At 71.5% G+C, this 432,278-nt stretch carries 394 protein-coding genes, 3 tRNA genes, 1 other RNA gene, 4 pseudogenes and 1 riboswitch; of the genes and pseudogenes, 221 read left to right on the forward strand and 181 right to left on the reverse strand.

Features of this window, described 5'->3' with window-relative positions:
• The first annotated feature begins 31 nt into the window (after positions 1–31).
• The 4 genes from SRB5_RS06635 to efeU all read left to right on the forward strand — a co-directional run bounded on the left by SRB5_RS06635 (position 32) and on the right by efeU (position 4,223).
• The gene (locus SRB5_RS06635; RefSeq protein WP_228389853.1) at positions 32–688 is read left to right on the forward strand and encodes a biliverdin-producing heme oxygenase; all 657 of its coding nucleotides are present in this window, start codon (positions 32–34) and stop codon (positions 686–688) included.
• Positions 689–869: 181 nt separating this feature from the next.
• Positions 870–2,018 (forward strand): iron uptake system protein EfeO, encoded by a 1,149-nt coding sequence (gene efeO, locus SRB5_RS06640; protein ID WP_153450509.1) that lies wholly within the window; start codon positions 870–872, stop codon positions 2,016–2,018.
• A 49-nt stretch (positions 2,019–2,067) separates the two neighbouring features.
• A complete protein-coding gene (gene efeB, locus SRB5_RS06645; RefSeq protein WP_153450510.1) occupies positions 2,068–3,357 on the forward strand; it encodes an iron uptake transporter deferrochelatase/peroxidase subunit in 1,290 nt (429 codons plus the stop codon).
• A 5-nt stretch (positions 3,358–3,362) separates the two neighbouring features.
• A complete protein-coding gene (gene efeU / locus SRB5_RS06650; RefSeq protein ID WP_153450511.1) occupies positions 3,363–4,223 on the forward strand; it encodes an iron uptake transporter permease EfeU in 861 nt (286 codons plus the stop codon).
• Positions 4,224–4,257: 34 nt separating this feature from the next.
• Here efeU and SRB5_RS06655 read toward each other — a convergent pair whose 3' ends face one another.
• The 4 genes from SRB5_RS06655 to SRB5_RS06670 form a co-directional block, all read right to left on the reverse strand.
• Positions 4,258–4,980: a bifunctional DNA primase/polymerase gene (locus SRB5_RS06655; RefSeq protein WP_153450512.1), complete on the reverse strand. Its 723-nt coding sequence runs from the start codon at positions 4,978–4,980 to the stop codon at positions 4,258–4,260.
• Positions 4,981–5,191: 211 nt separating this feature from the next.
• Positions 5,192–6,199 (reverse strand): small ribosomal subunit Rsm22 family protein, encoded by a 1,008-nt coding sequence (locus SRB5_RS06660; protein ID WP_323377189.1) that lies wholly within the window; start codon positions 6,197–6,199, stop codon positions 5,192–5,194.
• A gap of 83 nt (positions 6,200–6,282) precedes the next feature.
• Positions 6,283–7,560, reverse strand: coding sequence for a multidrug effflux MFS transporter (locus SRB5_RS06665; protein WP_153450513.1), 1,278 nt, complete (start codon positions 7,558–7,560; stop codon positions 6,283–6,285).
• 61 nt (positions 7,561–7,621) lie between these two features.
• Entirely contained in the window at positions 7,622–9,241 is a 1,620-nt protein-coding gene (locus SRB5_RS06670; RefSeq protein WP_153450514.1) for an alkaline phosphatase D family protein, read from the reverse strand.
• A gap of 95 nt (positions 9,242–9,336) precedes the next feature.
• Here SRB5_RS06670 and SRB5_RS06675 point away from each other — a divergent pair, with 95 nt between their 5' ends.
• Complete coding sequence (locus SRB5_RS06675; RefSeq protein WP_153450515.1) at positions 9,337–10,083, forward strand: SDR family oxidoreductase; 747 nt, start codon at positions 9,337–9,339, stop codon at positions 10,081–10,083.
• Positions 10,084–10,129: 46 nt separating this feature from the next.
• The gene (ligD, locus tag SRB5_RS06680; RefSeq protein ID WP_153450516.1) at positions 10,130–11,125 is read left to right on the forward strand and encodes a non-homologous end-joining DNA ligase; all 996 of its coding nucleotides are present in this window, start codon (positions 10,130–10,132) and stop codon (positions 11,123–11,125) included.
• Positions 11,126–11,163: 38 nt separating this feature from the next.
• On the opposite strand, the gene SRB5_RS06685 is transcribed toward ligD (SRB5_RS06680), so the two are convergent.
• The 8 genes from SRB5_RS06685 to SRB5_RS06720 all read right to left on the reverse strand — a co-directional run bounded on the left by SRB5_RS06685 (position 11,164) and on the right by SRB5_RS06720 (position 17,287).
• Positions 11,164–11,361 carry a hypothetical protein gene (locus SRB5_RS06685; protein WP_153450517.1) on the reverse strand — a complete coding sequence of 66 codons (198 nt, stop codon included), beginning with the start codon at positions 11,359–11,361 and terminating at the stop codon, positions 11,164–11,166.
• A 47-nt stretch (positions 11,362–11,408) separates the two neighbouring features.
• Positions 11,409–12,287, reverse strand: a complete 879-nt coding sequence (gene ligD / locus SRB5_RS06690; protein WP_153450518.1) for a non-homologous end-joining DNA ligase — start codon at positions 12,285–12,287, stop codon at positions 11,409–11,411.
• A gap of 11 nt (positions 12,288–12,298) precedes the next feature.
• Positions 12,299–13,204: a non-homologous end joining protein Ku gene (gene ku / locus SRB5_RS06695; RefSeq protein WP_323377190.1), complete on the reverse strand. Its 906-nt coding sequence runs from the start codon at positions 13,202–13,204 to the stop codon at positions 12,299–12,301.
• A 126-nt stretch (positions 13,205–13,330) separates the two neighbouring features.
• Positions 13,331–14,206, reverse strand: coding sequence for a DUF2382 domain-containing protein (locus SRB5_RS06700; RefSeq protein WP_194292860.1), 876 nt, complete (start codon positions 14,204–14,206; stop codon positions 13,331–13,333).
• Positions 14,207–14,398: 192 nt separating this feature from the next.
• On the reverse strand, positions 14,399–14,746 hold the full coding sequence (locus tag SRB5_RS06705; RefSeq protein ID WP_323377191.1) for an ArsR/SmtB family transcription factor: 348 nt from the start codon (positions 14,744–14,746) through the stop codon (positions 14,399–14,401).
• Positions 14,743–15,195 carry an SRPBCC domain-containing protein gene (locus tag SRB5_RS06710; protein WP_153450845.1) on the reverse strand — a complete coding sequence of 151 codons (453 nt, stop codon included), beginning with the start codon at positions 15,193–15,195 and terminating at the stop codon, positions 14,743–14,745. Before SRB5_RS06710 ends, SRB5_RS06705 begins: the two co-directional genes overlap by 4 nt.
• 136 nt (positions 15,196–15,331) lie before the next feature.
• A complete protein-coding gene (locus SRB5_RS06715; RefSeq protein ID WP_153450520.1) occupies positions 15,332–16,645 on the reverse strand; it encodes a M28 family peptidase in 1,314 nt (437 codons plus the stop codon).
• Between the two features lie 168 nt (positions 16,646–16,813).
• Complete coding sequence (locus SRB5_RS06720; RefSeq protein ID WP_153450521.1) at positions 16,814–17,287, reverse strand: hypothetical protein; 474 nt, start codon at positions 17,285–17,287, stop codon at positions 16,814–16,816.
• A gap of 144 nt (positions 17,288–17,431) precedes the next feature.
• On the opposite strand from SRB5_RS06720, the gene SRB5_RS06725 reads away from it, so the two are divergent.
• Positions 17,432–18,073 (forward strand): LysE family translocator, encoded by a 642-nt coding sequence (locus SRB5_RS06725; protein WP_323377192.1) that lies wholly within the window; start codon positions 17,432–17,434, stop codon positions 18,071–18,073.
• 87 nt (positions 18,074–18,160) lie between these two features.
• Entirely contained in the window at positions 18,161–20,164 is a 2,004-nt protein-coding gene (locus SRB5_RS06730) for an N-acetylmuramoyl-L-alanine amidase (protein WP_228389854.1), read from the forward strand.
• 101 nt (positions 20,165–20,265) lie between these two features.
• Here SRB5_RS06730 and SRB5_RS06735 read toward each other — a convergent pair whose 3' ends face one another.
• From SRB5_RS06735 to SRB5_RS06755, 5 genes are all read right to left on the reverse strand, one after another.
• Entirely contained in the window at positions 20,266–21,567 is a 1,302-nt protein-coding gene (locus tag SRB5_RS06735) for an APC family permease (RefSeq protein WP_153450522.1), read from the reverse strand.
• Positions 21,564–22,667, reverse strand: a complete 1,104-nt coding sequence (locus SRB5_RS06740; protein WP_153450523.1) for a 50S ribosomal protein L11 methyltransferase — start codon at positions 22,665–22,667, stop codon at positions 21,564–21,566. Before SRB5_RS06740 ends, SRB5_RS06735 begins: the two co-directional genes overlap by 4 nt.
• Positions 22,664–22,984 carry a Rieske (2Fe-2S) protein gene (locus tag SRB5_RS06745; RefSeq protein ID WP_194292861.1) on the reverse strand — a complete coding sequence of 107 codons (321 nt, stop codon included), beginning with the start codon at positions 22,982–22,984 and terminating at the stop codon, positions 22,664–22,666. The genes SRB5_RS06740 and SRB5_RS06745 overlap by 4 nt, the downstream gene beginning before the upstream one ends.
• Before the next feature lie 38 nt (positions 22,985–23,022).
• Positions 23,023–24,366, reverse strand: a complete 1,344-nt coding sequence (locus SRB5_RS06750; RefSeq protein ID WP_153450524.1) for an iron-containing redox enzyme family protein — start codon at positions 24,364–24,366, stop codon at positions 23,023–23,025.
• Positions 24,367–24,659: 293 nt separating this feature from the next.
• On the reverse strand, positions 24,660–25,097 hold the full coding sequence (locus tag SRB5_RS06755; protein WP_153450525.1) for a hypothetical protein: 438 nt from the start codon (positions 25,095–25,097) through the stop codon (positions 24,660–24,662).
• Between the two features lie 113 nt (positions 25,098–25,210).
• Here SRB5_RS06755 and SRB5_RS06760 point away from each other — a divergent pair, with 113 nt between their 5' ends.
• From SRB5_RS06760 to SRB5_RS06770, 3 genes are all read left to right on the forward strand, one after another.
• The gene (locus SRB5_RS06760) at positions 25,211–26,017 is read left to right on the forward strand and encodes a helix-turn-helix domain-containing protein (RefSeq protein ID WP_153450526.1); all 807 of its coding nucleotides are present in this window, start codon (positions 25,211–25,213) and stop codon (positions 26,015–26,017) included.
• Complete coding sequence (locus SRB5_RS06765; RefSeq protein WP_153450527.1) at positions 26,014–26,214, forward strand: DUF397 domain-containing protein; 201 nt, start codon at positions 26,014–26,016, stop codon at positions 26,212–26,214. The genes SRB5_RS06760 and SRB5_RS06765 overlap by 4 nt, the downstream gene beginning before the upstream one ends.
• 112 nt (positions 26,215–26,326) lie before the next feature.
• Positions 26,327–27,313, forward strand: coding sequence for a hypothetical protein (locus SRB5_RS06770; RefSeq protein ID WP_153450528.1), 987 nt, complete (start codon positions 26,327–26,329; stop codon positions 27,311–27,313).
• Positions 27,314–27,413: 100 nt separating this feature from the next.
• Here SRB5_RS06770 and SRB5_RS35835 read toward each other — a convergent pair whose 3' ends face one another.
• On the reverse strand, positions 27,414–27,686 hold the full coding sequence (locus SRB5_RS35835; protein WP_194292862.1) for a helix-turn-helix domain-containing protein: 273 nt from the start codon (positions 27,684–27,686) through the stop codon (positions 27,414–27,416).
• A 94-nt stretch (positions 27,687–27,780) separates the two neighbouring features.
• Entirely contained in the window at positions 27,781–28,332 is a 552-nt protein-coding gene (locus SRB5_RS06780; protein WP_323377193.1) for a MarR family winged helix-turn-helix transcriptional regulator, read from the reverse strand.
• An 89-nt stretch (positions 28,333–28,421) separates the two neighbouring features.
• Here SRB5_RS06780 and SRB5_RS06785 point away from each other — a divergent pair, with 89 nt between their 5' ends.
• The 3 genes from SRB5_RS06785 (at position 28,422) to SRB5_RS06795 (ending at position 30,099) form a co-directional block, all read left to right on the forward strand.
• Complete coding sequence (locus SRB5_RS06785) at positions 28,422–28,598, forward strand: BBE domain-containing protein (RefSeq protein WP_228389884.1); 177 nt, start codon at positions 28,422–28,424, stop codon at positions 28,596–28,598.
• Positions 28,591–29,493, forward strand: a complete 903-nt coding sequence (locus tag SRB5_RS06790) for an LLM class flavin-dependent oxidoreductase (protein ID WP_153450529.1) — start codon at positions 28,591–28,593, stop codon at positions 29,491–29,493. The genes SRB5_RS06785 and SRB5_RS06790 overlap by 8 nt, the downstream gene beginning before the upstream one ends.
• A gap of 135 nt (positions 29,494–29,628) precedes the next feature.
• On the forward strand, positions 29,629–30,099 hold the full coding sequence (locus tag SRB5_RS06795) for a hypothetical protein (protein WP_153450530.1): 471 nt from the start codon (positions 29,629–29,631) through the stop codon (positions 30,097–30,099).
• Positions 30,100–30,517: 418 nt separating this feature from the next.
• Here the strand turns inward: SRB5_RS06795 and rnpB are convergent.
• The 3 genes from rnpB to SRB5_RS06810 form a co-directional block, all read right to left on the reverse strand.
• Positions 30,518–30,921: RNase P RNA component class A (rnpB, locus tag SRB5_RS06800), an RNA gene on the reverse strand.
• Between the two features lie 47 nt (positions 30,922–30,968).
• Positions 30,969–31,484 (reverse strand): TetR/AcrR family transcriptional regulator, encoded by a 516-nt coding sequence (locus SRB5_RS06805; protein WP_323377194.1) that lies wholly within the window; start codon positions 31,482–31,484, stop codon positions 30,969–30,971.
• A 140-nt stretch (positions 31,485–31,624) separates the two neighbouring features.
• Positions 31,625–33,085, reverse strand: a complete 1,461-nt coding sequence (locus SRB5_RS06810; RefSeq protein WP_323377195.1) for an RNB domain-containing ribonuclease — start codon at positions 33,083–33,085, stop codon at positions 31,625–31,627.
• Between the two features lie 99 nt (positions 33,086–33,184).
• Between SRB5_RS06810 and yaaA the strand changes: the two genes are divergently transcribed.
• Both yaaA and eda read left to right on the forward strand, forming a co-directional pair.
• Positions 33,185–33,982: a peroxide stress protein YaaA gene (yaaA, locus tag SRB5_RS06815; protein ID WP_323377196.1), complete on the forward strand. Its 798-nt coding sequence runs from the start codon at positions 33,185–33,187 to the stop codon at positions 33,980–33,982.
• Positions 33,983–34,034: 52 nt separating this feature from the next.
• Complete coding sequence (gene eda / locus SRB5_RS06820; protein WP_153450533.1) at positions 34,035–34,673, forward strand: bifunctional 4-hydroxy-2-oxoglutarate aldolase/2-dehydro-3-deoxy-phosphogluconate aldolase; 639 nt, start codon at positions 34,035–34,037, stop codon at positions 34,671–34,673.
• Here the strand turns inward: eda and SRB5_RS06825 are convergent.
• From SRB5_RS06825 to SRB5_RS06835, 3 genes are read right to left on the reverse strand one after another with little or no spacing between them, the layout of a single operon-like run.
• Complete coding sequence (locus tag SRB5_RS06825; RefSeq protein ID WP_153450534.1) at positions 34,663–35,781, reverse strand: bifunctional RNase H/acid phosphatase; 1,119 nt, start codon at positions 35,779–35,781, stop codon at positions 34,663–34,665. The two genes, eda and SRB5_RS06825, sit on opposite strands and share 11 nt — an antisense overlap.
• Before the next feature lie 6 nt (positions 35,782–35,787).
• Entirely contained in the window at positions 35,788–36,531 is a 744-nt protein-coding gene (locus tag SRB5_RS06830; RefSeq protein ID WP_194292863.1) for a zinc ribbon domain-containing protein, read from the reverse strand.
• Positions 36,528–37,391, reverse strand: coding sequence for a Nif3-like dinuclear metal center hexameric protein (locus tag SRB5_RS06835; protein WP_323377197.1), 864 nt, complete (start codon positions 37,389–37,391; stop codon positions 36,528–36,530). The genes SRB5_RS06830 and SRB5_RS06835 overlap by 4 nt, the downstream gene beginning before the upstream one ends.
• Before the next feature lie 176 nt (positions 37,392–37,567).
• On the opposite strand from SRB5_RS06835, the gene SRB5_RS06840 reads away from it, so the two are divergent.
• Positions 37,568–38,731, forward strand: coding sequence for a hypothetical protein (locus SRB5_RS06840; protein ID WP_153450535.1), 1,164 nt, complete (start codon positions 37,568–37,570; stop codon positions 38,729–38,731).
• Here the strand turns inward: SRB5_RS06840 and SRB5_RS06845 are convergent.
• The gene (locus SRB5_RS06845) at positions 38,718–39,575 is read right to left on the reverse strand and encodes a MaoC/PaaZ C-terminal domain-containing protein (RefSeq protein ID WP_153450536.1); all 858 of its coding nucleotides are present in this window, start codon (positions 39,573–39,575) and stop codon (positions 38,718–38,720) included. The genes SRB5_RS06840 and SRB5_RS06845 overlap by 14 nt on opposite strands.
• A 101-nt stretch (positions 39,576–39,676) precedes the next feature.
• Positions 39,677–41,119 carry an MFS transporter gene (locus SRB5_RS06850; RefSeq protein ID WP_153450537.1) on the reverse strand — a complete coding sequence of 481 codons (1,443 nt, stop codon included), beginning with the start codon at positions 41,117–41,119 and terminating at the stop codon, positions 39,677–39,679.
• Positions 41,120–41,221: 102 nt separating this feature from the next.
• Between SRB5_RS06850 and SRB5_RS06855 the strand changes: the two genes are divergently transcribed.
• The 4 genes from SRB5_RS06855 (at position 41,222) to SRB5_RS06870 (ending at position 44,405) form a co-directional block, all read left to right on the forward strand.
• Entirely contained in the window at positions 41,222–41,872 is a 651-nt protein-coding gene (locus SRB5_RS06855) for a class I SAM-dependent methyltransferase (RefSeq protein WP_153450538.1), read from the forward strand.
• A gap of 23 nt (positions 41,873–41,895) precedes the next feature.
• Positions 41,896–42,765, forward strand: a complete 870-nt coding sequence (locus SRB5_RS06860; protein WP_323377198.1) for an N-acetylmuramoyl-L-alanine amidase — start codon at positions 41,896–41,898, stop codon at positions 42,763–42,765.
• 154 nt (positions 42,766–42,919) lie between these two features.
• Positions 42,920–43,786: a hypothetical protein gene (locus SRB5_RS06865; protein WP_323377199.1), complete on the forward strand. Its 867-nt coding sequence runs from the start codon at positions 42,920–42,922 to the stop codon at positions 43,784–43,786.
• A 70-nt stretch (positions 43,787–43,856) separates the two neighbouring features.
• Positions 43,857–44,405: a GNAT family N-acetyltransferase gene (locus tag SRB5_RS06870; RefSeq protein ID WP_153450541.1), complete on the forward strand. Its 549-nt coding sequence runs from the start codon at positions 43,857–43,859 to the stop codon at positions 44,403–44,405.
• On the opposite strand, the gene SRB5_RS37425 is transcribed toward SRB5_RS06870, so the two are convergent.
• From SRB5_RS37425 to SRB5_RS06880, 3 genes and pseudogenes are all read right to left on the reverse strand, one after another.
• A complete protein-coding gene (locus SRB5_RS37425) occupies positions 44,318–44,719 on the reverse strand; it encodes a maleylpyruvate isomerase mycothiol-dependent enzyme family protein (protein WP_323377200.1) in 402 nt (133 codons plus the stop codon). The genes SRB5_RS06870 and SRB5_RS37425 overlap by 88 nt on opposite strands.
• 24 nt (positions 44,720–44,743) lie before the next feature.
• Positions 44,744–45,087, reverse strand: a pseudogene (locus SRB5_RS37430) (maleylpyruvate isomerase N-terminal domain-containing protein); the annotation flags it as partial.
• A 43-nt stretch (positions 45,088–45,130) separates the two neighbouring features.
• Entirely contained in the window at positions 45,131–45,715 is a 585-nt protein-coding gene (locus tag SRB5_RS06880) for a hypothetical protein (protein ID WP_323377203.1), read from the reverse strand.
• Between the two features lie 129 nt (positions 45,716–45,844).
• On the opposite strand from SRB5_RS06880, the gene SRB5_RS06885 reads away from it, so the two are divergent.
• Positions 45,845–46,135: a hypothetical protein gene (locus SRB5_RS06885; protein ID WP_194292864.1), complete on the forward strand. Its 291-nt coding sequence runs from the start codon at positions 45,845–45,847 to the stop codon at positions 46,133–46,135.
• Here the strand turns inward: SRB5_RS06885 and SRB5_RS06890 are convergent.
• Genes SRB5_RS06890 through SRB5_RS06900 form a run of 3 tightly spaced genes read right to left on the reverse strand, consistent with a single transcriptional unit; the run spans position 46,128 to position 49,260 of the window.
• Positions 46,128–47,210, reverse strand: coding sequence for a prenyltransferase (locus SRB5_RS06890; RefSeq protein WP_323377204.1), 1,083 nt, complete (start codon positions 47,208–47,210; stop codon positions 46,128–46,130). The two genes, SRB5_RS06885 and SRB5_RS06890, sit on opposite strands and share 8 nt — an antisense overlap.
• A complete protein-coding gene (locus SRB5_RS06895; RefSeq protein WP_323377205.1) occupies positions 47,207–47,956 on the reverse strand; it encodes a class I SAM-dependent methyltransferase in 750 nt (249 codons plus the stop codon). Before SRB5_RS06895 ends, SRB5_RS06890 begins: the two co-directional genes overlap by 4 nt.
• Entirely contained in the window at positions 47,950–49,260 is a 1,311-nt protein-coding gene (locus SRB5_RS06900; RefSeq protein WP_323377206.1) for a glycosyltransferase family 4 protein, read from the reverse strand. The genes SRB5_RS06895 and SRB5_RS06900 overlap by 7 nt, the downstream gene beginning before the upstream one ends.
• Positions 49,261–49,431: 171 nt before the next feature.
• On the opposite strand from SRB5_RS06900, the gene SRB5_RS06905 reads away from it, so the two are divergent.
• From SRB5_RS06905 to SRB5_RS06935, 7 genes are all read left to right on the forward strand, one after another.
• Positions 49,432–50,046, forward strand: a complete 615-nt coding sequence (locus tag SRB5_RS06905) for a TetR family transcriptional regulator (RefSeq protein ID WP_153450542.1) — start codon at positions 49,432–49,434, stop codon at positions 50,044–50,046.
• 84 nt (positions 50,047–50,130) lie between these two features.
• Positions 50,131–50,201, forward strand: a riboswitch (cobalamin riboswitch).
• 155 nt (positions 50,202–50,356) lie between these two features.
• A complete protein-coding gene (locus tag SRB5_RS06910; RefSeq protein WP_153450543.1) occupies positions 50,357–51,553 on the forward strand; it encodes a prenyltransferase/squalene oxidase repeat-containing protein in 1,197 nt (398 codons plus the stop codon).
• A complete protein-coding gene (locus SRB5_RS06915) occupies positions 51,550–52,176 on the forward strand; it encodes an SCO2322 family protein (RefSeq protein ID WP_323377207.1) in 627 nt (208 codons plus the stop codon). Before SRB5_RS06910 ends, SRB5_RS06915 begins: the two co-directional genes overlap by 4 nt.
• Complete coding sequence (locus tag SRB5_RS06920) at positions 52,173–53,294, forward strand: CbiQ family ECF transporter T component (RefSeq protein ID WP_153450544.1); 1,122 nt, start codon at positions 52,173–52,175, stop codon at positions 53,292–53,294. Before SRB5_RS06915 ends, SRB5_RS06920 begins: the two co-directional genes overlap by 4 nt.
• Complete coding sequence (locus SRB5_RS06925; RefSeq protein ID WP_153450545.1) at positions 53,291–55,030, forward strand: ABC transporter ATP-binding protein; 1,740 nt, start codon at positions 53,291–53,293, stop codon at positions 55,028–55,030. The genes SRB5_RS06920 and SRB5_RS06925 overlap by 4 nt, the downstream gene beginning before the upstream one ends.
• On the forward strand, positions 55,027–55,866 hold the full coding sequence (locus SRB5_RS06930; RefSeq protein WP_323377208.1) for an ECF transporter S component: 840 nt from the start codon (positions 55,027–55,029) through the stop codon (positions 55,864–55,866). The genes SRB5_RS06925 and SRB5_RS06930 overlap by 4 nt, the downstream gene beginning before the upstream one ends.
• Before the next feature lie 36 nt (positions 55,867–55,902).
• A complete protein-coding gene (locus SRB5_RS06935) occupies positions 55,903–57,432 on the forward strand; it encodes a UDP-N-acetylglucosamine 1-carboxyvinyltransferase (protein WP_153450546.1) in 1,530 nt (509 codons plus the stop codon).
• Between the two features lie 52 nt (positions 57,433–57,484).
• Here the strand turns inward: SRB5_RS06935 and SRB5_RS36330 are convergent, their stop codons facing one another.
• On the reverse strand, positions 57,485–58,411 hold the full coding sequence (locus tag SRB5_RS36330) for a hypothetical protein (protein ID WP_228389855.1): 927 nt from the start codon (positions 58,409–58,411) through the stop codon (positions 57,485–57,487).
• Between the two features lie 258 nt (positions 58,412–58,669).
• Between SRB5_RS36330 and SRB5_RS06945 the strand changes: the two genes are divergently transcribed.
• Complete coding sequence (locus SRB5_RS06945) at positions 58,670–59,848, forward strand: MFS transporter (protein WP_323377293.1); 1,179 nt, start codon at positions 58,670–58,672, stop codon at positions 59,846–59,848.
• Here the strand turns inward: SRB5_RS06945 and SRB5_RS06950 are convergent.
• Genes SRB5_RS06950 through SRB5_RS06965 form a run of 4 tightly spaced genes read right to left on the reverse strand, consistent with a single transcriptional unit; the run spans position 59,834 to position 63,299 of the window.
• Entirely contained in the window at positions 59,834–61,348 is a 1,515-nt protein-coding gene (locus SRB5_RS06950; RefSeq protein ID WP_153450547.1) for a cytochrome P450, read from the reverse strand. The genes SRB5_RS06945 and SRB5_RS06950 overlap by 15 nt on opposite strands.
• A gap of 30 nt (positions 61,349–61,378) precedes the next feature.
• Entirely contained in the window at positions 61,379–62,191 is an 813-nt protein-coding gene (locus SRB5_RS06955) for an ABC transporter permease subunit (RefSeq protein ID WP_153450548.1), read from the reverse strand.
• Positions 62,192–62,202: 11 nt separating this feature from the next.
• The gene (locus SRB5_RS06960) at positions 62,203–63,132 is read right to left on the reverse strand and encodes an ATP-binding cassette domain-containing protein (protein ID WP_153450549.1); all 930 of its coding nucleotides are present in this window, start codon (positions 63,130–63,132) and stop codon (positions 62,203–62,205) included.
• Entirely contained in the window at positions 63,132–63,299 is a 168-nt protein-coding gene (locus tag SRB5_RS06965) for a hypothetical protein (RefSeq protein ID WP_153450550.1), read from the reverse strand. Before SRB5_RS06965 ends, SRB5_RS06960 begins: the two co-directional genes overlap by 1 nt.
• 131 nt (positions 63,300–63,430) lie before the next feature.
• Between SRB5_RS06965 and SRB5_RS37025 the strand changes: the two genes are divergently transcribed.
• The gene (locus tag SRB5_RS37025; RefSeq protein WP_153450551.1) at positions 63,431–64,006 is read left to right on the forward strand and encodes a TetR/AcrR family transcriptional regulator; all 576 of its coding nucleotides are present in this window, start codon (positions 63,431–63,433) and stop codon (positions 64,004–64,006) included.
• Between the two features lie 17 nt (positions 64,007–64,023).
• On the forward strand, positions 64,024–64,509 hold the full coding sequence (locus tag SRB5_RS06975; protein WP_323377209.1) for a GNAT family N-acetyltransferase: 486 nt from the start codon (positions 64,024–64,026) through the stop codon (positions 64,507–64,509).
• A 104-nt stretch (positions 64,510–64,613) separates the two neighbouring features.
• On the opposite strand, the gene SRB5_RS06980 is transcribed toward SRB5_RS06975, so the two are convergent.
• Positions 64,614–64,982, reverse strand: a complete 369-nt coding sequence (locus tag SRB5_RS06980) for a hypothetical protein (protein ID WP_153450552.1) — start codon at positions 64,980–64,982, stop codon at positions 64,614–64,616.
• A gap of 222 nt (positions 64,983–65,204) precedes the next feature.
• Here SRB5_RS06980 and SRB5_RS06985 point away from each other — a divergent pair, with 222 nt between their 5' ends.
• Both SRB5_RS06985 and SRB5_RS06990 read left to right on the forward strand, forming a co-directional pair.
• Positions 65,205–65,426: a winged helix-turn-helix domain-containing protein gene (locus SRB5_RS06985; RefSeq protein ID WP_153450553.1), complete on the forward strand. Its 222-nt coding sequence runs from the start codon at positions 65,205–65,207 to the stop codon at positions 65,424–65,426.
• Between the two features lie 38 nt (positions 65,427–65,464).
• Positions 65,465–65,713, forward strand: coding sequence for a winged helix-turn-helix domain-containing protein (locus SRB5_RS06990; protein ID WP_153450554.1), 249 nt, complete (start codon positions 65,465–65,467; stop codon positions 65,711–65,713).
• 55 nt (positions 65,714–65,768) lie between these two features.
• Here the strand turns inward: SRB5_RS06990 and SRB5_RS06995 are convergent, their stop codons facing one another.
• The 3 genes from SRB5_RS06995 to SRB5_RS07005 all read right to left on the reverse strand — a co-directional run bounded on the left by SRB5_RS06995 (position 65,769) and on the right by SRB5_RS07005 (position 67,872).
• Entirely contained in the window at positions 65,769–66,419 is a 651-nt protein-coding gene (locus SRB5_RS06995) for a class I SAM-dependent methyltransferase (protein ID WP_153450555.1), read from the reverse strand.
• 105 nt (positions 66,420–66,524) lie between these two features.
• A complete protein-coding gene (locus SRB5_RS07000; protein WP_153450556.1) occupies positions 66,525–67,397 on the reverse strand; it encodes a pyridoxamine 5'-phosphate oxidase family protein in 873 nt (290 codons plus the stop codon).
• Positions 67,398–67,407: 10 nt separating this feature from the next.
• Positions 67,408–67,872 carry a VOC family protein gene (locus tag SRB5_RS07005; RefSeq protein WP_153450557.1) on the reverse strand — a complete coding sequence of 155 codons (465 nt, stop codon included), beginning with the start codon at positions 67,870–67,872 and terminating at the stop codon, positions 67,408–67,410.
• Between the two features lie 118 nt (positions 67,873–67,990).
• Between SRB5_RS07005 and SRB5_RS07010 the strand changes: the two genes are divergently transcribed.
• Complete coding sequence (locus SRB5_RS07010; RefSeq protein WP_153450558.1) at positions 67,991–68,545, forward strand: CGNR zinc finger domain-containing protein; 555 nt, start codon at positions 67,991–67,993, stop codon at positions 68,543–68,545.
• A gap of 7 nt (positions 68,546–68,552) precedes the next feature.
• On the opposite strand, the gene SRB5_RS07015 is transcribed toward SRB5_RS07010, so the two are convergent.
• Both SRB5_RS07015 and SRB5_RS07020 read right to left on the reverse strand, forming a co-directional pair.
• Positions 68,553–69,389, reverse strand: coding sequence for an AraC family transcriptional regulator (locus tag SRB5_RS07015; protein WP_153450559.1), 837 nt, complete (start codon positions 69,387–69,389; stop codon positions 68,553–68,555).
• Between the two features lie 218 nt (positions 69,390–69,607).
• Positions 69,608–70,201, reverse strand: a complete 594-nt coding sequence (locus tag SRB5_RS07020; RefSeq protein ID WP_228389857.1) for a helix-turn-helix domain-containing protein — start codon at positions 70,199–70,201, stop codon at positions 69,608–69,610.
• A 339-nt stretch (positions 70,202–70,540) separates the two neighbouring features.
• Between SRB5_RS07020 and SRB5_RS07025 the strand changes: the two genes are divergently transcribed.
• From SRB5_RS07025 to SRB5_RS07035, 3 genes are all read left to right on the forward strand, one after another.
• Positions 70,541–71,992 carry an NCS2 family permease gene (locus tag SRB5_RS07025; RefSeq protein WP_153450561.1) on the forward strand — a complete coding sequence of 484 codons (1,452 nt, stop codon included), beginning with the start codon at positions 70,541–70,543 and terminating at the stop codon, positions 71,990–71,992.
• A gap of 195 nt (positions 71,993–72,187) precedes the next feature.
• On the forward strand, positions 72,188–72,517 hold the full coding sequence (locus SRB5_RS07030; RefSeq protein ID WP_323377212.1) for an antibiotic biosynthesis monooxygenase family protein: 330 nt from the start codon (positions 72,188–72,190) through the stop codon (positions 72,515–72,517).
• Between the two features lies 1 nt (position 72,518).
• A complete protein-coding gene (locus tag SRB5_RS07035) occupies positions 72,519–73,028 on the forward strand; it encodes a GNAT family N-acetyltransferase (protein ID WP_153450563.1) in 510 nt (169 codons plus the stop codon).
• A gap of 6 nt (positions 73,029–73,034) precedes the next feature.
• Here SRB5_RS07035 and SRB5_RS07040 read toward each other — a convergent pair whose 3' ends face one another.
• Positions 73,035–75,215, reverse strand: coding sequence for an MDR family MFS transporter (locus SRB5_RS07040; RefSeq protein WP_153450564.1), 2,181 nt, complete (start codon positions 75,213–75,215; stop codon positions 73,035–73,037).
• A gap of 126 nt (positions 75,216–75,341) precedes the next feature.
• On the opposite strand from SRB5_RS07040, the gene SRB5_RS37435 reads away from it, so the two are divergent.
• The 8 genes from SRB5_RS37435 (at position 75,342) to SRB5_RS07080 (ending at position 84,039) form a co-directional block, all read left to right on the forward strand.
• Positions 75,342–76,157, forward strand: a complete 816-nt coding sequence (locus SRB5_RS37435; RefSeq protein WP_153450565.1) for a peptidoglycan-binding domain-containing protein — start codon at positions 75,342–75,344, stop codon at positions 76,155–76,157.
• A 79-nt stretch (positions 76,158–76,236) separates the two neighbouring features.
• Entirely contained in the window at positions 76,237–76,893 is a 657-nt protein-coding gene (locus SRB5_RS07050; RefSeq protein ID WP_153450566.1) for an HAD-IA family hydrolase, read from the forward strand.
• Between the two features lie 200 nt (positions 76,894–77,093).
• Positions 77,094–77,744 (forward strand): HNH endonuclease family protein, encoded by a 651-nt coding sequence (locus tag SRB5_RS07055; RefSeq protein WP_153450567.1) that lies wholly within the window; start codon positions 77,094–77,096, stop codon positions 77,742–77,744.
• Positions 77,745–77,846: 102 nt separating this feature from the next.
• Complete coding sequence (locus tag SRB5_RS07060) at positions 77,847–79,496, forward strand: alkaline phosphatase D family protein (protein ID WP_153450568.1); 1,650 nt, start codon at positions 77,847–77,849, stop codon at positions 79,494–79,496.
• Positions 79,497–79,518: 22 nt separating this feature from the next.
• Positions 79,519–80,523, forward strand: a complete 1,005-nt coding sequence (locus tag SRB5_RS07065) for an ATP-binding cassette domain-containing protein (protein WP_153450569.1) — start codon at positions 79,519–79,521, stop codon at positions 80,521–80,523.
• A complete protein-coding gene (locus tag SRB5_RS07070; protein ID WP_153450570.1) occupies positions 80,520–81,335 on the forward strand; it encodes an ABC transporter permease in 816 nt (271 codons plus the stop codon). The genes SRB5_RS07065 and SRB5_RS07070 overlap by 4 nt, the downstream gene beginning before the upstream one ends.
• Positions 81,336–81,409: 74 nt before the next feature.
• The gene (gntA, locus tag SRB5_RS07075) at positions 81,410–82,129 is read left to right on the forward strand and encodes a guanitoxin biosynthesis heme-dependent pre-guanitoxin N-hydroxylase GntA (protein ID WP_323377213.1); all 720 of its coding nucleotides are present in this window, start codon (positions 81,410–81,412) and stop codon (positions 82,127–82,129) included.
• 92 nt (positions 82,130–82,221) lie between these two features.
• Positions 82,222–84,039, forward strand: coding sequence for an AfsR/SARP family transcriptional regulator (locus SRB5_RS07080; RefSeq protein WP_153450571.1), 1,818 nt, complete (start codon positions 82,222–82,224; stop codon positions 84,037–84,039).
• Here the strand turns inward: SRB5_RS07080 and SRB5_RS37440 are convergent.
• From SRB5_RS37440 to fabI, 3 genes are read right to left on the reverse strand one after another with little or no spacing between them, the layout of a single operon-like run.
• Complete coding sequence (locus SRB5_RS37440) at positions 84,029–84,784, reverse strand: 4'-phosphopantetheinyl transferase family protein (RefSeq protein WP_153450572.1); 756 nt, start codon at positions 84,782–84,784, stop codon at positions 84,029–84,031. The two genes, SRB5_RS07080 and SRB5_RS37440, sit on opposite strands and share 11 nt — an antisense overlap.
• The gene (locus SRB5_RS07090; protein WP_153450573.1) at positions 84,765–85,355 is read right to left on the reverse strand and encodes a hypothetical protein; all 591 of its coding nucleotides are present in this window, start codon (positions 85,353–85,355) and stop codon (positions 84,765–84,767) included. Before SRB5_RS07090 ends, SRB5_RS37440 begins: the two co-directional genes overlap by 20 nt.
• Positions 85,352–86,155, reverse strand: coding sequence for an enoyl-ACP reductase FabI (fabI, locus tag SRB5_RS07095; protein ID WP_153450574.1), 804 nt, complete (start codon positions 86,153–86,155; stop codon positions 85,352–85,354). Before fabI ends, SRB5_RS07090 begins: the two co-directional genes overlap by 4 nt.
• 104 nt (positions 86,156–86,259) lie before the next feature.
• On the opposite strand from fabI, the gene SRB5_RS07100 reads away from it, so the two are divergent.
• Positions 86,260–86,469: a hypothetical protein gene (locus tag SRB5_RS07100; protein ID WP_153450575.1), complete on the forward strand. Its 210-nt coding sequence runs from the start codon at positions 86,260–86,262 to the stop codon at positions 86,467–86,469.
• 23 nt (positions 86,470–86,492) lie between these two features.
• Here SRB5_RS07100 and SRB5_RS07105 read toward each other — a convergent pair whose 3' ends face one another.
• The 8 genes from SRB5_RS07105 to SRB5_RS07140 all read right to left on the reverse strand — a co-directional run bounded on the left by SRB5_RS07105 (position 86,493) and on the right by SRB5_RS07140 (position 118,907).
• Positions 86,493–87,251: a thioesterase II family protein gene (locus SRB5_RS07105; protein ID WP_153450576.1), complete on the reverse strand. Its 759-nt coding sequence runs from the start codon at positions 87,249–87,251 to the stop codon at positions 86,493–86,495.
• Positions 87,251–87,469, reverse strand: coding sequence for an MbtH family protein (locus SRB5_RS07110; RefSeq protein WP_153450577.1), 219 nt, complete (start codon positions 87,467–87,469; stop codon positions 87,251–87,253). Before SRB5_RS07110 ends, SRB5_RS07105 begins: the two co-directional genes overlap by 1 nt.
• Before the next feature lie 39 nt (positions 87,470–87,508).
• A complete protein-coding gene (locus SRB5_RS07115; protein WP_153450578.1) occupies positions 87,509–91,399 on the reverse strand; it encodes a non-ribosomal peptide synthetase in 3,891 nt (1,296 codons plus the stop codon).
• A gap of 2 nt (positions 91,400–91,401) precedes the next feature.
• Entirely contained in the window at positions 91,402–102,255 is a 10,854-nt protein-coding gene (locus SRB5_RS07120; RefSeq protein WP_153450579.1) for a non-ribosomal peptide synthetase, read from the reverse strand.
• 61 nt (positions 102,256–102,316) lie between these two features.
• Complete coding sequence (locus SRB5_RS07125) at positions 102,317–113,176, reverse strand: non-ribosomal peptide synthetase (RefSeq protein ID WP_153450580.1); 10,860 nt, start codon at positions 113,174–113,176, stop codon at positions 102,317–102,319.
• A gap of 57 nt (positions 113,177–113,233) precedes the next feature.
• Positions 113,234–114,499, reverse strand: a complete 1,266-nt coding sequence (gene fabF / locus SRB5_RS07130; RefSeq protein ID WP_323377214.1) for a beta-ketoacyl-ACP synthase II — start codon at positions 114,497–114,499, stop codon at positions 113,234–113,236.
• A complete protein-coding gene (locus tag SRB5_RS37445) occupies positions 114,496–116,256 on the reverse strand; it encodes a thiamine pyrophosphate-binding protein (RefSeq protein ID WP_323377215.1) in 1,761 nt (586 codons plus the stop codon). Before SRB5_RS37445 ends, fabF (SRB5_RS07130) begins: the two co-directional genes overlap by 4 nt.
• Positions 116,253–118,907: an aldehyde dehydrogenase family protein gene (locus SRB5_RS07140; protein WP_153450581.1), complete on the reverse strand. Its 2,655-nt coding sequence runs from the start codon at positions 118,905–118,907 to the stop codon at positions 116,253–116,255. Before SRB5_RS07140 ends, SRB5_RS37445 begins: the two co-directional genes overlap by 4 nt.
• A gap of 146 nt (positions 118,908–119,053) precedes the next feature.
• On the opposite strand from SRB5_RS07140, the gene SRB5_RS07145 reads away from it, so the two are divergent.
• From SRB5_RS07145 to SRB5_RS07190, 10 genes are all read left to right on the forward strand, one after another.
• On the forward strand, positions 119,054–120,010 hold the full coding sequence (locus SRB5_RS07145; RefSeq protein WP_153450582.1) for an acyl-ACP desaturase: 957 nt from the start codon (positions 119,054–119,056) through the stop codon (positions 120,008–120,010).
• Between the two features lie 131 nt (positions 120,011–120,141).
• Entirely contained in the window at positions 120,142–121,137 is a 996-nt protein-coding gene (locus tag SRB5_RS07150; protein ID WP_153450583.1) for a TauD/TfdA family dioxygenase, read from the forward strand.
• Positions 121,138–121,322: 185 nt separating this feature from the next.
• Positions 121,323–121,772, forward strand: coding sequence for an FAS1-like dehydratase domain-containing protein (locus SRB5_RS07155; RefSeq protein WP_153450584.1), 450 nt, complete (start codon positions 121,323–121,325; stop codon positions 121,770–121,772).
• A 120-nt stretch (positions 121,773–121,892) separates the two neighbouring features.
• Positions 121,893–122,894, forward strand: coding sequence for a methyltransferase (locus tag SRB5_RS07160; protein WP_153450585.1), 1,002 nt, complete (start codon positions 121,893–121,895; stop codon positions 122,892–122,894).
• A 31-nt stretch (positions 122,895–122,925) separates the two neighbouring features.
• Complete coding sequence (locus tag SRB5_RS07165; protein WP_153450586.1) at positions 122,926–123,726, forward strand: 2-keto-4-pentenoate hydratase; 801 nt, start codon at positions 122,926–122,928, stop codon at positions 123,724–123,726.
• Between the two features lie 193 nt (positions 123,727–123,919).
• Positions 123,920–124,795, forward strand: coding sequence for an acetylating acetaldehyde dehydrogenase (locus SRB5_RS07170; protein ID WP_228389895.1), 876 nt, complete (start codon positions 123,920–123,922; stop codon positions 124,793–124,795).
• The gene (gene dmpG / locus SRB5_RS07175) at positions 124,792–125,802 is read left to right on the forward strand and encodes a 4-hydroxy-2-oxovalerate aldolase (RefSeq protein ID WP_153450588.1); all 1,011 of its coding nucleotides are present in this window, start codon (positions 124,792–124,794) and stop codon (positions 125,800–125,802) included. Before SRB5_RS07170 ends, dmpG begins: the two co-directional genes overlap by 4 nt.
• A gap of 8 nt (positions 125,803–125,810) precedes the next feature.
• A complete protein-coding gene (locus SRB5_RS07180) occupies positions 125,811–126,890 on the forward strand; it encodes a histidinol-phosphate transaminase (RefSeq protein ID WP_323377216.1) in 1,080 nt (359 codons plus the stop codon).
• A 10-nt stretch (positions 126,891–126,900) separates the two neighbouring features.
• A complete protein-coding gene (locus tag SRB5_RS07185) occupies positions 126,901–127,893 on the forward strand; it encodes a beta-ketoacyl-ACP synthase III (RefSeq protein ID WP_153450589.1) in 993 nt (330 codons plus the stop codon).
• 28 nt (positions 127,894–127,921) lie between these two features.
• Positions 127,922–128,179 carry an acyl carrier protein gene (locus tag SRB5_RS07190; RefSeq protein WP_153450590.1) on the forward strand — a complete coding sequence of 86 codons (258 nt, stop codon included), beginning with the start codon at positions 127,922–127,924 and terminating at the stop codon, positions 128,177–128,179.
• 48 nt (positions 128,180–128,227) lie between these two features.
• On the opposite strand, the gene SRB5_RS07195 is transcribed toward SRB5_RS07190, so the two are convergent.
• The gene (locus SRB5_RS07195) at positions 128,228–131,221 is read right to left on the reverse strand and encodes an AfsR/SARP family transcriptional regulator (RefSeq protein WP_323377217.1); all 2,994 of its coding nucleotides are present in this window, start codon (positions 131,219–131,221) and stop codon (positions 128,228–128,230) included.
• Positions 131,222–131,587: 366 nt separating this feature from the next.
• Positions 131,588–132,181, reverse strand: a complete 594-nt coding sequence (locus SRB5_RS07200) for a superoxide dismutase family protein (protein WP_153450591.1) — start codon at positions 132,179–132,181, stop codon at positions 131,588–131,590.
• Positions 132,182–132,434: 253 nt separating this feature from the next.
• Here SRB5_RS07200 and SRB5_RS07205 point away from each other — a divergent pair, with 253 nt between their 5' ends.
• Entirely contained in the window at positions 132,435–133,094 is a 660-nt protein-coding gene (locus SRB5_RS07205) for a DedA family protein (protein ID WP_323377219.1), read from the forward strand.
• Between the two features lie 77 nt (positions 133,095–133,171).
• The gene (locus SRB5_RS07210; protein ID WP_323377220.1) at positions 133,172–133,903 is read left to right on the forward strand and encodes a VOC family protein; all 732 of its coding nucleotides are present in this window, start codon (positions 133,172–133,174) and stop codon (positions 133,901–133,903) included.
• 33 nt (positions 133,904–133,936) lie between these two features.
• Here SRB5_RS07210 and SRB5_RS07215 read toward each other — a convergent pair whose 3' ends face one another.
• From SRB5_RS07215 to aceE, 4 genes are all read right to left on the reverse strand, one after another.
• Positions 133,937–134,788 carry a DUF4429 domain-containing protein gene (locus SRB5_RS07215; RefSeq protein ID WP_153450592.1) on the reverse strand — a complete coding sequence of 284 codons (852 nt, stop codon included), beginning with the start codon at positions 134,786–134,788 and terminating at the stop codon, positions 133,937–133,939.
• Positions 134,789–134,829: 41 nt separating this feature from the next.
• Positions 134,830–135,969 carry an alpha/beta hydrolase gene (locus SRB5_RS07220; protein ID WP_323377221.1) on the reverse strand — a complete coding sequence of 380 codons (1,140 nt, stop codon included), beginning with the start codon at positions 135,967–135,969 and terminating at the stop codon, positions 134,830–134,832.
• Positions 135,970–136,103: 134 nt separating this feature from the next.
• Entirely contained in the window at positions 136,104–136,919 is an 816-nt protein-coding gene (locus SRB5_RS07225; protein ID WP_153450594.1) for a potassium channel family protein, read from the reverse strand.
• Between the two features lie 109 nt (positions 136,920–137,028).
• Positions 137,029–139,776 (reverse strand): pyruvate dehydrogenase (acetyl-transferring), homodimeric type, encoded by a 2,748-nt coding sequence (gene aceE / locus SRB5_RS07230; protein WP_323377222.1) that lies wholly within the window; start codon positions 139,774–139,776, stop codon positions 137,029–137,031.
• Between the two features lie 421 nt (positions 139,777–140,197).
• On the opposite strand from aceE, the gene SRB5_RS07235 reads away from it, so the two are divergent.
• The 6 genes from SRB5_RS07235 to SRB5_RS07260 all read left to right on the forward strand — a co-directional run bounded on the left by SRB5_RS07235 (position 140,198) and on the right by SRB5_RS07260 (position 144,630).
• A complete protein-coding gene (locus SRB5_RS07235) occupies positions 140,198–140,635 on the forward strand; it encodes a DUF3052 domain-containing protein (protein ID WP_323377223.1) in 438 nt (145 codons plus the stop codon).
• 90 nt (positions 140,636–140,725) lie between these two features.
• On the forward strand, positions 140,726–141,193 hold the full coding sequence (locus SRB5_RS07240; protein WP_153450597.1) for a peroxiredoxin: 468 nt from the start codon (positions 140,726–140,728) through the stop codon (positions 141,191–141,193).
• 109 nt (positions 141,194–141,302) lie between these two features.
• The gene (locus SRB5_RS07245; RefSeq protein ID WP_323377224.1) at positions 141,303–141,878 is read left to right on the forward strand and encodes a TerD family protein; all 576 of its coding nucleotides are present in this window, start codon (positions 141,303–141,305) and stop codon (positions 141,876–141,878) included.
• Positions 141,879–142,024: 146 nt separating this feature from the next.
• On the forward strand, positions 142,025–142,603 hold the full coding sequence (locus tag SRB5_RS07250; RefSeq protein WP_153450598.1) for a TerD family protein: 579 nt from the start codon (positions 142,025–142,027) through the stop codon (positions 142,601–142,603).
• Between the two features lie 36 nt (positions 142,604–142,639).
• Positions 142,640–143,788 (forward strand): DUF475 domain-containing protein, encoded by a 1,149-nt coding sequence (locus tag SRB5_RS07255; RefSeq protein ID WP_323377225.1) that lies wholly within the window; start codon positions 142,640–142,642, stop codon positions 143,786–143,788.
• Positions 143,789–143,880: 92 nt separating this feature from the next.
• The gene (locus SRB5_RS07260) at positions 143,881–144,630 is read left to right on the forward strand and encodes a TerD family protein (protein WP_153450599.1); all 750 of its coding nucleotides are present in this window, start codon (positions 143,881–143,883) and stop codon (positions 144,628–144,630) included.
• Positions 144,631–144,704: 74 nt separating this feature from the next.
• On the opposite strand, the gene SRB5_RS07265 is transcribed toward SRB5_RS07260, so the two are convergent.
• The gene (locus tag SRB5_RS07265; protein WP_153450600.1) at positions 144,705–145,388 is read right to left on the reverse strand and encodes a TerD family protein; all 684 of its coding nucleotides are present in this window, start codon (positions 145,386–145,388) and stop codon (positions 144,705–144,707) included.
• A 197-nt stretch (positions 145,389–145,585) separates the two neighbouring features.
• On the opposite strand from SRB5_RS07265, the gene SRB5_RS07270 reads away from it, so the two are divergent.
• The 4 genes from SRB5_RS07270 (at position 145,586) to SRB5_RS07285 (ending at position 150,855) form a co-directional block, all read left to right on the forward strand.
• Positions 145,586–146,767 carry an HpcH/HpaI aldolase/citrate lyase family protein gene (locus SRB5_RS07270; protein WP_153450601.1) on the forward strand — a complete coding sequence of 394 codons (1,182 nt, stop codon included), beginning with the start codon at positions 145,586–145,588 and terminating at the stop codon, positions 146,765–146,767.
• A gap of 89 nt (positions 146,768–146,856) precedes the next feature.
• The gene (locus SRB5_RS07275; RefSeq protein WP_323377226.1) at positions 146,857–149,262 is read left to right on the forward strand and encodes a phosphoribosyltransferase; all 2,406 of its coding nucleotides are present in this window, start codon (positions 146,857–146,859) and stop codon (positions 149,260–149,262) included.
• A 92-nt stretch (positions 149,263–149,354) separates the two neighbouring features.
• A complete protein-coding gene (locus SRB5_RS07280; protein ID WP_153450871.1) occupies positions 149,355–150,146 on the forward strand; it encodes an HAD family hydrolase in 792 nt (263 codons plus the stop codon).
• Between the two features lie 34 nt (positions 150,147–150,180).
• Positions 150,181–150,855 (forward strand): O-methyltransferase, encoded by a 675-nt coding sequence (locus SRB5_RS07285; RefSeq protein ID WP_153450602.1) that lies wholly within the window; start codon positions 150,181–150,183, stop codon positions 150,853–150,855.
• Here SRB5_RS07285 and SRB5_RS07290 read toward each other — a convergent pair.
• The gene (locus SRB5_RS07290) at positions 150,852–151,469 is read right to left on the reverse strand and encodes a DUF4383 domain-containing protein (protein ID WP_153450603.1); all 618 of its coding nucleotides are present in this window, start codon (positions 151,467–151,469) and stop codon (positions 150,852–150,854) included. The genes SRB5_RS07285 and SRB5_RS07290 overlap by 4 nt on opposite strands.
• 149 nt (positions 151,470–151,618) lie before the next feature.
• Here SRB5_RS07290 and SRB5_RS07295 point away from each other — a divergent pair, with 149 nt between their 5' ends.
• From SRB5_RS07295 to SRB5_RS07315, 5 genes are all read left to right on the forward strand, one after another.
• A complete protein-coding gene (locus SRB5_RS07295) occupies positions 151,619–151,840 on the forward strand; it encodes an FmdB family zinc ribbon protein (RefSeq protein WP_153450604.1) in 222 nt (73 codons plus the stop codon).
• Positions 151,841–151,963: 123 nt separating this feature from the next.
• A complete protein-coding gene (locus SRB5_RS07300; protein WP_153450605.1) occupies positions 151,964–153,166 on the forward strand; it encodes a helix-turn-helix domain-containing protein in 1,203 nt (400 codons plus the stop codon).
• Positions 153,167–153,253: 87 nt separating this feature from the next.
• Positions 153,254–153,511: a hypothetical protein gene (locus SRB5_RS07305; RefSeq protein ID WP_153450606.1), complete on the forward strand. Its 258-nt coding sequence runs from the start codon at positions 153,254–153,256 to the stop codon at positions 153,509–153,511.
• 2 nt (positions 153,512–153,513) lie between these two features.
• Positions 153,514–153,702 (forward strand): hypothetical protein, encoded by a 189-nt coding sequence (locus SRB5_RS07310; RefSeq protein WP_153450607.1) that lies wholly within the window; start codon positions 153,514–153,516, stop codon positions 153,700–153,702.
• 59 nt (positions 153,703–153,761) lie between these two features.
• Positions 153,762–154,217 (forward strand): hypothetical protein, encoded by a 456-nt coding sequence (locus SRB5_RS07315; protein WP_153450608.1) that lies wholly within the window; start codon positions 153,762–153,764, stop codon positions 154,215–154,217.
• A 50-nt stretch (positions 154,218–154,267) separates the two neighbouring features.
• Here the strand turns inward: SRB5_RS07315 and SRB5_RS07320 are convergent, their stop codons facing one another.
• Complete coding sequence (locus SRB5_RS07320; RefSeq protein WP_323377227.1) at positions 154,268–154,729, reverse strand: nuclear transport factor 2 family protein; 462 nt, start codon at positions 154,727–154,729, stop codon at positions 154,268–154,270.
• 87 nt (positions 154,730–154,816) lie between these two features.
• Here SRB5_RS07320 and SRB5_RS07325 point away from each other — a divergent pair, with 87 nt between their 5' ends.
• Entirely contained in the window at positions 154,817–155,383 is a 567-nt protein-coding gene (locus SRB5_RS07325; protein ID WP_153450609.1) for a TetR/AcrR family transcriptional regulator, read from the forward strand.
• Between the two features lie 65 nt (positions 155,384–155,448).
• Here the strand turns inward: SRB5_RS07325 and SRB5_RS07330 are convergent, their stop codons facing one another.
• Positions 155,449–156,309, reverse strand: coding sequence for an SDR family oxidoreductase (locus SRB5_RS07330; protein ID WP_153450610.1), 861 nt, complete (start codon positions 156,307–156,309; stop codon positions 155,449–155,451).
• Positions 156,310–156,449: 140 nt separating this feature from the next.
• On the opposite strand from SRB5_RS07330, the gene SRB5_RS07335 reads away from it, so the two are divergent.
• On the forward strand, positions 156,450–156,833 hold the full coding sequence (locus tag SRB5_RS07335; protein ID WP_153450611.1) for a winged helix-turn-helix transcriptional regulator: 384 nt from the start codon (positions 156,450–156,452) through the stop codon (positions 156,831–156,833).
• Here SRB5_RS07335 and SRB5_RS07340 read toward each other — a convergent pair whose 3' ends face one another.
• The gene (locus tag SRB5_RS07340; RefSeq protein WP_153450612.1) at positions 156,834–157,802 is read right to left on the reverse strand and encodes a GlxA family transcriptional regulator; all 969 of its coding nucleotides are present in this window, start codon (positions 157,800–157,802) and stop codon (positions 156,834–156,836) included.
• Between the two features lie 117 nt (positions 157,803–157,919).
• Here SRB5_RS07340 and SRB5_RS07345 point away from each other — a divergent pair, with 117 nt between their 5' ends.
• Both SRB5_RS07345 and SRB5_RS07350 read left to right on the forward strand, forming a co-directional pair.
• On the forward strand, positions 157,920–158,882 hold the full coding sequence (locus SRB5_RS07345; protein WP_153450872.1) for an NADP-dependent oxidoreductase: 963 nt from the start codon (positions 157,920–157,922) through the stop codon (positions 158,880–158,882).
• Between the two features lie 120 nt (positions 158,883–159,002).
• Positions 159,003–159,839, forward strand: coding sequence for a helix-turn-helix domain-containing protein (locus SRB5_RS07350; RefSeq protein WP_153450613.1), 837 nt, complete (start codon positions 159,003–159,005; stop codon positions 159,837–159,839).
• A gap of 7 nt (positions 159,840–159,846) precedes the next feature.
• Here SRB5_RS07350 and SRB5_RS07355 read toward each other — a convergent pair whose 3' ends face one another.
• Positions 159,847–161,097: an acyl-CoA thioesterase/bile acid-CoA:amino acid N-acyltransferase family protein gene (locus tag SRB5_RS07355; protein WP_153450614.1), complete on the reverse strand. Its 1,251-nt coding sequence runs from the start codon at positions 161,095–161,097 to the stop codon at positions 159,847–159,849.
• A 252-nt stretch (positions 161,098–161,349) separates the two neighbouring features.
• Positions 161,350–161,424: transfer RNA gene (locus SRB5_RS07360), tRNA-Val, on the reverse strand.
• A 99-nt stretch (positions 161,425–161,523) separates the two neighbouring features.
• Here SRB5_RS07360 and SRB5_RS07365 point away from each other — a divergent pair.
• From SRB5_RS07365 to SRB5_RS07375, 3 genes are all read left to right on the forward strand, one after another.
• A complete protein-coding gene (locus SRB5_RS07365) occupies positions 161,524–162,822 on the forward strand; it encodes a coiled-coil domain-containing protein (RefSeq protein WP_153450615.1) in 1,299 nt (432 codons plus the stop codon).
• 79 nt (positions 162,823–162,901) lie between these two features.
• A complete protein-coding gene (locus SRB5_RS07370; protein ID WP_323377230.1) occupies positions 162,902–164,203 on the forward strand; it encodes a serine/threonine-protein kinase in 1,302 nt (433 codons plus the stop codon).
• 88 nt (positions 164,204–164,291) lie between these two features.
• Positions 164,292–165,428: a serine hydrolase domain-containing protein gene (locus SRB5_RS07375; RefSeq protein ID WP_153450617.1), complete on the forward strand. Its 1,137-nt coding sequence runs from the start codon at positions 164,292–164,294 to the stop codon at positions 165,426–165,428.
• 3 nt (positions 165,429–165,431) lie between these two features.
• Here SRB5_RS07375 and SRB5_RS07380 read toward each other — a convergent pair whose 3' ends face one another.
• Positions 165,432–166,322 (reverse strand): SGNH/GDSL hydrolase family protein, encoded by an 891-nt coding sequence (locus SRB5_RS07380; protein WP_153450618.1) that lies wholly within the window; start codon positions 166,320–166,322, stop codon positions 165,432–165,434.
• A gap of 240 nt (positions 166,323–166,562) precedes the next feature.
• On the opposite strand from SRB5_RS07380, the gene SRB5_RS07385 reads away from it, so the two are divergent.
• Positions 166,563–167,057: a DUF3145 domain-containing protein gene (locus SRB5_RS07385; protein WP_323377231.1), complete on the forward strand. Its 495-nt coding sequence runs from the start codon at positions 166,563–166,565 to the stop codon at positions 167,055–167,057.
• A 77-nt stretch (positions 167,058–167,134) separates the two neighbouring features.
• Here SRB5_RS07385 and fabF (SRB5_RS07390) read toward each other — a convergent pair whose 3' ends face one another.
• From fabF (SRB5_RS07390) to SRB5_RS07410, 5 genes are all read right to left on the reverse strand, one after another.
• On the reverse strand, positions 167,135–168,397 hold the full coding sequence (gene fabF / locus SRB5_RS07390) for a beta-ketoacyl-ACP synthase II (RefSeq protein ID WP_323377232.1): 1,263 nt from the start codon (positions 168,395–168,397) through the stop codon (positions 167,135–167,137).
• A gap of 82 nt (positions 168,398–168,479) precedes the next feature.
• Positions 168,480–168,728, reverse strand: coding sequence for an acyl carrier protein (locus SRB5_RS07395; protein WP_153450874.1), 249 nt, complete (start codon positions 168,726–168,728; stop codon positions 168,480–168,482).
• A gap of 44 nt (positions 168,729–168,772) precedes the next feature.
• On the reverse strand, positions 168,773–169,807 hold the full coding sequence (locus SRB5_RS07400) for a ketoacyl-ACP synthase III (RefSeq protein ID WP_323377233.1): 1,035 nt from the start codon (positions 169,805–169,807) through the stop codon (positions 168,773–168,775).
• On the reverse strand, positions 169,804–170,739 hold the full coding sequence (locus SRB5_RS07405; protein ID WP_323377234.1) for an ACP S-malonyltransferase: 936 nt from the start codon (positions 170,737–170,739) through the stop codon (positions 169,804–169,806). The genes SRB5_RS07400 and SRB5_RS07405 overlap by 4 nt, the downstream gene beginning before the upstream one ends.
• Positions 170,740–170,828: 89 nt before the next feature.
• Positions 170,829–172,016 (reverse strand): PucR family transcriptional regulator, encoded by a 1,188-nt coding sequence (locus SRB5_RS07410; protein ID WP_323377235.1) that lies wholly within the window; start codon positions 172,014–172,016, stop codon positions 170,829–170,831.
• A gap of 141 nt (positions 172,017–172,157) precedes the next feature.
• Between SRB5_RS07410 and SRB5_RS07415 the strand changes: the two genes are divergently transcribed.
• Positions 172,158–172,835 (forward strand): pirin family protein, encoded by a 678-nt coding sequence (locus tag SRB5_RS07415; protein ID WP_323377236.1) that lies wholly within the window; start codon positions 172,158–172,160, stop codon positions 172,833–172,835.
• 172 nt (positions 172,836–173,007) lie between these two features.
• Here the strand turns inward: SRB5_RS07415 and SRB5_RS07420 are convergent, their stop codons facing one another.
• Positions 173,008–173,826: a serine hydrolase domain-containing protein gene (locus tag SRB5_RS07420; RefSeq protein ID WP_153450621.1), complete on the reverse strand. Its 819-nt coding sequence runs from the start codon at positions 173,824–173,826 to the stop codon at positions 173,008–173,010.
• Positions 173,827–173,916: 90 nt separating this feature from the next.
• Here SRB5_RS07420 and SRB5_RS07425 point away from each other — a divergent pair, with 90 nt between their 5' ends.
• The gene (locus tag SRB5_RS07425) at positions 173,917–174,360 is read left to right on the forward strand and encodes a MerR family transcriptional regulator (protein WP_153450622.1); all 444 of its coding nucleotides are present in this window, start codon (positions 173,917–173,919) and stop codon (positions 174,358–174,360) included.
• Entirely contained in the window at positions 174,357–175,361 is a 1,005-nt protein-coding gene (locus SRB5_RS07430; RefSeq protein ID WP_323377237.1) for an aldo/keto reductase, read from the forward strand. The genes SRB5_RS07425 and SRB5_RS07430 overlap by 4 nt, the downstream gene beginning before the upstream one ends.
• 65 nt (positions 175,362–175,426) lie before the next feature.
• Here SRB5_RS07430 and SRB5_RS07435 read toward each other — a convergent pair whose 3' ends face one another.
• Positions 175,427–175,684, reverse strand: a complete 258-nt coding sequence (locus SRB5_RS07435; protein ID WP_153450623.1) for a DUF6191 domain-containing protein — start codon at positions 175,682–175,684, stop codon at positions 175,427–175,429.
• A 135-nt stretch (positions 175,685–175,819) separates the two neighbouring features.
• Here SRB5_RS07435 and SRB5_RS07440 point away from each other — a divergent pair, with 135 nt between their 5' ends.
• Positions 175,820–176,362, forward strand: coding sequence for an MOSC domain-containing protein (locus tag SRB5_RS07440; protein ID WP_153450624.1), 543 nt, complete (start codon positions 175,820–175,822; stop codon positions 176,360–176,362).
• A gap of 44 nt (positions 176,363–176,406) precedes the next feature.
• On the forward strand, positions 176,407–177,456 hold the full coding sequence (locus tag SRB5_RS07445) for an aldose epimerase family protein (protein WP_153450625.1): 1,050 nt from the start codon (positions 176,407–176,409) through the stop codon (positions 177,454–177,456).
• On the opposite strand, the gene SRB5_RS07450 is transcribed toward SRB5_RS07445, so the two are convergent.
• A complete protein-coding gene (locus SRB5_RS07450; protein ID WP_153450626.1) occupies positions 177,453–178,469 on the reverse strand; it encodes an NADP-dependent oxidoreductase in 1,017 nt (338 codons plus the stop codon). The two genes, SRB5_RS07445 and SRB5_RS07450, sit on opposite strands and share 4 nt — an antisense overlap.
• A gap of 69 nt (positions 178,470–178,538) precedes the next feature.
• Between SRB5_RS07450 and SRB5_RS07455 the strand changes: the two genes are divergently transcribed.
• Positions 178,539–180,605: a SpoIIE family protein phosphatase gene (locus tag SRB5_RS07455; RefSeq protein ID WP_407703886.1), complete on the forward strand. Its 2,067-nt coding sequence runs from the start codon at positions 178,539–178,541 to the stop codon at positions 180,603–180,605.
• A gap of 4 nt (positions 180,606–180,609) precedes the next feature.
• Here the strand turns inward: SRB5_RS07455 and SRB5_RS07460 are convergent, their stop codons facing one another.
• Positions 180,610–181,719, reverse strand: a complete 1,110-nt coding sequence (locus SRB5_RS07460; protein WP_153450627.1) for a peptidoglycan DD-metalloendopeptidase family protein — start codon at positions 181,717–181,719, stop codon at positions 180,610–180,612.
• A gap of 250 nt (positions 181,720–181,969) precedes the next feature.
• Between SRB5_RS07460 and SRB5_RS07465 the strand changes: the two genes are divergently transcribed.
• From SRB5_RS07465 to SRB5_RS07485, 5 genes are read left to right on the forward strand one after another with little or no spacing between them, the layout of a single operon-like run.
• Entirely contained in the window at positions 181,970–185,647 is a 3,678-nt protein-coding gene (locus tag SRB5_RS07465; RefSeq protein WP_153450628.1) for a nitrate reductase subunit alpha, read from the forward strand.
• A gap of 1 nt (position 185,648) precedes the next feature.
• The gene (gene narH / locus SRB5_RS07470) at positions 185,649–187,265 is read left to right on the forward strand and encodes a nitrate reductase subunit beta (protein ID WP_153450629.1); all 1,617 of its coding nucleotides are present in this window, start codon (positions 185,649–185,651) and stop codon (positions 187,263–187,265) included.
• Complete coding sequence (gene narJ, locus SRB5_RS07475) at positions 187,262–187,870, forward strand: nitrate reductase molybdenum cofactor assembly chaperone (protein WP_323377238.1); 609 nt, start codon at positions 187,262–187,264, stop codon at positions 187,868–187,870. The genes narH and narJ overlap by 4 nt, the downstream gene beginning before the upstream one ends.
• Positions 187,867–188,583, forward strand: coding sequence for a respiratory nitrate reductase subunit gamma (gene narI / locus SRB5_RS07480; protein ID WP_153450630.1), 717 nt, complete (start codon positions 187,867–187,869; stop codon positions 188,581–188,583). Before narJ ends, narI begins: the two co-directional genes overlap by 4 nt.
• Entirely contained in the window at positions 188,580–189,836 is a 1,257-nt protein-coding gene (locus SRB5_RS07485) for an MFS transporter (RefSeq protein WP_323377240.1), read from the forward strand. Before narI ends, SRB5_RS07485 begins: the two co-directional genes overlap by 4 nt.
• Before the next feature lie 84 nt (positions 189,837–189,920).
• Here SRB5_RS07485 and SRB5_RS07490 read toward each other — a convergent pair whose 3' ends face one another.
• Together SRB5_RS07490 and SRB5_RS07495 are read right to left on the reverse strand one after the other, a co-directional pair.
• Positions 189,921–190,496: a hypothetical protein gene (locus SRB5_RS07490; protein ID WP_153450632.1), complete on the reverse strand. Its 576-nt coding sequence runs from the start codon at positions 190,494–190,496 to the stop codon at positions 189,921–189,923.
• Positions 190,497–190,611: 115 nt separating this feature from the next.
• Positions 190,612–191,580, reverse strand: a complete 969-nt coding sequence (locus SRB5_RS07495; RefSeq protein ID WP_153450633.1) for an aldo/keto reductase — start codon at positions 191,578–191,580, stop codon at positions 190,612–190,614.
• 105 nt (positions 191,581–191,685) lie between these two features.
• Between SRB5_RS07495 and SRB5_RS07500 the strand changes: the two genes are divergently transcribed.
• From SRB5_RS07500 to SRB5_RS07515, 4 genes are all read left to right on the forward strand, one after another.
• Complete coding sequence (locus SRB5_RS07500) at positions 191,686–191,901, forward strand: DUF4287 domain-containing protein (protein WP_153450634.1); 216 nt, start codon at positions 191,686–191,688, stop codon at positions 191,899–191,901.
• A gap of 133 nt (positions 191,902–192,034) precedes the next feature.
• Positions 192,035–192,517: a GNAT family N-acetyltransferase gene (locus SRB5_RS07505; protein ID WP_153450635.1), complete on the forward strand. Its 483-nt coding sequence runs from the start codon at positions 192,035–192,037 to the stop codon at positions 192,515–192,517.
• A 245-nt stretch (positions 192,518–192,762) separates the two neighbouring features.
• Positions 192,763–194,109 (forward strand): NHL repeat-containing protein, encoded by a 1,347-nt coding sequence (locus SRB5_RS07510; protein ID WP_153450636.1) that lies wholly within the window; start codon positions 192,763–192,765, stop codon positions 194,107–194,109.
• Between the two features lie 122 nt (positions 194,110–194,231).
• Positions 194,232–195,077 (forward strand): SMP-30/gluconolactonase/LRE family protein, encoded by an 846-nt coding sequence (locus tag SRB5_RS07515; RefSeq protein ID WP_153450637.1) that lies wholly within the window; start codon positions 194,232–194,234, stop codon positions 195,075–195,077.
• Here the strand turns inward: SRB5_RS07515 and SRB5_RS07520 are convergent, their stop codons facing one another.
• The gene (locus SRB5_RS07520) at positions 195,078–197,654 is read right to left on the reverse strand and encodes a DUF6493 family protein (protein ID WP_153450638.1); all 2,577 of its coding nucleotides are present in this window, start codon (positions 197,652–197,654) and stop codon (positions 195,078–195,080) included.
• A gap of 147 nt (positions 197,655–197,801) precedes the next feature.
• Between SRB5_RS07520 and SRB5_RS07525 the strand changes: the two genes are divergently transcribed.
• Positions 197,802–198,056: a type II toxin-antitoxin system Phd/YefM family antitoxin gene (locus tag SRB5_RS07525; protein ID WP_153450639.1), complete on the forward strand. Its 255-nt coding sequence runs from the start codon at positions 197,802–197,804 to the stop codon at positions 198,054–198,056.
• Between the two features lie 159 nt (positions 198,057–198,215).
• On the opposite strand, the gene SRB5_RS07530 is transcribed toward SRB5_RS07525, so the two are convergent.
• The 3 genes from SRB5_RS07530 to SRB5_RS07540 all read right to left on the reverse strand — a co-directional run bounded on the left by SRB5_RS07530 (position 198,216) and on the right by SRB5_RS07540 (position 199,888).
• Positions 198,216–198,656, reverse strand: a complete 441-nt coding sequence (locus tag SRB5_RS07530; protein ID WP_153450640.1) for a hypothetical protein — start codon at positions 198,654–198,656, stop codon at positions 198,216–198,218.
• Positions 198,657–198,762: 106 nt separating this feature from the next.
• Positions 198,763–199,008, reverse strand: coding sequence for a DUF397 domain-containing protein (locus SRB5_RS07535; protein ID WP_323377241.1), 246 nt, complete (start codon positions 199,006–199,008; stop codon positions 198,763–198,765).
• A complete protein-coding gene (locus tag SRB5_RS07540; protein ID WP_153450641.1) occupies positions 199,001–199,888 on the reverse strand; it encodes a DUF5753 domain-containing protein in 888 nt (295 codons plus the stop codon). The genes SRB5_RS07535 and SRB5_RS07540 overlap by 8 nt, the downstream gene beginning before the upstream one ends.
• A 203-nt stretch (positions 199,889–200,091) precedes the next feature.
• On the opposite strand from SRB5_RS07540, the gene SRB5_RS07545 reads away from it, so the two are divergent.
• Entirely contained in the window at positions 200,092–200,499 is a 408-nt protein-coding gene (locus SRB5_RS07545; protein ID WP_153450642.1) for an ATP-binding protein, read from the forward strand.
• 50 nt (positions 200,500–200,549) lie between these two features.
• Complete coding sequence (locus SRB5_RS07550; protein WP_194292865.1) at positions 200,550–200,795, forward strand: DUF397 domain-containing protein; 246 nt, start codon at positions 200,550–200,552, stop codon at positions 200,793–200,795.
• A gap of 689 nt (positions 200,796–201,484) precedes the next feature.
• Here SRB5_RS07550 and SRB5_RS07555 read toward each other — a convergent pair.
• Positions 201,485–203,863, reverse strand: a complete 2,379-nt coding sequence (locus SRB5_RS07555) for a glycoside hydrolase family 2 protein (protein WP_153450644.1) — start codon at positions 203,861–203,863, stop codon at positions 201,485–201,487.
• 118 nt (positions 203,864–203,981) lie between these two features.
• On the opposite strand from SRB5_RS07555, the gene SRB5_RS07560 reads away from it, so the two are divergent.
• A complete protein-coding gene (locus SRB5_RS07560; RefSeq protein ID WP_153450645.1) occupies positions 203,982–206,465 on the forward strand; it encodes a DUF4132 domain-containing protein in 2,484 nt (827 codons plus the stop codon).
• A 24-nt stretch (positions 206,466–206,489) separates the two neighbouring features.
• Positions 206,490–207,125 carry a hypothetical protein gene (locus SRB5_RS07565; RefSeq protein ID WP_153450646.1) on the forward strand — a complete coding sequence of 212 codons (636 nt, stop codon included), beginning with the start codon at positions 206,490–206,492 and terminating at the stop codon, positions 207,123–207,125.
• A gap of 15 nt (positions 207,126–207,140) precedes the next feature.
• Here SRB5_RS07565 and SRB5_RS07570 read toward each other — a convergent pair whose 3' ends face one another.
• The gene (locus SRB5_RS07570; protein ID WP_153450647.1) at positions 207,141–207,764 is read right to left on the reverse strand and encodes a TetR/AcrR family transcriptional regulator; all 624 of its coding nucleotides are present in this window, start codon (positions 207,762–207,764) and stop codon (positions 207,141–207,143) included.
• A gap of 118 nt (positions 207,765–207,882) precedes the next feature.
• Between SRB5_RS07570 and SRB5_RS07575 the strand changes: the two genes are divergently transcribed.
• From SRB5_RS07575 to SRB5_RS07585, 3 genes are all read left to right on the forward strand, one after another.
• Positions 207,883–208,872 carry an ABC transporter permease gene (locus tag SRB5_RS07575; protein ID WP_228389859.1) on the forward strand — a complete coding sequence of 330 codons (990 nt, stop codon included), beginning with the start codon at positions 207,883–207,885 and terminating at the stop codon, positions 208,870–208,872.
• A 75-nt stretch (positions 208,873–208,947) separates the two neighbouring features.
• Positions 208,948–209,817 (forward strand): DMT family protein, encoded by an 870-nt coding sequence (locus tag SRB5_RS07580; protein WP_153450648.1) that lies wholly within the window; start codon positions 208,948–208,950, stop codon positions 209,815–209,817.
• Positions 209,818–209,865: 48 nt separating this feature from the next.
• Positions 209,866–211,152 carry a serine hydrolase domain-containing protein gene (locus SRB5_RS07585; protein WP_153450649.1) on the forward strand — a complete coding sequence of 429 codons (1,287 nt, stop codon included), beginning with the start codon at positions 209,866–209,868 and terminating at the stop codon, positions 211,150–211,152.
• Here SRB5_RS07585 and SRB5_RS07590 read toward each other — a convergent pair.
• Both SRB5_RS07590 and SRB5_RS07595 read right to left on the reverse strand, forming a co-directional pair.
• Positions 211,121–211,555 carry a cupin domain-containing protein gene (locus SRB5_RS07590; RefSeq protein ID WP_153450650.1) on the reverse strand — a complete coding sequence of 145 codons (435 nt, stop codon included), beginning with the start codon at positions 211,553–211,555 and terminating at the stop codon, positions 211,121–211,123. The genes SRB5_RS07585 and SRB5_RS07590 overlap by 32 nt on opposite strands.
• A gap of 19 nt (positions 211,556–211,574) precedes the next feature.
• On the reverse strand, positions 211,575–212,726 hold the full coding sequence (locus tag SRB5_RS07595) for a low temperature requirement protein A (RefSeq protein WP_153450651.1): 1,152 nt from the start codon (positions 212,724–212,726) through the stop codon (positions 211,575–211,577).
• 285 nt (positions 212,727–213,011) lie between these two features.
• Here SRB5_RS07595 and SRB5_RS07600 point away from each other — a divergent pair, with 285 nt between their 5' ends.
• The 4 genes from SRB5_RS07600 (at position 213,012) to SRB5_RS07615 (ending at position 217,074) form a co-directional block, all read left to right on the forward strand.
• Positions 213,012–213,395: an STAS domain-containing protein gene (locus SRB5_RS07600; protein WP_323377242.1), complete on the forward strand. Its 384-nt coding sequence runs from the start codon at positions 213,012–213,014 to the stop codon at positions 213,393–213,395.
• 157 nt (positions 213,396–213,552) lie between these two features.
• Complete coding sequence (locus tag SRB5_RS07605) at positions 213,553–215,106, forward strand: PH domain-containing protein (protein ID WP_153450652.1); 1,554 nt, start codon at positions 213,553–213,555, stop codon at positions 215,104–215,106.
• Positions 215,107–215,258: 152 nt separating this feature from the next.
• Positions 215,259–216,578, forward strand: coding sequence for a glycoside hydrolase domain-containing protein (locus tag SRB5_RS07610; RefSeq protein ID WP_153450653.1), 1,320 nt, complete (start codon positions 215,259–215,261; stop codon positions 216,576–216,578).
• A 91-nt stretch (positions 216,579–216,669) separates the two neighbouring features.
• A complete protein-coding gene (locus SRB5_RS07615; RefSeq protein WP_153450654.1) occupies positions 216,670–217,074 on the forward strand; it encodes an SseB family protein in 405 nt (134 codons plus the stop codon).
• Positions 217,075–217,135: 61 nt separating this feature from the next.
• Here the strand turns inward: SRB5_RS07615 and SRB5_RS07620 are convergent, their stop codons facing one another.
• The 15 genes from SRB5_RS07620 to SRB5_RS07690 form a co-directional block, all read right to left on the reverse strand.
• Positions 217,136–218,779, reverse strand: coding sequence for a solute symporter family protein (locus SRB5_RS07620; protein ID WP_153450655.1), 1,644 nt, complete (start codon positions 218,777–218,779; stop codon positions 217,136–217,138).
• Entirely contained in the window at positions 218,776–219,141 is a 366-nt protein-coding gene (locus SRB5_RS07625) for a DUF485 domain-containing protein (protein WP_153450656.1), read from the reverse strand. Before SRB5_RS07625 ends, SRB5_RS07620 begins: the two co-directional genes overlap by 4 nt.
• Positions 219,142–219,375: 234 nt before the next feature.
• Complete coding sequence (locus SRB5_RS07630) at positions 219,376–221,118, reverse strand: sodium/solute symporter (RefSeq protein ID WP_323377244.1); 1,743 nt, start codon at positions 221,116–221,118, stop codon at positions 219,376–219,378.
• A 7-nt stretch (positions 221,119–221,125) separates the two neighbouring features.
• A complete protein-coding gene (locus SRB5_RS07635) occupies positions 221,126–221,512 on the reverse strand; it encodes a hypothetical protein (RefSeq protein WP_153450657.1) in 387 nt (128 codons plus the stop codon).
• 1 nt (position 221,513) lies between these two features.
• Complete coding sequence (locus SRB5_RS07640) at positions 221,514–222,266, reverse strand: LytR/AlgR family response regulator transcription factor (RefSeq protein ID WP_153450658.1); 753 nt, start codon at positions 222,264–222,266, stop codon at positions 221,514–221,516.
• Positions 222,267–222,312: 46 nt separating this feature from the next.
• Entirely contained in the window at positions 222,313–223,530 is a 1,218-nt protein-coding gene (locus SRB5_RS07645) for a sensor histidine kinase (protein WP_153450659.1), read from the reverse strand.
• A gap of 76 nt (positions 223,531–223,606) precedes the next feature.
• Entirely contained in the window at positions 223,607–224,797 is a 1,191-nt protein-coding gene (locus tag SRB5_RS07650) for a cytochrome P450 family protein (protein ID WP_153450882.1), read from the reverse strand.
• A gap of 29 nt (positions 224,798–224,826) precedes the next feature.
• Positions 224,827–226,086, reverse strand: coding sequence for a cytochrome P450 (locus SRB5_RS07655; RefSeq protein ID WP_153450660.1), 1,260 nt, complete (start codon positions 226,084–226,086; stop codon positions 224,827–224,829).
• Between the two features lie 111 nt (positions 226,087–226,197).
• Entirely contained in the window at positions 226,198–227,400 is a 1,203-nt protein-coding gene (locus SRB5_RS07660; RefSeq protein WP_153450883.1) for a cytochrome P450 family protein, read from the reverse strand.
• 50 nt (positions 227,401–227,450) lie between these two features.
• Entirely contained in the window at positions 227,451–228,725 is a 1,275-nt protein-coding gene (locus SRB5_RS07665; RefSeq protein WP_153450661.1) for a cytochrome P450 family protein, read from the reverse strand.
• Positions 228,722–229,366, reverse strand: a complete 645-nt coding sequence (locus SRB5_RS07670) for a GTP-binding protein (RefSeq protein WP_153450662.1) — start codon at positions 229,364–229,366, stop codon at positions 228,722–228,724. Before SRB5_RS07670 ends, SRB5_RS07665 begins: the two co-directional genes overlap by 4 nt.
• Positions 229,344–229,721, reverse strand: a complete 378-nt coding sequence (locus tag SRB5_RS07675) for a DUF742 domain-containing protein (RefSeq protein WP_153450663.1) — start codon at positions 229,719–229,721, stop codon at positions 229,344–229,346. Before SRB5_RS07675 ends, SRB5_RS07670 begins: the two co-directional genes overlap by 23 nt.
• A gap of 66 nt (positions 229,722–229,787) precedes the next feature.
• Positions 229,788–230,234 carry a roadblock/LC7 domain-containing protein gene (locus SRB5_RS07680; RefSeq protein ID WP_153450664.1) on the reverse strand — a complete coding sequence of 149 codons (447 nt, stop codon included), beginning with the start codon at positions 230,232–230,234 and terminating at the stop codon, positions 229,788–229,790.
• Complete coding sequence (locus SRB5_RS37040; RefSeq protein WP_153450665.1) at positions 230,231–231,778, reverse strand: sensor histidine kinase; 1,548 nt, start codon at positions 231,776–231,778, stop codon at positions 230,231–230,233. Before SRB5_RS37040 ends, SRB5_RS07680 begins: the two co-directional genes overlap by 4 nt.
• 307 nt (positions 231,779–232,085) lie before the next feature.
• Positions 232,086–233,105 carry a M4 family metallopeptidase gene (locus SRB5_RS07690; protein WP_153450666.1) on the reverse strand — a complete coding sequence of 340 codons (1,020 nt, stop codon included), beginning with the start codon at positions 233,103–233,105 and terminating at the stop codon, positions 232,086–232,088.
• A 200-nt stretch (positions 233,106–233,305) separates the two neighbouring features.
• Here SRB5_RS07690 and SRB5_RS07695 point away from each other — a divergent pair, with 200 nt between their 5' ends.
• Positions 233,306–234,550: a low temperature requirement protein A gene (locus SRB5_RS07695; protein ID WP_153450667.1), complete on the forward strand. Its 1,245-nt coding sequence runs from the start codon at positions 233,306–233,308 to the stop codon at positions 234,548–234,550.
• Positions 234,551–234,707: 157 nt separating this feature from the next.
• A complete protein-coding gene (locus SRB5_RS07700; RefSeq protein ID WP_153450668.1) occupies positions 234,708–235,784 on the forward strand; it encodes an amidohydrolase family protein in 1,077 nt (358 codons plus the stop codon).
• Here SRB5_RS07700 and SRB5_RS07705 read toward each other — a convergent pair.
• Positions 235,730–236,959, reverse strand: coding sequence for an MFS transporter (locus SRB5_RS07705; RefSeq protein ID WP_228389860.1), 1,230 nt, complete (start codon positions 236,957–236,959; stop codon positions 235,730–235,732). The two genes, SRB5_RS07700 and SRB5_RS07705, sit on opposite strands and share 55 nt — an antisense overlap.
• A gap of 143 nt (positions 236,960–237,102) precedes the next feature.
• Between SRB5_RS07705 and SRB5_RS07710 the strand changes: the two genes are divergently transcribed.
• From SRB5_RS07710 to SRB5_RS07725, 4 genes are all read left to right on the forward strand, one after another.
• Positions 237,103–238,365 carry an NAD(P)/FAD-dependent oxidoreductase gene (locus SRB5_RS07710; protein WP_323377246.1) on the forward strand — a complete coding sequence of 421 codons (1,263 nt, stop codon included), beginning with the start codon at positions 237,103–237,105 and terminating at the stop codon, positions 238,363–238,365.
• A 53-nt stretch (positions 238,366–238,418) separates the two neighbouring features.
• Entirely contained in the window at positions 238,419–238,880 is a 462-nt protein-coding gene (locus SRB5_RS07715; RefSeq protein ID WP_153450670.1) for a GNAT family N-acetyltransferase, read from the forward strand.
• 9 nt (positions 238,881–238,889) lie between these two features.
• Positions 238,890–240,779: a DNA primase gene (gene dnaG, locus SRB5_RS07720; RefSeq protein ID WP_323377247.1), complete on the forward strand. Its 1,890-nt coding sequence runs from the start codon at positions 238,890–238,892 to the stop codon at positions 240,777–240,779.
• A gap of 132 nt (positions 240,780–240,911) precedes the next feature.
• Positions 240,912–242,132: an RNA polymerase sigma factor gene (locus SRB5_RS07725; protein WP_323377249.1), complete on the forward strand. Its 1,221-nt coding sequence runs from the start codon at positions 240,912–240,914 to the stop codon at positions 242,130–242,132.
• Here the strand turns inward: SRB5_RS07725 and SRB5_RS07730 are convergent.
• Both SRB5_RS07730 and SRB5_RS07735 read right to left on the reverse strand, forming a co-directional pair.
• Positions 242,129–243,598, reverse strand: a complete 1,470-nt coding sequence (locus tag SRB5_RS07730; protein WP_153450672.1) for a xylulokinase — start codon at positions 243,596–243,598, stop codon at positions 242,129–242,131. The two genes, SRB5_RS07725 and SRB5_RS07730, sit on opposite strands and share 4 nt — an antisense overlap.
• A gap of 41 nt (positions 243,599–243,639) precedes the next feature.
• The gene (locus SRB5_RS07735) at positions 243,640–243,927 is read right to left on the reverse strand and encodes a YtxH domain-containing protein (protein ID WP_153450673.1); all 288 of its coding nucleotides are present in this window, start codon (positions 243,925–243,927) and stop codon (positions 243,640–243,642) included.
• Positions 243,928–244,092: 165 nt separating this feature from the next.
• On the opposite strand from SRB5_RS07735, the gene SRB5_RS07740 reads away from it, so the two are divergent.
• Positions 244,093–244,165: transfer RNA gene (locus SRB5_RS07740), tRNA-Asn, on the forward strand.
• Positions 244,166–244,400: 235 nt separating this feature from the next.
• Positions 244,401–244,474 (forward strand) — tRNA-Ile (locus tag SRB5_RS07745).
• Between the two features lie 138 nt (positions 244,475–244,612).
• Here the strand turns inward: SRB5_RS07745 and SRB5_RS07750 are convergent.
• Positions 244,613–246,187 carry a tyrosine-type recombinase/integrase gene (locus SRB5_RS07750; protein ID WP_194292866.1) on the reverse strand — a complete coding sequence of 525 codons (1,575 nt, stop codon included), beginning with the start codon at positions 246,185–246,187 and terminating at the stop codon, positions 244,613–244,615.
• 563 nt (positions 246,188–246,750) lie between these two features.
• Here SRB5_RS07750 and SRB5_RS07755 point away from each other — a divergent pair.
• Positions 246,751–247,644 carry a recombinase family protein gene (locus SRB5_RS07755; RefSeq protein ID WP_194292867.1) on the forward strand — a complete coding sequence of 298 codons (894 nt, stop codon included), beginning with the start codon at positions 246,751–246,753 and terminating at the stop codon, positions 247,642–247,644.
• On the opposite strand, the gene SRB5_RS07760 is transcribed toward SRB5_RS07755, so the two are convergent.
• Both SRB5_RS07760 and SRB5_RS07765 read right to left on the reverse strand, forming a co-directional pair.
• On the reverse strand, positions 247,621–248,406 hold the full coding sequence (locus SRB5_RS07760) for a hypothetical protein (protein WP_153450676.1): 786 nt from the start codon (positions 248,404–248,406) through the stop codon (positions 247,621–247,623). The genes SRB5_RS07755 and SRB5_RS07760 overlap by 24 nt on opposite strands.
• A gap of 8 nt (positions 248,407–248,414) precedes the next feature.
• Complete coding sequence (locus SRB5_RS07765) at positions 248,415–248,942, reverse strand: hypothetical protein (protein ID WP_153450677.1); 528 nt, start codon at positions 248,940–248,942, stop codon at positions 248,415–248,417.
• Between the two features lie 675 nt (positions 248,943–249,617).
• Between SRB5_RS07765 and SRB5_RS07770 the strand changes: the two genes are divergently transcribed.
• The 9 genes from SRB5_RS07770 to SRB5_RS37450 all read left to right on the forward strand — a co-directional run bounded on the left by SRB5_RS07770 (position 249,618) and on the right by SRB5_RS37450 (position 258,871).
• Positions 249,618–250,751 (forward strand): ParB/RepB/Spo0J family partition protein, encoded by a 1,134-nt coding sequence (locus SRB5_RS07770; protein ID WP_153450678.1) that lies wholly within the window; start codon positions 249,618–249,620, stop codon positions 250,749–250,751.
• Positions 250,752–250,816: 65 nt separating this feature from the next.
• A complete protein-coding gene (locus tag SRB5_RS07775) occupies positions 250,817–251,161 on the forward strand; it encodes a hypothetical protein (protein WP_153450679.1) in 345 nt (114 codons plus the stop codon).
• 372 nt (positions 251,162–251,533) lie between these two features.
• Positions 251,534–251,749, forward strand: coding sequence for a hypothetical protein (locus SRB5_RS07780; protein WP_153450680.1), 216 nt, complete (start codon positions 251,534–251,536; stop codon positions 251,747–251,749).
• On the forward strand, positions 251,746–251,871 hold the full coding sequence (locus SRB5_RS37045) for a hypothetical protein (protein ID WP_267132577.1): 126 nt from the start codon (positions 251,746–251,748) through the stop codon (positions 251,869–251,871). Before SRB5_RS07780 ends, SRB5_RS37045 begins: the two co-directional genes overlap by 4 nt.
• A 24-nt stretch (positions 251,872–251,895) precedes the next feature.
• Complete coding sequence (locus SRB5_RS07785; RefSeq protein ID WP_153450681.1) at positions 251,896–252,096, forward strand: hypothetical protein; 201 nt, start codon at positions 251,896–251,898, stop codon at positions 252,094–252,096.
• Between the two features lie 55 nt (positions 252,097–252,151).
• The gene (locus tag SRB5_RS07790; protein WP_323377250.1) at positions 252,152–252,811 is read left to right on the forward strand and encodes a ParB/RepB/Spo0J family partition protein; all 660 of its coding nucleotides are present in this window, start codon (positions 252,152–252,154) and stop codon (positions 252,809–252,811) included.
• On the forward strand, positions 252,808–254,253 hold the full coding sequence (locus tag SRB5_RS07795; protein ID WP_153450683.1) for a methyltransferase domain-containing protein: 1,446 nt from the start codon (positions 252,808–252,810) through the stop codon (positions 254,251–254,253). Before SRB5_RS07790 ends, SRB5_RS07795 begins: the two co-directional genes overlap by 4 nt.
• Before the next feature lie 751 nt (positions 254,254–255,004).
• Positions 255,005–255,376: a hypothetical protein gene (locus SRB5_RS07800; protein WP_153450684.1), complete on the forward strand. Its 372-nt coding sequence runs from the start codon at positions 255,005–255,007 to the stop codon at positions 255,374–255,376.
• 18 nt (positions 255,377–255,394) lie between these two features.
• The gene (locus tag SRB5_RS37450) at positions 255,395–258,871 is read left to right on the forward strand and encodes a CHAT domain-containing tetratricopeptide repeat protein (protein ID WP_153450685.1); all 3,477 of its coding nucleotides are present in this window, start codon (positions 255,395–255,397) and stop codon (positions 258,869–258,871) included.
• Between the two features lie 131 nt (positions 258,872–259,002).
• On the opposite strand, the gene SRB5_RS07810 is transcribed toward SRB5_RS37450, so the two are convergent.
• Complete coding sequence (locus SRB5_RS07810; protein ID WP_153450686.1) at positions 259,003–260,253, reverse strand: hypothetical protein; 1,251 nt, start codon at positions 260,251–260,253, stop codon at positions 259,003–259,005.
• Between the two features lie 169 nt (positions 260,254–260,422).
• Between SRB5_RS07810 and SRB5_RS07815 the strand changes: the two genes are divergently transcribed.
• From SRB5_RS07815 to SRB5_RS07830, 4 genes are all read left to right on the forward strand, one after another.
• A complete protein-coding gene (locus SRB5_RS07815; RefSeq protein ID WP_153450687.1) occupies positions 260,423–260,968 on the forward strand; it encodes a hypothetical protein in 546 nt (181 codons plus the stop codon).
• The gene (locus SRB5_RS07820) at positions 260,955–262,499 is read left to right on the forward strand and encodes a terminase large subunit domain-containing protein (protein ID WP_323377251.1); all 1,545 of its coding nucleotides are present in this window, start codon (positions 260,955–260,957) and stop codon (positions 262,497–262,499) included. Before SRB5_RS07815 ends, SRB5_RS07820 begins: the two co-directional genes overlap by 14 nt.
• Positions 262,500–262,665: 166 nt before the next feature.
• Positions 262,666–264,432 carry a phage portal protein gene (locus tag SRB5_RS07825; RefSeq protein ID WP_153450689.1) on the forward strand — a complete coding sequence of 589 codons (1,767 nt, stop codon included), beginning with the start codon at positions 262,666–262,668 and terminating at the stop codon, positions 264,430–264,432.
• A 256-nt stretch (positions 264,433–264,688) separates the two neighbouring features.
• A complete protein-coding gene (locus SRB5_RS07830) occupies positions 264,689–265,690 on the forward strand; it encodes a DNA-methyltransferase (RefSeq protein WP_153450690.1) in 1,002 nt (333 codons plus the stop codon).
• 98 nt (positions 265,691–265,788) lie between these two features.
• Here the strand turns inward: SRB5_RS07830 and SRB5_RS07835 are convergent, their stop codons facing one another.
• Positions 265,789–266,715, reverse strand: coding sequence for a NotI family restriction endonuclease (locus tag SRB5_RS07835; protein ID WP_153450691.1), 927 nt, complete (start codon positions 266,713–266,715; stop codon positions 265,789–265,791).
• 219 nt (positions 266,716–266,934) lie between these two features.
• Here SRB5_RS07835 and SRB5_RS07840 point away from each other — a divergent pair, with 219 nt between their 5' ends.
• The 6 genes from SRB5_RS07840 to SRB5_RS07865 all read left to right on the forward strand — a co-directional run bounded on the left by SRB5_RS07840 (position 266,935) and on the right by SRB5_RS07865 (position 270,735).
• Positions 266,935–267,624 carry a hypothetical protein gene (locus tag SRB5_RS07840; RefSeq protein WP_153450692.1) on the forward strand — a complete coding sequence of 230 codons (690 nt, stop codon included), beginning with the start codon at positions 266,935–266,937 and terminating at the stop codon, positions 267,622–267,624.
• A 117-nt stretch (positions 267,625–267,741) separates the two neighbouring features.
• Positions 267,742–268,152 carry a head decoration protein gene (locus tag SRB5_RS07845; protein ID WP_323377252.1) on the forward strand — a complete coding sequence of 137 codons (411 nt, stop codon included), beginning with the start codon at positions 267,742–267,744 and terminating at the stop codon, positions 268,150–268,152.
• A gap of 15 nt (positions 268,153–268,167) precedes the next feature.
• The gene (locus SRB5_RS07850; protein ID WP_153450694.1) at positions 268,168–269,226 is read left to right on the forward strand and encodes a major capsid protein; all 1,059 of its coding nucleotides are present in this window, start codon (positions 268,168–268,170) and stop codon (positions 269,224–269,226) included.
• Positions 269,226–269,510 carry a hypothetical protein gene (locus SRB5_RS07855; RefSeq protein WP_153450695.1) on the forward strand — a complete coding sequence of 95 codons (285 nt, stop codon included), beginning with the start codon at positions 269,226–269,228 and terminating at the stop codon, positions 269,508–269,510. The genes SRB5_RS07850 and SRB5_RS07855 overlap by 1 nt, the downstream gene beginning before the upstream one ends.
• A 63-nt stretch (positions 269,511–269,573) precedes the next feature.
• On the forward strand, positions 269,574–269,903 hold the full coding sequence (locus SRB5_RS07860; RefSeq protein WP_194292868.1) for a hypothetical protein: 330 nt from the start codon (positions 269,574–269,576) through the stop codon (positions 269,901–269,903).
• Positions 269,904–269,919: 16 nt separating this feature from the next.
• On the forward strand, positions 269,920–270,735 hold the full coding sequence (locus SRB5_RS07865; RefSeq protein ID WP_323377253.1) for a hypothetical protein: 816 nt from the start codon (positions 269,920–269,922) through the stop codon (positions 270,733–270,735).
• A gap of 115 nt (positions 270,736–270,850) precedes the next feature.
• Here the strand turns inward: SRB5_RS07865 and SRB5_RS07870 are convergent, their stop codons facing one another.
• The gene (locus SRB5_RS07870; protein WP_323377297.1) at positions 270,851–271,090 is read right to left on the reverse strand and encodes a DUF397 domain-containing protein; all 240 of its coding nucleotides are present in this window, start codon (positions 271,088–271,090) and stop codon (positions 270,851–270,853) included.
• Positions 271,091–271,094: 4 nt separating this feature from the next.
• Positions 271,095–271,979: a helix-turn-helix domain-containing protein gene (locus tag SRB5_RS07875; RefSeq protein WP_153450696.1), complete on the reverse strand. Its 885-nt coding sequence runs from the start codon at positions 271,977–271,979 to the stop codon at positions 271,095–271,097.
• 274 nt (positions 271,980–272,253) lie between these two features.
• On the opposite strand from SRB5_RS07875, the gene SRB5_RS07880 reads away from it, so the two are divergent.
• The 45 genes and pseudogenes from SRB5_RS07880 to SRB5_RS08085 all read left to right on the forward strand — a co-directional run bounded on the left by SRB5_RS07880 (position 272,254) and on the right by SRB5_RS08085 (position 313,403).
• Positions 272,254–272,757 carry an ATP-binding protein gene (locus tag SRB5_RS07880; RefSeq protein ID WP_153450697.1) on the forward strand — a complete coding sequence of 168 codons (504 nt, stop codon included), beginning with the start codon at positions 272,254–272,256 and terminating at the stop codon, positions 272,755–272,757.
• On the forward strand, positions 272,754–273,170 hold the full coding sequence (locus SRB5_RS07885; protein WP_153450698.1) for a DUF6415 family natural product biosynthesis protein: 417 nt from the start codon (positions 272,754–272,756) through the stop codon (positions 273,168–273,170). The genes SRB5_RS07880 and SRB5_RS07885 overlap by 4 nt, the downstream gene beginning before the upstream one ends.
• A 41-nt stretch (positions 273,171–273,211) precedes the next feature.
• Positions 273,212–273,556: pseudogene (locus tag SRB5_RS37720) on the forward strand (DUF6302 family protein); the annotation flags it as partial.
• Positions 273,557–273,690: 134 nt separating this feature from the next.
• Positions 273,691–274,512 (forward strand): hypothetical protein, encoded by an 822-nt coding sequence (locus SRB5_RS07890; protein ID WP_153450699.1) that lies wholly within the window; start codon positions 273,691–273,693, stop codon positions 274,510–274,512.
• 186 nt (positions 274,513–274,698) lie between these two features.
• Positions 274,699–275,472, forward strand: coding sequence for an endonuclease/exonuclease/phosphatase family protein (locus SRB5_RS07895; protein WP_323377255.1), 774 nt, complete (start codon positions 274,699–274,701; stop codon positions 275,470–275,472).
• 224 nt (positions 275,473–275,696) lie between these two features.
• A complete protein-coding gene (locus tag SRB5_RS07900) occupies positions 275,697–275,870 on the forward strand; it encodes an FxLD family lanthipeptide (protein ID WP_153450700.1) in 174 nt (57 codons plus the stop codon).
• A gap of 84 nt (positions 275,871–275,954) precedes the next feature.
• A complete protein-coding gene (locus SRB5_RS07905) occupies positions 275,955–279,026 on the forward strand; it encodes a lantibiotic dehydratase (protein ID WP_228389863.1) in 3,072 nt (1,023 codons plus the stop codon).
• A complete protein-coding gene (locus tag SRB5_RS07910) occupies positions 279,023–280,282 on the forward strand; it encodes a lanthionine synthetase C family protein (RefSeq protein WP_323377256.1) in 1,260 nt (419 codons plus the stop codon). Before SRB5_RS07905 ends, SRB5_RS07910 begins: the two co-directional genes overlap by 4 nt.
• A 24-nt stretch (positions 280,283–280,306) precedes the next feature.
• Positions 280,307–282,388, forward strand: a complete 2,082-nt coding sequence (gene fxlM, locus SRB5_RS07915) for a methyltransferase, FxLD system (protein ID WP_153450701.1) — start codon at positions 280,307–280,309, stop codon at positions 282,386–282,388.
• A gap of 98 nt (positions 282,389–282,486) precedes the next feature.
• Entirely contained in the window at positions 282,487–283,611 is a 1,125-nt protein-coding gene (locus SRB5_RS07920; protein ID WP_153450702.1) for a hypothetical protein, read from the forward strand.
• A gap of 109 nt (positions 283,612–283,720) precedes the next feature.
• On the forward strand, positions 283,721–284,137 hold the full coding sequence (locus tag SRB5_RS07925; RefSeq protein WP_153450703.1) for a DUF6093 family protein: 417 nt from the start codon (positions 283,721–283,723) through the stop codon (positions 284,135–284,137).
• A gap of 2 nt (positions 284,138–284,139) precedes the next feature.
• A complete protein-coding gene (locus tag SRB5_RS07930) occupies positions 284,140–284,544 on the forward strand; it encodes a DUF6093 family protein (protein WP_153450704.1) in 405 nt (134 codons plus the stop codon).
• Positions 284,541–284,963, forward strand: a complete 423-nt coding sequence (locus SRB5_RS07935) for a hypothetical protein (RefSeq protein ID WP_153450705.1) — start codon at positions 284,541–284,543, stop codon at positions 284,961–284,963. The genes SRB5_RS07930 and SRB5_RS07935 overlap by 4 nt, the downstream gene beginning before the upstream one ends.
• On the forward strand, positions 284,935–285,363 hold the full coding sequence (locus tag SRB5_RS07940; protein WP_153450706.1) for an HK97 gp10 family phage protein: 429 nt from the start codon (positions 284,935–284,937) through the stop codon (positions 285,361–285,363). The genes SRB5_RS07935 and SRB5_RS07940 overlap by 29 nt, the downstream gene beginning before the upstream one ends.
• A complete protein-coding gene (locus SRB5_RS07945) occupies positions 285,360–285,800 on the forward strand; it encodes a hypothetical protein (protein ID WP_153450707.1) in 441 nt (146 codons plus the stop codon). The genes SRB5_RS07940 and SRB5_RS07945 overlap by 4 nt, the downstream gene beginning before the upstream one ends.
• Before the next feature lie 125 nt (positions 285,801–285,925).
• Entirely contained in the window at positions 285,926–286,417 is a 492-nt protein-coding gene (locus tag SRB5_RS07950; RefSeq protein WP_153450708.1) for a phage tail tube protein, read from the forward strand.
• 5 nt (positions 286,418–286,422) lie between these two features.
• Positions 286,423–287,001: a hypothetical protein gene (locus SRB5_RS35840; protein ID WP_194292881.1), complete on the forward strand. Its 579-nt coding sequence runs from the start codon at positions 286,423–286,425 to the stop codon at positions 286,999–287,001.
• 26 nt (positions 287,002–287,027) lie between these two features.
• Positions 287,028–287,333: a hypothetical protein gene (locus SRB5_RS07955; protein ID WP_228389865.1), complete on the forward strand. Its 306-nt coding sequence runs from the start codon at positions 287,028–287,030 to the stop codon at positions 287,331–287,333.
• An 87-nt stretch (positions 287,334–287,420) separates the two neighbouring features.
• Positions 287,421–292,157: a phage tail tape measure protein gene (locus tag SRB5_RS07960; protein WP_194292870.1), complete on the forward strand. Its 4,737-nt coding sequence runs from the start codon at positions 287,421–287,423 to the stop codon at positions 292,155–292,157.
• Positions 292,157–293,056, forward strand: coding sequence for a phage distal tail protein (locus SRB5_RS07965; RefSeq protein ID WP_153450710.1), 900 nt, complete (start codon positions 292,157–292,159; stop codon positions 293,054–293,056). Before SRB5_RS07960 ends, SRB5_RS07965 begins: the two co-directional genes overlap by 1 nt.
• Before the next feature lie 12 nt (positions 293,057–293,068).
• Positions 293,069–293,998: a hypothetical protein gene (locus SRB5_RS07970; protein WP_153450711.1), complete on the forward strand. Its 930-nt coding sequence runs from the start codon at positions 293,069–293,071 to the stop codon at positions 293,996–293,998.
• Position 293,999: 1 nt separating this feature from the next.
• Positions 294,000–295,094, forward strand: coding sequence for a hypothetical protein (locus SRB5_RS07975; protein WP_153450712.1), 1,095 nt, complete (start codon positions 294,000–294,002; stop codon positions 295,092–295,094).
• Complete coding sequence (locus tag SRB5_RS07980; protein WP_153450713.1) at positions 295,094–297,379, forward strand: phage tail protein; 2,286 nt, start codon at positions 295,094–295,096, stop codon at positions 297,377–297,379. The genes SRB5_RS07975 and SRB5_RS07980 overlap by 1 nt, the downstream gene beginning before the upstream one ends.
• Before the next feature lie 795 nt (positions 297,380–298,174).
• Positions 298,175–298,594, forward strand: coding sequence for a hypothetical protein (locus SRB5_RS36375; protein ID WP_228389866.1), 420 nt, complete (start codon positions 298,175–298,177; stop codon positions 298,592–298,594).
• Between the two features lie 164 nt (positions 298,595–298,758).
• On the forward strand, positions 298,759–299,076 hold the full coding sequence (locus SRB5_RS07990) for a hypothetical protein (protein ID WP_153450714.1): 318 nt from the start codon (positions 298,759–298,761) through the stop codon (positions 299,074–299,076).
• Positions 299,077–299,138: 62 nt separating this feature from the next.
• Positions 299,139–300,041, forward strand: coding sequence for a peptidoglycan recognition protein family protein (locus SRB5_RS07995; protein ID WP_153450715.1), 903 nt, complete (start codon positions 299,139–299,141; stop codon positions 300,039–300,041).
• Between the two features lie 63 nt (positions 300,042–300,104).
• Positions 300,105–300,275 (forward strand): annotated as a pseudogene (locus SRB5_RS37050) (Acb2/Tad1 domain-containing protein); the annotation flags it as partial.
• Entirely contained in the window at positions 300,275–300,514 is a 240-nt protein-coding gene (locus SRB5_RS08000; protein WP_153450716.1) for a hypothetical protein, read from the forward strand. The pseudogene SRB5_RS37050 and the gene SRB5_RS08000, both read left to right, overlap by 1 nt.
• A 195-nt stretch (positions 300,515–300,709) precedes the next feature.
• A complete protein-coding gene (locus SRB5_RS08005; protein ID WP_153450717.1) occupies positions 300,710–301,294 on the forward strand; it encodes a hypothetical protein in 585 nt (194 codons plus the stop codon).
• 220 nt (positions 301,295–301,514) lie between these two features.
• Complete coding sequence (locus SRB5_RS08010; protein WP_228389867.1) at positions 301,515–301,859, forward strand: hypothetical protein; 345 nt, start codon at positions 301,515–301,517, stop codon at positions 301,857–301,859.
• Between the two features lie 22 nt (positions 301,860–301,881).
• On the forward strand, positions 301,882–302,973 hold the full coding sequence (locus tag SRB5_RS08015) for an AAA family ATPase (RefSeq protein ID WP_153450718.1): 1,092 nt from the start codon (positions 301,882–301,884) through the stop codon (positions 302,971–302,973).
• 31 nt (positions 302,974–303,004) lie between these two features.
• Entirely contained in the window at positions 303,005–304,135 is a 1,131-nt protein-coding gene (locus tag SRB5_RS08020; protein ID WP_153450719.1) for a PD-(D/E)XK nuclease family protein, read from the forward strand.
• Positions 304,136–304,224: 89 nt separating this feature from the next.
• Positions 304,225–305,214, forward strand: coding sequence for a helix-turn-helix domain-containing protein (locus SRB5_RS08025; RefSeq protein ID WP_153450720.1), 990 nt, complete (start codon positions 304,225–304,227; stop codon positions 305,212–305,214).
• A 241-nt stretch (positions 305,215–305,455) separates the two neighbouring features.
• Positions 305,456–306,109, forward strand: coding sequence for a hypothetical protein (locus SRB5_RS08030; protein WP_153450721.1), 654 nt, complete (start codon positions 305,456–305,458; stop codon positions 306,107–306,109).
• A gap of 55 nt (positions 306,110–306,164) precedes the next feature.
• Positions 306,165–306,320, forward strand: coding sequence for a hypothetical protein (locus SRB5_RS08035; protein WP_153450722.1), 156 nt, complete (start codon positions 306,165–306,167; stop codon positions 306,318–306,320).
• Positions 306,321–306,376: 56 nt separating this feature from the next.
• Positions 306,377–306,868: a hypothetical protein gene (locus tag SRB5_RS08040; RefSeq protein WP_153450723.1), complete on the forward strand. Its 492-nt coding sequence runs from the start codon at positions 306,377–306,379 to the stop codon at positions 306,866–306,868.
• 72 nt (positions 306,869–306,940) lie between these two features.
• The gene (locus tag SRB5_RS08045) at positions 306,941–308,437 is read left to right on the forward strand and encodes a DNA cytosine methyltransferase (protein WP_153450724.1); all 1,497 of its coding nucleotides are present in this window, start codon (positions 306,941–306,943) and stop codon (positions 308,435–308,437) included.
• Positions 308,434–308,874, forward strand: a complete 441-nt coding sequence (locus SRB5_RS08050) for a hypothetical protein (protein ID WP_153450725.1) — start codon at positions 308,434–308,436, stop codon at positions 308,872–308,874. Before SRB5_RS08045 ends, SRB5_RS08050 begins: the two co-directional genes overlap by 4 nt.
• 35 nt (positions 308,875–308,909) lie before the next feature.
• Positions 308,910–309,227: pseudogene (locus SRB5_RS08055) on the forward strand (HU family DNA-binding protein); the annotation flags it as partial.
• A 71-nt stretch (positions 309,228–309,298) separates the two neighbouring features.
• Positions 309,299–310,096 (forward strand): hypothetical protein, encoded by a 798-nt coding sequence (locus tag SRB5_RS08060; protein WP_228389868.1) that lies wholly within the window; start codon positions 309,299–309,301, stop codon positions 310,094–310,096.
• 667 nt (positions 310,097–310,763) lie between these two features.
• The gene (locus SRB5_RS08065) at positions 310,764–311,051 is read left to right on the forward strand and encodes a hypothetical protein (RefSeq protein WP_153450727.1); all 288 of its coding nucleotides are present in this window, start codon (positions 310,764–310,766) and stop codon (positions 311,049–311,051) included.
• Between the two features lie 37 nt (positions 311,052–311,088).
• Complete coding sequence (locus tag SRB5_RS08070; RefSeq protein WP_153450728.1) at positions 311,089–311,418, forward strand: hypothetical protein; 330 nt, start codon at positions 311,089–311,091, stop codon at positions 311,416–311,418.
• A 4-nt stretch (positions 311,419–311,422) separates the two neighbouring features.
• Positions 311,423–312,508 (forward strand): hypothetical protein, encoded by a 1,086-nt coding sequence (locus SRB5_RS08075; RefSeq protein ID WP_153450729.1) that lies wholly within the window; start codon positions 311,423–311,425, stop codon positions 312,506–312,508.
• A gap of 69 nt (positions 312,509–312,577) precedes the next feature.
• A complete protein-coding gene (locus tag SRB5_RS08080; RefSeq protein WP_153450730.1) occupies positions 312,578–312,766 on the forward strand; it encodes a DUF4314 domain-containing protein in 189 nt (62 codons plus the stop codon).
• Between the two features lie 67 nt (positions 312,767–312,833).
• Positions 312,834–313,403, forward strand: a complete 570-nt coding sequence (locus tag SRB5_RS08085) for a hypothetical protein (protein ID WP_153450731.1) — start codon at positions 312,834–312,836, stop codon at positions 313,401–313,403.
• 105 nt (positions 313,404–313,508) lie between these two features.
• Here SRB5_RS08085 and SRB5_RS08090 read toward each other — a convergent pair whose 3' ends face one another.
• Complete coding sequence (locus tag SRB5_RS08090; protein WP_194292871.1) at positions 313,509–313,898, reverse strand: hypothetical protein; 390 nt, start codon at positions 313,896–313,898, stop codon at positions 313,509–313,511.
• A gap of 733 nt (positions 313,899–314,631) precedes the next feature.
• On the opposite strand from SRB5_RS08090, the gene SRB5_RS08095 reads away from it, so the two are divergent.
• On the forward strand, positions 314,632–316,095 hold the full coding sequence (locus tag SRB5_RS08095; protein WP_323377259.1) for an AAA family ATPase: 1,464 nt from the start codon (positions 314,632–314,634) through the stop codon (positions 316,093–316,095).
• A gap of 352 nt (positions 316,096–316,447) precedes the next feature.
• Positions 316,448–317,020, forward strand: a complete 573-nt coding sequence (locus SRB5_RS08100; RefSeq protein ID WP_228389869.1) for a hypothetical protein — start codon at positions 316,448–316,450, stop codon at positions 317,018–317,020.
• 73 nt (positions 317,021–317,093) lie between these two features.
• Here SRB5_RS08100 and SRB5_RS08105 read toward each other — a convergent pair whose 3' ends face one another.
• From SRB5_RS08105 to SRB5_RS08125, 5 genes are all read right to left on the reverse strand, one after another.
• Positions 317,094–317,573, reverse strand: a complete 480-nt coding sequence (locus SRB5_RS08105; protein WP_153450733.1) for a hypothetical protein — start codon at positions 317,571–317,573, stop codon at positions 317,094–317,096.
• Positions 317,555–317,911, reverse strand: a complete 357-nt coding sequence (locus SRB5_RS08110; protein ID WP_153450734.1) for a hypothetical protein — start codon at positions 317,909–317,911, stop codon at positions 317,555–317,557. The genes SRB5_RS08105 and SRB5_RS08110 overlap by 19 nt, the downstream gene beginning before the upstream one ends.
• Before the next feature lie 159 nt (positions 317,912–318,070).
• The gene (locus SRB5_RS08115; RefSeq protein ID WP_153450735.1) at positions 318,071–318,727 is read right to left on the reverse strand and encodes a class I SAM-dependent methyltransferase; all 657 of its coding nucleotides are present in this window, start codon (positions 318,725–318,727) and stop codon (positions 318,071–318,073) included.
• A gap of 88 nt (positions 318,728–318,815) precedes the next feature.
• Positions 318,816–319,331 (reverse strand): hypothetical protein, encoded by a 516-nt coding sequence (locus tag SRB5_RS08120; RefSeq protein ID WP_153450736.1) that lies wholly within the window; start codon positions 319,329–319,331, stop codon positions 318,816–318,818.
• A 94-nt stretch (positions 319,332–319,425) separates the two neighbouring features.
• Positions 319,426–319,812, reverse strand: coding sequence for a hypothetical protein (locus tag SRB5_RS08125; protein WP_153450737.1), 387 nt, complete (start codon positions 319,810–319,812; stop codon positions 319,426–319,428).
• A gap of 242 nt (positions 319,813–320,054) precedes the next feature.
• Here SRB5_RS08125 and SRB5_RS08130 point away from each other — a divergent pair, with 242 nt between their 5' ends.
• Positions 320,055–321,380 carry a tetratricopeptide repeat protein gene (locus SRB5_RS08130; protein WP_153450738.1) on the forward strand — a complete coding sequence of 442 codons (1,326 nt, stop codon included), beginning with the start codon at positions 320,055–320,057 and terminating at the stop codon, positions 321,378–321,380.
• 4 nt (positions 321,381–321,384) lie between these two features.
• On the opposite strand, the gene cutA is transcribed toward SRB5_RS08130, so the two are convergent.
• Both cutA and map read right to left on the reverse strand, forming a co-directional pair.
• The gene (gene cutA, locus SRB5_RS08135; RefSeq protein ID WP_153450739.1) at positions 321,385–321,717 is read right to left on the reverse strand and encodes a divalent-cation tolerance protein CutA; all 333 of its coding nucleotides are present in this window, start codon (positions 321,715–321,717) and stop codon (positions 321,385–321,387) included.
• Between the two features lie 125 nt (positions 321,718–321,842).
• Positions 321,843–322,625: a type I methionyl aminopeptidase gene (gene map, locus SRB5_RS08140; RefSeq protein WP_153450740.1), complete on the reverse strand. Its 783-nt coding sequence runs from the start codon at positions 322,623–322,625 to the stop codon at positions 321,843–321,845.
• Between the two features lie 291 nt (positions 322,626–322,916).
• Here map and SRB5_RS08145 point away from each other — a divergent pair, with 291 nt between their 5' ends.
• Complete coding sequence (locus SRB5_RS08145) at positions 322,917–324,500, forward strand: S8 family peptidase (protein ID WP_153450741.1); 1,584 nt, start codon at positions 322,917–322,919, stop codon at positions 324,498–324,500.
• Between the two features lie 59 nt (positions 324,501–324,559).
• On the opposite strand, the gene SRB5_RS08150 is transcribed toward SRB5_RS08145, so the two are convergent.
• Positions 324,560–325,123 (reverse strand): NUDIX hydrolase, encoded by a 564-nt coding sequence (locus SRB5_RS08150; protein WP_153450742.1) that lies wholly within the window; start codon positions 325,121–325,123, stop codon positions 324,560–324,562.
• 170 nt (positions 325,124–325,293) lie between these two features.
• Between SRB5_RS08150 and SRB5_RS08155 the strand changes: the two genes are divergently transcribed.
• Positions 325,294–326,679 (forward strand): FAD-dependent oxidoreductase, encoded by a 1,386-nt coding sequence (locus SRB5_RS08155; protein ID WP_153450743.1) that lies wholly within the window; start codon positions 325,294–325,296, stop codon positions 326,677–326,679.
• A gap of 77 nt (positions 326,680–326,756) precedes the next feature.
• Here SRB5_RS08155 and SRB5_RS08160 read toward each other — a convergent pair whose 3' ends face one another.
• From SRB5_RS08160 to SRB5_RS08170, 3 genes are read right to left on the reverse strand one after another with little or no spacing between them, the layout of a single operon-like run.
• Entirely contained in the window at positions 326,757–327,377 is a 621-nt protein-coding gene (locus SRB5_RS08160; protein WP_153450744.1) for a GNAT family N-acetyltransferase, read from the reverse strand.
• Between the two features lie 48 nt (positions 327,378–327,425).
• Entirely contained in the window at positions 327,426–328,712 is a 1,287-nt protein-coding gene (locus SRB5_RS08165) for a deoxyguanosinetriphosphate triphosphohydrolase (RefSeq protein ID WP_153450745.1), read from the reverse strand.
• Positions 328,713–328,729: 17 nt separating this feature from the next.
• Positions 328,730–329,512 carry a sirohydrochlorin chelatase gene (locus tag SRB5_RS08170; protein ID WP_194292872.1) on the reverse strand — a complete coding sequence of 261 codons (783 nt, stop codon included), beginning with the start codon at positions 329,510–329,512 and terminating at the stop codon, positions 328,730–328,732.
• A gap of 160 nt (positions 329,513–329,672) precedes the next feature.
• Between SRB5_RS08170 and SRB5_RS08175 the strand changes: the two genes are divergently transcribed.
• Both SRB5_RS08175 and SRB5_RS08180 read left to right on the forward strand, forming a co-directional pair.
• Complete coding sequence (locus tag SRB5_RS08175) at positions 329,673–331,739, forward strand: molybdopterin oxidoreductase family protein (RefSeq protein WP_153450746.1); 2,067 nt, start codon at positions 329,673–329,675, stop codon at positions 331,737–331,739.
• A gap of 95 nt (positions 331,740–331,834) precedes the next feature.
• Positions 331,835–332,485, forward strand: coding sequence for a DUF4328 domain-containing protein (locus SRB5_RS08180; RefSeq protein ID WP_194292873.1), 651 nt, complete (start codon positions 331,835–331,837; stop codon positions 332,483–332,485).
• Here SRB5_RS08180 and SRB5_RS08185 read toward each other — a convergent pair.
• The gene (locus SRB5_RS08185; protein WP_153450748.1) at positions 332,473–333,249 is read right to left on the reverse strand and encodes a sulfite exporter TauE/SafE family protein; all 777 of its coding nucleotides are present in this window, start codon (positions 333,247–333,249) and stop codon (positions 332,473–332,475) included. The genes SRB5_RS08180 and SRB5_RS08185 overlap by 13 nt on opposite strands.
• 218 nt (positions 333,250–333,467) lie before the next feature.
• On the opposite strand from SRB5_RS08185, the gene SRB5_RS08190 reads away from it, so the two are divergent.
• Genes SRB5_RS08190 through SRB5_RS08210 form a run of 5 tightly spaced genes read left to right on the forward strand, consistent with a single transcriptional unit; the run spans position 333,468 to position 337,356 of the window.
• Positions 333,468–334,682, forward strand: coding sequence for an ATP-binding protein (locus tag SRB5_RS08190; protein ID WP_153450749.1), 1,215 nt, complete (start codon positions 333,468–333,470; stop codon positions 334,680–334,682).
• Positions 334,682–335,128, forward strand: coding sequence for a roadblock/LC7 domain-containing protein (locus SRB5_RS08195; RefSeq protein ID WP_153450750.1), 447 nt, complete (start codon positions 334,682–334,684; stop codon positions 335,126–335,128). The genes SRB5_RS08190 and SRB5_RS08195 overlap by 1 nt, the downstream gene beginning before the upstream one ends.
• Positions 335,125–335,562, forward strand: coding sequence for a DUF742 domain-containing protein (locus SRB5_RS08200; protein WP_153450751.1), 438 nt, complete (start codon positions 335,125–335,127; stop codon positions 335,560–335,562). The genes SRB5_RS08195 and SRB5_RS08200 overlap by 4 nt, the downstream gene beginning before the upstream one ends.
• Positions 335,540–336,136 (forward strand): GTP-binding protein, encoded by a 597-nt coding sequence (locus SRB5_RS08205; RefSeq protein ID WP_153450752.1) that lies wholly within the window; start codon positions 335,540–335,542, stop codon positions 336,134–336,136. The genes SRB5_RS08200 and SRB5_RS08205 overlap by 23 nt, the downstream gene beginning before the upstream one ends.
• Complete coding sequence (locus SRB5_RS08210) at positions 336,133–337,356, forward strand: cytochrome P450 family protein (protein ID WP_153450753.1); 1,224 nt, start codon at positions 336,133–336,135, stop codon at positions 337,354–337,356. Before SRB5_RS08205 ends, SRB5_RS08210 begins: the two co-directional genes overlap by 4 nt.
• Before the next feature lie 4 nt (positions 337,357–337,360).
• On the opposite strand, the gene SRB5_RS08215 is transcribed toward SRB5_RS08210, so the two are convergent.
• Together SRB5_RS08215 and SRB5_RS08220 are read right to left on the reverse strand one after the other, a co-directional pair.
• A complete protein-coding gene (locus SRB5_RS08215; RefSeq protein WP_153450754.1) occupies positions 337,361–337,996 on the reverse strand; it encodes a dihydrofolate reductase family protein in 636 nt (211 codons plus the stop codon).
• A 130-nt stretch (positions 337,997–338,126) separates the two neighbouring features.
• Entirely contained in the window at positions 338,127–338,567 is a 441-nt protein-coding gene (locus SRB5_RS08220) for a MarR family winged helix-turn-helix transcriptional regulator (RefSeq protein WP_153450755.1), read from the reverse strand.
• Positions 338,568–338,637: 70 nt separating this feature from the next.
• On the opposite strand from SRB5_RS08220, the gene SRB5_RS08225 reads away from it, so the two are divergent.
• Positions 338,638–339,282 (forward strand): maleylpyruvate isomerase family mycothiol-dependent enzyme, encoded by a 645-nt coding sequence (locus tag SRB5_RS08225; RefSeq protein WP_323377261.1) that lies wholly within the window; start codon positions 338,638–338,640, stop codon positions 339,280–339,282.
• Between the two features lie 114 nt (positions 339,283–339,396).
• Here the strand turns inward: SRB5_RS08225 and SRB5_RS08230 are convergent, their stop codons facing one another.
• Positions 339,397–340,272 carry a hypothetical protein gene (locus tag SRB5_RS08230; protein ID WP_153450756.1) on the reverse strand — a complete coding sequence of 292 codons (876 nt, stop codon included), beginning with the start codon at positions 340,270–340,272 and terminating at the stop codon, positions 339,397–339,399.
• A gap of 169 nt (positions 340,273–340,441) precedes the next feature.
• Here SRB5_RS08230 and SRB5_RS08235 point away from each other — a divergent pair, with 169 nt between their 5' ends.
• From SRB5_RS08235 to SRB5_RS08250, 4 genes are all read left to right on the forward strand, one after another.
• Positions 340,442–341,662, forward strand: a complete 1,221-nt coding sequence (locus SRB5_RS08235; protein ID WP_153450757.1) for an NAD(P)/FAD-dependent oxidoreductase — start codon at positions 340,442–340,444, stop codon at positions 341,660–341,662.
• A 1-nt stretch (position 341,663) separates the two neighbouring features.
• Complete coding sequence (nirB, locus tag SRB5_RS08240) at positions 341,664–344,210, forward strand: nitrite reductase large subunit NirB (protein WP_153450758.1); 2,547 nt, start codon at positions 341,664–341,666, stop codon at positions 344,208–344,210.
• Positions 344,207–344,557: a nitrite reductase small subunit NirD gene (nirD, locus tag SRB5_RS08245; RefSeq protein ID WP_153450759.1), complete on the forward strand. Its 351-nt coding sequence runs from the start codon at positions 344,207–344,209 to the stop codon at positions 344,555–344,557. The genes nirB and nirD overlap by 4 nt, the downstream gene beginning before the upstream one ends.
• Before the next feature lie 86 nt (positions 344,558–344,643).
• On the forward strand, positions 344,644–345,564 hold the full coding sequence (locus SRB5_RS08250) for an oxidoreductase (protein ID WP_153450760.1): 921 nt from the start codon (positions 344,644–344,646) through the stop codon (positions 345,562–345,564).
• On the opposite strand, the gene SRB5_RS08255 is transcribed toward SRB5_RS08250, so the two are convergent.
• The 3 genes from SRB5_RS08255 to SRB5_RS08265 all read right to left on the reverse strand — a co-directional run bounded on the left by SRB5_RS08255 (position 345,561) and on the right by SRB5_RS08265 (position 347,770).
• Complete coding sequence (locus SRB5_RS08255) at positions 345,561–346,355, reverse strand: SAM-dependent methyltransferase (RefSeq protein WP_407703891.1); 795 nt, start codon at positions 346,353–346,355, stop codon at positions 345,561–345,563. The two genes, SRB5_RS08250 and SRB5_RS08255, sit on opposite strands and share 4 nt — an antisense overlap.
• 149 nt (positions 346,356–346,504) lie before the next feature.
• On the reverse strand, positions 346,505–347,017 hold the full coding sequence (locus tag SRB5_RS08260; protein ID WP_153450762.1) for a hypothetical protein: 513 nt from the start codon (positions 347,015–347,017) through the stop codon (positions 346,505–346,507).
• A gap of 72 nt (positions 347,018–347,089) precedes the next feature.
• The gene (locus tag SRB5_RS08265; RefSeq protein WP_153450763.1) at positions 347,090–347,770 is read right to left on the reverse strand and encodes a SanA/YdcF family protein; all 681 of its coding nucleotides are present in this window, start codon (positions 347,768–347,770) and stop codon (positions 347,090–347,092) included.
• A 93-nt stretch (positions 347,771–347,863) separates the two neighbouring features.
• On the opposite strand from SRB5_RS08265, the gene SRB5_RS08270 reads away from it, so the two are divergent.
• The gene (locus tag SRB5_RS08270; RefSeq protein WP_153450764.1) at positions 347,864–348,343 is read left to right on the forward strand and encodes an HIT family protein; all 480 of its coding nucleotides are present in this window, start codon (positions 347,864–347,866) and stop codon (positions 348,341–348,343) included.
• Positions 348,344–348,458: 115 nt separating this feature from the next.
• Here the strand turns inward: SRB5_RS08270 and ppdK are convergent, their stop codons facing one another.
• Positions 348,459–351,284, reverse strand: coding sequence for a pyruvate, phosphate dikinase (ppdK, locus tag SRB5_RS08275; RefSeq protein ID WP_228389870.1), 2,826 nt, complete (start codon positions 351,282–351,284; stop codon positions 348,459–348,461).
• Positions 351,285–351,585: 301 nt separating this feature from the next.
• Positions 351,586–352,785 carry an ROK family transcriptional regulator gene (locus SRB5_RS08280; protein ID WP_153450765.1) on the reverse strand — a complete coding sequence of 400 codons (1,200 nt, stop codon included), beginning with the start codon at positions 352,783–352,785 and terminating at the stop codon, positions 351,586–351,588.
• 157 nt (positions 352,786–352,942) lie between these two features.
• Between SRB5_RS08280 and SRB5_RS08285 the strand changes: the two genes are divergently transcribed.
• Positions 352,943–354,415 carry an MGH1-like glycoside hydrolase domain-containing protein gene (locus tag SRB5_RS08285; RefSeq protein ID WP_407703887.1) on the forward strand — a complete coding sequence of 491 codons (1,473 nt, stop codon included), beginning with the start codon at positions 352,943–352,945 and terminating at the stop codon, positions 354,413–354,415.
• The gene (locus SRB5_RS08290) at positions 354,412–356,286 is read left to right on the forward strand and encodes an amylo-alpha-1,6-glucosidase (protein WP_153450766.1); all 1,875 of its coding nucleotides are present in this window, start codon (positions 354,412–354,414) and stop codon (positions 356,284–356,286) included. The genes SRB5_RS08285 and SRB5_RS08290 overlap by 4 nt, the downstream gene beginning before the upstream one ends.
• 3 nt (positions 356,287–356,289) lie before the next feature.
• Here the strand turns inward: SRB5_RS08290 and SRB5_RS08295 are convergent, their stop codons facing one another.
• Both SRB5_RS08295 and SRB5_RS08300 read right to left on the reverse strand, forming a co-directional pair.
• Positions 356,290–357,723 carry an MFS transporter gene (locus SRB5_RS08295; RefSeq protein ID WP_153450767.1) on the reverse strand — a complete coding sequence of 478 codons (1,434 nt, stop codon included), beginning with the start codon at positions 357,721–357,723 and terminating at the stop codon, positions 356,290–356,292.
• Between the two features lie 51 nt (positions 357,724–357,774).
• Positions 357,775–359,223, reverse strand: coding sequence for an MFS transporter (locus SRB5_RS08300; RefSeq protein ID WP_153450897.1), 1,449 nt, complete (start codon positions 359,221–359,223; stop codon positions 357,775–357,777).
• Positions 359,224–359,348: 125 nt separating this feature from the next.
• On the opposite strand from SRB5_RS08300, the gene SRB5_RS08305 reads away from it, so the two are divergent.
• Together SRB5_RS08305 and dusB are read left to right on the forward strand one after the other, a co-directional pair.
• The gene (locus tag SRB5_RS08305; RefSeq protein ID WP_153450768.1) at positions 359,349–360,206 is read left to right on the forward strand and encodes a helix-turn-helix transcriptional regulator; all 858 of its coding nucleotides are present in this window, start codon (positions 359,349–359,351) and stop codon (positions 360,204–360,206) included.
• A gap of 45 nt (positions 360,207–360,251) precedes the next feature.
• On the forward strand, positions 360,252–361,382 hold the full coding sequence (gene dusB, locus SRB5_RS08310; RefSeq protein ID WP_153450769.1) for a tRNA dihydrouridine synthase DusB: 1,131 nt from the start codon (positions 360,252–360,254) through the stop codon (positions 361,380–361,382).
• Here dusB and SRB5_RS08315 read toward each other — a convergent pair whose 3' ends face one another.
• The 4 genes from SRB5_RS08315 to SRB5_RS08330 form a co-directional block, all read right to left on the reverse strand.
• The gene (locus SRB5_RS08315; protein ID WP_153450770.1) at positions 361,383–361,883 is read right to left on the reverse strand and encodes a hypothetical protein; all 501 of its coding nucleotides are present in this window, start codon (positions 361,881–361,883) and stop codon (positions 361,383–361,385) included.
• A gap of 13 nt (positions 361,884–361,896) precedes the next feature.
• Positions 361,897–362,394: a hypothetical protein gene (locus SRB5_RS08320; RefSeq protein WP_153450771.1), complete on the reverse strand. Its 498-nt coding sequence runs from the start codon at positions 362,392–362,394 to the stop codon at positions 361,897–361,899.
• 70 nt (positions 362,395–362,464) lie between these two features.
• On the reverse strand, positions 362,465–363,781 hold the full coding sequence (locus SRB5_RS08325) for a hypothetical protein (RefSeq protein WP_153450772.1): 1,317 nt from the start codon (positions 363,779–363,781) through the stop codon (positions 362,465–362,467).
• Between the two features lie 16 nt (positions 363,782–363,797).
• Complete coding sequence (locus SRB5_RS08330) at positions 363,798–364,238, reverse strand: hypothetical protein (protein ID WP_323377266.1); 441 nt, start codon at positions 364,236–364,238, stop codon at positions 363,798–363,800.
• A 182-nt stretch (positions 364,239–364,420) separates the two neighbouring features.
• On the opposite strand from SRB5_RS08330, the gene SRB5_RS08335 reads away from it, so the two are divergent.
• On the forward strand, positions 364,421–364,795 hold the full coding sequence (locus tag SRB5_RS08335; protein ID WP_153450773.1) for a DUF4333 domain-containing protein: 375 nt from the start codon (positions 364,421–364,423) through the stop codon (positions 364,793–364,795).
• A 14-nt stretch (positions 364,796–364,809) separates the two neighbouring features.
• Here the strand turns inward: SRB5_RS08335 and SRB5_RS08340 are convergent, their stop codons facing one another.
• The 11 genes from SRB5_RS08340 to SRB5_RS08390 all read right to left on the reverse strand — a co-directional run bounded on the left by SRB5_RS08340 (position 364,810) and on the right by SRB5_RS08390 (position 378,016).
• Positions 364,810–365,811 (reverse strand): helix-turn-helix domain-containing protein, encoded by a 1,002-nt coding sequence (locus SRB5_RS08340; protein ID WP_153450774.1) that lies wholly within the window; start codon positions 365,809–365,811, stop codon positions 364,810–364,812.
• A gap of 273 nt (positions 365,812–366,084) precedes the next feature.
• On the reverse strand, positions 366,085–368,880 hold the full coding sequence (locus SRB5_RS08345; RefSeq protein WP_323377268.1) for a DUF5682 family protein: 2,796 nt from the start codon (positions 368,878–368,880) through the stop codon (positions 366,085–366,087).
• A gap of 47 nt (positions 368,881–368,927) precedes the next feature.
• Entirely contained in the window at positions 368,928–370,049 is a 1,122-nt protein-coding gene (locus tag SRB5_RS08350; protein ID WP_153450775.1) for an ATP-binding protein, read from the reverse strand.
• A gap of 66 nt (positions 370,050–370,115) precedes the next feature.
• Positions 370,116–371,591, reverse strand: a complete 1,476-nt coding sequence (locus SRB5_RS08355; RefSeq protein WP_153450776.1) for a VWA domain-containing protein — start codon at positions 371,589–371,591, stop codon at positions 370,116–370,118.
• The gene (locus tag SRB5_RS08360) at positions 371,588–373,006 is read right to left on the reverse strand and encodes a hypothetical protein (protein ID WP_323377270.1); all 1,419 of its coding nucleotides are present in this window, start codon (positions 373,004–373,006) and stop codon (positions 371,588–371,590) included. Before SRB5_RS08360 ends, SRB5_RS08355 begins: the two co-directional genes overlap by 4 nt.
• Positions 372,976–373,473, reverse strand: a complete 498-nt coding sequence (locus SRB5_RS08365; RefSeq protein WP_153450778.1) for a hypothetical protein — start codon at positions 373,471–373,473, stop codon at positions 372,976–372,978. Before SRB5_RS08365 ends, SRB5_RS08360 begins: the two co-directional genes overlap by 31 nt.
• A gap of 220 nt (positions 373,474–373,693) precedes the next feature.
• Positions 373,694–374,803 (reverse strand): MBL fold metallo-hydrolase, encoded by a 1,110-nt coding sequence (locus tag SRB5_RS08370; protein WP_228389871.1) that lies wholly within the window; start codon positions 374,801–374,803, stop codon positions 373,694–373,696.
• Positions 374,804–374,911: 108 nt separating this feature from the next.
• Complete coding sequence (locus SRB5_RS08375) at positions 374,912–375,325, reverse strand: Fur family transcriptional regulator (RefSeq protein WP_323377271.1); 414 nt, start codon at positions 375,323–375,325, stop codon at positions 374,912–374,914.
• Positions 375,322–376,239, reverse strand: a complete 918-nt coding sequence (locus SRB5_RS08380) for a metal ABC transporter permease (RefSeq protein WP_153450780.1) — start codon at positions 376,237–376,239, stop codon at positions 375,322–375,324. Before SRB5_RS08380 ends, SRB5_RS08375 begins: the two co-directional genes overlap by 4 nt.
• The gene (locus SRB5_RS08385; RefSeq protein WP_153450781.1) at positions 376,236–377,012 is read right to left on the reverse strand and encodes a metal ABC transporter ATP-binding protein; all 777 of its coding nucleotides are present in this window, start codon (positions 377,010–377,012) and stop codon (positions 376,236–376,238) included. The genes SRB5_RS08380 and SRB5_RS08385 overlap by 4 nt, the downstream gene beginning before the upstream one ends.
• Before the next feature lie 38 nt (positions 377,013–377,050).
• Complete coding sequence (locus SRB5_RS08390; RefSeq protein WP_407703888.1) at positions 377,051–378,016, reverse strand: metal ABC transporter substrate-binding protein; 966 nt, start codon at positions 378,014–378,016, stop codon at positions 377,051–377,053.
• Between the two features lie 198 nt (positions 378,017–378,214).
• On the opposite strand from SRB5_RS08390, the gene SRB5_RS08395 reads away from it, so the two are divergent.
• Positions 378,215–379,597, forward strand: coding sequence for a glycine--tRNA ligase (locus SRB5_RS08395; protein WP_323377272.1), 1,383 nt, complete (start codon positions 378,215–378,217; stop codon positions 379,595–379,597).
• A 63-nt stretch (positions 379,598–379,660) separates the two neighbouring features.
• On the opposite strand, the gene SRB5_RS08400 is transcribed toward SRB5_RS08395, so the two are convergent.
• From SRB5_RS08400 to SRB5_RS08420, 5 genes are read right to left on the reverse strand one after another with little or no spacing between them, the layout of a single operon-like run.
• Positions 379,661–380,488 carry an isoprenyl transferase gene (locus SRB5_RS08400; RefSeq protein ID WP_153450783.1) on the reverse strand — a complete coding sequence of 276 codons (828 nt, stop codon included), beginning with the start codon at positions 380,486–380,488 and terminating at the stop codon, positions 379,661–379,663.
• A gap of 45 nt (positions 380,489–380,533) precedes the next feature.
• Positions 380,534–381,280: a DNA repair protein RecO gene (recO, locus tag SRB5_RS08405; RefSeq protein ID WP_153450784.1), complete on the reverse strand. Its 747-nt coding sequence runs from the start codon at positions 381,278–381,280 to the stop codon at positions 380,534–380,536.
• Positions 381,281–381,309: 29 nt separating this feature from the next.
• Positions 381,310–382,620 carry a hemolysin family protein gene (locus SRB5_RS08410; RefSeq protein WP_153450785.1) on the reverse strand — a complete coding sequence of 437 codons (1,311 nt, stop codon included), beginning with the start codon at positions 382,618–382,620 and terminating at the stop codon, positions 381,310–381,312.
• Positions 382,617–383,114, reverse strand: a complete 498-nt coding sequence (gene ybeY, locus SRB5_RS08415) for an rRNA maturation RNase YbeY (protein ID WP_153450786.1) — start codon at positions 383,112–383,114, stop codon at positions 382,617–382,619. The genes SRB5_RS08410 and ybeY overlap by 4 nt, the downstream gene beginning before the upstream one ends.
• A 3-nt stretch (positions 383,115–383,117) precedes the next feature.
• Entirely contained in the window at positions 383,118–384,140 is a 1,023-nt protein-coding gene (locus tag SRB5_RS08420) for a PhoH family protein (RefSeq protein ID WP_153450787.1), read from the reverse strand.
• A 154-nt stretch (positions 384,141–384,294) separates the two neighbouring features.
• On the opposite strand from SRB5_RS08420, the gene SRB5_RS08425 reads away from it, so the two are divergent.
• From SRB5_RS08425 to SRB5_RS08440, 4 genes are all read left to right on the forward strand, one after another.
• Positions 384,295–385,866: a VCBS repeat-containing protein gene (locus tag SRB5_RS08425; protein ID WP_194292876.1), complete on the forward strand. Its 1,572-nt coding sequence runs from the start codon at positions 384,295–384,297 to the stop codon at positions 385,864–385,866.
• A 146-nt stretch (positions 385,867–386,012) separates the two neighbouring features.
• Positions 386,013–388,094 carry an MMPL family transporter gene (locus SRB5_RS08430; RefSeq protein ID WP_153450789.1) on the forward strand — a complete coding sequence of 694 codons (2,082 nt, stop codon included), beginning with the start codon at positions 386,013–386,015 and terminating at the stop codon, positions 388,092–388,094.
• 79 nt (positions 388,095–388,173) lie between these two features.
• Complete coding sequence (locus SRB5_RS08435) at positions 388,174–389,370, forward strand: sensor histidine kinase (RefSeq protein ID WP_323377275.1); 1,197 nt, start codon at positions 388,174–388,176, stop codon at positions 389,368–389,370.
• A 61-nt stretch (positions 389,371–389,431) separates the two neighbouring features.
• Positions 389,432–390,115: a response regulator gene (locus SRB5_RS08440; RefSeq protein WP_153450790.1), complete on the forward strand. Its 684-nt coding sequence runs from the start codon at positions 389,432–389,434 to the stop codon at positions 390,113–390,115.
• Here the strand turns inward: SRB5_RS08440 and SRB5_RS08445 are convergent.
• Positions 390,112–390,741, reverse strand: a complete 630-nt coding sequence (locus tag SRB5_RS08445) for a DUF4232 domain-containing protein (protein WP_153450791.1) — start codon at positions 390,739–390,741, stop codon at positions 390,112–390,114. The two genes, SRB5_RS08440 and SRB5_RS08445, sit on opposite strands and share 4 nt — an antisense overlap.
• Positions 390,742–390,849: 108 nt before the next feature.
• Here SRB5_RS08445 and SRB5_RS08450 point away from each other — a divergent pair, with 108 nt between their 5' ends.
• Genes SRB5_RS08450 through era form a run of 3 tightly spaced genes read left to right on the forward strand, consistent with a single transcriptional unit; the run spans position 390,850 to position 392,993 of the window.
• On the forward strand, positions 390,850–391,608 hold the full coding sequence (locus tag SRB5_RS08450) for a hypothetical protein (RefSeq protein WP_153450792.1): 759 nt from the start codon (positions 390,850–390,852) through the stop codon (positions 391,606–391,608).
• Positions 391,609–391,651: 43 nt separating this feature from the next.
• A complete protein-coding gene (locus SRB5_RS08455) occupies positions 391,652–392,005 on the forward strand; it encodes a cytidine deaminase (protein WP_153450793.1) in 354 nt (117 codons plus the stop codon).
• Between the two features lie 46 nt (positions 392,006–392,051).
• Positions 392,052–392,993, forward strand: a complete 942-nt coding sequence (gene era, locus SRB5_RS08460; protein ID WP_153450794.1) for a GTPase Era — start codon at positions 392,052–392,054, stop codon at positions 392,991–392,993.
• A gap of 28 nt (positions 392,994–393,021) precedes the next feature.
• Here era and SRB5_RS08465 read toward each other — a convergent pair whose 3' ends face one another.
• A complete protein-coding gene (locus tag SRB5_RS08465) occupies positions 393,022–393,288 on the reverse strand; it encodes a protealysin inhibitor emfourin (RefSeq protein WP_153450795.1) in 267 nt (88 codons plus the stop codon).
• A gap of 10 nt (positions 393,289–393,298) precedes the next feature.
• Positions 393,299–394,450, reverse strand: coding sequence for a M4 family metallopeptidase (locus SRB5_RS08470; protein ID WP_153450796.1), 1,152 nt, complete (start codon positions 394,448–394,450; stop codon positions 393,299–393,301).
• A gap of 309 nt (positions 394,451–394,759) precedes the next feature.
• Here SRB5_RS08470 and leuA point away from each other — a divergent pair, with 309 nt between their 5' ends.
• Together leuA and SRB5_RS08480 are read left to right on the forward strand one after the other, a co-directional pair.
• The gene (leuA, locus tag SRB5_RS08475; RefSeq protein WP_153450797.1) at positions 394,760–396,505 is read left to right on the forward strand and encodes a 2-isopropylmalate synthase; all 1,746 of its coding nucleotides are present in this window, start codon (positions 394,760–394,762) and stop codon (positions 396,503–396,505) included.
• 152 nt (positions 396,506–396,657) lie between these two features.
• Entirely contained in the window at positions 396,658–397,332 is a 675-nt protein-coding gene (locus SRB5_RS08480; protein ID WP_153450798.1) for a TerB family tellurite resistance protein, read from the forward strand.
• Between the two features lie 657 nt (positions 397,333–397,989).
• Here SRB5_RS08480 and SRB5_RS08485 read toward each other — a convergent pair.
• The 9 genes from SRB5_RS08485 to hrcA form a co-directional block, all read right to left on the reverse strand.
• The gene (locus SRB5_RS08485) at positions 397,990–399,090 is read right to left on the reverse strand and encodes a carbohydrate kinase family protein (protein WP_407703889.1); all 1,101 of its coding nucleotides are present in this window, start codon (positions 399,088–399,090) and stop codon (positions 397,990–397,992) included.
• A gap of 110 nt (positions 399,091–399,200) precedes the next feature.
• Positions 399,201–400,781 carry a serine/threonine-protein kinase gene (locus SRB5_RS08490; RefSeq protein WP_323377278.1) on the reverse strand — a complete coding sequence of 527 codons (1,581 nt, stop codon included), beginning with the start codon at positions 400,779–400,781 and terminating at the stop codon, positions 399,201–399,203.
• Between the two features lie 95 nt (positions 400,782–400,876).
• Positions 400,877–401,782 (reverse strand): ribonuclease Z, encoded by a 906-nt coding sequence (locus SRB5_RS08495; protein ID WP_153450799.1) that lies wholly within the window; start codon positions 401,780–401,782, stop codon positions 400,877–400,879.
• Positions 401,783–401,788: 6 nt separating this feature from the next.
• Positions 401,789–402,148 (reverse strand): histidine triad nucleotide-binding protein, encoded by a 360-nt coding sequence (locus SRB5_RS08500; RefSeq protein ID WP_153450800.1) that lies wholly within the window; start codon positions 402,146–402,148, stop codon positions 401,789–401,791.
• A gap of 133 nt (positions 402,149–402,281) precedes the next feature.
• Positions 402,282–405,440 carry a S41 family peptidase gene (locus SRB5_RS08505; RefSeq protein ID WP_153450801.1) on the reverse strand — a complete coding sequence of 1,053 codons (3,159 nt, stop codon included), beginning with the start codon at positions 405,438–405,440 and terminating at the stop codon, positions 402,282–402,284.
• Between the two features lie 197 nt (positions 405,441–405,637).
• On the reverse strand, positions 405,638–406,381 hold the full coding sequence (locus SRB5_RS08510) for a 16S rRNA (uracil(1498)-N(3))-methyltransferase (protein ID WP_323377281.1): 744 nt from the start codon (positions 406,379–406,381) through the stop codon (positions 405,638–405,640).
• Positions 406,378–407,475, reverse strand: coding sequence for a nitronate monooxygenase (locus SRB5_RS36380; RefSeq protein ID WP_153450802.1), 1,098 nt, complete (start codon positions 407,473–407,475; stop codon positions 406,378–406,380). Before SRB5_RS36380 ends, SRB5_RS08510 begins: the two co-directional genes overlap by 4 nt.
• A 68-nt stretch (positions 407,476–407,543) precedes the next feature.
• Positions 407,544–408,671 (reverse strand): molecular chaperone DnaJ, encoded by a 1,128-nt coding sequence (gene dnaJ / locus SRB5_RS08520; RefSeq protein ID WP_323377283.1) that lies wholly within the window; start codon positions 408,669–408,671, stop codon positions 407,544–407,546.
• Positions 408,672–409,688 (reverse strand): heat-inducible transcriptional repressor HrcA, encoded by a 1,017-nt coding sequence (gene hrcA / locus SRB5_RS08525; RefSeq protein ID WP_153450803.1) that lies wholly within the window; start codon positions 409,686–409,688, stop codon positions 408,672–408,674. It abuts the gene before it with no gap.
• A gap of 190 nt (positions 409,689–409,878) precedes the next feature.
• Between hrcA and SRB5_RS08530 the strand changes: the two genes are divergently transcribed.
• Both SRB5_RS08530 and SRB5_RS08535 read left to right on the forward strand, forming a co-directional pair.
• The gene (locus SRB5_RS08530; RefSeq protein ID WP_153450804.1) at positions 409,879–410,676 is read left to right on the forward strand and encodes an MBL fold metallo-hydrolase; all 798 of its coding nucleotides are present in this window, start codon (positions 409,879–409,881) and stop codon (positions 410,674–410,676) included.
• Between the two features lie 9 nt (positions 410,677–410,685).
• A complete protein-coding gene (locus SRB5_RS08535) occupies positions 410,686–411,501 on the forward strand; it encodes a DUF3097 domain-containing protein (protein ID WP_153450805.1) in 816 nt (271 codons plus the stop codon).
• Between the two features lie 13 nt (positions 411,502–411,514).
• On the opposite strand, the gene hemW is transcribed toward SRB5_RS08535, so the two are convergent.
• Both hemW and rpsT read right to left on the reverse strand, forming a co-directional pair.
• On the reverse strand, positions 411,515–412,726 hold the full coding sequence (gene hemW, locus SRB5_RS08540; protein WP_153450806.1) for a radical SAM family heme chaperone HemW: 1,212 nt from the start codon (positions 412,724–412,726) through the stop codon (positions 411,515–411,517).
• 313 nt (positions 412,727–413,039) lie between these two features.
• Positions 413,040–413,306: a 30S ribosomal protein S20 gene (rpsT, locus tag SRB5_RS08545; protein WP_323377284.1), complete on the reverse strand. Its 267-nt coding sequence runs from the start codon at positions 413,304–413,306 to the stop codon at positions 413,040–413,042.
• A gap of 188 nt (positions 413,307–413,494) precedes the next feature.
• Between rpsT and lepA the strand changes: the two genes are divergently transcribed.
• Positions 413,495–415,357, forward strand: coding sequence for a translation elongation factor 4 (lepA, locus tag SRB5_RS08550; protein ID WP_323377285.1), 1,863 nt, complete (start codon positions 413,495–413,497; stop codon positions 415,355–415,357).
• A gap of 131 nt (positions 415,358–415,488) precedes the next feature.
• Here lepA and SRB5_RS08555 read toward each other — a convergent pair whose 3' ends face one another.
• Positions 415,489–415,809 carry a hypothetical protein gene (locus SRB5_RS08555; RefSeq protein ID WP_153450808.1) on the reverse strand — a complete coding sequence of 107 codons (321 nt, stop codon included), beginning with the start codon at positions 415,807–415,809 and terminating at the stop codon, positions 415,489–415,491.
• Positions 415,810–416,090: 281 nt separating this feature from the next.
• On the opposite strand from SRB5_RS08555, the gene SRB5_RS08560 reads away from it, so the two are divergent.
• Positions 416,091–417,980, forward strand: coding sequence for an AMP-dependent synthetase/ligase (locus SRB5_RS08560; protein WP_323377302.1), 1,890 nt, complete (start codon positions 416,091–416,093; stop codon positions 417,978–417,980).
• A 49-nt stretch (positions 417,981–418,029) separates the two neighbouring features.
• Here SRB5_RS08560 and SRB5_RS08565 read toward each other — a convergent pair whose 3' ends face one another.
• Together SRB5_RS08565 and SRB5_RS08570 are read right to left on the reverse strand one after the other, a co-directional pair.
• Complete coding sequence (locus SRB5_RS08565; protein WP_153450810.1) at positions 418,030–418,632, reverse strand: response regulator; 603 nt, start codon at positions 418,630–418,632, stop codon at positions 418,030–418,032.
• Positions 418,629–422,192 carry a HAMP domain-containing protein gene (locus SRB5_RS08570; RefSeq protein ID WP_153450811.1) on the reverse strand — a complete coding sequence of 1,188 codons (3,564 nt, stop codon included), beginning with the start codon at positions 422,190–422,192 and terminating at the stop codon, positions 418,629–418,631. The genes SRB5_RS08565 and SRB5_RS08570 overlap by 4 nt, the downstream gene beginning before the upstream one ends.
• A 105-nt stretch (positions 422,193–422,297) precedes the next feature.
• Here SRB5_RS08570 and SRB5_RS08575 point away from each other — a divergent pair, with 105 nt between their 5' ends.
• Positions 422,298–424,148, forward strand: coding sequence for an ATP-binding SpoIIE family protein phosphatase (locus SRB5_RS08575; RefSeq protein WP_323377287.1), 1,851 nt, complete (start codon positions 422,298–422,300; stop codon positions 424,146–424,148).
• Between the two features lie 6 nt (positions 424,149–424,154).
• On the opposite strand, the gene holA is transcribed toward SRB5_RS08575, so the two are convergent.
• The 7 genes from holA to SRB5_RS08610 form a co-directional block, all read right to left on the reverse strand.
• Positions 424,155–425,141, reverse strand: coding sequence for a DNA polymerase III subunit delta (holA, locus tag SRB5_RS08580; RefSeq protein WP_153450812.1), 987 nt, complete (start codon positions 425,139–425,141; stop codon positions 424,155–424,157).
• Between the two features lie 100 nt (positions 425,142–425,241).
• Positions 425,242–426,123, reverse strand: a complete 882-nt coding sequence (locus SRB5_RS08585; RefSeq protein ID WP_153450813.1) for a YceI family protein — start codon at positions 426,121–426,123, stop codon at positions 425,242–425,244.
• Between the two features lie 93 nt (positions 426,124–426,216).
• Positions 426,217–427,029, reverse strand: coding sequence for an arylamine N-acetyltransferase family protein (locus tag SRB5_RS08590; RefSeq protein ID WP_153450814.1), 813 nt, complete (start codon positions 427,027–427,029; stop codon positions 426,217–426,219).
• A 10-nt stretch (positions 427,030–427,039) separates the two neighbouring features.
• Positions 427,040–428,326 carry an MFS transporter gene (locus SRB5_RS08595; RefSeq protein WP_153450815.1) on the reverse strand — a complete coding sequence of 429 codons (1,287 nt, stop codon included), beginning with the start codon at positions 428,324–428,326 and terminating at the stop codon, positions 427,040–427,042.
• Positions 428,323–428,907: a winged helix-turn-helix domain-containing protein gene (locus tag SRB5_RS08600; RefSeq protein WP_153450816.1), complete on the reverse strand. Its 585-nt coding sequence runs from the start codon at positions 428,905–428,907 to the stop codon at positions 428,323–428,325. The genes SRB5_RS08595 and SRB5_RS08600 overlap by 4 nt, the downstream gene beginning before the upstream one ends.
• Before the next feature lie 55 nt (positions 428,908–428,962).
• Complete coding sequence (locus SRB5_RS08605) at positions 428,963–431,194, reverse strand: ComEC/Rec2 family competence protein (protein ID WP_407703892.1); 2,232 nt, start codon at positions 431,192–431,194, stop codon at positions 428,963–428,965.
• A gap of 719 nt (positions 431,195–431,913) precedes the next feature.
• Positions 431,914–432,042, reverse strand: coding sequence for a ComEA family DNA-binding protein (locus SRB5_RS08610; RefSeq protein WP_407703890.1), 129 nt, complete (start codon positions 432,040–432,042; stop codon positions 431,914–431,916).
• On the opposite strand from SRB5_RS08610, the gene SRB5_RS08615 reads away from it, so the two are divergent.
• Positions 432,028–432,278 (forward strand): S-adenosylmethionine synthetase N-terminal domain-containing protein (locus SRB5_RS08615; protein ID WP_323377289.1); only part of this gene is annotated, 251 nt, incomplete at its 3' end. The two genes, SRB5_RS08610 and SRB5_RS08615, sit on opposite strands and share 15 nt — an antisense overlap.

A 432,278-nucleotide genomic window follows, 5' to 3' on the forward strand; every position in this document is an offset into this window, starting at 1 on the left:
CCGTACCCGCCCGTCGCCGGAGGTCTCCGCCTTGGACGCCGTACCGTTCTCCACCCGTCTGCGCACCGAGTCCCGCGACCGGCACGAGGAGGCGGAGCAGTCGGCGTTCATGAGCGACCTGCTCGGCGGCCGGCTGGGCGTCGACGCGTACCGGCGCTACACGGGGCAGCTCTGGTTCGTGTACCGGGCGCTGGAGTCCGCCGGTGACCGGCTCGCGGACGACCCGGTGGCCGGCCCCTTCGTCCGGCCTTCCCTGGCCCGGCTGCCGGAGCTCGAGCGGGACCTCAACCATCTGTACGGGGACGGCTCCTGGCGCGCCACCCTGACGGCGCTGCCCGCCACGGCGGCGTACGCGGGCCGGATCCTTCAGTGCGCGGCGACCTGGCCCGCGGGGTATGTGGCCCACCACTACACGCGCTACCTGGGCGACCTCTCCGGCGGCCAGATCATCCGCGACCGCGCGGAGAAGACCTGGGGCTTCGCCCACAAGGGCGACGGCGTGCGGTTCTACGTCTTCGCCGGTGTCCCCAACCCGGCGGCGTACAAGCGGCGTTACCGCGAGCTGCTGGACGCGCTGCCGCTGGACGACCTGGAGCTCCGGCGCGTGATCGACGAGTGCCGGCGGGCCTTCGCGCTCAACACGGCGATGTTCCGCGCCCTGGAGCAGGCGGTGGCGCTCGGCGCCTGACGGCCAAGTGGCCCCGTATGCGCGGAATGCCGGATTGAGCACGTATTCCCGGGCGGGGTGGAGCTCCGGCGAAAAGAGAGGGGAATCACTGGACTGATCATGGCGGAAACAGGTTAGCCTCACTTAAGTTAGGTTCGCCTCAGTCAATCCGTCACCCTCCCTGTCCCTTCTGGAGAACCACATGAGACGCACTCGCATCACGGTCGCCGCCACCATCACGGCCGCCGCACTGGCCGCGGCCGGCTGCACCGCGAAGAGTGACGACTCGTCGAAGACCGACGACTCCGACGGCCTGGGCCCCATCGCGATCACCGCCTCCGACACCGCGTGCGAGGTGTCGGACAAGGAGTTCGCGGCCGGCCACATGCAGTTCAACGTCGAGAACAAGGGCTCCAAGGTCACCGAGGTCTACATCCTCTTCCCCGACGAGAAGATCCTCACCGAGCGCGAGAACATCGGCCCCGGCACCAAGGCCGCGATCCACACCGAGATCGAGCCCGGCACGTACGAGATCGCCTGCAAGCCCGGTATGAAGGGCGACGGCATCCGTCAGACGATCAAGGTCACCGGCAAGGCCAAGGCCAAGACCGAGGACCCGGTCCTCGTCGACGCCGCCGCTCTCTACCGCGACTACGTGCAGCAGCAGGCCGACATGACGCTGCCGCTCGCCGAGAAGTTCGCGAAGGCCGTCAAGGACGGGGACCTCGAGGGCGCGAAGAAGCTGTACGCGCCGTCCCGGATCGGCTGGGAGCGCACCGAGCCCGTCGCCGAGTCGTTCGGTGACATCGACCCGAAGGTCGACGTCCGGGAGGACGGCCTGGAGGACGGCCAGAAGTGGACCGGCTGGCACAAGCTGGAGAAGTCCCTCTGGCACGACAAGAAGATCACCGCCGAGGACAAGCAGCTCGCCGACCAGCTGGTCACCGACCTGAAGGACTGGCAGAAGCGCGTGGGCGGCGCCAAGATCACCGCCACCAGCATGGCCAACGGCGCCAAGGAGCTGCTGGACGAGGTCGCCACCGGCAAGGTCACCGGTGAGGAGGAGCGCTACAGCCACACCGACCTGGTGGACTTCCAGGCCAACGTGGAGGGTGCCTTCACCTCGTACGGGCTGCTGCAGAAGGTCGCCGCGAAGAACGACCCGGCGCTGACCGCCGAGCTGGACAAACAGTTCAAGAGCCTGTTCACGCTGCTGAAGAAGTACGGCGCCGGCGAGAAGTTCGTGTCGTACGAGAAGGTCGGCGACACCCAGCGCAAGGAGCTCTCCGACGCGGTGAACGCGCTGGCCGAGCCCCTGTCGAACCTCGCCGCAGCCGTCGTGGCGAAGTAAGCCCAGCCGCACCAGAAGACGTCACACCCCGAGAGGCAGGCCGCCACCCATGGCCGACGAGAGCACACCGGAGCCCACCCCCGCGTCCGGTTCCCCCAGCCGTCGTTCCCTGATCGGCTGGGGCGGCGCGGGCCTCGCGCTCGGCGCCGCCGTGGCCGGCGGGGGTGTGGCGGTCGCGACCCGGGGCGGGGACGGGCCGCGGACGGTCAACGCGGCCGAGACCGGTGCGGCCGTGGCGTTCCACGGCGCGCACCAGGCCGGTGTGGCCACGCCCGTCCAGGACCGGCTGCACTTCGCCGCGTTCGACGTGAAGACGACCGACCGTGCCGTGCTCGTCCAGCTCCTGAAGGACTGGACGCGCGCGGCCGAGCGGATGACCGCCGGCCTCGAGGTCGGCGAGGGCACGGACGGGAAGATCGCCGAGGCGCCGCCGGACGACACCGGTGAGGCGCTGGGGCTGCCGCCGTCGCGGCTGACGGTGACGATCGGCTTCGGGCCGTCGCTCTTCGAGCGCGCGGAGTTCGGGCTGACGGACGCCCGGCCCGAGGCGCTGGTGGAGCTGCCGAAGTTCCCCGGCGACAATCTGGACGCGGCCCGCTCCGGCGGCGACCTGTGTATCCAGGCGTGCGCCGACGACCCGCAGGTCGCCGTGCACGCGATCCGCAATCTGGCCCGGATCGGCTTCGGCAAGGTCAGCATCCGCTGGTCGCAGCTGGGCTTCGGCAAGACGTCCTCGACGACGCCCGAGGCGCACACCCCGCGCAACATGATGGGCTTCAAGGACGGCACCCGGAACATCGCCGGCACCGACACCGCCGGGCTGGCCGATCATGTGTGGGTCTCCGCCGAGGACGGCCCCGCGTGGCTGGCGGGCGGCTCGTACCTGGTGGCGCGGCGGATCCGGATGCACATCGAGACCTGGGACCGGGCCTCCCTGCGCGAGCAGGAGGACATCATGGGCCGGACCAAGGTCGAGGGCGCCCCGATCGGGCGGCAGAAGGAGCACGACGAGCCGCACCTGAAGTCGCTGCGCCCGGACTCCCACGTCCGCCTGGCGCACCCGGACTCCAACAACGGCGCGCGGATGCTGCGCCGCGGCTACTCCTTCACCGACGGGACGGACGGGCTGGGGCGGCTGGACGCGGGGCTGTTCTTCATCGCCTACCAGAAGGACGTACGGGACGCGTTCATTCCCGTACAGCGCAGGCTGGCGCGCCACGACGCGCTGATGGAGTACCTGCAGCACGTGGGTTCGGCGGTGTTCGTGGTGCCGCCCGGGGTGACCGGCCGGGACGACTGGTGGGGCCGGAGCCTGTTCGAAAGCACGAAGGAGGCGTAGGGGCGATGTTCGTCGGCAACTATCTGATCGGGCTGCGCGAGGGGCTGGAAGCCAGCCTCGTCGTGTGCATCCTGGTGGCGTACCTGGTGAAGACGGGGCGCCGCGAGGCGCTGCGGCCGGTGGCGCTGGGCATCGGGCTGGCGGTCGCGCTGTCGGTCGCGTTCCAGGCGGCGCTGCAGCTCACCGAGAACGAGCTGACCTTCAAGGCGACGGAGCTGCTGGGCGGCTCGCTGTCCATCGTCGCGGTGGGTCTGGTCACCTGGATGATCTTCTGGATGCGGCGCACCGCGCGGTTCCTGAAGTCCGAGCTGCACGGGCGGCTCGACTCGGCGCTGGAGCTGGGCAGCGGCGCGCTGGTGCTGGTGGCGTTCCTGGCCGTGGGCCGGGAGGGCATGGAGACGTCGCTGTTCATCTGGACGAGCGTGCGCACCAGCACCGACGGCTCCACGCAGCCGATGCTCGGCGCCCTGGCGGGCATCGCGACGGCGGTCGTGCTGGGCTGGCTGTTCTACCGCGGGGCGGTGCGGATCAACCTGGCGAAGTTCTTCACCTGGACCGGGGCCGCGCTGGTGGTCGTCGCGGCGGGCGTGCTGGCGTACGGCGTGCACGATCTGCAGGAGGCGGAGTTCCTGCCGGGTCTGACGTCGCAGGCGTTCGACATCTCCTCGTGGTACGACAGCGACAGCTGGTACGGGACGCTGCTGAAGGGCATCTTCAACTTCCAGCCGGACCCGACGTGGCTGCAGGTCGGCGTGTGGCTGCTGTACCTGATCCCGACGATGGCCGTGTTCCTGCGGGGCCCGAAGGCCCCGGCCCCGGCTCCCGCCCCCGCGGCGGCGGTGCCGACGGCGGCGAAGAGCGAGTAACGCGCCTGTACATACAGAAGCGGCGGCGGGCCGGTCAGTACCAGCCCGCCGCCGCTCGTGCGTCGTCCTCCGCGTCCTGCGTCCCGGCGTACGCGGCGCAGGCGTCCGTGAGGGACTCCAGCAGCGTCAGCGGATCCGGCAGCGCGAGCTCGTGTCCGCGCTGCCAGCTCACGGTGTCCCCGGACGGCAGCCGGGACGGGGGCAGCAGCACATAGCTGCCGCGGCAGTGCCAGCGCAGGCCCGGATGCTCGGCCATGGTCTCGGGGCGGCAGTCCAGCTCGCACGGCCACCACTCGTCCTCGTCCTCGGGGGTGCCGCGGGTGGTGGTGAAGAACAGCATCCTGGCCCCGTCGGCGGCCACCGGCCCCACCGCGACGCCGTTCGCCTCCAGCCGTACGAGCGCCTCGCGGCCGGCTCGCAGGGGTACGTCCAGCACGTCGGCGGTGATGCCCGTCGCGACGACGAAATTGGCCTCGGGGTAGCTCGCCAGCCACTTCTCGACGCGCTGCGCGTCGGCGCTGGCCTGGCTGTGCCAGGCGAAGGAGACGGGGTGGCGGGCGGGCGTCGGACAGCCGACGCGGTCGCACGAGCAGCCGTAGCCCTCGGGATGCGCGGCGGGGGCCAGCGGCAGCCCGGCGCGGGCGGCGGAGGCGATCATCTCGGCACGCGCTGCCGCCGCCGCGGCTCCGGCGCTCGCGGCGCTCTGCGCCCTGCCCCGGCGCTGCATCCACTGCGGGATTCTGCTCGTACGTGCCATAGAGGTCCTCGGCTCCCCTCGCGCGCACGCCACTTGACCGTCGGGTCATCGATCGGTAAGGCGCGCCTCATTCATGCTGCCACGGTTTACGGGCGTGCTCTGCCACTCTTCGCGGATCCGCCGGTACGGGGACGGGTCACCGACACCCGAATGTTGCGTGACGGAACCCTGGCCGTGATACGCGGCGGCCGGGACCGCGGACTCCGTACGGTCAGAGCCCGGGCGGCCAGGCGTCGCCCCACTGGACGTCACGGGCCGCCTTGTACAGCGGCCCGTGACGCTTGGACACGTTCTCGCCGGTCAGCCCGTCGTCCCCGGTGCACAGCCGCAGCATGACCAGACCCTTGCGCGTCTGCGGATGGCGGACGACGCGGGTGGGCGCCGGTGTCACGGGGAGGCGGACGGCGGCGACGTAGCTGTACTTCTCGTCCTCGTGTCCGAGCGCCCCGCCCTTGAGCTGGCGGTGCAGGGAGCTGCGCTGGACGCGGGCGGCGAAGTGGCACCAGTCGCCGGCGGGGACGGCCTCGCCCGCGTCGGCGATCATGGGGCAGGTGCGGCTGTGCGGGCAGGGGGCGGCGACGGTGAAGCCCGCGTCGATCAGCCGGTCGCGGGCCTCGATGACGCGGCGGTAGCCGTCGGGGGTGCCGGGCTCGACGATCACCACGGCCTGCGCGGCGTCGGCGGCGGCGTCCAGGACGGCGGCGCGGTCCTGTCCGGTGAGCTCGCCCAGTACGTACGAGACCGTGATCAGGTCCGACTCCGGGAGCTCCAGCCCGGTGCCGATGACGGTACGCCGCCACTCGACGCCCGCCAGCGGCGCCAGCCCCGAGGCGGCGGCGAGCTGCCGGCCGAGGTCGAGCGCCGGCTCCGCCCAGTCGAGCACTGTGGTGGCGCGCCCGGCGCCGGGCCAGACGTCGGCCGCCGCCCAGGTCGCGGCGCCGGTGCCGCCGCCGACGTCGGTGTGGGTGGCGGGCGTCCAGTCGCCGGCGGCGGCGTCGAGGGCGGTGAGGGCGGCCCGTACGGCCCCGAAGGTCGCGGGCATCCGGTACGCGGCGTAGGCGGCCACGTCGGCGGCGTCACGCAGGACGGGGGTGGCGGTGGGGGTGGTGCCCCGGTAGTTGTCGATCAGCCGGTCGACGGCCTGCGCGGTCCGCCGGGCGGGCAGCCCGGCCAGCGCGCCGGTCAGGGTCCGGCGGAGTGCGTCCTCGGTCTCGTTCACCGGGCGAGTTTATTCGGGTTTGCCGTGCGTTGCCCGCGCCGGTATCCCCGGCAGACCCGCTTGTCCGGCTGGGGGTCCGGGGGTCATCCCCCGGGATAAGCAGCAGGACCACGTACACAGAGGAGGACAAACGCCGCCCCGGCCAGCACCGAGCACGTCACCTGCGTCACCGCCATCGGCACCGCCGTGTGCTCCCCCGCGACGCCCACCAGCGGCGAGGCGATCGCGCCGGTGAGGAACGCCGACGTGCCCAGCAGCGCGGACGCGGATCCCGCCGCGTCCCTGGCGCGCATCAGGCCGAGGGCGTTGGCGTTCGGCAGGACCAGCGCCAGCGACGACATCAGCGCGAAGAAGCCCGCCGCCATGGGGGCGAGCCCCACCTCCCCGAAGACCCCCAGCGCCATCAGCAGCAGCGCCGTGGACGCCAGCGTGACCAGCACCAGCCCGGTCCCCAGCACCTTCTCCAGCGCGACCCGTCCGACGAGCAGCCGCCCGTTGATCTGCCCCACGGTGATCATCCCGAGCGCGTTGGCGCCGAAGAGCAGGCTGAACGTCTGCGGCGACGCCCCGTGGATCTCCTGCATCACGAACGACGACGCCGACACGTACGCGAACAGCGCCGCGAACCCGAAGCTCCCCGCCAGCAGATACCCGCTGAACGCCCGGTCCGCCAGCAGCCCCCGCAGCGCGGCCACGGTCGTCCCGAACCCCCCTGAGTGCCGCCGCCCCGGCGGCAGGGTCTCCGGCAGCTTCCGCGCCACGACCGCGGTGATCGCCGCCCCGACCACGGCCAGCACCACGAACACCCCCCGCCAGTCGGTGACCCGCAGCACCTGACCGCCGATGAGCGGCGCGGCGATCGGCGCGATCCCGGACACGAGCATCAGGGACGAGAAGAACCGGGCCATCGCCAGCCCGTCGTACATGTCCCGCACCACGGCCCGCGCGATGACCACCCCGGCCGCCCCCGCGAGCCCCTGGACCAGCCGGAACCCCATCAGCACCGGCACGTCCGGCGCCAGCGCGCACGCGACGGTGGCGACGACGAAGACGGCCATCCCGGCGAGCAGCGGGCGGCGCCGTCCCCAGCGGTCGGAGAGCGGGCCGACGATCAGCTGGCCGAGGGCGAGGCCGGCGAGGCAGGTGGTGAGCGTGAGCTGGATCCCGGCGGCCGAGGAGTGCAGTTCGGCGGCGGCGGCGGGGAGCGCCGGGAGGTACATGTCCATGGACAGCGCCGGCATGGCGGTGAGCCCGCCGAGCATGAGGACGACGAGAAGCCCGGCGCGTACCGCGGGCGCCGGGCTCCCGGTGGTGCCGGTGGTGGTCGGGGCGGGCGGGGTTATGCGGTCGGGACCGCGCATCGGGGCTCCTGCGAAGGTGACGGGCAGGCGCCCATTCTCGCAGGGCGGTCCGACCGCCTTGTCACCCCGGGACCAGCCCCGGGTGACCGGCCTCGGAGACATAGGAGGCGGCCACCGCGATGGGGGCGCCGGGGGTGGTGACCTGCGGCACCGTCAGATAGTCCGCGCGCAGGTGCGAGGGGTCGAGCGTCACCCGCAGATAGCCGCGCTGCCCGTTGTAGTACTTCAGATGCGCGTTGGACGCGAAGAGCCGGTCGTAGTTCGCGGGCCGCGCCGAGCCGTTGCCGCCGCTGGAGATGGACGTGCCGACGAGCTCGACGCCCAGCGTCCGGGAGGCGGGGTCGGTGAAGTCGCGCTTGATGTCGAACCCGTAGTGGACGTGGACGTCGCCGGTGAGGACGACGAGGTTGTCCACGCCGGCGGTCTCGGCACCGGCGAGGATCCGCTCGCGCGACGCCCGGTAGCCGTCCCACGAGTCGTGGCTGCACAGATAGTCCGGGGTGGGCTGGTCGCGCCGTTCGCTGAAGACCACCTGCTGGGGTACGACGTTCCAGCGGGCCGCCGAGCGCCGCCAGCCGTCGATCAGCCAGCGCTCCTGGGCGTCGCCGGTCATGGAGCGGGCGGGGTCGAAGGCGGCCGGGTGGGGCGGCTGCCAGTTCTCGCCGGGCGCCTGGACGCTGCGGTACTGGCGGGTGTCCAGGACGTCGAACTGGGCGAGGCGTCCGAAGTGCATCCGGCGGTAGAGCCGCATGTCGGGCCCGTCGGGCTGCTGCGGGGCGCGCAGCGGCATGTTCTCCCAGTACGCGCGGTACGCCGCGGCCCGCCGGACCAGGAACTCCTCGGGCGGGACGCCGCCCTCGCCGTGTTCGTCGGCGTAGTTGTTCTCCGTCTCGTGGTCGTCCCAGGTGACGACGAACGGGTGCGCCGCGTGGGCGGCGCGCAGATCGGGGTCGGACTTGTAGAGCGCGTAGTGCAGCCGGTAGCGGGCGAGGGTGTCGGCCTCGTGGTTCACCGCGTCGGGCAGCGTGCCGGCCGGGTAGGCGCGGATGCCGCCGGCGGAGTTCACGGGGCCCTCGTAGAGGTAGTCCCCGCAGTGGAAGACGGCCTGCACGTCGTCGTCGGCGAGGTGGCGGTAGGCGGTCCAGTAGCCCTGGATGTAGTACTGGCAGCTGACGACGGCGAAGCGCACCCGGCTGTTGTCGGCGCCGGTCGGCGGGGCGGTGCGGGTGCGTCCCGCCGGGCTGGTCCAGGGGCCGGTGCGGAAGCGGTAGAAGTACTCGCGGTCGGCGTCCAGGCCGCGGACGTCGACGTGCACGGTGTGGTTGAACTCGGGGTGGGCGAGCGTCGTCCCGCGCCGGACGACCCGGCCGAAGCGGTCGTCGCGGGCGATCTCCCAGGACACCGGGAAGGCGAGCGCGGGCAGGCCGTTGCCGGGTTCGAAGAGCACGGGGGCCAGCCGGGTCCACAGGACCACGCTGTCGGGCAGCGGGTCGCCGGAGGCGACGCCGAGGGTGAACGGGTCGGTGGTGATCGAGGCCGGATCGGCTTCGGCGGCGTGGGCGGCGGGCAGATTGGTGGCGAAGGCGAGCGCGGCCGCGGCCGAGGTGACTGTCAGGAAGCGTCGCCGGGTGAAGTGCCGTGCCGCGGCACGGAGTTCTGCGTCGTGCGGCGAATGCGTCATGGATCCAGTGGAGTGGCGGAAGAGAACGATCCTCTGTCATGTGCACAACATTCGGATAACATCCGGGCAACGAGCGCACCCCGTAGGGTGAGCCCATGCAGCAGCAGTCGAAGGTCGCGGTGGTCACCGGCGCCGGCTCCGGGATCGGCCGCGCGGTGGCCGTCACCCTGTCCGGCGCCGGCTGGGACGTCGTCCTCGCGGGCCGCCGCCCCGACCCTCTCGCGGAGACGGCCCGCCTCGCGGGAGGCGCCACCCCGGTGCCGGCGGACGTCACCGAGCCGGAGCAGGTGGACGCCCTGTTCGCCGCCGTGCGGGACCGGTACGGGCGCCTGGACCTGCTGTTCAACAACGCGGGCCGGTTCGGTCCCGCCGCAGGGCCGGACGAGCTGTCCGTCGCGGACTGGAGGGCGGTGGTGGACACCAACCTCACCGGCGCGTTCCTGTGCGCGCGGGCGGCGTTCCGGCTGATGAGGGAGCAGGACCCGCGGGGCGGGCGGATCATCAACAACGGCTCCGTGTCGGCCCACGCCCCACGCCCGCACTCCATCGCGTACACGGCGACCAAGCACGCGCTGACGGGCCTGACGAAGTCGCTGTCGCTGGACGGCCGCCCGTACGACATCGCCTGCGGCCAGATCGACATCGGCAACGCGGCGACCGAGATGACCGAGCGCATGCAGACGGGCATCCTGCAGGCGAACGGCACGACGGCCGTGGAGCCGGTGATGGACGCCGCCGACGTGGCCCGGACCGTGCTGCACATGGCGTCCCTGCCGCTCACCGCCAACATCCCGTTCGCGACGGTGATGGCGACCGCGATGCCGCTGATCGGCCGCGGCTGACGCCTCCCGGCAGGACACCGCCCGCGGGCGCGCCTACCGTTCCCCTATGGGGCCCACCGAACTGCCGCGGGTACGGCCCATGCTGGCCGTCCCCGGCGCGCTGCCCTCCGCCGCGGCCGACGCCGGCTTCGGGTACGAGCTGAAGTGGGACGGCATCCGGGCCGTCGCCTACGTCCCCGGCGACGGCTCACTGACCCTCCTGTCCCGCAACGACAACGACGTCACCGCCCAGTACCCCGACCTCGCCCCGCCCCCCGCCGGGCTCCCGCCCTGCGTCCTCGACGGCGAGATCGTCGCCCTCGGCCCCGACGGCCGCCCGTCGTTCGCCGCGCTGCAGCGCAGGATGAACCTGACGCGCGGGGAGCAGATCCGCCGCCTGGCCGCCGAGGTGCCCGTCACGTACATGGTCTTCGACGTCCTCCACCTCGACGGCCGCCCCACCCTCCGCGACACGTACCGCCGCCGCCGCGAACTGCTCGCGGAGCTGCCCGTGGACGGCCCCCGCTGGTCCGCGCCCCCGTACTGGGAGGGCCACGGGAAGGAGGCCCTGGACCTCACGCGGGAGCACGACCTCGAGGGCCTGCTCGCCAAACGGCTCGACTCGCGCTACTACCCGGGGCGCCGCAGCGACGCCTGGCTGAAGATCAAGAACATCCGCACCGAAGAGGTCCGGATCGGCGGCTGGACCCGGGGCGGCGGCAGCCGCCGCGGCGCGTTCGGGGCCCTGCTCCTCGGCCTGGAGACCGACGGGGGCCGCCTCACGTATGTGGGGAGCGTCGGCAGCGGCTTCTCCGCGCGGGCCCTGGCGGAGCTGCAGCCGCTGCTGGACTCCCTGGCCCGCGACACCAGCCCGTTCGACGGCCCGCTCGACGACCGGCACGTCCGCGGCCGGGACGTGCACTGGGTGGAGCCGGAGCTGCTGGCGGAGGTGCGGTACGGCGAGCGGACGCCCGCCGGCCGACTGCGGCATCCGGTGTGGCGGGGGCTGCGTACCGACAAACAGCCCCTGAGACGCGGACGGCGGGGGCGGGGGGCCGACTGAACGGCCCGCCCGCCCCCGCCGTCACCTCACCCGCGCCCCTATCCGCGGTCCCGCTGTGCGCGACGCTGACCCTGCGGGGTCGTCTTGCTGTGCGACTTCGCATCGAAGTGCGCGGACATCCCCGCCTGGCGCTGCGAGTCCTTCAGACGCTCGTTGCGCGCGTCCATGGCCTCCCGGAAGGCCTCGTTACCGCCGTGCTTGTGGCGGTCGGAGTCGTGTTTGTGGTGCTTCGCCATAATGAATTGCCTCCTCATGACGTTCATCCCACTGTGCCACGAATGGCCTACCCCGGCACCTCGTACCGCTCCTCGAACAGCGGCGCCAGCAGATCCCCGTACTCCTCGACCCGCTCCGCAACCTCGTCCGGCAGGAAGACGAGGTCCTCCGGCTTCGCGCACGCCCCGACCTCGTCCCAGTCCAGCGGGGTGGACACGGTGGGCCGCTCCCGGGCCCGGATCACATAGGGGGCGACGGTGGTCTTGGCGCGGTTGTTCTGGCTCCAGTCGACGAACACCTTGCCGCGCCGCAGCTCCTTGGCCATCCGGTGCAGGACGAGTTCGGGGCTGCGCTCCTCCAGCCGTACGGCCAGGGCCTTCGCGTACGCGCTGGTGTCGGCGGCGGGGGCGGGCTCGATGGGCACGTACAGATGCAGGCCCTTGGAGCCGGACGTCTTGGGCCAGGCGTCCAGCCCGTCCTCGGCCAGCGCCTCGCGCACCAGCAGCGCGGCGCGGCAGCACTCGACGACGGTCGCGGGCGGCCCGGGGTCGAGGTCGAACACGATCCGGTCGGACACGCCGGGCTCGGTCACCCGCCATTGCGGTACGTGGATCTCGACGGCCAGATTCGCCGCCCACAGCAGGGTGGACAGGTCCTGGACGAGCACGTGGTGGACGGTGGAGGACTTCGTCGGCACGTCGGCCGTGCGGACCCAGTCCGGGGCGCCCGGGGGGACGTTCTTGGCGAAGAAGCGCTCGCCGTCCACCCCTTCGGGGAAGCGCAGGAAGGACGCGGGGCGGTCGTGGAGGTGCGGCAGCAGCACCTCGGCGATCCGCGTGTAGTAGTGCAGGACCTCGCCCTTGGTGAAGCCCGGGACCGGGTAGAGCACCTTGTCGAGGTTGCTCAGCCTGACCTTGCGCCCGTCGATCTCCGCGATCTTCGTCATCGCCGGGAGCCTCAGGCGGCCTTGCGGGTGGACTTCTTGGCGGCGGTCTTCTTCGCGGTGGTCTTCTTCTTCGCGGCGGCCTTCTTGGCCGGGGCCTTCTTCTTCGCGGCGGGAGTCTCCTCCTCCCCGCGGGAGGTCTTCGCGGCCTTGACGCTGGCCTCCAGCGCGGCCATCAGATCGATGACCTTTCCGGGCTTCTCCTCCGCCTCCTCCCGTACGACCGGCGGGCCCTCGCCCTCCTTGGAGGCGACCAGCGCCTCGACGGCCTCGCGGTACTCGTCGGTGAACTCGTCCGGGTCGTAGCCGCCGAGCGCCTCCATGAAGGAGTCGACCATCTCCAGCTCCTGCTTGCGCACGGTCACCTTGTTGTCCGGCGCGATCCCCTTGGCCGGCCGGACCTCGTCCGGCCAGAGCATGGTGTGCAGCACGAGGACGCTCTCGCCGCCGCTGTCGTGCACCCGCAGCAGCGCGGGCGCCTCCCGGCTGCGCAGGGCCACCTTGACGACGGCGACCCGCCCGGAGCGCTCCAGCGCCTCGCGCATCAGCACGTACGGCTTGGCGGCGGAGGCGTCGGCGGCCTTGATGTAGTAGGCCCGGTTGAACTGGATCGGGTCGAACTCCTCCGACCGGACGAACCCCACCACGTCGATGATCTTCTTGGAGGGCAGCGGCAAATCCGCCAGCTCGTCGGGCGTCAGCATGACGAGCTCGCCGTCGCCGGTCTCGTACGCCTTGGTGATGTCGGCGTACGGGACCTCCTCGTCCTCCAGCTCGCAGACCCGGCGGTAGCGGATCCGGCCGCCGTCCTTCGCGTGCACCTGCTTGAAGGACACACCGCGCTCCTCGGTGGCCGAGAAGAGCTGGACGGGGATGCTCACCAGGCCGAAGGAGATCGCGCCCTTCCAGATGGATTTCACCGGATCTGTCCTCTCCGCGGGGATAGGCACGATCGTAGGGTCGGTCCGCGGACCCCGCCCGGCGACAACGCGAGACCCGCGCTGCGCGCGCGGGCCTCGCTCTCTGCTGGGACAGGACTCTGGGGGTCAGAACCAGCGCTTGTCCCGGCTCTTGCCGCCGCGGCCGGAGACGTCGTCGGCCGCCTCCCGCGCGGCCTTGCGCCCGGCCTCGGTGCCGGTCTGGGCCTGGCTGCGGCTCAGCCGGCTCTCGTGCCGGCCCAGCCGGGCCTGCTCGGCGTCCTGGCGCCCCTGCTGCATCGCGGGGTTCTGGCGGAGTTCGTCGCGCTCGCGCGTGCCCGCGCGGTCGCGCATCTCGTAGCCCTCCTCGACCTCACGGATCGTGATCGCGGAGGCCGCGCCCGCCTGCCGGGCGGCCGGGTTGTTCTCGACGATCTCCTCCTGGCGGAGGGTCGTCTCGAACGTCTGCGTCTCGGCCACGCGGTTCACCCCGAGGCTGCACTTGGCGTACGGCTCGGAGACCTTACGCACGACCACCTCGTTGCCCTCGCCGAAGAGCGGCAGCTCGATGCTGCGGTCGACGAACTCGTGGTGGCGTCCGGGCACCAGATCGCCCTGCACCTCGGCGCGGCTGATCACCGCCTCGTCGTGACCGCGGGTGATCTCGAACCGCTCGGGGTGCTCGGTCACCCGGATCGACACCGAGGCGCGGCCGATCTCCTGGTCGGACTTGGCGGCCTCCACCTCCAGGCGCTCGCGGTAGGCCCACACCTCCTGCTGTTGGCTGGACATGGCCCGGCCCGCCTGGAGCTGCTCGGCCTCGCTGAGGCCCGTGTGCTCCCTGCCGATCCCGGTCTCCGACATGCCGCCGCTCTCACCGCGCCCACGCAGGCCCGCGGACTTGCGTTCGGCGCCGAGCCCCTGGGCCGCGTCCGTCGCCTTGTCCATGGCGCCCTTGCCGAGGCCGCCGCTGCCACCCCTTGCTTCGTTCTTGTCGCTCTGCACAGTTCCTCCCGCTGGCTCGATGAGTCCAGGGTCACGTTCGCGGCTCCGTCGAGGATCGACAAAGACCGACATAACCCCATGAAACCCCTAGCCCGACCGGGTGTCGACCGGAAGAGGTAACTGCCCGCTCGACCTGCGTAAACGCTCCGTGAGGGTGGGTCCGGACGTGGCGTCCGGGCCCACCCCGCGCCATCAGCGCCCGGCCCCGTCCCCCCGGCCGCGCTGGACGCTCTCGGCGATCCGCTTGATACGCCGCAGCCGGGCGTCCCACGCCTCGCCCACCGAGGCGAGCTGGGCGACGGCGCGCGCGAGCCGCTCCTCGTCCACCCGGTAGCGCTTCTCGCGGCCGGCGGACGCGGCGTGCACCAGGCCGACGCGGTCGAGGACGCCGAGGTGCTTGGCGACCGCCTGGCGGGTCACGGGCAGCCGGTCGCTGAGCCCGGTCGCCGTGCCGGTGCCGTCCGCGAGCAGCAGGTCGAGCAGCCGGCGGCGGGTGGGGTCGCCGACCGCGGACCACAGGTCGTCGTCGACGACGGTCACGACGCCGCCGCCAGCCGCCCGGCGTACTCGCCGAGGCGGGGGACGAAGACGCTCCAGCCGGCGGAGTGGTCCTTGTGCTCGGCCGCGACCTTGGCCTCCTCCCAGCCCATCTCGCGGAACCCGGTCTCGGTGAGCTTCACCGTGGTGCCGCCGCCCTCGGGGACGAGCTCGATGGTGACGAGCAGCGAGTCGGCGAGCTCGTCCGCCGTGCCGTCGGGGTAGCACCAGCGGAAGGCGAACAGCCGGGGCGGCTCGACGGTCACCACGGTCATCGCCTGGACGATCTCCCGGTCGCCGAAGACGAGTTCACCGCCGCCGCCGGCGACGGGCTCGAAGGAGGCGTCGTCCGTCCACCACTCCCTGATGTGCTCGGGCCGGCTGACGACGTCGAAGACGACCTCGGGTGTGGCGTCCACGTGGATCTCGCGCTCGATGCTTCCGTACTCCATGGCCCTGCTCCTCCACTTATACGCAACTATCGGTTGCGCATGAGAGTAGCGCGGGAGGCGTTCCGGCGCAACCATTGGTTGCGTTGCAGGCCGCGAGAAAGGGGGTGGCCGGGGCGGCCACCCCCTCACCCACCGCTCAGAAGGTCAGCTTCCAGCTGTCGATGTAGCCGACGTCGCCCGAGGCGACGTCCTGCACCCGCAGCCGCCACAGCCCGTTCGCCGGCTCGGACGAGGCGTTGACGGTGTAGGTGGCTAGGACGTTGTCGGCCGAGTCGCTGCCGCTGGAGTTCTTCAGCCGGTACGCGGTGCCGTCCGCCGCCAGCAGGTCGATGACCAGGTCACCGCGCCAGGTGTGCTTGATGTCGACGCCCACCTTCAGCGTCGCGGGCGCGTTACCGGTGAGCCCGCTGACCGTGATCGGCGAGGTCACCGTGGTGTTGTCCGCGATGGTCACGTCGGTGGCGTTCTCGAACGTCGGCCCCGGCGGTACGGGGACGGCCGTGCCGAGGGTCCAGACCGCGTACGCGAGGGCGTCGCTGTTGCGGTCCAGGGCGGTGTCGTTGATGTTCGCGGACGTGTCGCAGGACGCGTGGTAGCAGCGGTCGAACGCCTGCCCGGCCGTACCGCCCCACTTGGTCGCCTGGGCGGAGGTCTTGGCGCGCTCGGCGCCCGTGAAGATGCCGCCGACCGGGATGCCGGCGTTCTTGAACGGCGCGTGGTCGGAGCGTCCGTCGCCCTCGGTCTCGATCTCCGTGGGCACGCCGATCGAGGCGAAGTAGTCCTTCAGCACGCCCTCCAGCGTCGGGTCGTCGTCGTAGACGAAGTAACCCGGGTTGGGCGAGGCGATCATGTCGAAGTTCAGATAGCCGCTGATCCTGGCGCGCTCGGTGGCGGGGAGGTTGTTCACGTAGTACTTCGACCCGATCATGCCGAGCTCCTCGGCGCCCCACCAGCCGAACCGCAGATGCTGCGTGGGCTGCAGCCCCGCGCGGGACACGGCGAGCGCGGTCTCCAGCACCCCGGCCGACCCCGACCCGTTGTCGTTGATCCCGGGGCCGGCGGTCACCGAGTCCAGATGGGCGCCGGACATCAGGACCTGGTTCGGGTCGCCGCCGGGCCAGTCGGCGATGAGGTTGTAGCCGGTGGCTCCGCTCGAGGTGAACGTCTGGAGGGTCGTGGTGAACCCGGCGGCGTCCAGCTTGCCGCGGATGTAGTTGACCGACGCCAGGTAGCCGGGGCGGCCGTGGGCCCGGTTGCCGCCGTTGGCGGTGGCGATGGACTGCAGCTGGGCGAGGTGCGCCTTGACGTTGGCGAGGGGGATGTCGGGCGCCGCGACGGTCGGGGCAGCGGTGGCTGCCGGTGCGCCGGCGGTGGGGGCAAGCACAACGACGGCCAGGGCTGTCAGGGCCCCGGCCGCGGTACGGAACTTGTGCGCACGACGTGGTGACATTCGGCACTCCCGGGATGGAGTCGGTTGACGTGAGCATGATGGTCCCGGGGGGCCGTGGGGGCGTCAAGACCGTAAAACGGACGGATGTGTTCGGATAACGGGCAGACGAGGGCCCCGGGTGCGCCTGGCGCTTCCCGGGGCCGGTGGTACGTGTCGTACGGGTACGGGTCAGCAGGTGTCGACGTCACCCGTCACCCGGATGAAGGCCGCGCTGGCCCATCCGGTGTCGACCCAGTACCACCACTGGTTGCCGTTGACGGACTGGCCTTCGGTGACGCAGAAGACCGGGCCCTCCTCGCCCGGCCGCAGCACGCCGGCCTTCGGGCTGTCGGACGTCGGGTCCCGGCGGATGTTGACCTGCGTGTGGGCGGTCACCCGGCCCCAGCCGACGTTGTGCTGCTGGGGTGCGGGAGCGGGCGCGGGGCCCGGCGGGGGCTGGGAGGCGGTGTTCCAGTTCCAGTCCCAGTCCCAGTTCCACTCCGTCCCGCAGCCGCTGTCCGAGCACGGGGCTCCGGCCGCCACCGCCGCCGGACGGGCCGCGGACGCGGCCGTCGCGCCCGGTGCGGTGGCGGCCACCAGACCGCCGGCCAGCGCGCCCGCCGTCACCAGCGACACCGCGGAGCGGCGCATCGAGATGTACACGATCGGCTCCCTCCACTTGCGCGTGCCCCTCCAGTAAGGCCCGCCCCCGCCCCGTCTGCCACCTCAGCCGCGTCCGCGCAGGTCACAGGCCCTCCGCCGGAAAATCCGGCGACCGGCCGTACCCCCCGGGGCTACGCTCCGCGCGTGACCTCCGCAGACCGGCTCCTCGCCTTCACCGCCATGTCCTTCCTGCTCATCGTCGTCCCCGGCCCGAGCGTCCTGTTCGTCATCGGCCGCGCGCTGTCCCAGGGCCGCCGCGCCGCGCTCACCACGGTCCTCGGGAACACCGCCGGGGCGCAGGTGCTGGTGTTCGCCGTGGCCCTCGGCGTGGGGACGGTCGTCGAGCGGTCGGTGCCGGTGTTCACGGCGCTGAAGCTGGCCGGAGCGGCGTATCTCGTCTACCTCGGGATCAGGGCGGTACGGCACCGGGGCGCGCTGCGCGAGTCGTTCGCCGGGACCGCGGCGGAGGAGCGCGGGACGGCCCGTACGCTGTGGGAGGGCTTCGCGGTGGGCGTGGCCAACCCCAAGACCATCGTCTTCTTCGCCGCCGTGCTGCCGCAGTTCGTCGACCGGGAGGCCGGTCACGTCACCGTGCAGATGCTGCTGCTGGGCCTGATCTTCAACGCCATCGCCGTCACCATGGACAGCCTCTGGGGCCTGACCGCGGCCACCGCCCGGGAGTGGTTCGCCCGTTCCCCGCGCCGGCTGTCCGCGGTCGGCGGGATCGGCGGGCTGACGATGATCGGCCTCGGGGTGACCGTCGCCGTGACCGGCCGCAAGGACTGAGGGCGCCGCGCGATACCGATACGCAACCGGTTGCTGGTAGGCCGTTCCCTGCACGTGCCACACCCACTGCACTCACCGGAGGCGGACTTGCCCCAGGACCTGCCCCAGTCAAGGCTCCAGTCCAGATCACGCCGGGCGCGGCTGACAGCGGCCGTGGCCGCGGCCGCGTTCACGCTGCCCCTGCTGCAGGCGGCCCAGCCCGCCGCGGCCGACGACGACGCCACCGCGCTGCAGCGGGCGTTCGCCGACGCCGCGGCCGACAGCGGCGTCCCCGAGGCGGTGCTGCTCGGCGTCTCGTACCTGCAGTCCCGCTGGGACGGACACGACGGCGCCCCCAGCGTCGTCGGCGGCTACGGGCCGATGCACCTCACCGACGCGGACGGCGCGCTCGCCGCCGCCGGGCAGCGGGGCGACCACCACACCGAGGGCACCGAGGACCCGCGCGGCGACACCGACGGCCCCGTCTCCCTCCCCGCCCCCACCCCCGCGGACACCCCGTCCGCCGGGGACTACGAGACCCTGGAGCGCGCGGCCGGCCTCACCGGCCTCGCCCCGGACCAGCTGCGCGCCGACGACGCGGCGAACGTCGCCGGCGGCGCCGCCCTCCTCGCCGACACCCAGCAGCGGCTCGGGCTGCCCGCGAGCGCCGACCCCGCCGACTGGTACGCGGCCGTGGCCTCCTACGCCGGCTCCGACTCCCGCGAGGCGGCGACGGTGTTCGCCGACGACGTGTACGCGGTGATCGCCGAGGGCGCCGCCCGTACCACCGACGAGGGCCAGCGCGTCGCGCTGCCGGCCACCGCCGTGGCGCCCCGTACCGAACAGGCGTCGCTGCTGGGCATGGAGTCGCAGGGCAGCGACCCGCGCGCCGAGTGCCCGCCGACCGTCGCCTGCGACTGGATCGACGCGGCGTACGCGCAGTACCCGCGGGCCGACGGATCCCTCACCTACGGCAACCACGACAAGGGCAGCCGGCCGGCCACGCAGAAGATCAAGTACATCGTCATCCATGACATGGAGGGCTACTACCAGGGCTCGATCAACCTGGTGAAGACTGCCACGTACACCGCCTCCTGGCAGTACAGCCTGCGCGCCTCGGACGGCGCGATCGCCCAGCACCTGCCGGCGAAGGACGTCGGCTGGCAGGCCGGCAACTGGTACATCAACGCCACGTCCATCGGTCTGGAGCACGAGGGCTTCCTGACCGCGCCGGACACCTGGTACACGGAGGCGATGTACCGCACGTCGTCGCGGCTGGTGCGCTATCTGGCGCAGCAGAACGACATCCCGCTGGACCGCCACCACATCCTCGGCCACTACAACGTGCCCGGCATCGGCACCGCGAACATCGCCGGCATGCACACCGACCCCGGCCCGTACTGGGACTGGGACCACTACTTCCAGCTGCTGGGCCGCCCCATCACCCCCAGCGCCGGCACGCACAGCAACCTGCTGACGATCCGCACCGACTACGACTCCAACAACCTCCCCTTCACCGGCTGCACCGGCGCCAACGTGCTGTGTCCCGCGCACGGCTCGGAGCCGGTGCGGCTGCACGTCTCGCCGTCGGACGACTCCGCGCTCGTCCCGGACTTCGGCACCCACCCGGGCAACGGGACGTCGACCATCGGCGTCAACGACATCGGCGCCCGCGCCTCCACCGGCCAGCAGTACGCGGTCGCGGACCGCTCCGGGGACTGGACGGCGATCTGGTACAACGGCCGCAAGGCCTGGTTCCACAACCCGGCCGACAGCCCGACCGCGGTGCCCAGCCGGGGCTTCGTCGCCACGCCGAAGGCCGGGCGGGCGAAGGTCGACGTCTACGGCGTCGCGTACCCGCTGGCCTCGGACTATCCGGCGGGCGTGGCGGTACGGGCGTTCGCGCCGCTGCCGTACGAGTTCCTGGCGGGCCAGAGCTACGCGGTGGGCGGTGACGGGGAGCCGTTCACGGGCGAGTTCTACTCGGCGGTGACCTTCGACCCGGCCAACCACCAGGTGGTGCGCGGCCAGTCGTACTACCAGATCCAGCTCGGCCACCGGATCGCGTTCGTCCGGGCCGACCAGGTGGACGTGGTTCCGTCGCGTCCCTGACCGCACGTGGCCCGGCCCCTTCCCGGGGGCCGGGCCTTTCATCCGGGCGTACGAGGAAGAGGGGGGCCGGGCGCATCCGCCCGGCCCCCCGCGTACAGCCCTCAGACCTCCGCGGTCTCCGCCTGGGCCCGGGTGCGCCGGGTGCGGTGCACCACCGCGGCGAACGCCAGCAGCGCCGCCGGATAGCACAGCACCCAGCCGAACCCGGCCAGCATCGCGAGCACCGGCAGCCCGGCGATCACGGCGAGGACCCGGTGCGCGGCGCTCCGGTACAGCTTGGCGTAGCTGAGCACGGAGATCGCGTACCCGATCACGAAGTTGACCGTGGACAGCTCCACGACCCGGGTCAGGCTGATCAGGTCCAGCGCATGGGCGAGCACCACCGCGCCGAACAGCACCACCGACAGCAGCACCGCCGGCCGCGGCGCCCCCGACTTGGCGTCGACACGCGTCAGCACCTCGGGCAGCAGCCCGTCCCGGGCCGTCGCGAAGACGATCCGCGAGGTGGCCCACGTACCGCCCATCAGCGTCGCGAAGATGATCGCGGCCCCCAGCGCCGCGGCCACCCGCCCGCTCGCGTCACCCAGCACCTCCTGGAGTACGGCGACCACCGGAGCCTCCGACAGCAGCGGGTCGCCGGGCGCGACGACCAGCTGCACGGCCAGCGAGATCCCGATGTACAGCGCCACGACGATCACGAACGTGATGCCGATGACCAGCGGGAAGTCCCGTTTGGGGTTGCGGTATTCCTCCGCCGTGGAGGAGACCAGCTCCCAGCCGGTGTACGCAAAGAACACCAGCCCCACCGCCGGCAGCGCCGACGTCCAGGAGCCGGGCCCGGCCACGTCCCCGTGCAGCGAGGCGGAGTCCACCATCGCCGGGGCGAACGCGACGAGCCCCAGGAGCAGCAGCAGCCCGATGGTCACCGCCGACTGGATCCCCCCGGCCAGCCGTGAACCGGCGGCCTGGAGCAGCCCGATGACCACGAGATAGCCGAGCGCCACCCAGCCGCCCGCGTCACTGTTGCCCAGCAGCGCGGCCACATAGTTGCCCCCGCTGATCGCCATCACGGCCCCGCCGAACGCGCAGGCGCCGATGAGGATCACCGCCGCGGCCGTGGACCCCGGGGCGCCGAACGCGGCCTGCGCGAAGCCCTGCACGCCGCCCGCCGTCGGGTAGCGGGCGCCGAGCCGGCCGAAGACGATCAGCAGCGGCAGCACCACGACGGCCGCGGCCACCCAGGCGTACACCGCGCTCGTACCGACCCGGACGTACGCCAGACCGGGCAGCACGAGCAGCCCGCTGCCGATGATCATGCCGGTGGCGACACCGATGCCCCGGGGCACGGTCAGCGTCTTGTGGAGTTCCGAGCTGGTCTTGTCCTCCCCTTCCGTGACCGTCATCCGCCCACCCGGCCCTCGTCGGCCCGGCCCACGAGCACCCGTACGTCGTCGTGGGCCGCCCAGAAGCGCAGGGGCACGCCCTTCTCCGTACGCCAGGGCGCGGCGAGGGTCTGCACGCCCTGCTTCCAGTGCGAGGTCTCGTCCGTGGGGCTGTTGGAGAGGGTCACGCCGTCCGCGACGTCGAGCTCGAACCACAGCGCGACGGCGTGCGCGATGCCGTTCTCCCGGGGGACGACCTCGACGGTGTGCGCCGCCGGGTACTGGTCCTCGGAGAAGTCGAACCGGAAGATCTCCACCGGCTCGGTCAGCGCGCGGTAGCGGTAGTTGGTGAGGATGGTGGAGAAGTACTCCATGGACGTCAGCGACGCGAAGGGGCTGAAGTCGAAGCCCTCCACCTCCCCGACGTGGTTGAGGCAGTGCAGCTGCGGGCTCTCCACCAGCTGGGCGAAGATCCGCCCGCCGCGCGGCAGGATCGTCGCGTCGGCGGTGAGCAGCTCGCGGCGCGCGTGCCGGAACGCGGGCAGCGCGAACTCCCCCAGCAGGGCACAGTCGAAGATCTCCGTGACCAGGACGTCCGCCCGGCGCGGCAGGTCGACCCCGACGCGCAGATCGGTGGAGAGGCTGGGGACGACGGTCACCCGGTCCGCGTAGCCGTTGCGCCCGATGATGTCCCGGGCGGCGGTGGCGACCACGTCGACGCCCTCGCAGGTGACGACCTGCTCCGCGCCCGCGCGGGCGGCGAGCAGCGCCAGCAGTCCGGCGCCGGTGCCGATGTCCAGGACGAGCTGTCCTTCCCCGACGACCTGCTGGATCGCCCGCGAGTACGCCTGGTTGCGCTCGCTGTCGTTCATCATCCAGAAGTGCCAGCGCGGCACGAGCGCCCGTACGGCCCGGTTGATCTGGCGCCGGAAGCGCCCGCCGCGCGCGTCGATGCGGGCGGCGGAGCTGAACAGGTCGTAGGCCCGCTCGTACTGGCGCTGGGCCATGGCCTCCTCCCCTAACGCGAGGAGGGTCTCGATGGGGTCGAGCGGGTCCACCGGCGCGGGGCCGGCGGCGGGGAGGAGCCCGACGGTGGTGCTTTCCGTGGCGGTGAGGTTCATGCCGCGTTCACTCCTGCTCGGACCATGGTGTGGACGGGGACGGGGGAATGGTCTGTCGCGGGCAGGTACACCGTGACGGCGTCCCCGACCCGTACCGAGGGGTGGGCGCGGTCGCACAGCCGGCCGACCGGGAAGAAGCTGCCGTGCCAGGGGCAGCGCAGCCGGTCGTCCTCGACCTCGCCGAGGTGCAGCGGGCCGCCGCGGTGGGGGCAGGCGCTGGTGATGACGTGGACGTCGGTGCCGCGCTCCATGACGAAGTACATGTCGTCGCCGGCGACGAGCGCGTTGTGCTCGCCGCGGTCGAACTCGGCGCGCACGCGTGGGGGGACGGGAGCCTTGCTCCTCGGGCGGGCGCTCACGCCTCGGGTCCGGCGGAGATCTCGGCGCGGCCCTCGGCCCGTACGCCGTACAGACAGCCGTCCGGTACGAGCACACTCCTGCCGTGCGGGACGCGCAGCGGGTCCCCGGTGGCCGAGTTGTACAGCAGCGCCTCGCCGCTGAGGACGCTCAGGCGGGTGTCGCCGGTCGCGAGGCGGGTGTCGAAGGGGCTGTCGCTGTCGAGCGCGGTGACGCCGGCCGCCGGGGTCTTCGCGGGGGCGTCGGAGAGCGCCGGGTCCCAGCTGAGCTGGGTGAGCAGGTCGGCGCCCGCGAGCCGGTCGAGGTACTGGATCTCCTCGACGCCCTGGAGCAGGCCCTTGACGGCGACGGGGCCGTGCTTGCGGGCCAGGGGGATGAGGAGGTCCTCGACGGCCATCCGGCCGTGGTGCTGGTCGATGTGCGCGTGCTCGTCGCAGTAGCGGGTGTCGACGGCGTCGCCGAACGCGTCGCGGAAGACCTTCGTGAGGTCCGCGAACCAGGCGGCGAAGGTGGCCTCGAGGAAGGCCATGGCGCCGATGTACCGGAAGAAGCCCGTACGGTTGCGGGTCGCCCAGTAGAAGTAGTTGTTCATGGCGATGGAGCTGGGGAGGTAGAAGAACCAGTAGTGGTGCGAGGTCGTCGCCATGCCGACGCTCGAGCACAGCTCCATGAACAGGGTGGAGTGCTTGGCGGGGAAGACCCCGTAGCCGAACTCGTCGACGAAGATCTTGAAGAGCTCGCTCTGCTCCGGGCCGAAGGCGCCGCCCAGGTTCTGCGACATCGCGGTGGCCTCGGTCAGCCCGTCGAGGGCCATCTGCACGATCTGGGTGCCGGCCGCGACCGAGGGGTTCTTCGCGGCCCGGATCGCCTCGAAGACGGGCCGGGAGCCGGGGCTGTTGGCGCTGTCGACGGCGTGCCGCAGATGGGTGCGGAGGGTCTCCTCGTCCCACTTCCCGGAGACGCCGACGGCGTCCTCCATGAAGCCGAACGCGAACCTCTCCAGCTCGGGTCGTATTCGTTCGCCGGAGAGCCGGCTGCCGGAGTCGTAGAAGGCGTGGAAGTCGTTCTCGAAGCGGCCGAGTCCGGCGGCGGGGAGGAAGAGGGCGTCGCTCTCGTACACGTTCATCAGGAGCCGGTGGGCCACCAGGCTGCGGTCCGAGGCGAAGGTCTCCTCGGTGACCGGCCGGCTCCAGTCGACGGCGGCGACCCGCTCGGGGTCGAGGGGGCGGTGGTACGGGTTGTCCGGGACGAACGGCTTGTTCGTGGCCCGGAACTGCGGCGCGTGGCTGTACCGGACGCTTTCGTCCGCTAAGACGCCGGGGCCGCTGGTCTGGATGGTCATGTGGGGGCCTTTCGTGGATCCGTACGCCGCCGCGCGGGATCGCCCGCGACGAGCGCACACTTGGGGGGGATATGTACAGGGTGCGGTGGGGTCGTTGGTGCTGGTCAGCTGGCGGGCGTGGCGGCGGTGGTCATCGATGGCCTCGTGCCGGTCTTCCGTTGTCGCAGCTGTCTCTCCCGAGGGTCCGCACCTGTGATCGCGCGCTAGCCTAGAGTCAACGCGCGTAGCCCAACAAGTGGATCCGGAAAGGGGAGTTGAGGGGTCCAGTTAGCGCTTACCACCCCTGCCGCCCCCTAGCCTCCGTCCGGCTGCCACCCGGTGGTCCGGCAGAGCAGCCCGTGCAGCAGATCCGCGTCCACGAGAGGCGCCTCCGGTACGGGCACGGAGCACCACGCCAGCGGCCAGGTCCGCCCCCGGAGGGCGGGAATCCCGACGTACTCGGCCCGCCCCCGCCCCCCGGCGAACGCCCTGCTCCCCGGCGGCCACCGCCGGCCTCCCGCGGACCGCACCCCGGCGAGGAAGGTGAACCGCCGCGCGGCGCAGTCGTACACGACCCCTCCGGCGGGCCCGCGGGCCTCCCGCACGAGGGCGTCGAGGACGAGGGCGCCGAGGACGCCGTCGACCCGCACGACGTCGAAGTAGACCCCGGCGAGCCGCAGCCGGTGCCCGGCCTCGGGGATCCACGCGGGGCGCCAGGGGTGTCCCCCACAGGGGGGAAGTTGGTTGGTCATGGCCCCCACGCTCCCGCCCCGTGCCTAGCGTGACCAGCACCGAACCGCACACAGCGCCCACCGTGCACACGCTCCCGCTCCCGTGCACGCCGGTGCACCTCCGAGGGGACCCCATGACCGAAACCGGCTCGCCCAGCCTCAAGATGTTCGGCGCCCTGGTCCGCAGCCTCCGCGAGGCCCAGGGCGTCTCCCGCGACGAACTCGGCGCGGAGGCGTCGTACTCGAAGTCCCAGATCGCCATGATCGAACGCGGCGAACGCATGCCGAGCCGCGGCTTCATCGACTGCGCGGAACTCCGCCTGGACGCCCGCGGAGCGATCCGCGCGGCGGCCCCGTTCCTGACACGGGAGCGGTATCCGGCGTGGTTCGGGGAGTACGTGGAGCTGGAGGCGCGGGCGTTGAGCGTGGTCAGTTACGACCCGCACGTCCTCAAGGGCCTGCTCCAGACGGAGGATTACGCCCGTGCCGTCCTGGCCGCGTACTGCCCGACCTTCGACGAGGACGAGGTCGAACGCCGCGTCCAGGCCCGGCTCGACCGCCGGACACTGCTCACCCGGCGCCCCGCTCCGACCATCGGAGTGGTCGTGGAGGAACCGGTCCTCCGCCGCCCGATCGGCGGCCGCGCCGTCATGCGACGGCAGTTGGAGCACCTGGCGGACATCGCCCGCATGCGCAACGTCTCCGTCCAGGTCATGCCGCTGGACCGCGAGGTGCACTGCGGCCTGGACGGCCCCATGACCTTGCTGGAGACGGAGGATCGGAGCAGTCTGGCGTACGTTGAGGGGCAGGGGGGCAGCATGATGCTCACCGACCCCCACGAGGTGTCGGCCATGGCCCAACGCTTCGGCGTCCTTCGGGCCCAGGCCCTGAGCACCTCACAGTCGTTGCCCCTGATCGAAAGACTCGCAGGAGAACTATGAACCCGTCCGCGCCCCGCCCCTCCTGGAAGAAGAGCACCCACAGCGGCAACCAGGGCGGCGACTGCGTCGAGGTCTCGGCCCACGCCGCCCACATCCACGTCCGCGACACCAAGAACCGCACGGGCCCGTCCCTCACCTTCACGCCAGCCGAGTGGGAGGCGTTCGTGGCTGGGGTGAAGAAGGGCTTCGCCCGCTGACCGGCGTCCCCTCATCCCAGCGCCGCACCGGGCCAGTTGCCTCCCTCCCCAGCCCCTACATGGAACACTGAGTGCGCAGTGACGGACACAGAGTAATGGGGACGAGTAATCAATGAGCGCGCGGTTCGAGCAGGTTCCCCTGGTAGGGACTGGCGCCGGCCCGGAGGACGACGTCGAAGCCTGGCTGGCCTCGCCGCCCGTACACGCCCTCGTGGGTGCGTTCGCCGACGGCCCCGACGACCGGGATCTGCTGGAGAGCCTGACCGCCGCCAAGGGCGAGACCCGCGACCGGCTCGCGGCACTCGACGCCTTCACGGACCGCTGGGACACCCGCCGGGGCCTGGAACGCAACCAGGCCAAGGAACTGCCCCTGACGCCGGAGCAGGAGGAACTGGTGCCGGCCGCAGCCACCGCCCTCGGCCTGCGGGGAGGCGCCCGGCTCCGATTCCGACGTTACGACCACGCACTGATCCTCGGCGGCATAATCCGCGCCTGCCTGGCCCGGCCGGCGTACGCCGCGCATCTGATCAGGACGAACCAGATCGAGGCGGGATCGATCACCGCTCTCGGCGGCCACCGGCCCTTCGCCGGGGACGAGTTCCAGCTGGCGTCAGCAGCAGAAGCCCCGGAGCTCAACGAGGAGTACGAGGCGCTGGACTTCGGTACCCGCCGGGCGTTCGACCTCACCGAGCCGGTACGAGTGGAGGGCGAGGAGTCCGATCTCCCCGGCGGCACCTGGGGCATCCGGCACTACCGAACGCACACGGGAATCCAGGTCCGCGTAGTCGCCGCCCCGTCCTCCGAGCCGGGCGTGCGCAGGGCCAACACCTCGGACTCATACGATTTCTTTGCCCACCGTCTGGCCGGTCTCCGCCCCGGACAGCGACTTCTGGTGATCACCACACCGATTTACGTACCCGCCCAACACGCGACCGCGGTCCGAACGCTGGCACTGCCGTTCCGAGTGGAGGTGGACACCGTAGGCAGCGAACCGGGAGCCGCCCCGAATACTTCGTCGTCGATCTTCAGCGCCACCAAGTATCTGCTCGAGATCCGCTCCACTGTCCGCGCAATGCGCCAGCTCATCGACGCCCTGTGACCCTCGCTCAGCCGACGTCCGACAACTCCCCGTCGGCCTCGCCGTCCCCCATGGACACCCGCATCAACTCGACCATGCACTCCCCCGCCCGGACAGCCGATCAACTACGGTAACGCGGCCATCCTGGCATGAGCCCTCTACGCTCCAGCACGGCGCCGAGTCCGAACCTGTTGCGCACGCCGGCCTGCTCCATGAGGGCCCGGATTCTGCGCTGGACCGTACGCTGACTCAACGACACCCGACCGGCAATGGCGGTGTCGGTGAGCCCGGCGCCCTCAAGAACCTTGCCGTTGAACGTCTTGATCAGGAACGGCCCGATCGAGTCGGACGCGGAGGTCGTCCGGAGGGTGGCCATGAGGGTGTCCACGGTCACCGGAGGCGGATCCTCGGCCGTCTGGTTGACGTTCCGCAGGGTGCGTGCGAGGTCCAACCACGGACTTCGGAAACCGGCAGGCGAACCAAAGTGTTCACGCCGTGGAGCGGCGCCCGCGACGGGGCCGTTCGGCGGGAGCGGCCCACTCCGTGGCCGCCTCGCAGGCGTCCGCGGCGGGGTTGCCCGTCGTCACGTGGGCGGCGAGGGTGCAGAGCATGGAGCGGAACGACTCCGCGTCCTTCTTCGGGAGGGCGTTCAGGAGGTGCTGTTCGACGCGGTCGACCCGGGCACGCAGCTCCTGCCAGCAGCGGTTGCCGTTCTCCGTGGCCACGATGATCCGGCCTCTGCGGTCCGCCGGGTCCGGGCGGCGTTCCACCAGGTCGGCCGCCTCCAGGTCGTCGAGGAGGTACGTCATCACCGTACGGTCGACCCCCAGGCGTTCGGCGAGGGAGCGTTGGCTGCCCGCCTCGCCGCGTACCGCCGCCGCGAGGATGAAGTAGCCGCGCGGGCCGCCGGGGACGTCGCCGACCGCGGACTCGACCGCCTTCGCGTAGGCGCGGAAGACCGTGCCGATGGCGAAGCCGAAGTCGTCGTCCAGGACGGCTCCGACTTCCTGGTTCGCTGCGTCAGCCTGCTGTGAGGTCACAGAACCAGCCTACTCGTCTGCGCGTCAGACGATCGGTCTACGGATCATCTATTCCTGAACCAGATCTTCGGTCTGGAATATAAGTGGTGATGCAGATGGTTGGCGACACGTTCCCGCCCGCGACGCTGGAACGGCTGCGGGAGATCAAACTCCGTTACGACCCGGACAACTTCTTCCGCGACGACTTCAACATCGATCCGCGTCCGGACGGACGTACCGTATCGATCAAGGTATCCGACAGCGAAGGACGTATATCCCATGACTGACTACGGACATGACCTGCTCTTCGGCTCCTTCGTCACACCGAGCGCGGCCGGCGCCCGGCAGGCCGTCGAACTGGCGGTGACCAGCGAGCGCGCCGGGCTCGACCTGGTCACCTTCCAGGACCACCCGTACCAGCCGGCGTTCCTGGACACCTACACCCTGCTCTCCTACGTGGCCGCCCGCACCGAGCGCGTCCGTCTCAGCGCCAACGTGACGAGCCTGCCGCTGCGTCCGCCGGCGGTCCTCGCCCGTGCGGCGGCCTCGCTGGACATCCTGTCGGGCGGCCGGTTCGAGCTGGGCATCGGCGCCGGTGCGTTCTGGGACGGCATCGAGGCCATGGGCGGCCGGCGCCTCACCGCCGGGCAGGGGGTGGAGGCCCTGCGCGAGGCGATCTCCGTCGTCCGCGAGCTCTGGGACACCGACACCCGGGGCGGGGTGCATCACCGGGGGACGTACTACACGGTCGACGGGGCCAAGCGGGGGCCGCGGCCGGCGCACGACATCGACGTGTGGGTCGGCTCGTACAAGCCGAAGATGCTGGCGCTGACCGGCGAGGTCGCGGACGGCTGGCTGCCGTCGATGGGGTATCTGCCGCGCGGGGTGGACTCGCTGCCGGAGATGAACGCGCGGATCGACGAGGCCGCCGCGTCGGCGGGCCGCTCGCCGTCGGACGTCCGGCGGCTGATGAACTTCATGCACGCCGAGTTCTCCCCCGCCGCGCGCGGCCTGCTCGACGGTCCCGCCGACGCCTGGGCGGAGCAGATCGCGGGGCTGGTCCTGGAGCACGGGCTGAGCGCGTTCGTGATCGGGGGCGACAACCCGGGGGTGATCGAGCGGTTCGGGGCCGAAGTGGCGCCTATGGCACGGGAGTTGGTGGCCAAGGAGCGGGGCAAGTGATCACCCTGGAACACCAAGATCCGATTGCGGGGAAAGTGTGAGGAGTGGATCACTGGGTCTAGCTGTTGTCGGTGGCACGTGCCAAGATCGGATCCGTAAGTAGTCGATCAGTCACTCAGAGTGTGGAGGATCTTCATGTTACGTTCCGCTCTTCGCGCCGGCGCCCTGACCGCGGCCGCCCTCGGGCTGTGCACCGCCGCGGCGCTCCCTGCGGCGGCAGCCCAGTCGGACGGCTTCACCGGCCTCAAACAGTCCACCTCCGTCTCCGCGTCCGCCGGCCCGATCTCGATCCAGGCCGCCACCTGGGACATCTACTACAACGGTTCCTACCGCGGCTACGTCCAGTGGCAGCAGGACCCGTCCGGCTCCATCCCCGGCGACTCCCTGCGCGTCTGCGACGACATCGCCGACGGCTACGGCGTGGAGGCCGACCTCATAGTCGGCGGCGTCATCAACCGCACGGCCACCAGCCAGGGTCACTCGTCGCCGTACTGCAGCCCGTGGAAGTCGGGCAACCTCACCGAGGGCAACTCGTACACGATCGACACGTGGGTGATGTCGAACAACGTGTACAGCTACATCGGCAGCGTCTCGGTCACCGCCTGACCCCGACCGCGTGACGCACGGCTCCGCCTGACGCGCGCCGTCGCCTCACCACACCGTCGAAGTCCGTGTACGCCCAGGGCCCGGGCGTGCATGGGCTTTTCGGCGTTCGGGGCCGGGCCCAGAAGAACGCCGACACAAACCGCCGGCCGCCAACCAAAGCCAGGGGACGTCCGACACGCCTGTGCGCGTACGGGAAATGCACCCAACCCAACCACGACGCGGCAGTACGCGCACAGGTGTGTCGGGCGGCCCCGACCCACACCGCGACGGCGGCGCACCACAGCCCACCCGCAGCCCGACAGCGGCGAAAACCCCCTATCCAGCCCGCCCGGCGTCTGAGGGCAAGGCGCGCAAGCGCCGACAAACCCGGCCGGAGGCCGAAAAGAACAACCCCCGCCTGTGTAAAACACAGGCGAGGCGGACGAGACCGGCCTGTACGCCGGGTTCTGTCTCCCCGAAGCCTCGCGGCGCCGGGGGAGGCGGCCATCCATCTACGACCGGCGTTGCCACCGGCCTCCAGCGGTCTACCCGCGAGCTCGGGCGGGCAGCCCTCGAACGCTCGCGCAGGGCCATCAGCCGATGGCCCCTCTTGACCTTGCTCCGGGTGGGGTTTACCGAGCCGCCCGAGTCACCTCGGGCGCTGGTGGTCTCTTACACCACCGTTTCACCCTTACCGGGAACCGAAGCCCCCGGCGGTCTGTTTTCTGTGGCACTGTCCCGCGGGTCACCCCGGGTGGGCGTTACCCACCACCCTGCCCTGTGGAGCCCGGACGTTCCTCGGCGACCCCGTGAAGGGGCCGACGCGACCGCCCGGCCGGCTCGTCCGCCGTGCCCCCATGCTACCGGCCGCCGGAGGCGCCCGGCGCACGTCACCGCAGGAAGGCCGCTGCCCCCACCCGCCAGGTCGTGTCGAGGTCGGCGCCCGGCGGGAAGCGGCCGGCGATCTCCAGGACGACCATCCCGTGGGCGAACGCCCACGCCGCGCGGGCCCGGATCTCGTCGCCGTCCAGGACGCGCACCAGCGGCCACGCGGCCCGCTCCTCCAGGCCGGGCGGCAGGGACTCGCGGGGCAGGGGGCGGTCGGTGGACAGGGTGTAGAGGTGGGGGTGGGCCATGGCGTACGCGCGGTAGGCGACGGCGAGGCCGGGGAAGTCGGGGGCCGCCTCGAGGGCCGCCGCGAGTTCGGTGAAGAAGAGGGTGATCAGCCGCGCCTCGAGGGCCGCCTTGTCGGCGAAGTGCTTGTACAGGGAGGGCGCCTTGATGCCGAGCCGGTCGGCGAGCCGCCGCATCGTCAGCGCGTCCGCGCCCTCCTCCTCGAGGAGCTCACGGGCCGCGCCGACGATCTGCAGGGCGCGCGGGCCCAGCTCCGCGGGTGCGTCGGGCACGACGGAGACCTTCCTTCGTACGCGGTCCGTGGCCGAGGGCGCCATCGTACGAGCCGGCCGACAACGACGTCAGCCGCCTCTTCCCCCGCGAGAGGCAGCTAACATCGTTAGCCCAAGGTTAACACCGTTAGCCCCGACAGTCACGCCACCACCGCCACCCCCTCCGCCGGCTCGAACCGCACCGGCGACACCCCCGGCTCCGCCGCCGTCACCCGCACGCGCAGGCGGTGGCCCAGGGGAAGCTCCGGGCCGTCGACGCGGCCGATCACCGCGGGCTCGTACAGCTGCACCGTCCCCCGCGTCGGCCGGTCCTCCTCGACGTCCACCACCTGGCCGTCGAAGACCTCCCCGATGTGTGTGCTGAGCAGGGCCGCCTCGACGAGGTCGACGCAGCCGCGCTCCAGCTTGTTCGCCCGGGCGCCGCCCTTCGCCATCTCCTCGGGGAGCGCCGGCAGGGCCTCGCGCACCCAGTCGGGGGGGTCCTGGCCGGCGCAGGCGGCGAGGGAGAGTTCGCCGGCGTAGCGGTCGACGAGGCGGCGCAGGGGGGCGGTGGCGTGGGTGTACTCGTCGGCGACGGCGGCGTGTTGGCGGTCGGCGGGGGGCGCGCCGTCGAAGACGGTGTAGCCGGCGCCGCGCAGGAGGGTGGTGCATTCCTGGAGGAACGCCGCGTGGTTGGCGTGCTGCGGGTTGAGGGAGCGGATGACGTCGGCGTAGTCGCGGCCCTTGGGCCAGTCGACGTCCAGGGCGTGGGCGATCCGGCGCAGGTACTCGATCGCGCGCGGGGCGGCGGCGGGAAGTGTACGGAGGATGCCGGTGCCGGCGCCGAGCATCAGGTCGGCGGCGACCATCCCGGTGAGCAGGGAGATCTGCGCGTTCCAGCCGTCGGCGGGGAGGGGGGCGCGGTACTCGAGGTCGTAGTGGCCGCCGTCGCGGCGGACGATCTCCTGCTCGGGGACGCCGAGGGAGATGCCGCCGCGGGTACGTTCCTGCTCCTCGCGCAGGAGGCCGACGTCGCGCAGCAGGGCGAGGGGTTCCTCGGCGGTGCCCTCGTCGATGTCCCGCTGCGCGCCGTCGTACGTCAGCCGGGCGCGGCTGCGGACCAGGGCGCGTTCGACGGCCGCCGTCTTGACCTCGCCGGTGGAGTCGAGGTCGATCCGCCACAGCAGGGCGGGCGCCGGCTGGTCGGGGAGCAGGCTGGCGGCGCCCTCGGAGAGCGACGGAGGGTGCAGGGGGACGCGGGCGTCGGGGAAGTAGAGGGTGGTGACGCGCCGGTGCGCCTCCGTGTCGAGGGCGCCGCCGGGGCGGACCCAGGCGGCGACGTCGGCGATGGCGTACTGGACGCGGTAGCCGCCGCCGGAGATGCGCGAGAGGTGCATCGCCTGGTCGAGGTCCATCGAGCCGGCGGGGTCGATGGTGAAGAACGGGATGTCGGTGGCGTCCCGCGCGGGCAGTGCCGGGGCGCGGGCGACGGCGTCCGCCTCGGCCAGCACCTCGGGCGGGAAGCCGGCCGGGACCTGGGCCTGTTTGCGCAGCTCGGCCAGGGCGTGGGCGAGCGGGTCGCCGGGCGGCGGTTCGGTGACGCGGATCAGACGGTGAGGCACGCATACCACCCTAAAGCGGACCAAGCCGCAAGGCCCCCGGGACATCGCGTCCGGCGGATACGGCAGACTCGCGGGGGACGACGTAAAGGAGAACCCACCGTGCTCGTGCTGCTCCCGCCCTCGGAGGGCAAGGCCGAGGGCCGCCGCGGCGCGCCGCTCGACCTCGGCTCCCTCGCCCTCCCCGAGCTGACCGCCGCCCGCGAGGCCGTCCTGGGCTCCCTGGTCGAGCTGTGCCGCGCGGACGAGGACAAGGCCCGCGAGACCCTCGGCCTCAGCGAGGGCCTGCGCGGCGAGGTCGCCCGCAACGCGGGGCTGCGCTCGGCGCCCACCCGCCCGGCGGGGCAGATCTACACCGGCGTGCTGTACGACGCCCTGGACCTGGCCTCCCTGGACGCGGCGGCCAAGCGCCGGGCGAGCTCGCGGCTGCTCATCTTCTCGGGCCTGTGGGGCGCCGTCCGGGTCAACGACCGCATCCCCGCGTACCGCTGCTCGATGGGCGTCTCCCTCCCCGGCCACGGCGCCCTCGGCTCGTACTGGCGCCCGGCGATGGCCGAGGCCCTCCCCCGCGCGGCCGGCGACGGCCTCGTCCTGGACCTGCGCTCCTCGGCGTACGCGGCGGCGTGGAAGCCGCAGGGCGAGCTGGCGGAGCGGACGGCGACGGTGCGGGTGCTGCACGCGCGGCTGGTGGACGGGGTGGAGAAGCGGTCGGTGGTCAGCCACTTCAACAAGGCGACGAAGGGCCGGATCGTACGGAGCCTCCTCACGGAGGGCATCCGCCCGCGCGGGCCGGCCCAGCTGGTGGAGGCGCTGCGGGACCTCGGGTACGTGGTGGAGGCGGCGGAGCCCGCACGGGCAGGGCGGCCGTGGCAGCTGGACGTGGTGGTCAGGGAACTGTAGGGATTGCGCCCCGCGCAACGAGCGTTGCACCGCACGCCCGGGCGGCGGCAGGATGGCCCGTATGAACGCCGTACCGTCGTCCGTCCTGGACATCGCCCCCGTCATCCCCGTCGTCGTCCTGGACGACGCCGAGCAGGCCGTCCCCCTCGCGCGGGCGCTGGTCGCCGGGGGGCTGCGGGCGGTGGAGATCACCCTGCGGACACCGGCCGCCGTCGACGCGATCCGGGCGGTGGCCGCCGAGGTGCCGGAGGCCGTGGTGGGCGCGGGGACGGTGCTGCGGGCGGCGGACGTCGAAAGGGCGGCCGAGGCAGGCGCGCGGTTCCTGGTCAGCCCGGGGTGGACGCCGGCGCTGGTCGACGCGATGCAGAAGTCAAACCTGCCGTTCCTCCCGGGGGTGTCCACAGCGTCGGAGGTCGTGGGGCTGCTCGAACGCGGGGTGACGGAGATGAAGTTCTTCCCCGCCGAGGCGGCGGGCGGGGTGCCGTATCTGAAGGCGCTCGTGTCGCCCTTCCCCCAGGTGCGGTTCTGTCCGACGGGCGGGATGACCGCCGCCGGGGCGCCGGCCTATCTGCGGCTGCCGAACGTGGCGTGCGTGGGCGGGTCGTGGATGCTGCCGGCGGACGCGGTCGGGGCGCGGGACTGGGGCCGGGTGGAGAAGCTGGCCGCCGAGGCGGCGGCGCTCAGCTCGTAGCGCGCAGATGGCCGGTGTCGTTCACCAGGCGCACCGACGCGTTGCCGTCCGCGTAGTAGGCCACCGCCGACAGGGACGCCGCCGAGAGCTCCATCCGGTACAGCGCCTCCGGCGGTGCCCCCAGCGCCAGCCGTACGAGCTGCTTGATCGGCGTCACATGGGTGACCACCAGCACCGTCCGCCCCGGGAACCGCTCCAGCAGCCGGTCCCGGGCAGCCGCCACCCGGCGGGCGACCGCCGCGAAGGACTCGCCGCCGCCCGTCGGCGCCACCTGCGGCGAGCCGAGCCACGCGGTCAGATCGTCGGGCCAGCGCTCCTGGACCTCCGCGAACGTCAGCCCCTCCCAGGCGCCGAAGTCCGTCTCCCGCAGCCCCTCGTCGGTCTCGACCGTCAGGCCCAGCCGCGAGGCGACCACCCGCGCCGTCTCCTGGCACCGCCCCAGCGGTGAGCTGACGACGGCCTGCACGGTCCCCCGCTCCGCCAGCATCGCGGCCGCGCCGGCGGCCTGGCGGCGGCCGACGTCGGACAGCGGCGGATCGATCACCCCGCTGAAGCGCTTCTGCGGGGTGAGAGCGGTCTCCCCGTGCCGCAGCAGGACCAGCGTGGTGGGGGCGCCGAGATCGGCGGAGCCCCAGCCGACGGCGGGCGTGCGCGCGGAGTCCTCGGCGGCCGACGCCTGCGGCGACCACCGCTCGCCGCGCCTGCCCGCGTCCATGGCCTCGTTGGCGAGCCGGTCCGCGTGCTTGTTCTTCTCCCGGGGGATCCACTCGTACGAGACCTGCCCGGGCGGGAAGACGCCCTTGGCCTCGGCGGCCAGGGGCTTCATGTCGGGGTGCTTGATCTTCCAGCGCCCCGACATCTGCTCCACGACGAGCTTGGAGTCCATCCGTACGAGCACGCCCGCCGTCGGGTCCAGCGCGTACGCGGCCCGCAGTCCGGCGACCAGGCCCCGGTACTCGGCGACGTTGTTCGTCGCCACCCCGATGTACTCGGCGGCCTCCGCCAGCACCCCGCCGGTCGCCGCGTCACGGACGAGGGCGCCGTAGCCGGCGGGGCCCGGGTTGCCCCGGGAGCCGCCGTCGGCCTCGATCACGAACCGTTCGGGCATGGACGCTCAGATACCGGATTCGGGCGTACGGACCAGAATGCGACGGCAGTTCTCGCACCGCAGGACGGTGTCGGGGGCCGCCGCGCGGATCTCGTTGAGCTCGGTGATCGCGAGCTCCTGGCGGCAGCCCTCGCAGCGCTTCTGGAAGAGCCGGGCCGCGCCCACGCCGCCCTGCTGGGTGCGCAGCTTGTCGTAGAGGGAGAGCAGGTCGGCCGGTACGGAGCCGGCGACGACCTCGCGCTCCTTGCCGACGGAGGCCACCTCGGCGTCGATCTCCGCCGTCGCGGCGTCGCGGCGGGAGACGGCCTCGGCGGTCTTGGTCTCGACGGACTCCACCCGGCCCGTGAGCTCGGCGACGCGCTCCTGGGCGGACTCGCGGCGCTCCATGACGTCCAGGACGACGTCCTCGAGGTCGCTCTGGCGGCGGGCCAGGGAGGCGATCTCGCGCTGCAGGTTCTCCAGGTCCTTCGGGGAGCTGACCGTGCCGGAGTCCAGCCGCTTCTGGTCGCGGGCGGCGCGGGTGCGGACCTGGTCGACGTCCTGCTCGGCCTTGGTCTGCTCGCGGGCGGTGTCGGACTCCTCGGTCTGCGCGGCGACGAGCAGGTCGCGCTGCTGCTTCAGGTCGGCTTCGAGGCCCGTGATCTCGGCGTGCTCGGGGAGGCTCTTGCGCTTGTGCGCGAGCTGGGTGAGCCGGACGTCGAGGGCCTGTACGTCGAGGAGGCGGATCTGGTCTGCGGACGCGGCGTTCAAGCTGATCGCTCCGTGGAGTGAGGAGGGGTGGATAGGGACGTCCAGGGATCGGTGACCAGGCCGGAGACATGCACGCGCAGGCCCCAGCCGTTCCGGTCGGAGATCTCCTCGAGCTGGGCGGCGGCCTGCTCGCACCAGGGGTGTTCGGTGGCCCAGTGGGCGGCGTCCACCAGCGCGGGCGGCGGGCCGGCGGCCCAGTCCCGCTGCTGCGCCTCGGACGCGGGGTGGTGGCGCAGGTCGGCCGTGACGTACACATCGGCGCCGGCCCGTCGTACGTCGGCGAAGAGGCTGTCGCCGGAGCCGCCGCAGACGGCGACGGTGCGCACCTCGCGGTCGAGGTCGCCGGCCACCCGGACGCCCTGCGCGGTGCGCGGCAGCCGGGCGGCGGCCAGGTCGGCGAAGGCGCGCAGGGTGAGCGGGGCGTCGAGCTCGCAGAGCCGGCCGAGGCCCCGGCGGCCGGCGGGGTCGGTCTCGTCGGGGACGAGGGGGCCGGTGACGCGCAGGCCGAGGGCGCCGGCGAGGGCGTCGGAGACGCCGGGGTCGGCGCGGTCGGCGTTGGTGTGGGCGACGTGCAGCGCGATGTCGTGCTTGATCAGGGTGTGCACGACGCGGCCCTTGAAGCCGGCCGCGGAGACGGTGGAGGTGCCGCGCAGATAGAGCGGATGGTGCGTGACCAGCAGATCGGCGCCCAGCTTCACCGCCTCGTCGACGACCTCCCGCACGGGGTCGACGGCGAACACGACCCGGCTCACGGACGCCTCGGGGTCGCCGCAGACCGTACCGACGGCGTCCCACGACTCCGCCCGGTCCGCGGGCCACAGTCCTTCGAGGGCGGCGATGACGTCATGGAGAGCAGGCACGGGGGCAAGGCTACCGCCACCTGCGCGGCTCACCTCGCCCCGGGCGACAGCACAGCCGCTCGAGGACGGTCGGGGAAACGCCCGATCCGCCACCCTTATGTGTGAAGGTCACCGACTCATGTTGTTCGTGTGGAAGTGCGATCCGTACGTTCGGACTCCGGGAGGTGGCACCGGACATGACGACGACCGCAGGGGTGGAGACGGCGGCGGGGGACGCGACGGCGGCCAGGCGGACGGGGTTCTCGGTCGCCGCGGACGGTTCGTACGCGGCCTGCCTGGCCACGGATCGCGCGGAGAACTGGTATCCGGAGCGCTGGACGCTGGACGGCCCGGAGCCGTACGCGGTGCCGCTGCCGTGCCGCCGGCCGGAGGAGCCGGGGAGCTCGGTGCTGCCGCTGCCGGACGGCCGGGTGCTGATCCGCAGGATGGCCGACGGGCGGCATGAGCTGACGCTGCTGTATCCGTCGGGCCCGGCCACCGGGGAGCAGGAGTGCGGGTCGGTGGAGGCCGGGGAGCTGCGGCTGGTCCCGCCGCCGCGCGGGCGGTGCGAGGTGTACGCGCTGGCGCCGGGCGCGGAGGCGACGGTGCTGTGGCTGGTGCGCCCCGGATCGGAGCCGTCGGCCGTCGCGGAGCTCCCCGGGCGGTGTACGGGCGGGCAGTGGCTGGACGCCGGGGGCGGGCTGCTGGCGGTGGACCGGGAGCTGGCCGGGCGGACGAAGACGGTCGCCGTGGACCTGGGGCGCGGCGGGGAGGTCAGCCCGCTGCTGCAGATCACGGAGGAGAGCAACGACCGGCTGCTGCTGGCGGATCCGGACAGCGGGCTGCTGCTCGTACGGTCCGACGCGCCGGAGCTCGGGGACCGGCTCGGCTGGGGGGTGCTGGGCGGGACGCGGCCGGTGCGGTTCACGCTGCGGATGCCGGGGGTGCGGGTCACGCCGATCGCGGTGCAGCCCGGTCAGGTGCTGACGCCGGAGCGGTGCGGGGTGGCGCTGCGGCTGGACGGGCCGGCGGGGAGCTGGCTGGGGGTGTGGCGGCCGGGGGACCGGGAGTTGCGGCATCTGCCGCCGCCGCTGGGGTGGGTCACGGGGGCGGGGCTGTGGTCGGCGGGCGGGGAGCTGCGGCTGCCGTACGCCACGGCCGACCAGCTCTGCGGGCTGGCCAGGATCACCCTGCCGGATCCCGGTCACCGGCCCGCGGCGACGCCGGACGCCCCGCCCGAGCGGCCGGCGTCCCCGGAGCCCGCGCCCGCCGAGGGGGCGGCGCGGGCCCCCGGTCCGTGGCAGCGGGTGCCGCGTCCGGTGCCGCTGCGGGAGGCGCCGCTGGGGACTACTGGTACGTGAGCGTGGTGCCGGTAAGGACGGGGGCGTCGTCGCGGTCCGCGGCGGTGGCGGTGAGCCTCAGCGTCTTCTCCGTGCGCCAGAGGCGGATGCGGAGGGTTTCGCCGGGGAAGACGACTCCGGTGAAGCGGGTGGCGTAGGAGCGGATCCGGGTGACGTCGCCGTCGAGTTCGGTGTCGGCGGCGGCCTTGAGGACGATGCCGTACGAGCAGAGGCCGTGCAGGATGGGGCGGTCGAAGCCGGCGCGGCGGGCGAACTCCGGGTCGGCGTGCAGGGGGTTGTAGTCCCCCGACAGGCGGTAGAGGAGGGCCTGGTCCTCGCGGGTGGGGCGTTCGAGGATCCGGTCCGGGGCGCCGTGCGGGGGTTCCGTACGGGCCGAGGGTCCGCGGTCGCCGCCGAAGCCGCCCTCGCCGCGGACGTGGATCCGGGAGTCGGTGGTCCACAGGGGGCCGTCGTCGCCGGTGACCTCGGAGCGGACGTCGAGGAGTGCTGCCGTGCCCTTGTCGTACACCCCGGTGACGCGGGTCGTACGGGTGGCGGTGCCCGACGGGGGGATCGGGCGGTGGAGGGTGACGCGCTGGCCGGCGTGCAGGACCCGGGTCAGGTCGACGTCGATGCCGGGCATGTCGACGCCGCCGCCGTCGCCGGCCATGCCGCCGCCGGCCACCGCGGCGAAGGAGGGGAGGACGTGGAGGCGGTCCTCCAGGACGTAGCGGAGCTCCGCCGGGTCGGTGGCGGGGCGGCCGGCGCCGATGCCCAGGTGGTAGAGCTGCACGTCCGCGGGGGTCCAGGCGAACCGGGTGACCTTGGGGTCGGCGGCGACGGCCCGGGCGGCGTCGATGGGCATACGGCTCCTCGCGGGTCGGGCGCCGGCGCGGCGCCGATCAGGCGACCCTACCGGCCCCGCCGGAATCGCCCTCAGCCGTGGTGCCGCCGAGGACGTGCTGGTCATGGGGCGCTGACCTGCCGGCGGGCCACCGGCAGCACCAGCCACATCAGCACCAGCGTCCCCACCAGCAGCCACGCGCTCGTCCGGAACGCCAGCGCGTACCCGTCGCTCAGCGCCGCGGCGCTCTCCGAGTCCCCGGAGCGCGCCGCGGCCGTCGTCGCCAGTACGGACAGGCCCACCGACCCGCCCATCAGCCGCGCCGTGTTGACCAGCCCGGACGCCAGCCCCGCGTCCTTCGCCGGCGCCCCCGAGGTGCCGGCGTTGACCAGCGGCGTGGTGAGCAGCCCGGCGCCGAACATCATCAGCAGCCCCGGCCCGAGCACGGACCCGGCGTAGCTGCCGTGCGCCGACAGCGCGAAGCTCATCCAGAAGTAGCCGCCGACCGACACCGCGCAGCCCACGAGCGCGGTGCGCTTGGTACCGAGGCGGGGCATCAGCCGGGGCGAGAGCTTCGACCCGACGATGATGATCAGCGACAGCGGCAGGAAGCAGAGTCCCGCCCGCAGCGGCGAGTAGTCGAGCACGTTCTGCATATAGAGGGTGAGGAAATACCACGACCCGAACATCCCCGCGCCGATCGCGAACATCGCCACGTTCGCGGTGGCGATGGACCGCAGCCGGAACAGCGTGAGCGGCATCAGCGGCGCGGCGGTCCGCGACTCGACCCACACGAACACGGCCAGCACCGCCAGCCCGCCCAGCATCGGCGCCAGCGCCCGCGCCGACCCCCAGCCCTCGCTCTCCGTCTGCACGATCCCGTACGCCAGCGCCCCCAGCCCGCCGGTGACGAGCGCCGCCCCCGGCAGGTCGAGGCGGCTGCGCGCCCCCCGGCTCTCCCCCAGCCACAGCACGGCCACCGCGAACACCAGCGCCCCGATGGGCACGTTGATGAGCAGCACCCACCGCCACGACAGCGCGTCGGTGAGCACACCCCCGATCAGCCCGCCGGACGCCCCGCCGCCCGCGCCCACCGCCGTCCACGTCCCGATGGCCCGCGACCGCGCGGCCCCCTCCGGGACGGCGGACGTGACCAGGGTCAGCGTCGACGGCGACAGCACGGCCGCCCCCACGCCCTGCACGGCGCGGGCGGCGATCAGCTGCCACGACTCCTGGGCGAGCCCCCCGGCGAGGCTGGCCAGGGTGAAGAGGGCGAGCCCGAAGAGGAAGACCCGCTTGCGTCCGAAGAGGTCGCCGGCGCGTCCGCCGAGGAGCTGCAGCCCGGCGAAGGTGATCGTGTACGCGTTCAGCACCCACTGCAGCCCCGCGCCGGAGAGCCCGAGGTCGGCGCGGATCGGGGGCAGCGCGACGTTCATCACGGACACGTCGAGGATGATCAGGAACTGGCCGGCGCAGGCCACCGCGGTCACCGCCCACAGCGGCGGGGTCCGCCGCTTTCCGGTGGCGGCGGATATGACGGGCGGAGCCTGGGATGAGTCGACCATACGGGCCATCCAATCAACCCCTGCGGCGTACACGCATCGGCTTATCGGCTGATCACGGGTCTGCCTCAGGACCTACGACCGGGTACGCATAAGGTGACGCGCATGGAGCCCCGTACGCCTGACAAGCAGATCCTCGCCGCCTTCGAGGCGGCCAAGGGCTTCATGCCCGCCGACGAGGGGCTGGCGCTGTACGCGGCGGCCGTCGAGGCGGGGCGGCTGGGGCTGCCGCTGCTCGAGGTCGGCACGTACTGCGGCCGCTCCACGGTGCTGCTCGCGGACGCGGCGCGGGCCGCCGGTGTGATCACTGTCACCGTCGACCACCACCGGGGCAGCGAGGAGCAGCAGCCCGGCTGGGAGTACCACGACCCGACGGTGGTGGACCCGGAGCTGGGCGTGATGGACACGCTGCCGACGTTCCGGCGCACGCTGCACCGGGCGGGGCTCGAGGAGTACGTGGTGGCGCTGGTCGGCCGCTCGCCGCGGGCCGCCGCGCTGTGGGGGACGCCGCTGGGCCTGGTGTTCGTGGACGGCGGGCACACCGACGAGCACGCCACGGCCGACTACGAGGGGTGGACGCCGCATCTGGCGCCGGGCGGGCTGCTGGTGATCCACGACGTGTTCCCGGACCCGGCGGACGGCGGTCAGGCGCCGTACCGGATCTACCGGCGGGCGCTGGAGTCCGGGGAGTTCGACGAGATCTCCGTCACGCGCTCGCTGCGGGTGCTGCGGCGCCGTAACGGTACGGCGGGCTGAGCGACCCCGCTACGATCGCACGCGTGTCTGCACAGAACAGCCGTAAGCGAGCCTGGTTCCTCCTGGCGCCGGCGGTCCCTGCCGTGTTCGCGGGCTGGCTGCTCTGGCAGTACACGGACGGGGAGGACGCCGGCCCGAAGGAGCCGCGCGCGGCGGCCTCGTCCCCGAGCGCGCGGCCGAGCCCGTCGAAGGCCGGCGTAGAGCCGCGGATCGACAAGAAGCCGCTGACCGGCAAGGTCGTCGTCCTCGACCCGGGACACAACCCGAACAACCGCCTCCACACCGCCGAAATCAACCGCAAGGTGAACATAGGCACCAACGCCAAGGAGTGCGACACCACGGGCGCGGCCACCGACAGCGGCTACGCCGAGGCGCGCTTCACCCTGGACGTCGCCCGCCGCGCCCGGACGCTGCTGCGGGCGCAGGGCGCGACGGTGAAGCTGACGCAGGACGGGCAGCGGGCGTGGGGGCCGTGCGTCGACGAGCGGGCGGCCATCGGCAACGAGGCGCACGCGGACGCGGTGGTGTCCATCCACGCGGACGGCGCGGGGCCGGGGCAGCGCGGGTTCCACGTGATCCTGCCGAAGGCGATATCCGCGGGGGGCGCGGACACCCGGAAGATCGCGGGTCCTTCGCGCGAACTCGGGCTCGCCGTACGAAAGGCGTTCGAGAAACGCACCGGGAGCGACGTCAGCAACTACCTGGGCGGGGGCAGCGGATTCACCGTTCGGAGCGATCTGGGCGGACTTAATCTCTCGACCGTGCCCAAAGTGTTCATCGAATGCGGCAATATGCGCGACAGCAAGGACGCCGCACAATTGACGGCCGGCGGGTGGCGGCAGCGGGCGGCGCACGGAATCGTGGACGGCATCACCGCCTACCTCAACGGGTAGTCGGCGACCGCACGGCCAGGGGGACAGACGGGGGGAGGGTGACCGCCGTGTCAGACGGGGCCCGTACGATGGGCGACCATTGCGGACCACCGGGTGCGGAAGCCGCGCCGGCAACAGAACCAGCATCAGCCACACGACCTGCAAAGGACATCTCGTGAACATCCGCTCACTAACTCGGGGCGACGGCGTAGTGATCGGAGCAGCGTTGCTGCTGTTCATCGCCTCGTTCCTCAAGTTCTATGTGGCCGACTGCCCCGAGGGTCTGTCCTCGGCGCAGTGCGACGGAATCAACGACAAGGCCCCGAACGGCTGGGCGGGCGACTACTACACGGTCGGTTTCGCGGTCTTCCTCGCGGGTGTCATCGCGGCGGCGCTCATCGTCGTCGGCCGGTCGATGCCGGAGGGCCGTAAGCCAGCCGGTCTCTCGCTGGACCAGCTGGGCATCGGCTTCGCGATCAGCTCGCTGCTCAGCATGCTGTTCGCGCTGGTGAACTCGCCGGAGGGCGCCAGCGCCGGCATCGGCGGGTGGCTCGCCCTGCTCGCGACGCTGGCCCTGGCCGGCGGCGCCGTCGCCGGCGGCGCGGTCCCCGCGCTGAAGGCCCCGCTCATGCCGGCCGGGGGTCCCCGGCCGCAGCAGCCGCAGCCGTACGGCGGCCCCGGCCAGCCGGGTTACGGCTACCCGGGCGCCCCGCAGCAGGGCCAGCAGCCGTACGGTCAGCAGCAGCCGCAGCAGCCGTCCTACGGTCAGCAGCCGCCGCAGCAGGACCAGCGGCCGGCGCCCGCCCCCATGCCGAACCAGGCGGGGCCCGGCGCGGGCGGCGCGGCGTTCTCGCCGTTCTGGTTCGCGGTCCCGGCCCAGCGCCCGCTGTACGCGGAGGACGGCTCCCCGTCCCGCATCGCCGACCTCACCCCGGGCACCTGGTATCTGGCGGTGGAGCAGCGCGGCAACGGCCTGATCGCCCAGACCCAGGACGGCCGCCGCGGCCTGCTCCAGGACACCAACGGGATTCAGCGGGGCTGACGTTCCGTACGATGTGATCGCCCCTCGGTCCGCCCGGACCGGGGGGCGTTTTCTCTGCCACACTGCCGGGATGATCGTCAGACTCGCGCAGGATCAGGACCTTCCCGGATTCCTCGGCCTCGCGGCCGAGGTCGAGCACTGGTTCGGTCCCATGGTCGACGAGCCCGGTTTCCACGAGGCCGTCGCCGGCCACATCCGCCGGTCCCTGGCGCTGGTGGCCGACTCCCCGGAGTCCGGGCGGCTGTTGGGCGGTCTGCTCTTCGGCGCCGAGCCGCCGGTATACCACGTGCACTGGCTGGTCGTCTCCGCGCGAGCGCGCGGCACGGGTGTCGGCGGGGCGCTGCTGGCGGAGGCGATCGGCCGGTTCGTCCGGGGGCCCGGCACCTTGGAGGTGGTGACCTTCGGCGCCGATCATCCGGGCGCGGTGGCGAGCGGGGCGCGGGTGTTCTACGAGCGGCTCGGCTTCGCCCCGGCCGAACTCACCGGCCCGGGCCCGGAGGGCGGTTCACGGCAGGTCTACCGGCGGGCTGTTCAGCCCCAGGACGCCCACGTCAGCCAGGAGTCCAGGAGCTCCGCGTCGCCCAGCACCTCCGCGCCGGACGGGGGCAGCCGACGGTAGAACACCCGCAGGACGTCCGTCAGCGGGCCGCGCAGCGCCACGGTGGCCTTCGTGTGCGAGTGGTTCCAGGTGAAGCCGTCCGGGGTCAGCTCGATCAGCCACTCCGCACCGGGGGCGTCCGTGGCGTGCAGGTGGAGGGACTTGCCCGCGTACTCCGGGGTGCGCAGGGGGGCGGCGTCCTCGTCCTCGCGGTGCAGGGTGAGGATCTCCAGCCACTCGTCGATCGCGTCCGCCGCCACCTCCGGTGCGGCGGGGTACGGGGTCCCGGTGGCGGACACGGCGTCCGCGCGGTGGATCAGGGTCTCGTGCGTCATCCGGCGGGCCCAGAAACCGGCGTTCCGCGCGGGGGCCCAGGTCCACACCGCCGTGTCGGGGCCGGCCTCCCGCAGGGCGGCGCGAGCAGGTCCGCCCCCTCGCCGAGCCAGGCGTCCAGCCCGGCGTCCGCCGCCGGGCCGAAGAAGCCCGGGACGTCCTCGTCCGCGACCTCCTGGTCCGCGCGGAGGCGGACGGTCTCCGCCGCCCAGCGGTGCGAACCGCCGACGTGCACCGCGAGGTCGCGGAGCGTCCAGTCGGGGCAGGTGGGGACTCGTACGGAGAGATCCGCGCCATGGACGGACTCCCGCAGCAGACGGGTCTGTTCGATGATCTCGGCGCAGTAGCGCTCGTGCTCAAGCGGCGGCATGGCGGCACCCTACGGGCACCGCCACGCCGCCTACCAGGGAGTTTCAGCCGCCGCTCAGCTGGCCGGTGGATGGGACCTTCGGGACCACGTCGACGCCGGCTTCCTTGCCCGCGGACTTGAAGCCGTTCAGGAGGTCCTCGACGCCGCCGATGCCGCTCTCGTCGACCTGCCCCCGGCGCAGCTTGCCGCCGAGGCTCCGCAGGGCCTCCACGCCACCGGTGATCGGGGCGAGGGCCTTCTCCAGGATCGGGTCGCCCTGGGCGTTCTTCTGCGCCGCCTTCAGCCGGTTGTACGCGAAGGCGCCGGCCAGACCCGCCTTGATGAGGGCGAAGGTACGGCCGTCCGCGCCCCGCTTGAACTTGCCCTCACGGAAGGGCTTGATGATCCACTGATAGGTGGCGCCCGCCGCGAGCCCCGCGTTGGCCGCGAACCTCGTCCGGTTGAGCCTCTCGCGGGTCGCCGTGGGCGAGGGCGACGGTGTCGTCTGGGCCGGTACGGCCGCCGCGGCGGCCGCCCGCTGGGAACTCTCGGGACGCTTGGCTTCGGTGCTGCTGCACGCGGTGACGCCGGCCACGAGGCTGCAGCTCAGCAGCACCGTGACGGCTATTCGACGCAACGGGGTGCGCACGACGTTCCTCCTCGGCGGATGGGATCCCCGATCTCTGTCGCAGGATCACCCGGCCGCCGGTGCCCCGCCACTCGGACGGGCCCGTACGAACGAGCGTTTACCGTCCGTCATGACGGACATCCGTCCGATATGGCGAAACGTTATGGAGGAAAGCCGGCGTCCGTCGCGATTCTCGTCGTCACCGACCTGGCCGCGCTCGTCATCGGCCTGTGGATCGTGCTGTACGCGCTGGACGCGAACCGGGCGAACGAGTTCGTGGACTTCGTCCGGGATCTGGCCGGCTGGCTCGCCGGCTGGTCCCACGACATGTTCCTCGTCGACCCGGGCTGGTGGCAGGTGCTGCTCAACTACGGCATCGCGGCCGTCGTGTACCTCGCCGCCGGGCACACCCTGGCCCGCGGCGTGGACAAGCTCAAGTAGAGAGGCAGCAGTCCGGTTCCAGTCCGGCGGGCAGCCGCTCGCCGCCGAACACCGCCGTGGTCGCCTCGTCCCCGCCGAGCGCGGCCACGGCCAGCAGGATCGACCCCGCCGTCCAGGAGGTGAGCTCCACCGGCCACACCGCGTCGTCCTCGAACACGTATCCGGTCCAGTACATTCCGCCGTGCTCCTCCGCGCGCAGATGCCGGATCGACCGCAGGATCTCGACCGAGCGCTCCGACTCCCCCATCACCCACAGCGCCAGCGCCAGTTCGGCGCTCTCGCCGCCGGTCACCCAGGGCCGGTCGGACACACAGCGCACGCCGAGGCCGGGGACGACGAAGCGGTCCCAGCCCTCCTCGATCCGCTCCTTGGCGGCCGGCCCGGTGAGGGCGCCGCCGAGGACGGGGTAGTACCAGTCCATCGAGAAGCGGGCCTTGTCCAGGAACCGGTCCGGATGGCACCGGATGGCGTGCCCCAGCTGCCCCAGCGCCAGCTCCCAGTCCGGCTGCGGCTCCCCGACGGCCTCCGCGACGGCCAGCGCGCACCGCAGCGCCTGGTGGATGGACGAGCTGCCGGTGAGCAGCGCGTCGGTGACGGCCGTGCCGTCCTCCTCGCGCTTCCAGCCGATCTGCCCGCCGGGCTGCTGGAGTTCGAGCACGAACCCGGTGGCCGCGCGCACGGTGGGCCACAGCCGCTCGAGGAACGCGTCGTCGCCGGTGGACAGGAAGTGGTGCCAGATCCCGACGGCTGGGTACGCGACGAAGTTCGTCTCCCGCCCCCGGTCGGTCGGGGCACCGGCGTCGCCGTCCGCGTAGGCCGCGTACCAGGACCCGTCCGGCAGCTGGTGCCGGCGCAGCCAGTCGTACGCCCGCTCGGCGCGGTCGTGCTCGCCGGCCGCGTCCAGCGCCATGGCCGCCTCGGTGTGGTCCCACGGGTCGAGATGGTGCCCGCGGAACCACGGGACGGCGCCGTCCGCGCGCTGTACGGCGACGATGCCGGCCACCGTGGCGGCGGCCTGCTCGGCGGTCAGCACGCCGGGCAGGACGAGCCGTTCGGTACGCCCGGGACTCGTCACGCGCGCCCCGTCTCGGCGACCGCGGCGCGCGGGAGGTGCGGCTTCGTGGCGTACGCGACGAAGCTCTTGCCGAGCACGGGGTTGAGCAGCCGCTCGGCCGCCCGGGTGGCCACCGGCTTCTTCATGATGTCCCAGACCAGCAGCTTGTGATACGCGCGCACGGGCAGCGCCTTGTCGTTGTCGACGCCGACCGCGCACTTGATCCACCAGTACGGGGCGTGCAGCGCGTGCGCGTGATGCGTCCCGTACGGCCGCAGCCCGGCCTCGCGCATCTTGCGCAGGAGTTCGTCGGCCCGGTAGATGCGGATGTGTCCGCCCTCGACCTCGTGGTACGCGTCGGACAGCGCCCAGCACACCTTCTCCGGCCCGTACCGGGGCACCGTCACGGCGATCCGTCCGCCGGGCTTGAGGACACGGACCATCTCGGCGAGGACGCCCTTGTCGTCGGGGATGTGCTCCATCACCTCGGAGATGATCACGACGTCGAAGCTGTCGTCCGGGAACGGCAGCGCGAGGGCGTCGCCCTCCATCGCGGTGGCGGTGGCGCCGGCCGGGGCCTCGCCGGCCTCCTTCATCGCCGCGAACCACTTGGCGACCTCGCGGATCTCGTCCGCGTTGCGGTCCAGGGCGACGACGCGGGCGCCGCGCCGGTAGCACTCGAACGCGTGCCGTCCGGCGCCGCAGCCGAGGTCCAGCACACGGTCGCCGGGGGCGAGCGGGAAGCGGGTGAAGTCGACGGTCAGCACGGGGACTCCTGCTGGGGGCGGGGGCGGGCGGCGGGACGCGCGGGGGCGGCGGCGATGGCCGCGCGGTAGTGCTCGGCGGTGCCCCGGGCCGCGGCGGCCCAGGTGAACCGGGCCAGGATCCGCTCCCGGCCGGCGGCACCGAGGCGGCGCCCCAGCCCGGGGTCGCCGAGCAGCCGGACCAGGGCGGCGGCCAGCGCGCCGGCGTCGCCCGGGGGGACGGCCAGACAGGTCTCGCCGTCGGGTCCGGAGACCTCGGGGATGGCGCCGCCGGTGGTGGCGACCAGCGGGGTGCCGGTGGCCATGGCCTCGGCGGCCGGCAGGGAGAAGCCCTCGTACAGCGACGGGACGCAGGCGATCTCGGCGCCGCGTACCAGGTCGACGAGCTCGGCGTCCGAGATGCCCTTGACGAACCGGATGGCGTCGCCGAGCCCGTACCGCTCGATCGCGGCGGCCACGGGGCCGTCGTCGGCGCGCTTGCCGACGACGACGAGATGGGCCTGCGGCTGCTCGGTACGGACCTTGGCCAGGGCCTCCACCAGGTGGATCAGGCCCTTGAGGGGGACGTCCGCGCTGGACGTGGTGACGATCCGGCCCGGGACCACGGGCACGGACGGGTCCGGGGAGAAGAGGCCGACGTCGGCGCCGATCGGGACGACGTGGATCCGGTCGGGGCGTACGCCCAGGTCGGCGGTGATCTCGTCGCGGGACGAGCCGGAGACCGTGATCACGGAGGGCAGGCGGCGGGCGACGCGTTTCTGCATCGTCGTGAAGCCGTACCAGCGGCGTACCGAGGCGCGGCGCTTCCAGTCGGCCGCGGCGGCGAGGTCGAGACGGCGGTCCACGGTGATGGGGTGGTGGATCGTGGTGACCAGGGGGGCGCCCAGCGCGCGGGGGCCGCCGAGGAGGCCGTAGCCCAGGGTCTGGTTGTCGTGGATCACGTCGAAGTCGCCGCGGCGGGCGGCGAGGAGCCGGCGGGCGCGCAGGCTGAACGTGACGGGCTCCGGGAAGCCGCCGGTCCACATGGTGCCGACCTCGAGCGCGTCCACCCAGTCGCGGATCTCCTCGCGCTTCGGGGTGCGGAACGGGTCGGGCTGGCGGTACAGGTCGAGGCTGGGGAGCTCGGTGAGGCGGACGCCGGGGATCTCGTCCAGCACCGGGTAGGGCTGGGCGCCGATGACCTCCACGTCGTGGCCGAGGCGGGCGAGTTCGCGCGACAGATGGCGTACGTAGACGCCCTGGCCGCCGCAGTAGGGGTTGCCCTTGTAGCTGAGCAATGCGATGCGCAGCGGCACCTCAGCGGTCACGCCTGGCCCCCTTCTCACTGCAGTTCTGCCGGAGCGTAACCGCTCACGCTAATCTAGAACAAGTTTCAGACTCCTCGATCAGGAGCACGAATCTACCGGCTGGTAGCCCCGGTCGAGGGGGCCGGTCGGGTGATTCACGCCACGGCTCACCGATGTCATCCTGTGGACCCCATGACCACGACCCCGAACAAGTCCCGGCAGATCGCCGCCCCGGCGGGCGCGCCGCTCACCGAGCGGCAGGAGGCCCGGCGGCGCCGCATCCTGCTCGCCAGCACGGAACTCGCGGGCTGCGGCGGCTTCGACGCGGTGCAGATGCGCGAGGTCGCCGAGCGGGCGGAGGTGGCGCTGGGCACGCTGTACCGGTACTTCCCGTCCAAGGTGCATCTCCTGGTCGCCACCATGGACGACCAGCTCCGGCTCCTCCACCACACCCTGCGCGACCGTCCCCCGACGGGGGCCACGGCGGGCGCCCGGGTGGCGGGCACCCTGCAGCGGGCGTTCCGGGCGATGCAGCGCGAGCCGCAGCTGGCGGACGCGATGATGCGGGCCCTGACCTTCGCGGACCGCTCGGCGAGTCCCGAGGTGGCCGCGGTCTCCCGGCTGACGACGACGATCGTCCTGGACGCGATGGCCCTCCCGGGCCGCCCCACCGCCGCCCAGCTGTCGGCGGTCCGGGTGATCGTGCACACCTGGCACTCGGTGCTGATCACCTGGCTGTCGGGGCGCGCGTCCACCGCGCAGGTCCGTACGGACCTCGAGACGGCCTGCCGGCTGCTGGACCTGTGAACGCCGTTCTCCCTGTGACCCACTCCTCTCCCACGCGTCACCCGGTCGGCGTAACACCCCGGTAAGGTGGCCCTGTCCTCGCGGGGGAAGCCGGTGCGAGACCGGCGCTGACCCGCAACCGTGAGCGCGCCCCCGGGCGCGTGAGCCGGAACACCCGTGACGGACGCGCAGGCTCTCCCGAGCCGTCCGGACCGCGGACGGCCCGCACCGTCGAGGAATACGGAGCTGAGCCCGGTGCCCGGAGCGCCCCCGTCACCGGGAATGCCTCGGACGGTGCCGTGCCCGGCCCAAGGAAGGCACCGGACACACCATGGCTCACCTCTACCGTCCCCGCCGCGCCCTCGCGGCCCTCGCCGCGACCGCTGCCCTGTGCACCGCCGCGGCCCCCGCCGCCGTCGCGCAGGACGCCGACGGTCTCTACGGCACCACCGACCCGCAGTACGACGGGGTCTGGCGCACCTCCCTCGCGATGCTCGCGCAGGACACCGCCGGGGTCACGCCCGCGAAGCAGGCGGTGGCCTGGCTGACCGGGCAGCAGTGCGCGGACGGCGGGTTCGCCGCGTACCGCGAGGACACCGCAAAGGCGTGCGACGCCAAGACCGAGGACACCAACGCCACCGCCCTGTCCGTGCAGGCCCTGGCCGCGCTCGGCGGGCAGGACGCGGTGGTCGGCAAGGCCGTGACCTGGCTGAAGGGGGTGCAGAACAAGGACGGCGGTTTCCCGTACAACCCGGGCGGCGCCAGCGACGCCAACTCCACGTCCGTGGTGACGGGGGCGCTCGTCGCCGCCGGGGAGAAGCCGGCGGAGGTCTTGAAGGACGGCAAGTCGCCCTTCGACGGGCTGGCCGCGCTGCGGATGCCGTGTTCCGCGAAGGCCGGTGAGCAGGGCTCGTACGCCTTCACCCCCGACAAGGGGAAGCTCTACTCCAACGAGTACGCCTCGGCCGCCGCCGCCCTCGCCGGGCGCGGTACGGGTCTGGTCGTCCCGCCCGGTGCGGACACCCCGGTCAAGGCGCCGGCGTGCGCCGCCGCGGCCTCCGCCGAGGACGCGGCGGAGGCCGCGGACGCGTTCCTGGCCGGGCGGATCGACGCCAACGGCGGGTTCCTGAAGGACCTCAGCGCCAAGGCGCCCGACCCGAACACCACCGCGTGGGCGACGCTCGCGCTGGCCGCGGGCGGGCACAAGGGTGCGGCGCTGAAGTCGTACGCGTGGCTGGAGGGGAACTCGGCCGCGTGGTCGAAGGGCAGCCCGGCGGCGCTGGGGACGCTGGTGCTGACGGCTCATGCCGTGGGGAAGGACCCGAAGTCGTTCGCCGGTACGGATCTGGTGGCCGCGCTGAACAAGACGGGGCCGGCGCCTTCGGCTGCCGCCAAGCCGCAGGCCAAGGCCGCCGAGAAGGACGACGACGGCGGCTCGGCCACCGTCGTCTGGGTGATCGTCGGTGTCGGGCTGGTCGCCGGGATCGGTGGCGGGCTGCTCGTCAGCATGCGCCGGAAGAACGCGTGAAGCGGCTCGTTCTCGTCCCCCTCGCCGCGCTGCTCGCGGTGCTGGGGGGCGCGGGGACGGCGCACGCGGGCACGTACCGGTACTGGTCGTTCTGGGAGCAGGACGGCTCGGCGTGGTCGTACGCCCGGCAGGGCGCCGGGACCGCGCGGCCCGGGGACGGGGATGTCGTCGGGTTCCGGTTCGCGGTGAGCGTGAACTCCGCCGACGCGACGAAGCCGCGGGGGGCGGCGGACTTCGCGGCGGTGTGCTCGGACACGGCGGCGGAGAAGGGGCGCAAGCGGGTGGCTTTCGTGCTGGACTTCGGGACGGCGCGGGACTCCGTGGACGGTTCGAAGCCGCCGGGGCAGCGGTCGGTGTGCGCGGTGGTGCCTCAGGACGCCACGGCGGCGGACGCGCTGGCCGAGGTGGCCGAGCCGCTGCGGTTCGGGCAGAGCGGGATGCTGTGCGCGATCGCGGGGTATCCGGCGGTGGGGTGCGGGGAGAGCGTGTCGTCTGCGGGTAAGAAGGCCGCCCCGGCCCCGGCTTCCGACTCCGGCCCCTCCGCCGGGCTGATCGCCGGTGGTGCCGCCGTCGTGCTGCTGGGCGCGGCCGGCGTGTGGCAGGCGCGGCGCCGCCGGGCATGAGTACCGTCCAGCGCCTCCGGGCGCCCGAGGCACACCGGGGGAACGCGGTTCACGCGGGCGCCTGGTGGCTCTGGGCGCTCGGCCTCGCCGTCGCCGCGTCCCGTACCGGCAACCCGCTGCTGCTGGGGCTGATCATCGCCGTCGCGGGATACGTCGTCGCGGTCCGGCGCACCGACGCGCCGTGGGCCCGGTCGTACGCCGTGTTCGTCAAGCTGGGGCTGGCGGTGCTGGTGATCCGGCTGGTGTTCGCGGTGCTGCTGGGCTCGCCCATCGGGGGTACGCACATCCTGTTCACGCTGCCCGAGGTCCCGCTGCCCGGCTGGGCGCAGGGCATCCGGCTGGGCGGGCGGGTGAGCGCCGAGTCGCTGCTGTTCGCGCTGTACGACGGGCTCACCCTGGCCACCCTGCTGATCTGTGTGGGGGCGGCGAACGCGCTGGCCAACCCGGCGCGGCTGCTGAAGTCGCTGCCGGGCGCGCTGTACGAGGCGGGGGTGGCCGTGGTGGTGGCGATGACGTTCGCCCCGCACTTCGTCGCCGACGTGTCCCGGCTGCGCGCCGCCCGCCGGCTGCGGGGGCGGGGGGACCGGGGGCTGCGGTCGCTGCTGCAGGTCGGACTGCCGGTGCTGGAGGGCGCGTTGGAGCGTTCCGTGGCGCTCGCCGCCGCGATGGACGCCCGGGGGTACGGGCGCAGCGCTTCGGTGCCGCGCGGTGTCCGCCGTACGACCAGCGCGCTCACCCTGGGCGGGCTGCTCGGGGTGTGCGCCGGCACGTACGGGCTGCTCGCCGCGGAGGGCGCACGGTACGGGATGCCGCTGCTGCTCCTGGGGCTCGCGGCGGCGCTGACGGGACTGCGGCTCGGCGGCCGGCGGGCGGTACGCACCCGCTACCGGCCGGATCGCTTCGGTGCCCGGTCGTGGCTGGTCGCGGCGTCGGGGGCCGCGGTCGCCGCGCTCACCGTCCGCGCGGCGGGGTACGCCCCGGAGGCGATGCGCCCCGGCGTCGTCCCGCTGACGGCGCCCGAACTCCCCCTGTGGCCGGCGCTGGGCCTGCTCGCCGGCCTGCTGCCCGCCTTCGTCGCACCCGTGCCCGTACGGGCGCCCGCCAAGGAGTCCTCTTGATCCGGTTCGACAACGTCTCCGTCGTGTACGACGGCGCCCCCGCCCCCGCGCTGTCGGGCGTGGACCTGGCTGTCCCCGAGGGGGAGCTGGCGCTGCTCGTCGGCCCCTCCGGGGTCGGCAAGTCGACCCTGCTGGGCGCCGTCAGCGGCCTCGTCCCGCACTTCACCGGCGGCACCCTGCGCGGCAGGGTCACCGTCGGGGGCCGCGACACCCGCGACCACCCCCCGCGCGAGCTGGCCGACCTGGTGGGGACGGTGGGCCAGGACCCGCTGTCGCACTTCGTCACGGACACCGTGGAGGACGAGCTGGCGTACGGCATGGAGTCCCTGGGCCTCCCCGCGGACACCATGCGCCGCCGCGTCGAGGAGACCCTGGACCTCCTGGGCCTGGCGGACCTCCGCGACCGCCCGATCGCGTCGCTCTCGGGCGGCCAGCAGCAGCGGGTGGCGATCGGCTCGGTCCTCACCCCGCACCCACGCGTCCTGGTCCTCGACGAACCCACGTCGGCCCTGGACCCGGCGGCGGCGGAGGAGGTCCTGGCGGTCCTGCAACGCCTGGTCCACGACCTGGGCACGACCATCCTCCTGGCGGAACACCGCCTGGAACGGGTGATCCAGTACGCGGACCAGGTGATCGTCCTCCCGACCCCCGCCGCAACCCCCCTGACCGGCACGCCCCCGGAGATGATGGCGATCTCCCCGGTCTACCCCCCGGTAGTCTCCCTGGGCCGCCTCGCAGGCTGGACGCCTCTCCCCCTGTCGGTCCGAGACGCCCGCCGCCAGGCATCCCCCCTGCGGGAACAACTCGCGGGGGTCACGCTCGACGAAACCCCCACAACGCTGTGGGCAGGCGTCCCGCATGGCGGGACGGGTGGGCACAGCGGACCGCAGCCATCGACGCCCGACGCACCACGCGCAAAGGCAGGCATACGCCACGCCCTGTTCCGCCGCAAGCAAACCCCACCCCCGGCCGGAGGCCACCCCGCGGAGCTGACGAACGTAACCGTCCGCCGCAACAGAACCGAGGCCCTCCGCAACCTAACCCTCAAAATCGCCCCCGGCGAAACAATCGCCCTCATGGGCCGAAACGGCGCAGGCAAAAGCACCCTCCTCCGCACCCTCACCGGCCTCCACACCCCCACCACAGGCACCGTCCGCGTCGGAGGCGAACCCCCCAAGGACACCCCGCCCAAAACCCTCCTCCGCCGCACCGGCCTCGTCCCCCAGGACCCCCGCGACCTCCTCTACGCCGACACGGTCGCCGCGGAATGCGCCGCGGCCGACAAGGACGCCGGCGCCCCCAGAGGCACCGCCCGAGCCCTGGTGACCACCCTCCTCCCGGACATCACGGACGACACCCACCCCCGCGACCTCTCCGAAGGCCAGCGCCTCGCCCTGGCCCTCGCGGTGATCCTCACGGCGAAACCGGCCCTGATCCTCCTCGACGAACCCACCCGCGGCCTCGACTACGCCGCCAAACACCGCCTGGCCACGGTCCTCAAGCAGCTCGCCGCCGAGGGCCACGCCATAGTCCTGGCCACCCACGACGTGGAACTGGCCGCCGAACTCGCCCACCGCGTGGTGATCCTCGCCGAGGGCGAGGTGGTGGCCGACGGCCCCATGGCCGAGGTGGTGGTCTCCTCCCCCGCCTTCGCCCCCCAGGTCACAAAGATCCTCGGCACCGGCCCCTGGCTGACGGTCCCCCAGATCCGCCGCGCCCTGGAGGCCGCCGCGTGACCACCCCCCGTAAAACGAACCCCATCCGCCTCGGCCCCCGAGCCACAGCCGCCCTGGCCCTGGTGACCCTGATCGGCGTCGGCGCCTTCGGCTGGCCCCTCCTGGCCGCCGGCGACTCCACCGTCCTGGACCATTCCGCCGAGGCGCCCTGGCTCTTCGCCCTGCTCCTCCCCCTCCTCATCGCGGTGATCGTCGCGTCGATCGCCGACGAGGGCCTGGACGCGAAGGCGATCGCGATGCTCGGCGTCCTGGCGGCGGTCGGCGCCGCCCTGCGCCCCCTCGGCGCGGGGACTGCGGGCCTGGAACCGATGTTCTTCCTCCTCATCCTGGCCTCCCGGGTCCTGGGCCCGGGCTTCGGCTTCGTCCTCGGCGCGACCACGATCTTCGCGTCCGCGCTGCTCACGGGCGGCGTGGGCCCGTGGATGCCGTTCCAGATGCTGTCGATGGGGTGGGTGTGCCTGGGTGCGGGCCTGCTGCCGGGCGCGGAGAGAGTGCGCGGACGGGCCGAGTTGTGGCTGCTCGCCCCGTATGGAGTAATCGCCTCGTTCGGTTATGGGATAGTCATGAATTTCCAGGGCTGGCCCCTGACGACCGCCGGCGGCGGCACGAACGTCGACTTCGTCCCCGGCGCCCCCCTGCCCGAGAACCTGGGCCGGTTCCTGGCGTACTGCCTGACCACATCGATGGGTTGGGACCTCGGCCGCGCGCTGACGACGGCCGTCTGCACACTCCTCCTCGGCACCCCCGTACTGAAGGCGCTCCGCCGCGCAACCCGGCGCGCCGCGTTCGGCACCCCCGTACAATTCGAACAAAGTGGAGGAATGAACTCCCTTTGACGGGCGTTCATCTCACATCTGATATACGTTCCGCGTATGGCAGACGACTACCTCGTACGCATCGGCAAGCTCATCCGTAACGCCCGGCAGCACCGCGGATGGACCCAGAACCACCTCGCCGAAGCCCTCGGTACCAGCCAGAGCGCGGTCAACCGGATCGAACGCGGCCACCAGAACATCTCCCTCGACATGATCGCCCGGATCGGCGAGGCCCTGGACAGCGAGATCGTCTCCCTCGGCACGGCGGGTCCTATGCATCTCAGGGTGTCGGGCGGTCGCCGGCTCTCCGGCGCCATCGACGTCAAGACGAGCAAGAACGCGTGTGTCGCACTGCTCTGCGCGTCTCTGCTGAACTCCGGTCGTACGGTGCTGCGCAAGGTGGCCCGGATCGAGGAGGTCTACCGGATCCTCGAGGTGCTGAACAGCATCGGGGTGAAGGCCCGCTGGATCAACGACGGCAGCGATCTGGAGATCACCCAGCCGGCCGAGCTGGACCTGACGGCCGTCGACGCCGACGCGGCGGTGCGTACGCGCAGCATCATCATGTTCCTCGGTCCGCTGCTGCACCGGATGGACCACTTCAAGCTGCCGTACGCGGGCGGCTGCGACCTCGGCACCCGTACCGTGCAGCCGCACATGAGCGCGCTGCGCCACTTCGGCCTGGACATCACGGCCACGGACGGCACGTACCACGCGGCGGTCGAGCCGGGCATCGCGCCGGGGCGGCCGATCGTGCTGACCGAGCGCGGCGACACGGTGACCGAGAACGCGCTGATGGCCGCCGCGCGGCACGAGGGCACCACGGTCATCCGCAACGCCAGCTCCAACTACATGGTCCAGGACCTGTGCTTCTTCCTGGAGCAGCTGGGCGTGGAGATCGACGGCATCGGCACCACGACGCTGACGGTCCGCGGTGTGCGCCACATCGACCGCGACGTCGACTACTCCCCCTCCGAGGACCCGGTCGAGGCGATGAGCTTGCTGGCCGCGGCGGTCGTCACGTCCTCGGAGCTGACGATCCGGCGGGTGCCGGCGGAGTTCATGGAGATCGAGCTGGCGGTGCTGGAGGAGATGGGCCTGGACCTGGACCGGGGCCCGGAGTACGCGGCGGACAACGCCCGTACCCGCCTCGTCGACCTCACGGTCCGCCCCTCGAAGCTCCAGGCCCCGATCGACAAGATCCACCCGATGCCGTTCCCGGGCCTGAACATCGACAACGTCCCGTTCTTCGCGGCGATCGCGGCCTCGGCCCAGGGCTCCACGCTGATCCACGACTGGGTCTACGACAACCGCGCGATCTACCTCACGGAACTCACCCGCCTCGGCGCCTCGGTGCAGCTCCTCGACCCGCACCGCGTCCTGGTCGAGGGCCCCACGCGCTGGCGCGAGACGGAGATGATGTGCCCCCCTGCCCTGCGCCCCGCGGTGGTGGTCCTGCTCGGCATGATGGCGGCGGAAGGCACCTCGGTGCTGCGCAACGTGTACGTGATCAACCGGGGTTACGAGTCCCTGGCGGACCGCCTCAACTCGGTGGGGGCGCGAATCGAGACGTTCCGGGACATCTGAGCGACACCCCGGCGTGCCCGTCCCGGCCGGGACGGGCACGCGGTGCGCGGTGTCAGAGCGGGATCAGCCGGTAACTCCGCATCGCCCACGAGAAGTTCCCCATGGCCAGCGTACCGGTCCGCCACCCGGACAGGCCGGGGACGCGGCTGGTGCAGTCGGTCCCGGTGAACAGCTCCAGGTGCGTGTTGCCCTCGACGACCACCATGTCGGAGAGGACCGGCGCGGCCAGCGTGTGGCAGGTGCCCGGGTCGGCGTGGATGTCGACCTCGGTCTCCGTGCCCGTGCCGTTGGTACCCGAGTAGAGGTACGCGCCTTCCTTGAACGCGGGCCAGTCCGCCGCGGGAACCACGCGGTAGCTCAACGCCCCCGGGATCTCCAGGTTGCGGCCGGTCGTCTCTCCGGCACGCCACACGCGACCGCTCTCGATGCCGCAGCCGGCCTCGGCGAACAGCTCCATGTCCGCGGAGTCGGCGCCGTTCTGGTACGACAGGGCCGGCGCGGCCAGCGTGTGGCAGGTGCCGACGTCGTCGAGGTCGACCTCGGTCGCCGGACCCTGGCCCTGCTCGGCGGGGTAGAGGACCGCGCCGTCCGTCGGCGGGGGGAAGTACGCCGGCAGCACCACGCGGTAGCTCCACATCGCGTACTGGAAGCTCATGTTCGTCGGCTTGCCGGCGGAGTTGAACATCTGGCTGCCGGTGCAGTCGGGCCCGTTCCAGATGTTCAGCATCTCGGGGTCGGAAACGATCTGGGACGAGAGGACCGGCGTGTCCAGCGTGTGGCAGGTGCCGACGTCGTCGAGGTCGACCTGGGTCACCGTGCCGGAGCCCATGACGCCCGTGTAGAGGTACGCGCCCGGCTGCACCGGAGGCCACTCCAGCGGCTTCGGTGCGGCGTTCGCCGTCCCGGCGCCGAGGCCGATCAGGGCCGCGGCCATGGTCGCGGCGGCTGCCCTGCGTAATCCCGTCCAGCGGTTGGACATACAACCCACCCTCTCCTGCGGATGACGGCGCCGGGGAGGCGCCGGCGGCTGATTGCCGGAGAAAATTGTTCCGTATTCAACTATGTGGCGGCAGTGCAAAACCGGTCACACCCTGCTCGCCCTCACCACCGGCACCTCGCCCACGGCCCGGAGTCGGTCTTGACGCCTACTACGGCGTGACGTTGACTCTGGGGCGCGGCACCGCCCCGCTCCCGACGCGGATCCTTCGCCGGGCCGCGGGGAGAGGGGGCCTTGACCGTGTCCGTCGAGCTGTACGACCGGCGTACGCTGCTGCGGGCGCGGATCGCGACCTCGCTGGTGTTCCTGCTGTTCGGGACCGCGCTCGGGACGTGGACCAGTCGCATTCCCGACGTGAAGAACGGGATCGGGCTCAGCGACGGGCGGCTGAGCGTGGCGCTGCTGGCGTTCTCCGCCGGGGCGATCGCCGGGATGATGGTCCTCGGGCGGCTCACGGACCGGTTCGGGAGCAAGCGGCTGCTGGTGCCGGCGGCCGTACTGGAGGGGCTGCTGCTGATGCCTCCGGCGTACGTGGGGTCGCTGGCGGCGCTGGTCGTGGCGCTGTTTCTGTTCGGGCTCACCCACGGGACGCTGAACATCGCGATGAACACCAGCGCGCTGCAGGTGGAGGGCGCGTGGGGGCGGCCGGTGATGTCGTCGTGCCACGCCGTGTACAGCATCGGGGGTTTCCTCGGCGCGGCGGCGGGGGGTGTGCTGGCCCGGCAGCAGGTGGGCGTCGGGGCTACATTCGTCGCGGTCGGCACCGGGGTGGTGCTGCTGGCGTGCTGGTCGGCGGCGTGGCTGCTGCCGTCGGCCCCCGCGCCCCGGACCGCGGCGGACGGGGCGGGGAAGTCCCGTACCGCCTCCCTCGGTCTGGTGTTCATGGGCGTCCTGGTGATGTGCACCCTGGTCGGCGAGGGCACGGCGGCCGACTGGAGCGCGGTGTACCTCCACGACAACCTGGGCAGCTCGACGGACGTGGCGGCCTTCGCGTACGCCGCGTTCGCCGCCGCGATGACGGCGGGCCGCCTGGCGGGCGACCGCCTCGCCGCCGCCCTGGGCCCCGTCCGCCTGGTCCGCGCCAGCAGCGTCCTGGCCTCGACGGGCCTGCTCACGGCCCTGGCCATCGGCCACCCCGCCGCCGGCATAGCGGGCTTCGCCTGCCTGGGCGCCGGCATGGCGTGCATAGCCCCTCAGGTGATCTCGGCCGCCGGCCGCCGCAACCCGTCCCAGGCGGGCGCGGCCCTGGCCCTGGTGGTGGGCCTCGGCTACACGGGCTTCCTGATCGGCCCGGTGGTGGTGGGCGCGGCGAGCACGGTCACGGGCCTCCCGACGGCGCTGGTCATCCCGGCGGTGCTGATCCTGCTGGTCGCCGCGGGGGCGTCGGCGCTGCGTCCGCGGCCCTCATCCGCCGGCTGAGCGGCGGACCGGGAGCCTCTGGTAGCCGCGCAGGACGAGCCGGTCGCGGCGCACGGGCGCCGTGGTGGGGTCCGGCGTCAGCGCGGGGAAGCGGGTCAGCAGGCGGGGGAAGGCCGTGACCGCCTCGAGCCGGGCCAGGTTGTTGCCGAGGCAGATGTGCGGGCCGGCGCCGAAGCTGAGGGGCCTGACGTCCGTACGGGTGGGGTCGAAGGTGTCGGCGTCCGGGTAGCGGGCCGGGTCGCGGTTCGCGGCGCCCAGGAGCAGGGCCACGCTGCTGCCCTCCGGCACGGGGACGCCCGCGACGGTGAGGCCGGCGGCGCGGGCGACCCGGGTGGTGAGCTGGACCGGGGAGTCGTACCGCAGCACCTCCTCGACGAAGCCCTCCGCCGCGATCCGCCCGGCGGCCGGCGCCGCCGCGAGGTCCGGGCGGTCGAGGAGGATCGCCAGGCCGTTGCCGAGCAGGTCCGTGGTGGTCTCGAAGCCGGCGACCAGCAGCAGGATGAGGTTGGCGAGCAGTTCCTCGTCGGACAGCCGGCCGTCGTCCGCGTCCCTGGCGGCCACCAGGGCGCTGACCAGGTCGTCCCCGCCGGGTTCCGCGCGGCGGCCGGCGATCAGCGGGGCGAAGTAGGCGGCGAGTTCGCGGGCGGCCTCGTCGGCGGGGCCGGCGGGGCGGGTGGCGTCGTCGGAGAGTTCCAGGGCCACGGTCAGGTCGGACGCCAGCCGGCGGAAGCGGTGGCGGTCGGCCGGGGGGACGCCGAGGAGTTCGCAGATGACGGTGACTGGCAGCTGGTAGGCGAAGGCGTCCATGAAGTCGACGGTCCGCCCGTCGGCCGTGGACTCGCCCAGCCGGTCGAGGAGGACGTCCACGGCGGCCTCGATCCGTGGCCGCAGCAGGGCGATCCGGCGCGGGGTGAACACCTGGGCGATCAGGGAACGCATCCGGCCGTGGTCGGGCGGGTTGGTCCGCAGGATGGAGCGGCTCAGTGAACGCAGCGCGTCGGGCTCGCCCGCCGGGCCGTCCGGCAGCCCGAATCCGGGATCGCGCAACACCTGGTTGACGGCCGCGTATCCGCCGATCAGGAACGTGCCGCCGCCGACGGCCGACACCGGGCCGGCCCGGTGGAGCGCCGCGTACAGCGGGTACGGGTCGGCACGGCCATCGGGCCCCAGCAGGGCCAGGGCGATCTCCGTCGCGTCCGGTACGGGCCGCCAGAGCGGCGTCAGCCGGGCGATGGTCTGCAGTCGGTGGGTGAACGCCTCCTGGATACGGGCCAGTTGCCGCGGGTCGGCGGCCTCGGCGCGCAGGACGAGGTGCTCGTCGTCGGCGGACAGGGTGCAGCGTCCGTCGCCGAAGTCGATGACGCCGTGCCCGACGCTCTTCGGTATCAGGTCGTGGCCGTGACCCGGGTCCGTCCGGCTCAGCTTGTCGGTGTGTGTGCACAGCTGCGCCAGATAGCGCTCGGCCCGGTCGGTGGGGATCCTGGCTTCGGAGGCGGGCATGGGCTCGGGTTCCTCTCTCGTACGGCGCGCTCAGGCGTCACGGCGGTCGACGACGGCGAATCCCGCGGCCAGGGCCGCGGCGGCGTACAGGCAGAACACGCCGAACCCCGTCCACGGGGCGAGGCTCGCGGCCTCCTGGTGGGCGGCGACGTAGATCTGGCCGCCCGACTGCATGGGTACGTACGGGCCGACGGTCGTCTTCCACGCCCCCGGCAGCAGGTTCAGCAGCAGGTTCGGTACGAACAGCACCCCGAGCAGCGTCGCGATGGCCCCGGCCGACGACCGCAGCAGCACCCCGAGCCCGAGCCCGAACAGCCCGAACACCGTCAGATACAGCCCGCCCCCGAACACCGCCCGGGCCACCCCCGGGTCCGACAGCGCGGTGCCGGTCAGGGTGTCCGGGGGAAGGGCCGCCCGGAAGGCGAGGTAGGCGGCGAACGTGGACACGGTGGACGTGACGAGTGCGACGCCGGCGAAGACGGCGGCCTTCGCCGTCAGGACGCTGCGGCGGCGGGGGACGGCGGCCAGCGTCGTACGGATCATCCCGGAGCTGTACTCGGCGGTGACGAACAGCGTGCCGAGGACCCCGAACGCGACCTGGGAGACGTGCAGTCCGGCGAGGGCTAGCTGGACGACGTCGACGTGGGCGAGGTCGGACTTGTCGAGCCGGGGCGCCAGGACCGCGGCGGCGAGGGCGGCGAAGGCGATGTTCGAGGCGCCGGCGACCAGCAGGGTCCAGTAGGTGGAGCGGACCGTGGTGAGCTTGTGGAACTCGGCGCGCAGTACGTTCGTGAAGTCGCCCCGGCGGCGTCCGGTCGCCGGGGGCGCGGTGACGGCGGTCATGAGACGGCCCCTCACTGTCGGGTGGCGGGTACGGAAGCGGTGTCGGCCCGGTATTCGGTGGCCTCGCGGGTCAGCTCCATGTAGCGCTGCTCCAGGGACATCCGCTGCTGCGACAGCTCCAGCAGCCCGAGGCCCCGAACCCGCGCCACCTCGCCGACCTCGTCCACGCTCGCGCCGGCGATCCGCAGCGCGCCGTCGGGCTCGGTGGTGACGGTGGCGCCGCGTTCGGCCAGTACGGCGGCGAGGGTGCCGGCGTCGGCGGAGCGGACCCGTACGGCATTGCCGGCGCCGGAGGCGAGGAGGGCGTCCACGGTGGTCTCGGCGATCAGCCGGCCGCCGCCGATGATGACCAGGCGGTCGGCGGTCAGCGCCATCTCGCTCATCAGATGGCTGGAGAGGAACACCGTGCGGCCCTCGGCGGCCAGGGACTTGAGCAGCGTACGGATCCAGGCGACGCCGTCCGGGTCCAGGCCGTTGACCGGCTCGTCGAACATCAGCACCGGCGGGTCCCCGAGCAGCGCGGCGGCGATGCCGAGGCGCTGCGCCATGCCGAGGGAGAAGCCGCCGACGTGCTGGCGCGCCGCGGTGGCCAGGCCGACCTGGCGCAGCACCTCGCCGACGCGTGCGCGGGGGATGCCATTGCTGAGGGCCAGCCAGCGCAGATGGCTGACGGCGGACCGGCCGCCGGCCACGGCCGTGGCGTCGAGCAGCGCTCCGACGGCGCGCAGGGGGCGCCGGTAGCCGGTGTACGGGCGGCCGCCGACGGTGACGGCGCCCGCGGTCGGCGCGTCCAGCCCCATGATCATCCGCATGGTCGTGGACTTCCCCGACCCGTTGGGGCCGAGGAACCCGGTCACGGCCCCGGGAGGCACGGTGAACGACAGGCCGTCGACGGCCGTGACGCTCCCGTACCGCTTGGTGAGCCCGGTGGCCTCGATCATCAGTGGCCCTCCCCGCCGCCGATGACGCCGCTCAGATGCAGGACGGCGACGAGCACCAGCACCGCGAGGAGCAGGGCGGCGACGGTCAGCTTGCGGGCGCGGGACCAGCCGGGGCGCACGGGGTCGTCGGCGGACGCGGTGTCGGGGTGGGAGGGCAGTCCGGGCATGGGGAACTCCGTAAGTCGGCACGTCTCGGTGACGCGAACGGTCCCCAGTTTTTTCGATACAGAGTGTCCGAGTCAAGTCAGACTGTTCTCACCTGGTCGAGGTGTACGGATCCACGTCGTACGATGACGGCATGCCGAAAATCTGGAGCGAGACGATCGCGGCGCACCGGGACGCCGTCCGCGACGCCACCCTGGACGCCACGGCGGCCCTGGTCGCCGAACACGGGCTCACGGGCGTGACGATGTCGCAGATCGCGAAGTCCACCGGCATCGGACGGGCGACGCTGTACCGCCACTTCCCGGACGTCGAGGCGATCCTCCGGGCGTGGCACGACCGGCAGATCGACGACCACCTCCGGCGCCTGCTGGAGATCCGCGACCGCACCCCGGGCCCGCTGAACCGCCTCGAGGCGGTCCTCACCGGCTACGCGACGGCGACCTCCCACCGCCGCGCCCACGACCCCCGCCTCAACGCGCTCCTCCACAGCGGCGAACACGTGGCGGCGGCCCACGAACACCTCAGGGAATTCGTCCGCGACCTGATCGCGGACGCGGCCGGGACGGGGGACGTCCGCCGGGACATCCCCCCGGACGAACTGGCGACGTACACCCTCCACGCCCTCTCGGCGGCGAGCACGCTGGACACACCGTCGGCGGTGGAGCGCCTGGTCACGCTCACGCTGAGCGGGCTCCGGGCACCCGCGTGAACGTACGGACCGTACCCGTGACCACCGCGGACAGACCCATCCTCGAGCGGCTGCTGCAGCTGCACCTGCACGACTTCTCGGAGTTCCAGCCGACGGAGCTGACCCCGGAGGGCGCATTCGACTACCCCTGGCTGGACGACTACTTCACATCCGCGAACCGCGAGGCGTACCTGATCACGGCGGACGGCCTCCTGGCGGGCTTCGCCCTGATCCGCTGCGACGTCCCCGGCGACGACGGCGCCTGGAACGTGAGCGAGTTCTTCGTCGCACGCGGCCACCGCCGCCGCGGAACGGCGTCAACGGCCGCCCGCCAACTGTTCCAACGCCACCCGGGCGTGTGGACGCTGGCCTTCCTGGAGCACAACGTCCCTGCTGCCCGCTTGTGGCCGACGCTGGCGGAGGCTGTGTCCGAGGGGCCGGTGGAACGGGTACGGAAGATCCCTCCGGAGGTTCCGGCCGCCAAGTCCCGCCTGCGTTTTCGCGTCGTGGAACAGGCGGGTTGAGCTCGCCCTTCGACAGCGCACCAGCCAGGGTTGACGGCTGAGGTTGCCTCGACAATGGGCGAGCGGATCCAACCTCAGCCGACGGCCTTGCCCTTCAACAGCCCTCAGCGACCTGCGCCGTCTGCCCCGAGCATCACCTGGATCGACTGGCCGACGAGGCCAGGACCCGCTGACGTAGACGGGACTTCCAATGGCTTCCCTTCTTCGACTCCAAGCCGCTCACCCCGCAGCACGGCGACATCCACAGCGTCTCGCAACGCATGGGCCAGCCACTTCACCGCCGTCCGGAGTTCCGCGAGCGACGTCTCCACCGCCCGGACCAGATCCTCCGCCCGCCCGGCATCCCGTAGCGCCCCGGCCAGGATCTCCAGCTCCATGGCGTCGGCGATGCGGTTCACCATCCCGTCGCCGACGGGTACGTAGGCGGGGCGTCCTTCGTCGGTCCACGGCAGCCGCCGCAGTGGCTGATGCATCACGGCATCACCTCCGAAAAGTCACCTTGAACCGGATCCGGATCCGGCACCGCCGCCATGAGGCTCCACACAGGTCGACTCCCATCAGTCGGCTCAGCCCCAGGCGCGCCCCTTGCCCGGCCGCCCTGGGACGCTGGATATATACCACGGTACGCCATGGTCGCCCGCGATGCGCCATGTGCCGACAATGCAGCCCTTGGCATACCGCGCGACGCTGGTGTCATGGCCGAGTACGAGTGGCAGCGAGTGGCCCGTGAGATCGAGCAGGAGATCCGTTCCGGCCGTATCCCGCCGGGCGGAGCGCTGATGGGTATTGTCCGGATGGCCGAGCACTACGGGGTCGCCGACCGCACCGTCCGGCGCGCGTTGCAGGACCTGCGGGAGCGGGGGCTGATCGAGACGCTGCCGCACAAGGGGTCGTTCGTCGCGGACCCGCTGCCGTAGCCCGCCGCCCCTACGCCGCAGCATCGAGCGTGACGCGTATGGAACTGGACCCGACAAGGCCCGCGTGGTCACAGATCGCCGCGGAGGTGGAACGTCGTATCAGGAGCGGCAGCTACCCGCCGCGGTCCCGTCTCCCCGGGGCCGTGCCCCTCAGCAACGAGTTCGGTGTCGTCCCTTCCACCGCGGCAAAGGCCATGTCCGACCTGAAGCGGCGAGGGCTGGTGACCGCGTCTCCTGGATGGGGGACATTCGTCGCCGACCCGCTGCCATCGCCACCGCCTCCCTGATCGAGAGTGGAACGGGATCCAACGCAGCCCCCGGAGGCTGGGCCCCGACCACGAGCTACGGGCGGCGAGCCAGTACGTGGGCGTCCAGGAAGCCCCGCTCCGTCGCGGGATCGTGGAGCAATCGGGCCACCGTGACGAGTCCGGCCCCGGCCAGCAGCGAAGCGAACTGATCCACCGGCCAGCTGTACGCGGGCGCCACCTTGTGGTCGAAGCGGGCCGGCTCCGGCCCCTCGGTCCCGAAGAGGGACACCAGGAGCAGGCCTCCCGGTGCCAGGACACGTGCCTGCTCGGCGAGTAGGGCGGGCAGTTCTTCGGGTGGGGTGTGGATCACCGAGTAGTGGGCCAGCACTCCGCCCAGCGCGCCGTCCTCGACCGGCAGGGCCTCCATTCGTCCTTCGTCGAACCTCAGCGCCGGCTCGGACCGCCGGGCGTGGGCGATCATGGCCGGGGAGAGGTCGATGCCGAAGGCGTCCAGCCCCAAGTCGTGCAGCATGGCCGTGAGATGACCCGGCCCGCACCCGACGTCGGCCACCCGCAGGTTCCCCGTGTCGCGCACGAGCTCGGCGAACGTGCCGATCATGTTTCGCGCGAACGGCCGCGTCTCCAGCCGACTGGTGAACATCGACGCATACAGTTCGACGACCCCGTCGTAGGCCGCCCTGGTCTCGTCCTGGTGTGCTGGCACGGGAAGGAAACTAACACCCATGCCGTTTGCGACCGTTTCCCAGGACTGATCGCCCGCAGCGGCGGCATGGGCCGACGACCGCGCCTCCCGGACGAGACGTTCGTCGCCGACCCCTGCCACAGCGCGTCACACCGGCGGATTGAACCGCGAGTACTCCACCTCCCCCCACCGCAGCGGCACCGCCCCCGTGATCTCGCTGACCTCCCGGACCTCCAGCTCCACCGACCGCTCCGTCCCCTCCCACACGACCTCCGCCGAGCCGCTGACCTGGAGCAGTGTGCCCGTGTCCCAGTCCGGGAAGACCAGGCCCGCCGACGGGTTCAGGGCCAGGTTGCCCAGGGTCAGGAACATGGCGTTGCCCCGGTAGTCCGGCCAGCGCAGGCGGGTTGGGGAGAGGACCGAGACGAAGCCGGGGTTGCCGCCCCGGTGGGAGGCGTCCGCGTCGCCGGCCGGGGAGGCGGTGGCGACGAAGAACGTGTCGGCCGTCGCGATCGCCAGTTGCTGGGCCGTCGTCAGCCGGTCGCCGCGGTGTGCGGCGCGGGGGCCGGGCGGCACCCGGGTGAATGATCGCTTCTGCACATACTTCGGGCAGTTCGAGATCACCTGGTCCAGCTGGACCCGCAGCCCCTCCCCCGCCGGCCGCGAGACCCCGTTCAGCCGCATCCGCCGCCGTGTGGCCGGCTCGATCGCGATCGACCCGAGCCTGGCGGCCGGCGCGGCCAGCGCCCCCGCGAGCGGGTCCTCCGGCAGGGGCCGGGCCCCGATCGTCAGCACCCCGGGGTCCGGGACCCCCAGGAAGCCCGGCTCCCCCGTGAGGACCGTGGCCCAGATCGCGCCGCCGGGGGCCGTCGCGCCGACGACCAGCATCGGCTGGGCGGCGAGGAAGTCGGCGGCCACCTGCGGTACGGCCGGCCGGATGCCGCGCAGGGCGTTGGCGGCGGGACCGCTCAGGCCGGCGCGGTGCTGTACGTCCCGTTCACCCGTGGTGTAGGTGGCCATCCCCGGCTCCCTAGAAGAAACCGCAGGTCGGAGCGCCCGCGGTGGGGGCCTCGCCGGAGTCGGCCGCGGCGCCGGACGGGGTGTAGATCTCCAGCCGGACGCCGTCGGGGTCGCCGAAGAAGATCCCGCCGGAGTCCGCGCCCTCGCCGTGCGGGACGACGCCCTCGTACGCGAACTCGGCGCCCAGATCCTTCAGGACCGCCTCCGCCGCCCGAACCTCCTCGACCGACTCGACCTGGAACGACAGATGATGCAGCCCCGCCCGGTCGGCGGCGAACCCCGCACTGCTCTGCTGCCACAGCGTCAGCAGCATCTGCCCGTCCCTGGTCAGGAGGGCGTACCTGCGTCCCTCCTCCTTGCCCTCGGTGCCGACCTCGAAGCCGAAGACGGCCCGGTAGAAGGCGATCGACCGGTCCAGGTCGGTGACGTTCAGTCCCACATGCCCGGTTTTCAGTGACGTCGGAGTGCTGCTCATGTCCCTGCCCTCGTACGGGGTCGGAGGCCTTTCCCCCTAACCGCTTAAAGCGACTTTAAAGGTTAGGTGCGAGCATCGTCAACCTGCTTCCGACCCTTGACCGGTTAGACTCGGTGTCATGAGCAGCACCCAGGACCCCCGCCCGCTGACCGGCGAGCCCGTCTCCATCGACCTGATGAACACCCGGTGGATGCTGGACGGCGAGGTCCAGGACCTGCTCACCTCCACCGACGGCCTCGCCGTCTGGCTCGCGTCCCCCGGGATCGCGGCCCGGCTGAACGGGGTACGGGCCGACGCCGCCACCCTCGACGCCCTCCTCGCGGCGCGCTCCGCGCTGTACCGGATCGCCGACCACCCCGACGACCCCGGCGGCCCTCCCGCCCTCAACGCGGTCCTCGCCCACGGCCGGGTCCGGCACGAACTCGGCCCCGACGGGCCGGAGCAGCGGATCGAGACCGACGCCCCGCACCAGCTGCCGGCCTGGGTCGCGGCCGAGGACTATCTGCGCCTGCTCGACGACCGGCCCGAGCGGATCAGGGCGTGCGCGGGACCGACGTGCATCCTGCACTTCTACGACGTGTCCAAGAACGGCACCCGCCGCTGGTGCTCGATGGCCGTCTGCGGCAACCGGGCCAAGGCCCGCGAGCACTACGCCCGTTCCCGCCGCGCGTGAACAGAGGTCAGGCCCCCCGCGCGTACACCCCCGGCGTGACCCCGTAACACCGTACGAACCACCGGTGGAAATGGCTCTGGTCCGCGAACCCCACCGCCCCCGCCACCTCCGCCGGCGCCACCCCCGCGGCGAGCAGCCGGCGCCCCTCCCGCAGCCGCAACTGGCGCCGGTACTCGCTCGGCGACAGCCCGAACTCCCGCCGAAAGGCCCGGTACAGGGCGAACCGGCTGCTCCCCACCGCCGCCGCCAGTTCCTCCCCGGAGAACCCGTCCGCGTACCCCTCCCGCAGCAGCGCCCGCGCCCGGCGTGCGGTCGCCGCCCCGTGTCCCGGCGCGGCGGGGAGCCCCGGGGAGCGGGTCGCGCGGCGGCGGATCATCGCCAGCACCACGGCCGTCAGCCGTTCGTCCCTGGTCAGCGCGTCCTCCCCGGCCGCGAGCGCCGCGTGCAGCCGCAGCAGCGCCCGCTGGAGCACCGCGTCGTGGTGCACGGGGTGCGGGAACAGCGGCATGGGCGCCGCGGGGCCGTGGGCGTCGGTGAGCACCTCCCGTACGACGTCGGGGGCGACGTGCACCATCCGGTACCGGTAGCCGACCGCCGCGGCGGCGTGGCCGTCGTGCGGATCGTCCGGGTTGAAGGTCATCACCAGGCCCGCCGCGCTGGTGTGCGCGCCGCCCCGGCAGCGGAAGCCCTGGGCGCCCTCCTCGGTGACGCCGAAGGAGTACGCGTCGTGGCTGTGCTTGTGGAACGCGTGCCGGACGTAGTGCGCGTGCATGGCCTCCACGGGCCGCGCCGGGTCCCGCCAGTAGCGCACCCAGTCCTGTCGTTCGCCGTCCGGGAAGCTCATGCGCCCATCCTCGCGCACGTCCACCGGCCCGCGAGCCGGTGCCGGTGTACGCGGCGGACGCCGCCGGACCGGCCCGTACCCACGGCCGGGCGCTGTCGCGCGGCCTGTACACCGGGGAGATGTTCTCCACGGGCAACGACGACGACAACCGGGTCGCGCACTGCACTCCCAGGCCGGGGTGCGGGCCCGTACCCAGGGGTGTTCACGTATCGCTTTGGTTACTTCTTCTGCTGGACCAGCTCCCAGAACCGCGGGACGAGACGGTCGAGATAGTTGCGGCCGGCGTCGCCGGAGGAGGCCGCCCCGCCGGCGCGGCTGAGGGTGCCGGTGATGAGGGTCTGGTACTCGGTGTGCATGGTGCGCAACGGGCCCTTCAGATCCCGTTTTTCCAGGCCGACAAGCGTCTCCACTTCCTTGATGTGGGCTTGCCAGCGGGTGGAGACCGCTTCGGTGAGGAGCTGTGCCAGCTGCTCTTCCTGCCCGGTCACGGCGAACAGCTCGGCCCCGGACAGGCCGAGCGCCCGGCCAAGGGCCTCGACCTGGAAGCGGTTGCCGGACCACCGGCCCGACTCCTCCATCCGGACGTAGTCGTGGACGTCGATCCCGACGGCGTGGGCGATGTCCTCGACCGGGATACCCCGGGCGATCCGGTGTTCGTGCAGGGTGCGGGGTTCCCCCATGAGGTCGCGGGGGGTACACCACAGGGCGCCGGCAAGGGCGACGAGTTCGTTCGAGTTGGGGGCGGCGACCTCGCGTTCCCAGGCCGCTATGTGGTCGGGGGTGATGTGCGTCATGCCGTACGAGGCGCGCATGCCGTAAGCGACATGGCCGGGGGTCAACCCAAGTCGTACCCGCAGTGTGCGTGCGGCGCGCGCGTTAAAGGGGAGGTTTGGGTGCACGGGTGGAGCGTAGACAGTCACGCGTCGTGGATCCAATGGTCACCGCTAGTTGTACGGAACATTTCAGAGGATCCGACGAGAGTCGTCACACAACTCTTCAACCATCCCTTGCCTCGCAGTCATTGTTCCTCGCCCCAAGATGCGTAATACTCCGCACGCAGGGCGACCGGAACTGTGTTCGCGTTAGCACGCATTGCGCACGCGGCGCCGCGGCCCTCCCCCCTCAACTGTCCACGCTGCAGGAGCGCAGTCATGCACACCGTCACACAAGGTCCACCCGCCCCTCCGCCCACCACAAGCGGAAGCGAGGGGCGTGGCATCGACCGGCTCTTCCGCATCAGCCAGCGCGGCTCGACGTACAGCCGGGAGATACGCGGCGGGTTCGCCACGTTCTTCACGATGGCGTACATCCTGGTACTGAACCCGATCATCCTGGGCAGCGCCAAGGACAAGTTCGGCGACACCCTGGACGCCGGCCAGCTGGCCACCGCGACGGCGCTCGTCGCCTGCGTGATGACCGTGATCATGGGTCTCGGCGGCAACCTGCCGCTCGCCCTGGCGGCCGGACTCGGCCTGAACGCGGTCGTCGCCTTCCAGATCGCGCCGCTCATGTCGTGGGAAGACGCGATGGGCCTGGTGGTCCTCGAGGGTCTGCTCATCTGCGTCCTGGTGCTGACCGGTCTGCGTGAGGCCGTCATGCACGCCATCCCGCAGCCGCTCAAGCAGGCGATCAGCGTCGGCATCGGCCTGTTCATCGCCTTCATCGGCTTCGTGGACTCCGGCTTCATCACCCGTATCCCGGACGTCGCCAACACCACCGTGCCGGTGCAGCTGGGCAACGGCACCCTGCAGGGCTGGCCGATCCTGGTCTTCTGCCTCGGTGTGCTGACGACCATCGTGCTGCTCGCCCGCAAGGTGAAGGGCGCGATCCTCATCAGCATCGTCGCCATGACGGTCGTCGCGATCGTCATCGACAAGGTCGCCGACATCAAGTCGTGGGGTCTGACCACGCCGTCGCTGCCGGACAAGCCGGTCGCCAGCCCCGACTTCGGGCTGCTCGGCAAGTTCGACCTGCTCGGCTCCTTCGACGAGGTCGGCATGCTGACCATCGTCCTGCTGATCTTCACCCTCATCCTGTCGGACTTCTTCGACACGATGGGCACGGTCGTCGGTGTCACCGCCGAGGCCGGACTCCTCGACGAGAACGGCCAGGTGCCGGGTCTGGGCCGCGTGCTGTTCATCGACGCCGCGGCCGCCGTCGCCGGTGGTGCCGCCTCGCAGTCGTCGGCCACGACGTACATCGAGTCCGCCGCGGGTGTCGGTGAGGGCGCGCGGACCGGTTTCGCGAACCTCGTCACCGGTGCTCTGTTCGGCCTGGCGCTGTTCCTGGCGCCGCTGCTGACCATCGTCCCGATGCAGGCCGCCGCGCCCGCCCTGGTCGCGGTGGGCTTCCTGATGATGACGCAGGTCCGGCACATCGAGTGGGACCGCTACGACATCGCCATCCCGGCGTTCCTCACCATCGCCGTCATGCCGTTCACGTACTCCATCACCAACGGCATCGGCGCCGGCTTCGTCTCCTACGTGGTCATCAAGACCGTCATGGGCAAGGCCCGCGAGGTGCACTGGCTGCTGTGGGGCTCCGCGCTGCTGTTCCTGGCGTACTTCGCGATCGACCCGCTGAAGCAGATCCTCGGGGTCTGATCCGCGGACAGCCGGACGGCGGCCCCGCCGCCGTCGCCCTGTCATTCGACGCCCCCGTTCCGGCACCGCGCCGGACGGGGGCGTCGCGCTGTCCGGGGGAAACGCGGCGGCCTTCCGGCGGGTGGATGTAGGAGACTGCTCGCAGCGAGTCGAGCGCGGGTGCCGGAGCCGGTTCCCGCCGGTGAAAGGTTTCGTGTGTCCAGCATCGTGAAGATCAATGTGCTGACCGTCCCCGCCGAGCAGCGTGAGGTGCTCGAGAAGCGGTTCGCGTCGCGGGCCGGGGCCGTGGAGGGCTCCGACGGCTTCGAGTGGTTCGAGCTGCTGCGGCCGGTGGAGGGCACCGACCGGTATCTGGTGTACACGCGGTGGCGGGACGAGGCCGCGTTCCGGGCCTGGATGGAGGGGCCGATGAAGAGCGCCCACCAGGGCGGCGGCGGTGGTACGGGAGCGCAGCGGCCCGCCGCCTCGGGGTCCGAGGTGTGGTCGTTCGAGGTGGTCCGGAGCGCCGGCCCCAAGGGGGCGTGAGATGGCGGACGTTGCCCTGGGGGCCATAGTCCTGGCCCCCGAACCGTACGAGAATCCGCAGGTCGCCGAGGCCGTCCGGGAGTACTTCGCGGAGACCGGCGAGCGGATCTTCGGCCGGCCCGCGACGGACGCCGAGCTCGATGAGGCCCTGGCCTGGGACGAGTCCGGCGACCTGGAGCCGCCCCGCGGCGTCTTCCTCGGCGCCCGCGACGCGGACGGCACACTGCTGGGCTTCGCCGGTGTACGGGTCCTGCCGGGCGCCCCGGGCTGCTGCGAGCTCAAGCGGCTGTACGTCCGCCCGGCCGCCCGCCGCGGGGGCCTGGGCCGGCGGCTGCTGCTGGCGGCCGAGGAGGAGGCCCGGCTGCTGGCCGGCACCCGGCTGGTCCTCAACACCCGCACGGTGCTCACGGAGGCCCGCGCGATGTACGAGGCGCACGGCTACGCCGAGATCCCGAAGTACATCGACGAGGACTGGGCGGAGCACTGCTACGCGAAGGACCTGACCGTCTGACGGACCTCATTCCCCGCCGCGGTAGTCGCCGTGGAACCGGTGCCGGCTGTGGTGGTTCAGGTCGTGGCCGCCGCCCGTGTCGGCGCCGGGGACCGGGGTGCGGCGGGGGTAATCGTCGTACGGGGCCTCCTCGTCGGAGCCGGAGAGCTCCGCGCACAGCTCGGTGACCAGGTTCGACAGATCCTTCGGGCGGTCCGGGGTCCACCAGTCGCCGAGGAGTTCGGACATGGCCTCCTCGCGGGCCCGCGCCAGCCTGACCGCCGGCCCGCGGCCCGCGTCGGTGAGGACCAGCGGATTGCCCTCCCGGGCGCCGTAGCCCCGCCCCTCGACCTCCCGGGCGGCCGTGGTCACGACCGCGATCGGCAGGTCCGCCCGGGCGGCGAGCAGCGCCGGGTCCGCCGATCCGTACCGCAGGAGCCGCAGCAGCAGCCAGCTCGACGCCGGATGGAGGTCGAGGCCGGCGCGGGCGGTGATGTCCCGGTACAGCTCGCGGCGGCCCTCGCGGGTGCTGAGGATGGTGAGGGCGCGGGTGAGTTCCTCGCGCGAGGAGCGTTCGACCGGGTTGGTGGCCAGGGTCTCGCTGGCGTCGGGCACGGTGACGGTGCCGCGCAGCGGGTCCTCCTTCAGGAACCACGACACGACGAAGGCCACGAGGGCGACGGGCATCGCGTACAGGAACACGTCGGTGATGGCGGTGGAGTACGCGGTGAGCACCGGCAGCCGCAGCGCCCCCGGGAGTTGCGCCAGCCCGCGCGGGTCGGCCATCAGGGACTCGACGCTCGCGCCGCCCGGCAGTTGCCGCCCGGCCAGGTTCTCCCGGAGATGGGTGCCCAGCCGGCTGGTGAAGATCGTGCCGAAGACCGCCACGCCGAACGCGGCGCCGATGGAGCGGAAGAACGTGGCCCCGGAGGTCGCGACGCCCAGGTCCTCGTAGCCGACGGCGTTCTGCACGGCGAGCACCAGCACCTGCATGACCAGGCCGAGTCCGAAGCCGAAGACGAAGAAGTACGTGCCCGTGGCGAAGTTCGAGGAGTCGACGCGCAGCTCGTGCAGGAGCAGCAGTCCGGCGGCGGTGATCGCGGTGCCGAGGACGGGGAAGATCTTCCAGCGCCCGGTGCGGCTGATGAGCTGGCCGGAGCCGGTGGAGGCGATGAGCAGACCGGCGACCATGGGCAGCATGTGCACACCGGACATGGTGGGCGTGACGCCCCGGACGACCTGCAGATACGTCGGGAGGTAGGTCATCGCGCCGAACATCGCGAAGCCGACGACGAAGCCGATCACCGAGCACAGGACGAAGGTGCGGATCCGGAACAGCTTCAGCGGGATGACCGGTTCGGCGGCCCGCCCCTCCACGTACACGAAGGCCACCAGCAGCACGGCGCCCAGCACGCCGAGGCCGATGATCTCCGGGGAGTCCCAGGCCCAGGTGTTGCCGCCGAGGGAGGTGAGGAGCACCAGCGAGGTGGCGAAGGACGCGATGAGCACCACGCCCAGGTAGTCGATCCGGTGCGGGGTGGCGTGGCGGGGGATGTGCAGGACGGAGGCGATGACGAAGAAGGCGGCCACGCCGATCGGGAGGTTGATGTAGAAGACCCAGCGCCAGCTCAGCTGCTCGGTGAAGACACCGCCGAGGAGGGGGCCGAGGACGCTGGTGGCGCCGAAGACGGCGCCGAAGAGGCCCTGGTAGCGGCCCCGGTCGCGGGGCGGGACGATGTCGCCGACGATCGCCATCGTCAGCACCATGAGGCCGCCGCCGCCCAGGCCCTGGATCGCGCGGAAGGCGATGAGCTGCGGCATGTTCTGCGCGATGCCGCACAGGACGGAGCCGACGAGGAAGATCAGGATCGCGGACTGGAAGAGCTTCTTGCGTCCGTACTGGTCACCGAGCTTGCCCCAGAGGGGGGTCGCGGCCGTCGAGGCCAGGATGTACGCGGTGACGACCCAGGAGAGGTGCTCCAGGCCGCCGAGTTCGCTGACGATGGTCGGCAGCGCGGTCGACACGATGGTCTGGTCGAGGGCGGCGAGCAGCATGCCGCTGAGGAGCGCGCCGATGGAGACGATGACGTTGCGGTGCGAGCGCTCCTGCGTGCCGTCCGGGGCGTACGACTCGGGGGCGGTCGTCTCACCTCGTGGATACGGTCCGTCCGGGCCGGGGGGCTCACTGCCGGGCTGATCCTGCGCCATGGCACCCATAGTCGCCCGTTTGATCCGTTATGGCCTCCCGGGGGGCCATCGGGCAGCGGGCCCGGCCTGGGCACCGTGAGCCGCTTTCTGCATAATCGCTAGGCATTCGATGGAGGGGAAAGAGCGGTGAACGACCAGAGCTGCCCGCAGTGCGGTGCGCGGTACAACGCGTACGGCACTCCGGAGTGCGGGTGCGCCATCCGGGCCGCGGGCGGTCCGCGGGCGCGGGACGCCGGGCCGCAGCTGATCCGTCCGTACGTGACGCAGACCGCCGAGCGGTCGGTGCGGACCGGGCATACGCCCGACCAGGAGGACCTGGAGCTCTTCGAGGGCGGCACCGGCGACGACACGACCGAGCTCCCGCCGCTCGTCGAGCCCGCGCGGCGCCCCGCGCCCCCGCGGCCCGCGCCGCGCGGACGGCGGACGCTGCTGATCGCGGGGGCCGCCGTCGCGGTGCTGGCCGTGGCGGGCGTCGCCGCCGTCCTGGCCACCTCGGCCCCGGAGGAGACCGACGCGGGCCCCGACCGCCCGGACGCCACCGCGACGGCGTCGGACGCGCCGTCCGAGACGCCCTCCGCCCCGCCGTCGCCCACCGCGTCCGAGTCCCCCTCCGCGTCCCCGTCCGCCTCACCGTCGGCGTCCCCGTCCGCGTCACCCTCCGCCTCGCCGTCGCCCACCCCCAGCCGGACGCCGACGCCGACCCCCCGGCCCACCACGCCGCCGCCCGCGCCGACGCTGAGCCGCGGTTCGTCGGGGGCGGAGGTCGTGGAGCTCCAGCGGCGGCTGCGGGATGCCGGCGTCTACTACGGGCCGGTCGACGGGGAGTACGGCTCGCGGGTGGAGAAGGCCGTCGGCACCTACCAGAGGTTCAACCGGGTCACCGGGGACCCGTACGGCGTCTACGGGCCGAACACCCGCAGGTCGCTGGAGAGCCGCACGTAGTCCGGCCGTCCGTGGTGGAAGGTGTGCCCGCAATTTTGTATCATGGGAGAACAAAACCCCGACGCCCCGGAGTGCCCGTATGCGCCTCACGGCCCGCGCCGTCCTGCTGGACATGGACGGCACCCTGATCAACTCCGACGCCTCCGTCGACCGCGCCTGGAGCCGCTGGGCCGCCGAGAACGGGGTGGACCCCGCCGCGGTCCTCCCCCATGTGCACGGCCGGCAGGCCCACGCCACCCTGGCGATGCTCTTCCCGGAGCGTCCGGTGGAGCGGAATCTGGCGGACAACGCCCGGATGCTGGTCTGGGAGACGGAGGACACCGAGGGGATCGTCCCCGTCGCCGGCGCCCCGGCGTTCCTGGCGGCCCTGCGGGACGGCGGCGTCCCGCACGCGCTCGTGACGTCCGCGGACCGCGCGCTGTCGAAGGCGCGGATGGACGCCGGCGGGCTGGCGATCCCGGCCGCCTGGATCACGGCGGAGTCGGTGAGCGCGAGCAAGCCGGACCCGGAGGGGTTCCTGCTGGCGGCGGCGGAGCTGGGCGTGGCGCCGGCGGACTGCGTGGTGTTCGAGGACGCCGACGCCGGGATCCGGGCGGCGAAGGCGGCCGGGATGCAGGTGGTCGGGGTCGGCCCGCGGGCGGCGGAGCTCGGGCCGACGGTGGCGGTGGAGACGCTGGAGCAGGTGCGGGTGGCTCCGGGGCCGGACGGTGGGGTCGAGCTGCGGATCGTGAGCTGAAGATCTCCTTGTTTCCGGGCGGCTGTTGTCCGACGGGGGCGACAACCGCCGTTTAATTTCACCTCTTCGTACATACAAAGCGCCTCCGTACACCCTTGCGCCTCTTGCATTGACATGCGCACGCCTTGAAGCTGGGTACGGCACCCCCGGAACGCCGCGGCGTTCCGGGTCAATCCCCCCAGTGCTCCCAAGGAGTTCGTATGTCACGCAAACCCCGCCCACGTCTCTACGCGCGTCGACTGACGCTCCTCGCCGTCCTCGCACCCCTGCTGCTCCTCCTCACCCCCTCCGGCGCCCAGGCGGCGCCCCCCACCCCGCCGAGCGCCGCCACCGCCCGGACGTACCTCGCCGCCCTGACGGTCAAGGCAGAGGGTTCGTCCACCGGTTACAGCCGGGACAAGTTCCCGCACTGGATCACCCAGACCGGCAGCTGCGACACCCGTGAGGTCGTCCTGGTCCGCGACGGCACCGGCGTGGTGACGAACTCGAGCTGCGCCGCCACCAGCGGCAGCTGGTACTCCCCGTACGACGGCGCCACCTGGACCGCGTCCGGCGACGTCGACATCGACCACGTCGTCCCGCTCGCCGAGGCCTGGCGCTCGGGGGCCTCGGGCTGGACCACGGCCCGCCGCCAGGCGTTCGCCAACGACCTCGAGTCGTCGCAGCTCATCGCGGTGACGGACAACGTCAACCAGTCCAAGGGCGACCGGGACCCCGACGCCTGGATGCCGCCGCGTACCGCGTACCACTGCATGTACGCGCGGATGTGGGTGTCCGTGAAGTACAAGTACGGCCTGAGCCTGGAGCAGGCGGAGAAGACGAAGCTGTCGTCGGTCCTGAGCGGCTGCTGACACACCGGGCGGGCCCGGGGACGACCCGGGTCCGCCCGAACCTGGATCTGCGGGGCGGTCCTTCTCTACGCTCGGGGGCCCACCGACTACCTGGAGGGCCGGATGGCCGAGCTGCGCCTTGGGCCGCTGCTGCGCTACGTCGACGCGGACGCGGACGCCGACGCGGGGGCGAACGCGACGATCTGGATCGAGGCCGACGGCCCCTGCGAGGCCACGGTACGCACGGCCACGGGCGCCGCGGGCAGCGCGCGCACCTGGCGGGTCGCCGGACACCACTACGCGCTGATCACCGTGACCGGCCTGGTCCCGGGCACCGACGACCCGTACGAGGTCGCCCTGGACGGCCGCCCGGTGTGGCCGCCGCCCGACAGCCCGTTCCCCCCGTCCGTCATCCGCGTCCGCGCCGCCGGCGGGCCGCCGCTGCGGCTGGCGTTCGGCTCGTGCCGCTGGGCCGCGAAGCCCGACGGCGACGACGATCCGGTGGGGCCGGACGCGCTGGACGCGCTCGCCCAGCGGCTGGCGGGGGCGCCGGCCGGTGAGCGGCCGGACGTGCTGCTGCTCCTCGGGGATCAGGTGTACGCGGACGAGACCTCCGCCGGGATCCGTGAACAGCTCGCCGGGCGGCGGGACATCGCCGATCCGGACGGTCCCGGCGGGCAGATAGCCGACTACGAGGAGTACACGCTCCTCTATTACGAGTCCTGGCTCGACCCCGAGGTGCGCTGGCTGCTGTCCACCGTGCCCAGCTGCATGATCTTCGACGATCACGACGTGATCGACGACTGGAACACCTCCGACGCCTGGCAGCGCGAGATCCGCGCCACGTCCTGGTGGCACGAGCGGATCACCGGCGGGCTGATGTCGTACTGGGTGCACCAGCACCTGGGCAATCTCGCCCCCGCCGAGCTGGCCGCGGACCCGCTGTTCAAGGCCGTGCGGGCGGCGGACGACGGGACGGCGCCGGTACGGGAGTTCGCCGAGCGCGCCGACGCCGACGTGACGTCCGTGCGCTGGAGCTTCCGCCGGGACTTCGGCCGGGTGCGGCTGCTGATGGCCGACTCGCGGTGCGCGCGGGTGCTGGCGGAGGACCGGCGGGCGATGCTCGACGCGGGCGAGTGGAAGTGGCTGCGGGAGCAGATGCTGGACGATCCGGGGTCGTACGACCATCTGCTGCTGGGGAGTTCGCTGCCGTGGCTGCTGCCGCCCGCCATCCATGACGCGGAGGCCTGGAACGCCGCGCTGTGCGGGGGCGCGAAGGGCGCGCGGTGGGCCCGGGCCGGGGAGCGGATACGGCAGGCGGCGGATCTGGAGCACTGGGCGGCGTTCCCCCGGTCGTTCACGGCGCTGACCGAGCTGATCGCCGAGGTGGGGCGGGGGCCGGAGGCGCCGGCGACGATCTGCGTGCTGTCGGGGGACGTGCACCACGCGTACATCGCGGAGCCCCGGTGGACGGAGCCGGTGGCCAGCCGGGTGCTGCAGCTGACGTGTTCGCCGATGCACAACAGCATCCCGGGGGTGATGCGCGCCGGGTTCCGCTTCGGCTGGTCCCGGGGCGGGCGGGCGCTGGGGCGGCTGCTGCGGCGTCACGGGCGGGCGGGGCGGCCGGCGGTGCGCTGGGACCTCACCGGGGGGCCGTGGTTCGGCAACCAGGTCATGACGCTCACGCTGGGCGGACGGGACGAGGCGCACGTACTCCTGGAGCAGGCGTCGGAAGGAGGGCTGCGGGAGGCCGCGAGTACAGGCTTTGTGTAGGCCCGCGTTGTGCACTGCCGCCATGACTCCCTCTCCGGCCCTTCCGGCTCAGGGCGAGGACGTGGCGATCAGCGTCCGGGGCCTCGTGAAACGTTTCGGCGGCGCTACTCCCGTCACCGCCCTGGACGGCGTCGATCTGACCGTCCGGCGCGGGACGGTGCTCGGTGTGCTCGGGCCCAACGGCGCGGGCAAGACGACGCTCGTCCGCATCCTGTCCACGCTGATCAGACCCGACGCCGGGACCGCCGTGGTAGGCGGGCTCGACGTGCTGCGCGACGCGCGCGACCTGCGGCGGCTGATCGGGCTGACGGGGCAGTACGCGGCGGTCGACGCCAAGCTGTCCGGGCTCGAGAACCTGTATCTGATCGCGCGGCTGCTGGACGTGCCGCGCAGGGCCGCCCGGGCGCGGGCCCGGGAGATGCTGGAGCGGTTCTCGCTGACCGAGGCGGGCAACCGGCCGGCCGGTACGTACTCCGGCGGTATGCGGCGGCGGCTGGACCTGGCGGCGAGCATCGTCGGTGAGCCGGCGGTGCTGTTCCTCGACGAGCCGACGACGGGCCTCGATCCCCGGACCCGCAACGAGGTGTGGGACGAGGTGCGCCGGATGACCGGCAACGGGACGACGGTGCTGCTCACCACCCAGTACATGGAGGAGGCCGAGCGGCTCGCGGACGCCCTGGCCGTCGTCGACCGCGGCAAGGTGATCGCGGACGGGCCGGTGGAGGAGCTGCGGGCCCGGGTCGGCGGGAGCGTCCTGCGGGTGCAGCCGGCCGATCCGGCGGACCTGCCCGCGATGCGGGCGGTGCTGTCCGGCGCGGTACGGGTGGCGCCGGACGAGGCCGGCGACGAGGGCATGCTGCGGATCCCCGTGCAGGGGGACGACGACCTGACGGCGGTCGTCCGGCTCCTCGGCACCCACGGCTTCGCCCTGGCCCGGGTCGACACCCGCGAGCCCACGCTGGACGAGGTGTTCCTGACGCTGACCGCCGGCGCGCCGGCCCCGGAGAGAGAGAAGGCGATGTCATGAGCAGCGCGGCGATCGGACTGACGGCCGGGGCGGGGCCCGTGCTGCGGCTGCGCCGGAGCACGGCGCATCTGCGGGCGCTTGTCCGGCGCGGGCTGCTGCAGATCAAGGCCGACCCCAACTCGCTCTTCGACGTGGTGCTGGCGCCGGTCATCTACACCGTGCTGTTCGTGTACGTCTTCGGCGGGGCGATCTCCTCGAGCCGGGCCGAGTACGTGCAGTACGTGATGCCGGGGCTGATGGCGATGGTGGCGATCAACGTCGCCATGACCGCCGGCGTCGGCGTCAACTCCGACTTCTCGACCGGCATGATGGACCGCTTCCGCACCCTGCCGATCAGCCGCTTCTCGGTGCTGGCCGCGCAGGTGCTGGTGGAGGCGGGCCGGATGGCCGTCACCATGGCGGTGCTGCTGGGCATGGGCTTCGCGCTGGGCCTTCGGGTGCCGGGCGGGGCGCTGGGGCTGGCGGGCGCGGCGGGGCTGACGATGCTGTTCGGGATGGCGCTGCTGTGGGTGTCGGTGCTGCTGGGGCTGACGCTGAACAGTCCGCAGGCGGTGCAGGGCATCGGGATGGTGGCGGTGCTGCCGCTGCAGTTCGGCAGCTCGATCTTCGCGCCGACCGGCACGATGCCGGGCTGGCTGCGGGCCTTCACCGACGTCAACCCGCTGTCGAACCTGGCCGACGCCTGCCGGGCGCTGGTCAACGGCGAGGGCGCGGTGGCCGCCCCGGCGCTGACGACGGTGGCGTGGGCCGCGGGGATCGCCCTGGTGGTCGCGCCGCTGGCCGCGGTGCGGTTCGGGCGCGGCGACCGCTGATTTCAAGAGGACGTTGGGACGTGCCGGCCGGGTCGCGGTGACCCGGCCGGTGCACGACCGTGAGCGAGGACAGTGTGAGCGCAGTGGATCCGGCCGCGGTGTCCGCGGCACTCGAGGAGTTCATCACCGAGGACGACTTCGTCTGTCTGGGGGCCCGGGCGGCGCTGCGGCGCCACCGGGTCCTCCAGCATCATTACGGGGAGCTGGGCGGCGCGGAGTCCGTCGTACGGCATCTCGACGACCTGTACGCGTTCCTGGAGACGTTCGAGCCGAGCGCGCAGAGCTTCACGTCGTTCGTCGCGACCTTCGACGGGCCGGAGCCGGGGTCGGAGGAGGAGTTCGAGGCGGCGCTGTGGCGTCATCTGCAGGCCCTGCACGACCGGGACCGGCTGGCGTACGACTGGTGCGAGGACTACGACAGCGACCCGGCGTCGGCGAACTTCGGCTTTTCCGTGGCCGGGCACCCGTTCTTCGTGGTGGGGCTGAATCCGCGGGCGTCGCGGCCGAGCCGGCGGTTCGCGTATCCGGCGCTGGTCTTCAACTCGCACCGGCAGTTCAACGCGCTGGGCATCAACTTCTTCAAGCTGCGCATGAAGATACGCAAGCGGGAGAAGGCTTTCCACGGGGCGATGAACCCGAGCTTCATCGCGTACAAGGACGAGGCCAGGCACTACGGCGGCCGGATGACGGAACGGGAGTGGGTCTGCCCGTTCTCCCCGAAGCCGGGGCCGGACGCGGCGACCTCGTCGGCCGAAACTCTTTCGCCTGACTCCGGCAGCACGAAACCGATCTGAAATCGCGCAAAATCCGTCCGACAAGGGTTCAAAACCCGCTCTGGCTAGCCTCGTTCACGAGAAACCAGGACAAACGGACGAGGTGCTGTCGCATGGAGTTCCGCCTGCTCGGCCCCATCGAGGTCACCCATGAGGGGACCCCGGTCCCGTTGGCCGGGACAAAGATTCACACTGTGCTCGCCGCGCTGCTGCTCTCCCACGGGCACGTCGTCCCGGACGGCCGGCTGAGCGAGTTCCTCTGGCGGTGGGACCCGCCGGCGACGATGAACGCGCAGCTGTACACGTACGTGTCACGGCTGCGGAAGAAGTTCGGCGACGTGGTCTCCATCGACCGCCGTCGCCCCGGCTACGTGCTGGACTCCGACGACGCGTGGATCGACACCGTCGAGTACCACCGCCTCGACCGGCTGGGGCGCGAGGCGCTGGAGGCCCGGCACTTCGAGAAGGCGGGGGCGCTGCTGAAGGCGGCCCTCGAGCTGTGGCGGGGGGCTCCGCTGGCCAACGCCACGGAGTTCCTCGCCGAGGCGGAGACGCCCCGCTGGGAGGAGGCCCGGGTCACCACGCTGGTGGGCCGGATCGAGGCCGACCTGGCGCTCGGCCGGCACGCGGAGCTGGTGCCCGAGCTGACCCGCCTGGTCGCCGACCACCCCCTCAACGAGGGGCTGCGGGCCCAGCTGATGACGGCCCTGTACCGCAGCTCCCGGTCCGCGGACGCCCTGGCCGTGTACCGCGAGGGCTTCGTCATCCTCCGCGACGAGCTGGGCATCGAGCCCGGCCCCGCGCTGCGCGAGGCACACCGGCTGACGCTGGACAACGAGCGGCCGGGACCCTCCCCGCAGCCCCGCGGACGGACGGTGATCGGCAGCGGGAGCCTGGTCGGCCAGGGTTCGGCGCCGGCCATGCTGCCGCCGGACGTGGAGGACTTCACCGGGCACCCCCAGCAGCTCGCGGAGGTGGTGTACCGGCTGCGTGGCGCGTCGGCCGGGCGGCCGGACCGGGTGGTGATCACCGGGATGCCCGGCACCGGCAAGTCGGCGCTGGCGCTGCGCGCGGCGCATCTGCTGCGGCACCACTTCCCGGAGGGTCAGCTGTACGCCGACCTGACGGAGGAGGACGGCTCGCCGCGTGATCCGTACGAGGTGCTGGGGACGTTCCTCGGCGTGCTGGGCATGTCCCGGCACACCCAGCCGGGGACCCTGTCCGGGCGGGCGCAGCTCTTCCGGGGGCTGGTCGCGGACCGGCGGATCCTGGTCCTGCTGGACAACGTGGCGGACGGCGCGCAGGCGGCGGCGCTGCTGCCGGCGGGCGACTCCTGCCGCACGCTGCTGACCGGGCGGACGGCGCCGGTCGTGGACGAGGGGACGCATCTTGTACGGCTGCACGTACTCTCCGCGCACGAGGCCCTGGCGCTCCTCGAGTCGGTCGCGGGCGCCGGCGCGGTCCGGCGGGACCCGGCCGGCGCCGCGGCGCTGGTGGAGCTCTGCGACCACGCGCCGCTCGCGGTACGGATCTGCGGACTGCGGCTGGCGGCGGGGGAGTCGGTGGCGGCGCTGCTGGCGCGGCTGACGCCCGAGGAGCGGCGGCTGGACGCGCTGCGGTACGGGGAGCTGGACGTGCGCGCCGGGTTGCGGCGCGGGCACGCGGGGCTGGCGTCCGGGGCGCGGCGTACGCTGCGGCGGCTGGCGGCCCTGCCGGTGCCGGAGTTCTCCGTGTCGCGGGCGGCGCCGCTGCTGGGGCTGGACGCGCGGGAGGCCGAGGACGCGCTGGAGGTGCTGGCGGACGCGCGGCTGATCGACGTGGCGGGGCTGGGCGGGGACGAGCTGGTGTACCGGTTCGCGCCGCTGGTGCGGCTGTTCGCCCGGGAGCTGGCCGAGGCCCGGGGGGTCGCCCCGGACGCGCTCAGCACATGACGAGGCGCCCCCGGGGCCGGCCGGGCTCGCGCGCCGTGGCGGCGGCGGCCACCCAGGGGCCGGGCAGCGGGACGTCGTGCACCGTCCACGGCTCCCGGCGCGGGCCGAACGCCAGGGTCACGGGCCCGTCCTCGTCGGGGCGGGTCTCCAGCCGGGCCAGGTCGGTGCAGAGCAGCCCCTGTCCGGCGCCCTTGACCACGGCCTCCTTGCGCGTCCAGCAGCGCAGGTAGCGCAGCGCCTGGCAGGGCCCGGGCGGCAGCTCCCGCACGTGGTCGTACTCGAACGGCGTGAGAACGACGTCCGCCAGCTCCACCACGTCGATCGGCCGCACCGTCTCCACATCGACGCCGACCCCGCCCCCCGCGCTCACCGCGAGCACGCCGATGCCGTCGGTACGGGCCAGGCTCAGGGACAGCGGCAGCGCGGGGCTCAGCAGCTCGGGCGGCCCCTGGCCGGGGGCGGCGGCGTCGGTGGCGCGCCGGCCGAGGAGGACGGTGCGTGGGTCCACGCCGAGGAGCCCGCCCACGGCCCGGCGGGTCCCGGCGCGGGTACGGGCCAGCGCGACGGCGTGCGACTCGTCGCGCAGACCCCGTACCCGGGCGAGGTCATCGTCCTGGAGCAGCAGGTCGTCGGGGCGGAGGGAGCCGCTGAGCGACCAGCTCCACACGTACACGTCGCCGCTGCGCCGCAGTTCGTCCACCGCGGCCGCTCCCGTGGCCGCCGGCTCACGCCGTACTGGTGTCACGCGTGCGCCTCCCGCCGGCCGCGTACCGGTGCCGCAGCGGTCCGGCGGCGAGCCAGATCACGGTCACCGCGGCCGTCTGCGCCGTCGTGTTCCACAGGGCCGCAGTCCGGGCGCCGCCGTCGGACAGCAGCTGCATGAGCAGGGTGAAGGCGACGGCGATCCCGCTCGCGCCGGCGCAGCGCCGCCACATCTGCCATTCGTGCCGCAGCCGTTCGGGCCCGCGCTCGGGCGGCCGGACCGGGGCAGGGCCGCCCGCGAACCGGTGGGCGAACCACACGTCCGCCCGGGCCACGAAGACCGGGCCGAAGGTAACGCTGACGCCCAGGTAGACGGCGGCCAGGCCGTGGGTGGCGCCCGCCGTGCCGCCGGAGGCGAGGTGCAGGGCGCAGAACGCGACCAGACCGGCGTCGGCGAGCGGCACCCCCAGCAGCAGGGCGCCGCCCAGCCGGCGGGCACGCAGCGCGTACCGGGCGAGCAGGCCCGTCACCAGGAAGCCCCAGAAGGCGACTTCGCAGGCGACGACGGCCGACAGCATCGCCGTGTCGCCGCCCTGCGCCGCGAGGCCCGTCACGCGGCCGCTCCGCGCGCGCCGCCCCCGGGCCGGTCGCCGATCGCGTGGGCGCCGCCGTCGACGTGGATGATCTCGCCGGTCGTCGCGGAGAACCAGTCGGACAGCAGGGCCACACAGGCCCGCGCGACGGGCTCGAACCGCTCGCCGTCCCAGCCGAGGGGGGCGATCTTGTTCCACTCGTCGCTCACGTCGACGCCGTCCTCGAAGGCGATGTTCGACGCGGCGGTGGTACGCAGCGGCCCGGCGGCCACCAGATTGACCCGTACACCCTGCGCGCCGAGGTAGGAGGCGAGATAGCGGGAGCAGGACTCCAGGCCGGCCTTGGCGACGCCCATCCAGTCGTACTCCGCCCACGCCACCGAGGCGTCGTAGTCGAGCCCGACGACGGAGCTGCGCTCGGCGAGGATCGGCAGCACGCTGCGGGTGAGGGCCTGCAGCGAGTACGCGGACACCTGGAAGGCGTGCGCCGCCTCCTCCCACGTCGTGTGCACGAAGTTGCCGCCCAGCGCGCCGGCGGGGGCGTTGGCCACGCTGTGCAGCACGCCGTCGAGACGGTCGGTGTGCTCGCGCAGCCGCTCGGCGAGGGAGGCCAGTTGGGCGGCGTCCGTGACGTCGAGCTCCACCACCGGGGGCGTCTCCGGCAGCCGCTTGGCCACCCGCTCGACCAGACTGAGCCGGCCGAACCCGGTGAGGATCACCCGGGCGCCCTGCTCCTGCGCCACCCGTGCGGTGTGGAACGCGATGGAGCTCGGGGTCAGCACCCCGGTGACGAGAATCGTCTTGCCCTTCAGCAGGTCCATTTTTTCTCCATTCGGATTCCATATTCGGCGGACCCGACCTTCCGCCGGCCGCCGGTCGCGCCCTAAGCTGCCGTAGAAACGCAAACAGCTATCGGAGGTCGGAAATGCTGCTGGTCGTCGAGATCGTCGCCGCTCTGTTCCTGGTCCAGGGAATCGCGCCGCTCATTCAGGAGGCGGCCGGGAAGGATCCCGAACAGAGTTTCTTCATCGTCAATTCCTTCGACGACCAGCAGCCTTTCGCGAGCATTGTGCTGATCCTGCTGGGGGCGTGCATGCTGTACGGGACGGTGCGCACCCGCAGGCAGCGGAGCTGACGCCCGCGGGCCCGTCCGGGCGGTCACCGCAGGGTCTTCGCGACCACTTCGGCGATCGTCCGGACCACCGCGTCCTCGTGGTCGAGCAGATAGAAGTGGCCGCCGTCGAACTCGTAGTGCTCGCAGCCGCCGGTGGTGAGTTCGCTCCAGGCCCCGACCTCCCTGGCCCGCTCGTCGTCCCGGCCGCGCAGTACGGCGACCGGGGCGGCGATCTGTCCGGGGTCGGCGGGCAGATACGTTTCGATCAGCCGGTAGTCCGCCCGGATCACGGGCAGCAGCAGCTCGCGGAGCTCCGGTTCGCGCAGCGCGGCCTCGCTGACGGGGCTGAACTCCAGGATGGAGTCGACCAGCTCGTCGTCCGGCCGGGTGTGCATGTGGCCGGGTCTCTGGCGGTGCGGGGCGCCGCGCCCGGACACCACCAGCAGCCGGGGCCGCAGCCCCCGGGCCTCGCAGCGCTTCGCCACCTCGAAGGCGACGGAGGCGCCCATGCTGTGGCCGAAGAGCACCACGTCCCGGTCGAACAGCGGCCGGATCGCCTCGGTGACCCGGTCCGCCATCTCCGCCATCGTGGCGACCGGCTCCTCCACGAGCCGGTCCGCGTGCCCCGGGTACTGCACCGGGTGGAACTCGACCTCCCGCGGCAGCAGCTCGTTCCAGCCGCGGTAGAAGCCCGCCGATCCGCCGGCGTGCGGCAGGCAGACGAGGTTGACGGCCGCACCGGGCCGGGCCTCCCCGCAGCGCGTCCAGCCGCCCGGCGCACCGCGCGGACCGGCGGGCGGCATCAGGCGTCAGCCCCGTTCATGGCCTCGACGAGGCTGCGCGGACGCAGGTCGGTCCACTCGCGCTCGATGTAGTCCAGGGCCTCCTGCCGGGGACCGGGACCGAACATCTTCTCCCAGCCGGCCGGCACCTCGGCGAAATCCGGCCACAGGGAGTGCTGTCCCTCGTCGTTCACCAGGACGAGGAAGGTGCCGTCGTTGTCGTCGAAAGGATTGGACATTCAGTTGATTCCCTTCAAGAGTCGATCAAGGTGAGCAAATTATCCGGCCCGGGAAATTTCCACAACCTTCTTCCCGATGTCCGCCATGACCTCCGGGAGCGATATCTCGTCGTGCCGTACGTCCAGCCGGTGCAGCTGGATTTCCCCGGTCACGTACGGGGTCCAGTGGGTGTGGTCGCGCCCGTGGCCGGCGGTCTTCTCCGCCCGGAAGAACACGAGGTCGCCGTCGAAGACGCGGGGCCGGAACGCCAGCATCGCCCGGGTGGTGAGCAGATGGGTGTCGAGCACCGCCTCCACCGGGGCCCCGCCCAGGTCGCCGAACTGCCCGAGCTCCTCGCGGACGAGCTCCAGGGCGCGCTCGCGGGCGTCGGGCGCGTGCGGGTCAAGGAACTCCCCGAACACCTCTGTGAACACCTCCTCGAGCGTCGGCTCCGTGCCTCGGCCGCCGCCCTCGGTTCCGGGCAGCGGATAGGAGTCCAGGATGACCAACTGATCTACGGTGAATCCATGTTCCTGGAGGCGGACGGCCACCTCGTGCGCCAGATGCCCGCCGGCGGACCAGCCGAGCAGCCGGTACGGGCCCTGCGGGCTGATGCCGCGGATGCGCTCCACGTACCCGGCGGCCAGCTCCCCGAGCGTGGTCGCCGCGTCGTCGCCGGCGAGGCTCGGCGCCTGGAGCCCGTACACCGGCTGCCGGGGGTCGAGTCCGCCGAGCAGTCCGGCGTAGCACCAGCTGAGCCCGGCGCCGGGCGGCAGGCAGAACAGCGGTGTCACGTCGCCGCGGGTGCGCAGCTCCAGCACCGGCTCGGCGTCCTCGGCGGTCGCGTCCCGGCCGGCCAGGGCCTCGGCCAGGGCGGCGGGAGTGGGGGCGGCGAACACGGCGCGGACGGTGGTGCGGGTGCCGGTGAGGGCGTGGACGCGGGAGACGAGGCGGGCGGCGGCCAGTGAGTGGCCGCCGAGGTCGAAGAAGCTGTCGTCGGCGGCGACCTGTTCGACGCCCAGTACCTCGGCGAACGCGGCGCACAGGAGGTGTTCGGCGGTGGTACGCGGCTTCAGCCCGCCGCCGCCGGTGCGTTCGGGCGCGGGCAGGGCGCGGCGGTCGAGCTTGCCGTTGGGGGTGAGGGGCAGTTCGTCGAGGGTGACGAACGCGGTCGGGACCATATAGGAGGGGAGCGCCGCACGGGCGGCCTCCTTCAGCCGGCCGGTCAGCCCGTCGTCCTCCGCCGCCGGTACGACGTACGCGACCAGCCGGGCGTCCCCCAGCACCACGACCCGGGCGTGGGCGACCCCCTCCACCCGGGCCAGCACCGTCTCGATCTCCCCGAGCTCGATGCGCAGCCCCCGGATCTTCACCTGGTCGTCGGCCCGCCCCAGATACTCCAGCGCCCCGTCGTCCCGCCACCGCACCACGTCCCCGGTGCGGTACATCCGCTCCCCCGCCCCGCCCAGCGGATCGGCGACGAACCGCTCCGCGGTCAGCGGCGCCCGCCCCACATACCCGCGCGCCAGCTGCGCGCCGGCCAGATACAGCTCCCCCGACACCCCGGCGGGTACCGGGCGCAGCGCCGCGTCCAGCACGTACAGCCGGGTGTTCCACACGGGCCGCCCGATCGGTACGGCGCCCTCGCCGGGCGTGCGGTCCCAGTGCGTGACGTCGACGGACGCCTCGGTGGGCCCGTACAGGTTGTGCACGTCCGCCCCGGTGACCTCGATGGCGCGGTCGGCGGTGGTGTCGGGCAGGGCCTCGCCGCTGCAGATGATGCGGCGCAGGGTGCCCGCGGTGCCGGCGGCGGCGGGGTCCTGGAGGAAGGCGTCGAGCATGGACGGGACGAAGTGGACGGTGGTGACGCCGTGGGTGACGATCTCGGCGGCCAGGTAGGCGGGTTCGCGGTGGCCGCCGGGCTTGGCCATGACGAGGCCGGCGCCGGTGAGCAGCGGCCAGAAGAACTCCCAGACGGACACGTCGAATCCGTAGGGCGTCTTCTGCAGGACGCGGTCGGCGGGGCCGAGGCCGTAGCGGTCCTGCATCCACAGCAGACGGTTGACGATGCCGTGGTGGGGGACGCCGACGCCCTTGGGGAGGCCGGTGGAGCCGGAGGTGTAGATGATGTACGCGAGGTCCTGCGGCCCCGCGGGCTCGGTGTCGGTGAGCGGGGCCGGGCTCTGGGCCGCCAGCTCGTCCGACGTCAGCGGGTCGTCGAGGACGAGGGGCTTGACCTCGGCCGTGTCGGGGAGTCCGGCGCTGTTCGTGACCAGGCACGCGGGTGCGGCGCCGGTCAGCATCGCCTCGACGCGCGCGGGCGGGAGTTCGGGGTCGACGGGGAGGTACGGGGAGCCCGCCTTGAGGGCCGCGAGGAGGGTGACCACCAGGTCCGTACCCCGGTGCAGGGCGACGGCGACCGGGCGGTCGGGGCCGGCGCCGCGGGCGATCAGGGCGCGGGCGAGGCGGTTGGCGCGGGCGTGCAGTTCGGCGTACGTGAGGCTTTCGTCGCCGCTGATCAGGGCGACGGCGTCGGGGGTGCGGGCGGCCTGCTCCTCCAGCAGCGCGGTCAGGGTGGTGTCGGGTACTTCGCGATCGGTGTCGTTCCATGCGGCGAGCCGGCGCCGCAGCTCCGCCGGGTCCGCCAGGGTCACGTCGGCCACGCGCTGCTCGGGGTCGGCGGCGACGGCCTCCAGGACGCGCCGCATCCAGGCGCCGATCCGGACCGCGGTGGCCTCGTCGACGGCGTCCGGGCGGTGGTCGATACGCAGCCGCAGCCGCTCCCCCGGCAGGCCGAGGACGGTGAGCGCGTAGTGGGTGCCGTCCTCGGCGTCCATGTCGGTGATCTCGACGCCGCCCTCGAGGGTGGGGGCGGTGTCGGCGTCGACCGGGTAGTTCTCGAAGATCGTGGTGGTGTCGAAGAGTTCGCCGTGTCCGGAGCGGGCCTGGATCTCGGCGAGCTGGACGTGCTGGTGCGGGGTGAGGGCGGTCTGCCGGGTCTGCAGGCTCGCGTACAGGTCGGCGAGCCGGTCGCCGGGCCGCCAGCTGACGCGGACCGGGAGGGTGTTGATCAGCAGCCCGATCATCGTCTCGATACCGGGCAGCTCCGGCGGCCGGCCCGAGACCGTACCGCCGAAGACCACGTCGTCGCGGCCGAGGAGCGAGCCCAGGACCAGGCCCCACGAGCCCTGGACCAGGGTGTTCAGCGTCCAGCCCCGGCTCTGGGCGGTGGCGGTGAGCCGGTCGGTCAGCTCACGCGACAGCTCCACCAGGTGCGTCCGCGGCGCCACCGGCTCCGCCTCCTGGGTCCCGGGCGGGCCGGTCAGGAGGGAGGGGCCGTCGAGGCCGCTCAGCTCGTCCGCCCAGACCTCCAGGGCGTCGTCCTTGTCCTGCCGGCCCAGCCAGGCGAGGTAGTCGCGGTACGGGGTGACCCGCCGCATCCCGGACGGGTCTCCGTCCCGCTCGTACAGCTCGAAGAGGTCGTCCAGCAGCAGCGGTACGGACCAGCCGTCGACCAGGATGTGGTGGAGGGTGACCAGCAGCCGGAACACGCCCTCGGACACCTCGGCCAGCACGAAGCGGATCAGCACGTCCGAGTCCAGCGCGAACCGCCGTCCGCGCTCCTCGGCGCACAGCTCCTCGAACGCCGTCCGGGCGTCGGGCGCCTCGGTGAGGTCCACCTCGCGCCAGGGCAGGTCGACCTGGCGGCGGACCACCTGGAGCGGCTGGTCCATGCCCTCGTGCATGAACACCACGCGCAGATTGGGGTGCCGGTGCAGGAGGGCGCCGGCGGCGGTGCGCAGCCGGTCCGGGTCGAGGGGGCCGCGCAGCTCCACGGAGAGGTGGACGGTGTAGACGTCGTGGCCGTCCGCGGCGCCGAGCGCGTGGAAGAGGAGCCCCTCCTGGAGGGAGGAGAGGGGCAGCACGTCCTCGATCTGACTCTGGGCCATGGTCACTTCCTCAGCTTTGCTTCGAGCAGGTCGATGTGGTGCTGCGACAGCGGTACGAGGGACAGGTCGGACGGGGTGAGACCGCCGGCGTCCGGGTTGTCGGCGTGGGTGGTGAGCGCGCCGAGGGCCTGGCGCCAGAGCTTGCCGAGGCGGTTCACCTGGGTCTCGCGCAGGAGGGCCTTCGGCCAGGACAGGGTGATGTGCAGGCTGGGGCCGCCGGCGCCGTCCATGGTGGCGGCGTTGATCTCCAGGACGTGCGCGAACGGCAGGTCCTCCTCGCCGACGCCGCCGGCGCCCTCGCCGACCGACACCCAGTGCTCGCCCCCGCCGTCGCCGTCGTCGGCGGAGAAGCGGCCCAGGTAGTTGAAGCCGATCAGCGGCGGTGCCTGGCCGGCGAGTTCGCCCCGGGTGTCCGGGTTGACCCAGCGCAGGAGGCCGTAGCCGAGGCCCTGGTCGGGGATCGCCCGCAGCTGCTCCTTGACCTGCTTGAGCGCCCCGCCGACCTGCGGTCCGGCCGCCCGGACCTCGGTCCACGGGACCCGGCCGGCGGAGACCCGTACCGGGTACTGGGAGGTGAACCAGCCGACCGTACGGGAGAGGTCGTGGCCGGCGGCCAGGACGTCCTCGTGGCGGCCGTGGCCCTCGAGGTCGAGCAGCATGCCGTCGGCCGCGTAGGCGGGGGCCCATTCGTCCATGGCCATGGCGAGGCCGGAGATCAGGACGTCGTTCACCCCGGCGCGGAACACCGACGGGACGGTGGTGAGGAGGGCTTCGGTCTCCTCGGGCGGCAGGACGACGGTCACGGTACGGGCCGTGCCGATGGTGTCGCGGGCCGGGTCGAGGGGCTTTGCGCCCAGGGGGCCGCGGCCGTGGGCGAGGGTGTCGCGCCAGAAGCCGAGCTGGTCGGTCCAGCGTTCCGTACCGGCCGCCGTCGCCAGGGCGGAGGCCCAGCCGCGCATCGAGGTGCCGACGGGCTCGAGTTCGACGGGGTTCTTCGTGGAGACCGCCTGCCAGGCGGCGGCGAGGTCGGGGAGGAGGATGCGCCAGGAGACGCCGTCGACGACGAGGTGGTGGATCATCACCAGCAGCCGGCCGTCGGCCTCCGCGCCGGCGTCGAACCAGACGAGCTGGGCCATCACGCCGTCCTGCGGGGCGAGTCGGGCCCGTGCGGCTTCGGCCTCGCGCTCGATGGCTGCCGCCTCGTCCTCGCCCCGGATGTCCACCCGGGTCACCAGGTCCAGCGGCGCACCCGGCTCGGGGACCTCCATCGTCCAGCCGTCGCCGGTGACCACGAGCCGCGCCCGCAGCCCGTCGTGATGGTCCACGACCGCCCGCACGGCCGCCGTGAGGTCGTCCAGCCGCAGCCCCGCGGGCACCGGCACCACGTACGACTGGTTGAACCCGTCGACCGAACCACCGCCGGCCCGCAGCCACTCCATCACCGGCGTCGCGGGCATCTCGCCCACACCGGCCCGGCCCGCGGCCTCCACGGACTCCTCCACCGCCACGGCGGCCAGCTCACCGACGGACTGCCGCTCGAAGACGTCCCGCGCGGTGAAGATCAGCCCGGCCTTGCGGGCCCGGCTGACCAGCTGGATCGACGCGATGCTGTCACCGCCGAGGTCGAAGAACCCGTCGTTCACGCCGACCCGGTCCACGCCGAGGATGTCGCGGAAGATGCCGGCGAGGATCTCCTCCCTGCGGTTGGTGGGCAGGCCGCCGTCCGGGGCCTTGCTGTCCACGGCGCGTTCGGGCACGGGCAGCGCCCGGACGTCGAGCTTGCCGTTCGGGGTCAGCGGCAGTTCGTCGAGCCGCACGAACGCCGAGGGCACCATGTAGGCGGGGAGCTGCGCGGACACGTGTTCCGGGAGGCCGTCGGTGTCGCCGACGACGTAGGCGACGAGCTGCTTGTCGCCGGGGCGGTCCTCGCGTACGACGACGGCCGCCGTGGAGACGCCGGGGCCGGCGAGGAGGGCGTTCTCGATCTCGCCGGGCTCGATGCGGAAGCCGCGGATCTTGACCTGGTCGTCGGTGCGTCCGACGTAGCCGATGTTCCCGTCCCGCGTCCACCGGACGATGTCGCCGGTACGGTACATCCGCTCCCCCGGCGCCCCGAACGGGCTTGCCACGAACCGCTCCGCCGTCAGCGCCGACCGCCCGCCGTAGCCCTGCGCCACACCGTGGCCGGTGAGGTACAGCTCGCCGGGTACGCCGACGGGGACCGGGCGCAGCGCCGCGTCGAGGACGTACCCCCGCATCCCCTGCAGGAGGCGGCCGATGGGCACGCCGTCGGCCGGGGTCCAGCCGCCGGGCACGGGCCAGCAGGTCGCGAAGGTCGTGGTCTCCGTCGGGCCGTAGCCGTTGACCAGCCGGATCCCCGGCCACGCCGCCCGCACCCGGCCGATGGCCTCCGCGGACGCCTTCTCGCCGCCGAACCAGACCTCGCGCAGGCCCGCGAAGGCGTCCACGCGCTCGGCGGCGATCGTGTTGAAGAGGGTCGTGGTGATCGCGACGCCCGTGACGCCGCGCCGCTCCACGGCGGCGTGCAGCTCGTCGGGGCCGAGGAGGCCCTGCGGGGCGACGACGATCGTGCCGCCGCGCAGGAGGGGGACCCACATCTCGTACGTGGAGGCGTCGAAGGCGTGGGAGGCGTGCATCAGCACGCGGTCGTGGCCGCCGCCGTCGAAGCACGGGTCGAGGGCCAGGTCGACGACGTTCCCGTGGGTGACGATCACGCCCTTGGGGACGCCGGTCGTGCCGGAGGTGTACATCACGTACGCCGGGAGGCCGGGGGTGACGGCCCGCCACTCCTCCTCCGCCAGCAGGCCGCCGATGCAGGCGGCGTCGGCGAGGGCGTCGAGGGTGAGCGTGTCCACGGCTCCGCGGAGCTCGCCGGGGACGTCGGCGCGGTCGGTGAGGAGGAGGACGGCCTCGCTGTCCCGGGCGATCCAGGCGAGGCGGTCGGCGGGGTGGGCGTCGTGGAGGGGGACGTAGGCGCCGCCGGCCCAGATGACGGCGAGTTCGGCGACGACCAGGTCCAGCGAGCGGTCCATCAGCAGGGCCACCCGCGAGCCCGCGCGGACGCCGCGCCCGCGCAGGACGTGGGCCCAGCGGCCGACGCGGTCGTGCAGCTCGGCGTAGGTGAGCTGCGTACCGTCGGCGCCGACGAGGGCGACGGCGGCCGGCGCCTCCAGCACCTGGAGGGCGAAGAACTCCGTCAGCGCCAGCTCCGGGGCGAGGCGCTCGCCGGCCGCGGCGGTCAGGGTCCGCTCCTCCGCGGGCAGCAGTACGTCCAGAGCGGACACCGCGCGCCCGGGGTCGGCCGTGACCTGCGCGAGCACCTGGGAGAGGCGGGCGCAGAGCGCGTCGACCGTCTCGCGGTCGAAGAGGTCCCGGGCGAACTCGATGTCGCCCGCCAGACCGGCCGGGAGGCCCTCTTCGTCGAAGAGCTCCTGGAGGTCGAAGGCGAGGTCGAACTTGGCCGGCGCCCCGGCCACCTCCACCACGGAGGGCGTCACGCCGGGGATGTTCAGCGCGGGCTCCGGGGCGTTCTGGATCATCAGCATGACCTGGAACAGGGGGTGACGGGCGAGGGAACGCTCGGGATTCAGTACCTCGACCAAACGGTCGAAGGGCACGTCCTGGTGGGCGAAGGCCGACAGGTCCGTGTCCCGTACGCGGTCCAGCAGTTCCGCGAAGGTCGGGTCGCCGGACACGTCCGTACGCAGGACGAGGGTGTTGACGAAGAACCCGACGACCTCGTCCAGCGCCACGTCCGTACGGCCGGCCACACCGCTGCCGAGGGGGATGTCGTCCCCGGCGCCGAGCCGGGAGAAGAGGGCGGCCAGCGCGGCCTGCAGCACCATGTAGACGCTGACGCCGGACTCGCGCGCGAGCCGGGCCACGCCCGCGTGGGCCGCGGCGTCCAGCTTCCACTCCGTGCGGCCGGCGCGGTACGTGGCGACGGCGGGGCGCGGACGGTCGGTCAGCGCCTCCAGCGTCTCGGGGACGTCGGCCAGCTGCTCCTTCCAGTACGCGAGCTGCCCGGCGATGACGCTGTCGGGGTCGTCCTCGGAGCCCAGCACCTCGCGCTGCCAGAGCGCGTAGTCGGCGTACTGGACGGGGAGTTCCGGCAGGTCACGGCCCAGGTACGCGGCCTCGAGGTCGCGCATGAGGGGGGTCAGGGACCAGCCGTCGCCGGCGATGTGGTGCAGGACGACGAGCAGGACGTACATCTGCGGGCCCGTACGGAACAGCTCGGCCCGCATCGGCAGCTCGGTCTCGAGGTCGAAGCGGTGGGCGATCGCGGGCGGCAGCACCTCGGCGAGGTCCGCCCCGGCGATCTCCCGGACGGTGAAGGGGACCTCCGCGTCCAGCACGATAACCTGCACCGGGCGGCCGTCCACCTCGGGGAACAGGGTGCGCAGGGCCTCGTGGCGCGCCATCACCGCGTTGAGCGCCCGGCGCAGCCGCTCGACGTCGACCGGGCCGTTCAGCCGGATGGCGGCGGGGATGTTGTACATGCCGCCGTTGCTGTCCAGCCGGTCCAGGAACCACAGCCGCTGCTGGGAGAGGGAGATCGGCAGAACGTCGGGACGCTCCATCACCCGCAGCGCGGGCCGGCCCGCACCGGCATCGGCGAGGGACTTGGCCAGCCCGGCGACGGTCGGCGACTCGAACACCGCCCGTACCGACAGCTCGACGTCGAGCGCGGCGCGGATCCGGCTGACGAGGCGGGTGGCGAGGAGGGAGTGGCCGCCGAGGTCGAAGAAGCTGTCGTCGACGCCGACGCGCTCGGCGCCCAGGAGCTCGGTGAAGATGCCGCAGAGGACTTCCTCGGCCGGTGTACGCGGCCCCCGGAACTCCGTGCCCTCGTACACCGGGGCGGGGAGGGCGCGGCGGTTCAGCTTGCCGGAGGCGGTGAGCGGGAGCTCGTCGAGGGCCATGAAGGCCGAGGGCACCATGTACGGCGGGAGGACGGCCGCCGCGCGCTCGCGGAGGCCGGCGGTGTCGGCGTCGCCGACTATGTAGGCGACGAGCTGCTTGTCGCCGGGGCGGTCCTCGCGGACCACGACGGCGGCCTTGGCCACGCCGGGGCATTCGGCCAGGACGACCTCGACCTCGCCGGGCTCGATGCGGAAGCCGCGGATCTTGACCTGGTCGTCGGCGCGGCCCAGGTACTCCAGGGTCCCGTCGCGGCGCCAGCGGACCACGTCGCCGGTGCGGTACATGCGCTCGCCCTCGTCCCCGTGGGGGTTGGCGACGAAGCGCTCGCCGGTCAGGACGGCGCGGCCGACGTAGCCGCGTCCGACGCCGGCGCCGGCGATGTAGAGCTCGCCCGGGACTCCGACGGGCACCTGGCGGAGGCCGGCGTCGAGGACGAACACCTCGGTGCCTGCCACGGGCCGGCCGATGCCGGGCACCACGCCGTCGGGGCCGTCCATGGCGCCGACGACCGAGTACACCGAGGTCTCCGTGGGCCCGTAGCCGTTGGTCACGCCGTGCGTGATCTCACGCAGACGGTCCGCCAGCCACGCGGAGACGGCCTCGCCGCCCAGCAGACCACGCAGACCGGTCAGCGCCTCGGGGACCTGCTGGACCAGGGTCTCCCAGTACGTGGGCGTGGCCTGAAGGAACGTAGCCCCGCACGTGACCGCCAGATCACCCAACTGGACCGGGTCCAGCACCACATCACGGGTCGCCAGCACCAGCCGGCCACCCGCCAGCAGCGGAACGAAGATCTCCACGTTCGAGATGTCGAACCCGAACGTCGTCACCGCCAGGAACACGTCCGACTCGTCCACGGAGAACCGAGCCCCCATGTCGGCCAGCACGTTCTCCAGACCACCGCGCGTGACCCCCACGCCCTTCGGCCGACCCGTCGACCCGGACGTGTACAGCACATACGCCAGACAGTCCCCGGACGCCTCCACACAGGAGACAGGCTTCACAGACTCCGGCAGATCATCCGTCAGCACCAGCTGGAGACCATCCACCGGCAGCCGGTCCCCCAGCTCACCGGTCGTCACCACGCAGGCCGGCGCCGCATCCCCGAGAATCATCGCGATGCGCTCCGCCGGCAGCGCCGGATCCACCGGCACATACGCCCCGCCGGCCTTGACCACGGCCCACAGCGCCACCACCAGATCCACCGACCGCGACAGCGCCACCCCGACCAGCCGATCGGGCCCCACACCGCAGCCCACGAGCACCCCGGCCAGCCGGTCCGCCCGCTCCTTCAGCTCCCCGTACGTCACCTGCTCGTCCCCGGAGACCACAGCCACCGCCGACGGACTCGCGGCCACCCGCGCCTCGAACCGGTCCACCATCCCCGGCTCCGAAACGACATCACCCAGTCCCCACGTCTCCAGCAGCCCGGCCTCGCCGTCCACCAGCACATCCAGCTCCGACACCCGCAGCCCGGGCTCGGCGACGGTCTGCCCCAGCAGCCCGGCCAGACGCTCACCGATCCCCCGGGCCGTCTCGGCGTCGAACAGATCCGTGGCGAACTCGATGTCACCGACCAGCCCGGCCGGACGGCCCTCGTCGTCGAAGTCCTCCTGAAGGTCGAAGATCATGTCGAACTTGGCGACCCCGGCCGCGACTTCCCGCACCGACGGGGTGATGCCGGGCAGATTGAGCTCGGGCTGCTGGTTGTTCTGCAGCAGCAGCATGACCTGGAACAACGGGTGCCGCGCGAGGGAACGCTCCGGGTTCAGCACCTCGACCAGACGGTCGAAGGGCACGTCCTGGTGGGCGAACGCCGACAGGTCCGTCTCCCGCACCCGCTCCAGCAGCTCCGTGAAGGTCGGGTCGCCCGACACATCCGTACGCAGCACCAGCGTGTTGACGAAGAACCCGACCACGTCGTCGAGCGCCACATCCGTCCGCCCGGCCACAGCGGTCCCGAGCGGGATGTCCTCCCCCGCCCCGAGCCGCGAGAACAGCGACGCGACGGCGGCCTGCAGCACCATGAACACACTCACGCCACCCTGCCGCGCCAGCTCCGCCAGCCCAGCATGCGTACCGGCGTCCAGCCGCCACGCCACCCGATCCCCGCGATACGAGGCCACCGCGGGCCGAGGCCGATCCGCCGGCAGCTCCAGCACCTCCGGCACCCCGGCCAACTGATCCCGCCAGTAAGCCAGCTGACCCGAGATGACGCTCGCCGGATCATCCTCCGACCCCAGCACCTCCCGCTGCCACAGCGCGTAGTCCGCGTACTGCACCGGCAGCCCCGGGACCTCCCGCCCCAGATACGCCGCCTCCAGATCCCGCATGAACGGCGCCAGCGACCACCCGTCACCCGCGATGTGATGCAGCACGACCAGCAGCACACACGCCTCGGGCCCCGTACGGAACAGCTCCGCCCGCACCGGGATCTCGGCCGCCAGGTCGAACCGATACCCCGCCGCCTCCGACAACGCCCCGTCGAGCCCGGCCTCCGTAACCTCCCGCACGGCGAACGGCACCCCGGCCTCCGGCAGGATCACCTGCACCGGCTGACCGTCCACCTCGGGGAACAGCGTCCGCAGCGCCTCATGCCGCGCGACGACCGCGTCCAAAGCGCCCTGCAGCCGCGCCACATCGACCGGCCCCTCCAGCCGGACCGCCGCCGGAATGTTGTACATCCCGCCGTCCCGGTCCAGCCCGTCGAGGAACCACAGCCGCCGCTGGGCGAACGACAGCGGCACCACGTCCGGCCGCTCCCTCACCCGCAGCGCCGGCCGCCCGGCCTCGGCACCGAACAGCGCCTGCCCCAGCCCCGCGACCGTCGGGTGCTCGAACACCACCCGGATCGACAGCTCGGCCTCGAACTCCGCCCGGATCCGGCTGACCAGCCGCGTCGCGGACAGCGAGTGCCCGCCCAGATCGAAGAAACTGTCGTCGATCCCGACGGACGCGAGCCCCAGCACATCCCCGAAGACGGCACACAGCCGCTCCTCCGTGGAGTTCCGCGGCCCCCGCCCCCGCACGGATACGGCGGACGCGTCCTCCGGCGCCGGCAGCGCCCGCTTGTCGAGCTTCCCGTTCGCGGTGAGCGGCAGCACGTCCAGCGCGACGAAGGCGGACGGCACCATGTACTCGGGCAGCCGCCCGGCGGCGTACTCCTTCAGCCCCTCCGTCCCGGAGGCCACCACATAGGCGACGAGCCGCTTGTCGCCCTGCCCGTCCTCCCGTACCAGCACGACGGCCTGGCTGACGGACGGATGCTCGGCGACGACGGACTCGACCTCACCCAGCTCGATCCGATACCCCCGGATCTTCACCTGGTCGTCGACCCGCCCCGCGAACTCCAGCGTCCCGTCGTCGCACCACCGCACCATGTCGCCCGTGCGGTACATCCGCGCGCCCGACTCCCCGAAGGGGTTGGCCACGAACCGCCCCGCCGTCAGATCGGGACGGTCGGCGTACCCGCGGGCCAGACAGTCACCAGCCACGTACAGCTCGCCGACCATCCCCGGCGGCAGCGGCCGGAGCATCGAATCCAGCACGTACAGCTGGGCGTTCCACATCGCGGTACCCAGGGAGAGGATCTCCGCCGGGATCTCGTCGTCCGGCTCGATCGCCAGGGCCGTGCAGCCGACGGTCGTCTCCGTCGGCCCGTACTCGTTGATCACCCGCACCCCCGGGTGCTCCGCCCGCCACGCGTCGAGCTGCGCGCCCGGCAGCGGCTCGCCGCCGAGGACGAGCTCCGCCGTGGGGCTGTACTCGGCCGGGAGGGCCTGGAGCAGGGCGAGGTGGCTGGGCGTGCCCTTCAGGAACGCCACGCCCTCGGCCGGTACGGGGGCGTCCGGGTCGGGGAGGCCGTCGGTGAAGCGCGTCAGGTGCACGGTGCCGCCGGAAACCAGCGGGGCGTACAGACCCGTGACCGTGAGGTCGAAGGAGACCGGGGAGTGCAGGAGGGTGCTGCGGGCGGACGCGGGATAGATGTCGAGCGTCCACAGCAGGTAGTTGACGACGGCCCGGTGTTCGACCATGACGCCCTTGGGGCGGCCGGTGGAGCCGGAGGTGTAGATGACGTAAGCCGGGTGGCCGGGCAGCAGCGGGGAGCGGCGGTCGCTGTCCGAGAGGGGGGTCGGGGACAGCCCGTCGAGCTCGGCGGCCACGGCGGGATCGTCCAGCAGGACGGTGCCGAGACCCCCTTCCGGCAGCTGCCCGGCCAGTTCGGTGGTGGACACGAGGCAGACGGGCCGGGTCTCCTCGAACATGCCGGCGATCCGGGACGCGGGGTGCCCGGTGTCGAGCGGCAGATAGCCGGCGCCGCTCTTCAGCACCGCGAGCAGGGCCACGACCAGGTCCGTGCGCTGCGGCAGCGCCACGGCGACCATGGTCTCCGGCCCGGCGCCGCGGGCGGCGAGCAGGCGGGCGAGGCGGTTGGCGCGGGCGTGCAGCTCCGCGTAGTCGACGGTCGTGTCGCCGACGCCGACGGCGGGGGCCGTGGGGTGGGCGGCTGCCGCCTCCTCAAGGAGCGCCGTGAGGGTGGTGTCGGGGAGCGGGTGGCCGGTGTCGTTCCAGTCGACGAGCATGCGCCGGCGGTCGGCGTCCGTGAGCAGGCCGAGGGCGGCGACGGTCCGCTCGGGGTCGTCGGCGGCCGTACGGAGGATGTCGTGCAGCCAGCCGCCGATCCGGGTCGCGGCATCGTCGGTGACGGCGTCGGGGCGGTAGTCGATACGGAACGTCAGCTCGTCGCCGGGCATGCCGACCAGGCTGATCGCGAAGTGGGTGGCGTCGCGGGCGTCGACGCCGGTCATCTCGAGGCCGTCGGGCAGCGGGGGTGCCTGCTCGGCGCCGAGGGGGAAGTTCTCGAAGACGGTGGCCGTGTCGAAGAGCTCGCCCTGCCCGAACCGGCGCTGGATCTCGCCGAGCTGGACGTGCTGGTGGGCGGTGAGGGCGCTCTGGCGGGCCTGCAGTCCGGTGAACAGGTCGGCGAGCCGGTCGCCGGGCTGCCAGTGGACGCGGACGGGCAGGGTGTTGATGAGGATCCCGACCATGGTCTCGATGCCCGGCAGCTCCGGCGGCCGGCCGGAGACCGTACCGCCGAAGACCACGTCGTCCCGGCCGAGGAGGGAGCCGAGGACGAGGCCCCAGGCGCCCTGGATCAGGGTGTTGACCGTCCAGCCCCGCCGCCGCGCGGTCGCACCGAGGCGTTCCGTGAGCTCGCGCTCCAGCACCACGTGCACCGACCGCGGCACCGTCGGCGTGCCGCCAGCCTGCCCGGCGCCGAGGAGGGTCGGCGCGGCCAGTCCCGTGAGCTCGCGGTCCCAGGCGTCGAGCGCGCCGTCGGTGTCCTGGCGGGTCAGCCAGGCGAGGTAGTCGCGGTACGGGGTGACCCGCCGCATCCCGGACGGGTCGCCGTCGCGCTCGTACAGCTCGAAGAGGTCGTCCAGGACGACGGGCACCGACCAGCCGTCGATGAGGATGTGGTGGATGGTCACCAGCAGCCGCCACCGCTGCCCCGGCAGCTCGCCGAGGGTGAAACGGACCAGCGGGGGGCGGGCCATGTCAAAGCGGCGGGTGCGGTCCTCGTCGGCGTACGCGGCGAACGCCGCCTCCGCGCCGTCGCCGTCGGCGGTGAAGTCGAGGTCCGTCCAGGGGGTCCGTACCTGACGGCGGATCACCTGGACGGGCTTCTCCAGGCCCTTGTGCCGGAACGCGGCGCGCAGATTGGGGTGGCGGTGCAGGAGGGCGCCGGCGGCAGTGCGCAGGCGGGTCTTGTCGAGGGGGCCCCGCAGCTCCACGGAGAGCTGCACCGTGTAGACGTCCGGCGCCTTGTCGTCGTACAGCGCGTGGAAGAGGAGGCCTTCCTGGAGGGAGGAGAGGGGGAGAACGTCCTCGATCGCCGACTTCTTCATGACCAATGCCTTTCCGAGCTGAGGGGAGGAGGGGAGCGGTGCCGGCGCGTCGCCGTGGGTGTCAGTAGGCGTCGTCGTACTCGGCGTCCTCTTCCTCGAGCAGGTCGATGAGGTTCTGGGAGAGGGGGACCAGGGACAGGTCGGAGGGGGTGAGACCGCCGGCGTCCGGGTTCTGGGCGTGGGCCGTGACGGCGGCCAGGGCCTGGCGCCACAGCTCGCCCAGCCGGGTCACCTCGGCCTCCTCCAGGAGGGCCCGCGGCCAGGTGAGGTTGATGTGCAGGCTGGGGCCGGCGGGGCCGTCCAGGGTGGTGGCGTTGATCTCCAGCGCGTGGCCGAAGGGGAGGTCTTCCTCGCCGATGCCGCCGGCGCCCTCGTCGACGGAGACCCAGTGCTCGCCCTGGCCGTCGCCGTCGTCGGCGGCGAAGCGGCCCAGGTAGTTGAAGCCGACGAGCGGGGTGCCGTGGGCGGCGAGTTCGCGGCCGGTGGCGGGGTTCAGCCAGCGGAGGAGGCCGTAACCGAGGCCCTGGTCGGGGACGGCGCGCAGTTGCTCCTTCACCTGCTTGAGCACGCCGCCGATCTGAGGTCCGGCGGCGCGGACCTCGGGCCAGGGGATGCTGCCGGCAGAGACCCGTACCGGGTACATCGAGGTGAACCAGCCGACGGTACGGGAGAGATCGTGGCCGGCGGCCAGGACGTCCTCGTGACGGCCGTGGCCCTCGAGGTCCAGGAGCATGCCGTCGGCGGCGTAGTCCGGGGCCCACTCCTCCATGGCCATGGCCAGGGCGGAGATCAGCACGTCGTTCACCCCGGCGCGGAACACCGACGGGACGGTGGTGAGGAGGGCCTCGGTCTCCTCCGGGGCCAGCACGACCGTCACCGAGCGGGCGGTGCCGATGGTGTCGCGGGCCGGGTCGAGGGGCTTGACGCCCAGGGGGCCGCTGCCGCCGGCCAGGGTGTCCTGCCAGAAGGGCAGCTGGGCGGTCCAGCGTTCCGTACCGGACGCCTGGGCGAGGGCGGTCGCCCAGCCGCGGACGGAGGTGCCGACGGGCTCGAGTTCGACGGGGTTCTTCGTGGAGACCGCCTGCCAGGCGGCGGCGAGGTCCGGGAGCAGGATGCGCCAGGAGACGCCGTCCACGACGAGGTGGTGAATCATCACCAGCAGCCGGCCGTCGGCCTCCGCGCCGGCGTCGAACCAGACGAGCTGGATCATCACCCCGTCCTGCGGCGCCAGTCGGGCCCGCGCCTTCACGGCCTCGCGCTCGACGAGCTTCCGGACGGCGGCCTCCGTCTTGCCCGCCACGTTGATCCGGGTCACCGGCTCGAGCGGCGCCCCGGCCTCCGGGACCTCCAGCGACCAGCCGTCGTCGGTGGCGACGAGGCGGGCCCGCAGGGCGTCGTGATGGTCCACGACCGCCCGCACCGCCGCCGTGAGGTCGGCCTTGCGCAGCCCCGCCGGGACGGGCACGACGTACGACATGTTGAAGCCGTCCACCGAACCACCGCCGGCCCGCAGCCACTCCATCACCGGCGTCGCGGGCAGCGCGCCCACACCGTCGCGCCCGGCGGCCTCCACGGACTCCTCCACGGCCACGGCCGCCAGCTCGGCGACCGTCCGCAGCTCGAAGACGTCCCGCGCGGTGAACACCAGCCCCGCCTTACGGGCCCGGCTGACCAGCTGGATCGACGCGATGCTGTCGCCGCCGAGGTCGAAGAACCCGTCGTCCACCCCGACCCGGTCCAGGCCCAGCACCCCGGCGAACACCTCGCACAGGACGGCCTCGCGCTTGGTGCGCGGCATGACGGCCGTGCGCTCTTCCGCCGTCGAGATGCGCGGGTCGGGGGCGGGCAGGGCACGCCTGTCGAGCTTGCCGTTGGGGGTCATCGGGAGTTCGGTGAGGGGGACGAACGCCGACGGCACCATGTAGGCGGGGAGCCGCGCGGACGCGTGTTCCGGGAGGCCGTCGGTGTCCCCGACGACGTACGCAACGAGCTGGCGGTCGCCGGGACGGTCCTCGCGGACCACGACCACGGCGCGCGAGACGCCCTCGTACCGGGACAGCTCGGCGACGATCTCGTCGAGCTCGATCCGGAAGCCGCGGAGTTTGACCTGGTCGTCGGCCCGTCCGACGTAGTCGACGTCCCCGTCCCGGGTCCATCGGACGATGTCGCCGGTACGGTACATCCGCTCGCCGGCCGCCCCGTACGGGCAGGCGACGAACCGCTCCGCCGTCAGCCCGGGCCGGCGGCCGTAGCCCTGCGCGACGCCGTGGCCAGCCAGGTACAGCTCGCCGGGCACACCGACCGGGACCGGTCGCAGCCTCGCGTCGAGGACGTAGGCGCGCATGCCCCGGAGGGGGCGGCCGATGGGCACGCCGTCAGCGGGGGTCCAGTCGTCCGCCACCGGGCGGCAGGTGGCGAAGGTGGTCGTCTCGGTCGGGCCGTAGCCGTTGACCAGCCCGATCCCGGGCCACGCCGCCCGCACCCGGCCGAAGGCCTCCGCCGACACCTTCTCGCCGCCGGCCCACACCTCGCGCAGGCCCTCGAAGGCGTCCACGCGCTCGGCGGCTACGGCGTTGAACAGGGTGGTCGTCATGAAGAGCCCGGTCACGCCGTGCCGTTCGACGGCCGTGCGCAGCTCGTCGGGGCCGAGGAGGCCGGTCGGGGCGACGACGACGGTGCCGCCGCGCAGGAGGGGGACCCACAGCTCGTAGGTGGAGGCGTCGAAGGCGTGGGAGGCGTGCATCAGGACGCGGTCGTGGCCGCCGCCGTCGAAGCAGGGGTCGAGGGCGAGGTCCGCGACGTTGCCGTGGGTGACGACGACGCCCTTGGGGACGCCGGTCGTGCCGGAGGTGTACATCACGTACGCGGGGAGTCCGGTCGCCCCGGCGCGCCATTCCTCCTCCGGGAGCGGGGTGTCGGGGGCCGCGGTGAGGTCGGTGACGGTCAGGGTGGGCGCCGCGCCGGCCAGCTCTCCGGGGACCTCGGTACGGTCGGTGAGCAGCAGTACGGACTCGGAGTCCCGTACGATCCACGCCAGCCGCTCGGCCGGGTGGGCGTCGTGCAGCGGGACGTACGCGCCGCCGGCCCGGACGACGGCGAGCTCGGCGACGACCAGGTCCGGCGAGCGGTCCATGAGGAGGGCGACGCGCGAGCCCCCGCGGACACCGTTGCGGCGCAGGACGGCGGCCCAGCGGCCGACGCGGTCGTACAGCTCGGTGTACGTGAGCTCCGTACCGTCGGGGCCGACGAGGGCGACGGCGGCAGGCGTCTCGAGGACCTGCTGGGCGAAGAACTCCGTCAGCGACAGCTCCGGCGCGACCCGCGCCCCGGCCTCGGCGGCCACCGTCTCCGCCGGCAGCAGCACGTCCAGTTCGGACGTCCTGCGCCGCGGGTCCGCCGTGACCTGGCCGAGGACGAGGGACAGCCGGGCGCACAGCGCCTCGACGGTCTCCCGGTCGAAGAGGTCCCGGGCGAACTCGACGACGCCCTGGACGCCGCCGTCGGCCACTTCCCGCAGGTCGAAGAAGAGGTCGAACTTCGCGGGCGGGTCGAGGACCTGCTCGATGGAGGGGGTGACGCCGGGCAGGTTGAGGTCCGGCTCCGGGGTGTTCTGGAGCACCATCATGACCTGGAAGAGCGGGTGGCGGGCGAGGGAGCGCTCGGGGTTGAGGACCTCGACCAGGCGGTCGAAGGGCACGTCCTGGTGGGCGAAGGCGGACAGGTCCGTCTCCCGTACGCGGTCCAGCAGTTCCGCGAAGGTCGGGTCGCCCGAGACGTCCGTACGCAGGACCAGCGTGTTCACGAAGAACCCGACTACCTCGTCCAGCGCCACATCCGTACGGCCGGCCACACCCGTGCCGAGCGGGATGTCCTCCCCCGCCCCGAGCCGGGAGAACAGTGCCGCGACGGCCGCCTGCAGCACCATGAACACACTCGCGCCGGACGTCCGCGCCAGCGCGACCAGCCCCGCGCAGGTGTCCGCGTCCAGGCTCCAGTCCACCCGGCCACCGCGATACGAGGCGGCGGCGGGACGCGGGCGGTCGGTGGGCAGCTCGAGCGCGTCCGGGGAGCCGGCCAACTGCTCCTTCCAGTACGCGAGCTGCCCGGCGATCACGCTCGACGGGTCGTCCTCGGAGCCCAGCACCTCGCGCTGCCAGAGCGCGTAGTCGGCGTACTGCACGGGCAGTTCCGGGATCTCCTGCCCCAGGTACGCGGCCTCCAGATCCCGCATGAACGGCGCCAGCGACCAGCCGTCACCGGCGATGTGGTGCAGGACGACCAGCAGGACGTACACCTGCGGGCCCATACGGAACAGCTCGGCCCGCACCGGGATCTCGGCCGACAGATCGAACCGGTAGCCGGCCGCGGCCGTCAGCTCGCCCGCGAGATCCCGCTCGGTGGTGTCGTGCACGGCGAACGGGACGTCGGCGCCCGGCAGGATCACCTGCACCGGCGTGCCGTCCATCTCCGGGAACAGCGTCCGCAGCGCCTCGTGCCGCGCGACCACGGAGTTCAGCGCCGCCCGCAGCCGCTCGGTGTGGACGGGGCCCTGGAGGCGTACGGCGGCGGGGATGTTGTACATGCCGCCGTCCCGGTCCAGCCGGTCCAGGAACCACAGCCGCTGCTGCGCGAACGACAGCGGCACGACGTCCGGCCGCTCCCGTACACCCAGCGCCGTCCGCACGGCGGCCGAGCGGTCGAGCCGGGCCGCGAGGCCGGCGACGGTCGGGGACTCGAAGATGTCGCGGACGCCGACCTCGACGCTCATGGCCGAGCGGATGCGGCTGATGAGGCGGGTGGCGAGGAGGGAGTGGCCGCCGAGGTCGAAGAAGCTGTCGTCGACGCCGACGCGTTCGGCGCCCAGGAGTTCGGTGAAGATGCCGCAGAGGACTTCCTCGGCGGGTGTACGCGGGGCCCGGAACGCGGCGCTTTCGTACTCAGGGGCGGGGAGGGCGCGGCGGTTGAGCTTGCCGGAGGCGGTGAGGGGGAGTTCGTCGAGGGCGACGAACGCCGAGGGGACCATGTAGGCGGGGAGGCGGGAGGCGACGGCGCCCTTGAGGGTGCTGTGGTCGGCGTCGCCGACGATGTAGGCGACGAGTTGCTTGTCGCCGGGGCGGTCCTCGCGGACGACCACGGCGGCCTTGGCCACGCCGGGGCATTCCGCCAGGACGACCTCGACCTCGCCGGGCTCGATACGGAAGCCGCGGATCTTGACCTGGTCGTCGGCGCGGCCCAGGTACTCCAGCGTCGCGTCCCGGCGCCAGCGGACGACGTCGCCGGTGCGGTACATCCGGGAGCCGGAGTCGCCGTACGGGTTGGCGACGTAGCGCTCGCCCGTGAGGACGGCGCGGCCGACGTAGCCGCGTCCGACGCCGGCGCCGGCGATGTAGAGCTCGCCCGGAACGCCGACGGGAACGCGGCAGAGCTCGGAGTCGAGCACGAAGACGTCCGTGCCGGCGACCGGCCGGCCGATGCCGGGCACCACGCCCTCGGGGCCGTCCATGGCGCCGACGACCGAGTACACCGAGGTCTCCGTGGGCCCGTAGCCGTTGGTCACGCCGTGCGTGATCTCACGCAGACGGTCCGCCAGCCACGCCGAGACGGCCTCGCCGCCCAGCAGACCACGCAGGCCGCTCAGCGCCTCGGGGACCTGCTGGACCAGGGTCTCCCAGTACGTAGGGGTCGCCTGAAGGAACGTAGCCCCACACGCGACGGCCAGATCACCCAACTGGACCGGGTCCAGGACCACATCACGGGTCGCCAGCACCAGCCGGCCACCCGCCAGCAGCGGAACGAAGATCTCCACGTTCGAGATGTCGAACCCGAACGTCGTCACCGCCAGGAACACGTCCGACTCGTCCACGGAGAACCGAGCCCCCATGTCGGCCAGCACGTTCTCCAAGCCGCCCCGCGTAACGCCCACGCCCTTCGGCCGACCCGTCGACCCGGACGTGTAGAGCACGTACGCCAGGCAGTCCCCGGACGCCTCCACACAGGAGACAGGCGTCGTTTCCGGAAGGTCATCCGTCAGCACCAGCCGCAGCCCGTCGGAAGGCAGCCGGTCCACCAGATCGCCGGTGGTCACCACACACGTCGGCGCCGCGTCCCCGAGCACAAGCGCGATGCGCTCGGCCGGCAGATCCGGGTCCACCGGCACATACACACCGCCGGACTTGACCACGGCCCACAGCGCCACGACCAGGTCGATCGACCGCGACAGCGCCACCCCGACCAGCCGGTCCGGCCCCACACCGCAGCCCGCGAGCACCCCGGCCAGCCGGTCCGCCCGCTCCTTCAGCTCCCCGTACGTCACCTGCTCGTCACCGGAGACCACAGCCACCGCCGACGGAGCCGCCGCCACCCGCGCCTCGAACCGGTCCACCATCCCCGGCTCCGAGACGACATCGCCCAGGCCCCACGTCTCCAGCAGCCCGGCCTCGCCGTCCGCCAGCACGTCCAGCTCCGACACCCGCAGCCCGGCGTCCGCCGTCACCTGCGCGAGCACCTGGGCCAGCCGCGCACCGAGCTCCACGACCGTCTCCCGGTCGAAGAGATCCCACGCGAACTCGATGTCACCCACGACACCCGCCGGCCGGCCCGCGTCGTCGAAGGCCTCCTCGAGGTCGAAGGTCATGTCGAACTTGGCCGGCGCCCCGGGAATCTTCACCAGGGAGGGCGTCACGCCGGGCAGATTGAGCTCCGCCGGCTGATTGTTCTGCAGCAGCAGCATGACCTGGAACAACGGATGCCGCGCGAGGGAACGCTCCGGGTTCAGCACCTCGACCAGACGGTCGAACGGCACGTCCTGGTGCGCGAAGGCCGACAGGTCCGTCTCCCGTACGCGCTCCAGCAGCTCAGTGAAGCTCGGGTCGCCCGAGACGTCAGTCCGCAGCACCAGCGTGTTCACGAAGAACCCAACGACCTCGTCGAGCGCGACGTCCGTCCGACCGGCGACCCCGGTCCCGAGCGGGATGTCCTCCCCTGCCCCGAGCCGCGAGAACAGCGAGGCCACGGCCGCCTGCAGCACCATGAACACACTCACGCCGGCCTGCCGCGCCAGCGCCACCACACCCGCGTGCACCGACGCGTCCAGCGCCCACGCCACGCGATCGCCGCGATACGTGGCGACCGCCGGCCGCGCACGATCGGCCGGCAGCTCCAGCACCTCCGGCACCCCGGCCAACTGCTCCCGCCAGTAAGCCAGCTGACCGGAGATCACACTCGCCGGGTCGTCCTCCGACCCCAAGACCTCCCGCTGCCACAGCGCGTAGTCCACGTACTGCACGGGAAGCCCGGCAAGCTCCTCCCCCAGATACGCGGCCTCCAGCCCCTGCATGAACGGCGCCAGCGACCACCCGTCACCCGCGATGTGGTGCAGCACGACGACCAGCACCCACGCGTCGGCTCCCGTACGGAACAGCTCGGCCCGCACCGGCACCTCGGCCGCCAGGTCGAACCGGTACCGGGCCGCCTCGGAAAGCGCCCCGTCCAGCGACGCCTCCCCGATCTCCCGTACGGAGAACGGCACCTCGACCTCGGGCAGGATCACCTGCACCGGCTGCCCGTCGACCTCGGGGAACAGCGTCCGCAGCGCCTCGTGCCGCGCGACGACCGCGTTCAGCGCCGCCCGCAGCCGCGCCACATCGACCGGCCCCTCCAGCCGAATGGCCGCCGGAATGTTGTACATCCCGCCGTCCCGGTCCAGCCCGTCCAGGAACCACAGCCGCTGCTGCGCGAACGACAGCGGCACCACCCCCGGCCGCTCCCTCACCCGCAGCTCCGGCCGCCCGGCAACGGCGCCGTCCAGACAGGCCGCCAGCCCCGCGACCGTCGGGTGCTCAAAGACCTCCCGCACCGACAGCTCGCTGCCGAACGCCCGCCGGATCCGGCTGACCAGCCGCGTCGCCAGCAGCGAATGCCCGCCGAGGTCGAAGAAGCTGTCGTCGGTCCCGACCGACGCCACCCCCAGCACGTCCGCGAACAGCCCGCCGAGGATCTCCTCCCGCATCGTCCGCGGCGCCCGCCCCTCGTCGGCGCCGGCCTCGGGCGCGGGCAGCGCCTTGCGGTCGAGCTTGCCGTTGGGGGTGAGCGGCAGCGCGTCGAGGACGACGACCGCCGACGGCACCATGTACCCGGGCAGCAGCGTCGCCAGCCGCGCGCGCAGCGCCCCGGGCTCCTCGTCCGTGACGGCGTACCCGACGAGCTGCTTGTCGCCGGGGCGGTCCTCGCGTACGACGACGGCGGCCTGGGTGACCGACGGGTCGGCGGCCAGCGCGGCCTCGACCTCGCCGAGTTCGATGCGGTGGCCGCGGATCTTCACCTGGTGGTCGCGGCGCTCCAGGAAGACCAGCCGGCCCCGGGAGTCGTAGCGGACGTAGTCGCCGGTGCGGTACATGCGCGCGCCGGGTTCGGTGGCGTACGGGTCGGCGACGAACGCGGCGCAGGTGCGGCCGGGGTCGGCGAGGTAGCCGCGGCCGACGCCGGTGCCGGCGACGTACAGCTCCCCGGGGTGGCCGTCGGGGACGGGGTGGAGGCTGTCGTCCAGGACGTACAGCCGGGTGTTGCGGACGGCGGTGCCGATGGGGACCGCCGGGCCGTCGAGGTCGCCGGGCGTGGCGAGGACGGCGTGGGTGACGTCGTCGGAGCACTCGGTGGGGCCGAAGGCGTTGATCAGGGGGATGTCCGGGTACGCGGCGAGCCAGCGGGCGCCGACGTCGGGCGGCAGGGCCTCGCCGGTGACCATGAGGAGGCGCAGGTCCGGGAGGGCGGGCGGTCGGTCGCCGGTCCAGCCGTCGAGGGCGGCGCGCAGCAGGGACGGTACGACCTCGAGGACCGTGATCCGCTCGTCGGCTGCGGTGGTGAAGAGGGCCCAGGGGTCGGCGGCGGTGTCGCGGCCGACGACGCGGACGCGGCCGCCGGCGACGAGGGGGGCGAGCATCTGCCAGACGGAGATGTCGAAGGTGAGGGGCGCGTTCTGGACGACGCTGTCGGCGGCGGTGAGGGCGCAGTCCTCGACCTTGGCGAGGAGGTGGTTGTTCATGCCGCCGTGGTGGACCATGGCGCCCTTGGGCAGCCCGGTGGAGCCGGAGGTGAACAGGACGTACGCGAGGTCGTCGGCGCCGAGTTCGGGCAGGTCGCCGAGGGTGCGGGCGGTGACCTCCGCCGGGTCGGGCGCGACGACCACCGAGGCGCCGGCCTCCGCGGCGACACGTCCGGCGAGCTCCGTCAGGGCGGCGGGCGCGACGAGCACGGCGGCGGAGCAGCGGCCGAGGAGTGCGGCGGCGCGGGCGGCGGGGGCCTCGGCGTCGAGGGGGAGGTAGGCGGCGCCGAGGCCCAGGACGCCGAGCACCGACGCGACGAAGCCGGCGCCGGGCGCGGTGAGGAGGCCGACGACATCGCCGCGGCGGACTCCGGCGGCGCGCAGCCGGCGGGAGACCTCGTCGGCGGCGGCGGCGAGGGTCGCGTAGTCGGTGTCGCCGCGGTCGTCGGTCACGGCGACGGCGGCCGGCCGGGTGCGGGCGTGGTCGCGGACGCGGGCGGTGATGTGGCGCAGTCCGCCGTCGTCGGTGCGGGTGGTGTCGTTGCGGGCGGTGAGCAGGGCGTGCGCCTCGGCACCGGCCAGCAGGCCCGTACGGCCGAGGGGGTCGCCGGGGGCGGCGAGGAGGTGGTCCAGGAGGCGCAGGAAGCGGTCGCGGTGGGCGGCGAGGTCGGCCTCGGTGTAGAGGGCGTCGTTGCCGTCGAAGTTGAGCTGCAGGTCCTGGCCGTCGTTGCGGTCGAGGAAGCTGATCTCGATGTCCTCGATGACGCCGACGGACACGTTGTGGGCGGTCACGGCGTGGCCGGCGAAGGTGGCCGAGTAGTCGAACGGCATCACGTTGGTGACGACGCCGTACAGCCGGTCGGCGCCGCCGGCGGCCTTCAGGTCGCGGAGGATGTCCTCCTGCCGGTAGCGCTGGTGGCGCATGACGGTGCGGGCCTCGAGGGCGCACTGGCGCAGCAGCTCGGCGAAGGTCGTGCCGGGGGTGATGTCGAGGGTGAGGGGCGGGATGTTGGAGACGAGGCCGGGGGTGGCGCGCAGGACGGGGGTGGTGCGGGCGGCGAGGGGGAAGCCGATGGGGATGGTGCGGGCGCCGGTGACGCGGTGGAGGTAGGCGCCGACGGCGGCGATGACGGCGATGGGCCAGGTGGCGCGGGCGTCGCGGGAGACCTCCTTGAGGCGGTCCACGAGGTGCGGGGGCAGGGCGGTGGCGGCGCGGTTGAAGGTGGCGGAGGCGGGCGCGGCGGCGGAGGTGAGGCCGACCGGCTCGGGGCGGTCGGCCATCCGTCCGCGCCAGTACTCCTGGTCCTTTGCGAACCGGGGGGAGGCCCGGTAGTCGGTCTCCTGGGCGATGAACTCGTCGAGGGAGGCGAAGGTGCCGGGGGTGTACTCCGTACCTTCGACGAGGGCCGTGTAGACCTCGGCGAGGCGTTCGCTGTAGATCCGGCCGCCGGCGCCGTCGCCGATGATGTGGTGGTTGCGCTGGCACCACAGCCAGCGGTCGTCGGCGAGTTTGATGAGCAGGTCGTTGAAGTGCGGCCCGTTCTCCATGTCGACGGGGTCGTTGAGCTGGTCGTGGATCATGCGTACGGCGGTCTCGCGGCCGTCGGGGCGGTCGCTGAGGTCGACGTGGCGGACGTCCAGCCGGGGCGGGACGAGCGTCTGCCACAGGCCCTCGTCGTCCTCGGTGAAGCGCACCCGGGCGGTCTCGACCTCGTCCAGGGTGAGCAGCAGCGCCCGCTCAAAGAGCGGCACGTCGACGGGGCCGTGGATCTCCAGGTACTCGCTGACCATGAACATGTTGTCCTGGTTCAGCTGTTGCGCGTACCAGACACCCTGCTGCGCGACGGTGAGCGGACGGCGCTCGCCCATGGACGAAGACATAGACAGATCTCCCCGGATTGCTGGTGCGGCTGATCGGGACGGGCCGGGCGGTACGGGTTACGCGACCCAGCGGCGCAGGACCACGACGGCGTTGTGGCCGCCGAAGCCGAAGGAGTTGCTCATCACGACGTCGACGTCGTGGGCCTGGGCCTTGTGCGCGACGAAGTTGACCGACGGGTCGATGGGCTTGTGGCAGTTGATCGTCGGCGGCACCATGCCGGTGTTGATGGTGAGCCCGCCGATGATCGCCTCGACGGCGCCGGCGGCTCCGATCATGTGGCCGGTCATGGACTTGGTGGAGCTGACGGGGATCCGCTCGATGTGGTCGCCCAGCACGGCGCGCAGGGAGGCCAGTTCGGCGGAGTCGTTGAGCTGGGTGCCGGTGCCGTGGGCGTTGACGTAGTCGACGTCCTCGGGGGCGAGTCCGGCGTCCTTCAGCGCCTCGCGCAGGGCACGGCGCACGGAGACGCCCTCGGGGTGCGGGGCGGTCCAGTGGTACGCGTCGGAGGTGGCCGCGTATCCGGCGACCTCGGCGAGGATGTGGGCGCCGCGGGCCAGGGCGTGCTCCTCGGACTCCAGGACGAGGACCCCGGCGCCGGCGGCCATCACGAAGCCGGCGCGGTCCTCGTCGAACGGCCGGGACGCCTCGGTGGGGTCGCCCGGGCGGGCGGACAGGGCGCGGGCGTTGCCGCTGCCGGCGATGTCGACGCGGGTGATGATGTCGTCCGCGCCGCCGGCGATGACGACGTCGCTGGCGCCGCTGCGGATCCAGCGGGCGGCCTCGCCCACGGCGTCGGTGCCGGAGGCGCAGGCGCTGGAGGTGGCGCGGGACGGGCCGGTGGTGCCCAGGGCCATGCTGATCTCGCCGGGGGCGCTGTCGATGGCGCCGGCGACGGCGGCCATCGGGGGGACGCCGCGCGGGCCCTTGGCGTCGATGTCGCGGGTGTGGCCGGCGACGGTGTGCATGGCGCCGTAGCCGGAGCCGATGAGGACGCCGACGCGGGTGCGGTCGGTGTCGTCGAGGGACAGCTTGGCGTTCTCCACGGCCTCCATGGCGGCGACGACGGCGTACCGGGCGAACGGGTCGGTCCGGCGCACCACCTTGTACGCCAGGTGCTCGCGGGGGTCGAAGTCCTTCACCTCGCCGGCGATCTGTACGGGCAGGTCGTCGGCCTTGATCTGGGTGATGGGGCCGATGCCGCTGCGTCCTTCGAGCAGCGCCTCCCAGGTGGTCGCGGCGTCCAGGCCGAGGGGGGTGACCATGCCCCAGCCGGTGATGACGACTCTGGTGCGGTCGCGTCGCGGTGCTTTCTCGGTCGTCACGGGGTGCCTTCCGTCGTGTCTGGTGCGGGGGCGCCGGTCGGGGACAGGAGGGGGAAGTCACCGCCGGCGGGGGCCTTGCCGAAGAGGGAGTCCTCGAGGCGTACGGGGACGTCGAGGACCACGGGCTCGCCCTCCCGGCAGAGCTTCCAGGCCCGTTCGAGGTCCGCCCGCAGGGTGGTCTTGTCGTCGAGGGTGAGGTGCCGGACGCCGGGGGCCTCGCGCAGCGGGAGGGCCGCGCCGTCCGGGTCGGCGAAGCGGAAGCCCGGCAGGGGCTTCGCGCGGTCGTCGAGCTGGTGCTGCAGCCAGCCGTAGCCGTTGTTGCGCAGCACCACGTACAGCACGCCGAGGCCGTGTTCGGCGAGGGTGGGCAGGTCGGACGCGAAGAGGTTGAACGCCCCGTCGCCGACGAGCGCCACCACCGGCCGCCCGGGGGCGGCCGTCTGCACCCCGGCCGCGGCGGCGGCGCCGAAGCCGAGGCTGGTCTGCTCCGACGGGACGACGGAGCCGCCTGCGGCGGGGCAGAGGTGGACGGGGTAGGAGTACGACCACATGTCCTGGAGGCCGTTCTCCTGGACCAGGACCAGGTCCTCGGGGAGCACGTCGCGCAGGGCGGCGAGCACCTCGGGGATGTGCAGCGCGGGCCGGGCGGCCAGCTCGCGCAGGGTGTCCTCGTGGTCGCCGAGCACCTGGTCGTGGACGGCGGTGACGCTCTCGCTCCAGCCGGGATCGGCGTCGCGCGGCGGGGCGTGCCCGGCCAGTCCGGCGAGCAGGGCGCCGGCGTCGGCGAGGATCCGGGGGCCGGCGTAGTCGGTGTGGAACTCCCCGGCGTCGACGTTGACCTGGACGACCGGGACGTCGTGGCCGATGCGGCCCGGCCAGGTGTAGGTGGCGGTCTCCTCGAGCCGGCTGCCGAACGCGATCACGCAGTCGGTACGGTCCCACAGCTCCCGGGCGGCCTCGGGGAGGTACAGCCCGGACAGCCCGCAGAACCGGGGGTGGGTCTCGTCGAAGGCGCCGCGTCCGGTGGCCGTGGCGAAGACGGCGGCGCCGATGTGGTCCGCGTACCGCTCCAGCAGCCCGCGCCGGATGTGCCGGGTGCCGCCGCCGACGAGCAGGACCGGACGCCGGGCGGCGCCCAGGGTGCGCAGCGCGGCGCTGTCGTCGGGCAGCCGTACGGCGGCGGGCCGTACGGGGCCCTCCGCCGGTACGGCGCCCGGGGCGGGCAGCGGGATCTTCGCGGTGAGCAGCTGGTCCGGCACCTCGAGGTAGACGGGTCCGGGCACGCCGTCGGCGGCCGTCAGCAGGGCGCGCTCCAGCATGGGGGCCAGGCGCGCGGGGTCGTCGACGCGGGCCGCCCACTTGGTGAGCGGGCGGACCACGGCGAGCTGGTCGAGCTCCTGGAAGGCGGCGGCACCGCGCCGGTCCACCGCCGTCCCCGCGGAGATCAGCACCACGGGGGCGGCGGAGTACGCGGCCTCGAGCAGGCCGGTGACCGCGTTGGTCACCGCCGGCCCCTTGCCGGTGAAGGCGATGCCGGGGCGGCCGGACTGCAGGGCGTAACCGGTGGCCATGAACACGGCGTTGCGCTGGTCGCGGCCCAGGACGAGGCGGATCCGGCTGCCGTGCAGGGCCTCCAGCAGGTCGAGGTCGTCGGCGGGCAGCCCGAAGGCGTCCCGTACCCCGTGCTCCTCGAGCACCCGGACGACCGCCCGCCAGGCGCCGGTCACCGTCTCGTCGGCCGTCTTCTCCTCGGTCACGCGGCCCCTCCGAGGTGGTCGACGACCGCCTTGGAGATCAGCAGCGGCTGGGTGTGGCGCTTGCCGCCGTACGCCGCGTAGTTGGCGCGCACCCCGGTGCCGCCGAACGGGGCGTTGCCGTCCTCGATGTCGATCAGCGTCTGGTTGACGCTCACCGTGTGGCGGCGTCCGAGCATCTCGACGAGCTCGGGCTCCTCGCCGTAGACGGTCGCCGCCATCGCCCGCTCCTCGAAGAACTGGTGGCTGAGCATGGTGCGCAGCCACGCGGGATCGGTGTACGGGACGACGTCGAAGATCGGCGCGAACAGCTCCGGCGGCAGCACGTTCGCCTCCACCGGGCGGATCAGCAGGGTGGGGCTGAGGTGGCCCTCGGCGAGGTCGGCGTTGCCGCCGGCCGCGATGTAGGCGCGGTTCTGGATGAGATGGGCGAGCGCGTCCTCGAAGGCGTCCAGATAGAACATGGACCCGTAGTCGGCGGTCGGGTCCTTGTAGCGGCCGTGGCGCAGGGCGTTGACGCGGCGGCTGAGGAGGTTGCAGAACTGGGAGCTGACGGAGGTGTGGACGAAGAACACGTCGGGGCCGAAGCAGTCCTGGCCCGAGTTCATCAGCCGTACCTTCAGCGCGCCCTCGACGGCCCGTCCGATGTCGGCGTCGCGGCCGACGACGAACGGGTTGACGCCCTGCCCGAAGTACAGGAACAGCTGGTCCTTGCGCAGCTGCGCGCGGACCTTCTCGGCGTTGTCGAAGGTGCCGGTGAACACCAGTACCTCGGAGCGGTCCGCCTCGCCGTTGAGGAAGTCGCGCTGGCCGGTGAGGCACTGCTGGATGGGCAGGTCGTGCACGGTGCCGATGAGCTTGTGCAGCTTCTCCGTCTGGTCGGAGATCCGGCCCGAGGGGCGGAACACGACCCGCTCGCTGTAGAGGGTGGGGATGAGGAGATACAGGATGTAGCTGTAGAGCGGGATGTTCGACGGCATCAGCACGGCCATCTGCTCGACCCGCCGCGGCCGGTAGCGCTGGATCTCCTTGCGGGCGCCGTCGAGAGCGGTGAGCGCGGCGTGGATCTCGCCTACGGCGGTGGGATGGTTACAGGTCTCGAAGAGGATCTCGAGGAATTCCTCACGCCGCTCGTGGAGCAGCCCGACGACGGCGTCGAGTGCTTCGAGTCGCTCCTCGAAAGGAATGCGGTACGCGGGCGCGGGGGCGGAGCGGTGCTCCTCGCGCGTCATCGCCGTCACAGCCATCTTCTGCAGTTCCCTACGATCGATCTTCCCGTTCCCGTTGAGCGGGAATTCGGGGAGGACAACGACACGGTTGGGCCTTTCGTACTCGGCGAGAAATGCGGAGACTTCGCCCTTCCAGTGGTCGGCCGTCCGCTGCTGCGGGTCGACCACGAAGAAGACGAGATGGGTGCGGTCCCGCTCCCCGGGGACCGCGACGACCTTCACGGGGGCCCCGCAGGCGCCGGCGCGGGCGGCGATGCCGTCGGGGTAGACGGTGTGGCCGAGCCGGTGCACGGCTCCCTTGCGGCCCAGGACGGTGAGGTTGCCGTCCTCGTCCAGCCGGCCGATGTCGTCGGTCCGGTACACGGCCCGGTCGACCCGGCGCACGGTGCCGTTCTCGCCGAGCAGGCCGGTCATGTAGTCCGGGGAGTGGACGAGGATCTCGCCGATCTCACCGGCGGGGACGGGCCGGTCGGCGCTGTTGACGACCTCGACGCGCACCCCGTCCAGCGGCCGGCCGCAGCCCACCGGGTCCGGCTCCACCGCGAGCGCGATGTTGCCGGCCTCGCTGCTGCCGTAGCCGTCGAGGAGGTGGTGGCCGGTGGTGCGCAGGAACTGCTCGGCGAGTTCCCTGGGGAGGGGTTCGCCGCCCACGCACCACATCCGCACCGGCGCGAGGTGCGCGGCGTCGGCCCGGCCGCCGTCCAGCAGGTTGAGGAGCGTGCGGTAGGTGGCCGGGACCGTGTCGACGACCGTGACGCCGTGCTCGTGGATCGCCTTCACGGAGGTGTCGACCCGGCGGCTGCTGGTCTGCAGGACCAGGGAGCAGCCGGTCGTCCACCACAGGAGCAGGATGGACAGTCCGTACTGGTGGGTGAAGGGCAGCAGCGGCAGCAGCACGTCCTCGGCCCGGTAGGCCATGCGGACGGCGGTGCGTTCGGTGTTGCCGCGGACGGAGGCTCCCGAGCGGACGATCCCCTTGGGGTCGCCGGTGCTGCCGGAGCTCCACACGATCAGGGCGTCCTCGCGGGCGAACCACCGCTCGAAGGTCAGCGTGGCCCGCCCGTCCGTGCCCTCGGCACCGCCGTCCACCGGCCCGGCGGCGGTGCTCAGTTCGTTCAGCAGTATCCGGCGCGCCCGCGCGCCCTCGCCGTCGACCCGGCGGTCCGTGAGGATCCAGTCCGCGCCCGCCTCGGCGGCCAGCCGGAGCTTCTCGGCGTCGGGCACGCGGGGATCCACGAGTGCCACGGACACGCCGTACTCCATGAGCGCGAAGAGCGTATGGACGAACCGCTCGGTATTCGCGCCGGAAAGCAGCACCCGGTCGCCGGACTCCATTCCCTGCCGCCGCAATTCCGCGAGCACGGACCTGCAGGCGGCGGAAACGCTCGACGTCGATATATGCCGGCCGTTCTCATTGATGAGCATCGCCACAGAACTCCCGACCCGTCATTCTTTCACGTGAACAACGATGGTACGAGGGCGACTACGCGTGTTCTATATTGCTCGGGCGCATCGACTCGCGGGGTATTTCTGGTCTACGGTCGGGGGAAAACTGATCTCTGGAGGGAATCATGCCCACGCCCTCGAGCCCGGCGACCGACCCCGCTTCGGAGCTCGCCCTGCTGACGGAACTCGAACCCGTCGTCGCCGCGAACATCGACCGCCATCTGAAGGCGGCGAAGCCCTGGAACCCGCACGACTACGTGCCGTGGAGCCGGGGCCGCGACTTCGCGCTGCTCGGCGGCGAGGACTGGCGGCCGGAGGACTCCGTGCTGGATCCGGCGGTACGGGCCTCGCTCGTCGTCAATCTGCTCACCGAGGACAACCTCCCCGGCTACCACGGCGACTTCGCCGGCACCCTGGGCCGCGACGGCGCCTGGTTCGAGTGGACGAACCGGTGGACCGCCGAGGAGGCCCGGCACAGCATCGCGCTGCGGGACTATCTCGTGGTGACGCGGGCGATCGACCCCGTCGACCTCGAACAGCGGCGGATGGCCCATATGGTCGCCGGCAGCGGCGGCTCCCCCGGCAGCGTGATCCAGACGCTGGCGTACGTGACGTTCCAGGAGCTCGCCACCCGGGTCGCGCACCGCAACACCGGGGCGGCGACCGGGTGTCCGGTCGGCGAGCAGCTGCTCGCCCGGATCGCCCTGGACGAGAACCTGCACATGATCTTCTACCGCAATCTGATGGACGCCGCCCTGGACGTGGCCCCGGACGCCGCCGTGTGCGCGATCCGGGACATGGTCGTCGGGTTCACCATGCCCGGGCGGGACCAGCCGGACTTCGCCCGCTTCTCCAATCTGATAGCCAACGCCGGGATCTTCGACCTGAAGCTGCACCACGACAAGGTGCTCGCCCCCGTGCTGCGGCACTGGCGGCTGGCGGACCGCACGGACTTCGGCCCCGCGGGCGAGGCGGCGCTGGCGGAGCTGGACGCGTTCGTCACCGAACTCGACCGCAGGGCCACGCTCTTCACCGAGCGCCGCGCGCAGCGGCAGGCCCGCATGGCGGCCCGCGCCGCGTGAGGCAGGTGGGGAGGAAGTGGCCGCAGGGGCGGACGTAGGGGATATATAGCCGCCCCGCCGAAACTGGCCGCCGGTCGGCGTCCCGTGGATGGCGCGGCCACTCACCCCACCTCCTCAGCGAAGGCGGCTTCATGCCTCAGCCAGCAACGATGACCGCGGTGGGCACCACCGCGTGCAACCTCACCGTCGCCGAGCGGCGCCAGACCGGCGACGTCGCCCTGCGGCTCGCCGGCCAGCTGCCGGCCTCCACCGACGACGCCAAGTGGATCGAGGCGGTACGCGACGCCTCGTGCTCCCTGCCGCCCCGGCTCCTGGCCCAGCTGCGTGCGTTCCGGCACGACGCGGGACCCGACGGCGCCCTGCTGGTGCGCAACCTCCCCGTGGCCGCCCCGCACGGCCCGGGACTGCCCCGTACGCCCACGGTCGCCGGATCCGTGGAGCACACGCCGACCGTCGCGGCGGCGGTGGTCACCGCGGTGATGAGCCAGCTCGGTGAGGTCATCGCGTACCGCAACGAGAAGTCCGGGGCGCTGGTGCAGAACGTGGTGCCGGTGCCCGGGTCGGAGACGTCGCAGTCCAACGCCGGTTCGGTGCTGCTGGAGATGCACACCGAGAACGCCTTCCACGACAGCCGGCCGGACTACGTGGGGCTGCTGTGCCTGCGCGAGGACCCGACGGGCGACGCGCGGCTGACCGTCTCGTCGGTGCGCAAGGCGGTGCCGCTGCTGCGGCCGAAGACCCGGGCCGTGCTGTCGGAGAACCGTTTTCTCACGGTGGCGCCGCCCTCCTTCGGCGACCAGGAGGACGCCGCCCTGCCGCACGCCGTGCTGCGGGGGTCCGCGGAGGACCCCGACGTGCTGGTGGACTTCTCCGCGACCCATCCGCTGGACGACGGGGCCCGCGCGGCCCTGGCGGAGCTGCGGCAGGTGTTCTTCGACGTGCACCAGGCGTACGCCCTGCGCGTCGGCGATCTGGCGGTGGTGGACAACCGGCTGGCGGTGCACGGCCGTACGTCGTTCGCGCCGCGCTTCGACGGCACCGACCGGTGGCTGCACCGGGTCTACGCCTCGCTGGACAACCGCCGCTCCCGCCCGTACCGCGCGGAGGGCACCGCCGTCCTCGGCTGACGGTCCCCCGCACCCGTCGCGCGCCGCCGTGATCCCCCCACGGCGGCGCGCGAAGCGGTGTCCGGGGGCGGGTGCCCGCTGGCGCAAGATCACCCGGCGTGCGTAGCATGCCGCACGACCCGGCCGCCCAACCCGCCTGTCTCGGGCGGCAGTTGAGCGCGGTCGCAGACGAACGGGGAGCACGTATGGGGCTGTCGCCCACGCTGGCCGGCCGGACCTATCCGGCGGCCGGGAGCTACGACATCGACCGGGAGAAGATCAGGGAGTTCGCGAAGGCGGTCGGCGAGACCAGCCCCGCCCACCACGACCCCGCCGCCGCCCGCGCGCTCGGCCATCCGGATGTGATCGCCCCGGTGACCTTCCTCGCCGTCCTCACCCAGACGGCCACCGACCCGGTGATCTACGACCCGGTCGTGGGCCTGGACTACTCCCGGGTCGTCCACCGCGACCAGCGCTTCGTCCTGCACCGGCCCGTCGTGGCCGGGGACCGGCTGCGGTCGTTCGTACGCATCGACGCCGTGCGCTCGCTGGCGGGCAACGACGTCCTCGAGCTGGGCATCGACCTGCGGGATCCCGAGGAGAAGACGGTGGCGACGGTGTTCATGTCGCTGGTGGTACGCGCCCCGCGGGAGTGAGCGCCGCCTTCGTATAGAACGCGTGTAGCCCCTGTGGCGAGCCTCGGTATCGGGACGCCCCTGTACCCGCGCCCGAGTCGCCCGCCGGCCCCGCCGGCGCCGTCACAGGAGGAACAAAGCATGAGTCGACCGTCCTCGCCGGAGTCCCCCTCGATGAAGAGGGCGGCTGACATCGCGGCGGTGGCCGTACTGCTGCAGATCGGCGCGGAGCTCGGCGCCGACCAGGTGCTGGACGCCGGACAGGCGTTCGACGCGGCGGAGCTGGCCCGGGTGACGGGCCTGCCGCAGCACGGTATGGCCGAGTATCTGACCGCCCTGTCCGCGGCCGGCCTGGTCGCGGAGACCGGCGCCCCCGGCGAGTACCGCCCCGCCGACGACTACGCCCAGCGGCGCTACGAGGCCGGGTACGTGTCCTGGTCGATGAGCGCGAACTACCCGTTCGTCGAGCACGCCCGCGCCTTCCTCACCGACCCGGCCGCCGCCGCGAAGGCCCATCACCGCGACGGCCGCCGGGTCGCCGTCAGCTCCAAGTGGGTCGGCGAACGCGACTTCTACCCGGGCGTGTTCGAGCACGTCAACGCCTCCGGCGCGCGCAAGGTCACCGACCTGGGCGCCGGCGCCGGCGGGCTGCTGATCAAGCTGCTGCGCCAGGACCCCGAGCGCCACGGCGTCGCGCTGGACCTGAGCGGCGCGGCCTGCGCCGCGGCCCGCGAGGCGTCGGTGGCGGCCGGGGTGGAGGAGCGGCTGGAGGTCGTGGAGCGGCCGATCGAGTCGCTGATCGAGGACCGCTCCCCCGTGGAGGGCGCCGAGGCGATCCAGGCGTGCTTCGTGATGCACGACGTGGTCGAGGACGACGCGGTGTTCCAGGGCGTCCTGGGCGCCTGCCGCGACGGGCTGGCGCCGGGCGGCTTCATGGCCGTGTGCGACGCGGTCCGCTACGCGCCCGACGAGACGGAGCGCAGGTTCAGCGCCCTGTTCACCTACCTGCACGCGAACTTCATGGACATCCGGCTGCCCACCGAGGCCGCCTGGCTGGAGAAGTTCGAGACCGCGGGCTTCTCCTCCGTGAAGTGCCTGCCGCAGCCCATGCCCGGCGCCCGGCTGTTCATCGCGACCAAGTGACCGCGCTTCTCGTACGAAAGGAGGCCGGCGCATGACGCGGTCGGCCGCACCCTCCCTGCACCGTGCCCTCGCCGAGGAGCTGTGGGACTCCAACCTCAGCGGGAAGCCGGTCGAGCCCCTCACCGACCGGCACCCGGAGCTGACGCTGGCGGACGCGTACGACATCCAGCGGCAGCTGCGCGCCATGGACGTCGCCGACGGCGCGGTCCTCACCGGCTACAAGATCGGCGCGACGAGCGAGGCCATCCAGCGGGCGTTCGACATCGACCACCCGGACTTCGGCCATCTCACGGACCGGATGCTGCTGCCCGACGGCGCGGTGCTGGACGCGGGACGTTTCATCGCGCCGAAGGTCGAGGCGGAGATCGCGTTCCGGATCGGCCGCGACCTGCGGGGCCCGGACGTCACCGCGGACGACGTGCTGGCCGCGGCGACCGCCGTCCATCCGGTGCTGGAGGTGCTCGACAGCCGGATCGCCGAGTGGCGGATCCGGCTGGTGGACACCGTCGCCGACAACACCTCCTCCGCGTTCGTCGTCGTCGGCCCCGAGGTGCCGGCCGAGTCGATCGCCGGGCTCGATCTGGCGACGGAGCGGGTGGTGTTCTCGACGGGCGATCAGGTGCAGAGCGCCCACGGCTCCGCCGTCATGGGGCACCCGGCCAACTCCGTGGCCTTCCTGGTCCGCATCCTCGACACCTTCGGCGAGGGCATCGCGGCCGGCGACCTCGTCCTGGCCGGCTCCTGGGCCGCCGCCGTCGACCTCGTGCCCGGCATGGACGTCACGGCGTCGTTCGCCTCGCTCGGCTCGGTCTCGCTGACCGTCGAGGACTGACCCGGGTCCGCCCCTCCCCCTCAAGCGCTCCGACGGGAGCTCTCCCTCACGCACACGCACGCCACCACGGGAAGGCTGAACAGCCATGACTGCTTTTCCCCGGGGGATAACCCCCGGACCCCCAGCCGGACATACAGGCCGGACGGCGTGTCCGGGCCAACCTCGTGAGCCGGATCCGGACAGACGCGGGCGGCTGTCCGCGGCGGTGATCGGCGCCGGTCTGATCGGCGCCGATCTCGCGACCAAGATCACCCGCTCGGAGCACCTCGACCTGGGCCTGGTCGTCGGCCGTGACGTGAGCACCCCGGGCCTGCACCGCCTGGCCAAGGCCGGACTCCCCGTCACCTCCGACGGGGTACAGGCGCTGGTCGAGCGCGACGAGCCGTTCGACGTCGTCTTCGACGCGACCACGGCCACCGCCCACGCCGAACACGACCGGCTGCTGGCCCCGTACTCCTGCCTCGTCGTCGACCTGACGCCCAGTCAGGTCGGCCGGATGATCATCCCCACGGTGAACGGTCTGGACGCGCTGTCGTACCGGAACGTCAACATGGTCAGCTGCGGCGGGCAGGCGGCCATCCCCGTCCTCCACGCGGTCGCCGCCCGCCACCGCATCGACTACGCGGAGATCGTCACCACCGCCGCCAGCGCCAGCATCGGCCGCTCCACCCGGCTGAACCTCGACGAGTACATCGACACCACGCAGGACGCCGTACGCGAGTTCAGCTCCGTCGGCGAGGTCAAGGTGATGGTCAACCTCAGCCCCGCCAAGCCCCCGGTCCGCTTCCGCGTCGCCCTCACCCTCCTCGGCGCGGACCTCACCGAAGAGTCCGTGCGGGCGGCCGTCGGGCCGGTCGTCGAGCGGATGCGCGTCTTCGCCGCCGGCTACGACGTCGTCACCTGCTCCGTCGCCGACGGCCGGGCGTTCATCGCGGTCGAGGTCGCCGCCTCCGGCGACCGCATCCCCCGGTACGCGGGGAACCTCGACCTGATCAACTCCGCCGCGCTGCACGTCGCCGAGCAGTACGCGGCCGTCCATCTGTCCACCGTCGGCGCGGAGATGTCATGAACCCCGAACAGAGCAAGGTCCTCATCCACGACCCGACCCTGCGCGACGGCCACCACGCCGTCCGCCACCAGCTCTCCGCCGCCCAGCTCCGCGCCTACGCGACCGCCGCGAACGCGGCCAGGATCCCCGTGGTCGAGGTCGGCCACGGCAACGGCCTCGGCGCGTCCTCGCTCCAGGTCGGCCGGGCGAAGGTCAGCGACGAGGAGATGCTGACGGTCGTACGCGAGGCGCTGACGGACAGCAAAATGGCCGTCTTCATGCTCCCGGGCTGGGGCGCCTCCAAGGACCTCGACCGCGCGCTCGCCCTCGGCGCCGACCTGGTCCGCATCGGCACCCACTGCACCGAGAGCGATCTGGCCGAACGCCACATGGGCCATCTGCGCGACCGCGGCGCCGACGCGCACGGCGTGCTGCTCATGAGCCATATGGCCGAGCCCGGCGAGCTCGCCGAACACTGCGCCCAGCTGGTCTCGTACGGGGCCACCGGCGTCGGCATCATGGACTCCTCCGGCCACTACCTCCCCGCCGACGTCACCGCCCGCATCACGGCGATCCGCGAGGCCGTGGACGTACCGGTGATGTTCCACGGACACAACAACCTCGGCATGGCGGTCGCCAACTCCGTCGCCGCCGTCGAGGCCGGCGCCTCCATCGTGGACGCCTGCGCCCGGGGCTTCGGGGCCGGCGCCGGCAACACCCAGCTCGAGGTCGTCGTCCCGGTCCTGGAGCGGATGGGCTACGCCACGGGCATCGACCTCTACAAGCTCCTGGACGCCGCCGACCTGGCCGGCCGCGAGCTGATGCCCGCGCCGCCCACCATCGACTCCGTCGGCGTGGTCAGCGGGCTGTCGGGAGTGTTCTCCGGGTTCAAGACCCGGGTCCTCGACATCTCCGCCCGCGAGGGCGTCGACCCGCGCGACGTCTTCTTCGAACTGGGCCGGCGCCAGGCCGTCGCCGGACAGGAGGACCTGATCGTGGACGTGGCCGTCGCCCTCCGACAGGCATAGGAGCGCCCGTGTCCGTACCCGCATTCCGCCCCGTCCTCGACCAACTGCCCGGCTACCGGGCGACCGAGGGCGTCTACGACGGCGAGCCCGCGCGCCCGCTGTCGGCCAACGAGTCGCCCGACGAACCCCTCCCCGGCGTCCTCGCGGCCGTCACCGCGGCCGGCGCGCTCGCCCACCGCTACCCCGACCCCCTGTGCACCGCCCTGACCCGGGCGCTCGCCCGGCGCCACGGCGTACCGGAGGAGGCCGTCCTGGCCGGGGCGGGGTCGGTGGCGCTGCTCCAGGCGCTGATGACGGCGTGCGCGCGGCCCGGCGCCGAGGTGGTGTTCCCGTGGCGGTCGTTCGAGCTGTACCCGCCGCTCGCCCAGCTCGCCGGGCTGCGGCCCGTCCCCGTACCGCTGGCGGACCACCGCAACGACCTGGACGCCATGGCGGACCGCATCACGTCCGACACCCGCCTGGTGCTGGTCTGCAATCCGAACAACCCCACCGGCACGGTCGTCGGGGAGCGGGCTCTACGCGCGTTCCTCGACCGGGTGCCGCCGGACTGCCAGGTCGTGCTGGACGAGGCCTACTTCGAGTACGTCCGCACCCCGGACACCTGCAGCGGCCTCACCCTGCTCGGCGCTTACCCCAACCTGGCCGTCACCCGGACCTTCTCCAAGGCGTACGGGCTCGCCGCCCTGCGCGTCGGCTATCTGGTCGGCGCCCCGGACGTCGTCGAGGCACTGGCGAAGGTCCGGCTGGCGTACTCGGTCAGCGGCGTCGCCCAGGAGGCGGCCCTCGCCTCCCTCGCGCTGGAGGAGCGGCTCCGGGCCCGCGTCGACGACACGGTGGCCGAGCGCACCCGGATGCGTACGGCCCTGCTGGCGGCCGGATTCGGCGTACCGGAGAGCCACAGCAACTTCCTCTGGCTGCCGCTCGGCGACGACGCGGCGGCCTTCGGCCGGCACTGCACGGCCGAACGGATCGCCGTACGGACGTACGACGGCGAGGGCGTCCGGGTGTCCGTCGGCTCCCCCGGCGACAACGACGCCTTCCTGGCCTGCGCGGCGGCGTGGCCGTCCGCGGTCTACGAGCCGGTGTGAGGAGCACGGCATGGAAACCACAGTGACCGGACTCGGCGCGTATCTCCCCGCGCGCCGGGTCACCAACGAGGAACTGTCCGCCCTACTCGACACGAGCCCCGAGTGGATCGAGAGCCGCACCGGCATCCGCACCCGCCACTGGGCCGACCCCGGCACCGCGACCGGTGATCTGGCGCTGGAGGCGGGCGGACGCGCCATCAAGTCCGCCGGCCTCTCGCCCGGGGACATCGACCTGATGATCCTCGCCACCACGACCCCCGACCACCGCTGCCCCGCCACCGCCCCCGACGTCGCCGCCCGCCTGGGCCTGGGCCCGGTCGCCGCGTACGACGTCTCCGCCGTCTGCTCGGGCTTCCTGTACGCCCTGGCCACCGCCCACGCGCACATCACGGCCGGCCACGCCGCGCACGTGCTGGTGGTGGGCGCCGAGACCTACTCGACGATCCTCGACCCCGGCGACCGCACCACCCGCGTCATCTTCGGCGACGGCGCGGGCGCCCTGATCCTCTCCGCCCGCGACCCCGACGACGAGCCCGGCCCCGGCACCCTGCTGGCCACCGACCTGGGCTCCGACGGCAGCCGCCCCGGCCTCATCCGCATCCCCGGCGGGGGCTCGCGCGAACCGGCCGGGACGGACCGCTACTTCCGGATGGAGGGCCGCGCCGTCTTCAAGCAGGCCGTCCTGCGGATGGGGGAATCCGCCCGGCGCACCCTGGCCCGTACCGGCTGGGACACCGCCGACGTGGACCGCCTCGTCGGCCACCAGGCCAACGTCCGCATCCTCACCGCCCTCGCCGACCATCTCGGCATCCCCGCCGAACGGGCCGTCGTCGACGTCGACCGGGTCGGCAACACCTCCGCCGCCTCCATCCCCCTCGCCCTCGCCCACGCCGCCGAACACGGCCGTCTCACCCCCGGCGACCGCGTGCTGCTCACCGCCTTCGGCGGCGGCCTCACCTGGGCCTCAGCCGCCCTCACCTGGCCCGACGTCACACCGGGATGAACCCCGTCCAACCGAAGGAGCCCAACCGATGACCATGACCACCACCCAGCTCGAGCAGCAGATCCTCGATCATCTGAGAGAGCAGTACGCGGCTCCCCCGGAGTCGACGCCCGAGACCACCTTCGAAGCGCTCGAGTACGACTCCCTGGTCGTGGTCGAACTGAGCCTGTCCCTCGGCAAGATGTACGCGGTGGAGCTGGAGGACGCGGAGATCAAGGAGGCCGGCAGCGCCGCCGGGCTGGCCGCGCTCCTGCTCGCCAAGGGCGTCACGGGAGTGACCGGATAACGGGCGGCGGCGCCCCGGCCCCGACCCGGGGCGCCGCCGCGCACCCCGTCACGGCATGGCCAGCGCGAAGAGCAGGTCGGCGGCCGGCCGGTCGTCCTGTACGGCCGCGGCGAGCCGTCTGGCGACGGCCTCCCAGCGGTCCGCGCCGACCTCCGCGAACAGCCTCCCCGCCAGCGCCGCCCACTCCGCGGCCTCACCGCGCCACGTCAGCTGGGCCAGCACACAGCTGAGCGCCGTCGCCGCCCGCGCCTCCAGGAACCGGTCCGGCACCAGCCGCGCCGCGAACACCCCGTCCCGCAGCACGTCCTCCGCCTCCCGCGTGTTCCCCCGGCACCACAGCGCCGCCCCCAGCGCGCGCAGCGCGTGGGCCTCACCCCTGCGGTCCCGGTCGGCCCGGACCAGCCGTACCGCCTCCCGCGCCGCGTCCTCCGCCCGCGCCCCGTCGCCGAGCAGCACGTACGCCTCGGCGCGCCGCACGATGCCCTGCGCCTGGACCCGCGTCGCCCCCAGCGTCTGACTGCGCACGACGGCATCCGCCGACAGCTCGAGGCTGCGCTTGGGGTCACCGCGCTCCAGCTCGATCTGGGCCAGCAGCACCAGCACATGGGCCTCCGCGTACCGGTCCCCCGCCGCCCGGAACAGCTCCAGCGACCGCCGCCCGGCGACCGCGGCGGCGGCGTGGTCGCCGAGCTGGCGCTCGCACAGCGCGAGGTTGCGCAGCGCCAGCGCCCGGCCGGCGTTCTCGCCCCGCTCCTCGAAGAGCCGCAGCGCGGCGGTGAGCCGGTCGCGGGCGGTGTCCAGATGCCACTCGATGATGTCCAGGGTGGCCAGCGAGTGCAGCATGGCCGCCTCGCCCACGGCGTCACCCGCCCGTTGCGCGGTGCGCCAGGCGGCGTCGGCGCAGTGCCGCCAGTTCTCCGGGTACTCCCGGTTCTGGAAGAGGGTGACGGTGGTCAGCGTCAGATCCCAGGCGTACGCCGACTCGCCCTGCGCGCAGGCCTGCTCGATGAGCCCGGTGAGGGCGGTGCGCTCCCGCTCGAACCAGGCCATCGGGTCGTGCAGGATCTGGTCGGCGACATCCTCCGGCAGCGGATAGCGGGGCGCGGGGCCGTGGATGAGGGTGTAGTCGCCGCCGTACAGCCGGCGGTGCGCGGCGGAGGCCAGCCACAGCCAGACGCCGCAGGCGCGGCGGACGGCGGCGGCGCGCTCGGCCTCGGTGTCGTCGAGCAGGGCCCGCTCCCGTACGAACAGGCGCACGAGCTGCTGGAAGGAGTACCGCATCTGCCCCTCGGGCCCGGCGCCCGCCGGCTCCAGCATCTGCGCGTCGACGAGCTGCTCGAAGAGGTCCTCCGCCTCGATGACGTCCACCTCGAGCAGGGCCGCGCCGGCCCAGGCGGAGAAGGCGGGCACCTCGAGGGTGGCGAGCAGCCGCAGCAGCCGGGCGGCGTCCGCGTCCAGCGCCCGGTAGCTGAGCCGCAGACAGGCCCGCACCCCGCGCTCGTCGGGGCTGAGCTCGTCCAGCCGGCGCCGGTGGTCGGCGAGCCGGACCACGGCCGTGCGCACCGTCCAGTGCGGCTTCCCGGCCAGCCGCGCACCGGCGATGCGCAGGGCGAGCGGCAGCCCGTCGCAGAGCTCGACCAGCCGGGACGTGGCGGCGGGGTCGGCGTCCACCCGGCCGGCGCCGGCGACCCGGCCCAGCAGCGCGGCGGCGTCCCGGTGCGGGAGGGAGCCGAGGGGGACGGCGACGAAGGTGTACGCGCCGGCCGGCTCGCTCAGCACATCGCGGCCGGTGAGCAGCACGCAGCAGCGGCCGGAGCCCGGGAGCAGGGGGCGTATCTGCTCGAACGACCGGGCGTTGTCCAGCACGATCAGCACCCGGCGGTCCTTCAGCACGGTCCGCAGCAGCCGGGCCCGCTCCTCCTCCCCGGCGGGGATGTCCTGCGCGGGCAGGCCGAGGGCGCGCAGGAAGCCGTCGAGCACCTCGGTCGCGCGCCGGGGGGCCTCGTCCTCGTGGTAGCCGTACAGGTCGGCGAAGAGGACGCCGTCGGGGAAGCGGTCGGCGACCCGGTGCGCCCAGTGCACCGCGAGCGCGGTCTTGCCGACGCCGCCGATGCCGGTGACCGCGCCGACGGACGGGCCGCCCGCGTCCTGGTGGGCGAGGAGGCCGTCCAGGGCGGCGAGCTCGCGCTCGCGGCCGGTGAACGAGACGGTGGGGGCGGGGAGCTCGGCGGGGACCAGGTGGCGCGGCGGCGGGTCGGCGGGTTCCGGTTCCCGTACGGGAGTCAGGGCCAGCTCGGGGGCGTCACGCAGGATGGCCTGGTGGAGGTCGCGCAGCCGGGGGCCGGGCTCGATGCCGGCCGACTCGGTCAGCTCGCGGCGGCCCGCGCGATAGGTCTCCAGGGCGTCGGCGCGGCGGCCGGAGCGGTACTGGGCGAGCATGAGGTGGGCGTTGGCCTGCTCGTTCAGGGGGTGTTCGCGGACGAAGGCGGTCAGCTCGCCCAGCAGGTCCTCGTGCCGCCCCAGCTCCAGTCTGAGCGCCGTGTACTCGAGGTACGCCTCCACCCGGCTCTCGTTCAGCCGGGCCGCCCGGGACGCCACCCGGCTCGCCTCGATGCCGCCGAGGGCGTCGCCGCGCCAGAGCCCGAGCGCCGACTCGTACGCGGCGGCGGCCTGCTCGGGGGAGCCCTGCCGGGCGTCCTCCCGGCCGCGCGCCACCGCGGCCCGGAACTCCAGGGCGTCGATGCGGTGGCCGTCGGCGGCGAGGAGGTAGCCCGGGTGCCTGGTGACGATCACGTCGGCGGGGCCGAGGGCCGTCCGGAAGATCTTGCGCATCGCGGAGACGCAGATGGCGATCTGGTTGCGGGCGGTCGGCGGGGGCGCGCCGTCCCAGACGGCGTCGGCCAGCGTGTCGACGGACACCACCCGGTCCGGGGACAGCAGCAGCATCGACATGATCGTGCGCTGCCTGGCTCCGTTGAGGGGGACACTCACGCCGTCCGCCGTTATCTCCAGCGGCCCCAGGATGCGGAAGAACGTCGACACGGATTCACCCCGGTTTCAGCCGGGTAAGCGGCCCGGCCGATTGGTACGCAGCGCACACTTCCCAGGCTCTCGCGCACAACACCGCTATTCTGAGCGCACGTTGACCTTTCGCACGGCTGTTTATAACCCGCGCGCCGATGCCCCGTCAACAACTGGTTGAACGCTGCCCCCTCCCCCTCCGGCACCCGCGCGAAGCCCCAGTTCGGGGACGTGTACGGCCCCGGGTGAAACTCCCGCCGGACCGACTCGCGGGTAGCCGGTGTTCCCCGCGATAAAGCCCGGCAGGAGTTCTCCGTCATCGTTTCGAATAACCTGGCACACACCGGTTACTTCCGGTACGGCCCCGTAACCTCAGGTACGGACCTGTTACTTCAGCCGTACCGAGAAGCACGCCAGCCGGTCCCCCGCCGTCCCGGCGTGCCCGGGGTCGGTGGCCGTACCGTGCTCGTGGACGACGATCGAGCGGGCCCCGCCCCGGCGGAAGCGCCAGTCGTTCACCGAGCCGGCCGTGGCCTCGCCCCGGCTGTCGGTGGTGAAGTCCAGCCACACCTCGTTCTCCGGGTTGGCGTACGCGGGGTCGGTGGACGGCTGCACCGGGTCGACGTCGTTCTGGTAGTGCGGGCCGGACTCCTCGGGGGTGTAGCCGCACGGCTTGGTGTGGACGTGGGCGCCGTAGGCGCGGTCGGGCAGCAGGCCGTGCAGCCCGATCTCGGTGTGCGTCTCGCCGCCGGCGCCGATCTCGGCGACGCCGATGAAGGCGCCGGCGGGGACCAGCGTCGTGTCGTACGTGATGGCGTCGGACCGGACGAACGCGGTGGGCGGCGCGAAGCGCGCGGCCTTCAGCACGATGCCGACGGGGGGCTGGGCGGTGGGGGCGGCCGGGGCCGCGGCGGTGGAGGTCGTGGCGGGGAGGGTGGCGGCGGCCAGGGCGATGGCCGTGAGGGTGAGCGCCGTACGCATGGTCCGCTCCTTGTGGGGGGTTTCGGCTGCGCGTCGGCATCTACGGTCCCCGGCCCGGCGGGTCCGGGTGGGGGTGACGCGCCCGGCATCCGGGTGAAGGGGGCGGATGTTCCTCGCGTCACGCGTGATCCGTGCAATATCCGTTGCCCCAGGCGTTATCTCACGACACGCTGGGCGTACGCTGTATAAGACCATTCGAGCTGAACACCGACCGTAGTCACGAGGACCCGGCGGTGCACCTGGGGGGAACGTCGTGGAGATCTTGGTGTCGCTGGCCGACTCCGGATGGATCTACGCGATCATCACGCTCTCCGTGCTGCTCGACGTCTTCCTTCCCGTCCTGCCCTCCGGCGCGCTCGTCATCATGGCGGCGACAGCCGCCGCCGGCACCTCGGCCACGGCGACCGCGACGGCCGCCGTGCGCAAGGGCGCCGCCGTACTGGACGACACCGCGCATCTCCCCGAGCTGCTGGGCCTGGTCGCGTGCGCGGCCTCCGCCTCGCTGATCGGCGACCTCGTCGCGTACCGGCTCGCGTACCGGGGCGGAAAGCACTTCGAGGAGGCGGTGGCCCGCTCGCGCCGGCTGTCGGCCGCGCAGGAGAGGCTGGGCGGCGTGGTCAGCCGCGGCGGCGGCGCGCTGGTCGTCCTGGCCCGCTTCGCCCCGGCGGGCCGCTCGGTGGTGAGCCTCGGCGCCGGCGTCGCCCGGCGCAAGGCCCGCGACTTCCTCCCCTGGTCGGCCCTGGCCGGCCTGGTCTGGGCGGCGTACGGCGTGGGCCTGGGCTACCTGGGCAGCCAGTGGCTGGGCGCGAGCTGGATCGCCACCGGGGTCTCGGTCCTGGCCCTGTTCGTCGGCGGCCTGGCCGCGGCGTACGTCGTCCAGCACCCGAAGCGGCGGCGCGAGGCCACGGCGTAGATAACCGGAGGCGGTCGCCACCCCGTACGTGCCAGGATCGGTCCGTCCGGGACCGAACCGGTACGGGAGGACGCCTCGTGATCCGCTGGACCTACGCCTTCGTCGACCGCCCCGCCGGGCGGTGGGCCGAGGCGCGTGCGTTCTGGAGCGCCGTGACCGGTACCGGCGTCTCGGCCCTGCGCGGGGACGACGGGGAGTTCGCCACGCTGCTGCCGGCGGGCGCCGATCCCTGCGTCAAGCTGCAGGCCGTCCGGGAGGGCGGCGGCGCGCATCTGGACTTCTGCGTGGCGGATCCCGTCGCCTTCACCGCGCACGCCGTCGCCGCCGGGGCCCGTACCCTCGCCGTCCACGACGGGTGGGCGGTGCTGGCCTCGCCCGCCGGGATCGCGTTCTGCGCGGTGCCGTGGGGCGGGGAGGCGCGGCGGGCGGAGCCGCTGGACGGGATCAGCCGGCTCGACCAGGTCTGCCTCGACGTCCCCGCGGACGCGTTCGACGCGGAGGCCGCCTTCTGGCCCGCGCTCACCGGCTGGGCCACCGGCCCCGGCGCGCTGCCGGAGTTCCGCTGGGTCCGCCCGCCCGCCGGCCTCCCGGTGCGCGTCCTCCTGCAGCGCCTCGCGGACCCCGCCGCCGCGCCCGGCGCCCACGTCGACCTGGCCTGCGGCACGCACCGGGAGCAGGTGGCCGCGGCGCACGAGAAGCTCGGCGCGACGCGGGTGGCGGAGGGCGCCCACTGGACGGTCCTGCGCGACCCGGCGGGCGGCGTCTACTGCCTCACCGCCCGCGACCCGTACACCGGCACGCTCGGCTGACCCCGCACGGCCCCCGGCCCCGGCCAAGGAGCCTCACAGCTCCGCCAGCAGCTCCGCCTTCTTCGCCGAGAACTCCGCGTCCGTCAGGATCCCGTCCCGGTGCAGCGCCCCCAGATGCCGGATCCGGTCGGCGATGTCCGACGGATCCGTCCGCACCTGCTGCGCCCGCGCCCGGGCCGGCCCCGCGGCGCGTATGGCCGACAGGACCGCCGCCGCGAACGGCAGCGACTCCTGCACCGACCCGTACCCGAGCCCGAACACCACCGACGCCGGATCCTGGTCCGCCGCCCCCGGCGTCCGCCCGCCGCCCGCCGGCAGCAGCCGCAGATGCCCGGCGAGGCCCTCCGGGGAGCGCCACTCGACGCCCTCCAGCTCCGTCACCGCGAACGTCTGGTCGCCGGCCTTCCACTTCGCGGAGGAGGCACCCGTCCAGAACCAGCGGAAGGACACCGCCGTCCCGTCGAAGGACGCCTTCGCGTCGTACGCCTTGAAGTGCAGCGGGGGCTCCGGCGCGGCGACGAGCTGCTCGCACTCGCCCTCCCCGCCCAGCCCCGGCCGTATCTCGTCGGCGTAGTACTCGGCGAGCGTGGCGCGGCTCTCGGGCAGCACCAGCCGGTACGGGTCGCAGCTCTCCTTGAGCTGCCCCGCGGACACGTCGAAAACCGGATCAGCCCCCTGCCGCGGCACAAGCCGCAACACCACAGTCCCCCGCTTCCCCGGAGAGATACCCACGGATCGCAGCGCCTCGAGCGGGATCCTCCGCTCGGTCAGCGCGTGCAGCAGCCGAGGTGTGCGTATTCCTCGTTCGTAGCGGATGAGCACGGAGTCCGAATCGAACTCCCAGGATGCGTGGAGCCCGGACAGCACATCACCCATGCGGCTCATCGTAAGGGCCTGGACTCATTACGTCCCCCCTCCCTCGCGGATTACGTGCTACGCGCGTCACTCACGGCGGATCGGACGCCTCCCGCCGCGATGGCCGCAAACATGCGCAGACTCGCCGTCCCCGGCCGGAAATACTCCGTGTGCCCCCGCGCCGTACCGGCGTCGAACACCCGCGCCCCGAACCCGTCCGAGACGGGATCCGCCCCGTGCCCCAGCCCCGCGAGCTCAAAGTGCGGCACGTCCTCGATCCAGTCGCCGGCCGCCCGCGTCGCCCAGACCCGCGCCCCCGTACGCAGCGCCCCCACGTTCTCGGCACGCATCCCGGGGCTGCCGGCCACGGCGATGTCCGTCACCCGCGCGGGCAGCCCCGGGGCGGCGAGCCCGCAGACGACCGAGCCGTAGGAGTGGCAGATCAGCGCGGTGCGGGAGGCGCCGGGGAGGGCGGAGACGAGCCGGGTGAGCCGGCGGGCGCCCTCCTCGGCGGGTATGCCGGTCGCCGCCTCCACACCGATGCCGGCGGGCGCGGCGTAGTCGGCCCAGGCGATGACGGCCGTACGCCGCTCGGCACCGGTCGTCCGGAGCTGGGCGTAGAGGGAGTCCGCCATCCCGGCGGGGGCGATATAGCCGGGTTTGTCGTCGGAGGCGAACCGCCGGTAGTTGCTCAGCTTCGTGTCCACCCCGGGCACCACGATCGCGACCCGGGCGGCGTGCCCGAGGTCGCCGCGGACCTCGGCGACCTGGCCCCGGCCCGTCGGGTCGAAGGCCAGGACCTGCCGCTCCGGCCGGTGCAGGGCGGTCAGCACGGCGACGCGTTCGGCGATCTGGCGGCGGCCCGCCGGGGCCAGCGTCCCGGCCCGCAGCTGCGCCCGCTCCGCCGCCAGCTCGTCGCCGATCGCGCGCCGGTTGGCGCGGTAGCGCAGGGCGACGGGGGCGCCGTCGAGGTTGCCGACGACGAGCGGGTGCTGATCGGCGAGCCAGGTGGCCCGGACGACGCCGAGCCCGGCGAACCAGTGGGCCGTCGCCGCGGGGCTGCCCATGGGGTCCGGCAGCCCGGCGTGCTGCCACGCGGCGAGCGCCGCCTCACGCGGGCTCACGCCGTCGGGGTCCCCGCGCACGGCGGTCCAGCCGACGGTGGCGAAGACGCCGAAGACCACGGCCAGCACGAGGATCGCGCGGCGCACGGTGGCCGCGGGAGCGGGGGAACGGAAGTGAATGATCACGGGCGCCCGAGGGGGTGGGGGACGGGGCATTGGCCGCCCACCCTAGAGGACAACCGGAGCCCTCCGGGCACAGCTTGGTGAGACAAAGACCACGGCTAGGGGGTCTTGCGCGGCTGAGGGGTCCCGGCCGGCGCCGGTGGTACGGGCGGCTGCTCGGCCAGCCGGGCGGTGAGCTCGCCCAGGGCGGACCGCAGCGAGGCGACCTGGTCCGACAGGTCCCGGATCAGCTCCATCTGCCGCTGCTCGTGCTCGGACTCCGCCTCGAAGCGGGAGATGAACCAGGCCGCGATGTTCGCCGTGACCAGACCGATCAGCGCGATCCCGGAGATCATCAGCGCCACCGCGATGATTCGCCCCATCCCGGTCGTCGGGGCATGGTCGCCGTATCCGACGGTGGTCATGGTGGTGAACGCCCACCACGTCGCGTCACCGAACGTGTTGATGTTCGACCCCGGCCGTCCCTGCTCGACCTCCAGCACCGCGAGCGACCCGAAGATCAGCAGCCCGATCAGCGACCCGCCGACGTACGTGGTGAGCCGCACCTGCGCCGCCGCCTGCACCCGCCGCCCGGTGAGCAGCACCGCGGAGACCAGCCGCAGCAGCCGCAGCGGCTGGATCAGCGGCAGCAGCACGACGACCAGGTCGAGCCAGTGACCGCGGAGGAATGCGAGCCGGTCCCCGGTGAGGTACAGCCGGACCCCGTAGTCGAGGGCGAAGGCCCCCCACACCAGCCACTCGACCGCCTGGCACAGCTCCCGCACCCCCGGCGAGGGATGGGAGACGATCGGCACGGCGTACGCGGCGGCGAAGACGACCGCGAGGACGATCAGCGGCCGGTAGGCCGCCCGCTCCCACCGCTCCTCGCGCGGGGACGGCCGGCCGCCCTTCGACGTGCTGATGGCCGAGGTCATGACTCCCCCACTCAAGGAACGGTGCGTGCTCCCCGATGCTAAGCCGTGCCTTTACGCACGAAGAGACCCGGTCCGTACGAAACGAACCGGGCCTCCCGTCTTGTCTCCGTTACGCGTCCCCGCTGGCCGGACCGGGGTCCGCGGCCGTGACGTCCAGCAGCTGGTACCGGTCGATGGCCATCTTCAGCACCGCCCGGTCGATCCGCCCCTCGCGGGCGAGCTCGGTGAGTACGGCGACCACGATCGACTCGGCGTCGATGTGGAAGAACCGCCGCGCCGCGCCCCGGGTGTCCGCGAAGCCGAAGCCGTCCGCGCCCAGCGACTGGTACGTGCCCGGCACCCAGCGCGCGATCTGGTCCGGCACGGACCGCATCCAGTCCGACACGGCGACCTTCGGCCCCTCGGCGCCCGCCAGCTTGCGCGTGACCCACGGCACCCGCTGCTCCTCGTCCGGGTGCAGCAGGTTGTGCCGCTCGGCCTCGACGGCCTCGCGCCGCAGCTCGTTCCACGACGTCGCCGACCACACGTCGGCCCGTACGCCCCACTCCTCGGCGAGCATCCGCTGCGCCCGCACCGCCCACGGCACGGCGACACCGGAGGCGAGGATCTGCGCGGGCACCTGGCCGTTCGTACCGGCGGAGATGCGGTGCAGACCGTGCAGGATGCCCTCGACGTCGACGTCCGCCGGCTCGGCAGGGTGGACGATCGGCTCGTTGTAGACGGTGAGGTAGTAGAAGACGTCCTCGCCGTGCGGGTGCTCCGGGGAGGAGCCGTACATCCGGCGCAGACCGTCCTGCACGATGTGCGCGATCTCGTACCCGTACGCCGGGTCGTACGCCACACAGGCCGGGTTGGTCGACGCCAGCAGCTGCGAGTGGCCGTCGGCGTGCTGCAGGCCCTCGCCGGTCAGCGTGGTGCGCCCGGCGGTGGCGCCGATGACGAAGCCGCGCGCGAGCTGGTCGCCCATCGCCCAGAAGGAGTCGCCGGTGCGCTGGAAGCCGAACATCGAGTAGAAGACGTACACCGGGATCATGTGCTCGCCGTGCGTGGCGTACGCGGAGCCCGCCGCGATGAGCGACGACGTGCAGCCGGCCTCGGTGATGCCGTCGTGCAGCATCTGGCCCGTCGGCGACTCCTTGTACGACAGCAGGAGTTCACGGTCCACGGACTCGTACGTCTGCCCGAGCGGGTTGTAGATCTTGGCGCTCGGGAAGAAGGAGTCCATCCCGAACGTCCGGTACTCGTCGGGGGCGATGGGCACGAAGCGCTGCCCGATCCCCTTGTCCCGCATCAGGTCCTTCAGCAGCCGGACGAACGCCATGGTGGTGGCGATCTCCTGCTGCCCGGAGCCCTTCTTGACGGCGGCGTAGGTCTTGTCCTCCGGGAGGTCCAGCGGCTTGGCCCGCACCACGCGCGTCGGCACGTAGCCGTCGAGCGACAGCCGCCGGTCGTGCATGTACTGGATCTCCTCCGAGTCGCGCCCGGGGTGGTAGTACGGCGGCGCGCCGGACTCCAGGTCCTTGTCGGCGATCGGCAGGTGGAGGCGGTCGCGGAAGCGCTTGAGGTCCTCGACCGTGAGCTTCTTCATCTGGTGCGTGGCGTTGCGGCCCTCGAAGTTGGGCCCCAGCGTCCAGCCCTTGATGGTCTGCGCGAGGACGACGGTGGGCTGGCCCTTGTGCTCCTGCGCCGCCTTGAACGCCGCGTACACCTTGCGGTGGTCGTGGCCGCCGCGGCCGAGGTGCAGCAGCTGGTCGTCGGTCATGCCCTCGACCATGGCGCGCAGCCGCTGGTCGTCGCCGAAGAACTTCTCCCGGATGTACGCGCCGGACTCGGTGGCGTACGTCTGGAACTGGCCGTCGGGGGTGGTGTTCAGCTTGTTCACCAGCACGCCGTCACGGTCCTGGGCGAGCAGCGGGTCCCAGGTGCGGTCCCAGATGAGCTTGATCACGTTCCAGCCGGCACCGCGGAAGACCGACTCCAGCTCCTGGATGATCTTGCCGTTGCCGCGCACCGGGCCGTCCAGGCGCTGCAGGTTGCAGTTGACGACGAAGGTCAGATTGTCCAGGCCCTCGCGGGCGGCGATGGACAGCTGGCCCAGCGACTCCGGCTCGTCCATCTCGCCGTCGCCGAGGAACGCCCACACCTGCGAGCGCGAGGTGTCGGCAATGCCCCGAGCCTGCAGGTAGCGGTTCATCCGGGCCTGGTAGATCGCGCCCATCGGGCCCAGACCCATGGACACCGTCGGGAACTCCCAGAAGTCCGGCATGGAGCGCGGGTGCGGGTAGCTGGACAGCGCGTGCGGGGCCCGGGACTTCTCCTGGCGGAAGCCGTCGAGGTGGGCCTCGCTCAGCCGGTCCAGCAGGAAGGCGCGGGCGTAGATGCCCGGGGAGGCGTGGCCCTGGATGAAGACCTGGTCACCGCCGTCGCCGCCCTCCTTGCCGCGGAAGAAGTGGTTGTAGCCCACGTCGTAGAGGGACGCGGAGGAGGCGAAGGTGGCGATGTGGCCGCCGACGCCGATGCCGGGGCGCTGGGCGCGCGAGACCATCACGGCCGCGTTCCAGCGGGTGGCGTTGAGGATCCGGCGCTCGATCTCCTCGTTGCCGGGGAAGAACGGCTCGTCCTTGGTGGCGATGGTGTTGACGTAGTCCGTGCTGCGCATCTCCGGCACGGCCACGCGCTTCTCGCGGGCCCGCTCGATGAGGCGCAGCATCAGATAGCGGGCCCGCTCCCGGCCGCGCTGGTCCACGGCCGCGTCGAGGGAGTCGAGCCACTCCTGGGTCTCTTCGGGGTCGAAGTCGGGGACCTGGCTGGGAAGGCCGCCAATGATGATCGGGTTGCGATCCGATGCGGAAGCCACGCTGTTCCTTCGCTGTTCGGTTCGGGCACTGCCTGCCGTTGGTTCTGCGCGCCTTCCATCGTGTACCGGCGCGGCTCGTACGTCATCTCTACTGCGGGGTAACCGCTGGTGGGCCCCGGAATTCAGGGGGCGGGTAGTGGGTGCGGTCGCCCGATTCGAACCCTACCTCCGCTTCGCCCCGCGGCCGTGGTACACCTGTTTGCCCCACGGCGGTCTCCGCGCGCCGACACCCCATACACGGACATGCCCGGCGACACTTCGTTTGGGCGGGATCCGCCTCGGGGTACTTGCGCGATCCGTCCCACACGTGTGGACTACGCCCATCGCCTCGCGCGTACGCGAGGTGCGGGGCAGTCTTGAGGAGCGGACAGACCGCGACCAGACTGCACACACCAGACGAAACAGAAGCAGGAGGCAATCCGTGAGCGCGACCGCGGGCCACGCGGAGACGAACCTGGCCGTCAGGCTGGGTTTCCAGGCCGGACAGGTGGTCCAGGAGATCGGCTACGACGAGGACACCGACCAGGAGCTCCGCGATCTGATCGAGGAGACCATCGGTTCGTCGCTGGTCGACGAGGACTACGACGATGTGGCGGACGCCGTGGTGCTCTGGTTCCGCGACGACGACGGCGACCTGACGGATGCGCTGGTGGACGCCACCACGTACATCGACGAGGGGGGCTCCGTCCTGCTGCTCACGCCCAAGACGGGGCGGGACGGCTACGTCGAGCCGAGCGACATCAACGAGGCCGCCACCACGGCCGGCCTGTCGCAGACCAAGAGCATCAACGCGGGCAAGGACTGGAGCGGCAGCAGACTGCTGACCCCGAAGGCCGCCGCCCGCTCGGGCAAGCGGTAGGCCGACTCCCGACGCGACCCGGGGCGAGGGTGACGACCACCCTCGCCCCAGTGGCGTGCCCGCGAAGGGCCTGGGCCTAGGCTGGCGCCCATGAGCGCTCCGACCCCCGGCACCCCGGCCCCCGGCTTCACCCTGCGCACCCAGCACGGCGAGACGGTGGCCCTGTCCGACCTGCGGGGCGACGCCGTCCTGCTGGTCTTCTACCCGTTCGCCTTCACCGGCGTGTGCACCGCCGAGCTGCGCGCGCTGCAGGGCGCCGGCACCAGGCTGGCCGAGGCGGCGGGCGGCACGGTCCACACGCTCGCCGTGTCCTGCGACTCCATGCACAGCCTGCGGATCTTCGCCGACCAGGAGGGGCTGGACTTCCCCCTGCTGAGTGATTTCTGGCCGCACGGCAACGTCTCGCGCGAGTACGGCGTCTTCGACGAGGACAAGGGATGCGCCCAGCGCGGCACCTTCGTCATCGACCCGGCCGGAATCGTGCGGTGGACGGTGCACAACGGACTGCCGGACGCCCGGGACACGGACGACTACGTCAAGGCCCTGGCCGGCCTCTGACCCCGCGGGAACCGGTTGTCCGCCGACTCAGGGACGCGGACCGGCCGGGACCGGTACGTTTGGGGCCAGCCGAGGGATCAAGTCAGAAAGAAACACCAGGAGGGGAACTGTGGGAGTCAGTCTCAGCAAGGGCGGGAATGTCTCGCTGAGCAAGGAGGCGCCGGGCCTCACCGCCGTGATCGTCGGTCTGGGCTGGGACGCCCGGACGACCACCGGAGCGGACTTCGACCTGGACGCCAGCGCACTGCTCGTCAGCCCGGCGGGCAAGGTCGTCTCGGACGGTCACTTCGTGTTCTTCAACAACCTGAAGAGCCCCGACGGTTCCGTCGAGCACACCGGTGACAACCTCACGGGCACCGGCGACGGCGACGACGAGGTCATCAAGGTCAACCTGGCCGGCGTCCCGGGCGACGTCGACAAGATCGTCTTCCCCGTCTCGATCTACGAGGCGGAGTCGCGCCAGCAGTCCTTCGGCCAGGTCCGCAACGCGTACATCCGCGTCGTGAACCAGGCCGACAACAACGAGCTCGCCCGTTACGACCTCTCCGAGGACGCCTCCACCGAGACGGCGATGGTCTTCGGCGAGCTCTACCGGCACGGCGCGGAGTGGAAGTTCCGCGCCATCGGCCAGGGCTACGCCTCGGGCCTGCGCGGCATCGCCCAGGACTTCGGCGTCAACGTCTGACCGACGCCCGTCGTCCCCGGTCCGGAAGGACCGGTTCAGATCACGCAGCACACGGCGCCGCACATTGCCCGGTCCGGGCAGTGTGCGGCGCGCGCCACAACCGCAACACTAGGGTCACAACCGCTCTACGGGGAGGAATGCACAACATGGGCGTCACGCTGGCTAAGGGCGGCAACGTCTCTCTGTCGAAGGCCGCACCCAATCTCACCAAGGTCATGATCGGACTCGGGTGGGACGCCCGGTCGACCACCGGCGCCGACTTCGACCTGGACGCCAGCGCACTGCTCTGCGGTGGCAACGGCCGGGTGCTGGGCGACCAGTGGTTCGTCTTCTACAACAATCTGAAGAGCCCCGAGGGCTCGGTCGAGCACACCGGTGACAACCTCACCGGTGAGGGCGAGGGCGACGACGAGTCCCTCTACATCGACCTCGGCCTGGTCCCGCCGGCCTGCGAGAAGATCGTCTTCCCCGTCTCCATCCACGAGGCGGACATCCGGGGGCAGAGTTTCGGCCAGGTCAGCAACGCCTTCATCCGCGTCGTGAACCAGGCCGACGGCCAGGAGCTCGCCCGCTACGACCTCTCCGAGGACGCCTCCACCGAGACCGCGATGATCTTCGGCGAGGTCTACCGGTACCAGGGCGAGTGGAAGTTCCGGGCGGTCGGTCAGGGGTACGCGTCGGGCCTGCGGGGAATCGCCCTAGACTTCGGAGTCAACGTTGGCTGATTCACGCCCGACCCACACGATTGGATTGGACAGATTGTGATCTTCAAAACCTTCGGCTGGTCCTTCGCCGTCACCGCGGCGGGGCTGGTGGTGGCTTTCCTCTACGGAAGCTGGGAAGCCTTCGGACTGGTCGCGATCCTGTCCATCCTCGAGATCTCCCTCTCCTTCGACAACGCGGTGGTCAACGCCGGCGTGCTGAAGAAGATGAACGAGTTCTGGCAGAAGATCTTCCTCACCGTCGGTGTCCTCATCGCCGTCTTCGGCATGCGGCTGATCTTCCCCGTCGTCATCGTCTCCATCACGGCGAGCCTCAGCCCGTGGGACGCGGTCGATCTCGCGCTGAACAACCACGACAAGTACGAGCAGCTGGTCACGGACGCCCACCCGGCCATCGCGGCCTTCGGCGGCATGTTCCTGATGATGATCTTCCTGGAGTTCATCTTCGACGAGCGTGAGGACAAGTGGCTCGGCTTCATCGAGCGTCCGCTGTCGCGCTTCGGCCGGATCGACGCCATCTCGGTCTGCGTCGCGCTCATCGCCCTGCTGGGCAGCTCCTTCCTCTTCGCCGAGCACGCCCACCAGTACGGCGGCGAGCACGCGGACAAGGTGTCGACGGTGCTGCTGGCCGGCATCGCCGGTCTGATCACGTATCTCGTGGTCGGCGGCTTGTCGGGGCACTTCGAGGACAAACTCGAGGAGGAAGAGGAGCACGAGCACGAGCTCGAGGAGGAGGCGGCCCGCTCGGGCAAGAAGTTCGAGACGGTCAAGCTGGCCGGCAAGGCCGCGTTCTTCATGTTCCTCTACCTCGAGGTGCTCGACGCGTCGTTCTCCTTCGACGGCGTGATCGGCGCGTTCGCGGTGAGCAACGACCCGATCGTCATCGCGCTGGGCCTGGGCATCGGCGCCATGTACGTCCGGTCCCTCACCGTCTACCTGGTCCGCCAGGGCACCCTGGACGACTACGTCTATCTGGAGCACGGCGCCCACTACGCGATCGGCGCGCTGTCCGTCCTGCTCCTGGTGACCATCCGGTACGAGATCCCGGAGGTCGTCACGGGCCTGATCGGTGTGGCTCTGATCGCCCTGTCCTTCTGGTCCTCGATCCGGCGCAACAAGCGCCTGGCCGCCGAGGGCGAGGGGGACGACGCCGAGGAGTCCAGGTCCGAGGTTCCTTCCGGGGTCTGACGAGGGAAGAATTGCCCCCGGGGGCGGTGTTCCGCACCGCTCCCGGGGCTTTTTGTTGTCCGGGTACGGGCGGGCTGGGGAGGACGGACGCGATGGGTTTCTGGGACGGGCTGTGGGGCACCTGGCGCCGGGAGGGGGTGCCGCGGTTCGACAGCGGCGGCGCCTCGTACGCGGTGCAGCTGACCCGGCGCAATCCGGTGATCTCGCTGACCAAACAGGGCGCGGACCGGGGCAACATGCGGGTCAACCTCTCCTGGCGGATGCGCTCCGCCGACGTCGGCAACCAGGGCCTGACCACCCGCGCCCTACTGCGCCACCCGGGCCGGCTGTTCAAGCCGGACATGCCCTCCCCGCAGGGCCTGGCGATGGTCAACGTCGACCTGGACCTGGCGTGCCTGTACGAGATGGCGGACGGCAGCCGGGGCGTGGTGCAGCCGCTGGGCGACTTCTTCGGCGACGCGAACAAGGCGCCGTACATCAAGCTCTCCGGCGACGACCGGTTCGGCTCCGGCACCGGCGAGACGATCTACATCAACTTCGATCACGCCGAGGAGTTCAAACGGCTGCTGATCTTCGTCTACATCTACGACGGGACGCCGGCCTTCGACCGTACGCACGCGATCGTCACGCTCTATCCGAGCAACGGGCCGCGGGTGGAGATCGCCCTGGACGAACGGGCACCGGACGCGCGGTCGTGCGCGGTGGTGCTGATCGAGAACGTCAAGGGCGAGCTGAAGGTACGCCGCGAGGTGAAGTACGTGTACGGCTTCCAGTCGGAACTGGACCGGATGTACGGCTGGGGCCTGCAGTGGGGGCGGGGGTACAAGACGCCGACGCGGTAGCGGGCACCGTTCCAGCCCGGCCGGCGTTTGAGGCCGAGGCGCGCAGCGCCGATCTGCCCAACCGCAGCCCGCCCTCACCGACCGATGAACTGCGGCCCCTGCGGCGGCAGGGTAAAGGTATGCGGATACCCGTACGCGGCACTCGGCGGCGGCCCCGCCGGCACGGACACAGGCTGCGGAGGCTGCGCCTGCTGAGGCACCGCCGGCGCCGGCGCCGGCTCCTCGTCCACCGAGATCCCGTAGTCCGTCGCCAGCCCGACCAGCCCCGACTCGTACCCCTGCCCCAGCGCCCGGAAGCGCCACTCGCCGGAGCGCCGGTAGAGCTCGCCGCAGATCAGCGCCGTCTCCTTGCCCGTCTCCGGCACGATGTCGAAGTACGCGAACGGCTCCCCGTTCGCCCCCGCGTCGTACAGCAGCACCCGCAGGTCCTCCACCTGCGCGAACGTCCCGCTGTCGCAGGACGCGGAGAGGATCAGCCGGTCCACCGACGGCTCCTGGCGGTCCAGCCGCGCCTCGACGGCGTCCGTGAGCCCGTCGGCGCCGCTCTGCTTGGGCAGCTTGCGCACCGTGCCGGAGGGGTGGCGGGGCTGGTTGTAGAAGATGAAGTCGGCGTCCGACCGCACCCGCCCGTCCGTCCCGACCAGCAGCATCGCCGCGTCGACGTCCGGCGACCCGGGGCCGGGATGCCAGCGCAGCACCGCCCGGACGGCCGTGACCTGCAGGGTGAGATTGGCCCCCTTGGCCATGGCGTGCGTCATACGGCTATCCTGCCCCCTCCCCCGGCCCCGGTACAACGCGGCCCCCGCGGGCCCGCCGCCACCGGCATGCGACGGCTGTGTCGCGGTTGTGCGACGGTTACCCGGAATTCACGTACCGGCGGAACGTTTCAGCCAAGGCGGAACGTAGTCTTACCGATCTGCCTACCTGCACCCAGTACCAGCGATAGGGGGATCGCATGCGGCACTTCGGACACCTTGACCAGGATTTGAGAAGCAGACTCTTCCACCGCGAGCCGGCATCGTTCGACGCCGCCTCGCCCGCCCGCACGCTCTCCAGCGCGCTGGGCGCCACCCTCTACACCCCGGCGACCCGGCCCGACCTGGCCGCCTCGGTCGTCAAGCAGGCCGCGCGCGGCGTGGTCTCGATGGTCCTGTGCCTCGAGGACGCCATCGCCGACGGCGACGTCCCCGCGGCCGAGGCCAACGTCGTACGGCAGCTGCGCGAGCTCCACGAGCGCGGCGAGACGGCGCTGCCGCTGCTGTTCGTACGCACCCGCGAGGCCGCCCAGATACCCGACCTGGTGACCCGGCTCGGCCCCGCCGCCCGGCTGCTGTCCGGATTCGTGCTGCCGAAGTTCACCGAGGAGCGCGGCATCCCGTTCCTGGAGGCCATCGCCGAGGCCGAGGCGGGGGCCGACGGCCCGCTCACGCTGTACGCGATGCCCGTCCTGGAGTCCCCGGAGCTGCTGCATCTGGAGACCCGCCGCGAGACCCTGGCCGGCATCCAGCGGGTGACCGACAAGTACCGCGAGCGGATCCTGGCGCTGCGCCTGGGCGTCACCGACTTCTGCTCCGTCTACGGGCTGCGCCGCGCGCCCGAGATCACGGCGTACGACCTGCAGATCGTCGCCTCGGCCATCGGCGACGTGGTCAACACCTTCGGCCGCGCCGACGGCACCGGCTTCACGGTCACCGGCCCGGTGTGGGAGTACTTCCGCCCGCACGAGCGGATCTTCAAGCCGCAGCTCCGCAACAGCCCCTTCACCGGCGTCAACGAAGCGCTGCGTGACCGGCTGATCGCGCACGACATGGACGGCCTCCTCCGCGAGATCGAGCTCGACCGCGCCAACGGACTGCAGGGCAAGAGCTGCATACACCCCAGCCACGTCACCCTGGTGCACGCCCTGTCGGTGGTCAGTCTGGAGGAGTACTCCGACGCCCATGACATCCTCGAGAGGGAACGGGACGGGGGCGGCGTGCTGCGCTCGGCCTACACGAACAAGATGAACGAGGCCAAGCCCCACCGGGCCTGGGCGGAGCGGACCCTGCTGCGCGCCGAGGTGTTCGGCGTGGCGCGGGAGGACGTGACGTTCGTCGAGCTGCTGGACGCGGGTCTGCTGCATTTTCCCGGGGGATGACCCCCGGACCCCCAGCCGGAAAAGCAGGTCGGTCGGGGTGGTCGGAGGAAGATGGCGAGGCGAATCGAGTGAAAGGTAACGGCTGAGCTGTGGCGGTATGGAACGGGGAGTGGGTCACCGACCGGCTGGGCGTCGCGCTGACGGGCCCGGACACCCTGCGTGACCTGCTGGGACTCGCGCTGCGCCGCAATCCGCGGCGCGCCCATCTGCTGGTCTCGTCGGTGCTGGGCAAGCACATACCCGCCCCGCCCGCCGACGTCTACGGCGCGGGCTTCGAGCTCGGCCGCCGGGTACGGGAGCTGCTGGGCCCCTCGGAGGCGGACCGGGCCGTGGTGCTCGGGTACGCCGAGACGGCCACCGGCCTCGGGCACTGCGCGGCCGACGGGCTGGGCGCGGCGGCGTACCTGCACTCCACGCGGCGCCCGGTGGCGGGCGTGGCGCGGGCGGGCGGCTTCGAGGAGGAGCACAGCCACGCCACCAGGCATCTGCTGCTGCCCGCCGACCCCGCGCTGCTCGCCGGGGACGGGCCGCTGGTGCTGGTGGACGACGAGTGCTCCACCGGGCGGACCATACGGAACACCGTCGCCGCGCTGCACGCCGTGTCCGCGCGGGAGCGGTACGTGGTGGCGGCCCTGGTCGACATGCGGTCGGCGGACGACCGGCGGGAGCTGGACAAGCTCGCCGCCGACCTCGGGACCCGGGTGGACGTCGTGGCGCTGGCCTCGGGCGCGGTGACGCTGCCGGAGGGGGTGCTGGAGCGGGGGCAGGAGCTGGTGGAGTCGCTGTCGTCGCCGGCGGCTCCGTCCCCGGGTGCCGCGCCGGACGTCACGCGCGTCGACGTCGGCTGGCCTGCGGGGCTGCCCGACGGCGGACGGCACGGGTTCATGTCCCGGGACCGGGAGCGGCTGGAGGCGGCGCTGCCCGCGATGGGGGAGCGGCTGGCCTCCGCGCTGGGGTCCGGTGCCTCCCGGGTGCTGGTCCTCGGCAACGAGGAGCTGATGTACGCGCCGCTGCGGCTGGCGGGGGCGCTGCAGGACGCGGCGCCGTCGGCCGAGGTGCGGTTCTCGACGACCACGCGCTCCCCCGTGCTGGCGGTGGACGATCCGGGGTACGCGATACGGACCCGGCTCGCCTTCCCGGCCCACGACGATCCGGCCGACGGGCCCGGCACGCGGTACGCGTACAACGTGGCCCCGGCCGCCGGGGACGCCCCGTTCGACGCGGTGGTCGCCGTCGTGGACTCCGCGGGGGACACCCCGGAGCTGGACGCCCTGCTCGCGGAGGTCGGGGCGCACACGGGGCGGGTGCTGCTCGCGGTGCTCCCCTCGTACGTACCGCTGCCGTCGCCGCTGCGGGGCACCCCTTTGCCTCGGCCGCTCCGCGGCCCGGCCTTTGGCTCGTACACCCCCGACGAGGTCGGCTGGCTGCTCAAGGACCTCTCCGGCGTCGAGCTGGAGGCGCCCACCGAGGAGCGCGAGGAGGCCATCCAGAGCGGCGGCGCGCATTACGCCGAGTCGCTGCCGGTGGAGTACCAGCCGAGCCCCGCCTACCAGGCCCTCTTCCAGCAGGCCCTCGCCGGCTCCGCCCGCCGGATGGCCGAGGCCGTCGCCGTCGTCACCGAGACCGTGCTGGCCGAGCGCTCCCCGCGCCCCGTGCTGGTGTCCCTGGCCCGCGCCGGCACCCCCGTCGGCGTGCTGATGAAGCGCTGGGCGGCGCACGCCCACGGCCTCGACCTGCCGCATTACGCGGTGTCCATCGTCCGCGGCCGGGGCATCGACCGCACCGCGATGCGCTGGCTGGCCGCCCACCACGACCCGGCGGACGTGGTGTTCGTCGACGGCTGGACGGGCAAGGGCGCCATCACCCGCGAACTCGCGGAGGCGCTGGAGGAGTTCGAGGGCTTCGACCCGCGGATCGCCGTCCTCGCCGACCCCGGCTACTGCGTCGACACGTTCGGCACCCGCGACGACTTCCTCATCCCGTCCGCCTGCCTCAACTCCACCGTCTCCGGGCTGATCTCCCGCACGGTGCTGCGCGAGGGCCTGATCGGTCCCGGCGACTTCCACGGCGCGAAGTTCTACCGCGAGCTGGCGGACGCCGACGTCTCGCGCGCGTTCCTCGACACCGTCTCCGCCGAGTTCGCCGCCCTCGGTACGGTCGCCCCGATGCCGGCCTCCCCCGGCCGGGCGCCGAGCTGGTCGGGGTGGCGGGCCGTGGAGCGGATCAGCGAGTCGTACGGCATCCACAACGTCAACCTCGTCAAACCCGGCGTCGGCGAGACGACCCGGGTGCTGCTGCGCCGCGTCCCCTGGCGCGTGCTCGTACGGCGCGGCGTCGGCAGCGACCTCGACCACGTCCGGCTCCTGGCCGAGCAGCGCGGCGTCCCCGTCGAGGAGGTCGACGGGACGGACCTGCCGTACAGCAGTGTGGGCCTCATCCATCCGCACTACACGCGCGGCGCCACGGGCGCCGACGGGAAGGCGATTGTTTCGTGAGCCATACCGGGCCTTCGGGCTTCTCATCCGCCGGTGACGTCTCCGCCGTACCGGTCACCGACGATCCGCCCACCGCGGCGGGCAGCAGCGTCCTGGTCGCCAGCGACCTCGACCGGACGCTCATCTACTCCTCGGCCGCCCTGCTGCTGGGCATGCCGGACGCGCGGGCGCCGCGTCTGATGTGCGTCGAGGTCAACGACGGCAGGCCGCTGTCGTACATGACGGAGGACGCCGCCGTCCTCCTCCCCGATCTGATGGCCCGTACGGTCTTCGTCCCGACGACCACCCGGACCCGCAAGCAGTACCGCCGCATCCGCCTCCCCGGCCCCCGCCCGCCGTACGCGATCTGCGCCAACGGCGGCCATCTCCTCGTCGACGGCGACACCGACCACGACTGGAACGCCGCCGTGCGCGAGCGCCTGGCCGCCGACTGCGCGCCGCTGGCCGAGGTCAGCGAGCACCTCCAGCGCACCGCCCACCCCGACTGGACACGCAAGATCCGCATCGCGGAGGACCTCTTCACGTATCTCGTGGTCGCCCGCGACCTGGTGCCCGAGCTGTGGGTGAAGGAGCTCACCGGCTGGGCCGGGGAGCGCGGCTGGTCCGTGTCCGCGCAGGGCTCGAAGATCTACCTCGTGCCGCGCCCGCTCACCAAGAGCGCCGCCGTCGCCGAGGTCGCCCGCCGCGCCGGTACGACGCTCACGCTCACCGCCGGTGACTCGCTGCTGGACACCGACCTGCTGCTGGCCGGCGACCAGAGCTGGCGCCCGGGCCACGGCGAGCTCGCCGACCAGGGGTGGACGTCCGCCCGGGTGACCGCGCTGGACGAGCTGGGCGTGGCGGCAGGCGAGCGAATCCTGCGGGAGATGCTGCTCAGGATCTGACGCGGGACGGGCGGCTTGCGCGAGGATTGCGTTCATGAGGATCCCGCCGCAGGACAAACGGCCGCCGCAGAGCGCCGAGCTCTATCAGTACGTGCTCGACCACAACCCCCCGCTGGACGCGGTCCAACGGGGGGTCGTCGAGCTGACGCATGCCCGTTTCCCCAGCTCGGCCGGTATGCAGTCGGCGCGGGAGCAGGGCCCGCTGCTGGCGTTCCTGGTCCGGCTGACGGAGGCCAGGCATGTGGTGGAGATCGGCGTGTTCACCGGCTTCTCGTCCCTCTCCATGGCCCAGGCGCTGCCCAAGGACGGCCGGCTGATCGCCCTGGACGTCTCCGAGGAGTGGACCGCGCACGCCCGCGACGCCTGGGAGCAGGCGGGGGTCGCGGACCGGGTGGAGCTGCGGCTGGGCCCGGCGCTGGACTCGCTGCGGGCGATGCCCGCCGAGCCGCACATCGACCTCGCCTATCTGGACGCCGACAAGGAGGGCTACCCGGCGTACTGGGAGGAGCTGGTGCCGCGGATGCGGCCCGGCGGGCTGATCGTCGTGGACAACGTGCTCTACCACGGCACGGTCGCGGACCCCGAGGAGACGGGGTCCGCGGTGACGGCGATCCGGGCGTTCAACGACCTGGTGGCCGGGGACACCCGGACCGAGTCGGTGCTGCTGACGGTGGCCGACGGGCTGACGCTGGCGCGGCGGGTCGGCTAGACCGTTCGCAGTCCGTGGCGTCGGGTGTCTTCCGTGTGACGGGTGCGCCAGTAGGGGTTGTCGTGGGGCAACTTGCTGCTGACGCGCCCGTACATGCCGCACATCAGCAGGAAAAGGCCGACGCAGAAGCTGAAGATGACGTTCGACATCTTGAACGCGAGGAAGTTCGCCTCCGTGTTCAGCAGGGCCAGGTTGACGAAGCCGCTGAGCAGGAAGAGGCCGCCCATCACCATGTTCAGCATGGAGGCGAAGTTGCCGCCCTTGATCACGCCGAGCAGCAGGATGGCGCCGGCGACCACGGAGATGAGGCCGAGGAGACCGTTCGTGCTGAGGCCCATCATCTCGTCGCCGTGCTTGCTCGCGAAGCCGACCTCGCCGGTGAGGCCGAGGATGCCGAAGGCGATGAGCCAGAGGCCGGCCAGCCCGGCGCCGATGCGGTAGACGAGGCTCAGCTTGTGGTCGACGGGGAGGGCCTCGTCGAGGAGGGTGTGCTTGCGGAGCCCGAGGTTCACCCCGCGCTCGCGCAGGGCGCCGCGGGGGCCTTCCTGCTCGAAGTGCGGGGGCTCCGCGAGGGGGTGCGGGAGCGAGTCGGCGGGGTAGTCCTGGGTGGGCATGGGGGTCGGCCTCCTTCGCCTGTACGTGGGACAGCTCCGCGGGGCATCTCCGTGGGGGCACGGGTACGCCCACGTATGTCCAGCATCCGCCCGGTGCCCGGCGGGCGCCAGTCTTCCGATTACGGAGGGTGACGGCTAGTCTGGGTCGTATGCCTCGCTACGAGTACCGCTGCCGCTCCTGCGGCACCACGTTCGAACTGTCCCGCCCGATGTCGGAGTCCTCGTCCCCGGCCTCGTGCCCCTCGGGGCACGGGGACACGGTGAAGCTGCTGTCGACGGTGTCGGTGGCCTCGGGCGGCTCGTCCGCGCCGTCGCCGTCGCCTTCGGCGGGCGGAGGCGGCGGGTGCTGTGGTGGGGGGTGCTGCGGGTAGGGCGGCGCCGTCGCCTGCGGCGGGCGGGGGCGTGAGTAATGCGGGGGGCGGCTGCGCCGGGCCGCCGGTTCCGGCGCCGGAACGTGGGTACTTTCGGGGTGTCCAGTCCCGAGAGGTTCCGGTATGCCCGACTCCACGTACAGCAGCCAACGCGTCGGCCAACGGGTCCGTGACGCCCGCAAGGCCCGTGGCCTGACCCAGCGGCAGCTCGCCCAGCGGATGAGCTGCTCGCTCTCCCTCCTCACCAAGGTCGAGTCCGGCCACGCCCCCGCCAGCCCCTCGTTCACGGCTGCCGCGGCCCGTGCGCTCAAGGTGCGCCTGGCCCAGCTCACGGGGCAGCCGTACGAGGACCCGCAGCGCGGTCGCGTACACGCCACGATTCCGGACGTCCAGACGTCCATGCTGTCGTGGGACCTGCCGGACGACACCCTCCCCGTCCGCCCGTACGAGGAGCTGGCCGCCGACGTGGCGACGGCCTCCGGCCTCGGCCGCAAGGCCCGGTACGCGAAGCTCGGCGTGATGCTGCCGCCGCTGCTGGACGAGTTGTCGGCCGCCTGCCACGCCGCCGAACGCGGCGCCGAACGGGAGCGCCTGTTCGGCCTGCTCGCCGAGGCATACTCCGGCGTCACCGCCATCGCGTACGCCCTGGGGCTGTTCGACCTGCGCTCGCAGGCGATGGACCGGGTGCGGTGGGCGGCCCGCGAGTCCGGCGACCCGCTGCGGGTGGGACGCACCCAGTGGCAGCGCAGCACGCTGTTCTTCCAGGCCGCCGCCTACGACCGGGGCCTCCGGCTCCTGGAGCGGGTCCACCACGACCTCGGCGAGGACATCACGCACATGGCACCCCCGGCCCTGTCGGTGCACGGCGCGGTCCATCTCCGTTCCGCGATGTTCGCCGCCCGCGCCGGGAACCGGCCCACCGCCACGGCCCACCTCGACGCCGCCGCCGAGACCGCCGCCCGCCTCGGACGCGACGCCAACCACTACGGCGTCGAGTTCGGCCCCGCCAACGTCCTCATGCACCGCCTCGGCGTGGCCGTCGAACTGGGCGACGGACCGGGCGTCGTCCACTGGACCGGGCAGCGGCTCCCGGCCGACGTCGCCCCCGTACGCGCGGGCCGGTGGTGGATCGACGCCGCGAAGGGCTGGCTGGACTACGGCAACCAGGAGAAGTCCCTCGCCGCCCTCCAGACCGCCCGCCGCGTCTCCCCCGAGCAGACCCGCAACCACCCGCAGGTCCGGGAGACCACGGCAACGCTCATCCACCTCGAGCGGTACGGCAAGGAATCCCTCACGGGGCTGGCGTCCTGGCTGGGCATCACCTGACGGGCTTTCAAAAGCCTTGAAACTCACCCCCGTTGCGCGGCGCCACGCTGGTAATCGACACCGATCACCGACTCCGGCGGGAGCCGCATGCCGCATCGCACCCATCTGACGCCACCGGTACACCTCGGCTACCCGCTCCCCGACCCGCCCCCCGCGCAGGGCTGCGCCGCCTGCGAGGCCCTGGCCGCGTACCGCGCGGAGGCGCGGGGGGCCGGCGACCTCGCCGCCGTGTCGGACTGCAACGTCGGGATCCGGCGGCACCCCCACGAGGATCACCTCGGGGACCGGCCGCACCCCCACGAGGATCACCTCGGGGACCGGCCGCACCCCCACGGGGAGCGGTGACCGTGACCGACCACCGCCGCTGCTGGCGCTGCGACTCGCCGGACGGCCCCTTCGCCCCGTACGGGTACGCGGTCGTCGCGTCGACGACGGGTCCCGGCTACGACCTCCCCCTGTGGCGCTGCCGCGACGGCTGCCCGGCCGGGGACGGCCCCGAATGGATCGCACGGCGAACGGAAACCGACCCGGTGTGATGAAATCACCGCATCCAGCCCTTTCAGGCTGAAACCCCCACAATATCCCCGAGGTCAGAATGCTTCAAAAGCAAACAACCCTCCTACGCCGAACCACCGCCCCCCTGCTGGCCGCAGCCCTCCTCACGGCAGCCGCCTCCACCGCCCAGGCGGCCGGCGACCCCCCGGACACCCCCAAGGAAACCTGCCCCCGCAGCACACACCCCTGCCCCGGACCCCCTGGACCTCCCGGACCTCCCGGACCAGCTGGCCCGACCCTCCCCACCCAGATCATCGAGGAGCCGTACGACCTGGTCTCCGGACTCAACACCGGAACCGCCACCTGCCCCGCAGACACCACCATCACGGGCGGCGGCCTGAAGACACCCCTCGGCGGCAACAGCCTCACCGTCCAGGTGTACGAGTCCTACCCGTCCCCCGACAACATCTGGACGGTGTCCTTCAACAACCCGGCCAGCACCATGGGCTCCTACTCGGTCTACGCCATTTGCCTCCCCGTCACGCCGGAGGCCTGACCCCCCTCACGCCGGGCCCCGCCCATCCCCCCGGGCCGGGGCCCGGCCCCTCACTGGAGCGGAAGCTCCACCCCGTACTCCTCCTCCGGCCGAGGCCCGTGAATCCGCCGATCGGCCTCGGCGATGGCGACGTCATTGATGCTGGCCTCGCGCCGCCGCATGAGCCCCCGCCCATCGAACTCCCACAGCTCGTTGCCGTAACTCCGCCACCACCGCCCGTCCGCGTCATGCCACTCGTACTGGAACCGCACGGCGATCCGGTCCTCGCGAAACCCCCACAGGCTCTTGCGCAGCGCGTAATCCTGCTCGCGCTCCCACTTCTTGGTCAGAAACGCGACGATCTCCTCCCGCCCGCTGACGAACGTGTCCCGGTTCCGCCACCGGGAGTCCGGCGTATAGGCGAGGGCCACCCGCTGCGGATCCCGCGTGTTCCACGCGTCCTCGGCGGCCTGGACCTTCTGGCGCGCGGTCTCCGGGGTGAACGGCGGATAGGGCGGTCGGCTTTCGGACACAGCGACTCCTCACGTCGAGAACGTGCGTTCTCCACCTCTGGAGCTAAGGTAGGGAACGACCGTTCTCGACGTCAAGGGAGCCCCGCGATGCCCGCCCCGATCACGGAGGAGCAAAGCCGCCTCGACCGCGAGACGCTGCTGGACGCGGCGGAGAAGCTGTTCTACGAAAAGGGCATCCGCGCGGTGGGCATGGACGAGGTCCGAGCGACGTCGGGCCTCCCCCTGAAACGGATCTACCGCTTCTACGCGACGAAGGAAGACCTGGTGGTAGCCATGCTCAGACGCCGCGACCTCCGCTGGCGCGGCAACCTGGCGTCATACGTGGAACAGCACACGGACCCCCGCGCCCGCGTCCTGGCGGTCTTCGACTGGCTGGCGGAATGGTTCGCGGAGCCCACGTACCGGGGCTGCGCCTGGATCAACGCGTACGGCGAATTCGGCGAGACATCGGACCCGATCCTGACGGAGGTCCGAGCCCACAAAAAAGCGTTCCACGCCCAACTCGCAACCTGGACCGCAGCCACCGACCTCCCCCTGACCGACCCCCTCTACCTCCTGGCGGAGGGCGCCATGGTCACAGCAGCGATCACCGCGGACCCCACCCCGGCCCACCACGCCCGCGCTGCGGCGGCAGCGCTGCTGGGGACGCCCTGAGACGTCGGCCCACGATGCCGATGACAGGCCGGGTCGTCGTAGGGGCCGTGCCTCTGGAGGGCTGGTCAGCGCCCCGCCGCCGCCAGTGCCTCCGCCAGCGTTACCGGCGCGCGGCCGATGAGCCGGCGCAGATCGCCGGAGGCCGTGTGCATCTCGCCGCGGGCCATGCCGAGGTCCGCGTCGGCCAGGACCTCCGCCAGCTCGGGCGGCAGGCCCGCGGCGGTCAGCGCTCCGGCGAACTCGGCGACCGGGAGGTCGGCGTAGGCGATTTGCTCGCCGGTCGCCGTGGAGATCGCCGCGGCGAGTTCCGTGAGCGTGAAGGACTCGTCGCCGCCCAGTTCGTAGACGGCGCCCTCGTGGCCCTCGGTGGTGAGCACGGTGGCCGCCGCCTCCGCGTAGTCCGCGCGGGACGCGGCGCTGATCCGGCCGTCGGACGCCGCGCCGACCACGGCGCCGTGGGCCAGGATGTGCGGCAGCTGGTCGGTGTAGTTCTCCAGGTACCAGCCGTTGCGCAGCAGCACGTGGGCGATGCCGTGGTCCCGCAGGTACGCCTCCGTCTCGCCGTGCGTGGCGCCGATGACCGTGGCCGCCGTGTCCGCGTGCGTCGTGCTCGTGTACGCCACCAGCGAGACGCCCGCCGCCGCCGCGGCGTCGATCGCGCGGCGGTGGTTGGCCACGCGGCCGTCCACCGGGACCGAGGCCGAGACCAGCAGCAGCCTGTACGCCCCCGCGAAGGCCTCCGCCAGGCTGTCGGGGTCCGCGAAGTCCGCGCGGCGCACCGTGACGCCCCGGTCGGCCAGGTCCTTGATCCCCGTGATGTCCCGGCCGGTCGCGACGATGTCCGCGGCCGGGGTGCCGCGCCGCAGCAGCGCCTCGACGGTGAGCCGGCCCAGGCGGCCGGTGGCTCCGGTGACGACGATCGACATGGTGGTCCCTCTTTCGGTGAGCGCCCGGCGCGATCCGTCCGCGGCGGGATGAAATACAGGGTGACCTGCACACTCTCCAACGGGAAGTAGCCACTTCCTGGTAGGGTACTTACCCAGGCGAAAGCATTGAGGTGAGTCGGATGGCGGCTGTTCGGAAGGTGACGGGGCCCACGTTCGATCCGTACGAGCGCGGCTGCCCCTCCCGGGACCTGCTCGACCAGATCGGCAGCAAGTGGGCGGTCCTCGTCCTCGGCGAGCTCGGCCGCCACGGCGCCTCCCGGTTCAGCCGGCTCCGCCAGGCGCTGGCGGGCGTGAGCGAGAAGATGCTCACGCAGACGCTGCGCACCCTCGAGCGCGACGGGCTGGTCAGCCGGACCGTCTATCCGGAGGTGCCGCCGCACGTGGAGTACGAGCTGACCGCGCTCGGCCAGACCCTGCGGGAGCCGCTGAAGGCGCTCACCGAGTGGTCGGTGCGGCACGTCGGGGACGTCGTCACCGCCCGCGAGGAGTACGACGCCCGGTAGTCAGGACACCGGGGCGCAGTGGGCCCGGCGGTAGGCCAGCGGCGACAGCCCCACGTACGTGTGGAAGTGCTTGCGCAGGGCCACCGGGTCGCCGAAGCCGCAGGTCGTGGCGATCCGCGCGACGGTCAGATCGGTGGACTCCAGCAGCAGCCGCGCGTGCGCCAGCCGCCGCTGCGCCAGCCACTTCAGCGGGCTGCTCCCCACCTCGCCGCGGAACCGCCGGGTGAAGGTCCGTACGCTCATGTGCGCGTGCCGCGCCATGTCCTCCAGCGTGATCGGCTCCGCCAGCCGGTCCAGCGCCCACTGCCGGGTCGCCGAGGTGGACCGGTCGGTGTCCTGCGGCACCGGGTGCTCGATGAACTGCGCCTGCCCGCCCTCGCGCCACGGCGCCACCACGCAGCGCCGCGCGGCGGCCGAGGCCACCGCCGCCCCGTGGTCCAGCCGGACCAGATGCAGGCACAGGTCGATCCCGGCCGCCCCGCCGGCGGACGTCAGGATGCGGCCGTTGTCGACGAACAGCACGTCGGGATCGACCTCGACGCCGGGGAACAGCCGCGCCAGCGCGTCGCACAGCGCCCAGTGCGTGGTGGCCCGCCCGCCATCCAGCAGACCGGCCGCCGCGAGCAGGAAGGCCGAGGTGCACAGGCTGACGATGCGGGTCCGCGGGCCTATCCGGGCCAGGGCCGCGGCGAGTTCGCCGGGGAGCTCGCCGGTCGCGAGCAGCCGGTCGCCGGGCTCCTGGGTGGCGATCACCACGGTGTCCGCGGTGTCCAGCGCCGACTCGTCGTGGTCGACGACGATCCGGTAGTCCTCGTGCGTACGCACGGGCCGGCCGCCGAGGGAGCAGGTGCTGACGGAGTACAGACGGGTCCCGTCGGGTTCGCAGGCCTCGTTGAACACGCGGGCGGGGATGCCCAGGTCCAGGGGGAGGACTCCGTCGAGGGCGAGGACGACGACACGATGCGGCATGGCCGGAATGGTACGACAGGTGGCTCCCCGGCCACTCACTCGCCTCCCCCGGCACACGGCACTCTTTCTTTCGGCGGAGATCGCCGTCTCGAAGAACCACACATGAACGAGGACGACATGAGCGAGCACACCATGCGGGCAGTGACCATCAGCGAGTTCGGCGGCCCCGAGGTGCTGACCGTCGGGGAGGTCGCGCGCCCCGAGCCGCTGCCGACCGAGGTGCTGGTGCGGGTGCGGGCCGCCGGCGTCAACCCGGTGGACTGGAAGACCCGCGAGGGCCAGGGCATGGCGGGGCTGCAGACGTTCCCGCTGATCCTGGGCTGGGACGTCTCCGGTGTGGTCGAGGCGGTCGGCTTTGGCGTCACCACCCTGAAGCCCGGCGACGAGGTGTACGGGATGCCGTGGTTCCCGCGCGCGGCGGGCGGTTACGCGGAGTACGTGACCGCCCCGGCGCGTCAGTGGGCCCGTAAGCCCGCCACCCTGGACCACGCACACGCCGCCGCCGTGCCGCTGGCGGCGCTGACCGCCTGGCAGAGCCTGGTCGACACCGCCGGGGTGCGGGCGGGGCAGCGGGTGCTGATCACGGCCGCGGCCGGCGGGGTGGGGCACTTCGCGGTGCAGTTCGCGCGGCATCTGGGCGCCCATGTGATCGCGACGGCCAGCGCCGCGCGGCACGCGTGGCTGAAGGAGCTCGGGGCCGACGAGGTCGTCGACTACACCACGACCCGCTTCGAGGACGTCGTCCGGGACGTCGACGTCGTCATCGACCTGGTGGGCGACGCCCACGACCTGACCAGCACCCGCGCGCTGACGGTCCTGCGCCCGGGCGGTCTGCTGGTCGCGGTGCCGTCCGGCGTCTCCCCGGACCTGGCGAAGGCGGGTGAGGCGGTCGGCGTGCGGGTCACGCCGTATCTGGTCGAGCCGGACGGTACGGCGCTCGCCACGATCGCCGGGCTGATCGACGCCGGTGAGGTCGCCGTCGAGGTGGAGGAGACCTTTCCGCTGGAGCAGGCGGCCCAGGCCCACACCCGCGTGGAGGCGGGGCGTACGCGGGGCAAGGTCGTCCTCACGGTCGGCTGATCACGTTGTCCGTGAGCGGTCCGGGGTATGGACCCGGACCGCTCACGTGGGCCGACGGCCCCTTCCGGGGTCCTCGCGGGGCCTCCCTTCGCTGGACGGGACCCGCCTACGATGTTCGATATGAGCGACGTAAACCGTCCCAATCCGCTCGGCGACTACCTCCGTGCCCGGCGGGCGCTGGTCACCCCGGAGCAGGCCGGACTCCCCGGGGGGACCGGCCGCCGCGTCCCGGGGCTGCGGCGGGAGGAAGTCGCGATGCTGGCGGGCATCAGCGCCGACTACTACCTGCGGCTCGAACGCGGCCGGGACAAGAACCCCTCCCGGCAGGTCCTCGAATCCCTCGCCCGGGTCCTGCGCCTCGACGACCTCGAGCAGGACTACCTCCTCGGCCTGGCGACCCCGCGCCCCCGGTCACGCCGCCGCGCCAAGCCGGAACGCGTGCCGGCCCGGCTGCACCAGCTGCTGGCGACCCTCGGGGTGCCCGCGTTCGTCGAGGGCCGCGCCTTCGACGTACTCGCCTCCAACCCCCTCGCCGTAGCGCTCAACCCGCGTCTGCGGCCCGGGTTCAACCGCCTCCGCTCGCTGCTCCTCGACCCCGAGGAGCAGGCCTTCCAGCAGGACTGGCCCCGCGCGGCGGAAACGGCCGTCGCCGCGTTCCGCAAGTCCGTCGGCGACGACACCGACAACCCGCGCTACGTGGAGCTGGTGGGCGAACTCGCCCTCGCGAGCGAACGCTTCCGCACCCTCTGGGCCCGCCACGACGTGCGCGCCCTCGACGGCGGCACCACCACCGTGAACCATCCCGTGGTCGGCGAACTGCGCCTGCACCGCGACAAGCTGCCGGTGGACGGGCTGCTCCTGGTCCTCTACTACCCGGACCAGGACAGCGAGAGCGCCGAGAAGCTCCGCCTCCTGGCGTCCCTGGCGGAGTCCGGGTCGCCTCTCACCGCCGGGTGAGCTCGCGTCATCCCTCGCTGGAGAGCAGGCGCAGGATCTGCGGCCAGCTGTCCTCGCGGGCCTTCGCGTTCGCGGCCGCGGTACCGCCCAGGTTCTGATACTGGCCGTACACCGGGTGCTTGATGGTCACGGCCGTCGCCGTGTACGGGAAGTCGCCGACGGCGTGGCCGGCCTCGGGGTAGAGCAGTGCGCGGTGCTTCTGGCCGGCGGCCCCGTGTTGCCGGCCGATGTCCTTGGCCGCCGGGAACGAGGGCCAGACGCGGTCTCTCATCCCCGCGACGGCCAGTACGGTGCCGCGTGCCCGGTCCAGCGGGATGGGTGAATAGGACAGGGGCTTGCCGTGATCGGTCCAGGCGGGGCCGCCGTCGGGGAGGCCGTCGGCGGTGTCGCGGGTGGGGGAGTTGAGCACCACGTCGCCGACCAGGCTCGGATAGCGGTGGACGAGGAGCTGGGCGGCCTCGGTGCCGCGGGAGATGCCGATGACGGCCACCGGTTTGTCGCCGGTACCCGCGCGGCGGCCGAGCAGCTTGATCCCCTCGGTGAAGTACTCCAGGTCGATACGGCTCAGGGTGTCGGGGCGGCCCTTGCAGCCGAAGTAGCACAGGGCCAGTGCGGGGTGGCCGCGTGAGGCGAGCAGGGCGGCGTCGAAAATGCCCCAGTTGCCGCCCTCCGAGCCGCCGAGCACGAGGACCGGCGTACGGCGTGGGGCATCGGCGGGCGGGAGGTAGAGCTTGCCGTTGACGCTGTCCTCGGCCACGGTGAGGGAGTCGTCGGCGACACCGCCGGCCAGCCAGGTGCGGGTCAGGGTGCGGGTCGCGATCCGCCGGTCGCCGGCGAGGATGTCCAGGCGTACGCGGAAGGACGGCTTGTCCTCGGGCCTCCCGCTGAAGTAGGAGGACTCGTCGGTCGGCCCGCGCTGCGGTCGCATCGACCAGAACAGGCCCATGCCGTCGACGGTCCTGTACGTACCGTCGCTCGGCCGGGCGCGGGTGAGATCGACGGTCCCGTTCGCGTCCGCCTCGACGGTGGCCCGCCCCGTCCACCACATCCCGGCGTAGTCCACGGCCTTGGCGGTGGCGGTCACCTCCTCGCCGGCCTTCAGCCCGGTGACCCGTATCCGCACCGGCTGATCCGCGAGGGCCTCCGCCTTGTCCACCTCGATCGCCGCCCGGGTACTGTGCCCGTCCCCACCGGTACACCCGGCGGCAAGCAGTAACGCCACCGCCGCGGCGGCTCCCCATACGGCTGAACGCCTCATCCCCCGTACCCCCTTGACCGGACCGCACGACGGTCCGTCATCAGGGTGCACCCGGGCCGTTCCCGGATCCATGCCCCGGTCCCGGCAACGGTCCGCGTGCTTCGCTTCCGGGAAGCGGCATCCGGGGCCTCGGGTGGTGCGGGGCCGGGGCGTGGATGCCCCGATTCCCCCCGTGACTCCCATGTGTCCGGTATCGCGCCTCGGGAGTAACCATGACGCCGAAAACCCCTCCGTCGTCTCGCCGGAGGGGTCTGGTGGACGCGGACGGTTTCGAACCGCCGACATCCGCCTTGTAAGGGCGGCGCTCTACCGCTGAGCTACGCGTCCGGGTGAGCCGTACCATACCTTGCCCGGTGGGGGCGGCGGCAAATCCGATCCCGGTCGCGAACCATCCGGGCCCTTGGTTCGTCTTCTCCTGGTGGGACAATGTCCGGAGGTGGTCGGGGTCGAGCGCGGGAGTGGATTGTGACGTCACACGGCACCAGGCGCTGGGGCTGGGGTGCGGGGCGTGGTGACGGTGGGCGGGCCGAGGCGCAGGCGGCGAAGGACGCGGCGGCCACGGCGTTCTACGAGCTGGACACCGCCCAGCGTGACCTGCGGATCTCCATAGAGACGATCTCCGCCGTCGACGACTCCCCCGCCGCCCGCAAGGTCGTCTCCGACTTCACGGCGCTCGGCCGGCGCATCGACGAGGTGTCCGCCGAGTACATCACCGCCGTCGACGCCCACGACCTCGACCGCGTCGACCTCGACCCCGGTACGGCCGCCCGCGCCCGTACCGAGCTGCAGCAGGCGACCAACAGGCTGGAGAAGGTCCGCGCCGACCTCAACCACTTCGCCCACAACCTCGGCCCCCTGCTGGAGAAGGCCGAGACCCAGCTGGCCCGCCTCGCCCCCTCCGTGGAGCGGGCCCGCCAGGCGCTGCTGGCCGCCAGCAACGCCCTGGACGCCGTACGGGACAAGGGCTACCGCGCGGACGAGCTCGCCGCCCGGCTGGCCAGGCTGGCGCCCGAGCTGACGAAGCTCAACCAGGGCGCCGGGGTGCACGGCGTGCAGGAGACCATCCGCCGGGCCATGGACATGCAGCGCGAGGCGGAGACCCTGCGCGCCGAGGCCGAGCAGCTGCCGCGGCGGGCGGAGGACCTCGACAAGCGGCTGGGCAGTCTGCGCACCCGCGCCCAGGCGCTCGCCACCCGCGCCGAGCGGGTGCCGCCGGTGCTCAGCGAGCTGCGCCGGCGGTTCGCCTCGCCGTCCTGGCAGGACCTGCAGCCGGTGCCGGAGCAGGCGCAGCGGGCCGTACGGGAGGCCGAGGGCAAGATCGGCGAGGCGGCGCGGGCGCGGGCGGAGCAGCGCTGGGCGGACGCGACGGCGCTGCTGGGGACGGCGCGGGCGCTGCTCAACAACACCGACGAGGCCGTCACCGCCGCCCAGGACCGGCTGCGCCGGCTCAACGAGGTGCAGGCGAACCACCAGGCGGACGTCGACCGCACCCGGTTCGCGATCCGCGACGCCCAGCGCCTGGCGATGGCCGGGCGGGACCGGCCCGACCCCCGGCACGCGGCGCCGCTGGACGCGGCCGTGGAGCGGCTGGACCGGGCGGTCGAGGGGCTGGTGGGCCGGCATCCGGACTACTGGCACTTCCTGATGGAGCTGGACGCCGTACGGGACACCGCGGCCCACGTCGTCCAGGAGATCCGCTCGGAGCGGGGCTCCGGGGCGCGGTAACTCCGGGCGAACCCCTGTATCGTGCAGCGGGTTTACGCGTGGTCATATGTCAGGGATCGGACAGGAAACGGGGGCGGCTGTGCGCGACGAGCTTCTCGGGGGCCGGTACCGGCTGATACGGCAGCTCGGCGAGGGCGGGATGGGCCAGGTCTGGGAGGCCCGGGACGAATCGCTCGACCGGCCCGTGGCCGTCAAGGTGATCTCGCTGCTCGCCGGCAACGGCCCCGAGAGCGCCGAGGCACGGGCCCGCTTCCTGCGCGAGGCGCGGCTGACGGCCGCGCTCCAGCACCCCGGCATCGTGACCATCCACGACCTCGGCGAGACCGAGCGCGCGGGCGCCACGGTCCCGTTCCTGGTCATGGAGCTGGTCCGGGGCGAGGGCCTGGACGTGCTGCTGCGCCGGGGTGAGGTCACCCTGCGGGACGCGGCGCACTGGGGCGCCCAGGTCGCCGACGCGCTGGGAGCCGCGCACGAGGCCGGGGTGATGCACCGGGACATCAAGCCGTCCAACATCCTCGTCACCCCGTCCGGCCTGGTGAAGGTCCTCGACTTCGGCATCGCGCGGGCGGTGGACGAGGGCACGGGCACGGCGGCCACCCGGATCACCCGGACCGGCTACATCGTGGGCTCGCCCCCGTACATGGCGCCCGAGCAGGCGCGCGGGAATCCGGAACCGCGCAGCGATCTGTACGCCCTGGGCTGTGTGCTCTACGAGCTGATCACCGGGGAGCTGCCGTTCGAGGCCGCGGACGCGGTGGGGTACATCACGGCGCATCTCGACGAGATGGAGCCGCGCCCCGGTTCGGTGAAGTACGGCATCCCGACCGAATGGGACATGGTCGTCCTGAAGCTGATGCGCAAGGATCCCGCGCGGCGGTACGCGGACGCCGCCGCGGTCGCCCGGGCGCTGCGGGAGCTGGACCGGTCGCCCGAGGATGCCCCGGTGCGGCGGGCGCCGCGGGGCGCCCTGGCGGCGAAGGTGGTGCGGCCACTGTCGGCGCTGTGCAGTGTCGGGCTCGTGGTCATGTTCGTCTCGGCCATGGGATTCCTCGACGAGGACGGGGCGCCGACCGGGCTGATCGCGGCGAACATGGCGCTGCTGATCGCGCTCATGCTCGCGCTCAACGCCGGCACCATGCTGCTGTCGCTGAGGAAGTCCGCCGGGCGCACGGTGCTCGCGGTGGCCGGTACCGTGGTGGCACTGCAGGGGGCGAGCTTCAGCCTGCAGGCGATGATGACGGGCGCGGACGTGACGTCGGCGGACGGTACTGCCTCAACGCTCGTCTTCGTCATCGCCCCGGTCACCGCCGTGGCGGCCGTCGCCATGGTAATCACGGCACTGCACCCGTCGACCCGCGCCCGGCTGCTGGGGGAGACCTGACACCCGGACGGCGTACGACCACGGGCGTACCCCCGTCTCCCGGACCGATCCTGGGCCTACCCCCGCCCGCCCGCGATCCGGGAGCACGATGTCCAAGCCCCTCCCCCTCGTCGCGCTCCTGTGCGCCCTGACCCTCGCGGCCCCCGCACCCGCCGCCGCTGCCACGAACGACCTCCAGCACCGCCTGAACGCCCTGGTGAACGCCGACGGCGGCCCGCCCGGCGTGATCGTCGTGCTGCGCTCCGGCGACCACACCCGCGTCCTCCGCGCAGGCACGGCGGATCTGGCCCACCACCGCCCCATCGACCCCGCCGACCACACCCGCGTCGCCAGCACCGCGAAGGCCTTCAGCGGTGCGGTAGCCCTCTCCCTCGTACGCAGGGGCCGCCTCGGCCTCGACGACACCATCGGCGACCGTCTCCCCCGGCTGCCGGCCGCCTGGCACGCCGTGACCCTCCGCCGGCTGCTGCAGCACACCAGCGGCCTGCCCGACTACTCGGAGGACGAGGCCTTCCGCGACCTCCTGCGCGCCGACCCGCACCACGTCTTCGACCCCCGCCGCCTGCTGGACTTCGTCGCGGACAAGCCGCTGAACTTCGCCCCCGGCTCCACGTACCGCTACTCCAACTCCGACAACATCGCCGTCGCCCTGATGGCGGAACAGGCCACCGGCCGGACGTACGACGCACTCCTGCGCCGCGAGGTGTACGGCCCCCTGCGGCTGCACGAAACGAGCCTCCCCCTGGGGTACGAGATGCCGGAGCCGTACATGCGCGGCTACGCCATGGATCCGCCGAATCCGCCGGAGGACGTCAGCGAGCTGTTCGGCGCCTCGGGCCTGTGGGCGTCGGGCGGCATCGTGTCCACGCCGCGCGACCTGACGCGCTTCATCCGCGGCTACGCGTCCGGGGCCCTGACCTCGAAGGACGCGCTGAGCCAACAACGCCACTGGATCAGGGGCTCGTCCGAGCCCGCGGGCCCGGGCGAGAACCGGGTGGGCCTGGCGATCTTCCGGTACCGGACCCGCTGCGGGACGGTCCTCGGCCACACGGGCAACACGGCGGGCTACACCCAGCTGATGGCCGCGACCCCCGACGGCAGCCGCTCGCTGACCTTCACGATCACCACCCAGGTCAACCGCGACACGCCCCCCGGCCTGCTGAAGCAGCTCCGCGCGGCCGAGGAGGACGCGGTCTGCGCCCTCCTCGCCAAGGGGAAGCACTGACCCCTACGACGACCGGATCCGCGCGTACGCCAGCTCCGCCAGCTTCCCCTGCCCCGACCTGTTGGGGTGGAAGTAGTCCCACTTGCTCAGATGCGACGAGCTGAACCGGAACTTGTACGACGCGCCCCCGTCGTACCGGCACAGCGGATGCTTGGCGCACTCGGTGCGCAGCACCTCGTTGTAGTCCCGCACCCGGTCGGTCACCCGCGCCCGGCGGTCGACGGTGCGCGGATCGAAGTCGACCGGGGACTCCAGCATCGACGGGCAGATGCCCAGCGACCAGATCTGCCGCGTCATCTCGTTGTTGTGCCCGACCTCCCACAGACGTTCGAGGTCCGGAACGCTGGACACGTACACCTGGGTGTGCGGCAGCTCGCGCCTGAGCCGGGTCAGGGCGTCGGCGAACAGCTGCCGGTACGAGCCGACGGCCGTCATGCGCGTGGTCGTCGGCCGGCAGGCGTCGTTGGCGCCCATCAGGATCGTCACCAGCTGCGGCCTGCGCGCGATCGCCTTGTCCAGCTGGCCGGAGAGGTCCTGCATCCGCGCACCCGTCCGGGCGAGGTTCCAGGTCTTCGACGGCGACGTCTTCAGCCGCGCCGCCAGGCTGTTGACGTCCGAGGAGTCGCCCGTCGACCAGGACACCTCCGGGCAGTCCGACAGCGCGCCGCAGGCGTCGAACCCGCGCGTGATGGAGTCGCCGAGGGCGGCGATCGAGCGGGGCGAGGTGTCCCACACCGGCCCCGTGGGCCTGGGGGACGGCCGGGCCTCCCCGGCCGGTGAACCGCCCGCGCGTGCCCGGGCGTCGGAGGAGTCCCCGTCGCCGGTGCAGCCCGCGGCCGTCAGCAGGGCGGCCGCCGCCAGCGCCGCGGCAGCGGCCCGTAATCCTCGTCGCATCCCAGAGCCCCTTCGCGCCCACGGGGCCACGCCCGAACGGACGTCGGCCCCTTCCCGTACCGACGGTACGACACCCGGTGGCGCGTCCGGCACGATAGTTTTTCCCCAGCGACCGGGAAGTGTGCCCCAGCGACATGACACGCAGTCATATCCTGTCCCCTTTGCGGGGAATCCGATCGCGAGGGTGTTTACTCTAGGCAACCCGGGGGAGCCGCGGCCGTCTCGAAATCGGAGGTCCAGGTGACGACACGTGGAGTGCTCTACGTCCACTCGGCGCCGCGAGCGCTGTGCCCGCATGTGGAATGGGCCGTCGCCGGTGTCCTCGGCGGCCGGGTGAGCCTCGACTGGATCCGCCAGCCCGCCTCGCCCGGGACGTGGCGGGCGGAGTTCTCCTGGCAGGCCGAGCCCGGGACGGCGTCCCGGCTGGCGTCCGCGCTGCGGGGCTGGCATCTGCTGCGGTTCGAGGTGACGGCGGAGCCGTGTGCCACGGCTGAGGGCGAACGTTTCTCCTCCACCCCGGAGCTCGGCATCTTCCACGCCGTGACGGGGATGCACGGGGACATCCTGATCCCCGAGGACCGGCTGCGCGCGGCGCTGGCGCGGTCGGTGCGGGGCGAGTCGGACCTGGAGGCGGAGATCGCCAAGCTGCTGGGCAAGCCCTGGGACGACGAGCTGGAGCCGTTCCGCTACGCCGGCGAGGGCGCCCCGGTGCGCTGGCTGCACCAGGTCGTCTGAGCGCGCCCCCGTAAGCCCGTACACCACGCGAAGGGCGCCCGGGAGACCCCGGGCGCCCTTTCACGTCGTACGGGAGATCAGACCGACCGCAGCGCCAGCACCACGTTGTGACCGCCGAAGCCGAACGAGTTGTTCAGCGCGACGATCCGGCCCTCCGGCAGCGGCCGGGCCTCGCCGGAGACGAGGTCGGGCTCGATCTCGTCGTCGAGGTTCTCCAGGTTGATCGTCGGCGGCGCCACCCGGTTCTTCAGCGCCAGCACGGTCGCCACCGTCTCGATGCCGCCGGCGCCGCCCAGCAGATGACCGGTCATCGACTTGGTGCCGGACACCATGATGTGGCCGAGGTCGTCGCCCAGGACCCTGCGCAGGGCCTTGACCTCCGCGACGTCGCCCTGCGGGGTGGACGTGGCGTGCGCGTTGACGTGCACGACCTCCGCGGGCTTCACGTCGTTCTCGGCGAACAGGTGCTCGAGCGCGGCGGCGACGCCGCGGCCGGTGGGCTCCGGCTGGGCGATGTGGTGGGCGTCGGCCGACAGGCCCTGGCCCACGGCCTCGCAGTAGATCTGCGCGCCCCGCCTGGCGGCGTGCTCGGCGGACTCCAGGATCACGATGCCGGCGCCCTCGCTGAGGACGAAGCCGTCGCGGGCCTTGTCGTAGGGGCGCGAGGCCCGGGTGGGCTCGTCGTTGTTCTTCGACATCGCCATCATGTTGGCGAAGGCGACCATCGGCAGCGGGTGGATCGCCGCCTCCGTACCGCCGGCGACGACGACGTCGGCGCGGCCGCTGCGGATCATCTCGACGGCGTAGCCGATGGCCTCGGCGCCCGAGGCGCAGGCGGAGACCGGGGTGTGCACGCCCGCGCGGGCGTTGACCTCGAGGCCGACGTTCGCGGAGGGCGAGTTGGGCATCAGCATGGGCACGGTGTGCGGCGAGACCCGGCGTACGCCCTGTTCCTTGAGCACGTCGTACTGGCCGAGGAGCGTCGTGACACCGCCGATGCCGGAGGCGACGACGGCGCCGACGCGCTCGGGCTCGACGGCGGGGTCCTCGCCCGCCTTGCCGGTGTACCCGGCGTCGGCCCAGGCCTCACGGGCGGCGATCAGGGCGAACTGCGCCGACCGGTCGAGCTTGCGGGCCAGCGGCCGGGCGAGCACCTCGGTGGGCTCGACGGCGATGGTGCCCGCGATGCGCACGGGCAGCTCGGCCGCCCAGTCCTGCTCCAGCTTGGTGATGCCCGAGCGCCCTTGGACCAGGCCCTCCCAGGTGGACGCGCTGTCGCCACCCAGCGGTGTGGTGGCGCCGATACCGGTGACGACCACGGTGCGATTGGTCGTGTTCACGGGATGTTCTCTCCAGAGTTCGAGGAATACGGCGCCGCCGCGCGGATGGCGACAGCGGTCAGCACGTCTGACCGTACGTGCTTCAGTCCTGGTGCTTGAGGATGTAGTCGGTGGCGTCGCCGACCGTCTTGAGGTTCTTGACGTCGTCGTCGGGGATCTTGACGTCAAAGCGCTCCTCGGCGGCGACGACGACCTCGACCATGGAGAGCGAGTCGACGTCGAGATCATCGGTGAAGGACTTGTCGGTGGCGACGTCCTCGACCGGGATCCCGGCGATCTCGTTCACGATCTCCGCGAGACCGGCGACGATCTCTTCCTGCGTGGCGGCCATGTGGCGCTCCTTCTTGTTCTCTTCGGTGAGCCCGGGATCGGGACTCAAGGGAGGGTAACGACAGTCGCGGCGTAGACGAGTCCCGCCCCGAAGCCGATCACGAGAGCGAGGTCCCCGCTCTTCGCCTGTCCGGTCGCCAGGAGCCGCTCCATGGCGAGCGGGATCGAGGCGGCCGAGGTGTTGCCTGTGGTCTCGATGTCACGGGCGACCGTGACATGCTCGGGCAGTTTCAGCGTCTTCACCATCGAGTCGATGATCCGCATGTTGGCCTGGTGCGGGATGAAGACGTCCAGATCCTGGGGGCTGATCCCGGCGGCGTCGAGGGCCTGCTGGGCCACCTTCGCCATCTCGAAGACCGCCCAGCGGAAGACCGTCTGGCCCTCCTGGGTGATCGCGGGGAACTTCACCACGCCGTCGGCGTCCACCGGCAGGTCGTCGCGCTCGGGGCCGCGGAAGTCGTCCCACGGCACGGTCTGGGTGATGACGTCGGCCTTGTCGCCCTCGGAGCCCCAGACGCTCGGGCCGATGCCGGGCTCGGTGGCCGGGCCGACGACGACCGCGCCGGCGCCGTCACCGAAGAGGAACGCGGTGGCGCGGTCGGACTTGTCGGTGAGGTCGGACAGCCGCTCGACGCCGATGACCAGGACGTGGCTCGCGCTGCCCTCGACGATCAGGCCCTTGGCCAGGGTGAGGCCGTAGCCGAAGCCCGCGCAGGCGGCGGAGATGTCGAACGCGGCCGGGTTGCCGGCGCCGAGCCGGTGGCCGATCTCGGTGGCGATCGAGGGGGTCTGCTTGAAGTGCGAGACGGTGGAGACGATCACCGCGTCGATGTCGTCGGGGGAGATCCCGGCGTCGGCGATGGCCTTGCCGGCCGCGGCGACGGACATCTCGGCGACGGTCTCGTCCGGGCCGGCCCAGTGGCGGGTGGAGATGCCGGAGCGGGAGCGGATCCACTCGTCGGAGGAGTCGATGTACTTCAGGATCTCCTCGTTCGGCACCACCCGGGTGGGTCGGTAGCCGCCGACTCCGAGGATCCGGGCGTACGGGGAACCCTTGGCGGGCTTGATCCTGGCGGTCACTGGCGGGCCTCCTCGATGGCGTCCCGGGCGGCCTGGAGGTCGTCCGGGGTCTTCAGCGCTACGGTCTTCGTGCCCTTCATGGCGCGTTTGGCGAGACCCGTCAGGGTGCCGCCGGGAAGCAGCTCCACCAGCGCGGTGGCGCCGCGGCCGGCGAAGGTCTCCATGCACAGGTCCCAGCGCACCGGGTTGGCGACCTGTCCGACGAGGCGGTCGACGACCTCCTGGCCGGACGTGACGACGCCGCCGTCCTTGTTCGAGACGTACGGGAGCCGCGGGTCGGCGGGCGCGAGCGCCTTGACCTCGGCGGCCAGGACGTCGACGGCGGGCTCCATGTGCGCGGTGTGGAACGCGCCGGCCACCTTGAGCGGCATGACGCGGGTCTTCTCCGGCTTGTCCGCGGCGAGGGCCGCGAGCTGGGCGGCGGTGCCTGCGGCGACGATCTGGCCGGCGCCGTTGATGTTCGCCGGGGTCAGGCCGAGGTCCGCCAGGTGGGCGAGGACGGTGTCCGGGTCGCCGCCGAGGACGGCGGACATGCCCGTCTCGGTGACGGCGGCGGCCTGCGCCATGGCCACGCCGCGGGCGCGGACCAGGGCCAGGGCCTCCTCGGCGGTGAGCACGCCCGCCAGCACGGCGGCGGTGAGCTCACCGACGCTGTGGCCGGCGACGGCGCCCGCCCGGTCCCGTACGGCCTCGGCCGGGTCGTCCCCGAAGAGGGCGTACGCGGCGACCAGGCCGGCGGCCACCAGCAGCGGCTGGGCGACGGCGGTGTCGCGGATCTCGTCGGCGTCGGCCGTCGTCCCGTACCGGACGAGGTCGATGCCTGCGGGGCCCGACCAGGTCTCCAGTCGTCCGTGGACGCCGGGCAGGTCGAGCCAGGGGGTCAGGAATCCGGGCGTCTGGGCGCCTTGGCCGGGGGCAGCGAGTACGAGCACCCTCACACCATCTCTTGTCCGGCCCCTCTCGCGCCCGTGGGGACCGGGACGAAGAACACGAAGGCACTTTGTTGGGTTCCCACAAGCACCTAGGAGCGGGGCTCCGCTTCGGTCAGGCGGCCGAGGATCAGGGCGATACGCAGGGTGAACGCCGATCGCACATCCGAGGGCGACCAACCCGTGACGTCGGTCACACGTCGCAGCCGGTAGCGGACGGTGTTGGGGTGCACGAACAGCATCCGCGCGGCGCCCTCGAGGCTGCTCGCCTGCTCCAGATAGACGCTCAGCGTCTCCAGGAGGGCGGAGCCCGCCTCCTCCAGCGGTCTGTAGATCTCCTCCACCAGCTGCTCGCGGGCGGCGGGGTCTCCGGCGATGGCCCGCTCGGGCAGGAGGTCGTCCGCGAGCACCGGGCGCGGCGCGTCCTGCCAGGCGCCGCACGCCTTCAGGCCCGCCACGGCGGCCTGCGCGGAGCTGTTGGCGGCCAGCAGGTCGCCGACGACGGGGCCGGCCACGACCGGGCCGCGGGCGAACGGTCCGATCAGGGACTTCGCGGCCTTCAGCGGGTCGGGGCTGCCGCCGGCGACGACGATCAGCCGGTCGCCGAGCACCCCGGTGAGGACCTGGAGCTTGGCGTGCCGGGCGGCGCGGCGGATGGCCTCGACGGTCAGCTCGCTGTCGCCGTCGGGGGCGGTGCCCAGGATCACGCACACGTGGTCGGGGCTGGACCAGCCCAGGGCGGCGGCGCGGGACAGGGCGCCCTCGTCGGCCTCGCCGGAGAGCACGGCGTTGACCACCAGGGACTCCAGCCGGGCGTCCCAGGCGCCGCGGGCCTCGGCGGCCTGCGCGTACACCTGGGCGGTGGCGAAGGCGATCTCCCGGGCGTACACGAGGAGCGCCTCGCGCAGCACGCGCTCCTCGCCGGGGGCGGCGACGTCGTCGATCGCGGTCTCCATGACCTCGATGGTCGTACGGACCATCTCGACCGTCTGGCGCAGCGTGATCGCCCGGGTCAGCTCGCGCGGCGCGGTGCCGAACACGTCGGTGCTGATCGCCTGCGGGGTCCCGGGGTGGCGGAACCACTCGGTGAACGCGGCGATGCCGGCCTGGGCGACGAGCCCGATCCACGACCGGTGCTCGGGCGGCATCGCCCGGTACCAGGGCAGCTGCTCGTCCATCCGGGCGATGGCGGCGGCGGCGAGCTCTCCGGAGGCTTTCTCCAGGCGCTTCAGCGTCGCCGCGTGGGTGTGGTCGCTGCGCGGGGTCACGGGTTCTGGCACGGGTCCAGGGTAGGCCGAATGTCCGCCGCGTCCGGCACGGGAGCCGCACCGGTGCAGGACCGGGACACAGCGGCAACGCAACTCGGCCGGTGAGGGACGCGGTTGCGCGGGCGGGGGTGGGGGGCGGCGTACCGTGAGGGGGTGATTCAGGTGCGGCGGGGCGAGGGACGGTATCGGGGCGGGGACGCGGGGGCGGGGATCGAGTCGCTGCACGCGTTCTCCTTCTCCGGGTTCTACGACCCGGAGAACGTGCGCTTCGGGGCGCTGGTGGCGTGCAACGAGGAGCGGCTGAAGGCCGGGGCCGGGTTCGGTGAGCACCAGCACCGGGACATGGAGATCGTCACGTGGGTGGTCGAGGGCGAGCTCATCCACCGGGACTCCGAGGGCAACGAGCGGTACGTCCGGCCCGGTGACGTGCAGCATCTGAGCGCCGGGAGCGGTGTCACGCACGTCGAGCGCAACGACGGGGACGGCCCGCTGCGGTTCGTGCAGATGTGGCTGATGCCCCGCGGACCGGGCGGGAAGCCCGCGTACGAGCTGGTCCGGGGCATCGCCGACGGCACCCCGCTGGCCGTGGAGGCGGCGGGCGCGCTGCTGCACGTGCGCCGTCTCGCGCCGGGTGAGCGCACCGCGCTCCCGGACGCCCCGTGGGTGTACGCGCACGTGGTGCGCGGCACGGTGGGCCTGGGCGGCGAGGAGGTCCGCGAGGGCGACGCCGCGCGGATCGCCGGGGCGGAGGGGCTGGAGATCACGGCGGCCGGGGGGCCGGCGGAGGTGCTGGTGTGGGAGATGAACGCCGCCGGCCCGGAGTACGGCTAGGGCCTGTACGGAGTTCCCCGTCGTTCGCGCGGAGCGCGGCGTCGCGGCGTTCGGTGCGTGCTCTCGGCGTGCGGTGGACCAGGTCATGTGGCGGAGCCACCTGTCCTGGTCCACCGTGCGGCGAGAGTGCGTGCCGGGCGTCGGGGCGCAGACGGGGAACTCCGTACAGGCCCTAGGGCCTGCGGAGCTCCGCCAGCACGGCGTCCGTGAAGACGGGCCACACCTCGGCGGCCCATTCGCCGAACGCGCGGTCCGTCAGCGCGACGCAGGCCGCGCCCGCGTCGGGGTCGACCCACAGGAACGTACCGGACTGCCCGAAGTGTCCGAAGGCGCGGGGCGAGGACGTCGCTCCCGTCCAGTGCGGCGACTTCCCGTCGCGGATCTCCAGGCCCAGGCCCCAGTCGTTCGGGTTCTGGTGCCCGTAGCCGGGCAGCACGCCCTTGAGTCCCGGGCGTACGACGGACGTCGCCTCGGCGTGCAGCCCGGCGGAGATCAGCCGGGGGCGCTGCAGCTCGGCGGCGAAGCGCGTGAGGTCGGCGGCCGTGGAGCGGCCGTCCTTGGCCGCGGAGCCGTCCAGGGTGGTGGACGTCATGCCGAGCGGGACCAGCACCGCCTCGTGGAGGTACTCGGCGAACGGGATGTCCGTGGCCTTCGCCAGATGGTCGGCCAGGGCCTCGAAGCCGGCGTTGGAGTACAGCCGCCGGTTGCCGGGCGCCGCGAAGACCCGCGCCTCGTCGAAGCCGAGGCCGGAGGTGTGCGCGAGCAGGTCCCGTACCGTGGCGCCGGGCGGGCCGGCCGGCTCATCGAGCTCGACGGCGCCCTCCTCGACGGCGACGAGCACGGCGTACGCGGCGAGCGGTTTCGTCACGGACGCGAGATGGAAGCGGTGGTCCTGCGGACCGTGGGTGCCGGCGAGGGTGCCGTCCGCGCGGACGACGGCGGCAGCCGCCGTGGTCACCGGCCAGGTATCGATCATCCGCAGACTGTCCATACCGCCGAGCGTAACGCCCTCCCCCGATAGGCCCTCATGCCGCCCGCTGTGCTTGCCTGGAGTGCACTCCAAGTCTCTAGCGTGGAGGTCATGACGGTGACCGAGACGGCGGCCGACACCAAGGTCGGCCTGTGTGTGTCCGAGACCGCGTTCCGCCCCCGCCCCGACGGCGAGGACAACTACACCATCAGCGAGGTGGCGTCCCACACGGGGCTGAGCGCCTACACGCTGCGCTGGTACGAGCGGATCGGGCTGATGTCCCGGGTGGACCGCTCGCACACCGGGCAGCGCCGGTACGACAACCAGGACCTCGGCTGGCTGGAGTTCGTCGGCAAGCTGCGGCTGACCGGGATGCCGGTGGCCGACATGGTGCGCTACGCGGAGCTGGTACGCGAGGGCGACCACACCTTCGCCGCCCGCCAGGAGCTGCTGGTCCGCCATCGCGAGGACGTCCGCCGGCACATCGCGGATCTGCAGGGGACGCTGGCGGTCCTCGACTTCAAGATCGAGGTCTACGGAGGCGGGTCCCAGTGACGCTGGACAAGGTGCGTCTCGGCCACGACGGGCCCGAGGTCGGGGTCCAGGGGCTGGGCTGTATGGGCATGAGCTTCGGTTACGGGCCGACCGACGCCGGTGAGGCGCTGGGCACCCTGAAGCGGGCGCTGGAGCTGGGCGTCACGCTCTACGACACGGCGGACATGTACGGGATCGGGGAGAACGAGAGGTTCCTCTCGCCGTTCGTCACCGCCCACCGGGACGAGATCACGATCGCCTCGAAGTTCGGCATCGAGCTCGACCCCGCGCGCCCGGAGTACCGCGGGACCCGCAACGACCGGGCGTACATCCGCCGGGCGATCGAGGGCAGTCTGTCGCGGCTGGGCGTCGAGACGATCGACCTGTACTACATGCACCGCCGCGACCCGGACGTCCCCATCGAGGAGACGGTGAGCTCCATGGCGGAGCTGGTCCGCGAGGGCAAGGTCCGCCGGCTGGGCCTGAGCGAGGTCACCGGGCCGGAGCTGCGGGCCGCGTACCAGGTGCATCCGATCGCCGCGATCCAGTCGGAGTGGTCGGTGTTCAGCCGGGACGTGGAGCGCACGGCGGTGCCGGCGGCGGCGGAGCTGGGGGTGACGTTCGTGCCGTACTCCCCGCTGGGCCGGGGCTTCCTGACCGGGGCGGTCACCTCCACGCAGGGGCTGGCGGAGGGCGACTTCCGGCACTCCCAGCCGCGTTTCACCGGGGACAACGCGGCGAAGAACGCGGAGCTGCTGGCACCGCTGCGGCGGATCGCGGAGGTCCGCGGGCTGACGCCGGGGCAGGTGGCCCTGGCGTGGGTGCACCAGCGGGCGTCGGTGCACGGGCTGACCGTGGTGCCGATCCCGGGGACGCGGCGGCGCAGCCGGGTGGAGGAGAACACGGCGGCGGCGGCAGTGACGCTGACGGCGGACGAGCTGGCGCTGCTGGAGCCGATCGCGGGGCAGGTGTCCGGGGAGCGGTACGCGGACATGGGGCCGACGTCGGCGGGGCGGGAGTAGCCGCTCACACACCGGTCGCGGCGGCGCGGGTCAGGCCCTGGTCGCGGGTGTCCACGCGGGTCAGCCTACGGACGGATCACCGCGCGCCCGGCGTCGAGGTCCACCGTGCTGTGCCGGGGCGGGGCGCCGTCGCCCTCGTCGTCGCGCAGCTGCGACTGGCGTTCGCGCTGCTCCTGGACCTGGCGGCCGGAAGGGTGGAACACCTCGTCCAGGACCTGGAGATACGCGGCCCCCGCGCCGCGCGCGGTGCGGCGCCGGCGGGCGACGAGGAGGAAGAGCAGCACCCACAGGGCGCCGACGACGGTCGCTGAGGCCAGCAGCACGGTGCTCCTTCGGGTCGCGGATCCATCCGGTTCAACGGTCGGCGGGGGTCCGGGGTTCCGGGCGTAAAACCAGGTGAGGGGCGCTGCCCGGCGCCAGTACGCTCGGCGTCTGACCCCCGTACCGGAGAGGCCTCGATGACCCCCGCCGTGACCGCCGTCAGCAGCAACGCCGTGTACTCCTTCGCCAAGCCCAACCGGCCGTCCGTCACCCTCCTCGAAGGGCTCGGCGTCGAAGGGGACATCCACGCCGGGGTGACCGTCAAGCACCGTTCGCGGGTGGCCCGCGATCCCTCGCAGCCGAATCTGCGCCAGGTGCATCTGATCCCCGAGGAGCTCTTCGCCGAGCTCGGCGGACGCGGCTATCAGGTCGAGCCCGGGAACCTCGGGGAGAACGTGACCACCCGCGGGATCGACCTGTACGCGCTGCCCACCGGCACGCTGCTGCGCCTCGGCGCGGAGGCGGTCGTCGAGGTCACGGGGCTGCGCAACCCGTGCGCGCAGATCAACGGGCTCGGGGACGGGCTGATGAAGCAGCTCGTCGAACGGGCCGCCGACGGCACGGTCGTCCGCAGGGGCGGGATCATGGGCGTCGTACGGACCGGCGGCGTCGTCCGCCCCGGGGACACGATCGGCGTGGAGCTGCCGGAGGGACCCCACGTGCCGCTCGCGCCGGTGTAGGCCCTGGTCGCCGAGATTGGTCTGAACCTCATAGAGTGACCTCCATGATCTCCTCCGCCCCCTTCGGCGCGCTCGACGACGGTACGTCCATCGAGCGCTGGACCCTGGAAGCCGGGGGCACCCGGGTCGACGTGCTCACCTACGGGGGCGTCGTCCACCGCGTGCACACCCCGGACCGGGACGGACGCGAGGCGAACATCGCGCTGGGGTGGGCGGACCTGGCCGGGTATCTCGCCAACCCCGGGCCCTACTTCGGCGCCGTCATCGGCCGGTACGCCAACCGCATCGCCGGCGCGTCCTTCACCCTCGACGGGCGGACGTACAAGGTGCCCGCGAACGACGGGACCAACTGTCTGCACGGCGGCGACGGCGGCTTCGACAAGCGCGTCTGGGCCGCGGAGCCGGCCGGCGAGGCCGCGGTCACCCTGCGCCGGACGAGCCCCGACGGCGAGGAGGGCTTCCCCGGGACGCTCGACGTCGCCGTCACGTACACCGTCGGCGACGACGGGGCGCTGCGCATCGACTACACGGCGACGACCGACGCCCCCACCGTCGTCAGCCTCACCAACCACAGCTACTTCAACCTCGACGGCGAGGGCACGGGCAGCGCCGAGCAGCACACCCTGCGGGTGGCCGCCGACCGCTACACGCCGAACCTCCCGACCGGCTCCCCCACCGGCGAGCTCGCCCCGGTGGCGGACACCCCGTTCGACTTCCGCGAGGCGAAGCCCCTGGCCCGCGACCTGCGCTCGGGCCACCCGCAGCTGCTCACCGGCCACGGCTACGACCACAACCTGGTCCTCGACAAGGGCGTCACCGAGACCCCCGTCGCGGTCGCGGAGCTGCGCTCCCCCGCCTCGGGCCGCACGCTGACGGTGTCGACGACGTCCCCGGGCCTGCAGCTCTACACCGGCAACTCCTTCGACGGCGCCCTGCGCGGCACCTCGGGCCGCACGTACCGGCCCACGGACGGCGTCGCGCTGGAGACACAGCACTTCGCGGACTCCCCGAACCAGCCGCGGTTCCCGTCCACGGTCCTGCGGCCGGGCGAGGTCCACCGGGCGACGACGGTGTACGGGTTCGGGATCCGCTAGCCGTCGAGCCTCACGATCATCTTCCCGGTGTTGTCCCCGCGCAGGACGCCCAGGAAGGCCTCCAGGGTGTTCTCGATCCCCTCGACGACCGTCTCGCGGTGGATCAGCTCCCCGGACCGCAGCCAGCCGCCGACCTCCCGCAGGAATTGCGGCCGCAGCGCCGTGTGGTCGCCCACCAGCATCCCCTGGACGCGCAGCCGCTTGCCGATCAGCAGCGCGAGGTTGCGCGGGGCGGCCGGGGCCTCGGTGGCGTTGTACTGGGCGATCATGCCGCAGACGGTGACGCGGCCGTGCACCTTGAGGGAGCTGATCGCGGCCTCGAGGTGGTCGCCGCCGACGTTGTCGAAGTAGACGTCGATGCCGTCGGGCGCGGCGGCCTTGAGCTGGGCGCCCACGGGACCGTCCTTGTAGTTGAACGCCGCGTCGAACCCGTACTCCCCCGTCAGCGCCTCGACCTTCGCCGCGGACCCCGCGCTGCCGATGACCCGCGAGGCGCCCTTGAGCCGCGCGATCTGGCCGACCAGGCTGCCGACCGCGCCCGCCGCACCGGACACGAAGACGGCGTCCCCCTCCTGGAACGACGCCACCTCCACCAGCCCGGCGTAGGCGGTGAGCCCCGGCATGCCGAGGACGCCGAGGTACGCCGGGAGCGGCGCCGCGTCCGGGTCCACCCGGGAGGCGTGGCGGGCGGGGACGGTGGCGTACTCGCGCCAGCCGAGGCCGTGCAGCACCTGGTCGCCGACCGTGAACGCCGGGTCGGCGGAGGCGACGACCTCGCCGACGGCGCCGCCGTCCATGGGCGCGTCCAGCCGGTACGGGGGGACGTAGGACTTCACGTCGTTCATCCGGCCGCGCATGTACGGGTCGACGGACAGATACCGGTTGCGGACCAGGATCTCGCCCTCGGCGGGCTGCCGTACGGGCGACGCGACCAGCGCGAAGCCGTCGGGGGTGGGCACGCCGTGGGGGCGGGCGGTGAGGTGCCAGGCGCGGGATGTCTCGGGGATCGTCATGGCGTCAATCTTTCACGGCCCGACGGCCTCTGAGCTGCGCGGGTGGGAGTCAGGGGCGACAGTGGACGGGTGAGTGACGTGTCTCCCGCCGCCGTGCCGGAGCTGCCCGGCGGCTGGGCAGACCCCGAGCTGCGGCGTGCGCTGGCGCTGAATCGCATGGGGTCGTTTGTCTGGGAGCTGGCGTCCGGGCAGATGCGCATGGACGCCGAGGGACTGGACGTCTTCGATCTCACGCCGGAGGAGTTCGACGGCCGCCCGGAGGGGCTGGCGCCGCGGGTGCCGGCGTCGGAGGGTGCCCGGATGGACGCCGTGGTGTCCCGGGCGCTGAAGGACGGCTCCACGTCGTACGGGGGGTACTTCCGGGTGCGGCTGCGCGACGGCACGCTGCGCTGGACGCACACCCAGGGCGCCATCCAGCGCGACGACGACGGCCGGCCGCAGCGGATCGTGGGCATCGTCCGCGACGCGACGCTGGAGCTCACGTACTCCGCCGCCCAGCTGCGGCTGGACCAGGAGCGGGCCCGGCAGACGTCGGTCGTGGAGTCCACGACGGCGGCGCTGGCGAGCGCCCGGACCGTGGGCGAGGTGATCGACGTGCTGGACGGGCCGGAGGGCCTGCAGCGGCTGGGCGCCAGCAACGTGATCATGGGGCGGGTGGAGTCCGGGCACATCAAGCTGGTCGCGGAGGGACAGGCGGGCAGTTACGCGGACGGCACCGAGTTCAGCCGGGTCACGGACCCGTTCCCGATGAGCGAGGTCGTACGGACCCTGCGCCCGCTGTTCGTCCTGTCGCGGGCGGAGTTCCGGCGCCGCTACCCGCGGCTGTGGCCGTACATCGAGCCGCTGGACATCGACTCCGGCGCGTACCTCCCGCTCATCGCGCAGGGGCAGGCGATCGGGGCGCTCGGGCTGTTCTACCGGGGCAAGTCCGTCTTCACGCCGGAGGACCGCAATCTGCTGATCGCGCTGAGCGGCACCATCGCGCAGAGCCTGCAGCGGGCCATGCTCTTCGACCAGGAGCACGATCTGGCGGAGGACCTGCAGCGGGCGATGCTCCCGCGGCGGATCCCGTCGCTGCCGGGCGCGGAGATCGCGGTGCGCTACCGGTCGGCGGGCAACGGGCGGGACATCGGGGGCGACTGGTACGACGTGATCCCGCTGCCGAACGGGCGGGTCGCGGCGGTGATCGGCGACGTGCAGGGGCACGACACGCACGCCGCGTCCGTGATGGGGCAGCTGCGGATCGTGCTGCGGGCGTACGCGGCGGAGGGGCACTCGCCGGGGACGGTGATCGCGCGGGCGTCGGTGTTCCTGCACGAGCTGGACACCGAACGGTTCGCCACCTGCTGCTACGTGGAGGCCGATCTGGAGTCGGGGGCGCTGCGGATCGTCCGGGCGGGGCACGTCGACCCGCTGGTCCGGGGCGCGGACGGCGTCGCGCGCTGGCTGTCCGTACCGGGCGGGCTGCCGCTGGGGCTGTCGGCGGACTTCGACCGGCTGGAGTATCCGGTGACCCGGATCGACCTGGCGGCCGGGGACGCGATGCTGCTGTGCACGGACGGGATGCTGGAGCGGTCGGAGGTCGGGCTGGACGAGGGGATGCGGGTCTTCGCGGAACTCGTCGCCGCCGGCCCGGACGACCTCGCGGGGCTGGCCGACCGGCTGCTGGACGAGCTGGCCGCGTGCGGGGCGGAGGACGACATGGCGGTCCTGGCGCTGCGCCGCTCGGGCCGGCCCCCGGCGGCCGACACCGGCGGGCGGCTCACCCAGCACATCGGCCCCGCCGACCCGGAGGGCCTGTCGGCGGGGCGGCACATGATCCGGGCGGCGGTACGGGCGTGGGGCGCCGGGGAGCGGTCGGACGAGGTCGAGCTGGTCGCCGACGAGCTGGTCACGAACGGTCTGCTGCACACCGACGGCCCGGTGGTCGTCACGGCGCGGATGCTCACCGCGCCGCGCTCCCGTATCCGGATCGAGGTGGCGGACGAGTCCAGCACGATGCCCCGCCGCCGCGACCCCGGCGAGGCGGGCGTCTCGGGCCGCGGTCTGCTGCTCGTCGACCGGCTGACGGACGCGTGGGGGGTGGAGGCCCGGGGGTCGGGGAAGGTGGTGTGGTCCGAGTTCGACCTCGGGTGAGCGCTCAGGGCCTGATCCCTCTCGTCCGCAGCCACGGCTCCGGGTCGATGCCCGAGCCGAACTCCGGGGTCGCCCGGACCTCGAAGTGCAGGTGCGGGCCCGTGGAGTTGCCCGTGGTGCCGGCGAGGCCGATGTGCTGGCCGGGGAAGACGCGTTCGCCGGGGTAGGCCTCGATGCGGGAGAGGTGGGCGTAGAAGGTGAAGTAGCCGTCGTCGTGCCGGATCGTCACGGAGTTGCCGAAGGCGCCGTCGCAGCCCAGCTCGTAGACCGTGCCGAAGCCCACGCTGCGGACCGGGCGGCCCTCCGGGACCGCGAAGTCCAGGCCGGAGTGCAGACTCCCCCAGTGTTCGCCCGTCTGTCCGAAGCGCGAGGTGATCTCGTACTTGTTGACCGGCACCCGCCATTTGCGGGCGACGAACGGCTTGCCGTCCGCCGTGTCCTCGCCGCCGTTCATGGCGAACGGGACGGCGGAGCGGAACTCCGTGCAGCCGGCGCCCCGGACGCGGTGCTGCGACTCCTGCAGCTTCTCCAGCTGCGCCTGGGCCCGGACGAGCTTGGCCTCGAGGGCCTTCTTCGCCCGACCCTGGAGGTACAGCTCGTGGTCGAGCTCGAGCTTGGCCTGCGCGGCGCGCGCCTGCTCCGCCTCCAGCCGGTCCTGGGCCCGCTGGGTCTGGTGCATCAGCAGCCCGGCGGCGTGCTCGCCCTTGTCGGCGAGGTAGACGCGGTCGAGGAACTCGGCGGGGTTGGAGGAGAGCATGAACTGGGCGGTGGGGGTCAGGGAGGCGTCGCCGCCGCTGCGGTACTGCATGGCGGCGATCCGGCCGAGCCGCGCCCGCAGCTCGGTGACCTTGCGCTGCTGGTCGCGGACCTGCCGGCCGAGGCGCTCGATCCTGCGCTGCTGGCGGCCGACGGCCTTCTTCGCGGCCTCGTACCGCTGGGTGGTGCGGCCGGCGTCGGCGAAGAGCGCGTCGACCTCGCGGCGGGCGGTCCGCAGGCTGTTCTTGTCGTCGCCGCCGGGCGCGGCGGTGGGCACCGGCTGGGCGGTCGCGGCCTGGACCGACACCGCCAGACACAGGGCGGTCGCGGTTCCGGTTCGTGTGACAATTCGTCGCATTGGCTGATCGTTTCGCGACACGTGGGCGATACGCCGCCAACACACCGTGACACGGTGTATGTCCGCCCGTCCGGCGGACCGTCGATCGCCGACTACGCGCAGGTCAGCGTATCGCTACGGGGCGTGGGCAGCCGTCACCCCATTGGCCCTCCCGGACCGGTGCACGGGACCGTACGGCCCTTAACTGGTCTGTACCGGCTCGCGGAGAGTGTGCCAGCGACCATGCAATGCCACCGATGACGGAGGACCCATGGCGGGAATCGACGGCACAGCGAGCGAGCTGCTGCTGCGTACCGGCCGCTTCTTCACGCGCGGCGACATTTCCCCCGATCTTCGCAGCGTGACCAAGACCGGGGGCCGGGACGGGGACGTCTTCTACCGGGACCGCTGGAGCCACGACAAGGTCGTCAACTCGACCCACGGGGTGAACTGCACCGGCTCCTGCCGCTGGAAGGTGTACGTCAAGGACGGGATCATCACCTGGGAGACCCAGCAGACGGACTATCCGTCGGTGGGCCCCGACAGCCCGGAGTACGAGCCGCGCGGCTGTCCGCGCGGCGCCGCGTTCTCCTGGTACACGTACTCGCCGACGCGGGTGCGTTATCCCTATGTCCGCGGCGTGCTGCTCGACCTGTACCGCGAGGCGAAGCAGCGCCTCGGCGACCCGGTGCGGGCCTGGGCGGACATCCAGGGCGATCCGGAGCGGCGGCGCGCCTACCAGCGGGCGCGCGGCAAGGGCGGGCTGGTGCGCGCCTCCTGGGACGAGGCCGTGGAGATGGTGGCCGCCGCGCATGTGCACACGATCCGGGTGTGGGGCCCGGACCGGGTGGCGGGGTTCTCGCCGATCCCGGCGATGTCGATGGTGTCGCACGCGGCCGGGGCCCGGTTCATGTCGCTGATCGGCGCGCCGATGCTGTCGTTCTACGACTGGTACGCGGACCTCCCGGTCGCCTCGCCGCAGGTCTTCGGCGACCAGACGGACGTACCGGAGTCGGGCGACTGGTGGGACGCCGCGTATCTGATGATGTGGGGCTCCAACGTCCCCGTGACCCGTACGCCCGACGCGCACTGGATGGCCGAGGCCCGCTACCGGGGGCAGAAGGTCGTCGTGGTGTCCCCCGACTACGCGGACAACACGAAGTTCGCCGACGAGTGGATGCACCCGCACCCGGGGACGGACGGGGCGCTCGCGCTGGCGATGGGGCACGTGATCCTGCGCGAGTGCTTCGTGGAGCGGCAGGTGCCGTTCTTCGTGGACTACGTACGGAAGTTCACCGACCTGCCGTTCCTGGTGACGCTGACGGAGCGGGACGGCGCGTACGTACCGGCGAAGTTCCTGCGGGCCTCCGACCTGGGGGACGGCGGGGAGGGCGCCGAGTGGAAGACGGTCGTCCTCGACGGGAACACCGGGCGGCCGGTGGTGCCGAACGGCTCGCTGGGGTTCCGCTGGACGGACTCCGGCAAGGGCAGGTGGAATCTGGACCTCGGCGACACCGTGCCGCGCCTGTCCCTGTACGGGGCGGACGAGGCGTCCGGCGTTCCGGTGCTGCTCCCCCGTTTCGACACCGAGGGCGGTGAGCACGGCCAGGGCCGCGGCGACACCGTGACCCGGGGCGTGCCGGCGATGCGGACGGCGGACGGGCGGCTGGTGGCCACGGTGTTCGACCTGATGCTCGCCCAGTACGGGGTGGGGCGCGAGGGGCTGCCCGGTCAGTGGCCGGCGGGGTACGAGGACGCGTCGACGCCGGGGACGCCGGCGTGGCAGGAGGAGCACACCTCGGTGCCGGCGGCGCAGGCGGTGCGCATCGCGCGCGAGTTCGCCCGTACGGCGGAGAAGTCCGAGGGGCGGTGCATGATCCTGATGGGGGCGGGGACGAACCACTGGTTCCACTCCGAGACCATCTACCGCGCTTTTCTGGCCCTGCTCACCCTCACCGGCTGCCAGGGCCGCAACGGCGGCGGCTGGGCGCACTACGTGGGCCAGGAGAAATGCCGTCCGGCGACCGGCTGGGCGACGCTGGCCGCGGCGAACGACTGGTCGCGGCCGCCGCGGCAGATGATCGGCACCGCGTACTGGTTCACCAACACCGACCAGTGGCGCTACGACACCTTCCACGCCGACGTGCTGTCCTCCCCCCTGGGCGAGGGCCGCTTCACCGGCATGACGGGCGCCGACTGCCTGGCCCAGTCGGCCCGCGCCGGGTGGATGCCGTCGTACCCGACGTTCAACCGCAACCCCCTGGACCTGGGCGCGGTGGACGACCCGGTGGCGTTCGCCGTCGAGGAGCTGAAGGCCGGGCGCCTGGGCTTCGCCTGCGAGGACCCGGACGCGGAGGAGAACTGGCCGCGCGTGCTCACGCTGTGGCGGGCCAATCTGCTGGGGTCCTCCGCGAAGGGCGCCGAGTACTTCCAGAAGCACCTCCTGGGCACCCAGTCCTCGGTGACCGCCCGCGAGTCGTCGCCCGAGACCCGCCCGCGGGACGTGAAGTGGCGCGACGAGGCGCCCGAGGGCAAGCTCGACCTGCTGCTGTCGATGGACTTCCGCATGACGTCCTCGACGCTGCTGTCGGACGTGGTGCTCCCGGCCGCCACCTGGTACGAGAAGCACGACCTGTCGTCCACCGACATGCACCCGTACGTGCACTCCTTCACCCCCGCGGTGAACCCGCCGTGGCAGGCCCGTACGGACTTCGACGCGTTCAACGCCATCGCCGCCTGCTTCTCGGATCTGGCCGGGGAGCACCTCGGCGTCCGCCGCGACCTGGTCGCCACCGCCCTCCAGCACGACACCCCGGGGGAAACCGCCCAGCCCGGCGGCGTGGCGCTGGACTGGCGGGCGGGCGAGTGCGAGCCCATCCCCGGCAGGACGATGCCGCAGCTCACGGTGGTGGAGCGGGACTACACGGCGATCGCCGACAAGATGACCACCCTCGGCCCGCTCGCCGAACGCCTCGGCCTCCCGGCGAAGGGCATCGCCCTGCACCCCGACGAGGAGATCGGCAAGCTCGCCCACCTCAACGGCACCAAGACCGGCGGCCCCGCCGACGGACGGCCGCTGCTGGACACCGCGGTCAAGGCCTGCAACACCATCCTGGCCCTGTCCGGCACCACCAACGGCCGGCTGGCGACCCAGGGCTTCCGCACCCTGGAGGAGCGCGTCGGCACCGAGATGGCGCATCTGTCCGCCGAGCACGAGGGCAAGCGCGTCACGTACGCCGACACCCAGGCGGCCCCCGTCCCGGTGATCACCTCGCCGGAGTGGTCGGGCAGCGAGTCGGGCGGCCGGCGCTACACGGCGTTCGTCCTCAACACCGAGCACCAGAAACCCTGGCACACCCTTACCGGCCGCCAGCACTTCTTCCTCGACCACGACTGGATGCACGAACTCGGCGAGGCCCTGCCCGTCTACCGGCCACCGCTGGACATGAACCGCCTGTTCGGCGAGCCGCGTCTGGGCCCCGACGGACAGGCGCAGGTGACGGTCCGGTACCTCACCCCGCACAACAAGTGGTCCATCCACTCCGAGTACCAGGACAACCTGTTCATGCTGTCCCTCTCCCGCGGCGGCCAGGTCATCTGGATGTCCCCGCAGGACGCCGACGCGATCGGTGTACGCGACAACGACTGGATCGAGGCGGTCAACCGCAACGGCGTCGTCTCCGCCCGCGCCGTCGTCTCGCACCGGATGCCCGTCGGCACGGTCTACATGCACCACGCCCAGGACCGCACGGTGGGCGTCCCCAAGTCGCAGACCACCGGCAAACGCGGCGGCATCCACAACTCCCTGACCAGGCTCATCCTCAAACCCAGCCATCTGATCGGCGGTTACGCCCAGCTCTCCTGGGCGTTCAACTATCTCGGCCCCACGGGCAACCAGCGCGACGAGGTCACCGTCATCCGGCGCCGCACCGAGGAGGTGACGTACTGACATGAAGGTCATGGCCCAGATCGCGATGGTAATGAACCTCGACAAGTGCATCGGCTGCCACACCTGCTCCGTCACGTGCAAGCAGACGTGGACCAACCGCGGCGGCGTCGAGTACGTGTGGTTCAACAACGTGGAGACCCGGCCCGGCCAGGGCTATCCGCGCCGCTACGAGGACCAGGAGAAGTGGCGCGGCGGCTGGGAGCTCAACAAGCGCCGGAACCTGAAGCTGAAGGGCGGCGGCAAGTTCAAGAAGCTCGCCACCATCTTCTCCAACCCGATCCTGCCGGAGATAAAGGACTACTACGAGCCCTGGACGTACGACTACACCAACCTCACGGACGCCCCGCTCGGCGACGACTTCCCGGTGGCCCGGCCCCGGTCCCTCGTCTCCGGCAAGCCCATGAAGATCGAGTGGAGCGCCAACTGGGACGACAACCTCGGCGGCATCGGCGACCCCGGCGCCGAGGACCCGATGGTGGCGAAGGTACGGGAACAGGCCGCGGAGAAGGTGAGGTTCGCCTTCGAGCAGACCTTCATGTTCTATCTGCCGCGGATCTGCGAGCACTGCCTCAACCCGTCGTGCGTGGCGAGCTGCCCCTCGGGCGCCATGTACAAGCGGTCCGAGGACGGCATCGTGCTCGTCGACCAGGACCGCTGCAAGGGCTGGCGGATGTGCGTGTCGGGCTGCCCGTACAAGAAGGTGTACTTCAACCACCGCACCGGCAAGGCCGAGAAGTGCACCCTGTGCTACCCGCGGCTGGAGGTCGGCCTGCCCACCGTCTGCTCCGAGACCTGCGTCGGCCGGCTGCGCTATCTGGGCGTCCTGCTGTACGACCAGGACAAGGTGCTCGAGGCGGCGTCCGTCCCCGACGACCGTGATCTGTACGAGGCGCAGCTCGGGGTGTTCCTCGACCCGAACGACCCCGAGGTGCACCGCGAGGCGGAGCGCGCCGGGATCCCGCACGACTGGATCGAGGCCGCGCGCCGCTCCCCCGTACACGCGCTGATCAGCACGTACAAGGTGGCGCTGCCGCTGCACCCGGAGTACCGCACCATGCCGATGGTCTGGTACATCCCGCCGCTGTCGCCGGTCGTCGACGCCCTGGCGGAGACGGGCTTCGACGGGGAGGACGCGGACAATCTGTTCGGCGCCATCGACTCCCTGCGCATCCCCCTGGAGTATCTGGCGGCGCTCTTCACCGCCGGCGACACCAGCCCCGTACGCGCCTCCCTCGAACGCCTCGCGGCGATGCGCAGCCATATGCGCGCCGTCCAGCTCGGCGACACCCCGAGCGAGTCGGCGGCGGAGGCCGTCGGGATGAACGCCCGGGAGATCCAGGAGATGTACCGGCTGCTGGCCCTGGCCAAGTACGACGACCGGTACGTCATCCCCACCGCCGCCGTCGGTGACGCGAAGGCGCTGGAGGAGTCGGTGTGCTCCCTGGACTACGAGGGCGGCCCCGGCGCCGGCGGTTCCGGCCCGTTCGGCGGGGACTCGGGGCGCCCCGGGACCGCGTTCGTGTCCATCGAGTCCTTCCACGGGGCGCGCCGCCGGCAGACCGCCGACTCCCCCGACGAGCTGCGTACGCCCACCATCGACGATGCGGAGAAGCCGTGAGCGCCGTCATCCACCAGGCCGCCGCCCGCTGCCTGGTCCACCCCGACCCGCCGTTCACGGACGAGCTGCCGCTGCTGCGCCGGGCCCTGGCCGGGCGCGGCGCCCCGGCCGCCGGGCTGCTGGCGTTCCTCGACCACGCCGACGCCACGCCCCGCGGGGAGCTCGCCCGGCACTACGTCGAGGTGTTCGACTTCAAGAGCCGCCGCTGCCTCTATCTGACCTGGTGGTCGGACGGCGACACCCGCCGCCGGGGCATGTCGCTCGTACGCCTGAAGGAGACGTACCGGGCGCACGGTCTGGAGTTCAGCGACGAGGAGCTGCCCGACTACCTCCCCGCCGTGCTGGAGTTCTCCGCCCGCGCCGGCACCGACGTCCTGCTGCGCGAGCACCGCCCGGCGCTGGAGCTGCTGCGGCTGTCCCTAACCGAGCACGGCACGCCCTACGCCCGGGTGCTCGACGCGGTCTGCGCGACGCTGCCCGGGCCGTCCCCCAGGGACAGGGCCGCCGCGATGGCGTTGGCTCGCACCGGGCCGCCCCGCGAGGACGTGGGGCTCGAACCGTACGGGCTGCTGCCCGTCCTGACCGACGCGCGAGGACAGTCATGAGCATCCTGTGGAACGCGCTGCCGTACGTCGTGATCGCGCTGTTCGTGCTCGGCACGGCGTGGCGCTACCGCTACGACAAGTTCGGCTGGACGACCCGCTCCTCGCAGCTGTACGAGTCGAAGCTGCTGCGCGTGGCCTCGCCGATGTTCCACTACGGCATCCTGTTCGTGCTGGCGGGACATCTGGTCGGGCTGTTCATCCCCGACTCGTGGACGTCGGGGATCGGCGTCGGCGAGAGCGCGTACCACCAGGTCTCCCTGTGGACCGGCACCGCCGCCGGGCTGCTCACCGTCGGCGGCATCGGGCTGCTGATCTACCGGCGGCGCACCAACCGGCCCGTGTTCCGGGCGACCACCGTCAACGACAAGCTGATGTACGTGGTGCTGCTCGCCGCGATCGTCATGGGCATGGTCGCCAAGCTGAGCCATGCGGGCGGCCACGGCTACAACTACCGCGAGACGATCTCCCCCTGGACGCGCAGCATCTTCACCCTGCAGCCCAAGGGCGAGCTGATGGCGGACGTGCCGGTCCTCTACCAGATCCACATCGTGATCGGGCTGGCGCTCATCGCGCTGGTGCCCTTCACCCGGCTGGTGCACATGCTCAGCGCACCGGTGCAGTACCTGTTCCGTCCCTACATCGTCTACCGCGGCCGTGACGCGCGGCAGCTCGGCGCCCGCTCGCCGCGGCGGGGCTGGGAGGGTGTCCAGTGAGTACGAAAGCAGCCGCCGTCGCCGCCTCGGACGGGGAGAAGCCGTCCGCCACGGCGTACGTGGATCTGATCGTCGCGACCGTCGGCTTCGGTCTGACCTTCTGGGCGTGGAACCTGATCGCCCCGCTGGCCGGCGATCTGGACAAGAAGCTCGACATGAGCCCGTTCGCGCAGTCGCTGATGGTGGCCGTGCCGGTGCTGGTCGGCTCGCTCGGCCGGATCCCGGTGGGCGCGATGACGGACAAGTTCGGCGCGCGGAAGATGTTCCCGCTGTTCGCGGCGCTCACCATCGTCCCGGTGCTGCTGCTGATCCCGGCGAAGGAGTCGTACGGGCTGCTGCTGGTCGTCGGGTTCCTGCTGGGCATCGGCGGTACGACGTTCGCCATCGGCATCCCGCTGGTCAACTCCTGGTTCCCGCCGTCCAGGCGGGGGTTCGCGCTGGGCGTGTTCGGCATGGGCATGGGCGGTGTGGCGCTGTCCGGGTACTTCACTCCGCGGATGTACGACAAGGGTCACAACCTGCCGTTCGTCGTGATGGCGATCGCGCTGGCGGTCTACGCGGTGGTGTCGTGGCTCCTGCTGCGCGACCGCCCCGACCGGGTGGTTCCGACGACACCGCTGGCGCACCGGCTGGGTGAGGCGGCGAAGCTGCGGGTGACGTGGGAGCTGTCGGCGCTGTACGCCATCGGCTTCGGCGGCATCGTGGCGTTCGGCGTCTATCTGCCGACGTACCTGAAGACCTGGTACGAGCTCGGCCCCACCGACGCCGGCACCAAGGCCGCGGGCTTCGCCCTGGTCACGGTGATCTTCCGGCCGCTCGGCGGCTGGCTGTCGGACCGGGTTCACCCGGCGGTGGTGGCCGCCTGGTCGCTGGCCGTCGTCGCCCTGTTCGCCGTGCTGCAGGCCTTCGACCCGGACCTCGACCCGCTGGGCACGATCTGCTTCCTGGCCATGGCGGCGGGACTCGGCGCGGCGAGCGGCGCGGTGTTCGCGCTGGTGGCACGGGTCACCCCGCAGCAGCAGGTGGGCTCCGTCACCGGCATCGTGGGCGCGATGGGCGGCCTCGGCGGCTTCGTGCCGCCGCTGGTGATGGGGGCGATCTACAGCGCGAAGGACTCGTACTCCATCGGCTTCATGCTGCTGTCGGACCTGGCGCTGGCGGGGTGCGTGTACGCGATCGGACGGATGCGGACGGCGGGGGCGACTCCGGCGGAGCGGACGCATCCGGCGCGGGCGAGCTCGTCGGAGGGGTAGGCGGGCGCCCGGGGACGGTCCCGGTTGGTCCCCCACGCGATTCGCCGCGGGAACCAGCCGGATCGTCCGCGGCCGGCATTGGCATCACCTGGTCTCCAGCCGCTGGAGCAGCCCCCAGGCGAACTCCGCGGTGACGCCGTGGGGTTCCCCGTCCCGGTCGGGGGCCTCGAAGGCGAGGCGGAAGCGGTTGTCGGTGTCGCCCTCCCTCGGGGTGGCCGGCGGGAAGGCGTGGGCGACCTCGTCGACGGTGGCCGACCAGGGCGTCAGGTCCTCGAGCGTGCGCGGCCCGGGCCCCTTCGCGTCCGCCGCCCGCACCAGCCAGGCGTTGACGGCCGTCCCGCCCGGGAGCACCACCGCCTCGAACCGCAGATCCGGCCACAGGGGCACGGGCCAGCGGTACGCCTCGGCCCGTACGTCCCCGAACGGCCGGTCCTCGCGGGCCTCGGGCGCCCCCAGCAGCGCGCCGTAGTCCTTCACCCCGGCCGGCAGCTGCCGCCGCCCCGCCCGCAGCCGCCCCTGCCACGCGCGATTGGCCTCGCGCATCACGTCCTTGCCCACGCCGAGCTCGCGCAGGGCGTCCTCCACCAGCGCCGGATTGTGGTCGGCCATGCGGCGCAGGAGTACGAGCTGGAAGCGGAGGGGGCCGGGGATGTCGTCCATACGTCACATTCTGGCGTCCGCCACCGAGCTGTGCCTCCGCTGGGAGACGCGGCAGGCGGAGGCGGCGCTGGGCCTGCTGGGACGGTGAGGTCCGGGGCAGGCCCAGGGCCGGCGGTCAGTAGCGCTCGCCGGTCACCTCCGCTGCGACGGCGTCGAGGCGGGCCAGGTCCTCCGGGGTGAGCTCGACGTCCACCGCGGCGGCGTTCTGCTCCAGGTACGTGATGCGTCGGGTGCCGGGGATCGGGACGACGTCGTCGCCCTGGGCGTGCACCCAGGCCAGGGCTATCTGGCCGGGGAGGACGCCCTTGTCCTCGGCGATCTCGCGGACGATCGCCACGAGGCGGGCGTTGGCGTCGAGGGCGTCGGGCTGGAATCGCGGCATGTTACGGCGTACGTCGGTCGGGGCCATCGTGTCCTGCGTGGTGACGGCACCGGTGAGGAAGCCGCGGCCCAGCGGGGAGAACGGCACGACGCCGACGCCCAGCCGCCGTGCGGCGGGCAGCACCTCGGCCTCGAGCCCCCGGGTCCACAGCGACCACTCGCTCTGCAGGGCGCTGATCGGATGCACGGCGTTGGCCCGCTCGAGCTCGTCGGCGGTGACCTCGGAGACCCCGAGGTAGCGCACCTTGCCGGCGGTCACCAGGTCCGCCATCGCGCCGATGGAGTCCTCGATGGGGGTGTCGGGGTCGACGCGGTGCAGGTAGTAGAGGTCGATGCGATCGGTGCCCAGCCGCTGCAGGGAAGCGTCGGCGGCTTCCCGGATGTGCCCCGGCGACGCGCCGAGGCTCATCCCCACGCCCGGCTCGATGCCGACGATGCCGACCTTGGTGGCCAGGGTGACCTCGTCGCGCCGCTCCCGGAGGGCGTAGCCGACGAGCTTCTCGTTGGCCCCGGGCCCGTACAGCCCGGTCGCGCCGTAGATGTTCGCCGTGTCCAGGAAGGTCACGCCGATGTCGAGGGCGCGGTGGATGGTGGCGATGGAGTCCAGGTCGTTGGCCGGTCCGTAGGACTGGCTCATGCCCATCAGTCCCAGGCCCTGCGCGGAGACGGTCAGTCCTTGCGTGCCCAGAGGGCGCTGCTGCATACGAATCCTTTGTCAGTGGCGACTCTTATGATCAGGGCGAACACACCGGCTCCGGCGGTTGTTCCGCAACGCGCGGAATCCGTACGGGATTTCCAGGAGGACAGAATGACCGATCAGCCGAAGGGCCCGGCGAGCTACTTCCCGTCGATCGAGAAGAAGTACGGGCGGCCCGTCCAGGAGTGGCTCGACCTGATCGCCGCCTCGGACCTGACGAAGCACATGGAGCTGGTCAGCTGGCTGAAGACGGACCACGCCCTGGGCCACGGCCACGCGAACGCCCTGGTGGCGCATGTCCTCGCGGGGCGGAAGTCCGCGTGCTGAATTCTCCCGGGGGATGACCCCCGGACCCCCAGCCGGACAAGCAGGTCGGTCGGGCGCCGGGCGTAATATCGCGAGGCCGATCCGAGTAAAACCGAGTGCAGCCCTCAGGGCCCACGTGATATCTCTCCCTGCCATGGGGGATCTTGCGACAAAACGACTGGTACTTCATCCGCTGACGCGCGCGGAGGCGGAGGAAATCCTGACGGGCAGCCCCGGGGCCCACTGGGCGCCCGACTACCCCACGCCCGGCGACACGATCGCCGCGAACCGCTATCTGTCGGCGACCGCCGACCCCTTCCCGTTCGGCAACTTCGAGATCCGCCTCCGCGCCGACGGCCGGGCGATAGGCGGCCTGGGCTTCCACGGCCCGATGGACACCACGGGCACGGTGACGATCGGCTACGGCCTGATCCCGTCGGCCAGGGGCAAGGGCTACGCCTCGGAGGCCCTGCGGGCGCTGCTGGAGTTCGCACGGTCGCAGGGGGCGGTCCGGGTGAAGGGGGATGCGGATCACGCCAACGTGGCTTCGCACCGGGTGATGCTGGCGGCGGGGATGCGGGCGGTGGGGGAGGACGAGAGGGTGCGGTACTTCGAGGTCAGCTGGGCTGACGAATAGGGCACAAAGAAGCCTTGTTCCAGCTCCCCGACCGCCGGCCTACAGCGCGCACCCGACCCAAATCCAGCCTGCCCGGCCGCCGGCCGACAGCGCGAACATGGCCCACTTCCCCCCAACAAGGTTGCCGATAACCCCCGTTGACCGGCATTAACGGAGTTCCGGATTCATGATCCACCCCGCACAATGATCGACGACGGCTCCCCCTCGCCGTCACCGATCACCCACGGACACAGAAGGAGCTCCACTTGCGCACCACCACCCGCGCACTCGGCACCACCATCGCCACAGCCCTAGGCTCCCTGCTCCTGACCATCCCGGCCACCGCCCCGGCCCACGCCGCGACCGGCGTGCAGCTGCCGATCACCTACCTCGGCGACATGGCGGTAGACGGCACCCACCACAAGGTCTTCGTCAGCGACCCGGTCGACCAGTCCGGCCGCATCGCGGTGGCGGACTACGAGGGGAACACCACCTGGCTGAACGGCCCGTACGGCGCCGCCGAGCTCGTACTCTCCCCCGACGACCAGACCCTGTACGTAGCCGCGCGCCACCTCGACAGCATCATCGCGTACGACACGACGACCCTGGCGGAGACCGGACGCTACTACCTGGGCGCGGACACCTCCCCCTGGGGCCTGGCCCTCGCGGGCGGGAAGCTCTGGTTCAGCTACGGCGACTTCACCGGGGACCTCGGATCGCTCGACCTCTCCGCCCCCGAGCCGGTGGTCACGCTCGGCCTGGACGAGTCCCTGGACCCCACCGCCCAGCTCGCCACCTCGCCGACCGACCCCGACGTCCTGGTGGCCGGTACGAACCAGCCCAACCGCAACACCCTCACGGTGTACGACGTGGGCGGCGGCACCCCCACGACAACCGCCCGCCGGACGCTGGCCCCGGCCGAGATGAACGGCCTGCGGGACCTCGACGTCAGCCCGGACGGCCGCACCGTCGTCACCGCCGCCCTGATATCCACCGGCTACCAGGCGTTCCGCCTCGACGACCTCACGGACGCCACGACGCACACGACCCCGTCGGCCTCCCCCCTCGCCGTCGCCGTCGGCCCCGACGGCACGGTGGCGGGCGCCGCGCAGAACAGCAGCGCCGACATCCCGGACGTCTCCTTCTACGCCCCCGGCGCGACGACCCCGCTGACCACGCTCGAGCTGGGCAGCGCCACCCAGAGCCCGGAGCCCGGCGGCCTCGCCTGGGCGCCGGACGGGAGCCGGGTCTTCACGGTGACGCGGGAGCCCGGGGTCATCGGCCTCTACCTCCACTCCAGCACGGTCACGACCACGGTCGAGTCCACGCTCACGCTCTCGGCCCCCGCGACCAGCCGCAAGGGCCGCGCCCTCACGGTCACCGGCACCCTGACGGCGCCGGGCCTCGCCCCGGGGGCGACGGTCGAGGTGACGCGGTACGACGCGACCTCGAGCGTCCCGCTCGGCACGATCACGGTCCCGGCGGACGGCACCTTCACGGTGACCGACGCTCCGGCGAAGGCCGGGACGGTCCGGTACGGGGTGACGTACGCCGGCGACCACTGGCACACCCCGGCCTCGGCCGAGATGACGGTGGAGATCACCCGGCACTGAGGTGCCGCCGTGGCCCGGGACGGCGTCCCGGGCCACGGCTCCTCCCGACTCGCGGCGCCCACGGCGATGAGTTCTGATGCCAGGGCGGGTCTGAACCTGTACGGAGCGAGAGGAGAGGCGCGATGGGCACACCCGAGGTCCTCATGAAAGGCGTCGTGTTCGGCGAGTCGCCGCGCTGGCACGACGGACGGCTGTGGTTCTCCGACTGGGGCGCGAACCAGGTGATCGCCCTGGACCCCGACGGCGGCCACGAAGTGGTGGCGACCGTCCCCTCGTTCCCGATGTGCGTCGACTTCCTCCCCGACAGCCGGCTGCTGATCGTGGACTCCGCCCACCACCGGCTGCTGCGCCGCGAACCGGACGGATCCCTCGTCCCGCACGCCGACCTCTCCGGGATCTCGCTCAAGCCGTGGAACGACATCGTGGTCGACGCCGAGGGCAACGCCTACGTCAACACGATCGGCTTCGACTTCCCCGGCGGCGAGTTCGCCCCGGGCTCGATCGCGCTGGTCACGCCGTCGGGCCAGGTCACCCTCGTCGCCGACGGCCTCGCGTTCCCCAACGGCATGGCGATCACCCCGGACGGCGCGACGCTGATCGTCGCGGAGTCGTACGCGAACGGCCTCACCGCGTACGACATCACCGCCGACGGCACCCTGACCGGCCGCCGCGTCTGGGCGGCGACCCCCGACGACCACCCCGACGGGATCTGCCTCGACGCCGAGGGCGCCCTCTGGTACGCGGACGTGGGCAACCGGCGCTGCGTCCGCGTCCGCGAGGGCGGCGCGGTCCTGGCCACGGTGGACCTGGACCGCGGCGCCTTCGCCTGCGCGCTGAGCCGGGGCGAGGCGGTCCCGCGCCTGTTCGTCGTCGCGCAGACCTGGGGCGGGCCCTCGCCGTCGTCAAAGGAGCCCACCGGCCAGGTGCTGGCGTTCCCGGCGCCGGTGGGGGGCGCCGGGAGGCCGTGATCAGCGCAGGACGTCGCGCAGCAGCCGGGCGTTCTTCACGGTGACGGTGGACCCCTTGCGCGAGGCCACCGCGTCGACCTCCGGGATGCTGCCCTTGGCCCCGCACCGGGAGGCACACTCGACGCCGAGCACGAGGAACGCCCCCGCCTCCTGCGGGGGCTTCTCCCCCATCAGCCAGGGCAGGGCCCCCTCGATCACGGCCCACACCGTCCCGTACGCCCCCGACTCGGCAGCCGAACGCAGCCCGTTCACCACGTTCTTCAGCCCGTGCACCACCCCCAGCCGCCTCCCCAGCATCCGGCAGTCCAGCGCCCCCTGCGCGGCCAGCACGAGCAGGGCCTCCACCGCCGCGTCGGTCTCCGTCCTGAGCCGCTCGGCGAGCTGCGCGTGCATCGCGTACCCGGCGGGGCCGCCGGACTCCGCGAGATACGGGAACAGCCCGGCCTCCCTCGTGGATATCCGCGCCGCGACCTCGTCCCGGTGATGCGGCAGTTGGGCCACCCAGAAAGGCGCGCGGTAGACGGGCACCGTGTAATCCGCGTAATCCCGTCCGCGCGTGGTGTACGCACCGACGAGGGCCGCGGCAGCCGGCGGAAACGCCGGGACGGGCTCCAGCGCGGGCTGCGCGGGACCGACGGACCTCGACCGTCGGTTCACCCGGTCCGCGCTCTCCCACCCCTCCGGCGTGGAATCCCGGTGCGGCAGCCCCCCGTCCCGCAGCCACTCCGCCAGCCACCGCCCGGCGTCGGACCGCAGCTCTCCCGCCTTCCGTACGGTCTCCCCCTCGGCCGGGCCGACCCGCAGCAGGGCCTGCGCGAAGTCGACCGGCGCCGGCGTCACGCCCAGACGCTCCAGCTCGGCGACCCGCTCCACCAGCACCGCCGCGTCGATCGCGCCGGTGGCCAGCGTGGGCAGGGCCAGCAGGAACGGCTGCGCGGCACCGGACTCGAGCAGATCCATGACCTCCATGAGCCGCGCCATGAGCATCCGCCACGGCGGCAGCAGCTCGTCGTTGGTGTCCGTCCTCGGCCCTCCCCGCACCACGGTCACCACATCGAACAGATCGTGCAGATAGTGATGCCCGCAGCAGGGGAGGTTCGGCCTCGTCCGCTTGACCGCCGCGAGCGCCTCGGCCAGCGCGGCCCGATCGAGGACGGCGTACCGGACCAGCCCGTCCAGCGCCCGCTCGAACGCGACCACGTCCCCCCGGTTCGCGAGGGCCACCGCGACCTCCTGCACCGCCTCGGCGAGGGACCCGACCGGCCCCGGCACGCCCACGGGCTCGGGCACGGGGGGCAGCACCTCCTCGTACGGCTCGGGCTCGGCGCTCTCCACCGGCCCGCCGAACAACGCCGCGGCCTGAGCCGTCAGCCCCGGGCTCAGCACCTCGGCGGCCGTCCGCAGCTCCTCGACCACCGCGCTTCCACCGGACTTGAGATGCCGGGCAACGATCTTGAGGGCGCTCTCCTGAATCCCCATGTCGGGGTGCTGGAAGGCGATCGCGACACCGGCCAGGATCACGTCCGCCCGGGCGGGATCCCGCCGGATCACCCGGCTGAGCCAGGAAAGCTGGTCCCGTACCAGCTTCTTCTGGGAACGAAGCAGCAGACGCTCGCACATCTCGGCGAGCACGGAGTCGCTCAGCAGCCCGGCCTCCTCCAGCCCGACCAGGACCTCCCGGCCGTACGAGGCGACCGGCAACGACAGGTCGAGCATGGCCACGTGATACCGCAGCAGCGCGGCGTACTCGTCCGGAGTCGGCTCGATGGCCGCCAGAAAATCTATGCGCTCCGTGATCCGCCTGCGCAGGCCTTCCTTGAGAAGACCGGAGAGGACCGTCTCGACGACGGCGACCCGCCGCGGTGCCATCCAGGCACGTTCGTCGGCGGTGAGCACGAGGGCCTTCAGGGCCTCGGTGTAGTACGGGCTGGAGTCGGCCATGTTGCCGAAGAGGCCGCGGAGAACCACGTCCCGGTCGATCAGCCCCTCGGCGATGAGATCCATCAGCAGCGGCACCGAGGGCAGGTAAGTCCCGGGCCGCTCCAGGATCAACGGCAGCAGGGTCGGCGTGTGGACGTCCTCACGCAGGCCTTCCAGGGGCTTCCCGCTCCCGATGTGCCGGCCCATCCAGGCGTTGATGTAGTAGTCGGTCGTCGGCACAGGACAACCGGTGGTACGGACGATGTGCTCGCAGAGCGGATAGTGCAGCGAACTGGTCCCCGCCGGGAACTGCTCGGAGACCTCGCTGACGAACTCGACCCGCCACTCGACCGGAAACAGATCCAGCACGGGCAACAGCCCGCACGCCTCATCCCCCATCTCCACCCGCGGAACCCATCTGACCCGGAGCATCTCGGCAACCGCGGCCTTCGGACTCTCCTGACACGCGAGCCGGGCCCTCATCAGGGCAACCTTCTGCCCGAGGGTCTGCTCCTTCCACCGGTCGTACTCGACTACGGCCTCAGTCCGGGGAACCAGGTCAGCGGCATAGGCGGCACGCTGCTCGAGCGTCAGCAGGCCCAGCTCCCGGAGCACACCGTCGGCGTCCCCGGCATCAACGAGTTCCATCAGATCCACCGGGTTGGCTCCTTCGCCGTATGGGTCGTACGAGTTGTCACGTGAGGAGACCATAGGCCAGGGGGCTGACATCGCTGTCGGGGTACGGCCGACGTGGCCGGCGCCCGACCCGCCACACAGAAGTTCGGCAACCGCGAGAATCCACGCATGGACTCCTACGCCCTCACCGAAGCCCAGAGCCGGCTCGGCACCCTCGCACGCCTCGTCGCCACAGAGCGGAAGCAGATCGCGCTCACGGACCAAGGCCAGGTCACGGCCATCCTCATCAGCCCTGCGGAGCTGGAGGACCTGGAGGACTACCGCATCGCTGCGGAGTACCAGGCCCGAAAGGAGCGCGGCGAAACCGGCCCCGGCATCCCCATGGCCGAGGCCCGCCGCCGGCTCTTCGGGGACGACGAGTGAGCGGCCACGTTTGAGTCCGGATGGCCATGTGCCTCAGCCATGACAGTCGGCAAGGATCGCGATCACTGGTCATCCAGACGGAACGCTGGTGGTCATTCAGCCGCTATACGCTCCGGAGACCGGCCTGGACCCACAGCCAGGACAAGCCACGTCCTCAGGTCAGTTCTCGCAGAAGCCGGAGGCCTTCAGGACCTCGTTGATCGCCTTGCCCTGCTCCTCGGTGACGGCGGTGTCGCCCTGGGCGAAGTTCGCGGCGGCGGCCCTGTCGAGGTTCGGGGCGCCGCTGTTGATCGCGGCGCACTGAGTGTGGGCGGCGGCGATGGTCTTGTTCTCGTCCGCGCCGACCACGGCGGGGCTGATGGCGATCAGGGCGGCGAGGAGTTCCTCGCGGGTGGCGTTCTTCGGGACGGACTTGGGCTCGGGGGAGGCGGCGGGGGCCTCGGTCGGGTCGGCCGTGGGGGCGGGTTCGCTCGCGTCGGGGGTCGGGGCGGCGGACTTCGTGGGCTCGGCCTTGGTGTCGTCGCCGTTGTCGCCGGAGCAGCCGGTGAGGGCGAGGAGGAGGGCGATCGCGGCGCCGGCGACGGCTGTGGTGGTGCGCATGGGTCCTTCTGGGGTGGGTGGGGTCGCAGGATTGCATCCTCGCTGGTCGGGGGCGGGAATTGCATCCGTTGTCGCGGATTTGTGACGCGATCCGGCTCCGCCCCGGTCAGGGCTCGGGGACGAGGCCGGGCTGGTGGTCCTGGATGCCGCCGCAGTAGGCCTCGTATTCGGTGTCGGTCAGCCAGATCTTCTGGTCAGTGTTGATGGAGTGACGCAGGACCCATCCGCCCTCGAGCCGCGCGACCTCGAGGCAGTCACCCGGGCCGCCGGCGCCGGAGCGCTTCGACTTCGTCCAGGTCGCTGTGGAGAGGTCCTGGTCCATGAGGGCGCTGAGTATCTCGGACTTAGTCACGTGTCATCTCTTTTCTGACGGTGCGGATCAGTTCCACTGATTCGAGGTGGGTGAGCGACAGCTTCTTCGCGGACCTCAGGAGGCTCTGGATGCCAAGGAGTTCCTTGCTCCTCCTCTGGAAGGACATCCCCGTCATCGCGTCGAACACCGCGATCGGATGCTCGTCGGGGCCACGAAACTCCAGCAGATGGGAGACGTAGGTGAGCGTTGCGGGTGCACTGAACGGGATGACGCGGATCAACACGCCTCGTTGCTCCGCGTCGACCAACAGCGAATCGATCTGGGCGCGCATGGCATCGGCGCCCCCGACCTGCTGCCGCAGCGCACCTTCCCCGAAGATCACCTCAACCTTGGGCGGCTCGGGCTTGTCGAGGATACGGCGGCGCATGCCCCTCAGTTCGACGGAGCGTTCCACTGTGTGCGGGGCGAGCATCTCCCGCGAAAGCACGCCGGTGATGGCCCGCCCGTAAGCAGGAATCTGCAACAGCCCCGGAATGATGCTGCCGCCGCATGTGGTGATGCGCTCGGCAGCGTCTTCGTAGGCGATGAACTTGATGAGGGAATCGGGGAATTCGTCCTCGTACTCCGACCACCAGGCATCGGAGATCGCCCGCCCCTCCTGCAGCATGGTCTCCAAGCGGACCTTCTGCTCAAGCCCCGACTCGTACAACTGCAGGAGCTTGGCCAATTCCCAGGGCTCAGGCCATGATTCGCCCCGCTCGAACCGGGAGACGCGATCAACCGTCCGCCGCGCAATCGCGCGAGCCGCGTCTATCTGCTTGACGGTGCCGCCGACAGCCGGGCGGGCGGCAAGGCGCTCCTGCTTGATCGCCTCGCCGAAGCGTCGTCGCGCGACCGTGGTCGCGGCGCTCACCGACATCGTGTCTCCCTCGTGCGTTGTTCAACAGGCATTGGAAGCGTAACGCGTTGGCTTCAACACGGGGAGTTACAGGGTGGGTTCAGCCGAAAGGGTGATTGCGATCGCAGTGACGAGAGCGCCAAGCTTTGCGTTACGCAGTGCGGTCACATCACTGCGGAGAGTTGTCCCAGCGGCTGCCTTCAGTCGCGTAGCTGGAGGTCGCAATGCGTACGAAGCAGCCCAACTGGCCGGAGCTCGCTGCCACGTTCCTTCGACATCCCGGCTCTGTCCCGCACGCACGCAAGTGGGCTCGCGGGGTCCTCGACGAGGCGGGGGCCTCGGGAGACGTCCTGGACGTGGCGGAGCTCCTTGTCAGCGAGGTCGTCACGAACGCCGTCGTGCACGGCGGCGGCGAGGTGGTGACGGTCACGGTGCACGACGACCTGTCGCTCGCGGTGTGGGACAACTCCCCCTGCCTGCCACGCCCTCGCGACGCCGCCCTCACCGACGAGGGTGGCCGGGGCCTGGCCATGCTGGGGATGTTCGCGCCGGGGTACTCGGTGCGGGCGTGCGCTTCGGGCGGGAAGACGGTGCGTTTCACGCCGCGGACGTATGCGGATGGGTGGGCGTGAGGTGCCTTCGCTGGGCAGGATAAATGGGGAGCGGAGGGGGATTACGCGTGATGGAGAAGATGAAGACGCTCAAGGCCTTGCTGGCGGCGGACCTGTCCGGGGCGGTGTGGACCAAGTCTGCCTTCTCCGGGAGTACGGGTCACGACTGCTTGGAGGTCACTCGCGTTGAAGGGCTCGGGTACGTACTACGCCACTCCGTCCTGACGGATCACCGGATCCCACTGACCGAGTCGGAGTACGTCGCATATTGCGAGGGCGTGCGGGCGGGGCAGACGGGACTCGTTCCGGGGGCCTGACGGGCGTCCGTCGACTCATGGGTGCCGTTGCGCCGGCCGCCGACTCCCCGCGCCTGCGGCGCGGGGCGGGGCCCACCCACATGCCGCCCGTTTCGGGGTGACGGGGCTGGCGTAGCCGGCGGCGGGGTGGGCGAGGGCAGTGTGCGCCGCTGGGGAGCTGAGGGTGGGCCGGCGGCGCAGGTTTTGGATGCGGAGTGTTTCTGCGGCGCTGCGCGCCTTGGGGCAGGGAGCGGGGGGCGGGGCGCTGCGCGCCTCGCAGTGAGGGAAGCCGCTGGCGCGGCTTCGGATGCGGAGTGAGGCGTCGGCGCTTCGCGCCGCCGGGCCAGCGTGTGCGGGGGCAACCGTACGAGTGCCTGTGCCCCGGGGGGAGTTCCCCACGGTTGGCGGGCTAGAGGGGGCGGTGACCAGGGACAATCCGGTAGCCGCCGACGCAAAGAAGGGGACGTTCGACACGCCTGCGCGCGTACGGGAAACGCTCCCAACCCGACCACGACGCGGCAGTACGCGCGTAGGTGTGTCGGGCGGCCCCGACCCACTTCACGCCCGCGCGCACCCCGCCAGACCAGACACCGCCCCCGAGGCCAAGACACCCACCCTCAGCACGGCTGGCGCTTGAAGCCTCCGGCCGAAGGCCGGATGCGCGTCAGCCGACGCAACCGCCAGCCGCTGGCCACTGCACAACGCCGCACCTACCCCCCGACCCCGTTCACGCAGAACAACGCCCCGCGGACCTCATCGACGGACGGCACCCCACACCCCCGTACGTCGATACGGACCTCCTCCCCCGGCAGCAGCGTGACCCGCCCCTCGGAGGCGACGGCGTCAGGGCCGAGACGATCCGCCTGCAGCAGCAGATCCCGTACGAGCGAACGTGCCGTGACCAGCACCGAACAGCCGGAGGCGGAAGGCGACACCGACACGTCGTACCGCGCCGGCGGATACGCGAAGTCCCGGTCCCGGGCGGCGAAGAAGAACGTCCGCTCCTCGTCGGCGGACACCACCAGGAACTCCTTCGCGGACCCCGCCGAAAGCACCAGCCCCGCCGGGACGTCGACCTCGGCGACCGACCGCCCGGCCACGGTCACCGGCACGGAGGCAGAGGCCAGTACAGTCCCGTCGACGGACATCCGGCGCAGAGAGAGATCCGCAGCCCAGGGGCCCGCCCCCTGGTTGCAGACGGCAACCGATGACCCCGCGGGACGGACCACCAGCAGCCGGTCCGCGTACAGCCTCCGCAGCTCGAACCACAGCGGCTTCCGCCGCCCGTCCCCGTCCACCGCCGACCAGCTCGTCACCGGCCAGCAGTCGTTGAGCTGCCACACCACCGTCCCCGCACACACCGGCCAGTGCGAACGCCAGTGCGAGATTCCCGTGTCGATGGCCCGCGCCTGGTTCAGCTGCATGAGGTAGTGCCAGCGGTCGAAGTCCGCCGGGACGGCGAAGTGCCGGGACAGGCCCCGCGACAGCTTGTCGTTGCCGCCCTCCGCCTTCTGGTGATGCAGCATCTCCGGCGACGAGGGCGCGAGCGACGACGCGCCGACCGCCCGCCGCATCGTCGCCCACGTCGCAGGGGCCTGCCAGCCGAACTCCGCGACGAAGCGGGGGACGTCGAGGGTGTAGTCGGTGTAGTCCGACCGGTTCCAGACGTCCCAGGAGTGATGCGTACCGTGCGACGGATCGTTCGGGTGGTGGTCCCACGAGCCGGACCACGGGCTGCCCGCCCAGTACGGGCGCGTCGGGTCGAGTTCGGCGACGATGCGCGGGAGAAGGCCCAGGTAGTAGCCCTCGCCCCAGGACTCGGCGCCCAGCTCCGGCTCCCAGTCCCAGTCGCGGAAGCCCCAGAGGTTCTCGTTGTTGCCGTTCCACAGGACGAGGCTCGGATGCGGCATCAGCCGTACGACGTTGTCGCGCGCCTCCGCGTCGATCTCGCCGCGCAGCGGCTGGTCCTCGGGGTAGGCGGCGCAGGCGAAGGGGAAGTCCTGCCAGACCATCAGGCCCAGCTCGTCGCAGAGCGCGTAGAAGTCGTCCGACTCGTAGATCCCGCCGCCCCAGACCCTGACCAGATCGACGTTCGCCTCGACGGCCTGCGTGAGGCGCTCGCGGTAGCGGGCGGCGGTGACGCGGGACGGGAAGGCGTCGTCGGGGATCCAGTTCACGCCGCGGGCGAAGACGGGGACGCCGTTGACCACCAGCGTGAAGGCGGAGTCCGCGGTGTCGAGCGTCACCGTACGGAAGCCCAGGCGGCGGGTCCACGTATCGAGCGGCGCGTCCCCGTCGTACAGCGTCACCTCGCAGTCGTACAGCGGCTGCTCGCCGTATCCCCGGGGCCACCACAGCGCGACGTCCGGCACCTCGACGGCGAGGACTGCCTCCGCTCCGTCGAACGACACCCGCCCCGTCACCCCGCCCACCGACACCGACGCGGCGAGCGGACGCCCCTCGCCGCCCGCCGTGCGCTCGACCGTCAGCCGGAGCTCGACCCGCCCGGTCCCGCCGGAAACCGTGACCAGCGGGCGGACGGACGCCAGACGTGCCGTCGACCAGTGCTCCAGCCGCACCGGACGCCAGATCCCGGCGGTGACGAGCGTCGGCCCCCAGTCCCAGCCGAAGTTGCACGCCATCTTCCGGACGTACTGGAACGGCTCCGGATACGGCCCCGGCCGCGCCCCCAGCCGCTCCCGCAGCTCCTCCGCCTCGGTGTACGCCGAGGTGAAGCGGACCTCGAGCGGTCCGGAGCCGCCGGTGACGTCGAAGCGGTACGCGCGGTGCATGTTGCGGGTACGGCCGGTCTCCCGGCCGCCGAGGCTTACGGCGGCGACCGTGTCGAGGCCGTCGAAGACGAGGTCGGTGCGCTCGTGGCCACCGTCGTACGGGGCGACGTCGGCGGTGTACGTCCAGTCCCGGCGGCCGATCCAGGCGACGTCGTTCTCGTTCGTCCCGAGGTACGGGTCCTCGATCGCGCCGGCCGCCAGCAGATCCGTGTGGACGCAGCCCGGTATCGCGGCCGGGAGCTCGGCGCCGTCGTGGCGCAGGGTCCAGCCGTCGGTGAGCGGGGTGACGTCCTTCATGCGGGGGCTCCAATCGGGGTGGGACCGGGAGGGCGTTCAACGTAAGTCCGCGTTCGGGCCGATGTCCATGAACCGGTCCAGCGGGTGATTGTCGGACCCCCCTGCCATCATCGGCGGCATGCTCTACGAATCGCTGGTTGCGCAGGCTCGCAGGAACGACGAATTCGACGTCGTGCGACTCGGCGCGCTCGAACAGGTGCGGTGGCTGGTCGAGTTGCTGGAGCGGCAGCGGAAGGAGAACGCGCAGCGTTCGTGGGTGCCTGACGAGGAATCGAACGGGAGGCAGGAGGCGGTGCGGGAGGCCACCCGGGCCGAGCTCACCGCGCGGCTTGCCGCCTGTTCGGACGACGAGGGCCGGGCGGCGGTGATCTGCCTGATGCTCGCCGCCTACCGAGACGCGATCAGCATCTGGCAGTTCGATCAGGACGTCAGACCCCTGCTCCCGCGTCTGCGCGGCTGGACGTCCGCCGAGATCAGCGTCCTGCTCCTCGACATCCTGCGGCACGATTCGGGCTATTGGGTCGCCCATGCCATGCGGTGGGCACTGCGTGCTGCCGAGCACCTCGACGCCGACGGCCTGCGCGCAACAGCGCCGTGGCTGCGGCACACCCACACCGAGGTCATGGCCCGGGATGTCGGGGTGCCTGAGCGCCGCGCACTCGCGTCACATCTGCGCGCCCTTCTCGCCGGGGTGGACGCGGCGTTGATCCCCGAGGGCCTGATCCCCGCCCACACCCCCTGGGCCGCCCCCCTGCGCAAGCAGGCGGAGACCTCCCCCACCCGGGAGCTGGCCGACTGCCTCCGGCACCTCTCGAGCCTGTCGAGCCCCCGCCCCACGCAGAAGTGGCGCCGCGCCTGCCTCGACCTGACCGACGCCGCCTCGATCCGTGAGCTGCTGCCCGACGTCCTCCGGGAGCTGGCCGTCGGGGAGCCCACCCGGATCGAGGGCACCTACGGGCGCTACTCGGTCGTCGTCGACGAGAGCGACAGCGATCTCGCCCGCGGCCTCATCTGGGCCTGCACCCTCACCGGGGGAGGCGGCCCCGACACCGCCCCGCATCTCGCCGCGCTCGCGCTGCGGACCGGGGACTACCGCAGCGGCAGCCGGCAGAACCTGGTGGTTGCCGGAGCCGCGATCAACGCCCTCGCGGAGACCGACGGTCCGGCCGCCCTGGAGTCCCTGTGGAAGCTCCGCACCGCGATACGGGACCGCGCCCTGCGCAAGCAGATCGACACCGCCCTGCGGACGGCCGCCGCGCGTCAGGGCATCACGCCCGAGCAACTCGTCGAACGGAGCGTGCCGGATCACGGCCTGAATCCGGACGGCTCCCTCGAGCGCACGCTCGGCGAGCACCGGGTGCGGATCGCGATCGAGGGCCCCGTGACCGTGCGGCTCACCTTCACCGGACCCAACAAGCGCACGTCGCGGACCGCGCCGGCGGCGGTGAAGAACGGCCACGAGGACGGGCTGCGGGAGCTGAAGGCGGTGGCGAAGGAGATACGGGCCACGCTGTCCGGTGAGCGGGCGCGGCTCGAGGGGCTGATGTCGCAGGACGGCCGCGTCTGGCCGTACGACGAGTGGCGCCGCCACTACCGGGACCATCCCGTCACCGGCACGCTGACCCGTGCCCTGATCTGGGAGTTCGAGGGCGGGGACGGTACGTGGCGCGCGGCGCTCCCTGGGGACGCCGACGACGAGGCCCGCCGGGTGCGGCTCTGGCATCCCGTACGGGCATCGGTGGAGGACATCACCGCCTGGCGGGAGCGAGTCGTCGCCGAGGAGCTGCGGCAGCCGTTCAAGCAGGCGTTCCGGGAGATATATCTGCTTACCCCGGCCGAGGAGGAGACGCGCGAATACTCCAACCGGTTCGCCGCGCACATCGTGCACTACCAGCAGCTGTACGCCCTGCTGAAGGAGCGGGGCTGGCAGGCGGAGTATCTGGGGCACTACATAGAGGGCGCCGCCCGCGGGGAGTTCGGCGGGGGTGAGTGGCGGGCGTGGTTCGATCATGTCGCCATGGAGAACCGGACGTCGTACGAGGTCGCGTACGCCTCGACGGACCGGGTCCGGTTCGAGCGGCGGGCCGGGAAGGGCTGGCGGGACACGCCGCTGGCCGAGGTGCCGGCGATGGTGTTCAGCGAGGTGATGCGGGACGTCGATCTGTTCGTGGGCGTGACGTCGATCGCCGCCGACCCGGAGTGGACGGACCAGGGCGACGATCCCTACGGGCGGTACTGGCGTACGGCGGTCTTCGGGGAGCTGACGGCGAGCGCGGAGATACGCCGGGAGGCCCTGGGGCGGATCCTGCCGCGGCTGCGGATCGCGGGGCGGTGCGAGCTGCGGGGGCGGTATCTGCGGGTGGTGGGCGAGTTGGGGACGTACCGGATCCATCTGGGGTCGGGGAACGTGCTGATGGAGCCGGACGACGCCTATCTGTGCATCGTCCCGGCGTCGGGGAGGCGTGCCACGGGGGTGTTCCTGCCGTTCGAGGACGACCGGCTGTCGCTGATCCTCAGCAAGGCGATGCTGCTGGCCGGGGACGACCGCATCACGGACATGTCGATCCTGCGTCAGATACGGCGGGCGGCGCCGGCCGGGTAAATCCGGAGGCGTCGCGGCGGTCCGATGGCGCAGACTGCGGTCGTGTTCCTCTTCCAGCCGGTCGTCGAAGTGCAGCCCTGGGACGACTTCACCCTGTGGCCGGTGGCCGAGGCCGCCCCGTGGAGTTTCCTGGCCCTGGACGGGGCGTTGTCCGACGCGGAGATCGGGAGCGTCGTCCACTCCGTGGTCTCGTACAACGACAGGAGCGGGGGCGAGGAGACACCCGGCGGTGATCCGGTCGGGGTGTTCCTGCGGGAGGTGACCGGCGCGGAGATGGTCGTCGTGCCCGGGGGCCTGCGGGTGACCGATCTGGAGTCCAGGGTCGCGCTGCGGCCCGGGTGCTGCTGCGGGCTGGAGGGGTGGCGGGAGTGGTACGACGTGCTGGACGGCGGGCATCCGCTGTGGCTCGGGCACGGGCCGTCGGCGCAGGCGGAGCGCGTCGGTGACACGGTGCGGCTGACACTCGACACGGAGCTGGCCGGGAGTCCGGTGATCGAGCTGCCCGCCGGGCGGCTGCCCGGTCTGCTGGCCGGCGCCGAGCGCGATCTCACGGGGTTCCTGCGCGCGGCCTCCGACTGGGCCGCCCGCCGGGTCCCGGACCACGCCCCGGCGCTCACGGCCGCGCTGGCCGGCGCGTTGTCGGTACCGGCCGCCGCCTGACCCGACCCCGCCCGCTCAGTCCTGCGGTGTGGACGTCAGCAGCGCCCGCAGCCCGTTGCGCAGGACGTCGCTCGTGACGTTGCCGAACAGCGCCTGCTGCGCCAGCAGCCCCTGGCACATCGCCATCAGCACCCGGGCGATGTCGTCCGCCGGCACGTCGGAGCGCAGCACGCCCCCCTTCTGGTACGCGGTGATGAGGTCCCGCCACGCGGTGCGCATCCCCTCGTAGCCCCGGTCCAGGACCTCGGACAGCGGCTCGTTGCGCAGCGCCTCGCTCCACACCTGGATGATCAGCTGGGGGAAGGCCTGGGCGCCGTCCCGGGGCCCGTCCGTGCCGTTCGCCACCAGGGTCGCCCCCAGCACCCCGGCGACCACGTCCTCCAGCGGACGCAGGGGCGCCTCGTGCAGCGCGGTGGAGAAGGCTTCCCGCAGCGCGGCGAACGTCTCCTCGGCGACCGCCGAGATGATCTCGTCCTTGCTCCGGAAGTAGCGGTACACGGCGCCGGCGGACAGCCCGGTCTCCCGGAGGATGTCCTGCATCGACGTGGCGTGGAAACCACCCCGGGTGAAGCTCCGGCGGGCGCCGTCGACGATCTGCCGGCGGCGGGCGTCCAGGTGTTCCTGCGATACGCGGGCCATACGCCTCAGATTAAAACGAACATTCATTCTTGACAAGGGAGGCACTCCGGAGAGACAGTGACTCAAGCTTAAAACGAACGATCCTTCTCTATAGCGTCCGACCGGCCCGGAGGCCCTCATGCATCCCCACAACCGCAAGATGATCGCGGTGATCCTCCTTCTCCCGATCGTCGTCGCGCTCGCCGTCTGGGCCTTCGCCTGGCCCGCCGCCCACCAGGCCCCGCGCCACCTGCCGGTCGGCGTCGCCGGACCGGCCGCCGCGCAGCTCGAGCAGCGGTTCGCCGGGCAGGAGGGGGCCTTCGAGGTCACCCGGTACGCGGACGAGGCCGCCGCCCGCGACGCCATAGAGGCCCGCGACATCTACGGCGCCGTCGTCACCGGCCCCGACGGCCCGACGGTCCTCACCGCCACCGCCGCGAGCCCCGCCGTCGCCCAGCTCCTGACCACCGCGGCCGGCGAGGGGGCCGCCGTCGAGGACGTCGTCGCCGCTCCCGCCGCCGACCCGCGCGGCGCGGCCCTCGCCGCCAGCGCGCTGCCGCTCGCCCTGGCCGGCGTGGTGTCCGGCGCCCTGGTCACGCTGCTGGGCCTGCACGGCCGGCGCACCGCCGGCGCCCTGGTCGGCGGCGCCGCCCTGCTGGGGCTGGTGGCCGCGGCGCTGGCACACAGCTGGCTGCACATCCTCACCGGCAACTGGTGGGCGGAGGCCGGGGTCTTCGGCCTGATCGCGCTGGCCGGCGGGTCCGTCGTCGCCGGGATCGCCGCCCATGTGGGCCCGCGCGGCATCGCGCTGGGCGCGGTGCTCGTGATCCTGCTCGGCAACGGGTTCTCCGGTCTGACCTCCGCGCCCGAGATGCTCCCGCGGCCCGTCGGGGCGATCGGCCAGTGGCTGCCCCCGGGCGCCGGCGGCACGCTGCTGCGCTCGGTGGCCTTCTTCGACGGCAACGCCGTGGCCGCCCCGCTCCTCGCCCTCGGCCTGTGGGTCGTGGCGGGAATGGCACTCGTCGCGCTGCGCGCGAAGCAGCTCCCGGGACCGATGAGTTCCGTCGTCCCCTCGAGTCTGAACAGGCAGGAAACCCCGAGGGCAGCGGCCCTTGCGGACAGTAACTGACCTAATTTCGACCTACTTTGGATCAACGGCCGCGACAGTCGCCGCAGCACTCCACGAAGCCGGGAAGGACCCGCCATGTACGCAGCACTTCTTCTGGCTCTCGCCTCAGCTGTCGCGTACGCGGGCGGGGCCGTCCTGCAGGAGCGGATCGCCTGTCGCGCCTCCGCCGCGAAGGCCGTACGCCAGGGCGGCTGGTGGGTGGCCGTCGGGCTGAACATCACCGGGGCGCTGCTGCACATCGTGGCCCTGCGGTACGGACCGCTGACCGTGATCCAGCCGCTGGGCGCCCTGACCCTCGTCCTGGCCCTCCCGCTGCAGTCCGCCGTCACCGGCAGGCGCGCCGGGGCCGTCCAGTGGCGGGGCGCGGCGCTGACCATGGCGGGGCTGGCCGGCCTGGTGGCCCTCACGCAGTCCGGCGGCCGGCTCCAGGTGCTGGGCACCGCCCAGATAGCCGGGGTGGTCGCCGCCACCGCCGTCGCCCTCGCGGCGCTCACCGCCGGGGCGCGCGCCGCCCGTTCGGCCACCGCCCGCAGCCTCGCCCTGGCCACGGCCTCCGGCCTCGCGTTCGGCGTCGCCTCGGTGCTCACGCAGACCGTTGCCGTCCACCCGGAGTTCACCCCCGGCCCCGCCCTGGCCGCGGCGGCCGTCGCCGTCCTCTCCCCCGCGGGCCTGATGCTGGCGCAGGCGGGCTACGGCAACGGCCTGGGCGCCCCGCTCGCCACGTCGAATCTGGTGAACCCGGCGGTGTCCGCGGCGATCGGCATCGCGCTGCTGGGCGAGCACTTCGCCCTCGGCACCCCGGGCGCGGCGATCGCGGCGCTCACGGGCCTGGTCGCGGCGTACGGCGTGCTCCTGCTGACCCGTCAGACCCCGGCCCCGACCTGGACCGAGACCCCGGTCCCGGCCCGGATCCGCCCGGCGGAGGCATACGCCCTCACCCGCTGACGACGGCGTCCGTACAGTGGATCACCCGATCCCGAGGAGGCCGACGGCATGCTGGACGGACTGACGACGAGCGCCCCGGACGTGCTCGCGAAGCACGGTTGCCCCTCGGCGTCCGTGGCCGTGGCCGTAGACGGGGACATCGTCTTCGCGCAGGCGTACGGCCTGGCGGACACCGGCAGCGGAACAGCCGCCACCCCCGACACCGTCTACGCCGTGGCCTCCGTCACCAAGCCCCTCACCGCGACCGCGATATGCCTGGCCGCCGACGAGGGCCTGCTGGACCTGGACGCCCCGATCCCGGACACCCGGGCGACCGTCCGCCAGATGCTGGGCCACCGGGCCGGATACGGCGCGTTCTACGACTTCCACTACGGCAGCCCCCACCCCCTGATCGACGCCGACCGCCACGAACACCCCGTCCACACCCCGGGCACGGTCTTCGAGTACGCGAACCTCGGCTACCGCGCCGCGACCCGGGCCCTGCAGCCGGACTTCCTCCCCGACCGCGTCTTTCGCCCCCTCGGCCTGACGACCGCGCACCTCGGCCCCGCGTACCCCGGACCCCACGCCGTGCGCTACACCGCCGACGGCCGCCCGTACCCGAAGACCGTCGGCAACAGCACCCCCGGCGCCACCCAGGCCTGGCTCAGCGCCCCCGACCTGGCCCGCTTCGGCGCCCGGTACGAGAGCCTGCTGACGCCGGACACGGCAGCCGCCATGCGTACGGCCGAGCCGCTCAACCCCTCCGTGGGCTACGGCCTCGGCTGGATCGTCTCGCACGCCCCCGGCCCCACCGTCCTCAGCCACGGCGGCGGCATGGGCGGCGTCGCGGCGATGCTGGTCGTCGTCCCGGAGCAACGGCTGTCGGTGGCCGTCCTGACCAACTCCACGGACAAGGCCGCCCGCGACGCCCTCACCACCCGGGTCATGAGCGAGCTGACCCCCCAATGGTCCCCCGCCCTCATCACCCCGGCCGTCGCGGACCCGCGAGAGCCGGTCACGCTCCCCCCGAGCACCTGGACCGGCCACATCCACACCCCCGACGGCGACATCCCCCTCGCCCTGCGCCTGCGCGCCGACGGAAAGGCGGAGGTCACCGTCCGCGGCGAAACCGCCGTCACGGAGGCCGCGGCCACCCGCGCGCTCACCCTCCGCCTCACCCCGACCCTCCAGCTCCCCACCCCCGACGCCCGGATCGACAGCCCCGAACTGGGCCTGGAGCTGCACCGCGACGGCGACGGACTGACGGGCCTGGCCCGCGCGTACAAGAACGGCGAGGGCGACGGGCTCCTGGGCAACTTCCTCACGCACCGGTGCGGCCTTCGCCCGGCCTGAGGGGCAGCCGCAGCTCCCGCCCGGCCGTGCTGTGCACATGCGCGGGGATGTCGCCCTCGTGCCGGTCGCCGGTGGTGCTCGTGCCGGACGGCTCGAACATGAGGATGGAGCCGCCCGCCGACGACGGCTTGTGCTCCGTGCCGCGCGGTACGACGAAGGTGTCGCCCGCCCGCAGCGCGACCGTCGACTCGGTGCCGTCGGCGGCGCGCAGGGCGACGGCGAAGTCGCCGCGCAGGACGAGGAAGAACTCGTCCGTGTCCTCGTGCACGTGCCACACGTGCTCCCCGCCGACATGCGCGATCCGTACGTCGTAGTCGTTCGTGCGGGCCACGATCCGCGGGCTGTAGATCTCGTCGAAGGAGGCCAGCGCCTCGTCCAGGTTCACGGGTTCCAGGGATGTCATGCCCCCAGCGTCCCCGCGCTCACCCCGCCGCGTCTTGTACGGATGTGCGCGTCGTCGTCAGCCGGCTCACCGTGACCGCCGCCGCCAGGACCAGCCCCGCGACCAGCACCGGCTGCCCCGTCCAAGTCGCCGCCAGGATCAGCGCCGCCGCCGCGGGGAACAGCGCGGCATGCCGGTGCCCGGCGTGGTGCGGGCGCAGGTGCAGCGCCCAGACGGCGAGCACGAACACCGCGACCGGGACCGTGAGCATCGCGGCGGCCGTCGTGTCGCTGACCTCCGAGCCGCCGCCCGCCTGGTCGACGGCGAGCGCCAGCCCGGCGCCGACGGCCGCCGCCGAGGCGAAGATCGCGTAGTGGCCGTAGCCCCAGCTCAGGGAGGCGCGCAGCGAGGTCAGCAGGCCGTGCGAGTCGGCGGAGAAGTACAGCCACCACATCGAGAACACGATGAGCAGCCCGCCGCCCGCGGTGGTCGCCAGGTCCCTGATGTGAACCTCGTCGTCCAGCGCCCCCTGGACGGCGAACGCCGCGGCGAGGATGGACTCGCCGAGGACGATGATGGTGAACAGCCCGTACCGCTCGGCGATGTGGTGCGGGTGCCAGGTGGTGAGGGTGCCGCGCTCGGCGTACCAGGGCACCATCAGCTCGGCCACGATCAGCACCAGGAAGCCGTACGTCCCGGCCGTGTCCGGCAGGGCGAGCCGGGCCACCCAGCCGACCTGGAGGACGGCGATCCCGACCGCGTAGCGCAGACAGGTCGTACGCCGCTCCGGATCCCCGGCGGCGGCGCGCAGCCACTGCGGTACGGCGGCCAGCCGCATGATCACGTACCCGAGGGTGACGATCCCGAAGTCCTGCCCGTCCATCGCCCGCGGCACCCCGGCGGCGATCACGAGCGCGCCCGTCATCTGGACGAAGACGGCCAGCCGGTACGGGACGTCGTCGGTGTCGTAGGCGGAGGCGAACCAGGTGAAGTTCATCCACGCCCACCAGATGGCGAAGAACGCCATCACGAAGCCGAGGATCCCGTCGCCGGTGTGGTGACCGGCGACGGCGTGGTGCAGCCCCTCGGCGGCCTGGGCGACCGCCACCACGAACACCAGGTCAAAGAGCAGTTCGAGCGGAGTGGCGACCCGGTGGGGCTCATCGGGTCGGCGGGCGGCCATCTGCGTCATGCCACGACCGTAACCGCTCGCTGATCCGCACCCGGAGGCGCCTGGTCGGGAGGTGTCGGGCAGAGTTTCCCGCCCCATACCGAACCGGTGTCAATACCGATATCCTGCACTCACCCCATCGGGTGAATTCCCTTCATTACGGAAGGGCTAAGTCTTGCCAGCGCTCGGGGATGCCCCATTACGGTGATCCGTGATCGCGCGGCAGCCCCTGACCCAGGTAGTCACGGCGGTCGTCCGTCATATCATTCGCACGCCACATCACCGCACGCCGCGAGGGGGACCGTCGTGCAAGCTGAGGCCCCGCAGACACCGGCCGGGGAGCCGGCCCCCGGACCGAACCGGTATGCCCGCAGCTATCGCTTACAGGGCTACACCGTGTTCGAGCTCCGCGGTGAGATAGATCTGGCCGCGCTGCCCGAGACGGAGCCGCAGCTCGACGCCCTGACGTCGCTGCCCCGTCCGCGGCTGGTGATCGATCTGCGGCGGACGGAGTTCTTCGACTGCTCGGGGCTGCGGCTGCTGTGCCGCGCGTACCGGCGCGTCGACGAACGGGCGGGGACGCTGCGGGTGGTGTGCGACCGGCAGCTCACGCTGCGGATCCTGCGGGCCGCGCAGCTCACGACGGTGTTCCGGCCGGTGGGGACGCTGGAGGAGGCGCTCACGGACTGACAACGACCGTGGCGCGGCCGGGGTAGTGGGGCCGTTCGGGCACGGCCCGGGCCCTGTCGGCCGCTTGACGGCTGCCGGAAGCGGGCAGGTACGGGCGGATGTGATTTCCGTCTGATCGCCTACCGGCCGCGACCGGCCGGGTGGCAGAGTCCGGGACATGAGCGACGTCACCTTCCGGACCCCGGCGGTACAGCTCCGGCGGCTCTTCGCCGGGGCCGGGACGGCCGCCGTGATCGTGGCCGTGATCCCCGTCTTCGCGGGGTCTCCCGCCCGCTGGGCTCCCGCGGCCCTGGTCCCGTGGCTGAGCATCGCCGGGACCATCGTGCTCGCGGTCGCCATGGGCGTGAACTATCTCGCCGCCCAAGTCCAGGGCGACGCGCACGGGATCGCCTCGCGGACCCTGGTGCGCCGCTGGAGCGCCCCGTGGCACGAGATCACCGAGCTGCGCGTCCGCGAGATCAAGGGCAAGTACTCGACCGCCCGCCGCATCTCCGTGGTGACCGGGAAGCGCGTCCGGTCCCTCCCCCTGCCGGTCACGAACAAGGACGTCGACCCGGCCTTCGACGCGGACGTGACGGCGCTGCGCGCCCTGCACGCGCGGTACGGGAAGCCCCGTACCGTCCATCTCCCGGTGGTGACCGCCCGGACCGCGGGCGCCCGCGGGGCGTGGGTGGGGTGGTCGCTGGTCTCCCTGTTCTTCCTCGCCTTCGCGGTTCTGACGGCCCTGTGGGTGCCGGCCGCCGCGTCGGGCCGGGACGACTGGCGGGCCGTCGCCGCGTGTACGAAGGACACTCCCCCGGCCGGGATCCGCGACTGTCTGTACACGACGCCGGCGGTGATCGAGCGGGCCACGGACCCGCGTACCGGGAGGAAGCGGTGGCTGTACTTCACCGACGACCGTCCCGTGGACCGGGTTCAGGTGCCGAAGGAGGGCACCGGGGAGTTCGGCGCCGGGGACAGGGTCGAGCTGACCTACTGGCACGGCGGGCTGCGCCGGATCACCGGGGACGGGCACACCTGGAGTGAGCATGTACCCGCCGCGAAGGACGTCGCCGTGGGGTCGGCGCTGTTCGCGCTCCTCGGGTGTTATCCCCTGACCGTCCTGGCGATCCGGCTGCGCGGGCGGCGGCTCCCGGCCGACGACGTGCTCCCCTCGGCGCTGCCCTTCGCCGGGGTGCTGGCCGCCACGGCGGTGTGGCTGGTGCCGCTGGTGTACCGGCATCCGACGACCCTGCTGACGTCCCCGCAGGCCCGGTGGTGGGGGGCGGCGGGGCTGGCGGTGTCGGCGGGGCTGTTCCTGTGGGCGTGGCGGGCGACGCGGATCCGGCGGCCCGGGGAGGGCGGCGGCGGGAGGGCCGAACCGGCCGCCGAGGGGGAGGCGTTCGTACGGGCCGTGTTCCTGGACGCCACCGACTTCAACCCGCTCCGCTTCGGCACGCACATCCTCCTCGGCGACGGCACCCCGGCGGTGACACCCGGCCGCGACCGGTTCGCGGCCAGGCGGATCCCGGTGGAGCGGCTCACCCTCCGGACGGTGCGGCGCCCGCGCGGCGGGGACAAGGCGGCCGTACGCGCGGGGTGGCACATCGCGGAGTTCGAGGACCCGAACACGGCCACCCCCGTCCGCCTCGCCGCCGCCCCCGCGGACCTGACACGGATCCTCCGCGAGTTCGAGGCGGCACAGGGCCGATCGGACGTACGGACGAGTTAGGCACGGGGTAGTGAACGGGTAGGGCTGTTCGGACCCCCCGCCGAGGCCGTCCGGCCCCCTCTCGGGCGGGGTTCGCGCGTCCGACCTTGGGGGTGCGGGCGCCGGGCACGGGGTCCGCCGGCCGATTCCGACTCGTACCACCGGAGCCCCGTATGCGCCTGCTCGCTTCCCGCCGGCGGTTAGTGGCCGCCGCCCTCGCTCTCGCCCTGCCCCTGGTCCTGGCCCCGTCCGCCGCGGCGGAGCCCTCGACGTCCACCGCCTACCGGGCCGGCGCGGCGTCCACCCGGATGACCGGCCGGGCGTTCGACGCCTGTACGGCGCCGTCCCTCGCCGCGATGCGGGCGTGGACGGCGTCCCCGTACCGGGCGGTCGCGGTCTATCTCAGCGGTGCCAGCCGCACCTGTGCCCAGCCCGAGCTGACCGCCTCCTGGGTGACCGAGGTGAGCCGGCTGAAGTGGCGGCTGATCCCGATCCACAAGGGGCTGCAGCCCCCGTGCGGCGCCCGCGCCACGGACCCGAAGATCTCCCTCACGCCCGCCACGGCCACCACTCAGGGCACGGCGGCGGCGAACGAGGCGATCGCGGCGGCCAAGGCGCTGGGGATGCTGCCGGGCAGCGTGTTCTACAACGACATCGAGTTCTACGACCCGGCGAACACCGCCTGCCGCACCGCCGTCCTCACGTACCTCTCCGCCTGGACGAAGCGGCTGCACGCGACGGGATACGTCTCCGGCGTCTACATGAACCTGGCCAAGGGCGCCGAGAACCTCGCCGACACCTACACCTCCGCCTCCTACGCCCGCCCCGACGCCCTGTGGATCGCCCGCTACGACGGGGTGGCCTCGCTGACGGGCTGGGCGGGCGTCCCGGACAGCCGGTGGGCCGTGCACCAGCGGGGCAAGCAGTACCTCGGCGATCACGACGAGACGTACGGCGGTGTCACGATCAACATCGACAGCGACCAGTGGGACGGCCCCGTCGCCACCGTCGCGTACACCCACCGGGCGACGAGCACGACGCCGCTCGCCGCCCGCAGCGGTCCGTCGACGTCGTACGGCACGGTGAAGACGTACGCGCCGGGCGCCGCGCTGCGGGTGGTCTGCCAGACACCCGGGCCGACGGTCGGCACGAGCCCCGTGTGGGACAAGCTCTCCGACGGGACGTACGTCACCGATTACTACGTCGACACCGCCTCGCAGACCACCTACACCAGCCCGCTCCCCCGCTGCGCCTACCCCTGGCAGGTGAACTCCGCGACCGGCCTGACGATGCGCACCGGCCCGGGCACCTCGTACGCCACGGCCGGCTCGATCGCGGACGGCGGGCTGGCCTGGGTGGTGTGCCAGCGGACCGGGACGAAGGTCGGCACCAGCCCCATCTGGAACAAACTGGACAACAACCGCTGGGTCTCGGACTACTACGTCAAGAACCCGTCGGGCACCACGTACAGCACACCGGCGCCGCGCTGCTGATCCGCCGGACATGCCCGCGCCCTCGTGGGGTACGCGCCACCGGAGCAGGTCCGGGACCGCCGGACACCCCGACGAGGCGAGGGGAATCGCCATGACCGACGACTTCACCGTCCACGACCCGGACGGCTCCGCCGCGGACGTGCAGCGGGCGCTGCACTCCGTGGCGACCGACAACGCGGACGAGGCGGCGCTGGACACGCTGGCCGCCGGGCAGGTGCTGCTGCCCGTACCGGTCGGCTCCGCGCCCACCCAGCAGGTGACGCTGCCGGTGGTGGAGCAGCACGACGGCACCCAGCTGGTGCCGGTGTTCACCAGCCAGTCGCGGCTGGTCAGCGCCTTCCCGCAGATCGAGCAGTACCGCACGGTCCCGCTCGGCGACCTCGCGCGCCGCTGGCCGTCCGACGAGCTGTCGCTCGTCATCGACGCCGGCGGCCCCGACGAGGTCTCGCTGAACGCCCGGCGCGTGCGCGACCTGCTCGTCCGCGGGGCGGCCTGAATCGCGAGGAGGCCGGCGTCACCGCACGGTGACACCGGCCCCTCGTTCACCCCTGGCAGGGTCAGTGGGCGCCCGCGCCCGTCAGGGAGCGGACCTCGAGCTCGGCGAACTTCTTGCCGTCCTCGTCCTCCGGCTTGGAGAGGATCGAGCCCAGCCAGCCGAAGAGGAAGCCGGCCGGGATGGAGATGAGGCCGGGGTTCTTCAGCGGGAACCAGTGGAAGTCGACGTCCGGGAACATCGCCGCCGGGTCGCCGGAGACGACCTTGGAGAAGAGCACCAGGACGACCGACACGGTCAGACCGCCGTAGATCGACCACAGCGCGCCGGTGGTGTTGAAGCGCTTCCAGAACAGGCTGTACAGGATGGTCGGCAGGTTCGCCGACGCCGCGACCGCGAACGCCAGGGCGACCAGACCGGCCACGTTCAGCTTGCCGGCGAAGACACCCAGCAGGATCGCGACGGCGCCGATGGCGATGGCGGACATCCGCGCCGCGTTGACCTCCTCGCGCTCGGTGGCCTTCCCCTTGCGGATGACGTTGGCGTAGATGTCGTGCGCGAACGACGACGAGGAGGCCAGCGTCAGCCCGGCGACGACCGCGAGGATCGTGGCGAAGGCGACCGCGGAGATCACGGCGAGCAGGATGGCGCCGCCCGAGGAGCCGTCGCCGCCGCCGATCTCGTAGGCGAGGAGTGGCGCCGCCGTGTTGCCGGCCGCGTTGGAGCTGATGATGTCGGCCCGGTCGATGAGCGCCGCGGCGCCGAAGCCCAGGGCGATGGTCATCAGGTAGAAGCCGCCGATGATGCCGATGGCCCACAGGACGGACTTACGGGCGGTCTTGGCGGTGGGCACGGTGTAGAAGCGGATCAGGATGTGCGGCAGACCCGCCGTACCGAGCACCAGGGCGATGCCCAGGGAGACGAAGTCGAGCTTCGTGGTGGAGTTCAGGCCGTACTGCAGACCGCCGGAGAGGAACTGTCCGGCGTCCACGCCGTCCTTGCCCTCGGAGGCGTTCGCGGCGGCGGCGCCGAGCAGGTCGGAGATGTTGAAGTGGAACTTCGCCAGGACGAGGATCGTGATCAGGATCGTGCCGCCGATGAGCAGCAGGGCCTTGACGATCTGCACCCAGGTGGTGCCCTTCATACCGCCGATCGTCACGTAGAGGATCATGATGACGCCGACGAAGACGACGATCAGGTTCTTGCCCGTGTCACCGGAGATGCCCAGCAGCAGCGCGACGAGCGCGCCGGCGCCGACCATCTGGGCCAGCAGGTAGAAGATCGACACGACGATGGTGGAGACACCGGCGGCGGTCCGGACCGGACGCTGGCGCATGCGGTACGCCAGCACGTCGCCCATGGTGAACCGGCCGGCGTTGCGCAGCGGCTCGGCGACCAGCAGCAGCGCCACCAGCCAGGCGACGAGGAAGCCGATCGAGTACAGGAAGCCGTCGTAGCCGAAGAGGGCGATGGCGCCGGCGATGCCCAGGAAGGACGCGGCGGACATGTAGTCGCCGGAGACGGCCAGACCGTTCTGGAAGGCGGTGAAGGAGCGGCCGCCCGCGTAGTAGTCCGTGGCGTCCTTGGTGCGGCGGCCGGCCAGCACGGTGATCACCAGGGTGATCGCGACGAAGACGGAGAAGAGGCTGACGATCAGCGTGCGGTGGTCCGTGGTGTCCACGGCGGCGAGCTGGAATGCGGCGTTCATCGGGCGTCCTCCGAGGCGTGCTCGACGTCGGCCTCGACGACCGCGCGGAGGCGGTCGGCCTCGGGGTCGAACTTGGCGTTGGCGTGCCGGGCGTACCACCAGGCGATCAGGAAGGTGGTGAGGAACTGGGCGAGGCCCAGGACGAAGGCCACGTTTATGTTGCCGAAGAGCTTCTTCGCCATGAAGTCGCCGGCGTAGTTCGACAGCAGCACGTACAGCAGGTACCAGGCGGTGAAGCCGATGGTCACCGGGAACGCGAAGGTGCGGAACCGGCGGCGCAGCTCGGCGAAGTCCTCGCTCTCCTGCATACGGACGTAGCTGCCGTTGCCCGGAGGGCTCGGCGTGGGCGGGGCGGTGCTCATACGAGGGCCTCCAGCGGCTCCGACGAAGGTGACGGCCCGGGATGCGGTACGACGGTGGGGACACCCTGACAGTCACCGGGCACCGCACCCACGGGGCGACGCTCAAGATAGGTACCCAAGAAGAGCGGGGGGAGACGTCCGTCACACCGTGTGCCGTGAGCGGGCGGGTGCCGCGCCAGGCGGTCCGGCGGTCGCGACGAACGGTCGGTCGAGCGCGGCGAACGGTCGTACGGTTCAGCGCCGGGGCAGCTGGACCGACTCGGGGGTGTGCAGCCGCAGCAGTGACTGGGCGGTGCCCGGGGGGACATGGCGCCGGGTGAGCAGCGAGACGCCGATCATGACGGCGAAGGCGAGGGGGACGCTCCACGCCGCCGGGCGGGTCAGCAGGACCTGCGCCCAGCCGTCCTTCGGCGGTCCGATCATCGTCACGGCGACCGTGCACAGGGTGGCGCCGCCGCCGGCGAGCAGTCCGGCCGCGGCGCCGTGCGGGGTGAGGCCGCGCCACCAGATGCCGAGCAGGAGCAGGGGGCAGAACGACGAGGCGGCGACCGCGAACGCCAGGCCCACCACGTCCGCCACCGGCCGCTCGACGACCACCAGCGACAGCAGGCAGGGCACGCAGGCGGCGGCGACGCCGGCCATCCTGAGGCGGCGGACCTCGCCGCGGGCCTCGTCGCTGGTGCGGCGGCCGGTGCGGGCGGCGCGGTAGCGCTCGAGCTCCTGGCCGAGGACGCCGGCCACGGACATGGTCAGGCCGGAGGCCGTGGAGAGGAACGCGGCGAAGGCTCCGGCGGTCAGGAGCATGCCCAGGAGGGTGCCGCCGGGGCCGCCGAGGAGGCGGTCGGGGAGGAGGAGGACGGTGGCGTCGGTGCGGCCGGTCATCAGGAGCTCGGGGGTGTAGAGGCGGCCGAGGGCGCCGTAGACCGGGGGGAGAAGGTAGAAGGCGGCAAGCAGCCAGAGGACCGTCCACGTGGTGCGGCGGGCGGCGCCGCCGTCGGGGTTGGTGTAGAAGCGGACGATCACGTGCGGGAGGCCCATCGTGCCCAGGAGGGTGGCGATGAGCAGGGCGTACGTGGCGTACACGGGGTGGTCGGTGCCGCTCAGGGGGCGGGTCCAGTCGCTGCCGTGCGGGGGTGGTTCGCCGACGGGGTGGGGGACGTGGGCGCCGGCGGGGAAGCGGACGCGGGTCTCGTCGCCGATGCGGTGTTCGCCGGCGGTGAGGAGCACGGGGTCGTCGTGCAGGCGCGCGGTGTCCAGGGTGCCGTCGATGGTCACCCGGACGGGGTCGCGGACCTCGACGTTGATCGCCTGGTGGACGGTGACCGTGGTCGCGGCGCGGAAGCTGGGGGGTGCGGCGGCGTCGGGCCAGGGGGCGCCGTCGGCACGCCAGGCGAGGAGGAGGAACAGGACGGGGACGGCGAGGGCGGTGAGCTTGAGCCAGTACTGGAAGGCCTGGACGAGGGTCACCGAGCGCATGCCGCCGGAGGCGACGGTGATGATGACGACGGCGGTGACGACGAGGGGGCCGGCCCACAGGGGGGCGCCGGTGACCGTGCGGAGGGTGAGGCCGGCGCCCTGGAGCTGCGGGAGGAGGTAGAGCCAGCCGATGAGGACGACCAGGACGGCGGCGATCCGTCTGACCTTGCGGGACTGCAGGCGGGCCTCGGCGAAGTCCGGCACGGTGTACGCGCCGGAGCGGCGCAGGGGGGCGGCGACGAAGGCGAGGAGGACGAGGTAGCCGGCGGTGTAGCCGACGCCGTACCAGAGCATGTCGGCGCCGAAGGCGAGGATGAGGCCGGCGATGCCGAGGTAGGAGGCGGCGCTGAGGTACTCGCCGCCGATGGCGTAGGCGTTGCGGGTCGGGGAGACGGCGCGGGAGGCCACGTAGAAGTCGGAGGTCGCCTTGCCGGGGCGCAGGCCGTAGACGCTGAAGAGGGCGGTGGCCAGGCAGACGAGGGCGACGGCGGCGGCGCTCACGCCGGCCTCACGGGCGCTCCACCGCCTCCGCGAAGTCGCGCTCGTTCTTGCGCGACTGGCGGTGGTAGACCCAGCCCAGCACGAGGATCACGGGATGGACCGCGACCCCCGTGAGGATCCACGGCACCGGTATCCCCGCCGCGGTCGCGTCCCGCAGCGCCGGGAAGGCCTGGAACGTCAGCGGCAGGACGCCGAGGGCGAGCGACAGCGTGCCGACCACGGCGAGCGCGAGCCGGAACTGGCTGCGCATCAGGGACCGCAGGTAGACGTCGCCCAGCGGCGTCTGACGCCCCAGGTCCTCGACGATGCGCCCGGCGGACGGCGGCAGCGGCTGCGCGTTGCGGGCGGCGAGCGTCCGGGGGTGGACGACCGTGGTGCGGACGGGGCGGGGCACGTCAGACCGCCGCGGGGCCGGAGGCCGGGGTCTGGCGCAGGAGGACGTCCCGGACCTGGCGGGTGTGGCGCCGGGACACCAGCAGCAGGGTCTCCCCGAGGCGGACGTACGTACGCCCGGATTCCTGGCGGAGCTCCCGTACGTGCTTGAGGGCGACGAGATGCGAGCGGTGGATGCGGACGAACCCCGCCCCCGCCCACCGCTCCTCCAGCGTGGCGAGGGGGATCCGTACGAGATGCGACGCACCGGCGGTGAACAGCCGCGCGTAGTCCCCCTGGGCCTCCGCGTACAGCACGTCCGCCCGCCGGACGAAGCGGGTCACACCGCCCAGCTCCACCGATATCCGCTCGTCGTCCGACGCCGGTGCGGGAGCGGCGGAGGACGCCGGCGCGATGCGGCGCACCGCCTCCGCGAGCCGCGCGTCGTCGACCGGCTTCAGCACGTAGTCCGCCGCCCGCAGCGCGAACGCCTCCACGGCGTGGTCCTCGTGCGCGGTGACGAACACGACCTGCGGCGGCTGCGCGAACCGCGACAGCAGCCGGGCCAGCGACAGACCGTCCAGACCCGGCATCCCGATGTCCAGGAAGACCGCGTCCACGGCCCGTCCCGCCTGCAGCGCCCGGTCCAGCACGAGCAGCGCGGACTGCCCGTCGCCCGCCGTCTGCACCTCGCCCACCCGGGCGTCCCGGCGGAGCAGATAGGCCAGCTCCTCCAGGGCCGGGAGCTCGTCGTCCACGGCGAGTATGTGCAGCATGGCGCGCAGACTAACCCGGGGGTACGGCCCCCGGGAACCCCCGCCGTCAAGGCCCGCCAGGTGCGTTCTGCACGGCGTGCGGATGGAACTTCGGCACCCGTACGTGCACCTTCGTCCCGGCGCCCGGGGCGGTGTCGATCACCAGTCCGTACGCGTCGCCGTACGTCTGGCGCAGCCGTTCGTCGACGTTGCGCAGCCCGATGCCGGCCGCCTCCACCGGCAGGTCCCCGGCGAGCATCAGCGCCAGGTCGGAGGGGTCCATGCCGGCGCCGTCGTCCTCGACCGTGATGAACGCCTCACTGCCGCCGTCCTCCGCGACGATCGTGAGGTGCCCGGGACCCGTGCGTTTCTCCAGCCCGTGCCGTACGGCGTTCTCCACCAGCGGCTGCAGGCACAGGAACGGCACGACCACCGACAGCACCTCGGGGGCCACCCGCAGGGAGACCTCCAGCCGGCCGCCGAAGCGGGCCCGCTCCAGCAGCAGATAGCGGTCGATGCAGCGCAGCTCCTCCGCGAGGGACGTGAAGTCGCCGTGCCGGCGGAAGGAGTAGCGGGTGAACTCGGCGAACTCCACGATCAGCTCGCGGGCCCGGGCCGGGTCGGTGCGGACGAAGGAGGCGACGGTGGAGAGCGAGTTGTAGATGAAGTGCGGGGAGATCTGCGCCCGCAGCGCCCGCAGCTCCGCCTCCGCGGCGGCGGCCCGTGAGCGGTCCAGCTCGGCGAGCTCCAGCTGGGTGGACACCCAGCCGGCCACCTCGTCGGCGGCGCGGACGGTGCCGGCGGAGGACTGCGCGGCGTAGACGGCGAGGGCGCCCTCCATCCGGCCGGCCACGGCCAGCGGGACGACCACGGCGTGGCGCAGCTGGCAGTCGAGGCGCTCGCAGGCGTCGATGCGGGCGGCGACGGTACGGCCGCTGTGCAGCGCCTGGCGGGCCAGCTCCGGTACCCCGGCGGCGTGCTGGTCGGCCTCGCGGCCGTCCCAGACGAGGACCTCGCCGGCGGCGTCGGTCAGCGCGAGGGCGGGGGTGCCGAGGAGGGCGCGGAGGTGTTTGACGGAGCGCCGGGCGCTGTCGGTGCCCAGCCCGGCACGCAGCGGGGGCGCGGCGAGGGAGGCGGTGTGCAGGGTCTCGTAGGCGGCGCGCTCCTGGGCGGTCCCGTACTGGCGGTGGCGGGCGCCGCGCAGCGCCACCAGGGCCGCGGCCGGCAGCAGCACCAGCAGCAGTCCGGCGAGCAGGGCGGTCGTCGCGGTGGAGAACCCGAGCATGTGGGGGACGGTAACCCGTGTCCGACCTGCGCCGGAAGTGCGGACGGGGTACGAGACCCCCGCCCGCACCCGGGCGTCAGCCGTTCAGCACGACCGGGAAGGCCGCCAGCTCGTTCTGCGTCATCACCGGCAAGTTCCCGATCTCCTCCGCCGCCACCCCCAGCTTCATCCGCGGGAAGCGGGCGAACAGCGCCGGCAGGGCGGTCGCCGCCTCGAGCCGCGACAGCGCCGCGCCGGGGCAGATGTGCGGGCCGTGGCCGAAGGTGATGTGGCGGGCCGGGGCTTTGCGGGTGACGTCGAAGGAGTCGGGGTCGGCGCCGTGCGCCTCGCGGTCGCGGCCGATCGCCCGGTACGAGATCACCACGCCCTCCCCCTCGGCGATGGTGAAGCCGTCCACCTCGATGTCCTCGGTCGCGAACCGCATCAGCAGATGCGTGACCGGCGGGTCCCAGCGCAGCGCCTCCTCGATCACCGCCTCCCACGACACCTTGCCGTCCAGCACCAGGGCGAGCTGGTCGGGGTGGGTGAGCAGGCCCCGTACCGCGCAGAGGATCAGACCGATTGTCGTCTCGTGCCCGGCGGCGATCATCGACTTGAGGTTGCCGACGACCTCCTCCTCGGTGAGCGGCTCGCCGCCGTCGTCGGCGAGGATCAGGCCGGTGGTCAGATCGTCGGCGGGGTGCGCGGTCTTCTCGCGGACCAGGTCGGTGAAGATCGAGTCGAGCTCGGCGATCACCGCGATCCGCTCCTCCTGCGGGGTGAGCAGCGAGAAGAACGCCTTCCACAGCTTCAGCTGGCGCGGGATCTCGGACTCGGGCACGCCCATCAGCTGGCAGACCACGCCCATCGGCAGCGGCCCTGCGAAGAGCGTCTTGAGATCGACGACCTCGCCGCCGGCACCCGCCTCCCCCAGGTCGTCCAGCAGCTCGCCGGTCAGCCGCTCGATGACCGGGCGCAGCGCCTCCAGCCGGCGCGGGGTGATGGCCTGGGCGATCTTCGCCCGCAGCCGGCGGTGCTCGGCGCCGTCCACGGTGAACAGCGAACGCCCCGGGTCGATCATGGGGATCAGCGGCCAGTCACGGGTGACGGCGCCGCTGGTGTACTGGCCCCAGTGGTTGATGTCCTTGACCAGCCGGGTGTCGGTCAGCAGCTTGCGGGCCGTGGCCTGCGCGGTCACGGTCTTGACCTGAACGCCCAGCAGCTCGATCGTGGCGATCGCGTCCGCCGCGACGAGCCGGGCGGTCTCTCCGGCCAGGTCCCCGACCATGGGGTCGATGACGATGGCGTCGGGCTGGTTCACGACAAACCTCCAGTCGTACGTACGGGGGTGAACCGCACGGGGATCTCCTGCATGCCGCGCAGGAAGGCGGACTCGCGCCGGACCAGGGACTCCACGGGCACGGACAGCTCCAGGTCGGGCAGCCGGTCCAGGAGCACCTCGATGCCCGTACGGGCGATGATCTCGGCGATCTCCTGCGCCGGGAAGGGACAGCGGTAGTCGCCGTAACTGAAGGCGAAGTGCGCGCTGTTGCCACCTTGCGCGGGCGTGAGGTGCTGCTGGATCTGCGGGTCGGCGTTGGCGCCGGCCAGGCCCAGGAGCACGAGGTCGCCGGAGCGGATGGAGCGCCCGGCCAGATGGGTGTCGCGCGAGGCCCAGCGGCCGGAGAGGATCTGCGTCGGCGAGTCCTCCCACAGCACCTCGTTCATGGCCTGCGCGACGCTGAAGCGGCCGCCGCCGAGGGCGGAGGCGAAGCGGTCGTCGGTGAGCATCAGCCGGATGGAGTTGCCGATCCAGTCGGCGGTCGGCAGGAAGCCGGCGGCGGTGATGTCCTTGGCGTCGAGCATCACCTCCTCGTCGGTGAAGCCGTCGCCGTGCCGGTACATCCAGGACGTGACGTCGCCGCCGGGGTTGGCGCGCTTCTCCTTGGCGAGCTTCTGGATCAGCCCAAAGAACGTCATGTACGCCTGCTGCGCGCCCGGTCCGCCGTCGGCGAGCTCGTTCATCACGTCGGCGAGCTGCGTGCCCTCCTCGTCGGGGAAGCCGACGATGCGGGCCAGCGCCAGGATGGGCAGCGGTTTGGCGAAGGCGGCGAGCAGTTCGGCCTCGCCGCGGCCGCAGAAGGAGTCGATCAGCCGGTCCGCCAGCTCCTCGCAGGCGCGCCGCAGTTCGAAGGCGTCGACGGCCTCGAGGGCCGGTTCGACGAGGTTCGCGTGGCGGCGGTGGTCGGCACCGGAGGTGAAGTAGATGGAGGGCATGGGGCGGCTGATCATCGGCAGCAGCGGCCAGTCCTCGGGGATGTGCTCCCACTGGTTCCACAGGCTGGAGTCGCGCGGGAACAGCTCGGGGTCGGAGGTCACCTGGTGCAGTTCGCGGTAGCCGATCACCAGCCACGCCGGGAACCCGCCCAGCAGCTCGACGGGGACCACCGGGCCGTGCTCGCGCCGCACTTCGCGGTAGAGCTGCTGCGGTTCGGTGTGGAAGCGTGCCCCGCTCAGCGGCACCGCCCCTGGCTGGACGACCGGGCAGGCGGCGGGCTTCGGTGGGGGATTGCTCATGGGACCGGCTCCAAGACGTGGGGTCTGGTGTTTGCCGCTGCGATGCGTGGGGGGACGGCCTTCGCGGCGGACGGGACCGGTCCGAGCGTACGGAACGGTCCCGTTCACCGTTCAGTCGCGCAGCACGACCGGGAAGACGACCGTGTCGTTCTGGGTGATGATGGGGAGTTTGCGCAGCTCCTCGGAGGGAACGGCGAGCTTCAGGTCCGGGTAGCGCTCGAAGAGCGCCGGGAGGGCGACGGACGCCTCCAGCCGGGACAGCGCGGCGCCCGGGCAGACGTGCGGGCCGTGGCCGAACGACAGATGCCGGTTGTCCTTGCGGGTGATGTCGTACGAGTCGGCGTCGTCGCCGTGCTGCGTACGGTCGCGGCCGATCGCCCGGTACGAGGTGACCACGCCGTCGCCCTTGCGGATGACCAGGCCGTCCGAGTCGGGGACCTCGATGTCCTCGGTGGCGAACCGCATCAGCACATGGCTGGTGGGCGAGTCCCAGCGCAGGGTCTCCTCGATCACCGCGTCCCAGCCGATCTCGCCGGCCAGCACCATGCGCAGCTGGTCGGGGTGCGTCAGCAGGGCCCGTACCGAGTTGACGATCAGGGAGATCGTCGTCTCGTGCCCGGCGGCGACCATGGCGTGCAGATTGCCGGCCACCTCCTGGATCGACATGGGCTCGCCGCCCTCGTCGGCGAGGACCAGCGCGCTGGTGAGGTCGTCCCCGGGGTCGGCCTTCTTCTGCTTGGCCTGGTCCAGGAAGTACGCCTCGAGGGCCTCGATCACCGCGAGGCGCTCGTCCTGCGGGGTGAGCATCGAGAAGAACGTCTTGAACTGCTGTGTCAGCACCGGGATCTCGGCCTCGGGGACGCCCATCAGATGGCAGACGACCAGCATCGGCAGCGGCTGCGCGTACAGCGCCTTGAGGTCGACGCTGCCGTCCGCGGCGCGCGCGTCCTCGGCCCCCAGGTCGTCCAGGAGCTTGGCGACCAGGTCCTCGATGACCGGGCGCACCGATTCGACGCGGCGTACGGACAGGGCCTGCGCGATCTTCGCGCGCAGCCGGCGGTGGTCGGGGCCGTCGGCGGTGAACATCGACGGCGGTACGTCGATCATGCCGACCAGCGGCCACTCCTGGCCCACCGTGCCGTCCTGCCACAGCCGCCACTGGTTGATGTCCTTCACCAGCCGCGAGTCCGTGTGCAGCCGGCGGGCCACGGCGTGCGAGGTGACCGCCCAGGCCGGCGCGCCGAGCAGGTCGATCCGTGCCAGCGGGCCGGCCGCGCGCAGCCGATTCGTCTCGCCGTCGAGGTCGCCGAGCATGGGGTCGATGGCGATGACGTCGTCGGCGTGCGCGGTGGACAGCGGCTGGTTCAACGGGTGCCTCCGGAGGCGGGTACGGGTGTGAAGCGGACGGGGAGTTCGGTCATGCCCCGCATGAAGGCGGACGGTCTGCGCACCAGTTCGCTCGCGGGGACGGCGAGCTGCAGGTCGGGCAGCCGGTCGAGGAGCACCTCGATGCCGGCGCGGGCGATGATCTCGGCGATCTCCTGGGCCGGGAACGGGCAGCGGTACTCGCCGTACCCGTAGCTGAAGTGCGCGGCGTTGCCGCCGTGCGCCGGGGTGAGGTGCTGCTGGATCAGCGGGTCGTTGTTGGCGGCGCCCAGTCCGAGCAGGATCATGTCGCCGGCGAGGATGTTGTGTCCGCCGAGCAGGGTGTCGCGGGCGGCCCAGCGGCCGGCGATGATCTGGCTCGGGGTCTCCTCCCACAACACCTCGTTCAGCGCGTGGCCGATGCTGTAGCGGCCGCCGCCCAGCGCGTCCGCGAAGCGGTCGTCGGTGAGCATCAGCCGGATGGTGCCGGCCAGCCAGTCGGCGGTGGGCAGGAAACCGGCGCCGATGGTGTCCCGTACGTTCAGGAACACCTCCTCGTCGGTGAAGCCCTCGGCGTTGGCCAGCAGCCAGGACACGATGTCGGAGCCGGGCTGGAGGCGTTTGTCGGCGACCAGGTCGGAGATGGCCGTCATCCACTCCCCGTGCGCCTTCTGCGCGCCGGGGCCGCCGTCGACCAGCTCGTTGAGCTGCTGGGCGAGCACCGGGCCCTCGTCCTCGGGGAAGCCGAAGAGGCGCAGCAGCGTCAGCTGGGTGAGCTGTACGGAGTAGCCGGCGACCAGTTCGGCGTCGCCGCGGCCGCAGAACTCGTCGATGAGCCGGTCGGCGAGGTCCTCGCACAGCCTGCGGCAGGCGAGGGCGTCGACGGTCTCCAGGGCGGCGCTCATCCACTCCGCGTACCGGCGGTGCGGCTTGTCGGCGCTGAAGTACACCGAGGGCGTGTTGGGCTGCCCGATGACCGGGAGCAGCGGCCAGTCCGCGGGGACGTTCGGCCACTGGTTCCACAGTCCGCGGTCGCGGGAGAACAGGTCGGGGTCGGAGGTGATCTGGTGCAGTTCGCGGTAGCCGATCACCAGCCAGGCCGGGAACCCGCCGTACATCTCGACGGGGACGACGGAGCCGTGCTCGCGGCGGATCTCGCGGTAGAGCTGCTGCGGTTCGGTGTGGAAGCGCGGCCCGGACAGCGGTACGGCGTCGGGGTGCACGGCCGGGCAGCCGCCGGCCGTGCTCCCGCCGCCGTCCGCGGGCCCGGTCATCGGGTGGGCTCCGGTGCCTTGGTGAGGGACTGGAGGTGCTTCACCAGCTCGATCAGCACCTCCTTGCTGGACGCGCGCGAGCGGGCGTCGCAGTCGATGAGGGGCACGTGCGGATCGAGGTCCAGGGCCTCGCGTACGTCCGTACCCGAGTGCGGCGGGCCGCCGAAGTCGTTGCGGGCCACGATGAACGGCGTGCCGTGGTGCTCCAGCCGGTCGATGGCGTACCACGAGTCGGACAGCCGCCGGTCGTCGACCAGCACGATCGCGCCCAGGGTGCCGGCGAAGAGCCGGTCCCACAGGAACCAGAAACGTTCCTGCCCGGGGGCCCCGAAGAGATAGAGCACCGTCTCCTCGTCCAGGCTGATCCGCCCGAAGTCGAAGGCGACGGTGGTGGACGTCTTCTGCGGTACGGCCTTCAGGTCGTCCGTGCCCAGAGACGCCTGGGTCATGGTCTCCTCGGTGTTCAGCGGACGGATGTCGCTGACGGAGCGGACCATGGTCGTCTTGCCCACGCCGAAGCCGCCGACGACGACGATCTTCAGGCCGTTGTCGGCGCTGGCGCTGAGCGGGGTGTGCGCGGCGTCGCGGACCGCGCGGGGGGCGGTCTTCACGGCCGCCTCAGAGGCGTCGGCGGAGTCCAACGAGCAACCTCTCCAGGGTGTCGGGATCGGGCAGGGCGGACCGCACGGACGCGGACCGCGGATGACGGGCGGTGACCTTGCCGGCGTCCATCAGGTCGGCCAGCAGGATCTTGGTGATGCTCACGGGGAGCTTGAGCTGTGCGGCGATCTCCACCACGGCGGTCGGGAAGCGGCACATCGTCAGGATCGCGACGTGCTCCTTCTGCATGCCCGGCACCGGATCGCACTCGCTCACCACGAGGGTGACGAGGTCGAAGTCGTCGCTGCTGGGCCTGCTCCGGCCGCCCGTGACGGTGTAGAGGCGATCCGGGTCCTCGTCCCGGTGCGAGCGTTTCGACCCCCGCGATCCGCTCATCTCGCCCCCTCGGGTCCGGTCACGTCGTCCCCCCGGGGTCGGCACATCTCATTCCCCCTGCTCCAGTCACTCAGCCGGTTCCGCGAGCCCGTCGAGCCGGTCGGTGGGCAGGCGCGGTGCGGCGCTCAGGTGCTCGCCGAGCTGTTCGACGAGTTCCAGCATGTTGTGGCCGACGAGCCCGGCGTCGCAGTCCTGGTCGGCGACCACGGCGACATGGGAGCCCTCGCCGGCCTCCACGATGAACAGGATCCCGCCGTAGAACTCGGTCATCGACTGCCGTACGCCGCCGCTGCCGTCGCCGAACTCCATCGACGCGCCGTGCGCGAGGCTCTGGATGCCGGCGGAGATCGCGGCGAGCTGGTCGGCCCGGTCCACGGAGAGCTCGGGGGTGTGACAGAGCTTGAGTCCGTCACGGGAGAGTACGAGGGCGTGCCGGGCCGCTGGGGTGCGCTCCAGCAGCCCTTCGAGCAGCCAGCCCAGCTCTGCCGCGGCGGTGGCCGATCCGGTGGTCATGCGTCGTCCTTCTGGGAACTCGTGGGGTGGGTCTCGTTCTTGTCACCGGCGGGGGCCGGTGGGGCCTCCTCGCCCCGTACGGCCTGCATGAACGCGCCGAACTTGGCGGCGTTCCCGGCTTCACGGCGCTCCGGCGCGGGCGCGGGGCGCTCGCCGGGGAGACCCTCGGGGTGCGCCGAGGCCATGGTGCGGCCGCGGCGGCGCTTGGGGAGGGAGAGGTCGGTGTGGGTGGCCTCGTCGGGGGTGGTGGCGTGGTCGGCGGCGGGCTCGCGGTCCCGGGCGGGGGCGGTGTCCGCCGCGTCCGCCGTGGTGGACACCGTGTCCGCCGTTGTCGCCGGGGCGGGGGCCTCGGTGATCGCGGGGACTCCGGTCAGGGGGGCGAAGCGGTCGCGGTCCGAGTCCTGTGCGGGGGGCGGGGACGCGGGGCGGCGTACGACCAGGTCCTGGGGGATCATCACGACCACCCCGGTGCCGCCGACGGCGGAGGGGCGGAAGGAGACCGTGAGGCCGTGCTTGCGGGCCAGGATGCCGACGACGGCCAGGCCCAGGCGGGTGCCGGTGAGCATCGACAGGTCGGCGACCTCGCCGGAGGTGACGCGCTCGGCGCGGCGCAGGGCGGTCGCGCTCATCACCAGGCCGGCGTCCTCGATGGTGACGGCGACGCCCGCGGGGACCTCGGCCACGTACACCTGGACCTCGGTGGTGGGCGGGGAGAAGTTGCAGGCGTTGTCGAGCAGTTCGGCCAGGACGTGCATGATGCCCTCGGCCGCGTGGCCGGCGACCGCGAGGTCCGCCACGGCCCGCAGGCGGACGCGCTGGTAGCCGGCGATCCGGCCCATGGCGCCGCGCAGGACGGACTCCATGCCGATCGGCTTGGCCCAGCGGCGGCCCGAGCGGGCGCCGCTGAGCACGGCGATGCTGTCGGCGACGCGGCCGGCCTGGCTGGTGCGGTGGTCGAGGTGGAGCAGGTCGGCCAGCACCCGGGTGTCGGCGTGGCGGTGCTCCATGTCGCGCAGGTCGGCGAGCATCGAGGTGGCCAGGGCCTGCATCCGGCCGGCCGCGTTGGCGCAGGCGGCCATGGCGGCGGCGCGCTGGTTCTCGCTCTGCGAGGCGGCCTCGGCGATCTTGCGGATGACGCGGACGTACGCGGGGTTGGCGGGCATCCGCACCCCGTCCACGGCGGTGGAGGCGGAGGCGCCCTTGCCGAGCTTGACGAGGACCGCGGGGACCGTCTCGTCGGCGAAGCGGGTGGACTCGGCGGCCGCGGCGGAGGCCCGGGAGGCCGCGGCGGCGGATTCGGCGGACAGTGCCCGCCTGGCCTTGCGCGCCTGTTCCCGGAAGTGGGCCGCGGTCACGACGGCGGCGGTGACGATCAGGCCGGCGACGGAGAGGCCGTAGGCCAGCGGGTCACGGGCGGCGTCCGAGGCCGCCGCGACGACCACGGTGACGACGAGCGCCGAGATCACCAGCGATATCAGCAGGGCGAGCAGGGTGGGGCTAAGACGCCGGGCTGCTGGGCGCGCGGCGTCCTGGTGCGAGGTCATCGGAGGGGCTCCTCAGGGCAGGCGGCCTGACCCGGGTGGTGGGTGATGGTGCGCGTGATGGAAGAGACCGTTCAAGTCGATGACCTTATAAGGAACTTCACGGACGCACCAGCAGAAGCATCCGTCATCTTCGGTCACTTGAGCAGGGGAAGTGTGCATGAAGAGGTGATTTCCGCCGAAGCGTGCGGGTGTCGGGGGTCCTGGTTCGGGGTAAGCCGTGGTGCTTGTCACTGCGCCCGGCGTCCAGCCCGCGAGACGACGGGAGCCCGGCCGCTTCCCCGACCGGGCTCCCGTCAATCGTCCGAGGTCAGACGCCCGGGATGCCCCGGGCGGCGAAGGCCGCGCGGACGGCGTCGGCGGCCTGCTGCCCGTACATCTCGCGGGCCGCGGCGACCGTGGCCGCGGCGGCGGCGGAGAACGTGGTGTCGGGGGCGAAGTCGAACTGCGCGTTGACGATGATCCGGTCGGCGGTGCGCGCGCCGAGGGCGCCGCGGATGTCGAACAGGGCCCGCGACCAGATCTCCCCGTCGGCGTGCACCTCGCCGACCCGGTCGGCGTAGGTCTTGTCCGTGTCGGTGCGGCGCAGGCAGTGCGGGTCACCGGCGGTGTACTCCACCGAGTCCCAGTCGGCGACGCAGGCCAGGTCCGCGTGTACGGGCCAGCCGTAGCGGTCGGCGGCGAACGCGCCCACGGAGACGGCGAGATAGTCACCGAAGGCCTCGCCGATCGAGCCGGCCTCGAGCGAGGTGCCGAAGCCGGGGACCTGGGCGTTGTGCACGGCGTGGCCGTACTCGTGCACGATCACCTCGGCGTCCTCGGCGTCGTCCACCCCGCCCTTGCCGAAGCGGATCTCGGCCTTCTTGTCGGTGAAGTACGAGTTGTCCGCGCCCCACTGGTTGATCCGGACCGGCTGCTGCCGGGCGTTGGCGCCGGGGAACTCGCTGCCGAAGCCGAGGTGCTGCAGGTACTCCTGCGCCTCGTTGACCCAGAAGTACGCCATGACCTGCTCGAACTGGTCGGCGTGCCGGGTGTAGTCGAAGGCGCCGCCGGTCGCGGCTGCCGACTTGCCGGTGTCGGAGCGCACGGTCGCCCAGCGGCCGGTGAGGGAGCCGCTGCCGTCGAGGTTGCGCAGGGCGACCTCGGCGTAGTCGGACGCGCTGACGGCGGCGTCGGAGTCCTTGGCGTCGGTGAGCGTCTGGACGCCCGAGGACTGGACCGGGTTCACCATGAACACCCGCCCGGTCGGGGCGGTGTCGGCGGCGGCCGTGGGGGCGAGGGTGACCAGGGCCACGGTGCCGATGCAGGCGGCGAGGAGACGACGGGACATGAGTCCTCCGGACGATCGTGCCGGCCGGGGGCAGAGGTCGTCGCCGGGCCGGACGGGTTGTGGTGGTGGCCGTGGGGGGCCCGCACAGGATTCCGCACGGGGGTCGGCTTGACCAGAGGTGGCGGGGCACCCGGCCCGGCGCCGGAGGTGGGGTAGCTTGCCTGTTCGGGGACCGGCGTTCGCCGGCGGGGGAGGACGGTATGTCTGTCGAGCGCGAGCACGTGCGAGTGGTGGCCACGGCCGGGGATCACCGGGTCACACCGGCCGAGCTGTTCTTCGATCTGGTCTTCGTGTACGCGATCACGCAGGTCACGGCGCTGATGGCGGCCCATCCGACGGTGCCGCGGCTGCTCGGGTCGCTGGTGGTGCTGGCGCTGCTGTGGTGGTGCTGGTGCTGCTTCGCCTGGCTGGGCAACGTCGTCCGGGCGGACACCGGGACGCTGTTCGCCGTACTGGTCACGGTGATGGCCGTGGTGCTCACCGTGTCGCTGGCCGTGCCCGAGGTGTTCACGGACCGGGCCGGCGGACTGCCCGCGCCGCTGGTCTTCGCCCTGTGTTACGGCGCGGTACGGCTGCTCCACCTCGTCACGTACCGGATCGCGCATCCGGACGACCGCGCGCTGCACGCCACCCTGCGCAAGACGGCGCTGGTGTCGGTGGCGCCGCCGCTGGTGCTGCTGCTGGCCGGCAGCGTGTTCACCGGGCGGACCCAGATGCTGTGCTGGCTGGGCGCGGTGCTGATCGACTACACGGCGATCTACGTCACCGGGGGCTCCGGCTGGCGGATAGCGTCGCCGGGGCACTTCGCGGAGCGGCACGGGCTGATCGTGATCATCGCGCTGGGCGAGTCGATCGTGGCGATCGGCGTCGGGATGCAGGGGTACGCGCTCAACGCGCCGGTGGTGGCCGCGGGCGTCGCGGGGCTGCTGGCCGTCGCGGGCCTGTGGCGGCTGTACTTCCGCCGGCTGAGCGAGGCGGCCGAGCACGTCATGGCCGCCGCCGACGGGGACGCGCGGACCCGGATCGGGCGGGACGTGTACACGTTCCTCCATCTGCCGCTGATCGGCGGCGTGGTGCTGTGCGCGCTGGGCATGAAGACGGCGCTGCACCAGATCGCCGACACCGGCCACTACGCCCTCTCGGAGCCCCTGCACGGCGCCCCGGCCTGGGCCCTGACGGGCGGGGTCGGGGTGTTCCTGCTGGGGGCGGCGGCGATCACGGCCCGAATAGGCGCCCGCGGGGCCCCGGTCCTGCTGGCCGGCGGGACGGTATGCCTGGCGGGCGGCGCGGTGGTGCGGCTACTCCCGGCACTGGCGTCGGTGGGGTTGCTGGCGGTGCTGATCACGGGGCTGGTGGTGCTGTACGGGCGCCTGGCGGAGGCGTCCCCCACCAGCGCCTCCAGCCCTGCCACCCCTTCCACCCCCTCCAGCCTGGCCGGCGATTGAGGCCTCCGGCCGAAGGCCGGATGCGCGTCAGCCGACGCGACGCAACGGACATACCCCCATTGCGGTCACGCAAAAGATCATCACGGCGAGCCGAAGCCAATCCGGACGTGAACCCGTCACACAATCCCCTCACCGACACAGGGTGAAGGAGCTCCACATGTCCCCCCGGGGAAGAAGAACCGTCATCACGGCCGCCCTCTCACTAGCGGCCGTCATGCTCTGGCCGTCCGCCGCCGGCGCCGCCGAAGAGGCCTGCTTCGACCGCGCGACCCAGCCGTACACCTCGGTCGTCGACGGACACCTGCACTTCCGCCCCTTCGGCGGCCAGGCCGTCCCGTTCGAGGAGATGGTCGGCTATCTGGAGCAGAGCGGGGTCAAGCACGCGAGCGTCTTCGGGATCGGCCAGCGGCTCCCGGTGGACTCCCCCTGCACGTACTACCTGGACTGCCCCGGCACCCCGGTGCTGCCGAGCCTGAAGAACGACGTGGTCAACGCCGAGAACGTGGTGGACTACAAACCGCAGGACGTCGATCTGGCCCTGTCCATGACGTTCCCGGACCTGGCCCACCCGAAGACGGTGCCCCCGGGAATGCGGCTGCTGGACAAGGAATTCCCGGGCATGTTCCGGTGGATGGGCGAGGTCAACCTCGTCAAGCAGGCCATCCTGCCCAACCTCGCGGAGCCGGCCGACCTGGACGACATCCGCCGGTGGGCCCCGTTCATGAAGCAGCTGCGCGAGCGCGGTATGCCGCTCACCATCCACTCCGACCTGGGCAACAACGACAACCCCACGGAGTTCCTGTACCTGATGCGGGAGGTGCTCGAGCGCTACCCCGACAACAAGATCGTATGGGCGCACATGGGGCTGTCGAAGGAACTGACCACGATGGACCCCGACCGGCACATCGCGATCATGAAGGGGCTCCTGGACAGGTACCCCCTGCTCACCCTGGACCTCAGCTGGCGGGTGCTGGAGGACACGTACTTCAGCAAGCCCGGGATCCGGGAGAAGTACGCCGCGTTCTTCGACGACTACCCCACCCGGGCCATCCCCGGCACCGACTTCGTGGCCTCGCGCGACAAGAGCTACGAGGTCTACGCCCAGGAGCTCGAGGTGACCAGCCGGATCAACAAGGCCATGGGTGACGAGGCGTTCCGCGACATCGCCCTCGGCGAGAACTACTTCCGGCTGCTGGGGATCGACGACACCGCTCCCCCGATCTGCACGGCCTGACCCGCCACCGGCCCCCGCACGGTGGGCGCGAGCACCGCGCCCACCGTGCAGACCGCGCCCACCAGCGCGAGCAGCGCGAAGCCGTACCGCGCGTCGGTGTGATCGGTGACCGTCGCCACCAGCAGCATCACCCCGATCGTCGCCGCCAGCCCCAGCCCGTTCGCCAGCCCGAACGCCCGCCCCGCCGCCTCCTCGGAGGCCGACGCCAGCACCAGCCCCCGCGCCGCGATCCGCGCCTGCCCGAAGACGAACGCCCCCACCGGGACCAGCGCGAACAGCCCGGGCACCCCGAGCTGTCCCTGGAGCACCAGCAGCACGTCGGTGACCAGGAACCCGGCGACCGCGATCCGCAGATCGGAGTTCCGCCGCGCCACCACCCGGTACACCACCGTGGCCCCCAGGAAGGCGAGGCTGGCCAGCCCGTCCACCGCCCCGAACACCCCCGGCCCCCGGTTCAGGTCCCCCAGCACGAACACCGGCAGCAGCGCGTTGAACACCGTGACCACGACGCTCCCCGTCGCATACAGCAGAATCACCCGCACCATCGGCACCCCGGCCCCGCCCCCCGCGGCCCCGGCGACGGCCCCGGACGACGGCGCCCCCGTCCGCCGCCCCACCGCCGCCACGCACACCGCCGACACCACGAAGGTCCCCGCGTTGAACACCAGCAGCGGCACCGCCCCGAACGCCTGCAGCGCCAGCCCGCCCACCGTGGCGGAGAGCAGCATCCCCGCCTGAGTGGCCATCTCGTACGAGGCGTTGAACCGCCGCAGCCGCCCCGCCGGCACCCGCTCCTTGATCAGCGCCCCGCTCGCCGGGAAGAACAGCGACGCGACGACGGCGAGCGCGAAGTTCGCCCCGTACACCCCCACCGCCGTCGCTCCCCCGGCCGCCAGCCACAGCGGCAGCGCGAGCGCCAGCCCCGCGCTCACCGCGTCGCAGCCCACCCACAGCGCCCGCCGGTCGAACCGGTCGGCGAGCCGCCCGCACAGCGGCGACAGCAGCGCCTGCGGTGCGGCCACGGCGATGAACAGCCAGCCCACGGCCAGCATCGTCCGCTCCTCCCGGACCATCAGAAGGGCGCCGGCGATGATCTGGACGTTGTTCCCGAGGGCGGTGGCGAAGGCGGCCGGGACGAGCAGTCGCTCGGCCCGCCGGGCGTGATCGGCGTTCATAGGGGCCAGTTTCCGGAGCATTCCTGACACCTTCTGTCAGTGGATTGCCACCCGGCCGGAGACTTCCCCCCTCACGCTCCGTGCGGGACGCTCCAGTTGACGGCAGACTGGGAGGTCCTGCCCGTGAACGAGGAGGCAACCAAGTGGTCGACGCACACCAGACGTTCGTCATCGTCGGAGGAGGGCTGGCCGGGGCGAAGGCGGCGGAGACCCTGCGGTCGGAGGGTTTCACCGGCAGGGTCATACTGATCTGCGACGAACGCGACCACCCGTACGAGCGGCCACCGCTGTCGAAGGGCTATCTGCTCGGCAAGGAGGAGCGCGACAGCGTCTTCGTCCACGAGCCGTCCTGGTACGCCCAGGCGGACGTCGAACTCCACCTCGGCCAGACCGTCACCGCCCTGGACCGCGCCGCCAAGGCGCTCACGCTCGGCGACGGCACGCGGGTGCAGTACGACAAGCTGCTGCTGGCCACCGGCGCCGAGCCCCGCCGCCTCGACATCCCCGGCACCGGACTGGCGGGCGTGCACCATCTGCGCCGCCTGGCCCACGCGGAGCTGCTGCGCGGCGTGCTGGCGTCCCTGGGCCGGGACAACGGCCGGCTGGTGATCGCCGGCGCCGGCTGGATCGGTCTCGAGGTCGCCGCCGCCGCGCGGACGTACGGGGCGGAGGTCACGATCGTCGAGCCGATGGCGTCGCCGCTGCACGCCGTGATCGGCCCGGAGCTGGGCGAGGTCTTCACCGACCTGCACCGCGAGCACGGCGTCGTGTTCCACTTCGGCGCGAAGCTCACCGAGATCACCGGCCAGGACGGCATGGTCCTCGCCGCGCTCACCGACGACGGCGAGGAGCACCCGGCGCACGACGTGCTGGCGGCCATCGGCGCCGCGCCGCGCACGGCGCTCGCGGAGAACGCGGGCCTGGACGTCGTGCCCCGCAAGGAGGGCGGCGGTATCGCGGTGGACGCGGGGCTGCGCACCTCGGACCCGGACATCTGGGCCTGCGGCGACGCGGCGGCCGCCGAGAACCCGCTGTTCGGGGTGCGGCTGCGGGTGGAGCACTGGGCGAACGCGCTGAACGGCGGCCCGGCGGCGGCGCGTTCGATGCTGGGCCAGGACGTGACGTACGACCGGGTCCCGTACTTCTTCTCCGACCAGTACGACCTGGGGCTGGAGTACTCGGGGTACGCCCCGCCCGGCTCGTACGACCAGGTGGTGGTCCGCGGTGATCTGGGCCGCCGGGAGTTCATCGCGTTCTGGCTGAAGGACGGCCGGGTGCTGGCCGGGATGAACGTCAACGTGTGGGACGTGACGGACCCGATCCAGAAGCTGATCCGCTCGAAGAAGGCGGTGGACACCACGGCCCTCGCCGACCCGAACACGGAGCTCGCGTCGCTCGTGGAGTGACCCCGCGGGGTGACCCCCGGGCTCGCCGACGCCCCGGGGGTACCCTCGGCCCCATGCCGATCCGTACCGCCGAAGTGCCCGCCGCCGACGTCGTCCCCCTGCGCTGGGCGGTGCTGCGCCCGGGGATGCCCCGGGAGACGGCGCTGTTCGCCGAGGACGCCGCGCCCGGGGCGTTCCACCTGGCCGCGTACACCGACGAGGGCACGGTCGGCGCGGTGATCTCGTTCTGCGCCGAGCAGCTCCCGGGCGAGGACGCGAAGGCGTACCGCTTCCGCGGGATGGCCAGCGCCCCGGAGCTGCGCGGGCAGGGGTACGGGGACGCGGTCCTCGAAGCGGGGCTGGCCGCGGCCCGGGACCGGGGCGCGGAGCTCGTGTGGTGCAACGCGCGCAGTGAGGCGCGCGGCTTCTACGAGCGGCACGGCTTCACGGTCCGCGGCGAGGAGTTCGTCATCCCCACCGTCGGCCCGCACTGGGTGATGGCCGTCACCGTCGGGGATGTCGGCGCGCGGCCGTAGAATTCCCCCGTGGCAGGACGGATCAACGACGACGACATCAAGGCGGTACGGAACGCGGTTCCGATCGACGCCGTCGTCTCCGACTACCTGCAGCTGAGGTCCGCCGGCGGCGGCCAGCTGAAGGGCCTGTGCCCGTTCCACGACGAGAAGTCCCCCTCCTTCCACGTGAGCCCGGCCAAGGGGTTCTACCACTGCTTCGGCTGCCAGGAGGGCGGTGACACGGTCGACTTTGTGATGAAGATGGAGCATCTGTCCTTCGCGGAGACGATCGAGCGGCTCGCCGCCCAGGCGGGGATCACGCTGCGGTACGAGGAGGGTGGGTACACCCCCGGCCGCCAGCAGGGCGAGCGCACCCGGCTGGTCGAGGCGCACCGGGTCGCGGCGCAGTTCTACACCGAGCAGCTGGGCGGCCCGGAGGCCGGGATCGGCCGCCGGTTCCTGGCCGAGCGGGGCTTCGACCAGGCGGCGGCGGAGCACTTCGGGGTGGGGTACAGCCCGGCGGGCTGGGACCATCTGACGCGGTTCCTGCGCGGCAAGGGCTTCAGCGACAAGGAGCTGGTCCTCTCCGGCCTCTCCCAGGAGGGCCGGCGCGGCCCCATCGACCGCTTCCGGGGCCGGCTGATGTGGCCGATCCGGGACATCACGGGCGAGGTCGTCGGCTTCGGGGCGCGCAAGCTCCGCGACGACGACAACGGACCGAAATACCTGAATACGCCGGAAACGCCCCTGTATCGCAAGTCACAGGTGCTGTACGGCATCGACCTGGCGAAGAAGGACATCGGCAAGCAGTCCCGCGCGGTGGTCGTCGAGGGGTACACGGACGTGATGGCCTGCCATCTCTCCGGCGTGACGACGGCCATCGCCACCTGCGGCACGGCCTTCGGCGGGGACCACGTGAAGATCCTGCGCCGGGTGCTGATGGACAACTCCCGCTCGGAGGTCGTCTTCACCTTCGACGGCGACGCGGCCGGGCAGAAGGCGGCGCTGCGGGCGTTCGAGGACGACCAGAAGTTCGCGGCGCGTACGTCGATCGCGGTCAGCCCCGGCGGGATGGACCCGTGCGAGCTGCGGCTGGCCGAGGGCGACGAGGCGGTGCTGAAGCTGGTCGAGGAGCGGTCGCCGCTGTTTGAGTTCGCGATCCGCTCGTTCGTCCGGCAGCACAATCTGGATACGGCGGAGGGCCGTTCCGCGGCGCTGGAGGAGTCCGCGCCGGTCGTGGCGCGGATCAAGGACCCGTCGATCCGGCACGACTACGCGGTGCAGCTCGCCGGGATGCTCGGCATCCTCGACGAGATGTTCGTGGTCCGCCGCGTCGGCCAGCTCGCCCGCTTCGCCCGCGAGCGCGCCGACGGCCGGCAGCCACAGCCCCCCGGCCGCGGCGCCCCCCTCCCCCCGGAGCCGCAGCCGCCGCGCGGCCCCGCGGTCAATCTGCGCAACCCGGCGCTCCAGGTCGAACGCGAGCTGCTCAAGCTCGCCCTCCAGCACCCCCATCTGGTCGCCCCCACCTTCGACGCCTACCGGGAGGACGAGTTCACCGCCCCGCCGTACGCGGCCGTCCGCGACGCGATCGAGCGGGCCGGCGGCGTCACGGGCGCCGACGACGCCTTCCTCGTCCGCGTCCGCGACCAGGCACCGGACGACACCGTCCGCTCGACGATCACGGAGCTGGCCGTCGAGCCCCTGCGCACCCGCCGCGAGGCCGACGAGCTGTACGCGGGCGAACACCTGGTCGCCGTACGCCTGAAGGCCGTGGAGCGGGCCATCGCGGACGTCCGCGGCCGCCTGCAGCGCCTGGGCCCCCACGCCCCGCCGGACCAGCTGACGGCCGCGCAGAACGAGCTGTGGGTCCTCCAGCAGTACGACCGCTCCCTGCGCGAGGGCGGCGCGGGCGCCCTGTAGCCCCCGCCTGCGGTTCGGCGTACCGCGGGCACCGGACGGCACCCCGCGTAACCGTAAAGTCACGGCGCGGCCACAAATAGTGCCCGCACGACCCTACTGCGAGCCCTGTGGCATACAGCACACTGGGTGGCGGTGCCTGAGTCCTCGGAGCGCGGCGGCGCAACCCTGCACAGGGGCAAACCCGCCGGGGATGCGCTCACGACATACGGGGCGGAGCGCGGCGGCGCCGCCGCGACCGTTCCCCTGCCGCACGCCCTCGAACCGGCAGTGACGATCACCCTGGAGGTCGCCCCCGTGCAGACCCAGACCCTTCCCGCCTCCGGCACGCACCCCGTGCCCCGGCAGACCCGCGTCCGCCATCGCCCCGAGGCGGCGGACCCGCCCGAGGCGCTCCTGACCCCCCGGCCCGAGCCCCGGCCGCCCTCGCGCACCGAATCGAGCGGCCCCTCGTCCGACCTGTTCCGCCAGTACCTGCGCGAGATCGGCCGGATCGCGCTGCTCAGCGCCGTCGAGGAGGTCGAGCTGGCCCGCAGGGTCGAGGCCGGCCTGTTCGCGGAGGAGAAGCTGGCGGGCGCCCCCGACCTCGACTCCCGGCTGGCGCTGGACCTCGACCGGCTGGTGGTGCTGGGCCGGATGGCCAAACGCCGCCTCATCGAGGCGAACCTGCGGCTGGTGGTGTCCGTCGCCAAACGGTACGTCGGCCGCGGCCTGACCATGCTGGACCTCGTCCAGGAGGGCAACCTGGGCCTGATCCGCGCGGTGGAGAAGTTCGACTACGCCCGCGGCTACAAGTTCTCCACGTACGCCACCTGGTGGATCCGCCAGGCCATGTCCCGCGCCCTCGCGGACCAGGCCCGCACGATCCGCGTCCCGGTGCACGTCGTCGAGCTGATCAACCGCGTGGTGCGGGTCCAGCGCCGGATGCTCCAGGAGCGGGGGTACGAGCCCACGCCGGAGGAGGTCGCCGTCCATCTGGACCTGCCCGAGGAGCGCGTCAGCGAGGTGCTGCGCCTCGCGCAGGAGCCGGTGTCGCTGCACGCCCCCGTGGGCGAGGAGGACGACGTCGCGCTCGGCGACCTGATCGAGGACGGCGACGCCGCCTCACCGGTCGAGTCGGCCGCGTTCCTGCTGCTGCGCGAACACCTCGAGGCCGTCCTGTCGACCCTCGGCGAACGCGAGCGCAAGGTCGTACAGCTGCGGTACGGGCTGGCCGACGGCCGGCCGCGCACGCTGGAGGAGATCGGCCGGATCTTCGGCGTCACGCGCGAACGCATCCGCCAGATCGAGTCGAAGACCCTCAACAAGCTCCGCGACCACGCGTTCGCGGACCAGCTCCGGGGCTATCTCGACTAGCCGGCGTCCACGGGCAGCGCCCCCGGGAACTGCTGCTCGCGCACCGCGGTGTACTGCTGGCGCACCGCCTGCCCCACCGGAAGCTCGTCCCCGGGCTCGAAGACCTGGTGCGCTGCGCCGGGCCACGGCGGCGGGGCGTCCGGCGAGAACCTGCCCTCGCCGACGCCCCACGCCCAGGCTGCCTGCCGCGCGGCGCCCAGCGCCGTGTAGTCCGCGGCCTCGGGTACGACGACCTGGGCGCCGAGCAGCGCCGGTGCCAGGGCCTGTACGGCGGGCAGCTCGGCGGCCGCCCCGAGCAGGAACACCCGGTCGACGGTCACGCCCCGCCCGCGCAGCACCCCGATCGCGTCGGCGAGGGAGCAGAGCATGCCCTCGAACGCCGCCCGCGCCATGTGCTCCGGCTTCATCGACTCCCGCCGCAGCCCGTGCAGCGACCCGGCGGTGTGCGGCAGGTCGGGGGTGCGCTCGCCCTCCAGATACGGCAGCAGGACGAGTCCGTGCGAGCCCGGGGTGGACCGCAGCGCCAGCTCCGACAGCCCCGCCAGGTCCTTGGGGTCCAGCCCCAGCAGCTCGGCGGTGCCGCGCAGCGCCCGTACGGCGTTCGCGGTGTGCACCACCGGCAGATGCATCCCGGTGGCGTCGGCGAGCGACGTGATGATCCCGGAGGGGTCGGGCAGCGCCCGGTCGTGCACGGCGAAGACGGCGCCGGAAGCGCCCAGCGTCACGACCGCGTCACCCACCCCGACGCCGAGGCCGAAGGCGGCGGCCATGGTCTCGCCCGTACCGGCGGAGATCACCAGCCCCTCCGGGGTGCGCCCGGCGCTCTCCGCGGGCCCGAGCACCTCGGGCAGCCCGGCCTCGTGCCCCAGCGCCGCGGCGACCAGATCGCCGCGCCAGGTCTCGCCGGCGGTGGAGTAGTACCCCGTCGCGGAGGCGGCGCCCCGGTCGGTGGTGCGGCGCTGGGGGCGGCCGAGGAGCTGCCACACCAGCCAGTCCTGCGGCAGCAGCACCTGCGCCGCACGCTGCGCGGCCTCGGGCTCCTCGCGCCGCAGCCACGCCAGCTTCGTCACGGGCAGCTGCGCCTGCGGAACGTTCCCCACGGCCTCGGCCCACGCCCCGCGCCCGCCGAGCGAGTCCGTCAGATCGGCGGCGGCGCCCTGCATCCGCTGGTCGCTGCCGACGAGCGCGGGTCGTACGGGCGTGCCCATGGCGTCCAGCGCGAGCACCGCGTCCTGCCGGGCGGCCACACCGATGGCCCGCACACCCTCGAGCAGCCCGCCGCCGCAGGCCTCGCCGAGGGACAGCAGCCAGGACTGCGGATCGATCTCGTACGCCTTGGCCTCGTCGGGCTGCCCCGCCACCGGATGCGGGGCGTACCCCTGCTTCAGCACGGCGCCGGTCTCGGCGTCGCAGACGATGATGTGCGTGCTCTCGGACGAGCTGTCCAGACCGGCGACTATCCCCATGCGGAAATCATGCACCATCGGCCCGCCGCCCCGTACGGCCGTCAGGTGTTGCTGGTGCCCCAGTCGTCGGCGGCGGCCTCGTCGGAGCGGCTCACGAGATGCAGCCGGGCGCTCAGCCCGTCGGGCAGCCGGGCGGACATCTCCCCGAACGCCTTGGCCGCGGCGTCGCGGCCACCGAGCGCGGCGGCCTCGGCGGCGTTGCGCACGGCGGGGTTCTGGCTGAAGTCGCGGGCGGCCTTCTTGATCTCCTCGTACCGCTCCCGTCCGGCCCGCGCGCCCAGCACGTACCCCACGGCCATCCCTGCGACGAATGCGATCCGGTACGCCATGGCTGCTGCCTCCTAGAGCTCGCCGGTCCGGTCGGGCAGCTGCTGCCCGGACGAGGGCGGGTACCCGCGACAATCGATTTCAGAGCACGCCCTGCCATGCGCTAATGTATTGCTCGCAGCGAGGGAACGCCCCCCGGGAGACCGGAGCCGACCCCCGCGGAGCATTCCTCCGTAGCTCAATTGGCAGAGCAGCCGGCTGTTAACCGGCAGGTTACTGGTTCGAGTCCAGTCGGGGGAGCAGACGAGAGGTCCCTCCGGGGGCCTCTTTCGTCGTTCCGGCACGATTGGGCCGCAGGGGGTACCCCCGCACACAGACTCGACGGAACCGGATCTTCCGCAGCCGGCGTCCTTGGGGGCATGCGACACCGCCCGGCCCCTTGGTCATCTGGACAGGGGGGACCCCGGGCGACAGATCGTATGAGCGGCTATGCTGCGGCAGACGGCGCGCACATCTGTACGCGGCACGCCGTGACGGGGCGGTAGCTCAGCCGGTTAGAGCAACGGACTCATAATCCGTCGGCCGTGGGTTCGAGTCCCACCCGCCCCACCGAGCGGTGCCTGGGAAGAGCTATCTGACCAGGCACTTTGGCGTTCAGGGGCGAATCGGGAAGATCTTGACGGCCCTCAGTGATCACGTTTTCACGCGTGTGAGGACACTGTGAGGACGCAGGTCGTGCGACGAGACTCAGCCACTCGTCTGGCCCACAGGCACTGGCTCCGGGCTCCGGCTGGAGCTTTTCTTCGCTCGCTTCCTCGCCCTCGGTTCCCCCTGCGCCGGGATCTTCTTCGCTCCCCGGGGCACGACCGCGCTCGTGGACTCGGCCTCGGCCGTCAGGAGCTGCGGTAGGACGCTGGTGTACGTGTCCGAAGTGATCTGGCGGGAGCTATGCCCGAGCCGCTCCTGGACGACCTTGATGTCGGCCTTGCCGAGCAGAGCCAGCGTGGCCGACAGGTGCCGCGTGTCGTGCAGCCGGATCGGCGGGAGCCCGGACAGTTCCACGAGCCGGTGGAACCGCCGGCTGATCCAGTCCGGGTGCAATGCCTCACCGTTCTCCATGGTCCAGACCCGCCCGCTGTCCACCCACGCGTTCTCCCCGGACCACTGCTCACGCTCGCGGTCCTGGACGGCCTTCCACTCCCGCCAGATCTCCCGGGTCTGGGCATCGAGGGTGACGGTACGGACGCTGTCCTGCTTGGGGTCCTCGTCGTACTGCCGGTAGGCGATCTCGACGGTCTGGGCAGAGATGCGGAAGAACGAGCCCGTCAGGCTCACCTCGGCCCACGGCAGTGCGCACATCTCGCCGCGCCTGGGGCCCCGGAAGATAAAGCCCTGCCACATTCCCCGGAGTCGGTCGGCGCCGATGTAATCCAGGAACTCGCCGGTCTGCTCCGGAGTCCAGACCATGACCGGACTGGGCTTCTTCCCCGTCCGTTTCCACGCCTCGACCCGCTCCGGGGTCCAGACCAGCGCCTTGGGGCGCTTCACGGCCGGCAGCTCGACCATCGCCGCCCAGTTGGTGGTGTACTCACCGCGCTTGATGCCCGCGCCCAGAAACGAACGCAGGGTGGCGTTGATGCGGTGCATCGTGGCGGCGCTGGTGATCTTCCGCTTGCCTTTGCGGCCCTCGCGGAGTGCGGCATTGGCGTCGAGGTAAGCCCGGCGCGCGGCCCGACGCTCCTCCACCTTCCCCGCTGCCTGGACCCATGCGGTGTGGGCGGCGTCGCGCGCCGCCTCCAGCTCGACCACCTTGGCGTGGTGCAGCAGCCGCTCGGCGTTCTCCCGCTCGATCGCGTCGTACAGCGCCTCGATGTGGCGGAGCCTGAGGTCGCGGCGCTTGATGTGCCCGAGGTGCGGTTCGAGGTAGAGGTCGATGTGCTCCGCATAGCCGTGCTTGGTGGTGCGGGCCAGACCTTTCTTCCTCTCGATCCAGGCATGCAGGTCCTCGCCGACGGTGGCATCGGTGAGAACGTCCGCGCCTCCGAGGACGTCCCGATAGACCTCTTCCGCCTTCTTCTTCGCGTCGTTCTTCGTGGCGAATCCCCCACGTCGCACGCGCTGGCGACGGCCGCCCTTCCCCGCTTCGAGTTCGAAGTAGAAGTACCAGGTACCGTGTCCCTTCTGCGAGAGCTTGGGACAGTTCGCCGCAAGCATTCGCAGCTTCGGCTTGCCGTCGTCCAGGAGTATCGGGGTGCCGTCGCCGTCCACGGCGGGCACTCTGCACGCACAGCGGCGGTAGTAGCTCGGGTCAAACACGAACATCCCCTTCGTGTTTCCTCTTGTGGATCTTCTGTGTCGGTCCTTGTCGAACCGATGTTCCATCTTGCCCCAACACTCCAGTGTGGGCGTATCCTTTAATGACGTTGGCGCGGGGGAGATCGCGACAACGGGAATGACAACGAAAGACACCTCAGTAGCCGCAGCCTCCGGGGCCGGTCCGATGACCCTGGAGGAGCTGCTCGCGCTGCCGCCGACCGTGAACGTCACGACGGCTGCGCGGGCCCTGGGAATCGGCGTGCACAAGGCTTACAACTTGATCAAGGACGGGACTTTCCCCGTGCAGCCCCTCTCACTGGGCGGCACGGTGAGAGTCCCTACAGCTGCACTCTGGCGAGTTCTCGGGGTGACACCGCCCCGTAGCGATCATGCGTAGCTTTGGCATAACGATTCGTAGGCCATGGCCTAGCCCGTAGGACCGTGACCTAGGATCTGGCGACTGCAGGGGGTGTCAGAGAAGAACGGACGACCGCATGCCACGGCTCTACGGCTTCGACGACGCGTCGCGACGTCGCCTTCGCGACGATGAGGTGGGCCCGCTTCGCCAGATGGTGAGCCGGGCACTGCAAGGTCAGTCCAACTCGGACATCGCCACGTGGGCGAACGGTGAGGGGTACCGGGGAACCCTGGGCGGGGAATGGAAGGACGCCTCGGTCGGACGCCTCTTCCGAAACCCCTCCATCGCCGGACTGCGCTACGACGACGGCGAACTCGTTGACGCCGGCCACCCCGGTGCCATCACCCCCGAGGAGTTCACGGCCCTCGCCGAGCGAGAGACGAGCCGCAAGATGGCCCACGCGGCACCGGCCTACGACTATCTCCTGGCGGACGGCGCGTGCACGTGCGGCAAGTGCGGCTCGGCGCTCCAAGGGGCGCGGACCAACGCCGGAACGCCCGGCTACCGGTGCCGCCCCAAGGACAAGAACGGCCGCGGTGGCTGCGGCGAGGTCCGTATGGACGCCGAACTGCTGGAGAACCACGTCGGTGAGTACGTCGTGGCGGAACTCCTCAAGCCCGGAATACGTGACCAGATCCTGAAGGCTCAAGAGGCCGTCCGCGCCCAGGCCGAAGAGCTGAAGGCGACCATCGCGAGCCTGGAAGGCCGCCGGAGCGAGGCGGCGGCCCTCTACGGAAGCCGCAGCATCAGCAGCGATGCGTTCGTCGGCGCGGACCGCGAGATCACGGCCAACATCAAGAACGCCCGATCAAGGCTCCGGTACGCGGAGCAGATGGCGAACTTCGCCCTTGGTGACGCCGAAGATCTCGTGCGCTGGTGGAACACCGCCCCGTCCGCCGCCAAGAAGGCACTCACGAGGCTCTTCCTGGAGAAGGTCGAGGTCTTCCCGGCAAGCGCACGCGGGATCCGCACCATTGAACCGGGCCGGGTCGTCCTGCACTGGAGCAAGCTGTCCGGCCGTTCAGACGGCTCCGGGGGCTCCTAAGTTCTGTTCGCCGTATGTCGTCAGCCGCTTGCCCACCATGGCCAGAGTCAGCCCCGCGATCAGAGCGACAACGGCGAGCCCGGCCAGGAGGGGAGAGACGATCTCCTCGGTACGCAGAGGCCATGGATGACCGAGGTAGTGGGTCACCAGGTACGAGCCCTTGCTGATCGCGTACGCGACTCCGAACAGGGCGGCTACCGCGGAGACCCCCAGACCCCTCACTGTCCAGACATGACCCGTCTGCTTCACGGACCGGGCCATGCCGGAGCAGAGGAACGCGATCTCGCCGCAGGTGATCGCCACATACGTCAGGTAGATCATGAGGTAGACGGTGACGCCTGGGACCGCCGCGTACTCGGTGGTGAACTCGATACTTTCGTCCGTGGTCGCGATGAACAACGGCAGCATCGCACCGAGGACGAATGCCGCGAAGACTGCTCGCGCGATCAGGCTGGCCTTCAGCACGTCGTGGTTGTAGGACCAGTCAACGAGCATGAGTTGAAGGCTGGCGCACCACAGGACGGCGCAGAGGTGCGCCCCGAGCTTCGCCGCGTTGCTCATGCCAGTCGCGGAACCGACGAACTCTTCGACGGCGGGCACAGCGAGAACGACACCGACCGTGCAGAGTCCGAACGCTACGGCGCGAGCGTATCGGGCGATGCGGTACTCGTCCCGGCTGCGCAGCCGCCAGGCTTCACGCGCTGAGAGCACGGTGCCCGCGAAACCGAACAGGGCACAGATGCCGAAGACGATGCCAGCCATGTCGTTTCTCAGGTTCCTTCCAGGTCAGAGATGGCCCGCTCGGCCGCCTCCGTGAAGCTGAGCCTTCTCCGCCGGCCCGGCCGCGGCGGTTCGGCGGCAGGCGGGATCGCCTCGGGGACTTCGGGGACCGTGAGATCTGTACGTCCGTGTCGGGCACGGATCTCACGAGCGGCCTCCAGGAGTTCGGTGACGCCAGCCTGGCCCAGATCGTGGACCAGACGGAGCGCCTCGCGAGCGTCCTGCTGCTCCTCGTAGACCGACAACGAGGTCAAACCGTTGTAGCCGGGCAGGAAGAAAGCTACCGGACAATCGAATGCGCGTGCGAGCCCTTGGAGCTGCGAAGTTGACGGATTGACCTTCACCCCGTTCAGGAGGTCGTTCACCACCTGATGAGTCATCGCCGGTCTGCCCCCAGGCACCTCGGCCGTGGCGGCGGCGATGGCGCGCGTACTCGGGATCTTCCCGTCCGCTCCACGCTTCCTGTCGAGCAGTATGGCGAGCTTGCTGGCGAGAGGTATCTCCGGGCCGGACGGCATGGACTGGCGACTCCTTGGGCGCACGCCGGACTCTCCAGGGAGCGAAACGGCAGGTTCGGTGCATGTTCAACTGTGGGCACAGGATGGGCGATTCTCACAGGGGAGCCTAATGTCTATGTTGGTTGACAATGCGTGCTCACCCGACGCAAGATCTGTGATGGCATCAGCCGATCACACGTTCAGCCTGCGGGTCACGCACCCTCCTCCACCCTCAGACCGAAGTTCGCAAGCGGCACCGCCCCCGCGAGAGTTCAATGTGTGCCGGAATATCGCCTGTGCGGGGATCTAAATGATCACTGCCACCGGAGGGCGGAACCGCAGCACGGGGAGGACAAGGGTGGGGATCGAACTGGGACGCGTATTGGCCCGGTTGAAGGAATCCAACGGCGCGGCGTACGCCGCCCTTGACGAGAGATCAATTCGCGGAACACTGGGCACCCTTTCGCTTGTCGAGCCGCAGCGAGTCGAGGTCGAGACGGAGCAGCCCGCGACTCCCACCGAAGGCCGGTAGACCAGGGGCGTGGTGACGGCGCGACCCCGAGAGCCGCGCCCCCATCACGCCTCTGACCTGCGAAAATCTCTCAAAAATTGTGGACCCCTACCCTTAAAGCATATAGAATAGAACTAGATGGAAGGGGGAAGGAAGAAACCCCCACCGACCTCTTGGAGCCCACCATGTCGCAGAAGTTCGCCACCCTGAAGATGCGCCAGATCCGCCGCAACCCGAACCAGCCGCGCGAGCACTTCAACGAAGAGGCGCTCGCCGAGCTGGCTGGCTCGATCAAGGAGCATGGCCTCCTCCAGCCGATCGTCGTACGCAAGCTCGCCGAGGGCGGCTACGAGCTGGTTGCCGGGGAGCGCCGTTTCCGCGCCAACGAGCTGGCGGGCAACATCACCATCGAGACGAAGATCCTCCTGCCCGAGGGTGACTCCGAGATCAGCGACATGGAGTCCTTCAAGAAGGCGATGGCCGAGAACCTGACCCGCGAGGACATGCTCCCGCTGGAGGAGGCACGCGGCTTCAAGAAGGTCCTGGACGCAGACGGTGACGCCGATGTCGCTGGCGTCGCGAAGACCTTCTCCAAGTCGGTCCAGTACGTCAACCAGCGCCTGGCCCTGCTCAACCTGCGCCCCGAGATCCAGGCAGCCGTCGACCTCGGACACATCGGCACCCAGGCCGCCGTCCAGATCGCCGCCCTCTCCCGGGACAACCAGCGGGCCGTCTTCGAGGACTGGAAGAAGGGCGACAAGAGCGACAACCAGCTCGTGCACATCGCCTACGCCATGCGCAAGCAGGAGAAGGAGGCCCAGCAGGACTCCATGGTCGAGATCAAGGAGATGGCCCCCGAGGAGAAGGCCGAACTCGCCCGCGCCCAGGCCAAGACGAAGAGCGACCTCGACGAGATCGAGCGCATGTGCGAGCTGCTGGACACCATCAGCAAGGCCGACCCCATGGAGCTGGCCCGCGCCCTCGACGGGCAGGTGGGCAAGCGGCTGGAGCAGATGGACCGGGTCGCCGGGTTCCTCCAGAAGGCCCGCTTCCAGCTCCGCCAGGCCAAGGCTCACGCCGACGCCAGCGAGCTCATGGTGAGCCCGGACGCGATCGCCCCCGACCTGGCCGCCGAGGCAGAGGCCGCGCTCACGAGTCTGGAGCCCACGGCCGACGTTTCCCCGGAGACGGGCGGCGAGACGGATGACGGGAACGCCACCACCTCGGCCGAAGGCGCTACCGACGACGCCGAGCCGACGAGCACAGCGGTGACGGAGGCAGAGGACAACGAGCCTGCCACCGTCACCGTCGCCGCCTGAACCCCTCAGCCGGGGGCGGCCCGCCAACCGGGCCGCCCCCTCATCCCATCGGGAGTCTCCCAGTGATGAACGACATCCACGCCATGCGCAACATCAACCACAACCTGTTCCTGGGCATACCGGCGACCGCCAACGCCCTGGAGGAGTACGACCCCGAGGCCGCCGCGTTCGTACGCGAGGCGGCGCAGAACCTAGTCAGGGCGCGCCGCGACGATGACCCCCAGGCTATGGAGGCGGCCAGCGCCGCAACCTTCCACGCTGCGGCGGAACTCCTCAAGCAGGCCGGCCGCTCGGTAAGCATCCGCTTCCCCATCATGGTCGCGGCGCGCATGGTCGAGCTCGAGGCGGCGCTCATCATCGCCAAGGCGGAGCGGCACTCGCCCGCACAGGAACCTCGGTCGCAGAAATAGATCCCATCGCTCAACCGCCCGTGCATCCGGACCCGTTCATCACAGACGGATCAACCGCTTCCCGCCCACCGGACGAGTACGGCATGGAGCGCCGTGCGATGGGCGCATCCACATCAACCTAAATAGATCCCGACACTAAAGAGTGATACGGTCCATCTTGTTGGGGGAACGGCCACAGCCGCGGAACCGGCCCACCAACGCGCCGTGGCATGCGGCATCCCTAACGGTGTCTGGCGGGTGGCTAATCCCCCGCGCCCTGCCCGCCGGGCACCGGCCCGCACCCGAAGCGGAGCCATCGGGATCTCATGCCACGCACGCGACTGGACCCGCCCTCGCTCACGCCAGGGCGGGTCCCGTGCACTCCGGAGCGACATGAGCGCAGACGACTTCACAGGCAACCCGGAAGACCTCGAGCTGTACCTACGCCTGCTGATCGAACGTGACGGCCCGCCGGACAGGGCCGCCGACGAACGAGACCCAGGACGCCGAAAGCGCCGAGACCGCACCACGAAGAACGCGGAACAGCGCATCGCGGAACTCGAAGCATCCATCTCGACCAGACGGCATCCCAGGAGAACGAGGACATGACCGACAGCCCCACGCCCAAGCACAGCGAGCACGGCGAACCCCCCGTCCCCGGCGCCGAGTGGTGCAACTCCTGCAGCGGCTGGTGCGTCCCGCCGGGCATCTGCCGCTGCAACAACCGATGACCACGCAGCGGTAGCGTCGAACGCATGAACTCGTCGCACCAGTACGCCGGTGAGCGGATCGACGTCGCCCCGCTCACCGCGAGCACCATCACCGACGATCAACTCGACGCCATCCGGGCCGAGCTGCAGCAGTACCGGTCCAGAGACACGGCAGGCGAACTTCCGCCGACAGCAGCATGCGATGACGGCCGTCAGCCGATCGAGCCAGATCGCCGCTGCTCCTGATCGTCTAATGTTGGCGTGCGTAGGGCGCGGGGACCGGCCTACACGAGGGACGCCCGTGACCACGCACGCCAACATCCCCGAAGAACTCCTGCCGCTCGCCGTCCCCATCGGCGACCTCATCCCGTACCACCGCAACCCCCGCACCGGCGATCTACCCGCCATCGCGGAGTCGCTGACGGTCAACGGCCAGTACCGGCCCATCGTGGTCAACAAGGGCAACCACACCGGCCGCCCCAACGAGATCCTGGCGGGAAATCACACAGTCGCCGCCGCCCAACAGCTCGGCTGGGAACACATCGCGGCCACCTGGGTCGATGTCGATGACAACGCAGCAGCCCGAATCGTCATCGTCGACAACCGGACCAACGACCTCGCCGGCTACGACACTGCCCTGCTGGCCGAGGTTCTCTCCGAGATCCCCGACCTCGCCGGCACGGGGTACGACCGCGAGAGCGTCGACCAGCTCCTGGACGATGCCTCGCTACCCGAGTCGCTGGAGCTGACCTCCGACGGCGCGGGTACTGGAGCCGTCGCTGCCGTGGACTACCTCCAGTGGGGCTACCTCCAGTGGGAGTCCAAGCGGGTCCGGATCACGTCCGAAGAGGTCGAAGCCCTCAACGCCATCTACACGAAGTTCGTCGACGACACCAACAGCGATCTCGGCTTCGGCTGGCACGTCCTCCAGGAGGCCCACCAGGAAGGCGATGCAGCATGAGCAAAGCGCCCACCACGACGTTCCACGAGGCATACCCGCTCGACCAGCTGCGCCCCGCCGACTACAACCCGCGCCGCCTCAGCGACACGGCCTTCGCCCGGCTTCAGGCATCGCTTCGGTGCCACGGAGTCGTCAAGCCGGTAATCCTGAACGCGGACGGCACCCTGGTCGCCGGCCACCAGAGGACCAAGGGCCTCAAGGCCCTCGGCATGACCCACACCCCCGCGGTGATGCTCGGCACGAAGGTCCGCCTCCAAGACGAGATCCAGTTCAACCTCCTCCACAACCGCGTGGAAACCGAAGCGAGCGTGGTCTACGCCGAGCCGGGCGAGATCGGCGCCTGGTCCTGGATCCCGTGGCAGTCCATCCGCGTCGCCGAGCGCAAGAACCTCTCGTTCGTCAACGCCATCGGCCACATGACGGCCGGCCACGGCCCCTGGGGCAGCGTGGTGATCGACGACCAGGGCCGGATCGTCCTCAACGCCGAGTACGCCGTCGTCGCCTCCATCTCGCGCTTCGACCTCCTCGCCTGGACGGTGCCCTCGTCGGAGGCCGCCAAGCTCCACGCCGATCTCACAGGTGAGTACGGCGTGTACGACTGGACCGCGATCGAGGGCAAGGCGCCCGTCTGGAACCAGCACATCGTCCAGCCCAAGCGACTCCGCCAGTTCTCCTCCAAGGCGAAGGCTGGCAAGCTCGCATACGGCTCCGAGACCTGGGACCAACTCGTCATGCCCTGGCTGAAACCCAGCCACCGCGTGATCGACTTCGGCGCCGGCTACGGCGACTACGCCAAGCACCTGCGCGCCAAGGGCTTCAACATCCACGACTACGAGCCCTACCGGTGCCGAGACGGCTCGTATGCCGTCGACATCCGGGCCGTCGTCAGAATGATCCGCGACATCGACAAGGACATCCAGGCCAACGGCTTGTACGACGTGGTCGTGCTGGACTCCGTCATCAACGCCACCACGTCACTCAACTACCAGCACTGGGTGATGACCACCGTGAACGCCCTGTGCGCCGCCGACGGCGTAGTGTGCCTCGGCACCCGAAGTCTCGCCCGCGAACTGCGCGACGAGCAAGCCAAGCGCGTCACGTCCCAGACGGCAACCACGAAGATGAGCTTCCTCGACGAGGACAACGTGGAGATGAACTTCGTCAAGGGAAAGTGGCAGAAGCTCCGCTTCCACACCCCCGAGACGCTGGAGCCTATGCTCCGGCTCTACTTCGAAGACGTGAAGCTCACCGACCTCAGCGGATCCAACATCAAGGCAACATGCCGACGCCCCGCCTCGCTCCCGAGAGAGGAATACGAGAAGGCATTCGAAGAGGAATTCAACATGCCCTACCCGAACAATTTTCGACACGGCAGACATCTGGAATTGGCAGGAAATTTGATAAAATTGACAAGAGAGAGAAACAATTCTCTCGCCACCTGAGAACACATTTGGGGAGCGCATGCCGCAAGGAATTCAGATCGAGATCGAGTCGCGAAACCGATACCAGATCATGTGGCTGGCCGGCATACGGCACGTCGCCCTCGACCAGCACTGTCTCCGCGCCTTCGGCCAACCCGATCGACCCCGCGTGGACGTTCGCCGTCGACTTCAGACCCTCCAACTCCCGCTAAAGAATCCGCCGCTGGCCTGGTATCTGTGCGCCCTCCCCACCCCATGGGACTGGAACCAGAATGCCCACTTGGCCTTCGAAGACGCTCCAGGAGAACAGTGGAACGGCCCCGCACTTGTGTCAGGTATCTACGTTCATCTCAGCAATGCACGCCCGATCACCGGATGGGGAGAACACACGATCCCTTCCGATGAGCCCCTCCGGAATTCTGTCCGCTACCGCACTTGCCGCAACTACCAATTCGCCTGGTGGCTGCGTATGTACCGCGACGCCCCAGATGCTCCACCTGCACTCCCAGAGACGCAGTCGGCCAACCTGGGCCAGCTCACCTTGATGTGATCGTGTCGGGGGTGGGGCGGCGCGGTACGCCCCACCCCCGACACGGGCGAGACGGCAACCGGCGAAGGGGAGAGTCTGGTTGTGAGGCCGCAGCACCAACCACCGGGAAGAGACTCCGGTAGGCTGCGACACTCCGCGATCGGGCCCCGTCCGCGTGCCATACTCGATCCTCAACCGGCAGGCCTCAGACCGGTGTTGACCAAGTGTGTGAAGGAGCTGGGGATGGCGCTGGAGTCAACCACATGGCGTGTGATCGTCGCATCGGAGTCACGCGCACCGCAGGACGTCCACGGAGAACTGAGCCATGGCGAAGCCTGGGGTGCCGGGATCTCGATCGAACTAGAAGCATTGAGATCGCGGTTCCGGACCGCCGAACCCGCGATGCTTGTGGCCACGATTGCCGCCGTGAGTTCCGCCCTGACCGCCTTGGTCACTGGCATCCTGGCGCGCGGCGCGGCCAAGGACGGACAGCACATTGTGATCGAGCTCGCATCGGGGGCCAGGCTTGAGGTTCCAGCCAGTATCGACCCCGCCGAACTGGACCGAATGCTCGGCATGATCCGCGAGGACCCCGAGCGCATCATCCTCCCCTGACACCGGAGGGCGGCCAAGGTGAACACCTTAGACGAAGCGAGCGCGCACGCAGCAGCGGGCAACTCGGCCTTGGACAGCTTCGAGCGAACCCACTCCCCCGCCGAGCTGAACAGGGCGATCTCCTCGTTCCGCGCAGCCGTCGCGAAAGTGCCGCCCGATGACCGTGGGCGCATACCTCATCTCCGCAGCCTCCTCGCTGCGTTGTATCGGCGCTTCACGGAAGCCGATAAAGTGGAGGACTTGGATGCCGCGATCGACGCAGGGCGTGAGGCCATTTCCCTGAACCGGTCAGACGCCAGCTGCCTCGCGGCCCTCTCTACAGTGTTTCACGAGCGATTTAGTGTCGCGGAACAGGAGTCGGACCTCAACGAGGCCATCGATCTTGCCCGAACCGCGACGGCCCTACCAACCCGTCGCTCTCGTGACGGGGCTGCCGCCCTGGCAATTTTGGGTGATGCACTCAGCACACGGTTCCAATACCACGGATCGGTAGAGGACTTAGAGGAGTCCATCGATCTGGCACGAACGTCGCTCGCGCTGAGTAATCCTGGTATCACACGCAAATACGCCCTCTACAATCTGGCCCAGTACCTGCGTCGACTCGCCGAAGAAACCGGCAGCCCGGCAGCTCTGGACGAGGCTGTCGCCGTTATCCGGCGAGGAATTAACGCACGCCCCCGTGAGGGTGTCGTCCACGCAATGAGCCTGGCCGGGCTTGGTAGCGTGCTGGCAGTCCGCTGCGAGTTAACCCAGTCGGCAGAAGGGCTGGACGAGGCCCTTAGCTGCAGTCGAGCGGCGTACGACATGACACCCGAAGGTCATCCACAGCGGGGGACGCTCCTGGCTCGCCTGGTGGCCCAGCTACACCAAGAGGCCACCTTCTCGGGGGAGATTTCATTCCTGGATGAGGCGGTTTACCTCGTTCGCGCGTCCGAGGATGTACGCGCCGAAGACTCCTTCACTGGGACGCCTTTCGAGATTATCCTCATATCGGCCTTGCGGAATCGACATAGCGCGACTGGCATGGTTGCGGACCTAGACGAGGCCATTGCCCTTGCCCGTTCAGGTCTGACTCGGGCCCTAGGCCACAGGCTCGGCTTGGCACATTTTGCTGCCCCCCTGTCCGCACTGCTTTTCACACGCCACCATCAGGCCGGGGCACTTGCAGATCTGGACGAGGCGATTCGGCATCAGCAGACAATGCTGCAGACTTCGACCCTCGGCCGCAGACGGCACACAATCGCGCTGAACACCCTGGGTCTGCTGCAATGGTCCAGGTTCTGCAGGACGCGAGACCCTGACGACATCGAAGCGGCGATCGCCCACGGCCGCGCGGCAGTGGAAAACGGTAGGCACCGGTCCGAACAGGCCATGTACCTGTCGAACCTCGGCATCGCTCTGGGGGCGAAGTACGACCACCGTGGCGGGATCGAAGATCTGGACGAAAGCATCAACATGGCCCGCCAAGCCGTGGCGGCGTCGACCCGGCTGGAGTCCGTAGAACTGGCCCGCTATCTTGCGAACCTGACCCATTCCCTGACACGTCGGTACGAACAAACCGCCCAGATTGAGGACTTGGATGAAGCAGTGGACGCGGGTCGCAGAAGTGTGTCGTTGCTCTCCAGTGACCACCCCGAACGCTCGTGGTTCCTCGCCGAACTGAGTGCCGCGCTGCACGCCCGTTCCACGCACCTGAACGACTCGAACGACCAGCAAGCTGCGACTGAGGCCAGCATCGAGGCATGGAGCGTGGAGACGGCTCCCGTCGGGCAGCGCCTTAGCTCAGCGAAGGTGGCAGCCGCTGGCCTGGTCGCCGCTTCCGAAGTACTCCGGGCGACGGACTTACTCCAAGACGCGGTGCGTCTCCTGCCGGAGGTCAGCCCTCGCCGGCTGTCCCGCAGCGACCAGGAGCACGCACTGGGCAGCCTGGCGGGACTGGCCAGCGAGGCGGCCTCGCTCGTCCTGGCTGATCCGCGTCTGTCCGAGGATGAACGGCCCCGGCGAGCCCTCAGCCTGTTGGAGGCCGGACGCGCGATCCTCATCAGCCAGGCGCTCGACGGTCGCGACGACCTAGCCGAGCTACACCGCAGCCATCCAGATGTCGCCGCACGCTTCGTCGAACTCCGCGATCTACTTGACCAGCCGTGGGAGCCCGGATCGGTATCGAACCCTGAGGGGGATGAGATTCACACGGCTACAGCCAGTCTCGGCATCGGACGAGAGAGACACGAACTCGCCGCACAGTTCACCGCCACTCTCGCCAGGATCAGGACGCTACCCGGCTTTGGCTCGTTCGGCCTTCCACCGGACGCAGACGAACTGGTCGATGCTGCAGCCTCGGGGCCCGTAGTCGTACTCAACGTCAGCGCCTATGGAAGCCATGCCCTTCTGGTCACGAAGGATGGGGTCAGCACACTGCCACTCACGGACCTCGACGCGGGCGATGCGGCCATCCGAGCCTCGGCGTTCCACGCAGCCCGGCGTTCGATCCTGTTGTGGGGGGACCCTGCCCTTGAAGAGCGGGCCGGTGTCAAGATGGAGGTCGTGCTGGCATGGCTGTGGGACGCCGTGGCAGCGCCCGTGCTGGAGGCCCTCGGCTGCCACAGCCGCCCTTCCGACGAGACAGGAACTTGGACGCGAATCTGGTGGGTTCCGTGCGGGCTGCTCAGTCTGCTCCCAATCCACGCCGCGGGCCACCACTCCACTGCTTCCGACGGGAACTGCCCACGCACGGTGATTGATCGCGTGGTTTCCTCCTACGCGCCGTCGCTGCGCACACTCATCCACACGAGGCAGGCAGCCGACGCCGCCCCCTCGTGCGCCCCGTTCGACTCGCCGCCTGCTGCCCTCGTGGTTGCGATGCCCACCACACCGGGACTGTCCGGCGCGGGCTACCTGCCTCACGTCAGGGAAGAGGTCAGGGTGTTGCGCGGGCACCTTCCGGTCCTGACTGTGCTCGCCGAGCAGGAGGCGGCATTGGACGCCGCCGGAGAGCCGACCAAGAACTCCGTGCTGACTCAACTGGCGCACCACCCGATCGCTCACTTCAGCTGCCATGGCGTCAGCGACGAGCACCAGCCCTCCCGCAGCCGACTGCTGTTACGAGACCATGAGAGCAATCCGCTGACTGCGGCAAGCCTGGCCCCGATCGCCCTCGACCACGCGCAACTCGCCTACCTGTCTGCGTGCAGTACGGCATCGACGAAGCCGGCGCATCTACTTGACGAATCAATCCATCTCGCCTCGGCATTCCTGATCGCTGGCTTCCCACACGTCATCAGCACACTGTGGGAGATCGATGATCAACTCTCCGTAGATGTGGCTGACGACTTCTACACGCGGCTCCGCACCGCCGAGGGCAAATTCGACGTTAGCCGCGCAGGGTATGCCCTCCATGATGCCGTTCAGAGAGCCCGCAGGGGAAAGGGAACGGGACAGCCCGACGGCATGCGGAATCCGTTCCGGTGGGCAGCGTATGTCCACATCGGTACCTGAGAGAGCGTCACACAGCAGTGAATTCCGATCTATATGAGCAACGCAGCAACAACCCAGGCGGACAGCTGTGTAGCAGCACGCACCCGCACGCAGGCACCGTGTCCGAATGCTCTGACACCCGTAAAGAAGGTTCAGTCCTCTTCCGGCTGCGTCAACTGCTCGTCGAACCAAGCCCGCCGTTCCTCGGGGCAGGCTGTGCGGAGTTTACTGATCGCCTGGTGAACCTGGTTCGTGCTATAGCCTGACGGCGCCAGGTCGCGCGACAGCAAAACGTTAAGTATGAACGTAATATAGAAGTCGTCCAGCCCCCAGAAGACCCGTACCGCCTCTTCCTTGACATGTGATTCAGCCGTTGCAGAGGCAAGCAGATCGGCGAGCGACGCCATTTCCTCGCTTCCCTCAGGCGGAGCACTCCGCAAGCATCCCAGGTTCACATCGGGATTGGGGTGATGAAGGAAGACGTTAATCCAACTAGACCTCAGAAGCATCTTGAGGTAACTCTCGCCGAGGCGCGACAAGTAGTCAATATGTGACATATAGTCGCCGTCTTGCGGCCACATATACGGTAACGGATCCTGCTCGAAGAAGCGTGCCACGTCGATATTCCAGGGGACCCGCAACGGCGCCCGGCCCCACATCTCGTCTCCCAAGGGGTCGGCCGGGAGCGTAACCATCTGATCCGCGTCGGGCCTCGACGGTGCCGTCGAGCGTCCGGCTAGGCCGAGCTTTGAATGGAGTTCCAGGCGTGCGCCACACGCCCGACAAAGGGGAATGATATTCGCTCCAGGATCCGAAAAAGGAATGCGTACCTTTCGAGCGGCATATTTAGCAAGGCCGCTACACACGGCGCACTGCAATAGTGCGCATTTCGGACATCGCAATCCGGCGCCATTGTGGATCATTTCCGCGGCATCGGTGTCGTCCGGATGCCAGTGGACCTCTGCCATATACCTTTCAGTGATCGGAATAGAGAAAGGGGCGACGAAGAAGCTGCACCACGCACACCGCGTGCTAGACGGCGAAGGGCATTCCGCCTGAGGCCGCTTTCCGAGCTCGATCAGTGCTCCGTCAGATTCGCGGAACAGATAGACGAGGTCACGCCCGAAGTTTCCTTCCGGGGTCTCCACAATGGTATAGACGTACCCGTCCCGGACCGGTGTCCGACGGAGATATTCGAGCGCGGCTTGTCTGCTGGGTCCTCCGTAGATGTGGTAGGTCCACGTGTCTTTGTGCTCGGTCCGCTTGAAGTAGACGGCATCCGAACCCTCACCGCTTCCCCTGCGTCCAACCAACGACATACATTCCCCCGATGCGGAGAGTCCATCCAACACCTCATGCTCCAGCAGCAGATGATGCGCAGTCAACAACCGGCCTCGAACCACGCAATCGCATCCTTACAGACCATGGGACACCTTTCGCTGTCAGTGCGTCGGCCGAGTAGCCGAAGCTGACGTGCGGTGGGAAGTTTCCAAGGCCCAGGCTCCTCACGGGAGCGCCTCCGTAGGGGAACATGAAGGGGCGTGGGGGCGCACTTGGAAGGACCGCTGCCCCGTGGGACGCCCCGACAAGGCCGTCCGTGCCGCTATCGCCCAGCGGCGCGCTGACGCGATCGAGCTGCGCCTTGCTGGCGTGGACTGGCTCACCGTTGCCCGCAAGCTCGCCGCTGATCCCGCCATCAACAGCGACCACATTGCCTACCCTCAGGGGTACGGCATCGAACGGTTCCGCAACGGCCAGGAACCGCCGGACGACAAGCAGCTGGTCAACACGGCCTGCCGGGATGTCCGCTTCGCCCTGAGGGAGCGCAGCAGCGAACAGGAGGAGAAGGCCGAGGAGCTGCGGGCCCTGGAGAACCAGCGTCTCGACAAGCTGTTCTTCGTCGCCTACCGCCAAGCCGTCAAGGACGGAAACCTTCCGGCGATCGATCGTGCGCTGCGCATCATGGAGCGTCGTGCTCGTCTACTCGGCCTCGACCAGCCCGCCCGTACGGAGGTGACCGGCGCCGGCGGCGCCGCCATCGAGATCACCAATGCGGCACTGGATGAACTCGAAGCTCTCATCAGCATCACCGAAGAGGCCGCCCGTGGCTCCAACTGACCGCGAACAGCAACTGATTGCCGCCTACCAGGCCCAGCCGCCGGCCATACGCCGCACTATGGCCACCCGGGCATCCCTGCGACTGCGAGGCTTCCTCGCCACAGTCGAGCGCAAGATAGCCATGGACGCCTCGCCCGGTGCCCTTGCCGCCGTCCTCACCGACCGGCGCGAGATGCAGGCCCGACACCTGCACCTCATCGACCAAGCATGGCTCGACATGGCCGAAGGCCGCGCCGACCGCGTCATGCTCACCATGCCACCCCGACACGGCAAGTCCCGCCGCGCGTCACGCTGGGCGCCCTTGTGGTACCTGCGGAAGTACCCCGACCGGCGCGTCATGATCGCGTCCTACACGGCATCCCTCGCCGACGAACACGGCCGCTGGATCCGCGATGCTATCGAGACCTGGGGCGACCAGCTCGGCATCCGCCTGCGACCCGGTTCGAAAGCCGCCAACCGGTTCGACCTTGCCGGACACGACGGCGGCCTGGCTGCTGCGGGCATCGGCGGCAGCCTCACCGGCAAGGGCGCCACCATCGCGCTCGTGGACGACCCCGTCAAGGACATGGCGGACGCCGACTCCCCGACGATGCGCCGGAAGACCTGGGAGTGGTGGCAGTCCGTCCTCCAGACCCGTATGGAGCCCGACGGTGCGATCTGCGTGATCCAGACCCGCTGGAACGAAGACGACTTGGCCGGCCGCATCATCGCCGACGCCGAAGCCAACGAATGGCGGGTCCTGAACCTCCCCGCCCTCGCCGACTCACCGAACGACCCCCTCGGCCGCGCCTCCGGCGAGGCGCTGTGGCCCGATCGCTTCGACGTAGACCACCACGCCCGCACCCGCCGACGCGTCGGCGAACGCGTCTGGGCGGCCCTCTACCAGCAGCAACCCCGCCCGCCCGAGGGCGGCGTCTGGCAGCGCGCCTGGATCAAGGACAACCGCTGTTCCGTCGTCGAGTTCGGCGGCCTGGACATGGCCCGGATCGTCGTCGCCGTCGACCCCGCCGGCGGCGAGTCGGCCGTCGGGGACGAGACCGGCATCATCGGCGCCGCCCGCTCGTACGACGGGCACCTGTACGTCCTCGAAGACCGCTCCGGCGCCATGGGAGCGAACGACTGGGGCCTCGCCGCCTGCCGCCTCGCCCTGGCCCTCAAGGCCGATGCCATCGTCGTGGAGAAGAACTATGGCGGTGACATGGCCCGCCTCGTCGTCACCCAAGCCTGGGAACAACTGCGCCGCGAAGGCACAACCGCCGGCCTCCTCATGCCCATGGTCCTCGAGGTCACCGCGAAGCACGGCAAGCGACTCCGCGCCGAGCCGATCGCCCAGCTCTACGAACAGGGCCTGATCCACCACGTCGGCCAGTTCCCCCAGCTGGAAGAGCAGATGGTCACCTGGATCACCGGCATGGACTCCCCGGACCGCATGGACGCCGCCGTGCACGCCCTCACCGAACTCGCCGACCCCAACCAGCTCGCGGCGGCCCAGAGCCCTCTCTCCGACAACCGACTTGAAGGGCGTCGCTGACCACCGAATACGGCCCCAATACGGAAACCGCCCCAGCCATCCGCCCGCTGCTTCGCTCAGGGGTCCTATTCTTATGTTGGGCGCGGGGCCGGTCTTCCTGGAGGGCAGTGTGGGCCTACGCTCGCTGATCATTGACGCCTGGTCGTGGCTGAACTACAAACCAGTCATGGCCGACCCACACCGACCCGGGGGTCTGGTCTTCCCAGAGATCACCGGATCGTGGGTTCCCGAGGCAGACATGCGGCGCCTGGCCGCCTACAAGCTCCTCGCCTCCTACGACAACAACCAGGCCGGCCAGGTCGCCGCAGTCGCCGGCGACGTAGCGGCCACCGAACGCCGGGAACTCGGCGACCCGACTAAGCTCATCGACACCGCCCTGGGCTACCTGCTGGGCTCCGAGCAGGCGATCGTCGTACCGGGCGCCGAGCATGCCGAGGAAGAGGACCCGCCCGCCGAAGCCCTCGCTGCAGCCGAGGTGCAGGGGCGGCTGCGCGAGTGGGCCCGCAAGGAGCTGCTGCCGCTACGCATCCAGCAGGCCGAGCGGTGCGCCGTGCGCTGCGGTGATGGCGTGTACGTGCTCGCCTGGGACCCAGCCAAGGGGCGGGTGTTGCTGCGCACCTACGATCCCGGCTTCTACTTCCCCGAGTGGGACGAAGGCGAGCTGGACTGGGCCGAGTACCCGACACGCGTGCACTTCGCGTGGGAGCTGCCCGAGGACCCCCGCAAGGGCATCAAGGCCCGGCTCCGACGCATCACCTACGAACTCGCCCCGATCGGATCCGTGACGGTCTCGCCCCAGAGCCACGACGCCCACCCCACGCGCGAGACCCTCAACAACAGCAATGGCGCCGCAGTCCTCACCGCCGGGGACACGCTCGACGCCAACACAGGCAGGGTGACGCGCACCTACCCCTGGTCACCGGGGCGACCGTCAACCATCACTTGCTACCTCACCGACGCCGAATGGCTGCTGGACGACCTCAAGGGCAGCCACGATATCTACGACCTCCCGGCGGCCAAGGCGGCGTACCGAGTCCGCTCGGACGGCGAGGTCTTGGACTGCCTTGACCTGATGTGCGACTTCATCCCCGTCGTCCACATCCCCAACACAATTCCCGACGGCGGCGAACACTGGGGCAAATCCACCCTCGGCACGGTTCTCCAGCTGCTCGATGAGCTGGCCGCCACCGACACCGACTCCGCCTCCGCGTCCGCCACCACCGGCACCCCAATCATCGGTCTGGCAGGCGCACGGCTCCCCATCGACCGCTCCACCGGGCAGCCCCTGCCCGTACGCGTCGAAGCTGGCACCGTGTGGCAGCTGTCGGAGTCCGGCCGCATGGACACCCTCAACACCGCCCCGCAGCTCGCCGAGCTCCGTGCCCGCACCGACCACCTCCTGGACCGCATCGCCAGCAACTCCCGCCTGACGACAGCGGGCCTCGGCACCCTCGACCCGGCCGCCGTCCCCTCGGGCTACGCACTGCAACTCGCGCTCAGCCCGCTGGACTCCCTCGTCGCCTCGATGCGCCTGGCACGCGCCAACAAGTACGAGATCCTGCTGCGGATGGTGCAGCGACTGCACCAGGCCGGGCAGGTGTGGCCCGCGGGCGAATCTCTGCCAGCCTCCCTGGCATGGGGACCACACACCCCCACCGACCGGACCGCAGTCCTCGCCGACGTAGTGTCCGGGGTGGCGAACGGCGTAATGAGTCTCGAGACCGGGGTACGGATGTTGCAAGATGCTGGCTATCCAATCGAGGACATCGCCAAGGAGATCAAGCGGATCCAGCAGAGGGCATTCGACGCTGCGGCCCACCTCGCAGATGCCACCGGCGACAACATGGCGGTGCGCGAGTACCTCGGCTTGCCAAAGGCCGACGCTGGCATAACGCCCGTACCACTATTCCCAGGGGATCCTGCCTCGGAGTGAATGCGACGGAGGTTATCTGGAGATGCCACCGCGAACCGTTCTGCAATCTTTCATCAGTCTCACTTCAACGACAGGGCCACGGATACAACTTATTCAAGTCTAAAACCAAACAATCATCGAAGCGACAACAAAAGACGTCAGCGGCGCAGCAGCCGAGAGGGTGCGCTGTTGCGAATTGAAATTCCAAGCCTCATTGGTATATACTCTGACCTGATCCACTTCGCGTGAAGCATTCCTATGGTGCCCGAGGTTGAAAATGACAGATTCCAGCGCAATCGCGCCGCCGCTTCGGAGCGGCACCGCCGAGGTTCACGAGGGTGATGCATACGACCTCATGGAGAAAATCCCGGCAGAATCTGTTGACTTGATCATCACTTCCCCTCCCTATTGGGGACTCCGCACTTATGGCCTCGACCACAACGAGGAAATTTTGCGCGAATGGGAGTCTCAAGGCGGGAGTAAGGAGGAGGCTCCGTCGTACGACTGGTACCGACTCCATGGCGGCTGCCTGGGATTGGAACCACTCCCGGAGTGGTACGTGAGCCACCTGGTTGAAATCTTTCAGCGCAGCGCCCCGGCACTGAAGTCGGGCGGTAGCCTGTGGATCAACATTGGAGATACCTACTTTGCTCGCTGGTCAAGCATCCGAATGGATGGCCGGCAGGGACTCGGCGATAACCCACGGATGCGCCGGAAGACTCCCATGGGAGGCTTCCGGCAAGAAAAGCAGATGCTGCTGATTCCCGCACGGTTCGCTATCGCCATGCAAGACAAGCGGTGGATTCTCCGCAATGATGTTATCTGGGAGAAGCAAAATATTCCGCCACGGCCGGAGAAGGATCGGCTGCGACTGGCACACGAACACTTCTTCCACTTCGTGAAGCGGCCGAAGGAGGGGCGAGCCAAGTACTACTACGACATGGCTGCCGTGGAAGAAGGGGCTCGGGACGTCGTTCGCGTGAACGCTGCAGCAGGCTCGGACGGCCATTCGGCGACTTTCCCTGTGAAGCTGATTGAGCCCAGAATCTTGAGTTCATGCCCCCCCGACGGTCTCGTGTTGGACCCGTTCTGCGGCACGGGTAGGTCTCTCGCAGTAGCCGTCAAAAATGGTCGCCGCGGCATGGGCTTTGAGATCACATCCAAGTTCTTCGCGGCCGCACGAGCGAACGCGACTGACGCAGATTTCGCTACCGCAGACACCAATGATGCAGAACTTCCAGCACAAAGAGATATCAACCAGAGTTCGCAGCTATTCTAGACAAAATCGCTCGCCGGGCGATAAATGGCCGCGCACAATTGAAGTCTCTGAGCTGAATTTCAATCGAGTGATTCAGTCGATGCCTGCGACTGAAACATTCAGATGGCGAACAGGTTCTGCTGACCATCTGGCAATTTCTTCTTCTTTCTAACCCTAGCAACGAAGTCGGATCGAAGGGCGGCGCCCTCTCGACTTGACGTCATAGCTTCCAAATAGTTCGGCAGCGTGGTTCGAACGGATTCAACAAGGCCGATATCAAGTTTACCGCCCAAGTCCACGTTGCCGTCGTACTCGAATCCAGCGAAGGTGATGTTCCACGGCACGTCATCGCCGACCGGCGTGAAATTAATCCGGGACCGAAGTTGTTCCAGAATGCTATGCTGCATGACAACGTACAAGGGTATGTCGATTTGTGCGAGATATTCTCCTTTTACGGCCACCTGAGTTCCAAGGCGTTTGTACACATTTCCAGTATTCACGCCATAGTCAACGGTGTCACGACGCCCTTTGCGTTCAGCTTCCGCGGTAAAATACGCGCGCCAGTTCGCAACGTCATCTGCTTCCCACGCTTCCCACGCTGGGCCAACCCCACCACCCCGCAGATCGATCGCCTGCGTTTCGATAGCAATGAGGCGAGTCCCGTCCGGGGCGGAAGGGTCATCAGAGAAGGCGACATAATCAATATTAAGTCTTGGCTTACTCGTTGCCATGACTTCGGAAACTAGCGTCGCTTGATCACTACCGAAATAATCGGCGACTGCCCATTCGACTGGAGGGCCGTCCAGGCGGTGATCACAGACCGCATACGTCTTCTGTTGACCTTTGTCCCAATTGGCGGCATAGGTAACCGAGCAGTAGCCAAAATGGTACTGCCGGTACTTCTCGCATGGTCCGCCAGCGAAGGGGCATGCCTTCTCGCTCCGCACCTTGACGGCTTCGGGTGTCACGCTGTCGTGAGGGTATCCAAACGCTTCAACGATGGGGAACACAGTGCCCCGCCCGTTCTGACCTCTCCTCTGCACCATCCAGACATGCTATCTGGGCACATCCCATCTCACTGATGTATAGAGCTGGTTCAGGACACATGACCGCACGGTCCGTGCCGTCGGCGGACACTCGAGCCTCCCTCAAGCGAGCGCCGGCAGAGGCTGCCTTGGGCAATGGCGATTGACGTGACGGTCGATCCCGCTGCTTTGGCTACACTCGTGTGCAGCGCGGGGGCGCTGTAGTTGGAGGACTCTCCTATGCTCCGCGTGCTACCCGATCCGCGCGCCCCGCTCGGCTATCGGCACGACGGCCGACCCATCTTCCCGATCCTGGGTGCCGCGCCGAACGATCTCTCGGCCCAGCCCGGTAACCCTGGCACGGGCACCAGCCCCGATACGGGCACGAGAACCGTGGTCGACCAGGACACTCTGTCGCGGCTTCTGGCCCGTGAGAAGGATCAGGGTGGTCGGACTGCGGTAAAGCGGCTCCTCGACCAGCTCGGGTTCGACAAGCCCGACGACCTCACTGCATTCGTCACCGCGCAACGTGAGATGCAGCAGGCACAGCTCACCGAGGTGGAGCGGCGTGAGCGAGCCGCTGAAACAGCAGCCGAAGCCGCGAAGCAGCGTGAGGCCGCGGCCGCCGCCAAGGAGTGCGCCTTCGTCCGCCGCTCCGCGCTGGTCACCCTCGGAGCCTCCGGCGACAACCTTGCTGATGCTGAACGTCTCCTCGCCGTCGACGACGATGCCGATGAACCGGCAGTGGTGAACGCCGCCACCGCGCTGAAGGCCCGCCGCCCCGAACTGTTCGGCACCCATCCCGCGCCTCCGCCGCCAGCGCCAGGTGGATCCCCCGCAGGCGGTCCCCCGCCGCGCGGCAGCGGCCAACCGAAGGCACGTAGCGCCGGCCTGGCGATGGCCAAGCGGCGCGGCTACCTGGCCGACTGACCTCCTACCGGCGGGACAACGCCGGACGCAGGGGACCACGCCCTCCCTTCTCGTGGACGGCACCACCGCAGGTGAGTGCGCGGACCCTGACCGCTCCCGTCCACGGAAGGACTGGCTGTGAGCATTCAGCCAATCTCCACGTCGGCGTCGTACACCGCGAACACCGAATGGCTCGCGTCGCTGCACGGCACCGACCACACCGACACCGTCACCCTCGACATGTCCACCTTCACGGCAGGCACGCACTTCTTCGCATCAACCGACCCCGCCCAGCCGTACTCCCGGCTGCTGTCCGGCCTGCCCATCGGCAAGATCACAGTGTCCGGGCTGTACGGCCTGTACGCCACCGGCGCGACCGACGGCCGCCAGAACCTCGCCGGGTTCGTGTACGCAGAGACACTGTTCGCGCCGGGTGCGACGAAGATCCCCGCGGCGCTGCTGTGGCACGGCGTGGTGCGCACCTCCAAGTTGCCCGTCGTCGTCGCGCCCGTCGCACCGTCCGCCATCCAGCAGATCCGATTCGTGTAAGGGAGGAGGCTCACCATGACCATCCAGGACCTCATCGCCGATGTGACGGCCCGCGACCTCACCGCGTTCGCCCGAGCCATCCCCACCCCGGCCGACTTCCTCCTCACCGGTGGCGTCACCGCGGTGTTCCCGACGCTGGAACTCGGCGACGTGAAGTGGCGGGTCCGGGACAACGGCCGGTACGTCAACACCGCGAAGTTCCGCGCCTACGACGCGAGCGTGCCGTTCGCAACCCGCGAGGCATGGCAGAACAGTCGCGAAGGCATGCTGCCGCCGCTGGGCCAGAAGCTGCGCGTCGGCGAGCAGGAGCAGATCCTGCTGGAGGCCGCGCACGGCGCCGACCAGGACCGGCTCATCGAGCTGCTGTACGACGACGTCGAGCGGCACGTAGAGGCGATCCGCGCCCGCCTGGAGCTCGCCGCCGGCGATGTCCTGATCGACGGCAAGTTCACCCTCACCAACGAGAACGGGCTGACCATCGAGGTCGACTGGGGTGTGCCGGCCGGGAACATGCCCACCGCCCCCGTGCTGTGGTCCGACCCGACCTCGGACCCGGTCCGTGACGAGCTGGCGTGGCTGCAGTACCTCGAGGACAAGGGCGTGCCCGCGCCCGAGTTCGTCCTCACCAGCAAGCGGGCCTTCTCCTACCTCGCGGCGAACAACGCCTACCGCGCCGCCTACTACGGGTCGGTGTCCCCGTCGTCGACACCGACGGCCTCTCTGAACCCGCAGCAGATCAACGTGGTGCGCGGCAACTACGACCTGCCGCCGATCCAGTTTTATAAGGCGCAGGTCCGAGTCGATGGCGCCTCGGTGAAGGTGCTGCCCGACGACCGGTGGATCCTTGTCCCGCCGGACCGTACGCGGTGGGCACAGACCCAGTACGGCACCACGGCGGAGTCCCTGGTCCTCACCCGCGGCTCCAATCCAGAGATCAGCCGCGAGGACGCCCCGGGGATCATCATCACGCGCGGTGTGCAGGACGACCCGCCGCAGATCTGGACCAAGGGCGCCGCCGTGGCGATGCCGGTCATGCATACCCCGGACGCCCATCTAGTCGCGAAGGTCCTTTGATGGGACGCCGCCTCGCCGCCGCGGTGCACTTGGACCACCCGGTCACCCGTGAACGGATCCTGCTGGAGCCCGGCGACGCGCCGGAAGACTGCGTAGCCGAGCTGATCACCAACCCGAGCGCCTGGACAGACGAATCGAAGGCGGTCACGGCCCACGCCCCGTCGCTGATCGGCGAACATCCGCAGACACCGCCGCTCGACGACCCAGCACCCGAGCCCGAGGCTCCACAGCCAGGGCCGGAGAAGCTGACCCGCAGCCGCACCCGTAAGCCCGCCGCGAAGTAGCCGCACCCGGCCCGGTACCCGATCAGGTACCGGGCCGATACACCAGCAGAAGGAGCGGCAACCGTGACCCCCGACGTCCTCGCCTGGCTCCATGCCCAGCTCGGTCCTACGATCGACCCCACCGACCTGGAGGCTCGCTACACTCGTCTTGGCTCCGCCCGCGACGTCGCCCTGGAAGTCCTCACCGAGCGGCGCGCCCGACTCCTGGCCGATCCACTGCGCCTCACCGTCGATGGCGTCGTCACCATCGACAACACCAACAACCTCACGGGCCTGGAACGCCAGATCGCCGCCGTCGAACAGGCCACACCACCCGACGGCCCCGCGGGATCCGACGGCATCCCGGATCTCGTCGTCGCGCCGCTTCTGCCCACCCGTCCGCGTACGCGGTGAACCGCCAGGAGCGCACGTGCCCTACGACTGGCCACCCCTGACGCCCGGCAACACCGAAGAGGTCGCGCGCCGTGTCGCACGCGTCCTCGAAGACGCCTGGCAGCGCCTGGCGGACAGGCAACGGTTCCTCCTCGACGCCGTCGCGTTCAGCCCTCAAGCGCCGCAGGTCGCCGCCCAGCTGGAGGACTTCAAGGCCGCCATCGCCGACTTCGCGCTGCGGGCCGGCAGCGAGATCCGGGGGTTTGTCCAGCAACAGCTGCCCTGGCTGTACCAGGCTGGCGCGACCCAAGCCGCAGCCGCCCTCGGTCAGCGGTTCACATGGAGCCTCCTCCACGTGGAGGCCCTGCAGTCCCTCGCGGCCGACACCTACGCCGACTTCTTGCGCTGCTCCCAGGAACAGCAGCGCATTGCTAATGCCCTCTACCGCGCTGTGCGGGAAGCCGCCCGCCGTGAGGTTCCGCAGCTGGGTGCCGGGTACACCACCGGCCGCCAAGCAGCGAAGGCGCTCGCCGACCGGCTTGCCACCGACCACCAGCTGACCCACGTGGTGTACCGCAACGGTGCCCGTGTCCCCGTACGGGCGTGGGCGGAGGCGGCAACGCTCACGAAGAGCGCGGTGGCATACAACGCTGGCACCCTGAACCGCAGCCGAGAAGCCGGCGTCACGGTAGTCGAGGTGTTCGACTCGGCTGACTGCGGCTGGACATCGCACCAGGACCCGGACAAGGCCAACCGGACCCTGAGAGGCGTTGAGGAGGCCGCAGAATGGCCGATCAGTCACCCTCGGTGTCGTCGCGGATTCGGACCGCGTCCGGATGTGACTGAAATATAGGCCGCCGGATGCGAATATGACGTTGTCGCCGCGCTCAGTCCGGCGCGTGCCGCTGGCCCTCCTCTCATCGCCAGAGGAGGGCCAGCGTCTTGCGCTCTACCAGGCTCGTACGTCGTCAGACCGCGCCGAAGTCGACTTCGCCGGAACGCACCAGTGCGACGAACGATGCCCACCCGGCCGGACTGATCTGGAGGGCCGGGCCGCTCGGGTCCTTGGAGTCTCGGACACCGACCACTCCACGGCCGGCAGTCAGGTCCGCGATCTCGACGCAACTGTTGCCCGAGCCGCCGCTGTACGACGACTTGTACCAGGCATCTTCGGGGGCCAGCTCCAGGGCTGGGATGTGAGTGTTGATGGTTCTACAACTCTCGTGCTAGTCGTTGCATGAATTCGGGGGTCTCCTCGGACGGAAGCGCCGAGGAGATCATCTGGTTGAACCCGCGGGTGAACCGAGCTACCTCCTTCGGCTTGTCCGATGTCGACACCGCACCCCAAGCGTTGTCCACCTGGGCCATGAGGGGCAACCCGTCGCCCAGGTCGAGGATCGCCAGGTCGCTGCTGGCGCGATACCCCCGGCCGTTGACGGGGAGCACCTGGATTGTGACATGGTCAAGTTTTGCCAGCCTCGTGATTTCTTCGTACTGCTCGCGCATCACGTCCGGGCCTCCGATGGCGTACCTCAGACCCGCCTCGCCGAGGATGACCCAGAGTTTCACCGGATCCGGCTCTCGCTCCAGCACACGCTGCTTGCGCTCCATGCGCAGCGCCACGTTCACGCGGACGAACTCGCTGGTCGTCTCCTCGATGGGCTTCTCGATCTCGTAGATCGCCTCCGCGTACGCCTTCGTCTGCAGGAGTCCGTGCACGACCTGCGGATGGTAGGCCCTGATCTCCTGGGCCTCGGCTTCGATCCCCACGAAGCCTTGCATGGCCGGAAGCAACTGCCCCCGGTAGCGGGTTACCCAGTCCTGGCTGGTGGCATCGCGATTCATCTCCACGAAGAGTTCGATGGTCTCCTCGTCGTCCACCCCGTACTTGGCCAGGAGCTTCCGCAGGTCGCCGACGTTCCGAAAACCAAGGCTCCCCGTCTCGATGCGTTGGAGGGCGGCTTCGGAGATCTTGGTGCCCTGCACGGCATGCTTGCGGGTCATCGGCCTTCCGTTGACCACGATGCTCTCGCGAATGCCCCTCAGCTGAAGACCCAGTTCGAGGCGCCTGCCGGTCGCCCCCCGCTTCGCTGCCATCTGTGCGCCCTCCCTGTGTCCGTGTGCCGGCGCCGAGGTGCCGTGTGCAGAGTGTGGCACCGCGTGTTCGGGGCTGGCAGCCCCTTGTGCAGGTTCACGCATAGTCCAATTTCGTCTTCGCCGAATATTCAACGCAGATGTGGTTGCACATGAACCTGGCTCCACGCCACCGTAGTTGAGCCAGCGAGAACGTGGGCGATGAAGCCGCGAATCCGATCTCTGAGCTCCATGGGTTCCAGCTGTGTTGCCTTCCTGACCTGCGGAGGTGTGAGGCGTGGCTGTTGCTGTACTGACCCCGGAGATCCTTGACGCGCTGCGCGCCGGGAATGCCTCCACCAGTGCCATACCCGCAGTTCTCGATGACCTCTCGCTGACCGTCGAACGCGAGTGCCCGCAGTCTCCTGGGGAGGTGCCGGAGGCCACCGCTGCTTGGGTTGGACGGCTTCGCCGCATCGGCGGGAGGAAGCTGCGGTCCTGGGGCTTGGACGCCCTGATCGATGACGCACAGCTACTGATCAGCGAGCTGGTCACGAACGGCTTCCGGTACGGCACCGAACAGCAGATCACCTTTCGCCTGGTGATCGGAACCGAGGTGCTGGTGCTCCAGGTGGACGACGGTTCGCCCGAGCTTCCGCAGATCCGTGACGCGGATCCTCACGCGGTCTCGGGCCGCGGGCTCCTTCTCGTGGACGCCGTCGCGACCGCATGGGGTGTAAGCGGCGACGGCCGGCAGACCTGGTGCACCCTCAGGTTCCCCGCGAAGCGGAGGGCCCAGTGAGCAGCAGCTTCCTCGCCCCGAGAACGGCCGACCGTCTCCCCATCTTCCGAAACGATGGCCGGACCGTCGCCTTGGTGCTCGTAGGGCTCAGGGAGCAGCTTCTCCTTGACTCCCCGGAGTTCCCGGCCCTCGACGCCGTCTTCGACGACCTCGAGGTGGTTCTTGGCGAGCACGCCGTGTTGGCGATCGGCGAGGTCGAGAATCTGACGCCCCGGCTCCACGCGGCTCTCCGCCGGATCATTCACGTGGCTCCACAGAACGGCAGCGGCGTGCGGCCCGAGACGGCCGCAGCTTCCCGCGGCCTTCTCACGGAGCGATTCCCTGATCAGCCGTTACCAGCACTCGCCCATCTTCGGCGGCTTGCCATGACCGTGTCGAATCTGCTCGATGAACTGCTGGAGGAGCCAGCGTGACCCTTCGGACTGCCGTGCCCGAGCAGCACAGCCGCACTGAAATGCCGCTGTCGATTGAGTTACTGACCGCCCGCGACGCCTACGACTACGAGTTCGTGGCCGCACGGCTCCACGACCCGGACCTGCTCCTGAGCAGCGTGGCCATACGGATCTTCCGGGCGCCCCTCCTTGCTGTTCCGGTCGGTGGATGCCGACGCGGCGGACGTATCGACGTGGGACCGGTGTCCGCCGCGCTGGCCGTACGGGATGTTCTCCTCGGCCACCCCGTTTTCCCGTTGCTCCGGGTCAACCTGACCAGGACCACGTCCGGTGAGTCGTGGCTGGTCGAGTGGGGGGAGCGAGCACCGGGTCATCCCGTCGGCGCCCCGGAACGCCTCCGCTTCTACGGCTACACCACAGGCCGCCCCAAGATGCCCTGCCCTCTGGAGCAGCCGCTCAGCGCACCCTACGCGGCGCTCGCCGACAGCAATGACCTACCTGAACACCAGCGCGTCCAGGATCCACAGGACCCGCCGCCCCCATGGCCGGCCGCGCGCCAGGACTGTCCCCCGACTCCCGGTGCGCGGCCTTCCAGACCGGCCTGCCGCCCGACGACCGTTTCCGTAAGGGTTCTCCCACCCGCGGGCGGCAGGCCGCTGAAGTCTTCCCCGACGACCCCCTGAGTGCGGAGCAGAGCATGCCCTCCCAAGCACCTGCCTTGCCGAAGGTCATCCCGTTCATCACGCCCCGCCGGGGCGAGGCGATGGACCCGGCCATCAGAATCCGGGCAGTGCCCTGCAGGCACCCCATGCCGAAGCTGGGATACACCCTCGAAGAGCCCGAGGACCGGGATCCAGAAGGAGTGTTGTGGGCACGCACGTTGGAAAACCCGGTGGTGAACGGGGAGCGGGAGGGCGCGCCTCGGTGGAGTGATGTCCATCCGCTGCGGCAGCGGCGGACGATGATGCTCCTGCGGTGCCAGGTCGGTGACTGCCCGGCTACCCGGCCGGACGGGTCGCGGCTGTTTCTGTTTGCCGAGTCCACGGGCATGCCGGACGGAGAGCCGATGCTCACGGCCAAGCCGCCGGTGTGCGAGCGGCACGCGCTGGTGGCCGCGCGGCTGTGTCCCATGCTGGGCCCGGACCCTTACGCCGTCGTGGTGAAGAGGGCACGCCTGTTCGGGGTCTCCGGCGTCCGCTACGAGTACACCCTCCGGGGGCCGCGGGTCGTTGAGGAGAGCCACGACGATCCGGTCCCGTACGGAACGTTCCCCCACCAGAACTGGATCCTCGCCACCCAGATGTGGCGGCAGCTCCACGACTACCGGACCTGCCGGCTCTCCGATCTCGGGCTCGCATCATGACCGCCCGCTCCGAGGACAGTCGCCCCCGCACCTCCCGCTCATCGACAGGAGTACGAGTGAAGTCGAGCAGCACCACACTGACGGTCGCTTGTTGGAACATCGAGAAGAACGGCCGCGGAGCCGCCGGGCGAGCGGACGGGCCAGCGAACGGCGCATCAGATTCTCGCGGCGCAAGGTGCCCACTTGGTGTTCCGCCAGGAACTTACCGGCGCGTGGGACACCGGAAAACGCGACCTGTACGAGGAGGCCGCCGCGCTCGGCGGGCTGACCCCGTTCATGGCGGCGCCGAGGGAAGGCCGCAGCACTAACCCGGTCGGCTTGATGATCGACCCTGATCTCTTCGAGGTCGTCCGTGTGACCGACCACGACCTGCCCTGGAAGCCGATCCACCATGTCGAGGTCCGGCTCCGCGGCTGCCCTCGTCCTCTCCATCTGGCTTCGGCACATTTATGTCATTTCGATCCCGACCTGCGGGCCACCGAGGCCCGCCGCCTCACATGCCTTGCCGATTACCGCCGCACCGCGCTCATCGGCATGGACGCCAACAGCTACGCACACCGCACAACGGACGAGATCGCCAGCCCGATCGACTGGAACCAGGTTGAGGACGCCGTCCACTACCAGCACCGCACCATCGAGCGACATGGCTGGCGGGTCAACGGCACCCGTCCGAGCGAGATTCTGACCGGCGGGAAAGGGATCTTCACCGACCTCGCCCACTACGCCGCCACAGTTCTCGACCAGACGGAAGCCCTGTCCCCCACCGCCAGCCTCCGGCGCACGGACCAGGGCCCTCCCCAGCGCATCGACGTGATGATGGGCACCCCAGATCTCGCGTCGGCTCTGATCGGTTTCGAAGTCGTCTCCGACGCGGAAGTCCGTGCCGTGACTGACCATGCCCTTCTGATCGCCAGGTTCGACCTCGCTGAACTGCGCCGCATCCTGGCCTCCGCCCACTGATCGGCCCGGCTCCCAACGCCCCGTGGCCCAGCAGATACGAGTCCGGATGCGACCCAAGACTCCGGTCCGGGATAGGCGGCCCCGCACCTTCCGCGTGCGGAGCACGGCACCTCGGGCCGGTGGCCGGGAATCACCTTCGCGGCGGAGCGTCCTTCGTACGCTCCGAGTGCGGGTGTCCGGCAGCGCAACATCCGCATTTTCACCCGAAGAGACGGGAGTTTCCCATGAGTCCCCAGATCACGCATACCACGCAGGCGGCAGCGCCTGCGGCTGCGCCGTCGGACGGCTTCGACCTGGACGTCACCCTCGTTGAGGTGTCGGACACCGCCGGCCTGATCAACCTGACGGACGACAACTGCGGCTCCACCTGCGGTGCCTGCACCACCAACGTGGCCTGACCCAAGGCACGCGTTGCCCCAGGCCGGGACCTCGTCGCTCTCCGAGCGGGGCCCCGGCCGCCCACCCGGACCAAGGAGGCTGAGATGGCCAGGAGCACCATGTACCGTGCCGGGAAGACCGCTCTCCTCCGTGCGGTCACTCAGCCCGATCTTCCCCTGCCGCCGTGTCCTGATCTCGATGATCTGTCCCCGCAATGTGCGGCTGCCCGCCTCGCGTGGCTACGCCAGGTGTGGTCTGAGGAAGTCGTTGTCGAAGCCCTGACGTTCGCCAGCCCCGTCCTCGCCTCGCAGGTGCATGCTCTGTGTTCGTCCAGCACGCCGACAGAACGCCACGTGCGGCGTGCGGTGGTCTCCGTCGTCCGCTATCTGCTCCGCGCGGAACACCGGGCCACCCCGTTCGGGCTGTTCGCCGGTGTGGCGTCGGCCTCGGTCGGTCCACGGGCACGGGCGAAGTGGGGATCGGAACACTCGGTCGTGGGCCGGGCAAGCGCCGAGTGGCTGGCCGCGGTCGTCGGGCGCCTTGAGGCGTGCCCGGAGCTGCTCGAGCATCTGGCCGTGGTGGTCAACAACACCTCGATGACGCGGAGCGATCGGCTGATCGTGCCGTACAAGTCCGACGGCCAGGGCGCCCAGGGACGGGCGGTCGAGGTGTCCTTGTCCCTCACCGACCCAGTGAGGTCGGTGCTGCGGGAAGCCCGCGCACCGATTCCTGCCGGTCTCCTCGCCGACAGCCTGGTTGCCGAGTTCCCGGCTGCCGGGAGGGACAAGGCTCAGCACCTCGTAAGAGAGTTACTGCGGAACGAGGCGCTGATCACCAGCCTGCGTGCGCCCAGCACCGAGACCGACGCACTGGAGTTCCTGCTGCGGCAGCTTGACGCCGTCGGGGCAGACGACGTGGCCCCCATCGCCAGCATGGTCCGTGAGCTCCGCCACTTGCACGAGGGATTACGGGACTGCTCGACGCGGGACGGGAGGTCCCGGTCCGCAGCACGGATGCGGAGCTTGGTGCCTGGGCTTCGCCGTCACCCCCTGGCTCTCGACGTATGTCTGGACGCGGACGTCGAGCTGCCGGATGAGGTCGGCCACGAAATCGCGCATGCCGCCGAGGTCCTGACCCGGGTGAGCCGGCTTCCGTACGGGACGGCTTCGTGGAAGGCGTACCAGCGTCGTTTCTACGAGAAGTACGGCATCGGCACGATGGTCCCGCTCAGCGAGGTCATCGCCGACAGCGGAACAGGCTTTCCCGACGGCTATCCGGGCACCCCGTCCGATGCGCGGCGCTCTCGCCTCTCCGCACGAGACGACACCCTGGTACAGCTGGCACAGGCCGCCGCTCTCGACGGCCGGGACGAGGTGGTACTCACCGACGAGCTGGTGGCCGCCATGAACCTGGGTCCTGACTCTCCGAGAGTGCCGCCGCACCTTGACGTGGGTGTGCGGGTGCACGCCGCCTGCATTGAGGACCTCCGCCAGGGACGCTTCAGGCTGGAGGTGACGAGCGTGTCGCGCGGTGCCGGTGTCACCATGGGCAGGTTCCTGAGCGTGCTCCCTCCCGAAGACCGCAAGGAACTCTCGGCAGAGTTGGCCGACCTTCCGGCCGCCGACGCCGACACCATCCCCGCTCAGGTGTCCTTCTCCCCGCTGCTGCCGACGACCGCCCATGTCACCCGGGCCCCGCAGCTTCTGCCCACCCTGGTCAGCATCGGCGAGCACCGAGCCGGCAGCGAAGGGATGCTCACGCCCGACGACCTGGCGGTGGCGTGTGACGGTCGCCGGATGTATCTGGCTGCTCCGGAGTCCGGACAGCGGATCGAGGTCGTGGGGATGCACGCGCTGAACCTCCGGGAGCACACTCCGCCGGTGGTTCGCTTCCTGACAGAGCTGTCCCGGGCCCAGTGCGCGCAGGTCACGCTGTTCGACTGGGGTGCGGCGGAGAAGATGCCGTTCCTCCCGCGGCTGCGGTACGGCCGTACGGTGCTCGCCCCGGCTCGGTGGCGTCTGGTCGCGAGTGACTTACCCGGCACCGACCGTCCGCAGGCGGAATGGAACACCGCCGTCGAAGATCTGCGGTCCCGATGGCGGATGCCACAGTGGGTCGAACTGGCCGAGGGCGACCGACGTCTTCGTCTGGACCTCGGCGAAGCCGGGCATCGGAACCTGCTCCGCCGTCATCTGGGGCGCGCCGGAACTGCCGTCCTGTTCGAGGCCCCGGACGCCGACGCGTACGGCTGGTGTGGCGGGCGAGCCCACGAGGTCGTGGTACCTCTCAAGGCGACGCGTCCGCCCGCATGGCCGGCCTTGCCGACTCCCTCCCCAGCGCGCATCTTGTCCCCGGAGCAGGTGCAGACGCCGGGCGTCTCATCCGTTCTGCTGACGACCCTGTACGGCGATCTACGCCGCCAGGATGCCCTGCTTGCCCAGCACCTTCCGGAGCTGCTGCATGAGCTGGGCGATCCGGCGTGGTGGTTCATCCGATTCCGCGACCCTGATCACCACCTGCGGATACGCATCGCGCTACCCCGCCCCGAAGCATTCGGCGAGACGGCCCGCGCCATCGGCACCTGGGCAAGGACACTGCGCACCACCGGCCTGCTGTCCGACATCCGATTCCCCACCTCGTACCGGGAGATGGGCCGTTGGGGCTCGGGCTCGGCCTGGGACGCCGCCGAAGAGGTCTTCCGCGCGGACTCGCGGGCTGTCCTCGCCCAGTTATGCCTGCGTCAGCGTCCGCCCCGGCAAGTACTGGTGGCCGCGCACACCATCGCCGTCGCCACTGCGTTTCTCGGCAGCACCGTGGCCGCGATGCGTTGGCTGGTCGACCGAATCCCCCCGACCGCGCCCGCCTCCGTACCGCGACCGCAGTTCGCCGAGGTCGTACGCCTGTCCGACCCGTCAGGTGACTGGGCGGCACTGCGTGACGTGCCTGGTGGAGACACCATCGTGAAGGCGTGGGCTGACCGGGACGCGGCACTGGCCGCCTACCGGCGGCACCATCCCGGCCCGGACACCAAAGGCATCCATCCGGACGACGTCCTCTCCTCCCTGCTGCACGTCCACTTCGTACGACACGTCGCGGTCGATTTTCCCGAAGAGGACATCTGCCTCTATCTCGCACGCGCCACCGCCATGGCTTGGCTGTCACGGAGGACCCCGTGATCCACCCTCTCGCCGCCCGGACGGCCGAGTCCGTCGCCGAGCTGCTCGCCGACCCGGCGCCGGCTACTGCGGACTCACACCGCCAGCACCTCGCGTACGGGCCCACCGGGATCGCCCTCCTGCACATCGAGCGGGCCGCCCTCGAGGAAGGCTCGTGGCAGCGAGCTCACTCCTGGCTCACCGCCGCCACGCACGAGCCCTTCACCAGCGGTCCCGGCAGCCACCCCTTCTACGGCGCGCCCGCCCTCGCCCACGCCCTGGCCTGTGTCGCCGAGCATCTGCCGGATGCGTACCGAGGCGCCCGGAAGGCCCTACACCGGCAACTATCAGCTGACGTGCGCCGCCGCTTGGAGTCTGCGCATCGCCGCGCCGACGCGAAGCACCTGCCGGAGCTTGCCGAGTTCGACACCATCCGGGGCCTGGTGGGCTACGGGAGTTACCTTCTCCGGCATCACCCGTCGGGTTCCGAGATCCGTTCCGTCCTCGATTACTGCGTTCGTCTCACCGAGCCGATCGTTCACGAGGGCGAGACTCTGCCGGGCTGGTGGACGCTGACCGGCCCCTCCGGCCGGCCGGACGACCGCTTTCCGGGCGGCCACGCCAACACCGGTATGGCCCACGGCATCGGCGGCGTCCTCGCTCTGCTGGCCCTCGCCGTGCGACGCGGAGTCACCGTGGAAGGACACCGCGAAGCCATCAGCGTGATCCTGGGCTGGCTGGACCAGCACCAAGGGGCGACCGGATCCGGTGTCGCCTGGCCGTATTGGGTCACCCGGGACGAGTTGCGCGCCAACCACTCGACTCCAGCACCACCACGGCGTCCCTCTTGGTGCTACGGCACGGTCGGCATCGCACGAGCCCAGCAACTTGCAGCCCTCGCTCTCGGACAGGCCGGCCGCCAGATCGCGGTGGAGACCGCCGCGGTGGCCGCCCTTGCAGACCCCGCTCAGCTGAAGGTAACGACGGACACCGGCCTGTGCCACGGTGTCGCCGGTCTGTGTCACGTCGCGGCCCGGATCGCCGGTGACGCCCACGCTTCAACCGCAGGCCAGCTCCGTGCAGCGATCCCTCCGCTCCTGGACTCGGTCTGTCCACCGGGTTCCCCTCCGGAGGAGCTGGCCAAGGAGTTGTTGCGGAACGAGGAAGCCGGTAACGGATTACTCAACGGCACCGCCGGTACGGCCCTGGCACTGCTCGCCCCGGCGACGACCGGCCTGACCAGGTCCTCCTGGGATTCCTGCCTGCTCATCGCCTGATCTACCAAGGGAAGGACCTCCGCCATGCCGCCGGACCGCTGGCACCAGCACAACATCGTCTTCGCCGACCGTACGACCCGAAACCACGCGATCGCCGAGCGCGTCGGTCCTGCCCTCCACACGGCTGCGGAGGCCGGTCAGCTCGCCGGCTGGTGGTTCATGCACAAGCAGCCACTACCGCTGAGGTACCGCGCAGCCCAGCCATCTCCGCTGGTCGAGTCCGTGCTGGACAAGCTCGTTGACGACGGTGCGGCCCAGTCGTGGACACGCGGCGTCTATGAACCGGAGACCACTGCCTTCGGCGGCCCAGAGGCGATGACGGCCGCGCACGACCTGTTTCACGTGGACTGCCGCTATCTGCTCGCCCACCAGCCGGGCCCCGCGCGGTTAGGGCTGCGGGAGACCACCGTGCTGCTCGTCAGCGCCATGATGCGCGCCGCCGGTCTGGACTGGTTCGAACAAGGTGACGTCTGGGCGAAGGCCGCCGCGTTCCGGCCGGCGGCCGGGACCCTGGCCCCTGAACGCGCCGCCGTCCTGGTCCCGGCCATGCAGAAGTTGATGACTGCTGACGCCCAAAGCCTGAGCCGTCCGACCGGACCACTCCGTGAGCAGGCCGAGTGGGTGACCGCCTTCGAGACAACCGGCGCGGCACTCGCTCGGCTCGCAACCGTGGGTGGGCTGACGCGCGGCCTCCGCGCCGTGATCGCCCACCACGTGATCTTTCACGCCAACCGCGCTGGTCTTCCGTTCGACGACCAAAGCACCCTGTTTCACATCGCACGAGAGGTAGTCATGGGATCGAGTGACAACACCGCGTCGTCCGCCGAGGGCGCATCCGCGACCACTAGCTTCGGGGAGGTGAACACCGACACGATCACCACCCCCGAGGCTGACGCGACGCGGCTCCGTAACGCCCTGGTCGACGAAATCCGCGCTTCCGGAGGCGCCCGTACTCCCCGGGTCGAGGCAGCTCTGCGCACCGTCCCCCGGCACCTGTTCGTGCCGGACGCCGCCCTCGAAGACGCGTACGCCAACGCACCGGTCAACATCAAGTACGACACCGACGGCACATCGATCTCCTGTGCCTCTCAGCCCGGGGTCGTCGCACTCATGCTGGACCAGCTGGACGCACAGCCCGGCGAACGCATCCTCGAGCTCGGCGCCGGCACTGGCTACAACGCCGCCCTGATCGGCCACCTGGTCGGCAAGGCCGGCCACGTCACGACCATCGACGTCGACGACGACCTGGTGGAAGGGGCTCGTCAGCACCTCGCCGCAGCGGGATCCGCCAACGTGGAGGCGCTGACCCGCGACGGTGCCGTCGGCCACGCCGCGGGCGCTCCGTACGACCGCGTCATCGCGACCGTCGGAGCGCACGGCGTCCCGCACGCCTGGATGCAGCAGCTCGCCCCCGGCGGACGGCTCGTCGTCCCCCAGCGCCTCAAGGGCAGCGTGTCCCGCTCGATCGCCTACGAGAAGCACAACGGGCGATGGACCAGCGTCACCAGTGCGATGAACACCTTCATGCCGCTCCGGCGCGGCATCGCGGACGATGACCGGCGTGTCATCCCGTTGAGCACGGACGGGGCCGTACGACTCCAGGCGCCGACCGGGCAGGCGATCGACGCCGAGGTTTTGGCCGGGGTGCTGGAGCAGCCTCGCTGCGAGGAGTGGACCGGGATGATGGTCCGCGCCATGGAGTCGCCGGAGTGGATGGAGCTGTTCGTATCCTGCTCGCTGCCCAGTGGCCTGATCCGAATGCTGTTCCCGAAGGATGCCAGGGGAACCGTCCTCACCGAGGACCCGTACCCGTCGTCAACCGCAGCCGTGGACAAGGGCGCGGTCACGTATCTCACCCGCCGACTGTCGGATCAGAAGACCCCTGAGGGAGGCAGGCTCTGGGAGTTCGGCGTCATCGGGCACGGTCCCGGCAGCGACGAACTGGCCGCGCGCGTCGCCGACGCCATCCGCACCTGGGACCGCGAGTACCACGGGCGTGAAGCGACCTTCGAAATCCAGCCCCTGGACGCACCGCCGATCGATCAGGCCCCCGGTCTGTTCGCTCTCGACACCCCGCTGAACCGCATTGTTGTCGACTGGCGGTAACGACAGTTCCGAGGTGTGAGTGGCGGTTCCTGCTGCCCTTGGCAGCAGGAACCGCCACCCTCCTCACCTGAATTCGCAGTCATTGCCCTGGAGGCCCCATGGATCCGAAAGGACCGATAGCAAGGCGTTTTCCGCTCGTTGCCCGCTTCCGGCCCGCCTGCCTGCCGTTGCCCGCCCGGGTAGGTTCTCTGTCGGAGTTCGCCGACAGAGCAGTCGAACAGGCTGATCAAGGGCTGGCCTCAACTGTCTTCAACCAGGCCGCACTCCTCGCATCCGATCTCGGCCTTCCGGAGCTGGCCAGGTCGATGTGCTACCGCCACGCCGCCGCTTATCTCGGCACCTGCCCTCTGCCTGCCATGAGCGCCATCCGTGGGCTGGAGCCGCTGGTCAACCTCGCCCGCCTGCAGATCCGCGCCGGTGCGAACGACGACGGCCGCAAACGGCTCCTGGACCTGTACGAAGCCGTCGGCGCCGGGAACTCCGCCGTGTTCGAGGGCATCACCGTGCCGGCCGAGCTGACCGCCACGGCCGATGACCGACGCGAGGTCCGTGCCTGGCTATGGCGCGTGGTGATCGCCGACGGCACACGCACCCTCACGGCCACCGGTCGCTGGGCCGAAGCTCTCGCCCACCTCGAACAGCACAAAGGCGTCGGCCTGAGAATGCTCGACGGACGTCAAGTCGCTGTTATGACGGCGCTCACGCAGGGCGACCGGGATAAGGCGGTGGCACTGCTGGCGGGCACAACTCCCGGCGAACCCTGGGAACAAGAGGTCACCGACTGCCTGGGTTTGTTGGCGCACCCTGATGCGGGGCGATGTAACGACACGGGTGCGACCGAATTGGTGAAGAGGTACGTCAGCCGTGAACCCGGCCCCGGGCTGACTGTCTTCGACACGCGACTCGGTCTCACCATCTTGGATACGGTCGGACCCCAGTCCTCCGACGCACGAAAGCTCGTCGACGAGCTAACCCGACGAGTCTTGGATGCCAAGCACGGCTACTCTGCCCGCGACTTGCTGTCGCACACGCTGTTCAGCACGCTGGCCACCCCGACCGAGTCCCGTACGTGCAGTGATCTAGTCTGGTTGTGCGGCCTGCAGACAGGGGTTCTCCCCGGCGAACTCGCCGATTCCCTTTCATCAGCCCTTGATCGCAGCGAGGTCGTACTCATCCGCTCCAACACACCTGAAAGATCACAATCCCCGCTTCCCCGCCCCTGATCCCCGGACAGACGAATATCGGGCCAGGTCGACAAGGACAGTTAAGGGCAGAAACAAACACGGCAATCGGCCGCTCTGCGCGCCTATTCACCTGCTCATACTGGTGATTGTGACAACGTCGACCGACAGATTCGCGGCCATCCGCCATCTGGCTGAGACACGCGTCCTCACCGACACGGTGAAGATCTACATCCCGGGGACCCTCGATCCCGACACATGGGAAACCCTGCCCGACATCGTGTTGTGGGAGGGGCCCGGGATGGTCCTGCCGGACCGGTCCCCCGACATGACAGTGACCGTCCAGGACGGGCAGAGCACACCCGTTACGGAGACGGGCCGGTATCGGATGTTCACCCCCGTTGCGGCTCCGCTGGCCACGCTCGAGCACACGGTGACGCTCACCGCTTCCGCTGACCCGGCCGCCGTGGGCAGGAAGTGGCTGGTCGACTCGGTGGAGCGGTCCAGTGTGCCGGTGCTGCGGCTGACGTGGCTGACGTACGACACGACCTTGAACGACGGGAGCTGACGTTGGTCGATCTCGCACAGGTCCGGACGGACCTGGAGGCCCTGATGACGGACACGGTGCGGGTGCGTCGACTCATCGGAACCGATATCACCGGCGCTCCTGCCTGGACGACGATCTACGAGGGGGTGGGGGCGCTGCTGTCCACGCATGGTCAGATCGTGGTGTCCCAGCTCTCTGGCGTGGATTGGTTGGGTGAGGCGTCCGCCTGGTACCAGCTGATGACGCCGCTGAGCGCGCCCGTGGCCGATCCTGGCGATCAGGTCCAGGTGGTCACGGCAGCAGCGGAGACGGCGGCTTTCGAGGGCAGGACATGGTTCGTGGAGGCCCGCACCCAAGCGGCTACCGTCGAGGTGGTGCGGGTGACCCGGCTGGACGAGCAGAACGGCACGCTGGCGGTGGGTGTATGAACGACCCGCCGGAGGACCTGAAGCGAGTGCGGATCGCCCCGGCCGGAGGGCGAGCCGTCGTAGCGGTCGACGGCCACGACGTGTCCAGTCTCGTGCGGGCCTATACGGTCCACCAGGAGGCAGGGGAACCATCGACGGTGGTGCTTCAGTTCACCGAGCACGTCCCTACCGAGGTGGAAGGGCTGGCCCGTGTGGTCGTGGGTGTCCCGCCCGACCCGGGGCCGGCCGCCGCGGCGTTCCTTGAGGCGATCGACGCGAGACAGCTCGAGGAAGCGGCGCTGTCGCGTCCTGATCTACTCGACGGACGGCCACACGAGCTGACTCGGGCGATGCTGCGGTTGCTGACGGATTGGGCGCGTGGGGGATGGACTGGATGGGAGCCGGCCGACGATGATGCCGAACCAGATCCCGCACCCTGACTCGGGGGTCTACACCAACGGGACGCAGATCGCGGCGGCTCTGGACCGACGGGCGGTGCTGACTCTGCCGCAGGCAGTGTCGGCGGTCCGACACTTCACGATGCTGCTGGAAACCCGGATCAAGGCCAACGCCAGTGGTAGGCCGGGACCGAACGCACCGACCGGTGACTACCGTCGTTCCTGGACCCACGCGGTGTACGTGTCCGGGACGGACGTGATCGGTGTGGTCGGGACGAACAAGCCTCAGGGCAGGCGGCTGGAGTACGGGTTCGTGGGCACCGATACTCAGGGCCGCACATACAACCAGCGCCCGTATCCACACGTCGGACCGGCCGTTGAGGTGGTTCGCCCCTTGTTCCTCGAGGCAATGCGGCAGCTCACTGAAGGAGGCGGGGCGTGAGCATTCCCGGCCGGCAGATCGCCCAGGCGATCATCCAGACGGTCATCACGGCATCGGGCCGATCCTGCGGCTACAGCACGGTGCCGACCAGTCTGTCGCAGCCGACCGGAAACCAGTTGCCGTATCACGTGCTGTACGAGCTGGGGCAGACGGTCAGCGGGCCGCCGTTCGGTGACGCCGCCGGTGACGCGCGGCTTCTGGTGCAGGTCACCACAGTCGGCAACAGCCCAGAGGCCGCCTCGTCGGGAGCCGACCGGGTCCGGACGGGCCTCCTGGGCCGTTCACCGGACGGCAGCGACTGGCTGTTCTCGATCGTCGCACCTGCTGGGTACGCGGTCGTGGGTCGTGAGCTGGACCGGGAGGACGGGATGAGTGTCGCGGGTTCGACGTACAGTTATGTGCAGAGGTTCGCCGTGCACGTCACCACTACGGGGTGACGGAGCTCGGCTGACTGATCCTCACCGCGGAGGCAATCGCGGACGCTCGCACGACGTGACGGGCCGGATCCCTTGGACGGGGACGGCCCGGCGTGCTCCGGCCCGGTCCCGGAGAGCGAGCATCGATGCCCGAAATCACCACGCAGAAGCGGTTCATGCGCCGCGGCGTGACGAAGTTCTTCTTCCTCACCACCCTCGCCGGCCTGACGTCGGGACCGACACGCGTCGAGCTGACTGCGGGTACCGATCTGTCCGCGAAAATCAGCGATGTCGAGGGCTTCGCGCTGGAGAACTCCCCGATCGAGACACCGGACATGGCGACGGACTACACCGGCTCCATCCCCGGCGAGGACAAGGCCGAGAACAGTGCCTTGACCTTCTACGAGGACCAGGTCGACGACTCGGTCGAGACCCTGCTTCCGAAGGGGGCGGAGGGCTACATCGTGATCCTTCGGAAGGGCGACGTGCCGCAGTCGAAGAGCATGGACGCCTTCCCGGTCCGGGTCGGCTCCCGCTCGGCAACGTACACGGTCGCGGCCGAGCCCGCGAAGTTCAAGGTCAGCTTCAACATCACGGCCAAGCCGGCGCTCGACCTCCCGGTCCCGGCTACGGCATGAGCGGGATGACAACGAGCCCCGAGCCGCCGCCCGAGGCCGTGACCCGTGATCCGCACTGGGCGGCGAAGATGGCCCGGCTGCGGGCACGGCGACTGCCGGAGCGCACCGTGGCGTGGGTGGACGACCAGGCGCTCAAGCGTGAGGTCGGGGACGCCGCGATGGTGTTGGCGAAGGCCCGCGCGGAGGCCGAACGGCTGGCCGGTGAACACGGCGTGGGCGCTGAGCGGCGGGAAGCGTGGATCGCTGGTCAGCCGGAAGTGCTGGCGGCCGATGCGCGGCTCGCGAAGGCGAACGCGGCGCTGGAGGAGGGCACTCTCACGCTGACGTTCCGCGCGCTGCCCCGTCCGGTGTGGGAGGCGCTGCTGCGGGAGCATCCGCCGACGGAGGACGGCGCGGATCAGGGTCACGAGTACAACGTGGAGACGTTCCCGGCGGCGCTGATCTCCGCCTCCAGCGTGGACGGCATGAGCGTGGAGGAGGCGCAGGAACTTCTCGACAGCTGGGCGGACGCGGATGCGAAGTCGATGTTCACGGCCGCCTTGATCGTCAACCAGACCGGCAGGGCCGACCTGGGAAAAGGCTGACCGAGGACGCCAGCTTCCGGGCCGAGATGGCGGTCTGCGCGTCCTACGGGATTCCGCACAGCGTCTTTCTCGGTGCGGACACCGGCGGCCGGTGGACGGCGCTCGACCGGGCGAAGGCGCTGGCGTGGGAGGCGTACCGGCACAGCGTGTGCGACGGCTGCGGCACCCGTCGCGCCGAGTGGGTGCCCGATCTCGGGGGCGACCGGTTCGCGTATGTGCCGGAGCCGGTGCGCTGCCCGGGGTGTGAGCTGATCGAGATGGAGCGGGAGCAGGTTCCCTCGGGAGCTGAGGGGCGCGGGGTGAAGATCGGGCTGCGGCCCAGGAAGGCGTGACGCGTGGCGTCCGGCTACAACCTTTACGTCAACCTGATGGCGTCCACGGGCGGTCTTACGGCTGGTCTGCGTCAGGGTGCCGCTCAGTTGCGGGCGTTCGACGGCCAGTTGGCTTCGACGCAGCGGGGTCTGAACCAGGTGCGGATCGCCCAGCATAACCTCGCGCGTGCTCAGGCGGCGGCATCGGCGCAGATGCTGGCCGCGCAGTCGCGAGTCAGTACGGCGGCGCAGCGTGCGAGTCAAGTGCAGCAGCGGGCGGCGCGGGCACAGTCGGTCGCGGCAAGTACGGCGGCGCGGGCCGAGCGGGCACGGGCCAGCGTGCTGCAGGCTGGGGAGCGGGCGGCGCGTGCGCGGGTGGTAGCGCAGACGATGGCCGACCGGGCCGCGCGTGCCAGTGGCCGCGATGCCGAGCGTGCTGCTCGTACGGCTGCGGCAGCACAGCGGGCCGCGACCCGGGCGGCGGACGATCACGCGCAGGCGGTGCGGCGGGCGCAGGCAGCGCGGTCAACGGCGCAGCGGGCAGCGGCGCTGGCGGCGCAGTCCGAGGAGCGGGCCACGCAGGCTGCCCGGCAGAGGGATGAGGTTGATCAGCGAGCGGCCCGCACGCGGCAGGCCGCTGCCGTACGGACGCGGGAGGCGGAGGCCGCCGTGGTACGGGCGCGGGACGATGCGGCCCGGCGGTCGGCACAGCACGCTCTGGTCCTCGGCGCGGCGCTGGGCGTGGGGGTGGCGCAGGCGATCGCGCTGGAGCGCGCGATGGCAAACGTGATGACGATCAGCCAGCAGATCACCGGCGACAACATCGGCGCCTTCACCGACCAGATCGTAGAGCTGTCGACCAGGCTGCCGCAGACGGCGCGGCAGCTCGCCGAGGGCCTGTACCAGGTGGTGTCGACCGGGTTCGATGGTGAGGAGGCGCTGCGGATCCTTGAGGTCGCCGCTCGGGGCGCGGCGGCCGGTCTAACGGATTCGGAGACGTCGGCGCGGGCGCTGCTCGGTGTCCTGAAGGCGTACGGGATGCCTGCCTCGCAGGCGTCGGACGTCATGGACGTCATGTTCCAGACGGTCAATCTGGGTGTTGTCTCCTTCGAGGAGCTGGCTCAGCAGCTCGGTGATGTGGTGCCGATGGCGGCAGCAGCCGGAGTCGAGTTCGACGAGCTGGGTGCGGCGTTCGCGGCGGTCACTCTGTCCGGTATTCCGGCCGCCGAGGCTGCGACCGCGCTGAACATGCTGCTGACGCGGATGATGGCGCCGACCTCCGACCTGCGGAACGCGATCCGGGACCTGGGATACGAGTCGGCGGCCTCCGCGCTGCGGCAGGATGGTCTGTACGTCGTCGTCAACAAGCTGAACCAGGCCGCAGGCGGCACCGCCGAGGGGCTGCAGCACATGTGGCGGGACATCCGTGCCACGCGTGCGGCTCTGGCATTGGCTGCCGCGGACGGTCGGAACTACCAGGACACCTATGCCGGGATCGCCAGCGAGGTGGCGCGCGCGGACGCCACGCAGCGGGCGTACGCAATCCAGACGGACACTGTGGCCGGGCAGTGGCAGCTGTTCGCCAACCAGGCACGTGCCCTGGGGATCGACCTGGGGCGGGCGCTGCTGCCCGCACTGCAGGCGGTCGGAACCGCCCTCCACACGGTGGTCGGCGCGGTGGAGGACCTGCCAGGTCCGGTGAAGTCCACGATGGCGGTGATGGCGGCCTCCGCCGCCGTGGTCCTGCTGTTGCGTGCCGCATACCAGAAGGTGGCGGTGCAGATCGCGGCGTTCCGGATGGCTCAGGCCGCAGCTGTGGCCTCGGGCACGCGAATGCCGGTCGTTCTGGCCGGCGCGGGTCTGGCCGTGTCCGGGCTGCTGACGGTCCTCACCCTCGGCGTTGCTGGGTATGCGGCGTACACGGCCTCGAAACAGAAGGCGAAGGACGCCACCGAGGATCTGGTCAAGGCCCTCCAGTCGGAGCGAGAACAGGGTGGTTCCGGTGTGGGCATGCGGGAGCTGGTGGAGCAGCTCACCAACGACGGCGCGCTGGAAGAGCTCAAGAAGGTCGGCATCGAAACGACCGAGGCGATCGACGCGATCACCGCTGGCGGCGGGAAGCTCGCCGCCCTGAAGTCGCGCCTGGACCAAGCAGCGATGAAGCACGCGAAGGCGGTGCGAAGGGGTGATAGCGACACCACCGCCGAGGAGCTGACGCAGTGGTCCGACGCGAAGAGGCTTCTGGAACAGCGGCACAAGGTGTGGTCCGACGCCGTGAAGAAGGAAGCCGAACTCGCCGATCAGCAGGCCATCGTGGCTGCCCGGATCAAGGAGCAGGCCGCGAACTCCGGTGGACTGTTCGATCTGATGTCGCTGGCGGACGTCGACAAGACCGGTGCGGTACAGGTCACCGACGAGATGAAGGCCCTCGCCGACGCGGTCGGCTCGGCCGTCGAACCGAGCGACGCGTTCCATGCCGCGCAGCAGCGGGTGGCTGAGTCGATGCAGAAGGCAGGGCAGGACGCTGACCAGGCGCGCGTCAAGCTCAAGGACTACGTGCAGGAGCTTCGGTCCCAGCTGCAGGCGCAGCGCGACTTCCAGGGCAACCTCAGCGAACTGGCTGTCCAGGGCTACGCGGATCTCGCCGACCACTTCGCTGACCTCGGCATCGACGCCGCGCCAATGCTGGATGAGCTGGCCAGCCAGCTGAAGAAGGGCAACCGGAAGGTCGCCGACGAGCTGCGCGACATCGTCCTGGAGGATATGGAACGGTCCAACGAGGGCTACCGTCTCGGCCTGGCGGAGACCGCCCGTATCGCCGACGAGTACGGCGACAAGGTCGCCCGAGCATGGGCGAAGGCGTCCGAGCGCAACGACCCGGTGGCGTTCCAAAAGGTCTTGGGCGACATGGCAATGCTCGACCTGGGCCGCGCCGTCGAGAAGTCGGTCGGCAAGGCGCGCGACGAGTTCGACAAGGGCCTCAGTCTCCTCGCACAGATCGCCCGGAAGAAGGGCACGGACGCGGCCGGTGCATTCGAAGACGCTCTGCTGTCGGGAGATGTCGAGCGTGCCATGGACGGCCTGAAGAGCGTGTGGGGCGCGGACCTGCCGGTACCGGAGGCCCAGCTCAGGAAGATCGTTGGTGCGTTCGCCGGTGCGGGGCGCGATGCCTACGCGCAGTGGTCCGGTGCCCTGGACCTGATCGCCACAGTGGCACGAGAGAAGGGCAGCCAGGCCGCCGCGTCCCTGACAAGCGCCCTGCTGTCCGGCGACATGGCCGCGGTGAGGTCGAGCCTGGATGCCATCGGCCTGTCGGTAACGAACATCCCCGGCTCGAAAGACATCCGGATCACGGTCACGTCCTCTCCTCCGCCCCCGGTCGTCGTACCGATCCTCTACAAACGGCAGGCGACCTCCTGGGACAAGGACGCCAACGGCGTCCCCGACATGATTCAGGCCCCGCAGGCCGACGGCAGCGTCCTGGAGTTCTACGCGGCCGGCGGCGTACGACGGCGCGAGGAGCACGTGGCGCAGATCGCTCGAGCCGGTGCGTGGCGCGTCTGGGCGGAGGACGAAACCGGTGGCGAGAGCTACATCCCCCTCCACCCCGCCAAGCGGCACCGATCGCGGGCGATCGCCGAGGAGACCGTGCGGCGCCTGGGCGGCGACCCGTCCACCATCCGCTGGCTGGCGGACGGCGGCCTGTCGGGCTGGGACTACAGCCCCACCGAACATGCCGGACTGCGGTCGGTATCGGACGTGCGGTCCTCCTCGACGAGGACCGTCAGGGGAAGGGAGGTGTTCGACCTCGGCAAGTTCGAGGCGAGCCTGAAGAAGGCCGCCTCCGCCGCATCGTCGTGGCGGTCGAACCTGGCGAAGGTCGCCAAGCGTGCTGGGCAAGACGTCGCCGACGCCCTGGAGGATATGGGCGAAGACGGTGTGGAGCTCACCCGCAAGATGGCCACGGGCAGCACCAAATACGTCCAGCAGATGACGGACGCCCTCACCAAGATGGGCCTGGTCGCCAAGGCGACGCTGTCCGACTACACCGCTCAGCTGAAGAAGGCAACCAGCGGGCAGACCGCGTTCGAGAAGAACCTCGCCACCCTCGCCTCCTGGGGATACGGGGCCCTCGCCGCCCAGCTCGCCGAGCAGGGCGACGCCGACGCCATGACGATCGCCGCAGAGGCCGCGAAGTCGAAGTCCAAGGCGGGGACGGCGAACTCGGCCGCGAAGGCGGCAGACGCCACCGTGCCGGCCGGGGACCTGGCGGACCTGGTGCGCATCATCGGGGCGATCAAGTCGTCCACGACAGGACTCCACACCGTCGCCGACGTCCTGGAAATGGACGAGGACGAGATCATCCGGATCGCGACCACAGGACAGGCCCGAATCAAGACAGCCCTCGGTTCCCGGGCCGCGAGGTTCCTGGATGACCTGGCCAAGGCGAACAAGGGACTGGCCTACAGCGGCGGCGGCATCCTCACCCCCGGCCTGTATGCCACGTCCAACGGCATCATCCGTTTTGCGGAGCCGATCACCGAGGCCGAGGCGTACATACCACTCGGCGCTTCCTCGAGGTCCGCCGCCGCCCGGGTCCTGGAGGATGTCGCGACCCGGTTCGGCTACCGGCTCACGAAGTCCGGCGTGAGCGGTCCAACCCGCCTCGTGGACGCGCGTCCCCAGGGTGGGGTTCAGGTCGTCGTGGTGAGGGAGCAGCCCTCCGCGCTCGTCGGCTCGATGCCCGTGACAGTGACCGCAGGCGCCGACCGAAAGACCGGCGTACAGGTCGGAGAGGCCGTGATGCGTCGGCTCCGTGCCGCACAGCGGGGAGGCCGCATCTGATGGCCGCCCTCGACGAGGATATGCAGCTCGAGGTCGCCGGCGTGCTGATGGGGCCGGGCACCTGCTACCCGATCGCTGACATCACCGGCTTGGGCGTGCCCGACATGCGCACGCAGGACGTGGACCTGCCCACTGACGACGGCGCGTTCGCCGGCGCTGACTACCTGATGCCGCGGCAGGTACAGATGGAGGTCGGCATCAGGACACCGGGTGATCCGGCCGCCGCGACCGACGCGCTCGCCGCACTGAACGAGGCCGCCTCCGACACCGGCGTACGGCTCGCGGCCGGGCAGTCAGCCGTGCTGCGCGCACTGTGGCCGGGGCGCGGGCAGGCCCGGCGCCTGTACGGGCGGTTCCGTGTGGTGGAGGTCATCACGATGCAGCACGTGCGGTACGGGTGGATCCCACTGCGGCTGGAGTTCGTGGCCACCGACCCCTCGTGGCACGACGACGTGGAGCAGTCCCTCAGCCTGCCGCTGGCCATCGCGACCACCCAGCTCGGCTTCCGTGCGCCCATCACTCCTCCGATCACGACCGGCGTGGTGGACCCGGAGGCCCGATCCCGGTGGGCCACGAACCGCGGGAACCTCCCCGCGTGGCCGTCGCTGACGCTGCTCGGGCCGGTGGTGAACCCGCGGATCATGTGCCCGCAGATCGGCCAGACCATCGCCCTGAATTACACCCTGCCGGCCGGGCAGCGCCTCCAGATCGACACCCGGCCCGGGACCCGCTGGGTGCTGCGCAACGGGGCCTCAGCGGCGTACGCCCTGACCAGCTCCAGCCGCCTGGACCTGTTCCGGCTACCCATCGGCTCGTTCGAGATGACGTGGATGGGCTCCGAGTACACCAACGCAACCCGTCTGACCGTCGCCTGGCGCGACGCCTACACCGCTCTGTGAGGAACCCCCGACATGGCACTGATCCAGCCTCCCCTCATGGTCAACGGCGCCGTGCACTCCGCGCGGATCATGCGGATGATGGCCCGCAACCTCGCCTCCGCGAACCAGGGCATCGTGGAGGGCAACGACCTCAAGGCCCGACAGATGCCCACTCCGGGTGCGGGGGTGGCCATCGGGGACGGGGCCGCGATCGTCACCGGCGCGACGTCGGCGAGCCAGGGCTCGTACACGCTGTTCAACGTCGGGGCCGCGAACGTCCCGATCGCGGCTACCGGTGCCTCCGCCCGAAGCGACCTGGTGATCCTGCGCGTCCAGGATCCGGAGTATGAGGGCACCCGTGATCCGGCAGCCGACGACATCGGCTTCTTCGAAGTGATCCCTGGGGTGTCCTCCACGACGACGAAGCCGCCGGCCGGGTACACCGCCATCCCGCTGGCCAGAGTCGCCATCCCGGCGAACACGGCCACGATCACCGACAGTATGATCACGGATCTGCGGGTGATCGCGAACCCGCGTCGTGAGCGCCGCCTGCACACCGCGTTCCCGGCGACCTTGTCCTCGTACACCTACTCGGACAACCTGTACCGGAACTGGCCGTCGCAGGCGGCCTGGCAGATCCCCATCCCGGTGTGGGCCACATACGCCAAGGCCGTCGTGACCATCGCCGGTCTGCGGGAGAGCAACGGCGACACCTTCGGGTACATGCAGACCGTCCTCGGCACGGACAAGGGTGAAGACACCTGCATCGACGACGACCAGGGCAACTACATTCGGCGTCGGACCGTCGTCATCGCCGACAACATCCCCGTCAGCGCCGCCCAGCGCGGCACCACACAGACCCTGCGTATACAGACTCGGCTGCGATCCGAGACAGGCGACATCCATGTCGATGGCGGGACGTCCCTGATCTGCGACATCGAGTTCACCGAGGGCCTGATCTGAGATGGCCCAGTACCGGTACATCGTGGCGGACGCCCTCACCCGGCAGGTCCACTCCTGGGACCTGCCGGTCACGAGCGTCTCCTTCGGGCCCGCCCGCAACGCCGGCGGCTCGTTCAGCGGCGTAATCTCACCTCGCCTGGCGGCAGTGGTGTCGACGTACGTGGATGCGGGGAACACGCTGCTGCTGGTCGAGCGTGACCGGCGGCTGATGTGGGGCGGTCTGCTGTGGCGGGCCGTCGCACAAGGCCCCGATCTGGTCCTCGAGGCAGCCGGAGTCGGCTCGTACCCACACCGCCGACACGACCTGCACGGCAACCTCAACGCCCGCGGCCCGTACGTCAACGCCGACCCGTGCAACGTCATCCGCGACGTATGGGCGTACCTCCAGGAACAGCCGGACGGCGACCTCGGTGTGACCGTCGACCCCACCGCGTCCAAGGTGACCGTGGGCACGCCCGCCGAGCCGTACAGGGTGGACTGGTGGGAAGCCCCTGTCCTCGGCGAGGTCATAGACGACATGGCCTCGATCGAAGGCGGCCCGGAATGGACAGAGACCGTCGAGTGGGCGGGCGAGACCCCGCACCTCGGCCTCCGGATCGGGTGGCCGCGACTGGGCACACGACGGACCGACCTCATCTTCGAGACCGGCATGAACATCATCGACGACAACGTGCCGGTCGAGTACGACGCCGACGCCCATGCCCAAGTGGTGATCGCGCTCGGCGCCGGGGAGGGCCGCAACCGCCGCCGAGCGGTCGACGCGGTCCGCAACAGCCGCCTGCGGTTGGAGTACGTCCTCGAGGTGCCCGGGGAGAAGGGCACGGACCGGCTGGCATCCCGTGCCCGACGGGAACGAGTCGCCCGGATGGTCAACGGCGAGGTCACCGAGATCGTGGTTCGCGATCACCCGTCCGCGCCCATCGGCTCCTGGCAGGTCGGCGACGAAGCTCGCATCCGGGTCCACGACGCGTGGACCGAGTACGACATGTGGTCGCGGATCGTGGCCTACCAGATCCAGCCGGGCGGCGCTGACGAGAGCGAACGCGCGGTACTGCAGGTGCAACGCGCGGACCGGTTCACGTACGGAGGTAGCTGATGGCGAACGCCGAGCGGGCAGAGATCACTCGCCTGGCAAGGCGGATTGCGGATCTGGAGAGACTGGTTGCACGCGGCGGCCGCACCGCCCGGCTGGCGTACTCGTCCATGGAGAGCGGGGCGATCGAGGTCTACCAGGACGACTCCCTGCGGGCGATCATCGGTGAGCAGGCCGACGGCTCGACCGGCATCACCGCGGTGAACGGCACTGCGCCACCGACGCCGAACACCCCGGTCGTCACGCCGGTCATCGGCGGTCTGCAGATCGAATGGGACGGGACCTTCACTGACGCCCTGGTGGCACCGCTGGACCTGGCCCGCATCCAGGTCCACGTGCTGAACAGCGCCGGTACCGATCCGGACGTCCGCACGCCGGCCGCGACGATCGAGGCCCCCTCGGGCGCGTCGGTGACCGTGCCGGTGCCCGACGCGTACGACGAGCGGTACGTGAAGCTCATCGCGGTGAACACCTCCGGCATCCCCGGCCCCGCATCGGCCGCAGTGGTGGGAGTCGCGAAGAAGGTCACCGACACCGACCTGCACGACGGCTCGATCACCACAGACGCCCTCGCCCTGGGCGCGGTCACCGGGGACCGGCTCGCGGTCAGCACAGACGGGGAGAACCTCATCCTCGACCCGTCCTTCGAGGGCATGCCGACTGTGCAGCGTCTGGCCCGCCTGGCACTGCCGAACTGGACCTTGCTCGACGGCGGGAACGGCACGGCCAAGGCGCTGCGCGTGGACGCTGGCACTGCCCACGAGTTCACCCTCCTCGACCCGATCACCGCGGTCCCCGGCCAGCGGATGTTCCTGGCGGCCGACTACTGCGCCTCCACAGACTGGGCAGGTGATCGCCTGTCGCTGTACGCCGAGTGGCGCGACGCGGCCGGCACGCCGCTGGCGTGGGGAGCTGTGAACACCGGCACGAGCGCCACCACGGTGCGCGGGGCGTGGACCCGGCTGGCGGGCGTCACGTCCGTGGCCGCGCCGACCGGCACCGCGCAGGTCGTGGTGCGGATCAAAAACACCGGTGGCACGGCCGGCACGGTGCTGTGGGATAACGCGGTCGCCCGGTACGTCTCCGCTTCCGCCGCCTCCGGGGCCAGGGCGGAACTCAGCCCGATGGGGCTGCAGCTCTTCGACAGCGACGGTGACGAGGCCGTAGCCCTGGTCACGGGCCGCCCGAACTACCTGACGCTCAGCGCCGACGGCGTGGCCGTCGCGACGATCGACCAGGAAGGCAAAGCCGGTCTGCAGGCGCTGTACGTCGCCGAGACGCTCTCCCTCGGCGGCGAGGACCTGGAGTCGATCCTCGACGAGCGTCCCCGTGGTGTCATCGCCTACGGGCGGCCGACGAACACGGTCACTTCCACTGGCACGGAGATCGGCTACTACGAGCTGCCCGCGCGGATCCAGGCCGGCCGTATGTACCGCATCGCGTTCCTGAGCACCGCGGACTTCGACACGGCCAACAACGGCGAAGCGCGCGTCTACCTGCGCGACGGCGGCGCCTCCACGCCGACCATCAGCTCACCGATCCGGCAGATGGTGATCCTCACCGCGTCGCATACCGGGAACTACTGGACCGCCCACTTGGAGCACGTCACCTCCGGCACCACCCTGGGCACGGGCTTGCACCGCTTCTTGCTGACGTTCCAGTGCTCGGGCGGCAGCACCGGGCAGACCATGGAGCTCGGCCTCGTCGCCTCGGGTCGCTCCCCGTTCTTCGTCGTGGAGGACATCGGCCCCGAGACATCGGCGACAGGCGTCTACAACACTGGCGGCGGGACCTCCGAGCCGCCGGTCCAGCAGTACACGAAGACGTACTCCGCGTCCTGGTCCGGCAGCTATGCGGGGCGCAGCTCCTACAACTCGTACTACGGCAACACCTGCATGCAGGGCTACTACTCGGCGACCAACGGAATGCAGGCCAGCCTGATCGGCTTCCCCGCGGCACTGAGCACGGACCTTTCAGGCGCGACGATCAAGAAGGTGGAGATCTACCTCTACTTCGACCACTGGTACTACAACGCCGGCGGCACCGCCGTGATCAAGGCCCACCGGCACGCCTCCCGCCCGTCGACCTTCTCCTGCGACTCCGAGGCCAAGTCCATCTCGTGGGCGAAGAACCAAGGCAAGTGGGTGGACATCACCTCGGTCTTCGACAGCACCACCTGGCGCGGCATCGCCCTGGACCCCAACAACAGCTCGTACACCTACTACGGCCGCGCCCGCGGCCTCGGCCAAACCAACGCACCTAAGCTCCGAGTGACTTACGTGAAGTAACGACGTAACCGCCCCTGCCTGAATCCCGTCGCATGGAACGAATCGACAGGCAAATCACGGCCTCGGGCACACCTTCACCGTCTTCCGGTCCCCCGCGACAACACAGAGGAGCCTCGCCCTCTCGCCGAGAGCGAGGCTCGTGCGCCTCGCCAAGAGACGCACATCTCTATGTGGGCAAAGCCTTACCGCAGTCCTGAATCTCCCTCAAGATCCGCTTAGCACTGTTCCTAGTCGTTAGAGGCAAACTATCTATTTGATCCATGGACTAGCGTCGCCGCCGACGCCGGCGGGACCGCACCCACAGACCCGCCCCCAAGATCGGCAAACATAGCCCACATAGCACAAGACCAGCCCCAGCCCACCAAGGCATCATAAGCCCGGTCAGCTCAAAAGCTTTCGCCACGCCAAGAGCCCCGGATGGGCCAGCAATGATGCCCAATCCCACGATGACGGCCTCAAGCAGGGAGCCAGTCTCCCTGCCAGGGACCGATGCCGCGACTTCTCCATGTTTGACCAGCTTGATCGTCAGCGACGCCTTGTCGCTCGGGGTAGGAAGTTCCGGCGGATTCGAAGATGACATTCGTTTCTCCTAGGCCCGTCGATGCCCAGGTAGTTCCTGGGCGGGGATCGACGGCCCCCAGGCCCTCGACGCCCGCCGCGGCGCACCTGCCGGCAAGAACAAGAGCTGCCCATCACCTGCGTTCACCTCCTCTGCGCTCGAGACCTCGAGGCGACTCGAGACCTTCAACCTGAAAGCGTCTACACGATACCACACCTTCTTCACCCAGACGCCGCATGCATGCACCTGATCCGATGATTTATGCACCACTTATTCGTAACGAACGCACCCAGAGGTTGCGTCGCTCGCGCCATGTGATGCATACTTGCGACGTAGATCGCTTCCGGGTGCCCGCGTCGAAGCACATGTCCACCATCTGGACCTTGCCATCCGCCTGTGATGACGAGGGGAGGAAGGCAATGTCACCAAAACCCAAGATCACGCCCCTCCCGGCTGCCGAACGCTATTCGGTCACTCTGGTACCTCCAGCGGTTGCAGCTGTGAATAAGCTCACCCAGTCCACGGGGCTGAGCAAGACGGACGTGATCAATCGAGCCGTCCAGCTGTATGCGTTCGTGGATGAGCAGCTTCAGAACGGCAGCATCGTGTTGATCCGTCATCCAGACGGCGAAACCGAACGAGTCGTTCTGGTTTGATACCGAATCGAACAGAAATCCGCGATATCGCCGACTAAGCGTGACGGTGTGCGCCTCTCGCCAAGGGGCACACACCGTCACGGCTTGATGTTCAGAAACGACACGGTCGTTCCCCTGTAAGATCAGGAAACGGCACGGGGCACGCCACCACCAAGGAGTGCGCGGTGAGCCAACCTCCAAGTGCCGAGCCCACGCTTTGGGAACTGCACCGTACGCTGCAACAACTCCGAGAAGATCAGGGAGATGGCCTGCGGCAACTCCGCGACGACCTCCGTAACGACATCATAGTCCTCGCCGACCGGCTGGAGGAGGTCGTCACGAAAGATGTGTATCAGGCCGACCAGAGGTTAGTGAACCAGCGTCTGAAGGCACTTGAAGAGGAGCAGAGGACTCGAGCAAACAACCGGAAGTGGCTGGTCTCGGCATTCGTCGCTCCGCTGCTCCTGGTTATCGTTCAACTGTGGCTGGCCAGTCGTGTCTGAACAGGCCGATAGGCTCGTACCAGCTCGTTCATCAGGCGCGGGGGAGAAGCAGGACGCGTCCGATGGCAACACCCCTCAAGGCTGACCGCGTTCTCGCCGTGTTCAGGTCTGCCGGCCTGACCGTGCGCGAGGTGCGGTCCTGGAAGATCCACAACCGCAATCACATGGGACCCTGGGGCCCCGCGCACGGCGTGATGATCCACCACACCGGCCCGTACTCGACCGAGTCCGGCATGGTCGGCCTGTGCTACAACGGCCGCTCCGACCTTCCCGGCCCGCTGTGCCACTCGGTGATCGGCAAGACCGGCACCGTCCACATGGTCGGCTGGGGCCGCGCCAACCACGCTGGCCGCGGCGACGGCGACGTACTCGCCGCCGTCATCGCCGAACGCGCACTGCCCACCGACAACGAGGCCGACACCGACGGCAACACCCACTTCTACGGCGCTGAGCTCATCAACGCCGGTGACGGCCGCGATCCGTGGCCGGAAAAGCAGCTCGACGCCGCCGCGCGCTGGGCCGCCGCGCTGTGCCGCGCACACGGCTGGACCGAGCGGTCGGTGATCGGGCACCTGGAGTGGCAGCCGGGCAAACCCGACCCCCGCGGGTTCTCGATGAACGACTTCCGCGCCCGCGTCGCCCGCCACCTGAAGTCGCCGCAAACCAAGCCGGCCGCCCCGAAGCCACCGACGCCGACATACGCCCCGCCAGTGTTCCCCGCAGGGCTCGCCCCCGGCAAGGAGCGGCCGTCCGCGAAGGCGCTGCAGAAGGCGCTGCGCGCGGCCGGGTTCCTGACGATTACTGACAGGGACCTGGCCGACAACTACGGGCCGCGTACACAGGCGGCCGTGGTCAAGTTCCACAACCGGTACCCGCAGTTCCGGACGCAGGGTGTGGCCAAGGACCCAGCGATCGGCCCGACGGGCTGGAAGTACCTGTTCACCCTCGCCTACGGCAAGAAGTGACCAGCCTGCTGACCGTCGGCCCGCTTCGCCCACCACCCGCCACACACCGGCCTCGGCGGAGACGCGGTCAGAGCACACGACGACGTCCGCGCGGCGTGCCGCGCGCTGACCGTGGCCCTCAACGAGTGGCTGCCGGGGAGTCGTGAGAAGGAGCTCGCGCTGACGCTGTGCGAGCAGTCGACGTTCTGGGCGAACGCCACCGTCGCCCGCAGAATCAAGGAGGCTGACAACTGATGCTCTACAACTATCTGCTGTCCCTGGCCCGGACGGCCGCGCCGGTCGGCGCTGGGTGGCTGATCACCCAGGCACTCCGCGTGGGCGTCGACATCGACAGCGCGCCTGTCGAGTCCGCGCTGACGGCGGCGTTCTCCACGGTCTACTACGCCCTGTTCAGGTTCGCGGAGCTGCACCTGTCCCAGCGGTTCGGCTGGCTGCTGGGCTGGGCACGCCCGCCGAAGTACGAGGCCGCATAGGTCACGCTGCCGAGAGCCGCCCCGAAGGGCCAGGCCGCTCAGCACCGAAATGGAAGAAGGTCCCCGTCGCGTGCGACGGGGACCTTCGACCTCTTGGAAAGGCCCACACTACCGGGTTTCCGAGGCAGTGCCGGCTCCCACTGCGCGGCTGGTTACAATCTATATGCGCATGCATTGTGACCGGGAGGCACTGGAGTGACAGAGGATCAGAGGCCGGCCGCACGGAAGCCGTACCTGGTCGGCGGGGCTGAGTTCGCCGCGCTGTATGACGTGAAGCGTCTCCAGGTAAGCCAGTGGATCAGTCGTGACCACACCCTCGACTACCGCTACGCCAAGATCATCAGCGGGTCGCCGTACTGGCTCCTCCAGTTCGCGAAGGGTTTCGGGCAGACGACCCCACGCACCAAGCATGTCAACGAGGCCGAGCTGGCTCGGCTGATCAAGGAACAGGCGCCAGGGTACTGGGTCGGGGAGGTCAGCCAGCTTCCGCCGCTGGTGGGTCAGGCCGAGCTGGTGGCGCTGTTCCACCTGCCGTCCGGCGCCCTGTTGCGCAAGGCGGTAAGCACGGGACGCTTCCGCCCCGCCGACTACACGCTCTCGGGATCACCGATCTGGCTCCTGGAGCCGGTAGTCGATGACGCGCCCGTCCTCCAGGCCGGCGCGCGCGCCGTCGATTGGACCGTGGACGAGCAAATCTTGGCCGCGCTTCGCAACGGCACCTACGACGGTCCCGGCGCCCGGATCATGCCCCGCGGCAAGGCTGCGGCTAAGCCCAACTAGCGTGAGTACAGGGTGACTTGATATTGATCCAACCCCTGTTTGCATATAGAATAGGAGTGCATCCATCGGGATGCATTCCGAACCGCCGGAGGACGAGATGGCGCCCGCCAGGGGCCCGCCGCGCAGGGGGCCGACTTCATTGCCGATCGACAACACCCCTTGATAGAGATAGATTCCAACACTTCAAAGTGTGCGTCTCACTTCTCAGAGGGGGGAAGCCTTGCCGATCGAACAGCCACCGTTGTTCGGCACTGTCCAACCCGTCCGCCACCCCACCGACATCGGCAACCTGACCATCCAGCAGCGGTTCGAGGCGTTCCACGCGCTGAACCCCTGGGTGCTCCGGGCGCTGGCCCGGATGACCGCCGACTGTGCGGAGAAGGGGTTCGGCCGCATCGGGATCGGCATGCTCTTCGAACTCCTGCGCTACCAGTACGGCGCGGCGACCCGAGGCGACGAGTTCGCGCTGAACAACGACTTCCGCTCCCGGTACGTCCGGCTCCTCCTGGCCGAGCACCCGGAGTGGTCACCGCTTTTCGAAGTCCGCGCCCTGCGCGCGGACTGACACGACTTCTTGGAGCCAGATCGTGAACGCACCACCGGGTACCGCCAGGCCGCCCGTCATCAAGCTCAAGACCCGGAGACCGACCGGCGTCGTCCCGTGGCCCCTCCTCCTCATCGAAGGCGAGGAGGGGGCCGGCAAGACCTACTCGGCAGCCCAGTTCTCCGGCAGCGACCGCATCGGTCAGATGTACTGGATCGATCTCGACGAGGGATCGGCCGACGAGTACGCGGCCATCGACGGTGCGAACTACCTGATCATCGAGCACGACGGGACCTACCGCGACATCCTCGAACAGGTCGAGGCCATCCACACGGAAGCACGTCGCGCGGCGGCAGCCGGGGAACCCCCGGTCGTCCTGACCATCGACTCAGGCTCGGCCCTGTGGCGCATGCTCACCAACTGGACGTACGAGCGGGGCCGCCGGACGAAGAAGAACCGCGCGCTGCTCCTCCAGGACCCGGACGCCGCGTTTGACATCGGCCGGAACCTCTGGAACGACGCGCTGGAACGGTGGAGCCGGATCATCTACCTGCTTCGCACCCTTCCCGGCATCTCCATCGTCCTGGCCCGCGGGAAGCAGGTCAGCGCGACCGACGACAACGGTCAGCCGGTGCACAACAGGAGCGAATGGAAGGTCTCAGCCCAGAAAGACCTGGGCTTCGACTCCACCTGCTGGGTGCGGATGAAGCGCAACACCGACCCGCAGGTCATCAAGGTCCGCTCCCTGCGCATGCGCGTGGACCAGAGAAAACCCCTGACCCTGCGGGACTTCAGCATTGAGGACCTGGTCTTCAACAAACTCGGCTGCTCCGTCGAGTCCCAGCCGCGCATCATGCCCGCGCTCTCCGGCGATCTGGTGCAGCCGTGGCTGACCCGCGTCGCCGAACTCAAGGCCAAGGACGCTCTCGCCGCGCTGTGGCGCTCAGTCCCGGACCCGAGCAACCGGCTCAGCCGGGAAGAGATCGCCACCATCCGTGCCGCCGCCGAACAACGGGCGGCTGAACTGGACAATCCCCACTCGGAGATGGGTGGAGGTCCCTTGACGGACGCGGACAAGCTTCGCGCCGCCGCCGACCGGAAGGCCGCCGAGCAGGACGCGGACGCCGAACAGTGACCGCCACTCATTCACCTCTTGGAGCACTCTGATGTCCGTAGCGACACTCACCGGCGGCGGCGCACCTTCTATCTGGGGTGCCGCCCATGATGTCGACGCCCGCCGTCCCCGGTCACTTCAGACCCAGCTCGGGGCATCCGACACCGTGTGCGGCCGACGAGCGGCCTACATCGTCCATGGCTGGACGCCGACCGATCACGCCGACAAGCGCGCCGCCATCCTGGGCACGTTCGTCCACCACGGGCTGCTGGAGTCGGCCCGGACGGAGTATCGGTGGCTCGTGGAGCGCAGCGTCCAGGATGACCTGATCCGGGGGCACGTCGACGTCGTGCAGCTTGACGAGGCAACCGCTGGTCGGCTGCCCGCACGGCACAGGCCGGCGGTTCCTGCGGACGTGCTGACGGTGGAGGACGTGAAGACGAAGTCCACCTACCTGTGGGACCGAGTCCTCCGCTACGGCGCGACCGCCGCCGAGCTGCGTCAGGTCCTCCTGTACGCCGGTGCGCTGTACGAGGTCGGGTTTGAGGACGTACCGGGGCAGCGGTATCTCTCCCGGTTGGGTCCCCTGGACATCGGTCGCGTCCGTTTTCGTTTCATCAACCGTGACAACGGTGCGGAGCACGTTCAGGAGATCGACTTCGACCCACGGCGTGCCGCCGAGGCACGGTGGTGGGTCGAGCGCGTACGCGAGACCGGCAACCCCGAGGAGATGCCACGCGACTTCGACGGACCGGGCCTCGACGCCATCTGCGACTACTGCCCGTTTCGCACCCGGTGCTGGCCCGGAGCGGCTCCAGGTGTTCCTGAGCAGACGGCGCTCATCCACAACGACGCGGACCGGGAACAGGCACTCGCCGACTACGTGAAGGGACATGAACTCAGCAGCGAGGGCAACCGGATCAAGGCATTCGCGCGCAAGAAACTGGACCAGTCCCCCGCAGGTATCTACGGCCCCAACAAGCTGTCGTGGCGCGGAGGGAATGACGAGGAGAAGGACGACGTGGAGGCGATGGTCGATCTTCACGAGATCGCCGACATCCCGGTGCCGATGAGACCGGACGCGGATCGCATGGTCAAGAACCTCCGAGCGGCTGGGCTTCCCGTTCCCCGGCGGAAGACGGGAAAGAAGACACCCCGGGTCATCAACATCGGGCCGGCCTGATCCTGCATGCCTGACTCTCCAGCCCCGCCCGTACATGACGGGCGGGGCGCCCCTCACGCCGCCATGCTCGTATCGCCCCAAGGGGAACCGTGTCCATCCAACTGATGATCGCTGCGGCGTATCTGCCGCCCGACGCGCTGAGCCAGAGCCAGAAGCTTGCCCTGATGAAGATCGCGGATAGCGCCGACGACGAGACCCGCCTCGCCCGCCCCGGCTTGATCCGTCTCGCAGCCTGGGTGGGGGTGACTGACAAACGGGCCATCACCATTGTCACCGAGCTGATCGAGAAAGGCCTTGTGGAACGTGTGGAAATCGGCCGGGTGGGTCGATCTGCCGCCTACCGGATCTTCCCCCTCGGGGTTCCCTCAACACCCACCACGGCTGACCTCAGGGAGGCCGCCGCTGCACGTAAAGCCGCGCCGAAGAACCCCCGCAAGGCACGTTCCGGGGTGAAGCGTTCGGCTCCCGCCAAGCCCGCGATGACGCATGCAGACGTCGAGGCCCGCAAGGCCGATCGTCGGCAGCAGACCCAAGACGGGTTCCACACGGGGAACCCATCGAGCGGCCCCGAAGAAACAGGGTTCCACGAGGGGAACCCTGAAGCTGTACAGGGTCGGGTTCCACAGGTGGAACCCGACGAGTTTCACGCGGGGAACCCAATCGGTTCCACCGGTGAAACCCCTTCCTTTCCTGGTCCTTCCTCTGCCCTTCCTTTCCCCCCTACCCCCACGGCTGCCGCCGCGGGGGAGCCCGCATCCGCTCCGAATGACCTACCGCCCCCGGCGGCAGACGATGTACCGGCGAAGGGCTGTACGCGCCACCGTGAGCACCCTGCTGCCTCATGCCGTGGATGCGGCACCAACCCGCGTGCTGGGCGCGAGAAGCAGCGCAGAGAGGAAAACGCGGCCGAGCATCAGGCAAACGGACGCTTCTGGGACGAGTGGCACGACGAAGCGGCCAGCCGTCGCCGACAGGCTGAGGAACGATCGGAGGCGGTAGAGGCGGCACGAAGAGCCGCGCGTGATGCCGTGCGGACCGACAAGCGCCAAGGGCCGCAAAATACTTGGTCGCCGAAGTGAATATTTCACCGAAAATCTAGACACCCCAGGCAAAGCATATAGAATAGAACCACAGGAAAGGAGATGGCCGCCTCGAAGGGGCCGCCAAGGCCGCTCGCCCACCCAGCCTCGCGCAATCACCACCTCCGCGCACGAGGCATTGACCACCCCACAACTCGCACGACCAAGCACCCCTCCCGCTCAATAAATAGATCCCAACTCTGAATAGTTGGGCGTCGCGTGACCTCTTGGAGTGATACTCATGAACAACAACCTCGGTTTCCTGGCGCCGCCGCCCGAGCACGGCAAGATCGAAGACCCGCTCTGGCTCAAGCTGTGGGACACCTACGAGCCGGTGATAACCGCGCTGCGACGTATCCCGCTCACCACCAACGTCGAGATCTCCGGCGGCGAGTTCGGCATCACCGCGACGCTCATCGACGGATCCCACTTGTGGATCTCCTCCCTGGCAGACCTGCCGCTGAACCCCTCGCAGCTGGAGGGCTGGCACGTCAGGCGTGCCCACGAGGACACCCCAACCGTCGACGAGCTGGTCTACGACTCCACCGAGGACGGTGAGCAGTCACAGCACGGCAACAACATCGCCGCCCTCATCCAGGCGATCGCCACATTCGTCACCGAACGGCATCTCGCCCCGCGGCTGATCGATCTCACATCCGTCCGGATCGACGGCGTGACCAAGCGCCATCGCCCCATCAGCCAGCTCATCGAAGGCCCCTTCCCCGACCGCCGTCAGGCGATCTCGGAGTACCACTGCGCGGTCCACGACCTCATGGAGCGCGACTGGCGATGCGTCCACAAGCAGGGCGGAGCGGAGTGGCCGCTCACCATCTGGGAACTGGACGGTGAGGTCATCACCGTCTACGTCGCCCATGTCGGCCAGGCGATCGTCTGATGCCGAACACGGAACCAGGTCTGCCGGGCCCAGCCCGCAACGAACGGGTGACGCAATGACCGCCCTGTGCGCACTGCTCGCCATCTCCATCTGCGCCTTCGTCATTCTCGCCGTGATCATCGTCACCGATCTGCGCGAGGAAGCCCGCGACCGGCTGACGAAGTGCAGCACCTGCGGCGCGCATCACCCCCGACACGCTCCTCACCGCTGAACACGTCCGGCCCGTTCACCGCGGGCCGGACGGCACGGACCTCCCGGAGATTCCGCATGGGACACCAGATGTACATCCAGACCGCTGACGGCCAAGTCGCCAGCGGCACGGGCAACACCTTCTACTTCACCCACTGGGCAACCCTGGCCCTCACCGTCGAGACCATGGCCAGGTTCGGGATGGTCACGGAGCTTCCCTGCCCCTCCGTACCGGAGATGTCCAGCTACGGCCTCACCGTTCAGGATCTCGAGTTTCCCTCACGCACCCTTCCCGACCCGGAAATCGTGAGGCGCCTCACCGAATTCCAGTCCGCGTACCAGACAGTCCTGGACACCGCAGAGGCGACGCCGGACGGCATCCCGTCCTACAAGCTCGTGAACGAGGTCGGCTTCCTCGTCACAACCGCCGAGATCAGCGCCGCGCTGGCCTCCTACGAGGGGCACCCCGACGCGAACAACGCCGAGCGGCCCGGGAGCGACCCGACGTGGCGGATCTGGGTGGCATTCCTCCGCCACGCCCGAACGCAGGGCGGCTTCCGCGCCTACTGAATCCTCGCCGCCCGGCGCCGCGCAGACACGGCGCCGGGCGGCCACAGACCTCCTGGAGAGCAACCACCCACCATGGCCACAGTCATCGACCTTCTGTGCGGCGCAGGAGGCAGCAGCACCGGACTCGTCGAAGCCGGGTACGAACTGGTCCTCGGGATCAACCACTGGCAGCTCGCTCTTGACACGCATGCCGCCAACCACCGAAACGCCGACCACGCATGCATCGACATCTCCGGCTTCCCGATGCGCTACCTACCCAACGCCGATGTTCTCTGGGCATCGGTCATCTGCACGGAGATCAGCCCCGCCGGCGGGCGGCGGCGTGAGACCCCTCAGATGGACCTGCTCGACCTCATCGAGGAGGGCGATGACTGGGAGTCCCTGACGAAGGACGCCTTCGAGCGGACCAGAGCCACCGCCTGGTGTGTCGTTCGGGCCGCCGAGGCCAAGCGATTCAAGGCCATCGTCGTGGAGAACGTCATCGAGTTCGGCCTCGACTGGATCCTGTTCCCCAAGTGGCTCGAGGCGATGGAGCTGCTCGGCTACCAGTACCAGATCATCTGCGTCAGCAGCGCCCACATCGGCGACGACACCAACCTGCGGGCCCCGCAGTGGCGCGACCGGATGTATGTCGTCTTCACTCTGAAGACCATGCGCAAGCCGGACCTGGAGCCCCGGCCGCTCGCGCCGTGTGTCGATTGCAGCGAAGACGTGCCCGGCATCCAGTCGTGGAACGTCGAGGGCGTACGGATCGGAAAGTACCGGCGCGACTACATCTACCGCTGCCCCAACACCCGCTGCCGTCACGCCATGGTCGAGCCGTACGTCCGGCCGGCCAGCGACATCATCAACTGGAACGACCTCGGCACGCGCATCGGCGACCGCAAGAAGCCGCTCGTGGAGACCACGATGGAGCGCATCCGCGCGGGCCTCCGAAAGTATCCGTACCGCCCCAGCTCGGTCACTCTCACTCACGGCAAGGACGGAGGCGACCGCGCGTACGCCGTCGAGGACCGGCCCCTCCCGACGCGCACGGCCAAGCAGGGCGACGCGCTCCTGGTGCCGACAGGCGGCTCGTGGAACACCGACGCCGTCCCCGTCGACGTACCACTGCGCACGCGAACCACCCGCGAAAGCGAGGCCCTGCTGACGGTGGACCCATTCATCGTCGAGTTCCGCAACCATGCCACCACCAGGCCCGCCCACTCCCCGCTCAGCGGACTGACCGCCCAAGGCAACCACCACGGCTTGGTCACCCACGCCGGCCACGTGCCCGCACAAGCGCGCAACACCCTTGTCGTGCCGTACCGCAAGAGCGCGGTGAAGACGGCCGCCGAGCCGGTCCACACCCTCTCCACCCGGGACTCGGCCGCTCTCGTCCGCTCCGCCCCGGACGTCAACGACTGCTACTTCCGCATGCTCAAGCCCCGCGAACAACTCGAAGGGCAGCGATTCCCCGCGAAGTACGTCGTCTACGGCAACCAGGCGGAGCAGACGATGCAGGCGGGCAATGCGGTCTCGGTCAATGTCGCGCGGTGGATCGGCCAGCGGCTGGAGGCGGTCCTGTGACCGGCTCCCGAACCCAGCCCGGCACGCACGTCGCCGAGCACGCCCCGTGCTGGGGTGAGCTCGACTTCGCCGTGGCGGACGACCGGTGGAAGACGGAGAAGGACCTCGTCGCGATCTGCGCACCGAACCTCTACGTCTGCGGCGGATGCCCGTACCGCGCCGAGTGTATCCAGCAGGTACTGCCGGCCAAGAGCAACTTCGACGGCATCTGCGGAGGCCGGATCTGGCTCAACGGCACGATCATCCACGCCCTGCCGGAAGCCCAGTCGTCCGAGCTGCTGGCGCCGGTCATCCGGAAGTCGTGCGGCACCGCCGCCGGGTCGCGCGCCCACCGCCGCGCCGTCGAGCAGCAGTGCCCGCGGTGTGAACTCTTCGCCCGCTTCATGCCCGATCCAGCGGACGAGGCGGAACAACTCGAACTACCCGACATCAGCTGATCAACCACCCGCTCGACTCACAGTGAGGAAGCCCCATGAACAAGATGCTGCTCATCGAGGAAGTCGCCGCCAAGCTCGGCTCCCGGACCATCGCCACGGAAGCGGTGGAAGCGGTGTTCGACTCCATCGTGCGCGCCGTTGCCGGGGGCGAGCGCGTCAGCGTGACGGGGTTCGGTTCGCTTGAGCCGATCGCGCATCCCGCACGGTTCGCCCGCAATCCGCAGACCGGCGAGCGCGTACGCGTCGATGCCAGACGCGGGGTCCGGTTCCGCGCCGGAACGTCCTTCAAGGCCCTGGTCGACGGCACCAAGCCGCTTCCGGAAGAGGGCAGCGCCATCAAGAAGGCCCCGAAGACGCCTCGCGCCTGACCAGTCCGCCAGGCCGTCCCGGAACCACCGGGACGGCCCCGAACCCGGAGCACACAATGACTGCGCACGTCGTTCAGTTCAGCGGCGGCATCGGCAGCTTCGCAACGGCCGTCCGCGTCGCCGAGAAGTACGGAACGGACCACCTCACCCTTCTGATCGCCGACACCCAGGTCGAAGACCCGGACATATGGAGGTTCGCCGAGGACACCAGTCGGCTCCTGGGCGTGCCGTTGACCAAGGTCGCCGACGGACGCACCCCCTGGCAGGTCTTCCGCGACAAGAGGTTCCTCGGCAACGACCGGCTTGCCCCCTGCAGCCGGACGTTGAAACAGATCCCGTGTCGGGCGTGGATGGAGAAGCACCGGGACCCGAAGTACACGCTGGTGTACATAGGGATCGAATCCACGGTCCGCGATCGTGCCCGCATACCCGCCATCGCTCGCGCGTGGAAGCCCTGGCATTCCCGCTTTCCCTTGTGCTCGAGGTGGGAACGTCCCCGGACCAAGGCAGAGCTTCTCCAGGAAGCCCGCGCCTTGGGCGTCGCTCCACCGCGCCTGTATGAACTGGGCTTCTCTCACAACAACTGCGGGGGAACATGCGTCCGGGCCAGGGTACGCCAGTGGAAACACCTCCTGGACGTCATGCCCGACCGGTACGCCTACGCCGAACAGCAGGAGGAGGATCTTCGGCGGCTCCTGGGTCCTGTCACGATCCTCCGCCGACGTCGCAAGGGTGTCGCCACGCCTCTGTCCCTGGCCGATCTTCGGCACGAGCACCAGGCCGCGCCGATGCTGCCGGCCCCGATGACGGCAGCGAGAACCATGACCGCGGTCACCTTGGAGGCGAGCCGGTGAACAGCAGCGCCACGTACTCGGACGATGGGCTGCGCCATGATGTCGCGGACCCGTCGACCTGGACTGTTCGGATGTGCGGACGCCGCTGCTCCACGTGCATCTTCCGACCGGGCAATCTCATGAGCCTGCAACCCGGCCGTGTCGCGGAGATGATCAAGGCAGCCGAGGCGAGCGAGGGACACGTCGTGTGCCACAAGACCCTCGGCACAAACGCACCCGCCATCTGCGCGGGGTTCGCCGCGCACCCGGCAGGGCGAGTCCGTTCCCTGGCCCTCCGCCTCGCAGACAGCGGTGTGCTAAGGGCCGTCTTCGTTGCCCCGGACAAAGAAGGCGGCGCGGCTCCGGAGGGCGTCAACGCCCCGGCAACATCCGGGAACTGACCAGCCTAGACGCCCAAGCCCAGCCACGAAGGTAACGCTCCTCCGCAATGAGAAATGTTGCCCTCGATTCCATCAAACACCCCTAAAGCATACAGAATAGAACCAACAGGAAGGTCCGCGCGGTGATCGATCTACGCGCGGACCTACACCACAACCAGGGTTCACCATCTCTCGATTGCACATACATAAGAAGCAAATCGAGGCGCGATCGGCCCTCCGAACGGAGCTTCATGTCCCCTCGTCACCCCATCCCAGTCATCCACGTACCAGAACACCATCTCGGCGCCATGTCCCTCGTGATCCTCACTCGGGCACCCGACGATGCCGCCCTTCGAGCCGCCGCGCGGCTCGCGGACAGCGCGGCAACCGCGGCCTGGTCCCTGCGCTCCGACGACCTCCGGTCACTGAGCCGGGTCGAGTACCGGCAGCTCCTCGACTACACCGCCGCCCCTCAAGTGCTCGACCTGGCCTTCTACCTACGGGGCGACAGGACGCAAATCCGCACGCTCATGGACCACATCACCCGCGAGATCGCCGGCTTCCTCGCTCACTACGCCCCGCCGTCGCAGCCCTGAAGCAAACCGACACATCGCGCGATCGAAGGACACGGCCATGACCAACCCCATTCCTACCTGGTGGGTCATCTACCAGGAACCCAACCCCGCGTCGATGGAAGTCGTCGCCGTTGAGCCTGCGCCCGACAACGCCGACGCCGAAGACGAACGGTGTGCCGGACTCAGCGCCGCCGGCCAGCACGCGTACGTCATCACCGCTTCCGATCCCGCCAGCGCACACAACATCGCGCTGGAGGTCTGGGCGCGAGAACTCGCCATCTCCCCGAGCCGCCTCGCCGCAGCAACCGCGTACATCGACAGCATCCGTGCCTGCCAACGCCCAAACGGTCACGACCAGCATCGACGACCGTCGACGACCCAGGAGTGACAGCATGAACCAGCTCGACCTGTTCTCCGATACCGCGGCCCCCGACACCCCACACACTCCCGCACCAGCGCCGCGTAGGTACCGCATCGATGTCCCGCCGTCACCCAGTCCCGCCGCGGCCCCCACCCGGCCTCACCCGACTCAAGGCAAGATCACCTCCGCCCTGAGGCACTACCGCCCAGCACAGAGGAACCCGCATCGGGCCGCGTTCGATATCGCCGAAGCCGTCAGCCACGCCTGGCACCACGCCCAGGGAGGCGCGGGCATTGAGATCCCCGTGGGCGTGGTGGCCACACTCGCCCTTTGGCCCCTCCGCGGCCCCGACGCCTACCTCGCCGCAGACTGGTGGCTCAGCCTCAACGACACCCAGCTCCTCGCCGCCTTCCGGGAATGCTGGGCTCGCTGGTGGATCACGCGCCCCGACCTGATCGACCGGGCCACACCGCTGCACAAGTGGGTCGACGACGATGCTCCCAGCCCCAAGCGCGCTCCCGCCGTACAGGCGGTGGTCAGGGCGGCTCTCACCAACGGCCTACTGCACCTGACCAGCAGCAACGACCCCGGCCTCAGGTCCTCTGCGGACATACTGGGCCTTCTGCTTGCCATCATGCGCTCACAGGGTGCTCACGATGCGCTCGCAGAGATCCATACGCCGCCGGACATTGCCGAAATTATGGCCCGGGTAACGCTGGACGGCATGACGCTTGAGCCCGGAATGATGTTCGACGAGCCCGCCGGCGGGACCGGCGGCATGTACCGCGCAGCCGTGCAGGCCATGCGGGACAGGGGTATAGATCCGCACGACTTCGGATGGTCGCTGACGGATATCGACGAACTTGCCGCGGCCGGCGCTGCCGTCAACGCGATCATCTGGGACCTCGGCCCGCACGTCCTGATCGCCTGCGGCGACACGCTCCACGAGTACGACCTCTACACGAAGGCGGCCCACGAGGCTCGCGAATCCCTGGAACGGCGCGACAGGCTGCACGCCCAAGCCACCTTGCTGGCAACACTCCAGAGGGCCGAAGCCCTTGTGACGCAGGCATCTGACCAGGAAGAACGCCAGCAAGCCTCGCGTAAAGGATCTTGACCATAGCCAGATTGCATATAAAATAGAACTAGCAGCCGTTCCCCGCGACCCCCGCCAACTGGAGGGCAAATGACCTACAAGAAGGACGACCGGATCGCCCTGGTCCACACCACCGATCCGCATACGGCGCTCGCACCCAGAGACACGGGGACCGTGCGCCGCTTCGATGCCCGCCTCTCCATCCTCCACGTGAACTGGGACAGCGGCTCCACCCTCTCGATGCTTCTCGAAGACGGCGACGAGGTGCGCCCCCTCTAACACTACCGGGCCCGTCCAACCGGGGCGGGCCCGGCGCTCCACCAGCAGACCTCTTGGAGAACCCCGCATGCTCATCACCAACACCGCTGTCCGGGAAACGGCAGTCGCCGTCGCCCAGGCCCTCGGTGGGGACTGGACCCTCGACCTTGAGGTGCCGGCCGACCGCACGGCCCACCTGCTCCACAGCGACGGACGTTCCATCAGCTTCACGCCCAGATTCAACGGAACCACCGTCCAGCTATGGATCACCGGCAACGCAGATCCCACACTCGCCAACGACACGACCGACGAAGAACGAGAAGCTCACAAGGCATACGTCGCCGTACGACTCCCCGAAGGGCACCGGTACCACATGGCGGCTACTCTCATCACCGAGGAAGACGAGGAGCCCGCAGTTATCATCTTGCGCACCCTCGAAGATCTGCTTCCCGCCTTCGACCACAAGCCACGCTACGTCGGCCATCGGCCGTGGATCGACCTCTTCGACAATGTCCTCGCTGCCGTCTCCACCGAAAGAGGCACCACCCCTGCTGGCACCGCTGCGGAACAGCCGGACGCCGGACAGGAGAGCGAAGGCCGCCCCGTAGGGCCCCGGCCCGAGGACGAGCAACACGTGACCGGGGTGTCCGTGCCCTAGAGCCGACGCGGGAACTAGATGCAGTCCGCGGCAGAGTTCCAGAGCGCATAGCCACGGCTAGCTGAACAGACGTGGGCCCACCGCTTGGGTGGGGCCCACGTCTGTTCAGTCCTTTTCGGCGGCCTCCGACTCCAGATCGAACCGGTACGTGCCGGGAACCTGGAACCGCCGCCCGCCGTTCTCGACGGTCTCGAACCGCAGCCCGTGCGTTACTCCGCCGCTAAGCCGACCGTCCTTGTTGCGCGCGTTCAGCCCGCACGCCTCGAAGAACTCGTGCTCATCAAGGTTCGGGTCGTTGTAGGCCAAGACCTGGGCCGCAACCCAAGCCACGTTCATGGTGAGCATCCTGGTCTGCTGCGGATCCAGCTGCGTGGGCGTCGCATTGCGGCCGTCCATCTGCCGGTTATGCCCGGCTTTGTCCGCCCGATACGGGGCGTCCGACCAGTCATGCTGCTTGATCTCCGCCGCGAGCTGCGCGGCAAAACGGCTCAACACGATCCCTACACTCCCTAAGAGTTGCGGTGGACTCGTGCCCCCCTATGGGGCGTCCACCGGTCCAACTAGGGTACCACCACGCCAGGATGGGGTTCCGTCAACATCTAGCCAGGGAGCTGGCCCCACGGTCTGGAGTGCGGCAGCAGGTGCACATTCGCGTGCACCTTGCGGTGCACCCGGACAGAAACACCGACACGCTGGAAGGTAAATCCGCTGCGGCAGAGTTTGGACCCCCTCACCGAGCTGGGGCGATCATCTACCCACACGCCGCTCCATGCCCGCGGGGACCTGGTGAGGACGCGTTGAGGACACAAAGACAGGAACAGACCGGCAAGGGTTCCAGTCCACGAGCATGCGACAGGTCATCTGACCTGGGAAAACTCCCAGAATCAGCACGAACGATCAAGGGCCGTCAAGATCCTCTAAGGACTCATAATCCGTCGGCCGTGGGTTCGAGTCCCACCCGCCCCACCAGCGAGTTACCGGGCAGAATCGTTCTGGCCAGGGGATACGCGAAGCAGCGAGGGCACGTCGAGGGCTCGGGAGACACAACTCCCGGGCCCTCGTGGCCTTTCCGGGGCGGCCTCGTCGTGGACACCGCCGAGTGCGGGGCCGCCGCCCCCGAGAGCAGCAGACCATCACCCTGTGCGGCCACGCAGATACTGAGTCACGATTCAGTGAAACGTACTTCAGCATTTACGAAGCGGGAAACATGATGGACAAGCCTGCACACGTGTTCGACCGGATGCAGGAGTGGGCCGGGCTCTCCGCCTTCGTGGTACGCGAGCAGCCGAGAGCCGCTCTGGGAGTAGTCAGCGGGCGGCGGCGGCAGGGGAAGAGTTTCCTGCTCGAGGCGCTGGCCAGGGAGTCCGGCGGGCTGTACTTCGGAGCGACCGAGGCGACGGAGGCGGAGTCGCTTCGCCTGTTCTCGGACGCACTGGTCCGGCATACGAAGGCCGTGCCCGAGCATCCCTTCCGCGACTGGAACGACGCGATCTCCTACGTGTTCCGGCAGTACCGTGACCGTCCGACCGCCGTGGTGATCGACGAGTTCCCCTTCCTCGCCCGGGCCTCGCCGGCATTGCCGTCGATCGTCCAGCGCGAGTTGGGACCTGGAGGGAGCGGGCAGGGGAGCCTGGCCAGGCTGCTGCTCTGCGGGTCGACGATGTCAGTGATGGGCTCATTGCTCTCCGGGCAGGCGCCACTGCGCGGGCGCGCCGGGCTCGAGATGATCGTTCAGCCCTTCTCCTATCGGGAGGCCGCACAGTTCTGGGGCATCACGGACCCGCGGCTTGCCCTGCTCGTACACATGGTGGTCGGCGGAACTCCGGCCTATCGCGAGGAGTTCGTGGCGGGCGACGCCCCGGACGGTCTCGCGGACTTCGACGCCTGGGTGCTGCGTACGGTGCTGAACCGCCAGAGCCCGCTGTTCCGCGAAGCCCGCTACCTGCTGGCGGAGGAGTCCGCCATCAGGGACCCGGCGATCTACCACTCGGTCCTCGCCGCGATCGCCACCGGCAACACCGTCAACGGTGCGATCGCCAACTACACCGGCCGTAAGCCGGATCAGATCGTGCACCCGCTCAACGTGCTCGAAGACTGCGCACTCATCGCCAAGGAGCCCGACCTGTTCCGATCCGGCCGCGCCCGCTACCGGATCACGGAACCGCTGGTCACCTTCTACGAAGCGATCATGCGGCGTCATTGGGCGGAACTGGAGCGCGGCAGGAACCACACCGTCTGGGAAGCCACCAGGCCGACCTTCGACAAGCAGGTGGCGGGACCGCACTTCGAAGCGATCTGCCGCGAGTTCGCGGCCTCCGCGGAAGCGGATGTCTACGGTGACGTCCCAGCCGAGGTCGGTTCCGGCGTGGTCAGCGACCCGGCCGGACGCAGCCAGATCGAGATCGATGTGGTCGTGCTCGCCGCCCAAGAATCGAACGCACCGCGCAGGATCCTGTCGCTGGGAGAAGCGAAGTGGGGCGAGGTAATGGGGCACGGCCATGTACGAAAACTCGAACGCGCCCGCGACCTCCTCACGGCCAAGGGGTACGACACGACCGCCACCGTGTTCGCCTGCTACTCCAGCGCGGGATTCACCGTCGAACTGCGAGCCGAAGAGCGCGGCGATCTCGTTCTGGTCGGGCTCGACCAGCTGTACTCCGGTGGGGAACGGGCGGGTGACTCAGCCGGGTAGAGCCGCTGCGACGCCAGGCATTGACGTCATCGGGGGATGCCTTCGTCCACGCACCGGCCGAGCACGAAGAAGTCGCTGTGCCGACGGGCGGCCCGGGTGCCCCCGCCCGGGCGGAGTCAACGAGCGCTTCTCCGCGGGTCTTTATGCTGTCCTGCGTGATCGCATCGCGTCAGGCGGCCTCATCCGATGCCGGGCGAACGGCTGTTGTCCGTCCGACGCCCGTCCACGAACCATCGGCGTCAGTGTCCGCATGCCCTGACCTGGGCCGACGCTGCAGGGATACGGCTCTACGGTCGAACGCGGTGTTCAGTGCCATCAGTTCGGCGACGAATACGATACCCAGATCGCCGAGATGGCGGACGGTCTGAAAGACAACAAGAAGTTCCAGGCCATGCTGGACAAGCGCGGCTGGACCATTGACTACGATCTGCTGAAATATGCTGGGAGAGACATGGATCTGATTATCGATCCCCCGCGCGGTGTCGAGCCTGTTCGCATCGGCATGACACTCGATGAAGTCCTGGAGGCGCTCCGTCCCTTCGGCGAGCTCCGGAAGCGCGGCCCGCTCCCCTTCTTTCCCGCCGTCACGGTGTCGGTGAACATCAATGGGCTGGACTTCCAGGCGCTCCTGGAGGACGGTCGGCAGGTCACAGCCATCGAGCTGTGGCGGCCGGGCATCGGCAGGGGTGGGACCGTCCGTGTCCTGGTCGATGGAGAGGACGTGTTTGCCACACCTGCCGACGAGCTGCTCGAGCACGCGCGAAATCGTGGCTGGGGGTTGGATGAATCGGACCCGGAACACCCGAAGATTCCAGGTGTCACCCTCCGCTTCACCCGGACCACGACACAGGAGGAATACCCGCGCAGAGCGGATGGTGTTCCGGTGTATTTCACGGCAGTGCTGGTTGCAGACGAGAAATACTAGCGCCCTGAATCTGGGTGCCGTACCGGCGACGACCGGAGAATGGTTCCGGATCGCGCTCGAAGGCTGATTCAGGTCAGTCCTCGACCGGCCCGAGAGGTTCGAGGATCAAGGGATCCCAGAAATTTCCACAATTCGGACAGGTCTTGTGGTACGCATGTTCCGCCCGTCGCTCCCTTTCGTCATCGAAGATCGGGAAAGGGCTCATTTCCCGAATCACGTACTGACTTTTCTTGCACGACATGCACTTGGTTCGCATGAACTCTCCGGCGAGAGCCGCTTTATCTCGGGTGATAACACCAGCACTTCCCGTCGCGATAATCTCGTCGTCCGCGTCGCGAAGATCGCGACCGTCACTCCAGTGCAGAAAGAAGCAAGCCATCGGAATTTGTGGGCGAAACCTCACGACGATCCGCCGAAGTCGCGTATGCCGAATCGTCAGATCCTGCATTCCGGCTCGGAGATTCCCGATCTCCGGCACGAGTTCCACAATCTCAACCCCGGCAGGGTAGTAGACAATGGTCCGCTCCCGAACCGTCAGTCGTCTTCCTTCCATTCCTCCACCTTGATCATATGCGGGACCAGCACTTCCTTCTCGGACGACCCCTCAAGGGTCTGCATCACAACGTCACTCACCCGAACCTGTGCCGTATACACCGGACCACCATCCGCAAAATCCCGAGCCACATTCGGGTCAGTCGTGAAAGACATCATACTGCGTGGCCCGGAAACGTCCTTAAGTTCTGTCCCAAATTCCGCATGCGCATGGATCAGGTTCTCGATTCCACCCCATTCCGCAAGCGCGTTGGAGTGGGCCCTTTCAGAAGCAACCAGAGCATCCGTCAGAGATCCCGATTCCTGGAAACCTACGTAGGCCGCATCGCTCATCAGCATGCCTTCGGCCTGGTAGGTGTCCGTGTCCTGATACCGCCCGCTTCCGCGATATACAGTTATCGTGCAGCCCGCGGTCGGGGCGTGCTGTCGTGAATGAGTGACCCGGAGAAGGAACTGGCCGAAGTGGAGGCGGCGTTGACGGGTGCCACGACGGGCGGTTCAGGGCGCGACGGCCCGGACGATCAGGGTGCCGATGTGGCCGTCGGCCGGGGCGGCGAGCACCTCGGCGTGCGTATCGGTGAAGCCCGCTCGCCGGAGGAGGCCGCACCATTTCCGTGGCGTGTAGCTGTAGCGGTACGTGAACATCGCCCGCCCCGCGAAGCCGCCCTTGTACATGCCCTGCGGGCCGTACGCCCCGGGGATCGCCGGTGGCTGGGAGAAGACGAGCCGTCCGCCTGGGACGAGCCGCTTCCGCACGAGGGGAAACAGCTTGGCCGGGTCGGTGAACCAGACGGCGCCGAAGATCGAGTACACGGCGTCGTAGGACCGTTGATCCTCCGCGAGATACCCCAGCACCTCGCCCCGCTCGATCCCCACCCCGAGCCGCCCCCACCGCGCGGCGGCCTTCTCCACCATCACCGGGGACAGATCCACGCCCCGCCCCTCGACCCCCGTCCCGGCGAGGAACGCGAGCGCGCGGCCGGTGCCACAACCGATCTCCAGCACGCTGGACGGCGCCCCGAGCAGCTCCGGTCCGGGACCGTGTCCGGCGTACTGGGTCCAGCAGAACGACGGCTCCATGTCGTCCTTGAACGCCGACGCGGCGAACGCGTCCCACAGTTCGGTCTCGTGGGCGATGTTGTGGCGGGCAGGCATGTCGTGACGGCTCCTTCGCCGAGGGACGGGAGGACCCCGCCGGCCCTGCCGGGGGCACAGGGCGGGCGGGGCCCAGACTATGGGCGGATCAGTGGCTGTCGGGGACCTTGTCGTCGCACGGCGAGCAGTCGGATCCGTCGATGGCCCACAGTTCCTCGTCGGCCGGGAAGCCGTTCGCACGGATGACCTCGGCGGTACGGGTGACCGTGCCGTCTCCGCGGCGGCGGATCAGCGGGGCATGGTGCTTGTACGCGCCGGCGTTGTAGACCTCGCAGAACGCGAAGTACACGGGCGTGTCCAGGATCATCTGGTGCACCCCGATGTCGACGAGCTTGCCGACGCCGATGCGAGCGTCCGGGTGCTCCATGGCCGTGACCAGGTACATGATCGCGTTGTCCAGAATGCGTTCGGCCATGGAGCGGACCATGGTGTGGTCCCGCAGGAGCAGCAGAATCTCCCGCTCGTACAGGTCGACGTCGGCCGAGTCCGGGGAGTCCAGCACGTTGTACGTCAGCTCACGGATACGCGGCCGCACATCGTTGAGCAGTTCACGCGGATCCCGGGTACGGGTCGCCCGTGCGTGGTGCTCGATGGCGAGGGTCATGACTTCTCCTTTGGTTGTCGGGGCGGTGTACGGACCCGCCCTCGGCGATCTCCCTTGCGCGCCGAGGGCGGGAACCTGGGGGTGAAGCGCTGCTCTACCGGGCCTGGTTGCGCTGCACGAGGGTGAGGGCGTCGCGCAGGGTCAGGGGGCAGGTGTGCAGCCCGTTCTCGCCGGGGGTGCGGCGCCAGTGGATGCCTGGCCGCGACAGTCGATACTCGGCAGGTACGGCCACGAATGTGGCAGTGCTCAACACCTCGGCCCCTGGGAGCTGCAACTCCTCAGCCGCCTCCGGCCGGATGAGCCAGTAGAGGTGCCGACCGTCGTCGATGACAGCTCCGCTCTTATCAGCGAGGTGGTCCAGCACGGCTTCGCCGAGGCTGGTCGCAACCTTGATCGCGTCCCAGTGCACTCCGGCTTGCACCAGATCGACGGCGACTTCCGCGCGGGCAGCGTCCTCCCCGGGTCGCAGCGGCCCGGTCATTGAGCCACCCGGAACAGGCCGAGTGCGGCCTCTACAAGCCACGCAAGAGGTTCCGTCACGTCAAACGCTCCTAGCAACGTTGGCCACTCCCCGGGCTACTCGCGCAGCCGGTGGATCTGATGTGGCCAAGTGTCAGGAGTCGACGACTCGCTGCCTTCCCCGTCCCGGGCATCCCCACCATGGGTACGCTGAGTACCCGGATGGTCGACATGCTGTGATCAGCAAGAACGACAGGGCACCGTATGACCAGACACCAACCGCCAACCGCGCTCCCCCGCGCGGTACTCGACCGGGCTGACGTCCGGGCCGCGCTGGCAGCCCACGACTTCGGCACCGTGTTCCGCCTCGCCAGAAGCGAAGCCGGAATCAGCTACTCGAAGATCGCAGCCGAGTGCGACATCAAGCCCGATCGGGTCGGCACCCTCGCCCGAGGAACAGGCAACATCACCAGCTACCAGAAGATTGCCCAGATCGCGGACGCACTTCGCATCCCCGGCCGCCTGATCGGTCTCACCCCACGCGATTGGGAACCGTCAGCCCATTCACGCACGATGCCCCCAAGAACAGCCCATCCCGAGAACGGAGACGATGTGCGGCGCAGAGACTTCAGCCTCTTCACGGCCGCGGCAGGCCTCGCGACGCAGTTGCCTGCTCTCGCCCGTCCTCGAACCGGACGCCGCGTGGGAAGCGAGACCCCGGACCGCCTCAGAGAACGCACTGCTCGCCTGCGCCGCTTGGACGACGTCCTCGGCGGAGGCGACACCTACCCCGTCTACCTGGGTGAATATCTGAGGACGAAGGCCCTGCTCCGCGACACCACGTACAGCGAGGCAACCGGAAAAGCTCTGCTCTCGGTCCTTGCAGAGCAGGCGCAGCAGGCGGGCTGGGCCGCGTTCGACGGAGGCAAGCACACCGACGCTGCCGGGCTCTACGAGGTCAGCCACGAGGCAGCGGTGGAGGCGGGAGATACCGCTCTCGCAGGCAACGCCCTGGCCTTCCTGGCCTATCAAAAGCTCACCAGAGACCGGCATGCGGGAGTCGAGACAGCCTCCCGCTCGTGTGCTGCCCTCGGGCCGAACGCGGCCGCCTGCGTACGCGCGCTGCTCTTCGAGCGGTTGGCCTGGGCCCACGCTGTTGCCGGCAACGCAACCGAGGCAGAGCGCGCCCTCCACACGGCCCAAACCGCACTGACCGAAACGGGCGACGAGCAGCAACCCGACTGGGTCGCATGGATGGACGAGACCGAACTGCAAATCATGACCGGTCGGTGCTGGACGGAACTTCGGCGTCCGCTTCGAGCAGTACCGGTCCTGGAAGCAGCTCTGGCAAGCTACGACGATGTGCACGCACGGGACAAGAGCCTGTACCTGTCCTGGCTCGCCGAGGCCTACGCGACAGCCGGCGAGTTTGAGCAGGCCGCCATGCACACGGGACGGGCGCTGGACCTCTGCACCGGCGTAGCCTCGGTCCGTCCGCGTCAGCGCCTTACCCCGGTTCTGAAGCTACTGGCCGATCACCCGGATGCCACCGCAGTAGCGGAGGTACTGGAGAAGGCACAGGCAGCCTGACGGATCACTGGTCGTCGGTGGATGTGAGGGTGCTGTCAATCCACCCGAGATACGTTCTTGCCCCGGCCAGAATCGGCACGGCGACGACTTCGGGGTTCTGCCAGGGGTGAGCCGCCTGCAGATGTCTCTCCAGGTCGGCGTACCGTTCGATCCGAGTCTTGAGCAGCAGCTGCCATTCCTCACCGGTTCCGAACTCCCCGTTGTGCCAAAAGACGGAGGCAACCGGGCCGATGATCTGAGCCCCTGCGGCAAGGCGCTCCGCGACCGCAGTTCGTGCCAGCTCGACCGCCTGCTCGCGGGTCTGCGTCGCTGTCTGCACCTGCACGTAGTCAGCCATGCGGTCGAGCCTAGCCGTGCAGCAACCCTCTGGCAGGCACGACAACCAGCGCTGCCCTGCCGGTGCTCGACACCGCCTTCCGCGCATCGACGACTCGGCCCTGGCCCCCCGGCCGGAGGCCAGTCCTACCCCTGCGGCAGCTTCGACAGCGTCAGGATTTCCGCCCCCTCCTCCGTGATCGCGACCGTGTGTTCGCTGTGTGCCGTGCGGCAGCCCGTCGCGCTGCGGAGGGTCCAGCCGTCCGGGTCGATGGCCAGGGTTGACGTGTCCGCCATGATCCAGGGCTCCAGGGCCAGGAGGAGGCCGGGGCGGAGTTTGTAGCCCCGGTTCGGGCGGCCCGTGTTGGGGATGTGGGGGTCCTGGTGCATCGTCGAGCCGATTCCGTGGCCGCCGAATTCCGTGTTGACGGTGTAGCCCGCCTCCGTGAGGGTCGTCCCGATCGCGTGCGAGATGTCGCCCGTGCGGGCGCCGGGGAGCGCGGCGGCGATGCCTGCCGCCAGGGCCTTCTCCGTCGCCGTGATCAGCGCGACGCTCTCCGGGGGATGCGTTTCGCCCACGATGAAGCTGATCGCCGCGTCCGCCGCCACTCCGCGCAGGGAGACCGCCAGGTCGAGGGTGAGGAGGTCGCCGTCGGTGAGGGTGTAGTCGTGGGGGCGGGCGTGAAGGACCGCGTCGTTGACGCCCGTGCAGATGTAGTGGGCGAACGGGCCGCGGCCGAAGGAGGGTTCGTAGTCGACGTAGCAGGACACCGCCCCCGCCTCGGTGATCAGCGACTTGGTCCAGCGGTCGATGTCCAGCAGGTTCACGCCCACCGCGCTGCGGGCCTTCAGGGTCTGCAGGATGTCCGCGACCAGGGCGCCGGTGTCCCTTGCTCGGGCCAGCAGGGCGGGGTTCAGGATCTCGATCATGGGCTGCTCTCGTCGCGGGGCCAATTATTATACCGGCCATACTATACCGGTATTTTAATTGGCATCCATGCCGCGAAACGTGCACACGGCGACGAAATCCGTCGGCCGGCGTCCGGAACCCCCGCCACCAGCGTCCAATTCGGCCAGTTCCAGGCGGTCTTGTGCAACCCGCGTAGACCCCTCATCATCAGTTGCACGGGCCAACCGTCAAAGTTTCAATTGACACGGGCATGCCATTTGACGCTTGGCCCGGGACGCAGTCACAGACAACTCGAGAGCGGAAGGACTCCGATGTCATCGATCCGTGCGAATCGCCGTAGATGGGCCAAGCTGGGCACAACCGCCGCCATCGTGCTCGCCGTAGGCACCATCTCCCCCACCGCGTTCGCCGCGCCGACCGAGAAGCCCCAGGGAACCATCGGTCACGAGCACTCCAAGCACGCCATCAAGGACAGCTACCTGGTCACCCTCAAGGCCGGTGAGGCCAAGGGGTTCTCGGCGGCCGGCAAGGAAATCGCCACCAAGCACGGGGCCAAGGTCAAGCGTACGTTCAAGAGCGTGCTCAATGGCTACGAGGTCCAGGCCACCCCCGCCCAGGCGAAGAAGCTCGCCGCCGATGACGCGGTGGCCTCCGTCGAGGCCAACCAGACGGTCCACGCGACCGCCACCCAGACCAACCCGCCCTCCTGGGGCCTGGACCGCATCGACCAGGCAAACCTGCCCCTCAACCAGACGTACACCTACCCCGACAAGGCGGGCCAGGGCGTCACGGCGTACGTCATCGACACCGGTGTACGCATCTCGCACTCCACCTTCGGCGGGCGGGCCGCCAACGGCTACGACGCCGTGGACGGCGACAACGTCGCCCAGGACGGCAACGGCCACGGCACGCACGTCGCGGGCACGATCGCCGGTTCGCAGTACGGCGTCGCGAAGAAGGCCAACATCGTCGCGGTGCGGGTGCTGGACAACTCCGGTTCGGGCTCGACGGCCGGCGTGATCGAGGGCATCGACTGGGTGGCGGACCACCACTCCGGGCCCTCGGTGGCCAACATGTCGCTCGGTGGCGGCGCCAGCTCCACCCTCGACTCGGCGGTGACCGCCGCGATCAACTCGGGCGTGACCTTCGCGGTCGCGGCCGGCAACGAGAGCAGGGACGCCTCCCTCGGCTCGCCGGCCCGCGTGGCCGCCGCGATCACCGTGGGCGCGACCGACAGCGGTGACAACCGGGCCTCGTACTCCAACTACGGCACGGTGGTCGACCTGTTCGCCCCGGGTTCCTCGATCACCTCGTCGTGGAACACCAGCGACAGCGCCACCAACTCCATCTCCGGCACCTCGATGGCGACCCCGCACGTCGCGGGCGCGGCGGCCCTGTACCTGGCCGACCACCCCGGCGCCACCCCGGCCGCCATCCAGACGGCGCTGAAGGACGCGGCGACCTCCGGCGTCGTCAAGAACCCGGGCAGCGGCTCGCCGAACCGGCTGCTGAACGTCGGCGGCGACGGCGGTGGCGGCGAGGAGCCGCCGCCCACCGGTGACACGTACACCAACAACACCAACTACACGATCAGCGACGGCTACACCACGACGTCGTCGATCTCGGTCCCCCTGTCCGGCAACGGCCCGGCGGACCTGCAGGTGTCGGTCAACATCGTGCACACCTACGTCGGTGACCTGACCGTCCGGCTGGTCGCCCCGAACGGCGCCTACGCGATCCTGTGGGACGAGGAGGGCGGCTCCGCCGACAACATCAACGCCTCCTGGAGCGTGGACGCCTCCACGGTCCCGGCCGGCGGCACCTGGCGGCTGCAGGTGACGGACAGCTACTACGGTGACACCGGGTACATCGACTCCTGGTCGATGACGTTCTGATCCCGGCGAGTTGATCAACGCCCCCGTACCGGACCGGGTCCGGTACGGGGGCCGCGCCGTCACCCGGGGTCCGGGCGCGCCCCGGGCAGCGCGGGCGTCGCCTCGTCCAGCAGCAGGTACAGGACGCCCACCAGCGTGCCGCTGGAGACGATCTCCCTGCGGTCGATCATGCCGCGGAGGGCGGTGAGGGGGATCCACTCGATCCGGTCGGACTCGTTCCGCTCCGTCGGGGGGCCGGTCCAGGTGGCCGTGTCGGCGCGGAAGACGTGGTGTTCGGAGTCGGTGATGCCGTTCGCCGGCTGGGCGTAGACCAGGGGTCTCACCGCGGGGACGCGCCAGCCGGTCTCCTCCTCGACCTCGCGGACCGCCGTCTGGGCCGGGGTCTCGCCGGGTTCGATCAGGCCCATCGGGAGCTCCCAGGCCCAGGTGTCGGTGATGAAGCGGTGGCGCCACATCATCAGGACCTGGCGGTGGTCGTTCACCACGGCGGCGACCGACAGGTGCCGTATGCGGACCACGTGGTGTTCCAGGCGGTGGCCGTCGGGTTGCTGGACGTCGGCCAGCCAGAGATTGACCCAGGAGTTCTCGTAGATCTGCCGCTCGCCGTGGACCGTCCAGCGCATGGAGTCCCTTCCCCTTCGTCGTCTGCGGGCTCCAGCGTGTCAGCGCGGGGGAGAATCCGGAGTAAATCGGGGAATTGCATATAATCTGCGCCGGGTGTCACGGACAGCGTTGTCAGCTCTGTCATACGTTACGGACACAAGGAAAGAAGACACGACGGAAGTTGGATTCCATGGCTGCAATCCCGTCCGGCTCACCGGTGATGGACGTCGACCTCGCGGTGGTCGGCTTCGGCAAGGGCGGCAAGACGCTCATCGGTGCGATGGCCGCGCGCGGGAAGCGGGTCGCGCTGATCGAGCAGTCCGACCAGATGTACGGCGGGACCTGCATCAACATCGGGTGCGTCCCCACCAAGGCGCTCATCCACCGGGCCGAGCACCCCGATTCGCGGCTGGACGGGGAGGCGTGGTTCGCGCGGGCCGCCGAGCAGACGGCCACGCTCACCGCCGCGATGCGGGCGGCGAACTTCACCCTGTTCGACAGCCCCGAGACGTCAACCGTCGTCACCGGGCGGGCCCGGTTCGAGGATCCGCACACCCTGGTGGTGACGGCGGGGACGGACGTGCTGCGGGTGCGGGCGGAGACGATCGTCGTCAACACCGGGGCGGAGCCCGCCATGCCGCCGATCCCCGGGCTGGCGGAGAGCAAGCGGGTGGTCACCAGCACCGGGATGCTCGCACTCACCGAGCGGCCCGGGGAGCTGATCGTCCTCGGGGGCGGTTACGTGGGTGTCGAGTTCGCCGCCATGCACGCGGCGTACGGCACCCGGGTCACCCTGCTGCAGCGCGGTCCGCGGCTGCTGCCGAAGGAGGACCCGGAGATCTCCGCCGAGATGGAGACGCTGCTCACCGACGCGGGGGTACGGGTGGTCACGGGCGCCGCCATGCACGCGGTCACCGACAGCGGTGACCGGGTCCGGGTCGGCTTCGGGGACGGGGACGGCGTGGAGGCGGACCTGGTGCTGGCGGCCCTCGGGCGGCGGCCGGTCACGGAGGGGCTGGGGCTCGAGGAGGTCGGGATCGCGGTCGGGAAGCGGGGGGAGGTGGTGGTCGACGAGTATCTGCGTACGTCCCTGCCCCACGTCTACGCCGTCGGTGACGTCAACGGCGGGCCGCAGTTCACGTACATCTCCCTCGACGACTTCCGGATCGTCCTCGACCAGCTCACCGGCGAGGGCCGGCGCGCGACCACCGACCGGGTCGCGGTGCCGCACACCGTGTTCACCACGCCGCCCCTGGCCCGCGTCGGGCTGACGTCGGCCGAGGCGCGGGCGACCGGGCGGCCGCTGAAGACCGCGGTGCGGAGGGTGGCCGAGATGCCGGCCGTTCCTCGGGCGAAGATCGTGGGGGATGCCCGGGGGGTGATGACGGCTGTCGTGGACGCTGAGACGGATGAGGTGCTGGGGGTTACGGTGCTGGCGCACGACGCGCATGAGGTGATCAATACGGTCGCCGTGGGGATGCGGTGCGGGGCTACCGCCTCGAGTCTGCGGGACGGGATCTACACCCATCCGTCCATGACGGAGGCGCTCAATGATCTGCTGGGGCACTTGGGCTGAGGTCCCCCGAAGGGTTCGCCTCCGGCGCCGGCCGCCCGCGCCTTCGGCACGGGATGATTCCCACCCGCAGCCGCCCGTTACCGGCCCTGGGGGTCGCCCTCGGCCGGCTTGGGGTGCCGCGGTGACGTCAGCCGCTCCTTCGCGGCCGGCCACTCGTCGGCGAGGAGGGAGAAGTAGACGCTGTCGCGCCAGGTGCCGTCCGGGCGGCGGCGGTGGCGGCGCAGCACGCCCTCGCGGCGGGCGCCGAGGCGGGCGATCGCGGCCTGGGAGCGTTCGTTGCGGTGGTCGGTCTTCAGCTGGACGCGGCCCATGCCCAGGTCCTCGAAGGCGTGGGTGAGCAGCAGGACCTTGGTCTCGGTGTTCACGGCGGAGCGCCAGTACGCCCGGCCGTACCAGGTCCAGCCGATCTCCAGCCGCTCGTCGCCGGGCGCGATGTCCAGGTACGTCGTCCAGCCGACCGCCCGCCCGCTCGCGAGATGGATCACGGCGAACGGCACGTAGCCGGGGTCGGCCAGCACGGCGTCCAGCTTCTCCCGGAGCTCGCCGGGGGTACGCGGCGCCGGGCCGCCCTGCCAGCGCCACACCTCCTCGTCCCCGCCGCCCGCGGCGAAGAGGTCGTCGAGATGGGCCGGGGTCAGCGGCTCGAGGCGGACGTGGCGGCCGGTGAGCGTGACGGGGTGCGGGGTCTTCGCAGGCATGGTCGTGACCGTAACCGCACTTTGAACTAGATGCAAGAGATTTTTGCACTAGTGCGTTCTGCCGAGCGGTACGAGACGGCTGTGCAGCGCCAGCGCCGCCGCGTCCGTGAGGGCGGCGATCTGGTCGACGACCGCCCGCAGCCGGGCCCCGTCGTCCGGCGCCTCGGTGTACAGCGTGCGGAACTGCGGGTCCAGGCCGTCGGGGGCGCGGGCGGTGAGGGTGTGGGCCAGCTCCGTGAGGACCGCGCGCTGGTCGGCGCGGATACGGGACTGGTCGGGGCGCTGGATGACGTACCGGTCGGCGACGGACTTGAGGACCGCGCACTCCAGGCGCTGGTCGCGCGGGACGATCAGCTCCGCGCCGTAGCGGGTGAGGCGGCCCGAGCCGTACGCGGCGCGGGTGGCGCCCTCGGCGGCGAGGCAGAAGCGGCCGATGAGCTGGCTGGTGGCGTCCTTGAGGCGGGCCTGGGCGCGGGCGGTGCCGTCGTAGCCGTGCGGCCACCACTCCTGGTCCAGCAGGCGGTCCAGGGCCTCGGCCAGCTCGGCCTCCTCGGCGCCGGGGGCGTAGCGGCGGGCGGCGAGGGCGAAGACCTCGTGGCGTTCGGCGTCGGAGAGCAGGACGTTCGGGTCGAGATAGCCGGCGTGCAGGCCGTCCTCGACGTCGTGCACGGAGTACGCCACGTCGTCCGACCAGTCCATCACCTGGGCCTCGAAGCACTGCCGCCCGGTCGGGGCGCCCTCGCGCAGCCAGTGGAAGACGGGCAGGTCGTCGGCGTACACCCCGAACTTGCGGGCGCCGGGGTCCGCGAGCCGGCCGCCGCGCGGCCACGGGTACTTGGTGGCCGCGTCCAGGGCCGCGCGGGTGAGGTTGAGGCCGACGGGGCGGCCGTCGGGGGCGAAGCCCTTGGGCTCGAGGCGGGAGAGCAGGCGCAGGGACTGGGCGTTGCCCTCGAAGCCGCCGCAGGAGGCCGCGACCTCGTCCAGGGCCCGCTCGCCGTTGTGGCCGAACGGCGGGTGGCCCAGGTCGTGGGCCAGGCAGGCGGTCTCCACCAGGTCCGCGTCGCAGCCGAGCGCCGCGCCCAGCTCCCGGCCGACCTGGGCGCACTCCAGGGAGTGCGTGAGCCGGGTGCGGGGTGTGGCGTCCCAGGCGTGGGCGTACGAACCGGGGGTGACGACCTGCGTCTTGCCGGCCAGCCGGCGCAGGGCGGCGGAGTGCAGGACGCGGGCGCGGTCGCGCTGGAAGGCGGTGCGGCCGGGGCGTTTGTCGGGCTCCACGACATAGCGGTGGAGGTCCGCGGGGGTGTAGCCGGGGATGCCCGGTGCGCGTGGGGCCATGGTTCGACGGTAAGTCCTCACGCCGGCACGAGGGCTGCCCGCGACGCCTCCTCGTACCGCCGTACGACCAGCCGCGCCAGCGCCGGATGGGCCCCCAGCGGACGCCCCACCACCCCCGGCGCCGCGTCCCGCGTCCGGTCCGCGAACAGCCCCGGCGCCGCGAAGCACGACGCCACCGCGATCCGCCGGCACCCCCGGGCGCGCAGCAGCTCCACCGCCTCGGACACCGTCGGCGCCGCGGCGGAGGCGTACGCGGGCTGCACCGGCGTCCCGCCCAGCCGCGCGCCGAGCAGCGCCGCCGTCCGGGCGGTGTCCGCGGCGGATTCCGGCGCGCGGGACCCCGCCGCGGCGAGTACGACGCCGGTGAGCCGGCCGCCGCGGTAGCCCGCCTCCGTCAGCCGGGCGTGCAGGGCGGACGCCAGGAGGGGGTGCGGGCCGAGGGGGGCGGCGATGCGGGCGTCGAGGTGGGGCGCGGCGGCGACGGCGGCGGGGAGGTCGTGGGTGACGTGGTGGCCCCGGGTGAACAGCAGCGGGACGAGCACCACGCGGCCGCGCAGGGCGGCGAGGGTGTCGGCGAGGAGGGGCTCGCCGAGCTCGAGGTGGCCGAGGTGTACGGGGAGCTCCGGGCGCAGGGCCCGTACGGCGTCCAGCAGCTCCCGTACCGCCCGGGCGGCCGCCGGATGCCGGCTGCCGTGCGCGACGGCGACCAGGGTGGGGGCGCCGGCGCGGCGGAGGCGGGCGTTCGCCCGGACGCCGATCTGGCCGAGGAGCTGGGCGGCAGTGGCGTCCATGGAGGTCATGAGCCGATCGTCACGGGCGTCCGTTGCCGGGCGATTGCCGCGAGGTGTCCGTCTGTTTGCCGTCCCTCACAGCCCGGGGAGCGGCGCCGTGCGGCACGGGCACCACGGCCGTCATCCGGGCCGCGGCCTGCCGTAACACGCCCGTCGCAGGCTGGAGGGCATGAGCGACGTCACCGAGACCCACTGCCCGTACTGCTCCCTCCAGTGCGGCATGGGCCTGGCCCCCGGCGCGGACGGGCCCCGGATCGTGCCGCGCGAGGACTTCCCCGTCAACCGCGGGGCGCTGTGCGGCAAGGGGCAGTCGGCGACCGCGCTGCTGGCCGGCGGGCGGCTCACGGGGCCGCTGGTGCGCGACGGGCGGGGCGAGCTGGTGGCGGCGTCCTGGGACGAGGCGCTGGACCGGGTCGCGCGCGGGCTGCGGGGCGCCCGGGAGGGGTACGGGGCGGACGCGGTGGGGGTGTTCGGCGGGGGTGGGCTGACGAACGAGAAGGCGTACGCGCTGGGCAAGTTCGCCCGTATCGTGCTGGGCACCTCGCAGATCGACTACAACGGCCGCTTCTGCATGTCGTCCGCCGCCGCGGCCGGCAACCGCGCGTTCGGCCTCGACCGCGGGCTGCCGTTTCCCCTCGCGGACATCCCGAAGACGGGCTGCGTGATCCTCGTCGGCTCCAACCCGGCGGAGACCATGCCGCCGGCTCTGCGCTACTTCACGGAGCTGCGGGAGAACGGCGGCAAGCTCGTCGTGATCGACCCGCGCCGCACCCGCACCGCCGAGCAGGCCGACCTGCACCTCGCCCCGCGCCCCGGCACCGATCTGGCGCTGGCGCTCGGGCTGCTGCACCTCGTCGTCGCGCAGGGGCGGACGGACGAGGCGTACATCGCGGAGCGCACCAGCGGCTGGGCCGAGACCCGGGCGGCGGTCATGTCGCACTGGCCGGAGTACGTGGAGCGGATCACCGGCGTGCCCGTACCGCAGCTGCGCCGGACCGTGGAGCTGTTCTGCGACGCCCCCGCGTCCATGGTCCTCACCGCGCGCGGGCCCGAGCAGCAGGCGAAGGGCACGGACACGGTCGGCGCCTGGATCAACCTGTGCCTGGCCACCGGGCGGATGGGCCGCCCGTACTCCGGCTACGGCTGTCTGACCGGCCAGGGCAACGGGCAGGGCGGACGCGAGCACGGGCAGAAGGCCGACCAGTTGCCGGGCTACCGGATGCTCACCGACCCCGACGCGCGGCGGCATGTCGCGGGGGTGTGGGGCGTGGACCCGGACGAGCTGCCGGGGCCGGGACGCAGCGCGTACGAACTGCTCGACGCACTCGGCACCGACGTCCGGGCGCTGCTGCTCATGGGCTCCAACCCGGTCGTCTCCGCGCCGGCCGCCGCGCACGTCGAGGGGCGGCTGCGGTCGCTGGACTTCCTCGCGGTCGCGGACGTGGTGCTGTCCGAGACGGCCGCGCTGGCGGACGTGGTGCTGCCGGTGACGCAGTGGGCGGAGGAGACGGGCACGCTGACGAACCTCGAGGGGCGGGTGGTGCTGCGCCGCCGGGCGGTCGATCCGCCGGCGGGAGTACGGAGCGACCTGGCCGTGCTGCGCGGTCTGGCGGAGCGGCTGGCGCCGGGGCGGGCGGCGGGGTTCCCGGCGGAAGCGGAGGAGGTGTTCGAGGAGTTGCGGCGGGCGTCGGCGGGCGGGAAGGCGGACTACTCGGGGATCTCGTACGGGCGGATCGCCGCGGAGGACGGCGTCTTCTGGCCCTGCCCGGAGGGCTCGCCCGGGACGCCGCGGCTGTTCCTCGACCGGTTCGCCACCCCCGACGGGCGGGCGCGGTTCGCGCCGGTGACGCACCGGCCGGCGGCGGAGGAAACGGATGCGGAATATCCCGTGTCATTCACGACGGGACGGGTAGCCGCGCAGTACCAGTCCGGTGCCCAGACCCGGCGGATCGCCGGGCTCAACGAGGCCTCACCCGGCCCCTACGTGCAGCTCCACCCCGAGCTCGCCGCCCGCGTGGGGGTCGCTGAGGGCGACCCGGTCGCGGTTCTCTCCCGACGCGGCCGGGTCGTCGCCCCGGCGCGGGTCTCGTACGACATCCGGCCGGACACGGTGTTCATGCCGTTCCACTGGGCGGGCGAGGGACGGGCCAACACGGTGACCAATCCGGCGCTGGATCCGGTTTCGGGGATGCCGGAGTTCAAGGTGTGTGCGGTGCGGGTGGAGGCAGCGGGGTAATTCGCTGGTCAGGCCCCTCGCCGCGGGACCTCCCGATCGGATACGGTTCGGCTCCGAGCCGGGCGTCACCGGCTCCGGAGCGGGGGGGAACCGGGGTGCGGATCAGGGGTTTCGGCGTGCTCGTGTTCGCGGTGCTGGTGGTCGACGCGGTACTCGCGCTGTGGCTGCTGGGATGGCAGGTGCGGCTGCACGGGCTGCTCTCCGACGGCGCGGCGGCGGACGCCGTGGCGGGGCCGGAGGAGTGGGTCGGCGATCTGCTGGTCTGGGTGCGGGGTTTCTACTTCCCGGCCGTCGCCTTCTTCCTGCTGTGGCTCCGGGACGTCCGAGACGGGACGGAGAAGCAACTGCCGGGGCGCCGGGAGGCCGGTGGACGCAGCTGGCGGATGTGGTGGTGGATTGTCCCGGTCGCGAACATCTGGATGGGCTTTCGCATCACGGCGGACCTGTGGGCGGCAAACACTCGGCGATCCGGGGGTATCGGTGCCTGGCTGCCAGTCGCGGTGTGGTGGGTGCTGACGCTCGCTGGTGTGACGCAGCTGATCGGTCACGCCCAGGAGTTCACCTCGCACTCCCCCGACGACACCCTCACAGCCGATCTGCTGCGCAACGGGATCGCCGCCACCGCCTGGTACCTGGCGGCGCTCGCCGCCACCGCCGTCCTCGTGGTCCGGCTCACCCGCGCGCACGCCTCAGCCGGACCCCTCGGCGAAGAACCGCAGGCGCCGGGCGCCGCTCACAGCCACTGATCCCAGGCCAGCTTCGCCACCAGCCCCAGCACGACGACGACCAGCACCCCGCGGACGAACCCCGCGCCCTTCTTCAGCGCCATCCGCGCCCCCAGCAGCCCCCCGCCCAGGTTGAACACGGCGAGCACGGCGGCCAGCCGCCACAGTACGGCCCCCTGCGCGGAGAACATCACCAGCGCGCCCAGGTTCGTACAGGTGTTGACGATCTTCGCGGTGGCCGACGCGTTGACCAGGTCCAGCCGCAGGATCGCCGTCAGCGCGATCACGAGGAAGGTCCCGGTCCCCGGCCCGATCAGCCCGTCGTAGAAACCGATGCCCAGCCCCCCGACCCCGATCGCCGCCCAGATTCGCGCGCGCCCGGCGGGGGCGCCGGCCGGGGCCGTACCGAAGGCGGGGCGCAGCATCACGAACGCCAGCACCCCGACGAGCACGACCATGATCAGCGGACGCAGGAGGTCGCTGTTGATCCCGGCCGCGAGCAGCGCCCCGCAGGAGGAGCCGATCAGGGCCGTACCCCCGATCCTCACCGCGAGGCGGACGTCGACCGGCGCGCGGCGGGCGTAGGTGACGGCCGCCGCCGAGGTGCCGACGATCGCGACCGCCTTGTTGGTGCCGAGGAGCTGCGCGGGCCGGTGGTCCGGGAGGCCGACGAGGAGCGCGGGGAGCAGGATCAGGCCACCGCCGCCGACCACCGCGTCGATCCAGCCGGCTGCCGCCGCGGCGAGGCAGAGAGTGAGCAGGGTGACCAGGGATATGTCGTGCATGATGGGGCAGAGCTTAGACGTACTAATGATTTCGCCGTACATCTGTCCAGGGCGCGATATCCGCCACCTGCGGTACCGCACCAGCCACCGATCGCCGGAAAAACCCCGCCCACCCCTTGACCTGGCCAGGATTGTTCAACTCTGACGCGGAAGCGAGCGTTTGATCAGTAGGATCTGCCCAACCGCTCAGTCCGCGAGGTTTGCGAGGCGATCTCCCTATGGATCAAGCCATAGTCACCGCCGCTTCCGCCGTCGCCGTCGCCGTGGCGAGCCTGCTCTGGGTACGCCGGCTCCGCCGTCAGCTGCGCGCCGCCCGGATCGACGCCGCCCGCTGCCGCTCGGTGGCCGAGGAGCACGCCGTGCGGACCCGGGCCGCGGAGGAGCGGGCCGCGGCGGCGCGGGAGGACACCGCGTACGAACGCGAGCAGCGCGACGCGGTGCTCGCCGCCTTCGAGACCGTCGCGGGCAACGTCCACGCGATGGCCACCGTCCAGCTCCAGACGCTGGACGGCATCGAGCAGCAGCTCACCGACCCGGAGCTGATGGGCGAGGTGATGCGCGCGGACCACGCCGCCGCGCAGATGATCCGCAAGGCCCAGACCCTGCTGGTGATGTGCGGCATCTGGCCCGCGCGCCGGGAGTCCCAGCCGGTGTCCCTCTTCGACATCGTGCGCGGCGCCCAGTCGCGGATCCTGGAGTACGGCCGGATCGAGGTGCACGGCGGCCAGCAGCTGCATGTGGCGGCGCCGGCCGCCGAGGGCCTGATGCACGCGGTCGCGGAGCTGCTGGAGAACGCCACGGACTTCTCCCCCTCCAGCGCCCCGGTGGCCGTCTCGATCCGCGAGGTCGGCGCCGGCGCGGTCGTGCAGATCGACGACGCCGGGCTCGGTATGCCGTCGGACGTGCTGGAGCAGGCCCTGGCCCGGCTGCGCGGCCGGCAGCGGCTGGTGGACCTGGGCGCCATGCCGAAGCTGGGGCTGGCGTCCGTCGGCCGCTGGTCGCGGGAGCTGGGCTTCAGCGTGGAGCTGTCCGACGGCTCCGCCCACGGCGGCACCCGCGCCACCCTGTTCGTCCCCCACGGGCTGCTGACGGAGGGGGCCGGGGCCGAGCCCGACGACGTGGTGGAGGAGGAGCCGGCCGAGGTCATCTCCGCCCCCGCCCGCGCCGACGGCGAGACCTCGCTCCCCCGCCGGCGCAGCAGACGCCGCCCCGGCGAGGAGACCGGCGAGCACCGCAGGCCGGTGGTCCCCGCCCCGGCCGCCGCCACCGCCGACTGGTCCCCGCAGGCCGCCCGCGCCTCCGTGGCCGGGGTGCTGGCGGGCACCGAACGCGGCAGGGCCCGGGTCAGACAGGCCCGCGACCAGGCCGACCGGACCGCCCACGAGTTCCCGCCCGAGCGGCCTCGTGGGCACACAGAGGAAGGACCCCGGTGATGCCCGCAGGCATTTCCCGCCTCCCCGACGTGGGGTGGATGCTGCGCCCCCTGACCGGTATTCCCGGGGTACGCCACGCCGTCGTCCTCACCGACGACGGACTGCGCCTGGGCCATGCCTCCGCCGACCGGCTGCACGGCGTCGTACCGGAGCTGGAACGCTCGGAGGCCGAGTCGCTGTCCGCGGCGTGCGCGGCGCTCACCATCACCAGCCGCTCCGCGGTCGGGCTGTTCCTCGGCCCGCGCGCCGGGGTACGGCAGCTGATGGTGGAGTCCGACCACGGCTTCGTTCTGTTCACGTCAACGGGCCTGGGCGCGCAACTCGCCGTCGCCACCGATCCGGGCGCCGACGTCGGTGAGGTCGCCGAGCAGATGCAGATCATGGTGGCGCACATAGCGGCCGAGCTCACCACCCATCTGCGCCCACCGGAGGTCCCACCGGTATGAGCAGCCAGGGATCCCGCGCCGGCGGCCCCCGCGCGGTACGGCCGTACGTCATCACGGGCGGCCGCTCCGGCACCCCGGACGCCGAGCCCCTGCCGCTGGAGACGCTGGTCGTCGCGTCCGGGCTGCAGTTGCCCGGCGAGCTGCAGCCGGAGTACCGGCGCATCGTCGAACTGTGCCAGGGGATGCTCTCGGTCGCCGAAGTGGGCGCCCATCTGGGGCAGCCGCCCACGATCGTGCGGGTGCTGCTCTGCGATCTCATCGAATCCGGTCACATCCGCTTCCGTCCCCCCGTGGGTCTCGGCTACATTCCGCCCCGCCCCCACCACACACCGCCCCAAGGCCCCGTCGCCGCGCACCCGCCGTCCCCGCAGCGGACGTACGACGAACAGGACCTGCTGAGAAAGGTGCTGCATGGCCTCGAAGACCGCATCTGACGGCGTGTACGTCTCCTCGGGGGTGACCGGCGCCGCCAAGATCCTCGTGGTCGGACCGATGGGCGTGGGCAAGACCACCCTCATCGGCACCGTCTCGGAGATCAAACCGCTGTCGACGGAGGCCGTGATGACCCGGGCCGGCGCCCTCGCCGACACCCCGGTCTCCCCCGGCAAGACCACCACCACCGTCGCGCTCGACTTCGGCCGGATCACCCTGGACGGCGACCTCGTCCTGTACCTCTTCGGTACGCCCGGCCAGCAGCGGTTCCTGCCCGCGTGGCGGGAGCTGGCGCGTGGCTCGCTGGGTGCGCTCGCCCTGGTCGACACCCGTGACCTGGAGGCGTCGTTCGACTCGATCGGCCATCTGGAGGACCTGGACATGCCGTTCACGGTGGCCGTCAACTCGTTCCCGGACAGCCCCGACCACGGCGAGGCCGAACTCCGCGAGGCGCTGGACCTGCTGCCCCGCACCCCGCTGGTCCACTGCGATGCCCGGGAGCACCGCTCGTCGGTGAAGGCGCTGATCTCGCTGATCACGCACCTCATCGACACCGCCTCGGAACGGACAAGGTGACGACCGCCCATCCTCCCGCCCGACCCCCGCGCCCCGCCGGAACTCCCCTGTACGGCCCCGGCCTCGACGGCTCCGCCATGCCCGCGCTGTACGAGCGGCTGCGCGCCGAACACGGCCCCGTCGCCCCGGTGCTCATCGCGCCGGGCATCCCGGCCTGGCTGGTGCTGGGCTTCACGGAGCTGCTGCGGGTGGCCCGCGACGAGCGGTCCTTCAGCCACGACCCGCGCAACTGGCGGCTGCTGCGCGAGGGCCGGGTGGCCGCCGACTCCCCGATCATGCCGACGGTGGACTGGCGGCCGGCCCTGCTGTACACCGACGGCCGCCAGCACCGGCGGATGCGCTCGGCCGTCTCCGCCGCCCTGGAGCGGATCAACGGGCACGCCCTGCGCCGTACCGTCCGGGCCACCGCCGAGCGGCTGATCTCCGAGTTCGCCGAGCAGGGGCGGGCCGATCTCGTCCCGCACTACGCGCGCAAGCTGCCGCTGCAGGTCGTGACGCAGCTGCTGGGCCTGGACGAGCGTTCCGGTCAGCAGCTGGTGCAGGCCACGCTGGGCACGGCGGCGGCGAACGCCGACTCGGCGAACGCCAGCGGCCGGATGACCGGGATCCTCACGAAGCTCATCGAGGCCCAGCGGTCCGGCACCGCGGGCGACGGCTTCATCGCCACGCTGGCCCGGCATCCGGCGGGGCTGACGGACGACGAGATCCTGCACAACCTGGTGGTCGTGTTCGTCGCCGCCAACCAGCCCACCGTCGACTGGATCGCCACCACGCTGCGCATCCTGCTCACCGACCCGGCGCTGGGCACGTCGGTGGCCGGCGGGCGGCTCACCATCGACGACGCCCTGGACCAGGCGCTGTGGCGGCATCCGCCGGTGCAGAACTACCCGGCCCGCTACGCGCTGCGGGCGGTGGAGTTCGGCGGTCAGCCCATCCGCGCCGGGGACATGCTGGTTCTGGGCCTGGCCGGTGCCAACGCGGACCCGTCGGTGCGCCCGCCGGACGGCTGCCCGGTCACGGGCAACCGGTCCCATCTGGCGTTCGGCGCGGGCCCGCACGCGTGTCCGTCGCAGGACCTGGCGCGGCTGATCACCCGTACGGCGGTGGACACGCTGCTGCACCGGCTGCCCGACCTCGAGCTGGCGGTGCCGGAGAAGGACCTGGCGTGGACGACGTCCCCGTGGGCGCCGAGCCTGGCGGCGCTGCCGGTGCGGCTGTGAGTCTTTATTGAACGCCTCGGTCGGGGGCCGCCATGTCCCCTGTCGCGGGGGTGCCTTCGGCCAGCCCGTACCGCAGGAACACCGTGCCGCTGGGGGCGGCGACCGGGGGCTCGAGGAGGGTGAGGCCGGCGGGCACGGTGCCGTTGCCGAAGACCTGCTTGCCGACGCCGAGGACGATGGGGTGGACCCACAGGTGGAGCCGGTCGAAGAGCCGCTCGCGCAGGAGCGTCTGCACGAGGTTCAGACTCCCGACGACCTTCACGCTCTCGTGCCGCTCGCGGATCCCGCGCACCTCGGCGGCCAGATCGTCCCCGATCCGCGTCGACCCCTTCCACGACAGGTCGGGGGTCCCGCGCGAGGCCACGTACTTCGGGACGCGGTTGAACAGCTCGGCGATCTCGTTGTCCTGCCCGCCCTCCTGATGCGGCCAGTACCCGGCGAAGATGTCGTACGTCCGCCGGCCGAGGAGCAGGGCGTCGGTCCCCTCGTAGGACCCCATGATCTGCGCCCCCGTCGTCTCGTCGATCAGCGGCGCCTGCCAGCCGCCGAAGGGGAACCCGACGGGATCCTCGTCGGGGCCGCCGGGCGACTGGCCGACCATGTCGAGGGTGGCGAACATTTCGATCTGGATGAGGCCCATGACGCGTGCTCCGCTTCGTCTTCGTTGTGGTCCGTTGTGAAGGCAGACCGGCGAACACCGCGAAACTCATCGCCGGGTCCGTATCCGTCGTATCAGCCGAACCCCGCCGGGCCGTCCGTGACACGGCGCCTCACGCCCACGGGTCCGTGATCTCCCGCAGGAGGGTCAGGGCCTCGCGGAGCTGCTTCATCCGGCGCTTCCCCAGATGGGCCTCCCACTCGCGCTCCGCCCCGGCCACCACCGCGTCCGCCGTCTCCTTCGCCGCCCAGGCCTTCGCCGTACCGCGGACCAGGCGGGCGCGTCTGTCGGTGGGGTCCGGTACGCGGGTGACGTAGCCCGTCTTCTCCAGCTGGTCGACCAGGAAGCCCGCCGTCTGCTTCGTGACCTGGGCCTGCTGGGCCAGGTCCGTGAGCCGCGTGCCGTCCGGGCCGATGCGCTGCAGGACGCGGGCCTGGGCGGGGGTGAAGTCGTCGTAGCCGGCGTCGGCGAGGGCGGCGAAGACGCGGTCCTCCAGCCAGCGGTAGGGCAGGAACAGCAGGAGTCCCGTGCTGAGCTCGCTCTCCTCCGGCATGGTACTCCCCTGCTTGACTTCGGTCAGTCTCTCTGACTACTTTAGTAAGAGAAGCTTACCACTTGAGTGGGTGATTCCCGTGGGCGTCGTACTCGGCGAGGACGCGTGCTGGCAGGCGATCGACCGGGAGCGGATCGGGCTGGCGGATCTGCTGGAGGGGCTGACCGACGCGGAGTGGCAGACCCCGACCCAGTGCGGGGACTGGGTGGTACGGGACGTCGCGGCGCATCTGACGGTGGCCGCGCGCTACGGCCGCGGGGACGTGCTGCGGGAGATGGTCCGGGCCCGGGGGCGGTGGAACCGGATGATCCACGACTCGGCCGTCCGGGAGGGGGCGCGCTCCCCGGAGGAGATCGTCGCCCTGCTGCGGTCCATCGTCGGCTCCCGCCGTCTCGCACCGCTGACCACGCGGCGCGAGCCCCTGCTGGACCTCCTCGTACACGGCCAGGACATCGCGCTCGCCCTCGGCCGCGACCGCCCGATGCCCCCGGAGGCCGCGCGGGACGCCGCGGACCGGGTATGGACGATGCGTCTGCCGCCGCGCCCGTGGCCCCTGCCCCGCGCGCGCCTCGTCGCCACGGACGTGGAGTGGACCCGGGGGTCCGGGGAGGAGATCCGGGGTCCGGTGTCCGCGCTGCTCCTGCTGCTCACCGGGCGGGAGGAGGCTGCTCGGGCCCGGCTGGTGTACGGGGGGTCGTCCGGGGCCGGCGGGTGAGGACTCGCGGTCCGCGCCAAGGCGGGGGAGGGGGTCGAAGTAGAGGGTCATACGGGGGCAGTGTCGGCGGGCGCACGGGAGGAAGGCGTGCGTCCGCCGACGGAATGGGGTGCCTTACTCGTCCGTGAAGACCTCGGCCGCCGACGAGGCGGTGTAGGTGCGGCGGCTCCAGACGAGAAGCGTGTCGTAGTCGGTGCAGGTGGTCACTCGTCGACGGTCTTCATCGGTGAGTTCGATCCCGCGCTCGTCGAGGGCTTCCAGGATGACGGCGATCCTGTCCTCCACCCTGCCCTCCGCCCTCAGCCGCTGAGCGGTCTCTCCCTGGTACATAGAGATGTCCATGGCCATCAGCTTCCTCCAGATCTCCACCGCGGCGGGGACCGACCCCAGACCCGACTCGATGAATTCGATGTACGGGAGCGCGTCCTCGTCCGGCTGCTTGTGCAACGCCGAGGCCAGCGCCTGCAGTATCGCATCGACCTTCACGCTCCGGGCATGCACGATCGCCGACAGTGTCGCCAGCGGAATGTCCGCCGTCGCCTCCGCCGCGTCGGTCACGACGGGGACGTTGTGCGGGCCCAGGACCAGCGTGCGCAGCGTCAGGGCCTTCAGTTGGCGGGGGCCGATGATGAACGGGGTCTCCGCCCAGCGGGCCGTGCGGATGTCGTTGCAGACGACCAGCAGCACCGGCGGGACGTCGTACTTCGCGTACAGATGCGCCAGGTAGTACGCCCAGCTCGACGGCTTTGCCGCATCGGGCTTCCCCTGCGCCTCCACCGCGAGCAGATAGCTCGAGCCGTCCGGGTTGTCGAACCGCAGGAGCGTGTCCACCCGGCGTTCGAGCGGCTTGAGCTCCGTGAGGTCCGTGGGGAGCACCGTCACCGACGACGGGTCGTCGAAATCCAGACCCAGCCGTCGGAAGGTGCGGGCGAAGACCCCGGGGTCCTCCCGGAAGAGCTGGTGCATCGCCTCATGGGATGAGCTGACCATGCGGTGGACGCTAAGACCGCCCTGACCTGCATATTCGTTTCTGCAGCGGTTGGTTCACCCGTACGAAGTAAGCCCTCACCATCACCCCCCGTACGAGCTGAGGGCAGCGTTTCCCCACGGAAACACGTGCGATGCGGCCGGGTAACCGCCGCGAAGCACCCTCTGGGTCATGGAACCGCGAGAGCGCATCGTCGTAGTCGGCGCCGGCCTGGCCGGCAACCGGCTGGCCCAGCACCTCGGGGCCGTCCACGACGTGACCCTGATCGCCGAGGAGCCCCACCCGGCGTACAACCGCGTCCTCCTCGCCGAGGTGCTCGCCGGCCACTACCCGGCCGACGTCATCCGCCTCCCCCGGCCCCCGCACGCAACCCGCCGCGAAGCCCGCGCCGTCCGCGTCGACCGCGCCGCCCGCACCGTCCAGTGCGACGACGGCGCCGGCCTCCCCTACGACCGCCTCGTCCTGGCCACCGGCTCGAATCCCGTGCTGCCGCCCCTGCGCGGCCTGTTCGCGCCCGGCGGACACGAACTCCCCGCCGGGGTGCACGCCTTCCGCACCCTCGACGACTGCCTGGCGCTCGCGGCGGCGACGCGAGCGGACACCCGCGTCGTGGTGATCGGCGGCGGCCTCCTCGGCTCCTCCGCCGCCCGCGCCCTCGCCCGCCGGGGGGCCCAGGTCGTCCTGGCCCACCAGGGTGAGCACCTGATGGAGCGCCAGCTCGACGCCCAGGCCTCCCGCATGCTCCGCACCCACCTCGAGGGCCTCGGCGTCGAGGTGCACACCGAATGCCGGGTCCGCGGCCTGCGGTGCGCCCCCGACGGCGTGCGGGCCGTGGAGCTCGCCGACGGCTACCGGCTCACCGCCGAACTCGTCGTCCTGGCCTGCGGCGTCCGCCCCCGCACCGGCCTCGCCCGCGCCGCCGGCCTGGAGACGGCCCGCGGCATCGTGGTGGACGACGAACTGCGTACCTCCGACCCGTACATCCACGCCCTCGGCGACTGCGCCGAACACCGCGGCACCGTGTACGGGCTGGCGGGCCCGGCGCTGGACCAGGCCGACACCCTCGCCCGGGTGCTCACCGGGGGCAAGGCCACGTACGAGGGCTCCCGCGTCCTCACCCGCCTCACCCTTGTGCCCGACTCCCGCACCCCGCTCGACCTCGCCGCCTTCGGCGACCCCGTGCCAGGCCCTGACGACGACGTCATCCAGCTGGCCGACGCCACCCGCCGCGCCTACCGCAAGGTCGTCGTGCGCGACGGGCGGCTCGTCGGCGGCATCCTGCTCGGCGACCTCGCGGCCGTGGGCGCCCTCGCCCGCGCCTGGGAGGCCGACGAGCCGCTGCCCGACGACGTACCGCTGCTCCACCTGCTCACCCACCCAGGAGGACCCTGAGATGCAGACGATCGTGCTGATCGGCCACGGAATGGTCGGCCAGCGGTTTCTCGAGGCCCTCGCGGACCGCGGCGTCACCGAGTCCGCCCGGGTCGTCGTGCTCTGCGAGGAGCCGCGCCCCGCCTACGACCGCGTGCACCTCACCTCGTACTTCGACGGCACCTCCCCCGAGGAGCTGTCCATGGTCGAGGACGGCTTCATGGAGCGTCACGGCATCGAGCTGTACGTCGGCGACCCCGCGACCGGCGTCGACCGCGAGACGCGGACGGTCACCGCCCGCTCCGGGCGGACCTTCGCGTACGACACCCTCGTCCTCGCCACCGGCTCCTACCCCTTCGTCCCGCCCTGCCCCGGCAAGGACGCCGAGGGCGTCTTCGTCTACCGCACCATCGACGACCTGCTGGCCATCGAGGAGTACGCGAGGAACGCCACGACCGGCGTCGTCGTCGGCGGCGGACTCCTCGGCCTGGAGGCGGCCGGCGCCCTCAAGGGCCTCGGACTGGACACCCACATCGTCGAGTTCGCCCCCCGGCTGATGGCCGTCCAGGTCGACGAGGGCGGCGGCAGCGCCCTGCGCCGCACCATCGCCGGCATGGGCCTGGGCGTCCACACCGGGCGCGGCGGCAAGGAGATCCGTACGGACGAGGGCGGCGCCGTCAGCGGCATGCTGCTCACGGACGACTCCGAACTCCCCGCCGACCTGGTCGTCTTCGCCGCCGGCATCCGCCCCCGCGACGACCTCGCCCGTGCCACGGGCCTGACCGTCGGCGAGCGCGGCGGCATCGTCGTGGACACCGCGTGCCGTACGAGCGACCCCGCCGTCTACGCGATCGGCGAGTGCGCGCAGGCGGCCGACGGGCGGGTGTACGGGCTGGTCGCGCCCGGGTACGAGATGGCGCAGACGGCGGCCGACGCGATCGCCGGGGAGGCCGCGCGGGAGTTCACCGGCGCCGACATGTCCACCAAGCTGAAGCTCCTCGGCGTGGACGTCGCGTCCTTCGGCGACGCCCACGGCACGGCGGACGGCTGCCTCGACGTGGTGTACGCCGACTCCCGCGCCGGCGTCTACAAGAAGCTGGTCGTCGCCCCCTCCGGAGAGCTCCTCGGCGGCGTCCTGGTCGGCGACGCCGACGCGTACAGCATGCTCCGCCCCCTGACCGGCACCGTCCCGCCGCTCGCCCCCGAACAGCTCGTTCTCCCGGCCGGCCTCGGCGCCCCGGCGGCCCTGGGGCCGGACGCGCTGCCCGCCGAGGCCGTCGTCTGCAGCTGCCACAACGTCACCAAGGGCCGGATCCTCGACGCCGTCGCCGAACACGAGTGCACGACGCTCCCGGAGATCAAGAAGTGCACCAAGGCCGGCACCGGCTGCGGCAGCTGCGTCAAGCTCATCGGCCAACTGCTCCCGGCCACCGGCGACCAGGGCCTGTGCGGCTGCTTCCCGGTGACCCGGGCCGAGCTGTACGAGATCATCCGGGTCCGCCGGATCACCTCGTACACCCGGGTCCTCGACGAGCACGGCCGCCCCGAGGCGCGCGGCGGCGAGGGCTGCGAGGTCTGCAAGCCGGCGGTCGCCTCGATCATCGCCTCCCTCGCGCCCGCGATCGGCGCGGACGGCTACGTGCTGGGCGGCGAGCAGGCGGCGCTGCAGGACACCAACGACCACTTCCTCGCGAACATGCAGCGCAACGGCTCCTACTCGGTCGTCCCCCGGATCCCCGGCGGCGAGGTCACCCCGGAGAAGCTGATCGTCATCGGCGAGGTGGCCCGGGACTTCGGCCTCTACACGAAGATCACCGGCGGTCAGCGCATCGACCTCTTCGGCGCCCGCGTGGACCAGCTGCCGGCGATCTGGGCACGGCTGGTCGACGCCGGGTTCGAGTCGGGGCACGCGTACGGCAAGGCGCTGCGGACGGTGAAGTCGTGCGTGGGGCGGACCTGGTGCCGGTACGGCGTGCAGGACTCCGTGCGGATGGCCATCGACCTGGAGCTGCGCTACCGGGGGCTGCGCGCGCCGCACAAGCTGAAGTCGGCGGTGTCGGGCTGCGCGCGGGAGTGCGCGGAGGCGCAGTCGAAGGACTTCGGCGTCATCGCCACGGCGAACGGCTGGAACCTGTACGTCGGCGGCAACGGCGGCATGACGCCCCGGCACGCGGATCTGCTCGCGCAGGATCTGTCGGACGCGGAACTCGTCCGGCTCATCGACCGGTTCCTGATGTTCTACATCCGCACCGCCGACCGGCTGGAGCGCACCTCGGTGTGGCTGGAGCGGATCGAGGGCGGGCTCGACCACGTCCGGGACGTCGTCGTGCACGACTCGCTCGGGCTGTGCGACGAACTCGAGGCGCTGATGCGGGCGCACGTCGCCGGCTATCGCGACGAGTGGGCCGAGACCCTCACCGACCCCGACCGGCTGCGCCGCTTCGTCTCCTTCGTCAACGCGCCCGGAACGCCCGACCCGACGGTGCGGTTCGTGTCCGAGCGCGAGCAGATCAAGCCCGATCTGGCCCTGCTGCAGATCACCTCCCCGGAAGGAACCGCCGTCCGATGACCCTGGCCCCCGAGCGCACCGACCTGCGCGTCCAGCTCCGCCTGCCCGGCGGCTGGTTCCCGGTCTGCGACCTCGCCCTCCTCACCCCCGGCCGCGGGGTGGCCGCGCTGCTCCCGGACGGCACCCAGGTCGCGGTCTTCCTGGACCGCGCGGGCACGGTGCACGCCGTCGCCAACCGCGACCCCTTCACCGGCGCGTACGTCCTCTCCCGGGGCCTGGTCGGCTCGGCGGACGGCCGCCCGTTCGTCGCCTCGCCGCTGCTCAAACAACGGTTCGAGCTGGAGACGGGGCGGTGTCTGGACGACGCGGAGGTGACGATTCCGGTGTACGCGGCGCGGGTCGGATAGGGGGTGTCTGCCTCGCCGGTGGTACCCGGGCGTTCTACGCTGCGGCCAGGCAGCTGCCACGTCCGAGACCGAGGAGCGCAGGCGCCATGGGCTGGAACGCGAGCGACATCCCCGACCAGAGCGGCCGTACGGCCGTCGTCACCGGCGCCAACAGCGGCATCGGCTACGTCACGGCCCGCGAGCTCGCCCGGCGCGGTGCGCGGGTGGTCCTCGCCTGCCGCAGCGAGGAGCGCGGGACGGACGCCGTCGACCGGCTGCTGTTCGAGGTGCCGGGGGCGGCGGTGGAGCTGCGGCTGCTGGATCTGGCGGACCTGAAGTCCGTACGGGCCTTCGCGCACGGCCTGGACGCGGACCGGGTCGACCTGCTGGTCAACAACGCCGGGGTGATGGCCCTGCCGTACAGCACGACGGCGGACGGCTTCGAAATGCAGTTCGGCGTCAACCATCTGGGTCACTTCGCCCTCACGGGACTGCTGCTCCCCCGGATCCTGCCGGTCCCCGACGCCCGCGTGGTCACGGTGTCGAGCCCCGGGCACGCGCTCGGCCAGATCGACCTGGGGGACCTCGGCGGCGAGCGGCACTACCGGCGGTGGGTGGCGTACGGGCGCTCCAAGTCCGCCAATCTGCTGTTCGTCCACGAGCTGGCCCGCCGCCTCGCCGTCGCCGGCTCCCCGGTGACCTCGGCGGCGGCCCACCCCGGCTACGCGGCGACGAACCTGTCCGCCGTGGGCCCGGAGCTGGCGGGCCGCCGGCTGGTGGGCCTGGTCATGGCCGCCGGCAACCGGCTGATCGCCCAGTCCGCGGCCGCCGGCGCGCTGCCGGTGCTGTTCGCGGCCACGGCCCCCGGCGTCCACCCGGACGCGTTCATCGGCACCCGCTGGCAGGGCTGGCGGGGGCCACCGGCCCCGTCGTTCCGGATGCCGTGGACGCTGAACGACGCGGCGGCCAAGCGGCTGTGGGAGGAGTCGGAGCGGCTGACGGGGGTCTCGTACGAGGGGCTGGACTAGGGCTTGCGGGCGACGACGCCGTAGCCGGCGACCGGCTCCGGGGTGCCGAAGGGGGTCTCCTCGATCCGCCAGTGGGCCATCGACACCACTCCCGGCTCGAGGATGTCCAGCCCGTCGAAGAGCGCCGTGACCTGCTCCTTCGTACGGAAGGCCATGCCCGAACCGCCGCTCTCCCGCAGCCCGTCCTGCGCCTCGGCCTGCGCCTGCCTGGCCTCCGCGCTCAGCAGCTCGGGGTCCATGGTGGCGTGCGTCATCACCAGGAAGCCCCCCGACGGCAGCGCGTCCGTCAGCGTGCGGACCACCGACCGCGCCTCGTCGTAGTCCCGGACGAAGTGCATGATGCCCAGCAGCAGCACGGCCACCGGCCGGCCGAAGTCGAGCGTGGCGGAGGCGCGGTCGAGGATCGCCCGCGGCCGGCGCAGGTCCTCCTCGATGTAGTCGGTGCGGCCCTCGGGGGTGCTGGTGAGCAGCGCGTTGGCGTGGGTGAGGACCAGCGGGTCGTTGTCCACGTACACGATGCGCGCGTCGGGGGCGAGGCGCTGCGCCACCTCGTGGGTGTTGTCCATCGTCGGCAGCCCGGTGCCGATGTCGAGGAACTGGCGTACGCCCTCGCCGGCGACCAGATGGCGTACCGCGCGGCCCAGGAACGCCCGGTCGTGGCGGGCGATGTCGAGGATGCCGGGGAACGCGCGTACGTAGGCCTCGCCGGCGGCGCGGTCGGCGGGGTAGTTGTCCTTGCCGCCCAGCAGCCAGTTCCAGATCCGGGCGCTGTGCGGGACGGAGGTGTCGATGGGTCCGGCGGAGTCGGCCACGGGGGTCTCCTGGCTGCGTGGACATGCGCTGGTGGCGCCGGGCGCAGTCCAACATACCGGGTGGTTGGTCGCGTTGTGACCATGACCCGGGTTCATGATCCATCAACTGCCGTACGCGGGCGTGGAGTTCAGTGCATTCCCGACGCCTCGAAGACCTTGCGTGCGCGTTCGCCGTCGATGTGGTCCGCCAGGAACTGGAGTTCGCGGGTCCCGTTGCGCAGGAAGCCCTCGGTACGGGCCCGGCGCACGCCCGCGTCCAGGCTGTGCCACAGCAGCGGCGTCCCGGCGAGCACCCGGGGGGCCAGCCGCACCCGGCCGCCGTGCAGGTCCTCCAGCACCAGGCGCGAGCCCCGCCGGCTCCGCGAGCGCACGCTGACCAGGAGGTCCAGCCGTACGCTGCGCTCCCGCAGCAGCCCGCGCACCGTCAGCACCGTGCCGGACACGGACACCCGGGGCGGGCGGACGAGGGTGTAGAGGAGCAGGCCCAGCGCCGTCCAGATCACCGCCGTCGGGGTGCCGGGCGTGGCGAAGAGGGCGTCGAACATGAGGAGCCCGGTGAGCAGCGCCGCCGCCGCACCCGCTGCGGTGCGGATCTCGGCGGCCCGGCGGGGGTCGGGGAGGGAGGGGGCCGGTCGGTCCATGGGAGGAGACGCTAGGCCGCTCCCCCGCACCGGGTCACCCTCTGATCGGAGGGCTTTGCTCCGTCTTGACCTTCAGCGGGTCAGCGCGGCCCGTACGCCGGGCTCCTTCGGGCCGAGGAAGCGCGGGTCGGGGGTGAGGACGGCGTCCAGGGCGGCCTTGGCGGCGCTCGGAATCTCGCGCAGGCCGCCGTAGTACCAGGTGGCGTCGTGCGGCTCCGCCACGCCGACGCCGTACGCGTCGATGCCCGCCGCGCGGCACAGGGCGAGGGCGCGGGGGACGTGGAAGCGCTGGCTGATGACCAGGGCCCGGTGGACGCCGAAGATGCGGGTGGCGCGGGTGCAGGAGTCCCAGGTGTCGAAGCCGGCGTAGTCCGCGACGATCCGCCCGGCGGGCACGCCGTGCCGGACGAGGTAGTCGCGCATGGACGTCGGCTCGTCGTACGCCTCGGTGCTGTTGTCCCCGCTGACCAGGACGACGCGCACCGTGCCCGCCCGGTACAGCCGCGCCGCCGCGTCGAGCCGGTGCGCGAGGTACGGCGACGGCTCGCCGTTCCACAGCCCGGCCCCGAAGACCAGCGCCACGTCGGCGGCGGGGGCGTCGTCGACGGTGCGCAGCCGGTCCGCGGTGGAGGCGGCCACCCATGCCGGGGGCAGCAGGGCGAGCACGCAGCCGAGCATCACGCCCTGCAGCAGCCGGCGCCGGGCGCGGACGGGGCGCAGGCGGGTGAGGACGGGTCGTAGAGAGATACGCATCACTGTCCAACCACGCCCGGGAGGCGGTCGTGGTTGCACCAGTCCTGGTCACACCCGTCCCACCTGTCCCATGGGCCGGTAGGCTGCCCCGCCATGAGCACAGACTGGCGCAAGGACAGGATCGGCAGCGCGATACGCGGCGAGAACCCCACGGTGCTGCGGAAGCTCGAGTCGGGCTTCGCCGTCATGGGCGACGTACAGTTCCTGCCCGGTTATTCGCTGCTGCTGGCGGACCGCCCGGGGATCGACCGGCTCACCGACCTCCCGCGCCCCGAGCGCCGGGCGTTCCTCGACGGCATGGACCGCCTCGGCGAGGCCGTGGAGCGCGCGTGCAAGGCGCAGGACCCGGCGTTCATCCGTATCAACGTCGAGATCCTCGGCAACGCGGACCCGTACCTCCACGCGCATATCTGGCCCCGCTACGAGTGGGAGCGCGCCGACATCCGCATCGGCCCGGTCTGGTGGTATCCCCCGACCACCTGGCAGAACCCGGAGACCTTCCTGGGCCCCCAGCACGACCCCCTGCGCGCGGCGCTGCGCGCGGAACTGGACGCGCTGGAGCCGGCGGTCTGACCGGCACGGAAGAGCCCGGTACGCAAAAGCAAGGGGCGGCGCCTCCGCACAAGGCGCCGCCCCTGGGGGCCGGGGCCGCGAAACGAGGAGTCATCGCGGACCCGGGGATGGTGCGTCAGCGGTGGTCGGAGCCGCCGCCGTTGCCGGCCGAGGCCGCGCGGGCCGCCTCGAGGCGGGCGACCGGGATGCGGAACGGGGAACAGGAGACGTAGTCCAGGCCCACCTCGTGGAAGAAGTGCACCGACTCCGGGTCGCCGCCGTGCTCGCCGCACACGCCCAGCTTCAGGTCCGGACGGGTCGCCCGGCCGGCCTCCGACGCGGAGCGCACCAGGGCGCCCACGCCGTCGCGGTCGATCGTCTCGAACGGGCTGACGCCGAAGATGCCCCGCTCCAGGTACGCGGTGAAGAACGAGGCCTCCACGTCGTCCCGGGAGAAGCCCCACACGGTCTGCGTCAGGTCGTTCGTGCCGAAGGAGAAGAAGTCCGCCGACTCGGCGATCTGCGCGGCCGTCAGCGCGGCGCGCGGCAGCTCGATCATCGTGCCGAGCGTCAGCTTGAGGTCCACGCCGCGGCGCGCCTCGACCTCGGCGATGACCTGCTCGGCCTCGTCCCGTACGAGCTCCAGCTCCTGGACCGTGCCGACCAGCGGGATCATGATCTCGGCCCGCGGGTCGCCGTTGGCGTCCAGCCGGTCCGCCGCGGCCTCCGCGATGGCGCGGACCTGCATCGCGAACAGACCGGGGATGACCAGGCCGAGGCGCACGCCGCGCAGGCCCAGCATCGGGTTCTGCTCGTGCAGCCGGTGCACGGCCTGCAGCAGGCGCAGGTCGTTCTCGTTGGCGTCCTTGCGGGACTCGGCGAGCGCGACCCGTACGGACAGCTCGGTGATGTCGGGCAGGAACTCGTGCAGCGGCGGGTCGAGCAGCCGTACCGTCACCGGCAGACCGTCCATCGCCTCGAAGAGCTGGACGAAGTCGCCCTTCTGCAGCGGCGTCAGCTCCTCCAGCGCCGCCTCGCGCTCCTTGTCGGACTCGGCCAGGATCAGCCGCTCCACGTGCTGGCGCCGCTCGCCGAGGAACATGTGCTCGGTACGGCACAGCCCGATGCCCTGCGCGCCGAACCGCCGCGCCCGCGCCGCGTCCTCCGCGTTGTCCGCGTTGGCCCGCACCCGCAGCCGCCGTACCCGGTCGGCGTACGCCATCATCCGGTGCACGGAGGCGACCAGCTCGTCGGCGTCCTCGGCGCCGGCGTGCATCCGGCCCTCGAAGTACTCGACGACCGGCGACGGCACGACGGGCACCTCGCCCTGGTAGACCTTGCCGGAGGAGCCGTCGATGGAGATGAGGTCGCCCTCGTCGATGACGATTCCGCCGGGAGCGGTCAGCTGCCGGCGCTTGGTGTCGACCTCGAGCTCCTCCGCGCCGCAGACGCAGGTCTTGCCCATGCCGCGCGCCACGACGGCGGCGTGGGAGGTCTTGCCGCCGCGGGAGGTCAGGATGCCCTCGGCGGCGATCATGCCGTCCAGGTCGTCGGGGTTGGTCTCGCGGCGGATGAGGATGACCTTCTCGCCGGAGCGCGACCACTTGATGGCGGTGTACGAGTCGAAGACCGCCTTGCCGACCGCCGCGCCCGGGGAGGCGGCGATACCGCGGGCGAGGGTGTCGCCGGCGTGGTCGGAGTCGAAGCGGGGGAACATCAGCTGCGCGAGCTGGTGCCCGGTGACGCGCTGCAGCGCCTCGGCCTCGTCGATGAGGCCCTGGTCGACGAGCTGGGTGGCGATGCGGAACGCGGCGGCGGCGGTGCGCTTGCCGACGCGGGTCTGGAGCATCCACAGCTTGCCGCGCTCGATGGTGAACTCGATGTCGCACAGGTCCTTGTAGTGCGTCTCGAGGGTTTCCATGATCTGCATCAGCTGGTCGTACGACTTCTTGTCGACGTTCTCCAGCTCCGCCAGCGGCACCGTGTTGCGGATACCGGCGACGACGTCCTCGCCCTGTGCGTTCTGCAGGTAGTCGCCGTAGACGCCCTGGTGGCCGGAGGCGGGGTCGCGGGTGAAGGCGACGCCGGTGCCGGAGTCGGGGCCGAGGTTGCCGAAGACCATCGAGCAGACGTTGACGGCCGTGCCCAGGTCGTGCGGGATGCGCTCCTGGCGGCGGTAGAGCTTGGCGCGGTCGGTGTTCCACGACTCGAAGACCGCGCGGACGGCGAGGTCCATCTGCTCGCGCGGGTCCTGCGGGAAGTCGCGGCCGGTCTCCCGGGAGACGATGCCCTTGAAGAGCTTGACCAGCTTCTTCAGGTCCTTGGCCTCGAGCTCGACGTCGGTGGCCACGCCCTTGGCCTTCTTGGCCTCGTCCAGCGCGTCCTCGAAGAGCTCGCCGTCGACACCGAGGACGGTCTTGCCGAACATCTGGATGAGGCGGCGGTACGAGTCCCAGGCGAAGCGCTCGTCGCCGGACTGGGCGGTGAGGCCGGTGACCGAGGCGTCCGAGAGGCCGATGTTGAGGACCGTGTCCATCATGCCGGGCATCGAGAACTTCGCGCCGGAACGGACCGAGACCAGGAGGGGGTCGTTCTTCTGGCCGAGCTTCTTGCCCATCTGCTGCTCGAGGGCGTCGAGGTGCGCACTCACCTCGTCGCGGAGCGCCTTGGGCTCGTCACCGGTCTCGAGGTACTCCTTGCAGGCCTCGGTGGTGATGGTGAACCCCGGCGGCACGGGGAGGCCGAGGTTCGTCATCTCGGCGAGGTTCGCTCCCTTGCCGCCGAGGAGGTCCTTGAGGTCTTTGTTGCCCTCGTGGAAGTCGTAGACCAGCTTCTGCCGCGCTTTGGGGGATACCTGCGCTACGTGCTGTTCTTCCGGCACGGGAATCGTCTCCTCGTGTCTGCTCTCTGCCCTGACGGCGAGGAACATACCCAGATCGAAGGTGCCTGGGTACATCCGCATAGCGATCAACGGCTCATCTGAGCACTCAACCTGGGATGTAACGGGCCGGCTCGGTACCGGGGCGCGAGTTCGAGCCTTGCACCGATCTTCACCCGATGACCTTCGTTTCGCGACATAACGCGCCGCGTCCGGCACGGTGCGTGGCGTTGGGTTCAAGCCTTGAACGAGGATGGGTGGCACTGAGTGCCACGTGTGCGAGTAATTACTACCCGGAAGTAGCGCTCATCTGAGCGAGTACAGCATCAGGCGTGGCGAGAATCACGCACCGAACACCCCTGATGTCCACCATGTGAACATCCCGCTAGATACCCATGGCCGCCAGTCGAGCATCCGCCGACGCCGGGGCGTACAGCTCCTCCACCACCAGCGCCCCCGCCCCCAGCAGTCCCGCCCGGTCCCCCAGCCCCGCCGTGACGACCTGCAGGTGAGCCGTGGTCCGCGCCATCGCCCGCGCGTACAGCAGCTCCCGTACCCCCGCCAGGAACGGCGTCCCCGCCAGATCCCCCGCGATCATCAGCACCCCCGGGTTGAGCAGCGTCACCACCGTCCCCAGCACCTCCCCCACCCGGCGCCCGGCCTCCGCCGCCAGCCGTACCGCCTGCGGATGCCCCGCGGCGAGCAGCTCGCGCACCTCCGAGCCGGAGTACGCCGGCACCCCCAGCGCCGTCAGCTCGCGCGCCACCGCCCCGCCGCTGGCAACCGCCGCGAGGCAGCCGTACGACCCGCAGCGGCACAGCGCCCCGGGGGCGCCGTCCAGCCGGATGTGGCCGATGTCGCCGGCGCCACCGTCGATCCCGCGGTATATGCCGCCGTCCACCACGACGCCCGCGCCGATCCCGGTGGAGACCTTGACCAGCAGGAACGCGGCGCAGTCGGGGTGGCCGGCGCGCTGCTCGGCGTACGCCATCAGGTTGGCGTCGTTGTCCGTGAGCACCGGCAGCGCGGCGGCCCCCGGCACCCGCCGCGCCAGCGCCGCGCGCAGCAGGGGGGCGGGCTCGCAGCCGTCCCAGCCGGGCATGATCGGCGGCTGTACGAGCCGTCCCGCGTCCACCGGCCCGGGCACGGACAGCCCCACCCCGCACACCGCGCCGCCCTCGCGCCCGCCGAGGAGCCCCGCGAACCACTCCCCCAGCCGGTCCAGCACCGCCGCCGGCCCGGCGTCCACCCGCAGCTCGCCGGTGTGCTCGGCCAGGATCCGCCCGGTGAGGTCGAGCAGCGCGGCGCGGGCGTGCCGGGTGCCGAGGTCGGCGGCCAGGACGACGGCGTGGGAGGCGTCGAACTCGAGGCGGGCGGAGGGGCGGCCCCCACCGCGGTCGACGGGGACGCTGCCGTGCTCGCGGATCCAGCCGGCGGCGAAGAGCTGGTCGAGGCGCTGGCCGACGGTCGTACGGGACAGTCCGGTGACCCGCTGGAGGTCGCCGCGGGTGGCGGTGCGGCCGCTGCGGATGAGGCGCAGCAGGTCACCGGCGGTCTTCGTCTCCCCGGCCGTGGTCGCGGACATGGTGGCGGGCCTTTCGTTCGGCTGTACGCAGGATGCCGCAGGACGCCGCCGCCGGGGCGCGGCGGGTCCCCCAACTCCTCTGTTCCTACCCCGCGTTCTGCTTGCCCGCACCACATTACGGCGCTAGTTTTGCTTGTTAAGTGGACGTAACCCAGAGATGTCCCCCCGTACCGCGTTCTCCCGGGGGCACCCCCCGGACCCCCGGCCGACAGGCGGGTCCGTCCAAAAATCGCATACAGAACCCGAGCCAACCCCGGGAGCTCCCGTGGAACGTGTCGCAGCACCCCCCGGCCCACCCGGACACGCGCCGGGGATCGCCCGGGACGCGCGGCGGGTGCTCACCGACAACTGGACCGGCACCTCGACCGTCCCCTCCCACGGGCTGTATCCGCACCAGTGGAGCTGGGACTCCGCGTTCATCGCGATCGGCCTGCGCCACATGTCGCCGTTACGCGCCCAGCTCGAGCTCGAGACCCTCCTCGCCGCCCAGTGGCGCGACGGCCGCGTCCCGCACATCGTGTTCGACCCGGCAGTCCCCCGCGGCGCCTACTTCCCCGGCCCCGACTTCTGGCGCTCCTCGACCAGCGGACGCCCCGCCGGCGCCCCCCGCCGCACCGAGACCTCCGGCATCGTGCAGCCCCCCGTCCACGCCCTCGCCGCCTGGCTCGTCCACCGCGCCGACCCCCGCGCGTCCTGGCGCCGCGGCTTCCTCGCCCGCGTACAGCCGCGCCTCACGGCCTGGCACCGCTACCTCACCGCCTCCCGCGACCTCGCCGGCGACGGGCTCCCGGCCGTGGTCCACCCCTGGGAGCCGGGCATGGACAACAGCCCCTGCTGGGACGCCCCCCTGGCCCACGTCACCCCGGCCGACCCGGAGTCCTTCCGCCGCGCCGACCTGCATCACGGCGCCGCCGCCGACCGCCCCACCGACCTCGACTACGGCCGCTACGTCCGCCTCGCCGTCGACTACCGCGCCGGCGGCTACGCCGACCTCGGCCGCCCGCACGCCTTCGCCGTCGAGGACCCGGGCCTGGCCACCCTGCTGGCCCTCTCCGAGCACGCCCTCGCGGAGATCGCCCTGGCCCTGGGCGGCGACCCGCGCCCGCATCTGGACGAGGCGGCGCGGCTGACGGAGGCGCTGGTGCGGCGGCTGTGGTCGCCGGCGGCGGGGCAGTTCCTGGCCCGGGACGTACGGGCGGACGCGCTGATCCCCGAGCGCAGTGCCGCCGGACTGCTGCCGCTCGCCCTGCCGGACCTGCCGGAGGCGATCGCCGCCGAGGTGCTGCGTACGGCCGAGGGCCCGCACTTCGCGCTGGGGTCGGCCGCGGCCACCGGGCTGGTGCCCAGCTACGACCTGCTGGGACCGGCGTACGACGCGGGCCGCTACTGGCGGGGGCCGGCCTGGTTCAACCTCAACTGGCTGCTGGAGCGCGGGCTGCGCCGGCACGGCTGGGCCGACCGCGCCGAGCGGCTTCGCGCCGCGATCGTCGGCGTCGGCGCCGCGTCCGGCTTCGCCGAGTACGTCGACCCCGCCACCGGCCGCCCGCGCGGCACGCGTGACTTCAGCTGGACGGCCGCCCTGGTCCTGGACCTGCTGGCCGACGAGGACCCCGAGGGAGGGCTGGGATGAACGGTTTCGACCACCGACTGCTCTTCCACGGCGAGACGTTCGCCGTGGTGAGCCCCGCCGGTGACATCACCGGGGAGCGCGGACCGCTGCCCGGCGGGCTGTTCGTACGCGACGGCCGCCATCTGAGCCGGTGGCAGCTGACCGTGGACGGCGCCACGCCCGACGTGCTCGCGCCGGGCGTACTCGTCCCGCATCTGGGGCGCTCCGAGCCGCCGCCGCACACGGTGACGCGCGAGCAGACCGTGCGGGCGGACGGGGTGCTGGAGGAGCGGATCCGCGTAGACGGCAACCGGGCGGAGGCGGAGACCGTACGTCTCGCGCTCACCGTGGACGCCGACTTCGCGGACCTGTTCGAGCTGCGTTCCGACCACCGGGTGTACGACAAGGCGCACGCGGTGCGCACCCGGCAGGCGCTGCCCGACGGCGTGGAGTTCGGCTACCGGCGCCGCGAGTGGCGGGCGGCGACCGTCGTGACGGCGGATCCGGCGCCGGACGCGGTGGAGGAGACGGGCAGCGGGGCGCGGCGGCTCGTGTGGCTGCTGGAGCTGGGGCCGCACGGGACGGCGGAGCTGGTGATCCGGGTCGAGGCCCGACCCTTCGACGCGCCGGACCACACCGTGGTGGGGCCGCAGGCCGACGATCTGCCGCTGGCGGGGCCGGAGGCGTGGCCCGAGCTGCTGCGGGCCTGCGAGCGGGGGCTGGACGACCTGTCGCGGCTGCTGATCCCGGCGCAGGGGCCGGAGGGCGAGGCGCTGCGGGTGCCGGCGGCGGGGGTGCCGTGGTTCCTGTCGCTGCTGGGGCGGCACGCGCTGATCACGTCGCTGTTCGCGCTCCCGTACCGTCCCGCGCTGGCCGCCGCGACGCTGCCCGCGCTGGCGGCGACGCAGGCCACGGCGGAGGACCGGACGCGCGGGGCGGAGCCGGGGAAGATCGTGCACGAGGTGCGGCACGGGGAGCTGGCGCACTTCGAGCAGGTGCCGTACGGGCGGTACCACGGGTCGGTGGACTCCACGCCGCTGTTCCTGATGCTGCTGGGCGCGTACACGGAGAGCACGCGGGACGACAAGCACGCGCGGCGGCTGGAGAAGCACGCGCGGGCGGCGGTGTCGTGGATGTTCGCGTACGGCGGGCTCGACGACCGGGGCTATCTGGTCTACCGCGCGGACGAGGGCGGGCTGGCCAACCAGAGCTGGAAGGACTCCCCCGGCGCGATCTGCTTCGCCTCCGGCGAGCGGGCGCGCGGGGCGATCGCGGCGGCGTCCCCGCAGGGCTACGCGTACGCGGCCCTGACGGCGACGGCGCGGCTGGCGCGGACGGTGTGGGACGACGCCGGGTACGCGGACCTGCTGGAGGGGGCGGCGCGGGAGCTGCGGGAGCGGTTCGTACGGGACTTCTGGCTGGACGACCGGGACTTCCCGGCGCTGGCGCTGGACGGCTCCGGGGCCCGGGTGGACGCGCTGGCCTCGGACGCGGGGCATCTGCTGTGGTGCGGGCTGCTGGACCGGGAGCGGGGGGAGCGGGTGGGGCGGCGGCTGACGAAGTCGGACTTCTTCTCCGGCTGGGGCATCCGTACGCTCGCCACCGGCCAGGCGGCGTACCACCCGCTGTCGTACCACCGGGGCAGCGTCTGGCCCCACGACACCGCGATCACGGCGCTGGGGCTGGCCCGGTACGGGCTGCGGGCCGAGGCGACGGCCCTCGCCCGGGCGGTGACGTCGCTGGCGGAGCACTCGGCGTACCGGCTGCCCGAGCTGATCGGCGGCTACGCCCGCCCCGACCATCCGGCGCCGGTCCCGTACCCGCACGCCTGTTCGCCGCAGTCGTGGGCGGCGGCGACGCCCCTGGCCCTGCTGACGGCGGTGGGCGGCTGAGGGTCAGGGCACCTTGGCGGGCGTCGCGGGGCGGGCGTCCGCCGAGCCGAGCAGGGCCGCCGTGCGGGCGGCGGTGGTACGGGCCCAGCGTCCGGTGGTCAGGGCGCCCGTCGCGAGGACCGTCAGCCCGCAGCCGGTGACGATCCACCAGGCCGGGCGGGCGGCGTCCGTGAAGCTCCCGCCGCCGAGCCCCGACGCCAGCACCGCGCCGATGACGGCCACGCCGAGCGCGTTGCCCGTCTGCCGGCTGGTGGACGCCACCGCGGCGGCGACGCCCGCCTGGGCGACGGGCATCCCGGAGACGGCGGTGTTGGTGATCGGGGCGTTGACCAGGCCGAAGCCGATGCCGAAGAGGATGTACGAGACCAGCAGCCCCGCATTGGACGTCTCCGCCGTGAACGCCGCGAACAGCACCCCCGTCGCCGCCATCAGCGGTCCCGCGACGAGCAGCGGGGGGCGTGGCCCGTACGAGCCGACGAGCCGCCCGGACAGCGGCGCGCACACCATGGTCATCGCGGCCATCGGCAGCATCCACAGCCCGGCCTCGAGCGGCGAGTAGCCCCGTACCTCCTGCAGATACAGCGTGTTCAGGAAGAGGAACCCGGCGAGCGCCGCGAAGGCGCTCACCGCGATGAGCGTCGCCCCGGTGAAGGGGGCGCTGCGGAAGAAGCGCGGGTCGATGAGCGGCTCGCGGCGGCGCAGTTCGTACGGGACGAACGCGGCCAGCGCGGACAGGGCGGCAGCGAGGGGGACCAGGATCAGCGGGGAGCCCAGACCCTCGTCCGGGGCCTCGATGATGGCGAAGGTGAGCCCGCCGAGGAACACGATGACCAGGCCCTGCCCCACCGGGTCGGGGCGGCGCGGGTGCGGGGCGCGGGACTCGGGGACGAAGCGGGCGGTGAGCGCCAGGGCGAGGAGGCCGACCGGCACGTTGATCCAGAAGATCGACCGCCAGCCGACGGACTCCACCAGCAGCCCGCCGACCAGGGGACCCGCCGCCATGCTGATGCCGACGACGCCGCCCCACACGCCGATGGCGCGGGCGCGTTCGCGCGGCTCGGTGAAGGTGTTGGTGATGATGGACATCGCCACCGGGTTGAGCATCGAACCGCCGACGGCCTGCAGCACCCGGGCCGCGATCAGCCATCCCAGACCGGGCGCCAGACTGCACAGCACCGAGGCGAGGGTGAAGACGACCAGTCCCGTCCGGAAGGTACGGCGCCGGCCCACCCGGTCGCCGGTCGAGCCCGACAGGATGAGGAACGACGCCAGCACCACCGCGTAGCCGTCGATCGTCCACTGCAGGCCCGAGACGGAGGCGTCGAACTCCTCGCGCAGCGTGGGCAGAGCCACGTTGACGGCCGTCGTGTCGAGGCTGACCAGCAGCAGGCTCATACAGCAGATGGCGAGGATCAGCGCAGGTCGGCGGCGGGTCATGACATCAACGCTAACCGGGGCCCCGCAACGCGGGGACCCCGGGTGCGCCTGTCACACGACCGTACGCGGCAGGCGCAGGCTCAGCGCGCAGGTGACGCCGACGCCCGCCACCTGCACCGCCAGCGCCCACAGCAGCGCGTCCCGTACGCCCAGCTGCGGCACCAGCGTCAGGAACAGCGACCCGAGCGTGGCCACCCCCAGCGCCAGGCCGGACTGCTGGTTCGTCACCGCCAGCCCGCTGCCCGCGCCGGCCCGCGCGGCGGGGACGCCGTTGAGGGCGAGCCGGAAGTACGTCGGCACCTGCAGCCCCTGCCCGAACCCGGCCACCGCCATCCCCGGCGCCAGACCCAGCGGCCCCAGGTCCGGCCACCGCCACAGCACCGTCAGGGCGATCAGCCCGACGCCCGCCGCCTGGATCAGCGTGCCCCACACCAGCACCCGGCTCCCGTACCGGGGGACGAGCCGCGGCCCGGTCAGCGAGGCGGCGAAGAACGTCACGCACATCGGGGCGAGCGCCAGCCCCGAGGCCACGGGTCCCAGCCCCAGCCCCGTCTGGAACGCGACGGCGATCACGAACATGAACCCGCCGAAGCCCAGGAACAGCGGCACGCCCAGCGCCAGCCCCCGCCGCAGCGACGGCTCACGCAGCAGCGTCGGCGGCAGCAGCGGGCTCCCGCCGGTGCGCTCACCGCGCGCCTCCACCGCGTAGAACAGCCACCCCAGCAGCGGCGCCGCGCACAGCGTCAGCCACGACCACAGCGGCCACCCCGCCGCCCGGCCCTCGGTGAGCGGCAGCAGCACCGACGTCAGCGTGGCGCCGAGCAGCACCGTGCCGGCGAGGTCGCCGCGCGCGGGCCGCTCGGCGCGGGTGTCGGGGACGGCACGCAGTGCCAGGGGCAGGGCGAGCAGCACGACGGGCACGTTGACCAGGAAGATCGAGCGCCAGCCCGTCCCCCACAGGTCGGCGGTGACGAGCGCGCCGCCGATCAGCTGTCCGGCGATGCTGGAGATACCGCCGGTGGCGCCGTACAGGCCGAGGGCCTTGCCGCGCCGGTCGCCGCTGGTGGCGGCGTGGATGGTGGCGAGCACCTGCGGCAGCATCAGCGCGGACGCGGCGCCCTGCGCGGCGCGGGCGGCCACCAGGGTGCCGGGGCCGGGGGCGATGCCGCAGGCCAGGGAGGTGAGGCCGAAGCCGATCAGGCCCCAGACGAAGAGCCGGCGGCGGCCGAAGGTGTCGCCGAGGCGGCCGCCGAGGACGAGCAGGACGGCGTAGGTGATGCCGTAGGCCGCGACCACCATCTCGAGCATCGCCTCGCTCGCGGCGAGGTCGCGCTGGATGGTGGGCAGGGCGACGTTGACGATGAAGAAGTCGAGCATGGGCAGCGCGGCGCCGAGCAGCACCGTCAGCAGTCCGAGCGAACCGAGCACGGGCGCCTCGGCGCCCGCCGCCCGGCGGATATGGGGCCGCACCTCGGCCCGTGACGGCTCCCGGCCGGTCATGGTCTTGGTCGTTGTCTCTGTCACGTCCACCACGATGAGGGCGTTCTCAGGGTGGTACCAGAGAGCGTTTATCCAGGTATAAGAACCACCTGGCAACAGGCTCCGGGAGACGGCATCCTGGAAGCATGACGACCTCCGCCGACGCCCGCAAGGAGCTGGCCGCCTTCCTCCGCAGCCGGCGCGAACGGATCTCGCCCGAGCAGGTCGGCATGCCCGCCGGCCGCCGCCGGCGCACCCCGGGGCTGCGCCGCGAGGAGGTCGCGACGCTCGCCTCGGTGGGGGTGACCTGGTACACGTGGCTGGAGCAGGCGCGTGACATCCAGGTCTCGGGGCAGGTCGCCGACTCCGTGGCGCGGGCGCTGATGCTGGACGCGGGCGAGCGGGCGCATCTGTTCCATCTGGCGGGGGTGCAGGATCCCGATCCGCAGGACCACTGCCTCGGGGTGTCGGGGGCGATCCGGGCCATGCTGCGGCAGCTGGAGCCGTATCCGGCGTCGGTCACGAACGCCCGCTTCGACATCGTCGCGTACAACCGCACCTATGCCCGGCTGGTCGGCGACCTGGACGCGCTGCCGCCCGAGGACCGCAACGCGCTGTGGCTGGCGTTCACCGACCCCGGCTGGAAGGAGGGGCTGGCGGACCGGGAGGAGTCGATGCGGCTGATGGTGGCGAAGTTCCGGTCGGTCATGGCCGAGCATGTGGCCGAGCCCGCCTGGAAGACACTGCTGAAGCGGCTGCAGGACGCGTCGCCGGAGTTCTGCGAGATCTGGGACCGGTACGAGGTGCTGACGCCGGCCAACCGTACGAAGACGTTCCAGAACCGGCTGGTGGGACGGCTCACGTTCGACTACCGCTACATGTACCTCCAGCCGAAGGACGGCCCGCGGATGACCACGTACGTCCCGGCGGACACGGAGACGGAGGAGCGACTGCGGCACCTGTACGAGCTGGCCGTGGGACGGGACGTCCCGGTCACCGTGTGACAATGGGAGGTCGCCCCACCCCCGTACGTACTGAGGACCGCCCCGATGAGCCAGCTGCAGATAGGACCGCACGCCGTGGAGCCGCCCGTGGTCCTCGCGCCCATGGCGGGAATCACGAACGCGCCGTTCCGGACGCTGTGCCGGGAGTTCTCCGGCGGCAAGGGCCTCTTCGTCAGCGAGATGATCACGACGCGGGCGCTGGTCGAGCGCAACGAGAAGACCATGCAGCTCGTCCACTTCGACGCGAGCGAGAAGCCCCGGTCGATCCAGCTGTACGGGGTCGACCCCGTCTACACCGGCCGCGCGGCGAGGATGATCGCCGAGGAGGGCCTCGCCGACCACATCGACCTGAACTTCGGCTGCCCGGTGCCCAAGGTCACCCGCAAGGGCGGCGGCTCCGCGCTGCCGTACAAGCGGAATCTGCTGCGGTCCATCCTGCGCGAGGCCGTCGCCAACGCCGGTGACCTGCCGGTGACGATGAAGATGCGCAAGGGCATCAACGACGACCATCTGACGTACCTCGACGCCGGACGGATCGCCGTGGAGGAGGGCGTCACCGCGATCGCCCTGCACGGCAGGACGGCGGCGCAGCACTACGGCGGGACGGCGGACTGGGAGTCCGTCGCCCGGCTGAAGGAGCATGTGCCGGAGATCCCGGTGCTGGGCAACGGGGACATCTGGTCGGCGGCGGACGCGCTGCGCATGGTGGCGGAGACCGGCTGCGACGGGATCGTGGTGGGGCGCGGGTGTCTGGGGCGGCCGTGGCTGTTCGGGGATCTGGTGGCGGCGTTCGAGGGGCGCTCGGCCTTCGCGCGGCCGGCGCTGAAGGAGGTCGCCGCGGTGATGCGGCGGCACGCGGAGCTGCTGGGCGAGTGGCTGGGGGACGAGGCGCGGGGCGTGATCGACTTCCGTAAGCACGTCGCCTGGTACCTCAAGGGCTTCTCGGTCGGCGGGGACGTGCGCCGGCGGCTGGCCACGGCGTCGTCGCTGACGGAGATGGACGAGCAGTTCGCGCTGCTGGACCTGGACCAGCCGTGGCCGGAGCAGGGCGCGGACGGGCCGCGCGGGCGGACGGCCGGGCGGGACAAGGTCGTCCTGCCGGAGGGGTGGCTGGACGACCCGTACGAGTGCGCGGCGGTGGGCGCGGACGCGGAGCTGGACACGTCGGGGGGCTGATCAGGGCTTCCCCAGGACGCCCTTCCAGGCCCAGCCGTGCTTCAGGACCGTGTCGCGCAGGGGGTCCTTCATCGTGCCGCTCTCGAAGCGGAACGTCTCCGTCGTCTCCCGCTCGCCGTCGGCGCCGCGGCCGATGGTCCAGTGCACGGACGTGGTGGGGGCCGGGCCGCGGCCGTACTCGCCGAGCGTGGGGACGCCCTCGATCCACTTGACCTCCCAGTGCTCGTCCAGGGCGCGCACCAGGTGGTCGTCGGGGACCAGCCGCATCCGGATCTTGAACGCCCGGGTGAGCTGGGAGTCGTAGAAGATCCCCCGCCACCGCGGCTCCGCCATCCGCCACTCCGCGACGACGTCGGCCTCCTCGGGGGCGCCGTCGCGGACGGTGAACGGCTGGTCGGGGCTGTCGAGCGCGAGGAGCGCGGCCCGCAGCTCGGCGGCGGGGCGCGGCTCGACGTCGCTGTCGGGCCGCTTCGTTCCGGTCAGTCTGTCGAAGAGTCCCATCGGGCCAGCCTAGTCAGGACTTCGGCGCGGTGTCCGGGGCCACGGTCGACACAAACTGCTGGAAGTCGTCCAGTACGACGTCGTGCTGGGCCGCCGTCGAGGTCAGCGTCAGCCGGATGTGCGCGCGCTTGGCGGGATCCGTCGCGTCGACCACGCCCAGATACACCTGCGTCTGGGCAAGTTTGCGGCGCGCCCCGCCCGCGACGGCGGTGAACTCCAGCCGCTGGCTGAGGCCCGGCGCCCTGGGCGAGCCCGTCTCGCGGCGGGTGAGCACCGCGAGGGTCTCGGACGCGCCGCGCAGCCGCTGCTCGGACTCCTCGGCGAGCTCGAGCAGCGTACGGGTCGCGGGCATGAAGTCGCCGTCGATGGTGATGTTCGCCGCGAACCCGTCGTCCGGGTGCGGGTGCAGGGCGACGAAGGCGACACCGGGCGCGCCGATGTCGTCCGGGTCCGCGGTGCGCCAGCCCTCCGGCAGCCGGAACTCGATCGGGACCGGCAGACCTGCCGCCATGTGGGGCTCTCCTCGTCGTCGCGTACGTCTTTGCGGGTACGTCTTTGCGGTTACGTCTGTCCGCGCGGCGTCAGAAGATGCTGTTCCACGCGTTCTTCACGCCGCCGGCGATGTCGCCCACCGTATCGGTGAACTCCTTCGGGTCGACGGTGACCTCGAAGCCCAGCGCCCCGCCGAGCCCCGGGGAGATGCCGACCTTGGCCCCGATGTGCCACTTGCCCTGCGCGTCCTTGGTGACGCCGGCGCCCGCCTCGGCGCCGGGGCCGGCCCAGCCCTCGGCGGTGGCACCGATGCCGATGCCGGCCACGTCGGCGCCGGCGGAGACCTCGCCCTTGGCGCCGGCGAACGCCTCCGCGTTGAAGCCGAGTCCCTCCTTGCCGGCCACGACGTTCACCCCGGCCTCGGCGCCGGCGAACGCCTCCGCCGAGCCGCTGACGCCCACGTGGTAGGCGCGGGCGGAGCCCTCGGCCGACGCGCTGGCGCCCACGGACGCGGACGCCTCGGCGTCCAGCCCGTCCAGGCCCAGCTTGGCGGCGGCCTCGGCCTTCGCGCCGACGGCGGCCTCGGCCTTGCCGGAGAGCTCGACCGGGCCGTTCTGCAGCGTGCCCTCGGCGCTGGCGTCGGCGAGGTTGGCGTGCGCCTCGGCGCTGCCCACCTCGCCCTTGGACCAGTCGGGGCCCTTGGCCTCGGCGCCGGCGTTGGGGCCGTTGGCCTCCGACTTGCCCTCGCCGACCCAGCCCTCGTCCTTGCCGGCCGGCTGGGTCTTGGTCTCGGCGGTCGCCTTGGCCACGTCCGCGTTGGCGTCCCCGTTGAAGCCGCCGAAGCCGCCGCCGTCGATCGCGTTGTCGGTGGTCGCGGCGGCCAGGACGCGCTGCACGCTCTGGTCGTACTCGTCGACGCTCTTGACGGCCTTGGCTATCGCGTCGGTCCACTCCTGCTCCCGGCGCTTGGCCAGGGCCTGGATCTGCGGGTAGTCCGGGTCGTGGCGGGCGCTCTGCTGCTCCTGCGGGGAGAGCTTGTCGAAGCCGGTGTAGGTCGCCTTGCCGTTGCTGTCGACCTTGAACTCGTTGGCCTCGGCGTCGGTGACGATGTCCTTCACGGCCTTCTGCAGCCGGGTCAGCTCGGTGTGCGCGTCACGCAGCACGGTGGAGACCGCCTGCGCCTCGGTCTGCGCGGCGCCGAACTCGAAGGTCGTGGCCTTGGAGTTGGTCTGGTGGGCGTTGAACGCCTCGCCCTGCCAGCGGCCGTTGTCCAGGGCGCGGGAGACGTGCGTGTCGTAGTTGCCCTTCAGCTCGCCGAAGCGCTCGCCCATCTTCTGCCAGGCGCCGGCGGCGTCCGACAGCGGCGCCAGATCGGCGGTGACGACGTCCTGGTAGGTCAGTGTCATGCCGTTTCCCCCGTGGTCACAGCTGGTTGAGGCCACTGGCGAACGGCTGTCCGGCGTTCACGCCGTTCAGCTGTCCCCCGGTGCTGGTGTCCTGGCCCTGGAAGAGGGTGCTCGCCCCGCGCAGCGCGCCGAGTTCGCCGCCCAGCCGGCTGACGAGCCGGCCCACCTGGCCCTGCCAGACCGACATCGCGGTGGACAGGCCCTTCTCGGTCGCCCAGGCGGACAGTCCGTGCAGTCCGCTGTCGGGCTTGGAGAGCATCGACGGCGGGCCGACCGGGGGAGCCGAGACCATCGGCGGGTGGATCGCCCCGCCGCCCTCGGCGAGCCGGCCGGCGGCCTGGGTGTCGGGAGCGAGGGTGCCCTCGATGTAGGTGGCGGCCCGCTTCTTGTCGGCGGCCGAGGAGGCGAGCACGCCGTCCCCGCCGCCGCCGGGCGCGGCCACCTGATTCAGCCGCACCTGAACGTCCCCTGTGCTCACCGCGATCCCCCAACGTGCCGTGCGTCACCCGTAGTTGAGCACCACACCATACAGCGTACGAGGCGACCCGCACGCCGAACGCCGGAACCGTCGCGTCCCCGTGTCCAGGCGTTCGAACAGGTCTGATAGCCTGGCGCGCCGATTCGGCTCTAGGGGGACCCATGACCAGCTCGAAGCTCTTCCCGGCGGCCCTGGCGGTCGGCGCGTTGACCCTGTTCCTGGCGGCCTGCAGCGTCGACGTGGACACCAACAAGGAGACGGGCACCACCAAGAAGGTCGAGACGGGAGCCACTGGGCCGGCTTCGGTGTCCACCGACGAGTTGGAGAAGAAGGTGTCCTCCTCGCTGACCGAAACGGTCGGCCAGACCCCGGAGTCGGTCGACTGCCCCGACAGCCTGGAGTCGAAGGAGGGCGCGACCACCCGCTGCACCCTCACCGCCGGGGACGGCACCCAGTTCGGTGTCACGGTGACGGCCGGCAAGCCGAACGGCGCCAGCGTGCACCTGAACGTCAAGGTCGACGACAAGCCGATGTAGCGGCGTGGTCCGGGCTACCGGACCATCCCTTCGCGCGGTCCCCCCGGTTCGCCGCCGCGCAGCAGCGCGATGCCGAGCTGTGTCGGGGTGTGGCTGACGCTCGCTCCCGTGCGTTGGGTGGTGATCAGGCCCGACTTGCGCAGGGCCGCCGTGTGGTGGCTGATGGTGGACGGGGAGAGGATCAGCGTCCGGGCCAGGGTGGTGGTTGTGGCGCCGCCCGTTTCGACCACGACGCGGAGCAGCGCCGCCCGGGTGGCTCCCACCAGGGGGGCCAGGGACTCGTCCGGGGCCTCGGGGGCTTGGAGTCCGGTGGGGTGGCCGAGGGTGAAGCGGACGACGAAGGTCGGGGCGTGGGGGTCGGCGTAGACGATCGGGTCGTGGCCGCCGAAGAACGTGGGCATCAGGTGGATGCCCTGTCCCTCCAGCTGGACGTCGTCGTCCATGAATCCGCGGTGCAGGTGCAGTACGGGCGGGGTCCAGCGGATCGCCGGGTGCAGGGAGCTCAGCAGGGCGTCCAGGCCCTCGGTCACCAGCGTGCGGGTCAGGTCGGCGACGGCCAGCTCGAACCGGGGGCGCAGCCGCGCGCTCAGCGGGGCGACGACGGCGCCGTGATACTCCCGGACTGCCTGCGCCAGGGTGCGCAGCGCGGACGGGGAGCCCTGGGCCAGATCGTGGGCCCAGGCGGGCAGGGGGCGGGTCGCGCCCACGGCCGCCATGTCCGCCGCCAGGAGGTGGCGCGGGGTGTGCAGCATGAGGTCCAGCCCGGTCTCGAGGTCGCCGCCGGTCTCCTGGGGCACGGGGGAGATGAAGTCGGGGGACCGCCCGTGGGCGGGCACGAGGCTCAGCAGCCGGCGGGACGACTCCGGAAGCCGTAAGGGCCGGCGCTCACCGGCCTTCACGGTGCCCCTGGTCCGGATCGAACGCAGGCTGGCCTCTACGTCCCACAGCGGATCGGGCCGCTGCGCGATCGTGATCCGCCGCAGGTCCCGCTCGGTCAGATGGAGTCTGATCGCCATGTCCGGGCTCCCCGTCGTCTTCCCCGCGCCGCCACCGCCCCGGGCCCCTGTCCCGGCCCCCTCGCACCCGGCGCCAGGAGGGCCTTTCGATTCTGGTCGAAAGGAGTGTCCGCGGCCGTCCCACCCTGACACCCTGGTGTCAGCCACGACAAGTCACGGGGTGTATCGGCCGGTTCGGGGGAGCCGCCGCTCGCAGGAGCCCGGGGGACGTGACGGATCGGGGCGGGGAGTGGGGTCCCCGGCAGGGGCCGGGGACCCCCCGTTATGTCCGGGTCAGATCCGCGTCAGCAGAGCCGTCGCCGCGGTCGCCGTGTCCGGATACCGCGTCAGCAGCGCCGCGCCCCGGGGGCCCGGGTCCGTGGCCGTCCAGCCGCCGTCGCAGCCCAGCAGGGCCGCCGCCGCGTCGCAGGTCGCCGGATGGGCGGCCAGCAGGGCGACGCCCCGGGGGCCGGACGCGGCGGGGCGGGCCGCCGGGGGCAGGGGCTGCTCGCGCCACGGGGGTATCCAGCCGTCCAGCGCCGGGAGGCGGGCGGGGAAGACGCGGCCCGCCTCGCGGATGAGCAGCGGGGCCAGCTCCGAGCCGTCCGCGCGCAGGGTGGAGATCAGCGTGGGCAGCCAGGGCAGGAGCACCGGGTCCGGGAGCCTGCCGAAGGCGTTCGACACCGCCTCCACGACGAAGTCGGTGAGCCCCGGCACCGGCTCCAGCGCGTGCAGGAAGCCGCTGAGGTAGCGCGGGTAGGCCGTCAGCACCAGCGGGTTGCCCAGCAGTTCGTCGCACCGCTCCCGCAGCTCCGTACGCGACAGCGTGCCCAGATGGGTCCGCGCGGCCCACAAGAGCGCCTGTCTGGCGGGGTCCGACGGATGGGACTGGGCGACGGCGAGCTCGAGCTGGGTGCGGTCGCAGCCCAGCGACAGCGCGAGGCTCTCCATCCCGAACAGGAACCCGAGGGTCGCCGCGACCTGCCGCACGGTGGCGTCGTCGTCGGTGAACGCCATGGGCAGCAGGGTGCAGTAGTGGGCGTAGCCCTCCTTGGCGAACGACTCGATCCAGCCGGGCAGCACCGGCTCGCTCGTGCGGTAGTACGCCAGCAGCCGCCGCACCCGGCGCAGCACCTCCGGCGCGCCGTCCACGGAGCGCTCCGCCGCCAGTACGTGCAGGGCGTGGGCGCCCAGCTCGTCGGCGAGGCGGCGGCTGTTCAGATACAGCGTGGCGTCCTCGACGGCCTTCAGCACGTCCGCCGCCGTGGCCTTCGCCCCGTACGCGGCCTTGCGCAGCCGCTGCTCCAGCACCTGCTCGACGCTCACGCCCTCGTAGCCGAGCTCGATGAGCGCGCGCTGATGGGTGCCGAGCGCCAGGTCCCAGGACTCCTGGATGGGACGCTCGCCCAGGGTGCGCTCGCCCATGATGGGGCGGGCGGCGCCGTGCGGCAGCAGATGGCGCAGCATCCACAGCACGTCGGAGCAGGCGCCCAGCTCGGGCCGGCCGGCGATGTCGAGCAGCGCCCGCTTCACCCCGCGCTGCTGGAGCGGCAGGTTCAGCGGGGTCAGCCGGTCGTGCACGTCGCGGGCGAGCGGCGGCAGCGCGTCGTAGCCGACCTGGCCGATCCGGTCGCCGCCCATCATGATCTCGACGAGGCGGCGCACGTCGCGCCGGCCGGGCACCGCGTCCTTCTCGATGCAGGTGACAGCCGCGTCCTGGAAGTCGTACGGCGTGGGCTTGGCCCGGTCGCGCATGCCGGCGAGGAGGATCGACGTCTCGAACACGGCGATGGCGTCGGCGGTCGAGGCGAGATAGCCGTTGCGGCGCGCGGCGCGGACGATGTCCACCGACCAGCCGAGCAGCTCCTCCTCGTCCAGCCGGTCCAGGACCGGGGGGCGCCGCAGGAATCCGGTCAGCTTGTCCGCGGGCCCGGCGGGCACCGGCGCGGCGGCGCGCTTCTTCGCCGTGGAGGTCTTGCCCGCCTGTCCCGCCAGCCGGTACGGCTTGACCTTCGTCCGTCTGACGTTCTTCGCGAAGAGCGACGCCGCGATGGACACCGAGCCACCGGCGAGGCCGAACTGGGCCTCGATCGCCGTATGGCTGGAGGGGATCAGCCCGTGCTGCCACACGGTGGCGGTGCGGGGGGAGATCTCGAAGGTGTCGCTGCCGTGGACGCCGAACTCCTCGACGCGGCTGGCCGCGTGGAAGGCGCCGCAGACATACAGGCAGTCATCGGGGTCGGCGCCGGTGGCGGTCAGATGCTCGCGCATCCGGGTCCACATGTGCCGCTCGCGGTCCTCGTCGACCTTCAGCCGGTGTGTGTCGCCGGGGGCGAGCCGCCGGAAGAGGCTGCCGATCAGCAGCATGACCTGGCGGTACGTGTTGTAGTCGCCGTCGCTCAGGGGCAGTTCGACGTACTGGTGCCACCACTCCGACCAGTGCCGCACCTTGCCGTGGCGCAGCAGATGCTCCTCGAGCTCGGCGAAGCGCGGGCGCAGGTCGCCGATCTCCACGCCCACGGCGTCGCCGTGCAGCGCGGCCTCTTCCTCCTCGGCGGTCTCGGGCGCGTCCGGGTCCGCGGCCCTGGTGGGGCGCTCGTCCCACTGGTAGACGTGGTCGGAGGAGCGGTCGACGAGGACCAGCTCGACGCCGGGGGTGTCCAGGGCGTACGCGATCGCCTGGTACTCGGCGGACGCCTCGGTGATCGGGGCGACCACCGACAGCGGCGCCCAGTCGGCCGGGAAGCCGTCGATCTTCGAGGCGAACGCCTGCACGGCCACCGGGAGGCGGCAGTTGCGCAGCTCGGTGAGGAGCGGCGCCATGTCCTCGCACAGCTCGAGATAGACGACCTTGGGCTGCTTCTCGCGCAGCCGGCGGGCCATGGCGAGCGCGGAGGCCGGCGAGTGGTGGCAGACGGGGAAGATCTCCAGCGGCTCGCGCACCGCGCGGTCGACGTCATCGACGAGGCCGAGCAGCAGGCCCTCCAGCGCGCCCGGTCCGTCGGCGAACGCGGTGGCCGCCTCGTGCAGCTGGGTGCGCAGGGCCCGGAAGGTGCTGTCGTCGGCGGTACCGACGGCGGCTGTGCTCACGGTGGTCTCCTTCCTGGTGTCGCCGGTGCTGGTCACGGCGGGGGTGCTCAAGACAGGGTGGCGATCGCGTCGCGGCCGCCGTCGAGGAACTCGGGCCAGACGCCGCCCTTGTCCTTGCTGCGCGGCTCGACGACGCCGTGCAGATACTTGTTGAGGATGGCGAGGTCCTCGGGCGAGCGCCGGGCGAGGGAGCCGACGAGCGAGGACGCGAGGGTACGGGCGGTCAGCTCGCGGGCGCCGAAGAAGTTGCTGTGCAGGATCGCGTCCTCCAGGACGCCGATCTGCTCGGCGGTGGACAGCGCGGACTCCAGCTTCTCGTCGTCGCTGGCGGCCGATTCCGCGGAGGCCCGCAGATCGGCGAAGCTCTGCAGCAGGACGTCGAGCAGGGTCGGCGGCACGTCCAGCTCGATCTGGTGCCGGCGCAGCAGCTCCTCGGTGCGGAAGCGGACGATCTCCGCCTCGCTCTTCTTGTTCGTCACGACGGGTATGCGCACGAAGTTGAAACGCCTCTTGAGGGCGGACGACAGGTCGTTGACCCCGCGGTCGCGGCTGTTGGCCGTGGCGATGATCGAGAAGCCCGGCTTGGCGAACACGATGTTCTCGCCGCCGTCGCTGTCCAGCTCGGGCACGGAGATGTACTTCTCGGAGAGGATCGAGATCAGCGCGTCCTGGACGTCGCTGGTGGAGCGGGTGAGCTCCTCGAAGCGGCCGATGGTGCCGGTCTCCATCGCCGTCATGATCGGCGAGGGGATCATCGACTCCCGCGACTGGCCCTTGGCGATGACCATGGACACGTTCCAGGAGTACTTGATGTGGTCCTCGGTGGTGCCGGCCGTGCCCTGGACGACCTGGGTGGAGTTACGGCTGATCGCGGCGGCAAGCAGCTCGGCCAGCCAGCTCTTGCCGGTGCCCGGGTCGCCGATGAGCAGCAGTCCGCGGTCGGAGGCCAGGGTGACGATGGAGCGCTCGACGAAGCTGCGGTCGCCGAACCACTTCGGCGCGATCTCCCGGTCCAGGCCGTCGGAGCGCTCGGAGCCCAGCACGAACAGCCGGACCATCTTGGGCGACAGCCGCCAGGAGAACGGCTTGGGGTTGTCGTCGACGGACTCCAGCCAGTCGAGCTCCTCGGCGTACTTGATCTCGGCGGGGGCGCGCAGCAGATCGGACATGTAACTACCTTTCGGACAGGTTGTGGGCAGGGCTGTGCGTCGATCGGCGGTCGGACGTACGCCGGGTCAGGTGAGGAAGGACTTCAGCTCGTGCACGAGCTTGCGTATGTGGCCGGAGAGCACCGGCGTGCCGAGGTCCTTGAACCGGTCGCGGAACCACGGGTTGACGCTGCCGCGGCCGGCGCTGGTGACCGAGCCGACCGGGATGAACTTGGCGCCCGAGCGGTGGATGGCGGCCATCGACTCGTACAGCGGCTCGTTGTGCCACTCGTAGAAGTCCGAGATCCACACCACCACGGTGTTGCGCGGCTCGGCGATCTTCGGCTGGGCCAGCGCCATGGCGACCGTGCCGTCCGTGCCGCCGCCGAGGTTGGTGCGCAGCAGGGTCTCGAACGGGTCGTGCACCCAGGCCGTGAGGTCGAGCGCCTGGGTGTCGTACGCGATGAGATGGACGTCGACCTTGGGCAGCCCGGCGAAGATCGAGGCCAGGATGGTGCAGTTGACCATGGAGTCGACCATCGAGCCCGACTGGTCCACGACGACGATGAGCCGCTGCGGTGTGGTCTTGCGGGCCGTGTGCCGGTAGTAGAGGCGGTCGACGTACAGCCGCTCCTCCTCCGGGCTCCAGTTGGTGAGGTTCTTCCAGATGGTGCGGTCCAGGTCGAGGTTGCGGAACACCCGCTTGGGCGGGACCGAGCGGTCCAGCGCGCCGACCGAGGTCTTCTCGACCTGGGTGCGCAGCACCTCGGCGACCTCGTCGACGAAGCGGCGGATGAGGTCCTTGGCGTTCTTCAGGGCGACGCCGGACAGGTTGTTCTTGTCCCGCAGCAGCTGCTCGATCAGCGACATGCTGGGCGTGAGCCGCGCGGCGAGCGCCGGGTCGGCGAGCACCTCGCGCAGCCGCATCCGTTTGACGAGGTCGCCCTCGATGGCACCGAGCTCCGGACCGATCGAGGGGATCAGATTGATCGGGTCGGGCGTCCGGCCGCCGCCTCCGCTGCCGGTGGGGCTGACGCCCTGTCCGGCTCCGGCTCCCGCTCCCGGACGGCCGCCGCGCAGGTCGCCGGGGCGGCAGCCGAGCGCCCGCTCCAGCCAGCCCGCGTCGGACTGCCAGCGGGCGAGCTGCCCGGCGGTGACCGAACCGGACGCCGGGGCGTAGACGTTCAGCAGCACCTTCGACACCAGCGCCGCGCGGCGGACCTCGGCCTGCCTGTCCCGGTCGGCGTCCTCGTCGGGCAGCATCAGCCCGTCGAACTCGGCGGCCAGCTCCGGATGGCGCTGGACGACGGAGTCGACGGACGCCTGCGGGTCGAGCAGCGCGGCCGGCAGTCCGAGGTCGTCGACGACGGCCAGGCTCGCCGACTCCAGCGCGGCCTGCTCCTCGGGGTCGAAGAGCCGGGCGAGGAGCCGCCAGTACAGCACCTGCCGGCGATTGGCCTCGGGGTCGGCGACGGGGGCGCCGTCGTCGGATACGGGGGACTCGGGCGCCGTATCGGCGGCCCCGTCCCACCTGGTGTCCTCTGTTGTCGCGTCGGCGGTCATTTCCGCAGCAGCCTCCCCGCGCGCTCCCGCAGCACGCCCACGGCGGCGTCGGCGGCCTTCTCCGCCTGGACCCCGGCCTTCTCGGTGGTCCCGCCGGCCCAGCCCCCCGCGTGGATCGCGACGGCCTTCTTGCGCACGGTCGTCTCCACGGCCAGCGGCTGGACGCGGAACCTTCCGTCGTCCCAACGCAGCAACGCGATGCAGGCGCCGGACGCCGCCACCTTCTCCGGCGTGAGCGGACCGGCGGCCGGCACCCGGTCGGTGTCCACCGCGAGCGGCTGCCCGGCGACGGTGAACGTCAGCCCGCCGTCGTCCTGCTCGACGCCGTACCCCTCGAGGAACACCGGCACCGCCAGCCGGGCCGGATGCCGGTCCAGCGGGGCCGCCGGCAGGTCCGTCGCGGCCGGCAGGGCGACCCGGGCCGTGGCGAACGCCTCGGCGGGCTCGCCGGGGCGGGCGTGCTCGTCGCTCCAGAGGAGGTCGCCCTCGGCCGTCACCGGCATCCCGGTGATGTCCATGGACCGGCCCTCGCCGGCCGCCGCCAGCAGCGACATGTGCGGCCGCAGCAGCTTCCACAGCCCCGCGCCGATCACCGTGTCCGGCTTGGGCGCGGACACGCTCGCGCGCACCAGCCGCGCCGCCCCGCCGTCCGCGGGCTCGAACACCGCGTGCACCTGGGCCTGCACCGCCGTCGCGTGCTCCTGCGCGTCGACCCCCAGCGGCAGCAGCCGCCCGGTCGCCGTCCCCGCCGCGGGGGTGTCCGCCGCGCCCGGGACGGTCAGCATCATGCCGCGCGCCCACAGATCGGCCCAGCGGCGCACCGGGAAGCGCTCCGCGGTGACCCCCGGGCAGGTCGCCGCGAGCTCGGCGGCGAAGCCGTCGAGGAGCGCCGCGAGCCGGCGCAGCGCCGGGTCGGGCAGCATCGCGGAGACGACGGGCGCCGCACCGGCGACCACTTCGTGGTCGAGGCCCTGCCAGCCGCAGCGCGCCAGGTCCGCCAGCCAGGAGCGGGCGGCGACCAGCAGGTTCGCCGGCCGCTCCGGGCCGGGCCCGGCGGCCTCCGCCGGGCCCGCCGGGCGGCCGGTGGCCTCCGTGACCCGCTCGAGCAGCGCGTCGTGCACCGAGCCGAGCAGCGCCGTCCGGGCCGCGGCGAGGGCGACGAGGTCGTCCTCGGCGGCGGAGCCGGTCGAGGCCTTCTCCGCGGCGCCGGCGACCCGGTCCGCGAGCGGGGAGCCCGCCACGGCGTCCGCGAGCGCCGTCAGCCCGGCGGCCTGCGCCGCCTGGGGGCGCAGCAGACCGGCCACGAGCGCCTGGTCGAAGGCGTCCACGGCGGCCAGCGCCTCGTCGAGTCCGTCGATGTCCGCGGTGAGCAGATCTCCGCGCATCAGGCCACCGCCCTCGTCGGCGGGAACCACTGCATCTCCGGCAGCGGCAGGGTGGTCGGGGCCAGTTCGAGATAGGCCAGATGCCGCAGGAAGCGGCTGAAGACGGCCGCGGCGGCGGACTTGTCACCCAGGTCCGGCCGGGTGGCCGTCATGGCGCCGGTGATCCCCGCCGCCGTGTCGGCGTCGGTCTCGACGCGCAGATACCGCACGACGCGATCGGCGCCGTACTGCAGCACCGCCTCCGTCACCAGCGCGCGGATGTGGTTGCAGAACCCGCCGCGGGCGCCGCCGCAGGGCCGGTTGTTGTTGGTGCTGCAGGCGTACGTGAAGCTGCCCGCCGCGACGGACGACACGTAGACCCGCTCGATGTCCGATCCGCTGGACACCACTCCCTGCAGCCGTCCGTCGGCCAGCTCCACGAACGGCACCTTGGCCAGTTTGCGCGGTCGCGCGGGCGGCACCACCCGTGCCGCGCTCGCCCTCTCCCAGTCCGACAACGCGGATCTCCCCTCCACCCGAAGTGGACATGAGTCAGCAGATTTCCCGCCCGGAATCCTCCGGCGGAACACCACTGAATCTACTGGGTGGCACTGACAATCCAGCCCCGCGCGAATGCCCGCGCAGGGCCGCCGCGACGGCGAACTTGCAGGTCAGAGAGGTCGGTTACGTTAAGTCAGATGGATCACCCGGCCCCGGAGGATCCGGCGTGACAGCCCCTCAGGACGTGGACGACGCCCGCTCCCCGGCAAGCCGCCACGGACGCCGGACCGGCCCCGACACCGCCCGCCACCACGGCTCCTCCGGCAGCTTCCCCGCCGGCTCGAACGACTCCCCGGGGATGGGGAACGCCGCCGCCTGCCCCGCCCCCTCGGCCGCGTCCCGCGTCCACTCCCCCGGCTCCGCCCACGCGTGCGGCGCGAGGTTGAACGTCGCCCAGTGGATCGGCAGCAGCACCCCGCCGCGCAGATCCGCGTGCGCCCGCACGCCCTCCTCCGGCGTCATGTGGATGTCCGGCCAGTACTCCGAGTACGCCCCGATCTGCACCATCGCCGTGTCGAACGGCCCGTACTGCGCCCCGATCTCCGCGAACCCGGGAAAGTAGCCCGTGTCCCCGCTGTGGAAGACCCGGTGCCGCGGCCCGGCGGCGACCCACGAGGCCCACAGCGTCCGCTGCTTGTTACGGATCCCCCGCCCGCAGAAGTGCCGCGCCGGCGTCGCGGTGAGCGTCAGGCCCGCGACCTCCACGGACTCGTGCCAGTCGAGCTCGGCGATCCGCTCGATCGGCACCCCCCAGGCCTCCAGATGCGCCCCCACGCCCAGCGGGACGGCGAACAGCACGTCGAGGGCGGCCAGTTCACGGATGGTCGGCATGTCGAGGTGGTCGTAGTGGTCGTGCGAGATGACGACCGCGTCCAGCGGCCCCAGCTCGGCGAGCTTCACCGGCATCGGATGCAGCCGCTTCGGCCCCGCGAAGGCGAACGGCGAGCATCTCTGCCCCCACACCGGGTCGAACAGCACCCGCCGCCCGTCGATCTCCGCCAGCACCGTGGCATGCCCCAGCCACGTGATCCGCAGCCCCGACTCCGGCGGCACGGAGAGCTCCGGCCGCCGCAGGGGGATCGCCCCCACGGGCCTGCGCCCCTCCCGCGACAGCAGCGCCCGCGTCATCTCCCACCGGGAGGCCGAGCCGGGCGCGGGAGTGCTGACCGCCGGGACGGGGTTACGGAAGGCATCCGTCCGCGGGTCGTAGTTCGGCGACCGGCGAATCCGCGCCAGCCGCTCACCACTGGACTCCGCGCCGAAGGCGGCGGGACGCAACGGACTCATGGGCACTCCTTCACCTCGAGGTGTCATCCCATGAACGCCCGGTGGGACGGTCGGTGTTCCTGAGGGCGGGAGTCCGGCACGCATCGTCAAGCACTGGACGCCCGGCGGCTAGTCGCCCTTCGCGCACTCCGCGCAGGTCCCGAAGATCTCCACCGTATGCGCCACGTCCACGAACCCGTGCTCCGCCGCGATCGCGTCCGCCCAGCTCTCCACCGCCGGCCCGTCGACCTCCACGGCCCGCCCGCAGACCCGGCACACCAGATGGTGGTGATGGTCACCCGTCGAGCACCGCCGGTACACCGACTCGCCCTCGGTGGTCCGCAGCACGTCCACGTCCCCGGACTCGGCCAGGGACTGCAGCGTGCGGTAGACGGTAGTCAGCCCCACCGACTCACCGCGGTGCCGGAGCATGTCGTGCAGCTCCTGCGCACTGCGGAATTCGTCCACGTCGTCGAGCGCCGCGGCCACCGCGGCCCGCTGCCGGGTGGAGCGCCCGCGTACGGGGGGGCCTGCGGTCGTCACGCTTGCCTCCTGCTGCCGGCTGTCGCTTCCGAACGGCCATTGTGCCAGGTGTCACCCTCCTCCTTCGAGGCCCGCCCGCCCCCGCCCCCGCGCGCCGCACGTCTGGCCAGGGGCGCCGCCGCCACCGTCACCAGGGCGAACAGCGCGATGGCGATCAGCACGATGCTCGCTCCCGGCGGCACGTCGCCGTAGTACGAGAACACGGTCCCGGAGACCGTCGAGAACGCGGCGAAGACCATCGCCAGCCCCAGCGTCGCCGCGAACCCCCGGGTGGCCTGCTGCGCCGCCGCCACCGGGATCACCATCAGCGCGCTGACCAGCAGCAGCCCCACGACCCGCATCGCGACGGTGACGGTCACCGCGGCGGTGACGGCCAGCAGCAGGTTCAGCACCCGCACCGGCAGCCCGCTGACCATGGCGAACTCCTCGTCCTGGCTGATCGCGAAGAACTGCCGCCGCAGCCCCAGCATGGTCAGCAGCACGAACACCGACAGACAGCTGATCACCACCAGGTCCTCCTGGCTGACCAGGGTGATCGCGCCGAAGAGATACGTGTTCAGATTGGCGGTCGACCCGCCCGGCGCCAGGTTGATGATCATGACACCGCCTGCCATACCGCCGTAGAACAGCATGGCCAGCGCGATGTCCCCGCGCGTCTTGCCGTACGACCGGATCAGCTCCATCCCGATCGCGCCGAGGACGGCGACGAGCACCGCCATCCACACCGGGCTGGTGTTGAGCAGGAACCCCAGCGCCACACCGGTGAGCGCGACGTGCCCGATGCCGTCGCCCATGATCGCCTGGCGGCGCTGGACGAGATACACGCCGACGGCCGGCGCGGACACCCCGACGAGCAGGGCGGCCAGCAGCGCGCGCTGCATGAAGGGGGGCTGCAGGAATTCAAGGATGTTCATGTCAGAAGTCCTGTGGTCGGCGCGGGGGCGGCGTCGTGCGGGTGGCAGGTGGGGTCGTGGACGACGGCCGCCGACTCCGTACGGTCGTACACGTGCTCGACCACGCCGTCGCGCAGCAGCACGGAACGGTCGATGAGGGTCTCGAGCGGCCCCAGCTCGTGCAGGACGACGAGCGCGGACGCCCCGGCCGCGACCTGCTCGCGCAGGACGTCGGCGAGCACCTGCTGGCTGGCCAGGTCCACGCCCGCCAGCGGCTCGTCCATGATCAGCAGCTCGGGTCCGGCGGCCAGCGCCCGGGCGATGAGCACTCGCTGGTGCTGCCCCCCGGACAGCCGCGCCACGGAGTCCCGGGCCCGGTCGGCGAGCCCGACCTGCTCGATCGCCCGGTCCACGGCGGCCCGGTCCCGCCCGGTCAGCGGCCGCAGCCGGGACCGCGACAGCCGCCCGGAGGTGACGACCTCGCGCACGGTCGCCGGCACCCCGCTCGCGGCGGTGGACCGCTGCGGTACGTACCCGACGCGCCCCCAGTCGCCGAAGCGCCGCAGCGGGGTGCCGAAGAGCTCCACGGTCCCGGAGGTCAGCGGCACCTGGCCGACGAGGGAGCGGACGGCGGTGGACTTGCCGGAGCCGTTGGCGCCGAGGAGGGCGACGACCTCCCCGCGGGCGACGGTGAGGTCGATGCCGCGCAGCACGGGCCGCGTCCCCAGGGCGGCGTGGGCGTCACCGAGGCGGACGACCGGCACGTCCCCGGCGGCTGTCACTGGCTGGGACATGACGGGAGACCTCTCTGTCGTACGGTCCGCACGGGAGCTCATTTCGCGCCCAGCGCCTTCTGCAGCGCGGCGAGGTTCGCCCGCTGCACGGAGAAGTAGTCGTCGCCGCGGGAGTCGTCGGTGATGCCCTCGAGCGGGTCGAGGACGTCGGTCTTCAGCCCGAGGTCGCCGGCGAGGGTCTTGGCGGTGCGGTCGCTGACCAGCGTCTCGAAGAAGACGGTGCTGACGTCGTCGTGCCGGGCGATGTCGTGCAGGTCCTGGATGCGCCTGGCGCTGGGCTCGGACTCGGGGTCGAGGCCCTTGACGGCCTCCTGGATCAGTCCGTAGCGGTCGGCGAGGTAGCCGAAGGCGGCGTGGGTGGTGATGAAGGTGTCGGTCCCGCGGTTGCGCAGGCCCGCCTCGAACTCCTGGTCGAGCTTGTGGAGCCGGTCCACGAGATCCGCGGTGTTGGCCCTGTAGTCGGCGGCGTGGTCCGGGTCGGCCTTCTCGAGGGCGGCGCCGACCCCCTCGGCGACCTGGGCGTAGCGGACGGGGTCGATCCACAGATGCGGGTCGAGGCCGTTCTCGTCGGAGTGCTCGTGCCCCTCCTCGCCGTCCTCGTGGGCGTGGCCGTCCTCGGTGGTGCCGGTCTTCTCCAGGGTGGTGAAGGAGGTCGCCTCGACGACGTTCTCGACGCCGGACTGCTCGATGGCCTCGTCGACGGCGGGCTGCAGGCCCTTGAGGTAGACGATCATGCCGCTCTCGTAGAGCCGCGCGGTCTGCTTCGGGCTGAGCTCGAGGTCGTGCGGCTCGGTGCCGGGCTTGGTCAGCGTGGTGACCGCGACGTGGTCGCCGCCGATCTCCTCCGCCAGGAACTCCATCGGGTAGAACGACGCGCTGACCTTGAGACGTCCGTCGTCCGTCGTACCGGAGGCGGTGTCACCGCAGGCGGTGAGGCCGAGGACGGCGGCGCCGGCGAGGGCGGCCACGGGTATGAGGCGACGGATACTGTTCATGACACTCATTTTCAACATTATTGGAAACGGTTGTCAACTTCCCGTCGAGGCATGTCGAACCCTTGGCGACATTATGTCCGTAAAAGTGCGATTCAGCCGCATGGCCGGGGCGCCCCGGCAACGCCGCCACCCGATTTGAATCCCGCCCCCCACCCGCCGGTAGGCTGAGGGACCGCTCCGTACACCGTCGTAAATGAAGAGAGCACCGTGGCCGCCGACAAGATCGACACCATCGTCAGCCTGAGCAAGCGCCGTGGCTTCGTCTACCCGTGCAGCGAGATCTACGGCGGACAGCGCGCCGCCTGGGACTACGGTCCGCTGGGCGTGGAGCTGAAGGAGAACATCAAGCGCCAGTGGTGGCGCAACATGGTCACCGCGCGCGAGGACGTGGTGGGCCTGGACTCGTCGGTGATCCTCGCGACCGAGGTCTGGCAGGCCTCCGGTCATATCGCGACCTTCACCGACCCCCTCACCGAGTGCACCTCCTGCCACAAGCGTTACCGCGCGGACCACCTCGAGGAGGCGTACGAGGCCAAGCACGGCCACCTCCCGGCCAACGGCCTCGCCGACATCAACTGCCCGCACTGCGGCAACAAGGGCGCGTTCACCGAGCCCAAGCAGTTCTCCGGCCTGCTCTCCACCCACCTCGGGCCGACGCAGGACTCCGGCTCGGTCGCGTATCTGCGGCCCGAGACCGCCCAGGGCATCTTCACCAACTTCGCCCAGGTGCAGGTCTCCTCGCGGAAGAAGCCCCCGTTCGGCATCGCGCAGACGGGCAAGTCCTTCCGCAACGAGATCACGCCCGGCAACTTCATCTTCCGTACCCGCGAGTTCGAGCAGATGGAGATGGAGTTCTTCGTCAAGCCGGGCGAGGACGAGCAGTGGCACGAGTACTGGATGGCCGAGCGCTGGAACTGGTACCGCGACCTCGGCATGCGTGAAGAGAACATGCGCTGGTACGAGCACGCCAAGGAGAAGCTCTCCCACTACTCCAAGCGCACCGTCGACATCGAGTACCGCTTCAACTTCGGCGGCACCGAGTTCTCGGAGCTGGAGGGCATCGCCAACCGCACCGACTACGACCTCAAGGCGCACTCCGCCGCCTCCGGCCAGGACCTGGTGTACTTCGACCAGGAGGCCGGCGAGCGCTGGACCCCGTTCGTCATCGAGCCGGCGGCCGGCCTCAACCGCGCCATGCTGGCCTTCCTCCTCGACGCCTACATCGAGGACGAGGCGCCCAACGCCAAGGGCAAGATGGAAAAGCGCAACCTGCTCCGCCTCGACCCCCGGCTGGCCCCGGTGAAGGTCGCCGTGCTGCCGCTGTCCCGTAACACGGACCTCTCGCCCAAGGCGAAGGGCCTGGCCGCGGATCTGCGCAAGCACTGGAACATCGAGTTCGACGACGCCGGCGCCATCGGCCGCCGCTACCGCCGCCAGGACGAGATCGGCACGCCGTTCTGCGTCACCGTCGACTTCGACACCCTCGAGGACAACGCGGTGACCGTACGCGAGCGCGACACGATGAAGCAGGAGCGGGTGTCGCTGGACCAGGTGGAGTCGTACCTGGCCGGCCGGCTCATCGGCTGCTGAAGCCCGCGCAAAGGGCCGCCGCCGGGGATTCCCGGCGGCGGCCCTTTGTGCTGTCCCGGTGGATCAGCCCGCGGTCGTCTGCTCCACGATCTCGTTCGGGATCGCGCCGCCGAAGCGGCGGTCGCGCGACGCGTACTCCAGACAGGCCCGCCACAGGTCGCGGCGGTCGAAATCCGGCCACAGGATGTCCTGGAACACCATCTCCGCGTACGCCGACTGCCAGATCAGGAAGTTGGACGTACGCATCTCGCCCGACGGGCGGACGAACAGATCCACGTCCGGCATGTCCGGGTGGTACAGATAGCGCGTCAGGGTCTTCTCGTTGACCTTCGACGGGTCGAGGCGGCCCGCCGCGACATCCGCCGCCAGCGCCGCCGCGGCGTCGGCGATCTCCGCCCGGCCGCCGTAGTTGACGCACATGTAGAGCGTCAGGCCGTCGTTGCCCTTCGTCTGCTCCTCGGCGACCTGGAGCTCCTTGACGACGCTCTTCCACAGCTTGGGCATCCGCCCGGCCCAGCGGATCCGCACCCCGAGGGCGTCCAGCTCGTCGCGGCGGCGGTGGATGACGTCGCGGTTGAAGTTCATCAGGAAGCGGACCTCGTCCGGGGAGCGCTTCCAGTTCTCGGTGGAGAAGGCGTAGAGGGAGAGGTCCTTGACGCCGATCTCCAGACAGCCCTTGACCACGTCCAGGACGACGCTCTCGCCGATCTTGTGGCCCTCGGTACGGGGCAGCCCGCGCTCCTTGGCCCAGCGGCCGTTGCCGTCCATCACGATCGCCACATGTCCCGGGACCAGCTCGCCGGGGATCTTCGGCGGCCGGGCGCCGGAGGGGTGCGGGTCAGGTGCCCGGTACTCGCGCCGGGGGCGGCCCAGGATCCCTCGTCGTGCCATGTGCGTAACTCTCCGATCCCTCACGTGTCCCTCTGGACGGCGGCGTCACTTCTCCACGTACCGCAGCGAGCGCAGTCCACGCTCCAGATGCCAGTGCAGGTACGCCGCCACCAGACCGCTGCCCTCCCGTACGTGCCGGGACTCCGCGGTGTCCGCGGCGGCCCAGTCACCGGTGAGCAGCGCGCCGAGCAGGGCGACGGCCTCCGGAGAGGGTACGACGCTACCCGGCACCCGGCAGTCACCGCACACCACTCCCCCGGCGGCGACCGAGAAGAATCGGTTCGGGCCGGATATGCCGCACTTGGCGCAGTCGGCGAACGACGCGGCGTAGCCGTTGACGGCCAGCGACCGCAGCAGGAACGCGTCCAGCACCAGCCCCGGCGCGTGCTCCCCGGCGGCCAGCGTGCGCAGGGCGCCGACGACCAGGAGGTACTGCTGGACGGCCGGCTCGCCCTCGTGGTCGGTGAAGCGCTCGGCGGTCTCCAGGATCGCGGTGCCGGCGGTGTAGCGGGTGTAGTCGGCGACGACGGCGCTGCCGTACGGGGCGATGGTCTCCGTCTGCGTGCACATGGGCAGACCCCGGCCGATCAGCTCGGCGCCGCGGGCGAAGAGCTGGACGTCCACGTGGGAGAAGGGCTCGAGGCGGGCGCCGAACTTCGACTTCGTCCGGCGCACGCCGCGGGCCACGGCGCGGACGCGGCCGTGGTTGCGGGTGAGGAGGGTGATGATCCGGTCCGCCTCGCCCAGTTTCTGCGTACGGAGGACGACTGCGTCGTCGCGGAACAGGGTCATGGGGGTGATTCTCCCTCATGGGGCGACGGTCAGGCCCCGTCCTCCCCGGGAGCCGTCCGGACCGGCTCCACCAGGACCGTGACGATCTTGTTGCGGCGGCCCGCCGCCGACTCCGCCGTCAGTCTCAGGGCCGTCAGGCCCGGGTCCGAGCCGTCGTGCGAGACGTCCACCTCGCCCGTGGCGCCCGCGATCGGGACGCGGCCCAGGGACTTCGCCAGGAGGCCGCCCACCGTCTCCACGTCCTCGTCGTCGAGCTCCAGGTCGTACAGCTCGCCGAGGTCGCCGATGTCCAGGCGGGCCGTGACCCGGTAGCGCTGTTCGCCCAGCGGCTCCACCGGCGGGAGCTCCCGGTCGTACTCGTCGGTGATCTCGCCGACGATCTCCTCCAGGATGTCCTCGATGGTGACGATCCCGGCCGTCGAGCCGTACTCGTCGATCACCACCGCCACATGGATCCGCCGCCGCTGCATCTCCCGCAGCATGTCGTCCGCGTTCTTCGTGTCCGGCACGAAGAACGCCGGGCGCATCGCGGAGGACACCGGCTCGGACTCCGACTCGCGGTTGATGTGCGTACGGCGTGCCAGGTCCTTCACGTACACGATGCCGACGACGTCGTCCTCGTTCTCCCCGGTCACCGGGATCCGTGAGAAGCCCGAGCGCAGCGCCAGCGTCAGCGCCTGCCGGATCGTCTTGAAGCGTTCGATGGTCACCACATCCGTGCGCGGCACCATCACCTCCCGCACGAGGGTGTCGCCGAGCTCGAAGACCGAGTGGACCATACGGGCCTCCTCGTCCTCGATCAGCGACTCCTTCTCCGCGAGGTCCACCATCGCCCGCAGCTCCTGCTCGGAGGCGAACGGGCCCATCCGGTAGCCCTTGCCGGGCGTCAGCGCGTTACCGACGAGGATCAGCAGCCGCGGCACCGGGCCCATGATCCGCGCCAGCGGCAGCAGTACGTACGCGGCGGCCGTCGTCGTACCGACCGGGTGCTGGCGGCCGATCGTGCGCGGCGAGACGCCCACCGCCACGAAGGACACCAGCACCATCACGCCGATCGCGACCGTCAGCGCCTGCCAGGTGCCCTGGACGCGCTCCAGGCTGACGTACGTCACCAGCGCCGCGGCGCCCATCTCGCACGCCACGCGCACCAGCAGCGCCACGTTCAGATACCGCACCGGGTCCGCGGCCACCGCCGTCAGCTTCGCGCTGCCGCGCCGGCCGGCCCGTACCGCCTCCTCCGCGGAGATCCGCGTGGTCCGCGCCAGACCGGCCTCCGCGCAGGCCGCCAGCCAGGCCACGACGACCAGCAGCACCGCCAGGACGATCAGCTGACCGGTCATCGGGTGGTGGGCGCCGGCGACGGGCCCTCGATCCCCCGCTCGGCGCGCCAGCCGTCCACGATCGCCTTCTGCAGTCCGAACATCTCGGCCTTCTCGTCCGGGTCCTCGTGGTCGTACCCGAGCAGATGCAGCACCCCGTGCACGGTGAGCAGCTGCAGCTCCTCGTCCATGGAGTGCTTCGACGGCGCGTCCGCGCCCTGCTTGGCGGCGACCTCCGGGCACAGCACGATGTCCCCGAGCAGCCCCTGGACGGGCTCTTCGTCGTCCTTCGCCGGCGGGCGCAGCTCGTCCATGGGGAACGACATCACGTCCGTCGGGCCCGGCTCGTCCATCCACTGCACGTGCAGCTGCTCCATCGCGGCGGCATCGACCACGATCACGCTGAGCTCGGACAGCGGATGGATCCGCATCCGGGTCAGCGCGTACCGGGCGATGTCCAGGACGGCCTGCTCGTCGATGTCCGTGCCGGACTCGTTGTTCACGTCGATGGACATGGGCTACTTCTTGCCGATCTTTGAGTCGTAGGAGTCGTACGCCTCGACGATCCGGCTGACGAGCTTGTGCCGTACGACGTCCTTGCTGGTCAGCAGGGAGAAGTGGACGTCGTCGACGTCGTCGAGGATGTCCTGGACCTGACGCAGACCGGACTTGGTGCCGCCCGGCAGGTCGACCTGGGTGATGTCGCCCGTGACCACGATCTTCGAGTTGAACCCGAGCCGGGTGAGGAACATCTTCATCTGCTCGGGGTTGGTGTTCTGCGCCTCGTCGAGAATGATGAACGCGTCGTTGAGCGACCGGCCGCGCATGTACGCGAGCGGCGCCACCTCGATCGTCCCCGCCGCCATCAGCCGCGGGATCGAGTCCGGGTCCAGCATGTCGTGCAGCGCGTCGTACAGCGGGCGCAGATACGGGTCGATCTTCTCGTACAGCGTGCCGGGCAGGAAGCCCAGGCGTTCACCGGCCTCGACCGCGGGGCGGGTCAGGATGATCCGGTTGACCTGCTTGGACTGCAGGGCCTGGACGGCCTTGGCCATCGCCAGATACGTCTTGCCGGTACCGGCGGGGCCGATGCCGAACACGATCGTGTGCTTGTCGATGGCGTCGACGTACTTCTTCTGGTTGAGCGTCTTGGGGCGGATGGTGCGGCCCCGGTTGGACAGGATGTTCTGGGTGAGGACCTCGGACGGCGAGCTGTGGCCGCCCGCCTCGCCCTCGTCGCTCTTCTGCAGCATGGCGATGGTGCGCTCCACGGTGTCCTCGGTCATCGGCTGGCCGGTGCGCAGCACCAGCAGCATCTCGTCGAACAGACGCTGGATCAGGGCGACGTCGGACGCGTCGCCGGTGGCGGTCACCTCGTTGCCCCGGACGTGGATGTCGGCGGCCGGGAACGCCTTCTCAATGGTGCGGAGCAGGGAATCGCCGGAGCCCAGCACGGTGACCATGGGGTGCTTCGCCGGGATGGAGATCTGAGCGCGCGCCGCGCCCGCCTCGGGGCGCCGGCTGGAGGGTGTCTGTGTCATGGGCCGGCTCTATGGCCTGCGGATCCCTTTTCCTCGAGAGCGGCTGGATTACGGCCATGGTAGTCGGGATGGCGGGGAGGGGCGCGAGTGGATTTCGTACGGGGCCGGGCGGGCGCGGGTGGAACCCCGCGCCGGGCGGCGGCGTCTTCGGTGCATGGGCGCATCGAGGTTCCTGGGGTTGGCGGTGGTGGTGTTCCTGGTGTTCACCGCCGGCTGTACGGACGGCGGACCGGCCGGTCCGAGGGGCCCGTCCCCCGTCGCGACCGGGGAGCCCGCGTACACCCCGCCCCGTGGTTCGGGCGCCCGTAAACCGGCGCTGAACAGCGACTTCAACGGGGACGGGGTGCAGGACGCGGTGGTGTCCGCGCCGCGCTCGGGCGTGCTGGCCGTGCTGTACGGAGGGTCCGGCGGTGCGTCGCCGGCGCGGAGCACGTGGCTGACGAACCGGTCGGAGGGGGTGCCGGGCGGGGGGCTGTCGCGGTTCGGTTCCCGTACGGCCGCCGCGGATCTGGACCGGGACGGGTTCGCCGATCTGGTGGTGACGTCGCACAGTTCCGAGCTGAACGGTACGCGGGACTGGTTCCGGTTCCTCGTGGTCTGGGGCAGCGCGGGCGGCCTGGGCCGGGGGCGCGAGGGGATCCGGTTCGAGCACCCGCACGCCGGCGGCCGGCCGCCGGGGCAGGGGCTCGGGGTCGCCGTGTGCGATGTCGACGGCGACGGGTATCCCGACATCGCCACCGTCGGTGGCGCGTACGACAACACCCGCGCGCCCGATGCCGGGGAGAACGGCGGCACCGGGGCGCTGCAGGTGCTGCCGGGCCCGATCACGGCACACAGCGCGGACCGCGCCGTACGCGTCGAGGGGGCCGGGGACCAGCTCGCCGCCGGGGACGTCGACGGGGACGGGAGATGCGATCTCGCCGTCGGCCGGGAGCGCGTGTATCCGGGGGCCGCCCGGGAATATCTCGGGCCCGCGCGGAGAATTCCCGGGGGCGGTATGCCGGATCATTCCCATCCGGACAGTTCGGTGATCGCGGACGTGAACGGCGACGAATTCGGTGATCTGGTCCTGGGCATCGAGGAATCCGCCGATCCGGTGACCGGGCAGCCGGTGACGGAGTCGCACGGCGGCCGGGTGCAGGTGCACCTCGGCGGACCGGACGGTCTCTCCCCGCCTGCGCAGGAATTCCATCAGGGCTCTCCCGGGATTCCGGGCGACGTCGAGGCCCTTCGCGAGGACGACACGGACGGTTACGGCGACATGATTCCGGAGAGTTTCGGCAGCGCTCTCGCGGCCGGTTTCATCAATGACGACGATTACGCCGATATCGCGATCGGCATTCCGGGCGAAAGGGTGGCATCCGCGGGTCACGAGGGTTCCGTCCTCGTCCTGTACGGGGGCGGGGACGGGCTGCGGACGGACGGCCTGCAGTTCCTCCGCCCGGATCCCGCCGAGACGGCCGACGACGACGTTCCGGACCACGAGTTCGGCAGCTCCCTGCGGCTGCTGGACCTGTCGGGCGACGGCCGGGCGGAGCTGCTCGTCGGATCCCCGTACGCGTACGCGAAGGGCCACGGGGAGTCCACCATGGGCGGCATCCGCTGCTTTCCGGCGGGTCCCCGGTCACTCGACACCGAGGAATCCTGGAGCGCTTCGCCCCGGAGCCTCGGGATCGGGGACCCGGGCGGCGGGGACGAGACGTTCGGCTACGACCTGGGGCGGTGAGCGTTACTCCCCGGGGAGTAACCCGGCGCCGGGACGCCGCCCCGGGAGTAGCCGTGACTTCGGTCCGGCGGGGGACGAGCGGGGGCTCTTCCGACGGGAGTCTGGTTGACGTGAACCGGATGTCCGAGGGAGAGGGGTGGCCCGAGATGGGGGCCGAACAGGAGACGCGGCACAGGAAGGGCAGGTTCGTTCCCTGGACGCTGCTGGCGATGTGGGTGGTGGTGCTCGCGCTCGCCTTCCCGTTCGCGGGGAAGCTCGGGGGCGCGGAGCAGAACCGGGCGGTGGACTATCTGCCGAGCAGCGCGGACTCCACCCAGGTGGCGAAGATCCAGGAGGCGCTGCCCGGCGGGGAGGCGACGGACCTGGTGGTCGTCTACCACCGTGACGGCGGGCTGACGGACGCCGACCGTTCGACGGCGCAGACCCAGATCGACGAGGTGGCGGCGGCGCACAAACTGACGGCCGTGCCCGAGCCGGTGCCGTCGGAGGACGGCGAGACGCTGATGTACCCGGTGTCGACCACCGAGCCGGGGCAGGACGACGAGCTGCGCAACGCGCTGGTCGAGGACGTGCGGGCGAGCGTCGAGGGCGGCGACGGGCTGAGCGCGGACGTCGGCGGGCCGGGCGGGCTGCAGGCGGACATGAGCGAGGTGTTCGCCTCGCTGGACGGTCCGCTGCTCTACACGACGGTGGCCGTGGTGGCGGTGCTGCTGATCCTGATCTACCGCAGCCCGGTGCTGTGGCTGGTGCCGCTGTTCACGGCGGGCGCCGCCAACTTCCTGGCGATGGCCGTGACGTACGGGCTGCACGAATGGTTCGGCCTGACCGTGACCGGCCAGAGCTCCGGGGTGCTGAGCATCCTGGTCTTCGGCGCCGGTACGGACTACGCGCTGCTGATCGTGTCCCGTTACCGCGAGGAGCTGCGCCGGATCGAGCGCCCGTACGACGCGATGGTCGCCGCCCTGCGCGGCTGCGGTCCGGCGGTGCTGGCGTCGTCCGGCACGGTCGCGGCGGGGCTGCTGTGCCTGCTGGCGGCGGACCTCAACAGCAGCCGGGGGATGGGGCCGCAGGGCACCGTGGGCGTGCTGAGCGCGCTGGTCGCGATGATGACGCTGCTGCCGGCGCTGCTGGTGCTGCTGGGCCGGCGGGTGTTCTGGCCGCTGGTGCCGGCGTTCGGCTCCGAGGTCAGGCAGCGGCGGTCGGTGTTCGCCGCGATGGGCTCCTCCGCCGGGCGGCGGCCGCTGACGGTGCTGGCCACGGGCGCGGTGCTGCTCGGGGCGCTGGCGCTGGGCACGCTGAACCTGACGGGGTCGCTGAAGCAGGAGGACAACTTCACCGACCGGCCCGAGTCGATCGCCGCGGGCGAGACCCTCGCCGGCGCCTTCCCCGAGCGGGGCGCCCAGCCCATCGAGGTCGTCGTACCGGCCGCGCGGGCGGACCGGGCGCTGGCAAAGGTGCGCGGTACGCAGGGGGTCGCCGCCGCCGAGCCGGGGCGTACGGCCGACGGCTGGTCGGAGATCACGGTGTTCGCCGAAGCGCCGCCCGAGTCGGCCGGTGAGATCGCGACGATCGAGGCGCTGCGGGAGGAGCTCGACGGCGGCTACGTCGGCGGGCCCAGCGCCCAGCAGATCGACCTGCAGGACACCAACTCCCGGGACCGGTGGGTCGTCGTACCGCTGGTGCTGGTCTCCGTCCTGCTGATCCTCATCGGTCTGCTGCGCAGTCTGGTCGCCCCGCTGATCCTGGTCGGCGCGGTGGTCGCGGTGTGGGCGGCGGCGCTGGGCATCGGCGGGCTGGTCTTCGAGCCGGTGTTCGGCTTCGCGGGCACCGACCCGGGGCTGCCGCTGCTGACGTTCGTCTTCCTGGTGGCGCTCGGTGTGGACTACGGGATCTTCCTGATGCACCGGATGCGCGAGGAGTCCCTGTCGGGGCTGGAGCCGGCGCCGGCCGCGCTGAAGGCGCTGAGCAGCACCGGAGCGGTGATCGCGTCGGCGGGGCTGGTGCTGGCGGCGACGTTCTCCGTGCTGACCAACATGCCGCTGGTGATGCTGGTGGAGATGGGATTCGTCATCGCGGTGGGCGTGCTGCTGGACACGTTCCTGGTCCGTACGTACCTGGTCACCTCGGCGAGCGTGGCCCTGGGCCGCAAGGTCTGGTGGCCCGGCCCGCTGTCGAAGGCGCCGGCCGCGGCGCCGGCCGCCGAGCGGGAGCCGGTGGGTGTCGCCTGAGGTACGGCGGCGTCGGACCCCCCGGGCCGGTGTACCCGGGGGGTCCCGGTCGCGGGGGTCGATCGGCGAGGATGAGGGCGTGCTGACCGTCAGAGTGCATCCGGGGCGCCGCCGCAGGCGGCCCGTCCGCCGCGACTTCCTGGTCGCGGCGGCGATCGGCGCGGTGTCGGTGCCGCTGGCGTTCGTCGCCCAGGGGGACAACGCGCACACGCCCGACATGCTGGGGTGGCTGCTGTTCGGGCTGTCGGCGCTGACCCTGGCGTGGCGGCGGATCTATCCGATGGGCGCGCTCGCCGCGCTGGTCGTCGTCGAGGGCACGTACCACTCCCTGAACAACGCCCACTCGGCGCTGATCGTCGTGAGCATCGCGGCCATCTACTCCCTCGCCGTGGCCGGCCCGCGGCGGCGCACCCTGATCGTGGTGCCGACGATGCTCGCCGTCGCGATCACGATGATGAGCTTCATCAATCCCCACCGCAGCGTCGAACTGGCCCGGATCTCCGGCTGGATCCTCGCCACCGGGCTGGCCGGCGAGGCGGTGCGGGTGCACCGCAACTACATCGGCGCCATCGTCGAGCGCGCCGAACGCGCCGAACGCACCCGGGAGGAGACGGCCGCCCGCCGGGTCGCCGAGGAGCGGCTGCGCATCGCCCGCGACCTGCACGATCTCCTCGCGCACAGCATCACGCTGATCGGCGTGCAGACGTCCGTCGCCGCCCATGTGCTGACCGCCGACCCCGAGCGGCTGGACCGGGCGGCGCTCTCCGAGGCGCTGGACCAGATCGCGGAGACCTGCCGCGAGTCGCGCGGTGAGCTCAAGCGGACGCTGGAGGTGCTGCGCGCCGAGGAGGACAGCGGACCGCCGCCGGGGCTCGCGGGGCTGTCCGACCTGGGCAAGTCCGCCGAGTCGGCGGGCGCTTCGGTGGCGCTCACCGTGGACGCGACGGGCGGCGCGGTGCCGCCGGCGGTCGGCGCGGCGGCGTACCGGATCGTCCAGCAGGCGCTGACCAACGCCGTGCAGCACGGGGGCTCGGCGGTACGGATCGGGGTGACCGTCTTCCTGGACCGCGCGGCGGGATCGCTGCGGGTGGAGGTCGTCGACGACGGTACGCCCGCCCCCGACGACGATGCCGCCGCCGTCCCGTCGTCCGGTTTCGGCCTGATAGGGATGCGCGAGCGGGCCCGCAGCGTCGGCGGCACGCTGGTCGCCGGCCCCCGGCCCGACGCGCCTGGTTTCGCCGTACGGGCCCTGCTGCCGTGCGGCGAAGCCGTCTGACCCCCCTTTTTTCCGCCGATTTCGTACGCCGATTTCTTACGCCGTTTCCTGGAGCCGCCCGATGACCCGCCCGATCCGTGTCGTCCTCGCCGACGACCAGCACCTCGTCCGCTCCGCCTTCGCGATGCTGATCTCCGCCACCCCCGGCATGGAAATCGTCGGCGAGGCGGCGGACGGCCGGGAGGCCGTGGCCCTGGCCCGCGACGCGCGGGCGGACCTGGTGGTGATGGACATCCGGATGCCGGTCCTGGACGGCATCGAGGCGACCCGGCTGATCGCCGCCGAGGAGGATCTGGCGGGGGTGCGGGTGCTGGTCCTGACGACGTACGACACGGACGAGCACATCATCGAGGCGCTGCGGGCGGGGGCGTCGGGCTTCCTGGTGAAGGACACCCGGCCGGCCGATCTGCTGGAGGCGATCCGCACGGTCGCGGCCGGGGAGGCGCTGCTGTCGCCGGGGCCCACGGCGCGGCTGATCGAACGGGTCGTCAAGCTCCCGGACGCCCGGACCGCACCGGGCGCCCAGCCGGAGGCCCTGCGGGAGCTGTCGCCGCGGGAGCGGGAGGTGCTGGGGCTGGTCGCGCGGGGGCTGAACAACACGGAGATCGCCGAGACGCTGAGCCTGTCACCGCTGACGGCGAAGACGCACGTGAGCCGGATCATGGGGAAGCTGGGGGCGCGGGACCGGGCGCAGCTGGTGGTGCTGGCGTACGAGTCGGGGCTGATCGTGCCGGGGGCGTCCTAACGGGGCTCGCTCCAGGGGGTCACCCGCAGGCGTCCGGTCGTGCCGAGGTCGAGGCCGCCGTCCACGGTCACGGTCTGCGGTGCGCCGCCGGGGGCCGGGGTGACCTCGAGGCCGGGGGCGCGGACGGCGGGGATGTCGACGCGGTCGACGGTGTTGCGCCAGGAGATCACGGAGGTCGCCGTCTCCCCCGGGTCGAGGCGGACCGGCATCGGGGCGGGGGCCTCCTGGCCGTCGGGGGTGAGGCCCTCGTCGATCCGGGTGCCGGTGGGGTCGCCCTCCTCGTCGAGGGGACGCAGGCCGGGGTAGCCCTGGACCGTGACGGGGGCGCCGGTGCAGTTCGTCAGGGTCAGGGCCATCGCGCGCAGCCCCATCGCGGCGTCGGGACGCTCGGCGGTGACCTGGAGGGCGTCGGCCTCGCAGGCGGTCGCGGGCGCGGTGGGTTCCTCGCCGCCGGGACGAACCTCGGGGCGGCCGCCGGGGAGGGTGAGCTCGGGGGTGGGCGACGGAGACGTATCGGCCCCGACCGTGACGTCCCGGGGCTTGGGCCCGGGCTCCTCGCAGCCCACGGCGAGGAGGAGAACGGCGGCGGCCAGCGTGGCCGGAACCAGTTGTCTGAGCGTGTGCATGAGACCCCCCTGTCGCAGTCGATCTTAGAGGGCCCGTACGACCGGGGTACTCTCACGCCGACCCGGGATCGCACCGACGATCCCGACCACCCCCCAGGGAGCACCCTCATGCACACCGGTCTGCGCCGCGCCGCCGTGGCCGCACTCGCCGTCTCCGTCCTCGCCGTGACCGCCGCGTGCGGGGGCTCGGACGACGGGAAGGACGAGGGCGGCAAGCCGTCCGCCTCCGCCGCCGACCCGAAGCCGGTGGAGGCCCAGCCCCTGACGCAGGCGCAGGTCAAGGCGGCGCTGCTCACCGCGGCCGACATACCCAAGGGGTGGAAGGCCGACAAGGACCTGAGCACCGCGAACGCCGGGCGCGACGAGTTCCAGATCGGCACCGCCGACACGAAGGCCGAGTCCTGCCAGCCGGTGCTGGACGCCCTGGTGGGCGGCACGGCGGCCCCGAAGCCCACGCGCGGCGAGGTCATCGGCTTCACCAGGTCGGACGTCGGCCCGTGGCTGATGACCGGCGTCCTCACGTACCCGGAGAAGGACGCGAAGGACGTCATGACCACCGAGCCGCCGGCGAAGGACTGCCTCTCCGTGCCCGGCGACTTCGAGGGCGACAAAGCGACGTTCGAGTACAAGGAGCTGACGGTACCGGAGGCGGGCGACGAGTCGCTCGGCTTCACCCTGCTGGCGAACGTGATCGGCACGAAGGCCGACCCGGGCTACACGGTGCGCTACGACTACGCCTACGCCCGGGTCGGCGCGACGGTGGTGGCCCTCACCCAGCTGAGCATCGACAAGGCGGACACCTCCGCGCTGGAGGCCGGCCTCGCGGCGGCGGTGGCGAAGGCCGAGAAGGCCGGCGCCAAGGCGTAGCCCCTGTCCGCGCGGTCCGGCGGGCGCGGCCTATGCTCGCCGTATGAGCGAGAGCGTCCCGCTGGACCCCGAGGACAAGAAGATCGTCACCCTGGCCCGCAGCGCGCGGGCGCGGGGCAACGCGCCCGAGGGCGCGGCCGTACGGGACGACACCGGCCGTACGTATGTGGCGGGCCCGGTCCGCCTGGAGTCGCTGCGGCTGACCGCGCTGCAGACGGCGGTCGCCATGGCCGTGGCCTCCGGCGCCGCGTCCCTTGAGGCGGCGGCGGTCGTGACGGCGGCGGACGCGCTGACGGACGCGGAGCGCGCGGCGGTCCGGGAGCTGGGCGGGGCGGGGACGCCGATCCTGCTCGCGGGCCCGGACGGCACCGTGCGGGAGACGCTCGACGCGGACTGACGCCGGGTGGTGAGCGGGGTGTGCGGGATCGGGGAGAATGAACGCCATGAGCGCCCGTAACCCTGACGCCCCGCCCGTCCACCGCGCCGGCTTCGCCTGCTTCGTCGGCCGGCCCAACGCGGGCAAGTCGACCCTGACGAACGCTCTGGTCGGCCAGAAGGTGGCCATCACCTCGAACCGGCCGCAGACCACCCGGCACACGGTGCGCGGCATCGTGCACCGCCCCGAGGCGCAGCTGATCCTGGTCGACACCCCCGGCTACCACAAGCCCCGCACGCTGCTGGGCGAGCGGCTGAACGACGTGGTCCGCTCGACGTGGGCGGAGGTCGACGTGATCGGCTTCTGTCTCCCGGCGAACGAGAAGCTGGGCCCCGGCGACCGGTTCATCGCGAACGAGCTGGCGTCCCTGAAGCGCACCCCGAAGGTCGCCGTCGTCACCAAGACGGACCTGGCCGACCCGGAGACCATCTCGCGCCAGCTCCTCGCCGTCGACAAGCTCGCCAAGGAGCTCGGCTTCGAGTGGGCGGAGATCGTCCCGGTGTCCGCGGCGAAGGGCGACCAGGTCGGGCTGCTCGCCGATCTGCTGATCCCGATGCTGCCGGAGGGCCCGGAGCTGTACCCGGGCGGCGATCTGACGGACGAGCCGGAGCAGGTGATGGTCGCCGAGCTGATCCGCGAGGCGGCCCTGGAGGGCGTACGGGACGAGCTGCCGCACTCCATCGCGGTGGTCGTGGAGGAGATGGAGCCGCGGGAGGACCGCCCGGCCGACCGGCCGCTGGTGGACATCCACGCGAACCTCTTCATCGAGCGGCCCTCGCAGAAGGGCATCATCATCGGCCCGAAGGGCGCGCGGCTGCGCGAGATCGGGACGAAGGCGCGCGCGCAGATCGAGGCGCTGCTGGGCACGCCAGTGTTCCTGGACATCCATGTGAAGGTCGCCAAGGACTGGCAGCGGGACCCGAAGCAGCTGCGCCGGCTCGGCTTCTGATCCCGCTCCCCGTCCTGTCCCCGAAGGGTTACGCCCCTTCCTTGAGCACGGCCGTGATCACCGCCCGCTGGGCGTCGGTGAGCCGCGGGTCCGCGCAGTACACCGTCCGGCCGTCGACGGTCAGCGTGTAGCTGAAGCCGTCGGGCACGCCGATCGGCGGGGTGTCGCGGCCGGCCTCCAGCGCCTGGCGGGCCAGGTCGTGGAGACCGGCGGCGTCCGCGCGGCCGGTGGTGTCCAGTGTCGCGTGGCGGCGGATGCCGCCGAATCCTCCGGTGCGGGTAACCGTTATACGCATGAGGGACCGTCTACCCCTCGGACCGCGCGGTGTCACCCTCCTCGGGGGCGGCGGACGCCGTCTCGGGGGCCGGGGTGACCTGGCGGGGCACCTCGGCGGAGACCGGGACGCCGACCTGCGACCAGGCGCTCTGCACGGCGGAGTACTCCGCGCCGTCGCCGTAGCGGGACTGCGCGGCCGTCACCGTGAGCCGGGCGAACTCCGCGAAGTCCGCCGAGGGGCGCAACTCGCCGCCGGTGAGCACGTCGTACCAGATCTGTCCGGCGCGCTCCCACGCGTGGCCGCCGAGCTCCTGGGCGAGCAGGAAGAAGGCGTGGTTGGGGATCCCGGAGTTGATGTGCACGCCGCCGTTGTCGGAGGAGGTGCGCACGTAGTCGTCCATGGTGGCGGGCTGCGGGTCCTTGCCGAGGACGTCGTCGTCGTACGCGGTGCCCGGCTCCTTCATCGAGCGCAGCGCCACCCCGCTCACCCGGGGGGCGAGGAGTCCGGCGCCGATCAGCCAGTCGGCGACGTCGGCGGTCTGGCCGAGGGCGTACTGCTTGATGAGCGAGCCGAAGACGTCGGACACCGACTCGTTCAGGGCGCCGGACTGGCCGAAGTACTCGAGGTTCGCCGTGTACTGCGTGACGCCGTGGGTCAGCTCGTGGCCGATGACGTCGAGGGGGATGGTGAAGTCGAGGAAGATCTCGCCGTCACCGTCGCCGAACACCATCTGCTGCCCGTCCCAGAAGGCGTTGTTGTAGTCGGTGTCGTAGTGCACGCTGGCGTCGAGCGGCAGTCCGGCGCCGTCGATGGAGACGCGGGAGAACGCGCTCAGATACAGCTCGAAGGTGGCGCCGAGGCCGGCGTAGGCGCGGTTGACCGAGGTGTCGCGGACGTCCTTGGAGCCCTCGGAGCGGACCTTCTTCCCCGGCAGGTCGGTCTTGCGCCGGGCGTCGTAGATCGTCCGCCGGGGCCCGGCGCCGGGCTCGGCGGCGACGGCCTCGGGCGCGGCGAGGGTACGGACCGTGGTGATCCGGCGGCGGGTGCGCTGCAGCGCGTCGTGCTCGAGGGTGCGGCGGGCCGGGGCCGAGACCACCGGGTCGTCGTTCCGTGCCATCTTGTCCAGTACATGCGGTGGCACGATCCCGCAGAACACGGGATGAGTCGGCGTAGTCTTCATGACCGGCAATCTGGCACCGGGTGTGAGCTGTGTCACGGCAAACGCCCGGATTTCCCGAATACGAGTGGTGTGGACTTGCGTGTCGGGCTGTTGTCTGCTTGTCCTGCATACTGGTTGTGTCCCGCATAGTGATACGGACCTCCGCACATCCGGACGGGTCGGCTACGCTGATCGCACCATGCGTTTCGGGCTGCTCCTCCTTAGCCGCCGCGGCGAGGGTCCGCTGTCGTAAAGACCGACCCCCTCCCCGCGGAGTCTGGTGCTGCTTCACGTCGGTCTCATGCAGCCACCCCCGTAGAGGAAAAGCCCATGAGCAACCCCACGCCCATCACCGCCGCCACCGTCCGCCAGCGGCCCACCGCGATGCCGGTCCACAAGTACCGGGGCTACGAGGCCGTGGAGATCCCCGACCGGACCTGGCCGGACAACCGGATCACCAAGGCGCCGCGCTGGCTGTCCACCGATCTGCGCGACGGCAACCAGGCGCTGATCGACCCCATGTCGCCCGCCCGCAAGCGCGAGATGTTCGACCTGCTGGTCCGCATGGGCTACAAGGAGATCGAGGTCGGCTTCCCGTCCTCCGGCCAGACGGACTTCGACTTCGTACGGTCCATCATCGAGGACGACGCGATCCCCGAGGACGTGACGATCTCCGTCCTGACCCAGGCCCGCGAGGAGCTGATCGAGCGGACCGTGGAGTCCCTGCGCGGGGCGCACCACGCGACCGTGCACCTGTACAACGCGACCGCGCCGGTCTGGCGCGAGGTCGTCTTCCGGGGCTCCCGCGACGCGGTACGCCAGATCGCCGTCGACGGCACCCGGCTGGTCATGGAGTACGCGGAGAAGCTGCTGGACGACCGGACGGTGTTCGGCTACCAGTACAGCCCGGAGATCTTCACCGACACCGAGCTGGACTTCGCGCTGGAGGTCTGCGAGGGCGTCATGGACGTCTGGCAGCCCGAGGCCGGCCGCGAGATCATCCTGAACCTGCCGGCGACCGTCGAGCGCTCCACGCCGTCCACCCACGCGGACCGCTTCGAGTGGATGTCGCGCAATCTGTCGCGCCGCGAGCACGTATGCCTGTCCGTGCACCCGCACAACGACCGGGGCACCGCCGTCGCCGCCGCCGAGCTGGCGCTGATGGCCGGCGCGGACCGGATCGAGGGCTGTCTGTTCGGCCAGGGCGAGCGCACCGGCAACGTCGACCTGGTCACCCTGGGCATGAACCTGTTCTCCCAGGGCATCGACCCGCAGATCGACTTCTCGGACATCGACGAGATCCGCCGTACGGCCGAGTACTGCAACCAGATGCAGATCCACCCGCGCCACCCGTACGCCGGTGATCTGGTCTACACCGCCTTCTCCGGCTCCCACCAGGACGCCATCAAGAAGGGCTTCGAGGCCATGGCCGTCAAGGCCGAGGAGCGGGGCGTCACGGTCGACGAGCTGGAGTGGGCGGTGCCGTATCTGCCCATCGACCCCAAGGACGTGGGGCGCTCGTACGAGGCCGTCATCCGGGTCAACTCGCAGTCCGGCAAGGGCGGCATCGCGTACGTCCTGCAGAACGAGCACAGCCTGGAGCTGCCGCGGCGGATGCAGATCGAGTTCTCGAAGATCATCCAGGCGCGGACGGACTCCGACGGCGGCGAGATCACGCCGGGCGAGATCTGGGCGGCCTTCCAGGACGAGTACCTGCCGAACCCGGGCAACTCGTGGGGCCACATCCAGCTGCGCGGCGGGCAGTCCACGACGGACACCGACGGCGTGGACACGCTGACCGTCACCGCCTCCGTCGACGGGGTCGAGAAGACGCTGGTCGGTACGGGCAACGGTCCGATCTCCGCGTTCTTCCACGCGCTGCAGGGCGTCGGGATCGACGCGCGGCTGCTGGACTACACCGAGCACACCCTGAGCGAGGGCGCGCGGGCGCAGGCCGCCTCGTACATCGAGATCGCGGTCGACGGTCAGGTGCTGTGGGGCATCGGCATCGACTCCAACACCACCCGGGCGTCGCTGAAGGCCGTCGTGTCCGCGGTGAACCGCGCGAAGCGGTAGTCCTTTTTCCGTCCTTCCCACGTCTGTTTTCCGCCCCCGGGGCCGGGTACCTGCGGGTATCCGGGTCCGGGGGCTGACGTACGCGCTCCGTGTGGCTAACATCACGTCTCAATGCGGCAGTGTTGCGGCAGCGTTACGGAGGTGGCGACGTGATGCGGTTTGAGTCTGTCCTCGGCGTGCGCACCGCCTGGCGCACCGTGGCCGACGGGGAGTTCTTCTGTCCGGGCTGCGGCGGCGACCGCAACTACCGGCAGCGTACGGGGCGGCGGCGGCTCGTGCTCCTCGGCGTGCCGGTGCTGCCCCGGGGGGTCGCGGCGCCGGTCGTGGAGTGCGCGGGGTGCTCTTCCCGGTTCGGGACGGACTCGCTGGATCATCCGACGTCGGCGCGGTTCTCCGTGCTGTTGCGGGACGCGGTACATACGGTGGCGCTCGCGGTGCTGTCGGCGGGGGGTGCGGGGGCGTCGTCGGTGCGGGAGAGCGCTTTGTGCGCTGTGCGGTGTGCGGGGTACGAGGAGTGCACTGAGGATCAGCTGCTCGCCTTGCTGTCCGCGCTTGAGGCCGATACGGGGCGGGCCTTGCCCGATGTGTGTGCGGGGCGGGGGGCGTCGCTCGAGATCGAGCTGTATGAGGCGCTGGAGCCGCTGGCTCCGCATCTCGCGGTGCCTGGGCGGGAGCGGCTGCTCCTTCAGGGGGCGGCTATCGCGCTGGCGGATGGGGCGTATACGCCGGGGGAGCGGGAGGTGCTGACGACCGTTGGTCGGGCGCTGCTCCTTGACGCGGAGGACACGGTGCGGCTCCTGGCGGCGGCTCGGGCGCCTTCGTCCTGAGGGCTCCTTCTTCGGGGGGCCTTGTCGGTGGCTCGCCCTCGCGGGCCGGCATGGGCTTGCTTCGCGCTGTCGGCCTGCGGCCGGGCGGAGTCGGCGCTGCGCTTATGTCCGGGCGCGGGACGGGGCGCTGTTGTTACGTCTTGTGTCCGGGGGCGGGCCGGGGCGCTGTTGTTACGTCTTATGTCCGGGGGCGGGCCGGAGCGGCGGCTCCGCTGGACGTGGAGACTTTGGTCTCGGTGCCGGGCCACGCTCCGCCGCCGCTCCGTCCCGCCCCCTCGTTACGCCGGCGGCCTGCGGAACGCGGCCGGTCCAGCCGCGTCGGCCACGCCGTGCGGCTCCCACACTCACCGCAACGCTGTGGGCAGCGCCCAAACCCGCAACGCTGCGGGCAGGGGCTCACCCCGCCGGACGGCGCCCAACCCCACAGCAACGCTGTGGGCAGGCGTCCCGCAGGGCGATGGGGGTACCCCCTGCTCGAGCGAAGCCGAGAGCTTGGGGGAGGGTGGGCACAGCGGACCGCAGCAATCGACGCACGACGCCACCAGCACGCCCCTGGCCGGAGGCCCACCCCCACGCCGGGGGGCCACCCCGCACCGCTCGGAGGCCCGCCCCACCTCACCGGCCGGAGGTCCGCCGGGGTGCGCGGCGCCCGAAGGATCACCCTGTGCGGGCCGGGCGGAAGCCGATGGTCGGCACCGCGCGGCGGAGGGGCCAGGGGCGCGTGGTGCACGGGATCAGCCTCCGCAGGAAGCCGTAGCGGGCGAGGGCGTCGGGGGACTGGTCCGATGGGGGGAGCGCCGAGACCCGGGTCCACCACGAGGACACCTCCGCCCACCCCGGCGCCGACTGTGAGCCCCCGAATTCCTGCACCGAGAGCGCCGCCGTCAGGCCCGCGAACGCCAGACGGTCGGAGAGCGGCCACCCCGCCAGCGTGCCCGTGATGAAGCCCGCCACGAACACGTCCCCGGCCCCCGTGGGATCCAGCGCCGAGACGGAGATCGCCGGCACCGACGCCGTCTCCCCCGTCGAGCCGTCGACCGCGTACGCCCCCTCCGACCCCATCGTGACCACCGCCAGCGGCACCCGCTCCGCCAGCGCGTGCGCCGCGTCCTGCGGGGTCTCCGTCCGGGTGTACCGCATCGCCTCCCCCGCGTTGGGGAGGAACGCGTGGCAGTGCGCCAGGTCCGGGAGGGCGTCCAGGTCCCACTGGCCCGAGTCGTCCCACCCCGTATCGGCGAAGATCAGCGCACCGTGCGACGCCGCCTGCGCCACCCACGGCTCGCTGCGCCCCCGCGCCAGCGAGGCGATCGCGGCGCGCGACGGCGGCGGCGGGCACCGCGGCGGCTCGTCCGGCGGCGGCGCCTCGTGGCCGTGGGAGACCATCGTGCGCTCCCCCTCGTACGCCATGGACACCGTCACCGGGGAGTGCCAGCCGGGGATCGTACGGGACAGGGAGAGGTCGATGCCCTCGCCGAGCTCGAGGGCCTCGCGGCAGTAGTCGCCGTACATGTCGTCGCCGAACGCCGCCGCGAGATTCGTCCGCAGACCCAGCCGGGCCAGGGCCGTGGCCATGTTGGCGACGCCCCCGGGGCTCATGCCCATGCCACGGGCCCAGGACTCGGTGCCGCGCACGGGGGCGCTGTCCAGGCCGGTGAAGATGATGTCCAGGAACACCATCCCCGTGAGATAGACGTCGACCGGCGGATCGTCCGGCCGCCGGGCGGCGGCGAGCGGGTCGATGTACGTGCGGGGCTCCACGAGGCATCACCTCCGGGCGTCATATGCGGATGCGGCCCAGTGTGCCCGACGGGTACGACAATCCGCTGTTACGACGCCTCAGATCACCTCGACGGCGGGCGGAGCACTGTTCAGGACGCGTGCCAGACCGTCAGGTCCGCCGCCAGGAAATTACTCCCGTACTGCGGCTCCGCCTGCTTCGACTTCACGACGAGCAGCGCGATCACCCCGGACCGGTGCTGCACGCAGATCTCGCTGCCGGTGGCCGTGCTGTTCAGCGGCAGCGTCCGCTCACCCCACGTCGCGTCGCGGCAGGTGCCGAGGTCCGCTCCCGGCTCACCGACCATCAGGGCCAGCTTGCTGGTGTCGCTCTCCAGCCGGCACTCGTACGACCCGCAGACGAACCGGATGTCGCCCTTGCGGTCCTTGTGCTCGATCGTCCCACCGAGGCTCACGGAGTTCGTCCCGTCGAGCATGATGAAGGGATGCGGGTACGCCTTGGTCGGTCCCGGCGTGGGCGAGGGGCTGGTCGTCGGAGTCGGGGAGGAAGTGCGGTCGTCCGCCGTCGTCGCGGACGGCGGGGGGCCGGAGTACGGGGGCAGCGGCGACAGCGACGGGCTCGACGGCGCCGCCCCCCACCCGCGCATCGTGTCCACCGCGTCCCCGAACGTCGTCGTCACCAGCACCAGCCCGACCGCCGTCGCCGCCGTCACCACCCCGGCGATCAGCGCCCGGCGCCGGCGGTCCGGGCGTACCGGCAAGGGCGGCGGCGGGGCGAGCAGGAACGGCGACGTCCGCACCAGCGTGGGGTCGGGGACCGGGGGCGGGGGTGTGGTCGGGGTGCCGGCTATCTCGCCCCAGACGGCCGGGCCGCCGTCGGTGTCCGCGCCCAGATGCCTGCGGCACCACTCGACGATCTCCGCCGGCGTCGCCCGGTCCGCCGGCTCCGCGGCCAGACAGCGGGCGAGCAGCGGACGCAGCTGCTCCGGGAGGGGCGTCAGGTCGGGCCTGGAGTGGATGATCCGGTACAGCACGCCCACGGACGGCCCGTCCCCGTACAGCGGCCGGCCGAGCGCCGCGAACGCCGCGGTCTGCCCCAGCGCGAACACGTCGCTGGCCGCCGTCACGTCACCGGCCTCCGCCTGCTCCGGCGCCATGTACGCGGGCGTGCCCACCGCGGTGCCGGTCGCGGTGTCCGCGGTGATCCCGGAGGCCAGCGAGATGCCGAAGTCGATCACGCGGGGGCCGTCGGCGGCCAGCAGCACGTTGGACGGCTTGAGGTCCCGGTGCACGATCCCCTCGGCGTGGATCACCTGCAGCGCCTCGGCCACCCCGGCCATCAGCCACAGCACCGCGGGCACCGGCAGCGGCCCCTTCGCGGCGACGGCGTCCGCGAGGGAGGGGCCGGGGACGTACAGGGTGGCGAGCCAGGGCGGGGTGCCCTCGGGGTCGGCGTCGACGACCTCGGCGGTGTACGCGCCCCGCACCCGCCGGGCGGCCTTCACCTCACGGCGGAAGCGGCGGAGGAACGACGGGTCGTCGGCCAGCTCGGGCCGTACGACCTTCAGCGCGACCGGGCGCCCGCCGCGGGTGTGCGACAGGTAGACGCGGCCCATCCCGCCGGCGCCCAGCCGCGCGGCGAGGCGGTAACCGCCGATCTGCCGCGGGTCGTCCCCCTGCAGCGCCTGGAACACCCCGGCCCTGTCGCCCACCGTTCCCCGCCCCCACTCGCGTCCTGCGCCGACCGCGTCGTCCCCGCCCGGCCCGCTTGTCCGGCCGGGGGTACGGGGGTGGCCCCCGGAAGGAATCAGCGCCGACGCGGCACTGTAACCCGGGTGAGATCCTCCGCGATCGTCAGCTCCCCCGTGAAGCCCGCCGCCCGGGCCTCCGCCTCGAACAGCGCCGGGTCCGTGTACCGCTGCGAGAAGTGCGTGAGCACCAGATGCCGCGCCCCCGCCCGCCGCGCCGCCTCCCCCGCCTGACCCGCGGTGAGATGACCGGCCTCGGCCGCCAGGGCCGCGTCCTGGGCCAGGAACGTCGACTCCAGGACCAGCAGATCCGCCCCCTTGGCCAGCTCGTGCACGGCGTCGCACATCCCCGTGTCCATGATGAACGCGAAGACCTGCCCCGGCCGGTGCTCGCTGACCTCCTCCAGCCGTACGCCGTTCAGCTCGCCGTCGCGCTGCAGCCGGGAGACGTCGGGGCCGCTGATCCCCGCGGCCTTCAGCCGGTCCGGCAGCATCCGGCGGCCGTCGGGCTCGGCGAGCCGGTAGCCGAAGGTGTCGACCGGGTGCGCCAGGCGCCGCGCGGTCAGCGTGAAGTCCAGCGCCTTCGCCACGATCCCGTCCCGTTCGACGGGCTCCTCCCGCAGCCGTACGGTCTCCCGGTACGCGGTGGCGAGCCGCAGCCGGTCGAAGAACGGCTGCCCGCTCGCCGGGTAGTGCGCGGTGACGGGGTGCGGGACGGCGTCCAGGTTGATCCGCTGGATGATGCCGGCCAGGCCCAGCGAGTGGTCGCCGTGGAAGTGCGTGACGCAGATCCGGGTCAGGTCGTGCGCGGCCAGCCCGGCGTGCAGCATCTGGCGCTGGGTGCCCTCGCCGGGGTCCAGGAGGATGCCCTCCCGGTCCCAGCGCAGGAAGTACCCGTTGTGGGCGCGCAGTCGGGTGGGCACCTGGCTGGCGGTGCCCAGCACGACGAGTTCGCGTGCGGACAAGGCCGGTTACCCGGGCGGCCAGTTGAGGCCGCGTCCGCCCAGGACGTGGGCGTGGACGTGGAAGACGGTCTGGCCCGCGCCGGCGCCGGTGTTGAACACGACCCGGTAGCCGGTCCCGTCGATCCCGTCGCCCGCGGCGACCTCACCGGCCTCGCGCAGTATGTCCGCCATGAGCTGCGGCTCGGCGGCGGCCAGCGCGGCGGCGTTCGGGTGGTGCGCCTTGGGGATCACCAGGACGTGTGTCGGCGCCTGCGGGTTGATGTCGCGGAACGCGAGCGTGGTCTCGGTCTCCCGGACGACGGTCGCCGGGATCTCCTTGGTGACCATCTTGCAGAACAGGCAGTCCGCCTGCGGCTCCCCGGCCATGTGCGCGGACCTCCTTCGTTGGTGGACGTCGATTGCGCCCCGATCGTATCGGGCGGAGATCGGCTTGTTCGGCGTACGGCGATCAGTCCCGTACGGGACGCCCCGGGCCCGTACCGGGGGCCCGGGGCGTCCGCTACCGCGGCAGCGGCGGCGGGCTCAGCGCGGGGCGCTGCTCCAGGGCCTCCAGGGCGATGCGGATCGCCTCGTCCAGCTGCGGGTCGGCGCCGGACACCGAGTCCCCCGGGGTGTGGACGACCTCGACGTCCGGGTCGACGCCGTAGTTCTCCACGTCCCAGCCGAGGCCCTGGGCCCAGAACGCGTACTTGGGCTGCGTGACCCGCGTCCCGTCGACGAGGGAGTAGCGGCTGTCGATGCCGATCACCCCGCCCCAGGTCCGCACGCCCACCACCGGGCCGATGCCCAGGGCCTTGATCGCGGCGTTGACGATGTCGCCGTCGGAGCCGGAGAACTCGTTGGCCACGGCGACCACCGGGCCGCGCGGCGCGTCGGACGGATAGCTGAACGGCCGCATCCCGCGCGGCATGTCCCAGCCGACGATCCGCCGCGCCAGCTTCTCCACGACGAGCTGCGAGGTGTGCCCGCCGCGGTTCTCCCGGACGTCGACGACCAGGCCCTCGCGGGCGACCTCGACGCGCAGGTCGCGGTGGATCTGGGCCCAGCCCGGGGCCTGCATGTCGGGGACGTGCAGATAGCCGAGCCGGCCGCCGGAGCGGTCGTGGACGTAGGCCCGGCGGCCGGCCACCCAGTCGTGGTAGCGCAGCGCCTCCTCGTCGGCGAGGGGGACGACGACGGTGTGCCGCACCTCGCCGCCGCCGGCCGGGGCGATCGTCAGCTCGACGGGCTTGCCCGCCGCGCCGACCAGCAGCGGCGCCGGGCCCGTGACCGGGTCGACGGGGTGGCCGTCGACGGCCAGGACCGCGTCGCCCGGGCGGATCGCCGCGCCGGGGGCGGCCAGCGGGGAGCGGGCCTGGGGGTCGGAGGACTCCGACGGCAGGATCCGCTCGATCCGCCACCGGTCGTCGTCGCCGCGGACCACGTCCGCGCCGAGCAGCCCGAGCCGGCGCTCACCGCTCCAGGCGCCGCCCGGGGGCACCACGTAGGCGTGCGAGGCGCCCAGCTCGCCCTGCACCTCCCACAAAAGGTCCACCAGGTCGTCGTGGGTGGCGACGCGGTCCAGGACCGGCCGGTAGCGCTCCAGCACGCCGTCCCAGTCGACGCCGCCCATGTCGGGGCGCCAGAAGTTGTCCCGCATCAGCCGGCCCGCCTCGTCGTACATCTGCCGCCACTCGGCGGCCGGGTCGACGGTCAGCCGGATCCGGTCCAGGTCGACGGTGACGTGCTTGTCGTCGTCCTCGTCCTTGGCGCTGGTGCGGCGGTCGGCGGGGACGGCCTTCAGCTTGCCGCCGGTCTTGATCAGCGCCCGCTTGCCGTCGCCGCTGACGGCGAACGCGTCGACGTCGTCGGTGATGTGCTCCAGCCGCAGCTGCGCCAGGTCGTACCGCTCCAGGTCGGTGCTCGGGCCCTCGTCGTCGGGGCCGGCGGTGTCGGAGCCGAGGACGCCGCGCAGCGGGTGGCGCAGCCACAGCACGCCGTTCTCGACGGCGCACAGGTCCGAATAGCGGCCGGCCTCCACGGGGAACGGCACGATGCGGTCGGCCAGGCCCTGGAAGTCGATGCGGGTGCTCGGCGTGGAGTCGTCGTCGCCGCCCTGCTCCTCCTTCTCCGGCTCCGGCGGCCGTCCGTGCCGCTGCGGGCCGAACGGCGAGGGGGTCTCGGCGGCCAGCGTGATCAGATACGGGCGGGTCGCGTACGGGAACGACAGGTCGAAGACGTGGCTGTCGTACACCGGGTCGAAGGCGCGCTTGGAGAGGAACGCCAGATGCCTGCCGTCGGTGGTGAACGCCGGCGCGTAGTCGGCGAACCGCAGCGGCGTGACCTCGGCGACATGGGGGTCGGCGGTGGAGGCGATCTTCAGCTGGCGCAGCGACTCGGCGCCCGGGTGGGACCACGCCAGCCAGCCGCTGTCGGGGGAGAACACCAGCCCCGTCGCGTCGCCGTTCTCGCTGCGGTCGACCTCCCGTACGTCGCCCGACTCGCGCTCCACGAGCAGGATCCGCCCGTCGTGCGCCGCCACGGCGGCCTTGGAGCCGTCCGGCGCCACGGCCAGCGACAGCACCCGGCCCAGCTGCCCGGCGGCGAGCCGGCGCGGCGTGGCGCCCGGCGCGAGCCCGGTGGCCGGCGCGAACTCCAGGGCGTCCTCGCCCTCGGCGTCCGTCACCCACACCACGTGCTGGGCGCCGTCCGCCTCGAACACCCGCGGCAGCCGCCCCCGTACCCCGGGCGTGGCGGCCAGCGCCCGCACCGGTCCCTCCCGGTGCGTCACCCAGTGCACGGAGCCGCGCACCTCGACGGCGCTGCCCCGCCCCGTCTGGTCGGGCCGGAAGCCGCCCAGATGCCGCGCGGCGCGGATCGGGTACGGCGTGAGGTCGGTGCGCTGACCGCCCAGCCGGATGTCCAGCCGGCGCGGCTCGGCGTCCTCGCCGAGGCTGTCCACCAGCCACAGCTCACCGGCGGACGCGTACACCACCCGCCGCCCGTCGCTCGCCGCGTGCCGGGCGTAGAAGCCGTCGGCGGGGGTGTGGCGGCGCAGATCGCTCCCGTCGGGCTCGCTGGAGTACAGCGCGCCCGTGCCCTCGTGGTCGGAGAGGAAGGCAATCCGGCCGCCCACCCACAGCGGGTACTCGATGTTCCCGTCGAGGGCGCCGTGGATCCGGGCGAAGTCGCCGTCCGTACGCAGCCACAGCTTCCCGGCCGTGCCGCCGCGGTAGCGCTTCCAGTACGCGGCCTCCCGGCCCATCGGCACGGACAGCAGCAGCACCCCCGGCCCGTCCGGCTGATACGCCACGTCGCCCACCGGCCCGAACTCCAGCCGGTCCGCGGGGCCGCCGTCCAGCGGCACCGCCCAGGCCCAGGAGCGGCGGAACGACGCCTGGCCGCGGGCGCTGACCGCCAGCACCCGGCCGTCGGGCGTCCAGTCCCGCACCGAGGTGCGCCCGTTCCCCCAGTACGTCAGGCGCCGCGTCGAGCCGCCGTCGACCGGCGCCAGATGCACCTCGGGCGCGCCGTCGCGCGTGGACGTCCAGGCGATGTGGGCACCGTCGGGCGAGATCCGGGGGTGGCTCACGGGCATGTCGTCCGCGCTCACCCGCCAGGCCCGCCCCCCGTGCAGTGGGGCGGCCCATACGTCGTCCTCGGCGGTGAAGGTCAGCAAGTCCCCCTGGAGGTGGGGGTATCGGAGATACGCATGAGGGGCTGTGGTCACCGGATCATCACATCACGCCGATGTCACAACGGGCGACGCCTTTGCCCCTCCCTGTGAACAACTCGCGGCATGTGGATAAACCCGTCACGCGGCCGGGTGACGAACCAGCGGCAGCCCGAGGGCGGCCACCACCGGAAAGAAGCCGCTCACCCCCACCGCCCCGACCGCGCCAGCAGCACCGCCGCAGCCGCCGTCCCCGCCGTCGACGTCCGCAGCACCGTCGGCCCCAGCCGGTACGGCTTCGCCCCCACCGCCTCGAACGCCGCCAGCTCCTCCGGCGCCACCCCGCCCTCCGGCCCGACGACCAGCACCACGTCCCCCTCGGCCGGCAGCGGGGCCCCGGCCAGCGGCAGCGAACCCTCCTCGTGCAGCACGGCCGCGAACGCCGCGCCCGCCAGCAGCGCCGCCACCTGCCTGGTCGTACACAGCTCCGCGACCTCCGGGAACCGCAGCCGCCGCGACTGCTTGCCCGCCTCCCGGGCCGTCGCCCGCCACTTGCCCAGGGCCTTCACGCCCCGCTCGCCCTTCCACTGCGTGATGCAGCGCGCCGCGGCCCACGGCACGACGGCGTCCACCCCCGTCTCCGTCATGGTCTCGACCGCCAGCTCGCCCCGGTCGCCCTTGGGCAGCGCCTGGACGACGACGAGCCGCGGCCGGGGGGCGGGTTCGTCTCGTACCTCCGTCACCGTGACGACGAGGCGGTCCTTGCCCTCCGCGGCGGCGACCGTGGCGTGCACGCCGGCGCCGAGGCCGTCGGTGAGGACCACGTCCTCCCCCGCCCGCAGCCGCTTCACGGACACCGCGTGGCGTCCCTCGGGGCCGTCGAGGACCACGGTCGTGCCGGGGGCCGCCCCGGCAAGGTCCGAACAGACGAAAACAGGCGCCGTCACGGCGATACCTCCTGTGCGGTGGGGCTGTCGCCCAGCGCCGCGCGCAGCTCGTCGGCCAGTACGCCGACCAGCTCGCCGGCGGGCAGGTCGCGGGCCAGCCGGTGTCCCTGGCCGGCCCACAGCGCCATGCCGTGGGCGTCCCCGGCGGAGGTGGCGGCGGCCCGCAGGGGGGCCGTCAGCCAGTGCAACTGGGGGTAGGCGGCGGGGGCGTAGCGGCCGTGTTCGCGGACGAAGCGGTTGACCAGGCCGCGGGCGGGGCGGCCGGTGAAGGCGCGGGTCAGCTCGGTGCGGGTGAGGACGCCCTCCAGGACGGCCCGTTTGTGGATCACGTTGGCGCCGGACTCGGGGCACACCAGGAACGCGGTGCCCAGCTGTGCGGCCTCGGCGCCCGCGGCCAGCGCGGCGGCGATCTGCGCGCCGCGCATGATGCCCCCGGCGGCGACCAGCGGCAGCCGTACCGCCTCGCGGACCTCGGCAAGCAGGGTGAGCAGCCCGCGTTCGGTGCCGTCCGCGCGCGGGTCGTTGCGGAACGACCCCTGGTGGCCGCCCGCCTCCACGCCCTGCACGCACAGCGCGCCGGCTCCCGCGTACGCGGCGGTGGCGGCCTCCTCCGCGCTGGTGACGGTGACCACGGTGAGCGTGCCGACGTCCGCGAAGGCGTCCAGCACCGCGCGGTCGGGGCAGCCGAACGTGAAGGAGACCACGGCCACCGGGTTCTCCCTCAGCAGCGTGACCTTCGCCTCGAACGCGTCGCTGTAGTCGGCGTCCTCCGCGTCCGTCTCGCCCAGCTCCGTCTCGTACCAGGCGGCCTCACCGGCGAGCTGTTCGGCGTACGCCGTGAGGCTGCCGTCGGCGGGGCCGGGCGGCTGCGGCAGGAACAGGCCCACGCCGAAGGGCCGGTCGGTGGCGGCGCGGAGCTGGCGCAGCTCCTCGTACATCGCCTCCGGGGTCTTGTACCCGGCGGCGAGAAACCCCAGGCCGCCCGCCTCGCAGACGGCGGCCGCGAGCTGCGGGCGGCTCGCGCCGCCCGCCATCGGCGCCTGCCAGACGGGCGTCGGCGCGAGCTCGCCCAAAGACGTGGGAGCGATGGACATGGCGCATATGCTGTCATGCCACGCGGAAGACCGCCGTCCGGACCGGACGGCACGGTCCCGCGCCCCTGTCAGCGGCCGTTGAAGGCGTCCTTCAGCCGCGAGAACAGCCCCTGCTGGCCCGGCTGGAACTGGCCCTGCGGCCGCTCCTCGTCGCGCAGCTTCGCCAGCTGCCGCAGCAGCCGCTCCTGCTCGGCGTCGAGCTTCTGCGGGGTGACCACCTCGACGTGCACGATCAGATCGCCCCGGCCGCCGCCGCGCAGATGCGTCACACCGCGCTGGTGCATCGGGATCGACTGGCCGGACTGGGTGCCGGGCCGGATGTCGACCTCCTCGCGGCCGTCGAGGGTGTCCAGATGGACCTTGGTGCCCAGCGCCGCCGCCGTCATCGGGATGGTCACCGTGCAGTGCAGGTCGTCGCCGCGGCGCTGGAACGTGCTGTGCGGCAGCTCGTGGATCTCCACGTACAGATCGCCCGCCGGACCGCCGCCCGGGCCGACCTCGCCCTCGCCGGCCAGCTGGATCCGGGTGCCGTTGTCGACGCCCGCGGGGATCTTCACCGTGAGATTGCGCCGGGAGCGCACGCGGCCGTCGCCGGCGCACTCGGGGCACGGGGTCGGCACGACCGTACCGAAGCCCTGGCACTGCGGGCACGGGCGCGAGGTCATGACCTGGCCCAGGAAGGACCGGGTGACCTGGGAGACCTCACCGCGGCCGCGGCACATGTCGCAGGTCTGCGCGCTGGTGCCGGGGGCGGCGCCCTCGCCGTTGCAGGTGTTGCAGACGACGGCCGTGTCGACCTGGATGTCCTTGGTCGTCCCGAAGGCCGCCTCGGGCAGCTCGATGTCGAGCCGGATCATGGCGTCCTGGCCCCGGCGGGTACGCGAACGCGGACCGCGCTGCGAGGCCGTGCCGAAGAAGGCGTCCATGATGTCGGAGAAGTTGCCGAAGCCGCCGCCTCCGCCGAAGCCGCCGCCGCTCGCGGAGAGCGGATCGCCGCCCAGGTCGTAGACCTGCTTCTTCTCCGGGTCGGAGAGGACCTCGTAGGCGGCGTTGATCTCCTTGAACCGCTCCTGGGTCTTCGGGTCCGGATTCACGTCCGGGTGCAGCTCGCGCGCGAGCCTGCGGAAAGCCTTCTTGATCTCGTCCTGCGAGGCGTCGCGCCGCACTCCGAGGATCGCGTAGTAGTCCGTCGCCACTTACGACTCCGCCAGGATCTGTCCGACGTAACGTGCCACAGCGCGTACTGCTCCCATCGTTCCCGGGTAATCCATGCGGGTCGGTCCGACCACGCCGAGTTTGGCCAGTGCTTCGTCCCCGGCACCGTAGCCGACGGAGACGACGGACGCGGAGGTGAGTCCCTCGTGCGCGTTCTCGTGCCCGATTCGCACCATCATGTGGGCGTCCTGGGTCTCGCCGAGCAGCCGGAGCAGCACCACGTGCTCCTCCAGCGCCTCCAGTACGGGGCGGATGCTCAGCGGGAAGTCGTGGTCGAAGCGGGTGAGATTGGCGGTCCCGCCGATCATCAGCCGCTCCTCGGTCTGCTCGACGAGTGTCTCCATCAGGGTGGCCAGCACCGTGGCGACCGTGCCGCGGTCCTCGGGCTCGAAGCCCTCGGGCAGGTCCTGGACGAGCTTGGGCACGTCCGCGAAGCGCCGCCCCACCACCCGGCTGTTGAGCCGGGCGCGCAGATCGGCCAGCGGCTGCTCGGCGAACGGCCCCGGACAGTCGACCATGCGCTGCTCGACCCGGCCGGTGTCCGTGATCAGGACGAGCATCACGCGGGCCGGGGCCAGCGACAGCAGCTCGACGTGCCGCACCGTGGAGCGGGTCAGCGACGGGTACTGCACCACCGCGACCTGCCGGGTGAGCTGCGCCAGCAGCCGCACCGTACGGCCGACCACGTCGTCGAGGTCGACGGCGCCGTCGAGGAAGTGGTGGATGGCCCGCCGCTCGGCGCCCGTGAGGGGCTTGACGTCGGCGAGCTTGTCGACGAACAGGCGGTAGCCCTTGTCCGTGGGGATCCGGCCGGCGCTCGTGTGGGGCTGGGCGATGTAGCCCTCGTCCTCCAGCGCCGCCATGTCGTTGCGCACGGTCGCCGGGGACACGCCCAGGCTGTGGCGCTCCGTGAGGGCCTTGGAACCCACCGGCTCCTCGGTGCCGACGTAGTCCTGGACGATGGCACGCAGCACCTCGAGTCTGCGTTCACTGAGCATGCCCGACCACCTCCAGCCGTGGATCGAAGGTCACTCCCCCTGGCACTCTGCGTCCCCGAGTGCCAGCTTTCCCAGGCAAGTGTACGGCGGGTCACCAGGGGCCGAGCAAGCCCGAACCCCTGACCGCACACATCCGGCGATCGGCGGGAACACGACGGCGGCCCCGCCCGCCATGGCTTAGCGTCCCGCTATGGGCACGAAAGCGGAATACCCGGCGGGCCGGGCGGCAACCGCGCACCGGTGGGAAGAACTCGCGCCGGGCGTGCTGCGGCGCAGGCTGCCCGGCTGGGACGCCACCGTGGGCGTGATCACCGGCCCGGCCGGGGTGCTGCTCGTCGACACCGGCTCCAGCCTGCGCGAGGGCGCCGAGCTGCGGACGGAGGTACGGGAGCTCGTGGGGCGGCCCGTGACGCATATCGCACTCACCCACCCCCACTTCGACCACGTCTTCGGTACGGCGGCCTTCGCGGGGGCCGAGGTGTACGGGCCGCACGGAATCGAGACGGTCCTCACCCGGGACCGGGAGGAGCTCCGCGACGACGCCACGCGGCACGGGCTGCCCCGGGAGGAGGCGGCCGAGGCGGCGGACGTGCTGGTGGCGCCGCAGCGGCTGGTCGCCGGGGAGTGGACGGTGGACCTGGGCGGGGGGCGCGAGGTGCTGCTGGCGAATCTGGGGCCGGCGCACTCGGGGCACGACCTGGTGGTGCTGGTGCCGGGGACGGACCTCTCGGCTCACGGGAACCACTCCCCCAAGGGTACGAGCGGCCTCCGACAGCACGCTCCCGTCGTCTTCTGCGGCGACCTCGTCGAGGAGTCCGGCGTCCCCCAGGCCGGCCCCGACGCGCATCCGGCGCGCTGGCCGGGGGCGCTGGACAAGCTGCTGGAGCTGGCGGGCGACGACGCGCTGTACGTCCCGGGGCACGGGGCGGTGGTCGACGCGGCGTTCGTACGGCGGCAACGGGCCGAACTGGCGGCGGGTTTGGATTAGCCTGCGGGGATGCGCTACGGCCCGATCGACCTGACTCCTCCGTGGAAGAAGTCCGGTCCCGCCCCCGAAGTCCCCGCCGACCCCGGCCTGGTGGCCGAGGAGGCGGTCACCGGCTTCTGCGGGGCCGTCATCCGTACGGAGAAGACCGCCGAGGGGCCGACCGTCACCCTGGAGGACCGCTTCGGCAGGCACCGGGTGTTCCCGCTGGCGCCGCGCGGCTTCCTGATCGACGGCGAGGTGGTCACCCTGGTCCGCCCGGCGGCCCCCGCCCCGGTGCGCCCGACCCGTACCGCCTCCGGCTCGGTGGCCGTCCCCGGGGCGCGGGCGCGGGTGGCGCGCGCCGGGCGCATCTACGTCGAGGGGCGCCACGACGCGGAGCTGGTGGAACGCGTCTGGGGCGACGACCTGCGGATCGAGGGCGTGGTCGTGGAGTATCTGGAGGGCGTCGACGACCTCCCGGCGATCGTCGCGGACTTCGCCCCCGGCCCGGACGCGCGGCTGGGGGTCCTGGTGGACCATCTCGTACCGGGCTCGAAGGAGTCCCGGATCGCGGCCGCGGTGACCGGCGAGCACGCGCTGGTGGTGGGCCACCCGTACATCGACGTCTGGGAGGCCGTGAAGCCCGCGTCCGTGGGCATCCCCGCCTGGCCCTCCGTGCCGCGCGGCCAGGACTGGAAGACGGGGGTGTGCCGGGCGCTGGGCTGGCCGGAAAACACCGGTGCGGCGTGGCGGCGGATCCTGGGCTCGGTGCACTCGTACCGGGATCTGGAACCGCCGCTGCTGGGCTGCGTGGAACACCTGATCGACCACGTGACGGCCCCCTGACGGCGGGAAGCCCTCAGTCGACCAGATCCCGCACCACGGCGTCCGCCAGCAGCCGCCCCCGCAGGGTGAGCACCGCGCGCCCCTGCGCGTACGGGCCCGCCTCCAGCAGCCCCTCGTCCCGCGCCCGCCCGGCCGCCGCGGCGCCCGCGGGCGCGAGGAGGGACAGGGGGCACCCGGACGACAGCCGCAGCTCCAGGAGGATGCGCTCCACCCGGCGGTCCTCGGCGGTCAGCAGCTCCCGCCCGGCGCCGGGGGTGCGCCCCGCGGCGAGGGCCTGCGCGTACGGCGCCGGATGCTTGACGTTCCACCAGCGGACCCCGCCGACGTGGCTGTGCGCCCCGGGTCCGGCGCCCCACCAGTCGGCGCCGGTCCAGTACAGCTCGTTGTGCCGGCAGCGCGCCGCCTCCGAGGTCGCCCAGTTGGACACCTCGTACCAGCGGAAACCGGCCGCCGACAGCTGCTCCTCGGCGATCAGGTACCGGTCGGCGTGCTCGTCGTCGTCGGTCATCGGGACCTCGCCGCGCCGGATCCGCCGCGTCAGCTGGGTGCCCTCCTCGACGATCAGGGCATACGCCGAGACGTGATCGGGCCCGGCGCCGACGGCCGCGTCCAGGGAGGCCCGCCAGTCGTCGTCGCTCTCGCCGGGGGTGCCGTAGATCAGGTCCAGATTGACGTGCTCGAACCCCGCCGCCCGCGCCTCGGCCACACAGGCCTCGGGGCGCCCGGGGGTATGGGTGCGGTCGAGCACCTTCAGCACGTGCTGCCGCGCGCTCTGCATCCCGAAGGACACCCGGGTGAACCCCTGCTCCCGCAGCTCCCCCAGATAGGCGGGATCCACGGACTCGGGATTGGCCTCGGTGGTCACCTCGGCCCCGTCGGCCAGCCCGAACTCGTCCCGGATCGCCCCCAGCATCCGCCCGAGATCGGCGGCCGGCAGCAGGGTGGGCGTACCCCCGCCGACGAAGACGGTCTCGACCGGCCGCGGATCGTCCCGGAGCACCTTCCGGGCCAGCCGCACCTCGTCGACCAGCGCCGCGGCGTAGTCGTCACGCGACGTACCCCGGAGCTCACCGGCCGTATACGTATTGAAGTCGCAGTACCCGCACCGCGTCGCGCAGTACGGCACATGCACGTAAAACCCGAGCGGCCGCTGACCCCCCAGGGCCTCGGGGGGCAGCGCCCCGTCCGCGGGCACGGGAATTCCATCAGGCAGAGCAGCGGGCATGCCCCCATTGTCCCAGCCCAGCAAACATCCCCCGCACCACGCTCACCCCGGCCCCCGCCCAGCCCGTCCGGCGCTTGAGGACCGAGGGCGAAGCCCGAAGGCGCGTCAGCCGGCGCAAAGGCAACACGAAACCCCCGGCCACCCCGCCCGGGGAAACAGGCGTATGGGGTGAACCGGGGGCTCAAAAAACCGAGAGGTGCACTGCACCCGCGTGGCGAACGCAGGCCGCGTGCAGCGCGTGCTGCCGGGGACGGAGCGGAGAGAGGGGCCGCTGCAACCCGCACCCGACGGGTCAAGCCAAGAGGTGAGGGGGTCAGCCCTGCAGGGTGGCCACGCGGTGCGCCAGCGCCGACTTCTTGTTGGCGGCGGCGTTCTTGTGGATGACACCCTTGCTGACGGCCTTGTCGAGCTTGCGCGAAGCCTCGCGCTGCGCCGCGACGGCGGCCTCGAGGTTACCGGCCTCGACGGCCTCACGGGTCTTGCGGACGGCGGTGCGAAGCGAGGACTTGACGGCCTTGTTGCGCAGGCGCGCCTTCTCGTTCGTCTTGATCCGCTTCATCTGGGACTTGATGTTCGCCACGAATAAGCCTCTGCTGTTCGTTGATACCGAGCTGTGCCCATAACAGACACAGCAGCCCAGGCTACCAGCAGCCCGGACGGCGTCCCAAACCGCGCCGAGCCCCCCGCGCATGGGACCATAGTCGGGACACAGCGACGTAAGGGGGCTGTCAGCAGTCCCCCAGCCCCCAGACATCCGACAGGACCAAGGTGCCCGCGACCCCTACGAACGTGCCGGAGCCCAGCCGCACCGACCCGGCGCTGATCCGCAACTTCTGCATCATCGCGCACATCGACCACGGCAAGTCGACGCTCGCGGACCGGATGCTCCAGATCACCGGCGTCGTCGACCAGCGCCAGATGCGCGCCCAGTACCTCGACCGGATGGACATCGAGCGGGAACGCGGCATCACGATCAAGTCCCAGGCCGTCCGGCTGCCGTGGGCGCCCACCGGGGACGACGCCGGGGCCACGCACATCCTCAACATGATCGACACCCCGGGCCACGTGGACTTCACGTACGAGGTCTCCCGCTCGCTGGCGGCCTGCGAGGGCTGCGTCCTGCTGGTGGACGCGGCCCAGGGCATCGAGGCGCAGACCCTCGCCAACCTGTATCTGGCGATGGAGAACGACCTCACGATCATCCCCGTACTGAACAAGATCGACCTGCCGGCCGCCCAGCCGGAGAAGTTCGCCGCGGAGCTCGCCGGCCTGATCGGCTGCGAGCCCGAGGACGTGCTGCGGGTCTCGGCGAAGACCGGCGAGGGCGTCCAGGAGCTGCTGAACGAGGTCGTACGGCAGGTCCCGCACCCGGTGGGCGTCAAGGACGCCCCCGCCCGCGCGATGATCTTCGACTCCGTGTACGACTCGTACCGCGGTGTGGTGACGTACGTCAAGGTCGTGGACGGCACGCTCACCAAGCGTGAGCGCATCAAGATGATGTCGACCGGCGCCCAGCACGAGCTGCTGGAGATCGGTACGAACTCCCCCGAGATGACCCCGGCCGACGGCCTGTCCGTCGGCGAGGTCGGCTATCTGATCACCGGGGTGAAGGACGTCCGCCAGTCAAAGGTCGGCGACACCGTGACCTCGGCCACCAAGGGGGCCACGGACGCGCTCGGCGGCTACAAGGACCCCAAGCCGATGGTGTTCTCCGGGCTCTACCCGGTGGACGGCTCGGACTACCCGGAGCTGCGTGAGGCGCTGGACAAGCTGCAGCTGAACGACGCCGCCCTGGTGTACGAGCCGGAGACGTCCGCCGCCCTGGGCTTCGGCTTCCGCGTGGGCTTCCTGGGCCTGCTGCACCTCGAGGTGATCCGCGAACGCCTGGAGCGCGAGTTCAACCTCGACCTGATCGCCACCGCCCCGAACGTGGTCTACCGGGTGATCATGGAGGACGGCGCCGAGCACACGGTGACCAACCCCTCCGAGTTCCCCACGGGCAAGATCGACGAGGTCTACGAGCCGGTGGTGCGGTCCACGATCCTGGCGCCCAGCGAGTTCATCGGCGCGATCATGGAGCTCTGCCAGACCCGGCGCGGTTCGCTGCTGGGCATGGACTACCTCTCCGAGGACCGGGTCGAGATCCGCTACACGCTGCCGCTGGCGGAGGTCGTCTTCGACTTCTTCGACCAGCTGAAGTCCAAGACCCGCGGCTACGCCTCGCTGGACTACGAGCCCACCGGCGAGCAGAGCAGTGATCTGGTGAAGGTCGACATCCTGCTGCACGGCGACAAGGTGGACGCGTTCTCGGCGATCACCCACAAGGACAAGGCGTACGCGTACGGCGTGCGGCTGGTCGCCAAGCTGCGCGAGCTGATCCCGCGGCAGAACTTCGAGGTGCCGGTGCAGGCGGCGATCGGCGCCCGGGTGATCGCCCGCGAGACGATCCGCGCGATCCGCAAGGACGTGCTCGCCAAGTGCTACGGCGGTGACATCTCCCGTAAGCGCAAGCTGCTCGAGAAGCAGAAGGAGGGCAAGAAGCGGATGAAGATGGTCGGGTCCGTGGAGGTCCCCCAGGAGGCGTTCATCGCGGTCCTGTCGTCGGACGACGGGGACAAGGGCAAGAAGTAACCGGACACCCCTGTATAGGGCGAATCGCCCCGGACGGCCGTCCGGGGCGATTCGCCGTATACAGGGGTACGGAAAAGCCGGCGGGCGGCGAGGGCCGAAGCCCTGCCGCCCGCCGGTCGCGCCGCACGAGGTCAGTTGTGCAGGCCGCCCGCGTTCAGAATGTCGTGGGCGGTGGCACCGATGCCGTACTGGGTGTCATCGTTGTTGCTCGCGATGGGCGAGTTGTTGAGGACCTCGACGTGCCAGCGGTCCAGGATGTGGTTGAAGTTGAAGTTGTCGTGAGCGTCATCCATGACGCTCGCGGCAGCCGCGACGCCCCCGACGACATCGTTACCCACAACCGCGCTCGGGCCCGGGTCGGCGGCCGCGGCCGAGCCAGCGGACATACCGACCGCAGCGAGTCCGGCGGTGGAGATGATGGCGGCGCTGATGATCCGCTTGGCAGTAGCCATGGAAGCATCCCTTTCGTGATGTATGTGCACTTCCAAGAGAGATAAAGATCAGCCCTGCGAAAGGTTTCGGCTGCCGGATGGGCGTCACCCCGTTGGCCGATTACACCCTTTTGTCGTTTCGGTGCGACAACCATGGAAGATGCCCTGTGGACAAACCGCGAAGATGAGGGTCCGATTGCTCTACCGTCGAGGGCGGATGGCCGATTAATCTGCTGGTTACTCGTGAGTTACCTCAGCAACGCAGCTGTGCCTTCCCCCCGCCCGGAGGACCCGTGACGACCGTGACCGACACCCAGAAGCTGCTGGACAGCCGTCCCCCCTCGGTGGCGACCCTGTTCCAGGACCGTGTGGCAGCGACCCCGGACCGGGTCGCCTTCCGGTATCCGGTGCCACCGGCGTCCGGGACGGGGCCGGACGAATGGCGTGATCTGACCTGGGCCGCGTCCGCGAAGCGGGTGCACTCCATCGCCGCCGGGCTGATCGAGCTGGGCATCCGGTCCGAGGAGCGGGTGGCCGTGGCCGCCGCGACCAGCGTCGACTGGATCCTGTCCGACCTGGGCATCCTGTGCGCCGGCGCCGCGAACACCACCGTCTACCCGACGACCAACGCCGAGGAGACCGCGTACATCCTCGCCGACTCGGGCAGCCGGGTGCTGATCGCCGAGGACGGCGTCCAGCTGGCGAAGGTGCGCGAGCAGCGCGCCGAGCTGCCCGAGCTGGCGCACGTCGTGGTGATCGCGGCCGCGGACGCCACGCCCGCCGCCGGCGACCCGGACGGCTTCGTACTCTCCCTCGCCCAGCTGGAGGAGCGGGGAGCGGCGTATCTGGAGAAGCACCCGGACTCCGTGACCGACCGGATCGCGCAGCTGCGCGCCGACCAGATCGCCACGCTGATCTACACCTCCGGCACCACCGGCAAGCCCAAGGGCGTACGGCTGCCGCACGACTGCTGGTCGTACATGGGCCGCTCGATCGAGGCGATCAAGCTGCTGACGTACGACGACGTGCAGTATCTGTGGCTGCCGCTGGCGCACGTCTTCGGCAAGGTGCTCACCGCCGGGCACATCTCGACCGGTCACGTGATGGCCGTCGACGGCCGCATCGACAAGATCATCGAGAATCTGCCGGTGGTCAGACCGACCAAGATGTGCGGCGTCCCGCGGATCTACGAGAAGGTCTACAACGGTGTCGCGGCCAAGGCGCGGGCCGGCGGCGGGGCCAAGTACAAGATCTTCCAGTGGGCCGTGGGCATCGCCCGCGAGTACGCGAAGGCGAGCCAGGACAACTTCGTCAAGACCGGCAAGCGCACCGTGCCGACCGGGCTGTCCGTCAAGCACTCCATCGCCGACAAGCTCGTCTACGCCAAGCTCCGCGAGGCCTTCGGCGGCCGGATGGAGGGCTGTGTCTCCGGCTCGGCGGCGCTGTCCCCGGAGATCGGCTGGTTCTTCGCCGGCGCCGGCATCCCGATCCTGGAGGGCTACGGGCTCACCGAGTCCTCCGCCGCCAGCTTCGTCAACCGGATCGAGGACTTCCGCGTCGGCACCGTCGGCAAGCCGCTGCCGGGCTGCGAGGTGCGGATCGCCGACGACGGCGAGATCCTGCTGCGCGGGCCGGGCATCATGCAGGGCTACCACGGGCTGCCGGAGACGACCGCCGAGGTGCTGGAGGCGGACGGCTGGTTCCACACCGGCGACATCGGCGAGCTCTCCGCGGACGGCTTCCTGCGGATCACCGACCGCAAGAAGGACCTGATCAAGACGTCCGGCGGCAAGTACATCGCGCCGACCGAGGTCGAGGGCCAGTTCAAGGCGATCTGCCCGTACGTCGGCTCCATCGTGGTGATCGGCGCCAACCGCAACTTCTGCACCGCGCTCATCTCCCTGGACGAGCCGGCGCTGCTCGGCTGGGCGAAGGAGGCGGGGCTGGAGGGCACGCCGTACCCCGAGCTGCTCGCGGCCCCCGAGACCAAGGCGATGGTCGAGGGCTACGTCAAGCAGCTCAACGAGGGGCTGCAGCGCTGGCAGACCGTCAAGCAGTTCCGCATCCTGCCGCGCGACCTGGACCTGGAGCACGGCGAGCTGACGCCGAGCCTCAAGCTCAAGCGGCCGGTCGTGGAGCGGACGTTCAAGGACCTGATCGAGGAGATGTACGAGGGCGCGGTCGCCAAGTAGCGCACGCGGCCTGCGGGAGCGGGGTACGGCGGGTCCGTGCCCCGGTCCCTCAGGTCGTCCGGCCGTACCGGATCCGCAGATCGCGAACGGCCGACTCCAGCGCGGCGACCCGCTTCGACAGCTCCAGTACGTCGGTGAGGCTGCTGCACGCCAGATGGGACTCGACGGCGCCCAGCCGGTCGGCGAGCTCGCCGAGGCGGACCCGGCCGGCGTCGACGAGCTGCTGGAGCTGCTGGTTCTTGCGGTGCAGCTCCAGGAACACCGACACCTTCGCCCGCAGCACCCACGGGTCGAAGGGCTTCTGCAGGAAGTCCGCCGCCCCCGTCGCGTAGCCGCGGAAGGCGTTGCCCGAGCCGGCGTCGTTGCCGGTCAGGAAGATGATCGGGATGTCCTTGGTCTGGTCGAGGCGTTTGATGTTCGCCGCGGTCTCGAAGCCGTCCATCCCGGGCATCACGCAGTCGAGCAGGACGACGGCGAACTCCTGCCGCAGCAGGGCCTTCATCGCCTCCTCGCCGGAGCGGGCCCGCACCAGCGGCTCCCCGAGGGGGCCGAGGACCGCCTCGAGCGCCGTGAGGTTGTCCTCGATGTCGTCCACCAGCAGGATGCCGGCGGTGCGGGGCTCCGGGACGTACGTCACGTCGGTCCGGCTCATGCGGGCGCTTGTCCGGCTTCGGGGGTGTCCGGGTCCAGCAGGCTCAGGCTCGCCGTGAGCAGCCGGTCGACGTCCACGGGCTTGGGGACGTAGTCGGAGGCGCCGCTGCCGATGGCCTTCTCCCGGTCACCGGGCATCGCCTTGGCGGTGAGCGCGATGATCGGCAGGGCGGCGAAGCGCGGGGTGGAGCGGATCCGCTGGATCGTCTCGTACCCGTCGAGCTCCGGCATCATGATGTCCATCAGGCACAGGGCGATGTCCGGGTTCTTCTCCAGCACCTCGATGCCCTCGCGGCCGTTCTCCGCGTACAGCACGGACATGCCGACCCGGCCCAGGACATGGGTGAGGGCGAAGACGTTGCGGATGTCGTCGTCGACGATCAGCACCCGGTTGCCGGGGAAGACCTCGCCCGGGCGGCCGGAGATCCACTCCTCGAGGCGGGTGGTGCTGAGCCACTCCGGGTCGTGCGGGAGGTCCGCGGGCTCGGGCGGTTCGGGCGGGGCCTGGAACAGGGCGGGCAGGCCCGCCGGCGCGTCCGGGAGGCGGACCGGCTCCTCCGTCTCCACCGGGCCGGGGCAGCGGACGGGGACGCGCAGGGTGAAGACGGAGCCCTTGCCGGGGCGGCTGGTGGCGGTGATGGTGCCGCCGAGGAGGCCGGCGATCTCGCGGCTGATGGACAGGCCGAGGCCCGTACCGCCGTACTTGCGGTTCGTGGTGCCGTCGGCCTGCTGGAACGCCTCGAAGACGGTGGCCAGTTTCGCGCTGTCGATGCCGATGCCCGTGTCGCAGACGGCGAAGTCGACCAGCTCGTGCCCGTTCGACTCCGCCGTCGGCACCCGGTCCACGCGCAGCTCCACCTTGCCGGTGGGCGTGAACTTCACCGCGTTGGACAGGAGGTTGCGCAGGATCTGCTGGAGTCGGCGGCCGTCGGACATCATCACCCGCGGGACGTCTTCGCCGACGGCGACCTCGAACGCCAGTCCGCGGTCCAGGGTGAGCGGGCGGAACGTGTCGTGCACGTAGTTGAGCACCTTGACCAGGGGGAGCTGGCGGGGGCGGACGTCCATCCGGCCGGCCTCGATCTTCGACAGGTCGAGGATGTCGTTGATGAGCGTCAGCAGGTCCGTACCGGAGCGGTTGATCGTCTCGGCGAACTGGACCTCCTGCTCGCTCAGATGACCGTCGGCGTTGTCGGCGAGGAGGCGGGCGAGGATCAGCAGGGAGTTCAGCGGGGTGCGCAGCTCGTGCGACATGTTCGCCAGGAACTCCGACTTGTACTGCGAGGCGGCGGCCAGCTGGGCGGCCTTGACCTCGAGTTCGTCGTTGGAGCGGCGGAGCTCCGCCTGCTGGCGCTGGAGTTCGTCGGAGCGGTCCCGGAGCTGCTGGGTGAGCCGCTGCGATTCGCTGAGCAGGGATTCGGTGCGGGAGTTGGCGACGATGGTGTTGATCGCGACGCCGATGGTGCTGCCGAACTGGTCGAAGAAGGCGAGGTGGACGTCGGAGAACCGGTTGAAGGACGCCAGCTCGATCACGCCGAGGACGCGGTGCTCGAAGACGACGGGGAGGATGACCACGCTCTTGGGGACGGCCTCGCCGAGCCCGGAGGCGATGGTGATGTAGTCCGGCGGCACGTCCTCGAGCAGGATCCGCTCCTTCTGCACGGCGACCTGCTGGACGAGCCCGCGCCCGGGGGTGTGGGGCGCGGGCAGGCCGATCTCGCCCTGCGCGGTGCCGTAGCCGGCGATGTAGACGAGGCCGTCGCCGCTGCCGGTGGCGTCCTCCGCCAGGTAGAACGCGCCGAACTGGGCGTTCACCAGCGGGGTGAGCTCGCGGATGATCAGGTCGGCGACCTCGATCAGATCGCGGTGGCCCTGCATCAGGGAGGCCAGACGGGCCAGGTTCGTCTCCAGCCAGTCCTTGGCCCGGGTGGTCTCGCGGAGGTTGGCGACCATCAGGTTGACGTCGTCCTTGAGGTCGGCGACCTCGCCCTGGGCCTCGACGGTGATGGCGCGGGTCAGATCGCCCTGGGCGACGGCGGAGGCGACCTCGGCGATGGCGCGGACCTGGGTGGTGAGGTTGGAGGCGAGCTCGTTGACGTTGGTCGTCAGCCGCTTCCAGGTGCCGTAGACGCCCTCGACGCGGGCCTGGCCGCCGAGGCGGCCCTCGGAGCCGACCTCGCGGGCGACGCGGGTGACCTCGGAGGCGAAGGCGGAGAGGGTGTCGACCATGGTGTTGATGGTGGTCTTCAGCTCGAGGATCTCGCCGCGGGCCGTGACGTCGATCTTGCGGGAGAGGTCGCCCTGGGCGACGGCGGTGGCGACCTGGGCGATGTTACGGACCTGGCTCGTCAGGTTGTCCGCCATGAAGTTGACGTTGTCCGTCAGGTCCTTCCACACGCCAGAGGCGCCCCTGACCTGCGCCCGCCCGCCCAGCTGACCCTCCGTGCCCACCTCGCGGGCCACGCGGGTGACCTCGTCCGCGAAGCCGGAGAGCTGGTCCACCATGGTGTTGACCGTGGACTTGAGCTGGAGGATCTCGCCGCGGGCGGAGACGGTGATCTGCTGGCTGAGGTCGCCCTGGGCGACGGCCTTGGTCACCTGGGCGATGTTACGGACCTGGCTGGTCAGATTGTCCGCCATGAAGTTGACGTTGTCCGTCAGGTCCTTCCATACGCCGGACGCGCCCCTGACCTGCGCCCGCCCGCCCAGCTGACCCTCCGTGCCGACCTCGCGGGCGACGCGGGTGACTTCCCCGGCGAAGTCGGAGAGCTGGTCCACCATGGTATTCACGGTGAGCTTCAGCTCCAGCAGCTCGCCGGCCGCCTCGACCGTCACCTTGCGGTTCAGGTCGCCCTTGGCCACCGCCGTCGTCACCTGGGCGATGTCGCGGATCTGCGCGGTGAGCCGGGAGGCCATCGCGTTGACGGCCTCCGTGGTGGCGCGCCAGTTGCCCTGCAGGCCCTGGACCTTGGCCCGGCCGCCGAGCCGGCCCTCGGTGCCGACCTCGCGGGCCATCCGCGTCACCTCGCCGGTGAAGAGCGCGAGCTGGTCCACCGTACGGTTCACCGCGCGCCCCAGCCGGCGGGTGTCGCCGCGCAGCTGCCGGGTCCCGTCGTGCAGCGGGACCCGCTGGGTGAGGTCGCCGGAGGCCACCGCGTCGAGGACCCGGGTGGCGCCGGCGACCGGGATGGTCAGGGCGTCCAGGAGCGCGTTGGCGGCGTGCACGTTCGTCGTCCACGCGCCGCGGCCGGTGCTCGCCGTGAGCCGTTCGTCGAACCGGCCGTGGCGCAGCACCTCGCGGCGGACGCGGTCCAGCTCGCCCGCGTAGTGGCCGTTGCGGGCGGCGATCCGGTTGACCGCCGTGGCCAGCTCGGCCACCGGGCCCTCGTACGTCCCGGTCAGCCGGGTGGTGAAGTCACCGTCGGCGAGCGCCGTCAGGGCGGCGGCCAGCGGCCGCAGCTCGGCCGCCCGCACCCACACGCCGTCCCCGTCGGCCGGGGGCGGCGCGCCCGCCGCGTCCGGCGCCGGGCGCGGCGTCACCACCGTCGTCTTCGCAGCCATGGAAGCCCACCACTTACGTAACTTGTCGCGTATGAGCCAGCTCAGTCTGTCACTCTGACGGCGGGAGATTCGGCGGTATGCCGGAAGTCGGTCGGGAGGTGTGCGGTGAGTACCTTCGAGGCGGCGCCTCCGGCGCGACAGGACATCAGTACCCGGTGGGAGGGGTCGGCCCCGGCCACGGAGGTGGCGACGGCGCTGCCCGGGACCTCGGAGGCCGCCTCGATCGCCCGCGGGTTCGTCCGGGCGACGCTCGCCGGGTGGAAGGCGGCGGACGGCGGCTTCGGGCCGCTGCGGGCCGCGGGGGCGGGGGCGCTGTTCGGCGGGGAGCTGCTGGAGGACGCCTTGCTGCTGGTCAGCGAGCTGGTCACCAACGCGGTCGTGCATGCCGGTACGGAGGTCGAGGTGCGGCTGCGGTACGACCCGGGGACGGGCGGCGCGGGGCCGGCGCCCGGGGTGCCGGCGCGGCCGGGGCTGATCGTGGAGGTCGGGGACGGGCGGGGACGGCGCGCCGACGCGGCGGGCGGCTTCGCGAGGGAGCGGGGGCGGGGGCTGCGGCTGGTCGACGAGCTCGCGGAGTCGTGGGGGGTGGCGTACCGGCGTACGGGCAAGACGGTGTGGTTCCGGCTGGCGCTGGACGGGGCCGCGCCGCAGCCGGCGGTGCCCGCGCCCGCGCCCGTGCGGTCGTACGACGTGGAGGCCGCGTACTCCTTTCTGGCGGAGACCTCCGACATCCTGACCGGCCAGTTCGACGAGGACATGGTCGCGTCGCTGGCCACGCAGCTGCTGGTGCCGCGGTTCGCGGACTGGTCGGCGATCTGGCTGGATTCCACCGCGGGCGGTACGGAGCAGCGGCGGCTGGCTCAGGTGTGGCATGCGGACGAGGGCCGGATCGGCGGGCTGCGGGAGGCGCTGGAGCAGTATCCGCCGCTGCCGTCCGGCGGGGAGCGGGCGGCGCTCGTCCCGTGCCGGTGGCCGGGTGCGGAGGCCGGTTACGGGGAGGACGGGGCGGCGATGGCGTGCCGGCTGGTGGCCGGGGGGCGGCTGATCGGGGTGCTGGCGCTGGGGCGGGCGGGGGCGGCCCGGATACCGGACGAGGCGTCGGGCGTGATCGAGGACTTCGCGCGCCGGGTCGCCCATTCCGTGGCGGCGGCGCGGCGGTTCACCCGGCAGGCGACGATCAGCGCGGTGCTCCAGCGGGGGCTGCTGCCCAGCGGGGTGCTGCGGCCGCCGGGGCTGGACGTCCATGTGGTGTACGAGCCCGCCGATCACGCGTGGGTCGGCGGTGACCTGTGGGACCTGTTCCCCGTGGGGGACGGCCGGTGGTGCTTCGCGCTGGGCGACGTGTGCGGCAACGGGCCGGAGGCGGCGGTCGTCACGGGACTCGCGCGGCCGGTGATGCGGCTGCTGGCGCGGGAGGGGTATCCGGTGTCGGAGGTGCTGCGGCGGCTGAACCGGACGCTGGCGGCGGAGGCGGTGGAGGCCATGGAGGCGGCGGCCGCGGCGGTGAGCGAGCACGCGCCGTCGGCGCCGGATTCGGCGCGGTTCCTGTCCCTGCTGTACGGGGAGCTGGTGCCGTACGGGTCGGACCGGGGCGGGGCGCGGTGCACGCTGGCGTCGGCGGGGCATCCGCTGCCGCTGGTGCTGCGGCCGGACGGGACGGTGCGGACGGCGGCGTCGCCGCAGATGCTGCTGGGGGTGGTGGAGGACGCCACGTACACCGCGGAGTCCTTCGACCTGGCGGCCGGGGAGACGCTGCTGTGCGTCACGGACGGGGTGACGGAACGGCGCGACGGGAACCGGCTGTTCGACGACGACGACGGGCTCGCGGCGGCCCTCGCGGGGTGCGTGGGGCTGACGGCGGCGGGGGTGGCGGAGCGGCTGCGGCGGGCTGTGCACGCGTTCGGGGGGACGGCGCCGGAGGATGATCTGGCGATGCTGGTGCTGCGGGCGCGGTAGGTCTGGTCAGCGGGAGCGGGCCGACGCGGCGATGATGATCACGGCTCGCTCCAGGGCGTACTCCGGGTCGGCCGCGGCGCCCTTGACCGCGGCGTCGGCCTCGGCCACGGCGGTCAGGGAGCGGGCGACGGCGTCGGCCGTCCAGCCCTGCATCTGGCGGCGGACGCGGTCGATCTTCCACGGGGGCATGCCGAGCTCGCGGGCCAGGTCGCCGGGGCGCATGTTGCGGGGGGCGGAGGCCAGCTTGCCGATGGAGCGGACGCCCTGGGCCAGGGCGCTGGTGATCAGCACGGGGGCGACGCCCGTGCCGAGGGCCCAGCGCAGGGCCTCCAGGGCCTCCGCGGGGCGGCCCTCCACGGCGCGGTCGGCGATCTCGAAGCTCGAGGCCTCCGCGCGGCCCGTGTAGTACCGGGCCACGACCCGCTCGTCGATCGCCCCCTCGACGTCCGCCGTCAGCTGCGTCACCGCGGAGGCCAGCTCGCGCAGGTCGCTGCCGAGGGCGTCGCACAGCGCCTCGCAGGCCCCGGGCGAGGCCTGGCGGCCGGCCGCGCGGAACTCCGCCCGGACGAACGCCAGCCGGTCCGCGGGCTTCGTCAGCTTGGGGCACGCGACCTCGCGGGCGCCGGCCTTGCGGGCGGCGTCGAGCAGGCCCTTGCCCTTGGCGCCGCCGGCGTGCAGCAGCACGAGGGTGATCTCCTCGGCGGGGGAGGCGAGATACGCCTTGATGTCCTTGACCGTGTCGGCGGAGAGGTCCTGGGCGGAGCGGACCACGACGACCTTGCGCTCGGCGAAGAGCGACGGGCTCGTCAGCTCGGCGAGGGTGCCGGGCTGGAGGGCGTCGGGCGTGAGGTCGCGGACGTCCGTGTCCGGGTCGGCGGCGCGGGCGGCGGCCACGACCTGGGCCACCGCGCGGTCGAGGAGCAGATCCTCCTGGCCCACGGCCACGGTGACGGGGGCGAGGGGGTCGTCGTCTGCTGCTGCTTTCCTGGCCATCGCGGACCAGCATGCCACGCCGGTCGGACAGGGCCGGCGCGGGCCGCGGGGTGGCCGCCCTTACCCGGCCGGCTCGGTCGGCTCGGTCAGCTCGCTCGACTCAGGAAGCCGCGACGATCTGGATGTCCAGCTCGATCCTGATCGACGAGCCGACCACCGCGATGCCCCGCGCCAGCATGTGCTGCCAGTTCAGGGTGAAGTCCTCGCGGTGCAGCTCCGTCGTGGCGCGGCAGGCGGCGCGCAGCTCGCCCTCCAGTCCGGTGCCGATGCCGAGGTAGTCGACGTCCAGCGTCACCGTACGGCTGACGCCGTGCAGGGTGAGCACGCCGGTCACGGCCCAGCGGTTGCCGGCGCGGTGGACGAAGCGCTCGCTGAAGAACTCCAGGGTCGGGAAGCGTTCGACGTCGAGGAAGTCCGCCGAGCGCAGATGGTCGTCGCGCATCTTGATGTTGGTGTCGATGGACGCCGAGTCGATCACGATGTGCAGCTGCGAGTCCTCCATCCGGCGTCCGATGCGCAGGGCTCCGCGGTAGCCGTTGAACCGGCCGCGGACCCGGGCCATGCCGATGTGGCGGGCGGTGAAGCCGATCGTGGTGTGCGCCGGGTCGACCTCCCAGTCGCCGGGCGGCGGCAGCTGCGGGAGCTGGGCGGGCAGCATGACGAGGTCGCCGAGCTGCGCCACGGCGCCCTCGGTGACGTGGATCTCGCCCCGGAACGGGGTGAGGCCCTCCGACTCCACGGCCACCCGGTAGTCCCCGGGCGGTACGGCTACGACGAACATCCCGTACGGGTCGGACTCACCGCTGACGACCTTCCGGCCCGCGGGGTCGGTAACCCGCAGGTCGGCGGCGGGCAGGGGGTCACCGACCGGGTCGAGCACCCGGCAGCTGAGGAGGCCTGCGTGCGGTGGCGCGGGGACGCTCGCCGGTCCGGTGGTACGCGTCCGCTTTCCCTCGCGCTGGCGGCGCAGCAAGCCCAGCATGCACTGTCCCTCTGTGGAGCGTGTGGTGATGTCGCTTCATTCGAACACCGGTGAGGCTTTCGAGGCAAACTTCGGGCTTGTGTGCCGAATCACTCACTCCGGGCGGGATGCGGGGATCGGGGGGATTCGGTCGAGGACGATCCCGAAGTGGTCCCGGTAGGCCCCGGGCAACTCCCCCTCGGTCAGCCTGCTCTCGGTCCGCTCCCCCTGCGCGGGGGTGTCGATGAGGCGGTCGCCGCTGAGGGTGATCCGGCCGCCGTCGCCGGTCAGGCGGGAGCAGGTGAGGAACGTGCGGAAGTGGGAGGTCGGCGCGGTCCGCTGCCACCAGCAGGTCGCCTCGAAGTCCCCGAGCGCGCGGGGCCGTTGTTCGAGCCGGAACACCGGGGCGCCGCCCTCCAGCACGTCGAGGTCACCGCCCTCGGACGCCTCCGTGATCCGGAACACACCACCGGGGTCGCGCTGGTCACCGCGCTCGTCGTAGCGCAGGGGGTGGTGCGCGTGCTTCCCGAAGCCGACGTCGGCCAGCCACGGCCCGGACCCGTCCGCGGCCCGCACCCGCAGCGCCATGTGGTCGTAGGGCGGCCCGAGCTTTTGGTGGGGTCCGGGCAGAAACACCCGGGCGCTCAGCAGCTCCACCTGGAACCCGAGGGTGTCGAGCAGCGCGGCGAACGCCCCGTTGAGCTCGTAACAGAAGCCGCCCCGCCGCCGCCCGACGATCTTCTCGAACAGCGCCTGCTCGGTGAGGACGATGTCCTCCCCGAGATGAATCGCCAGATTCTCGAACGGCACCGCGACCAGATGCCGCACCTGCAACTCCCGCAGCGCCTCCCCCGTGGCCTCCCGCGGCCGCCCGGCGCCGATCCGCTCCAGATAGGCCTCGACCTGTTCCTCCGTGAAAGCTGTCATGATCCCGAGGTTAGACCGCCTGCCCGACAGCCGACCCGGAAGCCACCGGCTCGGCTCGGACGGGGAGTTCCCGTATTCGGGGCAGTGGGGAGCACAGCAGCCATCCGACGCCGAGGGCGGCACCGGTGGTGGCGATCCACAGCGACGTGTGGAGCCCGAGGACCGTGCCGAGCCAGCCGCCGGCCAGGGCACCGAGGGGACGGATGCCGAAGTTGACCGTCTGCAGCACACCGGAGACGCGGGAGCGGACGGCGTCGGGTATGAGCGCGGTCATGAAGGCGTTGGCGGAGATATCGAGGATCATCACGCCGAAGCAGGAGAGGAACTCGGCGGCGAACAGCATGCCGATGACGAGTGACGGCGATCCCTGCGCCAGGGGGACGAGGACGAGGGGCAGGCTGAACCCGAGATTGCCGAGGGCCATCGCCCGGCCGTACCCGATCCGGGCCACGAACCGCCCCGCGAGAACCGCACCGGCCAGCCCGCCGACCGCGCCCCCGCCGAGGACCAGGCCGAGGGTGCCGGGAGCGAGGTTCAGCTCCTTGGTGGCGTAGAGCACGAAAATCGCGTGAAAGATGAAGTTGAAGAAGTTGAGCGTGGCCGTGGAGAGCTGGATGGCCCGCATCACGGGTGTCCGCACCACCCACCGCAGACCTTCGAGCGCATGACCCCGCTCGTGGCGGGCGGGCGGTGGCTCCGGGGGCGATATGCGGCCGAGGAAGAGCGCGGAGGCCAGATAGCTGAGCGCGTCGATCAGCAGGGCGAACGGGGCGGCGAGGATCTGCACCAGGACGCCGCCCGTGCTCGGACCGGCGACGAAGGCCATCGACCGGCTGCCGTTGAGCAGTGAACTGCCCTGGAGCAGCTGTCCGGTGGGGACGATCGCCGCGTACAGGGTGTTGTTCGAGACGTTGAACAGCACGCTCAGGGTGCCGGTCACGAACGCGACCGCCAGCAGCTGGGTCAGCGTGAGCATGCCGAGGGCGTAGGCGGCGGGGATGGTGGCCAGGGTCAGGAAGCGGCCCAGGTCGGCGGCCAGCATGAGGCGCCGGCGGCTCGCGCGTCCGTCGGCCCAGCCGCCGGCGGGGATGGAGAACAGCAGGGCCGGGACGAGGGGCGCGGCGGTGAGCAGGCCCATGTCGGCGGCGTCGGCGCCGAGGGCGGTGACGGCTGCCAGCGGCATGGCGACGCGGTGGATCTCGTCGCCGAGGAGGGAGATGCTCTGGCCGGTCCAGTAGCGCCGGAAGGTGCGCTCGCGCAGGAGCTCGGGGATCAGGGTCTTCGTCCGGGCCGTCATGTGCCAGGGTCCCCCTTCGGTGAGTGGCGGTAGGCGAGGCGGACCAGCTGCACCAGCTCGGCGCCCTCCGGACGGTCCGCGGGGTGTTCCAGGCGGTCGTCGTACGGGGCGAGCAGGTCGTCCATGCGCCGGGTGAGGTCGGTCAGCTCCTGCGGGGTGAGGAAGAGGAGACGGTCTCCCCAGGTCTCGGCCTCCTGCCAGGCCGGGGACCTCTGGCCGGCGGTCTTGAGGGCTCGGGTGGCGCGTTCGAAGTAGCTCTGCAGGATCGCGGCCACCGTGGCGTTCGCCGCCTCGGCGACGGCGGGGTCGTCCGAGGTGTTCGGCACGTCCGTGAAGCGGGCCGTGGCCCGCCAGGGCTTCTCCCTTCCGGCGCCGCCCTCCGCCACCTCGACGAGGCCGTACTTGGCGAGCATCCGCAGGTGGTAGCTGCAGCTGGCCACGGACTCGCCGGTGAGCTCGGCGGCCCGGGTGGCGGTAAGGGGGCCCTCGACGCGCAGCAGGCCGACGAGCGCCATGCGGGTGGGGTGGGCGTAGGCCCGGAGGGCCTGGGGGTCGGTCAGGCGGATGACGGAGTCGCTCATGCATGTAAAGCTACCTTTCTAAAGAAATCTTTACAAGGGTGACGGGCTCGGCGGGCTAGGGCGCGGGGCCCTCTGAGGTGGCCGCGCGGGGGCCCGGGAGGACGGCCAGGGAGCCCTGGGTGTCGGTGCGGAGGACTGTGGAGCCTGCGGTGCGCAGGGTGGTGATCGTGCGGGGGGACGGGTGGCCGTACGGGTTGTCGGGGCCTGCGCTGATCAGGGAGAGGCGGGGGTTGAGATGGGTCAGGAGGGGGTGGTGCTGGTAGGCGGAGCCGTGGTGGGGGACCTTGAGGACGTCCACCTGGGGGAGGTCGGGGTGGGCGGTCAGGAGTTCCTGCTGGGCCGGGGGTTCCAGGTCGCCGGGGAGGAGCAGGGTGAGGCCGGCGGTGCGGACGAGGAGGGTGACGCTCGCGTTGTTCGGGCCTTCGGTGGGGGTGCCCGGGACGGGCCACAGCACCTCCCAGGAGACGTCGCCGGTCCGGCGGCGCTCGCCCGCCGCCGCTGTGATCACCGGGATGCCCGCCCGGGCGGCGAGGCGGTGGACGTAGGCCGCCTGGTCCGGGGGGTCCGGGGCCGCTGTCGTCTCGATCGCCCCTACCGCACGGCCGTTCAGGACGCCGGGGAGGCCGTCGACGTGGTCGGCGTGGAAGTGGGTGAGGACCAGGAGCGGGATGCGCGTGATGCCGAGGTCGCGCAGGCAGGACGCCACGGGCGCCGGCTCCGGGCCCGCGTCCACGACCAGCGCGGATCCCTCGCCCAGGGCCACCACGATCGCGTCGCCCTGGCCGACGTCGCAGACCACCGCGCGCCAGCCCGGCGGTGGCCAGCCGGTGAGGATGCGGGTCAGCGGGGGCGGGCGGGTGAGGACGGCGAGGAGCAGCAGCGCCACGCAGGCGCAGGCCCACGGGCGGTGCAGCAGCCGGCGTCCGACCGCCACGACGGCAAGCGTGAGCAGCGCCAGCAGCGCGGCCCCCGGCCAGCTCCCGGGCCAGGGCAGCTGGGCGCCGGGCAGCGACGCCCCCGTGCGGGCCAGCCAGGCGATCCACTCCACCGGCCAGGAGGCGAGCCAGGCGAGTCCCTTCGCCACCGGGAGGGCGAGCGGGGCGGTGGCAAGGGCCGCGAAGCCGAGGACGGTGGCCGGGGCGACGGCCGGTTCGGAGAGGAGGTTGCACGGGACGGCGACGAGGCTGATCCGGGCGGCCAGGACGGCCACGACCGGTGCGCACACGGCTTGCGCGGCGGCCGCCGCCGCGAGGGCCTCCGCCGGGCGGGGGCGCATCCCCCGTCGCCGGAAGGCCGCGGCCCAGCGCGGGGCGACGGTCAGCAGGGCGCCCGTGGCCAGGACGGAGAGGGCGAAGCCGTAGTCCCGGGCGAGCCACGGGTCGTAGAGGACCAGCAGCAGGGCGGCGGCGGCCAGCGCGGGGATCAGTGAGCGGCGGCGGCCGGTGGCCAGGGCCAGCAGCGTGATCAGTCCGCAGGCCGCGGCACGCAGCACGCTGGGCTCGGGACGGCACACGATCACGAAGCCGAGGGTCAGTGCCCCGGCGGCGACGGCGGTGACGCGGGTCGGCAGGCCCAGCAGGCGGGCCAGGCCGCGGCGTTCGGCGCGGCCGGCCAGATGCGGTGGGCCGATGAGGAGGGCCAGCACGATCGTGAGGTTGGCGCCGGAGACGGCCAGGAGGTGGGTGAGGTCGGTGGCCTGGAAGGCGTCGCGCAGCTCGGCGGGGATCCCGGAGGTGTCCCCCACGACCAGCCCGGGGAGCAGCGCGCGGGCGTCGGCCCCGAGGGGGTCGGTGGCCTCGCGTAATCCCTGTCGCAGGTCACCGGCCTTGCGCTGGAGGCCGCTCGGCGGGCGTACGATCCGCGGCGGTCCGCCGGCGCCCACGCGGAGAGCGGCGGCGATCGAGTCCCCCTGCAACACGGGCGGAGCCACCCGCGCGGCCACCCGGATCCGGGTGGAGGGCAGCAGCGCGAGCCAGGCCGCGCCGGCCCGTCCCTTCGGCGTGACGACGACCAGCACCGGGGTACGGGTCCGGGTCACCCGGCCGGTGTCCTCGCTCACCCGCACCGCCCGCCCCGCCAGCACCACCCCGTCCGGCGCCCGCGCGGCCCCGCGCACATGGGGCCGGGTGGGCCGGGGGTCCCCGGTGACCTCGACCTCGACGACGGCATCGCCGTAGTCCGCCGCGAGCCCCGGAAGGGGCCCCCGCCGCACGTCGTCCACGTACGCCGCGGCAACCCCGGCGGCGGTCGCACCGCAGAGAAGCGCCGCCGCGGCGGCCCCGGCCAGCCTCCGCGCGGAGGCGCCGCGGGGGCGCGGGACCCCGGGAGCGCCGGGGGGATGCGGGTCCCGGGGCGACCCGGAAGCGCCGAAGGGACGCAGGCCACCGGGCGACCCGGAAACGCCGGGGGGACGCGGGCTCCCGGGCAGCCGGGAGACGCCGGCGGAGTGCGGGCCCCCAGGCAAACCGGAAGCGCCCGGACCCCGTCGTAACGCCGCGAAGGCGATGAGCCCCAGGGCCAGCAGCAGCGCCCCGGCACACACGGGCCACACCCACGCGGCCGACGTCCCGAGCGCCCAGGCAGCGCCGGCCCAGGCGGCCCCAGCGGGAGGAACCAGACGCAGGTCCACCGGGGCCCGTCCGCCCGTGTCCCGGTCACCGGCCGCTCCGGAACCGGGGCCGCCGGGCACACCACCGGCCCGGGGATCGCACCGCGACCCGGGATCCACCACGATCCCGTGCCTCACCCCCGGCAATCCGCCGGTGATCGGAGCGCCCCCCGGCTCCCGGTCCGGCACACGCCCGCGGTCGATGCCGGGGCCCGCCCGCCGACCGGAGGCACCGCCGGCGATGGAACCACGCCTTACACCGGAATCCGCCGCCGGCCCACGACCGGCGCCGGCCACACCGTGGGCAGCCCGATCACCCCCCGCAGGCACGCGACCGGCCGCCCTGTCGCCGCCGGAGGCCCCGGGCCCCGGGCGGGAGCGGAATCGATCCCGCCCCCTCACAGCGTCACCAGCGTCTTCAGATCCGCGAACCGGCTCGGGCCGATCCCGTTCACCTCGCGGAGCTGGGCCACCGACGTGAACCCTCCCCGCTGGGTGCGGAACTCCACGATGTGGCGGGCCAGCACCGGACCCGCCTCTTCACCTCGGCATCCGAGACCGAGGGCCACCCCGACAAGATCGCCGACCAGATCAGCGACGCCGTACTCGACACCCTGCTCGCCCAGGACCCCAAGGCCCGGGTCGCCGTGGAGACCCTCATCACCACCGGCCAGGTCCATGTGGCCGGCGAGGTCACCACCAACGCCTACGCCGAGATCCCCGACATCGTCCGCGAAACGGTGCTGCGCATCGGCTACGACTC

It is taken from the genome of Streptomyces smaragdinus (assembly GCF_009604385.1).
Taxonomy (GTDB): domain Bacteria; phylum Actinomycetota; class Actinomycetes; order Streptomycetales; family Streptomycetaceae; genus Streptomyces; species Streptomyces smaragdinus.

What these genes read in the sequence shown, in the direction of transcription:
- efeO (WP_153450509.1), top strand. Translation starts at nt 870, where the DNA reads ATGAGACGCACTCGCATCACGGTCGCCGCCACCATCACGGCCGCCGCA.
- efeB (WP_153450510.1), top strand. Translation starts at nt 2,068, where the DNA reads ATGGCCGACGAGAGCACACCGGAGCCCACCCCCGCGTCCGGTTCCCCC.
- efeU (WP_153450511.1), top strand. Translation starts at nt 3,363, where the DNA reads ATGTTCGTCGGCAACTATCTGATCGGGCTGCGCGAGGGGCTGGAAGCC.
- SRB5_RS06655 (WP_153450512.1), bottom strand. Translation starts at nt 4,980, where the DNA reads ATGGCACGTACGAGCAGAATCCCGCAGTGGATGCAGCGCCGGGGCAGG.
- SRB5_RS06665 (WP_153450513.1), bottom strand. Translation starts at nt 7,560, where the DNA reads ATGCGCGGTCCCGACCGCATAACCCCGCCCGCCCCGACCACCACCGGC.
- SRB5_RS06670 (WP_153450514.1), bottom strand. Translation starts at nt 9,241, where the DNA reads ATGACGCATTCGCCGCACGACGCAGAACTCCGTGCCGCGGCACGGCAC.
- SRB5_RS06675 (WP_153450515.1), top strand. Translation starts at nt 9,337, where the DNA reads ATGCAGCAGCAGTCGAAGGTCGCGGTGGTCACCGGCGCCGGCTCCGGG.
- ligD (WP_153450516.1), top strand. Translation starts at nt 10,130, where the DNA reads ATGGGGCCCACCGAACTGCCGCGGGTACGGCCCATGCTGGCCGTCCCC.
- SRB5_RS06685 (WP_153450517.1), bottom strand. Translation starts at nt 11,361, where the DNA reads ATGGCGAAGCACCACAAACACGACTCCGACCGCCACAAGCACGGCGGT.
- ligD (WP_153450518.1), bottom strand. Translation starts at nt 12,287, where the DNA reads ATGACGAAGATCGCGGAGATCGACGGGCGCAAGGTCAGGCTGAGCAAC.
- SRB5_RS06710 (WP_153450845.1), bottom strand. Translation starts at nt 15,195, where the DNA reads ATGGAGTACGGAAGCATCGAGCGCGAGATCCACGTGGACGCCACACCC.
- SRB5_RS06715 (WP_153450520.1), bottom strand. Translation starts at nt 16,645, where the DNA reads ATGTCACCACGTCGTGCGCACAAGTTCCGTACCGCGGCCGGGGCCCTG.
- SRB5_RS06735 (WP_153450522.1), bottom strand. Translation starts at nt 21,567, where the DNA reads ATGACGGTCACGGAAGGGGAGGACAAGACCAGCTCGGAACTCCACAAG.
- SRB5_RS06740 (WP_153450523.1), bottom strand. Translation starts at nt 22,667, where the DNA reads ATGAACCTCACCGCCACGGAAAGCACCACCGTCGGGCTCCTCCCCGCC.
- SRB5_RS06750 (WP_153450524.1), bottom strand. Translation starts at nt 24,366, where the DNA reads ATGACCATCCAGACCAGCGGCCCCGGCGTCTTAGCGGACGAAAGCGTC.
- SRB5_RS06755 (WP_153450525.1), bottom strand. Translation starts at nt 25,097, where the DNA reads ATGACCAACCAACTTCCCCCCTGTGGGGGACACCCCTGGCGCCCCGCG.
- SRB5_RS06760 (WP_153450526.1), top strand. Translation starts at nt 25,211, where the DNA reads ATGACCGAAACCGGCTCGCCCAGCCTCAAGATGTTCGGCGCCCTGGTC.
- SRB5_RS06765 (WP_153450527.1), top strand. Translation starts at nt 26,014, where the DNA reads ATGAACCCGTCCGCGCCCCGCCCCTCCTGGAAGAAGAGCACCCACAGC.
- SRB5_RS06770 (WP_153450528.1), top strand. Translation starts at nt 26,327, where the DNA reads ATGAGCGCGCGGTTCGAGCAGGTTCCCCTGGTAGGGACTGGCGCCGGC.
- SRB5_RS06785 (WP_228389884.1), top strand. Translation starts at nt 28,422, where the DNA reads ATGCAGATGGTTGGCGACACGTTCCCGCCCGCGACGCTGGAACGGCTG.
- SRB5_RS06790 (WP_153450529.1), top strand. Translation starts at nt 28,591, where the DNA reads ATGACTGACTACGGACATGACCTGCTCTTCGGCTCCTTCGTCACACCG.
- SRB5_RS06795 (WP_153450530.1), top strand. Translation starts at nt 29,629, where the DNA reads ATGTTACGTTCCGCTCTTCGCGCCGGCGCCCTGACCGCGGCCGCCCTC.
- eda (WP_153450533.1), top strand. Translation starts at nt 34,035, where the DNA reads ATGGCCCGTATGAACGCCGTACCGTCGTCCGTCCTGGACATCGCCCCC.
- SRB5_RS06825 (WP_153450534.1), bottom strand. Translation starts at nt 35,781, where the DNA reads ATGCCCGAACGGTTCGTGATCGAGGCCGACGGCGGCTCCCGGGGCAAC.
- SRB5_RS06840 (WP_153450535.1), top strand. Translation starts at nt 37,568, where the DNA reads ATGACGACGACCGCAGGGGTGGAGACGGCGGCGGGGGACGCGACGGCG.
- SRB5_RS06845 (WP_153450536.1), bottom strand. Translation starts at nt 39,575, where the DNA reads ATGCCCATCGACGCCGCCCGGGCCGTCGCCGCCGACCCCAAGGTCACC.
- SRB5_RS06850 (WP_153450537.1), bottom strand. Translation starts at nt 41,119, where the DNA reads ATGGTCGACTCATCCCAGGCTCCGCCCGTCATATCCGCCGCCACCGGA.
- SRB5_RS06855 (WP_153450538.1), top strand. Translation starts at nt 41,222, where the DNA reads ATGGAGCCCCGTACGCCTGACAAGCAGATCCTCGCCGCCTTCGAGGCG.
- SRB5_RS06870 (WP_153450541.1), top strand. Translation starts at nt 43,857, where the DNA reads ATGATCGTCAGACTCGCGCAGGATCAGGACCTTCCCGGATTCCTCGGC.
- SRB5_RS37425 (WP_323377200.1), bottom strand. Translation starts at nt 44,719, where the DNA reads ATGACGCACGAGACCCTGATCCACCGCGCGGACGCCGTGTCCGCCACC.
- SRB5_RS06885 (WP_194292864.1), top strand. Translation starts at nt 45,845, where the DNA reads ATGGCGAAACGTTATGGAGGAAAGCCGGCGTCCGTCGCGATTCTCGTC.
- SRB5_RS06905 (WP_153450542.1), top strand. Translation starts at nt 49,432, where the DNA reads ATGACCACGACCCCGAACAAGTCCCGGCAGATCGCCGCCCCGGCGGGC.
- SRB5_RS06910 (WP_153450543.1), top strand. Translation starts at nt 50,357, where the DNA reads ATGGCTCACCTCTACCGTCCCCGCCGCGCCCTCGCGGCCCTCGCCGCG.
- SRB5_RS06920 (WP_153450544.1), top strand. Translation starts at nt 52,173, where the DNA reads ATGAGTACCGTCCAGCGCCTCCGGGCGCCCGAGGCACACCGGGGGAAC.
- SRB5_RS06935 (WP_153450546.1), top strand. Translation starts at nt 55,903, where the DNA reads ATGGCAGACGACTACCTCGTACGCATCGGCAAGCTCATCCGTAACGCC.
- SRB5_RS36330 (WP_228389855.1), bottom strand. Translation starts at nt 58,411, where the DNA reads ATGTCCAACCGCTGGACGGGATTACGCAGGGCAGCCGCCGCGACCATG.
- SRB5_RS06950 (WP_153450547.1), bottom strand. Translation starts at nt 61,348, where the DNA reads ATGCCCGCCTCCGAAGCCAGGATCCCCACCGACCGGGCCGAGCGCTAT.
- SRB5_RS06955 (WP_153450548.1), bottom strand. Translation starts at nt 62,191, where the DNA reads ATGACCGCCGTCACCGCGCCCCCGGCGACCGGACGCCGCCGGGGCGAC.
- SRB5_RS06960 (WP_153450549.1), bottom strand. Translation starts at nt 63,132, where the DNA reads ATGATCGAGGCCACCGGGCTCACCAAGCGGTACGGGAGCGTCACGGCC.
- SRB5_RS06965 (WP_153450550.1), bottom strand. Translation starts at nt 63,299, where the DNA reads ATGCCCGGACTGCCCTCCCACCCCGACACCGCGTCCGCCGACGACCCC.
- SRB5_RS37025 (WP_153450551.1), top strand. Translation starts at nt 63,431, where the DNA reads ATGCCGAAAATCTGGAGCGAGACGATCGCGGCGCACCGGGACGCCGTC.
- SRB5_RS06980 (WP_153450552.1), bottom strand. Translation starts at nt 64,982, where the DNA reads ATGCATCAGCCACTGCGGCGGCTGCCGTGGACCGACGAAGGACGCCCC.
- SRB5_RS06985 (WP_153450553.1), top strand. Translation starts at nt 65,205, where the DNA reads ATGGCCGAGTACGAGTGGCAGCGAGTGGCCCGTGAGATCGAGCAGGAG.
- SRB5_RS06990 (WP_153450554.1), top strand. Translation starts at nt 65,465, where the DNA reads ATGGAACTGGACCCGACAAGGCCCGCGTGGTCACAGATCGCCGCGGAG.
- SRB5_RS06995 (WP_153450555.1), bottom strand. Translation starts at nt 66,419, where the DNA reads ATGGGTGTTAGTTTCCTTCCCGTGCCAGCACACCAGGACGAGACCAGG.
- SRB5_RS07000 (WP_153450556.1), bottom strand. Translation starts at nt 67,397, where the DNA reads ATGGCCACCTACACCACGGGTGAACGGGACGTACAGCACCGCGCCGGC.
- SRB5_RS07005 (WP_153450557.1), bottom strand. Translation starts at nt 67,872, where the DNA reads ATGAGCAGCACTCCGACGTCACTGAAAACCGGGCATGTGGGACTGAAC.
- SRB5_RS07010 (WP_153450558.1), top strand. Translation starts at nt 67,991, where the DNA reads ATGAGCAGCACCCAGGACCCCCGCCCGCTGACCGGCGAGCCCGTCTCC.
- SRB5_RS07015 (WP_153450559.1), bottom strand. Translation starts at nt 69,389, where the DNA reads ATGAGCTTCCCGGACGGCGAACGACAGGACTGGGTGCGCTACTGGCGG.
- SRB5_RS07020 (WP_228389857.1), bottom strand. Translation starts at nt 70,201, where the DNA reads ATGCGCGCCTCGTACGGCATGACGCACATCACCCCCGACCACATAGCG.
- SRB5_RS07025 (WP_153450561.1), top strand. Translation starts at nt 70,541, where the DNA reads ATGCACACCGTCACACAAGGTCCACCCGCCCCTCCGCCCACCACAAGC.
- SRB5_RS07035 (WP_153450563.1), top strand. Translation starts at nt 72,519, where the DNA reads ATGGCGGACGTTGCCCTGGGGGCCATAGTCCTGGCCCCCGAACCGTAC.
- SRB5_RS07040 (WP_153450564.1), bottom strand. Translation starts at nt 75,215, where the DNA reads ATGGCGCAGGATCAGCCCGGCAGTGAGCCCCCCGGCCCGGACGGACCG.
- SRB5_RS07050 (WP_153450566.1), top strand. Translation starts at nt 76,237, where the DNA reads ATGCGCCTCACGGCCCGCGCCGTCCTGCTGGACATGGACGGCACCCTG.
- SRB5_RS07055 (WP_153450567.1), top strand. Translation starts at nt 77,094, where the DNA reads ATGTCACGCAAACCCCGCCCACGTCTCTACGCGCGTCGACTGACGCTC.
- SRB5_RS07060 (WP_153450568.1), top strand. Translation starts at nt 77,847, where the DNA reads ATGGCCGAGCTGCGCCTTGGGCCGCTGCTGCGCTACGTCGACGCGGAC.
- SRB5_RS07065 (WP_153450569.1), top strand. Translation starts at nt 79,519, where the DNA reads ATGACTCCCTCTCCGGCCCTTCCGGCTCAGGGCGAGGACGTGGCGATC.
- SRB5_RS07070 (WP_153450570.1), top strand. Translation starts at nt 80,520, where the DNA reads ATGAGCAGCGCGGCGATCGGACTGACGGCCGGGGCGGGGCCCGTGCTG.
- SRB5_RS07080 (WP_153450571.1), top strand. Translation starts at nt 82,222, where the DNA reads ATGGAGTTCCGCCTGCTCGGCCCCATCGAGGTCACCCATGAGGGGACC.
- fabI (WP_153450574.1), bottom strand. Translation starts at nt 86,155, where the DNA reads ATGGACCTGCTGAAGGGCAAGACGATTCTCGTCACCGGGGTGCTGACC.
- SRB5_RS07100 (WP_153450575.1), top strand. Translation starts at nt 86,260, where the DNA reads ATGCTGCTGGTCGTCGAGATCGTCGCCGCTCTGTTCCTGGTCCAGGGA.
- SRB5_RS07105 (WP_153450576.1), bottom strand. Translation starts at nt 87,251, where the DNA reads ATGCCGCCCGCCGGTCCGCGCGGTGCGCCGGGCGGCTGGACGCGCTGC.
- SRB5_RS07110 (WP_153450577.1), bottom strand. Translation starts at nt 87,469, where the DNA reads ATGTCCAATCCTTTCGACGACAACGACGGCACCTTCCTCGTCCTGGTG.
- SRB5_RS07115 (WP_153450578.1), bottom strand. Translation starts at nt 91,399, where the DNA reads ATGGCCCAGAGTCAGATCGAGGACGTGCTGCCCCTCTCCTCCCTCCAG.
- SRB5_RS07120 (WP_153450579.1), bottom strand. Translation starts at nt 102,255, where the DNA reads ATGAAGAAGTCGGCGATCGAGGACGTTCTCCCCCTCTCCTCCCTCCAG.
- SRB5_RS07125 (WP_153450580.1), bottom strand. Translation starts at nt 113,176, where the DNA reads ATGTCTTCGTCCATGGGCGAGCGCCGTCCGCTCACCGTCGCGCAGCAG.
- SRB5_RS07140 (WP_153450581.1), bottom strand. Translation starts at nt 118,907, where the DNA reads ATGCTCATCAATGAGAACGGCCGGCATATATCGACGTCGAGCGTTTCC.
- SRB5_RS07145 (WP_153450582.1), top strand. Translation starts at nt 119,054, where the DNA reads ATGCCCACGCCCTCGAGCCCGGCGACCGACCCCGCTTCGGAGCTCGCC.
- SRB5_RS07150 (WP_153450583.1), top strand. Translation starts at nt 120,142, where the DNA reads ATGCCTCAGCCAGCAACGATGACCGCGGTGGGCACCACCGCGTGCAAC.
- SRB5_RS07155 (WP_153450584.1), top strand. Translation starts at nt 121,323, where the DNA reads ATGGGGCTGTCGCCCACGCTGGCCGGCCGGACCTATCCGGCGGCCGGG.
- SRB5_RS07160 (WP_153450585.1), top strand. Translation starts at nt 121,893, where the DNA reads ATGAGTCGACCGTCCTCGCCGGAGTCCCCCTCGATGAAGAGGGCGGCT.
- SRB5_RS07165 (WP_153450586.1), top strand. Translation starts at nt 122,926, where the DNA reads ATGACGCGGTCGGCCGCACCCTCCCTGCACCGTGCCCTCGCCGAGGAG.
- dmpG (WP_153450588.1), top strand. Translation starts at nt 124,792, where the DNA reads ATGAACCCCGAACAGAGCAAGGTCCTCATCCACGACCCGACCCTGCGC.
- SRB5_RS07185 (WP_153450589.1), top strand. Translation starts at nt 126,901, where the DNA reads ATGGAAACCACAGTGACCGGACTCGGCGCGTATCTCCCCGCGCGCCGG.
- SRB5_RS07190 (WP_153450590.1), top strand. Translation starts at nt 127,922, where the DNA reads ATGACCATGACCACCACCCAGCTCGAGCAGCAGATCCTCGATCATCTG.
- SRB5_RS07200 (WP_153450591.1), bottom strand. Translation starts at nt 132,181, where the DNA reads ATGCGTACGGCGCTCACCCTCACGGCCATCGCCCTGGCCGCCGCCACC.
- SRB5_RS07215 (WP_153450592.1), bottom strand. Translation starts at nt 134,788, where the DNA reads ATGAGCCGCATGGGTGATGTGCTGTCCGGGCTCCACGCATCCTGGGAG.
- SRB5_RS07225 (WP_153450594.1), bottom strand. Translation starts at nt 136,919, where the DNA reads ATGACCTCGGCCATCAGCACGTCGAAGGGCGGCCGGCCGTCCCCGCGC.
- SRB5_RS07240 (WP_153450597.1), top strand. Translation starts at nt 140,726, where the DNA reads ATGAGCGCTCCGACCCCCGGCACCCCGGCCCCCGGCTTCACCCTGCGC.
- SRB5_RS07250 (WP_153450598.1), top strand. Translation starts at nt 142,025, where the DNA reads ATGGGCGTCACGCTGGCTAAGGGCGGCAACGTCTCTCTGTCGAAGGCC.
- SRB5_RS07260 (WP_153450599.1), top strand. Translation starts at nt 143,881, where the DNA reads ATGGGTTTCTGGGACGGGCTGTGGGGCACCTGGCGCCGGGAGGGGGTG.
- SRB5_RS07265 (WP_153450600.1), bottom strand. Translation starts at nt 145,388, where the DNA reads ATGACGCACGCCATGGCCAAGGGGGCCAATCTCACCCTGCAGGTCACG.
- SRB5_RS07270 (WP_153450601.1), top strand. Translation starts at nt 145,586, where the DNA reads ATGCGGCACTTCGGACACCTTGACCAGGATTTGAGAAGCAGACTCTTC.
- SRB5_RS07285 (WP_153450602.1), top strand. Translation starts at nt 150,181, where the DNA reads ATGAGGATCCCGCCGCAGGACAAACGGCCGCCGCAGAGCGCCGAGCTC.
- SRB5_RS07290 (WP_153450603.1), bottom strand. Translation starts at nt 151,469, where the DNA reads ATGCCCACCCAGGACTACCCCGCCGACTCGCTCCCGCACCCCCTCGCG.
- SRB5_RS07295 (WP_153450604.1), top strand. Translation starts at nt 151,619, where the DNA reads ATGCCTCGCTACGAGTACCGCTGCCGCTCCTGCGGCACCACGTTCGAA.
- SRB5_RS07300 (WP_153450605.1), top strand. Translation starts at nt 151,964, where the DNA reads ATGCCCGACTCCACGTACAGCAGCCAACGCGTCGGCCAACGGGTCCGT.
- SRB5_RS07305 (WP_153450606.1), top strand. Translation starts at nt 153,254, where the DNA reads ATGCCGCATCGCACCCATCTGACGCCACCGGTACACCTCGGCTACCCG.
- SRB5_RS07315 (WP_153450608.1), top strand. Translation starts at nt 153,762, where the DNA reads ATGCTTCAAAAGCAAACAACCCTCCTACGCCGAACCACCGCCCCCCTG.
- SRB5_RS07325 (WP_153450609.1), top strand. Translation starts at nt 154,817, where the DNA reads ATGCCCGCCCCGATCACGGAGGAGCAAAGCCGCCTCGACCGCGAGACG.
- SRB5_RS07330 (WP_153450610.1), bottom strand. Translation starts at nt 156,309, where the DNA reads ATGTCGATCGTCGTCACCGGAGCCACCGGCCGCCTGGGCCGGCTCACC.
- SRB5_RS07335 (WP_153450611.1), top strand. Translation starts at nt 156,450, where the DNA reads ATGGCGGCTGTTCGGAAGGTGACGGGGCCCACGTTCGATCCGTACGAG.
- SRB5_RS07340 (WP_153450612.1), bottom strand. Translation starts at nt 157,802, where the DNA reads ATGCCGCATCGTGTCGTCGTCCTCGCCCTCGACGGAGTCCTCCCCCTG.
- SRB5_RS07345 (WP_153450872.1), top strand. Translation starts at nt 157,920, where the DNA reads ATGAGCGAGCACACCATGCGGGCAGTGACCATCAGCGAGTTCGGCGGC.
- SRB5_RS07350 (WP_153450613.1), top strand. Translation starts at nt 159,003, where the DNA reads ATGAGCGACGTAAACCGTCCCAATCCGCTCGGCGACTACCTCCGTGCC.
- SRB5_RS07355 (WP_153450614.1), bottom strand. Translation starts at nt 161,097, where the DNA reads ATGAGGCGTTCAGCCGTATGGGGAGCCGCCGCGGCGGTGGCGTTACTG.
- SRB5_RS07365 (WP_153450615.1), top strand. Translation starts at nt 161,524, where the DNA reads ATGTCCGGAGGTGGTCGGGGTCGAGCGCGGGAGTGGATTGTGACGTCA.
- SRB5_RS07375 (WP_153450617.1), top strand. Translation starts at nt 164,292, where the DNA reads ATGTCCAAGCCCCTCCCCCTCGTCGCGCTCCTGTGCGCCCTGACCCTC.
- SRB5_RS07380 (WP_153450618.1), bottom strand. Translation starts at nt 166,322, where the DNA reads ATGCGACGAGGATTACGGGCCGCTGCCGCGGCGCTGGCGGCGGCCGCC.
- SRB5_RS07395 (WP_153450874.1), bottom strand. Translation starts at nt 168,728, where the DNA reads ATGGCCGCCACGCAGGAAGAGATCGTCGCCGGTCTCGCGGAGATCGTG.
- SRB5_RS07420 (WP_153450621.1), bottom strand. Translation starts at nt 173,826, where the DNA reads ATGGACAGTCTGCGGATGATCGATACCTGGCCGGTGACCACGGCGGCT.
- SRB5_RS07425 (WP_153450622.1), top strand. Translation starts at nt 173,917, where the DNA reads ATGACGGTGACCGAGACGGCGGCCGACACCAAGGTCGGCCTGTGTGTG.
- SRB5_RS07440 (WP_153450624.1), top strand. Translation starts at nt 175,820, where the DNA reads ATGACCCCCGCCGTGACCGCCGTCAGCAGCAACGCCGTGTACTCCTTC.
- SRB5_RS07445 (WP_153450625.1), top strand. Translation starts at nt 176,407, where the DNA reads ATGATCTCCTCCGCCCCCTTCGGCGCGCTCGACGACGGTACGTCCATC.
- SRB5_RS07450 (WP_153450626.1), bottom strand. Translation starts at nt 178,469, where the DNA reads ATGACGATCCCCGAGACATCCCGCGCCTGGCACCTCACCGCCCGCCCC.
- SRB5_RS07460 (WP_153450627.1), bottom strand. Translation starts at nt 181,719, where the DNA reads ATGCGACGAATTGTCACACGAACCGGAACCGCGACCGCCCTGTGTCTG.
- SRB5_RS07465 (WP_153450628.1), top strand. Translation starts at nt 181,970, where the DNA reads ATGGCGGGAATCGACGGCACAGCGAGCGAGCTGCTGCTGCGTACCGGC.
- narH (WP_153450629.1), top strand. Translation starts at nt 185,649, where the DNA reads ATGAAGGTCATGGCCCAGATCGCGATGGTAATGAACCTCGACAAGTGC.
- narI (WP_153450630.1), top strand. Translation starts at nt 187,867, where the DNA reads ATGAGCATCCTGTGGAACGCGCTGCCGTACGTCGTGATCGCGCTGTTC.
- SRB5_RS07490 (WP_153450632.1), bottom strand. Translation starts at nt 190,496, where the DNA reads ATGGACGACATCCCCGGCCCCCTCCGCTTCCAGCTCGTACTCCTGCGC.
- SRB5_RS07495 (WP_153450633.1), bottom strand. Translation starts at nt 191,580, where the DNA reads ATGCAGCAGCGCCCTCTGGGCACGCAAGGACTGACCGTCTCCGCGCAG.
- SRB5_RS07500 (WP_153450634.1), top strand. Translation starts at nt 191,686, where the DNA reads ATGACCGATCAGCCGAAGGGCCCGGCGAGCTACTTCCCGTCGATCGAG.
- SRB5_RS07505 (WP_153450635.1), top strand. Translation starts at nt 192,035, where the DNA reads ATGGGGGATCTTGCGACAAAACGACTGGTACTTCATCCGCTGACGCGC.
- SRB5_RS07515 (WP_153450637.1), top strand. Translation starts at nt 194,232, where the DNA reads ATGGGCACACCCGAGGTCCTCATGAAAGGCGTCGTGTTCGGCGAGTCG.
- SRB5_RS07525 (WP_153450639.1), top strand. Translation starts at nt 197,802, where the DNA reads ATGGACTCCTACGCCCTCACCGAAGCCCAGAGCCGGCTCGGCACCCTC.
- SRB5_RS07530 (WP_153450640.1), bottom strand. Translation starts at nt 198,656, where the DNA reads ATGCGCACCACCACAGCCGTCGCCGGCGCCGCGATCGCCCTCCTCCTC.
- SRB5_RS07540 (WP_153450641.1), bottom strand. Translation starts at nt 199,888, where the DNA reads ATGTCGGTGAGCGCCGCGACCACGGTCGCGCGACGACGCTTCGGCGAG.
- SRB5_RS07545 (WP_153450642.1), top strand. Translation starts at nt 200,092, where the DNA reads ATGCGTACGAAGCAGCCCAACTGGCCGGAGCTCGCTGCCACGTTCCTT.
- SRB5_RS07550 (WP_194292865.1), top strand. Translation starts at nt 200,550, where the DNA reads ATGGAGAAGATGAAGACGCTCAAGGCCTTGCTGGCGGCGGACCTGTCC.
- SRB5_RS07555 (WP_153450644.1), bottom strand. Translation starts at nt 203,863, where the DNA reads ATGAAGGACGTCACCCCGCTCACCGACGGCTGGACCCTGCGCCACGAC.
- SRB5_RS07560 (WP_153450645.1), top strand. Translation starts at nt 203,982, where the DNA reads ATGCTCTACGAATCGCTGGTTGCGCAGGCTCGCAGGAACGACGAATTC.
- SRB5_RS07565 (WP_153450646.1), top strand. Translation starts at nt 206,490, where the DNA reads ATGGCGCAGACTGCGGTCGTGTTCCTCTTCCAGCCGGTCGTCGAAGTG.
- SRB5_RS07570 (WP_153450647.1), bottom strand. Translation starts at nt 207,764, where the DNA reads ATGGCCCGCGTATCGCAGGAACACCTGGACGCCCGCCGCCGGCAGATC.
- SRB5_RS07575 (WP_228389859.1), top strand. Translation starts at nt 207,883, where the DNA reads ATGCATCCCCACAACCGCAAGATGATCGCGGTGATCCTCCTTCTCCCG.
- SRB5_RS07580 (WP_153450648.1), top strand. Translation starts at nt 208,948, where the DNA reads ATGTACGCAGCACTTCTTCTGGCTCTCGCCTCAGCTGTCGCGTACGCG.
- SRB5_RS07585 (WP_153450649.1), top strand. Translation starts at nt 209,866, where the DNA reads ATGCTGGACGGACTGACGACGAGCGCCCCGGACGTGCTCGCGAAGCAC.
- SRB5_RS07590 (WP_153450650.1), bottom strand. Translation starts at nt 211,555, where the DNA reads ATGACATCCCTGGAACCCGTGAACCTGGACGAGGCGCTGGCCTCCTTC.
- SRB5_RS07595 (WP_153450651.1), bottom strand. Translation starts at nt 212,726, where the DNA reads ATGACGCAGATGGCCGCCCGCCGACCCGATGAGCCCCACCGGGTCGCC.
- SRB5_RS07605 (WP_153450652.1), top strand. Translation starts at nt 213,553, where the DNA reads ATGAGCGACGTCACCTTCCGGACCCCGGCGGTACAGCTCCGGCGGCTC.
- SRB5_RS07610 (WP_153450653.1), top strand. Translation starts at nt 215,259, where the DNA reads ATGCGCCTGCTCGCTTCCCGCCGGCGGTTAGTGGCCGCCGCCCTCGCT.
- SRB5_RS07615 (WP_153450654.1), top strand. Translation starts at nt 216,670, where the DNA reads ATGACCGACGACTTCACCGTCCACGACCCGGACGGCTCCGCCGCGGAC.
- SRB5_RS07620 (WP_153450655.1), bottom strand. Translation starts at nt 218,779, where the DNA reads ATGAACGCCGCATTCCAGCTCGCCGCCGTGGACACCACGGACCACCGC.
- SRB5_RS07625 (WP_153450656.1), bottom strand. Translation starts at nt 219,141, where the DNA reads ATGAGCACCGCCCCGCCCACGCCGAGCCCTCCGGGCAACGGCAGCTAC.
- SRB5_RS07640 (WP_153450658.1), bottom strand. Translation starts at nt 222,266, where the DNA reads ATGCTGCACATACTCGCCGTGGACGACGAGCTCCCGGCCCTGGAGGAG.
- SRB5_RS07645 (WP_153450659.1), bottom strand. Translation starts at nt 223,530, where the DNA reads ATGCTCGGGTTCTCCACCGCGACGACCGCCCTGCTCGCCGGACTGCTG.
- SRB5_RS07650 (WP_153450882.1), bottom strand. Translation starts at nt 224,797, where the DNA reads ATGGTCGGGGACCTGGCCGGAGAGACCGCCCGGCTCGTCGCGGCGGAC.
- SRB5_RS07655 (WP_153450660.1), bottom strand. Translation starts at nt 226,086, where the DNA reads ATGAGCAATCCCCCACCGAAGCCCGCCGCCTGCCCGGTCGTCCAGCCA.
- SRB5_RS07660 (WP_153450883.1), bottom strand. Translation starts at nt 227,400, where the DNA reads ATGCTCGGCGACCTCGACGGCGAGACGAATCGGCTGCGCGCGGCCGGC.
- SRB5_RS07665 (WP_153450661.1), bottom strand. Translation starts at nt 228,725, where the DNA reads ATGACCGGGCCCGCGGACGGCGGCGGGAGCACGGCCGGCGGCTGCCCG.
- SRB5_RS07675 (WP_153450663.1), bottom strand. Translation starts at nt 229,721, where the DNA reads ATGAGCGGATCGCGGGGGTCGAAACGCTCGCACCGGGACGAGGACCCG.
- SRB5_RS07680 (WP_153450664.1), bottom strand. Translation starts at nt 230,234, where the DNA reads ATGACCACCGGATCGGCCACCGCCGCGGCAGAGCTGGGCTGGCTGCTC.
- SRB5_RS37040 (WP_153450665.1), bottom strand. Translation starts at nt 231,778, where the DNA reads ATGACCTCGCACCAGGACGCCGCGCGCCCAGCAGCCCGGCGTCTTAGC.
- SRB5_RS07690 (WP_153450666.1), bottom strand. Translation starts at nt 233,105, where the DNA reads ATGTCCCGTCGTCTCCTCGCCGCCTGCATCGGCACCGTGGCCCTGGTC.
- SRB5_RS07695 (WP_153450667.1), top strand. Translation starts at nt 233,306, where the DNA reads ATGTCTGTCGAGCGCGAGCACGTGCGAGTGGTGGCCACGGCCGGGGAT.
- SRB5_RS07700 (WP_153450668.1), top strand. Translation starts at nt 234,708, where the DNA reads ATGTCCCCCCGGGGAAGAAGAACCGTCATCACGGCCGCCCTCTCACTA.
- SRB5_RS07705 (WP_228389860.1), bottom strand. Translation starts at nt 236,959, where the DNA reads ATGAACGCCGATCACGCCCGGCGGGCCGAGCGACTGCTCGTCCCGGCC.
- SRB5_RS07715 (WP_153450670.1), top strand. Translation starts at nt 238,419, where the DNA reads ATGCCGATCCGTACCGCCGAAGTGCCCGCCGCCGACGTCGTCCCCCTG.
- SRB5_RS07730 (WP_153450672.1), bottom strand. Translation starts at nt 243,598, where the DNA reads ATGGGGATAGTCGCCGGTCTGGACAGCTCGTCCGAGAGCACGCACATC.
- SRB5_RS07735 (WP_153450673.1), bottom strand. Translation starts at nt 243,927, where the DNA reads ATGGCGTACCGGATCGCATTCGTCGCAGGGATGGCCGTGGGGTACGTG.
- SRB5_RS07750 (WP_194292866.1), bottom strand. Translation starts at nt 246,187, where the DNA reads ATGTTCGTGTTTGACCCGAGCTACTACCGCCGCTGTGCGTGCAGAGTG.
- SRB5_RS07755 (WP_194292867.1), top strand. Translation starts at nt 246,751, where the DNA reads ATGGTGAGCCGGGCACTGCAAGGTCAGTCCAACTCGGACATCGCCACG.
- SRB5_RS07760 (WP_153450676.1), bottom strand. Translation starts at nt 248,406, where the DNA reads ATGGCTGGCATCGTCTTCGGCATCTGTGCCCTGTTCGGTTTCGCGGGC.
- SRB5_RS07765 (WP_153450677.1), bottom strand. Translation starts at nt 248,942, where the DNA reads ATGCCGTCCGGCCCGGAGATACCTCTCGCCAGCAAGCTCGCCATACTG.
- SRB5_RS07770 (WP_153450678.1), top strand. Translation starts at nt 249,618, where the DNA reads ATGTCGCAGAAGTTCGCCACCCTGAAGATGCGCCAGATCCGCCGCAAC.
- SRB5_RS07775 (WP_153450679.1), top strand. Translation starts at nt 250,817, where the DNA reads ATGAACGACATCCACGCCATGCGCAACATCAACCACAACCTGTTCCTG.
- SRB5_RS07780 (WP_153450680.1), top strand. Translation starts at nt 251,534, where the DNA reads ATGAGCGCAGACGACTTCACAGGCAACCCGGAAGACCTCGAGCTGTAC.
- SRB5_RS37045 (WP_267132577.1), top strand. Translation starts at nt 251,746, where the DNA reads ATGACCGACAGCCCCACGCCCAAGCACAGCGAGCACGGCGAACCCCCC.
- SRB5_RS07785 (WP_153450681.1), top strand. Translation starts at nt 251,896, where the DNA reads ATGAACTCGTCGCACCAGTACGCCGGTGAGCGGATCGACGTCGCCCCG.
- SRB5_RS07795 (WP_153450683.1), top strand. Translation starts at nt 252,808, where the DNA reads ATGAGCAAAGCGCCCACCACGACGTTCCACGAGGCATACCCGCTCGAC.
- SRB5_RS07800 (WP_153450684.1), top strand. Translation starts at nt 255,005, where the DNA reads ATGGCGCTGGAGTCAACCACATGGCGTGTGATCGTCGCATCGGAGTCA.
- SRB5_RS07825 (WP_153450689.1), top strand. Translation starts at nt 262,666, where the DNA reads ATGGCCGACCCACACCGACCCGGGGGTCTGGTCTTCCCAGAGATCACC.
- SRB5_RS07830 (WP_153450690.1), top strand. Translation starts at nt 264,689, where the DNA reads ATGACAGATTCCAGCGCAATCGCGCCGCCGCTTCGGAGCGGCACCGCC.
- SRB5_RS07835 (WP_153450691.1), bottom strand. Translation starts at nt 266,715, where the DNA reads ATGGTGCAGAGGAGAGGTCAGAACGGGCGGGGCACTGTGTTCCCCATC.
- SRB5_RS07840 (WP_153450692.1), top strand. Translation starts at nt 266,935, where the DNA reads ATGCTCCGCGTGCTACCCGATCCGCGCGCCCCGCTCGGCTATCGGCAC.
- SRB5_RS07850 (WP_153450694.1), top strand. Translation starts at nt 268,168, where the DNA reads ATGACCATCCAGGACCTCATCGCCGATGTGACGGCCCGCGACCTCACC.
- SRB5_RS07855 (WP_153450695.1), top strand. Translation starts at nt 269,226, where the DNA reads ATGGGACGCCGCCTCGCCGCCGCGGTGCACTTGGACCACCCGGTCACC.
- SRB5_RS07875 (WP_153450696.1), bottom strand. Translation starts at nt 271,979, where the DNA reads ATGGCAGCGAAGCGGGGGGCGACCGGCAGGCGCCTCGAACTGGGTCTT.
- SRB5_RS07890 (WP_153450699.1), top strand. Translation starts at nt 273,691, where the DNA reads ATGGCCGGCCGCGCGCCAGGACTGTCCCCCGACTCCCGGTGCGCGGCC.
- SRB5_RS07900 (WP_153450700.1), top strand. Translation starts at nt 275,697, where the DNA reads ATGAGTCCCCAGATCACGCATACCACGCAGGCGGCAGCGCCTGCGGCT.
- SRB5_RS07905 (WP_228389863.1), top strand. Translation starts at nt 275,955, where the DNA reads ATGGCCAGGAGCACCATGTACCGTGCCGGGAAGACCGCTCTCCTCCGT.
- fxlM (WP_153450701.1), top strand. Translation starts at nt 280,307, where the DNA reads ATGCCGCCGGACCGCTGGCACCAGCACAACATCGTCTTCGCCGACCGT.
- SRB5_RS07920 (WP_153450702.1), top strand. Translation starts at nt 282,487, where the DNA reads ATGGATCCGAAAGGACCGATAGCAAGGCGTTTTCCGCTCGTTGCCCGC.
- SRB5_RS07935 (WP_153450705.1), top strand. Translation starts at nt 284,541, where the DNA reads ATGAACGACCCGCCGGAGGACCTGAAGCGAGTGCGGATCGCCCCGGCC.
- SRB5_RS07940 (WP_153450706.1), top strand. Translation starts at nt 284,935, where the DNA reads ATGATGCCGAACCAGATCCCGCACCCTGACTCGGGGGTCTACACCAAC.
- SRB5_RS07950 (WP_153450708.1), top strand. Translation starts at nt 285,926, where the DNA reads ATGCCCGAAATCACCACGCAGAAGCGGTTCATGCGCCGCGGCGTGACG.
- SRB5_RS35840 (WP_194292881.1), top strand. Translation starts at nt 286,423, where the DNA reads ATGACAACGAGCCCCGAGCCGCCGCCCGAGGCCGTGACCCGTGATCCG.
- SRB5_RS07955 (WP_228389865.1), top strand. Translation starts at nt 287,028, where the DNA reads ATGGCGGTCTGCGCGTCCTACGGGATTCCGCACAGCGTCTTTCTCGGT.
- SRB5_RS07965 (WP_153450710.1), top strand. Translation starts at nt 292,157, where the DNA reads ATGGCCGCCCTCGACGAGGATATGCAGCTCGAGGTCGCCGGCGTGCTG.
- SRB5_RS07970 (WP_153450711.1), top strand. Translation starts at nt 293,069, where the DNA reads ATGGCACTGATCCAGCCTCCCCTCATGGTCAACGGCGCCGTGCACTCC.
- SRB5_RS07975 (WP_153450712.1), top strand. Translation starts at nt 294,000, where the DNA reads ATGGCCCAGTACCGGTACATCGTGGCGGACGCCCTCACCCGGCAGGTC.
- SRB5_RS07980 (WP_153450713.1), top strand. Translation starts at nt 295,094, where the DNA reads ATGGCGAACGCCGAGCGGGCAGAGATCACTCGCCTGGCAAGGCGGATT.
- SRB5_RS36375 (WP_228389866.1), top strand. Translation starts at nt 298,175, where the DNA reads ATGCATGCACCTGATCCGATGATTTATGCACCACTTATTCGTAACGAA.
- SRB5_RS07995 (WP_153450715.1), top strand. Translation starts at nt 299,139, where the DNA reads ATGGCAACACCCCTCAAGGCTGACCGCGTTCTCGCCGTGTTCAGGTCT.
- SRB5_RS08000 (WP_153450716.1), top strand. Translation starts at nt 300,275, where the DNA reads ATGCTCTACAACTATCTGCTGTCCCTGGCCCGGACGGCCGCGCCGGTC.
- SRB5_RS08020 (WP_153450719.1), top strand. Translation starts at nt 303,005, where the DNA reads ATGTCCGTAGCGACACTCACCGGCGGCGGCGCACCTTCTATCTGGGGT.
- SRB5_RS08030 (WP_153450721.1), top strand. Translation starts at nt 305,456, where the DNA reads ATGAACAACAACCTCGGTTTCCTGGCGCCGCCGCCCGAGCACGGCAAG.
- SRB5_RS08035 (WP_153450722.1), top strand. Translation starts at nt 306,165, where the DNA reads ATGACCGCCCTGTGCGCACTGCTCGCCATCTCCATCTGCGCCTTCGTC.
- SRB5_RS08040 (WP_153450723.1), top strand. Translation starts at nt 306,377, where the DNA reads ATGGGACACCAGATGTACATCCAGACCGCTGACGGCCAAGTCGCCAGC.
- SRB5_RS08045 (WP_153450724.1), top strand. Translation starts at nt 306,941, where the DNA reads ATGGCCACAGTCATCGACCTTCTGTGCGGCGCAGGAGGCAGCAGCACC.
- SRB5_RS08060 (WP_228389868.1), top strand. Translation starts at nt 309,299, where the DNA reads ATGACTGCGCACGTCGTTCAGTTCAGCGGCGGCATCGGCAGCTTCGCA.
- SRB5_RS08065 (WP_153450727.1), top strand. Translation starts at nt 310,764, where the DNA reads ATGTCCCTCGTGATCCTCACTCGGGCACCCGACGATGCCGCCCTTCGA.
- SRB5_RS08070 (WP_153450728.1), top strand. Translation starts at nt 311,089, where the DNA reads ATGACCAACCCCATTCCTACCTGGTGGGTCATCTACCAGGAACCCAAC.
- SRB5_RS08075 (WP_153450729.1), top strand. Translation starts at nt 311,423, where the DNA reads ATGAACCAGCTCGACCTGTTCTCCGATACCGCGGCCCCCGACACCCCA.
- SRB5_RS08080 (WP_153450730.1), top strand. Translation starts at nt 312,578, where the DNA reads ATGACCTACAAGAAGGACGACCGGATCGCCCTGGTCCACACCACCGAT.
- SRB5_RS08085 (WP_153450731.1), top strand. Translation starts at nt 312,834, where the DNA reads ATGCTCATCACCAACACCGCTGTCCGGGAAACGGCAGTCGCCGTCGCC.
- SRB5_RS08100 (WP_228389869.1), top strand. Translation starts at nt 316,448, where the DNA reads ATGGCGGACGGTCTGAAAGACAACAAGAAGTTCCAGGCCATGCTGGAC.
- SRB5_RS08105 (WP_153450733.1), bottom strand. Translation starts at nt 317,573, where the DNA reads ATGGAAGGAAGACGACTGACGGTTCGGGAGCGGACCATTGTCTACTAC.
- SRB5_RS08110 (WP_153450734.1), bottom strand. Translation starts at nt 317,911, where the DNA reads ATGCTGATGAGCGATGCGGCCTACGTAGGTTTCCAGGAATCGGGATCT.
- SRB5_RS08115 (WP_153450735.1), bottom strand. Translation starts at nt 318,727, where the DNA reads ATGCCTGCCCGCCACAACATCGCCCACGAGACCGAACTGTGGGACGCG.
- SRB5_RS08120 (WP_153450736.1), bottom strand. Translation starts at nt 319,331, where the DNA reads ATGACCCTCGCCATCGAGCACCACGCACGGGCGACCCGTACCCGGGAT.
- SRB5_RS08125 (WP_153450737.1), bottom strand. Translation starts at nt 319,812, where the DNA reads ATGACCGGGCCGCTGCGACCCGGGGAGGACGCTGCCCGCGCGGAAGTC.
- SRB5_RS08130 (WP_153450738.1), top strand. Translation starts at nt 320,055, where the DNA reads ATGACCAGACACCAACCGCCAACCGCGCTCCCCCGCGCGGTACTCGAC.
- cutA (WP_153450739.1), bottom strand. Translation starts at nt 321,717, where the DNA reads ATGGCTGACTACGTGCAGGTGCAGACAGCGACGCAGACCCGCGAGCAG.
- map (WP_153450740.1), bottom strand. Translation starts at nt 322,625, where the DNA reads ATGATCGAGATCCTGAACCCCGCCCTGCTGGCCCGAGCAAGGGACACC.
- SRB5_RS08145 (WP_153450741.1), top strand. Translation starts at nt 322,917, where the DNA reads ATGTCATCGATCCGTGCGAATCGCCGTAGATGGGCCAAGCTGGGCACA.
- SRB5_RS08150 (WP_153450742.1), bottom strand. Translation starts at nt 325,123, where the DNA reads ATGCGCTGGACGGTCCACGGCGAGCGGCAGATCTACGAGAACTCCTGG.
- SRB5_RS08155 (WP_153450743.1), top strand. Translation starts at nt 325,294, where the DNA reads ATGGCTGCAATCCCGTCCGGCTCACCGGTGATGGACGTCGACCTCGCG.
- SRB5_RS08160 (WP_153450744.1), bottom strand. Translation starts at nt 327,377, where the DNA reads ATGCCTGCGAAGACCCCGCACCCCGTCACGCTCACCGGCCGCCACGTC.
- SRB5_RS08165 (WP_153450745.1), bottom strand. Translation starts at nt 328,712, where the DNA reads ATGGCCCCACGCGCACCGGGCATCCCCGGCTACACCCCCGCGGACCTC.
- SRB5_RS08170 (WP_194292872.1), bottom strand. Translation starts at nt 329,512, where the DNA reads ATGACCTCCATGGACGCCACTGCCGCCCAGCTCCTCGGCCAGATCGGC.
- SRB5_RS08175 (WP_153450746.1), top strand. Translation starts at nt 329,673, where the DNA reads ATGAGCGACGTCACCGAGACCCACTGCCCGTACTGCTCCCTCCAGTGC.
- SRB5_RS08185 (WP_153450748.1), bottom strand. Translation starts at nt 333,249, where the DNA reads ATGCACGACATATCCCTGGTCACCCTGCTCACTCTCTGCCTCGCCGCG.
- SRB5_RS08190 (WP_153450749.1), top strand. Translation starts at nt 333,468, where the DNA reads ATGGATCAAGCCATAGTCACCGCCGCTTCCGCCGTCGCCGTCGCCGTG.
- SRB5_RS08195 (WP_153450750.1), top strand. Translation starts at nt 334,682, where the DNA reads ATGCCCGCAGGCATTTCCCGCCTCCCCGACGTGGGGTGGATGCTGCGC.
- SRB5_RS08200 (WP_153450751.1), top strand. Translation starts at nt 335,125, where the DNA reads ATGAGCAGCCAGGGATCCCGCGCCGGCGGCCCCCGCGCGGTACGGCCG.
- SRB5_RS08205 (WP_153450752.1), top strand. Translation starts at nt 335,540, where the DNA reads ATGGCCTCGAAGACCGCATCTGACGGCGTGTACGTCTCCTCGGGGGTG.
- SRB5_RS08215 (WP_153450754.1), bottom strand. Translation starts at nt 337,996, where the DNA reads ATGGGCCTCATCCAGATCGAAATGTTCGCCACCCTCGACATGGTCGGC.
- SRB5_RS08220 (WP_153450755.1), bottom strand. Translation starts at nt 338,567, where the DNA reads ATGCCGGAGGAGAGCGAGCTCAGCACGGGACTCCTGCTGTTCCTGCCC.
- SRB5_RS08230 (WP_153450756.1), bottom strand. Translation starts at nt 340,272, where the DNA reads ATGGTCAGCTCATCCCATGAGGCGATGCACCAGCTCTTCCGGGAGGAC.
- SRB5_RS08235 (WP_153450757.1), top strand. Translation starts at nt 340,442, where the DNA reads ATGGAACCGCGAGAGCGCATCGTCGTAGTCGGCGCCGGCCTGGCCGGC.
- nirB (WP_153450758.1), top strand. Translation starts at nt 341,664, where the DNA reads ATGCAGACGATCGTGCTGATCGGCCACGGAATGGTCGGCCAGCGGTTT.
- nirD (WP_153450759.1), top strand. Translation starts at nt 344,207, where the DNA reads ATGACCCTGGCCCCCGAGCGCACCGACCTGCGCGTCCAGCTCCGCCTG.
- SRB5_RS08250 (WP_153450760.1), top strand. Translation starts at nt 344,644, where the DNA reads ATGGGCTGGAACGCGAGCGACATCCCCGACCAGAGCGGCCGTACGGCC.
- SRB5_RS08260 (WP_153450762.1), bottom strand. Translation starts at nt 347,017, where the DNA reads ATGGACCGACCGGCCCCCTCCCTCCCCGACCCCCGCCGGGCCGCCGAG.
- SRB5_RS08265 (WP_153450763.1), bottom strand. Translation starts at nt 347,770, where the DNA reads ATGCGTATCTCTCTACGACCCGTCCTCACCCGCCTGCGCCCCGTCCGC.
- SRB5_RS08270 (WP_153450764.1), top strand. Translation starts at nt 347,864, where the DNA reads ATGAGCACAGACTGGCGCAAGGACAGGATCGGCAGCGCGATACGCGGC.
- ppdK (WP_228389870.1), bottom strand. Translation starts at nt 351,284, where the DNA reads ATGCGGATGTACCCAGGCACCTTCGATCTGGGTATGTTCCTCGCCGTC.
- SRB5_RS08280 (WP_153450765.1), bottom strand. Translation starts at nt 352,785, where the DNA reads ATGTCCGCGACCACGGCCGGGGAGACGAAGACCGCCGGTGACCTGCTG.
- SRB5_RS08285 (WP_407703887.1), top strand. Translation starts at nt 352,943, where the DNA reads ATGTCCCCCCGTACCGCGTTCTCCCGGGGGCACCCCCCGGACCCCCGG.
- SRB5_RS08290 (WP_153450766.1), top strand. Translation starts at nt 354,412, where the DNA reads ATGAACGGTTTCGACCACCGACTGCTCTTCCACGGCGAGACGTTCGCC.
- SRB5_RS08295 (WP_153450767.1), bottom strand. Translation starts at nt 357,723, where the DNA reads ATGACCCGCCGCCGACCTGCGCTGATCCTCGCCATCTGCTGTATGAGC.
- SRB5_RS08300 (WP_153450897.1), bottom strand. Translation starts at nt 359,223, where the DNA reads ATGACCGGCCGGGAGCCGTCACGGGCCGAGGTGCGGCCCCATATCCGC.
- SRB5_RS08305 (WP_153450768.1), top strand. Translation starts at nt 359,349, where the DNA reads ATGACGACCTCCGCCGACGCCCGCAAGGAGCTGGCCGCCTTCCTCCGC.
- dusB (WP_153450769.1), top strand. Translation starts at nt 360,252, where the DNA reads ATGAGCCAGCTGCAGATAGGACCGCACGCCGTGGAGCCGCCCGTGGTC.
- SRB5_RS08315 (WP_153450770.1), bottom strand. Translation starts at nt 361,883, where the DNA reads ATGGGACTCTTCGACAGACTGACCGGAACGAAGCGGCCCGACAGCGAC.
- SRB5_RS08320 (WP_153450771.1), bottom strand. Translation starts at nt 362,394, where the DNA reads ATGGCGGCAGGTCTGCCGGTCCCGATCGAGTTCCGGCTGCCGGAGGGC.
- SRB5_RS08325 (WP_153450772.1), bottom strand. Translation starts at nt 363,781, where the DNA reads ATGACACTGACCTACCAGGACGTCGTCACCGCCGATCTGGCGCCGCTG.
- SRB5_RS08335 (WP_153450773.1), top strand. Translation starts at nt 364,421, where the DNA reads ATGACCAGCTCGAAGCTCTTCCCGGCGGCCCTGGCGGTCGGCGCGTTG.
- SRB5_RS08340 (WP_153450774.1), bottom strand. Translation starts at nt 365,811, where the DNA reads ATGGCGATCAGACTCCATCTGACCGAGCGGGACCTGCGGCGGATCACG.
- SRB5_RS08350 (WP_153450775.1), bottom strand. Translation starts at nt 370,049, where the DNA reads ATGTCCGATCTGCTGCGCGCCCCCGCCGAGATCAAGTACGCCGAGGAG.
- SRB5_RS08355 (WP_153450776.1), bottom strand. Translation starts at nt 371,591, where the DNA reads ATGACCGCCGACGCGACAACAGAGGACACCAGGTGGGACGGGGCCGCC.
- SRB5_RS08370 (WP_228389871.1), bottom strand. Translation starts at nt 374,803, where the DNA reads ATGAGTCCGTTGCGTCCCGCCGCCTTCGGCGCGGAGTCCAGTGGTGAG.
- SRB5_RS08380 (WP_153450780.1), bottom strand. Translation starts at nt 376,239, where the DNA reads ATGAACATCCTTGAATTCCTGCAGCCCCCCTTCATGCAGCGCGCGCTG.
- SRB5_RS08385 (WP_153450781.1), bottom strand. Translation starts at nt 377,012, where the DNA reads ATGTCCCAGCCAGTGACAGCCGCCGGGGACGTGCCGGTCGTCCGCCTC.
- SRB5_RS08390 (WP_407703888.1), bottom strand. Translation starts at nt 378,016, where the DNA reads ATGAGTGTCATGAACAGTATCCGTCGCCTCATACCCGTGGCCGCCCTC.
- SRB5_RS08400 (WP_153450783.1), bottom strand. Translation starts at nt 380,488, where the DNA reads ATGGCACGACGAGGGATCCTGGGCCGCCCCCGGCGCGAGTACCGGGCA.
- recO (WP_153450784.1), bottom strand. Translation starts at nt 381,280, where the DNA reads ATGACCCTGTTCCGCGACGACGCAGTCGTCCTCCGTACGCAGAAACTG.
- SRB5_RS08410 (WP_153450785.1), bottom strand. Translation starts at nt 382,620, where the DNA reads ATGACCGGTCAGCTGATCGTCCTGGCGGTGCTGCTGGTCGTCGTGGCC.
- ybeY (WP_153450786.1), bottom strand. Translation starts at nt 383,114, where the DNA reads ATGTCCATCGACGTGAACAACGAGTCCGGCACGGACATCGACGAGCAG.
- SRB5_RS08420 (WP_153450787.1), bottom strand. Translation starts at nt 384,140, where the DNA reads ATGACACAGACACCCTCCAGCCGGCGCCCCGAGGCGGGCGCGGCGCGC.
- SRB5_RS08425 (WP_194292876.1), top strand. Translation starts at nt 384,295, where the DNA reads ATGGGCGCATCGAGGTTCCTGGGGTTGGCGGTGGTGGTGTTCCTGGTG.
- SRB5_RS08430 (WP_153450789.1), top strand. Translation starts at nt 386,013, where the DNA reads ATGGGGGCCGAACAGGAGACGCGGCACAGGAAGGGCAGGTTCGTTCCC.
- SRB5_RS08440 (WP_153450790.1), top strand. Translation starts at nt 389,432, where the DNA reads ATGACCCGCCCGATCCGTGTCGTCCTCGCCGACGACCAGCACCTCGTC.
- SRB5_RS08445 (WP_153450791.1), bottom strand. Translation starts at nt 390,741, where the DNA reads ATGCACACGCTCAGACAACTGGTTCCGGCCACGCTGGCCGCCGCCGTT.
- SRB5_RS08450 (WP_153450792.1), top strand. Translation starts at nt 390,850, where the DNA reads ATGCACACCGGTCTGCGCCGCGCCGCCGTGGCCGCACTCGCCGTCTCC.
- SRB5_RS08455 (WP_153450793.1), top strand. Translation starts at nt 391,652, where the DNA reads ATGAGCGAGAGCGTCCCGCTGGACCCCGAGGACAAGAAGATCGTCACC.
- era (WP_153450794.1), top strand. Translation starts at nt 392,052, where the DNA reads ATGAGCGCCCGTAACCCTGACGCCCCGCCCGTCCACCGCGCCGGCTTC.
- SRB5_RS08465 (WP_153450795.1), bottom strand. Translation starts at nt 393,288, where the DNA reads ATGCGTATAACGGTTACCCGCACCGGAGGATTCGGCGGCATCCGCCGC.
- SRB5_RS08470 (WP_153450796.1), bottom strand. Translation starts at nt 394,450, where the DNA reads ATGAAGACTACGCCGACTCATCCCGTGTTCTGCGGGATCGTGCCACCG.
- leuA (WP_153450797.1), top strand. Translation starts at nt 394,760, where the DNA reads ATGAGCAACCCCACGCCCATCACCGCCGCCACCGTCCGCCAGCGGCCC.
- SRB5_RS08480 (WP_153450798.1), top strand. Translation starts at nt 396,658, where the DNA reads ATGCGGTTTGAGTCTGTCCTCGGCGTGCGCACCGCCTGGCGCACCGTG.
- SRB5_RS08500 (WP_153450800.1), bottom strand. Translation starts at nt 402,148, where the DNA reads ATGGCCGGGGAGCCGCAGGCGGACTGCCTGTTCTGCAAGATGGTCACC.
- SRB5_RS36380 (WP_153450802.1), bottom strand. Translation starts at nt 407,475, where the DNA reads ATGTCCATCGCTCCCACGTCTTTGGGCGAGCTCGCGCCGACGCCCGTC.
- hrcA (WP_153450803.1), bottom strand. Translation starts at nt 409,688, where the DNA reads ATGCTCAGTGAACGCAGACTCGAGGTGCTGCGTGCCATCGTCCAGGAC.
- SRB5_RS08530 (WP_153450804.1), top strand. Translation starts at nt 409,879, where the DNA reads ATGGGCACGAAAGCGGAATACCCGGCGGGCCGGGCGGCAACCGCGCAC.
- SRB5_RS08535 (WP_153450805.1), top strand. Translation starts at nt 410,686, where the DNA reads ATGCGCTACGGCCCGATCGACCTGACTCCTCCGTGGAAGAAGTCCGGT.
- hemW (WP_153450806.1), bottom strand. Translation starts at nt 412,726, where the DNA reads ATGCCCGCTGCTCTGCCTGATGGAATTCCCGTGCCCGCGGACGGGGCG.
- SRB5_RS08555 (WP_153450808.1), bottom strand. Translation starts at nt 415,809, where the DNA reads ATGGCTACTGCCAAGCGGATCATCAGCGCCGCCATCATCTCCACCGCC.
- SRB5_RS08565 (WP_153450810.1), bottom strand. Translation starts at nt 418,632, where the DNA reads ATGAGCCGGACCGACGTGACGTACGTCCCGGAGCCCCGCACCGCCGGC.
- SRB5_RS08570 (WP_153450811.1), bottom strand. Translation starts at nt 422,192, where the DNA reads ATGGCTGCGAAGACGACGGTGGTGACGCCGCGCCCGGCGCCGGACGCG.
- holA (WP_153450812.1), bottom strand. Translation starts at nt 425,141, where the DNA reads ATGGCCAGGAAAGCAGCAGCAGACGACGACCCCCTCGCCCCCGTCACC.
- SRB5_RS08585 (WP_153450813.1), bottom strand. Translation starts at nt 426,123, where the DNA reads ATGCTGGGCTTGCTGCGCCGCCAGCGCGAGGGAAAGCGGACGCGTACC.
- SRB5_RS08590 (WP_153450814.1), bottom strand. Translation starts at nt 427,029, where the DNA reads ATGACAGCTTTCACGGAGGAACAGGTCGAGGCCTATCTGGAGCGGATC.
- SRB5_RS08595 (WP_153450815.1), bottom strand. Translation starts at nt 428,326, where the DNA reads ATGACGGCCCGGACGAAGACCCTGATCCCCGAGCTCCTGCGCGAGCGC.
- SRB5_RS08600 (WP_153450816.1), bottom strand. Translation starts at nt 428,907, where the DNA reads ATGAGCGACTCCGTCATCCGCCTGACCGACCCCCAGGCCCTCCGGGCC.